Source organism: Micromonospora sp. NBC_00898, assembly GCF_045207895.1.
Taxonomy (GTDB): Bacteria; Actinomycetota; Actinomycetes; order Mycobacteriales; family Micromonosporaceae; genus Micromonospora.
Genome location: NZ_CP108775.1, coordinates 1362838 through 1824210, shown reverse-complemented (window position 1 = coordinate 1824210; position 461373 = coordinate 1362838). Strand labels below are relative to the sequence as shown.

Genomic DNA, 461373 nt, shown 5'->3' with positions numbered 1-461373 from the left:
AGAGGCGCTGGAGAAGCTCGACCCGTTCAGCTCGGAGCCGTCCTGATGACGCCGGCCGCCACCTCCCGTGGAGGCCTCGCCGGCGAGCGATCAGATGGGGCCCGTGCGTGAGGCCCCGCGGCGCTATTCGCCATCCTTGGCGGAGGAGCGCCGCCGACTCGTCGGAGAGATCGCGACCGTGATGGAGGCGTCGTCGGTCGTCCGCGACCCGAACAGCCGACAGTTGCTGCTTCAGGAACTGGGCCACGCACTCGGCGGCGCACTGGGCTACCGGGAGCTGGGCCTGCTACGACCCCAGATCGTCGAGCTGGTGACGGTGTGCGTGGATCGGCCGGGTGGGCTGCGCTGCCTCGCCGAATGCCTGGAGCTGCTCGAGCCGGGCAGCCAGCAGACCGTCGCGCTCCTGCGGCTGGCCGACGAGTGGCAGGCGGTCGCGTTGTTCTCCGACTACGACGTGCCCTGGCTCCGCAGCCTGCTGTCCACGCTCGAGGCGACCGGAGAGCTGCGGCGGTTCGTCGCCGAGACCCGCGCGGCCCCCGCCCCGCCCTGGTGCGAGACCGCGTGGCATCTCTTCGCTCATCTCGCGTCGGCGAACTCGTACGGTGAGGTGCCACCCTGGCTCCCACTACTCGACAGGCTGGCAACGGCCGTACCGCAGGCGTCGCTGTCCCGGATGCGCCAGCTCGCCGCGCAGCTGGCCAAGGACTGGGGAGTCACGGATCAGGTCGACGTCGCCCAGCCGAGCCCTCCGACCCCCACCGGCACCGCCTACCTGCTGATCCAGTTCGAGAAGTACGGCGGCGACGACGACACCTACATCATGTCGCACTGGTACCAGTGGGCCTCTCGGGTGTGGCAGCCGATCCGCGGCGAGGACCGACACGTCCCGTACGCGGAGCTCGAGGCGGCCGTCGACCAGGTCGTCAACGAGACCGAGCGACGGTGGGCGAAGCAGGCCGGCGCCGTGACCATCGAGTTCGTCCTGCCCTGGCAGCTGATCAACGAACCGGTCGACACCTGGCGCAAGGAACTCCATTCACGGCTGCCGAGCCCCCTGACCACGGAGTACCCCCTGGTGATCAGGAGCCTGGAGCGCATCCGCGCCAGCCAGTGGCACCGGGTCTGGCGGAATCGCTGGCGAGGTCTCGCCGACCGCGCCAGCGAGCGGAACCTGGTCCACTGCGCGACGCAGCACCATGCCGACGTGCAGCTCGAGGCGATTCTCAAACGCGAGAGTGCCGTCGTCGTGCTGGTGCTCAGCGAATCCCCGACCGCCGACAGCGTGGGCGAGCGGCAGTTGCTCGTCGGGCTGCGATCCGGGGTGCCGGCGATCGTGTGGCACCGTAGCTCTCCGTCCACAAGGGATCTGTGCGAGACTGTCGCGTCGATGGTCGACGATCAGGAGTCGGGCTCAGGGGTGACGGACCTTCCGAACCGTGCCGCGCAATTGCGGCAGCTGGCGTGGAGTGAGGACCCCAAGGGGCTCGACCAGCACATGGGGCACGGCTTTGTGATCTTGTTCGATGACCCGGATCGGCAACCAGGAGGGGCGGTCTCCACCGACGGCGACAGGCGAAAGGTCCTTGCATGAGGGGCAACGGCCAGTGGAGGACGGGGAGCGCCGCCAGCCGGCGTACCCGTCGGATGGGCGGATGCGCCGTCGGCCGGTACCGCTGGATGCGGCCGCCGTGGCCCGGTCCGGCGACGACGGGTCCCTGATGAACCGACCGTTGCCAGTGACCTCCGCCCCCGCGGGCCGACCGGCCGACGGGTTGCGGATCGAGCCGACGGGCCACCGCCGGGATCTCGTCGTGGTCGTCGACGACGACCCGGTGATGGAGTTCTGGGCCGACGAGATCTCGACCTTCGTCGCGGTGCTGCGCGCCCAACGCGCCTTCCGCTCGCTCGAGGTCAGGCGGATGGCCGTCGGCGACGGTGCGCTCTGGGTGACCGGCGGGCCGGACGGTGTTCCCGAGGCGCCCGCGGATCTGGTCGATCCGGCCGGGCGACGCGTCGTCCTCCTGCTGACCCACGGTGGTTCGGACGCCTGGCGCGGCGGGCTCGTCCAACCCGTCCTCGCCTCGTGGGCCGCCAGCATCACGGTTGCCGTGGTCAATCTGCTGCCCCAACAGCGTTGGCGCGAACGGGGGATGGAGACGACCGAGGTGGCCTGGAGCCCGGACGGCTCAGGTTCGGTGACCTCCCGGTGGTCGTGGCGGGTGAGCGGTCTGGACCTTCGCCCCGTCGACGAACAGGACGACGCCCGGCTGACGGCGGTGCCGGTCATCGAACGCGGCACCGACTGGTTGCAGCGGTGGAGCCGGCTGCTGGCCGAACCGGTGACCGGCGACGTGCGGATGCCCGCGCTGCTCCTGCCACCCGACGGGTCGACCGCACACCGGCCGAGCCGGTCGCGCACCGCCCACGATCTCGTCGCCCGCTTCCGGGCCACCGTGTCGCCGGCATCGTTCACGCTGGCGACCCGGCTGGCGGCCGCCCCGCTCAACGCCCGGGTGGTCCGCGCCCTGCTGCGGACCGTGGTCCGGTCGGGGCCGGCGCAGCTGACCGAGGTGCTGACGAGCGATCTGGTGCGCCCCGTCCCGCACCGGGGCGCGGCGACCAGCGACACCCGCATCAGGTACGAGTTCGTGCACGGAGTCCGCGAGCGGCTCCTCACGCTCGGGTACCGCGACCGCACCGTCGAGGTCCAGCACGTCGTGGAGTACGAACTCGCGCACGACGTCGAGGCGGTGCGCAACCTGACCCTTCGCATCAAGGATCCGCGGAACGCGTCGTACGAGCGCGTCACTCCGGCCGCCGAGCCGTATCTCCGGGTCGAGTTGGCCGTTCACCTCTCCCTGGGCGGGCCGAACCTCGTCGCGGCCGTACGGCTGGGCCAGGCGCTCGGCTCGCCCATTCCACGGCAGATACGTCGAGTAATGCAGCCGTCGTCCGTTACCGCTCACAGGACCATGGAGTCCGGAATGTCTGACAGAGTGAAATCGCCGGACCCGGGGGTCTCGTTCGGCACCACACCGCACGCCACGCTGGACGCCGAACCGGGCATCACCCCGAGCCGGGCGCCGACCCACGACCTGCAGGCCGGGCAGCGGCTCGACGGGCAGTTACCGGCGGTCGTCGGTAACCTGCCGCTGCGGAACACGAACTTCACCGGTCGGCGCGATCTGCTCGACTCCCTGCATCAGCGCCTACGCGCCGGCACCACCGCCGTGCTGCCCGAGGCGGTGCACGGCGCCGGCGGGGTGGGCAAGTCTCAGCTCGTCATCGAGTACGTCTACCTCCATCAGCAGGACTTCGACCTCATCTGGTGGATCCCGGCCGAGCGCCCGGCTCAGATCCAGTCCGCCCTGGTGGAGTTGGCGGCGCGCCTGGACCTGCCGGTGCCGTCGACCGCCAACACGGCCGTGCCGGCGGTGCTGGAGGCGCTGCGGATCGGCCGTCCGTACTCGAACTGGTTGCTGATCTTCGACAACGCCGAGGACCCGGACGACGTCGAGCGGTTCTTCCCGAAGGGCGGCCCGGGAAGCATCGTGGTCACTTCCCGCAATGGGGCGTGGCGGGAAGTCGCGAACAGCCTTCCGGTCGACGTGTTCGAGCGGCAGGAGAGCATCGAACTGCTCCGTCGTCGGGGGCCGGACCTGGCCGTCAATGACGCCGATCGGCTCGCCGCGGCCCTGGGCGACCTTCCGTTGGCCATCGAGCAGGCGGCGGCCTGGCGCGCCGAGACGAGGATGCCGGCTGACGAGTATCTTGAACTCCTCGCCGCCAACCGTCCGGTGCTCGACGACAAGACGACGACGCAGCAGGACTACCCCGAGCTCGTCGCCGCGGCGTGGAACGTGTCGCTCAACTGGCTACGTGACCAGGACCGTTCAGCACTGCGGCTGTTGCAGGTGTGTTCGTACTTCGCTCCCGAGCCGATCGGCAAGGTGCTCCTGTCGAAGCCGCGCGCGCTCCGCATCCACCCCGACCTGGATCCCCTCGTCCGCAACCCGATCCGTCTCAACCGGGCGATCCGCACGATCGGCCGACTGTCGCTGGCCAGGATCGACCACCGGACGAACTCGTTCCAGATGCACCGTCTCGTCCAACGCGTGTTGATCAACCAGATGGACCCGGAGGATCGGGAGGCGATGCGGCACGGCGCCCACATGCTGCTCGCCGGCAACGACCCCGACCAGCCCGACGACGCCGATCATTGGCCGCGGTACGCCGAGCTGTATCCGCACATCGTCGCCTCGGAGGCTGAGCAGTGCTCGAACGAACTCGTCCGGGACATGGTGCTGAACGAGACGAAGTACCTGTGGCGGTGGGGTGACCACCTCGGCGCCCGTGACCTCTCGCAGCGGGCGTGGACGGCCTGGACCGCCGGCGACGACGGCGCCGACCCGGACAGCCTTCGGATGGCGAGCTGGCTCGGCTTCATGCACTTCGTCGTCGGTGACTACGCCGCCGCGGCCGCGCTCAACGCCCGGACGCTCGAGCTGTACCGGCAGACCCTCGGCGACGACCAGGAGGAGACCCTGTACGCCATCGGTGCCGTCGCCGCCGACCACCGCGTCGCCGGCGACTTCGCCGGCGCACTGGACCGCTCGCTCGTCGTCTACGAGCGGGCGAAACAGAATTTCGGCGAGGAGGAGCCGTTCACGCTGCGCGCCGCGCACAACCTCGCGGTGAGCATGCGGCTGTCCGGCCTCTTCGGACGGGCCCTCCAGCTCGATGAACAGACCTACCTGCGCCTGGTGCAGATCTACGGCACCGACCACCCGGACAGCCTGAGCACCTTCGGCGGCATCAACCTCGACCGCCGGGAGCTCGGCGACTACCTCGCGGCGCACGCGAACCAGGAGAACGTCGTCGCGACGGCCCGCCGGATGCTGAAGTACGACGACCACCCGGATCTCCTCCGGCAGAGCCACATGCTGGCGAGCTTCCGGCGCAAGGCCGGTCACCACCACGACGCCCTGGACCTGTCGAGCGACGTGCTACGCCGCTTCCGTACCCGCTACGGCGAGAACCACCCGGACACCGTGCTCGCCACGCTGACGTTCTCCATCGACCAGCGGCTGACCGGCGACCTGCGTACCGCGCGGGAGGCGGCGGAGGTCGCGGTGGAGGGTCTGCGCCTGCTGTACGGCGAGGACCACCCGCACACCGCGGGCGCGCAGGCGGACCTGGCAGTGACACTTCGGCTGCTGGGCGAGTGCGAACAGGCCCGTGAGCTCGACCAGGCTGCGCTGCAGCGGCTGACCAGCCGGCTCGGCGAGTCGCACGCCCTGGTGATGGCCACCCGGATCAACCTCGCGAGCGACCACTACGAGCTCGGCGACTACGCGGACGCCCACGCCCTCGACGTGGAGACCCTCGCGCAGTGTCGTCAGGTGCTCGGCAGCAGCCATCCCACCACGCTCGTGTGCGCGCTCAACCTCGCCATGGACCTTAGGGACGTCGGACGCGAGGCGGAGGCGAGCATGCTGTTCGACAAGGGTCTCGAGCAGCTGCGGCAGGCCCTTGGCGTACGACACCCGGCGGTCGCGGCGGTCGGCGCCGGCGTCCGGGCCAACTGCGACATCGACCCGCTCCCCCTGTAGCGGCACACCTCCGACCCGGCGGGTCAGGCGGCCAGCCAACCCGCCGGGTCGAACGTGTCGAGCTCACGGTCCGGAACCCCGCGACCGACCCAGTTGGCCAGCTCGAGCGGATCCAGGGCCGCCGTTGCGCCGTGCCGCGACCGGAGGCCGTGGACGACGGCCAGGACGAGTTCCGGGCGACCCAGCAGGGCGCGCGTCGCCGGATCGGTGGGACGGTCGACCTGAGTGAGGCCGAGACCGACCCAGCCGTGCACGCTCGACGGGTCCTGCCTCAGCTCGCCGAGGTAACCGGCGCGCGCCCGCTCCAGGTCGGCGGCCACCAGGGCGAGGTCGGCCGGGGTGGCGCCCGCGACCCTGGCCCGCACCTCGTCCGGTACGGCGCACAGGCGGCCAAACGCGTCCGGGTCGACCAGCAGGTATCTCCGGAGCACGGCCCGGGCGTCGAGCAGGCCCGCCGGCGGCGCCGCCAGCACCTTCCGGCCGCCGACGGCGAGGACCGCCTCCGCTGCCGGGTCACGGCGCTGCCAGGCCGCGGCCAGCGCGTCCCGGTCGACGGGGTCCAGGCATACGTTGTGACCCCGCCACATCGCGCGGTGATCGAGGGCGACGGCGTGAGCCGCACGGAGCGCTGCGGCAGGCACCGCATCTTCCTGGCACGCCTCCAGTTCCGCGTGCAGTGTCTCGACGAACCGCTGGCCGTGCCCCGTCAACCGGCCGGACGCCGTCATCACCCGCAGGACGCCAACGGTCTGCCGCCGCCACAGCGCGAACTCGAAGTCCGCAGCGGCCCGGTCCGCGGGCGGCGCATGGTGTCGGTGCACCCGCCAGAACTGGGTGATGCCGACGAAGGCGTACGCACCCTGGAGAACGCCGACGAGTGGCCTGGGGTCGTCCCGCCAGGGGGCGTAGTAGCGGATACGGTCGCCGCCCTCGCAGAGGGTGATCAGGTGGGACAGGGCGCCGAGCTTGTGGTGCTGCGACTCGTGCACCAGGGTCACTGCGAGCTGTGCCGCGTCGTCCGGCTCGGAGAGCAGGACGGCGCCAAAGGCCTCGGCGCCGGACGCGGACAGTTGGCGGAACCGATCCCGGCGCGGCAGGGGTGCCAGGGTCCGCAGGCTCCCGCTGATCGCCAGGGCCCGGGTGCGCTGCTCGCGGACCAGCAACTCCCAGGCTTGCGCGAGACACGCACGCCAGCGGGCGATCTCGGGTGCCGACAGAGGCTGGGGTGACGAGGGGCCCCGCAGGTCGCGGTACACGTCACGATCGAGCAGTTCGACCCGGAGGCCGACGCCGTCCGCACCGACCTCGACGATCGTCGGTTCATGCCAGTCCGGGTCACCGGCCACGCATCGGACGGTCCGTGCGCCGGTCACCAGGTCGACCTGCCCGTCACGGGCCCGCACCCGGACGACCGGGACGTCCGACGAGATCGAGGCGGAGCCCACGGTGGGCAGCACCACCGCACCCTGCCGCGCCGGGATGTCGAGGTCGAAGGAGAGGCCCGCCCGGACAGCGCTTGCCGCCGCCAGGGCGTGCAGGTATCCGACGTCCACCCACAGCGGCACGGCAAGGTCGGCATCGTCACGCAGCCGACGCAGGGTGTGCGCGGCCCAGATGCCGACCTGTGGCTGGGCCAGGACGTCCTCGGTGACGTCCGGACCAGCACCATGCGCCTGGCCCAGGAGCTGCCAGGCGTCGGCGACGGGCGCGAGCGGGCCGGCGGCGTCGGGCCGGCTGGCGCAGCTGTCCAGGAGGGCCCGCAGCACGATCAGCCGCCAACTGCGCTCGGATCGCCAGAGCGCCGCGATGGCCCGTTCATCTCCGGCACCGGTCGCCAGGGCGTGGAAGTGCTCGGGTTCGAGGTACGTCGGACCTAACGGCACGGGATCAGACGACATGTTCCTCCGAATCCGGCCCGGCAGGCCGCATCCGGCTCGGGAAGGAGCCGTTGTAGCCGCTGACGCTGCCCCCCGAATCGGCAACTCTCTCTCGCACCCGCGAGATCGCCGCAGTCATGCCGGTGAGGTCAACGGATCGCAGGGTCGCGACGTTCACCGTTGACAGGTCGAGCAGCTCGGACTCGATACCGGCGAGGCCTTCCTCCATGTACGGCAACCCTTCCGACGATGACAGTCGACAGGTCCATCATTGCTCATGTCTGCAGCGCAACGAAAGCGTCACATCGAGCAACGGGCCCGGCAACCCGGATTCACCGCCAGTCTGATGTGGACGAAACGGCGGGCCGCGCCGTCCGGGTCAGGTGTACGCCGCCAGCCGGGCGGCGCCATCCTCGACGCGGGCCATCGCCACGTCGTCGGTGGCAAAGAAGCGGACCGCCTCGACGAGTTCCGACAGCGCACCCGGATACCGCAGACAGGTTCGAACGACACTGATGGTGTCGAGCCGCGCCCCGCTGTTCCGCCGGATCGCCGCGTACACCTGTCCCCGCAGCAGGGACAGGATCTCTTCCCGGTCGTTCGGCCGCAGGAACTCCGGTATCTCAAGCAGCGCGTCCACGAGGGGGGCCAGCACGGTGGGTGGCGGCGAAGCGGGCGCCGCGGGAGCCGGACGCCCCGCCTCGGGCCTGCCGAGAACGAGACCCTCGTCGCCGAGCGCGTTGCGGTACCAGAGGTACGTGGGCGTCTGCCCGGTGAGCCCGCTCGCCCGCAGCTCGGCGAACAGCTCCCGCAGCGTGTTCACGAGCCGATCCGGCTCCCCGAGCCAGTCCGGGGCGCCGGATTCCAGCAGTCGCAGTATCTCCCGGCTGAACAGTCCGGTACGCCGGACGCGCAGGTTGGCAGCGGCCTGGCCGAGACCAGCGGCGAACAGCACGTCCTGGGTCCGGCCGACGACCGGATCGCCCGCGGGGAAGGTCTCGTTGCCGGTCGAGCGCACCGCCTGCGGGCGTTCGTGCAGCTGGCAGGCGTCGACGATCCACAGCTGCCGGTCGAACGCCGGAACGAGGTCGGAGGCGAACGTGGCGAGCATGGAATCGAGGTCGAGCGCACCGGCATCGGTGGCGGTGGCATCGGCGTAGTAGAGCCGCCGGTGACGGCCGGTGTCGACGTAGCCGTGGCCGCCCCAGATCACGTAGAGGGTGGATTCGCGTCGGGTCGGCAGCTCCCGCAGCAGCACGTCGCGGACGGTCGCGCGGTCGGCGGACCGCAGGACGACTCCCGACGGGACGGCGTCCGGACCGGGATCGGGCGCCAGCATCAAGGTCACCTGCTCCGGTGGTACCCCCCGGGCCACGAACCGGCGGGCGAACCGGATGGCGTCGTCGACCGGCCCGACCAGGCTCCACTCGCTCCCAGCCGCGTACCGGTCGATGCCGACACCGACCATGTGGACATCGCGGGGAGAGTGGTCGGGGCCCACGGCTCACTCCGTCACCGGCTGGGCGACGGCCAGCGCGGCGGGCTGGTACGCCGACAGCGGCCCGCCCTCGACCAACTCCACCGGCCACCTCTCCACAAGCTCGACCCACGGCCCCGAAGCGATGCCCGAGTACGCCTGAACTCATCCGTGCCCTCGGCCAGCTCCATTCGTTCCCGCCGTACCACATCGGATAGGCGAATCGACCGGCAGAACCCAGCCCGGCACGCGCTGCGTGCAGCATCCGGTCACCAACCCGTCCCGGGGTGTCAGGCTACCGGGCCAGCCGTCGGACGGTGGTGTCCCGACGGTGGGCCCGGCTGGTTTCCCAGCGGCGTGTCAGCGCGTCGACGAGGGCCGCGGTCCAGCGAGATCTAGTGTCGGCCGGTCTCGTCAGCCCGTCGACGGTCGGTGTCGCCGGACCCGAACGGAGTACGCAAGCGGGTCATCGTGGCTGCGCTCACGTCGACGGCCCGCCCGCTGTCGCGGTCGGTGTGCCCGTCTTCCTCTCCATTGAAGGGATCTCGGGAAGGCGGCGTCAGGTCTTTCAAAATGCACTCCAGGATTCACAGCGGCAGGGCCCGGCTGATGCGGTGGCAGCTCGGGGAGAAAGCGGCAGCTGGGCCGGGCCAACGGACATCGGCCATCTCCTACCGCTCCGACAGCCTACCGCTCCATCGCAATCGACCGCACCACCGTAGGGCAGGCCCGGCCACGGCTACCGCCTCGCCGGTCAACCCAGGCCCGAGCGGCGTCATGAGCCTCTCGGGCCTGGGTCGCGCGGTTACCGGGACCGCACCTCATACGCGCGGTAGGCGGTCTGCGTGACCTGGTTGCCGGCCTGGTCGGCCAGCGTGACGCGCAGCGCGACGTAGCCTGATGCGGACGGGTTGCGGACCATGACTTTGCCCAACTTTCCCTCCGGCCCGGCGGTGACCGCCAACGACTGCCAGGTGCCGCCCTCGTCGAAGGACGCCTCCGCCCGCTCCACCCGGGTGCCCTGGGCGCCGCCGGCGGGCTGGCCGCCCACGCCGATCAGCACCTTGGTCGGTGACCCGCCGCCGGCCCGGTTGTACTCGTCGAGGCCGTCGGCCGCCAGGCGGGGCACGATGAGCGGGTTGGCGACATACGACCCGGTGCCCGCGGCGGTGAACCGCCACTCGGTCTCGATCCTGTTCGACAGGGTCGAGAACGGCACGTCCCGGCTGACGCTCGCCTGCAGGGTGTACGTCGACTCCTCGGCCGGCAGCCCGTAGACGTAGCCCCACTGACTGGCTGGCCACTGGGTGACCTGCTGTCCGTCCCGGCTGAGGGTGAGCGTGCCGGACGCGGGGCTGTAGCCGAAGGTGCGCGGCTCGGCGTCGACGAACCACGGGATGCTCGGGATCGACATGAAGTCTTCCCGGCGCGCCCCGGTCGTGTTGTCCAAATTCGGCCCGAGAATCGCGTTGTTCCAGGTCTCCCCGTTCTCCTGATCCAGGCTGACGGCCTTCGCCGGCGCGAAGATCCAGTCGTCCCCGATCCGGATGTCGCTCTCGTACCTGCCCGGCGAGCGGTACTCGGTCGTGGTCGACGGATAGTTGACGGGGCCCTCGACGGACAGCGTGGGCAGCCCGCCGTCGCTGACCATGCCGACCGAGGCGAATCCGCTGGAGGTGGCGCCGGGTGCCTTGAAGTTCATGACGACCCGGGCCAGTTCCTCCCTGGCCACGGTCCGCACCGGGTCGGTCGGGATGCCGTCGCGGACGTCGGCGACCCGGTAGTGGTACGGGCTCGGCGACTGCGCCGTCGACCCCTTCTTGTCGAAGACCGCCCGCGCGTTGTACGTGACGGCAGGGTCGTCCAGCGGAAGCACGTAGTTGGCGCCCTCCAGGCCGAAGGCGCCGCCGTGCGCCAGGCGCTTGCCCGCCACGTCGAGGGCGAGGTCCACGGACGTCATGACATGCTCGGCCGAACGGTCGGAGACATCGAGCCTGACCTGCTTGCCGAGGCGGGCGTCGACGGTCACCGGCAGGATGGCCGTCTCGTCGGTGACGGTGATCGGCACGATCCCGTGGGTGAAGGTGATGTCCTCCGGCCCACCCGGGTACACGGTGGTCAGGAGGTAGTGCCGGCCGGCGGGCAGCAGCGCCCGCGCCGAACCCCCGGAGACGGTCAACCAGGTCAACTCGCCGGTGGTGCCGTTCACCACGGCGACACCGCCCTCGGCGGGTTCGCCGAGCCGGTTGATCAGGTTCACCGAGACGTCGTAGCGCGCCTCCTGGTGGTACGTCAGGGCGGTCCGCGCCACCTGGGTCCCGTCGACGGTGGCGGTGAGGGCGCCGAGGTAGTAGTCCTCGGCCTCGCCCTGGCTGCCCACCGTGAGCGTGACCGAGGCGCTGCCGCCGGCCGGCACCTCCAGCCGCGAGGCGCTCAGCGCGGCCAGCGCGGTCGGGACCGAGGACACGGCCAGGTCGAGCACGACCGGCGCGGTCCCGTCGTTGCGGTAGCTGACCGTACGGGTGACCGGGGCCGCGGGACGGGGCCAGGGCTGGTTGACGTTGACGGCACCGACGCTCGGCGTGACCTGGGCGGCGATCGCCCGGGGCACGTCCACTCGTCCGGTCCCGTACCGGGTCGACGGCGTGCTCGCCCAGGGGACCTCGGCCGCGCTGCTCATGAGGGCGGCCTTGAGCTGCTGACCGGTCCAGTCGGGGTGCTGCTGGGCCAGGATCGCCGCCACGCCGGCGACGTGCGGGGTGGCCATCGAGGTGCCGCTGAGGGTCCCGTAACCGCCGCCGGGGACGGCCGCGGTGATGCTCACGCCCGGTGCGCTGATCTCGGGCTTCAACGCGTAGTCACCGGTGCGGGGACCGCAGCTGGAGAAGGTGGCGATGTAGTCGTTCCCGGCTACCGCGGCCACGCTCAGCGCCGCGTCGGCGGTGCTGGGTGAGCCGATCGGGTGCAGGCCGTACCCGCAGCCGCCGTTGCCCGCCGCGATGACGAAGAGCGCCCCGGTCTGGGCCGACAGGTCGTTCACCGCGGCTTCGAGCGGGTCGACACCGGGGGTGTCGGCGCCGCCGAGGCTCATGCTGATGACCTTGGCGTGCACCTCGGTGGCCGCCCACTGCATGCCGGCAAGGATCGCCGACCAGGGGCAGCCGTCCTCGCTGCAGACCTTGCCCTCGGCCAGCTTCGCACCGGGCGCCACGCCCTTGCGCAACCCGGCGGAGGCCGCTCCGCTGCCCGCGATGGTCGAGGACACGTGGGTGCCGTGTCCGACGTGGTCGTCCATCGTGCCCTCGCCGACGAAGTCGGCGGAGGCGATGACCGCGTCCTCGAGGTCGGGGTGGTCGATGTCGTAGCCGGTGTCGAGCACGGCGACGGTGACGCCCGCGCCGGTGAGCCCCGCCTGCCACGCGGTGGGGGCGCCGATCTGGGGCACGCTGTGTTCCAGCGAGACCGTCATTCGGCGGTCCAGCCAGAGCTTGCCGAGATCACCGCGCAGCCGGTGGGCGGTCTTCTCGCCGCCGGTGACTGCGCGCCACATGCGACCGGTGTTCTTCGGCGCGACGCGTACCGCGTTCAGCCCGAGCCGGGGCAGGGTGCGGGTGGTCCGGGCGGTGTTGGCGAGCATGGCCCGTACCTGGTTCGACCGCTCGGCCGTGGCCGCCTTGCCGTACTGGGCGAGCAGTGGCAGGTCGCCGCCGTCGGTGGCGGCGTTGTCGATCAGCGCGCCCAGGTCGAACAGCTGGGGGTCCAGGTGGTCGGTGGCGAGCAGGGTCAGCGCGTCGGAGGGGATGACCGAGACGGCGCCGTCGCCGGAGGACCGGGTCAGGAACGTGATGTCCTGGCGTCCGGGGCCGGGGGTGACGCTGTACGAGGTGATGCCCCTGCGCCCGCGGCTGACCGTCACCGTGTCTCCGGTGACCAGGGCGACCGTGTGGTGTTCGAAGCGCTGCTGTGCGGGGCCGGATTCGGTGGCCGGCTGCGGTGCGGCGAGCGCCGATGACGGGAGCACGGCCGCCAGAGCGGCTATCCCCACCACCGTGAGGGCACCGGCTGCCGCCCTCCGGGCGGCGTGCCGGGGTGACCGGAGAAGATGCACAGACATCCACCCTCTTCTTAGACTGGCGATTCTTGGTCTTGTCGTGAGGTCACGACAGGAGCCACCTTCCGACCGCGGTCCTGCCGGGTGGAGATGAGCTCGGCAGAGTGTCACACTTGGCACCACCCGGGGCTAGATCATTTTGCGGCGTAGATGCGCCCTGGCCCAGGTGCGCCACCGTCCGACCAGCCACACCGCCCGCCGCCGAACCGCCCGCCGGTCCCGCACTCGCCGCACGATGGGAGGCCCACACCTTGCTTGAATCCGCCGGACTCACCGCCGCCGAGGAGTCGACCTACCTCGCACTGCTCCGGCACGGCGGTGCCACCGTTGACCAACTGGCCAGACGCACAGGACGGTCCGCCACGCAGATCAGCCGGGCCGTGACGGGCCTGCACCGCAAGGGAATGGTGCACCGCAGCCACCGCCGCACGGCCTGGTCGTGCCGGTTCCGCCGGACGAGGCGATCGAGCAGTTGGTCCAGCGCCGACACGCCGAACTGGATCAGGTCCGCGAGGCGGCGCACACGCTGGCGGCCCAGACCCGCGACCGTACCGCCGGACGGCGTACGGGTGAGCTCATCGAGATCGTCCAGGGCCAGACGAGCGTGCAACGGGCCTTCGACCGGTTGCAGCGAGTCGCCAGGACAGAGGTACGGCTGCTGGCCGCGCCGCCGTACGCGGCCGCCAAGGCGGTCAACAGCGTGCAGCTGGAACGGGCCTCCCAGCTCACCTATCGCGTCGTCTACACCATCGACGCCCTCGCCGACCCGGCCGTCCTGGCGGCCACCGCCGAGCACGTCCGTACCGGCGAACTGGCCCGCCTCGCGCCGGCCGTGCCGACGAAGCTCGCCATCGCCGACCGCACGCTGGCCCTGCTTCCTCTGGTCTGGACGGACGCGGCGCAGGACGCGGCGGTGCTCGTGCATTCGTGCGCGCTGCTCGACGCGCTCATCGCGCTCTTCGAGGGGGTGTGGGCGGCGGCGAGCCCGTTGGCGCTGTCCGGCACCGGCGCGCCTACCGCGCGGGGCGAAATCTCGGATGAGGACCGCAAACTGCTGTCGCTGTTGGTCGCCGGGATGACCGACGAGGCGGCGGGGGCTCGCCTCGGGATGAGCCGGCGCACCGTCGTACGCCGGATGCAGCACCTGATGGAGACGGCGGGGGCGCAGTCGCGCCTGCAGTTGGGCTGGCGTGCCCGGGAGCGTGGCTGGCTGCCCGAGACGTGAGCATCGTCGTCGTGCGGCGACTCCGCCCGCCGGCTGAGGATGCGCCGGACCGGACAGATATCCGGTCCGGCGCCGGTTCGGGCCCGGCAGGCCGCGGCACTGCGCGGCGATCAGCCCGATGTCGCCGACAGCCTGCCATCGGGGGGCCTTCGCCGCGGCCAATCGAGGTTGCATGCCGCGCGTACATGGCTGCACATGACCGACTCCGCCCGGTCGGGATCGGCGGCGGCCAGTTCGTGGTGGTGAGCCAGGCTGCGGAGCGCAGGCTGAAGATCTCGTCGAGATCGTGTGGTGTGGCGAGCCTGCCTGTACGAGATCACGCCAGCGGTGGAACACCGGCGTGGCGCTTACCGCTCTGATGACCTGCTGATACGCCCTCGCCAGGCGATATAGGTTTCCTTTGACTGCGGTTCAGCGCCCGAGCGTGAGCAAGACCGACGTAAGGAGCCTCAATGACAAGTGGCCCGATGGACGAGATGCTGGCCCGATGGAAGGCCGCGTTCGACGGCCACCGCGTGGCGGCCGCGGCTGATCTGTTCACCCCGGATGCCCTGTTCCAGGGCTTCGGACCTCAGGTCCTGGTCGGTCGGGACGCGATACACGCCTATTACGAGGCAGTGCCCGACAACCGCAGCGCCGACGTGACCCTGCTGCACACGTACACGATCGGCCAGGAGACAGCCGGGGGGTTCGCACACGTCACCTTCCGGGACCCCACCGGCTGGGAAGCCCCCGTGTACCTGTCGCTGGTCCTCCAGCTCAGCGGGGGTACCTGGCGAATTCGCCAGTACCACGTATCCAGGATCAGCACCGAGCACTGACAAAGGACGTCGCCGCTGCGGCCCCCAGCACTGCCCGCTGATGCGACGGGGACCGACCGAACCGACGACGGGAGGCTCGTTATCGGTCATACCGAGCGGTGTGGGCCGCCCGAGGGTCGGTGACCGACGAGACGTTCGGCATGCGCTGCGGGAAGCCGATGTGAAGCACGGCGGCGGCCAGGACAGCGGACTGACTGCCGGCCGCCAGCAGTGACGAGAGCGCCGGCGCCGGGAGCGCCATTCTCACGCAGTCCCACCAGCCATGCCCGGATCGTTGGGGTGGGGCTCCAGCGCCGTGACAACCGGCGTCATCCACGGACGGAGCGGCAGAGTACCGAGGACCTTCTCGTGCAATTCGCCCTCGTCGGCAGCGCGCCACAGACCTACGCTGCGCAGCTCGCCGGCTGGACGCCACAACCGCACCAAGTGACCCTCCGCCGCAAGCTCCGCAGCGCGCACCGCCTCAGCGGCGCGCCGTCGGTCGACCTCGGCCGGGTCGGTGCCCTCAGGAACGTTGGTGGTGAGTTCTACCAGGAACTCCTTCATGGCGGTACTCCGATCGAAGCGGGAGTGGTGCAGCAGTCGATGGATCGAATCGGGCCTAGACGACCAGTCGACTAAACACGATGCGATCAAACGTGTCGCAGTGCTTCGGGAGAGAGTGACGTGCCCGACAAGCGCGGTGATTACCCGAAAATGTGGCCTGGCCACCTCGACTGCAGCCGCATCAGGGCCAGCGATGACTGCGGGCCCTGAGACCATGAAGGTGATCGCCAGGGGTGGGCGCCGCCGGCGGCGTACTCGCGGGGCCACGCCCGGCCCGAGTGCCGGATCGGCGCTCGGGCCGGGCGTCGCGTCATGCCCGGCCAGTCATAGTCGCGGGCGGAAGTAATTGTCGATCATGTACGCAGTGACCTGCGCACCGATCTTCGCGCCCTCGATGTCGGCCGTGCGGGTGTGGATGCCGCCCCAGATGCGGGCCTCGATGACCTCCGCGATGGCGTGCGAGAAGCTGCCGAAGTACCGGGTGGTACCCGAGGCTTCGCTGTATGCGCTGAACGGGATGTCGTCGCGGCCGAAGAAGTACGCCAGTGCCGACATGCTCGCCGCGGTGAAGCAGGTGTGCCCCGACGTGAAGTCGGGGTGCGGGGGCGTGACGAGGAGTGGCAGCCAATCGGGATCGGCCACGGTGGCCGGGTTGCCATCCGTGTCAGCCAACTGAATCGCGGTGACCGGCCGCCAGAACATCCAGGCGCCCTTCTCGTTGTAACAGGCGGTCGTGGCGTCGGCCTCGGCGAGGTCGACCATCGCGAACATCCGCGCTGTCTGCAGAGTGTTCAGCCGTTGCGTCGTCGCGAGCTGGCGCTTGATCTCCCATTCTCCGAGGTGCCGGTCGTGCCACCAGATCGCGGCCTGCGTCTGATCGACCGTCCGGGTTGTGCTGTTGGCCGCGCCGATCGCCTTGACCTCGTTGAAGTCGCGGGCGTATTGGTCGCTGGTGAGCGCTGGCGGGCCGGACGAACGGAACATCGATGCGCTGGGGATGATGAATGGCTTGAGGTTCCCCACCCACGCCCCGTCATTGGCATTGGTCGGCGGGGTGGGCCGCCACTGACCGGGCTCGGTGCCGACCGGCCACGTCGGGTCGCCGAACGCCCCGTCGTTCTGCCGGGCGCTGATCATCGCGGCGGCGGTCTGGCTGCCCACGGAGATCCCTCGCTGCTTCGCGATGCCGTGGGGGATCGTGCCCAGCCACTCGTCGTACTGCGTCTGAAGCCGGGCCTGCTGCGACGGGAACAAGGAGCTGAGCACCTGGAAGGCGGCGGTCCCGACCGCCGCGTTCACCGACTCCCGGCCGTTGGTGGGCGGCGCGAGCAGGTACGGCTGGTAACGCCGCCCGGCGATGGCGTTGACCGCGTCGTACACGGCCCCGTGCACCATCGCGAAGCTGCGCGCCTGGACCTGCGGCTGCTGACCCGCCACATCCCAGATTGCGGTTTGCGCGTTACGGTCCCAGACAATGACGGCATTGGCGGACGTGTTCGTGTCCGCTGCGTAGACAGACGGGGTACCGAATGCGACCGGCGACCCGGCGGCAATGATACCGGTGATGGCTGCGCACACGACTCTTCGACGTGTGCGAACCTGACTTGTCACAATTGGCCCCTCACCGGCAATCCGGCAGACGATTGCCGCATTCGCATGTACGCCCTTCGATAAGGCAACCTACCGCGCCACGTGCGGGGGCCCTACAGACCGAAGGTATGGAAAGTTGATGATCGTCCAGCGGCGAATCCGGAGATCATTGCACATGTCCGGACAGCGCCTCTCGAAACGAGGCCGGCCGCGAATGTCGTACCCGGTCATCGTCGTCGCACGACCGCCCCCATTGGGATACGCGGTCACCGGGCGGCCACTGTGGACCCCGCTCGCCGCCCGGACCGGTGGCGCTTTTCCGCCGGCGCCGGTGCCGACGGGGGCCGCCTGTGCCGGCGGGTCAAGCTGACCCCGGCGAGCACCACCACCATCCCGGCGGCTGTCCGGAGGTTGAAACCCTCGTCGAGCACGATGACCCCCAGCGCCACCGAGACCACCGGCAGCAGATAGCCGACCGTCGCGGCGTTGGTGGCGCCCTCCGCGGCGATGACCCGGTAGGTGAGGTGGAAGGTGATCCCGGTGGCGACGACGCCCAGGATCACGACAGCGATCAGGATCTTGGGGCTGATCTCGATCGCTGTCAGACCGCCGGCCGGCAGGGTCAGCGCGGTCAGGCCGGTCGCCGCGATGAGCTGCGCCGCGGACAGCGAGACGGTGGGGATACCCCTGCCAACCAGGGTGCGGCCCATGAGCGCGAAGCCGACGGCATAGCTCGCCGCCGCGGCGACGATGGCGAGGGCACCCCAGCCGACCGGCCCGGTCGTCTGCCACGGAGCGAAGATCAACACGACCCCGGCGAACCCGAACAGGAGTCCGCCCAGCCGGACCGGCCGGAGTACACCCTCGGAGCCGCTGACGACGCCGATCAGCAGGGCCCATAGCGGCGTCGTCGCGTTCAGGACACCGGCCACCCCGGAGTCGATGGTCTGCTGGCCGATGCTGAACATGGCGAACGGCAGGGCGTTACAGAAGAAGGCGGCCACGACGATGTGACCCCAGGTCGACCGATTCCGAGGCAGCCGTCGACCGGAGGCGAGGCATGCGACCAACAGCGTGGCGGAGCCGAGGACGCACCGGCTGAGGGTGACCTGGACCGGTGTCAGCGCGTCCAGGGCCAGCTCGATCCAGAGGAAGGTCGATCCCCACAGCAGGGCGAGCACACCTATCCGCAGACACGCCCAGGTCCTGCCCATGACACCGTTCACCTTGATCTCCTTGATCAGCCCCCCGTGAACGGTGCCGCAGTCGACCCTGAAGGACAAGCAAAAGGTTCTGCACATGCGTTAAGTTCCGCTACATGATTGATGTGAGACGCCTCCAGGTACTGCGGGCGGTGGTCACCAGTGGGTCGGTGACCGCGGCGGCGGCGCACCTCGGCTACACCCCCTCCGCCGTCAGCCAGCAGGTGGCGGCGTTGGAGAAGGAGGCTGGGATCGCACTACTCGAACGGGTCGGCCGGGGCGTCCAGCCCACGGCGGCGGGCCGACTGCTCACTGGGCACGCGGCCATCATCAGCCAGCATGTCGCCGAGGCCGAGACCGCGCTGGCCGACCTGCGCGCCGGGCGCACGGGCCGGCTGACGATCCGCTATTTCGCCTCGGTCGGCCCGACCCTGCTGGCACCCGCCCTCGCCCGGCTCCGGCGCGAGCATCCGGGTGTGACGATCGACCCCAAGCTGACTGATCCAGGTGATCCGCTGCTGGACGTGGCGCAGGGCAACGCCGACCTGGCCATCGTGGTCCGCCGGCCGGCCGAGGAGAGCCATCAGGGCATCCGCATGGTGCCCCTGCTCGACGACGCGTACCGGGCCGTGCTGCCCGCCGGCCACCCGCTCAGCACGCAACGGGTGGTCGACCTGGCCGACCTCGCCGGCGAACCCTGGGTCGGCAGCGAACCCCCTGGCCCCTGCCTGGAGCCGATAATCGATGGCTGCGCCGCGGCGGGCTTCAGCCCGGACTTCGTGGCGAAGTCGGAGGACCACGCCACGGCTCAGGGATTCGTCGCAGCTGGCCTCGGAGTCAGCCTCATCCCCGGACTGGGCCTGGCCGCTCGCCATCCTGGCGTCGCCGTCCGGCGGGTCCGGCGCCCGGAGCCGATCAGGAAGATCCACGCCGCGGTCCGGGAGGTCTCACTGGGGCAGCCCGCACTACGGGCGCTGATCGACGCCCTCGTCGACATCGCGAAAGAATGAGAGTAGGTGTTGGGTGTTGACTGTCGGGCTCTGACCCAGGAGCGGCGTCGAGCTGGCTCAGGTGGCGATCCGACGGGGACCGGCTACGCACCGGACTGCGGCGTCGCCATCGTCGTGCCTGCCCGCAGGGTTGCCAACGCGCCGCTCCAGGCGTCCAACTGGTCGAGCATCGTGTTCACCGCACCCTCCTGATGAGCGCCCGGCTTGAAGACGCTGAAGTTCTCGAAGTCGGTGAAGAGCGAGAGGGCCACCTGCGCCCTGACATCCGCCATCTGCAACTCGGCCACCACCAGCCGCAGGTGCTCCACCGCCCGGGTGCCGCCGACGCTGCCGTAGCTGACGAACCCGACCGCCTTGTTGTTCCACTCGGCGTAGAGGAAGTCGATCGCGTTCTTCAGCGCACCGGACGTGGAGTGGTTGTACTCCGGCGTCACGATGACGTACCCGTCGAACGAGGCGACCTTCTCGGCCCACCGCAGGGTGTGTGGCTGGGTGTACTGCCCGAGCGACGGGGGCGCCATCTCGTCGAGGTGCGGCAGATTGAAGTCCTTGATGTCGACGAGTTCGTACCTGGCGTCGCCGCGCTTGGTGGCGATGTCGTACACCCAGCGGGCCACCGCCTCCCCGTTACGGCCGGGACGGGTGCTGCCGATGATGATGCCGATTCTGGTCATTGCGCCCTTCCTTCCGTGTCCCCACGCGGTCGGGGAGCCGTCGGCGGTTACCCCGTCTGCGTGGTTTCGAACGGGCACAGCGGCCCAACGGACCTTCGCGTCAGCCGTGTCGCTGGGCGGCCTGGTGGAGCAGGTTGACCAGCTCGGTGACGAGCGCGGCCGGCCGTTTGCGGTGGACGATGCTTATCTGGCGTGCCGGGGCGTTGCCCTCGAGGTCCCGGGTCTGGATCCCTGGGTCCTCGTCGAGCACCATCGCCGGCACCAGGGCGATGCCGAGCCCGACCCGGACGAGCGCGAGGGTGAGGGCGTAGTCGGCCGTTTCGTAGCTGATCCGCGGTGTGAAGCCCGCCCGGGTCGCGAGCATGTCGAGGCAGACGCGGTTGGGTATGCCGCGTCCGCCGGAGATCCAGTGTTCGGTGTCGAGGTCGGCGAGGTCGACCCCGGCGGGAGTGGTGGCCGCCAGGGGAGCACGAGGCGCAGCGGGTCGGTGAGCAGTGGCCGGCGGGTGAGTCCCTGCGTGGGTACGGCGGCGACGCCGGGATACCGGTGTGTGATCAGCAGGTCGAGGTCGCCGGAGCTCACCAACCCGTAGCCGTCGGGTGGTTCCAGGTCCAGCAGGGACAGCTGGACTGCGGGGTGACGCCCGCCCAGTTCGGCGAGGGCGGCGGGCACCAGGGTGGCGCCGGCGGTGGCGAAGGTGCCGATCGCGATCCGGCGCTGCTCGGTCCCCGCGGCCAGGGCGGCGGCCGCCTCGGCCTCGCGCAGCTCACCGAGCACGCGCTCACCGTGCTGGACGAGGACCGCGCCGACGTCGGTGAGCCGTACCCCGGACCCACTTCGCTCGACCAACCGTGCCTTGAGCTCCGCCTCGAGCTTGCTCAGCTGTTGGGACACTGCCGAGGGCGTGTACGACATCCGACGGGCCGCCTCGGCGATGGATCCGGCGCGGGCGACTTCGACGAGCACTCGCAGCCGGCCGACGTCCAGGGTCATTAAGTGATGCTAACGGCACCTCACCAACCGTCGCTGGCACTTAACCTCGATCCGTGGATCAGTATCAGGATGGTCCTTTGACTTTGCCGTGATGATCTTGGTTGGTGGAGGGCGCGTCTGACCGGCTGGCCCGGTGTCCAGCCTGCTCGGGTTCCCGCTCGTCGGGTGGTGTGTGGGTGCGGTGCTGGTGGGTGGTGCGTGCCGGGTGGTCGTTGGTCAGGTCGTGAAGACGGCTTTCCAGAAGGTGAGCCAGGCGGCGGCGCGGGGCCAGTGCGTGGGTAGGTGCAGCACGGGGCGGCGTTGCGGGCGGGCGAGCCGGGCCGCGACGTTGATCAGGTGGGTGCGCAGGGTGGCGCCGCGGGCCACCGCGTAGCGGCGTGTGGCGGTGAGGGTGCCAGCGGCGCGCAGCAGGTTGTGGGTGATCGCGGCCAGGATGTTCCAGGCGGCGTTGGCGGGAAACGACCCTGAGGGCTGGTGGGCCCAGGGGCCGTCGATGAGGTCGGACCAGACGGTTTCGCAGACGGCGTGGCGGCGGTGGGTGATGTCGGCCTCGGGGGCCGGTTCGGTGTTGTTGGTGAAGAACGGGTGGTAGCGCCAGACCGGGAACAGAGGGTCCTGGGTGTTGGCGTCGAGCACCCGGCGCACGACGAGCCAGCCGGTGATCTCGTGGCGGGTGCCGGCAAACGCGGTGAACTCCACTTCGGACACCTGGGCGTCGGAGATCAGCTCACCGGTGTCGGGATCGGTGACCGCGCCGGGGTAGTGCACCGGCGTGTACGCCTCGTCGGGGATGGTGGCGATCGCGGCGTCAACGGCGGGATTGCGGGCGATGGCGAACGAGAAGTTCGCTCCGGCTTTGACTACCGCAGCGATGACCTTGCCGCTGCAGTACGCGGAGTCGCCGCGTACCAGGATGTTCCCGGCCTGCGCGCCAGCGTCGGTGGCGGTATTGATCGCCTCGGTGACCATGCTGGCCGCGCCCTTGGCGGAGCCGGCGCGTCCGGCCCGTAACCGCACCCCGGCCACCACCGGCGCCGCGGTCTCGGTCGAGATGGTCACCGCGAGCGGCGACAGGCCCCGGCGCAGGATGCTCTTGCCCGCGACCTTCGTGTGCCCGAACGACGCGCCCTGCTTGGCGTGCCCGTACACCGGGCGCAGCAACGAGTCGATGTCGATGAAGACGCGGTCGCCGATGCCGGCCAGCACCGGGGTGCGCTTGGCCAGAGCGACCAGGTGCCGGCGCAGCACCGCCGACAGTTGCCGGGTGTGGCCATGGGTGAACTCCCGCAGGAAGATCCCCAACGTGGCGTTGGCGTAGACCCCGCCGAACAGCTCCTTCATCCCGCCGGAGCGGATTACGTCCAGGTCGTCGATGCTGTCCGCCCCGGCAGCCATCCCCGCGATGATCGAGGTCAGCTTCGGCGTCGAGTTGGCCGCGCCGGACTTCACCCGCTCATCGACGAACCGGACATGCTCATCCAACAGTCGCGACAGCCCGGCCTGCTCGGCCAACTCCAGCAGCGGCACCAGACCCGCATGCGACACGAGATTGTCATCATCGAACACCGCGCCGTCGCCGCGCCACGCATGAGATCCTTGCACCGAGAGTGTCCTTCCGAGCTGGTGTGATTCGAGTCCTAGACAAACCCGATCATCCCAGCTCAGAGGGCACTCTCGTCACATCTCCACGCCGCTTCCGCTCAGTAGTGCACCGATCCAGTCCACGGATCGAGGCTTAAGCCTCGATCCGTGGATCAGTATCAGGATGGTCCTTTGACTTTGCCGTGATGATCTTGGTTGGTGGAGGGCGCGTCTGACCGGCTGGCCCGGTGTCCAGCCTGCTCGGGTTCCCGCTCGTCGGGTGGTGTGTGGGTGCGGTGCTGGTGGGTGGTGCGTGCCGGGTGGTCGTTGGTCAGGTCGTGAAGACGGCTTTCCAGAAGGTGAGCCAGGCGGCGGCGCGGGGCCAGTGCGTGGGTAGGTGCAGCACGGGGCGGCGTTGCGGGCGGGCGAGCCGGGCCGCGACGTTGATCAGGTGGGTGCGCAGGGTGGCGCCGCGGGCCACCGCGTAGCGGCGTGTGGCGGTGAGGGTGCCAGCGGCGCGCAGCAGGTTGTGGGTGATCGCGGCCAGGATGTTCCAGGCGGCGTTGGCGGGAAACGACCCTGAGGGCTGGTGGGCCCAGGGGCCGTCGATGAGGTCGGACCAGACGGTTTCGCAGACGGCGTGGCGGCGGTGGGTGATGTCGGCCTCGGGGGCCGGTTCGGTGTTGTTGGTGAAGAACGGGTGGTAGCGCCAGACCGGGAACAGAGGGTCCTGGGTGTTGGCGTCGAGCACCCGGCGCACGACGAGCCAGCCGGTGATCTCGTGGCGGGTGCCGGCAAACGCGGTGAACTCCACTTCGGACACCTGGGCGTCGGAGATCAGCTCACCGGTGTCGGGATCGGTGACCGCGCCGGGGTAGTGCACCGGCGTGTACGCCTCGTCGGGGATGGTGGCGATCGCGGCGTCAACGGCGGGATTGCGGGCGATGGCGAACGAGAAGTTCGCTCCGGCTTTGACTACCGCAGCGATGACCTTGCCGCTGCAGTACGCGGAGTCGCCGCGTACCAGGATGTTCCCGGCCTGCGCGCCAGCGTCGGTGGCGGTATTGATCGCCTCGGTGACCATGCTGGCCGCGCCCTTGGCGGAGCCGGCGCGTCCGGCCCGTAACCGCACCCCGGCCACCACCGGCGCCGCGGTCTCGGTCGAGATGGTCACCGCGAGCGGCGACAGGCCCCGGCGCAGGATGCTCTTGCCCGCGACCTTCGTGTGCCCGAACGACGCGCCCTGCTTGGCGTGCCCGTACACCGGGCGCAGCAACGAGTCGATGTCGATGAAGACGCGGTCGCCGATGCCGGCCAGCACCGGGGTGCGCTTGGCCAGAGCGACCAGGTGCCGGCGCAGCACCGCCGACAGTTGCCGGGTGTGGCCATGGGTGAACTCCCGCAGGAAGATCCCCAACGTGGCGTTGGCGTAGACCCCGCCGAACAGCTCCTTCATCCCGCCGGAGCGGATTACGTCCAGGTCGTCGATGCTGTCCGCCCCGGCAGCCATCCCCGCGATGATCGAGGTCAGCTTCGGCGTCGAGTTGGCCGCGCCGGACTTCACCCGCTCATCGACGAACCGGACATGCTCATCCAACAGTCGCGACAGCCCGGCCTGCTCGGCCAACTCCAGCAGCGGCACCAGACCCGCATGCGACACGAGATTGTCATCATCGAACACCGCGCCGTCGCCGCGCCACGCATGAGATCCTTGCACCGAGAGTGTCCTTCCGAGCTGGTGTGATTCGAGTCCTAGACAAACCCGATCATCCCAGCTCAGAGGGCACTCTCGTCACATCTCCACGCCGCTTCCGCTCAGTAGTGCACCGATCCAGTCCACGGATCGAGGTTAAGGCCCGGGCTGCCGACCATGAGAGCATGACCGCATCTGCCCAGCCCCTCGACGCCGCGGACGTGGCCGCAGCGGCGCGCGCGATTCGTCCGTACGTACGCTGGACACCGCTGCTCCAGGCCGAGGTCGACGGCCGCCGGCTGGTGCTCAAGCTTGAACACCTGCAGCGCAGCGGCTCGTTCAAGCTGCGTGGTGCGCTGAACGCGATGCTCACCGGCCCCCGCGCGCAGCACGTGGTCACCGCGTCCGGCGGCAACCACGGCCTGGGCGTGGCCACCGCCGCCGCCTTGCTCGGCCTGTCGGCCACGGTGTTCGTCCCCACCACGGTCCCGGCCGGCAAGGCGCGGCGCATCGAAGCGACCGGCGCGCGGCTGGTCCGTCACGGCGCGACGTACGCCGAAGCGGCGACCGCCGCAACCGAGGTAGCGGACCAGCCCGGTCACCGGTACCTGCCCGCCTACGACGATCCCGCGGTGATCGCCGGCCAGGGTACGGTCGCCGCCGAGATCGTCGCCGACGCACCCGAGGTCGACGCGGTGGCCGTCGCGGTCGGCGGTGGCGGCCTGGCCGCCGGCACCACGCTCGCGATCGGCCCGCGCACCACGGTCGCAGTCGAGCCGCACCAGTGTCAGTGCCTGGCCGACGCGCTCGCGGCGAACCGGCCGGTCGACAGCGCGGTGAACTCCGTGGCAGCCTCCGCGCTCGGCGCCACCCGGATCGGCGAGTTGCCGTTCGCGATCCTCCAGCGCCGCCCCGTGCAGTCGGTGCTGGTCGGCGAGGCCGAGCTGCTCGCCGCCCGCGACCTGCTGTGGGAACAGTTCCGGGTGGCGGCCGAACCCGCCGCGGCCGTCCCGTTCGCGGCCTGGCTCGCCGGCCGGGTACCCGGGCAGCTGCCCTGCGTGGTGATCTGCGGCGCGAACACCGACTGGTCCCCGGACCACGCCTAACCGATGATCTCCGATCGCCGGTTGGGCAAGATCAGGAATGACCGCGTCCCCGGCGTGGGCCGCGCCCTGCTCCCCCGTTTCGGCTCTCCGGTGACCCCGTTTTTGTAGGTTGACGGGGAGCGCCAGGTTGCCAGCGCCTCCGCTTGCCGGTGCGGCGTGCCAGAGGAGGCGAACGCGGTGACGTCCAGCCCGCTCCCCCGGATCCTTCGCCGGCGCGGCGAGCCCGCCTATCCGACGTTCCTGGAGCTCTTCTTCGACCTGGCCTACATTTTCATGCTGTCCCGGCTCTCGGCGGGACTGGCCGACGACCTCACCGTCCGGGGCGCCGCCCAGACCGCCGTGCTGCTGTCGGCCGCCTGGTGGGTCTGGGTGCTGACCGCGTGGCTCACCGACCTGTTCAACCCGCGGCTACCGATCATCCAGGCCACCGTGCTGCTGGTCATGTTCGGCACCCTGCTGATGGCGATCGCGGTGCCGCGTGCCTTCGCCGACTACGGGTGGCTCCTCGTCGCGGCGTACCTCGGCATCCACCTCGTCCGCGACGCCGTCCTCATCCCCGGTACCCGGGTGAACCGCCCGATCCAGGCCAGGAGCATCCGGGTCTTCTTCTGGCTCGGCGTCACCGCTGTGCCCTGGGCGGCCGGGGCGTTCGTGCACGGAACGGGCCGGCTGCTGCTCTGGTCGGTCGCGGCGGCGGTCGACCTCGGATCGGCCCGGATCGGCTGGCCGACGCCGAAACTCGGCCGCACCGAACTCGCCAGCCAGATCTTCACCGGCACCCACCTGTCCGAGCGGCACCGGGAGATCTTCATCATCTCGCTCGGCGAGCTGATCCTGAGCGCCGGCACGGGGCTGGCCGGCAGTGACTTCCAGGCCGGCCGGGTGGCCGCGAGCGCCGTCGCGTTCGCCAGCGCGGTGCTGCTCTTCCAGCTCTACTTCCACCGGGTGCGGCAGCTCCTGGCACCGCCCGTCGTCACGGTGGTGGAGCGGGTCCGCTCCGGCACCTCCACCTCGTACAGCCACCTGGTGATGGTGGCCGGGGTGCTCGTGGTCTCGACCAGCGTCTCGCTGGTCACCGGCCGGCCGTTCGGTGCGGCGCCGGCCGCCTGGATCGCCGTCATCCTCGGCGGGCCGGCCCTGTTCCTGCTCGGGAGCTGCCTGTTCGACGGTGTGCTCACGGGACGGGTGCTGTGGTCCCGGGCGGTGGGGATGGTGGCGCTGGGCGCCATCGCGCCCGCATTGGCGCCGCTTCCGCCGCTGGCCATCCTGGTCGTGGCGAATCTGATCCTGCTGCTCACCCTGGTCTGGGAGGCACTGCCCGCGCGCTCGCGGCTGGTCCGGGCCACCGTGCCGACCGGGTGAGGGCTCACCCGAGCGCCGGTGGCATCGGCATCCGGGCGTGCACGCGGGTACTCACCAGGTTCGCCGCGGCGATCAGTGCCAGGACGCTCATGGCCAGCAGCGCGACCAGGACCGGCGGCAGCAGTGACGAGGCCGGCGCCACGCCGGCCAGCAGCACCAGACCGACCAGCCGGGACCGGGAGATCCGACCGAACACCGTGTAGTCCAGCACGCCGCGACCGACCAGGAACAACGCCGGTCCGCCCAGGATGACCGCAGCCCACGAGGCCGGCGTCTCCCCGAAAGGACGCATCACGACGAGCTGGCTGGTGACCGCCATTCCGCCGACGCCGGCCACCATGATCAGATGAGTGACCGCGGCAGACTGCGTGAGCAGCGTCGGGTTCGTCGACCGCGCAATGGCCTCGGTCAGCAGCTCCCCGGCCCGGTAGATGTAGATGCGCCAGGTCAGCACCACGATCATGAACACCACCAGGAAGGCCCAGGCCCGGTCCATCGTGTACTCGTTCAAGCTGAAGGTCGTCCCGGTCACGAAGATGGACGCGCCGAGCGCGACGATGACGAACTGCCGGTACCGCTCGGCCACCCGCCCGCCGACCAGCCGCCATTCCTGCGGGGTGGACCGACCGAGCCGCGGCACGGGCCAGCCGAGCGAGGCGGCGGCGTACTCGACGCCGACGGCCGCCACCCAGAGCACCAGGCGGGTGGGGCCGGCGGTCAGCCCGCCGCCGATCCAGCCGGCCGCGGCGATGGTGTACCAGAACATGATCCGGCCGCTGCGGCGGGGCTCAGCCGCAGTCGGCCGGAGCAGGAGGTAATAGCTGCTCGACCCGAGGTGGATGGCCAAATAGGTGACCGCGAAGAGCAGGCCCCGCTCGCCATACGCGTCCGGCGCCGCTGCTGCCAGCAGCAGGCTGGCGGCCGCCACCCCGATGAGCTGCACCTGGACCGCGGGCCGAGCCAGGTCGAGGGTGTCCGCGGCCCACGTGGTCAGCGACCAGACCAGGGTGAACGCGAGCAGCAGGACCACGGTCTCCCCGACGCCGGTCCAGGTCAGATCGACGGCGAGCGTCTTGACCAGGGAGATCAGCGCAAAGACGTAGACCAGATCGAAGAAGAGCTCGAGGAACGCCGGCCGCCCCGGGTCCCGCTGGGCCGGGGCCGCCGCACCGGCGCCGCCTTCCGCTGTCATCGCCATCCTCCGGACCGGCCGCACCGTCCTCGCCTACCGATACGGTCACCGGCCTGACGCCAGCAACACCATCGTGGTGCTTCAGCGGGATCGTTCACGTCGTCGCCCGGGGAGGCCGTGCACCGCAGATGGTGGCACGCGGCACCCGCCCCTGCGCCGGCTTCGGCCGGATCGGTCCGCCGGCGGTCGGTGCTGGCTACGCTTCCGCTAGATCCTTGGGTTCGAGATTCTGAACACGAGGATCTAGGTGAACCGGAGGGACGGATGACGCAGGCGCGCGTGGCGGTACTCGGGCTCGGCGGCATGGGCGCGCCGATGGCCGCGAACATCCTCCGCGCGGGTCTGCCGACGGTCGTCTGGAACCGCAGCCCGGAGGCCGCCCGCCGGCTCGGTGACCAGGGCGCGGAGGTGGCCGGCAGCCCGGCCGACGCGGTACGTCGCGCCGACCTGGTGATCACCATGGTGACCGACGCGGACGCGGTCAGGTCCATCGCCACGGACCAGGGGATGCTGGCCGCGATGGCCGAGGGCGCAGTGTGGGCCCAGATGAGCACCATCGGCGTGACCGAGACGGAACGCCTCGCCCGGCTGGTCGCCGGGGAGCGTCCCGACGTGGTCCTGGTGGACGCCCCGGTGGCGGGCAGCCGGGGCCCGGCCGAGCAGGGCCGGCTCGTCGTCCTGGCGTCCGGGCCGGAGCAGGTCCGGGACCGGGTCGCGCCGGTCTTCGACGCGGTGGGCCAGCGTACGGTCTGGGTCGGGCCGGCCGGGGCCGGCTCCCGGCTGAAGCTGGTCAACAACCTGCTGCTCGCCTTCGTGGCCGAAGGGCTCGCCGCGGCGGTCGCGTACGGTGACGCCCTCGGCCTGGACCGCGCGGCGGTCCTCGGCGCCCTGCACGGCAGCCCGCTGGTGTCGCCCTGGGCCGCGGAGAAACTTGAGCGGATCGGCCGGGACGACTACACGACCCAGTACTCCCTGGCCCTGGCGCTCAAGGACGTCAACCTGGCGCTGCGCGAGGTCGAGGCCGGCCGGTTCCCGGCCGCCGAAGGCCTCGCCGCCGAGTGGCAATGGGTGGTTGATCAGGGGCTCGGTGTCCAGGACCTGACCGTGGTCACCCGTGCCCTGTCGCGGCTGGGCGAGCCCGCCTGAGCCACGTCCCGGCCGGTCGGATGCCTCCGCGACCACCTCGACAACCGCCCGGGGCGGGCTGAGCCGGCTGTCCGGGCTGCTCGCCGGCCAGTGCGGTGCCGTGCCGCTGGGCAGTTGGGCCGCCAGGACGTGCCTGACGGCCCAACCTGGTGGCTCAGTGGATGGCGACGGGCGTGGTGAACTGCTCCGCCTGCTGGTCGTCGAGCCGGTGCGACGGCTCGCGCCGGCGGGGCAGGAACGCGACCGGGATGAACGTGGCCAGCACGAGCGCGAACCCCACCCAGAACGTGGTGGCGAAGGAGCTGGCCGCGAAGTCGAGCCCGCGCTCGATGAGCGACGGCTCGACCGGGAACTGCTGGGTCAGGTCCGGCTGCTGCTGGCTGGTGATGGCCAGCCAGGCCTCGGTGATCGGTTTGCCGCTCGGATCCGTCACGCCGGGGATCGGCCGGGAGCCGTTCAGTTCGTTGGTGAGGATCACCGACATCACGGCGGCGCCGACGGAGCCGCCGATCTGCTGAAGGATGTTGACCAGGGTGGAGCCGCGGGCAACCTCCTGGGCGTGCAGGGTCTTCAGCGCCGAGGTCATGATCGGCATCATCGTGCCTCCCATGCCCAGGCCCATGACGAACAGCGACCCGCAGAGCAGCCAGTACGAGGTGTGCGGGTCGACCTGGGTGAAGGCGAAGAACCCGAGGACGATGAGCGCCAGCGCGAAGGGCACCGTCCGGCCGACGGGCACCCGGTCGGCCAGGATCCCGGCGACCGGCATCGTGATCATCGCACCGATGCCCTGCGGCGCGATCAGCAGGCCGGCGGCCAGCGTCGACTCACCGCGCACCTGCAGGAAGTAGCTCGGGAACAGCAGCCCGGCACCCATGAACGCGACGATGAACACGAACAGGGTCACCGCCGCGACGGTCAGCCTGCGGTTGGCGAACAGCCGCAGGTCGAGCAGGGGGTGGCGAGGCTTGAACGAGTACAGGACGAACCCCACCACCAGCATGCCGCCGACCAGCATCGGCGCCCACACCTCAGCATCGGCGAACGTGCCGGCCTCGGGCAACGAGGAGACGCCGTAGAGGAACAGGGCGAGCCCCGGCGAGAGCATCAGCATGCCGAGGAAGTCGAACGACTCCGACGGCTCGGGGTTGTCCTTCGGCAGCGCCAGCAGGGCGTAGACGAGCGCGACGGCACCGATCGGCAGGTTGATCAGGAAGATCCAGTGCCAACTCGCCGTGTCGATCAGCCAGCCACCGAGGATCGGACCGCCGATCGGCCCGAGCAGCATCGGGATGCCGAGGACGGCCATCAGCCGGCCGATCCGGTTCGGCCCCGCCGCCCGAGTCATGATCGTCATGCCCAGCGGCATGAGCATGCCGCCGCCCAGTCCCTGGAGGACGCGATAGCCGATCAACTGTCCGATCGTGTCGGCCGTGGCGCACAGCGCGGACCCGATCGTGAACAGCGCCAACGCCACCATGTAGAGGCGCTTGGTGCCGAAACGGTCGGCTGCCCACCCGCTGAGCGGGATCACCGTGGCCAGCGCGAGCGTGTAGCCGGTCATCGTCCACGCGACTCGGGCGTAGGACGCGCCGAACTCGCTCTGGAACGTCGGCAGCGCGACGCTGACGACCGTCACGTCGAGGATCGACATGATGGCACCGAGAACGACGACCCCGGCCACCTTGAGGACCGCGGCGTCGAGCTTGTCCGATGTCGCGACAGGTTGCTGGGTCACAAATAATCTCCTGAGTTCGGCCCGATCGGGGGCGGTAGGCGGCGCCGCGCCCAGCGGCGCAGGCACCCCGTCAAGCGAGGTCCGCACGCAGATTAGCGACCCGCACCGACACTTGCGCTCGGATTTGGCGCGTTCGGGGCCAGAGCAGTGCGGCGAAGACCGCGAGCGATCCGGCGGTGGCCGCGATGAACAGCGCCGAACCGAGGGTGATGAGCCGGTCGAGGCGGCGCAGCGTCCGCGCCCACACCGGACCGAACTCACCGACGGGTACGCTCACCAGCCGCGGCCGGTGGGCGACGGCGAAGGTAATAGCGGAGAGCAGGAACACCACGGCCGGTACGACCGCGAGCCGGACCAGCAGGTGGGCGGCACGGTCGACGCCGAGGTACTGCAGGCCCGCCCGGCAACGAACTGGCCCCGGTGCTGATCGGCGTGCTCGTCTGGCCGAGCCTGTGGGGGCAGGGGAACGTCACCGACTCGGTCGCGCTCGTGGGGAGGAAGGCGCCCGGGTCGACTCCCGGGCGCCGGCCGCGACGTCACGGCTGCGTCAGACGCACACCGCCTCGGGGGCCCGGTCCATCGTCAGCCTCGGACGCCGGGCGGCGTGGGGGGCGTTACCCGCACCCGCTCCTCCTCGGGGCGACTCTCGATGTCGTCGAGCTGCTCGCAGATGGTCTTCCGCAGGTCGTCGTAGTCGCGGAAGTAGTAGTCGTTGAACAGGGTGTAGCCGGTCCACATCAGGTTGGCGCACACCCGCGGCGGCACCTTGCCCGTCGCGGCGCCCATGCCGACCAGCGCCACCGACCTGATGCTGCCCGGCTCCCGCTCGTTCTGCACGTGGATGGCCTGGAACGCGGCGGCGCACGCCAGCGCCACGTTCAAGGTCTCGCTCACGTTCTCGGCCGACTGCTCCATGGTCGGCGTCGAGATCAGGAACTTCGGGTTGGTCGCCCCGGACGGCACGCACACGGCGCTGCCCACCGGCAGCGACCCACCGAACTGATCGCGGATCGCCCGCTGGACGCGGAGCTGGATGCCCGCCCCGAGGTGCCGCTTGATGGCCGCGTCGACTCCGCCGTCCATCCGCCCACGGGAGTTGGTCGGGCTGACCCAGGCGTCGACGTGCTGGGTGAGGATCGATCCCTTATGGATCTCGACCGCGGGGGTGTCGGCGAATGCCGCCAGCCACGCCTGGACCACCTTCGCGTTGACGTCTCTCAGCACCACCTTGAGCAGCGGCTTCTCGGTGTCGACGGGCATGGTTCACTCCGATGGTGGGAAGGGGTGTCTCCGACGTGGATCAAGGTATCGCGCCCCACCGACATCGGGACGCTGCGCGGACATCCATGATCAATCTCCGCGACAAACGCACGTACCAGACGCTCACCACGGTGTCAGACGGCTCTGCGATGCTGCGGGCACCCATCCGGAATCGTCACACGACACAATGCCCTCACCTTGATCATCCGTGCCGTCACGGGCACGGCTCGCCGCTCCGGGAGCCCCACGATGAGCGACACCGACGCCCCCACCCCGCCCGACCCGAACGACCCGCTGGCCCTCGCCGAACTCTTCACCGGCGGTGGCGAGCCGTGGCTACCCCTGCTGAAGCCGGTCATCGAGGCCCAGCCGGCCGCGGCCACGTTCATCGGCCCGGGCCGCAGCCCGAAGGTCGTACCCGTGCGGGAGCTGACCTTCCAGGCGCTCAAGCCCAACCCGCCGCACAAGTGGAAGGTCGTCGTCTTCGGGCAGAACCCGTACCCGCGGACCGAGAGCGCCACCGGCATCGCGATGTTCGACAACACCTTCCACGACTGGGACGACAGCCAGTTCGGCAAGGTCGTCACCATCCGCTGCATCATCAAGGCCGCCGCGATGTGGAAGCGCGGCATCCCCAAGAAAACGCCGATCGCGGACATCCGCGCCCTGCTGAGGAAGCACGACACCGTGCAGCCGCCGGAGTGGTTCCAGGCGATGCTCACGCAGGGCGTACTGCTCCTGAACGCGGCACTCACCGCGAGCAGCGACGGCGCGATGGCCACCGACCGGCACACCGCGTTCTGGCGACCGGTCGTCGAGAAGCTCGTCGAGGAGATCCTGCAGGCCAAGCAGAACGCCGACGAGCAGGACCGGGGCGTGGTGTTCGCGTGGTGGGGGGCGCACGCCCGCAGCCTGAAGCGGGTCGTGCTCCAGCTCGAGAAGAAGTACCCCGAGGTGGAGGTCCGGCACATCGACCACCCCAACCCGGCGGCGCAGGGCGACATCTTCTGCGACGGGGACCACTTCGCCGAGGTGAACGCGGCGCTGACCACGCTGGGGGCCGACGAGATCGACTGGCTGCCCAGCAAGGGGTGGAACAAGCTCACGGAGCAGGCCGGCGGCACGGACGGGGACATCGCCGACCGGATGGGGGCGTTCATCGCCTCCACGATGGAGTTGCACCAGCTCTACCTGGAACGACTCGCCAGCGTCAAGGACGAGGGGCTGGTCCTTCCCGCGATCACCGGCGTGTTCGACACCCCGCTCATGGACTTCCGCGAGGCCGTCGCCCCAGTGGCCAGGCAGCTGTCAGGGCTCGACTGGCACGTGGAGCAGTCGCACCGGTTCGGCGAGAAACAGGCCGATGGCGTGGCCGGCGGCCTGTCCGCCGACGAGGTCGCGGCCCTCTACCTCTACACCTGCGAGTCGGCGTTCTACCGGCAGATCAACGCCACCCTGCGCAACCCGGACCGCAGCCGGGTCGTCCCGTACCTGCCGTATCTGCGACTGTTGTTCTCGGCCGTGTCGCGGCTTCCGGCCCGTCGGGAGCCGCTGTGGCGCGGGGTGTCGCTGGACCTGCGGGCGCAGTACCCCCTCGGCCAGACCGTGACCTGGTGGGGCGTGTCCTCCTGTACGTCGAAGCTCAGCGTGGCCCAGGCGTTCCTCGGCCGCCGCGGCAGGCGGACGCTCTTCGAGGTGCACCCCGCGCGGGCCGTGGGCATTCGCAGATTCTCCGCGTTCACCGGCGAGGAGGAGTTCATCCTCGCCCCCGGCACGCAGCTCAAGGTGACCGACATCAAGGCGGAACGCGGCGGCCTGTGCACCGTGCGGCTGACCGAACTGGCCGAGCAGCGCCTCGTGGCGTGAGCAGCCACGGCGGATCGGGGACCGCCGCGATGCCGCGTCGGCCCCGACCCGCGGAGCGTGACCGGACGTCTCTGGCGTTGCGGGTGAACGCCAGGCCGAGCTGGACCTGGGTCCCGGGCGGCCGGGCCGGCCGGTACGCGTGCGCCGGTCTGACCCCGCGACGGCGTGCGGGCGCTCACGCGACGGAGTGTCGGTGGGCTCCCGTACCGTCGCTGCCGTGATTACTGTCGCCGATGTCCGCGCCCTGACCCGGACGTTGCCGCGCACGACCGAGCACCTGATCCACGACCGGGTGAAGTTCCGCGTCGGCGCCATCGTGTACGTCGCGTTCTCCCGGGACGAGCAGACGATGGGTTTCGGCTACCCGAAGGAGCAGCGGGACGGCCTCATCGCCGCGGAGCCCGAGCTGTTCTTCCTCCCGCGCCCGTCCGACGTGCGGTTCAACTGGGTGTGCTGCCACCTGGCCCGGCTGGACCACGCCCAGATGACCGAGCTGGTGACGGAGGCGTGGCGGATGGTGGTGCCGAAGTTCCTCGCGCGGCAGCGGCTGGGCGACTGAGGCTGAGCCCGCCTGCCGGGTCAGGGCGCCTTCGCGGTGAGGAGGTAGTCGTCGTCGTCAGGGCTCCACCGCAGCTCCACGACACCGCTGGTGGCGGCCGCCTTGCAGAACTGGAGAAAGCTGCGGTAGCCGAGCTTCTTCTCGCTGAAGTCGGGCCGGGCACGCCGGAGTTGATTCTTGAGACCGGACAGCGCCACCGCGCCCTCAGCGCCGGCCAGGTCCGACACGACGGAGCGCAGCAGCGCGAAGGCCACCTCCCGGTCCCCCTGCTCGGGCAGAGACACCTCCGGGTCACCCTTGGCGGGCCCCTCCGCCAGCTCGATCACGTTACGGCCGGCGAGGTGCCGCAGGAGTTCCCCGAAGGTGCGGAAACCGTAGTCGGACTCGCTGAAGGTCGGGTCCTTGCGCAGCAGGGTGCGCTTCAGTCCGGAGGCGGTCACCTCGCCGCTGGAGCTGACCTGCAGGCCGGCCACGGTCTGGGCGACGAGGACGGCGAGGGTGTCGACGTCGCGTCCGGGTTCCTCCGCGGCCGGCTGCGGCTCGGGCTCCTGCTCGACCTGCTGCTCGGGGCTGGGCAGCCGCGCCGGGCGGCCCCGCCGACTCGGGGCCGCAGGGATCTCGACCCCCTCGAGGCGGTCGTAGTAGAGGAACTCGTCGCAGGCCGGCGGCAGCAGCGCCGAGGTGGACTTCTCCACTCCCACGCCGATGACCCGCTTGTTGAGCTCGCGCAACTTGTGGACCAGCGGGGTGAAGTCGCTGTCGCCGGTGCAGATCACGAACGTTGAGATGTATTCACGCTCGAACGCCAACTCGACGGCGTCGACGGCCATCTTGATGTCGGCGGCGTTCTTCCGGGAGGCGCCCATCCGCTGCGGGATCTCGATCAGCTCGACGTGCGACCGGGTGAGCATTCGCCGGTCCTCGTCGAAGTAGGACCAGTCGGCGTACGCCCGGCGCACCACCACCCGTCCCCGCTCTGCGAGGGCGTCGGCGATCGGGCGGAAGTCGAACGGCATCCCGCCGTGGTGGTCGCGCGCGCCCAGCGCGAGGTTCTCGTAGTCGAGGAACAGCGCTATCCGGTCTTCTTGATCCACGGAAGCCAGCGTACGCCCGGCTCAGGGCGAATTGCCGGTGACATGACGGCCCGGTGGTCGGCTCACGCGCCGACGGTCAATCCTCCTCGCGGGCGTAACTGTTGGCGCCGACCAGTTGCCGCTCGCGGTTCATCGCACAGTTGGCCACCACCGCGGACCGCTCCAGGGCGTCGTCGCCGAGCAGGTGGACACTCTCGCGCTGGTCGACCATGACGACATCATCCCAGGACGGGCCGCGGGACAAAGATCCTCTAGCCTTGCCCGGTGGCGCGGCGATGGGCGGTGGTGACGGAAACCGAGGCGCTGTCCACCGCCGGAACGCCGGCTCGGGCGCTGTCCGCGGGGAACGTCACCTATGTCGTCGGTCCGTTGGCCACACTCGTCATCGTCACGGCCGGGGACCGACCGGGTGACAGCGCCGTCCAGAGCGCCGACAGGCTGGAACTGCGCGAGCCGTTCCCGGAGACCGTCGAGGAGCGACTGGGCAACGCCGCGGCTCCGCGTCTCGGGTTCGTTCGCCTTGCCGAGGGCCTGCTGCCACTGGGGAGACTTCGGCTCATGGTCAGCCAGAGCCGGTCGACCAGCGTCGACGGCGGGCCCTGGCTGTTCGGCGGCCCGTCAGAGCTGACGTGGTGCGAGCTGCGCATGGCGGACCCGCTTCCGTTCGAGGTGCTCGACCGGGTGCGACCGACGCCCCAACAGCCGCTTCCCGATCCCGACTGGCTCCGGTTCCTGCCCGCCGACCCCGTCGCCGCGATGCGCGGCCACGTGGCGGGCTGGTACGCCGATCTCCCGCCCGCCGACCACGAACCCGTCCCGCCGGACCGGACGCTTCCCGAACCACTGCTCGCCCTCTACCGGGCCGCCGCCGGACGACGCGAGGTGCTCGGCGTCCACAACAGCATCTACCCGTGGGGCGAGTTGGAGTGCGAGGACGACGGGCGGGTGCAGTTCGGGGCGGAGAACCAGGGCGTCTTCGTCATGCTGTTCGACCCCACCGGGCCCGACCCGGTGGTGCAGTACGAAGGGGACGCCCCGGAAGGGGAGGGTGCGCCGCTGAGCACGGCTCTGCTGCAGTTCCTGCTCTCCGAGGCCGCCATCTCCAGCCCGTTCCACGGCTTCGCGACCGTCACCGCCGCCCACGCGGACCGGCTGGTCGGGTCGCTGCGCCCGGTGCCCCTGTCCCCCGACGGGTGGCCCGGCGGCATCATTCGGCACTACGTCGCGCCGGGGCTCGTCGCCACGACCACCACCCCCGCCGACGGCTCCGTCGACGTGTACGCCGGTGCCCGGCACCGCTGCGCGCTGCGCGCGCTGCGTGATCCGGGCTTCACCTGGGAACAGTTCAACGGCTGACCAGGGCTCCACCGGCAACGGTGCGGCCACCGAGGTCGGGCGAGCGTTCCAGCGGGCCCGCTGACGGCGTCGGGACCGCACGGACGGCGGGCGGCGCGGCCTCATCGCTCCGCCCTCCGGCCCGACTCGACGCGATCGAGCCGGCGGTCCAGGAGCGCCACGACGAGCAGGACCGCCGCCATCGTCGCGCTGACGCCGAGCAGCGGCAGCGCGTACCCGGCGACCGCGGTGAGGAGCAGGCCGAGCAGGCCGAGCAGCCGGGGCCAGGAGACCCGACGGTAGATGGCGGCGGACAGCCCGACCCGGCCGGCGAGGAAGAACGCGGGGCCGGCGACGGTGAGAGCGACCTCGATGCCGGACCCCCGGTCGGTCGGATGGGCGATCACCAGGTCCGCGGCCACGGACGTGGCCACCACGCCCGCGATCGTGATCAGGTGAATGTCGTTGGTGAGCACCCCGAACCGGGACGGGTTCCGTTCGTCGAGGGCGGCGCCCAACTGCTGGCCGGCGGGCGTGACGTACAGCAGGCCGATGAGCACCGCGGCGGCGAAGGACAGCAGGAACCCGACCGACTGCGCCGCCGCCATGTCGGTCGCCGAATAGGCCAGGCCCGCGGTGATCACCAGTTCGCCGAGCGCGATGATGAAGATCTGCTGGTACCGCTCGGTGAGGTGCCCGCCCCGCAGCCGCAGGTCGCCGGGTTGGGCTCGACCCAGCCCCGGGGTCGGCCAGCCCAGCCGGGGCCCGCCGTAGTCCAGCGCCAGGGCCAGCAGCCAGACCGGGATGCGGACGGCGGGCCAGGCCGCCCCCACCAACCACAGGATTCCCGTCGTACCGAACCAGGCCAGGATCCGGAAGGTACGGCGGCGCAGCGGATGCCCGCGGAGCGCGACCGCGGTGACGACGCCGCGCCCCACCTGGATCGCGACGTACGCGCCGGCGAAGAGCACCGCCCGACCGTCCGTCGCCTGCGGAACGGCGACGCTCATGAGGATCACGGCGAGCGTGGTGCCGACCAGGAGGCCCCGCACCCGCCCGCTGGCGCGGGCGAACCAGTCGCTGAACCAGACGGTCACCACCCAGACCCACCACAGCGGCAGCAGCAGCAGAACGGTGCGGGCCACCCCGGCCACGCTCAGGTCGGCCAGCAGGACGACGGACAACTGCCGGAGCGCGAGGACGAACGCCAGGTCGAAGAAGAGCTCGAGGAACGACGCGCGCAGCGGCTCGTCGCCTCGTCTCAGCAGCGCCGCCGGTGTGCTCGCCATCGCGGCTCCTCCCGGCGCGCCCTCCCCCGAATTCATACCATCGCCGCCACCGCCCCGGGCCAGACTCACGGTTCCGGGCGAGCCGGTCTGCGAGCGGCCGAGCGGCGGCGACGAATTTCACCCGGGCCGCCCGTCGCGGCGGCCCGGGCCGTTTCAGCGCCGGTCGCTCAGCCCTGCCGGGCCTTCTGTCGGGGATCGGCCTTGTTGATCACGTAGACCTTGCCCCGGCGGCGTACCACGATCGAGCTCGCTTTCTGCTTCAAGCTACGAAGGGAGCTTCTGACCTTCATCGCACCTCGTCCTTCCCTGGTGTCCTGAGCTCGTCGCGTACCCGGCGGGGCAGTGCCCATACCTGGCTCGGACGGCGACGGGGCATGGGGGAAATCGCCCCATCCGGGGTATCCGCCCCGGCGGCGGTGTTGTACGCGGCGATTTGTCCGGTCGGCAACGAGGTCTGGTCGCCGCTGGAGTACACCTGCCACGTCCGGGACGTGCTCCGAGTGCAGGGTGAGCGACTCGCGCTGGCCCTGGTGACCGAGGAGCCGGAGTTCACGCCGATGGGTCGCGATTAGCGCGCCGTCGCCGACGCGTACAACGCGCAGGACCCGCCGGCCGTGCTCGCCGAGCTGGCCGCGGCCGCAGGTCCGGACGCTGCTCTGGCTCGGTCGGCAGACCGTCCACGAGGGCGAGCACCACCTGCTCGACGTCCGTCGGGCCGCCCGGGCCCAGGCCGCCGCGCAGGGCTGACCCCGCGCCGCCGGTCCGGTGGCCGCCCGTCACGGTGTCGCGGTGGCGCCGCCGCACGGGTCGGCGCCGATCGTGCAGCCCTCGGGCGCTTTGGTGAGCGGGTCGGGATCACGGACGTCGAAGGTGAACGTCCGCGAGCCGCCGACCGGTACGGGCGGACCGGTGAACGTGACGGCCTGCCCGTCCTGCCGCCAGTCGGCCCCGTTGGCGGTGGCGACGGTGCCGCCCTTCGACAGGGTGACGACCACGGTCCAGCCCTTCGCCCGCGCGACACCGGAGTTGTCGAGCACCACCTCGCCGGTGTAGCCGAAGATCCGCGTCGAGGCGGTGCGGTAGCGGGCGGTCACGGCGGCGACCGGTGGGGCGAGCGTGGTGGGGGTGTGCGACGGCGTCGTCGCGGACCGGGTCGGGCGGGCGGCGGTGCTGGTGGTGGCCGTCCTGGGCCGGGCGGTGACGGCCGCCCGCTGTGGGCGCGTCTCGCCGGTCGCGGCGCTCGGCACCGGCAGCGGCGCCAGGTCCGATCCGGCGGCGGGCTGCCGCTCGGTGGGCAGCACGGCCCAGGCCGCCAGCCCGGCGGCCAGGACCGCGCCGGCCAGCACGGCGATCAGCACCGGCCGGCGGCGGCCGGCCGAGGGGTCGGCGACCGCCTCGACGACCGGTAACCGGGCGGTGTCCCCCAGCTCGCCGCGGCGCAGGTCGACCTGCTGAAAGGCCAGCCAGTCGAGGATGGCCGCCAACCGCACCGTCAGGGTCTGCTGGTGCCACTCCTCGCGGCGCGCCCGCTGCTCGGCCGGCCAGGCGCCGTGCTCCAGGATCTCCCGGACCGACAGCCGGCAACCGTCCGCCGTGGGCGTGATGGCGCAGATCAACCGGGTACGCCGGCCCGCCTCGTCGCACCCCAACGCCAGCAGTTCCGGCTCGCGCCGCTCGGTCACCTCGGCGTCGACGGCGGCGTCGAAGCCGGGCAGCCCGGCCGTGCAGAGCAGCAGCCTGCCCCGGGCTCCCGCCACCACCTCCACCTCGGTGAACCACCGGGCGAGCAGCTCCGGGTCCGTCAACGCGCGCCAGACCCGGTCAGCGGGGTGGGACAGGCCGACTTCGTTGTCGATCTCGATCATGGCGAGACTCTACGGTGCGGCGTCCGAACCCGCCGTCAAGACCGTGCGGCGGCTGTTCACGACGCCTGATCGGGAACCGCACCCTGGTCAACTACCCCCGACGATCCCGACCCGCCGACGCGGCCGGTGGTGGGCGGGGGCCCGCCACCGGCCGCTCACCGTCCGGACCGGACGGAGCTGGTTCCCCGGGGTGACGGGAACACCCGGGCACGACGATGGCAACGAATGGCAAACGGTTGCCTCCACCGTGTCGCGATCACTAGCGTCTCGTCCCGAACCGGACCACACGCGGGAGGACCGTCACCGTGACGCCGCAGCACACCTTGCCCGCGATCGCACACCCCGATCGACTCTTCCCCGCCGACCCGGACGTCCGGGCGGTGGCGCGGGAGTTGTTCGCGCTCGTGGAACACGCACCGATCCTGTCCCCGCACGGCCACGTCGACCCGGACCTGCTCGCCGACGACGTGCCGTTCCCGGACGCGGCTGCGCTCTTCGTCACCCCGGACCACTACGTCACCCGGCTGTTGCATGCCAACGGGACCGGACTGGACCGGCTGCGGCCGTCCCCGCAGGCGTCGGCACGGGACATCTGGCGCGCCTTCTGCGCGAGCTGGCCGGCGTTCGCCGGCACCGCCAGCGGCTACTGGATCGCCTGCGAACTGCACCACGTCCTCGGCGTCGGGCAGCCGTCGGCGCGCGACGCGGACGCCCTCTTCGACGAGATCGCCGCCGTGCTGGGGCGGGCGGACTACCGGCCGCGCAGCCTGTTCCGCCGGTTCGGCGTCGAGGTGCTCGCGACGACGGACGACCCGCTCGACCCGCTGACCCCGCACGCCCGCCTCGCCGCGACGCCGCAGGCGCCGCTGGGCGGTCGGGTGATCCCCACCTTCCGCCCGGACCGGTACCTCGCGGCCGGAACCCCCGCCTGGTCCGCGGCGGTGGACGAGCTGGTCGCGACCGCCGGCGACGGCCATGACGGGTACGCCGGCTACCTCGCCGCGTTGGCGAACCGGCGGGCCCACTTCATCGCCCACGGCGCGGTCTCCGCCGACCACGGCATGGTGACCCCCGCCACCCTGGAGCTGGACCCGGCGCAGGCGCGGGCGCTGTTCGACCGGCTGCGCGCGGCCCCGGCGCCGGACCGTGACCCGGCCGACGTCGCCGCGTTCGGGCAGCACATGCTCTTCGAGATGGCCCGGATGTCCGTCGACGACGGCCTGGTGATGACCCTGCATCCCGGCATCCACCGCAACCACCACCGGCCGACCCTCGCCGCGTACGGACCGGACACCGGCCACGACATCCCGGTACGCACCGAGTTCACCCGGGGGTTGCAGCCGCTGCTGTCCAGGTTCGGCACCGAACCCGGCTTCCACCTGGTGCTGTTCACCACCGACGAGACGACGTTCTCCCGCGAGCTGGCCCCCCTCGCCGGCTTCTACCCGTCGGTGTACCTCGGCGCGCCCTGGTGGTTCCTGGACAGCCCGTACGCGATCCGCCGGTTCCGGGAGGCGGTCACCGAGACGGCCGGCTTCTCCCGCTCCTCCGGGTTCGTCGACGACACCCGGGCCTTCCTGTCCATCCCGGTGCGGCACGACGCGGCCCGGCGGGTCGAGGCCGGGGTGCTGGCCCGGTTGGTCACCGAGCACCGGATCACCGGAGCGCAGGCCGCGGAGATCATCGTCGACCTGGTCGACGAGGCGCCGCGCCGGGTGTTCAAGCTGCCGGCCCGGGCGGGCGCATGACCGAACGGCACCTCGTCCACCTGGGACTGGGCAACTTCCACCGGGCCCACCAGTGCTGGTGGACCGGGGCCGTCGCCGAGCCGGGCGACAGCCAGCAATGGTCGGTCACCGCGTTCACCGGGCGGCGCCCCGACGCGGCCGACGTCCTGCGGGCGCAGGGATTCCGCTACACGCTCGTCGAGCGGGACCGCGACGGTGACCGGTACACGCTGGTCACCGCCATGGCCGCCGCCCACGACGGGGCGGACCTGGCCGCCCTCCGCGCGGCGATGGCGGACCCCGCGACGGGCGTGGTGACGCTGACCGTGACCGAGGCGGGCCACCACCTGCGGGCGGACGGAACGCTCGACCTCGACAGTCCCGCCGTCGCGGCCGACCGGGCCGCCCTCGCCGGCCCCGACGGCACGGCGCGACCGGCGACCGCGCCGGGTCGCCTGCTGCTCGGACTCCGGGCCCGGCGACGCGCCGACGCCGGCCCGCTGGCGGTCGTGCCGTGCGACAACCTGGCCGGCAACGGGCAGGCCCTGCGGGGCGCGCTGCTCGCGCTGGCCGGGTCGCTGCCGAGCCCGGACGGGGTACGGCTGGCGGAGTGGATCGACGCCTCCGTCTCCTTCGTGGACACCTGCGTCGACCGCATCACGCCCCGGACCGCCGCGGCGGACCTCGCCGCCGTACGGGCGGCCACCGGGTTCGCCGACCGCGCGCCGGTGGTCACCGAGCCGTTCCACGACTGGGTGCTCGCCGGCGCCTTCCCCGCCGGGCGGCCGGCCTGGGAGCGCGAGGGCGCCCGCTTCGTCGCCGCCGTCGCGCCGTGGGAACGCCGCAAGCTGTGGCTGCTCAACGGCGCCCACTCGCTGCTGGCGTACACCGGGATCGCGGCCGGGCACACGACGGTCGCGCAGGCGGTCGCGGACCCGGACCTGGCCGAGCTGACCCGCCGCTGGTGGGACGAGGTCGAGCCGTTGCTCGGCGGCGCGGCCGGCGACGTGACGGGCTACCGGCGGGACCTGCTCGCCCGGTTCGCCAACCCGGCGATCGACCACCGGCTGGCCCAGATCGCCGAGGACGGCCTGCACAAGCTGCGGCTGCGGGTGGTCGAACCCGCGCTGCTGCGCCGCCGGGCCGGGCTGGCGGCGGACGCCGCCGCCCGGATCGTCGCGGCCTGGATCGACGTCACCTCGACCGGGCCGGCCGCGCACGCCGCGCCGCCGCGCGCCGCCCGGGACACCGCCGGCCACGTCGCCGCGCTGGCACCGGCGCTGGCCGACGACCGGGACTTCGTCGCCGCCGTACGCCACCACCGCCACCGATAGGACGTCCGCCATGACCATCGCCTCCGCCGAGGTGCTCGTCGCCAGCCCCGGCCGCAACTTCGTCACCCTGCGGATCACCACCTCCGACGGGGTGACCGGGCTCGGCGACGCGACCGTCAACGGCCGCGAGCTCGCCGTCGCCGCGTACCTGTCCGAGCATGTCGTCCCGTTGCTGCTCGGCCGCGACGAACACCGGATCGAGGACACCTGGCAGTACCTGTACCGGGGCGCGTACTGGCGGCGCGGGCCGATCACGATGGCGGCGATCGCCGCGGTCGACACCGCGCTGTGGGACATCAAGGCCAAGCTCGCCGGCCTGCCGCTGTACCAGCTGCTCGGCGGGCGCAGCCGCACCGGCTGCCTGGCCTACGGGCATGCCTCGGGCCGGGAGCTGCCCGAGCTGTTCGACTCGATCCACGCCCACCTGGCGCAGGGCTACCGGGCGATCCGGATCCAGACCGGCATCCCGGGCCTCGACTCCGTCTACGGCGTCGCCGCCAGCGCCAACGCGGCGACCGGCGCGGGCGGGTCGGCCCGGTACGACCACGAGCCGGCCCGCCGCGGCGCGCTGCCCGTGGAGGAGCGCTGGGACACCCGCGCCTACCTGCGCCACGCCCCGATGGTCTTCGAGGCCGTCCGCCACGAGTTCGGCCCGGAGCTGCCGCTGCTGCACGACGCGCACCACCGGCTCACCCCGATCCAGGCGGCGAAGCTGGGCAAGGCTCTCGAACCGTACGACCTGTTCTGGCTGGAGGACGCCACGCCGGCGGAGAACCCCGATGCGCTGCGGCTGGTCCGCCAGCACACCACCACGCCGCTGGCGATCGGCGAGGTGTTCAACAGCATCTGGGACTACCGCGAGCTGATCGAGCACCAGCTGATCGACTACGTCCGCTCCCCCGTCACGCACGCCGGTGGGGTGACCGGCCTACGCCGGATCATGGACTACGCGGCGGTGTATCAGATCAAGTCCGGGGTGCACGGCCCGACCGACGTCTCACCGGTCGGGCTCGCCGCCGCGCTGCACCTGGGCATCGCGCTGCACAACTTCGGCATCCAGGAGTACATGAAGCACGACCGCCGCACCGACGAGGTGTTCCGCCCGACGTACCGGTTCGGCGACGGCCTGCTGATCCCCGGGGACGAGCCGGGGCTGGGGGTCGACTACGCCGACGAGGTGGCTCGGGCGCACCCGTACGCACAGGCGTACCTGCCGGTCAACCGGCTGCTCGACGGGTCGATGCACGACTGGTGAGACCGGCCGGCGCCGGGCCCGGTCACCGGCGGGGCGCCGGGCCGCTGGACCGCCGGACGGTCAGGTGCGTCGGCAGCAGCTGGGTGCGGCGGGAGGTCTTCTCCCCCAGGTCGTCCAGCTGCTCCAGCAGCATCGACACCGCCATCCGGCCGGCCTGCTCGATCGGCGCCGTGAGCGTGGTCAGCGGGGGGCTGCAGAAGTCGGCGCCGAAGATGTCGTCGCAGCCCACCACGCTGATCTCAGTCGGGACGTCGATGCCGCGCTCGGCCAGCCGGTGCAGGATGCCGATCGCGAGCAGGTCGTTGAAGGTGACACAGGCGGTGGCGCCGGTGTTCAGCAGCGCGTCCGCGGCGGCCGACCCGGACCGGCGGGACGCGCCGAACGGCCCGACCCGGATCCCCGTCAGGCCGTGCCGGGCCATCGCGCTGCGCAGCGCCCGCCAGCGGGCCTCGTTCGCCCAGGAGAACGGCGGCCCGGCGACGTAGGCGATCTGCCGGTGGCCCAGCGAGACCAGGTGCTCGACGGCCTGCATGATGCCGTCCGGGCTGTCGATGACGACGCTGCGCACCCCGGGGACGTTGCGGTTGATGGTGATCACCGGCAGCTCGGCGGCGACGGCGGTGAGCGTCTTCTCGGGCAGGCGGGAGGCGGCGAGGATCACCCCGTCGACCGAGCGCCGCACCTTGCCCAGCAGGTCGTTCTCCAGCTCGGGTGAGTCCTCGGTGTCGACGAGCAGCAGGGCCAGGCCGGCGGCGCGCAGTTGCTGCTGCGCGCCGCGGATGAGGCCGAAGTAGAACGGGTTGGTGGCGTCCGAGACGAGCAGGGCGACCGTGTCCGTACGCCCCGACGACAGCGCCCGTGCCTGGGTGTTGGGCACGTAGTTCAGGTCGCGGGCGGCGGCCTGGATCCGTTCGCGGGTCACCCGGTTGACCCGGTCGGGCCGGCTGAGCGCCCGGGACACGGTGGAGGCGGCGACGCCGGTGAGGGCGGCGATGTCGTTGATGGTCACGCGGCCGTCCCGGCGCGTGGCGGTGCCCGGGGCGGGCGCACCTTCGGGGGTCATGCGGATCAGCAGAGCACGACATGGCAATTAATGGCAACCGATTGCCGCCCGGTTTCCACGGTTGTTACGGTCCCACGCACGTTCACCGGCGGGGGCGACCCCCCGGGCACCTGGCGATGTGTATCCACACCCTCCTTTCCGGACACCACCACCCAAGGAGCACAGATGAACGCCACCCGTGCACTTCTCGCGGCGGCCCTCGCCGCCACGACCGCCATACCCCTCACCGCCTGCGGCTCCGGTAGCGCCGCCGACACACCGAAGTCCCTCAACGTGCTCGTCGGGGCGAACGCGGTCTACCCCACCGAGCAGAAGCAGTGGTTCGCCGACGTCTCGGCGAAGTTCCAGCAGCAGACCGGGACGACGGTCACCTTCGAGACCTTCGCCAGCCCCACGGACGAGCTCACCAAGATCCAGACGTCGATGCTCTCCGGCCAGGGGCCGGACATCTACGCGCTCGGCACCACGTTCACCCCGACGGCGTTCTCCACCGGCGCCTTCGTCAACCTGACCGCCGACGACTGGACGAAGATCGGCGGCCGGGACCGGTTCCTGCCGGCGACCCTGGGCATCTCCGGGCCGGACGCCACCCACGAGGTCGGCATTCCGTTCGTCAGCCGCCCGTTCGTGATGGCGTACAACAAGGAGCTGCTCGCCGCCGCAGGCATCGACAAGCCCGCCGCGACCTGGGACGGCCTGCTCCAGCAGGCCAAGAGCCTGACCAAGGACGGCAGGTACGGCCTGGCGATCGGCTACGGGGACACCTACGACCCGTGGAAGTTCATCTGGGCGATGAGCGTCCAGGCCGGCAACCCGCTGGTCGAGAACGGCAAGGCGCGGCTGACCGATCCGACGACGGTCAAGGCGTACCAGACGTACCTCGGCTGGCTCGCCACCGACAAGGTCGTCGACCCGGCCGCGACCGGTTGGAAGAACGCCCAGGCGCTCGCCGCGTTCGGCGCCGGCAAGGCCGCGTTCCTGCCGATGGTCTCCGCGAGCTCGAAGGTCACCCTGGACAAGTCCGCCGTCGCCGGCAAGTACGGCTACGCGCTCATGCCGACCGTCCCGCCGGGCGCCACCGCCCTGCCCGCCGGCGGCGTCGCCGCCACCAGCATCCTCTCCGGCGACAACCTGGTGATCGCCAAGTACAGCAAGAACAAGGACCTGGCCCTGCGCCTGGTCAACCTGCTCACCAGCGCCGAGTCGCAGGAGGCCTACTACAAGACCTTCGGCGAGCTGCCGACGAACGCCGAGCTGGCGAAGACTCTCGTCAGCGACCCCGCGCTCGCGGCGATCGTGGACTCCGCGTCGAAGGCGCACGGCACGCCGTTCAACGGCGGCTGGAGCAAGGTCCAGCTGGCGCTGGTCAACGTGGTCGTCCAGTCGGTGCCGAACCTCGCCGCCGGCAAGGTCGACGACAAGGCCCTCAACGCGCTGCTCACCCAGGCCCAGTCCGACGCGCAGGCCGCATTGGACAAGGCGAAGTAGATGTCCGTCACCGATTCCGTGACGGCGGACGCCCCGGGTGCCGGCGACCTTCGCCGGCCCGGGGTGACCCGCCCGGCGCGGCGGCGCCGCCGCGCCGGCTCCACCGCCGGCTCGAGAGCCGCGCTCTGGCTGCTCGCGCCGGGCGGCGTGCTCACCGCGGCCGTCATCGTCGTGCCGTTCGCCGTCGCGATCGTCATGTCGCTGCTCGACCTGGACCAGTACACGTTCCGGCAGTGGCTGTCCGCGCCGTTCATCGGCATCGGCAACTACGTCGAGGCGCTGACGAAGACGAACCTGCTGCACGGGATCTGGGTGAGCGGATCCGCGGCGGTCGTCGCGACGCTCGTCGCGCTGCCGCTGGGCGTGGCCGCCGCGCTGACCACGCACCTGCCGTTCCGCGGCCGGGCGCTGGTCCGGTCGCTCTACCTCATCCCGTACGTGCTGCCGGCCTTCGTCGTCGGCATCATCTGGCGGATCATCCTCCAGCCCGACGGCGTCGCCAACCACGGCCTCGCAGGGCTGGGCATCGACGGCGGGCTGTGGCTCAACGGGCCGAAGAGCTACCTCGCCCTGCTCCTCGTGCAGGCCTGGTCGTCCTGGCCGCTGATCTACCTGCTCACCCTCTCCGGGTTGCAGAGCGTCGACGACAGCCTGCACGAGGCGGCGGCGCTCGACGGCGCGGAGTGGCTGGCGAAGCTGCGGTACGTCATCTTCCCGCTGCTGCGCGGCCCGGTCTCGCTCGCCGTGATCATCTCGCTGCTGCACATGTTCAACAGCTTCACCCTGCCGTTCGTGATGTTCGGCGTGCCCAGCCCGCAGGACGTGGAGGTGCTGCCGGTGCTGACCTACGTGGAGAGCTTCCAGAACCTGCGCTTCGGCCTGAGCGCGGCGATGGCCGTGATCTCGCTCGTGCTGATCCTGGTCCCGCTGCTGGTCTACCTGCGCACCGTCAGACTCGACACCCAGGAGGCCTCCGCATGAACCCGGTGCTGCGTCTGCTGCCGCGACCGCTCCAGGCCGCCCTGACGGTGCTCCTGCTCGCCATCGTCGCCGCGCCGGTCGGTTACGTCGTCCTCGCCTCGGTCAACACCGACCTCGCCGTCGCGGCCGGCGAATTCTGGCCGAAGCAGCTCACCCTCGCCAACTACCGCCAGATCTGGTCGACCGTCCCGCTCGGCCGGGGGCTGGCCAACAGCCTGCTCGTCGCCGGCACGGTGGCGGTGGCCTGCGCGCTGGTCGGTGTCTTCTCCGCGTACGTGCTGGTGCGGTACGCGTTCCGGGGCCGGCGCACCGTCCTGCGCGCGCTGCTCGGCATGCAGTCGATCCCGGGCACGCTGCTGCTGCTGCCGGTCTTCGTGCTCTTCGCGACGATCGGCGACACGCTGGGCGTGGCCACCATCGGCACCCGCTGGTCGCTGTTCGTCACCTACCTCACCTTCGGGCTGCCGTTCGCCACCTGGATCATGGTCACCTACCTGCGGGGGTTGCCCGGCGAGCTGATGGAGGCGGCGCGCATCGACGGCGCCGGGACCTGGCAGATCCTCAGCCGCATCGTGATCCCGCTGAGCTGGCCGGGCCTGGTCGTCGCCGCGATCTTCTCGTTCCTGCTCGGGTGGAACGACGTACTGTTCGCCTCCGTCATGACGAACGTCGACACCCGCACGGCGGCGGTCGTGCTCCAGGTCTTCGGCACCTCCCAGGAGGGCGGGGCGATCCCGCCGTACGGGCAGGCGATGGCGGCGGCGCTGGTCTGCGCGCTGCCGGTCGTCACGCTCTACCTCGCCTTCCAGCGCTACATCGTCGGCGGCCTGACGGCGGGAGGCGTGAAGTGACGACCTGGACCCTCTCCGGCTTCGGCGACGAGATCGATCCCGACCCGGCCGTGCAGCTCGCCGTGCTCGCCGCCCTGGGCGCCCGCCACATCGAGGTGCGCAGCGCGTGGGGCACCAACATCGTCGAGCTGACCGACGCCCAACTGGATGCCCTCGCGGCGGCCGTCGACGCGCGCGGGATGGCGGTCTCGGCCATCGCGTCGCCCATCGGCAAGGTCGACGTGACCACCGAGGACGGCGGCGAACTCGCCCGGCTGCGCGCCGCCGTGTCGGCCGCGCACCGCCTCGGCAGCCGGTACGTCCGGATCTTCTCGTTCTACCGCCCGGCCGGGGTGGCCCCGGCCGAGATCCGCGACGCCGTCCTGGCGCGGATGCGGGCCTTCGCCCGGCTCGCCGAGGAGTCGGACGTCGTGCTGCTGCACGAGAACGAGAAGGACATCTACGGCGACGTGCCGGCGCGGGTCGCCGACCTCGTCGAGTCCGTCGACTCGCCCGCGCTCCGCGTCGCCTGGGACAACGCCAACTTCGTGCAGGTCGGGGTGCGGCCCTACGACGACGGGTACGCGCTGCTGCGCCCCCACCTGGAATACCTGCAGGTCAAGGACGCGCTCGCGGCCACCGGCGAGGTCGTCCCGGCCGGCCACGGCGACGGCCAGCTGCACCGGACCCTCGCCGCGCTGGGCGACGACGGCTACGCCGGGTTCGCCTCCCTCGAACCGCACCTCGCCAGCCAGCACGATCTCGGCGGGTTCTCCGGCCCCGCCGAGTTCGGCCGGGCGGCGCGCGCGTTCGCGGACCTCACCACCTCGATAGGAGTGCATCTGCAATGACCGGACTCAACGTCGTCATCGTGGGCAGCGGCGTGATCGCCCGTACCCACGCCGGGGCGATCCTGCGCCACCCCGACCTGCGCCTGGTCGCGCTCGCCGACCCGGACCCGCAGGCCAACGACCGGCTCGCCGGGTGGGTCGGCGAGCAGGGCGCCCCGACGCCGGCCCGGTACGCCTCGCTCGGCGAGGCCCTCGCCGCCGAGGCGGCCGACCTGGTGGTGGTCTGCACCCCCAGCGGCACGCACGCCGACCTCGCCGAGGAGGCCCTCGCGGCCGGCGCGCACGTGCTCGTCGAGAAGCCCCTCGACGCCTCCCTGCCGGCGGCCCGGCGCATCGCCCGGGCCGCCGCGGACGCCGAGGCGGCCGGTCAGGTCTGCGCGGTGATCTGCCAGCACCGGTTCGACCCGGCCAGCGTCGCGGTCGCCACCCGAGTGCGGGCCGGTGACCTCGGGCGGGTCACCTCGGCGGTGGCCAGCGTGCCGTGGTGGCGGGGCCAGCGGTACTACGACTCGGCCGGCTGGCGCGGCACCTGGGCGCAGGACGGCGGCGGCGCCACCATGAACCAGGGCGTGCACACCGTCGACCTGCTGGTGTGGCTGCTCGGCCGGCCCGCGGAGGTGTTCGCCTACACCGGCGTCCTCGCCCACGAGGGGATCGAGGTGGAGGACGTCGCGACGGCGACGATCCGGTTCACCGACGGGGCACTCGCCGTGCTGCACGCCACCACCGCGGCGTACCCGGGTCTCGGGGTGCGGTTGCAGGTGCACGGCTCGCAGGGGTCCGCGGTGCTTCACGACGACCAGCTGGAGTACCTGCACACGGCCGGCGGCCCCGACCCGTCCGCGTACGCCGACGGGCCGGACCAGTCCGGCGACGCGGTGCCCGCGGCGGAGCTGCGCGGCGCGCCGAAGCCCGACGACGCTTTCGTCACCGGCCACCTGCGGCAGTACCACGACACGGTCGACGCGATCCGCGCCGGCCGCCGGCCGGGAGTCACCGCCGCCGACGCGCTGCTCGACGTCGCCGTGGTGAAGGCGGTCTACCTCTCGGCGCACCTGCACCGCCCGGTGTCGGTGCCGGCGGTGCTCGCCGGCGACTTCGACGACGTGCTCGCCACCATCGAGAGCACCGCCGCCGCGGCGGCCGTGCCGGCGCAGGTGGCGCGATGAGGTGGTCGGTGTTCACCGCCTCCACCCCGGACTGGACGCCGGAGGAGGCGGTCGCGCAGCTGGCCGCGCAGGGCTGGGACGGCATCGAGTGGCGGGTCACGGACCAGGAGCCGGCGCAACCGCCCGGGTTCTGGGCGGGCAACCGGGCCACCGTGCCGCTGACCGGGCTGGAGGGCGAGCTGCCCCGGATCGCCGCGATCACCCGCGACGCGGGCCTGGCGCTGTCCGGCCTCGGCGCGTACGCGCCGGCGTCCGACCAGGCCGACGTCGAGCGGGTGCTGGCCGCCGCGGCCACGCTCGGGGCGGGCCGGGTCCGGGTGACCATGCCGCAGCTGGGCAGCGGCGACTACCGGGAGCTGATGGACCGGACCCGCCGGGACATGGCGTGGGTCGCCGGGCGTGCGGCCGAGCACGGGGTGACCGCGCTGGTCGAGCTGCACCACCGCACCATCGTCGCGTCCGCGTCCGCGGCGATGCGGCTGCTCGACGGCCTGCCGCCCCAGCAGGTCGGGGTCATCCACGACATCGGCAACCTGGCCATCGAGGGGTTCGAGGATCCGCTGGCCGGTTTCCAGCTGCTCGGCCCGTACCTGGCCCACGTGCACGTCAAGAACGTCGCGTGGCGGGTGACCGGCACCCGGGTTGACGGCGGACCGCGCTGGTCGGCCGAGTGGGCGCCGCTGCGCGAGGGGCAGGCCGACCTGGAAGCCTACCTCGGCGCGCTGCGCCGGTTCGGGTACGACGGGTGGGTGACCGTCGAGGACTTCTCCACCGCCTCGCCGCTGGCCGAGCGCACCCGGGACAACCTGGCCTACCTGCGGGAGTTGGACCGGCGCGTCCGCGCGGAGCAGGCGTGACGCCGGCCCGCCCGGCGGGCCGGCCGCCCGGCCCCGGGTGCGTGATCGTGATGGGGGTCAGCGGCAGCGGCAAGTCCGCGGTCGGCGCGGCGCTCGCCGACGCGCTCGGCCTGCCGTTCGCCGACGGCGACGACTTCCACCCGGCACGCAACGTGGCGAAGATGTCGGCCGGCCAGCCACTCGGCGACACCGACCGGTGGCCGTGGCTGGACGCGATCGGCGGGCTGATCGACCGGTGGCGCGCCGCCGGCCAGGGCGGGGTGGTCGCCTGCTCCGCGCTGCGGCGGTCCTACCGGGACCGGCTCCGGGCCGGGCGACCGCCGGTGAGGTTCGCGTTCCTGGACGTACCCCGCTCGGTCCTGGTCGCCCGGCTCGCCGACCGGCCCGGGCACTTCATGCCCGCGTCGCTGCTGGACAGCCAACTCGCCACGCTCGAACCGCCGGCGGCCGACGAACCGGCCGTCCGGGTGCCCGTCGACGCGGCGACCACCGTCGCGGAGGTGGTGCGGACGATCACTGCACGCCCCGCGGTCGCGGCCCAGCCGGTGAGCGGACCCGGGTCGGTACATCGGTGACGAACGGGATGAACGTCCTCCTCGTCGTACCGAACACCGCCGCCTTCCCACCGTCGCCACCTGCATTCCCGTGCCCACGGCACAGCCACCCCGGCGAGGAGGTCGGATACCTCATCCAGGGCGACATCGTGATGGAGTTCGACGACCGCCCCGCGCTCACGGTGCACTCCGGCGAGCCGTTCCTGATCCCACCCGGGGCCATCCACAACGCCCGCAACATCGGCACCGTCGAGCCGCGGATGCTCTCCTCGTACTTCGTCGACGACAGCCGGCCCCTGGTGACCATATACTGACCAACGGCCGCCGGGACCGCCGCGGCGTGACTGGCCCGGGCCCGCTCGGGTAGTCATCCTCGTGACCAGCGCGCGGATCGGGGACCACGGCTTCCTGGCGGACGGCCGCAGCGCGGCCCTGGTCGACCTCGCCGGCTCCGTGAACTGGTGGTGCCCCGCCCGCTTCGACGGCCCCGCCGTGTTCGGGCGGATCCTCGACGACGACGCCGGGCACTGGGTGATCCAGCCCGAGGCCGACTTCGCCACCGACCGCGCCTACCTGACCGACTCGTTGGTGCTGCGTACCGTCTTCACCACCGCGACCGGCGCGGTGGCGGTGACCGACGCCCTGGCGTTGGAGCCGGGCGCCCGGGGCCACGACATCGGTCGCTCATCGCCCCGGGTGCTGGCCCGGGTGGTCCGGGGCCTGGCCGGCGAGGTCCGGATGCGGCTGCGCTACCGGCCCCGGTTCGAGTACGGCCGGGTGACCGCCCGCCTGCGCCGGGAGGACGGGCGGCTGGTCGCCACGGCCGGCGCGACCCGGCTCGACCTGCGCGCCGACGCGGAGCTGAGCTGCGAACCCGCCGAGGCCCGCGGGTCGTTCACCGTCCGCGCCGGCGAGGTCCGGCAGTTCACCCTCGGGTACGCGCCGGCCTACGACGCGGCCGCACCGGCCCCGCTCGACGCCGATCAGGTGATCGACAACGCGGTCGCCGGCTGGCGGTCCTGGCTGGCGCTGCACGAGTACGACGGCCTCTACCGGGAGCGAGTGCGGCACAGCGCCCTGGTGGTGCAGGGCCTGACGTACCGGCCGAGCGGCGCGGTGGTGGCCGCGGTGAGCACGTCCCTGCCGGAGAAGCTGGGCGGCGAGCGGAACTACGACTACCGCTTCGTGTGGGTCCGGGACTTCAGCCTCACGCTGGAGGCGCTGTCGCGGGCGGCCTGCAGCGACGAGGTGGACCGGCAGTTCGAGTGGATGGCCCGCTCGATGGGCGTCATCGACGACGGCCCGGTGCCGATCATGTACGGCGTGGAGGGCGAACGGGACCTCACCGAGCACCACCTCGACCACCTCACCGGGTACGCCGGCAGCCGGCCGGTGCTGATCGGCAACGACGCGTGGCGGCAGCGGCAGACCGACGTGGTCGGCGAGATCCTCGGGGCGGCCTGGATGATGCGGGACCGTCTCGACCCGCTCCGGCCGGACGTCCGGCAACTGCTCCGCGCGATGGCCGACCGGGCCGCGCACGACTGGCGCCTGCCGGACGCCGGCATGTGGGAGGCACGCGACGCCGAGCGCCACTACGTGTCGTCGAAGGTGCAGTGCTGGGCGGCCCTGGATCGGGCGGTCCGGTTCGGCTCCCGGCTGGCCGAGCCGGCGGAGGTCGCGCGCTGGGCGGTGGCCCGCGACGAGGTGCGGGCGGCGATCCTGGCCGAGGCGTGGAGCGAGCGGGCCGGGGCGTTCACCGGCGTGTTCGGCTCCGACGACCTCGACGCCTCGGTCCTGCTGATGCCGCTGGTCGGCTTCCTGCCCGCGACCGACCCGCGGATGCGCTCGACCGTGCGGGCCGTCCGTGAGCGGCTCGCCGACGGCGACCTGCTCCGCCGCTGGGACGGCGACCCGGCCGGCTTCGTCATCTGCTCGTTCTGGCTGGTGGGCTGCCTGGCGATGGCCGGCGAACGCGAGCACGCCGGGGAACTGTTCGAGCGGCTCGCCGACCGGGCCAACGACGTGGGCCTGCTCGCCGAGCAGATCGACCCGCGCACCGGCGAACCGCTGGGCAACTTTCCCCAGGCGTTCTCGCACATCGGCCTGATCAACGCGGCGGGCGGCCTCAGCGACCTCGACGCCGGACACCGCGTGCTGCCGCCCGCACCGGACCGCCGGATTCCCGTGGACAAGTGGAGCTGAGCCGGGCGCGACCGCCGCCACCGTCTCCCGCCCGGCACGGCCGAACCGGTGCCGTCGTGCCAGGGAACCGGATCGCGGCGGGCCGGTCGGGGCGGGCTGGTCGTAGGCCGCGCGTGGCGGCGCACCGGGACGATGTCGAGGCCGGCTCAGGCGATCACGGGGGGAACCGCCTGAGCCGGCGCGCCAAATCTACACCCGCCACGACGGGAGCGCTGCCCCGCTTGTGCCGTGCCCGCCGCGGTGGCGCTGCCCCGCCGGGTCGTACCGACGGGCGGATCAGGCCGGCGACGGCGGGAGGGCGTCGAGGACGCCGGTGCTGCGCAGGGTACGGGCGACGGCCCCACCCCGGTTGACGCCGGGTGGGCGGGACTCATCGCTCGTGGTCCTCCGCGGGCTCGGCGGGGCGGGGTGCGGCGGTGACGGCGCCGCCGTCCGGGCCGCCGGTGGGCGTCAGGCAGACGGTGACGGTGGCGGTCATCCCGTGCAGCCCGCTGGCCAGGATCAGCCCCTCGGCCAGCTGGTGGGCCAGCCACAGGCCTCGGCCGCCGGCGACGTCGACGGCGGGCAGCCGCACGGGCAGGCGGCCGGGGGCGGCACCGTGGTCACTGACCTCGCAGATCAGCACGTCGTCCTGGCGGCGGAGGTCGAGGTGGCCAGCGCCGCCGCCGTGCCGTACCGCGTTGGTGACCAGCTCGTGCACGGCGAGGACGAAATCGTAGCCGGCGTCGCCGGCGAGACCCGCGCCGGTCACCGCGGCCGCCAGCCGGTGGCGCAGGGCGGTGACGGTGCCGGCGGCGAAGTCCTCGGACAGCAGAGGAACCCTGGCCGGCACCCGAGTCGGATGACTCGGGTCGGGCGGCACGGGATCCTCGGTCACGGTAGGAGGCTACACATCGGTGGAAACGCCGCGACCGTTGCCAAAAAGCAACTACGCGCAGGTCGGGAGGCATACCGAGCCACTTCCGACCCGGGCGTGGCGCGGCCTCGACGTGCCCGATGCGACAGCCGTCCCCTGCCTGCCGCCGGCGCCGGGGAGCTCGCTGCCGCCCCTGTTCCATCGGAGGCGGCAGCAAGCTGTCCGCAGGTGTCAACTCAGCTCGCGCCGGCCCTCGTCGGTCGCTCCCGGTCGAGGCGTACCTCCTAGGTGGCCTCGAGATGAAGAGGTAGGACCAGCGCGGAAGAGACCGCCAGCTCCCGGTCGAGCGCCTCGTCGCGGGGGACGAAGACCATTGCCCGGCCCTCGCCCAGCACCACGTCCTCCTGGCCTGCGTCGGTGGTGCCGCGGAAGGCGTAGACCGTGACCGTGTGCGGGAAGCCCTCCTCATACGGGCGTGGGCCGGTCCAGAGGGAGTGCAGCTCGCCCACGGTCAGGCCGGTTTCCTCCAGCAGTTCCCGCCGGGCGGCCTCCTGCGGCGTCTCACCGGGTTCGATGCGGCCGCCGGGCAGACTCCACTGGTTCGGCGAGACCGGTGTGTGCTCGTCGCGGTGCTGCAGGAGGACCGCGCCCGAGGGGTTGACGAGCAGGACGAGCGCCACGTCATAGCTGGCCACCGCGAAATCATGCCATGCCGGATCCGTGGAGGAGGGCCACCATCTGGCCTCGGTCGTCGGCGCGCCGTCGTCGTACCAGTCGCCCACCGCGATGAAGGCCTCCGGCGCTGGCAACGCCGTAATCCCACCTACGCAGACTGACTACATCGATGGATGACCAGCCACCAATACATGATCAACAGGACAGAGGGCTGCATCCGTGACCGGCCGGGGTCCCCACAGGACCTCAGGGGTTAAAGATCAAGCTAGTCGCTGACGCTGACCTCGACCGGGCCGACGCGCAGCGTACCGTCGTTCAGGGGGACGCAGCGGACACCGCCGCGTCGCCGCAGCGCCCGCCACGCACCGGGTCCGATGGCGGTGTCCATCCATGCGCACGGGTTCGCCGGGCGGCGGACCCGCAGGCTGACCGGCCCCTGCCCGGAGTCCAGGCTCAGCACGGAGCCGATCAGCTCGTCCACGGCGATGCCGGCGGTGAGGACGTTGCGGCGGACCTGCGTCAGGTCGACGCCGGGCGGCAGCGACTCCTGCGCGATCACGGTCACGCTCGCGTCGCGGTGTGCCGGCTTGCCGAAGTACCGGTCGCCGACGATGCCGAGGCCGGCGCGGACGTGGATCTCCGCCATTAACTCACCGGGCGGCACCGGCACCGGGCCGTCCGCGGGCCGGCCCACGTAGCGGTGCACGGGCGAGGCCAGCAACTGCACGATCCGCGGCATGCCAGCGATTCTAGGGACCGGTCAGGCACCGCCGGGGCGTCTTCAACCCGCTGACCAGGACACAGCAGCGGCACCTGCGCGAGGCCGGACGCCGCATCATGGGCGCCGTCGACCCCGACGACTCCTGCCCCACCAACCGACCGAGCTGACGGCAGCGCGGAGGCCGCCTTCCGGTCAGCTCGTCGAGCCGTTTTCCGCCGTGGTGACCCGCGCCCGTACCGCCTCGGGGTGGCCCGTACCGGCGCGGCGGTGACGGGACCGGAGCAACTGGATGCCGATCGGCAGCACGGAGACCAGCACGATGAACTCGATGTTGGACTTGACGAAGGCGATCTGACCCAGGAAGTAGCCCAGCACGGTGACGCCGATGCCCCACAGCGCCCCGCCCAGCACGTTGTAGATCAGGAACGTCCGGTACCGCATCCGGCTCACCCCGGCGATGATCGGCGTGAACGTCCGCACGACCGGCACGAACCGGGCCAGCACGATCGAACGGGCCCCGTACCTGGCGAAGAAGTCGTTGGCCCGTTGCACGTTCTCCTGCTTGAACAGCCGCGAGTTGGGCCGGCGGAACAGGCTCGGGCCGACCCGCTTGCCGAACAGGTAGCCCACCTGGTCCCCGGCGATCGCGGCGACGGCCACCAGCAGGCAGACCAGCCAGAGCGGCTGCTGCAGGTAGCGGCCGTCGGCGACGAGCAGCCCGGCGGTGAACAGCAGCGAGTCACCGGGGAAGAAGAACCCGACCAGCAGGCCTGACTCGGCGAAGACGATGGCGAGGATGCCGATCAACCCGAAGGTGCTGATCAGCCACTCCGGATCGAGGAAACCGGGACCCGCGGCCGGCAGAGCCAGGGACGTCGACACCAGGGGACCTCCAAGCAGGGACGGCGGTCCGGGACGCGGGCCGACGGGGGTACGGACGGACGGTGGCCGGACAGAACACCCTGTCCACGCCCCGGGCGGATCCGACGCGCTGCCCGGCACCCACACCGCTACCCGCCATCACCAGGGCAGAAACGCGGCGCCCGGGAAGGCCTGCGCCGGGTGCGCTCCGCCCGCCGGGCGACATCCACCGTCACGGATGCGGCGGGGCCGCCGGACGGCCCTCGGGTCGGTACGATCACCGTGCCGTTCCCACAGCCCCTGGAGGTCGCGGTGACCGACACCACGCAGTCGCTCGGCTCGGACGGACGGACCCGGGCGGAGGACACCTCACCCTCGGCGCGGATTGACCCGACGGTGCCGCACGCCGCCCGCCGCTACGACTACTGGCTCGGCGGCAAGGACAACTTCGCCGCGGACCGCGAGTCCGGCGACGCGGTGGCCGCCGCGTACCCGGCGATCCGCACCACCGTGATCGAGAACCGGCGGTTCATGCAGCGGGTCACCCGCCACCTCGCCGAGCAGGCCGACATCCGGCAGTTCCTCGACATCGGCACCGGCATCCCGACCAGCCCGAACATGCACGAGGTCGCCCAGCGCGTCGCGCCGGAGTCGCGGGTCGTCTACGTCGACAACGACCCGATCGTGCTGGCGCACGCCCGCGCCCTGCTGACCAGCGCGCCCGACGGCGCCACCGCCTACGTCGACGCCGACCTGCGCGACCCCGAGCGGATCCTGGGGCATCCCGACCTGCGGGCGACGCTCGACCTGAGCCGGCCCGTCGCGCTGATGCTGGTCGCCATCCTGCACTTCCTCCCCGACAGCGCCGACCCGTACGGGGTGACCCGCCGGTTGGTGGAGGCCATACCCTCCGGCAGCTACCTGGTGGTCTCCCACGCCACCACGGATCTGGTGCCACGGCACATCGCGGCCGCCGCCGCTCCGTCCGCCGCCACCAGCATGATCGACATGGCGTTCCGCACCCGCGACGAGTTCGCGGCGTTCTTCGACGGGCTCGACCTGATCCCGCCGGGCATCACCCCGGTCACCGAGTGGCGGCCGGACGACCCGGCGGAGCAGCGCACCCCCGCGGCGCAGGCCTCCATGTACGCGGCGGTGGCCCGCAAGCCCTGACCACGCCGACGGGCCACGGGCCGGCCCCGCGCCGGTCCGCCACGGTCAACCGGGATGCGCGTGGGCGAGCCGCAGTGCCGGCGGCGGGTGAGTGCGCGAGCCCGCGAACATCCGGGGGATGCCCGGCGGGCGCCGCCATGATCACGACCCGCCTCCGGGACACCGGGTCCCCGAGGCGGGCGGCGGTCCGGCGTCAGCTGGTGAGCCACCGGTGGATGCAGTGCAGCAGGTCGTCGGCGTCGACCGGCTTGGTGACGTAGTCGCTGGCGCCGGAGGAGATGCTCTTCTCCCGGTCGCCGTGCATGGCCTTCGCGGTGACGGCGATGATCGGCAACTCGGCGTAGCGGGGCATCGCGCGGATGGCGGCGGTGGCGGCGTACCCGTCCATCTCCGGCATCATCACGTCCATCAGGACGAGGTCGATGTCGTCGTGGCGCATCAACGTCTCGACGCCCTTGCGGCCGTTCTCGGCGTAGTCCACGTCGATGCCGTGCAGCTCCAGGATGTTGGTCAGGGCGAAGACATTGCGGGCGTCATCGTCGACGACGAGGACCTTGCGGCCGGTCAGCGCCGTGGCGAGCGGATCGCTTCCGGGCAGCCGGGCGGCGGTCGACTTGGCGAACGGCACGACCCGTTCCGGGCTGTCCGCCGTCAGGTGCAGCGCGATCCGCTCGCGCAGCTCGTCGAGGCTGCTCAGGACCTCCAACGGCCGGTCCTGACCCAGCGCCAGCAGCAGGGTCTCCTGCCCGTGGGTCAGCGGTTGCCCGTGGTAGACCAGCACGGGCACGCCGCGCAGGTCCGCGTTGTCGTTCAGCGCCTTCAGCAGGACGGTGCCGCTGTCGTCCGACGCGTCGAGGCGCAGCACCAGAAGGCGGTGGCGGTGCGCGGTGAGCGCCTCCACCGCCGAGACGGCGTCCACCGCCGTGGCCACCTCGACCGGGCTGCCGGTCTCCGCGGCGACGGCCTGCGCCAGCAACGTGAGCAGACCCTTGTCGTGGGATTCGAGCACCAGCAGCCGCCGGGACTCCACCCATCGGTGGGTGCCCGGCTCCCGCGCGACGGCCGGGTGGCCGCCGACCGCGACGGAGGTGGTGTCGGACGCCAGCGGGCCGGTGGCGGTGACCGGCAGGTAGAGGGTGAAGGTGCTGCCCTGACCGAGGACGCTCTGCGCGGTGATCTGACCGCCGAGCAGCTGGGCGATCTCCCGGCTGATGGACAGCCCGAGGCCGGTGCCGCCGTACCGTCGGCTGGTGGTGCCGTCGGCCTGCTGGAAGGCGTCGAAGATGGCCGTCAGGTGCTGCTCGGCGATGCCGATGCCGGTGTCGATGACCCGGAACGCGACGATCGGCTCCTCCCCCAATTCGACGCCGGCGGGCAGCTCGTCCGGCCGGGCCCGCTCGATGCGCAGCTGCACCCGGCCCTGCTCGGTGAACTTGACCGCGTTGGACACCAGGTTCCGCAGCACCTGCCGCAGCCGCTGCTCGTCGGTGTGCAGCTGGATGGGGACGTCCGGGCCGGTGACGATGTCCAGCTCCAGACCGCGCGGGGTGGTCAGCGGCCGGAAGGTGGCGTCGACGTAGTCACGCAGCACCGACAGGTCGAACGTCTCCAGGTTGATGTCCATCTTGCCGGCCTCGACCTTCGACAGGTCGAGGATGTCGTTGATGAGCTGGAGCAGGTCGGTGCCGGCGGAATGGATGACGGTGGCGTACTCGACCTGCTTGCCGGTCAGGTTCCGGGTCGGGTTCTGCGCCAGCAGCTGGGCCAGGATGAGCAGCGAGTTCAGCGGCGTACGCAGCTCGTGGCTCATGTTCGCCAGGAACTCGGACTTGTACTTCGAGGCGAGCGCGAGCTGCTGGGCGCGGGCCTCCAACTCCTGGCGGGCGTGCTCGATCTCGGAGTTCTTCGTCTCGATGTCGTGGTTCTGCCGGACCAGCAGGGCCGCCTTGTCCTCCAGTTCGGCGTTGGAGCGCTGCAGCTCCTCGGAGCGGGCCTGCAGCTCCTCGGACCGGGCCTGGAGCTCGGCGGCGAGCCGCTGGGACTCGGTGAGCAGGACGTCGGTCCGGGCGTTGGCGACGATGGTGTTGACGTTGACGCCGATGGTCTCGGTGAGCTGGTCGAGGAAGTCGCGCTGGACCTCGGTGAAGCGGCTCATGCTGGCCAGCTCGATGACCCCGAGGACCTGGTCCTCGAAGAGCACGGGCAGCACCACCAGGTACAGCGGCGCGGCGGCGCCGAGGCTGGAGGAGACGGTGACGTAGTCGGCGGGTACGGCGTCGACCACGATCGCCCGCTTGCTCAGTGCGGCCTGGCCGACCAGGGTGTCGCCGAGGGCGTACCGGCGGCGGCTGGCGTCGTGGCCGTAGCCGCCGACCACCCGCAGGGCGGTCCCGTCCTGGCCCTCCTCGACCAGCAGGAACGTGCCGAGCTGCGCGGAGACCAGCGGAGCCAGCTCGTTCATCACCAGGCCGGCGACCACGTCGAGGTCCCGGTGGCCCTGCATGAGACCGGAGATGCGAGCCAGGTTGGTCTTGAGCCAGTCCTGTTCCTGGTTGGTGCGGGTGGTCTCGCGCAGCGACTCGACCATGGAGTTGATGTTGTCCTTGAGCTCACCGACCTCGCCGGGGGCGTCGACGGTGATGGACCGGGTGAGGTCGCCGGTGGCGACCGCGCTGGTCACCTCGGCGATCGCGCGTACCTGCCGGGTGGGGTTCCCGGCCAGCTCGTTGACGTTCTCGGTGAGCCGCTTCCAGGTGCCGGAGACGCCCTCGACCTCGGCCTGGCCGCCGAGGCGGCCCTCGCTGCCCACCTCGCGGGCGACGCGGGTGACCTCGGCGGCGAAGCTGGAGAGCTGGTCGACCATCGTGTTGATGGTGGTCTTCAGCTCCAGGATCTCACCGCGCGCGTCGACGTCGATCTTCCTGGTCAGGTCGCCCTGGGCCACCGCCGTGGTGACCTGGGCGATGTTGCGGACCTGGCCGGTGAGGTTGTTCGCCATCGAGTTGACGTTGTCGGTCAGGTCCTTCCAGGTGCCCGCCACGTTCGGCACCCGGGCCTGGCCACCCAGCCGGCCCTCGGTGCCCACCTCGCGGGCCACCCGGGTCACCTCGTCGGCGAAGGCGCCGAGCGTGCCGACCATCGTGTTGATGGTCTGGGCGAGGACGGCGACCTCACCCTTGGCCTCCACGGTGATCTGCCGGCTCAGGTCGCCCTGGGCGACGGCGGTGGCCACCAGCGCGATCGAGCGCACCTGGTTGGTGAGGTTGTTGGCCATTTCGTTGACGTTGTCGGTCAGGTCCTTCCAGGTGCCACCCACGTTGGACACCCTGGCCTGGCCGCCCAGCCGACCCTCGGTGCCCACCTCGCGGGCCACCCGGGTCACCTCGTCGGCGAACGCGGAGAGCTGGTCGACCATCGTGTTGATGGTCTCCTTGAGGGCGAGGATCTCGCCGCGGGCGTCCACCCGGATCTTCTGGGTCAGGTCGCCCTTGGCGACCGCGGTGGTGACCTCGGCGATGCTGCGCACCTGGGCGGTGAGGTTGTCCGCCATGACGTTCACCGACTCGGTGAGGTCCTTCCAGGTGCCGGAGACGCCCTTGACGTCGGCCTGGCCGCCGAGCCGTCCCTCGGTGCCGACCTCGCGGGCCACCCGGGTCACCTCGTCGGCGAACGACGACAGCTGGTCCACCATCGTGTTGATGGTGTTCTTCAGCTCCAGGATCTCCCCGTGCGCGGTGACGGTGATCTTCTGCGACAGGTCGCCCCGGGCCACCGCGGTGGCCACCTGGGCGATGCTGCGGACCTGGTCAGTGAGGTTGCCGGCCATCGAGTTCACCGAGTCGGTCAGGTCGCGCCAGGTGCCGGCGACGCCGCTGACCTGCGCCTGACCGCCGAGCCGGCCGTCGGTGCCGACCTCCCGGGCAACCCGGGTCACCTCGTCGGCGAACGACGACAGTTGGTCCACCATCGTGTTGATCGTGCTCTTGAGTTCCAGGATCTCGCCGCGCGCGTCAACGGTGATCTTCTGCGACAGGTCGCCCCGGGCCACGGCCGTGGTGACCTGGGCGATGTTGCGGACCTGGCTGGTCAGGTTGCCGGCCATGAAGTTCACCGAGTCGGTGAGGTCGCGCCAGGTGCCGGCGACGCCGGGCACCTCGGCCTGCCCGCCGAGCCGGCCCTCGCTGCCCACCTCCCGGGCCACCCGGGTCACCTCGTCGGCGAACGACGACAACTGGTCCACCATCGTGTTGATGGTGATCTTCAGTTCGAGGATTTCGCCCCGCACGTCGACGGTGATCTTCTGCGACAGGTCGCCCCGGGCCACCGCCGTGGCCACCTCGGCGATGTCGCGGACCTGGTCGGTGAGATTGCCGGCCATGGCGTTCACCGAGTCGGTCAAGTCCTTCCAGGTGCCGGACACCCCGGGCACCTCGGCCTGCCCGCCGAGCTGTCCCTCCGTACCGACCTCCCGGGCGACCCGGGTGACCTCGGAGGTGAACAGCGACAGCTGGTCGACCATGCCGTTGAAGACGGTGGCGATCTCGCCGAGCAGGCCGTCCGCGTCTTCCGGCAGCTGGGTGCCGAAGTCACCGTCGCGGACCGCCGTCAGGCCCGCCAGCAACTGCCGCAGGCCCGGGTCCGCCATCGGCCCGCCCGCACCCGGAGCCGCGTCGCGTCGCCGCGGGACCGTCTGTTCGACCACCACTACCGCCTCACGAGGAACAGCCGGACGGTCGGACCCGTCCGAAGCAGCATCAACTGCGAAAGTATGGACACGTGCCACGCTCCCCGCATGGTGCCGACCCGGGGCGGGGCGACCTGCCTGGGAGTTGGCGGCACAGGGAACACCGACGGGGCCGTCCCCACGGCGCGGCGGCGTCGGGGGCCGTCAGCCGCCACGCACGGCCTGATCGAGACGGCGGTGTGGTGCGCTCTTCAGACCGAGCCCGGCCTCATACCTCGGTGAGCTGGCCACGCAGCTTGGTCAGCGCCCGGGCGAGCAGCCGGGAGACGTGCATCTGGGACACCCCGACCCGCGCGGCGATCTCGCTCTGCGTCAGGTTGCCGTAGAAGCGGAGGGTGAGGATCTTCCGCTCCCGCTCGTCGAGGGTGGCCAGCGCCGGGCCGAGCGCGACCCGCAGCTCCGCGAGCTCGTACTCGCCGTCCTCCGCGCCGAGGGTGTCGGCCAGCTCGGTCGCGCTGGCGCCGTCGCCGATCGGCGTCGACAGCGAGACGGCGTTGTAGGCGCGGGCGCCTTCCAGGCCCTCCAGCACCTCTTCTTCGGTGAGGCCGAGGTGGGCGGCGACGTCGGCGACCGTGGGTGCCCGGTTCAGCGTCTGCGCCAGGGCGCCGTTGGCCTCGGAGATGCGCAACCGCAGCTCCTGCAGCCGGCGCGGAACCCGGATGTTCCAGGTGCGGTCACGGAAGTGGCGCTTGATCTCGCCCAGGATCGTCGGGATGGCGAAGCCGGCGAAATCCACCCCGCGGGAGGCGTCGAACCGGTCGACCGCCTTGATGAGGCCGAGCGCGGCGGTCTGGGCCAGATCTCCGGTCGGTTCGCCCCGGCCGCTGTAGCGCAGCGCGAGGTGGTTGGCGAGCGGCAGCCACGCCTCGATCACCTGGTCGCGCAGGCCCGGCCGGTCGGGGTGGTCCGGCGGCAGGGCGGCGAGGGCGGCGATCAGCTCGCTGGCGCGGGACTCGTCACCGTGGACCGCGGCGCGGCTGGCGTCGATCGTCGGCGCGGTGGTCGTGGTGATCATGGCGTCCATCCCTCTCCTGCGTCGGCGCGGCACCCCCAACAGGGCCGGGCGCAGGAGTCAGGCTAGACCAAAGTACGTAGCCAGATCAACCGAACGGACGATGGATAAATAGGGCAGTACTTCTCAACCGCGCTCTCCCGGTGCGACCGCGCCGGGCGACGCCGGCAGTGACGTACGGCAGGGCGGGTCGGGCCAGCCCGAGACCCCGACCGCCGGCGGGACGGCGACGGCCAGCGCGCCGAACCAGCGCCGGCCGGCCCGGAACACCTCCGGCACGACCAGCCCCGACGCGGCGGCCACCTCGTGCACCGCGACCGCGTCCAGGCGAGCCCAGCGGAACGGCCCGCTGCGGCGCAGCTCCCCGTCCGCGGAAAGGCTGGCCAGCCGGCTCCGGCCGCGCCAGAGACCGGACCCGGGCGGTTCCAGCTCCACGATGACGGTGCCGTCCGGACGGAGCAGCTCACGGCACCGGCTGAGCAGGGCGATCGGGTCGCCGCCGATGCCGATGTTGCCGTCCATCAGCAGGACGTGGGCCCAGCGGCCCTCGCCGGGCAGCGGCGCGAAGACGTCCTTGTGCAGGGCCACCGCGCCCCGGCGGCGGGTGAGGCGTACGGCCTGGGCGCAGACGTCGACGCCGACGGCGGTGTGACCGGCCCGGGTGAGCGCGAGGGTGAGCCGGCCGGGCCCACACCCGACGTCGAGGGTGGGACCGGCGCACCGGGCGACGACCGCACCGCTCGCCGGTTCCGGCGGCCCGTGCCAGCGCCTCACCGGCAGCGGGCTGCGCCGGCCGTCGCTGTGCAGCAGCCAGTGCCGGCCGGCCCGGCGGTCGAGCGCGGCGGCGAAGTCGTCCTCCCGGGTCCCGCCGCCGCCCGCCGCCGGCGCGGGCAGCTGCCCGGCGGTGCGGGCGCCGGGGGTCACGGACGGCCGCCGCGCAGCAGGGCGCGGCGCAGCGGCGCCACCGACCGGGCGAACCGGCTGTCCGGCACCTCGGCGGCGACGGCCAGCGCGTCCGGCCACTCGTCGACGTCGCGCAGCACGGACAGCGGGGCGGTGCGCAGCCCCCGGTCGCCGAGCGCCGCCATGGTGCGCGGCCCGGTCCGGGCGGTGGACATCGGCACGTCGCGCAGCGCGGCGGCGTGCCGGGCGTCCCGCAGCCCGAGGGCCCACCAGCCGCCGTCGACGGCCCGGCCGAGCACGGCGTCGGCGGCGAGCAGCCGCCGGACCGCGAAGTCCAGCCGTGCCGGGGTCACCTGCGGGGTGTCCATGCCGATCTGCAGGACCGGGCGGCCCGGCCAGGTCGCCGCCACGTCGGCGTGGGCGTTGGCCAGCCGGTCGCCGAGCCCGTCGCCGCGCTGCGGCAGGACGGTCCAGCCGGTGAGGGCCGCCGTCAGCGCCGCGGCGTCCTCCGCGTCGGCGAGCCGTCCCCCCAGGGCGAGCACGGGCGTCACCCCCGGTGTGGCGCGGACGGCGTCGAGGGTGTCATGCAGCGCGGCGGCGGCGATCCGGGCGGCCCGGACCGGGGTGGCCGGCGGACACAGCCGGGTCTTCACGGCCCCCGCCACGGGCGCCTTGGCCATCACGAGCAGGACGGTCATCGGACGCTGCGCAGCACGCCGGCGAAGTCGCGGGTGGCGCGCAGGGTGCCACGGACCGAGCCGGACACCTTGGACCGGGTGCCGGCGGCTCGGGGGGCGTAGCGGACATCAAACTCGCGGATCCGCCAGCCGGCGGCGGCGGCGCGGATCAGCAGTTCGAGCGGGTAGCCGAAGGCCCGGTCGGCGACGCCCAGGGCGAGCAGGGCGTCGCGGCGGGCCACCCGGATCGGGCTGAGGTCCCGCAGCGGTACGCCCCGACGCCGCAGCAGCGCCGCGACGAGGGCGGTCCCGGCGCGGGCGTGCCACGGCCAGACCCCGGCCCGGACGGGTCGCCGCCGCCCCACGGTCAGGTCGGCGGTGCCCCCGGCGACCGGGGCAACCAGAACGGGCAGTTCGGTCGGGTCGAAGGAGCCGTCGGCGTCGAGCACGGCGACCAGCTCCGCGTCGGCGGCCTCCAGCCCGGCGTGGACGGCCGCGCCGTAGCCCCGGCGGGGTTCGCGCACCACCAGCGCGCCGTGCCGGGCGGCGACCTCGGGCGAACCGTCCCGGGAGCCGTTGTCCACCACGATCGCCCGGTATCCGGGGGGCAGTCCGGCGAGCACCCCGGGCAGCGCGGCGGCCTCGTCCAGGCAGGGCAGCACCACGTCGATCCGCGTCGGCATACCGCCGACGCTAGGACCCGATCCGCTTGGGCGGGGACGGATCACCGGTTACCCCCGCGACCCTTCCCACGGACCGGTGACGTGGTGCCGGTTCGGCCGCCGCCGCCGTGACGCGGCCGTACCGTCCGGTCGACATGAGAGCGACCACCCTGCCCGCGGCCACCGCCCGGGCGCCGGTCCGCCGGTCCCGCGCCGACCTGCTCGTGCTGGGCGTCGAAGCGGCTCTGATCGCGCTCGCCGCGGTGGTCGGCGCGGTCCTCAACGCCCGCGGGGTCGGGCTGCACGCCGACGCCGCCCCGCTCTACGCGACCTGGCGGCCGCACCTGGGCTGGGGCACCCCGGGCGCGCTGCTGGTCGCGGGCACGGTGCTCGGCGTCGGTACGCGCTGGGCCCGCACCGCCGGTTGGACCGCCCTGCTCGGCGCGGCGTACCTGTCCTCCGTGGCATGGACGCTGGCGCTGGCCCTGGTCGACGGCTGGTCGGCCGGGTTCGCCGAGCGGCTCACCGCGCAGGCGGAGTACCTGCACGAGGTGCCCCGGGTCACCGACGTGCCAGCGATGCTGGCCGGCTTCACCGACCGGATCCTGGACTTCCGGCCGGACTCGTGGGCCACCCACACCGCGGGCCACCCGCCGGGGGCGCTGCTGGTCTTCGTGGCGCTGGACCGGGTGGGGCTGGGCGGCGGGGTGGCCGCCGCGCTGGTCTGCGTCCTGGTCGGGGCGAGCGTCACGATCTCCGTGCCGGTGGCGATGCGGGCGCTCGGCGCTGCCGACGCCGCTCGCGCCGTCCTGCCGTTCCTGGTGCTGCTGCCGGGGGCGGTCTGGTTGGGCGCCTCCGCCGACGGGCTCTTCGCCGGGGTGGTCGCGGCGGGCCTGGCCCTGCTCGCGGTACGCGGGCGGGTGGCGCCGGCCGCCGGTGGGCTGCTGCTGGGTGGCGCGCTGTACCTGTCGTACGGCTTCGTCCTGACGGGGGTATTGGCGCTGGCGGTGCTGGCGCTGCGCCCGACGGGCCGGGTCACCGCGCTGCTCGCCGCCACGGCCGGCGTCGCGGCGGTGGCGGTCGCGTTCACGGCGGCCGGTTTCCGCTGGTGGGACGGCTACCGGCTGGTGGTGGAGCGCTACTACCAGGGCTGGGCGGCCGACCGCCCGTACGGCTACTGGGTGTGGGCGAACCTGGCGGCGCTGCTGCTCTCCGCCGGGCCGGTGCTCGGCCCGGCGCTGCGCCGGGCGGTCGGGGCCGGCGCCCGGACGGTCCAGCCCGGCCGGAGCTGGCGCGACCGGGCCGCGCGGCTGCGCGCCGCCGGCCCGATCGTGCTGCTGCCGGTGGCCGCGGCGGTGGCCGTGCTGGCCGGTGACCTGTCCGGACTGAGCAAGGCCGAGGTGGAGCGGATCTGGCTGCCGTTCGCCGTCTGGCTGCTGGTCGCCACCGCCCACCTGCCGGCGTCCACGCGCCGCTGGTGGCTCCTCGGGCAGGCCGGCACCGCCCTCGCCGTGAACCACCTGCTGTGGACGGTCTCCTGACCGAGGCAGCCGGGAAGGCGCGGGGACGGCCGCCGATCAGACCGTCATGGCCGCCGGCTCGCGCAGCGGGTCGGTGGCGAAGGCGGTGACGCCGTCGGTGAACCCGACCCGGGCGGTGTAGCCGAGCAGGTCGGTGGCCCGGCGCGGATCGGCGACGACGTGCCGCACGTCGGCGGCGCGGGCGCCGCCGACGACCAGCGGCGCCGGCCCGGCCATGGCGGTGGCCAGGGTGGCGGCCAGCTCGCCCACCGTGTGCGGCTCCCCGGAGCAGACGTTGACCGGCATCAGGGGCTGCGGCGGCGGCGTGAGCAGCGCCAGCAGGTTCGCCCGCGCCACGTCGGTGACGTGCACGAAGTCCCGCCGCTGCCGGCCGTCCTCCAGCACCCGGGGCGGCCGGCCGGCGGCCAGCGCGGACCGGAAGATGGAGGCCACCCCGGCGTACGGGGTGTCGCGGGGCATCCGGGGGCCGTAGACGTTGTGGTATCGCAGGGCCCAGACCGCGCCGCCGGTCTGCCGCGCCCAGGCGGCGGCCAGGTGCTCCTGGGCCAGCTTGCTGGCGGCGTACGTGCTGTGTGGCTCCAGCGGGGCGTCCTCGGGCACCAGGGTGGAGTCGAGCGTCGACGCGCAGTGCGGGCAGGTCGGGTCGTAGCGGCCGGCCGCCAGGTCGTCGGCCCGGCGCGGGGCGGGGCGGACCGTGCCGTGCCGGGCGCACTCGTAGCGGCCCTCCCCGTACACGACCATCGAGCTGGCCAGCACCAGCCGGGCCACCCCGGCCCGGTGCATCGCGGCGAGCAGCACCGCCGTGCCGTAGTCGTTGTGGCTGGCGTAGGCCGGCGCGTCCGACGGGTCCAGTCCGTGCCCGACCATCGCGGCCTGGTGGCACACCGCGTCGACGCCGGGCAGGAGCCGGTCGAGCAGCCCGGCGTCGCGGATGTCGCCGACCACCGGGTCGTGCCGCCGCGACCACTCCGGCAGCTGGCCGCCGTGCGCCTGGGGCAGCAGCGCGTCCACCGCCACCACCTCGTGCCCCTCGGTGACCAGCAGGTCGGCGACCTGCGATCCGATGAACCCGGCCGCGCCGGTGACCAGTACCCGCATGCCGGTCAGCGTAGGTCGGCGGGCCGGCGTGGCGGGCCGCGTTGCGTCAGCCGTAGTCATTCCACAACATCTGCGCCCCGGCGCCGGTAAGCCTTCCGTAATCGGGCAAGTCCCGCCGGGCCGCCGACCCCGCCCGTAGCCTGCCGGAAGGGAGGCACCGCGCCGGCCGCCGGCCACGCGGCTCCCGTCGCCGCCGGTATACCGGCACGTCAAGCAGCCAGGAGGAGGGCCGGTGAGCGCCAACCGTGAGTCTCCCGCCGGGGACCACCCGGGCCCTCCCCCGCGGACCGACCCGGCCGACCGCCCGGCGTACGGCTTTCCCCGCCGCGGCTGGGCCCTGCTGGCGGAGCATCCGCCACCCGGGGCGCCCGGCGTCGGCGAACGGTGGCGCAGCCCGCTGCGCGGGCCGTGGCTCACCGCCGTGTACGGCATCGTGCTGCTGGTCGGCCTGCCGCTGGTGTTCCTCACCGGCCTGCTCGACTACCTCGCCTACAGCCCGCAGTTCGGTCAGGCCTTCCCGCCCGACGTCGGCTGGCTGCGGTTGCCGCCGTTCGACTGGCCGACCCGCCCGTCCTGGCTGTTCCGGGTCACCCAGGGCCTGCACGTGGCGCTCGGGATCACGCTGATCCCGGTCGTGCTGGGCAAGCTCTGGTCGGTCATCCCGAAGCTGTTCGACTGGCCGCCGGCCCGGTCGGTGGCCCAACTGCTGGAGCGGCTGTCACTGCTGCTGCTGGTCGGCGGGATCCTCTTCGAGCTCGCCACCGGCCTGCTGAACATCCAGTACGCGTACCTGTTCGGGTTCGACTTCTACACCGCGCACTACTTCGGCGCGTGGGTGTTCGTCGCCGCGCTCGTCACGCACGTGGCTCTCAAGCTGGGGCGGATGCGCAGCGCGCTGCGGTCCCGGCCGGTACGCGCCGAACTGATCGTCCCGCGCGCCGCCACCCGACCCGAGCCACCGGACCCCGACGGGCTGGTGGCCGCCCGGACCGGGCCGGCCACCGTGAGCCGGCGCGGCGCCCTGGCCCTGGTCGGCGGCCTGTCGCTGCTGCTGGCCGGCCTGACCGTCGGGCAGAGCTTCGACGGCCGGTGGCGCCGCACCGCGCTGCTGCTGCCCCGGGGCCGGCAGCCCGGCACGGGCCCGACCGGCTTCCCGGTGAACCGCACGGCGGCGGCCGCCGGCATCGGCGGCGCCGACACCGGGGCCGGCTGGCGGCTGACGCTGCGGGCCGGCGGGCGGCAGGCCAGCCTCGACCGGGCCGCCCTGCTGGCCCTGCCCCAGCACACCGCCCGCCTGCCGATCGCCTGTGTGGAGGGCTGGTCGACGCTGCAGACCTGGACCGGGGTACGGCTGCGCGACCTCGCCGCGCTGGTCGGCGCCGGTCAGCCCGGCTCCGCCCACGTCCGCTCGCTGGAGAAGGCGGGGCTGTTCGCCCAGGCGACCTTGCAGGGCAACCAGGTCCTCGACCCCGACTCGCTGCTCGCGCTGCGGGTCAACGGGGTGGACCTCACCGCGGACCACGGCTATCCGGCGCGGGTGATCGTCCCCGCGCTGCCCGGGGTGCACTGCACCAAGTGGGTGGCGGAGATCGAGTTCCGGGGGCGTACCGATGCGTGACCTCGCGGCGCGCTTCCGGGCGGCGTACGGGGCGCCCGGGCGGCACCTGCTGCTGCTGGTCGGGTGCTTCGCCGTCGCCGGCTGGGTGGCCCTGCGGCTGGCCCGGGAGGCGACCGCCGGGCGGATGCTGCTCTGGTTCGTCGGCGCGGCGATCGCCCACGACCTCGTCCTGTTCCCGGTCTACGCGTCGGCCGACCGGACGCTGCGGGCGGCGGTGGGCGAGCGACGGGCCCGGCCGGCGTCCGGACCGTCGCTGATGAACCACCTCCGCGTGCCGGCGCTGGCCGCGGCGCTGCTGTTCCTGGTGTACCTGCCCGGGATCCTCCGGCAGGGCAAGGCGACCTACCTGGCCGCGACCGGGCAGGACCAGCGGCCTTTCCTCGCTCGCTGGTTGCTCGTCACCGCCGCCCTCTTCCTGGCCAGCGGTGTCCTGTACGCGCTCCGCCGCTGGCGGGCACGCCACGGGTGAGTCCGGCCGCGACCGTCCGAAGCCGCTGGCGGAGTCACCTTGAGGCCGGCGGCGGGCCGGTGTAGCCGCTGCTCCACCGGAACCGGTTGTTCGGCTGGCCGTACTCCTCGATGACGTGCGCAATCCAGCCTGCCGTCCGGGCGATCGCGAAAATCACCTCGCCTGCGCCGGGCCCCATGCCGATCGCGTGCGCCAACGCGGCAAGGGCGAAGTCGACGTTGGGCAGGGAGCCCCGCCGCGTTGCCGTTGCGATCAACTCGTCAACGGTGCGGCGCAGTTGGCCCTCGAGGGGCAGTTCCGTGACGAGATCGAGGAGGGCAGTCCCGCGCGGGTCGCCTTCCGGATACAGCGAATGCCCGAACCCCGGCAGCGTGCCGGTACGCAAGCATTCGGCGATCGCGGCCGGCGCGCCATCCCGCAGCGCCGCCTCGATCATCCGGTAGACACTGCTGCCGATGGCTCCATGCATCGGCCCGTCCAGCGCGCCGAGACCCGCCAGTACCGCCGCGTACGGGTTGGCCCGTGTCGATGCTGCGACGCGTGCCGCAATGGTCGACGCGGCCAGATCGTGGTCAGCGAGCAAGACGAGTGCGGCATTGAGCGCCAAGAGAGCCTCCGCGGACGCCGGCGCGCCGGTCAACCGCGACCACAGCCGGGCCGCGAGGCTGTCATCAGCGGGGGCCGCGCCCGCGAGGGGCATTGCGTCGACCATGGTGGACAGCAGGGCGGGCGCGAGAGCCGTCACGGTGGCGGGTGTCAGGTCGAAGCGCAGCGGGTCCATTGCGGCCGCGACGGCGACGATCACTGGCACCCGGTCGAAGAGTCGGGCCTGCGCGGGCAGGTGATCGCTCGCTCGTCTGGCCCGTTCGAGGGTTTCTGCTGGCGCCGCGAAAGCGGTCTGGTACCGCTCGCCCGTCCACAGCCAGTGCGCGATCTCCTCGAACGGAGTCACCGGCGCCAGCTTCGCGACATCCAATCCTCGGTAGTGCAGCCGTCCGTACGCAATCAAGGTGATGGCGGTGCGCATCGCCGGGGCGGCATCGCGTTCCGGCCGGGTCGCCTGTGTGCGGGCGGCCAGCCGCTCGACGTCAGCGAGCCGGAAGCGGCTGATCCGCTCGCCGGGAACCTTGACTCTAGGAAGCAACCCTCGGCTGACGTACGCGTAGATCGTCTCTGATTTGATGCGCAGGCGAAGTGCCACCTCGGCGGTGGTGAGCAGCTGATCTCCGGGCATGTGGCCATGGTCTCACGTTGACCGGATCAATGTTGACTGACTCGATGCGTTGGCGTGACGCTGCCCGCATGGCTGACACCATTACCGTCCCACGCGGGCTCGCCGGTGTCGTGGTCACCGACACCAGGATCGGCCACGTCCGCGGTCTCGAGGGCTTCTACCACTACCGGCAGTACTCCGCCATCGACCTCGCCGAGCGCCGCACGCTGGAGGACGTCTGGGCGCTGCTCATCGACGGCTCCCTACCTGCCGAGCCCAAGGCGCTACACGAGGAGATCGTTCCGCTGCGCCACATCCCACCCGCGGTTGCCGCCGCGCTGCCCGACATCGCCACCGCGGCGGTGTCGCCGGACCCGATGGGCGGCCTGCGTGCCGCGCTGGCCATCGCCGGCCTCGCCGCCGGCGCCCGCCCGCTCTACGACACCTCGCCCGCCGAGCGGCGAGCGGAGGCCATGGCGCTCTGCGCCCTAACACCCAGCCTGCTCGCAGCGTTGTTTCGCCTACGAGCAGGCTTGGATCCGATCGAGGCGCGCGATGACCTGTCGCACGCGGCGAACTACCTGTACATGATCACCGGCGAGGAGCCGTCCGAGGCTCACGCCCGATCGATCGAGCGATACCTCATCGCGACCGTTGATCACGGCTTCAACGCGTCAACCTTCACCGCCCGTGTCATCGCATCGACCGGCGCCGACATCTACGCCTGTATCGGTGGTGCCCTCGGCGCGCTCTCCGGACCGCTGCACGGCGGAGCTCCCAGCCGGGCCCTCGACACACTCGACGCCATCGGCTCCATCGACCGGGCGGACTCGTGGTTGCGCTCTCGAATCCTCAACGGCGAGCGGATCATGGGGTTCGGGCACCCGATCTACCGCACGGAAGACCCGCGGTCGCGCATGCTCAAGGGGGTCGCCCAAGCCCTCGGCGGGCAGCTGGTGGACTTTGCCGTGGCCGTTGAGGAGCGGGTCCTGTCATTGCTGGCGGAGCTGAAGCCTGGCCGGGAACTGCACACGAACGTGGAGTACTACGCGGGCGTCGTCATGCACCTGTGCGGGCTACCTCGGGAGATGTTCACACCGACCTTCGCCGCCAGCCGGGTCATCGGGTGGTGCGCGAATGTGCTGGAGCAGGCCGAGGACTCGAAAATCATCCGGCCGGATTCGCGATACATCGGCCCTCCCCCACCACAACCGGTGCCGTGAAAAGGCCCAATGGTGTTGGCGGTGACGGCGATCCGGACTACCGGGAAGGGTGCCCCTCCCGTGCGGGAGGGGCACCCGGTCTCAGGCGGACGGACCGCCGGCGCCGCGGCGCGGGTCAGGCCGGGTCCGCCGGCCCGCCGGGCTCCTCGGCGGTATGCAGCCAGACGGCGGTGTCCGGCGGCAGCAGGTCGTCGTCGAGCGGTCCGCTGGCCAGCAGCAGCCGCTGGTACGGCGGCAGTGGCAGCGCCGCGTCGGAGAGGTTGACCAGGCAGCGGAAGCCGCCGCCCCGGCTGAACGCCAGCACCCCGTCGGGCGCGGGCAGCCAGGTCAGCTCGCCGTCGCCGAGCGCCGGGTCGGCCCGTCGTACGGCGATGCCGGTCCGGTACAGCTCCAGCATCGAGTGCGGGTCGCCGGTCTGCGCGCGCACCGTGCGGTCCTTCCAGTCCGCCGGCTGCGGCAGCCACGGAGCGGTGGTCGCGCCGTCCGGGCTGAAGCCGAAGGGCGGCGTGTCACCGGTCCAGGGCAGCGGCACCCGGCAGCCGTCGCGACCCGGGTCGACCCGGCCGGACCGGGCGAACATCGGGTCCTGGCGAAGCTCGTACGGGATGTCCTCGACCTCCCACAGGCCGAGCTCCTCGCCCTGGTAGACGTAGGCCGCGCCGGGCAGCGACAGGGAGAGCAGCGCGGCGGCCCGGGCCCGCCGGGTGCCCAGTTCCAGGTCGGTGGGGACCCCCTCGCGTTTGCTGGCGAAGCTGAACGTGGTGTCCGCCCGGCCGTAGCGGGTGACGTGCCGGGTCACGTCGTGGTTGGCGAGCACCCAGGTGGCCGGGGCGCCGACCGGGGCGTGCGCCGCGAGGGTCGCGTCGATGCAGGCCCGCAGCGCGGCCGGCTCCCAGGCACAGCCGAGGAAATCGAAGTTGAACGCCGCGTGCAGCTCGTCGGGTCGGAGGTAGTTGGCGAACCGCTCATGGTCGGGCAGCCAGACCTCGCCGATCAGCGCCCGCTCGCCGGGGTAGCTGTCGGCGATCCGCCGCCAGCTGCGGTAGATCTCGTGCACCGCGTCCACGTCGACGAACGGGTTCGGGCCGTCCGGGGTGGCGTCGGGCAGCGTCGGGTCCTTGGCCAGCATCGCCGCCGAGTCGATCCGGATGCCGTCCACGCCCCGGTCGAACCAGAACCGCAGGATGTCCTCGAACTCGGCGCGCACCCGGGGGTGGTCCCAGTTGAAGTCGGGCTGCTGCGGGGCGAAGAGGTGCAGGTACCAGTCGCCCGGCGTGCCGTCCGGGTTCGTGGTCCTGGTCCAGGTGTCGCCGGCGAACGGCGAGACCCAGTCGGTGGGCTTCTGCGAGCCGTCCGGGCCGCGACCCGGGCGGAACCAGAACAGCTCGCGCTCGGGCGCCTCCGGGCCGCCGGCGAGCGCCGTCTGGAACCAGGGGTGCACCTCGGAGCAGTGGTTCGGCACCACGTCGACGATGGTCCGGATGTCGAGCGCGTGTGCCTCCGCGATCAGCGCCTCCGCCTCGGCCAGGGTGCCGAAGACCGGGTCGATGTCGCGGTAGTCGGCCACGTCGTAGCCGGCGTCGGCCATCGGGGACGGGTACCAGGGGCTGTACCAGATCGCATCGACGCCAAGCGCGGACAGATGATCCAGCCGGGACCGGATGCCGGCGATGTCGCCGATGCCGTCGCCATTGCCGTCGGCGAAGCTACGTGGGTACACCTGGTAGATCACCGCCCCACGCCACCACGGACCATTGTCTGCTGTGGACACGAGCACCTGCTTTCTGCGTCAGTACGTCGGCGGGTTCGCCGGACCTGGAGGTGTGTCGGGCGAACCGTCGTTGTTCGCCGCGCAGCGTCGGGGCTATCCCTTGAGGCTGCCTGTGGTCAGACCGGACATGATGTTCCGCTGGAAGATCAGAAAGACGATGACGGTCGGGATCGCGGCGATGACCGACGCGGCGATCACCACGTTCATCGGCGTACCACCCGAGAATGCGTAGATGCCGACGCTGACCGTCCGGGTCTCGGGCGACGGCATGACCAGCTTCGGCCAGAGAAAGTCCTTCCAGACCGCCGTCACGGCGAAGATCGAGACGACGCCGAGGATGGGGCGCGACATCGGCAGGATGATCGACCACAGCGTGCGCAGCGGCGTCGCCCCGTCCATCAGGGCAGCCGCCATCAGCTCCTCCGGGATCGAGTCGAAGAACCGCTTCAGCAGGAAGATGTTGAACGCGTTCGCGACCGCGGGCAGCCAGATCGCAAACGGCGAGTCGAGCAGGTTGATGTGCAGGATCGGCAGGTCGATCACGGTCACGTACTGCGGAACGATGAGGACCATCGCCGGGATCATCAGCGTTGCCAGCATCAGGCCGAGGATCACGTTGCCGAGCACCGGCCGAAGCTTCGACAGGGCGTACGCCGCGGCGGTGTCGAGGACGAGCTGGAACAGCAGCGCGCCGGCCGCATAGTAGAACGTGTTGAACAGCAGCTTGGCGAGGTTCAGGTTGTTCCACGCATCGGCGTAGTTCCGCGACTGGGGATCCTTCGGGAACAGCGACGGCGGGGTCTGCGCGATCTCCTTGCCGGATTTGAGCGCGCCGGTGACCATCCAGTAGAGCGGCCCGAGGAAGACGAGCGTGAAGCCCACGACGACGACGGCGAGCAGCGTCCAGTAGACGACCCTGCCGCGCCCCCGCCGAAGCTGAGCGTGGGAGATGAGGGTCCGGGTCCCGGAGTCCTGTGCCATGGGTCGTCCCGTCCTAGTCCTGTTTCGAGCTGAGCCGCACATAGACGGCGGAGAAGCCGGCCAGCACCACGAGCATGATCACGCCGAGCGCCGCGGCGCCGTTGAGGTCGTTCTGGAAGAACCCGTGCTGGTAGATGAGGTACGCCACCGAGGTCGCGGAGTCCTCCGCGCCCGTACCGTTCGCGAGGATCAACGGCTCGATGAAGAACTGCATCGTGGCGACGATCTGCAGCATCGCCAGGAGCGCGAGGATCAGCCGGGTCTGCGGGATCGTGACGTGGCGGATCCGCCGCCAGATCCCGGCGCCGTCGAGCTCGGCCGCTTCGTAGAGTTCGCCGGGGATGTTCTGCAGTGCCGCCAGGTAGATCAGTACCGCGCCGCCCATGTTCATCCAGGTCGACGCGATCACCATCGCCGGCATCGTCATCTCGGGCGACTGCATCCACTGCGATGTCGGCAGGTGCAGCGCCTTGAGGATCGAGTTGAGAAGTCCCGCGTCGCCGGGGTCGTACGCGTAGAACTTGAAGAGAAAGAGCGCCGAGGCCGGCGGCAGCATCACCGGCAGATAGACCAGGATCCGCAGGTACCCCTTCGCGTGGCGAAACTCGTTGAGCAGGATCGCCACGAAGAACGGCACCGCGTACCCGAACACCAGCGCCAGAATCGTGAAGTAGAACGTGTTCTTCCAGGCCGTCCAGAAGCTGGGGTCGGCGATGATGCGGTCGTAGTTGTCCCAGCCGACCCAGGTCGTGACGCCGCGCCGGGTGCGCTGGAAGCTCATGACGACGCCGCGGATCATCGGATACCAGGAGAAGACCGCGAAGCAGATCACCGCGCCGATCAGGAAGGCGTGCCCGGTGAGGTTGTCTCGTACCTTGCGGCCGAGGCTCGTACGCTGCGGCCCTGCCGGGTACCGTGCCGCGGGGCGACCCGGTTCCCTCCTGGTCCCCGGGACGGTGGTGATCGCCAAGGCAACTCCTGCGTGAGTCAGTGACGCCGACGGTGCGGCGCGGACGGTGTGAGGGCCGGCGGCGGGCCGGCCCCCACACCTGCGGATCACTTGTCGGCGGCCAGGAGCTGGTTGACCTTGTCTTCGGCCGTCTTGAGCAGCGCGTCGATGTTCGCGTTCGGGTTCGTCAGCACACCGGACATCGCGGCGTCGAGCACCGCGTAGATCGCCTGCGCGTTGCGTGGCTCACCCTTGATCGGGACCGGGTTCGCCTCGAAGATCGCGAAGTTCGCGGTGTCGACGTTCGCGTTCGCTTTGCGCAGCTCGAGTTCCTGCTTCTGCGTGTCGCTGCCGCCCGCGAAGAGCAGCGGCTGGGGCAGGCCCACCGGGTAGTTCTGCGGCTTGGCCCGGACGTAGTCGAACTGGCCCTTGCCCGGCGTCAGCTTCTGGTACGCGATCCACTTCAGACCGGCCTTGACCTGCTCGGGGGTGAGGCCCTTCTTGAAGAAGTACCCCTCGCCACCACCGAGCGTCCCCTTCGCGGCGCCGTCCTGGCCGGGCAGCGGGGCCATCGCCCAATCCTGGAACTTGCCCTGGAACTGGCTGACGATCGCCTGGGTGGCGTCCGGCGCGCCGACGAACATGCCGACCTTGCCCGCGCCGGCATTGGTCAGCAGGTCGGCCCACTGCAGCAGTTGGCGGTCGCCCATGCTGTTGTCGCCGTACCGCATGTCCTTGAGGTTCTGCAGGACCTGCTTGCCCATCGCGTTGTTGAAGTCGGCCTTCTTGCCGTCGGCGGTCAGCACCTGGCCGCCCTGGGAGTAGAGCAGGGAGGTGAAGTGCCAGCCTCCGGTGTTGCCGGCGCTGTACTCCGAGTAGCCGGCGATGCCGTTGCCGAGCGCGGAGATCTTCTTGGCGGCGGCCCGGACCTCGCCCCAGGTCTTTGGCGGGTTGTTCACGTCGAGCCCCGCCCGCTGGAACAGAACCTTGTTGTAGACCAGGCCCATCGAGTAGTTCTTCACCGGGACGGCGTAGAGCTTGCCGCCGTCGGTGAAGACCTCCTTGAGCGCCGGGTCGACGCTGTCCCAGGTCGGGACCGTGTCCTTGTTGGCGAACTCGGTGATGTCCATCGCCTGACCGGAGTCGAGCACCTGCTGAAGATCGGTCATGTACCCGTAGAACAGGTCGGTCACGGTGCCGCCGGCGAGGCGAGCGGTGAAGTCCGGCGGGTTGTTGCACTGCTCGCCGACGCTGACGCTCTTGATGACGATGTTGGGATTCTGCCGCTGGAACTCGACGACATCGTCGTTCCAGTTCTTCAACAGCTCTTTCTGGGAGCCGACCGGCTGGCAGTCGACGGTGATGGTGACCTTGCCACCTGCATCGGTCTTGGCGTCGTCACTCTTCGTGGAGCAGGCCGCAAGGCTGAGCCCCAGGCCGGCCACGAGCGCTAACGCCGCAGCCTTCCGGTACTGCGGTACGGACATCTGTCCATCCCTTCGGGAACGGGAGTCTCCATGACCTTCGCTGATCTGCGGTGATCGTCACCGCGGCCAAGCCCTGCTACTGATCTGTCTCCGCCAGGTGACCTGCCGCCTGGATCTGCGTCGGGCCAGCGCGGATGGTGAGCTAGCTCTCTTGCACGGGATGTTTCGTGGCGATGACGATACAAAGCCGAACCATCTGACGCAAGAACTGGACCGAAATATGAAAGACAAGAACTGACACTCTTCTGGACGCAAAAAAGGACGGATCCCAGAGGGTCCGTCCTTTTTGTGCTTCGGTCCGCGCTACCCGGTCGCGACCCGCGCCGGCCCGGTCGAACCGCGAACCACCAGCTCCGGTTCGAAGAGCAGCTCGTCGGCGAGCACGCCGGCGCCCTCGATCTGGGTCACCAGCAGGTCGACGGCCGCCTGCCCCATCGTCTCGATCGGCTGCCGGACGGTGGTCAGCGGCGGGTCGGTGCAGGTCATGAACGCCGAGTCGTCGAAGCCGACCACCGAGACGTCCGCCGGCACCGCGCGGCCCAGCCGGCGGACCGCCCGGATCGCCCCGAGGGCGAGGACGTCGCTGGCGCAGACGATGCCGGTGATCCCCCGGTCGACCAGCTTGGTGGCGGCCACCCGGGCGCCCTCCATGGAGAAGCTCGACCGCTCCACCCACTCCCCCGGGTCCGTCCAGCCGGCGACTCGGCGCATCGCCGCGAGCTTGCGCCGCGACGGCACGTGGTCCTCCGGGCCGAGCACCATGCCGATCCGCTCGTGCCCGAGCGAGCGCAGGTGCCCGTACGCCTGCTCCACGGCGACCGCGTCGTCGGTGGACACCCGCGGGAAGCCCAACTCGTCCACGCCCGCGTTGACCAGCACCACCGGCAGTCCCCGGTCGGTCAGCCGGCGGTAGTGCTCGTGCGGGGCGTCGGCCAGGGCGTATGACCCGCCGGCGAAGATGACGCCGGAGACCTGATGGTCGAGCAGCATCTCGACGTAGTCCGACTCGGACACCCCGCCGATGGTGCGGGCGCAGAGCGCGGGGGTGAACCCCCGCTGGGCGAGCGAGCCAGTCACCACCTCGGCCAGCGCCGGGAAGATCGGGTTCTGCAGCTCGGGCAGGACCAGCCCGACCAGCCGCGCGCGCTCACCGCGCAGTTTGGTGGGACGTTCGTAGCCAAGCACGTCGAGGGCGGTCAGCACCGCGGTCCTGGTCGCCTCCGAGACGCCGCCGCGCCCGTTGAGCACCCGGCTCACGGTGGCCTCGCTGACGCCCGCCTTGCGGGCCACCTCAGTCAACCGTTTCGTCACGGCCGCAATCCTACGTCGGATTCTTGCAAGAAATGAACTACCGGCTGCTCAGGGCGGTCAGCGGCATGACGGCTGGATTCCGATCGCCGGGTCCTCATCCGGCCACCGGCGGTCCGCCACTGGTGTCTCTCGGTCTCGCAAATTCTCGACAAAGCAGTGCTTGAATATTTACAAACCTCGGCAATAACATGAGCGGACATCCGTCCAGGCCACCCGAGAGAGTGGGTCGATCCGATGCGCGGAAGCTTCGACGACGGTGCGGCGCCGCCACGACGGCGCCGACGCGGCGTCCTGATCACAGCGGCCACGGCGGCGGTGGCCGTCATCGTGCTGCCCGGAGGCGCCGCCGCGGCCGGCCCGACGCCGGTGGTGACCCGGGCGGGGCTCGACCCGGCGCTGGTCGCCGGCCGGGGCGCCGCCGTGGATTTCGTCGAGCAGGAGGCGGAGAACGCGCGCACGAACGGCACCCTCATCGGCCCGGACCGGGCGGCGTACACGCTGCCGGGCGAGGCCTCCGGCCGCCGTGCCGTCCGGCTCGCCCCCGGGCAGCACGTCGAGTTCACCCTGCCCACGGCGGCCAACGCGATCACCGTGCGCTACAGCATCCCCGACTCCCCCGACGGCGGCGGCATCATCGCGCCCCTCGACGTCACGGTCGGCCGCGGACCGGCCCGGACGATGACGCTCACCTCGCAGTACGCGTGGCTCTACAACCAGTACCCGTTCACCAACGACCCCGCCGCCGGGCTGCTCCACCCCGACTGGTGGATCACCGAGTGCTCCTGCGTCCCGGCCGCGACCACGCCCGCGCCGACCATCATCACGCCGTTCCGGCCGCACCACTTCTACGACGAACAGCGCCTGCTGCTGGGCCGGACCCACCGCGCCGGCGAGGTCGTCCGGCTGACCGCCCCCGCCCGCAGCAACGCCGCGTGGACCGTCATCGACCTGCTGGACGCACACCTCGTCGGCCCGCCCCACGTCGCCCGGCGCGCGGTCGACGTCATCACCTTCGGCGCCGACCCGTCGGGCCGGCACGACTCGGCCGACGCGCTCGACCGGGCCATCTCGGTCGCCCGGTCCACGCACCGGGCCGTCTACCTCCCGCCGGGCACCTACCAGGTCAACCGGCACATCGTCGTCGACGACGTCACGATCGAGGGCGCCGGCAGCTGGTACACCGTGCTCAAGGGCCGCGAGGTCACCCTGGACACCCCGGCGCCGGACGGCTCGACGCACACCGGGGTCGGCCTCTACGGCCGGGACGCGGCGGCCGGCGGCAGCAGCGACGTCCACCTCTCCGGCTTCGCCATCGAGGGCGACGTCCGGGAACGCGTCGACCCCGACCAGGTCAACGCCGTCGGCGGGGCGCTCAACCACTCCACCATCGACGGGTTGTACCTGCACCACACCAAGGTCGGGATGTGGTTCGACGGGCCGGTGACCGACCTGCGGGTCAGCGACACGGTCATCGCCGACCAGATCGCCGACGGGCTGAACTTCCACACCGGAGTCACCCACTCCATGGTGTCGCACACCTTCGTCCGCAACACCGGCGACGACGGCCTGGCGATGTGGTCGGAAAAGGCCGGCAACGCCCACAACACCTTCGACCACAACACCGTCCAGTCGCCGGTCCTGGCCAACGGCATCGCCCTCTACGGCGGCACCGACAACACGGTGTCGAACAACCTGGTCGCGGACCCGGTCCGCGAGGGCAGCGCCATCCAGGTCGGGTCCCGGTTCGGCGCCGAGCCGTTCACCGGCCAGCTGTCGATCACCGACAACACCACGGTCCGCGCCGGCACCTACGAGCTGAACTGGAACATCGGTCTCGGGGCGATCTGGTTCTACGCGCTCGACCGGAGCATCGACGCCGACATCCAGGTCGCCGGGGACCACTTCCTGGACAACACGTACAACGCGATCATGCTGGTCAGCGACTGGCCGGTGAAGGACAGCTACTCGATCAGCGGCGCCCAGTTCCGCGACATCCGGGTCGACGGCACCGGCACCTCGGTGGTCAGCGCCCGGGCGGCCGGCTCGGCCTCCTTCGCCGACGTCGACGCGCGCAATGTGGGAGCGGTGGGCGTCAACAACTGCGGCACGTTCCACTTCACGCCGGCCGGATCCGAGTTCAGCGTCACCGACCTGGGCGGGAACGACGGCGGATGGCTGGCGCCGTGGCTGCTACCGAACACCATCACCTGCGACGACCGGCCCCCGGTCGTCGCGCCGCCGGCGCCGTCACCCTGGTGAGGCGCCGACCGGCCGGGTGACGCTCACCAGAGGGGCGTCTCCGGCCGGTCATAGGGCTCGTCGACCAGGTGCACCGCGGCCTCCTCGGCGCTGGCGCCGCCCCCGTCGATCCCGACGTCCCGGCCGACCGAATCCGCCTCGACGTCCTCGCCGAACCCGTCGTTGGTGTCGACGAGGCGCCCGGCGCGCAGGTCACGGTCGAAGCCTCGCCGGGTCAGCTCGTCCTCGTCGCCGTACGGGGCCGGGTCGTCGTCGGCCGTCGTGTCGGGTTCCTCCTCGGCGAGCCGCTGGGCGAGCGACTCGCCGACGCGCTCCTCGGCCGCCGTCGTGCCGAAGCGGTTCGCGCCCGACCAGTGATCGGTCGCCACGATCCCGACGTCCAGCGGGTCCCCGACACCGCCCTCGAGGGTGTCGGAAGCGTCGAGGACGCCCTCGTCCTCGATGTCGTCGTACTGCTGCAGCTCGTAGCTACCGGCATCGGTGCTCATGGGAACCTCTCAGACAGGGCGGGGCGCAGGTCGTGGCGCCGGCTGCCGATGATATGCCACTTTTCGGTCGGCGCCACCGTTCGGCCCGGCCCGAGGGACCCGTCACACCGGCCACGGTTGGCCATCGCGCGGCGGAATGCTCGGGACTCCCGTCGCAACCGCGTGTACGGGTCGGGGGCGAGGTGGTTTCATGGGCGCCATGGCGAACCCGGTGATCCTGACCGTCGACGACGATCCGGTGGTGTCCCGGGCGGTCGCCCGGGACGTCCGCCGACGCTACGGCGACCGCTACCGCGTGGTGCGCGCGAACTCCGGGCCGGAGGCGCTGGACGCGCTGCGGGAGATCAAGCTGCGCGGCGAGCAGGTTGCGCTGCTGCTCGCCGACCACCGGATGCCCGAAATGACCGGTATCGAGTTCCTCGAGGCGGCGATGGACGTCTTCCCGGCCGCCCGCCGGGTGCTGCTCACCGCGTACGCCGACACCGACGCCGCCATCGAGGCGATCAACGTGGTCGACCTCGACTACTACCTCCTCAAGCCGTGGCACCCGCCGGAGGAGAAGCTCTACCCGGTGCTGGACACCCTGCTCGAGGCCTGGGCGGCCAGCCCGGACGCCGCCCTCGCCGAGCTCCGGGTGGTCGGGCACCGCTGGTCCGCGCCCTCGTTCAAGGTCCGCGACTTCCTCGCCCGCAACCTGGTGCCGTACCGCTGGCTGCTGGTGGACGAGCCGGAGGGCGCCCGGCTGCTCGACGCGGCCGGGGCGACCGAGGCGGACCTGCCGCTGGTGGTGACCGCCGAGGGTAAGACCATGATGGCGCCGTCCCAGACGGAACTTGCCGCGCTGGCCGGGCTGACCGTGTCGCCGGCGACCGACTTCTACGACCTGGTCGTGGTCGGCGGCGGTCCCGCCGGGCTCGGCTCGGCCGTGTACGGGGCGTCGGAGGGGCTGCGGACGGTGCTGGTCGAACGCCGCGCCACCGGCGGACAGGCCGGCCAGAGCAGCCGGATCGAGAACTACCTCGGCTTTCCCGACGGGGTCTCCGGCGCCCAGCTCACCGACCGGGCCCGGCGGCAGGCGACGAAGTTCGGCGCCGAGCTGCTGAGCACCCGCGAGGTGGTCGGGCTGAGCCCGGCCGGGTCGGCCCGGCTGCTGCGCTTCGACGACGGCAGCGAGATCGCCGCCCACACGGTGGTGCTCGCCACCGGGGTGTCGTACCGGGTGCTCGACGCGCCCGGGTTGTCCGACTTCACCGGGCGGGGCGTCTTCTACGGCAGCACCGCCACCGAGGCGCCGAGCTGCGTCGACCAGGACGTCTACATCGTCGGCGGGGCGAACTCGGCCGGCCAGGCGGCGGTGCACTTCTCCCGGTACGCCTCCCGGGTGCACCTGCTGATCCGGGGCGCCGACCTGACCGCCTCGATGTCCCGCTACCTCATCGACCAGCTGGAACGGATCGACCGGATCACCGTGCACCCGCACACCACGGTGGTCGGCGGGTCCGGCGAGGACCACCTGCGGGAGCTGACCCTCTGCGACGCCCGCACCGGGCGGACCCGGACCGTGCCGACGTCCTGGCTGTTCATCTTCATCGGCGCGGAGCCCCGCACCGACTGGCTGGACGGACTGGTGGTCCGCGACCAGCGGGGCTTCATCGTCACCGGCCCAGATCTGCTCACCGGCAGGCGACGCCCCGCCGGCTGGCCGCTCGGCCGCGACCCGTACCACCTGGAGACCAGCCTGCCCGGGGTGTTCGCCGCGGGTGACGTCCGGGCCCAGTCGGTCAAACGGGTCGCCTCGGCCGTCGGCGAGGGCGCGATGGCCGTCTCCCTCGTGCACCGCTACCTGGAGGCACAGTGACCACCCCCACCGACCGGCTCACCCCCGACGAACTGCGCACGCTGTTCCTCTTCGCGGCGCTCGACGACGGCCAGCTCACCTGGCTGGCCGAGCACGGGCGGGTGGAACAGCGCGCCGGTGGCACCCTCGTGTACGGCGAGGGCGAGGCCGCCACCTGCTTCTTCGTCCTGCTCGGCGGGACGATCACGCTGAACCGGCGAGTGGGCGGCGACGAGGTGGAGGTCAGCCGGACCGACCAGCGCGGCGTGTACGGCGGCGCGACCCAGGCGTACCTGGAAGACCAGGTCGAGCAGGTCTACCGCAACTCGATGCGGGCGGTGACCGACGCGGACTTCTTCGTCCTGCCGGCGGAGGACTTCGCGCACGCCCTGCGCTCCTGGTTCCCGATGGCGATGCACCTGCTCGAGGGACTGTTCTTCGGCCTGCGCGACACCCAGACCATCGTCGGCGAACGCGAGCGGCTGCTCGCCCTGGGCTCGCTGTCCGCGGGGTTGACCCACGAGCTGAACAACCCGGCCGGGGCGGCCGTCCGGGCCACCTCGGTGCTGCGCGACCGGGTCGCCGGGATGCGGCACAAGCTCGCGCTCATCGCCGACGGCCGGCTGGACGGCAGCGCGCTGCACCGGCTGGTGGAGTTGCAGGAGGAGGCGGTGGCCCGGGTGGCGACCGCGCCGAAGCTCTCCGCGATGGCGGCCTCCGATGCCGAGGACGCGGTGGCCGACTGGCTGGACGAGCACGAGGTGCGCGCCGGATGGGACCTCGCGCCGACCCTGGTCGCCGGCGGGCTGGACGCCGACTGGCTGGACCGGGTGCAGCCGGCGGTGGGCCGGGCGGACCTGGAGTCGGCGGTGCGCTGGCTGACCTACACGGTGGACACCGAACTGCTGATCCGCGAGATCTCCGACGCGGTCACCCGGATCTCCGGCCTGGTCGGCGCCGCCAAGCAGTACTCCCAGCTCGACCGTGCCCCGTTCCAGGTGGTCGACGTGCACGACCTACTGGACGCGACCCTGGTGATGTTCAAGGCGAAGATCCCCGCTGACGTCCGGGTGGTCCGGGAGTACGACCGCGCGCTGCCGCCGGTGCCCGCGTACGCGGCCGAGCTGAACCAGGTCTGGACGAACCTGATCGACAACGCGCTGGGCGCGATGGGTGATCGGGGCGTTCTGACACTGCGTACCGGGCGGGCGGGCGACCAGCTGATGGTGGAGGTGGCGGACACCGGCTTGGGCATCCCGCCCGAGATCCGTCCCCGCATCTTCGAGCCGTTCTTCACCACCAAGCCGGTCGGCGCCGGCACCGGACTGGGGCTGGACATCTCGTACCGGATCGTGGTGCGCAAGCACCACGGCGACATCCGGGTCGAGTCCGCGCCGGGAATGACCGTCTTCCGCGTCCTGCTGCCCCTGACCACCGAGCGTCCCCCGGGCACGCCCGCGGCGGGCTGACGTCGGAGACGGCCGCGGGAAGGAGCCCGCGGCCGTCTCCGGGTTCGGTTCGGAACGTGTTCAGCGCTGGCGCAGCGGGGCGAGCACGGTGCTCCAGGCCACCACCTGGTCGAGGGTGGCGGTGAGCGCGTCCTGCTGGAACTGGTTCGGCTTGAAGACGCTGAAGTTCTCGAAGTCGGTGAAGAGCGACAGCGCGACCTGGGACCGCACGTCGGCCATCTGGAGCTCACCGGCGATCAGGCGCAGGTGCTCCACCGCCCGCGTGCCGCCGACCGAGCCGTAGCTGACGAAGCCGACGGCCTTGTTGTTCCACTCGGCGTAGAGGAAGTCGATGGCGTTTTTCAGGGCGCCCGAGGTGGAGTGGTTGTACTCGGGGGTGACCATCACGAAGCCGTCGAACGAGGCGATGGTGTTGGCCCAGCGCAGCGTGTGCGGCTGGGTGTACTGGCCCATCGACGGCGGGTACGCCTCGTCGAGGTGCGGCAGCTGGTAGTCGAGCAGGTCGATGAGCTCGAACTCCGCGTCGGACCGCTGCTTGGCGACCCCGAGGACCCAGCGGGCGACGCCTTCTCCGTTACGCCCCGGGCGGGTGCTCCCGAGGATGATCCCGATCCTGGTCATGGTTGGTGCCTTTCAGAAGTCATTGCCTGGCCGGATGAACGCTAGCCACTGTTTGCTTGGTCAAGCAAATGCTGCCGCTATGGTTGCCGTCACACGGGAGGTTAAGAATTGCTAGGTCAAGCAACTAGGATGGACGGCATGTCCGGAACCTCCGCGGAACCCCTGCGACCCCTCGACCCCGACGAGGAGGTGCTGGTCCGCTCCCTGGGCCAGCTGATGTACGTCCTCCCCCGGACGATCGACGCCGACATGGTCGGCGAACGCCAGCTGCCCCTGACCGAGTACACGGCCCTGCGGACCCTCTCCGAAACGCCGGGCCGGCAGATGCGGATGAGCGACCTCGCCGCGGCCTGCCAACTCTCGCTCAGTGGCATGACCCGCACCATCAACCGACTTGAGTCCCAGGGTCTGGTCGAGCGGGTCCGGAGCGAGCAGGACGCACGCGGCTGGAACGCCGTCCTCACCGATGCCGGCTTCGCCCGCCTGGAAGAGTCCTGGCCGAGCCATCTGGCCGCCGTGCGGCGACGGTTCCTGGACCACTTCCAGGGCTTCGACCTGGTCCAGTTGGCCCGCGCGTTCGAGCAGGTCGGCAGGGCCGACTGAGCCAGGCCGCTCCCGGAAGGCCAGGGTCCGGTCGATCACCTCCTGCGGGCTGCCGACCAGGAGCGCCGTCTGCTTCATCGTGTCCTCCAGGGACGGCCCGTGCCCGTAGGCCGCCGAGTTGTCGAAGTACGGGTGGAACTCGCGGACCGCGTCCTGCGAGCTCTTCCGCATGAACACCTGCGCGCCCAGACCCACGATCGCCTGGTCCGCCGGGCCGTGCCCGTAGTGCTCGAACCGCCGGCGGTAGAGCCCGACCATCCGCTTGACGTGCTCCTTGGGCCAGAGGAGGTTGTTGTGCAGGAACCCGTCGCCGTAGTACGCGGCCTGCTCGGCGATCTCCGGGCTGCGGATCGAGCCGTGCCAGACGAACGGCGGCACACCGTCCAGCGGGCGCGGCGTCGAGGTGAACGACTGCAACGGCGTACGGAACCGGCCCTCCCAGTCGACCACCTCCTCGCGCCAGAGCCGGCGCAGCAGGTCGTAGTTCTCGACCGCGAGCGCGATGCCGTTGCGGATGTCCTGGCCGAACCACGGGTAGACCGGCCCGGTGTTGCCGCGCCCCATCATCAGGTCGACCCGCCCGTCGGCGAGGTGCTGGAGCATCGCGTAGTCCTCGGCGATCTTCACCGGGTCGTTGGTGGTGATCAGCGTGGTCGAGGTGGACAGAATGATCTTCTCCGTCCGGGCCGCGACGTGACCGAGCAGGGTGGTGGGCGAGGAGGGGAAGAACGGTGGGTTGTGATGCTCGCCGATGGCGAAGACGTCCAACCCGACCTCCTCGGCCAGCGTCGCGTACTCCACCACGGCCTTGATCCGCTCGTGCTCGGACGGCGTTCGCCCGGTCACCGGGTCGCGCGCCACGTCTCCCACGCCGAAGATTCCGAACTGCATCTGAACTCGCCCGCCTCGCTCGCACCGGTCGTACCTGACGCTCATCTGCAACCCGGGGCGCGCGGAGCAGATTCCTTGACCGAGCAAGTACTTTTGTGGCGGCGGTCATCGACTGCGGGCCAGCTCGCCCGCGCTCCCCTCAGGGAGCATGCTGCCGGGCGACGAGGTCCAGCATCTCGTCGACCGAGCCGGCCGGGTCGGTGACCGGGAACTGCACCGCGCGCACCACCGCGTCCGGGTCGAGCAGCAGGGTGAGCCGCTTGAGCCGGTCGACCCCGCCGGCCCGGAAGGTGGGCAGCAACAGGCAGGCGGCGAGCCGGCCGTCCTGGTCGGACAGCAGCGGGTACGGCAGCCGGGCGTGCGCGGCGAAGGCGCGCAGCTGGTCGGGGCGCTGGGTGCTCACCCCGCGCACCTCGGCGCCCGCCGCCCGGAAGAGATGGTGGCGGTCGGCGTAGGTGCGGGATTCGAGGGTGCAGCCGACGGCGCCGGGGATGTCCTCCCAGCCCGGCGGTAGGCCCTGGGCGCCTGGCGCGAAGGCGCCCGGGAAGAGGTAGAGCACGGTCCAGCTGCCGGGCACCGCCGGGGCTTCGTCGCCACCGTCGTGCCGGGCCAGGGTCATTCCCGGCAGCCGCCGGCCGACCAGCTGATGCACCCGGCGCGCCTCGGCGGAGTCGGCGTCGGCGGTGGCGGTGAGATCGCCGGCGCCCATGACGTGCCGGGTGCCCCAGTCCTGCAGGGCGACCAGCACCGGCAGCAGGCCCTCCCCCTTCGGGGTCAGCAGGTAGTCGTAGCGCGGCGGGCGCGCCGAGTACGCCTGGCGGCGCAGCACGCCGTGCTCGACCAGCGCGCCGAGGCGTTCGGTCAGGGCCCGGCGGCTGACGCCCAGCTCTCGTTGCAGGGCGTCGAACCGGGTGGTGCCGCCGGCGATGTCGCGGACGATCAGGACGGTCCACCAGTCGCCGAGCACGCCGAGAGCCTGGGCGATGCCGCAGTCCGCGTCGCCGAGGTCCGTTCGCTTCACGCCCCCACCTCCCGCCCGGTCGTTCTCGCGACTATAGTTCGTTTCAAATTGGAACTCACTGGCTCGGGAACGGGGGTCGGCGGCATGACCGTCAGGCAGGGGGCCGGAGTGTTCTGGCGCTGGTGGACCGCCGGCACGACCAGCTCGGTCGGGTCGGCGGTCGGGGCGGTGGCGCTGCCGCTGACGGCGCTGACCGTGCTGGACGCGTCCCCGTTCGAGATGGGGCTGATCGCCGCCGCGAGCTACGTCGCGTGGCTGGTGGTCGGGCTGCCCGCCGGCGTCATCGTGCAGCGGCTGCCGCTGCGCGGCGCCCAGGTCGGCGCCGACCTGGCCCGCGCCGTGGCGGTCGCGTCCATCCCGGTGGCCTGGTGGTGGGGCTGGCTGACCGTCGCCCAGCTGGTCGTCGTGGCGCTGGTCGTCAGCTTCGCCAACGTGCTCTTCGACGTCGCCAACGCCACCTTCCTGCCGGCCATCGTCGACCGGGAGCAGTTGCACGCCCGCAACAGCCTCACCTCGGCCACGCACGCCGCCACCCAGCTGAGCGGCCCGTCCCTGGGCGGGCTCGCGGTGCAGGCGCTCGGCGCGGTCCCGACGGTGCTGGTCGACGCCGCCAGCTACCTGGTCTCGGCCGCGCTGCTGCGCTCGCTGCCCGCCCGGCGGGTCGACGCCCCCGACCGGTGGCCCCCGCTGGCCGCGATGATCGGTGAGGGCTGGCGTTACGTGACCCGCCACCGCCTGATGGGGCCGACCATGTGGACGGCCACGGCGGTGAACTTCGTCTGCGGCGCCCAACTCGCGGTCTACCCGCTCTACCTGGTCCGGGAGCTGCACGCGCCGGCCGCGTTGGTCGGCGTGCTGCTGGCCGTCGAGGGCCTGGGTTCGCTGGTCGGCGCGACGCTGACCCCGTGGATCACCGGGCGCTGGGGCACCGCCCGTTCCCTCGTGGTCGCCTGTCTGGCCGCCGTCGGCGGCGCGTTCCTCGTCCCGGTGGGCGTCGGCTGGTCGGCGTACCTGGCGTTCGCGGCCGGCAACGTGGTCTTCGCCGGCGGCGTGGTGGTGCTCAGCGTGACCACCCGCACCTACCGGCAGACCGCGAGCCCACCGGAGCTGCTGTCCCGGGTGATGGCCACGGTCCGGTTCGTCTCCTGGGGCGCCATCCCGGTCGGCGGGCTGCTCGCCGGCGCCCTCGCCGGGCTGGTCGGTGCCCGGGTCACCCTCTTCGCCTTCGCCGCCGCGGCGGCGCTGGCGCCGCTGGCCCTGCTCCTCTCCCCCGTCCGCCGCCTGCGCGACCTGACCGACCTGGCGGTCGACGGGCAGGCGGCAGAGCCGGTCGCGGCCGGGCGCTGACGCGGCGGGGCGTCATCCAGCTCCGCGAGGCGTCGCCGCGCGCCGGCCAGCAGCGCGGCGACCTGCGCCCGCTCGAACGCGATCGTCGCGCCTTCGGGATCGTGTTCGTCATCGGCGTTGGAGGACTGGGAGGCGTCGATGACCCCGTTGAGGTCGCGGGTCAGCGAGGCGATCAGCAGCTCAGCCTCGTCCCGCGCGCGTCGCAGAGCCTCCCGGGACGATCCGGCGTCCATATCGACCTCCCGTCCATGACACCACTGCGGCTCCCGCCCGGCGACGCGGCGTGCGGGCGGCAAGCCAACGATCCGGCAACAATCCTTGACTACGGTATCCGTCGCGGTTCTATCCTCCGGCAGAAGAATCCGAAGCCTCTGGCTGTTCGGGTCGCCATGATCCGTGGATGAACTGGAGCCTGCCGCGTGTCGGAACCCGCGATCCGCCTGACCGGTCTACGCAAGTCGTTCGACGCCGTGGAGGCCGTCGCCGGCGTCGACCTGGAGATCGCCGACGGCGAGTTCTTCGCCATGCTCGGGCCGTCCGGGTCGGGCAAGACGACCGTGCTGCGGATGATCGCCGGATTCGAGCTGCCGACCGCCGGCACCGTCACGCTCGCCGGTCGCGACGTCACCCGGCTCGCCCCGTTCGACCGTGACGTCAACACCGTCTTCCAGGACTACGCCCTCTTCCCGCACCTGACCGTCCAGCAGAACGTCGAGTACGGCCTGCGGGTGCGCAAGGTGCCGCGCGCCGAGCGCCGGGAACGCGCGGCGGCGGCCCTGCGTACGGTCCGCCTCGACGGGTACGGCGAGCGCCGGCCCAGCGCGCTCTCCGGCGGGCAGCGGCAACGCGTCGCGCTGGCCCGCGCCCTGGTCAACCGCCCGGCCGTGCTGCTGCTCGACGAACCCTTCGGCGCACTGGACCTCAAGCTGCGCGAGGAGATGCAGGTCGAACTGAAGGCGATCCAGCGGGAGGTCGGCATCACCTTCGTCTTCGTCACGCACGACCAGCAGGAGGCGCTGACGATGAGCGACCGGGTGGCGGTGTTCCACCACGGCCGGATCGAACAGGTCGACACCCCGGCCGAGGTGTACGAGCGCCCCCGCACCCCGTTCGTCGCCGGCTTCGTGGGCACCTCCAACCTGTTCGAGGGGGAGACCGCCCGGGCCGTGCTCGGCCGCGACGGCGTGTTCTCCGTACGCCCGGAGAAGATCAGGCTCGGCGGCGCGCCCGCGTCGGCCGAGGAGATCAGCGCGGCCGGACAGGTGGTCGAGGTGATCTACGCGGGGGCGGCGACCCGCTTCGTGGTCGACCTCGACGGCGGGGCGCGCGTCGTCGCGCTGCAACAGAACCAGCAGACCTCCCCCGCCGACGTGGCGGCCCTACGCGGCACGCCGATCCGGCTGACCTGGCGGGCCGAGCACGTCGTCGCGGTTCCCGGGCAGCCCCGCTGACCCCACCCGACCCCCGTCGACAACCAGAAGGAGGGCGCAGATGCGCACCACCCGAGTCTTCACCGCGCTCGCCGCGGCCGGTCTGCTCGCGCTGACCGGATGCGGCGACGGCGGCGGCGCCACCGGCGGCCCCGGCCCCGGCGGCATCAAGCCGCCCAAGATCGACAAGCTGGCGTCGCTCGGCACCGGCGAGGGCCAGGTCAACATCGTCGCCTGGGCCGGGTACGTCGAGGACGGTTCCACCGACCCCAAGGTCGACTGGGTCAGCGGCTTCGAGAAGGAGACCGGCTGCAAGGTCAACGTGAAGGTCGCCGGCACCTCCGACGAGATGGTGACCCTGATGAAGACCGGCGACTACGACGTGGTCTCCGCCTCCGGTGACGCCTCGCTGCGCCTGATCTACGGCGGTGAGGTCGCCCCGGTCAACACCGACCTGATCGCCAACTACAAGGACGTCTTCGACGGCCTGAAGCTCAAGCAGTGGAACTCCGTCGACGGGGTGGCGTACGGCATCCCGCACGGCCGCGGCGCGAACGTGCTCATGTACCGCACCGACAAGGTCACCCCGGCGCCGACGTCCTGGAGCGCGGTGTTCGACCCGAACTCGCCGTACCGGGGCAAGGTGACCGCGTACGACTCGCCGATCTACATCGCCGACGCGGCGCTCTACCTGATGAAGCACCAGCCCGACCTGGGCATCAGGAACCCGTACGCGCTGGACGACAAGCAGTTCGCCGCCGCCGTGGACCTGCTCAAGAAGCAGAACGAGCAGGTCGGCGAGTACTGGTCGGACTACACCAAGGAGGTGCAGGCCTTCAAGTCCGGCAACTCGGTCGTCGGCACGGCGTGGCAGGTCATCGTCAACCTGGCCAAGGCCGACGGCGCCCCTGTCGAGGCCGTGCTGCCCGAGGAGGGCGCGACCGGCTGGTCGGACACCTGGATGATCTCCGCCAAGGCCAAGCACCCGAACTGCGGCTACCTCTGGATGAACCACATCATCGGCCCGGAGGCGAACGCCGCGGTGGCGGAGTGGTTCGGCGAGGCCCCGGCCAACAAGCTCGCCTGCGACAAGACGACCGACAAGAACCACTGCACCACCTTCCACGCCGCCGACGAGGCGTACTTCGACAAGGTCTGGTTCTGGAGCACCCCGGTGGCCCAGTGCCTCGACGGCCGTACCGACGTCACCTGCAAGGACTACGCGGCCTGGACCCAGGCCTGGACCACGATCAAGGGCTGAGACGGGTGACGGTTCTCTCCACGGTGGACCGGCCGGCGGGCGACGACACGATCGCCGCCCGCGGGCCGGTCCGCCGGCTTGCCTCCTGGCTGCACCGGCACGCTCGAGTACGCCTCGCCGCGTTGCTCGCCGCGCCGCTGCTCTGGCTGCTCGTGGCGTACCTCGGTTCGCTGGCGGTGCTTTTCGTCTCCGCGCTGTGGACGGTCAACAGCTTCACCGGCGACCTGGTCCGCGAGCCGACGTTCGCGAACTTCCGCACCATCGCTACCGAGGAGGTCTACCGCACTGTCACACTGCGCAGCCTCGGCGTGGCCGCCGCGGTCACCGTCATCGACATGCTCGTCGCGCTGCCGATGGCGTTCTTCATGGCCAAGGTCGCCTCGCCGCGCAGTCGCCGGTTGCTGGTCATCGCGATCCTCACTCCACTGTGGGCAAGCTATCTGGTCAAGGCGTACGCCTGGCGGGTGATGCTGGGCAACGGCGGCCCGGTGGACTGGCTCTTCGGGGGCGCCGGCAACGGCCCCGGGTACGGGTTGACGGCGACCGTCCTCGTGCTGAGCTACCTGTGGCTGCCGTACATGATCCTGCCCATCTACGCCGGGCTGGAGCGGCTGCCGGACTCGCTGCTGGAGGCGTCGGCGGACCTCGGCGCCCGGGGCGGGCGCACCGTCCGCTCGGTGGTGCTGCCGATGATCGTGCCGTCGGTGATCGCCGGCTCGATCTTCACCTTCTCGCTTTCCCTCGGTGACTACATCACGGTGCAGATCGTTGGCGGCAAGACGCAGCTCATCGGCAACCTGGTGTACGCCAACATCGGCGCGGCGAACAACCTGCCGTTCTCGGCGGCGCTCGCCACGATCCCCGTACTCATCATGGTCGGCTACCTGGTCGCGGTGCGCCGGTCCGGCGCGTTGGAGGAACTGTGACGCTGTCGCGTGGAGCGCGTTGGCTGCTGCGCGGGGCCATGGCGCTGGGCCTGGCCTTCGTCTACGTGCCGCTGGCCATCGTGCTGGTCAACTCGTTCAACGCCGACCGCACCTTCGCCTGGCCGCCGCCGCGCTGGACCACGGACTGGTGGCTGCGGGCGTGGGAGAACGCGGGCGCCCGCGAGGCGTTGTGGACCTCGACGAAGGCGGGCCTCGGCGCGACGGCCGTCGCGCTCCTGCTCGGCACGCTGGTCGCGTTCGCGGTGCAGCGCTACCGGTTCTTCGGGCGCGACGCCGTCTCGCTGCTCGTGGTGCTGCCGATCGCGCTGCCCGGCATCGTCACCGGGATCGCGCTGGACACCGCCTTCCGTTCGGTGATCGAGCCGCTCGGGGTGGGCAAGGGGTTGTTCTCGGTCATCGTCGGGCACGCCACGTTCTGCGTCGTGGTGGTCTACAACAACGTGCTGGCCCGGCTGCGCCGGCTGGGCGGCAACCTGGAGGAGGCGAGTGCGGACCTCGGCGCGGACACCTTCCAGACGTTCCGCTACGTGACGTTCCCGCTGCTGCGCTCGGCGCTGTTCGCCGGCGGGCTGCTGGCCTTCGCGCTCTCCTTCGACGAGATCATCGTGACGACCTTCACGGCCGGGCCCGGCGTCCAGACGCTGCCCATCTGGATCTTCAACAACCTCTTCCGGCCCAACCAGGCGCCGGTCATCAACGTTGTCGCGGCGGTGCTGATCGTGCTCTCGATCGTGCCGATCTACCTCGCCCAGCGCGTCTCCGACACCGCTGCCGGTGGTCGCCTCTGACCCGCACGCACCCGCTCCACTGAGACATCCGTGCGAAGATCGGTTCATGAGTCAGCCGTTTCGTGTGGCTCGGTGCTTTGGGGTGGCGTTGGTGGTCGCGGGTTTACGTCGTACCGGGTGGTTAAGGTGCGGGTCAAGGCGGTGATGGACCAGCGGGCACACCTACACCTGCACCACGTGCGGCCTCGTCCTGGACCGGGACGTCAACGCCGCACGGAACCTGGCCGCGCTGGCGGTCACCGTCGCCGGGAGTGGCCCGGAGACGCGAAACGGACGTGGAGCCGACCGTAACACCCCGCTCGCGGGGCCGGTGGCCGTGAAACGTCAAACCCGGCACCGCCACCGCGGGCAACACCGGGACCGCCCCACCGCAAGGTAGGACATCCAATCATGAGCTCACCTACGCGTCATGAAAGGAAACGGCAAGACGTTCCGGCTGGAGCAGGAGTACGTACGCGTGGACGGCACGCCGGTCGCCCAGCTGACCGGGGTCGGCGGGATGCAGGACCTGCACACGCGACGGCTGGTGGCCGACCGGCGGAGCGGTGTTCCGTTCCCTTGCCTCGTCGCCCGCGCACCTCGGTCTCGGGTAACCCGAGGACGGGCGCGCCAGCCGACCGGCCCTGCGTTGGGTGGCTCCCCGGTTGCGTACGGCCACGGCGCGGAACGCGAGGTCGCCTTGAGCCATCGTGGCCGTACGCAGCGCAGACGCGTCCGCGCCGTGGTGTTGACGTGACTTGACACACATCGTTGAATGTCGGAGTGGTGGGATGCCTCGGAGCGGCGTCGACACGGACCACGGTAATGGCCCCTTCAATCGATTCTGCTTCCACGTCATCGAGCGCCGTCGTCAGATTGCCGTGGATGCGATGGACAATCGGGTGACCGAGCGCCGGCGAAGGATGCTGCTCACCTCGGCGTTGCACGTCGTCTCGCACGGGATCGCCGTCACCTGTTGCCTCATGACGTTGCACCAGCCACATCGGTCCCTCATGCTGGCCGGCTATGGCTGTGGATTGGCGTCCGGAATCGTGGGCCTGTGGGCAGCGAGGACGGTGACCACGAAGGCCTCGGTGTACCGCGTCTCGTTCACGATTCTGATGATCACGCTCGTCGTGGCGGCGCTCGGCGCGTACTGGGACGGCGGCGCCGCCTCACCGGCCGCCGTGGGTTTCGTGACCACGGCCGTGTTTGTGGCCAGTCACACCCCGCACCTGCGGCTGATGATGGGGCTTGCGGTGCTCACCGTCGGGTCCTACCTCTCCGTGGCCGCCACCGGACGACCGGTACCTCCCGGTCACGTCTTCATCCACGTCGCGGCCATGGTGGTGCTGATCTCGGTGTGCTCCGCGCAGGCACGGATCCTGGCGCGGCAGCGATCCCAGCTCCGTTCGCTCGCGGAGCTCGACCCGCTCACCGGTGCCCTCAACCGGCGCGGCCTGGCCGAGCTCACCAAGCACCTGTTCCGGAACGGGTGTCGCCCCGGCCCGTCCCTGCTCTGTCTGGATCTCGACGACTTCAAGCTGGTCAACGACCGCCTCGGACACGCCGCCGGCGACCGGCTGCTACAGCGGACGGTGGCGGTGACCCGAGTGGTGCTGCGCGCCGGGGACGCCATCGCCCGGGTCGGGGGTGACGAGTTCGTCGTCGTCCTGGTCGACGCGGACGAACGTCACCGCGCGGACGGTGCTGACCCGGATCGACGCGGCGGTGCGCCCCCATGCCCGCGTCAGCATCGGCTCGGCCACCGCTCCGCAGGACGGCGACACGCTCGATGCCCTGATGCAGGTGGCCGACCAGCGCCTTTACCGCATGAAAGAGGAACACCGCCCGGCCGGCAACCCGCCGCGGGAGGACCGCCACGGCCTGCTGTCCAGCCGTTCGAACCCGCTCGGCGTGCGGGCGGCCGGGCAACGGCCGGGGTGGTCGCCCGGGTAGTCCGCGAACCCGTACGGCGATCGGTGCCGCGGCCGGGCGGGGCCTTCGTCGCACCGCCCAGCCGTGGCGGTCAGTAGAGCAGGTAGGGCTGCCGCTGCCGGTCGAACGCGGCCAACTCGTCGGCCCAGGCGCCGACCACGTCGGCCACGTCGGCGCCCGCGTCGATCATCGTGCGGAGGCGGGGCGAGCCGGTGAGCTTGTCGATCCAGTACGGCCGCAGGGTGTCCCACGTGTCCTGCCGCCAGGCGAACGCCGGATACTTCCGCGCCTCCACCAGCATCGCGACCCCGGTACGGATCGGGTCGTACGCGCCCCGGTCCACGATCTTGACCTCGACGCCCGCGCAGGGCTTGTTGAGCAGCGCCGGCTTCTGCCCGGCCGCGGTCGGCGCGAAGTACGCCTCCCGGAACTGCACCCCCGGCAGGTTCCGGGCGTTGAGCCGGTCACCCCAGTGGTAGTCGAAGTCCGTCGCCAGGCCACCGATCAGCTCGAACGGGCGGCAGGTGCCCCGCCCCTCGGTGATCGACGCGACCCCCTCGAAGAGACAGGTGCCCGGGTAGACGAGGGCGGTGTCCGTGGTGGGCATGTTCGGGCTGGGCATCACCCAGGGCAGATCGGTGTCGGCGGCGAGCCCGTCCCGCTTCCAGTGCCGGCATTGCACCACCTCCAGCTCGACCGGCCGGCCCGCCTCGGCGGGCAGGAACTCGGCGTTGAAGAAGCGCGCCAGTTCGCCGACGGTCATGCCGTGCTGCTGCACGATCTCCTTGAGCCCGACCCCGGAGGTGTAGCCGGCGGTCATCATCGGGCCGTACGCCCGGCCGCCGACCGGGTTCGGCCGATCGAGCACGACGTACCGCTTGCCGACGCGGGCGGCGGCGACCATCGAGGTGTACATCGTCCAGATGTACGTGTAGAAACGCGCACCCACATCCTGGATGTCGAAGACCACGGTGTCCATTCCGGACTGCGCGAACATGGCCTCCCATTTGGCCTGCGAGGCGCCGTACGCGTCGTAGACGGTGATGCCGGTCCGCGCGTCCGTGCCGGTGCCTTCGCTGCCGCCCGCCTGGGCCGAACCCCGGAAGCCGTGCTCGGGACCGAACGCCGCGACCACGTCCACCTGGCCCGAGCTGTGCATCAGATCGACCAGGTGGCGGTAGGCGGAGTCGACGCCCGTCGGGTTGGAGATCACGCCCACCCGCTGGCCGCGCAGCTCGGCGAAGTCGGAGCGCACGAGCGCGTCCAGGCCGGTCTCGACCCGGCGAATCCCGGGGTCGGCGCTGCCGGGTGAGCCGGTCACGGTCGTGGCGAGGGCGCCGACGGTGACCGCCCCGGCGCCGGTGAGGAAGGTTCTGCGCTCCATCGGGTACCTCCAAGCAGCTCAGCTCATCGAAACTTAGCTACATGGAGGTGGCGGGTCAAGGAAAGATACCTACGCGTGTTCAGTAGCCACCGGTGCCCGCCACGGTCTCGGCAGCGGGCCGGCCGTGCTCCTGCCGATGGGCGAGGTCGTCGAGGATGGCGGCGGTGGCGGTCGCGCCGAACCGGGTGACGCCGATGGCGGCCATCGCGAGCAGGGTGTCGAGGGTGCGGACACCGCCGGCGGCCTTGACCTGGATAGCTGGTGAAACCGCGGAGCGCATGAGAGCCAGGTCCTCCATCGTGGCGCCCCCGGGGGCGAAGCCGGTCGAGGTCTTGACGAAGTGGGCGCCCGCTCGCTCCGCCGCCCGGCAGCCGGCGACGATCTTTTGGCGGGTCAGGTAGGCGTTCTCGAGGATCACCTTCACGGTCGCGTGGTCAGCGGCTGCCACGACGGCGCGGATGTCCGCCTCGACCTCGTCCAGTTTCCCGGACCGGAGCCAGCCGATGTTGATCACCATGTCGACCTCGGCGGCCCCCTGGTTGACGGCGAGCGCGGTCTCCGCGGCCTTGATCCGGGTGGTCGTGCTGCCGTGCGGGAAGCCGGCCACCGTGCCGACGAGCACGTCGGTTCCCCGCAGGAGGTCCACCGCGAGGTCGACGTCGCCGGGCCGGACGCAGACGGATGCGACGCCGTAGCGGGCGGCGAGCGCGCAACCCGCGCGGACGTCGTCTCCGGTGAGTTCGGGGCGCAGCAGGGAATGGTCGATCAGCTTCGCGATCTGTCCGACGGTGACGCTCTCGGGCGTGAACGTGGCCATGGTGCCTCCTGGTTCGGGTCTCCGGCCACGCTATCTGTCTAGACAGCTTGCTGTCTAGACAGGCTGCCGGTAGCGTCTCGGAGGTGGCTGCCGACCCGGACTTCGCGCCCCGCTACTACCGCATCGAGCAGGCGCTGCGCGCCCGGATCGCGGCATCCCGCCCGCACGATCCGCTTCCGTCGGAGCCTGACCTGGCGCGGCAGCACGGGGTGAGCCGGATGACGGCGCGGGCCGCGGTCACGAAGCTGGTGGACGACGGGCTCGCGTACCGGGTGCCCGGGCGTGGCACCTTCGTCGCCGTGCCGGCGTCGCCCCGCCGAGCCGACAACCTGGTCCGGTTCAGCGACGAGGTCCGGCGGCAGGGCAGGCAGCCGTCATCGCGTGTGGTGACGGCGCAGACCCGACCGGCGACCACGGAGGAGGCCGCCCGGTTGCGGCTGCGCGCCGGGTCCGACGTCGTGTACATCGAGCGCGTGCGCCTGGCCGACGGGGAACCGGTCGTGGTCGAGAAGGCCGCCTTTCCCGGGTCCCTGAAGGCTCTCCTCGCCGGCGACCTGGCGGGTGGATCGCTGCACGAAGCAGTGACCGCGCTCGGCCGTACTCCGACGAGAGGGGTGGCGACGCTGGCCGCCCGGCAGGCCACTCGGGACGACGCGCAGCTGCTCGGCGTCTCCGTCGGCTCGGCCTTGCTGGTCGAGCAGCGGGTGATCCTCGACGACCGGGACGAGCCTCTGGAGCTGACGGAGTCGCGGTACGCGGGCGAGCGATACAGCTTGAACCTGTCCTTTGGCGTCGAACCGCCGCGGTGACCCGAAGCGGTCACGGCATCGGCGACCGTAGACCGCGCTGCCCGGCCGCCCCCAGGGCGATTCCGACCCGCGACGGGCCAGCCGCTGCCAGACTCGACCGGTGGGCGGCGACCGGTGGGCCGGGCGGCTGGGGCCTGCCATCCCGGTCGCCCCGGCCGCGGGTGGACAAGTTCGAGGTGTTCTTCGACCTCGTCTTCGTCGTGTCGTTCTTCATCATCACCCGGGCCACCGCCGCCAACGTCAGCGGGCGGCAGCTGCTGCACGCCATGCTGGTGCTGGCCGTGCTCTGGTGGTGCTGGGTGGTGCACAGCGGGTCGCCAGCCAGCTCCGCCTCGGCGAGGGCTTCGTCCCGGTGCTGATGGTGGTCGGCATGATGGCGCTGTTCACCTTCGCCCTGGCGCCGCCACAGACCTTCGGCAGCCTGCACCAGGGCTCGGCCGGACCCATCCTGGTCACGATCAGCTACGTGGTGGTCCGCGCCGTACACCTGGCGCTGTACGTGCACGCGACGCGGGGCAGGCCGGACGCCCGCCGCAAGCTGCTCCAGTTCGTGCCGGAGATCGTGATCACCACCCTCCTGCTGCTGATCGCGGCGCTCCTGCCACTGAAGATCGAGGATCCCGACCTCGGGATGTGGCTCCGCGACGGGCTGTGGATCGCCGTCGTCGTCCTGCAGTACGGCAGCGGGCTGACGGGCGGCACCAAGGGTTGGACGGTCACCTCCGCCGAACACTGGACGGAACGGTACGACCTGATCCTCATCATCGCGCTGGGTGAGTCCGTGATCTCGGTCGGGGTCGGTGGCAACCTGATCGGCCAACCAGTGACCTGGCCGGCGGTCCCGGCGGCCATGCTGGGGATCCTGTTCACCGCGGCGCTGTGGTGGGCGCACTTCGACATGATCGGGCCAGGCGCCCGGATCGCGCTGCACGCCGCACAGGGCGGCCCACGGGTGGCGATGGCCCGCGACGCCTACGCCTACCTCTACCTGCCGATGATCGCCGGAGTCGTCCTGTTCGCCATCGGCGCCGAGGAACTCCTGCGTACGATCACCGACCCGGCGGGTGGGGTGGCCGAGCGAGCGCACGGCCCAGCCGTCCCGATGCTGTACGGCGGGGTGATGGTCTACCTGGCCGCCGACATGGCATTCCAGCTGCGCACCCTGCACACCGTCACGTGGACCCGGGTCGGCGCGCTCCTCGCGCTGGCGGCCGGACTCCCCGTCGGTCGACACCTGCCCGCGCTCGGCGCGCTCGGGCTGCTGACCACCATCTGCGTCGCGCTCGTCGCCATCGAGGTGGTGGTGCTGGCGGACTCCCGACGCGCCCTGCGCCGAGCGGTCTTCGAGGAGCGGACCGACCACGAGGCCAGCGAGGCCGCCTGGCGCGCCCGCTGGCACGACGACGGCCCGCCGCAGCCGGCGGAGTGATACCCGGCACGCTCCGTCGTCGCGCGGGTCGCCCGACCGGCTGTCCCGCCCGGTCAGTCCGGCCGGACCGTCGCCGCGACCCGGCGGACCCGCTGCGGGTGGGTGAGGACGTCGACGTTGTCCAGGTACTGGTCGACGGCGCCCACCGGGGGCCGCGCGCGCAGCTCCGGGTCCTCGATCGCGGCCCGCAGCGCGGTGGCGAACCGGCCCGCGTCGAGCACCAGGAACGGCCGCCCGTGGAACGGCCGGGCCGTCGGGTCGACCGGCGCGGCCAGCCCCAGATCGTTGGTCCAGCCGGCCACCGTCTCCAGCGCGCCGACCAGCCCGGCCTGCCGGGCGGCCCAGCCGTCGGGCCCGAGGGCGGCGGAGAGCCCGTCGACCACCGGAGCCGCCGCCGACAGCCGGGCGAAGACGGTGCCGAGCCATTTGGCGTACGGGGGCCAGCGGCGGCGCGTCAGCAGGCCGAGCCGCATCAGATCCCGGGCCAGCCCGGCGGTCACCACCCGGCTGCCCAGCTCGTCGCCGACCTCGGCGCACCGGCCGGCCAGGTGCTCGGCCTGGCCGATCCGCATCCAGGCGGCGGCCAGCACGTGCCGCCACACGTCGTCCGGATACCACGCCAGCCGGGACCGGACGGCGGTGAGCGCCCCGTCGAGGCCGTCGTGGAAGACCGCGCCACCGGTCAGCTCGGCCAGCCGCTGAGTGGGCGTGGCGAGCCAGTCGTCCACTCCGACGCCGGCCCGCGGGTCGAAGCCGAGCCGGCCACGCAGCCAGCCCGCCAGGTCGTCCACGTCCACGCCGTGCCGGTCGCCGTCGGCGTCGACGACGCCGAGGCGGACGTCGGGGCGGCCGGCGAAGCGGGTCGGCCAGCCGAGGAACTCCGCCGGCAACTCGGTGTCAAGGACGGCTCGGACGGGTTCCACCTCGTCCGGGCCGGCGACGAAGAGCTGGGTCCGCGGACCCCAGTCGTGGTCGGTGGAGCGCTCGGTGTCCAGGCCGAGCAGCTCCGAGCCGCTGTCGAGCCGGCCGGCGGCGTAGCGCAGGCGGGGCAGCCGCCGGGCCAGCAGCGGCGCGAGGACCTCGTCGTGGAAGCGACGGCAGAGCGTCAACCCCGGTACGAACGCCATGCCGTCAGTCTGCCGGGCCTCCCCGGCGCGGCCACCTCGATTACCGGCCTGGCCCCGCCCGGGCGTGGTGGCGGCACGAGCACGGTGGATCACGTGCCGGCCCGCCGTCCCCCACCTCGTCGTACGGCTGTGCCAGGCTGTCCGGGTGGCATCGCGACCCCCGATCCTGCTGATCGACTCCCCCAGCCTCTACTTCCGGGCCTACTTCGGCATTCCGGAGTCGGCCGCGAGGACCGAGGACGGCCAGCCGGTCAACGCCGTGCGCGGCTTCCTCGACATGCTCGCCCAGCTCGTCCGCACCCGCCGGCCGGACCGGATGGTCTGCGCGCTGGACCACGACTGGCGGCCGGCGTGGCGGGTGGAGCTGCTGCCGTCGTACAAGGCGCACCGGGTGGCGCCGGAGGGCGGCGAGGTGGTGCCGGACACCCTCTCCCCGCAGGTCCCGATGATCCTGGAGGTGCTGACCGCGCTCGGCATCACCTTCGTCGGCGCCACCGGCTACGAGGCCGACGACGTGCTCGGCACGCTCTCGGTGACCCAGCCCGGCCCGGTGGAGGTGGTCTCGGGCGACCGGGACCTGTTCCAGCTGGTGGACGACGCCCGCCAGGTCCGGCTGCTCTACGTCGGGCGGGGGGTCGCCAAGCTGGACGACTGCGACGACGCCGCGGTCCGCGCCCGGTACGGGGTCCCCGCCGACCGGTACGCGGACTTCGCGGCACTGCGGGGTGACCCGAGCGACGGGCTGCCCGGGGTGCCGGGGGTCGGCGAGAAGACCGCCGCCCGGCTGATCGAGCGGTACGGCGGGCTGCCGGGCATCCTCGCCGCGCTGGACGACGGGGACGCCGGTTTCGCGCCGGGGCTGCGGAGCAAGCTGGCGGCGGCCCGGGACTACCTGGCGGTCGCGCCGAAGGTGGTGGAGGTGGCGCGGGACGTACCGCTGCCGGAGCTGCCCACCGCGCTGCCGACGGCGCCCGCGGACCCGGACGGGCTGCTGGAGCTGGCGCAGCGGTGGAACCTGGCCGGCTCGTGCCGGCGGCTCGTGGACGCGCTCGCCGCCCGTTCCTGATCAGGCGCGCCGGGGGTGAGCGCGGGCGTGATCCACTCGTACTCAAAGTGATTGATTTCCGCCATCGCGGTCTTCCCCCCAATGGTTACCGGCGCGTGGCAACACGCGCCGCAGCCATGATCAGGGAGCTTCTGAGCAGGCGCGACGACACCCCCCGGGAAATTCGCGGGGTGCCGTAGCAGTGACTTTCCGATGCGTCGGTTTCCGAGCCGCCGTGACCGAAAGTGACGATCAGGCGGTGGCGTGGTACGCCAGCACGCCCCGGTTGACGGCCGCGATGGCCTGCCGGGCGGTGGCGCGCAACTCCGCCGACGCGCCGCCGGAATCGGCGAGCTGGCCGAGCAGGTCGACCACCTGCCGGGCCCAGCGCACGAAGTCGCCCGCCGGCATCTCGCCGTCGATCTGGTGGCCGCTGGCGAGCACCTTCGCCAGCGCCTCGCCCCGCGCCCAGCGGTAGATCGGCCACGCGAAGCCGAGGTCCGGCTCGCGGGTGACGGCCAGGCCCCGGCCCGCCTCGTCGGCCTCGATGTCGCCCCACAGCTTGAGCGTCTCGTCGACCGCGTCGGCGACCGGGCCGCGCGGCAGCGAGGCCCGCTCGTCGACGTCGCGGCGGGCCTCGAAGACCACCACGGAGACGGCGGCGGCCAGCTCGGACGGGGAGAGCCCGTCCCAGACGCCCCGGCGCAGGCACTCGGCGACCAGCAGGTCCGCCTCGGTCCAGATCCGGCCGAGCATCCGGCCCGCGTCGGTGACCCCGCCGTCGGCGGAGAGGTAGCCGCGGGCGGTGAGCAGCGCGACGATCCGGTCGAAGGTGCGGGCCAGCGAGCCGGTGCGGCCGGAGACCCGCTGCCGCAGCTCCTCGGTGTCGCGTTCGAGGCGGCGGCGCCGCTCGGCCCAGCGGGCGTGCTCCTCCCGCTCCGGGCAGGCGTGGCAGGGGTGGTGGCGCAGCTCGGTGCGGAGCTGGCTGAGCCGGTGGTCCTCGCCGGCGGCCTGCCGGGACCGCCCGCCCCGGCGACCGCCGTGCCGGTCCAGCCCGGTGCCGCTGACCTCCGCGGCCAGGTCCCGCCGGGCGGCCGGCGACCGGTGGTTGAAGTGCTTCGGCACCCGGATCCGGGCGAGCACCTCGGCGGGGGTGGTGAAGTCGCCGGGGCTGACCCGGCCGGCCCAGCGGTCCTGGGTGAGCACCAGCGGGCGCGGCTCACCGAAGCCGCCGGTGGCCGGGTCGAGGACGACGGCCAGCCCGGCCCGCCGCCCGGACGGCACCCGGATCACGTCGCCGACCCGCAGCCGCTCCAGCGACGCGACGGCCGCCGCCTTGCGCTGGGTCTGGCCCTGCCGGGCGATGGCCCGTTCCCGGTCGGCGATGGCCACCCGCAGCGCGAAGTACTCGTCGAAGTCGCCGTGGTGGCAGGCCGCCTCGACGCCGTACGCCTCGATGGTCTCGGTGTTGCGCTGCACCTGCCGGGCCAGGCCGACCACCGAGCGGTCCGCCTGGAACTGGGCGAACGAGGACTCCAGCAGTGCCCGCGCCGGCTCCGCCCCGACGGTGCCGACCAGGTTGACCGCCATGTTGTAGGACGGCCGGAAGCTGGACCGCAGCGGGTAGGTGCGGGTGGAGGCGAGGCCGGCGACGTGCCGGGGGTCGGTCTCCGGCGACCAGACCACCACCGCGTGCCCCTCGACGTCGATGCCGCGCCGACCGGCCCGCCCGGTGAGCTGGGTGTACTCCCCCGGGGTGAGGTCGACGTGCGCCTCGCCGTTGAACTTGACGAGGCGTTCGAGGACGACGCAGCGGGCCGGCATGTTGATGCCCAGGGCGAGGGTCTCGGTGGCGAAGACCGCCTTGACCAGGCCGCGGACGAAGAGCTCCTCGACGACCTCCTTGAACACCGGCAGCATGCCGGCGTGGTGGGCGGCCAGGCCGCGTTCGAGGCCGTCGAGCCACTCCCAGTAGCCGAGCACGGACAGGTCCTCGCCGGGGATGGCGGTGACCCGGGACTCGACCACCCGGCGGATCTCGGCGCGTTCCTCCGGCGAGGTCAGCCGGAGCCCGGCGGCGAGACACTGCTGCACGGCCGCGGCGCAGCCGGCCCGGCTGAAGATGAACAGGATCGCCGGGAGCAGGCCCTCGCGGTCGAGCCGGTCGACGATGTCGGGGCGCATCGGGCCCCGCCAGCGGGGGCCGCGGCGACCCGCGCCGGGGCCGGCGCTGCGCCCCTCGCCCAGCTCCAGCCGGCGCACCGTGTCCCGGGTGTAGCGCAGCAGCTCCGGGTGCACGTCGTGCTTGCGGGCGGCGTCGGCGTCGTGGAACAGGTCGAACATCCGCTTGCCGACCAGCATGTGCTGCCACAGCGGCACCGGCCGGTGCTCGCTGACCACCACGGCGGTCTCGCCGCGCACCGTGACCAGCCAGTCGGCGAACTCCTCGGCGTTGGAGACCGTCGCGGACAGGGAGACCAGGGTGACCGAGGCGGGCAGGTGGATGATCACCTCTTCCCACACCCCGCCGCGGAACCGGTCGGCGAGGTAGTGCACCTCGTCCATCACCACGTACGCCAGGCCCTCGAGGGTGCTGGAGCCGGCGTAGAGCATGTTGCGCAGCACCTCGGTGGTCATCACCACCACCGGGGCATCGCCGTTGATCGCGTTGTCACCGGTGAGCAGGCCGACCTGCTCGGCGCCGTAGCGGTCCACCAGGTCGTGGTACTTCTGGTTGGACAGCGCCTTGATCGGCGTGGTGTAGAAGCACTTGCGCCGGGTGGTCGCGCCCTCGGCCGCGTCGGCCGCCGCCTGCCCGGGCGTGCCGCGCAGGGCCAGGTGCACGGCGAACTCGCCGACCACGGTCTTGCCCGCGCCGGTGGGAGCGCAGACCAGCACACCGCTGCCCCGCTCCAGGGACTGGCACGCCTCCCGCTGGAAGTCGTCGAGGTCGAACCCGAGGTCTCGGGCGAACTCGTCCAGGGCCGGGAAGGTGGAGGCCTGCGCGGCCCGGCGGCGCGCCGCTGCGTACCGCTCGGCGGGGCTCGACATGCCTCCAAGATTAATCGGTACGACCGACCACCACGTGGCAAGGCCATCCGGCAGGACGGTCGGAGGCGGTCGGTAGGGTGCACGACGTGCCGGATCATGCCGAACCGCCCCACGCCTCGAGCGGCGCCGACGACGCCGACCGCCCGAGCCCGTCCCGCCGCCCCGTGGAGGCGGTGCTCTTCGACTTCCACGGCACCCTCGCCCAGGTGGAGGAGCCGCGCGAGTGGGTGCTGGCGGCCGCCGCGGCGTGCGGGGTGGAGCTGGACCGGGTGCGGGCCACTTCGCTGGCCGACCGGCTGCTCACCGCCGGGCGGGCCGGCGGGCCGTCGCCGGTTCGGGTGCCGCCACGGCTGGCGGAGCTCTGGGCCGACCGGGACCTCTACGAGCACGCCCACCGCGGCGCGTACACCGGGCTGGCGGAGACGGTGGACGCGGGCATCGACGGGTTCGCCGAGGCGCTCTACGAGCGGGTCCGGGTCCCCGAGGGCTGGGTGCCGTACCCGGACACCGAGGCGGTCCTCAAGGAGCTGCGGCGAGCCGGGGTGAAGGTGGCCGTGGTCAGCAACATCGGCTTCGACATCCGGCCGCTCTTCGCCGCCTGGGGCCTCGACGACCTGGTCGACGCGTACGCGCTGTCGTACGAGGTGGGGCGCTGCAAGCCCGACCCGGGGATCTTCCTGCGGGCCTGCGGGATGCTCGGCGTCGAGCCGGAGCGCGCGTTGATGGTCGGTGACACGCCGGCCGACGCGGGCGCGGCGGCGGCGGGCTGCGCGGTGCTGGTGCTGCCGGCCGCGGACGCCGGACGGACCACCGGGCTCGGCGCGGTGCTCGACCTGGCGTTGCGCTCCTGAGTTGCGGCTTCCAGCGCTAACCGGGAACGGCTAGCGCCGCCGGTAGCGGCGCTGACAGCCGGACCGTAGCGTCGCTGTCATGATCGAGACCTCGCCCCGGGACCGGATCGTCCGCGCCGCCGCCGCGCTGCCCGCCGAGGGCGGCCGGGAGGCGGTCACCACCCGGGCGGTGAGCCGGGCGGCCGGGGTGCAGGCGCCGACGATCTACCGGCAGTTCGGCAACCTGCGCGGACTGCTCGACGCGGCGGCCAGCTACGGCTTCGCCACCCGCGCGGTCCGCCCGCCCGACCGGCCGGTACGCCACGCCGTCGCGCTGCCGGAGGTGGCCGGCGACCTGAGCCCGGCCGAGCGGGCGCTGCTGGCCGAGTGGCTGGGGCGCGCGGCCGTCCCAGGAGGCCGTCGCCTGATCCGCGCCCGGCGGGCTGCCAGGGCAGCGGGCAGCGTCGTCCGCCAGCCGGGGCCACCGTCGCCGGCCCGTGAACGGCCGCGAACTGCCGTACGATGCGGCCTCGATCGCACAACGGCCCTCGGGAGGAAGCGATCCTGCCACGTCAGGTGCTCGACACCCAGCTGGTGCCTGCGGCCGACCGGTTCGACTTCTGGGCGGACTTCGCCGTCCGCGCCGCGCCCGCCAGCATCTGGGCCGACCGGTCGGTCCCGTTCGACGCCTTCGCCCAACTGATCGACCTGGACGGCGTGCACCTGTCCTCGTTCCGGTACCCGACCCTGCGCACCCGGCGGACCGCCCGCCAGATCCGGCAGGCCGACGCGGAGATGTTCCAGCTGGCCCTGCCGATCGCCGGGTTCAGCGCCATCAGCCAGGCCCGCAACGAGTCGACCATCGACCAGACCGGGTTCACCTTCTTCGACACCTCCCGGCCGTACGAGGCGGAGCACCGGATGGACGTGGAGACGTACCCGTCCACGATCTGCGTGCACATTCCGCACGCACTGCTGCCGCTCTCCCCCGACCGGGTGAACCGGCTGCTCGCGGCGGCCATGCCCGCCGAGGGCGGGACGGGTGGCCTGCTGGCGCAGTTCCTCCGGCAGGTGACCGCGCACCCCGAGCAGTACGCGCCGACCGAGGCGCCGCGGCTCGGCGGCGTGGCCCTCGACCTGGTGTGCGCCACCCTGGCACGGCACGCGGACGCCGAGGAGTCCCTGTCACCGGAGACGCGTCAGCAGGTCACCCGGCTGCAGGTCGTGGAGTTCATCGAACGGCACCTCGCCCGCCCGGATCTCGACCCCGGCGCCGTGGCCCGGGCCCACCACGTCTCGCTGCGTACCCTGCACCGGCTCTTCGCCGGCGAGGCCGAGACGGTCGCCGGGCTCATCCGCCGGCGCCGGCTGGAACACATCCGGCACGACCTGCGCAATCCGCTGCTGGGGCACCAGCCCATCCAGGTCATCGCGGCGAGATGGGGTTTCCCGGATCCGGCCCACTTCAGCCGTGCCTTCCGGACCGCGTACGGCGTTGCGGCGCGGGACTACCGGGCCGGCACGCCGACCGTCGACGGGCCGCCCTGAGCGGCGGGCGTGGCGGCCGCCTCCGGCCGTCGGCCCGGCGGGCCCGGTCGCCCGCCGCCCGGCTAGCGTGGCCGCCATGACCACCAGTCCGCCACCGTCGCCGGACCACGCCCTGCGGGGCGGTCAGCTCGGGGCGGTCGGGCTGGTGCTCGGTGGGGCGCTGTCGGTGCAGTTCGGGTCGGCGGTCGCCGCCCTGCTCTTCCCGCGCACCGGCGTGGCCGGCGCGGTGACCCTGCGGCTGACCATCGGCGCGCTGCTGATGCTGGCCGTGTGCCGGCCGCGGCTGCGCGGCCACGACCGCGCCGACTGGGCCTGGGTGGTGGCCTTCGGGCTGGCCCTGGCCGGGATGAACTCGATCTTCTACCAGGCCATCGACCGGATCCCGCTCGGTCCCGCGGTCACCCTGGAGGTGCTCGGACCGCTCGCGCTGTCGGTGTGCACCGCCCGCCGGCTGGCCGCCTGGTGCTGGGCGGGGCTGGCCCTGGCCGGGGTGGCCCTGCTCGGCCAGGGCGGCTTCGACCGGCTCGACCCGGTCGGCGCCGCGCTCGCGTTGGCCGCGGGGGCGATGTGGGCGGCGTACATCGTCTGCTCGTCCCGGGTGGGCGGCCGGTTCCCGCGCGCCGACGGGCTGGCCCTGGCGCTCACGGTGGCGGCCCTGGTCACCCTGCCGGTGGGGCTGTTCGGGGCCGGTGCCCGGCTGGGGCATCCGGCCGTGCTCGGGCTGGGCGCCGGGCTCGCCGTGCTCGCCTCGGTGCTGCCGTACACCCTGGAGCTGCTGGCGCTGCGCCGGCTGCCCACCGCGACCTTCGCCGTGCTGATGAGCCTCGGCCCGGCCATCGCCGCCCTCGCGGGCTGGCTGGTCCTGCACCAGGAGCTGCGGGCGGTGGAGATCCTCGCTATCGGCCTGGTGATCGCCGCCAGCATCGGCGCGGTCCGCGCCGGCGCCCGGGCCGCCGAACCGGTCGACCTGCTCGCCGCCGAGGTGCGGCTCAGCGCAGCAGCCGCACCGCCCGCGGCACCGCGCTGATCCGTACCGGCAGGTCGAGGGTGCGCTCCCCGTCGGCGTACGTGGTGATGCCCTCGGCGGCCAGCTCCACGGTCCGTGCCCGGTAGCTGCGCACCAGCGGGTGGTCGACGTGCGTGCCCTGGTAGATGCGCGGCTTCACCCGCATCAGGGTGCGCCGGTCGAACCGCCCGCCGACCACCACGTCCAGCAGCCCGTCGGTCGGGTCGGCGTCCGGACAGATCCGCATCCCCCCGCCGTAGCTGGCGCAGTTGCCCACCGCCACCAGGACGGCGTCGGTCGTCACCTCCTCGCCGTCGAGGCGCAGCGTGTACCGGCGCGGGCGGAGCCGGGCCAGCTCCACCAGGATCGCCAGGTCGTAGCGGCGCGGGCCGCGCGGCCAGCGCATCCGGTTGGCCCGCTCGTTGACGATCGCGTCGAAACCGGCGGCCAGCACCGCCCCGTACCAACGCTGCCGGCCGTCCGGGGCGGTCATCCGGGCGAGGTCGACCGGGCGGCTCCGACCGTCGCGCAGCGCGGCGGCGATCACGTCGACCGCGGCGAGCGGGTCGGCCGGGAAGCCGGTGTCGACCGCGAAGTCGTTGCCGGTGCCGGCGGGGACGGGACCGAACGGCACGGCCGTACCGGCGACCGCCTGTAACGCCCGGTGGATCGTGCCGTCGCCGCCCACGGCGACCAGCGCGCCGGCGCCGTTCGCGACGGCGGCGTGGCACGCCGCCTCCGCCTCCGCCGGGGTGCCCGCCGTCAGCAGCTCCACCGGCCGGCCGCCGGCACCCAGCCGCTCCAGCAGCCGGGGCAGCAGGCCACGGTGCCGGCCCCGGCCGGCGGTGGGGTTGGCGAGCACGGCGACGGGGCCGGACGGAACATGATCGTGCGCGGTCACGGCGAGCACCGTACGGTACGACCCACGGCCTCCACCAGGGGAGACGTTCCTACGCCCGCCCGGCGGGTCCCGGCGTCCCCACGCCGACCGGCGGCGCGCTCCCCGCGATGAGCATCTCGACGGCCGCGCCGAGGGCCTGGTGCTGCGCACGCCGGACCGTTCGGTGATCGCCAAGGCCCGGTTCCAGGACTACGAGCGGGCCCGGCGCCGCCGATCCGGGGGCCGCTGAGGGTACGGCCGGCGCCCGCTCAGGCGCACCGGCCACCACCCCTGGGATTGGTTCGCGCGCTGCCGTGGTTCAGGCGCCTCGTCGTGCTTCCGCCGTCAGAAGGTGATGCGGACCTTGAGCGCGGTGCGCTCGTCCATCGCCCGGTAGCCGTCCGGCACCTGATCGAGGGTCACCGACCGGTCGAAGACCGGCGACGGGTCGATGATGCCGTCCAGCACGTCGGCGAGCAGCTCCGGGAGGTACGCCCGGGCCGGGGCGACGCCGCCGCCGAGCGCCAGGTTGCGGCCGAACATCTGGCCGATGTCGACGCCGGCGCTGCCGCCGTGCGGCACGCCGACGTAGCCGACCGCGCCGCCGTCGCGGGCGATGGAGATCGCGGTACGCATCGACTCCTCGGTGCCGACGGCCTCCAGCACGGCGTGCGCGCCCTGCCCCTTGGTCAGCTCCTTCACGGCGGCGATCGCGGCCTCGCCCCGCTCGGCGACCACGTCGGTGGCGCCGAAGGAACGGGCGATGTCGGTGCGGGCGGTGTGCCGGCCCAGCGCGATGATCTGCTCGGCGCCGAGCCGCCGGGCGGCGAGCACCCCACACAGGCCGACCGCGCCGTCGCCGACCACGGCGACGGTGGCGCCGGGGCGGACCCGAGCGGACAGGGCGGCATGGTGGCCGGTGGACATCACGTCGGACAGGGCCAGCATCGCGGTGAGCAGCCGCTCGTCGCCGGCGGCCTCGGCGGGGAGCTGGACCAGGGTGCCGTCGGCGTACGGGACGCGGACAGCTTCGCCCTGGCCGCCGTCGGAGCCGGGCTCACCCCAGAAGCCGCCGTGCGGGCAGGAGGTGTGCAGGCCCTCCCGGCAGAAGTCGCAGCTCCCGTCGGACCAGACGAACGGCGCCACCACCAGGTCGCCGGCCCGGACCGAGGTCACCTCGGCGCCGACGGCCTCGACCACGCCGAGGAACTCGTGGCCGATCCGCTGCCCGGGCTGGCGCTTGGCCACCCCCCGGTACGCCCACAGGTCGCTGCCGCAGATGCAGGCGAGCACGACGCGGACGACGGCGTCGGTGGGAGTGCGGACGGCGGCGTCCGGCACCTCCTCGACGCGGATGTCGGTGGGGCCGTGGATCACGGTGGCGCGCATGAAGGGATGTCCTCCGGTGGGCGTGGTGGGCTGGCGGGCGCGGGCGGAGCGCCCCGGCGAACGCTAGTCCCGCCCGGAGCGACCGCCAACCTACCGTCCCGCCGGGGTGGGCGGGCTCACGGTCGGCCGCTGGGCCACCCGATCGGTCGATCCGCCTCCGGCGAAGGGGCCCCGGCCCGCTGACCCGCGCCGGGCCCCGGCCGGGGTCAGCCGACGGTGAGCGGCTTCTCCACCTCGACCACGCCCTGCCCCTCGACCTTCAGCGTCCAGGCGCCCGCGCCGGTGAGCGGCACGATCGTCTCGGCGGCGCCGTTGGCGTCGGCCTCGATCTCGGCGACCACCTTCCCGGACGGGTCGACGATCTCCAGCGCGCGGGCCGCGGCGGCCTTGTTCTCCAGCTTGAACTCGATCTTCTCGCCGGCCTTTGCGGTCAGCCCGTCGCCGCCGGTGACGCCGGTCGCGGTGACCGCCAGCTCGATCTCCCGGTCGTACGCGGCCTCCGCCTCGCCGGTCGCGGCGGCCGATCCGCCGGACACGGTGATCGCGGTACGGATGCCGGCACCGGTCTGACCGGGCTTGCAGGCGATCTCGTACGCGCCGCCGGCCAGGGTCGCCTTCAGGTCGCGGGTGAGCCCCGGGGCCACGTTCTCCACCTCGGCGACGACCTTGGTGAACCCGTCGCCCTGCTTGCCGTAGACGTACACCTCGGTGGTGTTCTTGCCCTTGTTGGTCACGGTGAAGGTGACCTCGCCCGGCGCGAAGCTGGTGGTGGCGACCTGGCAGGCGCTGTCGGTGGCGGTGATCGCCACCCGGGAGGCCTTGCCGGGGGAATCCGCACCGCAGGCGGTGAGGCTGGCGGCGGCGCAGAGCGCGGCGACGGCGACGGCGGCGGCGGCGGCGGTACGGATGTTCATCAACTCTCCGGAGTGCGGTCCAGCGGGGCTGGTCATGATCGACGGGTACCGGCGGACCGGACAGCCGACAAATTAGGTAAGTCTAACCTTGCCGGAGCAAGGTAGAGCAGTTCCGCGCGCACCGTCAAACCCGCGCCCGGTCAGCGGGCGTCCACGTGGGCCAGCCCGCTGCCGATCACGTCGATCCGCCCCCACCGCCCGGGGACGTCCAGCAGCTCCACCCGGCCGAACCGGGCCGGCACCCGCGGCGCCATCACCAGGTGCTCCCCGGCCGGCTCCAACCCCAACAGGGCCCGCAGCAGGAGGAACGGGGCGCCGGTGGCCAGCGCCTGCGGGCTGTTCGCCGTCGGGTAGCGCACCGGGTAGCGGGTCAGCTCCCGGGGATAGCCGGCGAACGCCTCCGGCAGCCGGCCGTGGAAGTGGTGCGCCGCGTCGAGGATCCCCTCGGCGATCCGCCCCGCCTCCTCGGCGAAGCCGTACCGGCGCAGCCCCCACGCGATCAGCGCGTTGTCGAACGCCCAGACCGCGCCGACGTGGTAGCCCAACGGGTTGTAGCGCGCCTGTCCCTCCGCGAGGGTCCGCACCCCCCAGCCGGAGAAGAGCCGCGGACCGAGCAGATGCGCGGCGACCTGCGCGGCGCGGGACTCCTCGACGATGCCACTCCACAACAGGTGCCCCATGTTGGAGGCGAGCGCGTCGACCTGGCGGCCGTCGGCGTCCAACGCGAGCGCGTAGTACCCCCGGTCGGCGATCCAGAAGTCCCGCTCGAAGCGCTCCCGCAGCGCCGACGCCTCCCGCTCCAGCCGGTCCGCGTACGCCGGGTCGCCCCAGAACTCGCGGGCCAGCCGGGCCCCCCGCAGCTTCGCGTCGTACGCGTACCCCTGCAGCTCGCAAATGGCCCGGGGCGGTTCCGGCAGCCGGCCGTCGGCGTAGCAGATCGCCTCCGGCGAGTCCTTCCAGCCCTGGTTCCCCAGCCCGGTCCGCTCGTTGCGCCGTCGGTAGCGCACGTAGCCGTCACCGAGGATGTCGCCGTACTCGTCGATCCAGTTCAGCGCGGCCCGGGCCTCGTCCTCGAAGTCCCGCACCAGCTCGACGTCCCCGGTCCACCGCTCGTACTCATCGAGCAGCACCACGTAGAGCGGGGTGGCGTCGGCGCTGCCGTAGTACGGCGACTCGGGCCGCTCCTCGAAGGCCACCAACTCGCCATAGCGGAACTCGTGCAGGATCTTGCCCGGTTCCTCGTCGCGGAAGTCATCGAGCACCGAGCCCTGGTCGATGCCGAGCATCCGCAGCGTGGCCACCGCCAGCTCCGGGGCGACCGGCAGCGCCTGGAAGCTGGTCAGGATGCTGTCCCGCCCGGTGATGGTGGCGACCCATGGCAGGCCGGCGGCGGGCATCGCCTCGTCCGGGAGGGTCAGCGGGGAGTACCGCAGCGCGGCCAGGTCGACCAGGCTCCGCCGGTAGGTGGTGGTCATGGCGTCCCAGTCGCAGCTCAGCTGCGGCGCTCGGGCCAGCCAGTCCGCCAGGTCATCCTGCTGCTCTGCGGTGTTCCGCCGGGGGCGCCGGTCCAGCACCTCCCGGACGTCCCGGCCGTCGGGCCGCAGCACCATCGCCCGGACCCGCAGGGTCGTCGTCCACTCCCCGTTCCCCGCCACCCGCACGGTGTACGTCAGCCCGTCCTCGTCGACGGCCGCCGGCTCGCCGGTGGAGATCACCGTCTCCCGGTGGAACTTCTCCCGCCGGTAGCCGAGCCGCAGGCACCCCCCGTCCACCCGCCGGTACAACCCACCCACCGGTTCCCGCTCCTCGCCGACCGCGAGGATCGGCGCGAAGTCGCTCGCCACCTCCAGCCGCAGGGTGAACTCGACCGGATCCCGGTTGTGGTTGAGCACCGTCAGCCGTTCCTCGAAAGCGCCGCCGGTGATGGACCGCTCCCGGATCACCGAGGCCTTCGCGTCCACGTAGTGGGTGGGCTGGCCCGGCACCAGGAAGAAGCGCAGCGCGAAGTAGTCCCGTTCGGCGATGGACAGCGAACTCAGCCGCTCGCCGTTCAGGCTGAGCCGCCACAGCGACAGGAACCGGGTGTCGAAGTCGAAGAAGCCGCACGGGTTGGTGGCGCTCGCCTCGATGTCGCCGTTGTGCTCACTGAGCACGAAGATGTTGCCGTCCAGCACCCGGACCAGATCCGCCTTCACGACCGCGCCCGACGATCGCCGGCCACGGCGCGCGGGTGCCGGGCCACCGGCGGCGCGGCGAAGAGCCGCTCCAGCAGCACGACGTAGCGGAACTGCCCCTCGGCGGTGATGTCGTTGCGCAGCCAGGCCGTCAGCGGCTTCGCCTCACCCCGCGCCATCCGGGCGAAGAAGGCCCGGTCGGTGCGGATCACCGCGTCCGCGTCACCAGCCTCCCGGGACACCACGACGCGCCCGTCAGCGATGGTCAGGTGCCAGAGGTCGAGCCCGTCGTCCCCCACCAGCTCGAACCGGATCGTGCCCGCGGTCTTGCCCAACAGGCGCTCGTACCCACCGCCGGCGAGCCGGTCGAAGAACACTCCGATGGGATCCGACACCGCACCGCCTCCCGCGAGATCGCCGTCGGGACGGCCGGCCCGAGCTGGACCGTGGCGACCCGTGCAGCGGCGACGACCGACGCGTCCGTGCCCTCCCGGCGCCGCCCCAGCCTATCGCCGGGCCCGCTCGCGAAAGCCCGGATCTGGCAACAGCCGGGGCGGTCGGGGCACGCGCCGAGGGCGGGCAGGATGGCGGGATGCGCCTGGTCTCCCTGCTGCCGTCCGCCACCGAGATCGTCTACGCCCTGGGGCTCGGCGACGAGCTGGTCGGGGTGACCTTCGAGTGCGAGGTGCCGGCCACCCACCGGGGCGGCCCGACCGTCGTGGTGGGCGGCCGGGACACCCGCGGCATGAGCCCCGGCGAGATCGACGCGTACGTCAAGGGGCAGCTCGCCGCGGGCGCCGACCTCTACACCCTGCACGAGGGCGCGCTGGCCGGGCTCGACCCCGACCTGATCCTCACCCAGGACCTGTGCCGGGTCTGCGCCCTGCCCGCCGGGCGGGTGGCCGACGCCGTGGACCACCTCGGCTGCCGGGCCGACGTGCTGTCGCTGGATCCGTACACCCTGGAGGAGGTGTTCGCCAGCATCGTCTCGGTTGGCGCTGCGGCCCGCGTACCGGATCGGGCGGCGGCCCTGGTGGACGGCCTGCGGGCGCGACTCGCGGCGGTCACCGCAGCGGTGGCCGGCCGGCCACGGCGCCGGGTCGCGGTGGTGGAGTGGGTGGAGCCGCCGTTCGGCGCCGGTCACTGGATCCCCGACCAGGTCCGGGCCGCCGGCGGCGAACCGGTGGCCGGGCACCCCGGCGCCCGCTCGACGGCCACCACCTGGGCGGCGCTGCGGGCCGCGGCGCCGCAGGTCGTGCTGGTCACCCCGTGCGGCTTCCACCTCGACGGGGCGGCCGACCAGGCCGCGGCGGTGGCCCCGCATTTCCCGGACGCGGAGGTCTGGGCCGTCGACGCGGACGGGTTGATCGTGCGGGCCGGGCCCCGGCTGGTCGACGGGGTCGAGGCGATCGCGGCGATCCTGCACCCGGACGCCGTGCCGGCGCCGCCGGCCGGCCACATCCGTCGGGTGGCCTGAGGTCCGGTCAGCCCACCGGGCGGCCGTCCCGACCTAGCGGCGCGAGCCGACGCCAGCGCGGCAGTTCGGTCACCACGGTCAGCAGGACCAGCCCGGTGACCGCCACCGCCACCGCCGTCGGCCAGGCCAGCCAGGCCGACACTCCCGCGGCGACCAGTTGCAGCACGACCAGACCGATCGTCACCGTGCCGGGCACGGGCACCAGCACCTGCCGCTTGTCGCCGGGGGTCGCGAACACGGTCGGCAGACCGATCAGGACCAGCACCGCGGCGACGGCCAGCGGCACCGAATGGGCGGCGAGCGCCCAGGGGGTGGCGACCCAGGCGATCAGCTCGGTCAGGAAGCGCAACGCCGAGGCCGCATCGGGACGGCCGCCCCGGTCTTCGTCCAGCACCGCGCCAGTATGCGCGGGAGATCATCCCCAGGCTGCCCCGCCGGCGCCGGCGGATACGCCGAATATCCGCTTGCCTGTCCCGGTGGGCAGCCGGCATGGTGACGCCGTCGGCGGGCACGGAGGTGGGCGGTGGAGCTGCGGACCGCGCTGGATCTCGCGGCGAGCCTGGACGCGGCGACGGTGGTGCTGGTCGAGGGCGCCAGCGACCGGTGCGCCCTGGCGGCGGTGGCCGCACGTAGCGGCCGCTCCCTCGACGGGGTGGCGGTCGTCCCCATGGGCGGGGTCACGAACGTCGGCCACTTCCTCGACCTGCTCGGCCCGCGCGGCCTCGACCGCCGCCTCGCCGGTCTCTACGACGCCGCCGAGGAGGGGTACGTCCGACGGGGCCTGGAACGGGCCGGCCTCGGCGCGGACCTGACCCGGGACCGGATGGCGGCCCTCGGCTTCCAGGTCTGTGTCGCCGACCTGGAGGAGGAGTTGATCCGGGCGCTCGGCACGACAGCGGTCGAGCGGGTCGTCGAGGAGGCGGGCGACCTCCGATCGTTCCGGCTCTTCCAGCGGCAGCCCGCCCAGCACGACCGCCCGCTCGCCCGGCAGTTGCACCGCTTCATCGGCACCCGGTCCGGCCGCAAGAGCCACTACGCCGGTCTGCTCGCCGGCGCCCTCGATCCCGACCAGGCGCCGCCGGCCCTCGACCGCCTGCTGGCGCACGTCTGACCGGGCTCTCCCCGGGCCCGTGACGCCGCGCCAGCCCCGGCGGCACGACGCCGCCGGCCCTCGGCCGCCGGAACGCCGGACGCCGCCCACCAGGGGCGGCGTCCGGGTCGGTGCTCCGGAGAGCCCGTCAGGTCATGTCGTCGTAGCGCTGTTCGATGGGCGCGGGCGCGGCGACCGGCTCCGGCGCCCCGATCGGGGCGACCGTGTCAACCCGCTGCCCCGCCTCGACCGGCTCGGGCGTCAGGTCCAGCGGCGACACCTCGTCGTCGCTGAGGTCGGAGTAGATCCCCCGGCCCCGACCGCGCCGCTTGTCGTTCAGGAACGCCACCCCGACCGCGACGAAGTAGAGCAGGGAGAGAGCGGTGGCCAGCAGCGTCATGCCGAACGGGCCGGGGTCCGGCGTGGCGATGGCGGCGAAGGCGAACGCAATGAAGATCACCGCGCGCCACCAGCTCAGCAGGCGCTTCGCGCTGGCCACCCCGGCGAAGTTCAGCATGAGCAGGATCAGCGGGAACTCGAACGCCACCCCGAACAGCAGGATCATGTTGGTGACGAAGGCGATGTACGCGCTAACTTCGAACTGGTTGGACAGCCCGCCCACCCCGGAGTCCATCAGGAACCCGAGGCCCTTGTCGACCACGAAGTAGGCCAGCACCGCGCCGGCCGCGAAGAGCGGCGCGGCGATCGACACGAAGACGTACGCCCACTTGCGTTCGTGCCGATGCAGACCCGGGGCGATGAACGCCCAGAGCTGGTAGAGCCAGACCGGCCCACCGATGATCAGGCCGAGCCAGAGCGCCAGCTTCAGCTTGAGGACGAAACCGGTCGTCGGGGCCAGGGCGAGGAGGTCCTGGCACTGTCCCAGCGCGTTCGTCGTGTCGGGCAGCCGGCAGTACGGCCGCTTCAACACCAGAAAGACCGGATCCGCCAGCCAGAAGCCGGCGATCAGACCGGCCACGATCGCCAGGGAGGCGCGGAACAGACGGGTGCGCAGCTCACGGACGTGCTCGATGAGCGTCATCGAGCCGTCGGCGGCCCGCTCGAAGGTGCTCGGGCCGCGCTTCTTCAGTGCGAAGGCCACAGTGCTGGCCCCTTTGCGTCAGTTCTCGCGGACGCGCTGCACCGGGTCGACCGGCGGGGCGACCGGCTGCTGCGGCTGCGGGGCGTACTGCTGCTGGGCGTACTGCTGCTGCGGGGGCTGCTGCGGCGCGTAACCCTGCTGCGGCTGCTGACCGGCGTACGGCGGCAGCGGCTGGTAGCCGGCCTGCGCGTCGGCCTTCTCGGCCAGGTCACGGTCGTCGTCCTGCAGGCTCTTCGTCTCGGCCTTGATGATCCGCAGCGAGCGGCCCAGCGAGCGGGCCGCGTCGGGGAGCCGCTTCGCGCCGAACAGCAGGATCAGCACGACCACAAGTACGGCGATGTGCCACGGCTTGAGGGCACCCATGGGAAGCTCCAGTCGCTCTGTGTCGTTGAGGGGCGGTCGCAGCCCATCGTACGTGCGCCGAGAGCGGTTGCCACCCACCGGGCCTGTCGGTGCGGGCCCGGCTGGTGAAGTCTCGGTCAACCCGGAGTGTCCCGTCAACCGTCTGCGAGGGCGCGTTCCTGCGCGCAATCCGCGCCGAACGCGCAGCTACCGCACGGCGGACCGACCCCGATCGATCACTTGCCCCGCTTGGCCTTGATCAACGCCACCCGCTCCTGGGCGGTGGCGGACCGAGCCTGCAACGCCTCGGCCCGCTCCTGGAGCGCCTCGGCGGCGGTTCGCAGCGACTCCGCCTCGGCCTGGCGCCGCTGCAGCGCCACCGCAGCCCGGCGCAGCCGGGGCAGCCGCGCCAGCACCGGCCGCACCGCCAGGGCCAGCACGACGAGCGCGAAGACCACCACCGCGAGCACGATCCACGTCACCACGGCGGTCAGCCTACTGGGTGACGGCGGCCCCCGCCGGATCGGCGGGGCACGCCGGCGTCGCGTACGCGTCGAGCGCGGCGACCGCCTGGGCGCGGACCTGCTCGGCCAGCTCCGCCGGGGCGACCACGGTGACGTCCGGGCCCAGCCCGAGCACGAAGCGGCGGGCCCAGCCCAGGTCGGTGACCCGCAGTGACACCAGCCACTGCTCGCCGTCGGCCGCCACCCGCTCGCACGGGTAGTACTCGGTGATCCACCGCTCGCCCCGCCCGATCCGCAGGGTGATCAGCGGCAGGTCCGGTGAGGGGCGGAACACCCCGTCGGAGAGGTCGTGCGGGCGGGCCTGGGGCGGCACCACGGCCGGCTCGTCCAGCTCGGTGACCGCGTCGATCCGGTCGGCCCGGAACAGCCGGACCGCCTCGGCGCGGCGGCACCACGCCTCGACGTACGCCCGGCCCTCGACCATCAGCATCCGCAGCGGGTCGATGATCCGTTCGGTGCTCTCGTCCCGGGCGGCCGTGTAGTAGGTGATCCGCAGCGCCCGGCGGCGCTCCACCGCCGCGCGCAGCTCCCGCACCCGCCGGGTCTCCCCGGGCAGCCGGACCTCGACCGGCGCCGCCACCAGGTCGCCGGCCGCGTTCTCGATCTTGACGAGGGCCCGCTCGACGGCCTCCCGGTTGGCCACGCCCGGGGTCTCCGCGAGCATCCGCAGTGCCACCACCAGCGCCAGGGCCTCGTCCGGGGTGAGCCGCAGCGGCCGGTCGATCCCGGCGTCGTAGGTGATCGTCACCCGGTCACCGTCGAACGCCATGTCGATCAGGTCACCGGGGCCGTAACCGGGCAGCCCGCAGACCCAGAGCAACTCCAGGTCCTCCCGCAGCTGCCGCTCGGTCACCCCCAGGTCGCCGGCCGCCTCGGCGATCTCGATGCCGGGCCGGGCCAGCAGGTAGGGCACCAGGTTGAGCAGCCGGGCCAGCCGGTCCGCCGAGGCGCGACCGCCGCGGGCCGCCGGCCGGGTCACCGGGCACCCCCGGCCACCGCCAGCTCGTCGTGCCGGGCGGCGATCTCCTTCAGCCGCTGGATGACCGCCTCGCGCACCTCCGGCGGGTCCAGCACCCGCACGTCCGGGCCGTACCCGACGAGCTGGCCGGCCAGGGAGTCCGGGTCGGCGTACGGCAGGACCAGCCGGTCGCCGTCCGGCCCGGTGCTGCTCTCCACCGCCCAGCGACGCAGCCCCGCGGCCCGGCCCGGGACCACCTGCACGGTGGCCCGCCCGGTCCGCTCCACGGGCCCCGACCAGCGGGCGACGTGGCTGATCAGGTCCACCCCGGTGGGCGGCTCGTACGCCCCCGGCTCGCCGGTCACCCGGACCGCGCCGATCACCCGGGAGAGGCGGAAGCAGCGGGTGGCGTCCCGGTCCAGGTCGTGGCCGACCACGTACCACCGGCCGCGCCAGCAGACCACGCCCCACGGCTGCAGCCGCCGACGGCTCGACGCGTCCCGGTCCGGCACCCGGTAGTCGAAGTTGACTTCCCGCCGGTCCCGGGCGGCGGCGGTCAGCGGGGCGAACGCCGGGTCGACCGTGACCATCGGCTCCAGCCCCAGGGTGGCCTGCGGATCCACGTCCACCCCGGCGGCGCGCAGCTTCGCGAGCCCGGAGGAAGCGGCCGCGGCCAGGCCGGCGTGCTGCCACAGCCGGGCGGCGATGCCCACGGCGGCGGCCTCGTCCGGCTCCAGGGGGATGTCGGGCAGAGCGTACTCGCGGTGGGCGATGCGGTAGCCGGGCTCGGCGTCGAAGACGCTCGCCGTGCCGGTCTCCAGCGGCACCCCCAGCTCGCGCAGCTCCGCCTTGTCCCGCTCGAACTTGCGCTGGAACGCCTCGTGGTCCTTCGCATCGTCCGGATCGTGCTCGTAACCGGGCACGGTCGCGGCGATCTGCGCGGCGGTCAGGAACCGTCGCGTGGACAGCAGGCAGATCACCAGGTTGACCAGGCGTTCGGTGCGGGTCCGCGACACGTGCTGAACGCTAGCAGCCCGCGCGGCGCGGGTGCGCACCCGCGCGGGCGCGCCGTGCGGAACGTCGGGGCCCGGGCGAGCGACGCCACAGCCTGTCGCACCGGTTTCCACTCGCCCGGCGACCGGCCGAAACCGGCCATATGGTGAGCGCATGTCGGAAGCGGAAGTCAAGACCGAGAGCGTCGTCACGGTCGTCGTCGCGGGCGCGGCGAACCTCGCCATCGGGGTCGCCAAGCTGGTCGCCGGGCTGATCTCCGGCTCGGCGGCGATGCTTTCCGAGGCCGCCCACTCGGTCGCCGACACCACCACCGAGGCGCTGCTCTATCTGGCGCTGCGTCGGGGCGCGCGCCCCGCCGACACCCGGCACCCCTTCGGGTACGGCAAGGAAAGCTACGTCTGGGCGTTCCTCGCCGCGTTGTTCACCTTCGTGGCCGGCGCCGGCTTCGCCATCACCCACGGCGTGACCACGATCCTCGTGCACAAGCACACCGGCGACTACCGGGTGTCCTACATCGTGCTGGCGATCTCCTTCGTGATCGAGTCGATCTCCCTGGCCCGGGCCGCCCGGCAGGTCCGCGCCGAGTCCCGCCGCTGGCGCACCACCCCGCACCGCTTCCTGCGGCTGACCGCCGACACCACCGTCAAGGCGGTCTTCCTGGAGGACTGCGCGGCCCTGATCGGCCTGCTGTTGGCCGGGATCGGGCTCGGCCTGTCCCACCTCACCGGCGACGAGCTCTACGACGGCATCGCCTCGATCCTCATCGGCGTCCTGCTGCTGGCGGTCGCCACCATCCTGGCCAGGAGCAACGTCTCGCTGCTGGTGGGCCGCGCCGTCTCGGAGCGGGTGCACCGGGAGATCGAGCGGGAGCTGGCCGGCCTGCCGACGGTCAACCGGATCGACACGCTGATGACCATGCTGCTCGGCCCGAAGGACATCCTGGTCGCGGCCAAGGTCGACTTTCACAACGAAGCCACCGGCGCCGACATCGAGGCCGACGCCGAAGAGGCGGAGCGTCGCCTCACCGAACGCTACCCGGAAGTCGGGTACGTCTTCCTCGACCCGACCCACTCGATGCCCGGCAGTACCGGCCAGGCCCGGCGCACCCAGCACGAGCCGGACCATCCGACGGACCAGGAGGCCACCGGCCAGTCCTGACCGGTACGCCCGACCCGGGAACGACGACCGCGACCGGCGCGGATAGCGTTCCGGGCATGGTGCGATGGCGGTCCGGAACGGTCACGGCGGTGCGGCGGCGGTGGGCCGGCGCCACGGAACTCGACGTCGACCTGCCAGACGGCGCCCCGATGCGCGCCCTGGCCTACCCGGACCTGGTCGGCGACCCGCAGCCCGGCGACCGGGTGCTGCTGAACGCCGGCGCCCTGCTGATGGACCTCGGCACCGGCGGGTACGCCCTGGTCGTCGCCCTGCCCGACCGGCTTCCACCGGACCCGCCGCAGGCCCTCGACACCCGCGACGCCGGCCACCTGGTGAAGGCCCGCTACACCCCGCTGCAACCCATCCTGCTCGGCGTGGACGAGGAGGCCTCCCCGCACCACGACCTGCTCGCCGCCGTGGACAGCCTCGACGGGATGCCGGTGGTCACCGCCGACCTGCACTCCGCCCTGCCGGCGATCCTCGCCGGGATCCACGCCGATGCCCCGGACGCCCGGGTGGCGTACCTGCTCACCGACGGCGGGGCGCTGCCCGCCTGGTTCTCCCGTACCCTCGCCGGGCTCGCCGACCACCTCGTCGGCACGGTCAGCGTCGGCCAGGCCTTCGGCGGCGACCTGGAGGCCAGCACCCTGCACAGCGGGTTGCTCGCCGCCCGGCACGTGCTCCGCGCCGACGTCGCCATCGTCGCCCAGGGCCCCGGCAACCTGGGCACCGGCACCCGCTGGGGCTTCTCCGGGGTCGCCGTCGGTGAGGCGGTCAACGCCGTCGCCACCCTCGGCGGGCGCCCGGTCGGCTCGGTGCGGATCTCCGACGCCGACCCCCGACCCCGGCACCGCGGCGTCTCCCACCACAGTCTCACCGCGTACGGCCGGGTGGCACTGGCCCCGGCGGACCTCGTGGTGCCCGACGGCCTGGCGGAAGCGCTGGCCGCGCAGGTGGACGCGGCCCTGGCCCCCCTCGCCGGGCGGCACCCGATCGTGCGGGTGCCCACCGACGGCCTCGACGCCGCGCTGCGCGGCGCCCCGGTGGCGCTGTCCACCATGGGCCGCGGCCTGGACGCCGACCACGCCTACTTCCTGGCCGCCGCCGCGGCTGGCCGGCACGCCGCCCGGCTCACCCGCTGACCGGCGGCGTCAGCCCGCCAGGTAGCCGCGCGCCACGAGGTGCCGGGCCCCCATCTCGTACGCCCGCGGATCCTCCGGCGTGAACGCGGCCAGCCCGTCGACGTAGCGGTTGTACATGCAGAAGGCCGCGGCGATCAGCACCGTGTCGTGCACCTCCAGGTCGGTGGCGCCCGCGGCCCGGGCGGCGTCGACCAGTTCGGCGGTCACCTCCCGGCCGCCGCGCTGCACGGCGGCGGCGATCCGCAGCAGGGCCCGCAGCTTCGCCCCGACCGGCGCGGTCGCCACGTCGGCGCGGACCTGCTCGACCAGGGACATCCCCGCCCGCAACTGAGCCGCCGCCGTCGCCGAGTGGGACGCGCGGCAGAACCCGCAGTCGTTCAGGTCGGACACGTACGCCGCGATCAGCTCCCGCTCACCTGCGGTCAGGGTCGGATGCGGCGCCCGCAGCAGCGCCTCCGCCAGGGCGTTGAGCGGCCCGGCGGTCTCCGGCCGGAACCTGGTCAGGCCCCGGATTCCGGGGTGCTCCCGCTCGTCGAAGCCGAGGTCGATGTGTGCGATGACGTCACCCTCTCTCCGTGCGCCGATCTTGCCGGGTCAGCGCGCCACCGCGGGCAGCGGCACCGGGTCGGGCGTGCCGAACGCGACGGAGCTGCGGCACCGGGTCAGCCGGCGGCGGATCATCCGGCAACCCCGCAGGACGCCGTACCTGTCGACGGCGGTCAACCCGTACGCGCTGCAGCTCGGCACGAACCGGCACCTGGCCGCGGTGCGCGACGAGATGCGCTCCCGGTACCCCTCGACCAGTCGGAGGGCCAACCGCGTCGACGCCCGCCGCTCCGGCGACCCGTCCGCCGCAGCGGTCACGGCCAGCCCCAGCACCGCCCGCGCGACCACCTCGGGCAGCGCCAGCCAGGCGGCCAGATCCGCCCGGCCATCGGTGCAGGAGGTGTAGCACGAGCCGCACGGGGTGTCGGTGAAGGCGTAGCAGCAGGCGGCACAGGGCGGCTCCGCGACCGGCATGTCCCACCCTCGATCGAACCCGACGAAAGACATAGACGATCATGCACCGACGGCACTGTCAAGGCCGTCCCGCCCGCGCCACCTCAGTCGACCCGCACCTCGCCGGGCTGGTCGGGGCGGGCGAAGGCGAGCAGCGACTCCGCCTCGGCCCGCAGCGCCTCGCGCTCGGTGCCGCCGAGTCGCCCGAAGGGCCGGATGCGGAGCGCCGCCGCCGCGCCGTCCCCGGTGATCGTCCAGGTGCCCCGCACGAAGCCGTCCACCAGGACCGTGGCGGCCACCGCCGGGGTGATCACCCTCCGACGGTCGTCGTCGCTGACGATCCGGGTCCGGTCCGCATGGGAGAGCAGCATGTTGTCGTACTCCGGCAGCAGACGCGCCGGTGCCGGGGTGTCGGGATCCGGCCGGTCCGCCTCCGGCAGGTCGAACAGCTCGCGTCCGCCCTCGTCCCGGAAGACGCGCAACTCGCCGCGGAGCGACTCCACCACCTCCGCCAGCCGGGTCAGGCCGGACCAGGCCTGCAGGTCCCGCACACTCGCCGGCCCGAAGGCGGCCAGATACCGGCGCACCAGCGGCGCCGGGTCGGCCGGGACCAGCGGCTCGCCCAGCCAGCTCTCGGCCAGCGCGCACGGGCCGTCCACCCGGCCGCCCCACGTCCCCGCCGGCGGCAGGTGCACCAGAGGCAGCAGGTACTGCACGGAGTGCAGCAGGGCGCTCCGGTCGCGATCCGGCCAGCGCTCGCCCAACATCCTGCGCAGCCGGGTCCTGCTCGCCGGCTCCTCCGCCAGCAGCCCGGCGGCATGATCCACCAGCTCCGCCAGATCGAGGCCGTCGGTGAACCGGCCCAATGAACTGCCGTTGCAGACGGTGCAGCAGCGGGTCCAGCAGCGGGCGGACCCAGCGGTAGTCGCTGGCCGCGATCAGGTGCAGGGTGCCCCGCATGACGGTGGCCCGCACGACCTCGCGCCGCAGGATCAAATCGGTGAGGTCGTCACGCCGGAACCCGGCCAGCCGCGACCAGAGTCCGAGATACGGGGCAGTGGTCACCTGGCCCTGCAGCCCGACCAACCGGTGCACCGCGTCCAGCGCGGGCATCGGGGCCCGTTCGAGCAGCAGTTGCCGCGCGAGCGTCGCCCGGTTCAGCGCGCGTCGGGAGAGCACCGGAACCCGGGGGCCGACGCCTGCCCGGGTCGTCTTTTTCGGCACGGGCGTACCTCCCGCCGAACGGATGTCGGGCCCGGCGGCCGGAGCCCGATGGCGACGAGAGCGTCGGCTCCGCGCCGGTCCCCGAGGACGTTACGGCCCACCCCCGACAGTACTGGTCAGCCGGCGAAGAGGATCAGCGCCAGCCAGGCGCCCACGATCAGGACCAGCGCCGCCGCCAGCACCCAGGTCGGCACCGTGTACTCGCCCCGGCGGTTGCGGTCGATCTCGGCGCGGATCTTCTCCCGGCGGCGGTCGATCCAGTTCAGCTTCTCGGTGCCGCTGTCGCGGCCGGAGGGTTCGGAAGTGTTCATCGCGACGCCAGCGTACCGGTGCGGCGGCGGCCGGTGCCCGCAGCACCGGCCGCCGCGTCGTCACATGCTCGCGATCAGCCGCTCCACCCGCTCGTCGTACGCCCGGAACGGGTCCTTGCAGAGCACGGTCCGCTGCGCCTGGTCGTTGAGCTTCAGGTGCACCCAGTCGACCGTGAAGTCCCGCCGCTTCTCCTGCGCGTGCCGGATGAACTCGCCGCGCAGCCGGGCCCGGGTGGTCTGCGGCGGGGTCTCCTTCGCCTCGAAGATCTCCGGGTCGGTGGCCACCCGGTCCACCTCGCCGCGCCGCTCCAACAGCCCGTACAGGCCGCGACCGCGCCGCAGGTCGTGATAGGCCAGGTCCATCTGCGCCACCCGCGGATGCGACAGCGGCAGGTCGTGCTTGCGCTGGTACCGCTCGATCAGTCGCAGCTTCGTCACCCAGTCGATCTCCCGGGACACCGGGTCCAGGTCGCCGGTCTCCACCGCCCGCAGCACCCGGCCCCACAGCTCCACCACCCGCTTCGCGGTCTGGTCGCCGCCCCGGCGCTCCACGAATTCGGTCGCCTTGGCCAGGTATTCCTGCTGGATGTCCAGCGCGCTGACCTCCTTGCCGGAGGCCAGCCGCACCTTGCGCCGGCCGGTGATGTCGTGCGACACCTCGCGGATCGCCCGGATGGGGTTCTCCAGCGACAGGTCCCGCATCACCACCCCCGCCTCGATCATCCGCAGCACGATGTCGGCGGTGCCCACCTTCAGCAGCGTGGTCACCTCGTTCATGTTCGAGTCGCCCACGATCACGTGCAGCCGCCGGTACCGCTCGGCGTCGGCGTGCGGCTCGTCGCGGGTGTTGATGATCGGCCGGCTCCGGGTGGTCGCCGAGGAGACGCCCTCCCAGATGTGCTCGGCGCGCTGCGACAGGCAGTAGACCGCCCCGCGCGGGGTCTGCAGCACCTTCCCCGCCCCGCAGATCAACTGCCGCGTCACCAGGAACGGGATCAGCACGTCGGCGAGCCGGCCGAACTCGCCGTGCCGGGACACCAGGTAGTTCTCGTGGCAGCCGTACGAGTTGCCGGCCGAGTCGGTGTTGTTCTTGAACAGGTAGATCTCACCCGCGATGCCCTCGTCGTGCAGCCGCTTCTCCGCGTCGACGAGCAGCCCCTCCAGGATCCGCTCACCGGCCCGGTCGTGGGCCACCAGATCGGTGACCGAGTCGCACTCCGGCGTCGCGTACTCCGGGTGCGAACCCACGTCCAGGTAGAGGCGGGCGCCGTTGCGCAGGAACACGTTGCTCGACCGGCCCCACGACACCACCCGCCGGAACAGGTACCGCGCGACCTCGTCGGGGGAAAGCCGGCGCTGCCCGCGGTAGGTGCAGGTGACGCCGTACTCGGTCTCGAGGCCGAAGATTCGCCGCTCCATGATGTGACATTAGCCGCCCGAGGCCCCAGATGGGCAGCGCTCCACCCAGCCGTCTCATCGGCGACCGTCACGCATGGCCCGCCGGCACACCGGCGGTCCCGCCGCGCCCCGACCCGCCAGCCGGTACGTTCCCAGCCGTGAGGATCCTCGTCACCGGCGGCGCCGGCTTCATCGGATCGGCGTACGTGCGGCGGCTCCTCGGCGGCGCCGAGCCGGACGTCGACGTCGACGCGGTCACCGTGCTCGACATGTTCACCTACGCGGCGACCGACGGCAGCCTCGACCCCGTCCGCGCCGACCCCCGGCTGCGGGTGGTCCGCGGCGACATCCGGGACGCGCCGCTGGTCGACGCCACCGTCGCCAGCCACGACGTCGTCGTTCACTTCGCCGCGGAATCCCACGTGGACCGGTCCATCACCGGCGCCGCGGCCTTCGTCACCACCAACGTGGTGGGCACCCAGACCCTGCTCGACGCCGCGCTGCGGCACGGCGTACGCCGCTTCGTGCAGGTCTCCACCGACGAGGTCTACGGCTCCGTGACCACCGGGTCGTGGACCGAGCGGGCCCCGCTGGACCCCAGCTCGCCGTACTCGGCCGCCAAGGCCGGCGCCGACCTGCTCGCCCTCGCCTACCACCGCACCCACGGCCTGGACGTCGTCGTCACCCGGGGCGCCAACACCTACGGCCCCTACCAGTACCCCGAGAAGATCGTGCCGCTCTTCGTCACCAACCTGCTCGACGGGCACGACGTGCCGCTCTACGGCGACGGCGGCAACGTCCGGGAGTGGCTGCACGTCGACGACCACTGCCACGGCGTCGCCCTCGCGCAGACCCGGGGGCGCGCCGGCGGCGTCTACCACCTCGGCGGCGCCGTCGAGCTGACCAACCGGGAGCTCACCGGACGGCTGCTGGCCGCCTGCGGCGCCGGCTGGGAGCGGGTCCGGCCGGTCGCCGACCGCAAGGGCCACGACCGGCGCTACTCGCTGGACAGCACCACCAGCCGGCGCGAGCTGGGCTGGTCCCCCACCGTCGACCTGGACCGGGGCCTGGCGGCCACCGTCGACTGGTACCGCGCCAACCGGCCCTGGTGGGAGCCGCTCAAGCCGCACCGCTGACGCCCACGCCCGGCCGTCGGTCGGACGCGGTCCGGCGACGTGGCGGTGTCCAGCTCGGTCGGACACGGCCACGTCGCCGATGGGCAGTCGGCTACGCCTCCGGCTGCTCGGTCTGCTGGCCCTCCAGGTCCGCCGAGCCCGCCGAGGTGATCGGCTTGTTCGCCTCCTCCGTCGGCACGGTCGGGGTCTTCGCCCGCCCGGGGGCCGGCGCCGCGTCGGCCGAGGCGTCGCCGTCCAGCAGCGCGGTCAGCGCCGCCCCGGTGATCCGGCGGAACGTCCGCCCCACCCGGCGCCGGTCCAGGACCGCCACCTCCAGCTGGTTGGCGGCGATGGTGCGCGCCGCCCCGCCCTCCCCGCCGACGCTGCTCAGCGCCTGCATGGCCACCCGGACCGCCTCGCTGAGCGACATGTCCGGCCGGTGCTGCGACTTGAGCACCCCGGAGATCGACTCGGCCTGGCCGCCCATCGCCATCCGGCCCGGCTCGTCGTTGACCGAACCGTCGTAGGTCAGCCGGTAGAGCGCGTCGTCCTCCGGCGTCGCGCCCACCTCCGCCACGCAGATCTCCACCTCGAACGGCTTCGACTGCTCGGTGAAGATCGCGCCGAGGGTCTGCGCGTACGCGTTCGCCAGGGCCAGGCCGTTGACGTCCCGCCGGTCGTAGCTCAGGCCGTTCAGGTCGGCCATCCGCACCCCGGCGCGGCGCAGGTTCTCGAACTCGTTGTACCGGCCCACCGCGGCGAAGCCGATCCGGTCGTAGATCTCGCTGACCTTGTGCAGGGTGCTGGAGAGGTTCTCCGCGACGAAGAGCACCCCGCCCTCGTAACTCAGGACCACCGCGCTGCGGCCCCGGGCGATGCCCTTGCGGGCCAGCTCGGAGCGGTCGCGCATGATCTGCTCGGGCGAGGCGTAGAACTGCATGGCCACGGCGGCGGTTCTCCTTCGGGCGCTGTGCTGCGGACTGCTGACTGGTCAGGTGGGAGCGGGGTCAGCCGCCCGGGTTCTCCATCCGGCCGGAGACGACGCCCTCCGCGATCGTCGCCGTCTCGGCGTCGGTGAGCCGGCGGGTGCCCTCGGCCGTCGCCGTCATCACCACCGGGTAGATCCGCCGGGTCAGATCCGGGCCACCGGTCGCCGTGTCGTCGTCGGCCGCGTCGTAGAGCGCCTCGACCGCGAGCCGCACCGCGTCGTCGATCGACAGGCCGGCGCGGAAGCGCTTCTTCAGCGCCGACTTGGCGAAGAGCGAGCCGGAGCCGATCGCGTCGTAGCCGGTCTCCTCGTACGGGCCGCCGGTCACGTCGAAGCTGAAGATCCGACCGGCCCGCGCCGGGTCGCTGGCCGCCAGGTCGAAGCCGGCGAACAACGGGATCACCGCGAGGCCCTGCATCGCCGCGCCCAGGTTGCCGCGGATCATCGAGGCCAGCCGGTTGGCCTTGCCGTCCAGCGAGAGCATCGCGCCCTCGATCTTCTCGTAGTGCTCCAACTCCACCTGGAACAGTCGCATCAGCTCGATGCCGATACCCGCGGTGCCCGCGATGCCGACCAGCGAGTACGCGTCAGCCGGGTGCACCTTCTCGATGTCCCGCTGGGCGATCAGGTTGCCCATCGTGGCGCGCCGGTCGCCGGCCATCACCACGCCGCCGGCGGCGGAGATGGCCACGATGGTGGTCGCGTGCGGCGCCAGGTCGGCGGCCATCCCGGGCGGCAGCGGCCGTCGGCCGGGCAGCATCTCGGGGGCCACCTTGCTCAGGAACGCTGTGAAGGAGGACGTCCCCGCGTTGGTGAACACATCTGGTAGACGCCCGGATGGATCAAAACCCGCTGCCACGTGGTTCCTCTCAGGTACGTGATCGCCCTGGCCAGCCTCGCGGGACTGTCACGGAACTGGCCAAGACCACCGTTGCAGTTGAAGCAGAGTATCCCGCGCACCCACCCGGTGCGATGATCGTGGTCCACATGTTCCGGATCGGGGTCGCCGCACATGGCGCAGACGCCGCCCTGCTCGGCGAGAAGCTCCCGGAACTCCTTCTCCCCGATGCCGTACCGCCGCCGCAGGTGGTACTCGCGGCTACCGCCGTAAAGCCGCTCCTTGCTCTCCCTGCCCCGCGCGTTGTGACAGGATTTGCAGTAACTGTGCCGTCCACTCGCATTGGTGGTGCGAGGGAAGTCCCCGACCGGCTTGATCTGCTGGCAGTCCGGACACCACTTCAAGCCGTCGGCGACCGGAACGGCGGCCTTCTTCTGCGCTGCGATCCCGCGCTTGCGGCGGCTCGCCTCGGAGCGGGCCGCCGCGCAGGTCTTACAGTAGAACGCCAATCCGTCCGGACGTCGCCTGTTGCGGTGGAACGCCGTGGCGGGCAGCGACCGACCGCATTGGCGGGCCAGACCTTGTCCGATGACCCGGGCAAATCGGGCATAAGCCTCATTGACCCCCTTTCTGGACATACCCCCTCACGAACTCTTCTGCGTTCTCCTCGAGGACGGAGTCGATCTCGTCGAGCAGGTCGTCGACGTCCTCGGTGATCTCGGCGTGGCGCTCGGCAACCTCGGGGTTGGCCTGCGCGGTGACGTCCTCGATCTCCTCGCCCTGGGTCGACTTACCGGACTGGGTCTGGCCGCCTTCTTGCGTAGCCATCAGGTGCCTCCTCCACGATCGCCTGCGATGAACTTACCTCGCGGGAGCGACGAAAAGCCCGCCGCGCGCCGGCTTCCGACGTACGACGGGCTGCTGTCCGGCGGCGGTCAGCCCCCGGTCAGGGTCTCCAGCAGATCCTTGGCGGTGTCGCACCGGTCGAAGAGCGCGCCGACGTGCTTGCGGGTGCCCCGCTCCGGCTCCATCATCGGCACCCGGACCAGCGACTCCCGGCCCACGTCGAAGATCACCGAGTCCCAGCTCGCCGCGACCACCTCCGAGGCGTACTGGGCCAGGCAGCGGCCGCGGAAGTAGGCCCGGGTGTCCTCCGGGGGCTCCGTCATCGCGGTCCGGGTCTGCTCGTCGGTCAGCAGCGTCTTCATCGACCCGCGCGACACCAGCCGGTGGTAGAGCCCCTTCTCCGGCCGGACGTCGGAGTACTGCAGGTCGACCAGTTGGAGCTTGTGCGAGCCCCAGGCGAGCTTCTCCCGCTCCCGGTACCCCTCCAGCAGCCGCAGCTTGGCCACCCAGTCCAACTCGTCGGCGCAGAGGAACGCGTCCCGGCCGAGCCGGTCCAGCACGCTCTCCCAGCGGTCCAGCACATCCGCGGTCTGCTCGTCGACGTCACTGCCGTACCGGTCGTCCACGAAGGACCGGACCCGCTCCAGGTACGCCCACTGCACGTCCAGCGCGGTCAGCTTGCGGCCGTCGCGCAGCCGCATCAGGTGCTTCAGCGACGGGTCGTGGCTGACCGCGCGCAGCTCGCTGACCGGGTCGGCGATGCCCAGGTCGGAGCCGAGCGCCTTCTCCTCGATCATGGTGAGGATGAGCGCGGTGGTGCCGACCTTCAGGTAGGTGGAGATCTCCGAGAGGTTGGCGTCGCCGATGATGACGTGCAGCCGGCGGTACTTGTCGGCGTCGGCGTGCGGCTCGTCGCGGGTGTTGATGATCGGCCGCTTGAGGGTGGTCTCCAGCCCCACCTCGACCTCGAAGAAGTCGGCGCGCTGGGAGATCTGGAAGCCGCTCTGGCCGCCGTCCTGGCCGATGCCGACCCGGCCGGCGCCGCAGACGATCTGCCGGGTGACGAAGAACGGCGTCAGGTACGCGACGATGTCGGCGAACGGGGTCTGCCGCCGCATCAGGTAGTTCTCGTGGGCGCCGTAGCTGGCGCCCTTGTTGTCGGTGTTGTTCTTGTAGAGGTGGATCGGGTGGGTGCCCGGGATGGTGGCGGCCCGGCGGGACGCCTCAGCCATCACCCGCTCCCCCGCCTTGTCCCACCGCACGATGTCGAGGGGGTTGGTCACCTCGGGGGTGGAGTACTCCGGGTGCGCGTGGTCGACGTAGAGCCGGGCGCCGTTGGTGAGTATGACGTTGGCCAGCCCGAGGTCCTCGTCGGCGAGCGCCTCGGCCGGGTCGTAGGCCGCGCCGGAGTAGGTGAAGCCACGGGCGTCGCGCAGCGGCGACTCCTCCTCGTAGTCCCAGCGGGCCCGGCCACCGCGGTTGAGTTCCGGGCGCGCCCCGTAGGCGTTCACCACCTGCGAGGAGGTGACCATCGGGTTGGCCCCGGCCTGGCCGGGCACGGAGATGCCGTACTCGACCTCGGTGCCCATGATCCGTCTTACGCTCATCGACTGCCCGCTCCCGCTCGCCCGTCCCGGTCCCCCGTCACGTCGAGCGTAGTCGCCGGCACGCGGTAAGGGGGCACGGCGCGGTGCGGGCGTACGGTGTGGCGACGCGCGGGCCGTCGGGCGTGGACGCGCGGAGGCCCGTGGCGCGCGTGCGCGCCACGGGCCTCCGTCGTGCTGGTCGGGCCTACAGGTACTGGCCGGTGTTGCTGGCGGTCTCTATCGACCGGCCGGCCTCCGCGCCCTTGCCGCCGGAGACGAGCGTGCGGATGTAGACGATCCGCTCGCCCTTCTTGCCGGAGATGCGGGCCCAGTCGTCGGGGTTGGTGGTGTTGGGCAGGTCCTCGTTCTCGCGGAACTCGTCGACGCAGGCGTCGAGCAGGTGCTGCAGCCGCAGCCCCTTGCGCCCGGAGGTGAGGAACTCCTTGATGGCCATCTTCTTGCCCCGGTCGACGATGTTCTGGATCATCGCGCCGGAGTTGAAGTCCTTGAAGTAGAGGACTTCCTTGTCGCCGTTGGCGTAGGTGACCTCGAGGAAGCGGTTCTCCTCGGTCTCCGAGTACATCCGCAGGACGACCGCGTCGATCATCGCCGCCACGGTGGCCTGCGGGTCGCCGCCGTGCTCGGCCAGATCGTCCGGGTGCAGGGGCAGCCCGGAGAGGATGTACTTGGAGAAGATGTCCTTGGCCGCCTCGGCGTCCGGCCGCTCGATCTTGATTTTCACATCGAGCCGGCCGGGGCGCAGGATCGCCGGGTCGATCATGTCCTCCCGGTTGGAGGCGCCGATGACGATGACGTTCTCCAGGCCCTCCACGCCGTCGATCTCGCTGAGCAGCTGGGGGACGATGGTGTTCTCCACGTCGGAGGAGACGCCGGAGCCGCGGGTGCGGAACACCGAGTCCATCTCATCGAAGAACACGATCACCGGGGTGCCCTCGCCGGCCTTCTCCCGGGCCCGCTGGAAGATCAGCCGGATGTGCCGCTCGGTCTCGCCGACGTACTTGTTGAGCAGCTCCGGGCCCTTGATGTTGAGGAAGAAGCTGGTGTGCCTCTCCTTGCCCTCCCGCTCGGCGATCTTCTTGGCCAGCGAGTTGGCCACCGCCTTGGCGATCAGCGTCTTGCCGCAGCCGGGCGGGCCGTAGAGCAGGATGCCCTTGGGGGGCCGGAGCTGGTGCTCGCGGAACAGCTCGGCGTGCAGGAAGGGCAGCTCGACCGCGTCGCGGATCTGCTCGATCTGCGCGTGGAGGCCGCCGATGTCGGTGTAGTCGACGTCGGGCACCTCCTCCAGGACCAGCTCCTCGACCTCGCTCTTCGGGATCCGCTCGTACGCGTACGCCGAGCGGGGCTCGATCATGAGCGAGTCGCCGGCCCGGATCGGCGAGCCGATCAGGGTCTCGGCGAGGTGCACGATCCGCTCCTCGTCGGAGTGCGAGACCACCAGCGCCCGGTCGCCCGGGGCGCCGTCGGGACCCGCGAGGATCTCCTTGAGCATCACGACCTCACCGACCCGCTCGTAGCCGAACGCGTCGACGATGTTGAGGGCGTCGTTGAGCAGGACCTCCTGGCCGCGCCGGAGCTCGTCGACCTCCAGCGAGGGCGAGACGGCGACCCGGAGCTTGCGCCCGCCGGTGAACACGTCCACCGTCCCGTCGTCGTGCTTCGCCAGGAAGACGCCGTAGCCACTGGGTGGCTGCGCGAGGCGGTCGATCTCCTCCTTGAGCGTCACGATCTGCGCGCGAGCCTCCTTGAGGGTGCTCACGAGCCGTTCGTTGTTCTCGGTCAGCCGCGCCAACTGTGCCTGGGTGGCCGCCAGCCGCTCTTCGAGCTGCCGGACGTGTCGGGGGCTTTCGGTCAACTTGCGCCGCACCAGAGCGAGTTCCTCTTGAAGGAACGCGACCTGCGTGGAGAGATCGTGGGCCTCCTTCTCCCACCGTGCGGCGCGCGAGTCCGCGTCGTCGCTGCGTGCCACGTCCCACCTCCCCGGGGGGCTTGAACGTTCTGACCTAACACTAGCCGCTATGAGCCCGATTCGGTCCCGCGCAACGCGCTCGTCACCGAAGCTTGATCGCCAAGGGCTGGTCGGCGGGCGGGTACCGGCGTTCGGGTACCGTCGGAGCGTGGCACGGGAGAACATGAGGGGTGCACGATGACGCAGGTCACGACGGACCAGCTGCAGGTCTGGGTGGACCAGGACCTCTGCACGGGTGACGGGCTCTGCGTGCAGTACGCGCCGGAGGTCTTCGAGTTCGACGTCGACGGCCTGGCCTACGTCAAGGGCGCCGACGGTGAGCTGCGGCTGGCCCCGGGCAGCCGGGTGGACGTGCCGGAGCACCTGCGCCTCGAGGTGATCGACTCGGCGAAGGAGTGCCCGGGCGAGTGCATCCACGTGGTGCGCGGCAGCGACGGCGTCGAGGTCGCCGGCCCGGACGCCGAGGAGGACTGAGCCGCCCGCCAGCCGGGCCGGCGGGCGACCCGGCCGGCGGCCGCGGTGTGCCGAGCCGACCCGGCATCCGCCGGGCGGCGGGGTGGCGCGGACCGGTTCAGAGCATCGGGCGGCCGACCACCGAGGCGACCAACCGGGCGAACTCCTCGAGCCGGGCGATCTGACCCGCGCCGCCGTCGTCGAGGGTCTTGCCGAAACGCAGCGCGTCGTGCCGCGGCCCGCCGCCCATCTCGTCCCCGGGCGGCGCCTCGTCCAGCGAGGTCAGCAGCAGGTAGACGTCGATGCTGTCGACCCGGATCTCGCCGGTGTCGGCCCGGGTCAGCCGCCGGCGGCAGCCGACCTCGGTCACCGTGGAGACCGGCACCACCCGCAGCGACGAGGTCATCGACCCGGGCGGTCCCTCCCCCGGCGGTACGTCCTCGCCGTGCCAGAGCACCAGTCGGCTGCCGTCGCAGACGACGACCTCCTGCCACACCCCGTTGACCTCGTTGACGAAGCGTTCCAGGGTGAAGCCGAGCACGGAGGCGCCCCGCAGCACCCCGCCGAGCGCCTCCAGGGCCACGTCCGGGTCGCGCAGGTAGGCCCGCGCCGCCGACTCCAGGTCCGTGTACGGAGACCAGTCGGGGAAGACCGCGGGCAGGTCACCGTTGCCGAAGCTCGGGCTGCTCATGCCACCGCCCCCGCCCCCGCCCGCGCGGCGCGGGGCCGGACGCCCCGACCGTCGCCGCCGAGGCCCGTGCGGGGTCGGATCCCGCCGTACGCCCCGATCCGCTCGCTCATGCCACCGTCTCCGCCTGTTCGGTGTCGTGCCGGCGCCGGTCCGCGCCGGGACACATGATCGCCTGCCGCATGCCCGGTCGCCCAGGGCACCCCGTCACGGTTGATCCAGTTCCTCCGCCGGTACCGCCGGCGCGGCCCCGCTGACCTGGTCGGCCGCCGCCTGGCGGGCCGCCTCGGCGGCGCGCAGCGCGTCCCGGCGCTGGACGTACGCCTCCGTGCCCTTGCTGGGCTTGCGGCGGCGCGGCGGCGCGGTGACCCCCGGGGCGAGCTTGCGCGCGGAGACCAGGAACGCGGTGTGTGCGATCATCCGGTGGTCCGGGCGGACCGCCAGGCCCTCGGCATGCCAGTCGCGGACCAGCGACTCCCAGGCCCGTGGCTCGGTCCAGCCGCCCCGCTCGCGCAGCGCCTCGACCAGCTCGGACAGCTGCGGGGTGGTGGCCACGTAGCCGATGAACACGCCGCCGGGCACCAGCGCCCGCTCGACCATGTCGAGGGTCTCCCACGGGGTGAGCATGTCCAGGATGATCCGGTCGAAGCCGGTCTCCCGGCACTGCGCGACGTCGCCGACGTGCAGCCGCCAGGCGGGGTGCGGCCCGTTGAAGAACGCCTCCACGTTGCGCCGCGCGATCTGGGCGAAGTCGTCGCGCACCTCGAAGGAGTGCAGCTCACCCTCCGTGCCGACGGCCCGCAGCAGCGAGCAGGACAGCGCGCCGGAGCCGGCGCCGGCCTCGAGGACCTTCGCGCCGGGGAAGATGTCGCCCATGGCGACGATCTGCGCGGAGTCCTTCGGGTAGATCACCTGGGCGCCGCGGGGCATGGAGAGCACGTAGTCCGACAGCAGCGGGCGCAGCGCCAGGAAGGCGGTGCCGCCCCCGGTGGTGGTGACGACGCTGCCGTCGGGCAGGCCGATCAGCGTGTCGTGCTTGAGGATGCCGCGGTGGGTGTGGAACTCCTTGCCGGGCTCCAGCGTCACGGTGTGCATCCGCCCCTTCGGGTCGGTCAGCTGCACCCGGTCGCCGGGGCGGAACGGCCCCCGGTGCACGGGTGGCAGCGCCGGGACGGCGGGATCGGCCGGGACGGTGGAGGGCTGTGCGGTCACGTGTTCATCTTCCGTTTGGGTTCCAGGAGCTGCGCCAGATCCGCGATGTGCAGAACGCCGACGACATCTTCGCCTGCCGTCACGACGTACTGCGCGCCCGGGTGGGTCTGCACGGTCTGCATCACCCGCTCGCCGTCCGCGCCGACCGGCAGGGTCGGGACCGTGTCCAGGCCGCGGGACACCGCGTCCACCGCGAGCCAGGGCCTGCGTTCCGGGGGTACGGCGTCGGCCCGGGCCGGATCGACCAGGGCGACCGGGCGGCCGGCGGAGTCGACGACGGTGAGCGCGGCGTCGGGGGCGGTGCCCTCCGCGCGCCGGCGCTGCGCCTCGGCGAGCGGGGTGCCGCTGGGCACCGGCAGCACCGGCCGGGCCAGCCGGGCCAGGTCGATCAGCGGGAAGCGGCGGCTGATCCGGGCCAGCCGGATCGATTGGCCGGCGCCCCGCCACAGGGTGAACGCCACCAGCAGCAGCAGCGGCAGCAGCACCGGCGGCAGCGCCCGGCGCAGGGTGAGCGCGACGACCACGGCCAGGGTGCCGAGGGCGACGGCCCGGCCCACCCAGCCGGCCACCTCGGTGCCCCGGTGCCGGTCCCGGGTGAGCGCCCACACGGCGGCGCGCAGGGCGCGGCCGCCGTCGAGCGGCAGCCCGGGCAGGCTGTTGAAGATCGCCACCACCACGTTGCTGGCCGCGAGCTGGAAGGCGAGCTGGTCGGCCAGGGTGCCGTCGGGCACGGCGAGGGTGGCCACGACGGCGGCGGCGCCGAGCACCGCGGAGACCGCCGGGCCGGCGAGCGAGACCAGCAGCTCGACCCGGGGGCTGGGCGCGTCCCGGTCCATCTCGGTGTACCCGCCGAGCAGCTCCAGGGTGATCCCGCGCACACCGATGCCGTACCGGCGGGCGGTCAGCGCGTGTCCCAGCTCGTGCAGCAGCACGGAGCCGAGCAGGGAGACGACGAAGCCGGCGCCGACCAGGTAGCCGGCCACCGGGCCGAGGTCGAGCTGGCGGCGGACCAGTGCCGCGTACGCGACGGTCACCACCAGGGTGAGCAGCAGCATCGAGGCGTCCAGGTGCAGCGGCACCCCGAACACCCGGCCCACGGTCAGGCCGGGACGGCGCCCGCGCCGGCGTGGTGGTCGGGACGGCTGCTGCACCGCACCGATGCTACGCGGCGCGGATCATGTGCCGGTGCGGCGACGGCGGCCCTGTCACACCGTTGCCCTAACCTTCCGGACATGACGGCGGAACCGGTGATCGACGCGCAGGACACCCTCGCCACGGTGGTGGTGCCACCCACGGTCCGGGCGTCGCTGTCGCCGTCGCGGGCGGCGGACTTCAAGACCTGCCCCCTGCTCTACCGCTTCCGCAGCATCGACCGGCTGCCCGAGCGGCCCACCGTGGAGCAGGCCCGGGGCACGCTGGTGCACGCCGTGCTGGAGCGGCTGTTCGACCTGCCGGCGGCGGCCCGCACGCCGGAGTCAGCGGGCGACCTGGTGGCCCCGCAGTGGGACCGGCTGGTCACCGAGGAGCCGGAGCTGGCGGGCCTGTTCGCCGAGGGTGACGCCGTCGGTGTCGCCGAGTTCCTCCGGTCGGCCGCCGCGCTGCTGGAGGGCTACTTCGCGGTGGAGGATCCGCGCCGGTTGGAGCCCGCCGAGCGGGAGGCGTTGATCTCCGCGGTGGTCGACGACGAGTTGCTGATCCGGGGCTACCTGGACCGGCTCGACGTCGCGCCGGACGGGGCCCTGCGGGTGGTCGACTACAAGACCGGCGGCGCGCCGCGGGAGGCGTTCGAGGCGCGGGCGCTGTTCCAGCTCAAGTTCTACGCCCTGGTGCTGTGGCGGACCCGGGGGGTGGTGCCGCGGGTGCTGCGGCTGCTCTACCTCAAGGACGCCGAGATCTGCGACTACACCCCGGACGCCGAGGAGCTGCTGCGCTTCGAGCGCACCGTGGTGGCGCTCTGGCAGGCCATCGAGCAGGCCACCGCCCGGCAGGATTTCCGGCCCCGGCCCAGCCGGCTCTGTGACTGGTGCAGCCACCAGGCGCACTGCCCGAGCTTCGGCGGCACCCCGCCGCCCTTCCCGGTCACCGCCACCACGGACCCCCTGCGCGACGCCCGCTCCGGGCCGGTCCCCCCGGGCGCGGACGAGTGAGTCTCCTCCCCAGGGAGGAGAGCGGGTTCGGCATCGGCGACGACGGGTCGCGCCGGACGGCGGTTAGCGTTCCGGTGTGATGGATCGGCTGAGGGCGTGGGCACGGCACCGGCCGCTGGCCGTCGACGGCTGCCTCGCGGTCGCCCTGGTGCTGCTGGACCTGGTGTTCCTCCTGCTCACCCCGCGGGAGCTGCGCCCCGGGCAGCTGCCGGCCGCGCTGGGCTGGAGCGTGCTCTGCGCCGCGCCGGTGGCGCTGCGCCGGATCGCCCCGTGGCCGGCGGTCGGCGCGGCGATGGCCACCCTGGCGGTGCCGGTGCTGCTCGGGCACGCCCCGACCACGCAGGGCGTGACCTTCGTCGTGCTCACGTACACGATGGCGGCGCACCGGCCGCTGCGGCCGGCGACGCTGGCCGCGGTGCTGCTGTGGGTGCCGGTGGCGCTGGCCAACACGATCGCCCCGCTGGACGGCGTGCTCGACATGGGTCCCGCCTGGCTGGTGCTCAACAACCTGCTCACCGCCTCCGTGGCGTACGCGGTGGGGCGGGCGGTGCACGCCCGGCGGCAGTCGACGCAGGCGCTGCGGGAGCGGGCCCGGGTCGCCGAGGCGAACCAGCGCTCCCTGGCCGAGCAGGCGGTCGCCGACGAACGCCGCCGGATCGCCCGTGAGCTGCACGATGTGGTCGCCCACCACGTCAGCGTGATGGGGGTGCTGGCCACCGGCGCCCGCCGGGTGCTGCGCCGCGACCCGGACACGGCGGACGAGGCGATCGCCACCATCGAGGAGACCAGCCGGGCCACCCTGCGGGAGATGCGCCGGCTGCTGGACGTGCTGCGCACCGACGCCGAGCCGGCCGCCGACCTGGCCCCGCAACCGGGCCTGGCCGGCATCGAGGCGCTGGTCGAGCAGGTGCGGGAGGCGGGCCTGCCGGTGACCCTGCGGGTGGACGGCACGCCCGGCCCGATGGAGGAGGGGGTGGCGCTGGCCGTCTACCGGATCGTGCAGGAGGCGCTGACCAACGCGCTCAAGCACGCCGGCGCGGCGACCGCCCTGGTCCGGCTCACCTTCGCCGACGGTTCCCTGGCGGTGGAGGTAACCGACACCGGGCGCGGCCCGGCTCCGACACCCGACCGGATCGGACACGGACTGGTCGGCATGCGCGAGCGGGTCGCCCTCTACGGTGGGATCCTGCGGACCGGTCCGCGGCCGGGCGGCGGTTTCCGGGTGTACGCGAGGATCCCGCTGGAGCCGGTCGGGGTGGTCCCCGCGTGACCGGCCGAGGATCTCGGGGTTCACGCCGGCCCGGAACGCGGAACCGGCCCGACGGGCCGCACCGGCACGAGCAGCACGACGGGGAGATCCGATGACCGACAGCACGGCGCCGGCACGGCCGGTGCGGATCCTGCTCGCCGACGACCAGCCGCTGCTGCGTACCGGCTTCCGGATGGTGCTCGGCACCGAGGACGACCTGGACATCGTGGCCGAGGCCGGGGACGGTCTGGAGGCGGTGGAGCTGTCCCGGCGGCTGCTGCCGGACGTGGTGCTGATGGACATCCGGATGCCCCGGATGGACGGCGTCGCCGCGACCCGGGCCATCGTCGACGCCCGGCTGCCGGTGCGGGTGCTGATCCTGACCACCTTCGACCTCGACGAGTACGTGGTCGGCGCGCTGCGGGCCGGGGCGAGCGGATTCCTGGCCAAGGACGTGCCGGCGGAGGACCTGGTCACCGCGATCCGCACGGTGGCCGCCGGGGAGGCGGTGGTGGCGCCGCGGATCCTCAGGCGGCTGCTGGACCGCTTCGCCGACGCGCTGCCCGACCCGGCGGCGAGCCCGCCGAAGGCGCTCAACGCGCTGACCGAGCGGGAACGGGAGGTGCTGGTGCAGGTCGCCCGGGGCCTGTCCAACGCGGAGATCGCCCGGGCGCTGTCGGTCAGCGAGACCACCATCAAGACCCACGTCGGGCACGTGCTGACCAAGCTGGGGCTGCGCGACCGGGTGCAGGCGGTGGTGCTGGCGTACGAGACCGGACTGGTGCGTCCGGGGGCGTGAGCGACGGGCGGGCCGGGGAGTTGCCCTCGTCACCTACCGTGACCATCGGCGGCGCGGCGGGGTTGACCATGACGCGACGTGAGGTCCTAGCGTCGGGCGTCGACGACGACGTCGCGGCGGTGCGGGAAAGGTGCGGGAAACCGGTCGACGCCGGTCGGGTCAGGGGCAACCCTGAGTCGGGATCGGGGCCGACCCGCAGCAAGATCTCCGGCACCGGATACGTCCGGGGGTGGACGGATCCTCCAGCGACCGGGCCGAGGATGGAAACTGCCGCACCGGCCAGCGGGGGCGGTGCGGAAACAGCAGGCATACGGAAGAGGTAGATGACGTGACCGCGACGGTGGGTCCGCAGGCGCAGGCCGCGGCCCGGGCCAACGAGGTGTGGAAGGTGTACGGCAGCGGCGAGGCGCAGGTCGCCGCGTTGCGGGGGGTGACCGCGGAGTTCGAACGCGGCCGGTTCACCGCGATCATGGGCCCGTCCGGCTCCGGCAAGTCGACCCTGATGCACTGCCTGGCGGGCCTGGACTCGGTCACCAAGGGCACCGTGTCGATCGGGGACACGACGGTGACCGGGCTCGGCGACTCCGGGCTGACCAAGCTGCGCCGGGACAAGGTCGGCTTCATCTTCCAGCAGTTCAACCTGCTGCCCACGCTCACCGCGCAGGAGAACATCCTGCTGCCGATGTCGATCGCCGGCCGCAAGCCGGACCCGGCCTGGTACGACACGGTGATCGACACGGTCGGCCTGCGGGACCGGCTGGGGCACCGGCCGGCGCAGCTCTCCGGCGGCCAGCAGCAGCGGGTGGCCTGCGCGCGGGCCCTGGTCGCCCGCCCCGAGGTGATCTTCGCCGACGAGCCGACCGGCAACCTGGACTCCCGCTCCGGCGCCGAGGTGCTGAACTTCCTGCGCAACTCGGTACGCGAGCACGGCCAGACCATCGTGATGGTCACCCACGACCCGACCGCCGCCGCGTACAGCGACCGGGTGATCTTCCTCGCCGACGGGCAGATCGTCTCCGAGCTGATCGAGCCAACCGCGGACACGGTGCTGGACACCATGAAGAAGCTCGACGCCCCCGCCGAGGTGGCGCGCTGATGTTCCGCGCCACGTGGAAGAGCCTGCTGGCGCGCAAGGTGCGCCTCCTGCTGTCCGGCCTGGCGGTCGTGCTGGGCGTCATGTTCGTCTCCGGCGCCTTCGTGCTCACCGACACCCTGGGCCGGTCGTTCGACGCGGTCTTCGCCGACGGGTACTCGCACATCGACGTCATCGTCTCCGGCAAGCCGAAGGTCGCGCTGAGCGAGGCCGAGGGCGAGCAGGTGCCCGCGCCGGTGCCGGCGTCCGTGGTCGACCAGGTGAAGGCGAAGGTGCCCGGCGCGGCCGAGGTCAAGGGCCTGGTCAACGCCGACGGCGCCCGGCTGATCGGCAGCAACGGCAAGGTGGTGACCTCGTTCGGGCCGCCGCAGCTGGGCGAGAACTGGGTCGGTGAGGACGACCTGCTCGAGCTCCGCGCCGGCGGACGGGAACCCCGGGCCGACGACGAGATCGTCATCAACCAGGCCCTCGCGGACGCGGCGAAGGTCAAGGTCGGCGACCGAGTCGGCGTGCTCACCCTGGAGCCGAAGAAGGAGTTCACCATCGTCGGTGTCTTCGGCTACAGCGGTGGCCGGGACTCGATGGGTGGGGTGAACGAGGTCGTCTTCACCACCCCGGTGGCGCAGAAGTTGATGCTCGGCAAGTCGGACGCCTTCACCAACGTCACCGTGAAGGCAGCGGACGGCGTGTCGGCCGAGCGGCTGCGCGACGACGTGTCGGCCGCCCTGGGCACCGGCTACGAGGTGAAGACCGGCAAGCAGGCCGCCGCCGACCAGGCGGCCAGCCTGAAGGAAGCGCTCTCCTTCTTCAACAAGGTGCTGCTCGGCTTCGCGGCGGTGGCGCTGCTGGTCGGCACGTTCCTGATCCTCAACACCTTCTCGATCATCGTCGCCCAGCGCACCCGGGAGCTGGCCCTGATGCGGGCCATCGGGGCGAGCGGGCGGCAGGTCATCGGCTCGGTGGTGCTGGAGGCCATCGTGGTCGGCCTGATCGCCTCCGTGCTGGGGCTGGCCGCCGGCATCGGCGTCGGCGCGCTGCTGGCGTACCTGTTCGGGAAGCTGGCCGGCGGGCTGAGCCTGGCCGGGCTCGGCGTGCCGCCGGCTGCGGTGATCGGCGCCTTCGGCGTCGGCCTGGTGATCACCGTGGTGGCGGCCCTGCTGCCGGCGCTGCGGGCGTCCCGGATCCCGCCGATCGCGGCGATGCAGGACGTGGCCACCCCGGACCGTCCGCTGACCAAGGTCACCGTGGCCGGCGGGATCGTCACCGGGATCGGCGGCGTGCTGCTGTTCCTCGGCCTGAACGGCCACGCCGGCGACAACACCCTGGCCACCATCCTCGGCGGCGTGCTCTTCGCCTTCATCGGGGTGGCGCTGCTGACCCCGCTGATCAGCCGGCCGGTCGTCTCCCTGCTCGGGGCGATCTTCGCCTGGTCGGTGCCGGGCAAGCTCGGCCGGCTCAACTCCGGCCGCAACCCGCGCCGCACCGCGATCACGGCGGCCGCGCTGATGGTCGGCATCGCCCTGGTGACCGGCGTGACCGTGATCCTCGACTCGGCCAAGGGCAGCATCAGCAAGGTGGCCGCGGACACCATCAAGGCCGAGCTGGTCATCTCCGGGGCGCAGAGCGGGCCGCGCCCGGCGAGCTTCGACCCGGCGGTGCTGGAGAAGGCGGCGGCGATCCCGGGCGTGCAGCTGGTCGACGGCGAGTACGGCGACATGGGCACGGTCAACGGCACCCGTACCTGGGTGGCGGCGTCGAGCAACGTCGCCTCGTTGCAGCGGATCTTCGGCGCGGAGGCCACCGCCGGTGACATCAGCCGGCTCGGCCCTGACCAGATGCTGTTCAGCTCGGACACCGCCAAGTCGCGCAACGTGTCGGTCGGCTCCCAGGTGACGGTGCAACTGTCCCGGGGCGAGGCCCGCACGTACACGGTCAGCGGCATCTACGAGAGCTCGCAGCTGACCAACCCGGTGGTGCTGCCGCCGCAGGCGGCCGCCGACTTCGCCATCCCGCAGCCGATCCAGGGCTTCGTGCAGCTCGCGCCCGGCGCCAAGGTCGCCGACGTGCAGCCGCGGGTGGAGACCCTGCTCGCCGACAGCCCGGAGGTGTCGGTGGCGGACCGGGACGCGTTCATCAAGCAGCAGACCAGCCAGCTGGACACGCCGCTGCGCATGATCCAGATCCTGCTGGCGCTGGCCATCGTGATCGCGGTGCTGGGCATCATCAACACCCTGGCCCTGTCGGTGCTGGAGCGAACCCGGGAGCTGGGGCTGCTGCGGGCGATCGGGCTGCGGCGGGCGCAGACCATGCGCATGATCACCGTCGAGGCGGTGGTGATCTCGATCTTCGGGGCGTTGCTCGGCGTGGCGGTCGGCACCGGCCTGGGCGCCGCGGTGGTCCGGGCGCTCAAGGACGAGGGGATCACCGACCTGATCCTGCCGTGGGGCCAGATGGGTGTCTTCCTCGCCCTGGCCGCGATCATCGGCGTGATCGCCGCGGTGCTGCCCGCGGTGCGGGCCGCGCGGATCAACGTGCTGGGCGCCATCGCCCACGACTGACAGGTGACAGCAGGGGCCCCGCCGGTCGGCGGGGCCCCTGCTGGCGTCGTCGGTCAGGCCGGCGGTTCGCCGAGCAGCGCCGCCAGCAGCTCCAGGTCCGCCGCGGTCAGGCTCTCCAGCTGGTGTACGCCGTCGATCGGCGGCAGCGGCAGCTCCGCCGGTACGGCCAGCACGGCGGCCCCGGCGGCGAGGGCACTGGCCACCCCCGTCCGCGAGTCCTCGATCGCCACGCAACGCCCGATCGGCACGCCGAGCAGCCGGGCGGCGGTCAGGTACGGCTCCGGGTGCGGTTTGGCCGCGTCCACCTCGTCGCCGCACACCACCGCGTCGAAGCTGTCCCGGCCCAGCGTGTCGAGGGCGACCTCGACCAGCGGCCGGCCGCTGGAAGTCACCAGGGCGGTCGGGATGCCCGCCGCGCGGACCGCCCGCAGCAGCGCCATCGCGCCCGGTCGCCAGCGCAGGCCGGTGCGGAACAGCTCCAGGATGCGGGCGTTGATCCAGGCGGCGCTGGCCTGTGGGTCGCGCTCCGGCTGGCCGAGGTCGTCGTGCAGGATCCGCATCGAGTCGGCCATGCTGGTGCCGATGATCGACTTGCGGGCTGCGTCGGACATGCTGCCCCCGTAGACCGCCGCGAGTTCCTGCAACGCGACGTCCCACAGCTTCTCGCTGTCGACCAGGGTGCCGTCCATGTCGAAGAGCACGGCGGCGGGATGGTTGCTGCTCAGCGGAGCCTCCTGACGGGTGCGGACGTACCCGCCGATCCTCTCAGCCGGGCCGGGTCCGCCGTGCGTCGCGTCGGCCGGGCGTGACCTGCGGCATCGCCGCGGTCAGCCCAGCCCACAGGCGTCCAGGGCATTCTCGTAGCCGCGGAAGAACGAGTCGGTGCGCTGCTCGGCGGTGCCGTGCGCGCCCTCGGCGAACCATGGCTGGCCCGGGTCGTCGCCGACCGCGAGCAGCCCCTCCCGGAGTTCGTCCAGATCGCCGTCCTGGAGGGTGAGCCGGTCGTTGCGGACCGAGTCGCCGATGTACGCGCCGGCCATGCAGTCGGCCTGCAGCTCCTGCTGGATGGTGAAGTTGTAGCGGATGCCGAGGCGGACCTGCACGCCGTGGGCGTACTCGTGGCCGAGCAGGTAGAACAGGAACGCGTCGCCGATCTGCCGGAACGCCCCGACCGACCAGTTGACGTCGTAGGCGATGAAGTCCCCGGCCGAGCAGTAGACGGCGTTGTTGCGCGGCAGCGCCTGCCCGCCGCAGGAGACCTCCCCCTCCCGGGTGTAGGGCACCACCCGCCGGACCGGCTGGAACCGCTTGCCGGAGGCCTGGAACTGGGCGGTCCAGTAGTCCTCGGCGCTGCCGACCGCGTCGCTGAAGTCCTGCTTGAACTCGGCGACGCTGGTGGTGCCGTCGGCGCGGGTGGTCCGGGCGCCCGGCGAGTCGGGCAGCCGGGACTGCTGCGGGCCCGGCTGCTGCGGCTCGCCCTGGTCGAGCCCGCCGGCCATGCAGCCGGCCGCCACCACCACCGCCACCAGCAGGCCGGCGAACAGGCCCGATCGCCGACGTCCAGCGCTGTCCCCCACGGTTCCTCCCCGGCCTCGTGCTGTGCCTGCGCAGTACCCCGACCGCGCGCGGTTGATGCCCATCCGTGAGCACGCAGCACCGCCGGCGATCGTTCAGGTGGCGGCAGTGGTGAGCGGCTTCGCGGCCGGGCGCATGAAGTCCTGGCGGGACGCCCTGACCGCGGGCGGGGCAGGCATCGCTTGATGAACCGGGCCGACGCCGCGGGCACCCCGGCGGTCGCCCGGAGCGGCCCGAGTGTCCGCCACGGGTCAGCCGGTGAAGCCGTGGCCACCGCGGTTCCAGCCGTCGCTCTGCGCGTGCTGCCGCTCGGCCTCTCGACGGTGCCCCTCGGCCCGGGCGGCCCGGACGACCTCCGGGTCGTCGTCGGAGCTCAGCCTCCGCCGGTCCCGCCAGCCGACGTACGCGACGGCCGCCGCGACGAGCAGGGCGAAGACCGCGAGCACCACCACGAAAGTCCTCATGCCCGAACGGTAGGACGGTCGTGCACCCGATGGGGGGCGGCCGGCCACGCCGCTCCGGTGCTCGGGTCAGAAGGGGGACTGATCGCGGTCGCGGTGCCGCACCTCGCCCTGCGCCCCGTGCCGTTCCGCCTCGTACCGCTGCTGCCGGGCGCGGGCGTCCCGGGCGGCGGCGGACTCCTCGCCGGAGGCATGGCGGGCCCGGTCACGCCAGGTCACGAAGCCGTACCCGGCCGCGAAGACCGCGGCCACCACGGCGAGCACCACCAGAGTCGTCAGCATGCCCTGCACGGTAGGACCCACACGCACGTCGTGGGGCGGCGGCCAGGCGGGGCACGACTACGCTACCGTCCATGATCGTCACAGACTTCGACGCGCACGAGCGGTCCCGGTGGGCGGGGCGGGCGGCGGCGTACGAGCGTAGTTTCGGCCGGCTCTGCGCGTACCCGGTGGAGGCGCTGCTGGACGCGGCGGGGGTGCGGGCCGGACGGCGGGTGATCGACGTCGGCACCGGGCCGGGCACCGTCGCGGCGCGGGCGCTGCAGCGCGGCGCCGAGGTGGTGGCGGTCGACGCGGAACCGGACATGCTGGACGCGGCCCGGCGCAACGCTCCGGGCGCGGAGCTCCACGAAGCCGTCCTGCCCCACCTGCCATTCCCGGCCGGCGATTTCGACGCGGCGGTCGCCAACTTCGTGCTCAACCACGTAGCGGACCCGGCCGCCGCCGTGGCCGAGCTGCGCCGGCTGGTGCGACCCGGCGGACAGGTGGCGGTCACCATCTGGCCGACTCCGCAGCCACCGCTGCAGCGGCTCTGGGGCGAGGCGGTCGCCGCCGCCGGCGTCGAGACGCCGGCGGACCTGCCCCGCCTGGCGCCGGAGCACGACTTCCCCCGTACCGAGGACGGCCTGACCGGCCTGTTGGCGGCGGCCGGCCTAACCGACGTGCGGTGCCTGACCCTGTCCTGGGAGCACCGCGCCGACCCGGAGGCCTGGTGGGACGGCCCCGCGAACGGCATCGGGACGATCGGCCTGGCGCTGCAACGGCAGCCCACGGCGGTGCGCGAGCGGATCCGCCAGCAGTACGACCTGCTCAGCGCCCGCTACCGCGACACCGACGGGCAACTCGCGCTGCCCGCCGCCGCGCTGCTGGCCTGCGCTCGGGCGGCCTGATTCCCGCCTACTCTCGGGATCCGGTGGCGGTGGATGTCCGGGACGGCTCCTCGGCTCCGACGTCTCAGTGACGGCGCCCGACGGGGCGCCGGCCGAGAGGAGAGACCGTGAAGTACATGATCATGCTGTACGGGTCGCAGCAGGACTACGACGCGATGGCCGGCCGGCCGGGCGGGAAGCCGCCGATGTCGGCCGAGCAGGTCGCGGCCATGCACGCGCACATGGAGTCCGTCCACAAGGAGCTCGCCGAGTCCGGCGAACTCGTCGACGGCCGCGGCCTGACCGCTCCCGTGCACGCCCGGCGGGTGCAGTTGCGTCACGGAGCCCCGGTGGTGACCGACGGGCCGTATCCGGAGACCCAGGAGGTGCTGGCCGGGTTCACGGTCGTCGACTGTGCCAGTTTCGACCGGGCCACTCAGATCGCCGCCCGCTTCGTCAACCCGGACGCCGACGGCGAATACGTGGACGTGCGGCCGGTTGCCGAGGGCATCGAGGATCTCGACGGGTGAGTCGTCGTCGTGCCCGGTGACGCCGTCGAGGACCTGCTGCGCCGACTGGCGCCGCAGGTCCTCGGCGCCCTCGTGCGCCGGTACGGACACTTCGACACCGCCGAGGACGCCACCCAGGAGGCACTGCTCGCCGCCGCCACCCGCTGGCCGGTCGACGGCCGCCCCGACGACCCGAAGGCCTGGCTGATCACGGTCGCCTCCCGCCGGCTGACCGACCTGCTCCGCGCCGAGCAGGCCCGCCGCCGCCACGAGGACACCGTGGCCCGCCGACTGCCGCCCGACCGGTGGCTCGCCCCGGCCGCGGACAGCGCGCCGGCCGACGCCGACGACACCCTGATCCTGCTCTTCCTCTGCTGCCACCCGTCGCTCCCGCCGGCGGGGCAGATCGCGCTCACCCTGCGCGCGGTCGGCGGCCTGAGCACGGCCGAGGTGGCCCGGGCGTTCCTGGTGCCGGAGGCGACCATGACCCGCCGGATCACCCGGGCCAAGCAGCGCATCCGGGACAGCGGGCTGCCGTTCGCGCCGCCCGTCGGGGCAGACCGGGCCGCCCGCCTGGACGCCGTCCTGCACGTGCTGTACCTGATCTTCAACGAGGGATACGCCAGCACGTCGGGGCCGCAGCTGCACCGCGCCGACCTGTGCGCCGAGGCGATCCGGCTGGCCCGGATGCTGCACGAGTTGACCGACGACCCCGAGGCGGCCGGGCTGCTGGCGCTGATGCTGCTCACCGACGCCCGTACCCCCGCCCGGACCGGCCAGGGCGGCGAGCTGGTGCCGATGGCCGAACAGGACCGCGGGCGCTGGCGGCGTGAGCAGATCGCCGAGGGAGTCGCCTTGGTCAGCCGCGCGCTGCCCCGGGGCGCGGTCGGCCCGTACCAGCTCCAGGCGGCCGTCGCCGCCCTGCATGACGAGGCGCCGAGCATGGACGCGACCGACTGGCCGCAGATCGTCGCGTTGTACGAGCTGCTGCTGGAGATCGCCGACAACCCGGTGGTCCGGCTGAACCACGCCGTGGCGGTGGCCATGGCCCGCGGACCCCGGGCCGGCCTGGCGCTGCTCGACGGGCTGTCCGCCGACCGGCGGATCGCCGACGACCCGAGGCGGCACGCGGCCCGGGCGCACCTGCTGGAGCTGGCCGGTGAGCCGGCGGTGGCACGGGAGGCGTACCTGACCGCGGCGCGTCGGTCGCCGAACCCACCCCAGCAGCGCTACCTGCACGCCCGGGCGGCCCGCCTCGGCTGACTGTCGGGCTTTCCCGGTCCCCCACCGCAGCCACGGGATCGGCGGTCAGCGCAGCCGGTCCCGCCACGGATGGTTCGGGTGGGCCAGCGCCAGGGCCCCGTCCAGCCACCGGCGCTCGTCGGCGGAGAGCAGCAGCACCGTCGCGTCGAAGTCCACCCGGTCCTTGTCCCGTACGGCCTTTGCCTTGAACAGCAGGACCACCTCCGGGCGGAGGTAGGGGATGCCGCCCGGGTCGCGCCGGATGAGCTCCGCGTACGGTCGGCGGATCCGCGGGTCGCGGCGACAGATCCAGGTGTCGCCGTCGTGCGGCTCGCGGAACACGTCGAACCGCCACACCGCCGCGCCGCGCTGGCACGCCCAGGTCTGGTGGTGGGTCCGCAGCGCATCCCGCGACGGCGGTACGACCCGGCCACCCCCGGCGACGTGGAAATCGCAGTCCGGGAAGCACGCCACCACCTCGGCGAACCGGTCGGCGGGCACGGCGATCTCGGTGTCCTCGTGGTCGCGGGTCCGTCGCCCGTGGAACAGGTCGAGCGCCCAGCCCCCGGCGACGTACCAGGGCACGTCGCGCCCCGCCAGCCGTTCCGCAATCACCGTCGGGTGCCACGGATCCCATGCGTCGAGCTTAGGAGCCACCCACCGACCGTACGCGCCGGATCGCGCCGTGCCGAGCTGGCGACGCGGTCTCCCCACCACCCTGGCCTAGCGCCACTGGCACGATTTGTCGCCGCCCAGGTGTCACAGATCCCCAGCCGGGTGTGACTCGGCGTTGAACCACGACCGCGCCGCCTCGCGGTGCAGCGCGGCGAACTCGGCGGTCAACGCCGGCAGCGGGAAGTGCGCATTCAGCCCACTGGGATTGGGCAGCACCCACACCCGGGCCGGGCCCAGTCGGTCCGGCTGCGGGCCGAGCGCGGCTCCGGGTCGCTGAAAGGCAATCCGGTACGCGGTCACGCCGAGGATCGCCACCCAGCGCGGCGCGTACCGCTCGGCCTTGGCCGCCAGGCGCTCCACCCCGGCCACCAGCTCCGCCGCCGTCAGCTCGTCGGCCCGCGCGGTGGCCCGGTTGCTCAGGCTGGTGATGCCGATGCCCTGGCGCAGCATCTCGTCGCGCTCCCACGGTCGCAGCTCCCGGTCGGTGAAACCGGAGCGGTGCAGGGCCGGCCAGAATCGGCTGCCCCGCCGCGCGAAGTGCTCCCCCACGGCAGCCGAGTAGAGACCCGGGTTGAACCCGCAGAACAGCACGGTCAGCCCGGGACCGATCACGTCGACCAGCCCTCGGCCGACCGCTGCGGCCACCTCCGCCCGCGTCGGTCGCCGGAACGGTGCCGCCGTCGGCGCGGGATCCGGCGGCGGACCCTGAGCGAGGCCGTCCGCGTTCACTCCATCGATCCTGCCGTACGACCGGGACGCCGCCACGGGTTCCGGCGATCGCACGGCCCGAGACCGACCGCCGCCACCCGCCGCACACGCTCCACACGGTCGCCGTCGCGTGGCCGAGCTGGTTGGCACAGTCCCGGCCGTGCATGAGTCGGTCGACGTGAGGGTGCCGTTCCGCTGGGACCTGGCGACACCGGATCAGCCCGGCACGATGCTCCGGCCGGGAAATCGGACGACGCTCCTGGAGCCGGGAGTTCGGCCACGCAGCCTGGGCCGAGCCGATCATCGCGGCCGACTGAGTGACGCTCCGCTCGCAGGGGCCCGGTTCGACCGTCCGGCTGCTCCGGCCCCAGAACGATCAACCGACATCGGAAACAGCGTGGCGAGCCGCGGCAGGCGACGGGCCACCTCGGCGGGGTCAACATCTCCCAGGCCGGCCACTCCTGCTCGGACCAGTCGCCGCTGTCCCGCCCGGACAGCCGCTGAACCTCTGGCAGCTCGGCCAGCCGGTCCGGCTCCTGCACCACACGCTCGAACGCGTCGCGGCCCAGCCCGATCAGCCACATCCGGAAGTCCTCGAAACTGGCCTGGCGGACCGCGAGGGCCTGGCGACGCCCTGGAGCAGGCGCAGCACTGGCGTTCGCGCAGCTCAGCCACGACCATGGCGCCACGCGGCGTCGCATTCTTGATGCATTCAAGAAAGTGGAGAATACTGCGCAGCGTGCCCACGACCTCGGACTTCGAGCGTGTGCTGCGCGGGGCCACCCTCCGCGTGACCCGGCCGCGGCTGGCGGTGCTGACCGCGGTGCACGCCCATCCGCACGCCGACACCGTCTCGATCTTCGGTGCCGTACGTAGGGAACTCCCCGAGGTGTCCCAGCAGGCCGTGTACGACGTGCTGCATGCGCTGACCGCTGCGGGGCTGGTGCGGCGCATCCAGCCCGCCGGATCAGTAGCTCGCTACGAGGCGCGGGTCGGGGACAACCACCACCACGTCGTGTGCCGGTCGTGCGGTTCTATCGCCGACGTCGACTGCGCCGTCGGCGAGGCTCCCTGCCTGACCGCGTCCGACGACCAGGGCTTCTCGGTCGACGAGGCCGAGGTCACCTACTGGGGCATATGTCCCGAGTGTGTCACGGCAGCAGCAAACAGTTGATAGAACAAGAAATCAAGACGGGAGAAGGACCGACGTGTCTGATCGCGGCAGCGAGAGTGAAAACCCTGTAATCCCATCCCCCACTCAGAAGCGGACTCGACCCAGGACGAACCAGGACTGGTGGCCGAATCAGCTGAACCTGCAGGTTCTCCACCAGCACTCGCCGCGGGCCAATCCGATGGGCGAGGACTTCGACTACGCCGAGGAGTTCAAGACCCTCGACGTCGAGGAGCTCAAGCAGGACGTCCTCGACGTGATGACGACGTCGCAGGACTGGTGGCCGGCCGACTACGGCCACTACGGGCCGCTCTTCATCCGGATGAGCTGGCACTCCGCCGGCACGTACCGCATCGAAGACGGCCGTGGCGGTGGCGGCGACGGCGCCCAGCGCTTCGCCCCTCTCAACAGTTGGCCCGACAACGCGAACCTCGACAAGGCGCGCCGGTTGCTGTGGCCGGTCAAGCAGAAGTACGGCCGGAAGATCTCCTGGGCCGACCTCCTGGTCTTCGCCGGCAACGTTGCCCTGGAGTCGATGGGCTTCAAGACCTTCGGCTTCGGCTTCGGACGAGAGGACATCTGGGAGCCCGAGGAGATCTTCTGGGGGCCTGAGGACACCTGGCTCGGAGACGAGCGCTACAGCGGTGACAGGGAGCTCACCGGTCCTTTCGGTGCCGTGCAGATGGGCCTGATCTACGTGAACCCGGAGGGCCCGAACGGCAAGCCGGATCCGTTGGCTTCCGCGCGTGACATCCGGGAAACCTTCCGTCGCATGGCGATGAATGACGAGGAGACAGTCGCGCTCATCGCCGGCGGCCACACGTTCGGCAAGACCCACGGTGCGGGCGACGCCAGCTTGGTCGGCCCCGAGCCCGAGGGCTGCCCCGTCGACCATCAGGGCCTTGGCTGGAGGAGCACCTTCGGCAGCGGCAAGGGCAAGGACGCGATCACCAGCGGGCTCGAGGGGGCGTGGACGCCCACCCCGATCACCTGGGACAACAGCTTCTTCGAGACGCTGTTCGGGTACGAGTGGGAGCTGGCCGAGAGCCCTGCCGGCGCGAAGCAGTGGAAGCCGAAGGACGCCGCGGCGGCGAACGCCGTACCCGACGCGCACGACCCGTCGGTCAGGCATGCCCCGATGATGTTGACGACGGACCTCGCGCTGCGCGTGGACCCGATCTACGAGCCGATTTCGCGGCGTTTCCTGGAGAACCCGGACCAGTTCGCGGAGGCGTTCGCCAAGGCGTGGTACAAGCTGTTGCACCGCGACATGGGACCCGTCTCGCGCTATCTCGGCCCGTGGATCCCGGAGCCGCAACTGTGGCAGGACCCCGTCCCGGCCGTCGATCACGAGCTGATCGCGGACGAGGACATCGCTGCCCTCAAGGACAGGTTCCTCGCATCGGGACTGTCCATCTCCCAGCTGGCCTTGACCGCTTGGGCGTCGGCGGCCAGCTTCCGCGGCACCGACATGCGTGGTGGGGCCAACGGGGCGCGGATCCGCCTCGAGCCGCAGAAGAACTGGGAGGTCAACGACCCGACCGAGCTCGCCGCGGTGCTGCAGACCCTGGAGCGGATCCAGCAGGAATTCAACGAGTCACAGTCCGGTGGAAAGAAGGTCTCGCTTGCTGACCTGATCGTCCTGGGCGGCTGCGCGGCCGTCGAGCAAGCGGCCAGGAACGCCGGGCATGACGTCACGGTCCCGTTCGCACCGGGGCGCACGGACGCCTCCCAGGAACAGACCGACGTGGAGTCGTTCGCCGTGCTCGAGCCGAAGGCCGACGGGTTCCGCAACTACCTGCGAGCCGGAGAGAAGCTGTCGCCGGAGACCCTGCTGCTGGACCGGGCCAACCTGTTGACGCTGACGGCTCCCGAGATGACCGTCCTGATCGGCGGCATGCGGGCCCTGAACGCCAACGTGCGGCAAGCACGACACGGCGTCCTCACCGACCGACCCGGGACGCTGACGAACGACTTCTTCGTGAACCTGCTCGACATCGGCACGGACTGGAAGGCGTCCGCCTCCGCCGAGAACGTGTTCGAGGGTCGGGATCGCGCCACGGGCGAGGTCACGTGGACCGCCACCGCCGTTGACCTCGTCTTCGGTTCGAACTCCCAGCTCCGAGGCATCGCGGAGGTCTACGCCAGTGACGACGCGCAGGAGAAGTTCGTCCAAGACTTCGTCGCCGCGTGGGTCAAGGTCATGAACCTGGACCGGTTCGGCCTCGATTGATGCGAAAGGACCCCGGTCACCGAGAGGACGGCGGATTCCAGGGGTCGTCGCAACACTGCTGCTAGTGGTTGGTGTCGAGAAGAGTAGCGAAGCGCTCGGCTGGGGTGTCCCAGCCGAGCGTTTTGCGTGGGCGGCCGTTGAGTTCGGCGGCGACCGCGTCGAGGTGGTCGTGGGTGTGGACCGACAAGCAGACTTCTGCTGAGATCGCGGTTGGTCGACCGCAGGCGGGGTACGCGTTCGCGGCGCGTGTGGAGGCCCGTTGGAACCTCGAGCGTGAAGACCATGGCGGATACCGGAGAGTGTATGAGCACCCAGAGGGAGCGAAGGGATGAGCGACACGACTGAGAAGGCGATCCTGGCCGGCGGCTGCTTCTGGGGAATGCAGGACCTCATCCGGAAACGCGCTGGCGTGCTCGCCACCAGGGTCGGATACAGCGGCGGAGACGTGCCGAACGCAACTTACCGGAACCATGGTTCCCACGCCGAGGCGATCGAGATCGTCTTCGACCCCGAGAAACTATCCTACCGAGAGCTTCTCGAGTTCTTCTTCCAGGTGCACGATCCGACAACGAAGAATCGCCAAGGCGGCGATATAGGAACCAGCTACCGGTCAGCCATCTTCTATACCAACGACCAGCAGCGGCAGGTCGCAGAAGACACGATCGCCGACGTCGACGCCTCTGGCCTGTGGCCAGGCAAGGTGGTCACCGAGGTCAGCCCCGCCGGCCCCTTCTGGGAGGCCGAGCCCGAACACCAGGACTATTTGGAGCGGTATCCCGCGGGTTACACGTGCCACTACGTCCGGCCGGACTGGAAGCTTCCCCGTCGCGGGGAGAACGCCAGTTAGTGCTCCAGCCCGGGAGGGTGCCTATCTCACCAACTCAGTGACCCACGGGCACGCCGGGTGCGGACGCCGGGCCAGGTGCTGTTCGGGCCCATGACTCGCGCGGGCCCGGCCCGTCGTGCAAGGCCATGCGGGATTGCTCGTATGCCCGCGACCCGGGGAAAGGACTTCTACGCTTGGACAGATGGGGTGGCGTGCCTCTGCCGACCGGGCACAAGTCCGGGCAGCGCCCTCACCGAAAGATGCCCCTCGCGGGACAGGAGCCGCAGCATGCCGTTTGCCGCGGTAGAGGGCAGAAAGCCCCGCTCGATTTCCAATGAGCTCGAACCCGAACGGAGGCCCACATGGCTGTCAAGACAGAAGCGCCACCGCGCGCCACAGAGATCCGACCGTTCACGATAGAGATCCCCGAGGCGGAACTCAAGGCGCTCCGTGCGCGCATCGCGGCCACGCGCTGGCCGGAAAAGGAGACCGTCCCAGATCAGTCGCAGGGCGTGCAGTTGGCGACGACCCGACATCACCGGAGCGAACAGCGCACTCGGCAAGCTGCCGTCCAATCTCTCAGCCGAGGAAAAGCGCGCGTGCGAGCAGCCGGCCTTCGTATGGAAGCACGTCGCCTATGGCCTCATGATGGCGACGCGCCCGCAGACGCTGACCGGATTGGCGGATTCGCCCGTCGGTTTGGCCGCCTTTCTGCTCGACCATGACGCGGCTAGCCTGGAGCTGATCTCCCGGGTCTTTGCCGGGCAGTCCGAAGGCCTTACGCGAGACGATGTCCTCGACAACATCACGCTCTTCTGGCTGACGAACACGGGGGTTTCCGCGTCTCGTCTCTATGCGGAGAACAAGCTCTCCTTCTTCGCCGCCAAGGGCGTATCCCCATCCGTCCCCGTTGCCGTGAGCGTCTTTCCTGACGAGCTCTACCGGGCCCGAAGAGCTGGGCAGAGCAGGCGTATCCCAATCTCATCCACTACAACAAGGTCGACAAGGGCGGGCACTTCGCGGCCTGGGAACAGCCACAACTCCTTTCAGCAGAGGTTCGCGCCGGGTTCAGGTCGCTTCGCTAGATCACCGTGCTCGAACGTCTCCACATGCCCTCGCTCGGCGGGGCCGAGTGGCTCAACTCCGAGCCACTCGGCTCCGCCGAACTGCTCGGCCACACTCTTACGGCACTCGGAGCGACACAAAGTCCCGGTCGGAGGGCATCTCGTGACTACTTGGCGTTGAAGTAGTTCGCCTCCGGGTGGTGCACCACGATCGCGTCGGTGGCCTGCTCCGGCACCAGCTGGAACTCCTCGGACAGCTGCACCCCGATCCGCTCCGCGCCCAGCAGCTCCACGATCTTCGCCCGGTCCTCCAGGTCCGGACAGGCCGGGTACCCGAACGCGTACCGGCAGCCGCGGTAGTCGGTGCGCAGCAGGCCGGCCAGGTCCGCCGGGTCGTCGTCGGCGACGGTACGCCCGCCCGGCAGGGTCAGCTCGGCGCGGATCCGCCGGTGCCAGTACTCGGCCAGCGCCTCGGTGAGCTGCACCGACAGGCCGTGCACCTCCAGGTAGTCGCGGTACTCGTTGCCGGCGAACATCTTCGCGGTGTACTCGCTGATCGGCTGGCCGACGGTGACCAGCTGCAACGCCACCACGTCCAGCTCATCACCCTTGGGCCGGAAGAAGTCGGCCAGGCAGAGCCGCCGCTCCTGCCGCTGCCGGGGGAAGGAGAACCGGGCCCGTTCGGCGTTACCGTTCTCGTCCAGCACCACCAGGTCGTTGCCCTCGGCGTACGCCGGGAAGTAGCCGTAGACCACGGCCGCCTCGAGGATCTGGTCGGCGATCAGCCGGTCCAGCCAGTACCGCAGCCGCGGCCGGCCCTCGGTCTCCACCAGCTCCTCGTACGACGGGCCGGTGCCGCCGCGGGCGCCGCGCAGCCCCCACTGGCCGAGGAAGGTGGCCCGCTCGTCGAGCAGCGCCGCGTAGTCGGCCAGCGGCACCCCCTTCACCACGCGGGTGCCGAAGAACGGCGGGGTGGGCACCGCCACGTCGGTGGTCACGTCGGAGCGGACCGTGGCGTCGTCCAGCTCGGGCAGCGCCTCGCTGACCATCGCCCGCTGCCGCTCCCGGCGGGCCCGCCGCGCGGCCAGGGCGGCCTCCCGCTCCGGGTCGACCATCGGGGCGCCGCCACGCTTGGCCGTCATCACCCGGTCCATCAGGGACAGCCCCTCGAACGCGTCGCGCGCGTAGTGCACCTGGCCGGGGAACATCGACCGCAGGTCGTCCTCGACGTACGCCCGGGTGAGTGCCGCCCCACCGAGCAGGACCGGCCAGCGCTCCGCGACCCCGCGACTGGCCATCTCGGCCAGGTTCTCCTTCATGATGACCGTGCTCTTGACCAGCAGCCCGGACATGCCGATGGCGTCGGCGCGGTGCTGCTCGGCGGCGTCGAGGATCGCGTTGATCGGCTGCTTGATGCCGATGTTGACGACCTCGTAGCCGTTGTTGGACAGGATGATGTCGACCAGATTCTTGCCGATGTCGTGCACGTCGCCGCGGACGGTGGCGAGCACGATGCGCCCCTTGCCGCCGTCGTCGACGGTCTCCATGTGCGGCTCCAGGTAGGCCACCGCGGTCTTCATCACCTCGGCGGACTGGAGCACGAACGGCAGCTGCATCTGGCCGGAGCCGAACAGCTCGCCGACCACCTTCATGCCGTCCAGGAGCAGGTCGTTGATGATGGACAGCGGCGACCGGCCGCCGGCCATCGCGGCGTCCAGGTCGGCCTCCAGGCCGTTGCGCTCGCCGTCGACGATCCGGCGCTTGAGCCGCTCGTCCAGCGGCAGCGCGGCCAACTCCTCGGCCCGGGTGGCCCGCGCCGACGCGGCGTCCACGCCCTCGAAGATCTCGATGAACCGCTGCACCGGGTCGTAGCCCTCGCGGCGGCGGTCGTAGACCAGGTCGAGGGCGGCCTCGCGCTGGGCGTCGGGGATCTTCGACATCGGCAGGATCTTGCTGGCGTGCACGATCGCCGAGGTCAGCCCGGCCTGCACGCACTCGTGCAGGAAGACCGAGTTGAGCACCTGCCGCGCGGCCGGGTTGAGGCCGAAGGAGACGTTGGAGATGCCCAGGGTGAAGTTGACCCCCGGGTACCGGGCGGCGATCTCCCGGATCGCCTCGATGGTCTCGATGCCGTCCCGGCGGGTCTCCTCCTGACCGGTGGCGATCGGGAACGTCAGCGCGTCGATCAGGATGTCCGAGCGGTCCATCCCCCACCGGCCGGTCAGGTCGTCGATCAGCCGGCTCGCGACGCGTACCTTCCAGTCCCTGGTGCGGGCCTGGCCCTCCTCGTCGATGAGCAGCGCGACCACCGCGGCGCCGTGCTCGGCGACCACCGGCATCACGCGGGCGTAGCGCGACCCGGGCCCGTCGCCGTCCTCGAAGTTCACCGAGTTGACCACGCACCGCCCACCCAGCATCTCCAGCCCGGCCTCGACCACCGCCGGCTCGGTCGAGTCCAGCATGATCGGCAGGGTGGAGGCGGTGGCGAACCGGCCGGCGAGCTCCCGCATGTCCTGCGTGCCGTCCCGGCCGACGTAGTCGACGCAGAGGTCCAACAGGTGCGAGCCGTCCCGGGCCTGACTGCGGGCGATCTCCACGCACGCCTGCCAGTCGGCGGCCAGCATGGCCTCCCGGAACGCCTTGGAGCCGTTGGCGTTGGTCCGCTCCCCCACCATCAGCACCGAGGCGTCCTGGGCGAACGGCACCGGGTGGTAGATCGACGAGACGCCCGCCTCGTGCCGCGGCTCGCGCGGCGCCGGGCTGACGCCGTGCAGGCGCTCGGCCAGCACCCGGATGTGCTCCGGGGTGGTGCCGCAGCAGCCACCGACCAGGGAGACACCGTAGTCGGTGACGAACCGCTCCAGGGCGTCGGCCAGCTCCACCGGGGTCAGCGGGAAGTACGCCCCGTCGGCGGTCAGCACCGGCAGGCCCGCGTTCGGCATCACCGACAGCGGGATGCGGGAGTGCTGGGACAGGTAGCGCAGGTGCTCGCCCATCTCGGCCGGGCCGGTCGAGCAGTTCAGCCCGATCAGGTCCACCCCGAGCGGCTCGATCGCCGCCAGCGCCGCCCCGATCTCGCTGCCGACCAGCATGGTGCCGGTGGTCTCCACGGCGACGTGGCAGATCAGCGGGACCTTGCGGTCGAGCTCGGCCATCGCCCGGTGCGAGCCGACCACGGCCGCCTTGACCTGCAGCAGGTCCTGGCAGGTCTCTACGATCAGGGCGTCGGCCCCGCCGGCGATCAGACCCGCGGCGTTCTCCTGGTACGCGTCGCGCAGCGTCGCGTACGCGGTGTGCCCGAGGGTGGGCAGCTTGGTGCCGGGGCCGATCGAACCGAACACGAACCGGGGCCGATCGGGAGTCGCGTACGCGTCGGCGGCCTCCCGGGCGATCCGCGCGCCCGCCTCGGACAGCTCCCGGATCCGGTGTGGGATGTCGTACTCGGCGAGGTTGGCGAGGTTCGCGCCGAAGGTGTTGGTCTCGACGCAGTCCGCGCCGGCCGCCAGGTAGGCGTCGTGCACCCCCCGTACGACGTCCGGCCGGCTGACATTGAGGATCTCGTTGCAGCCCTCCAGGCCCTCGAAGTCGTCGAGGGTCAGGTCGGCCGCCTGGAGCATCGTCCCCATCGCCCCGTCGGCGATGAGGATCCGGTCCGCGAGCACATCCAGCAACGAAGTCCGCACAGAGCCAGGTTAATGCGACGTCTCGGGCCCTGGTCGAGCCACGCTCGCCTTCCCACATACTGTCAGCGGGATCACCGCGTCCGGTTTGCCCGCTTGGCGCGGCTGGTCCGGACCATGACCGGCGCGGCCGGCGGGCCGCATCCCCCGCCGGCACGTAGGCTGGCGGACGTGAAGGACATCAGGGACGCCAGCGTGCCCGGCGGGCGGATTTCGGGGCAGCGGCCCGAAGCCGCTCCCGACAAGCAGGGCGAGGTGACGGCGTGACCGAGTTCGACGGGCTGCCGGTGCTGCGGTCCCCGGTCGCCATCGCGGCCTTCGAGGGCTGGAACGACGCCGCGGACGCCTCCACCGCCGCGGTGGAGCACCTGGAGCAGGTCTGGCAGGCCCGACAGGTGACCGAGCTGGACCCGGAGGACTTCTACGACTTCCAGGTGAGCCGGCCGACCATCACCATGGCCGAGGGCGAGACCCGCCGGGTGGAGTGGCCGACCACGCGCTTCATGGTGGCCAGCCCGGAGGGCACCGAGCGGGACGTGGTGCTGATCCGGGGCATCGAGCCGAGCATGCGGTGGCGCACCTTCTGCGAGCAGGTGCTGGAGATCTGCCACAGCCTGGAGGTCGAACGGGTGGTGCTGCTCGGGGCCCTGCTGGCCGACGTGCCGTACACCCGGCCGCTGCCGATCAGCGGGAGCGCGTCCGATGCCGAGGCCGCCCAGCGCTACCAGCTCACCCCCACCCGCTACGACGGGCCGACCGGCATCGTCGGGGTGCTGCATGACGCCTGCAGCCGCGCCGAGGTCGACGCCGTGTCGTTCTGGGTGCACGTGCCGCACTACGCGAACAACCCGCCCTGCCCCAAGGCGACCCTCGCGCTGCTGCACCGGGTCGAGGAGGTGCTCGACCTGCCGGTGCCGATGACCGACCTGGCCGAGGAGGCGGCCGAGTGGGAACAGCGGGTGCGCAGCGCCGCCGAGCAGGACGCCGAGCTGGGCGAGTACGTCCGCGAATTGGAGGAGCGGGTCGGCGACGCCGGCATCACCCCGCTGACCGGGGACGAGATCGCCCAGGAGTTCGAGAAGTACCTGCGCCGCCGCGGCGGTTCCGCCGGCCCGACCGCCGGCTCCTGGTAGCTCCTCCCCCGTCAGATCGCCGGGCCCCGGACGTCGTCGTCCGGGGCCCGTTTCGCGTGTCCGGGGTGGCGCCCTCACACCCGCTGGGGCATCCTAGGAACCTAGCTGTCATGAGGAGGCGGGCATGCAGATCAACCCGGGCGCGGCCGAGTTTCCGCACCGGCAGATCGCCGCGCAGCTCAAGGCCCAGGTCCGCCGCGGCGACTGGGCGCCCGGCGAGCGCCTGCCGTCCATCCCGGCCATCGCCGAGATGTTCGGCGTCGCCAAGCAGACCGTGCAGCGCGCCGTCGACCAGCTGCGGGTCGAGGGCGTCCTGATCACCAAACCCGGCTCCGGTACGTACGTCCGCGGCACTCGGCGCCGGCTGAACCGGCTCGCCCGGGGCCGGTACGGCGGCTTCCGCGGCTACCACACCGACCTGGCCGCCCGGTACAAGCAGCAGCTCGTCTCCGTCGGCCGCGCCCCCGCCCCGCCGGAGGTGGCCGACGCGTTCGGGGTCTCCGACGGCACCGAACTGCTCTGCCGGCGGCACCTGGTCCGCACCGACGAGTCACCCGTCGAGGTCGGCGCGTCCTGGTTCCTGCTCACCGACACCGCCGGCACCTCCCTGGAGCGGGCCGAGGCGTTCGGCCGGCCGCTCTACCAGCAGGCCGAGGAGGCCACCGGCCGCCGGTACGCCACCGCGACCGACACGATCAGCGCCAGGCAGCCCAGCCGGGAGGAGGCGGAGACCCTGCAGATCCGCCCCGACACCCCGGTGCTGCACCTGCTGCACGTCGCCTACGACGCGCACCGCAAGCCGATCGAGGTTGCCCAGGCCACCTGGCCCGGCCCGATGACCACCCTCACCGAGGAGTACAGAATCCCCGCCCCCACCCCGGACTCGGACCCGGACCCCGGCCTCGTCCTCGGCTAACCCCCCACCCCCGCGATCTTGCAGTTTGTGCCCCGGCATCTGGGGCGAAAGCCGCAGGGCCGCGACCCGAAGTGCAAGATCGACGCGGTGCTGGGGCGGGGCCGTCGGTCAGAGACGGATGCCGAGGAGGGCGTCCACCGTGTCGGCGAATAGGGCGGGGGCGTCCGCGTCGTCGGCGACGCCGGCGAGGGCCTGGGTGGCCCACTCGTCGGCGACCGCGAGGGCACCCGGGGTGTCCAGGTCGTCGGCGAGACGGGCGCGTACCCCGGCCAGGAGCGCGGCCCCGGACGGCCCGGCGGGGACCGCGGCGGCCCGGCGCCAGCGCGCCAGGCGCTCCTGCGCGGCGGTCAGCAGGTCGTCCGTCCAGGACCGGTCGGCGCGGTAGTGGCCGCTGATCAGGGCCAGCCGGACCGCCATCGGGTCGACCCTGTCGGCCCGCAGCCGGGACACGAAGACCAGGTTGCCCTTGGACTTCGACATCTTCTCGCCGTCCAGGCCGATCATGCCGGCGTGCACGTAGTGGTCGGCGAACGGCGCCTGGCCGGTGAGCCGTTCGGCGTGCGCCGCGGAGCACTCGTGGTGCGGGAAGAGCAGGTCGTTGCCGCCGCCCTGCACGTCGATCCGGTCACCGAGCAGGTTCAGCGCGATCACCGCGCACTCGATGTGCCAGCCGGGGCGGCCGGCGCCCAGGTCGCCGCCGGGCCAGGACGGCTCGCCCTCCCGGGCGCCCCGCCACAGCAGCGGGTCGAGCGGGTCCCGCTTGCCGGCCCGGTCCGGGTCGCCGCCGCGCTCGGGGAAGATCTCCAGCATCTGCTCGCGGGTCAGGTTCGACTCGTAACCGAACCGGGGGGCGGCGCTGACGTCGAAGTAGACGTCGCCGGTGCCGTCTTCCAGCCGGTACGCGGCGCCGTCCTTGAGCAGCACGAGGACCTTCTCGGCGATGTCCGGAATCGACTCGACCGCGCCGACGTAGTGCGCCGGCGGAATGATCCGCAGCGCCTCCATGTCCTCCCGGAACAGCGCCGTCTCCCGCATCGCCAGGACCTTCCAGTCCTCGCCGTCGCGGTTGGCGCGCTCCAGCAGCGGATCGTCGATGTCGGTGACGTTCTGCACGTACCGCACGGTCACCCCGGCGTCCCGCCACATCCGCTGCACCAGGTCGAACGTGATCATGGTGGCGGCGTGCCCCAGGTGGGTGGCGTCGTACGGGGTGATGCCGCAGACGTACATCGAGCCGGTGTCGGCGGGTTGGCTGACCTCGACGCCCTGCCGCGCCGAGTCGTACAAGTTCAGTGGCACGCCCTCGCCCGGCAGCCGTGGCACCTCGTGTCCCGCCCAAGACTCCATGACCGTCAGCCTAACGAGCCGCCCAGGCGCCCGAGGCCGCCCCGGGGGTGATCATCGCGACAACGGCTCACATGGGCGGCCAGGGCATCGCCGGCCACTCCTCCGGCGGCAGCGGGAACCGCCCGGTCTCCCGCAGCCGGTCGACGCGGCCGGCCAACTCGGCGACCTCGCTGATCGTCAGATGCTCAACCAGCTCTTCGCCGAGCGGCCCGGCGACCTGACCGGCCAGCGTGTCGAGCATCTCCACCGCGTCCGGCGGCAACTGCCCGCCGGCCCAGCCCCACAGCACCGTGCGCAGCTTCTCCTCGACATGGAAACACACCCCGTGGTCCACGCCGTAGATCCGGTCCTCCAGCCCGACCAGCACGTGGCCGCCCTTACGGTCGGCGTTGTTGAGCACCGCGTCGAGGACGGCGAGGCGGGCCAACCGGGGGTCGTCGGCGTGCGCCAGGGCGTACGCGACGCCGTCGTCGTCGCGGGCCGCGGCGACCGGGAACCAACGCGGCGGCACGGCGTCCGCGGGCACAAACCCGACCAGTGGCTCGGCGGGCTCCGGCTCGTCGATCCACAGCTGGCAGGAGCCCGGACCGAACGGGCCGTCCCGCAGCACCGTCGGCGGCACGAGATCCCAACCGGTGGCCCGGGAGACCAGGTAGGCGGCGACCTCGCGGCCGGCGAGCGTGCCGTCCGGGAAGTCCCAGAGCGGGCGCTCGCCGCGCACCGGCTTGTAGACGCAGCGGGCCGTCAGGCCGTCCAGGGTGAGGATGCCGCGCAGGGTGGTGTTGGAGGCGTCGACCAGCCGCCCCTCCAGGTCGAGCTCACCCTCGGTGAGCAGCCGCAGTGTCGCGACGCCGTCCTGTCGGGGCTGGAGTTCCGACGAGGTCACCGGTGATAACCGTTGTGGCGCGGGCAGAGGTGGCCGGCCGGGTCCAGCGGCTGACCGCAGAGGGGGCAGGGCGGACGGCCGGCGTTGACCACGCGGCGGGCCCGCTCGATGAACTCGCGGGTCGCCTCGGGGGTCAGCCGCACCCGGAGCCGGTCGAGGTCCTCGTCCGGCTCCTCCGGCTCCTCGTCGGAGTCCTCGTCGTCCTCCACGTCGCCCAGCTCGACCTCGGCCTCCGCCTCACCGACGGCGATCGCCTCGATCACCACGGTGGCGGTGTCCACGTCGAAGGCCAGGCCCAGGGTGCCGACCCGGAACTCCTCGTCGACCGGGGTGTCCAGCGGGTCGTTGTCGCCGACGGCCGCCGGCGCCTCCGGCAGCTCCACGCCGAAGCGGCGCTGCGCCTCGGAGAGCAGCTCCTCGAGCTTCTCGGCGAGCAGGGACACCTGGACCTTCTCCAGCGCGACGCTGACCAGCCGGCCACCGCCACGCGCCTGGAGGAAGAACGTGCGCTCCCCCGGCGGGCCGACGGTCCCGGCGACGAACCGCTCGGGCGGCTCGAAGGCGTGCACCTGGTGGGTCATACCCACGACCCTATCCGGCGGGTGGAGGCGTCGCGCACCGCACCGAGGGTGGTTCCGCCCAGGGCGAAACGCCGGAAGCGGCGCGGCGTTGTCCCGGGCGTGGCGGCGCGGCTCACCGGGCCGCCCCCGCGCCACCGCCCACCGCGGCGTCCGAGTCGACCGCCCTGGTGGCCCGCCGACGCCGCTTAGGCGGCGGCGGAACCAGCGCGGCCAGGTCCCCACCGGTGTCGTTGAGCCGGACCAGGAACGGGCGCAACGGCGTGTACCGGATCGCCGTCACCGACGCCGGGTCCGCCACGATCCGCTGGAAAAGATCCAGATGTACGCCCAGCGCGTCCGCCACGATGGCCTTGATCACATCACCGTGGCTGCACGCCAACCAGACCGCCTCCGGCCCGTGCTCGGCGCTGATCCGGGCGTCCCAGGACCGCACCGCCGCGACCGCCCGCGCTGACATCGCGGCCATCGACTCCCCCTCCGGGAAGACGGCGGCGCTCGGGTGCTGCTGCACCACCGGCCAGAGCGGCTCCTTGGCCAGCTTCTTCAGCGGCTGCCCCTCCCAACTGCCGTACCCGCACTCGATCAGCCCCTCCTCCACCACCGGCTCCGCCTCCGGCAGGGCCAGATCGAGGGTCTGCCGGCAGCGGATCAGCGGGCTGGTCACCACCGCCGCGAGGGGAAGGCCGCGCAGCCGCTCCCCGACCGCCGTGGCCTGGACGCGACCCGTCTCGTCCAGCTCCACCGGCTGCCGGCCGGCCAGGCCGCCGTCGGCGTTCGCGGTGGTCCGGCCGTGTCGCAGAAGGAGAAGGGTCGCCACGGTCACCACCCTAGGGCGTCCGGCCCGGGTGCGCCGTTGCGGTCGCTTTCGCGCCGCCGCGCCCTCGGTGTTGACCGCTTCTTTCGACCGTGGCTGCTTCGGGTGTGCCCGCACCGTCCGTTCCGGTGACGCGGGCAGGCCGCCGCCGCGTGACCACGGTCTGGCTCAGTCCGCCGTCCCGATCCGCTGGAACGCGCGGGCCAACTCGAGCAGGTCGAAGCCCTCGAAGTGATCCAGGAACCGCCGCCGCACGCTGGCCAGATGACTCGGCCAGGACTCCTCCAACCGGGCGAAACCGGCGTCGGTCAGGACGGCGTTCCAGCCGCGCGCGTCCTCCTCGCACTTGACCCGCTCGACCAGGCCCGCCGTCTCCAGCCGGACGATGGTGCGGGTCATGCCGCTGAGCGAGAGCTGGCACGCCCCCGCGAGTTCGCTCATCCGCAGGTGCTGCCCGGGCGCCTCCGACAGGTGCATCAGGGCCGTGTATTCGGTAAGGGGCAGTTGACCGTCCCCCACCATGTCGGCGTCGATCGTGCGGGGCAGGACATACATCACCCGACCGAGGGAGCGGACCAGCAACTCCTCCTCGGGGCTGAGGGGTTGCAGGGGTTCTCGGGACGTCCGGGACATGCCAGTCATTCTAGTTGCTTGACCCAACAATCTTCACTCTGCGCTTCGGATGCGCCCGCGGGAACCGGGCCGGCGAGCTGCGGCCAGCCCACCCGGTTCCGGGCCGTCGCTCAGGCCAGCAGCTCGCGGACGCGCGGGATGACCCGGGTGCCGTAGAGCTCGATGGCGGTCAGGAGTGCTCCGTGCGAGAGGCCGCCCATGCCGTACTTCAGCTCGAAGCGGTTCGCGCCGAGGACGGTGAGGTTCGCCGCGATTTTCTGGGCCACGGTCTCGGGCGACCCGACGTAGAGCGACCCGTGCGGCCCGACCTCGTACAGGAAGGACTCCTTGGTCGGCACGGCGAATCCGCGTGTCCTGGCGACGCGGCGGATGACCTCCTGGTAGTGCGGCCAGAACTCCGCGCGGGCCTGCTCGTCGGTGGCGGCGACATGGCCGGGTGAGTGCACTCCGACCGGCCGTGGGGCTTGCCCGAGCTGCGCCAGAGCCCGATGGAAGAGCTGGGAGAAGGGTGCGAAGCGCGCCGAGGACCCACCGATGATCGCGAGCATCAGCGCATACCCGTACCGCGCGGCGCGGACGACCGACTGGGGGTTGCCACCGACGCCGATCCACGCCGGAAAGGGTCCGGACTCGGTGTGCGGCACGACATCCTGGTTGTGCAGCGGGGCACGCATCTTGCCTTCCCAGGTGACCGGCCCGCCCTTGAGCAGCTCGGCGAAGAGCTGGGCCTTCTCTTCGAAGAGCTGCTCGTAGTCGGTGAGGTCGTAGCCGAAGAGCGGGAAGGAGTCGATGCTCGATCCTCGACCGAGGATGACCTCCGCACGCCCGCCGGAGACCGCGTCGAGCGTCGAGTAGCGCTGGAACACCCTTACCGGATCGTCGGAGCTCAACACCGTGACCGCCGACCCGAGGCGGATCCGGTTCGTTCGTGCGGCGATCGCGCCGAGCACCACGTCGGCTGCCGAGAGCGGGAAGTCGTCGGTGTGGTGTTCACCGATCCCGAAGAAGTCCACGCCGACCTGGTCGGCGAGGACGCCCTGCTCGACGAGGTTCCTGATCGTCTGGGCGTGGGAGAGGGGGCGGCCGTCCTCGTCATGGGTGACGTCGCCGAAGGTGTCCAGGCCGAGCACGAGTGGGAACGTTCCGGATGTGCCCGCGCCCGAAGGTGCTGTCGTCACGATGGATCTCTTTCCTGGTTGGGGAACGGATGGTGCGGTACGGTTCCGGCGGCCAGGGCCGTCTCGAACTCGGCACGGCGCAGCGACACTCCGAAGACAGGGCCGCCGGGTTGAAGGAGGCGTCCGGCGCTCAGGCTGTCGAGCCGGACGACGTCGTAGCCGATGCCCTCGATGACCTCCGCCACGACCTTCACGGCGCCGGGATCGTCCCCCGCGACGCCGAGCGCGCGGCGTTGCGGCGAACCAGCCGGACGGCGGTCGTCCTCGAGTTCGTGGTAGCCGATGTGGTTGAGGGTCTTGACGACCGTCGACCGGGCCAGTCGGCGCTGGACGATCTCGCTGCTGCCGTACCGGCGATCGTCGAACATCCTCTGGACGCCGTCGGTTGGCGGCCAGTAGTTCATCGTGTCGACGACGTGCTTGCCGGCCACCAGGGCGGGGTCGAGGGTCGCGAACCTGTGCAGCGGTATCGCCAGCACCACGACCTCGGCGTCCGCGACGGCATCCACCGCCCATCGCGGCTCGGCTCCCGGAGCCAGCACCTGGGTGATGAGGGCGATCTTCTCGGGGTCGCCGGAGGCCGCGATCGACACGGGATAGCCGGCGGCGACCGCGACCCGCGCGATCACCGGACCGGTGTGTCCCGCACCGAGCACGGCGATCCGCGGCAGCCCTGGCGTGGACGAAGGGTTGGCCGTCATGGCCGGGTCACCTCAGCGGGGGTGGTCGGTTCGGGATGGAGATGACGCTGCAGCGTCCGTAGCACGTCGGCGAGCGCCGCGAACTGCTCGGGCGTCAGGGCGTCGGCGAAGTGCCGCTTGATGGCCCTCATGTGGGGTGCGGTCGCACCCGAGAACATGCGTGCCCCGTCATCGGTCAGGAAGACCTCGGAACCGCGGCTGTCGGTGGCGCAGTCGCGCCGACGGATGAGACCGCGTCGCTCCATGCGGCGAAGGTGATGGGAGAGCCGGCTCCGCTCCCAGCCGATGGTCGCCGCCAGCTCCGACGACCGCAGCCGCCGCCCCGCTGCCTCACTGAGCGCGAGAAGCACGTGGTAGTCGGCCGGGGAGAGATCCGACTCCCGCACCAGCTGCGCCCCCAGGATCCGCCCGAGCTCGGTCGTGGTGTCGATCAGCATCCGCCAGACCGCGAGTTCACTGCTCGTCATCCGCCGCCGGGACGGACTGGCGACGGAGAGGCCGTCGTCACTCATGTCGGTCACCTCATTTCCTTGACCGGTCAAGCTTAGCCAATATGATTGACGCGTCAATGTTTGATGCGTCAATCACAGTGCCGAGGAGTTGGCGATGATGAGCAAGCGTGGTGGACACCCGGTCGTGGTCGGTGTCGACAGCTTCGGGGACATGACCCTGGGCGGCGACGGCAAGCTGCTCAGCCAGCCGCAGAACATCCGCGAGCTGGTCGCGGAGGGGGTCCTCGCGGAGGAGTCGGGGCTGGACTTCTTCGGGCTGGGCGAGCACCACATCGCCGAAATGCCGCTGTCCGCACCCGACATGGTGCTGGCCGCCATCGCCGCCCGGACCTCCCGCATCCACCTGGGGTCCGCGGTCACGGTCCTGAGTTCGGACGACCCGGTGCGCGTGTTCCAGCGGTACGCGACCCTCGACGCGCTCTCGTCCGGCCGCGCCGAGGTGATCCTCGGCCGCGGCTCCAGCATCGAGTCGTTCCCGCTGTTCGGCTTCGACCTCGCCGACTACGACCGCCTGTTCGAGGAGAAACTCGAACTCTTCGCCCGACTGCGCACGGAGCAAACCGTCACCTGGTCGGGAACCACGCGCGCCGCCCTGCCGGGACTTCAGGTCTATCCGCGCACCGCCAGCGGGGCGCTACCGACCTGGGTGGGCGTCGGCGGGAACCCGGCATCCGTCGTGCGCGCGGCCCGGCACGGGTTCTCGCTGATGCTCGCGATCATCGGCGGCAACCCCGCCCGTTTCGCCCGGCTCTCCGAGCTCTATCGGGCGGCAACCGGGCAGGCGGGCATCGCGCCCCTGCCGATCGGGGTGCACTCGCCCGGGCACGTCGCGGCCACCGACGAACAGGCGAAGGAGGAGTACTGGCCGACCTATGAGACGTTCATGCTCGACGCCCGCCGGCAGCGCGGGTTCCCGGAGATCACCCGCGAGTACTTCGAACACGAGGTCGAGTACGGCTCCCTCTACGTCGGCTCGCCCGAGACCGTCGCCCGGCGCATTGTCCGGACCATGACCGCCCTCGACGCCAGCCGCTTCGACCTCAAGTACGGCATGGGTCCGATGCCGCACGCCGTCCTCATGGAGAACATCCGTCTCTTCGGCACCGAGGTCGCACCCAGGGTGCGCGAACAACTCGCTCAGCGGTAGCGGCCGACCAGATGACCGAAGGTGTCCGAGTCCTGCCCCTGGGGTAACGCCCGAGCCGGCCGCTGTGAGGTCCACGCCTGGTTGTCCGATTTGTGGGTGTGACCGGTGGCATCCCAGGGCCGGAATCCTGGCCGGGCCGGGGTCGTTACATATCGCGTACGACCGAGTACCTGGCCCCCTCGACCGGGCCGGACGGTCCCCGGGAATGATGGTGGGCCGCCGGTCGTTACACATGGTCCCGGCGCCGCGAAGAGGCCCCGCCCCGCGGTCGGACCGGGCAGAGACTTTCCCCCTTGTGCTTTTGAGCGCCTGACGGTGCTTGCGTCTGCCGCTGACCCCCGTCGGTGGTGTGACGCCAACCCCCGAATGGAGCTTCATCATGAACACGATCATGCGGAAGAGCATTCTCGGTATCGCTGGTCTGGCCTTCACCGGCGGCGTGTTCGCCGGCCCGGTCGCCGCCCACGCGGCCACCCCGGTTGATGGCAAGCCGGTCGCGGTGGCGGTGCAGGCCGACAAGCCGGGCGTCGACAAGGCGAAGCTGATCCCGCACGGTGTGCAGGGCGCCCAGTCGAAGATCACCCTGAACGACGAGCAGACCGGCAACGCGAAGGCGATCATCGCCGCGACGAAGAAGGCCGGTCTGCCGGAGCGGGCCGCGGTCATCTCGATCGCCACGTCCCTGCAGGAGTCGAAGTTGGAGAACCTGGGTCACCTGGGTGACGCCAACGACCACGACTCGCTGGGCCTGTTCCAGCAGCGCCCGTCCAGTGGTTGGGGTACGCCGGAGCAGATCACCAACCCCGAGTACTCGACCCTGGCCTTCGAGAAGGGCCTCAAGCAGGTCGACGGCTGGCAGGACATGCCGCTGACCGAGGCCGCCCAGACGGTGCAGGTGTCGGCGTACCCGGACGCCTACGCCCAGTGGGAGCAGCAGGCCGCCGACCTCGTCGCCGCCAACTGGAACAGCTGACCCAACCGAAGACACGCGATACGCCGCTGGCCGGCACCCGAAGAACGGGGTGCCGGCCAGCGGCGTTTCCACGTACCCAAACAAAACCGCGACGGTCGGGCGGACCGGGACCAAGGTCGGGGCTGGGGGCGACCGTCCCCGGCGCAGGGATCAAGCCTGACCGCCCGAAGCCGGGCACGGTCGCCCCCAGCCCCCAACCGCAACCAGAAACTCAGGTAGCGCTGATCGTCCCGGTGAGGAGCAGGGACAGGACCAGCGTCCCCAGCGCCACTCGGTAGAGCACGAAGACGTAGAGGGTGTGGTGGGCGACGTAGCGCAACAGCCAGGCGATCGCCGCGTAGCCGATGGCGAAGGCGATCACCGTCGCGACGATCATCTGTGCGACGCTCGGTGCGGCAGTGCCCGGCGCGGAGGGCTCGAAGACGTCCGGGATGCTGAACACCCCCGAGATCACCACCGCCGGGATGGCCAGCAGGAACGAGTACCGGGCCGCCGCCTCCCGGGTCAGGCTGAGCAGCAGGCCGAAGGTGAGCGTGCCGCCGGAGCGGGACACGCCGGGGATCAGCGCCATGGCCTGGGCGAAGCCCATCACGACGCCGTCGCGGAGCCGGAAGTTCTCCAGGGTGCGGGTCTGCCGCCCCCAGTATTCGGCGAAGGCGAGCACGAACGCGAAGAAGATCAGCGTGAAGGAGATCAGCCACAGGTTGCGGCCGGCGGTGCGGATCTGGTCCTTGAACAGGAACCCGAACAGGCCGATCGGGATGGTGCCGACGATGACGTACCAGCCCATCCGGTAGTCGAGGCTGGCGCGGACCGAGTGGTCCCGGATGCCCAGCAGCCAGGTCCGGACGATCCGCCAGATGTCCTTCGCGAAGTAGATCAGCACGGCCGACTCGGTGCCCAGCTGGGTCACTGCGGTGAAGGACGCGCCCGCGTCCCGCCCGAAGAAGATGGCCGAGGTGATGCGCAGGTGGCCGGAGGAGCTGACCGGCAGGAATTCCGTGAGCCCCTGGACGATGCCCAGGACGATGGCTTCGACCCAGGTCACTCGCCGACTCCAGAAAGGTCCAGGGCCTCGGCGACGGTACGCAGGGTCTGCACACCGCTGTCCCGGTCGGCGACGAAGAGGGTCACCGACAGGGTGGTGACGCCGGCGGCGGCGTACTCCCGCATCCGCTCGGCGATGCGCTCCTTCGGGCCGAGCAGCGAGGTGCGGTCGATGAACTCCATCGGGATCGCGGCGGCGGCGTCCCGCTGCCGCTTGGCCAGGTAGAGGTCCTGCACCTCGCGGGCGGCGTCGCCGTAGCCCATCCGGGTGGCGAGCTGGTTGTAGAAGTTCTGCTGCCGGCTGCCCATGCCGCCGACGTAGAGGGCGGCGTACCAGCGGACCAGCTCGGCGCAGGTGGCGACGTCGTCGCCGACCACGACCGGGACCGACGGGACCACGTCGAAGCCGGTCAGGTCCTTGCCGACCTTCGCCCGGCCGGCCCGCACGGAGGCGAGCTGCTCCTCGGCGAACTCGGGAGCGTAGAAGACGGCCAGCCAGCCGTCGGCGATCTCACCGGCGAGTTCGAGGTTCTTCGGGCCGACGGCGGCGAGGTAGATCGGGATGTGCTCGCGGGGCGGGTGGAAGCCCAGCCGCAGCGCCTTGCCGGGGCCGTCGGGCAGCGGCAGGGTGTAGTGCTCGCCGTCGTACGCGACCTCCTTGCGGGCGACCGCCAGCTTGACGATGTCGACGTACTCGCGGGTGCGGGCCAGGGGCTTGGCGAAGCGGACCCCGTGCCAGCCCTCGGAGACCTGCGGGCCGGAGACGCCGAGGCCGAGCCGGAACCGGCCGCCGGAGAGCGCGTCGATGGTGGCCGCCGTCATCGCGGTCATCGCCGGGGTCCGGGCGGGGATCTGCATCACCGCGGCGCCCACGTCGATCCGCTGGGTCTGGCCGGCCATCCAGGCCAGCATGCTGGGCGAGTCGGAGCCGTAGGCCTCCGCCGCCCACACCACCGAGTAGCCGAGCCGGTCCGCCTCCTGGGCAAGCGCCAGGTGATCGGCCGGCGTGCTCCACGCCGTCTGGTATCCGAGGCTGAGCCCGAGTCGCACTGGTCCTCCCACCGTCCGCACCACAGGTCGCATCAGGTTACGCAATGCGGCTGGGAGCGGTGATCACCGGCTCACCACGATCGCGTCACATCGACCGGGAGGCCGAGCAGGAACTTGACTCCAGGCGAGGATATCCGTGACGCCGGGTTCGAAATAAGGTTCACCCATGCAACAGCGACCGCTCGGCCGAAGCGGGCTGGCGGTTTCGCGGCTCGCGCTCGGCACCATGACCTGGGGACGGGACACCGACGCCGACGACGCGGCCGCCCAGCTGAAGAGCTACCTCGACGCGGGCGGCAACCTCGTCGACACCGCCGACGTGTACGCCGACGGCGACGCCGAATCGGTCATCGGCTCCCTGCTGGGCAGCCTGGTGCCCCGGGAGGACCTGCTGATCGCCACCAAGGCCGGGCTGCGCCCGGGCAGCGGCCGCCGCCGGGACGGCTCGCGCGGGCACCTGCTGCGCACCCTGGACGCGTCGCTGCGCCGGCTCGGCACCGACCATGTGGATCTCTGGCAGGTGCACGGGTACGACCCGGACACCCCGCTGGAGGAGACCCTGTCCGCGCTGGACCACGCGGTGTCCAGCGGGAAGGCCCGCTACGTCGGGGTGTCGAACTTCTCCGGCTGGCAGACCGCGCGGGCCGCCGCCTGGCAGGCCGCGTGGCCGGGACGGGCGCCGGTGGTGGCCGCCCAGGTGGAGTATTCGCTGCTGGAGCGGGGTGTGGAGCGGGAGGTGCTGCCGGCCTGCGAGGCGATGGGGTTGGGGGTGCTGCCCTGGTCGCCGCTGGGCCGGGGGGTGCTCACCGGCAAGTACCGGCACGGCCGGCCGGCGGACTCCCGCGCCGCGTCGCCGCATTTCGAGCGGTTCGTCGCCACCTACCTGGAGCCGCGCTGCTCCAGCATCGTGGAGGCGGTGGCCACGGCCGCCGGCGGGCTGGGCGTCTCCCCGCTGGAGGTGGCGCTGGCCTGGATCCGGGACCGGCCGGGGGTGACCGCCCCGATCCTCGGCGCCCGCACGGTCGGCCAGCTGCTCGGCGCGCTCCAGGTGGAGCGGATGACGCTGCCGGAGGAGATCGTCACCGCGCTCGACGACGTCGCCGCGGTCCCGGTCGGCTACCCGGAACGCGACGGCTGAGGTCGGGCCGGGCCGTCCGGCGGGAGGCGACGTGGATCACCGTCAGGGGGTGGCGAACCACCGCCTGGCTGGGCAGCATGGAACGCATGGACTACGAATACGCGCCGCTGCGGTTGCCGCCGAATGTCGACCGGGTGACCGCCACGGCGCAGCTGGCGATCCAGGCGGAGTTCTCCGGATGGGAGTTGGCCCGGGTGCGGCTGTTCCGGGACGGTACGCGGCAGGTGATGTTGCGCCGTCGGCGGATCAACCAGCCGCAGCCGGGCCTGTCGTACTAGCACCGCGGCGGGCAGCGGTGTTCTACGCGCGGTAAGCCCGGCCGGGGCCGGGCAGCGCGCCCCCCGGCGTCGCGTACGTCGCCAGGAGGCACACGCCTGTCAGGCCGTACGCCGTCACCTCCTGGCGGAGCGCGGCTGGCCACGTACCGCGGTGATCGTCAAGCCGTTCTGGACGCCGGGCCGGCGCGGTCTCGACTGAGCCGGCGTGCCTCGACACCCGGCCGGCCCGGGGCGCGGGCCGTGCGGTCCGCGCCCCGGGGGCGGCACGGCCTAGTGGGCGTGGTCGTGCTCCTCGTCCAGTTCCAGGAACGGGTGCTCGTCGAGCCGGCCCACGAGGCGGTCGTCGGCGGCCGGCTGGAACGGGCCCACCGGGTCGTCGTCGTCGAAGGACTCAAGGTCGACCGGGGTGCCGACCTCGCTGACCATCACCACCCCGTCGAGCGGTTCGAGCTCCGGGACGTCCAGCGCGCTGAGGGAGCCGTCGCCGCTCTGCAGCAGCTCCAGCACCGCCTCGCCGACACCCTCGACGGGGGCCGGCTCGTCCTCCTCCGGGGTGCCCTCCCGGCGAGCCGCCTCGGCCACCCGGATCAGGGCGGCCACGCTGGGCACCCGGTAGTCGCGGCGCTGCCGCACCGAGATCACCCGCGGGTGCGGGTCGGTCGCCTCGACACCCTCGGCGCCGCCGAAGCGCTGGTCGGCCTCGTCCGGGTCGATCGACTCCACGTCCCATGGGGTGACCTCGCCGTACGCGTCGAGCAGCTGCTCGTCGTAGGCGAACGAGGCGTTGTTCAACGCGACGTACGCCTGCCAGACGTCGTCGTCGTCGATCCGGCCCTCGGCGGCGCGGACGGCGGCCAGGTGGGCACGGGCCGCCGCGATCACGCGCTCGAGTGCGGCGTCCAGCTCACCGTGCTGGTCGGTCATGTGAGGCAGTCCCTTCGCGATGGGGGAGAATCCGCGTCGGCGGTGACGCCGCGGACACGGTTAGCAACTGCGGAGAAACCGGTCGAGAACCCGCACGCCGAACTGTAGCCCGTCCACCGGGACCCGCTCGTCGATGCCATGGAAGAGGCCGGAGAAATTGAGGTCGGCGGGCAGCCGCAGCGGCGCGAAACCGAAGCAGCGGATGCCGAGCTGGGAGAACGCCTTGGCGTCCGTGCCGCCGGAGAGCATGTACGGCACGGGGCGGGCACCCGGGTCCTCGGCGCGCAGCGCGGCGGACATCGCGTCGACCAGATCGCCGTCGAAGGTGGTCTCCAGGGCCGGCTGGCGCTGGATGTACTCGATGGCGATGTCCGGACCGATCAGCTCGCGCAGCTGCCGCTCCAGCAGCTCCGACTGTCCGGGCAGACTGCGGCAGTCGATGGTGGCGGTGGCCCGGCCGGGGATGACGTTGTCCTTGTAGCCGGCGGCCAGCCGGGTCGGGTTGGCGGTGTTGCGGATGGTCGCGCCGATGATGTTGGCGATCGGGCCGAGCTTGGCGATGGCGGTCTCCGGGTCGTCCGGGTCGATGTCGATGCCGAGAACGTCGGAGACCTCCTCCAGGAACGCCCGCACGGTGTCGGTCATCACCACCGGAAAGCGGTGCCGGCCGATCCGGGCGACCGCCTCGGCGAGCGCGATGACCGCGTTGTCGTCGTGCACCATCGAGCCGTGGCCGGGGCGGCCCTTGGCGTGCAGCCGCAGCCAGTCGATGCCCTTCTCGGCGGTCTCGATGAGGTAGAGCCGCTGAGACTCGTTGACCGAGTAGGAGAAGCCGCCCACCTCGCCGATCGCCTCGGTGCAGCCGTCGAAGAGGCCCCGGTGCCGCTGGGCGAGGAAGTGCGCGCCGTAGTCGCTGCCGGCCTCCTCGTCGGCGGTGAAGGCGAGCACGATGTCCCGCGCCGGGCGGACCCCGGCGCGCTGCCAGCCACGGACCACGGCGAGCACCATCGCGTCGAAGTCCTTCATGTCGATCGCGCCCCGGCCCCACAGGTAGCCGTCGCGGATCTCGCCGGAGAAGGGGTGGACCGACCATTCGTCCGGGTCGGCGGGCACCACGTCGAGGTGGCCGTGCACCAGCAGCGCGTCCCGGCCCGGGTCGGTGCCGGGGATCCGGGCGACCAGGTTGGCCCGGCCGGGCGCCGACTCGTGGAGCTCCGCGTCGACGCCGACCTCGGCCAGCTTCTCCGCCACGTACTCGGCGGCGCGCCGTTCACCGACGCTGGTGTCGTTGTCCCCGGTGTTGGTGGTGTCGATCCGCAGCAGGTCGCGGCAGAGGTCGACGACCTCGGCGGTGGGGTCGGGTCGGGCGGAAGCGGCGTCGCTCGTCATGGGCCCTTCATACCAGCCGGGGCGACCCGCCGGCGCGCCCCGCCCGGCCGGCCGCGGTTTCGCCGCGAGCGCGTCCGGGTACCGGCGCAGTCGTCCCCGCACCGCCCGCCGGGCCGCCGGGCCCCCGCCGTATCCCGCCGGCCACCAGTCGAGGAGGGCACCATGACCGTCCCCCTGCCCCCGCTGCCCCCCGCCGCCGACGACGCGTACCGGCCCGGCGGCCGCAGCCTGGCCGAGCTCGTCGACCGGGAGCACCGGCAGCTGGTCGGCCTGGCCGACCAGGCCACCGAGCCGGGCCTGGCCGCGGAGCGCCGTCGCGAGGTGGTCGACGTGCTCACCGCCGCGGTGTCCCGGCATCTCTCCGCCGAGGAGCAGTACCTCTTCCCCGCCGCCCGGGCCGCCGTGCCGGCGAGCGCCGACCTGGTCGACCGGGAGATCGAGGCCGACGCCGCGCTGCTCACCGCCCTGAAGGGACTGTCCGGGCCGGACGACCCGGCGCTGGCCGAGGTGGCCGACCGGGTACGCCGGCACGTCAGCCGGGTCGCCGCGCTGGTGACTCCGCTGCGCGGGGTGGCCACCGACGCCGAGCTGATCCGGCTGGGCAACCGTTGGCAGATCGCGGAGGAGGCGGCGCCGACCCGGCCGCACCCCGGTACCCCGGCCACCCCGCCCTGGAACAAGATCGTGGAACCGGCGGTGGGCGTGGTGGACAAGCTGCGGGACGCGGTGTCCGGCCGGCGTACCCAGCTGGCGGACCTGAAGCGGCGGCCGAAGGCCTGACCGGCGCCGGAAGGCATCGGGTAAGGCCAATGCCGTTCGACCCTTCCGTCCGTCGGTGCGTGGCCCTACGGTCACCGTATGAATCTGGAGCTGCGACACCTGCGGGTGGTCTGCGCGATCGCGGAGACGGGGAGCGTGACCAAGGCGGCCTCCACGCTCGGCCTGGCCCAGCCGGCCCTGACCGCCCAGCTCCAGCGCATCGAGCGGGCCCTGGGCGGGCCGCTGTTCGAGCGGGACCGCCGGGGTGCCCGCCCCACCGCCCTGGGCGAGCTGGTGCTGGCCCGGGCCCGGGTGCTGCTGCCGGCGATGAAGGGCCTGCAGGACGAGGCGGCGCGGCTGGCCGGGGCGGGTGACCCGCTGGGCCGGTACCGGTTCGGCGGGGTGAACAGCCCGATCCTCGGCCGGCTGGTGCACCGGCTGGCCGCCGAGCAGCCGCAGCTGCAGATCACCACGTACGCCTCCTGGTCGGGGGACGAGCTGGCCCAGCTCGTGGCCGGCGGGCGGCTGGACTTCGTGCTGACCGGGGTGTGCGGCGACTCGACCCCGTCGGCGGAGTTCGGGCTGAGCTGGCGGGAGGTCGCCGTGGACCCCGTCCTGGTGCTGCTGCCGCAGACCCACCCGATGGCCGACCGGGCGGAGGTGCGGCTGGCCGACCTGCGGCGGGAGCAGTGGGTGGCGGCGCCCGGCGACGGCTGCTTCGGCGACTGCTTCGCCGCCGCCTGCGCCCGCGCCGGCTTCACCCCGCGGAAGGTGTACGAGACGGACGTCCGCGGCTGCGTGGACCTGGTCGAGGCCGGCGAGGCGGTGGCGCTCTGCCAGGCCACCTTCCGCCCGGTCGCCGGGCTGGTCACCCGCCGGCTGGCCGGGACGCCGCTGCGCTGGCGGCTGCTGCTGGGCTGGCACCCGGACGCGCCGGCCGCCCGGGCCGCCGAGACGGTGCTGGAGACGGCGGTGGCCGCGTACACGGATTCGCTGGCGCCACACCCCGACTACCTGGCCTGGCTGCTGCGGCACCCGGACTTCGGCGCCCAGGCGCCGACGGCCGGGCCCGGCGGGGTGCGAACCGCCTGACGGCGGGTATCAGGGCAGCATGACCGATCTGTACCCCGCGGCCGACCAGCGGGAGCTGCTGCGCCAGGCGGCCGCCGCGCACTCCGCCGCCTCCCGGGACGTCGAGACCTTCCTGCGCCGGTTGCCCGACGTGCCGGAGCCGGCCGACATCACCGAGTACGCCAACCTGCTCACCCGGGAGGAGCGGGCCCGCCTCGACCGGCAGGCCGCCGCCGACGCGGCCGGCCTGCAACTGCCCAGCATGGAATCCGAGTAACCGCGCACGCGCGACGGCACCCGGGCCGCGTCCCGGGTGCCGTCGCGGTGTCGGCTCAGCGTTCGACCAGCACGTCGTGACCGAGGTCGAGCAGGGAGTGCCGCCACTCGTCGTCGGCGTTGCCCCGGCCCGGCTTCTCCGCCGTCAGGGACCGGATCCGGTCGATGGCGTCCCGCATCACCTCGATGTCCTCCGGGGTGAGGTCCACCTTCCGCTTGCTGAGCACGTGGAGGATCTGCCGGCCCGGTTCCGGCAGGTCCATGTCCGGGTTCGGGCCGAACGCCTCCTCGCCCGACCCCCGTGTGAGCAGCCACTGCCGCAGCTGCTCGGAGGGGACGTTCACCTCGGCGTGGAAGTCGTCCCAGAGCACCTCCACCTCGGGATCCAGCCGCTTCTCGCGTACCATCACGCCTCCTCTTCCGCCGGCGGCCCGGACGGCGCCGGCTCGCCCTCGTCGGTCCGCTGCTTCAGCCCCTCCGGCGGCACCTTGACCCGGGACGGGTTCGCCGTCGGGGGCGCGACAATCGGTTCGCTGCGCTCGGTGTCCTCCCGGGACTCCTCCGGTTCGGTCATCTCCGCCCTCCGGTTCATCGCGGGTGGGACGTCGTCGCCGCCGTGTAGTCGCCGGCGGTCACGTCGAAGGCGAGCTGCCCGTCGCGGGCGTCGACGGTGACCTTCTGGCCGGGCGAGATCTGGTTCTCCAGCAGCATCCGGGAGAGCCGGTTGTCGACCTCCCGCTGGATCACCCGGCGCAGCGGCCGGGCGCCGAACTCGGGCTGGTAACCGTGCTCGGCCAGCCAGTCGATCCCGGCGGTGGTGAACTCGACCTGGATGTCCTGGGCGTGCAGCCGGCGCCGGGTCTCCTCCAGCAGCAGCTCGGTGATCTGGCGCAGCTGCTCGGCCTCCAGCCGCTGGAAGATGATCACCTCGTCGATCCGGTTGATGAACTCGGGCCGGAAGTTCTCCTGCAGCCGGCGCATCAGCCGCTCCCGCAGCTCGGTGGCCTCCTGCTCGCCGCCGGGCTCGCCGGCCCCGAAGCCGACCGTACGCTGGGTGCCGGTGATCAGCTCCGAACCCAGGTTGCTCGTCATGATCAGAACGGTGTTCTTGAAGTTCACCGTCCGGCCCTGGCTGTCGGTGAGCCGGCCGTCGTCGAGCACCTGCAACAGGATGTTGAACACGTCCGGGTGGGCCTTCTCGATCTCGTCGAGCAGCACCACCGCGTACGGGCGGCGGCGCACCGCCTCGGTGAGCTGGCCTGCCTCCTCGTAGCCGACGTACCCGGGCGGGGCGCCGACCAGCCGGCTGACGGTGTGCCGTTCCTGGAACTCGCTCATGTCCACCCGGACCATCCGGTCCGCCTCGCCGAAGAGCGCCTCGGCCAGCGCGCGAGCCAGCTCCGTCTTGCCCACACCGGTCGGGCCGAGGAAGAGGAAGCTGCCCATCGGCCGGTCCGGGTCGGCCAGCCCGGTCCGCGAGCGGCGGACCGCCTCGGCGACGGCGCTGACCGCGGCGTCCTGACCGACCACCTTCTCGTGCAGGTACCCCTCCAGCCGCAGCAGCCGGTCGCGTTCCTCCTCGGTGAGCTGGTTGACCGGGATGCCGGTGGCCCGGGAGACCACCTCGGCGATCTCCTTCGGCCCGACCTCCGGCACCTGGTTGGGACCCTCGTCGCCGCGGGCGCGGCGGATCTGGTCCTCCAGTTCGGCGAGCCGGTCGCGCAGCTGGGACGCCCGCTCGTACTGCTCGTCGGCGACGGCCTGCTCCTTGTCCCGGCGCACCTCGTCGAGTTGCTGCTCCAGCTCCCGCACATCGGCGGCGGGGGTGCGGGTACGCAGCCGGACCCGGGCGCCGGCCTGGTCGATCAGGTCGATCGCCTTGTCGGGCAGGAACCGGTCCGTGACGTACCGGTCGGAGAGTTCGGCGGCGGCGACGAGCGCCTCGTCGGTGAAGCGGACCTGGTGGTGCGCCTCGTACCGGTCGCGCAGGCCGCGCAGGATGGCGACGGTGTCCTCGACGCTGGGCTCGGGGACCAGCACGGGCTGGAACCGGCGGGCCAGGGCGGCGTCCTTCTCGATGCTCTTGCGGTACTCGTCGAGGGTGGTCGCGCCGATCACCCTCAGCTCGCCGCGGGCCAGGGCCGGCTTGAGCATGTTGGACGCGTCCATGCCGCCCTCGCTGCCGGCGCCGCCCGCACCGACCAGGGTGTGGATCTCGTCCAGGAAGATGATCAGCTCGTCCCGGTGCGCCCGGATCTCGTCGATCACCTTCTTCAGCCGTTCCTCGAAGTCACCGCGGTAGCGGGTGCCGGCGACCAGGCCGGCCAGGTCGAGCTGCACCACCCGCTTGCCGATCAGGGTCTGCGGCACGTCGCCGTCGCAGATCCGCTCGGCCAGCCCTTCCACGATGGCGGTCTTGCCGACGCCGGCCTCACCGATCAGCACCGGGTTGTTCTTGGTCCGGCGGGACAGGATCTCCACCGCCTGCTCGATCTCGTCGGCCCGGCCGATGACCGGGTCGATCTGGTCCAGCCGGGCCAGCTCGGTGAGGTCCTGGCCGTACTGGTCCAGCGTCGGGGTGCCGCGGTCCGGCTTGGGGCCGCCCGACGGGCCGCGTTCCGCGCTGGCCGCCTGCAACGACTCCGGCTGGATCCGGCCGGCGGCGAGCATCCGGCCGGCCGGCGACTCCGGGTTGAGGGGCAGCGCCATCAGGATGTGCTCAGGGCCGATGTAGTTGGCGCCCATCGCCCGGGAGAGCTGGTGGGCGTCGAGCAGCGCCCGCTTGGCCGCCGGGGTGAGCGACAGGTTCGGTGGCACCTCGCCGCGGGGCGCGCCGTCGCCGCGGCCGCCGAGGGCGTTGACCAGGGCGTCCGGGTCGGCCCCGGCGCGGCGTACCAGGTCGCGCAGGGGTTCGCGTTGCAGCGCCGCCCAGAGCAGGTGGTCGGTGTCCAGGTCGTTGCTGTGCTTCTGGGCCGCCCGGCGGGCCGCGTCGGCCAGCATCTCCCGCGCGTCGGCGGTCATCAGCCGGGTGATGTCGACCCGGTGCGCCGGCCGGCGTCCCCCCTCGCTCCGGCCGAAGTAGCGGGCCAGGAATTCGTCCCACGGGTCGGAGCCGAAGTCGCCGGGTCCCATCATCTCTGTCCTCCGGAGTCGGGCGCGGCACGGTCGCCGAAGGCAACCCGTGGGCGCGGCGCGGTCGGCGGTGGCTACCCGGCGCTCGGCGCGACAAACGCCCCCGGGTGGCACGCTGGGGGCATGGAGACCGCTCCGCTGCTCATCGTCGACGGCGCCAACGTGGTCGGATCCCGCCCGAACGGCTGGTGGCGGGACCGGGCCGGGGCGGCGGCCCGGCTGCGCGACGCTCTCGTGCCGCTGACCGAGCGGGGTGTGCCGCCGGAGCTGCCCCCGCCGGTGGAGGTCGTGCTGGTGGTGGAGGGGGCGGCACGGGACGTCCCCGGCGTACCGGGGGTGCGCGTGGTCTCCGCGCCCGGATCGGGCGACGACACCATGGTCGAGCTGGTCGCGGCTGCGCCGGGCCGCCGCCGGGTGGTGGTCACGGCCGACCGTGAGCTGCGCGCCCGGGTGGGGGCGCTCGGGGCCGAGGTGTACGGCCCCCGCTGGCTCCGCCCGGACCCGGCCGACGGCTGACCGGCGCGCCGGTTCGCCACTGCACCCGGACGAGGGTGACCCGTGGACCGGACCGGGCGGACCGTCGACGGGACCGCGACCGGCCCGGCCGGCGGGCCTTTCCGCACGTCAACCGCCGAATCGGACAGCCGGGCAGGAACACCGCGAGGGCGGATTTTCGCTCACCTCCCGGGATGGGTTGTAATGGAGATCTCCCCGCCCCCAGGAGGTCCCCGTGGCGAGCGTCGCCGAGCTGAAGGCAGCCATCGATGTCGCCCTCCAGCAGATAGGTGACGGGCAGACAGCCGTGCAGGCGGCCGGCCAGAAGCTGGCCGAGGCGCAGCAGACCCTGGCCGGCGCGCTGGAGGGCAGCGGGCACGAGTCCGTCGAGGCCGCGCAGTCCTCGCTGACCCAGGCCAGCCAGGAGCTGGAGGAGTGCCTCGCCGCGACACTGGTGGCGGTCGAGCAGGCGCAGCTCTACGTGTCGACCCTCTAGGGCCGGCCGTGTCCATCATCGAGGACGTCGGCGCGCAGGTCCGTGCCGCTGCCGAGGAGCTGCCGCTCGCCCCGCTGGCGCTGGCGCTGGAGAAGTTCGGCCAGGCGTCCGAGCGGCTGCGCTGGGTCCGGCAGGAGTCGGCGAACCCGATGGGAGCGCCGGAGCTCTCCGCCGCCACCGAGCACGCCGAGACCGCCGGGTACGCGCTGCGGGTGGCCCAGGAGCAGCTGGCCGGCTATCTGGCCGCGATCGGACTGGCCGTGGACGGCGCGCCCGCGCCGAAGCCGGAGGACCGGCGGCCGAAGCACGACGCGCCCCGGGACGTGCCGCCGCCGGCGCCGGGGGCGGCGCCCGAGCGGGGCGCCGACCCGACGATGCGGCGCTGGTGGTCGGTGCGGGTGGCGGAGCTGACCGGCGGCCGGGAAGGTCCGCCGGACGCGCCGGACGAGCGGGTCGACGACGCCCGCGAGCTGCTGCGCCGGGTGGTCACCGGGATCCGCGCCGGTGATCGGGACCGGCTGCACACGGAGCTGCGCCGGGCGCACGCCGACGTCGGGCTCGGGCTGGCCGCGGTCGCCCCGCCGCTGCTGCGCGACCTGGCCGGCGAACTCCTCGGCCACCCGCCCCGGGCCGACGACCTGGGCCGGCTGCGCCGGGAGCTGGCCGGCCGGGTCCGGGACCTGTTGCCCGGGCTGCCGCCGCCGGTGCTGGACACCCTGCTCACCCGGGTGTGCCGGATGCCCCCGCCCCGCCGCTCCGGCGACCAGGACCAGCCGCACGCCGCCGACCCGGCGGTCACCGCCGGGGTGGTCACCGGGGTGCTGCTCGCCCGGCTCGGCCGGGACCTGCCGACCGACGCCGACGAGCGCCAGCCGGCCCGGAGCTCCGATGGCTGACGTCCGGGGTCAACTGGTGACCCGGGTCCGGGGGATGCTCTCCGAGGCGCTCGGCGCGACCCGCAACCGGCTGGCCGCCGCCGACGCCGAACTGACCGCCGGCACGGAACGGCTGGCCCGGGTGCGGCGCGCCGCGGCGGCCGTACCGGATCGGGTCGGCGAGGCCCGCGACCGCCGGCTGGCCGAGATCGACGCCCGCCACACCGCGCGGATCGCGGCGCTGGCCCGCCGGGCCGCGGCGGCCGCGCAGCGCGAGGCCCCCGGCGCGGCCTCGGCGCCCTGGTCGCGGTGGCGGGTCACGCCCGCCGGCCGGGCCGAGCCGCCCGGCGCGGTGCGGATCGGCACCGTCCGGATCCCCGACGCCGAGCCGGTGCCGGCGCTGGTGCCGCTGCTGGACGCGGGCCACGTGCACCTGGCCGGCAGTGACGGCGCGGGCATCGCCGCGGTGGTGCCGGCCCTGCTGCTGCGCTCCGTCGGCCGCGCCGACCCGGGCGCGGTGCGCCTCTTCGGGTACGACCCGGAGCACCTCGGCGGCGGGCTGGCCGGGTTCGCCCCGCTGGGCACCGCCGGGCTGCTCGCCTTCGTCGGCCCCGGCGGGCTGGGCCGGTTGCTGGACGACCTGGTGGAGCAGATCCGCCGGATCAACGAGACCGTGCTGGCCGGTGAGTACGGTTCGCTGCGCGAGCTGGCCGCGGCGACCGGCCGCCGCCCGGAGCCGTGGCGGGTGGCGGTGCTGCTCGGCGGCGACGAGCTGTCCCGGCACGAGCGCGGCCAACTGGACCGGGTGGTCCGCACCGGCGCCGCGTGCGGGGTGCACCTGGTGGTCCGTGGCATCGAGCTGCCCGACGACCCGACCGTCTCCCGGATCGTGGTGGAGCCCGACGGCGTCCGGATCGGCGGGCTGCCGGTCACCCTGGACGACCCGCCGCCGGCCACCCTGGTCACCGAGACCTGCCGGGAGGTGGCGACCCGGGTCAACGCCGGCCCGCCGCCGGCGCCCTTCGCCGACCTGCTCCCGCCGCCGGAACGGATGTGGCAGGAGGACTCGGCGCACGGGCTGACCGCCCCGATCGGCGAGGGCCCGCACGGCCGGCCGGTGCTGCTCACCCTCGGCGACTACCCACCGCACGCCCTGATCGGTGGTCCGTCCGGCACCGGCAAGACAAACCTGATCTTCGCTTGGATCGGCGCGCTGGCCTCCCGCTACTCCCCCGCCGAGCTGGAGTTCTATCTGCTGGACTTCAAGGAGGGGGTGTCCTTCGCCCGGTTCGCTCAGGGCCGGCGGGACCCGAGCTGGCTGCCGCACATGCGGCTGGTCGGCATCAACGTCAACACCGACCGCGAGTTCGGGCTGGCGCTGCTGCGCTTCCTCGCCGAGGAGCTGCGCCGCCGGGCGGACGCGGCCAAGAAGCACGAGGTGACCAAGCTGGCCGAGCTGCGGGCGGTGGACCCGACCGGGCACTGGCCGCGGATCGTCGCGGTGGTCGACGAGTTCCAGGCACTGCTCGCCGGCCGGGACGTGGTGGCCCGCGAGGCCGCCGACCTGCTGGAGGACCTGGCCCGGCGGGGCCGCTCGCAGGGCATCCACCTGGTGCTCGCCTCGCAGGACGTGCGCGGCATCGAGGCGCTGTGGGGGCGGCCCGCCCTGGTCGCCCAGTTCACCCTGCGCATCGCGCTGCCCAAGGCGCTGCGCATCCTGGCCGAGCGCAACGACGCCGCCCAGTCGCTGCCCCGGCACCACGCCGTGGTCAACGCCGAGTCCGGGCTGGCCGAGGGGAACGAGGTGGCCCGGATCCCGTCGGCCAGCGACTGGGAGTCCTGGAGCGAGCTGCAGCACCGGCTGTGGCGAATGCGGCCGGCCGACGCCGCCCCGGCCCGGCTCTTCGACGGCGATGCGGTCCCGCGGCTCGCCGACGCGCCGGACTTCCGGGCGCTGACCGCGCCCGAGGAGGGGGTGCCGCGCAGCCCGGTAGCCCTGCTCGGGGAGATCATCGACGTGCAGGCCCGGTCGGCGGCGCTGCGACTGCCCCGCGCCCCCGGCCGGAACCTGGCGGTGCTCGGCACCCGGGTCGACGAGGCCTGCGCGGTGCTGGACGCCGCCGCCCGGTCGCTGGCCCGCCAGCACCGCCCCGGCACCGCCCGGTTCTCCATCGCCTGCCTCGACCCCGACGCCGACCCGGCCGCCCGGGCCCTCTACGAGGACCTGGCCGACGACGCGGCCTGGTACGACGAGGAGACGCTCCCCGAGCTGATGGCCGAGGTGGGCGACTCGCTCGGCGCGCCGGGCACCCGCAACACCCCGCACTACCTGCTGCTCTACGCGGTCGACGCGGCGTCCGGTCAGCTCGCCGGAAAGGCCGGGCGGCGGACCGGGCTGGAGCAGCTGCGGCGGATCCTGCACGACGGGCCGGAACGGCGTACCCACGTGCTGGCCTGGTGGCGCGGGGTGGCGCGGATGCGGGTGGACCTGGGCGGGCCGGCCGCCCGCACCGACCAGATCGGCGCGTGGGTGGCGCTCGACGTGCAGGGCGGGGAGCTGGGCTCTTCGCTCTACCCGGGCAGCGGCGGGCCGGACTGGTATCCCCGGCCGTGGCGGGGACTCTACTTCGACCGTGCGGCGCACCGCACCGGACAGGTGATCATCCCTTATGGTCCGTCCCGATGAACGAACCGGTCGCCAGTGAGACGTACACCGCCCAGCTCCGTCGGCTCGCCGAGCTGACCGCGCGGGGGGCCACCCAGCGCGCCGAGGCGCACGGCTGGTACGCCCAGCAGATCGCCGCCGCGGACCGGGCCGTGGCCGAGGCGGCAGCGCAGGTCCGCCGCGCCGAGGCGGAGGTGGCCGAGGCGCGGGAGCTGGTGGAACGGGTCGACGCGGAAGCCGCGCACCTGTGGCAGCAGCTCCGCGTCCGGCTGGGTGGGGGCGCCCGCCGGCTCGGTGACCCGCCGGGGCCGGCCCGGGACGCCACCGGCGATCCGGTGCCGCTGCTGCGCGGGGTGCGGGAGCTGCTGGACCGCACCCGGCAGCCGGGCGAGCTGCCCGGCTCGGTCAACCCGCTGCTGGCGCTGTGCGGGGTCGGCGGGTCCGTGGCCGCGTACGCCCTGGGGGCGGGCGCCCGCGCGGTCGGCGCGGGCAACGGCGGCGATCTGGCGGTGGGGATGCCGGTGCTGGCGCTGGTGGTGACCCTGGTCGGCCCGCTGCTGGGGCTGGCGCCGGCTCGCCTGCTGGCCGACCGCCGGCACGCGATGCTGGGACCCCGCCCGATCATCGTCACCCTGCTCGCCGGCCTGCTGACCACCGTCCTCCTACTCACCGTCGCCCCCCGCTGACCCCCTCCCCTCCCCCGGGTTCACCCTCTCCCGATCATGAAATCGTTGTCGTCCGGCCCGGCGTGTCGCGACAACAACTTCATGATCGACGGGGTGGTCCGGGGGGGTGCCCGGGGGGTGCCGGGGGGGTCAGGTGGGGGTGAGGACGGATTCGGTGAGGAGGCGGCGGGCGAGGACGAGGCGGTCGGCGTCGTCATCGAGGCCGGGGAGGTCACCTACGCGGGTGACCTCGCCGGTGAGGACGGCGCGCAGGGCCGGCTCGCAGGTGCCGGGGAGGGTGATGGTGCGGTCGAAGAGGCGCAGGGCCACCTTGCCGTCGCCGGTCGGGGTGAGCTGCCAGCGCAGGCCCGCCCGCACCGTCACCCGACTGTCCGGGTCCAGCGCGGCCAGTGCCGCCGCCTGGGCGAGCGGGCGGATCGGAGCTGGGCGGGCCGCCGGCCAGGCCCGATTGCCCAGCCGGGCGGCGATCGCGGCGGGGTCGGCCCGCAGCAGCCAGTCGCGCAGTGCCTCGACCGTCTCGGTCAGCTCCGGCTCGATCGCGTCCGGGTCGGCGACGTCGGTGCCGAAGGGCAGCCCGGCACGCAGTCGGGGGTCCTCGGCGGCGAGCGCGAGCAGCTCCTCGACCAGGGCGTACCGGGTCAGCGCCCGGATGCCGACGGTCAGGTGCAGCGAGCTGGACTCCTGGGCCTGGGCGCTGTGCAGCCAGCCGCGCGGCAGGTAGAGCGCGTCACCCGGCTCGAGCACCACGTCCAGCGCGGCGGTCCCCTCGGCGGTCGCGGCGACCTCGTCGGCCCGCCCGCCCCAGGGCTGCTTCTCCAGCGGGTCGGGCAGCACCGGCGGGTGGATCCGCCAGTGCTTGCGGCCGTCGACCTGGAGCACGAAGACGTCGTGGGTGTCGTAGTGGGTGGCGAAGCCCTGGCTGCCGGCCGGGGTCAGGTAGGCGTTGACCTGCAACGGCTGGCCCAGCGCGGTGCCCAGGTCCCGGGCGAAGTCGACCAGCGCGGGCCAGATCCGGTGCAGGCCCTGCAGCACCAGGGTCGCGCCGGAGGCGTACAACTCCAGGACCTTCTCGTCGAGGACCTGGTCGCCGATCTCCGCGCCCGCGCCGCCGCCGCCCGTGTAGCGCGCCGCCGGCACGAGCTGGCCGTCCTTAGCCACCCGCAGGAACGGGGTACGCAGACCCCGCCGGCTGAGCAGCTCGTCGGCGTCGGCGGGGCTGAGCAGGTCGGTGAAGCCCTGCGGGTTGGGCAGCTCGGCGGCGCGGGAGAGCAGCGGCGCCCTGCCCCAGTGGGCGGCGGCGAACTTCGCCGGCTCCACCGAGATGCACCGGGCGAGGGCGTCGGTGGCGGAAGACGGAACCGCCGGGCGGCCGCGGCCGCCCGGCGGGTCGAGGTGCGTCACGACGATCCGTCAGCGGGCGCTGCCGTCGGCGCCACCGTCGCGCTGGCCCGGGGTCGCGCCGCCGTCGGCCGGGCCCTCGGCACCACCGTCCGCGCCACCGTCCTGCTGGCCCGGGGTCGCGCCACCGTCGGCCGGGCCCTCGGCGCCACGGTCGGCCCCCTGGTCGGCGCCACGCTCCGCGCCACGGTCCGCGCCGCCGTCGGCGCCACCGTCCTGCTGTCCCGGGGTCGCCCCACCGTCGGCCGGGCCCTCGGCGCCGCCGCCGCTGGTGGTCTGCATGTCGTCGTCGTTGAGTGCCATGGGTGCTCCCTCGGGTGTGCCGCCCCGTCGTACGCCGGGGTCCGTCCTGCGGCGGGTGGTACCCCACGCGCGATCTTCTCTAACCACACCGTAGACGGCGGTTCCCGGCGGCACCGACGGTTCGCCTGGGCCCACCCGGGCTCACCCATTGCGGCAGGTCACGCCGTTGAGGGTGGAGGTGGACGGGGACGGTCGGCGCCCGGGTGGTGCCCTGGAAGCCGAAGCGCGGCCACGCCGCGCACCAGCCAGCGGCAGCGGCCGAGCGGTGCCACGATGGACCCCGGACCGGCCGGAGGAGGGCGCAATGGGGGAACCACATTTCGAGCCGCTGGAGCCGCTGCCCGAGGAGTGGCAGCGCGGCTTGGCGGTGGTGGCGCACCCCGACGACCTGGAGTTCGGCGCGGCGGCGGCCGTCGCGCGCTGGACCGAGCAGGGCAAGGAGATCGTGTACTGCCTGGTCACCCGCGGCGAGGCGGGCATCGACGGGATGCGGCCGGAACGCACCCGGGAGATCCGCGAACGGGAGCAGCGCGAGTCGGCCGCCCTGGTCGGGGTGGACACGGTCGAGTTCCTGGGGCTGCCCGACGGCCTGCTGGAGTACGGCGTCGCGCTGCGCCGCGACATCGCCGCGGTGGTCCGCCGGCACCGCCCCGACATCGTCATCACCAACAACTTCCGCGACACCTGGGACGGGGCGTACGCGCTCAACCAGGCTGACCACATCGCCACCGGCCGCGCAGTGCTGGATGCGGTGCGGGACGCCGGCAACCGGTGGATCTTCCCGGAGCAGCTGGTCGACGGCGTCGAGCCGTGGAACCGGGTACGGCAGGTCTGGGCCGCCGCCTCCCCGGAGTCGCGGCGCGGGGTGGACGTGACGGCGACCTTCGACCGGGGCGTGGCGTCGCTGCGGGCGCACGACGCCTACCTGCGCGGGCTCGGGGACGGGAGCTTCGACATGGAGGAGTTCCTGGAGGGGATCAGCCGGCCCGCCGGCACCCGGCTCGGGGTCCGCCACGGCGCCGCCTTCGAGGTCTTCCCCTTCGACCTCTTCTGAGACGGGTCGTGATTCCGGCTCATGCCGCGGCGGTCTCGTCAGGCAGGCCGGCCACGCCAACGTGACGACTTTGATGAGAGGCCGCCCGGGAGCCGTGGTGTTCGGAAGGATCGGCCCAGGGACCGTTCGTCACGCGAGCCGTTTGAGGTGCTGCCATGTCCGGCACGGCGAGTCATCCACGGGCTCCCTCGCGCACCTGGTACCGGCCAATGGGGCGCCCGCCCCACCGACGAGCCGTACCGGACGGTCACTCCGCTGGAACTGCACTTCGACCTGTGCTTCGTGGCCGCGCTGCGGCAGGCCGCGGACCGGCCGTACCACAACCACTACTGGCCAGCGCTCTACTTCGTCGACGCGGACGGCATCATCCGCAACCACCATTCGGGCGAAGGACGCTACGAGCAATCGGAGCGGGTCATCCAGCGGCTGCTCGGCCTCGAGAGCGAACTCGTCCCGTCGAAGGGCTCGGCTTGGAGGCCGAGGCCGACTGGGACCACCTCCGCACCCCGAGACCTATCGCGGCTACGGGCGCGGCGAGCACTTCGCGTCACCGGACGGCGCCGCGTTCGATGAACGCCGCGCCTACCAGGGTCCCCGAGCGCCTGCGCTTCAACCACTGGGCCCTCGCCGGCGAGTGGACGATCGGGTCTGAGAATGTCGTGCTCGACCAGGCCGGCAGGATCATCGCCTGCCGGTTGCGGTCACGGTGTTTCCGGGCGAGAACTACCGCGCGCCGAGGAACTGGACCGAGCAGGCCTACCGCCAGCTGAGCTACGTCAACGAGGTCGACAAGGGCGGCCACTTCGCGGCCCGGGAAGAGCCGGAACTGTGCACGGCGTGGGTCGCCGCCATCAGCCGCCACACCGAGCAGATGATCCGGGCCGTTCGGCGGGCGGGTTAACTCCCGTCGCCGGCGAAGTCGGCGTCCTCCTGCCACTCCAGGGCCTTGTGGAACCGCTTGGCCCGCTCGACGTCGGAGCCGGTCTCGGCGCGGAGCGGTCCATCGCGCCGGGGATTTTCCTGATCCGGTTCTCGCGCCCCGGTGTTTCTGCGTAATTTGAAGCGGTGACGCCCCCGCAGGGCCACCGCCGAGGCGTGCGGCCAGGGAGTTTCCCTGGATCGAGCCGGGGATGGGCAGCGCGGGGGTGATCGGGCCGGCATCGATCCTGTGCCGACTCCCTGAGGTGCGGTGAGAGGAGATCGTCATGAGCTCGACTTCCGTCCCGGAGGGCCCTGGCTCCGTTTCGCAGGCGCCGGGGCTTCCGGCAGGGTTCACCGACACGTTCACCAGCCGGTACGTCGACATCGGCGAGGTGCGCCTGCACGCGGTCGTCGGCGGCGACGGACCGCCGCTGCTGCTGGTGCACGGCTGGCCGCAGAACTGGTACGCGTGGCGCATGCTGATGCCCACCCTGGCCCGGGACTTCAAGGTCATCGCGGTCGACCAGCGCGGCATGGGGCTGTCCGACAAGCCCGAGGACGGGTACGACCCCGGCACCCAGGCCAACGACATGGTCGCGCTGATGGACGCACTCGGCCACCAGCGCTTCGCCGTGGTCGGCACCGACACCGGACTCCCGATCGGCTACGCGCTGGCCGCGGACCACCCGGACCGGATCGACCGGGTGGCCCTCGCCGAGGTTCCCGGGCCTCCGGGGGCGGTCCCCTCACCGCCCATGTTCGCTCCCGGGCCGCTCAACGACCGGTTCTGGCACATCCCCTTCAACCGGATCAACAAGCTGAACGAACAACTCGTCCAGGGACGGGAGAAACTCTTCTTCAGCTGGGAGTTCACCATCCAGGGCGGGAAGCTGCCCGACGACCTGATCAACTACTACGTCGGTCTGCTCTCCAACCCCGACTCCCTGCGCGGCAGCTTCGGGTTCTACCGAGCGTGGGACGCGATGATGACGCAGAACGAGAAGCGCAAGAACACCCGGCTCGCCATGCCCGTCCTGGCGATCGGCGGAGCGGCAAGCAGCGGCGACAAGGTCGGGGAAGCGATGAAGCTCCTCGCGGACGACGTGCAGACCGCGGTCATTCCCAACAGTGGCCACTTCGTCGCCGAGGAAGCTCCCGACGCGATGCTGGCGGCGCTGACCGCCTTCCTTGCCTCGTACCGCGAAGTGGCGGCGGTGGGCGCCTCCAAGGCTTAGCACACCGACGTCACGTCGTTGTCCGCTGCTCGCCGGGGCGGGCCTGAGGGCAGCCACCGCCACCGGGTGCTGATCGCCGACGAGACCGCGTTCCTGCCGTCAGCCCGGCGGACGAGGCCAGACCGGTGGCGGCCCCGCCGCGGCGGTCATCTGGCCAGGCAATTCGCGACGGTGTGCTGCCACGAGTGGTCGTGGCCGCCCGCCACCGCCGCGATGAAAGTCCCCCAACCGCCCGCGCGTCGAGCCGTGCAGCCCCTGCCAGCGCGCCCAGTCGACATGTTCAAGGCAACCCGTCCCGGGCATAGAAGAACCAGCAGGCGCTGCCGCCCTTGGCGCGGATAGTGATCTCGCCTCCCCGGTCTGCGGTCGCGGTCATGCCCGGCCCGGTGGTATCCGAGTCGCCAGCTCCTGGGCGGCATCAACGGCCTAGGCGGTCCCAGGCCACTTGCTGAACGTGCGGCCGGTCGAGCACCTGGCTAGCCTCGGCACCGGACAATCCGTGGACCCGCGGCTCAACGACGTCTCCTGACGGCGCCTCTTCCCCGAAGGACGATGACGCAGCTGACGCGGTCCGTGACCCCTGACGTGCGGCCAGCAGTTGGTGGCGGCCGTAGGCCAACGACAAACTGGCGTTCCACCCCGGCTGGCGCCGATGGTGGCCCACGAGGACAGTCAGCAACCACCGGCGGGGAGCCCTGCCGGGAAATGCCGCAAAGGTGGTCACGGTGGTCTGAAGTGCCGAAGGCGTCAGGGGGCGACGTGAGGATGCCGGCTCCGCTGCTGCGACAGCGCGACGAACCGCTCAGTGCGTCCTTCCCGGAACTGTTCTTCGATCTGGCATTCGTGTTGGCGTTGAGGCAGCTGTCCGGGGTCCTCCTGTCCAACATGACCGTCGCCGGAGCGCTGAACACCGTCCTTCTCCTGTTGCCTCTCTGGTGGGTCTGGGTGGTGACCACCTGGTTCTCCGACTGGTATGCACGCGCCAACCGCAGGGTGCGGACTCTGCTGGTCGGCTCGACCCTGGGCGTGATCTTGATGAGCGCCGCTGTCCCGTACGTCGAGGAGGGACAGGCGGCTCTCTTCGCCGGCACCTACGTCGCCGTTCACGTAGGTCGGAGCGCTTTCGCGGCGCTGGCGCTGCGGGGGCATCCGCTGCGCAGGCGCCCCTTGAGAATCTTCGTCTGTTTCAGCACGTCTGGGGTCCTGTGGCTGGGGGGGCATTCTGGGCGGCGGCGCGAATACCGACGTGGGTGGCGGCGTTGGCACTCGACTATTCCGGGCCGCTACTGGGATGGCGGGCGCCCCGGCTTGGCCGGGCGCGGCCGGAGGAACTGCGACTGCGAGGGGCCCATCTAACCGAGCGGTACCAGCAGATTTTCATCATCGCTCTAGGCGAGCTCCTGTTCTCCGCCGGTCTGGTCTACTCCCGGACCGACAAGGGTCTCCTCCACTCCGCTGCGTTTCTGGTGGTCTTCGCTGCCACGGTGCTGATCGGGTTGTCGTACGTCACTCCGGCGGGAACGTATCTCGGCGCCGCCATCGAGCAGCGTGGTCTGTTTTGGTTCAGCACGCTGACTGGCGACCTGCACCTCGTCATGATCGCCGGCGTCCTGGCCTCCTCCGTCGCCGCTGAAGCTGTCATCGCGCACCCGACTGAACAGGGATCCGGCGCGGCCATCGCCATCACGGTCGCCGGCCCCGCTCTGTTTCTCGCCGGTCGGGTCCTACTGTCCGCCACCATCTACCGCCGGCTGTCCTGGCCCCGCCTGATCGGCCTGCTCGCCATACTCGTCGCCGCCGTCACCGCCCATTGGTTGCCGCTGATCGGCGTCAGCGTCACAACGACCGGAGTGCTTCTCGTGGTGGCCGTCGCCGAGAACCGGCCCACCCAGCCGCATCCGACCGGCAGCTAGTGCCTCGTCATGCAGCCTTGAACGGGTAATCCGGGTGGCGGATTTTGGATCCGATGGCGAATGCGCTGCAACCGCTGACCCTCGGCCATCGACACCTGCCGGACACACCTCCGGACGTCTACCCACCAGCCACCACCTCCCACACGAGTGATGGGAGACAGCCTGCCCGACACGTCCTCAGAATCGAAGGCATCGTCTGCTCCTCATCCGGGTTGGGATTGGGGGTCAGTGACCGGCGTTCTGGCCGCCGTCGACGTGCAGGATCTCGCCGGTGACGAAGGGCGCCGACTCGAGGTAGACGACGGCGTCGACGACGTCGCTGGTCTTACCCATCCGGCCGACCGGGTGCAGGCCGGCGAGCGTCTCGTGGGTCTCGACCGGGTGCATCGGGGTCTTCCGCCCCGGTGGCCAGCAGGTGCGGCAGGGCGCGCCGGGTGAGGTGGAAGAAGCCGGCGAGGTTGATCCCGGTGACCAGGTCGTACTCCTCGTCGGTGTAGTCGGTGAACGGCTTGGCCACGAACACGCCCGCGTTGTTGACCGCTTCGTGTATGTCGTCGCGGATCTCCCACCGCACGCGCAGCAGGCGGAACCAGTGCAGCAGCGCGATGGTTTGTTCGACCACCCACCGGTGCACGCCCAGGCCGGAGCCATGGCCGGTGCCGCGGCGGGCGACGTGTGGGGTGATCCCATAGGCGCGAACTGCGCCGACGGCCCGCCCCACCGGGGTGGAGCGGGCCGGGACGGCGCCGGTCAGGGAATCATCCGGCCCAGGTCCTTCGGCATCTGCGACTTGACGTCCTGCCACTCGCCCTGGGTGACGTGCTGGCGCAGGGTGTCCAGCACCACCTGCACCACCCGCTCAGTGCCGCCCTCCACGTCGTACGGGAAGCCCTGGCGGACCTCGTAGAGGAAGTCCTCCCGGTTCAGCTTGATCGGCACGTTGTCGGGCTGCCAGCCGTCGAAGTACATGCCGCGAACCAGCACCGGCAACTGCTGGGCGAACTCCACGCTCTGCGTCACCGGCATCCGGTCGCGCAGCAGGTGCAGCACCGTGCGCAACGCCGCGTAGGACTGGTTGCGCTGCTCCTTCGGCCAGCCGTACGCCTGCTCGATGTCCTTGAGAATCAGGTTCGTCTTGTCCAGTGAGGACTCGACCGCAGAAATCAGCTGCTCAGCCATCTGCCCACCCCCGTGCGTCGGTTTCCCAGCGTCGGTCGTCGGTGCGGCGCGGCGGCCCGCTGGGCCCCCGCCAGAGCCGGGTCGGGCTGAACCGCCCGGGTCGCTCGCCACGCCGGGGCACGTCGGACTTCCCGACCACGTGCAGCACCCCGCCGCGGCGTGCATCCGCTACCACCCGCACCGTCATGGCCCACCTCCTGTCGGCCTGCGGTCGCGTCGGTCGACGGACCGCACACACCGCCCATGCTGCGGGGAGAGCGGGTGAGCCGGCCTCACCCGACCCGGGTGAATCAGTCCGCGCCGAGCAGGGCCCGCAACTGCTGGCCGTTGCGCTGGGCGTAGTCGCGGTAGCAGTTGTTCATCAGCACGTGCGTCTGCTCGGCCTCACCGGCCAGCTCGCGCAGCTTCGGCGCCCAGTCCCGCAGCTCCCGCTCGGAGTACTCGTAGCCGAACTTCTCGTGGATGTCCTTGCTGGTCCACTTGTCGCTGTGCCCGTGGAACCGGACCACCGCCAGGTCCGCGGTCGCGGCCAACACCGGCGGGACGGAGGACCTGTGCCCCTGCGGCATGTCGACGCAGACGTACGCCAGTTCGTGCTCGCGCAGGAAGCTCAGCGTCTCGTCGCAGTTGTCACCGTCGAACCAGGACGCGTGCCGGAACTCGAAGACCGGGCGCAGCGGGGCGCAGCGCCGCGCCACCTCCAGCAGGTACTGCTTGTTGTCCCGCTTGATGGTGAACCAGGGCGGGAACTGGAACAGCAACGCGCCGAGCCGGTCCGCCTCGACCAGCGGGTCCAGGGCGGACAGGAAGCGGGTCCAGACCTCCTCGTACGCCTGCGGCGGCAGGTCGTCGGGGTAGACGTTCTTCTTGTCCGTCTCCGGGCGCAGATCCTTGTAGAGCGCGCCGACCCGGGTCGGATGCCCGGTCAGCAGGCTGAACGCCTTGATGTTGAAGGTGAACCCGGGCGGGGTGCGGTCCACCCACAGCCGCGCCGTCCGCTCGGCGGGCGGCGAGTAGTAGGTGGCGTCGACCTCCACCAGCGGGAACTGTCTGGCGTAGTGGGCCAGCCGTTTCTCCGGGGTGTCCGCCGTCTGCGGATACCAGCCGGAGTCGAGCAGGGTCCGGTCGGTCCACGAGGCGGTGCCCACCTTGATCTCACCCATGGGTGGAGTCCACCGCGTGTCGGACCGACCGGCAACTCGCCGCGGCGCTCAGGCCGCCCGCCGCTCCCGGGTCTGCTTGCACGCCACGCAGGAGGTGGCCGACGGGAAGATCTCCAGTCGCTCCACCGGGATCGGTGCGGAGCACCCCTCGCAGAACCCGTAGGTGCCCTCGTCGAGCCGGGTCAGCGCGTGCTCGAACTGGGCGCGCCGGTCCAGGATGGTGCGCAGCAGGGACTGCGCGGTGTCCCGCTCGGCGGTCTTGGTGCCGCTGTCGGCCTGGTCGTCGCCGGCGGTGTCGCCGACCTCCACCAGGCGCAGCACCTGGCTCTGCAGCACCGCCTGGTCGTACTCCGCGGTCAGCTCGTCGTAGCGCGACCGCAGGGACTCCCGGATCTGGTCGATCTCCGCCTGGGACCGGCCCGTGGCTACCGTGTCGTGGACGAGCATCGCTGCCTGCCTTTCGTGGGGCCTCACATCGGTCCGGGGCGCTGCGACGCCCCGGACCTGTTCGTCGGTGGCCCGGGTGAGATCACCCGTGCTCTGTGAGCCGGGCGATTACCCGCACCCGGAAAGAATCAAACCGACGATTTTTCGCCCGCCGACGGGTCGCCTGTCCGGTTCGCCACGGCAGGTCCGCGGGTCGGCTCAGCCCGGCTCCACCACCGCCGGGCGGCGGGGGTCGTCGACCCGGACCACCACGTCGGCGAAGGAGGCCGGCGCGACCTCGTCGGCGTACCGGGCGAAGGCGGGCAGCGTCCAGCGCAGGTCCGGGTCGGTACGCCGGGCCAGCGCGGCCGGGGTGAGTTCCAGGTGCACGGTGACATCGAAGGGCAGCCCGCCGCCGAGCAGCAGCGCCCCGCTGACCAGCACGACCCCACCGGGCGGCAGCTCGACGTACCCGACGCGGCTGGCCCGATCGGTCGCGGCGTCCCAGAGCGACGGGAGCAGTCGACCCGACCCGTCCGCGCCGGCCGGGTCGAGCACCTCCCGGCGCAGCCCGGTCTCGTCGACCCAGCCCTCGTAGTAGGCGTCGGGGTTGGTCCGGCCCTGTTCCAGGCGCACCGAGGCGGGGCGGAGGAAGTCGGTGGCGAGCACGTGCAGCACCGGGCGCCCGGCGGCGCGCAGCGGGTCGACCAGGGCCGCGGCCAGCGCGTCGGGATTGGCGGCCGGGGGACCGTCGACGGCGACCCGGAGCCGGCCCGACACGGCGGTGCCGGCGAGCCGGTCGGCCAGCTCGGCGACGAGTCGTTCGGGCGTGATCGGGCGGACGCGCATCCGACCATGGTGCCCGGCCGGGCCGGTGGCCGGCGAGGGACCCGGCGGGCTCAGCCGGTGCGGTCGATGGTGACGCGGGCGTCGTCGGCGAGCCGGTACCCGACGCCGTAGACGGTGGTGACCAGAGGGACGTCCACGCCGACCTTGCCACGCAGCCGCCGGACGTGCACGTCCACCGTGCGGACGCCGGCGTGCTCGTAGCCCCAGACCGCGTTGAGCAGTTGCAGCCGGGTGAAGACCCGGCGCGGGTGGGCGACCAGGTGCAGCAGCAGGTCGAACTCCAGCCGGGTCAGCGGCAGCGGCTCGCCGTCGCGCAGCACCGAGCGGGAGGCGGCCAGGATGTGCAGGGTCGGAATGGTCGGCGCGAGGGGGCGGGACGGGGACCGGCCGGCCGGCACCGGGTCGGGGCGGCGCTCCGCCGGGCCGGCGCCGCTGGAGATGACCGCGTCACCGCGTTCCAGCATCTCCCGGGCGGCCTCCAGCAGCCGGCGCGCGGGTGGGGTCAGGGACTCCTCGCAGGCGAGCGGGATGGACAGGGTCACCGTGAGCACGGGTGCGGCCGTGTTCGCGGGGCGACGCTGGCCGCCGGGTGGACGACCGGGAACCGCGGGTTGGGACGTATGCCATCCGGCGCGCGACGAGGCGGGGCTGACCGACATGGTCCTCCTTGGCTGGTCCGGGTAACTCCCCACGGCCCGGGACGCCGCTTCATCGATGCTTCCCGGCGCCTGTGCGAGGGTCAAGGGGCGGCTACGTTGCATGAATGTGACAATTGACGAACACATCGGAGCCACCCGCTCGCTCTCCGTGCGAGGCCAGATGATTACAGCAGAGTCGCCGGGATGGCCCGATACAGGGGGGGTCCCCGACCGGTTCACATTGGCCGGTGGCATCGCACGGCCGCTGCTCACGCGGTGCGGACACGGGAACGCCGGGGGCCCGGGCCGCGCCGACCCCGGGCACCCGGCCCGCCGCGTGGCTCCGCCGGTTCAGCGCTCCCGGTCCACCTCGACGCGGGCCTCGTCGGCGAGCCGGTAGCCCACGCCGTACACGGTGGTCACCAGCGGGGTGTCCGCGCCGAGCTTGGCGCGCAGCCGGCGGACGTGCACGTCCACGGTCCGGGCCACCGCGTGCTCGTAACCCCAGACGTTGGCGAGCAGTTGCCGACGGGTGAAGACCCGGCGCGGGTGCTCGGCGAGGAAGAGCAGCAGGTCGTACTCGATCCGGGTCAGCGGGATCCCCCGCGGGCCGCGGCGGACGAGCCGGGAGCCGGCCAGGATCCGTACCGCGTCGGGACCGGATGCTGGGACGACGTGCCGCACGGGCCGGCCGCTCAGCGGAACAGCGGCGGGTCAACCCGGTAGCCGGGCACCGACGGCCAGCGCACCGTCAGCACCACCGATTCCCGCTCCGCGTACCAGGAATGGTCGACGCCCCGGCCCCACACCACGTAGTCGCCGGGCGCGCCGAGCACCACCGTGCGGTCCGGCAGCTCCACCCGGAACCGGCCACTGATCAGCACCAGCAGCGCGGTGCGGCGCTCGCCGGTGGCCCATTGTGAACGGGCCTCCCCCGCCGGGTGCACACCCCACTTCACCTCGACCTCGGTGCTGTGCCGGACGTCCCCCGGCGGCTTGAAGTGGCCGAGCAGCCAGCCCGCGTCGGTGGCGCCGTCCACGCCCGCGTTGCCGACGTACACCGAATCGTCCATCCGTCCCCTCCCCCGCCGGGCTGGCAAGCTACCAGGCGCGGCCGGCCGGGGTCCCACTAACCTGGACTGATGACCGACGACCTCGACGCGGAGACGCTCGCCTTCGCGCACCGGATGTTCGACCTGGCGCGCGGTGGGTCGACCGAGGAACTGGCCGGGTACGTCGACGCCGGCCTGCCGGTCAACATGACCAACGACAAGGGCGACACGCTGCTGATCCTCGCCGCGTACCACGCCCACCCGGACACCGTGGCCGCGCTGGCCGCCCGCGGCGCCGACCACGCCCGGATCAACGACCGGGGCCAGACCGCGCTCGCCGCGGCGGTCTTCCGGCAGAACACCGAGGCGGTACGCGTGCTGCTCGACGCCGGCGCCGACCGGACCACGGCAGCCCCTCGGCGGTGGAGACGGCCCGCTTCTTCGACCTGCCGGAGATGCTGGCGGCGCTCGGCCGGAGCTGATCCTCCGGCGGCGTGTCGTCCCCGAGCCGCCCCGGTCGCCGGTGCGCCGGCCGGCGGGGCGGTATACAGATGCGGTGGAAGATCCCGTACCCGAGCAGATGCGCACGGCGGCCGGCGCCCTGCTGGCGGCGCTCGACGAGTCGGGCCGGCAGCGCGCCGGCCACGCCTTCGACGACGAGCCGGCCCGGCGGTGGCTGGAGTACCGGCCGCGACCCCGACCCGGCGTGCCCCTCGCCGACCTGGACGTCGCGGCCCGCAAGGCGGCGCACCGGCTGCTCGCCACCGCGCTGAGCCCGCCGGCCTACGCGCAGGCGATGGCGATCATCGCGCTGGAGGAGGTGCTCGACCGGGCGGAGGGCTGGCGGCGCGGCCGGCACAGCGGCGACTACTGGGTGGCCCTCTTCGGCGACCCGGTCGCCGACGACCGGTGGGGCTGGCGGATCGAGGGGCACCATCTCTCGGTGAGCATGACCGTGGTCGACGACCAGGTCTCCCCCGCCCCGCTCTTCTTCGGTGCCAACCCGGCCACCGTCCGGCACGCCGGCCGGCCGGTCTCCCGGCCGCTCGGTCCGGAGGAGGACCTGGCCCGGGAGCTGCTGGACACGCTCGGGCCGGCGGGACGGGCCGCGGCGATCATCGCCGACGAGGCGCCCGGCGACATCATCAGCGCCACCCGACCGACCGCCCCCGCCCGGCTCGACCCGCTCGGGGTGCCCCGCGACCGCCTGACCCCGACCAGCCGGGCGCTGCTCGACCAGCTCGTCGCCCTCTACCTCGACCGGCTCCCGCCGGAGCTGGCCGCCCGGGAGGCCGGCCGGCTCGACGGTGGGGAGCTGCACTTCGCCTGGGCCGGCCCGACCCGGCCGGGGCAGCGGCACTACTACCGGGTCCAGGGCGACGACCTGCTGATCGAGTACGACAACACCACCGACGACGGCAACCACGCGCACACCGTCCTACGCCGCCCGGCCAGCGACTTCGGCGCCGACGTCCTCGCCGCCCACCACGCCACCGCCCACTGACGCCCGCAGCGGTCCGACGACGGGCGGCGGGTCCGGTCAGGGGCGGCGGGCTTCGATGAGGAAGCGTTGGGCGTGGGCGACGAAGGGGCCCTCGGCGCGGATGCGGTCGTGCAAGCGGCGCAGCTCGTCGCGGTAGCGGTCGACGGTGAAGCCGGGCACGGTCCAGATCACCTTGCGCAGGAAGTAGACCACGGCGGCGATGTCGTGGAAGACCGTCCGCAGGGTGGCCGTACGCAGGTCGACGACCTCCAGCCCGGCGGCCCGGGCGGCGGCGACCGCCTGCTCGGGGTGCCGGCTGGCCGGCGGCGGCAGCGGGCCGAGGATCGCCTCGCTCAGCTCGCGGACCGTGCCCGCGCCGATCTGCTGGGACAGGTAGCTCCCACCGGGGCGGAGCACCCGGACGATCTCGTCCCACCAGGTCTCCACCGGGTGCCGGCTCGTCACCAGGTCGAACGAGCCGTCCCGGAACGGCAGCGGGGGCGCCCCGGCCACCCGGACCACGGTGGCGCCGACCCGGCGCAGCGTCCGGCGGGCGACCTCGACGTTGGGCGGCCAGGCCTCGGTGGCGACCAGCAGCGGCGGCGGCGTGGGTGTCTCCGCGAGCACCTCTCCCCCGCCCGTGTCGATGTCCAGGGCGGCGGCGACCGTGGCCATCCGGGCGCCGACCAGCCGGGCATAGCCCCACGGCGGGCGTTCCTCCGTGGCCCGCCCGGCCAGCCAGGAGAAGTCCCAGCCGTCGACCGGCACGCCGGCGCCCTCGGCGATCAGGTCCTCGAAGTCGCGAACCGCGTGCATCGGGCCAGCCTGCCGCCGCCGCCCGGCATCCGGCAAGCGGATTCCCCACCCACCGACGCCTCGCCACGGCCGTCGCGGGTGACGTTGGATGCGGCGGCACCGGGAGTGCGGCCGGTCAGGCCGGCGGGCGGACGATCTCGACGGTGGAGCCGGTGACCGTGCCCAGCGCCTCGAAGCCGCTCGGCTCGACGCGGCCCCGATCGAACTGGCGCATCAGCCGGGCACCCAACCAGACCCCGACCCCGCCGACGGCCAGGGCGACCAGCTCGGTGACCAGCAGCACGGCGGTGGCGCCGCGCTGCGGCGACTGGGCCCGGATCAGGCAGGTGAGCAGGAAAAGCCCCGCCATCGCGGCGTTGACCAGGTTGAAGGTGACGGCGGTACGGCGGGTCCGGCCGGCGCGGACGTCCCACAGGTCGACCATCCCGGCGACGGCGGCGAGGGCGGCCGCGACCAGCGCGGCGACCGCGCTCCAGTAGCCCACCTCGCCGAGAAAGGCGGGGCCGCCGGCCACGTCGGCCAGGTCGAACACGGCGGCGCTGACGAAGAGCCCGAACGGGAACGTCACCAGCATCGGTTGGATGGGGTGCCCCTGCACCCGCAGTCGGCTCTCCATCGGTTCCTCCCCAGGATCGGTGCAGCTCGCCAGTTCAGAGTGCTACCCGACCGCCAATGGGACGAAACGAACGCCGTTCAGCTCTCCCGGGGCCGGGAGACGGTGATCACCAACCGCTCGGCCACCTCGCGCAGCGGGATGTCCAGCGAGGCGGCGGCGCTGCGGAGCACGTCCAGCGCCTCCGGGGCCGGGCAGCCGCGCTGGGTCATGATCACCCCGATGGCCTGCCCGACGACCCCCTCCTCCAGCAGGATGGAGTCGAGCTGACCGGCCTTCGCCGCCTGCCGGGCCCGGTCCCGGACGGCGGCCAGCAGCAGCCCGGCGTGCTCGGCGAGGAGCATCGCGGTGAGTTGGGGCCGGGTGGTCAGCCCGGGGGCCGACTCGGCGTACAGGTTGATCGCGCCGATCACCTGCTCGTCGACGTCGACCGGCGCGGAGATCACCCCGTGGACGCCCAGGCCGCGGGCCCGGGTGGTCCAGTCCGGCCAGCGCGACTCCCGCGCCAGCTCCTCCGCCATGATCATCTCGCGGCGGCGGATGGCGCTCATCGCCGGCGAGTCCGGGCCGTACCGCAGGTCGTCCAGCTCGGCCAGCCGGGGGTCGGAGGCGGCCACACCGGCCGGCTCACCGGCCCGCAGGGCGGTGAAGCCGCAGCTGGCCACCCCCGGTACGGCGTCCCGGGCGATCCGCACCAGCGCGGTCAGGGCCTCGTCGAAGTCGGTGATCCCGATCAGGCCGGCGGTCAGCTCGCGCAGCAGCGCGGCGGTCTCCAGCACTCCGAGGTTGTCGCTCATGGGCTCCCGCGTGTCCAGGTTCACCGGGCCACGGCCCCCGCCGCCCGCGGGTGCCGCCCCGCGATGTCCCCGTCCGGCGCCATTGCCAGTCCCATCCGTCGTCTCTCCCTGACTCGAAAGCCTCGGGCTACTACCCTCGCAAACCAGGATCGAAACTGTGCAAAGGGGTCCCTTCCGCGCGGCTGGCGCGCCGGAAGGGACCCCTGGTGACGCTCAGCGGGAACCGGAGATGAGCCGCCGCCCGACGGAGGCGATCAACCGGTCCAGCTCCGAGCCGAACGGGTTGTCGTGCACCAGGTACGTCCAGGTGGCGCTGGGCCGGACCAGCTTCGAGGCATCCGGCTCCCAGCCCTCGTCGAACTCGGTCTCCTCGAAGGTGGCGATGGTCCGCGTCTCGATCTCGGGGATCAGCGCGTTGAACGCGGGCACGGCGCTGCGGTGGAACTCGTCGAGCGGGTCGAGCCGGCCCAGGGCGCGCAGGTGCACGCCCTCCCGGACCTCCGACAGCTCGGCCAGGTGGTCGGCCCAGAGCCGGTCGGTGTGGTAGAGGGCGATCGACCGGGCCGCGTCGGCGAGCAGGTCCTCGTCCATCTCGCCGGCCTTCTCCGGCACCCGCTCCAGCAGCATCAGCGCGGCGATGTCGCTGGTCAACAGCCGCTCGCGCCGCTCGGCGAGGGCCTTGCGCTGCTGCTCGATCACCACGCTGTAGCGCCAGGTGTTGCGGTGGATCTCGTGGTTGACGCCCTCGGCGACCCGCTGGGCGTGCTCCACCGCGTAATCCACCTGCGGGTCGGTGACCAGGCCGTCGGCGTTCATCCGCGGCGAGGCCGGGATGGCGTCGCCGGCGTGCCGGACCACCAGGTCGTCCTCCAGGCTGACGAAGAAGACCGAACCACCGGGGTCGCCCTGCCGGCCGGCCCGGCCGCGCAGCTGGTCGTCGACGCGGCGGCTGTCGTGCCGACCGCTGCCGATCAGGTACAGGCCGCCCAGCTCGGCCACCCGCTCCTGGTCGGCCTGGTCGCTGCCGCCCAGCCGGATGTCGACGCCCCGGCCGGCCATCTGGGTGGAGACGGTCACCGCGCCGTACGCGCCGGCCTCGGCGATGATCGCCGCCTCGTCGTCGTCGTTCTTGGCGTTGAGCACCACGCAGGGCACCCCGGCGGCGTGCAGGCCGGCGGCCAGCCCCTCGGACTCCTTCACGTCCAGGGTGCCGACCAGTATGGGCCGACCCCGCTCGTGGTTGCGCTTGATCTCGTCGATCAGCGCCTCTTCCTTCTCCGCGCGGGTGGCGTAGATCCGGTCCGGCTCGTCCTCGCGGACGCACGGGGTGTTCGGCGGGATCACCGCCACCTCGAGGCCGAAGAACTCCCGCAGCTGGTCGCCGACGAGCACCGCGGTCGCGGTCATGCCGCAGACCGTCGGGTAGAGCGCGATGTACGCCTGCACCGCGATGGTGCCCAGCACCTCGCCCTCGACCGTGGCGTCCAGGCCCTCCTTCGCCTCGACCGCCGCCTGCAACCCGTCCGGCCAGCGGCGGCGCTGGGCGACCCGGCCGCGCATCTCGTCGATCAGCTCGACCGAGCCGTCCCGGACGATGTAGTCGACGTCGCGGTGCAGCAGGGCGTGCGCGTGCAACGCCACGTTCACCGCGGAGAGCTGCCCGACGTGCTCGGAGTCGTACAGGTCGATGCCGCCGAGCTTGGCCTCGATGGTGGCCAGGCCGGCCGCGGTGAAGGCGACGCTGCGGCCGTCCTCGGCGACGGTGTAGTGCTTGCCCTTGCGCAGGCCACGCACCAGCGCGGCGGCGGCGTGCACCGGGTCCTGCTCGCCGGGGACCGCGCCGGCGAGGACCATCGGCACCCGGGCCTCGTCGATCAGGATGGAGTCGGCCTCGTCGACGATGGCGGTCTTCAGCGGCTGCTGGACCCGGTCGTCGAGGTCGGTGACGAGCTGGTCGCGCAGGTAGTCGAAGCCGGCCTCGCTGACCGAGACATAGGTGACGTCGCAGGCGTAGGCGGCACGCCGCTCGTCGGGGGTGGAGGCCTCGTTGACCCAGCCCACGGTGAGCCCGAGCAGGGTGTAGACGGGGCTCATCCACTCGGCGTCCCGGCGGGCCAGGTAGTCGTTGACGGTGAGCACGTGGACCGGGCCGCTGCCCATCCGCACGTGCCCGTACGCGGCGATGGTGGCGGTCAGCGTCTTGCCCTCACCGGTGGCCATCTCGGCGACCTTGCCGGAGAGCAGCGCCATCGCGCCGAGCAGCTGCACGTCGTACGGCCGCTGGTCGAGGCCGCGGCGGGCGGCCTCGCGGCCGATCGCGCAGATCTCCTCGTACCCGGTGGCGGCCTTGGCGGCCTCGGTCAGCTCGGCGTCGTCGAGCCCCGTCAGCTCCTCCTCGCGCGCCTCGATGGCCGGCAGCAGCTTCTCCAGCGGGGCCAGCTCGACCGTGGTTCCCGGCCGCTGGAGGAACCGCCGGAACCTGCTCTTCACCCGTTGCGACACACCCATGAGCGGCAACGGTACGCGAACGGTGGCCGATTGTGCGGCCCACCCGGTCCGGGGTCGGCGGCGTGTCCGGTTCGGGCCACAAAAGCCCAGGTCGGCTGCGGTGCGCCCGGTCAGCTGACGAGGAGCTGATGGGTGGCCAGCTCGCGGTAGAGCGGACTGGTCACGGTGAGCTCGTCGTGGCTGCCGACGGCGACCACCCGGCCGCCGTCGAGGACCACGATCTGGTCGGCGTCCACGACGGTGGAGAGCCGGTGGGCCACGATCAACAGGGTGCGCCGGACCGCCACCGCGTCGATCGCCCGCCGCAGCGCCGCCTCGTTACGGGCGTCGAGGTTGCTGGTCGGCTCGTCGAGCAGGAGCACCGGCGGGCCGGCCAGCAGCGTCCGGGCGATGGCCAGGCGCTGCCGCTCACCCCCGGACAGCAGCACGCCGCCCTCACCGACCTGCACGCCCAGCCCTTCGGGCGCCCGCTCGGCCAGGTGCCCCAGGTTGACCTCGTCGAGCACGGCCCGGAGCCAGTCGTCGGTGGCGTCCGGCGCGGTGATCAACAGGTTCTCCCGGAGCGTGCCGGCCAGCACCGGGGCCTCCTGCTCGACGTACCCGAGCCGGGACCGCAGCGCGTCGCGGGGCAGGTCACGCACGTCCACCCCGTCCAGGCGCAGCGCACCCTCGGTGACCTCGTAGAAGCGTTCGACCAGGGCGAGCAGGGTCGACTTGCCGGCGCCGGAGGGACCGACCAGGGCGGTCCGGGTGCCGGCCGGCATGGTGAAGCTCACCTCGTGCAGCACCGGCGGTCCGCCCGGGTAGCCGAACCCGACCCGGTCGAACTCGATCGCCGCCGGCCCACCGGCCGCCGCCGGGACCGCCACCGGCCGGGGCCGCCGGTCGCCGTCCCCCTCCTGCGGTACGGCGAGGATCTCCTCAATCCGCGCGAGAGCGCCCAGCCCGCTCTGCAGCTGGGTGTACGCGTGCACCGCCTGCCCCAGCGGCAGCACCAGGAAGAACAGGAACATCACGAAGGCGACCAGGTCGCCGACGCTGATCGCCCCGGCGGCCACCCGGGCCCCGCCGACGGCCAGCACGAGCAGGAAGGCGCCCTGGACGGTGACCGTGCTGGCCGGGCCGACCACCGCCTGCACCCGGGCCACCCGCAGCCCCGCCGCGTACGCCTCGACGGCGCTGCCGGCGACCGTGTCCGCCTCCCGGGCCTCCGCCCGGCTGGCCCGGATGGTGCGGGCCGCCGAGATGGCCCGCTCGACGGCGGAGGTCATCTCACCGACCCGTTCCTGGGCCCGGCGGGCCAGTCCGCGTACCCGGCGGGCGGCGGTGAGGGCGAACCCGATGCCGACCCCGACGGCGGCCAGCGTCACCCCGAACAGCGGCGGGTCGAGCAGGAGCATCGCGGTCCCGGCGCCCAGCACCATCACCGCCCCGGTGACGGTCTCGAAGAGCCCGGAGGTGACCACCGCCCGCAGCAGGGTGGTGTCCGAGCCGACCCGGGAGAGCAGGTCGCCGGTGCGGCGGCGGTCGTACTCGGCGATCGGCAGCCGCAGCAGGTGCCCGGCGAGCCGGCGGCGGGTGCCCAGCACCAGCCCCTCCGCGGTGCGTTGCAGCAGGTAGTCGCGGAGCCCGCCGACCCCCGCGCCGACCACCACCAGGGCCACCAGCGCCACGACGAGTCCGGCGATCGGCCGGGCGGCGGTCATCCGGTCCAGCACCACCCGGGTGAGCAGGGGCTGCCCGAGGGAGGCCCCGGCGCCGGCCAGCGACAGCGCGCCCACCACGACGAGGGTGCCGCGGTGGGCGCGCAGGTACGGCAGCAGGGCGGCGAGCCCGGGCGGGCGGGCGGGTTCCGGCCGAAGGGCGGCTCCGGTGGTCATGGGCGAAGCGTAGTGGTCCGCCGCCGGGCCCCCGGCTCAGCCGGTGAGCACGACCTGGAGCTCCGACCGGCGACGCTCGGCCAGGTCGGTCAGCAGCGCCGGCGCCTCCTCGAACGGCACCACCGCCGAGACCAGGTGCTTGCGGATCAGGTCGCCGTACTGCCGCAGCAACTCGATGGTCTCCGCGGACAGCCGCTCCCGGTCCCAGGTGGGGGCGAGCCCGCGCGGCACCCGCCCGATCTGGGCGCAGCGCAGCGACAGGCCGTTGTGGTGGAACTCCTCGCCGAACCGGACCTCGTCCGCACCGGCCTGGTAGAACGCCAGGTCGATGACGGTGCCCTGGGGGCGCAGCAGGCGCAGCGCGAGGTGCAGCGCCCAGGCCTGACCCCGGCACTGGAACACCACGTCGGCGCCGCGGTCCCCGGCGGCGTGGTTCCACCGGGTCTTGAGCACCACCGCCGGGTCGTCGGCCCCCGGGTCGAGGGTCTCCAGGCCGAGCGCCTCGGCCACCTCCCGCCGCTGCGGCGTCGGGTCCAGCACCACCACCGAGGCGGCGCCGTGCCGTCGGGCGAGCAGCGCGGTGAGCAGCGCCACGACTCCGCTGCCGACCACCGCGACCCGCCGGCCGCGTACGCCGTCGCCGAGCGAGCGCACGTCGGTGCCGCACAGGTCGGCGGCGGCGTGCAGCAGGCCGTTCGCGCAGATCGGGCCCATGTGCGCGACGTACACGCCGAGCAGCGGGTCGAGGTCCTCCGGCAGCGGCACGAAGCGTTCGGCGACCGGGTCGGCGACGTACCCGGTGCGGTGTCCGTAGGTCATCGCGCCCACGGTGCCGACGCCGATCGCCGGGGTGCGGCTCTCCACCACCCGCCCGACCTGCATGTAGCCGAGCCGGTCCACCGGGTACGGGGCGCTCGCCTCCCCCGGCTGGAACAGGCCGAGGTCGGCGTTCCAGGAGACGTTGAGGTACGGGTTGGTGCCCTTGACGTAGCTCAGTTCGGTGCCGGCGGAGACGCCGCTGTAGAGGGTCTCCACCCGGAACGCGCCGTCGCGCAGCTCGGCGGCGTCCTGCTCGACCAGCTCCACCCGCCCGGGGCCGCTGACCACCACGACCTTGTCACGCATCGACGGTCACCCCCGCCGGCGTGGCGTCCGCCACGGCTGTCCGGGGCCGCGCTGCCGGACCGGTGGGCAACGACACGCTGCGCCCGGTCCGGGCGGACTCGGCCACCGCGAGGGCCAGCCGCTGGGTGCGCAGGGCCTCCGCGTACGGGACGCGGACGTCGTCGCCGACCCCCCGCACCGCGTCGACGAAGGCCCGGTCGACGGCCGCCCGGGCGCCGTCCGGGTCGGCGGGCAGATGCCGCTCGCCGTCCGCGTCGCGGACGGTCAGGCCGTCCTCGGCCAGCGACAGCGCCAGCCCGTCGGCGAGGATCTCCAGGCCGGCCCGGTGCTTCCAGGTCAGCACGCACGCCGCGGCGAGCGTGCCGACTGCGCCGCCGTCGAAGCGCAGCGTCGCCGCGGTGACCGAGTCGATGTCGGCGCCGTCGACCGGCGGCGGGGTGCCGTCGCCGTACGCGGTCACCTCGGTGGCCTCGCCGACCAGCGCGCGGATCAGGTCGAGCACGTGCGCGGCCTGCTCCACCACCGGGCCGCCGGAGTGGTCCCGCCGGGCCCACCACGCCACCGGCGGCACCTTGTCCAGCCAGGCGCCGTTGACCATCCGCACCGGACGGTCCACGAGCAGCTCCCGGGCCTGCTCGACCACGTGCAGGTAACGCCAGTGGTGGCCGACCGCGGTCAGCAGCTGCCGCCGCTCGACCAGGTCGGCGATCCGCTCCGCGGTCTCCAGGTCCACCGCGACCGGCTTCTCCACGAACATCGGCACGCCGGCGGCGATCACCGCCTCCTCGACCGGCCCGTGCGCGAACGGCGGCACGCAGACGTACACGGCGTCCGGGCCGGCGGCGAGCAGCTCGTCCACATCGGCGAAGGCACGGGCGCCGTGCGTACCGGCCAGCGCCTCGGCCGCGTCCCGGGCCACGTCGGTCACCCCGAGCAGTTCCACGTCCTCGAAACCGGTCAACACGCGGGCGTGGCGTTGCGCCACCCCGCCGGCCCCTACCAGTCCCACCCGGCACGCACGCATTCCCCAGACCCTCTCGCCACGGTTCACGACTACCCGGAAAGCTCTCCCCATGCCGGCACGCCACCAAACCCGGCGACCGGCGCAATCAGACGTTCATCCGCCGGGAACCGGCCGGTGTCCGGGACGTGATCAGGCTGTTAGGCATGATCCGGTTAGCGCGGGGCCGGTACTGGGAAATCCCCTCCCCGCGTTTCCGCCACGACCTGGGGGTGTGCCTGTGCGGGATACAGAAGCGATCGTCTCACCAGTGGTGGAGGCCTGGGCCACCTATCGCACCACCTCGGCCGACGACTGGCCGGCCCGACGCCTACTGCGCGCCAAGGGTGACAGCCGGGTCAGCGTGGTGCTGCCGGCCCGCAACGAGGAGGCCACCGTCGGCGCGATCGTGTCGACGATCCGCGAGCACCTGATGGACCGGCTCCCCCTGGTGGACGAGCTGATCGTGGTCGACTCCCGGTCGACCGACCGGACCGCCCAGGTGGCCCGCGCCGCCGGGGCCGAGGTGGTCAGCCAGGACGCGATGACCCGGGGCCTGCCCCAGCTGACCGGCAAGGGCGACGCGCTCTGGGCCGGACTGGCCGCCGCCGAGGGTGACGTGATCGCCTTCGTCGACGCCGACCTGCGGGAGTTCCGGCCGCACTTCATCACCGGACTGATCGGCCCGCTGCTGACCGACCCGTCGGTCGACTTCGTCAAGGGCTTCTACCACCGGCCGCTGGTCGGCGCGACCAGCGTGGAGGCCGACGGCGGCGGCCGGGTGACCGAGCTGATGGCCCGGCCGCTGCTCAATCTCTTCTGGCCGGAGCTGGCCGGCTTCGTGCAGCCCCTCGCCGGCGAGTACGCGGGCCGCCGGGACGTGCTGGAGCAGGTGCCGTTCGTCTCCGGCTACGGCGTGGAGACGGCGATGCTGATCGACCTGCTGGAGCTGGTCGGCCTCGACGCGCTGGCCCAGGTGGACCTGGGTGAGCGCAAGCACCGCCACCAGGACACCGCGGCGCTGGGCCGGATGTCCGCCCAGATCATGCTGACCGCCTGGTCCCGGCTGCAGCGTCGGGGTTGGGCCAGCCCGGGCACCGATCCGGCCGCCCTGCTGACCCAGTTCCGGCGCGGCGGTTCCGAGGCGCTGCCCAATCTGGACCGCGAGATCGTGGTCAGCGACGTCTCGATCGAGGAGCGCCCGCCGCTGGCGCAGCTGCGGCACCGGGTGCCGCGGCGGAGAGTGGCGGCGTGAGGCCACCGGGCGACGGTGGCGACGGCCGGTCGGGACGACCGGCAGGCAGCGGTGACGGCCGGCCCGCGGGGCCGGTCGCTGGCACGCGGAGGGCCGACGGGGGCGCCGCCGAGGGAAGGAACCCGACACGATGAGTCTCACCGTCCTGATGAACGCCGGTCCCTGGTTGTCCGTGCCGCCCCCGGGCTACGGCGGGATCGAGAACGTGGTGGCGACCCTGGTGCCCGAGCTGCGCCGGCTCGGCGTCCGGGTGGTACTGGCCTCGGTGGAGAGCAGCACCCTGCCGGTCGACGAGAAGATCTCGGTCTTCCCGGACGGCCAGTTCCACGCCCTGCAGCGGCCGTACAACCAGGTCTGCGGGGTCTCCCAGGCGCACCTGAGCGGGGTGGTGCGAGCACTGCACACCCGCGACGACATCGACCTGGTGCACGACCATGTGGAAGCGGTCGGGCTGGCCACCATGGCCGCGATGGGCCCGGACGCCCCGCCGGCGTTGCACACCCTGCACTGGGACCTGGCGAAGCACCCGGAGCTCTACGGCAACCTGGACGGCGGCGACCGGGTCCGGGTCAACGGCGTCTCCGCCTCGCAGCTGGCCCGCGCACCGCAGGCGCTGCGCGACCACTCGGTGGGGCACGTGCACCTGTCCACCCCGCTCGCGGTCGACGCGGACCGCCGGCCCCGGGTCGACACGGGCGACTACGTGATCATCCTGGGCCGGATCAACCCGGGCAAGGGCCAGGACCTGGGCGTTCGGCTGGCCCAGCAGGTGGGCTTCCCGCTGGTGCTGGCCGGGCCGGTCGGGCCGTACCACCGGCCGGAGGACCTGGCCACGGCCGGCGACGAGGCCCGGCAGAACCCGGACGTGCGGTTCTTCTACGACCACGTCGCGCCGCACGTCGACGGCGACCTGGTCCGCTGGGTCGGCACCGTCGCCGGGCAGGAGCGCGACGACCTGCTCGCCGGCGCCCGCGCCTCGCTCTTCCCGCTGCGCTGGGAGGAGCCCGGCGGCACCGCCGTGGTCGAGTCCCTGGCCCTGGGTACGCCGGTGGTCTCCACCGCGCGGGGCTGCCTGCCCGAGCTGATCGAGCACGGGCGTACCGGACTGCTCACCGCCGACGAGGAGGAGCTGGGCGAGCTGGTGCTGGCCGCCGGCCTGCTCGACCCGGACGAGTGTCGCCGCGAGGCCGCCGCCCGGTTCACCCCGGCGATGATGGCGGAGCAGTACGTCGGCCTCTACGAGCGGGTCCGGCAGCTCGCCGCCCGTCCGCTGCAACCCGCCCGCCCGCTGCAACCCGCCTGACCGACACCCACCGCCCCGGGCCCGGCCGACCTCGCGCGGCCGGGCCGGATGCGCGTTTGTCGCCGGTGGCCCCCGGGAATGCCGGACGGTCCCTGTCAGGTGAGGAGACCGACATGGTGAACTCGATGGCGCACTCCCGCGCGCGACGCAACCCGGCCGACGGCCGCGCACCGGTACGCCGCGCCGCGACCAACGTCGGCGTGCTCTTCCTGATCGTCGGTGTGCTCGGCTTCATACCCGGGATCACCAGCAACTTCGGCGACCTGTACTTCGCCGGCCACGAGTCGGACGCGAAGCTGTTCGGCCTGTTCCAGGTCTCGGTGCTGCACAACATCGTGCACCTGCTCTCCGGCGTCGCCGGTCTGGCGCTGTCCCGGACGGTGTCCGGCGCCCGGACGTTCCTGGTCGGCGGTGGCGCCATCTATCTGGTGCTCTGGCTCTACGGGGTGGTGGTCGACCACTCCACCGGCGCGAACTTCATCCCGGTCAACGGGGCCGACAACTGGCTCCACCTCTTCCTCGGGATCGGCATGATCGCCCTCGGCCTGCTCACCACGCATGACCTGAATCGCCGCTGACCAGGCCCGGATGGGCGGCTGGTCCGGTTTGACCCGACTCGGCGGTGGGTAGTTCCCAGGTCCGCGACGAGACGGAATCGAGGACCCCATGCCGACCCGGATCAGCTGCGAGGTCCGCGACGAGTCGCCGGTCACCCTCGTACGGCTCGCGGGCGCGCTGGACCTGGCGACGATGCGCACGGTGCACACCGTGCTGGACCGGTGCCTCAGCGCCCAGCCGGACGCCCTGGTGGTCGACCTGTCCGAGGTCGACGTCGCCGACCGGCTGGCGCTCTCCGTGTTCGCCGCGGCCGCCCGCCGGGCCGCCGACTGGCCCGCGGTGCCGGTGGTGCTCTGCGCCCCGCCGCCGGACACGGCGGCCTGGCTGGCCGCGACGACCGCCTGCCGGGTGGTGCCGGTCCGACCGGACTGCGCGGAGGCCACCGCGCTGGCCGGCGCGTCCGCCGCGCCTCGGTTGCGGGCCCGGCTGGAGCCGGTCGCCGGCGCCTGCCGACGGGCCCGGGAGCTGGTCGCCGACGCCTGCGGGCGGTGGACCATCCCCGAGCTGGTCGGCCCGGCCTCGCTGGTGCTGACCGAGCTGGTGGGCAACGTGGTCCGACACGCCGGCACGCCGATGCAGGTGACGGTGACCCTGCGGTGGCCGTACCTCCAGGTGGCCGTGACGGACGGCAGCCGGGCTGCGGCACGGGCCGCGACCGGGTCAGACCTGCGGGCCGAGGGGGGCCGCGGGCTGCTGCTGGTCCGCGAGCTGGCCCAGCGCTGGGGCAGTGCGCCGACCGGTGACGGCAAGGTCGTCTGGGCGATGCTACCGGCGAACTGACCGAATTTTCCGCTCTCGCCTGGTTTCATGGACAGAGGGCGGGTAGGCGTGCCCGTCCTTTCTGTCGTCACGACGGGGTGAGAGATATGCCGAAGCGGGTAGTCACAGAGCCGGCCCGAGATCGGGGGCCCGCGATCCTCGCGCCCGCCCGGTTCGGCGGCTATCCCGGCCCGGTCCGGACCGTGATCAAAGGCAATTCGCTGATCAAGCTGCTGGGTACGACCGACGCCAAGCTGATCGGCCTGCTGTACCTGGCGACGTCGTTCATCTTCTTCCTGATCGGCGGGGTGCTGGCGCTGCTCCTGCGGGCCGAACTGGCCCGACCGGGCATGCAGTTCCTCTCGCCCGAGCAGTACAACCAGTTTTTCACCATGCACGGCACGATCATGTTGCTGCTCTTCGCCACGCCGCTGGTGTTCGCCTTCGGCAACTACATCGTCCCCTTGCAGATCGGCGCGCCGGACGTCTCGTTCCCCCGGCTGAACGCCCTCGCCTACTGGCTCTACCTGTTCGGCGGCTCGATCGTGCTGGCCGGGTTCGTCGTCCCGGGCGGGGCGGCCGACTTCGGCTGGTTCGCGTACACCCCGTTGAGCCTGTCCCAGCACAGCCCGGGCGTCGGCGGGAACATGTGGATCGTCGGGCTGGCCCTCTCCGGCCTCGGCACGATCCTCGGCGCGGTCAACATGATCACCACGATCATCACGCTGCGCGCCCCCGGGATGACCATGTTCCGGATGCCGATCTTCACCTGGAACATCCTGCTGACCAGCGTGCTGGTGATCCTGGTCTTCCCGCTGCTGGCCGCCGCGCTGTTCGCCCTCGGCTCGGACCGGATCCTGCACTCGCACGTCTACGATCCGACCACCGGCGGGCCGATGCTCTGGCAGCACCTGTTCTGGTTCTTCGGCCATCCCGAGGTCTACATCGTCGCGATACCGTTCTTCGGCATCATCTCCGAGATCATCCCGGTCTTCTCCCGTAAGCCGATCTTCGGCTACACGGGTATCGTGCTCGCCACCATCGCGATCACCGTGCTGTCGATGACCGTGTGGGCGCACCACATGTTCGGCACCGGGCAGGTGCTGCTGCCGTTCTTCAGCATCCTGAGCTTCCTGATCGCGGTGCCCACCGGGGTGAAGTTCTTCAACTGGATCGGCACGATGTGGAAGGGTCAGCTCACCTTCGAGACGCCGATGCTCTTCGCCGTCGGCTTCCTGGTCACCTTCCTGTTCGGCGGTCTCTCCGGGGTGCTGCTGGCCAGCCCGCCGGTGGACTTCCACGTGACCGACACCTACTTCGCGGTGGCCCACTTCCACTACGTGCTCTTCGGCACGATCGTCTTCGCCGCGTTCGGCGGGGTCTATTTCTGGTTCCCGAAGATGACCGGGCGGATGCTCGACGAACGCCTGGGCAAGGCGCACTTCTGGACCATGCTCGTCGGCTTCCACATGACCTTCCTGGTGCAGCACTGGCTGGGCAACGAGGGCATGCCCCGGCGGTACGCGGACTACCTGCCCACCGACGGCTTCACCGCCCTGAACACGTTCTCCAGCATCGGCTCGTTCATCCTGGGCGCGTCCACGCTGTTCTTCATCTACAACGTCTGGAAGTCCTGGCGGTACGGCACGATGGTCTCCGTCGACGACCCGTGGGGCTTCGGCAACTCCCTGGAGTGGGCCACCACCTGCCCGCCCCCGCTGCGCAACTTCGACCGGATGCCCCGGATCCGCTCCGAACGGCCCGCCTTCGACGCCAAGTACGGCCAGCTCGTCGCCAACCTCGGCCGGGACCTGCCGCAGCGCACCGTGAAGCCGCCGCAGCGCTTCGCCGAAGAGCTGCATCTCGAGCCGCACGTCCCCGAGGCGCCGGCCGCCGAGGGGGCGCACGGCGCCCGCATGGCCGTCGAGTACCACCCCGCGCCGCAGTCCGGGGCGCGGCCGGTGGATGTGCCGGAGCCGGAGGAGATCCGTCGGCCCAGCTTCGAGGAGACCGACGTGCTCGATGAGGCCGAGGCGGAGCGCCTGGGGCGGGAGAGCGAGCGGTGGCGGCACCCGCGCCGGCACGACGGGGACGACCCGGACGAGCGCTGAGCGGTCACGAACGGAAAGGGGGCCGGCGCCACGAGCGCCGGCCCCTTCCTCCCTCGTCCGTCCGTACCGGCCAGGTTCAGTCGCCGGCGGCCGGCAGGCCGGCGGCGGCGAGCGAACGGCGTACCGCCGGCTGCACCCGGGTCAGCCGCAGCGGCACCCCGGTCCGGGCCGCGGCGTCCCGGCCGGCCATCAGCGCGGCGATCCCGCCCGCGTCCACGCCGACCGCGCCGACCAGGTCCACCACCACCTCGCGGGGCTGCCCGGTCACCGCCTCCAGCATCGCCCGGCGCAGCTGGTCCGCGCCGTCCCGGTCGACGTCGCCGCCGACCTCGACGACCACCCGGTCACCGTTCTGCCGCACCGAGATCCTCGGCTTCGCCGGTTCCGACTCGGCGGCCCCGTTCTGCCACGGCGGCGGGGCGTCGGCCAGCATCGCCTGGCGCAGCCAGGTCAGCGCCCGGGACAGCAGCCGGGAGACGTGCATCTGGGAGATGCCGAACCGGGCGGCGATCTCCGCCTGCGTCTGGTTGCCGTAGAAGCGCATCGCGAGGATCCGCCGCTCCCGCCAGGGCAGCCGGTGCAGCAGCCCGCTGACCGTCACCCGGTCGTCGACTGATTCCAGCGCGTTGTCCGACTCGCCGACCAGGTCGCCGAACTCGGCGGAGCTCTCCCCGCCGACGGGCGCGTTGAGCGAGGCAGGGCTGTAGCCGGCCGCCGACTCCAGCGCGGCGAGGATCTCCTGCTCCGGCGTCTCCAGCCGTTGGGCCAGCTCGGCGACGGTGGGCGCCCGGGACAGCTCGCTGGTCAGCGCCGCTGTCGCCTGCCCCACCTCCAGGATCAGGTCGCGCAGCCGCCGGGGCACGTGCACGCCCCAGGTGCGGTCCCGGAAGTGCCGTTTGATCTCACCGACGATGGTGATCGCCGCGTACGCGGTGAAGGAGCCGCGTTCCGGGTCGTACCGGTCGACGGCGTTGACCAGGCCCAGCCGGGCCACCTGCTCCAGGTCCTCCAGGGGTTCCCCCCGGCCCCGGTAGCGGCGGGCCAGCCGGCCGGCGAACGGCAGCGCGAAGCGGACCAGGTCGTCCCGCGCCTCCTGTCGTCGCTCCGGCGGCAGGCCCTCGATCCGGGCCGCGTACGCCAGCGCCGCCGCGTCGAGGTCCTCCAGGCCCCGATCGGTGGGTGGTGGTGTGGTTGTGGTGGTCTGTCCGAACATCCGCGCCTCCCTCAGGAAGGTCCCCCGCCCGGATTGGGAAACCGGTCATGCGCGTGGTCGGGCCACGCACCGGGCCGGAAAGTGGGTTACGTGACTGGCACGCCAGCAGCGACGACAGCTCGCCACACGGCGTCATCGGGCCGTCGCAGCGAGCGGTGTTCCCGCTCAGTAGGTACTCAATCACGGACCGTGGGTTCGCGAGGATGTTTCGCCAGGGTTGGTGCCGGCCGGCGCGGACCGGCCCGCCGGAGGTCGGCCGAATCCGGTCAGGAGACCAGCAACCCCTGGTGGGCGCCGGTGTCCCGGAGCACGTCCACCGCCTCGGCGACGCGCAGCGGCGGCGGGACCGGCAGGTCGTACGGCTGGTTGCGCAACACCTCGGTGGCCCGCCGGGTCGGCACCGAGCCGACCGGGTAGCCCCGCGCGGACCCCCGGTCCAGCGACCGCCGGCGACGCCCGAACGCGGCCACCGCCAGCCACTGCGGCAGGCCGGCCAGCGCCGGCGACCGGACGCCCGGCGGCTCGGGCAGCACGTCCACCGAGCTGAACGGCTCGCTGCCGGCGAGCCACCACTCCACCCCCTCCACCCGGCGCCGGGTCGCGTTCTCGCACCAGTACGGCACCATCCCGGCCCGGACCACCTGCCACGGGTCCAGCAGCCGCCCGCACTCCACCACCAGCCGGTCGCCGGTCTTGCCGGACCGCCGCAGCCAGCGCCGGTACAGGTCGGCCGTGGCGGCGCTGAGCGCGTCGGGCTGCGGGAAGAGCACCTGGTGCAGCGGAGCGCCGCGCCGGCCGGTCCACTCCAGGACGCTGAGCTCGAAACCGGACTCCACGCCGTGCTCGGCGTGCCCGGGCGGGGCGGAGACCTCCGGCGGCTCCCAGTGCGCCCCGTCGCCGCCCGCGGAACGGAGCACCTGGCGCAGGGCGTGCGCGTCCGGGTGGAAGTCCACCGGTTCGAGGCCGCTGGCCGGAGAGCCGACCTGGAAGCTGTGGCCCAGGCCCTCGTCGAGGACCGGCCAGGTGCGGCCGTCGCGCAGGAGCAGCACCGCCGCGCCGGGTTCGAGCCGGTCGGCCAGGAAGCGCGCGTACGCCGCCGGCAGGCGCCGCCACCGCACCGCGAGGGTCACGGTGGCGCCGGCGAGTGCGCCCCGGCTGGCCGGGCAGTGGACCTGCCGGACGTGCACGTCGGAGTTGCCGGCCAGCAGCCGGGCGGCCAGCGCGGCACCGTGGTCGAGGGCGGCGCGCGGCCGGTCGACCGCGCCGTGGGTCCAGTGCGCGGTCAGCTCGAAGGCGGCCGGCAGCCAGGGCACCCCCAGCGCCACCGCCAGGTGCGCGGCGGAACCGTGCGCCGAGCCCAGCACCACGCCCGGGTAGCGCCGCCGCGGGTACTGGTCGACCATCCAGCGCGCCACCCGCTCGGCGTCCACCTCAGCGGTCTGGGCGGGGGTGAGGGCGACCCGTCCGGCGGCCCGGGCCGCCGCGGCCCGGCGGACCGGCTCCGGGGCGCCGGTGAAGCGGGACAGCGGGGTGGGGTGCCCGAGGTCGCCGCAGTCGTCGCCGCGCAGCGCCCGGGCGGTCGCCGCGACCAGCACCCGGGCGGTGCTGCCCGCCGCGACTATCCGGTCGCCGGCCAGCCCGGCGCCCTCCGCCGTGAGCCCCACCTGCACCTTGGGCACCGGCCCCACCTTGCCTCGTTCGCTCACCACGCGGCCCGGCTTCCCGTCCCTATGCGGTCTAAACGGGGCATCCCCCCACGGGAAGGATCAATCCTCGGGTGCCCCGCGGTGGGGCGGTCGGGACGCACCGGACCCAGCCGCGTCGTGTCGCCGGGTTCCGCGTCCGGGGGCGGAAACCCCTGCCGGACGGGGTTTCGGCGCCACCGGCACCTGACCGCATGCGCGAGAAGGTGGGCGACGGACTCGCGGAACTGGGCCAGGCTCGCCCGCCGCTGGAGCGCGGCGGCGAGCGACGGACCGGCGTCGGCGGCCACCAGGTCCGCCGGCGCCCGCGGCACCCGCCCAACGTCGCGGCCGGCAGCGGCCCGACCAGCCGATACACCGCCGCCTGGAAGGGCCGCTCTGCGCGGGCCGGCCCGCAGGCCAGCAGGGAGGGCTGCCACTCCCACAGGCAGTGCTGATCTTCCGGAAGGTGCCCGTGCGAGCACCCGTCAAACGAGGTCCTCGGCCTCCACGCTCACGTGGGCATCGAGCATCCGCTCGCGGACCCGCCGGGCGGCGTCGCCGTCGGCGAAAACCCCGCGCAGGTCGGCCAGCGCCGGCTCCGGCGGGTTCAGCGACACCGCGGGATCGACCACCGCCTCCAGCACGCTGGGCCGGTCCGCCGCGAGCACTTCGTCCCAGGCCGGGCCGACCAGCTCCGGCCGGTCGATCCGGACCCCGTGCAGGCCGAGCAGCCGGGCCCAACCGGCGTACGGCACGTCCGGTCGCCGGTCACCCAACGCGCCGGTCGGCCGCCGGCCGCCGCCCATCCCCGACTGGTCCCGGTTGTTGAGTACGAGGACCACCAGCCGCGGGTCCCGCCACTCCTGCCAGTGGTGCGCCACGGTGATCAGCTCGGCCAGCCCGTTGAGCTGCATCGCGCCGTCGCCGAGCAGGGCGAGCACCGGCTCGTCCGGGCGGGCCAGCTTGGCGGCCACGGCGTAGGGCAGGGCGCAGCCCATCGAGCCGAGGGTGCCGCAGAGCTGTGCGCGGACGCCCGGGGGCAGCTCCAAATGGCGGGCGTACCAGTAGAGGACCGACCCGACGTCGACGGCGACCGAGCCGGCGCGGGGCAGCCGGGCGGAGAGCTCCTGCACCACGAGCTGCGGGTTGACCGGCTCGGCCGGGGCGGCGGCCCGGTCCGCCGCGGCAGCCCGCCAGCGATCCACGGAGCTCTCGACGACGCCCCGCCACTGCGGGTTGGGCCGGTCGGCGACCCGGCCCAGCAGCGCGCGCAGCGTGTCGCCGGCATCGCCGACCAGCGGGACGTCCACCGGGTAGCGGGTGCCGATCCGCCGCCCGTCGATGTCGATCTGGATGGTCCGCACCTGCCCCGGCATCGGGAAGTAGTCCGTCCACGGATCGTTCGTGCCGACCAGCAGCAGGGTGTCGCAGCCCCCCATCAGCTGGGCGGCGGCGGTGGTGCCGACCTCGCCGAGCACCCCGGTGTGGAACGGCAGCCGCTCGTCCAGCACCGGCTTGCCGAGCAGCGAGGTGGCCACCCCGGCGCCGAGCCGGTCGGCCAGCGCCACGATCTCGTCGGCGGCGCCGTGCCCGCCCTGGCCGACCAGGATTGCCACCCGCTGGCCGCCGGCCAGCAGCGACGCGGCGGCATCCAGGTCGGCGTCGTGCGGCAGCACCCGGGCCAACGGCTCGCCCGGGGTCGCCGTCAGCACGCCCGCGGTCTGCGGCAGCAGGTCCGGCACCGCGGCCACCTGCAACGCGCGCGGCAGCACCACGCAGGTCGGGCTGCGGGTGGCGGCGGCGGTACGGAACGCCTGGTCGAGCAGGGCCGGCACCTGCTCCGGCGCCCGCCCGTACCGGACGAACTGGTTGCAGACGTCGCCGAAGAGCCGGCTCAGCCCGATCTCCTCGTGCGCGCCGCCGAGCGGGCCGGTGACGTCCTCGCCCACGATCGCCACCACCGGCTTGCTGTCCAGCTTGGCGTCGTAGAGGCCGTTGAGCAGGTGCACCGCGCTCGGCCCCTGGGTGGCCAGGCAGACGCCAATCTCACCGGTGAACTTGGCGTGGCCGGTTGCCATGAAGGCGGCGGTCTCCTCGTGGCGGGCCGGGATGAACTCCGGGTCACCGCCGGAGCGGTCCAGCGCGGCCACCAGGGGGGCGATCGCCTCCCCGGGGTAGCCGAAGGCCCGGGGCACCCGCCAGGCGCGCAGGCGCTCCACCACCAGGTCCGCCACCGTCCGGTCAGCCATTGCCCCGCCCGGGTGTGCCGGCGTCGACGTAGCGCAGCACCGCACCGACCCCGTCGGTGAGCTCCGGGGCCTCCTCCGGCGCGAGCACGGTCAGCTCGGCGTCGGTGCCGACGAGTGCCCGGAGCAGGGCAGCGTCGGCGCGGACCCGTTGCGGATCGGCCACCGACATGTCCCTCAGCTGCCGAGCGTCGGTGGCGATCTCCGTCGGATCCGGGCCGATCCAGAGCTCGCCGTCGGCGGAGGCGTCGTCGACGATCAGCATCGTGTCGACCTGGTTGCGTTGCAGCGCGGAGACCACCGCGTCCAGCCCGGCCCCGACGTCCTCCTGGACGCCGAACCGGTCCAACGCGGTGGTGATCCGCTGGTCGGCGACCTCGGCGATGGTCTGCACGGTGAGGTCGTCCATCGCCATCGGATCGGCGCCGCCGGTCCGCGAGCCGGCGTCGGTGCGGACGAGCACGTCCTGCCAGCGCTCCGGGAGCTGGGCGGCGATCATGCCGGTGGCCCGGATGTCGCCGGCGACCACGACCACGTCCGCGCCCACCCTCTCGGCCAGCTCCGCGGTGGCGGCTGCGGCGTCGCCGGCGTTGTGGTGCCAGGCCTCCATCGCCGCCCGCTGGTAGCGGGACTGCGCCCAGCCGCCGGGACGGACCCGGCGCAGCTGGTAACTCTCCCGACCCTTGACGTGCGCCTTCCGGGGCACCCCGCCGGCGCTGACCGCGATGGCGTCCGCGCCGGTACGGTCGGCCAGCACCCGCACCCAGGCGACCTGCTCACCGCGCTGGGCGACCAGCGGCATGGTGTGCGGCAGCGTGGACCAGCTGGCCAGGTCCCGCAGCGGTGGCGCGGAGAGGTACTCGGAGAGCACCACCCGCCCGCCGGTGGCGAAGACGGCCAGCCCGTAGTCCCCCGCCATCGGATCGTGCCCGCGGACCACCCGCTCGACGGCGTCGATGCTCGCCGCGTCGGCGCCCTGCTCCAGCAGTTCGCCCTTGAGGGCCCGCCAGCGCAGGTCCAACGCGGGACGGGAGTCGTGGGTGTCCCGAGAGGCGTCCAGATAGACGGAGCACCACGGCCCCGGACGGTCGTAGAGCGGGCGCAGGAAGGACAGCTGCATGCTCGACCCCTTTCCAGCTCGGCCGCACGCATACCCGCGCCGCCCCGGATGTCACCTGGCGGTCACCGCGTGACCGTCGTTCATTCACGTCGTTCAACCCGAGGAGCCGATACCATCGGTGAACGGAGCGGGACTCTCGGTGGTGATCATGGACACTGACCTCCACATCCGGCGCGCGGTCCACCCGACGGAGCGGATCGTCACCGGGCGGGTGGTCCGGTTGCTGGAGGGCTATCCCCGCGAGGTGCGGGTGGGCCAGCCGGTGCTGGTCGCGGTGCTCACCGCGGCCGGCGTGATGGGGCTGCTGATGCTGCTGGTGCGGTCGCTGCTGAGCACCGGCGGCCGAGGCGCGCGGCGCCGCTTCAAGGACCTGAAGAAGGGGCCCGAGTTTCTGGTGACCCCGCTGCGACTGCGCGACCGCGCCGACCGACTGCTGGAGGTGGAGCTGCACGGGCACCTGCCACAGAGCGCGCTGCACCCCGCGGACCACGTCCAGCTCACCCTCCGCCCCCAGCGGGACCCGGAGCTGCCGCCGCGGATCGAACGGATCGTCAACCTGACCACCGGCCAACTGCTCACCCCGCGTACCGCGACGGTCTGGTCCCATCTCGGCCCGCCGCTGCTGCTCCAGGCGGCGCTCGGCGCGCTGCTGCTGGTCGGGGTCGCCGCCTGGACGGCGCTCGGCTGAGGTTTCCGCCCGGCCGGGTGCGGGCACCGGTCGGCCATGTTCGCCGGGCACCCGCGTACCCACGCCACCTGGCACCGGGTCGCCCCGCTGCTGGCCGACCGGCACACCGTGATCTGCCCGGACCTGCGCGGTTACGGCGGCTCGTCGAAGCCGCCGAGCGACCCGGCACACGCCACGTACGCCAAACGGGCGATGGCCGCGGACGTGGTGGGGCTGCTCGACGCACTCGGCCACGACCGGGCGGCGGTGATCGGCCATGACCGGGGCGCCGGCGGACTCCGGGCACCACATGGCCGAGGAGGCGCCGAAGCAACTCGCCGCGGTGCTGGCCGACTTCCTCGCCGGATGACCGCCGGCCGACGCGCCCGACCGCGGCTTCCCGGTCACTGACCGGGTGTGGTGATCCGGTCGATCCAGTACTCCCGCGCCAACGCCTGGACGCCGGCTGGTGACACCGAGCGCAGCCGCACGGTGTTTCCGTCCGTGCCGGCGATGCGGCCGTGCTTCTGCAGCTCCAGAATGTGGTAGCGCTCCGGGGGGAAGCCCAGCTCCACGTTCACGGTGAATCGGCCGCGGGCGTCGCGTTCGTCGCCCACGCCCGGAGCGACCTTGCCCGTCGCCTGGATCCCCAGCCAGACCTGGTAGGCGACGAGCAGGAACAGGACGACGGCGATCCGACGGACCGTGGGCATCCGCCACGCCCTACGCAGCAGCGAGCGCAGGCCCTTCACGGTCGCCTCCCTCCGACAGCAGCTCCGTGATGTGGTTGGCGATGCGCCGGAACGCGGGGAGTTCGGTGGTGGTCTGCCACTGCCGCGGCCGGGGCAGGTCGACGGTCACGATCTCCCGGACCCGACTCGGCCGCCGCGACAGCACGATCACCCGATCGGAGAGGAACACCGCCTCGTCGATGTCGTGGGTCACGAAGAAGGCCGTCGGCCGGCGCAGCTCGAACACCCGGGTGAGGTCCTCCTGGAGCTTGCGCCGGGTCTGCGCGTCGATGCTCGCGAACGGCTCGTCCATCAGCATCACGGCCGGTTCGTTGGCCAGCACCCGCGCGACCCCGAGGCGCTGCTGCATGCCGCCGGAGAGTTCGTGCGGGTACTTGTTCTCGAAGCCGCTCAGGCCGACCAGTTCCAGGTACTCCAGCGCGGTGGCCTTGCGCTGCGCGGCCGGCACACCCTTCATACGCAGCCCGAAGACGGCGTTGCCCAGCACGGTCTTCCAGGGAAAGAGGGCGTGACTCTGGAACACCACACCGCGATCCGGGCCGGGCCCGTCGACCACCCGCCCGCTCACCTTCACCGTGCCGGCGGTCTGCTGGACGAAGCCCGCGATGATGTTCAGCACGGTGGTCTTCCCGCACCCGCTGGGGCCGAGGATCGACACGAACTCGCCCTCGTCGACGGTGAAGGACACGTTGCCGATCGCCGTGACCTGGTCACCGGTGTAGCTGTCGATGTAGTCCTTGGCGAGCTCACTGATCTCGAGCGCTGTCACTTTCCGGCCTCCACTTGTCGCACCATTCCCCAACGCTCCACGGTGGCCCGTTCGAACGGGGCCAGGATGAGGGCGTCCATCGCGTACCACAGGACGCCGAGGACGATCATGCCGAGGAACACCTCCGACACGTCGCCGACCCGACGCGCGTCGAACATCATGAACCCGACGCCGCTGGTGCCGACGATGATCTCGGCGGCGATCAGCGCCCGCCAGCCGTAGCCGAGACCCGTCCGGATGCCGCCGGCCACCGACGGCAGGGCCCCGGGCACGATGACCTCGACGAAGATCCGGAACCGGCCGGCACCGAGGCTCCGCGCGGCCCGGAGCAGTTCCCGCGGCACCTGCTCGACGCCCGCGACGACGGCGAGGATGAGCGGGAAGACGATCGTGTACACGATGACGAAGGTCACCGCGGTCAGGCTGAAGCCGAACCAGACGATCACGATGGGCAGCCAGGCGATGTCGGCGATGGCCTGGAAGAAGAGCAGCAGCGGCCAGGTCAGCCGACGGGCCCAGGACGACATCGCCACCAGGTAGCCCAGCGGCAGTCCGATGAGCAGCCCGAAGCCCACGCCGTAGGCGAGCCGGGTGAGCGAGTCCGAGAGGTAGCCCGGCAGCACTCCCTTGCGCACCAGGTCGAGGAACTCGGTCACCACGGCGTCCGGGCCGACGAAGAACGCGGCCGGAAATACCTCCAGTTCCGCGGCCAACCACCACAGGAACACGATCGGCACGAAGGGGCCGAACGTACGGACGACCCCGTTGCCGGTGATCCGATGCCGCCAGGCCGTCAGCCGGCGGTTGCGGCCGCGGCTCGCGGCCCGCTCCGAGCCGGCGCCGGTCCGACCGCCGACGGGCTCCGGTTGTGCCATTGCTGCCGCCATGTCAGGTCACCACCGTCTTCATGCCCCAGCGCTCCACCGTGCGCCGCTCCAGCGGTGCCAGGACGAGCCGATCCATCAGGAGCCAGAGCCCGCCGATGATCGCCATGGAGGCGATGACCACGTCGGTCTCGAAGCTCTTCTGCGCCAGGAACAGCGCGTACCCGAGCCCCGCGCTGCTGGCGATGATCTCCGCGGCGACCAGGCCGCGCCACCCGTAGCCGAGTCCGATCCGCAGGCCGGTCACGATGCTGGGCAGCGCCCCGGGAAGCAGGACCTCCCAGAACATCCGGAGCCGGCCGGTGCCCATCGACCGGGCCGCGCGGATGAGTTCGATCGGGATCTGCTGTACGCCCAGCAGCGCGTTGTAGGTGAGCGCGAAGAACATCGCGTTCCACACGATGAAGATCACGGCCGAGTCGGTGTAGCCGAGCCAGAGCGTCGCGATCGGGATCCACGCGATGCCGGCGAGGGCCACCGAGAAGCGCAGCAGTGGGGTGAAGAAGGCCGCCAGCCGGGGGCTCGCGCCGAGCGCGATGCCGAACGGCAGCCCGGTCGCGACCGCGAGCAGGGTGCCGATCGCGACCCGGCGCAGGCTGGCGCTCAGGTGACGAACGAGGTCGCCGCTGGCCCACATGTCCCTGATGGCGGCGCCCACGTCGGTCACCTGCGGGAAGATCCGCATCGGCGTGTCGGTCACGGCCACCACGACCGCCCAGATCGCCAGCAGCAGGGCGAAGGGCAGCGCGAACCAGAACGCGGACACCAGGCGCGCCGTCGGGCCGTGGCCCGCGCGGGAGAGGGTCCTCCGGCGCGGGCCAGGGCGGGGTGACCGGGTGAGGGTCATGGACAAGCCTTCACCGCCTCGTCGCGGTTGAACGTGAAGCCGGGGCCGATCGCCGCCGCCGCCGGGACGGCGGCCAGGTCGTCGAAGAGCGCCGGCTTGGCCGCCATGACGCCGAGGATCGGTTCCGGCTGGAAGTACCGGCTCACGTCGAAGCCGGGCTTCACCACCTTCTGCTCGGCGAGCAGGCCGCTGATCGTGTCCAGGGCGAGGTAGTTGCACGCGCTGAGCCGGGGATCCAGCTGCTTGGTGTTGTGCTGCATGGCCTTCTTCGCCACCTCCGGCTTGGTGCCGGGCAGCCACCGGGTCGCCGACTCACCGGCCTGGTCCGGGTTCTTGCGCATCCACTGGTCGACGGTCGCCCGGGCGGTGAGGAACTTCTTGACCACCTCCGGGTTCTTCTCCGCGAACTGCCGGGTGGTGGCGATGTAGCCGACGAACGGGATGTGCCCACCGCCGCGCAGCACCTCCTTGGCGCCCTTCACCTGCTCGGTGACGACGATCGGCCACGGGTCCCAGATGATCGCCGCGTCGATGCCGCCCGTCTGCAGGGCCACGCCCATGTCCGGCGGCGCGGTGTTGACGATCTTCACGTCGCTGGCCGCCAGGCCGGCGGAGTCGAGCAGACCCAGCAGGTAGAGGTGGTTGATGCTGGCGACCGACACGCCGATGCGCTTGCCGCGGAGCGTGGTCAGGTTGGCACCGTCGATGCCGGCGTCGGGGCGGGCCACCATCGCCATCGTCTCGTCGATGCTGCGCTGGGTCGACGAGCCCGTGTAGTTGCCGAGCAGCACCAGGTCGATGCCCTTCTGCGCGGCCGCGATGAGCGGGGTGCCGACCTGGATGACGTCGACGGTGCCGGCCTGCAGCGCGTTGAGCGCGTCCACGCCGGTGGGGAACGGCTGGGCCAGTTCGACGTCGAGGCCCTCCTCCTCGAAGTAGCCGCGCTCCAGGCCGACCGGTAGGCCGATCTGGTCGATGGCGGACACGTAGCCGGCCCGTACCTTGGTCATGGCGGCAGCGTCGCCGCCGGCGCCGCTGTCGTCGTCGACCGTGGAGCCGCCACCGCAGCCGGCAGTCAACAGGACCGCCGCCGTGGTGATGGCGACGAGACGCAAGCCTCTCGCAATGGACATCGATATCGCCTCCGCTAGTGAATCTGGATCGGATCCTTCTGCAGTGCCGACCGGACCTCCGTGTCCCGGGGAATCGGGTGGACCGCGCCGTGACCCTGGGTGGTGAGGGCACCAGCAACCGCGGCGTACCGGGCGGCGTCGGCCGGTGGGGCCCCCTGGATCAGGCGGGTCACGAACGCCCCGTCGAAGGCGTCGCCGGCGCCGGTGCTGTCCACCGGCACGACCGGGTGCGGCGGGACCTCGGTGATCCGGCCGCCGTCCCAGAGCAGGGCACCCCGGCCGCCCATCTTCAGCACCACCGTCCGCGGTCCGAGCGCGGCGAACCAGGTGAGGATCGCCTCGGGCTCGTCCATCTCGGTCAGGGCGCGCCCCTCCTCGAGGTTGGGCAGGGCCACGTCGCAGAGCTCGACGCTGCGCGCGACGATCGCGCGGGCCCGGTCCAGCGGCCACAGCGCGGGACGGTAGTTCGGGTCGTAGCTGACCAGCGTGGAATGCCTCCGCGCGAGCTGCATGGCGTGGAAGGCGGCGTCGCAGGCCGACGAGCTGATCGCCTGGGTGATCCCGGAGACGTGCAGCGCTTTGGCCGTGGCGAGGGCCGCCTCCGGCACGTCGGCGGGACTCAGCCGGCTCGCCGGGGAGCCGGCGCGGTAATAGGTGAAGGAGCTGTGCGCGGCGTCGCGTGAAATGAAATAGATGCCCGTGCGGCCGCCGGGCTCGCGGATGACGTGGTCGGTCCGCACCCCCTCGGTCTGCCAGAGTCGCACCAGCGCGGTGCCGAAATGGTCGTCGCCCACCCGGGTGATGTAGCCGGTGGCGGCCCCGCAGCGGCTGGCCGAGACGAGGAAGTTGGAGGTGTCCCCGCCACATCCGACGGCGAACGCCTCCGCCGCGTCCAACGGCTGCTCCCCGGTGACGCTGAACTCCAGCAGCGGCTCTCCGATGGCGAGGATGTCCATGGCGGTTCAGACCCGGTTGTGCTTGGCGAGGCCGACGAGCAGGGACTTCGACTCGTGGATCAGCTGAGTCTGTTCCCGCTCGGCCTTCTCGATCAGCTGCGCGATCTCGAGGATCTCGATGATCCGGGCGGCGGGAACCCGGACGACGCCGTCGCTGTCGGCCACCATGAGATCGCCCGGCGCCACCACCACCCCGCCCAGCTCAACCGGCTCGTTCAGGCTGACGGTGCGGTAGCGGCCCACGGTCGTCGCCGGCACGCCGCCGCGCGCGTAGACAGGCAGCTGCGGGTAGTCCCGGCGGATCTCCTCGATGTCGCGGACCCGGGCGTCGAGGACGGCGCCGGCGATCCCGTTGACGACGGCGCCGGCGGCCATCAGCCCGCCGAAGACCGCGACGTCCGCCCCGCCGGCGGCGATGCAGAGAACGCTGCCCGCAGGCGACTCGTCGATGGCCCGCAGCGCGAGGGTCGGCGGCTCCACCGTGTCGCACGGCTCCTCGAGTACGGTCACCGCCGGGCCGACCAGCTTGCCGGGCAGGACCGGACCGATGGCGCCGGTCAGGTATCCGCGCTCACCGGTCTTCTCGACGGCGTCGGCGACGGAAGCGGTCGCCAAGCCGCGGTACGCCTCGATGATCTCCTGCGTCAGTACGGAAGTCACGTCGGCTCCCGCTCCTTTCTTGGTTCTCGACAGAGCCGTGCGTCAACGGCAGAGCCAGCCGCCGTCGACGACGAGAATGTGTCCGTGGATGTAGTCGGCCGCCGCGGAGGCGAGGAAGACCGCCGGCCCGGCGATGTCCTGCGGGGTGGCCCACCGGCCCGCCGGGATCCGCGCGGTGATCTCGGCCCGTCGCCGCTGGTCGTCGCGGAGATCCTCGGTGACCGCGGTCTCGACGTAGCCGGGTGCGATGGCGTTGACGTTGACGCCGCGTCCGGCCCACTCGTTGGCCAGTGCGCGGGTGAGTCCCGCGAGCGCGTGCTTGCTCGCGGCGTAGGACGGGACGAACATGCCGCCCTGGAAGCTGAGCACCGAGGCGACGTTGATGATCTTGCCGCCACCGCGGCCCAGCATCCGCCGGCCGGCCGCGCGGGCCAGCTGGAAGGCCGCGTGCGTGTTGACCTCTATTACGTCGTACCAGTCGTCGTCGGCGAACGTCTCACTCGGTCCGCGGCGGATGAGCCCGGCGTTGTTGACCAGGATGTCGACGTCGTGGTGGTCGAGGAGCGCCTCGACGAATCCCGGGCGGCCGGCGGCGTCGGCCAGGTCGAACCGCACGCAGGCGACCTTCGCGCCGAGCGCCTGCGCCAGCCCGGCCACATCGTCGAGATTGTCCTGATCTGACAGGAGCACCAGATCCGCGCCGGCGGACGCGTACGCCAGGGCGATCGCCCGGCCGATGCCGGTCGCGGCGCCGGTCACCAGCGCACGCCGACCGTGCAGGGCGAAGGCCGCCGATGGTTCCCGCGTCTGGCGCACCGCCCCCTCCTCCCCTCGTCAGGCCGCGTCCGGCTGACGCGTGCGGATGACACTAGGGGAGTTGTTGCGGGGCGTTAACAACGGAAACGGGATGGCCCCATCCGCATAACGGATCCGGCTCGCAGGCTGCTCAACGCGCATCAGCGGGGGTGTCCCCCTCGGCCCGCAGGGGCTGCGTGCCCGGCGGCCGGGGCGCCTGGACGATGCGCTGCAGCAGGCTGCGCGCGGCCGGGTTCATCGGCCGCGACATGTCGCGGTAGGCGGCCACCCGGCGCCCGCAGTTGCCCTCGATCCGGCGTACCCGCACCCCCTCGGTGTCGGCGATGTGCACCGCCAGCCAGTTGGTCACGCCCACGCCGAGCCCCTGCCGGATCAGCTCGACGAGAGTCTGCGGCTGGTTGGTCGCCTGGACCGGTTCGAGCTCGAAGTTGTGCTCTCGGAAGAGCCGATAGACCTCGAACTCCGACGACTGCGCGTTGTCGAGCCGGCCGATGGAGATCAGCGGATACGTCGCCACGGTGGCGACGGTCAGCGGCTCCGGAAGCTCGGCGAGCGGGTGGTCCGGCGGATGCAGCACCACCAGCGGCTCCTGCCACAGTGGGTGCCCCACGACCGACGGGGTCGTCGGCGGGGGCGACATCGGCCGCAGGCAGATGTCCACCTCACCGGTGGTCAACGCGTGGTCGAGTTCCAGCGTCGCGCGCTCGACCAGCACCACCTTGACGTCCGGGCTGGTACGGGCCAGGTCGCGCAGCAGCGCCGGGACGAACGCGGCGCTCGCACTCGGGTAGCACCCGAGCGTCACCACACCGCGGGCACCGCCACGCCAGGGCGCCATTGCCGCCTCGGCGGCTTCCAGCTCGCGCAGCACCGCCCGAGCGTGCACGGCGAGGACCGCGCCGGCTTCGGTCAGCTCGACCGGCCGCTTTCGACGATCGAACAGGGGCAGACCGACCTCGCGCTCCAGCGCGGCCACGTGCATGCTCACCCGCGGCTGCGAGCGGTGGGTCGCCTCGGCGGCGGCCACGAAGCTGCCGGTGTCCACCACCCCGAGGAACGAGACGAACCACTCCAACCGGGTATCCGTCCTGAGCACGTAGAACCCCCTCGCAGGCCACGCCATCGACGCCGTCCTCCCGCCGCGCGTCACGGACGAGGACCACCGCCGGCGACGAGCAATCAAGGAAGCGGATGGCACCATTCGTAACTCGCTCTTAACAAGCGACGACGGTGGAGGCTAACGTCTGCCGACAGGAACCGGGTTCATTGTTACTGCGTTGTTATGGGACTCGCTCGACCCCCAGGGGAGACCGGTCCCGCTTTAGCGACGGTGATCATTCGACCGCACCGGGAGGAACCGTGGCAGGAGATCCGATCCACTCAGCGGTCGGCATATCAGCAGGCCGTGTGGGCACCCTCAGCGCGGGCGAGGCGGCGCGAGAGGCACGACCACGTCCGGGGGAACGGCTTTCGGCCACCCTCGCTCCACGGTGAGCGCGCCCATTCCCTCGGGCTGCTCTAAACGCTTTTCTGCGACAAGGCACCTGCTTCCCTGTCGTCATTCGACCGGGCGGCCGGAAACGGTCATCCGCGCGGTCCGGGAACCGATTCCGGTGATACCGGCGACCGTCGTATTCCGCTTCTCCCCAGCGCCACGTACCGACGAACGGGGGGTACCGCATCATGGCGAATTCCCGCCGGGACGTGCTCAAGCAAGGCCCGACCGTGCGACGGTGGCGGCGGGCCGGGTCACCGGCGCCCTGATCACCAGGCCCCCACCGCTGCCCTGGACCGCGGCGATCCCCCTCGCCGGTTGGCAGCGGCTCGAGGCGGCCGGGCCCGCCGGCATTCGCGCGGTTGAATGCGGTTTCTCCGTCCACCGCCGCACCGAGGGCTACGACGAGGTGATCGACAACGAGGACCGGCGCCGGCTACCCGGCGTTCGACCACCACCGTGAGATCGACGGCGTCACGGTGAACGACCTGCCGCGAAATGGCGGCGCGGACGGGCCAACCGTCGCCGAGCCGCCGCCGGACCGTCCGAGGACGGACCGCATCGACAATTGATCTTCACCGGCCGGCCCCGCCCGTCATCCGCTGCGGGGCACTGCCAACCGACGGCACCGCAAGGAGAACCATGGGAAACCTCCACCCCGTCGCGGACTCGCTGGTCCGGGCCGCGGACCTGCCCTGGATTCCCCAGGGTTCCGCCAACGTCTGGTTCAAGCCGTTGCGGATCTCGCTGCAGACCGGCAGTTGGGTCAACCTGCTGAAGGTCGCCAGGAGCGGGGTGGTCAACCGGCACCGCCACCTCTCCGAGGTGGAGGGCTGGGTCATCCAGGGCCGTTGGCACTACGCGGAGCACGACTGGCAGGCCGAGCCCGGGTCGTACGTCTACGAACCGCCGGGCGACGTCCACACGCTGATCGCCGACGTGGTCGAGGACGAGCCGATGCTGACCCTGTTCGCCATCCACGGCCCGATCGAGTATGTCACCGAGAGCGGCGACCTCGCGTATGTCGAGACGGCGGAGACCAAGCTGAAGCGGTACGAGGACTACTGTCGCGAGCACGACATCGCTCCCCAGCCGATCGTCTTCTGAGCTATGCCGCAATCGACAACCCGCACCGCGTCCGACCTGGTCCACCTCGGGCCGGTCATTCCGGTCGTCGTCCTGGAACGCGCCGACGACGCCGTACCCCTGGCTCGGGCCCTGCTGCGCGGCGGCATCCGGACCATGGAGATCACCCTCCGCACGGCGGCCGCTCTTTCCGCAGTGCGCAAGGTGGCCGATGAGGTGCCGGAGATGGTCGTGGGCGCCGGCACCGTGATCACGCCCGACCAGGTCGACGCGGCGGCTGCGGCCGGCGCGCGGTTCCTCGTCAGCCCGGGTGCGACAACGGGACTCGTCCGCGCCGCCCTCGACTCCGGGCTGCCCTTCCTCCCGGGCGCCGGCACGGTCAGTGAGATGCTGACCCTGGCCGAGCAGGGGCTCACCACGATCAAGTTCTTCCCGGCGGAGGCGAGCGGCGGCCGGGCCTACCTCTCGTCGGTGGCCCAGCCGCTCCCCCACCTGACGTTCTGCCCAACCGGCGGCATCTCGGCGGCGACCGCGGCCGACTGGCTCGCGCTGCCCAACGTCGCATGCGTGGGCGGGTCGTGGCTGACGCCCGCCGCCGCCGTGCGGTCGCGCGACGGGGCCGCGGTCACGACGCTCGCCCGGGAGGCGGTGTCGCTCCTGCCCACCCCTGGTCGCGGTACACCGGTCGCCTGAGCGATTCGTCGCCGTCCGGAAGGGTGACGAGGGCGGGCTCAGCCCACCGCCGCCGGCTCGCGGGAAGCCGGCTGACGGGCGGCGCCGAGCATCCCTCGGCGATCGCCGCCACCACGAACAGCCTGGTCAACTTGTCGCGCATCGCCTCTCCCCCCACCCGGTCGCCAGCCATGCTGGACAGGGGGCCGCTCGCGGCACCGGTCGAGGAGGAGTCGACGCGAGCAGGATCACGGGGCCTGGAGGTGGGTACCTGAAGGGGCGTTCGGGTCTTCCCAGGCCCGATGCGACATGCGAGGTTAGTGGTACCAGCGGTGACAGGGTGGTGACCATGGGCGAAGATGTCGGCGCGCGAACCTTCAGCCGGGAGGATCGGGCCCGCTACCGGGAGAAGGTGCGGCGCTGCCTCGACGTCTTCGCCGAGATGCTGCGCGAGTCGCGGTTCGACGTGGAGCGACCGATGACCGGCCTGGAGATCGAGCTGAACCTGGTCGACGAGCACTCGCAGCCGGCCATGCGCAACGCCGACGTGCTGGCCGCCATCGCCGACCCGAGCTTCCAGACCGAGTTGGGCCAGTTCAACGTCGAGATCAACGTGGCGCCGCGCCGGCTGGTCGGCACCGGCACCGCGCAGTTCGAGGAGCACGTCCGGGCCAGCCTGAACGCGGCCGAGGAGAAGGCCCGTACGGTCGACGCGCACATGGTGATGATCGGGATCCTGCCCACCCTGCGCCCCGAACACCTGACCGCCGAGACGCTCTCGGCGAATCCCCGCTACACGCTGCTCAACGAGCAGATCTTCGCCGCCCGCGGCGAGGACCTGCGGATCTCGATCAGCGGCGTCGAGCGGCTGGCCACCACCGCGGACACCATCACCCCCGAGGCGGCCTGCACCAGCACCCAGGTCCACCTCCAGGTCAGCCCCGCCCAGTTCGCCGACTACTGGAACGCCGCCCAGGCGATCGCCGGCATCCAGGTCGCCCTCGGCGCGAACTCGCCGCTGCTCTTCGGCCGGGAGCTGTGGCGGGAGACCCGGGTGCCGCTCTTCCAGCAGGCCACCGACACCCGCCCGGAGGAGATCAAGGCCCAGGGGGTACGCCCCCGGGTCTGGTTCGGCGAGCGCTGGATCACCAACGTCTTCGACCTGTTCGAGGAGAACGTGCGCTACTTCCCGGCGCTGCTGCCGGTCTGCGACCCGGAGGACCCGGCGGAGACCCTGGCGGCCGGGGACGTGCCGAAACTCGCCGAGATGCGGCTGCACAACGGCACCATCTACCGCTGGAACCGCCCCGTCTACGACGTGCTGAAGGGACGCCCGCACCTGCGGGTGGAGAACCGGGTGCTGCCCGCCGGCCCGACCGTGGTGGACACCATCGCCAACAGCGCCTTCTACTTCGGGCTGGTCCGCGCCCTGGCCGAGTCGGATCGGCCACTGTGGTCGCAGATGTCGTTCAGCGCGGCGGAAGAGAACTTCACCAACTGTGCCCGGCACGGCATCGACGCCCAGGTGTTCTGGCCCGGGCTGGGCTACCTGCCGGTGACCGAGCTGGTGCTGCGCCGGCTGCTGCCGCTGGCGTACCACGGGCTGGACCGGTGGGGGCTCGAGCCGACCGAGCGGGACCGGCTGCTCGGCATCGTCGAGCAGCGCTGCCTGACCGGCCGCAACGGCGCGACCTGGCAGGTGGGGACGCTGCACCGGTTCGAGTCCGCCGACCACCTGGACCGGCCGGAGGCGCTGCGCGAGGTGGTCCGGCACTACGTGGAGCTGATGCACAGCAACCGCCCGGTGCACGAGTGGCCCATCCCGTGATCCGGCTCAGCCCCGGTCACGGTCCCAGGGCGACGGGTCGTCGCGCAGCCGGCTGTAGAGCCACCCGTCGCGCCAGGCGCCGGCCCTGAACTCGCAGGCGCGGACCACGCCCTCCAGCTGGAAGCCAGCCTTCTGCAGCGATCGCTGCTCGGCGGCGTTCTCCGGGTGGGTGCCGGCCTGGATCCGCTGCGCGGGGCTGTGCGCGAAGAGGTAGTCGCAGAGCAACGCCTGGGCCCGCCAGCCGATGCCCCGGCCGCGCCAGTCGGGCAGCAGGGCGATGCCGATCTCCCAGTGCTTCGCCACCCCGCCGTACAGCCCGGACCGGTAGCTGACGAAGCCGGCCGCGACGTCGTCCGGCCCCACCTGGACGATCAGCCGGCCGTCCTCCGCACCGAGGTAACCGTCGTCGGCGAAGCGGCGGGCGGGCGCGGCCGGGTCCCGGAAACCACCCCAGTCCAGCCCGATCAGGCCCGGCTCGACGGCGAACCGACGGAACATCGCCAGATCCGGCTCGGCGGGCGGGCGCAGCCGGACGACGATCCCATCGACCTCGTGGACGGTCCCGGCGACGGACACCGGAGGGTAGCCGTGCTCCATCCTCCGGACGGTAGCCGCTCGGCGACCGGGCCGCCGCCCGGCCGGTCCGCCGACTGCGGCGACAGGCGGAAATCGAGATGCTGACGACCGTGTCGTCGGAGTAGAACGGCGGCATGACGGAGCAGCGGATGCCCGGCGGGCGGGTCCTGGGCGCGGTGCGGGTCGGCGACACGGTACGCCGGCCGGCGCAGCCGTGGACCCCGGCGGTGCACGCGGTGCTGCGGCATCTCGAGGCTGTCGGGTTCGCCGAGGCGCCCCGGGTGCTCGGCGTCGACGAGCAGGGCCGGGAGGTGCTGAGCCACCTGGACGGGGAGACGGTCGGGGACCGGGTGCCGTGGCCGTCGTGGGCCCGCTCCACCGAGGCGCTGCGGCAGGTGGGCGGCTGGATGAGGCGGCTGCACGACGCGACCACCTCGTTCGTGCCGGCCTCGGACGCCCGGTGGTTCAGCCGTCAGGGGTGGCAGCCCGGGCTCGTCGTCGGTCACCACGACGCCGGGCCGCACAACGCCGTCTGGCGTGACGGCCGGCTCGTCGGGTTCGTCGACTGGGACACCGCCGGCCCGTCCTCCCGGGAACGCGATCTCGCGTTCGCCGCCCTCTGCTGGGTGCCGTTGCGCCCGCCTGAGGTTGTCGCGACGCTCGGCTTCACCGGCGACCAGCGGCGGGAACGGCTGCATCTGCTCCTCGACGCGTACGGCTACGACGACGACCGGGCGGCCTTCGGTGCCGCCGTCGCCGCGCGGGCCCGGATGAACGCCGGCGTCATCCGCCGGCTCGCCGACGGCGGCGATCCGGTCTACCAGGGACTGCTCCCCGTCGCCGCCGAATACGACGAGGCGGCTCGGGGCGTGACCGCGCTGCCCGCCGCCTTCTGGCGCGCCCCGGACCGGTAGCGGCGGCGCGGCCGGCCGGCGGCCCCGGCGGTGTCGCAGGCGGACCGACCCGGTCAGAGGGCGACGATCGCGGCCGACTCCGGCGGCAGCTCGATCCCGTCGCGCATCACGGTGACCCCGGTGCCGGTGGCCAGCAGCACCCTGCGCACCACGCCGGGCAGGTTGATCCGCTGCGACCTGCCGGCCAGGTTCGCCACCACCAGGCACTCGCCCCGGCGCATCAGCAGGAACTGGTCGCCGTGCCGGACGTCGACCGCGTGCAGCCGCGGGTCGGACAGGTCCGGACGGCTCTTGCGCAGGGCGATCAGCCGCCGGTAGAAGTCGTACATCTCCCGGTGCTCGGGCTTGTCCAGCTCGGCCCAGTCCAGCCGGGACCGGACGAAGGTCTGCGGGTCCTGCGGGTCGGGCACGTCCCCGGGCGGCCAGCCGTGCGCCGCGAACTCCCGCTTCCGGCCGGTCGCCACCGCGGTGGCGACCTCCGGCTCCGGGTGGCTGGTGAAGAACTGCCACGGGGTGCTGGCCGCCCACTCCTCCCCCATGAACAGCATCGGGGTGAACGGGGCGGTCAGCAGCAGGGTGGCGCCGACCCGCAGCAGCGCCGGGGAGATCGTCGCGGAGATCCGGTCGCCGGTGGCCCGGTTGCCGATCTGGTCGTGGTTCTGCAGGTACGCCACGAACCGGTGTCCCGGGGTGCGCTGCCGGTCGACGGGCCGGCCGTGGCTGCGGTTGCGGAAGCTGGACCAGGTGCCGGCGTGGAAGAACGCGCCGGTCAGCACGTCGGCGAGGCACTCCAGCGAGCCGAAGTCGCCGTAGTAGCCCTGCCGTTCGCCGGTGAGCAGGCTGTGCAGGGCGTGGTGGGCGTCGTCGTTCCACTGGGCGTGCAGGCCGTAACCGCCGGCCTCCCTCGGAGTGATCAGCTTCGGGTCGTTGAGGTCGGACTCGGCGATCAGCGACAGCGGCCGGCCCAGGTGGGTGGAGAGGGCCTCCACCTCGACGGCCACCTCGTCCAGGAAGTGGGTGGCGCGGGAGTCCGGCATGGCATGCACGGCGTCCAGCCGCAGCCCGTCGACGTGGTAGTCGCGCAGCCACATCAGCACGCTGTCGATGATGTAGCGGCGCACCCCGTCGGAGTGCGGGCCGTCGAGGTTGACGGTGCGACCCCAGGGGTTGCTCTGCTCGCTGAGGTACGGCGCGAACATCGGCGCGTAGGCCCCGGAGGGCCCGAAATGGTTGTAGACGACGTCGAGGATCACCCCCAGCCCCTTGGCGTGCGCGGCGTCGACCAGGCGTTTGAGCCCGTCGGGCCCGCCGTACGGCTGGTGCGGGGCGTACCAGCAGACCCCGTCGTAGCCCCAGTTGTGCTCGCCGTTGAAGGCGTTGACCGGCAGCAGCTCGATCATGTCCACGCCGAGGTCGACCAGGTGGTCGAGGCGGCCGATCGCGGTGTCGAAGGTGCCTTCCGGGGTGAACGTGCCGACGTGCAGCTCGTAGAGGACGCTGCCAGACAGTTGCCGGCCGGTCCAGCCCTGGTCGGTCCAGCGGTAGGCGGCGTGGTCGTAGCGCCGGCTGGGCCCGTGCACCCCCGCGGGCTGCCAGGCCGAGCGCGGGTCGGGCAGGGCCCGGTCGTCGTCGTCGAGGAGGAACGCGTAGTCGGTGCCCGGCCCGGTGCCCGGCACCTCGACCCGCCACCAGCCGCCCGGGCCGGAGCGCATCTCGTGGTCGGCGGCGCCGGGCAGGCGCAGCCGGACCCGGGCGGACTCGGGTGCCCACACCGTGAACTCGGTCATGCGGCAGCCTCCACGGAGTCGGTGGGAGCCAGCAGGGCGACGGGATAGGTGCTCAGCAGATCATGCATCAGCAGCTCAGAGCCACTGTAGACCCGACCGGTGAACATGTCAGTCACCGGATGAACAGGAAGTGACAGGGTTGTGTCGCGCCAGCCGCCGGCCCCGGCGAGGTGCAGCGGCAGCCGGGTGGCCACCGCGATCGCGCCGCCCCGGTCGAAGGCGACCGCGTGCGTCCCGGCCGGGCCGTGCGCCGGCACCGGGCGGTAGCCGGCGAACAGCTCGGGGCGGTCCCGGCGCAGCCGCAGCGTCCGGGACACCACGAGCAGCTTGGCCGCGCCGTCGGCGGCCACCTCGGGCCGCCAGCCGGCGTCGAGCCGGGCCAGCAGGTCCCGGCGTACGGCGAAGTCGACCGGCCGGCGGTTGTCCGGGTCGACCAGCGAGTTCTCCCAGAGTTCGGTGCCCTGGTAGGTGTCCGGCACACCGGGCATGGCGAGCTGGACCAGCTTCTGGCCGAGCGCGTTGGCCCAGCCGGCCGGGGTGATCTCGGCGGCGAACGCGGTGATCTCGGCGTGCAGCTCCGGGTCGTCGTACATCCGGTCGACCAGGGCGTGCAGCTCGCGCTCGAAGCCCGGATCGGGGTCGGCCCAGCTGGTGGAGACCGACGCCTCGCGGGCGGCCTTTTCCACGTACGCGTGCAGCCGGTCCCGCTCGATGGGCCAGGCCCCGGCGGCGGTCTGCCAGAGCAGGTGGGCGAAGGCGGGGTCGGCCAGCGGCGCGCGAGACATCCAGTCCGCCACCCGCTCGGCCCAACGGTCCGGCAGCTCGGACAGCACGGCGAGCCGGGCGCGCACGTCCTCACCGCGCTTGGTGTCGTGGGTGGACAGGGTGGTCATGCTGGCCGGCCAGCGGACCTGCCGGGCGGCGGCGAAGCGGTGGAACTCCGCCGGCGGCACGCCGAAGTGGGCGGGGCTGCCGCCCACCTCGTTGAGCGCCACGAACCGGCTCCACCGGTAGTAGGCGGTGTCCTCCACGCCCTTGGCCATCACCGCGCCGGTGAGCTGCGGGAAACGCGCGGCCAGCTCGTGGCCGGGGTCGCGCAGCCGGGCGGTGACCGCGTCCAGGGTGGCGGTCAGGTCGGGGCGGCGGCGGCCGGCCTCCGACCGGGCGGCGGCCAGGTGCCGGGCGCCCGCCGGCGGGTAGCCGCGGTAGACCGGGAAGCAGGCGGCCAGCTCGGCCAGCGCCGCCCGGGCCTGCTCGGGGGGCAGCTCGGGGACGAGCGCGGCGAGCCGGCTCAGCTCGGCGGCCAGCAGCCGGGTGGCGGCGGCCAGCTTGCTGTCGTGGATCAGGTTCTCCCACGAGGTGAGGTGCCCGGTGAGCCGGGTGTCCAGGGCGGTGAAGTCGCCTTCGGCGCGCCCGTCGACGAAGAGCCCGCAGACGGCGGCGAGGGCGTCGTAGCCGGTGGTGCCGTCGACCGACCAGTCCGGCAGCTCCTCGCCGTACTCGAGGATCTTCTCCACCAGCAGCCACGCGGCCGGCGCGGCGGCGCGCAGCCGGGCCAGGTAGCCGGCGGGGTCGCGCAGCCCGTCGGGGTGGTCGACCCGGATGCCGTCCACCTCGCCCGCGTCCACCCAGCGCAGGATCTCCGCGTGGGTGGCGGCGAAGACCGCCGGGTCCTCCACCCGCAGGCCGGCCAGGTCGGAGACGGCGAAGAACCGGCGGTACGTCAGCTCGGTGTCGCCGCGCCGCCAGGAGATCAGCTCGTAGTGCTGCCGGTCGTGCACCTCCCGCGGGGTGCCCGCGCCGGTGCCGTCCGTGATCGGGAAGCGGTGCTCGTGGTAGCGCAGCTCCCCCTCGACGACCTTGAGGTCGTCGAGGGCGTCGGGGGTGTCGGCGAGCACCGGCAGCAGCAGCCGGCCGCGGTCCCAGTCGATGTCGAACCAGTCCGCGTACGCCGAGTCCCGGCCCCGGCGCAGCACGTCCCACCAGGCCGGGTTGGCCTCCGGTCGGGCCACCCCGGCGTGGTTCGGCACGATGTCCACGACCAGGCCGAGGCCGGCGGCGCGCAGGGCGCGGACCAGCCGCTGCCGGCCGGCCTCGCCGCCGAGCTCCGGGTTGACCGCCCGGTGGTCGACCACGTCGTAGCCGTGCGCGGAGCCGGGCGTGGCGGTGAGCAGCGGCGCGCTGTAGAGGTGGGTGATGCCGAGGTCGGCGAGGTAGTCGGCGAGCCCGGCGGTGGCGTTGAGGTCGAAGCCGGGGCGGACCTGGATGCGGTAGGTCGACCCGACCCCCGTCGTCGCTGCCGTCGTCACGTCGGGTCGGGGGGTGTCGGGCATGTCAGGCCGTCCTCTCCAGGACCAGCAGGGAGCGGTCGGGCACGCAGACCGTGCCGCCCGCCTCCACCAGCGTGGTCTTCTCCGGATCCGGTTCCGCGGTGCTGATCACCAGCTCCCACCGCTGCCCGAACTCCTCCCCGGGCAGGGTGAAGTCCAGCGGCGCGTCGTGCGCGTTGAACAGCAGCAGGAACGAGTCGTCCCGGTGGCGCTGGCCGTACTGGCCGCGTTCCGGGATGCCGTCGCCGTTGACGAAGAGGGCCACCGAGCGGCCGAAGTCGTTGCCCCAGTCCTCGCCGGTCATCTCCCGGCCGTCGGGGGTGTACCAGGCCAGGTCCGGCAGGCCGGACCCGGCGGCCCGGCCGCCGACAGGCAACCCGGTGAAGAACCGGCGGCGGCGGAACACCTGGTGGCGGGCACGGAAGTCGGTGAGCCGCCGGACGAACCCGAGCAGCTCGGTGTCGGCCCGGTCCCAGTCGACCCAGGCGAGTTCGCTGTCCTGGCAGTACGCGTTGTTGTTGCCGTGCTGGGTGCGGCCCAGCTCGTCGCCGTGACCGATCATCGGCACGCCCTGGGAGAGCACCAGGGTGGCCAGGAAGTTGCGCCGCTGCCGGGCCCGCAGGGGCAGCACCGCGGGGTCGTCGGTCTCCCCCTCGACCCCGCAGTTCCAGGACCGGTTGTGGCTCTCGCCGTCCCGGTTCTCCTCGCCGTTGGCCTGGTTGTGCTTGTCGTTGTACGACACCAGGTCGTTGAGGGTGAAGCCGTCGTGGCAGGTGACGAAGTTGATGCTGTGGAACGGGCGGCGGCCGTCGTCCTGGTAGAGGTCGGCGGAGCCGGAGATCCGGGAGGCGAACTCGGCCAGGATGGCCGGCTCGCCGCGCCAGAAGTCCCGCACGGTGTCCCGGTACTTGCCGTTCCACTCGGTCCACTGCGGCGGGAAGTTGCCGACCTGGTAGCCGCCGGGGCCGACGTCCCACGGCTCGGCGATCAGCTTGACCTGGCTGACCACGGGGTCCTGCTGCACCACCTCGAAGAAGGTGGAGAGGCGGTCGACCTCGTAGAACTCGCGGGCCAGGGTGGCGGCGAGGTCGAAGCGGAAGCCGTCGACGTGCATCTCGGTCACCCAGTAGCGCAGCGAATCCATGATCAGTTGGAGCGAGTGCGGGCTGCGCACGTTGAGGCTGTTGCCGGTGCCGGTGTAGTCGACGAAGTAGCGCCGGTCGGACTCGCTCAGGCGGTAGTAGCTGGCGGTGTCGACGCCCTTGAAGCTGAGTGTCGGGCCCAGGTGGTTGCCCTCGGCGGTGTGGTTGTAGACCACGTCGAGGATCACCTCGATGCCGGCGGCGTGCAGCGCCTTGACCATGCCGCGGAACTCCTGCACCTGCTGGCCGAGGCGGCCCAGCGCGGAGTAGCCGTGGTGCGGGGCGAAGAAGCCGATGGTGTTGTAGCCCCAGTAGTTGCGCAGCCCCAGGTCGGCCAGGCGGTGGTCGTGCACGAACTCGTGCACCGGCATCAGCTCGACCGCGGTCACCCCGAGCTGCTTGAAGTAGTCGATCATCACCGGCGAGGCGATCGCCGCGTACGTGCCCCGCAGCTCCTCGGGGATGTCGGGATGGCGCATGGTCAGCCCGCGCACGTGCGCCTCGTAGATCACCGAGTGGTGGTACGGGATCCGCGGCGGCTTGTCGTTGCCCCAGTCGAAGTACGGGTTGACCACCACCGACTTCGGCATGAACGGCGCCGAGTCGACCTCCGACATCCGATCCGGCTCGCCGAGCACGTAGTCGTAGCCGGCCGGGTCCCAGGTGACCTCACCGTCGACCGCCTTGGCGTACGGGTCGAGCAGCAGCTTGTGCGGGTTGCAGCGCACCCCGTCGGCCGGGTCGTACGGGCCGTGCACGCGGTAGCCGTAGCGCTGGCCCGGCTCGATGCCCGGGATGTACGCGTGCCAGACGTAGGCGTCGACCTCGCGCAGCTCGACCCGCCGCTCGGCGCCGGTGTCCCACTCGTCGAACAGGCAGAGCTCGATCTTCTCGGCCACCTCGGAGAAGATCGCGAAGTTGGTCCCCATCCCGTCGTAGGTGGCGCCCAGGGGATAGCTCTCGCCCGGCCAGACCTGCATGTCGCTCCTTCGGCACATGATCATGAGCGCACCGGACGGGCGGGCCGCCGATGCGCACGCCGCTAATGCCCCGTCGCCGAAGTGGCCAATCCACCCGACCGGAGGGGCACCCGATATCCACCCACCTGAGCTTCGCCGAGCCTTTGGGTGTCTTCGGTCACGATAGGCCTTTTCGAGATGCGCCGGACCGCCCGATGCCCTTTGCTTGATGCGGACACGTCCGCGTGGGCGGGTCCGCTCGGCCTCTCGGCCACCCCACCCCCCTCTTTCCGCCGCCACCGTTGCCGGCGCGACCCTTCGTGCATGGACGGAGATTGATGTGACCACCCTGCGGGTCGGCGAGCAGCCCGCCACCGCCACGGACCGGCCCCACCGGCCCACCCTGACCTCCCGGCCCCAGATCCCGCAGCAGACCCCCGGCGCCGGCGTGCCGCCGCGCACCCGCCGCATCCTGATGCTCTCCTGGGAGTACCCGCCGGTGCTGGTGGGTGGGCTCGGCCGGCACGTGCACGCGCTGTCGGTGGCCCTGGCCGCCGCCGGCCACGAGGTCACCGTGGTCACCCGGCACGCCGAGGGCGCGCCGCTGGAGGAGTACGCCGACGGCGTCCGGATCGTCCGCGCCGCCGAGGACCCGGTCACCTTCCCGCTCGCCACCGGGTCCCTCCTCGCGTGGACGATGGCGTTCAACCACACGCTGACCCGGGCGGCCCTGCGGGCCGCCGAGTCCGGCGCCTACGACGTCATCCACGCCCACGACTGGCTGGTCGCGCACACCGCGATGACCCTGCGCGAGCACCTGGACGTGCCGCTGGTCAGCACCATCCACGCCACGGAGGCCGGCCGGCACCAGGGCTGGCTGCCGGCGGAGATGAACCGCACCATCCACGGCGTCGAGCAGTGGCTGGCCGCCGAGTCCGGCCGGGTGATCGTCTGTTCCGGCTACATGCGCGATGAGGTGGGCGCGCTCTTCGGCGTGCCGGCCGGCCGCGTCGACGTGGTGCCCAACGGCGTCGAGCCGCAGCGCTGGCTGGCGCCGGTGGCCGCGGTCGCCGCCGCCCGGGCCCGGTTCGCCGGGGACGGCCCGCTGGTCACCTTCGCCGGCCGGCTGGTCTACGAGAAGGGCGTGCAGCACCTGCTCGCCGGGCTGCCCCGGCTGCGCGAGCGGCACCCCGGGCTGCGCGCGGTGATCGTCGGCGACGGGCCGTACAAGTCGGCCCTCGAGGCCGAGGTGCACCGGCTCGGCCTGGGCGGCGCGGTGAGCATGCCCGGCTTCCTCGGCGGGGCCGAGCTGCCCGCGGTGCTGGCCGCCTCGGACTGCTTCACGGTGCCGAGCATCTACGAGCCGTTCGGCATGGTCGCCTTGGAGGGCGCGGCGGCCGGCGCGCCCCTGGCGGTGGCCCGCACCGGCGGCCTCGCCGAGATCGTCGAGCCCGGGGTGACCGGGATGACCTTCGCCCCGCAGGACCCGGACGGCCTGACCGAGGCCGTGCACGCGCTGCTGTCGGACCGGGTGCGGGCCCAAGCGCTGGCCCGCCGCGCCCGCACCATGGTCCACGAGCAGTACGGCTGGTCGGCCATCGCCGCCCGCACCGCCACCACCTACGCCGCCGCGATCGCCAACGACCCCCACTTCACCGCGGAACGCGCCGAGCACGGGATGACCCTCGGCCGGGCCCTGCCCCCCATGCCGGTGGGCAACCTCCTCGCCGCCGCCGGTCTGCGCTGACCCGGCGCGGGACGACGTCGACGCAGGCGCGCCGGATCCACCGGTGGGGGTGGTCAGGGACCCGCCACCGGTGGGGCGGTCGCGAACTCGAGCTGCACGTACGGGCAGACGACCCGGAAGTCCCCGGTCTCGAAGTCCGCGGACCCGCCCCCGTTGTATCCGCCGAACCCCGTGCGCAGACCGACCTCGAACACCGCCACCGCCCCGGCCGGCACCCGGAAGGTGTCGTAGGCGAGGTGCGGGATGTCGGACACCATCTCCGTCTCGTGCCGCCCGGGCTTGCCGAGCAGCTGCCAACCCCCGCTGACCGACAACGACTCGACGTCGTTGACCTGGTCGGCCTGCGGCAGGGGCCGGGTGGGCGGCTGGTCCCACCATTGCAGCAGGGCGAGCCGCGCCTGGGCGTACGCGGTGCTGTGCCCGAAGGTGTTCGCCCCCGGCCACGGCGACCAGAGCCACCCGGCGTCCGCCCACGCGTGCAGGATGCCGTCGACCCTCAGCGCGGAGCGGACGTTGACCACGGTGTCGGTGTCGCCGTCGTTCTGCCAGAAGAAGTAGAAGTCGACCTCGTCGTAGCTGAGGAAGTCGTCGTCCGAGTCGAAGTACGTGGCGATCTTCGCCCAGCTGTTCCCGGCCTCGATGTGGCCGTCGTACCGCAGGCTCGACCCCTCCGTGCCGGCGCTCAGTCCCCAGATCAGGAACGGCGTCTCCAGCAGCGTGGAGGTCGGGTCGACCGGGGGCGGGGCGGTGGCGAGCACGTCCAGCGCCGTCCGACGGTCGCGGAGCCCCTGCCGGAAGGCTTCCTCGGCGGCGCCGAAGTACCGGGCCGCGTCCGGCATCTCCGTCTGGAAGGCCCGCTCCAGCACCCGTCGGCTGCGCGACTGGAAGTCCGGGCCCGGCCGCACCCGCCGCACTGAGCGGGCCACGGCCCGGAGGCGTCCGGCGTCCGCCGCGGCCCGCGCCTTCTCGGCCGACAGCACCCTCTTCAGCTGGTCCACGTCGATGTTCTGCATGCCAGCCTCCTGCCGTCGATGGTTGCCACCTCCGGCAGGACTGTCAAGAACGCCGCCTTCCTCCGACTGGTCGCCGCGCCCGTACGCGAAAAGGCCGCCGACCCCACGCGGGGTCGACGGCCTTCGTCGTCCGGACCGGGGTCAGCGCTCCGCGGCCGGCGGGTAGTTCCGCTCCGGGTAGCCGGTGTAGATCTGCCGCGGGCGGCCGATCTTGGTCTCCGGATCGTTGATCATCTCGCGCCACTGGGCGATCCAGCCGGGGAGCCGGCCCAGGGCGAAGAGCACCGTGAACATCTTCGTCGGGAAGCCCATGGCCTTGTAGATCAGGCCGGTGTAGAAGTCCACGTTCGGGTAGAGCCGGCGGGAGACGAAGAAGTCGTCGGCGAGGGCGATCTCCTCCAGCTCCATCGCGATGTCCAGCAGCGGGTCCGGCTTGGCCATCCGGCCCAGCACGTCCTGCGCCGCCTTCTTCACGATCGCCGCGCGCGGGTCGTAGTTCTTGTAGACCCGGTGGCCGAAGCCCATCAGCTTCACGCCGTCCTGCTTGCCCTTCACCTTCTGCACGAAGGAGCGGACGTCGCCGCCATCGGCCTTGATCTTCTGGAGCATCTCCAGCACGGCCTGATTGGCGCCACCGTGCAGCGGGCCGAAGAGGGCGTTCACACCGGCCGAGACCGAGGCGAAGAGGTTGGCGTTGCTGGAACCGACCAGCCGCACGGTCGAGGTCGAGCAGTTCTGCTCGTGGTCGGCGTGCAGGATGAACAGCATGTCCAGCACGCGGGCCATCACCGGGTCGACCTCGTACGGCTCCGCCGGGACGCCGAAGGTCATCCGGAGGAAGTTCTCCACATAGCCCAGCGAGTTGTCCGGGTACAGCAGCGGCTGACCGATCGACTTCTTGTAGGCGTACGAGGCGATGGTGGGGACCTTCGCCATCAGCCGGACCGTGGACATCTCCACGTGCTCGGAGTCGAACGGGTCCAGGCTGTCCTGGTAGAAGGTCGAGATCGCGCTGACCGCCGACGACAGCACGGCCATCGGGTGGGCGTCGCGCGGGAAGCCGTCGAAGAAGCGGCGCATCTCCTCGTGCAGCAGCGAGTGCCGCCGGATCCGCTCGCTGAACTCGGTCAGCTGCTGCTGGGTCGGCAGCTCACCGTAGATCAGCAGGTAGGAGACCTCCAGGAAGGAGGACTTCTCGGCCAGCTGCTCGATCGGGTACCCCCGGTACCGGAGGATGCCCGCGTCACCATCGATGTAGGTGATCGCGGACGAGCAGGACGCGGTGTTGACGAAACCGGGGTCGTAGGTGGTCATCCCGGTTTCCTTGAGCAGGTGGCTCACCCCGATGCCGGCGGGGCCCTCGACCGCGGACTGCACCGGCATCGACAGCTGCCCACCGGGGTGGTCGAGCTTGACTTCCGTCATGTGTTCCTCGCTTCGCCGGCAAGATCTTCGTTGAATTGCCTTCGCTTTTACCGTAATCGCGGTATCGGGGACACCGCTCGTCATGGTTGCGCGGTGAGGTATGCGTCACCCGATTCCCGACTTGCCGGCTGGGAAACCCTGTGCATGATCGCCCTCACCCACCTCGGGGGCCGGCCGGGACGGGTCTCAGGAGAGGGCGAGCCGACGCAGCGCGCCGTCGGCGCCCACCCGGTACACGTCGAGGCGGTTGGCGCCGGGGGTGAAGAGCCGGTCGTCGGGCAGCAGCGCCGCGAACCGCCGACCACCCCGGTCGGGCGGCACCACCGGGACGACCGCGCCGATCGTGCCGTTGACCGCCACCGCCAGCATCGTCCCGTCCGGCACGGCGGCGGGCACGGTCCCCCAGACCAGCGCCGGCAGCTCGCCGTGGACCGGGTCGACGGCGCGGAACGCGGCGAGGTTCGCCACCCTCGCGGTACCGCCGGCCGGCCGGTCCCCCACCCGGGTGCCGACCAGCGGACTCGGGGCCGGGGTGGCCGGCGGCGACGGCACCCCGCCGGTGATGGTCACCGGCTGGGCAGGGCGGTCGTAGAAGCGCTTGTCGGCGCGCTCGCGCGGGGCCTGCCGGGCCGACCGGCCGTCCATCCGCCACGGGATCCTGATGTGGGTCTCGTCGGCGATGGTGGGCAGCAGGTCGACGTGCTCCCAGTTGCGGTCGTCCACCCGCCCGGCGCGCTGACCGGGCTCCTTGACGAACATCGGCACCCAGGCCACCTGGTCGGCGGCGTGCTCGATCGCGTCCATCCCCCGGCCCTGCCAGTCCTTGCGGAAGCTCACCCCGTGGTCGGCGGTGACCAGGACGAGGGCCTTGTCGTAGAGACCGGTGGCGCGCAGCGTGCGCAGCGTCTCGCCGATCAGCCGGTCGGTGTAGCCGAGCTGGGCGAGGTGCCGCTGCCGGGCCAGGTCCACCCAGCCGGCGCCGTCGTTGGGCAGGTCCTCCGGTGCCGCGTAGTGCGCCCCGGACGGCAGGTAAACCCACGGCGAGTGCGGCATCAGCAGGTGCAGGAAGTGCAGGGTGGGGCGGGACGACGGGCGCAGCCCGGCCAGGAAGCTGGTGAAGCGGGCGGGCTGATTGTCGTCGAGGGTGTCCCAGCGGAACTTCGGGTCGGCCGGAACCGGCTCGGCGGCGTCCAGGCCCGCCTCGGCCCGGGTCAGCTCGCGGTAGGAGTCCTCCGGGTCGATCCGGCTGTCGACCGGGGCGGTGACCTGGCGCAGCAGCTTGCCGCTCTCCCGGACCAGCACGCCGAGCCCCTGCTCGGGGCTGGCCGGCTGCTCGCAGCGGCTGGGCGGGCAGAGCCGGGTGATGCTCTCCTCGGCCTCGACGTCGTACAGCCCGCCGAGGGCGGTGAAGAGGTTGTCCGGGTACTGCGAGTAGTGCGGGGCGAGCGGCTCGGCCGGGTAGCGGCCGGTGAGCATGGCCGGCAGCGCGTACGGGGTCCAGCCGCTGACCCCGGTGGCGTTGCGGTACCAGGTGGAACCCTGGGCCAGCTCGGCGAAGTGCGGGTAGCGAGCAGCGTCGATCTTCCCGTCCGCGCCGAGCAGCGAGACCAGCGGCAGCTCGTCCAGGACGATCATGACCACCGGCGGGTGGGCACCCGGGCCGGCCACCCCGGCGGCGCCGGCGTGCGTGCGGGGCAGCACCACCGCCGAGGCCGGCGACGCGAAGAGGAACAGGCCGACGAAGACCGGCGGTCCGAGCGCCGCCACCCGCAGCACCCGGCCGGGCCCCCGCCAGCGCCGGTGCGCCGCCGCCCCGGCCGCGCCGGCCAGGACGGCGACCAGCAGCAGCGGTACGCCCCGCAGCGGTGTGCCGTGCCGGCCGACCTGGACGGCGAGCGCGGCCAGCAGCAGCCCGACGAGCAGCGTGTGCACCGCCGACCGGGCGATCCGCCCGGCGGCCAGGCTGACCGCGCCGAGGAGCGCGAACGGCAGCGTCGGCACGATCGCGATCAGCGCCACCAGGAGCAGGATGTCGCCGCGCCCGGCGCGGTGGAACAGGAAGAAGTCGGGGCTGCGGCCGAGCACGTCCAGCAGCGGCTGGGTGACCACCAGCCCGACCAGAGCCACCACTTCGAGCAGCCGGCCCAGCTCCGCCCGCCAGGGTCGCCCCGGCCGGGCCGGCTCGGCGGGTACGGGTCGGACGTCGGGTGGCGCGAGCGTGCCCTCAGCCACCCACCACCGCCTGGTAGAGGGTCCGGGTGCCGGACGGCAGCTCCGCGCTGCGGATGATCCGGCAGCGCGCCCCGAGCAGCCGCTCGAAGGCGTCCCGCCGGTAGTCGGGGAAGAGCCCGTCCGGCTTGTTGGCGAGCAGCCGGCGAGCCATCGGATCCTCGGGGTGGACGAACTCCACCACCAGCGCGGCGCCGGGGCCGCCCAGTCCGGCGAGCTGGTCGACCACCTCCGCCAGCGGCACGTTCCGCCCGATCGCCAGGTGGTGCACCACGGCAAGGGCGAGCACCACGTCGGCGCGGGCCCGCTCGGCGAAGCCGGCCCGCTCGACACCGCGCCAGCCGCCGCCGGGCGAGGGGTCGGCGAGATCCATCACCAGCGGCAGGATCCGCCGCTCCCGCTCGGCCCGCAGCGCCCGGTAGAGCGCGTCGACCACCGCCGGGTCCTGCTCGACCGCGACCACGTACCCGGCGTGCCGGGCGGCTATCCGGGCGTACCGGCCGTCGTTGGCGCCCAGGTCCAGTGCCAGCGCCGGGCTGCCCGCGCCGGTCATCGCCTCCTCGACGAACCGCTCCTTGGCCTGCCGGTCCTGCGTCGAGTAGCCGCAGGTCCGCTGATAGTCCGACCAGTGGCTGCCGCCCGGCGGGCGCTCCAGGCGGCGGACCAGCTTCTCGATGCCGCGTACGGTCGCCGCCGCCAGCTCCCGGGAGTAGCCGGCGTCGCGCAGCTGGGCCCGTACGTCGGTGGTGGTGGAGCGCGCGTGCCGCTGCTGCATCGCGCCGTGCAGGTGCACGTGGGTCAGCACGCCGGGCAGCAGCCGGCGGGCGCCGCGGAAGAACCGGCGCATCTGGTCCGGTTCGAGACCGTCGACCCGGGCCCGCAGCCAGGGCTGGAAGTCCACGCCGAGGTGGGCCTGGAGCAGCAGCGGGTAGAGCAGCGTCTGGCAGAACTGGCGGTACCCGGCCCACGGCTCGCCCTCGCAATGCGGCTCGAACGAGCCGACGTCGATGAAGACCGGCGCCGCGCCCCGCCATTGGAGGTTGTACGCCGAGCCGTCCTTGGTGGTGAAACCGTCGTCGAGTGCCGCGCGCAAGATCGCCAGGTGCAGCAGCGCGGCGTCGCGCAGCATCCCGAACGACCACTCGTAGGGATGCGAGACGAACGGGATCCGCTCGTGCCGGAGCACCGCGGACCAGGGCGGCGTCGCGCTGACCTCCTCGGTGCCGCACACCTTCGCCTCGGCCAGCAGGGCGCGGAAGAAGCCGCTGGCCGCCAGGGCCCGCCAGTCCGCGGTCGCCCGCGGGTCGAGACCGCGCAGCACCTCGCCGTCGCGATGGAAGACCCGGTTGCTCGGGTCGCGGAAGGATCCGGGATCGGCCCGGAGGCCGGTGTCGGGATGGGCCATCGCCGGTGCCGGCCCGTTCAGCGCTGGTCGGTGGGCTGACGCCGGAACCGGGCGACCAGCCGGCGCCAGTAGAGCTTGGCCGCCACCGCCGCTCCGGCCACCCCGCCGACCACCGCCTGCACGATCAGGCTGCCGGACCCCGCGTCCAGGTAGGCCAGATGCATCACCGGCTGCTCCCTTCCCTCGCCGTCATGGAGGCCGGCCACGATGAGGCATTTGGCCCTTTAAGCCGGACTTGTCTCCTTGACACCGTACGCCGCGCGGCCCGATCGTGAAGGACACACCGGTCACTGCGCCCACGTCCGTTCCGTTCAAGACGACCGGCCCCGTCCGCCCCTACCGTGACCGCCATGACACCTCACTTCGACCTCATCGGCCTGGCGGTCACCGACATGGCCCGGACGCTCGACTTCTACCGGCGGCTCGGGGTGCCGGTCCCGCCCGGCGCCGAACACGAGCCGCACGTGGAGGTGACCCTGGCCGGCGGCATCCGGCTGGCCTGGGACTCCGTCGACACGCTGCGCGGCTTCGACCCGGACTTCACCCCGCCCACCGGCAGTTCCCGGGCGAACCTGGCGTTCCGGTGCGCCGACCCCGCCGAGGTCGACCGGTGGTACGCGGAGCTGACCGGCGCCGGGTTCCACGGTCACCTGCCGCCGTGGGACGCCGAGTGGGGACAGCGGTACGCCGTCCTGCACGACCCCGACGGCACCGGGGTGGACCTGTTCGCGCCGCTGGCCGCCGACTGAACGGCGCCCGGTCAGCTCGCCAGCAGCCGGGTCGGGGGCACGCCGGCCAGCTCGCGGACCTCCCGGGTGAGATGTGCCTGGTCGGCGTACCCGGCGCGGGCGGCCACCTCGGCCAACGGCGTACCGGCCCGGGCCAGCGCGACGGCGCGGCGCATCCGGAGGATGCGGGCGAGGGTCTTCGGGCCGTACCCGAAGAGGGGCTGGCAACGGCGGCGCAGCGCCTGCCCGCCCAGGCCGACCTCGGCGGCGGTGGCGGCGACCGGGGCGCCGGCCGCCAGCCGGGCGGCGACCCGCGCGGCGAGCGGGTCCGGGCCGCCGGCGGCCCGCAGCCGCGCTACCGCGACCGCCTCCAGCGCGGCGGCGATCCGCGCGGCACCGCCGGGGTCGGACCCGGGGTCGGACATCCGGTCCGCCAGCTCGGCGGCGGACCGCCCCCAGAGGTCGACCAGCGGAACGCGCAGGTCGCGCAGGTCGTCGGCGGGCACCCCGAGGACCGCGGGACCGGTGCCGGGCGGTAGCCGCAGTCCCACCCACCGCTCCCCCGGCGCGCTGGTGGACAGGTGGGCGGTGCGGTCGGGACCGGCGACCAGCAGGCCGGCCCGGCTGGACCAGAGCAGGTCCAGGCAGCCGTCCGGCAGCACCCGGGTCGGCGCGCCGCCCTCGGCGACGCTGCTCCACAGCACCGCCCCGCGAACCCCCACCGCCGCCCGCTCCCGATACATGCCACCACCCTGCCACGCCGGGACGGGTCAGGGACGGTGGTGGTGCATGGCCAGGCGGAGGAGGGCGAAGCGGAGGGCGGTGGCGGCCAGGTTGGCGGCCACCAGGACCGCCAGTTCCAGCGGGCGGGGCGGAGCGGCGGCCGCCGCGTGCAGGGCGGCGAGCGAGCCGCTGGTCAGCGCCAGGCCGAGGGCGAAGGCGAGCAGGCCCTGCAGCTGGTGGCGGGCGGCGTGCCGGCGGCCGGAGATGCCGAAGGTGAGCCGGCGGTTCGCGGCGGTGTTGGCCACCGCCGTCACCAGCAGGGCCAGCAGGTTCGCCGCCTGCGCCCCCAGCGCGCCCCGGGTCGCCACGAACAGCACCAGGTACGCCAGCGTGCTGGCCACCCCCACCGCGGCGAACCGGGCGAGCTGCCGGAGCAACCCGGCCGGCACCTGCGCCGGTGGCGCGGTCAGCGGCGCCCGACCGAGCTGCGCGCGCAGCTCCGCCAGGGGCAGCGCCCCGGTGACCAGGGCCCGGGCCAGCCGGCCGATGCCCCGCAGGTCGGCCAGGGCGGTGGACACGATGTCCACCCGGCTGTCCGGGTCGTCCACCCAGTCCACCGGCACCTCGTGGATGCGCAGGCCGGCCCGCTGGGCGAGGACCAGCAGCTCGGTGTCGAAGAACCAGCCGGAGTCCCGCACCAGCGGCAGCAACCCGGCCGCCACGTCGGCGCGGATCGCCTTGAACCCGCACTGGGCGTCGGAGAAACGCACCGCCAGGGCGCCGCGCAGCAGCAGGTTGTAGCCCCGGGAGATCACCTCCCGCCGGGCGCCCCGGACCACCCGGCTGGTCCGCGCCAGCCGGGTGCCGATCGCCAGGTCGGAGTGGCCGGAGAGGAGCGGCGCGACCAGCGGCAGCAGGGCCGCCAGGTCGGTGGAGAGGTCCACGTCCATATACGCCAGCACCGGCGCCGGCGACGCCGACCAAGCCGCCCGCAGCGCCCGGCCGCGGCCCTTGGCGTCCAGGTGCAGCACCCCCACCTCGGGCAGCTCCCCGGCGAGCGCCTCGGCCACCGCGAGGGTGCCGTCGACGCTGGCGTTGTCCGCCACGGTGATCCGGAACGGGTACGGGAAGTGCGCAGTCAGGTGGGCGTGCAACCGCCGGACGCAGGGACCGAGGTCGGCCTCCTCGTTGTGAACCGGCACCACCACGTCCAGCACGGCCGTGGGCGTCGTCGGCCGGGCCCGCACCGCCGCCCGGGGAGCACTCGGGTACGTCATCGCTCAGCCCTGCCTTCCGCTGGTCAGGTCGTAGACGGTGACCCCGTCGACGGTCTTCGCGGTGAAGTTCTCGGCGACCCACGAGGCGATCTCCTGGGAGGCCGAGCTGCCTCCGTTGGCCCGGAACCCGCCACCGCCGACGAAGTAGTGGATCCGCCCGTCGGCGACGTACCGCTGGAACTGGGCGAGCGTCGGCGACGGGTCACTGCCGTTGAAGCCGCCGATCGCCATCACCGGCCGCTGGGTGGCCAGCTGGTAGCCGGAGGCGTTGTTCGATCCGATCGTCGCCGCCACCCAGGTGTAGGCGTCCGCGTCGGCCGTCAGCAGGGAGGTCATCTCGGCACTCGGCTCGCGGGCGTCGAGCAGCCCGCCCATGCCTCCACCGCGCGCCGAGCGTCCGTCACCGCCGGGCAGCTGTCCCGGGCCGCCAACGGGAAAGCCCGGGAACTGTCCATTCGGGCCGGTGCCGCCGTTCTGGCCCGTGCCGGCGTTCCGGCCGCCACCCGGGAAGCCGGGGACCTGGCCGCCGGGGAGCTCCATGCCGGCGGGCGGCCGGCCACCGGGGAAACCGCCCCGGCCGGGCCCGAAGGCGCCCTGCACGACCGGCCCGGCGGTCGGGATCGCGCCGGTGTGTGGCGTCGAGGCGGTCTCCAGCGAGTACGCGACCGGCCCGGCCAGCGCCACGGCCGCGCCGAACGCGAGCAGCACCAGGGTGGCCCGGCGGGGCAGCCGGCCGGCGAGCACGATCAGCACGGCCGTGGCCAGCCCGACGACCAGCACTGCGGTGCGTAGCCACGGGTGCCAATCGGCGCTGCGGCCGAGCAGCCGCCACGACCACCACGCGGTGACCACGAGGGTGACGGCCAGGGTGGCGGTCGCCGCGAGCGCCCGGTGCCGGACGGGGCCGGACCCGGAACGTCCCGCCCAAGGGGCCGGAGCCTCCGGCGAGGTCGGACCGATCGGCGGCACCGGGCCGGCGGCCGGGACGACGGGGCGTTCCCGCCACAGCAGGACGGTCCCGATGCCGACCAGCGCGCCGACGGCCGGGGCGAGCGCCACGGTGTAGTAGGCGTGGAAGATCCCGGACATGAAGCTGAAGATCAGCCCGGTCACCAGCAGCCAGCCGCCCCAGAGCACCAGACCGGCCCGCCGCCGGTCGGTCCGCGCCGCCCGGCCCACCAGCAGCAGGCCCGCCACCAGCAGGATCAGCGCGGCCGGCAGCAGCCAGGAGATCTGGCCGCCGACCTCGGTGTCGACCATCCGCAGCCAGCCGGTCTGCCCGGCGAACGGACCGCCGCCGCCCGTCCGGCCGCCGCCGACGCTGCCCTCCTCGTCGCCGGTGATCCGGCCGAGGCCGTTGTAGCCGAGGGTCAGCTCCAGGATGCTGTTGTGCTGCGACCCGCCGATGTAGGGACGGGCGCTCGCCGGGACCAGTTCGACGACCGCCACCCACCAGCCGGCGGTGACCACCACGGCGAGCCCGGACAGCAGCAGCTGCCACACCCGGCGCCACAGCCGGGTCGGAGCGGCCAGCAGGTACACCCCGGCGAAGACCGGGACCACCAGGAACGCCTCGAGCATCTTGGTGAGGAAGCCGAGGCCGACCAGCGCGCCGACCAGGGTGATCCACCGGGTGCTGGCCGTCTCCACCGCGCGCACCGTGGCGTACGCGGCGGCGACCAGGAGGAACACCAGCAGGGCGTCGGGGTTGTTGAACCGGAACATCAGCGTGGCGACCGGGGTGGTCGCGAGGACCGCGCCGGCGATCAGTCCGGCGAGCGGGCCGTACCAGCGCCGGACGGCCGCGTACAGCACGCCGACCGAGGCGACGCCGAGGAGCGCCTGGGGCACCAGGATCGACCAGCCGCTCAGCCCGAAGACCCGGACGGAGAGGGCCATCAGCCACAGTGACGCCGGGGTCTTGTCGACGGTGATCGAGTTGGCCGCGTCGGACGAGCCGTAGAAGAACGCCTTCCAGCTCTCCGAGCCGGCCTGCACGGCCGCCGAGTAGAACGAGTTGGCCCAGCCGGATTCGCCCAGGCCCCACAGGTAGAGCAGTCCGGTGGCGAGCAGGAGGGCCAGCAGGGCCGACCGGGCCCACCGGGGATCGGTCGGCGCCGGCTCGGGTGGCGGGCGGTCGCCGTCGAGCCGGACGGCTGCGGGCTCGGCCGCGACGGGCGTGGGCGACGACGGGGCGGCCGGGGTGGGCGCCGGGGTGGGCGACCCGGTCGCGGGCGCGGTCAGCAGGCTCTCTGTTCTGTCCATGGCGGCAAGCCTCGGGGAGCCCGCTGGCCCGCTCCCGTGAGCGGCCTATGCGTCGGCTGTGGAATCCGGCCGCCCGTCGCGGGTGGCATCCGGCCGCCCCGCGGCGGTGGCAGTCGGCGGGCCGTCGGCGGTGGCCGCCGGCAGCCACACGGTGAAGACCGTGTGGCCGGGACGGCTGGCCACGTCGACCCGGCCGTGGTGGGCCTCCACCACGGCGGCGACGATGGCCAGGCCGAGGCCGGTGCTGCCGTGCGCCCGCGACCGGGAGCTGTCCCCCCGGGCGAACCGCTCGAAGACCTCCTGCTGCAGGTCCGGCGGGATGCCCGGCCCGTCGTCGGCGACGCTGAGCTCGACCCCGCCGGCGACCGGGGCCAGCCGGGTGGTCACGGTCGTGCCGGGTGAGGTGTGCACCCGCGCGTTGGCGAGCAGGTTCGCCACCACCTGGTGCAGCCGCGCCGCGTCCCCGGTGACGGCCATCGGTTCATCGGGCAGGTCGAGCTGCCAGCGGTGCTCCGGGCCGGCCACGTGCGCGTCACTGACCGCGTCGACGACCAGCGCGGTCAGGTCGACCGGCTCGGCCGCCAGCGGCCGGCCGGAGTCGAGCCGGGCCAGCAGCAGCAGGTCGTCGACGAGGCTGGTCATCCGGGTGCTCTCCGACTCCACCCGGCGCAGCGCGTGGGCCACGTCCGGCGGCACCCGGTCCCGGCCGCGCCGGGCCACCTCGGCGTACCCGCGGATGGCAGCGAGGGGGGTCCGCAGCTCGTGGCTGGCGTCGGCGACGAACTGGCGTACCCGCGTCTCGCTGGCCTGCCGGGCGGCGAGCGCGGCGGCGACGTGCCCGAGCATCCGGTTGAGCGCGCCGCCCACCTGGCCCACCTCGGTACGCGGGTCGGTGTCGGCCTCCGGCACCCGCACCGACAGCGCCACCTCGCCCCGGTCCAGCGGCAGCTCGGTGACCCGGGTGGCGGTGGCCGCCACCCGGTTCAGCGGGCGCAGCGCGGCCCGGACGATGAGCGCGCCCAGGCTGCCGGCGATGATCAGCCCGGCGGTGACCACGCCGGCCTGGGCGAGGATCATCCACATCACCGTCTCCTGCACCTGGGCGAGCGGGATCGCGAAGATCAGGATGTCCCCGTCGGACACCTGCCGGGCCACCGCCCGGTAGTCGCCCCGGTCACCGAGGTCGAGGGTGCGAGGCTGCCCGTCCGTGGGCTGCCGGGTCAGCGGGGCCACCTCGCTGGCCGGGACGTCTTCGGCCGGTCCGGCGGTGGTCCGGATCCGGCTCGACACGACCTGGCCGGCCACCACCTTGACCGCTACCGATTCTGGCGGGAAGCCGGGCGGGGGATCGGGGGCCCGCTGCTGATCCGCCGTCCGGGTCCAATCGGGCTGCTCCCGGAACCATGGCGGGAGGTCCTGCTGCCGGCGGTCGCCGGCGGTGAGCTGGTTGTCGACCTGGACGATCAGGAAGTGCCGCAGGGCGACCGTGGTGAGACCGCCGATGCCGATGCTGACCAGGGCGAGCAGCGCCACCACGGAGAGCACCAGCCGGCGGCGCAGGGACCAGCCGGCCAGCCGGCGCCGCAGCCGCCCGGGTCGGTCACTCCGCGGGCTTGAGGACATACCCCGCGCCGCGCAACGTGTGGATCATCGGGCCGCGGCCCACGTCGATCTTCTTCCGCAGGTACGAGATGTAGAGCTCGACGACGTTGGCCTGGCCGCCGAAGTCGTAGTTCCAGACCCGGTCGAGGATCTGCGCCTTGCTCAGCACCCGGCGCGGGTTGCGCATCAGATAGCGGAGCAGCTCGAACTCGGTCGCGGTGAGGGTGATCAGGTCGCCGCCCCGGCGTACCTCGTGGCTGTCCTCGTCCAGGCTGAGGTCGCCGACGGTGAGCACGGCGTCCTCCCGGGTGGCGACCGCGAAGCCGGAGCGGCGCAGCAGCGCGCGCAGCCGGGCGATCACCTCCTCCAGGCTGAACGGCTTGGTGACGTAGTCGTCGCCGCCGACGGTGAGCCCGGCGATCCGTTCCTCCACCGCGTCCCGGGCGGTGAGGAAGAGCACCGGCACGGTCGGGGTCTGCTCGCGCAGCCGGCGCAGGACCTGGAAGCCGTCCAGGTCGGGCAGCATCACGTCGAGCACCACCGCGTCGGGCTGGAACTGCCGGGCGGTGGTCAGCGCGGCCATCCCGTTGCCGGCGCTGCGGACCTGCCAGCCCTCGTAGCGCAGGGCCATCGACAGCAGATCGGTAAGCGTCGGCTCGTCGTCGACCACCAGCACCCGGACCGGCTCGCCGTCCGGTCGGCGCAGCTCGATCCGGCCCTGCGCGGCCTGCCCCTCCATGACCATGTCCCCCATCGTGGGTCGCTCCGCTGTGCCGGGCCTGTCCCGATCCTGTGTACCAGCTGTGCGGCCCCGCCGGGGCGCTCCCGCGCGCACGCGAGGCCGGTACGGCCGGGCGCACAGCGCGGCCACAGGTCCGACCCACGTGCCCTCCAGCCACGGGACGCAGGCTGCCGGCATGAGCCTGAACGGGACCTTCGAGGTCCGCTGGTGGTGGCGGGGCCGGCCGGTGCGGGTCGCGGTGACCCAGCGGACGGTGCTGCCGACGGCCCGGCGCGCGGTCGCGGGCCGGCTGGCCGCGCTGCGCACCGCCGAGGCGGAGCTGGCCCGGGCGCACCACGCCGCCGGTCGACCCGTGCCGGTCGGCCCGCTGCTGCGGGACCTGGTGGCGGTGGCGTTGGGCGCGGCCGAGGCCAGCGGCGACGCGGTGGACCCGACCATCGGCGCGGCCCGGCTGCGCGGGACGGCCGTCCGGGGGCCGCTGCCGGTCTGCGGCGCCGGGGTGGGATCGGTGGGCCCGGCGGCGGACTGGCGGGCGGTGGCGCTGCGCGGGGAGCGGTTGGCGGTGCCGCCGCCGAGGTGGCTGGACCTGGGCGGCACGGCCACCGCGTACCTGGTGCAGCGCTGCGCCGAGCAGGTCGCGGCCCGGCACCGGACCGGGGTGCTGGTCGCCGTCGGTTCCCGGATCGCGGCCGCCGGGCCGGCGCCGGAGGGCGGCTGGCCGGTGGCGGTCGACGGCGGGCCGGTCGCGCTGGCCGGTGGCGCGCTGGTCACCGCCGACGGGCTCCGGGCGGACGGCGGCGGAGTGCGCGATCCGCGAACCGGAGGGGCGCCGGCCTCGCCGTGGACGGCGGTGACGGTCGCCGCGCCGGACGCGGCGCGGGCCGCGATGCTCGCGGTGGCCGCGCTGGTCCGTGATGCCGACGGCCCGCGGTGGCTGGCCGGGCAGGGCGTGCGGGCCTGGCCGGTGGCGCGTCCGGCGGCCCTTCCGCAGCCGGCTACCCGGTGGTAACTTGCCGGCATGTCCATCGACGGTGCTCGCAGCGGCCCGCTGACCGGCAAGGTCGTCCTGGTGACCGGGGCGGCCCGTGGCATCGGGGCGCACACCGCCCGGCTGGCCGCGGCCCGGGGCGCCCGGCTCGCCCTGGTCGGCCTGGAGGCGGACCGGCTCGCCGCGCTCGCCGCCGAGCTGGGCCCCGGTCACGTCTGGTTTCCCGCCGACGTCACCGACCAGGTCGCCCTGCGGGCGGCGGCCGACGGGACCGTCGCGGCCCTCGGCGGCATCGACGCCGTGGTGGCGAACGCCGGGGTGGCCAACCGGGGCACCATCGCCGTGGGCGACATCGAGGCGCTGGTCCGGACCGTCGAGGTCAACCTGGTCGGCGTGATGCGGACGGCCGCCGCGACCGTCGAGGCGCTCGCCGCCCGCCGCGGCTACCTGCTGATCGTCTCCTCCGCCGCGGCGTTCGCCGCGTTGCCGGGGATGGCCGCCTACTGCGCCTCGAAGGCGGGGGTCGAGCACTTCGGCACCGCGATCCGCCTGGAGCTGGCGCACCGGGGGGTGGCGGTGGGCACCGCACATCCGTCCTGGGTGGACACCGACCTGGTCCGCGAGGCCCGGGCGGACCTGCCGGCGTTCTCCACGGCGCTGGCGAAGCTGCCCTGGCCGATGCGGCGCACCACGTCCGTCGAGGCGTGCGCCGCCGCGTTCGTCCGGGCCGTCGAGCGTCGCCAGCGCCGGGTGTACGTCCCGCGCGCGGTCGCCACCGTGCAGGCGGTCCGGTCGCTGCTGGTCAGCCCGCTCGCGGACCGGCTGATCGGGCGTACGGCGGCCAGCACGGTCCCGCTGATCGAGGAGCAGGCCCGAGCGCTGGGCCGCGGTTTCGGGGTGAGCACTCCGGCGGGGGTCGACCGGTGAGCGTGCCGGTGGACGTGGTCTTCGAGCGGCGCGGCGCGGGGCCGCCGCTGGTGCTGCTGCACGGCATCGGGCACCACTGGGCGGCCTGGTCGCCGGTGCTGGACCGGCTCACGGAGGCGCACGACGTGCTGGCGCTGGACCTGCCCGGCTTCGGCCGGTCCCCGGTGCCGGCGGCCGGCCTGCCGCCGGACATGCCGGGTCTGGTCCGGGGCATCGTCGAACTCTTCGCCGCTCTCGGCCTGGAGCGGCCGCACGTCGCCGGCAACAGCCTCGGCGGGGCGATCGCCCTGGAACTCGCCGCGCTCGGCGCGGTCGCCTCGGCCACCGCCCTCTCCCCCGCCGGCTTCTGCACCGTTCGGGAGCTGCGCTGGGCGCTGACCGTGCTGAGCCTGCACCGCTCGGCGGCCCGGCTGCCCGCGCCGATGCTGCGGTCGCTGTTCGCCTCGGCGCCCGGGCGCACCATGGCGCTCGGCATGATCCTGGCCCGGCCGGGCCGGATGACCGTCGACGCGGCGCTGGCCGACGCCCGGGCGCTGCGCGACGCGCTCGCCTTCCGGGCGGTGGCCCGGGCGGGCCGCGGCTACGCCTTCGCCGGCGTGCCTACCGTCCCGGTGACCGTCGCCTGGGGCACCCGGGATCGGATTTTGCCGTACCGGCAGGCCGCGGTGGCCCGCACCCGGCTGCCGGGGGCCCGCCACCTCGACCTCACCGGCTGCGGCCACGTACCGATGCACGACGACCCGGAGCTGGTCGCCTCGGTCATCCTCGACACCACCCGCGCACCGGCCTGACCAGCAGCGGCGTCACTCGGTCGCGCCGAACGGGTCGGTGCGGACGAAGCGCATCGTCCAGGTGCCGTACCCGTCCCGGTGGTCCCGCTCGTAGAGGTGGTCCGGTCCGCCGCCGGCCGGCGCCGGGGCCTGGTCGGGATGGCGCATGATCCAGCGCTGCGGCGGCGCGCCGTCGGGGTCGGCCGGCAGCTCCCGGACCAGGTCGTGGGCGGGTCCGCCGACGAACCGTACACGCACCTCAGCCACCCGCACACCCTCCGCGCTTCCGACCACACCTACGGTCACCGTGCCCCTGCAGGGGAAGCTACCCCGCCCCGGCCGCCCCCGGCCGGCAAACCCGGGGCGGTTTGCCCAGCTCGGGCCCCGGGTACCGCCTGCCGAAGCACCGGGAAACACCTCCCGGGCGGCACGAGGACGAGGAGTGGGCGATGAGAACGCTGGGCGGGCGGTACGAGCTCGAACAGCGCATCGGCATCGGCGGGATGTCCGAGGTCTGGCGGGCCCACGACCTGGTGCTGGACCGGACGGTGGCGGTGAAGCTGATCTCGCCCAACCTGGACGACGAGGCCACGTCGGTGGAGCGGATCCGGGCCGAGGCCCGCTCGGCGGCCCGGCTGGTGCACCCGAACGTGGCCAGCGTGCACGACTTCGGCACCTCGACCACCGTGCCCGGCCGGGAGGCGCCCTACATCGTGATGGAGCTGGCCGAGGGCGAGACGCTCGCCGCCCACCTGCGGGAGGGCCCGCTGGACTGGCGGATCGCCGTCCGGGTCTGCGCCGAGGTGAGCGCCGCGCTGGCCGCCGCGCACGCGCACGGCATCGTGCACCGCGACGTGAAGCCGGCCAACGTGATCCTCACACCGTCGGGGGTGAAAGTGCTCGACTTCGGGATCGCCACCTCGACCGGCTCGACCGACCACACCCCGGACGGCATCGTGGTGGGCACCCCCGCCTACCTGGCCCCCGAGCAGCTGGACCGGCAGCCGGCCACCCCGGCCGCGGACATGTACGCCCTCGGTGTGCTGCTCTACTACTGCCTGACCGGCCGCCTGCCGTACGCCGCCAGCAGCACCACCCAACTGCTGGGCGAGCGGAAGCGGCAGGCCCCGGAGCCGCTGCCGGAGATCGCGGGGCTGCCGGCGGAGGTCGCCGACCTGTGCCGGCGCTGCCTGGCCGACGACCCGGCCCAGCGCCCCAGCAGCCTGATGGCCGCGCTGCTGCTCGCCGAAGTGGTGGACGCCCGGGTCTACGTGCCGATGCTGGCGGCGACGCCCCGGCAGCGTCCCGCGCTGGTGTCCCCCTGGACCGACCGGGCGGCCACCGACGCCACCGAGGCGATGGCCGTCGACCGGCAGCCCACGGAGTGGGCCAGCTGAGTCCTCCCCCCGGGCCGCCGGCCCGGTTTCACCCGGCGGGGGCCGGGTAGCCGGGCGGGTGAGTGACGGGAGGAACGCGATGCCGGATCCGAGTTCCTGGCTGCACGAGGCCACCGCGACCGCAGCGGGCGGTCACGTACGCACCGACGACGGCGGACTCTCCACCGCACTGGCGTCGCCACTGGCGGCGCACTGCACCGGACTGAGGCCCGAGCAGCTGCTGGCGGCCGCGTTCGCGTCCTGCCTGCACCATGCGGCGGTGGAGGCGGCCGGCAAGATCACCGATGAGGCGCACACCGTCCAGGTGACCGCGGAGGCGAAGCTCGGCCGTGACAACGACGGCCGGTACCGGGCCGACGTGCACGCCGAGATCTCCTCGGCGGGGCTGACCCGGGAGCAGCTGGCCGATCTGGTCGCGTACGCGGACCGGCTGTGGCCGTTCTCCAGCGGCGACAACAGCCGGCACCGGCTCACCGTCACCCCGGCGGAGAACGGCCGGCACTGAGCTTCCGGGCTCACCAGCGGAAGCCGGCGGTGACCGCCCGGTGGTCGCTGTCGGGCGTGTGCAGGACGCCGGCCGCGGTCGGGGTGAGTCCCCGGTAGAGCACGTGGTCGGGGCGGGTGACCGGCAGCTCCGCCGGCCAGGTGAAGCCGAAGCCCTGCCCGGCGTCGGCCTGCGCGTCGCGCAGCAGCCGGGTGAGCGGCCCGAAGACCCGGTCGGTGGTGGCGGTGTTCAGGTCGCCGAGGACGACCAGCCGGGGGGCGTGGTCGGCGCGGACGGTCGAGGCCAACGCCGCGAGGGTCTCGTCCCGGGTGGCGGTGTGGCCGGCCCGGGCCGAGCCGAGGTGGACCACGTAGACCACCAGGTCGCCGCCCGGGGCGGCGACCACGGCACGCAGCGCCCGGGTCCAGCCCAGGCCGGTGTCCACGCCGGTGGAGTCCCGGATCGGCCACCGGCTCCACAGGGCGACGGTCGACACGGCGGCCCGGTGCGGGTACCGCTGGCGCAGCGCGGCGTCGACCCGGTCCTCGTCGTCGACCTCCTGCAGCGCGATCAGGTCGGCGCCGGAGGCGGCCAGCGGGTCGACGGTGGCGGCGGGGTCGGGATTGCCGGACCGCAGGTTCTGGCTGGCGACGCGGACCGCGGTCGGGCCGGCCCCGGCCGCCGGCGGCAGCCACTCGCCGCCGTAGAGGGCCGCCCAGACGACCGTCGGGAGCAGCACCGCCGCGAGCGCCCGCCGGGACCGGCGCAGCAGGGCGGCGAGCGCGAGCGGCGGTACGCCGAGGCCGAGCAGTGGGGCGGCGCTGTCCAGCAGGCTGCCGAAGCCGTGCACGTTGGGAACCGCGGGGTGGCCGGCCAGCAGCGCGGCGAGCAGGACGGCGAGCAGGCAGACGAGCAATCCCCGGCGGCTCCGGCGACCGCCGGACGCACCGGTCGTCCGCTCGTCGCTCACGCGCTCCGTCACCGTCCGGATCGTATCGAGCCGAGGGCGGCGCCGGCGGGCCGATGGCGACAACCGGGTCGACCAGGCACTGGTGGGGCGGACCGGCACCACCGGCGGAGCGGTGACCGCCGGTTCGGCCGCGCGCCGCATGGGCCGAACGGAGGAGCCCGGCACCTCTCGCACCCCAGGTGATCTCGCGACCGGTTAGCCCCGGAAGATCGTATATAACCGACAAGCCCGACACGAGTCATGAGCCGGTTTCGTGGTCAACCGAGGGTAATGCCCCTGCGGATCATGGCAAATTGTGGCGCATGCCACCAACCGACCCGATGGCAAGCGGCGGGATGCTTTCTAGCCTCGGCGGGTGCATCCCGACGACCCCCCCGAGCAGAAGCAGACCGAGACGACGCCCACCGACCGTCCCACCGATGTCGCATCAGCCGAAAGGACGATCGGGCGGCACCGGGCCCCCGAGCCGCCGCGCCGCGGACCCCTCGCCTCCACCTCCGCCCGGATCGCCGTCGCCACGGGCGTGACCTGCTGTCTCGGCCTGGTCGCCGTCGTCGGCGCCCGGGAAACCGGCCAGCGCCACGAGCCCGTCCGCGAGGTCCTCGCGGACCGCGCCGCGGCCGACCAGCGCGCCTCCCGGGACTTCCAGCGGACCGCCCCGCCGGTCGCCGTGCCGGTCACCCCGATCCCGGTCGCCACCCCCAGCCCGAAGCCGACCAGGAAGGCCCCGCGCAAGCCGGTCCGGCCGAAGCACCCGCGGCCCGTCGCCGGGCTCGACCAGCGGCAGATGGACAATGCCAAGGTGATCGTCGATGTCGGCCGGGACATGAAGCTGCCGCGCCGGGCGCTGATCGTGGCCATCGCCACCGCGATGCAGGAGAGCAACCTCTACAACCTGGCCAGCGACGTGCTGCCGGAGTCCTACGACTACCCGCACCAGGGCAGCGGCGCCGACCACGACTCGGTCGGGCTGTTCCAGCAGCGGCCCAGCAGCGGCTGGGGCACCGTCGCCGAGCTGATGCGCCCGGCGTACGCGGCCCGGGCGTTCTACGCGGCGCTGGCCGAGGTGCCCGGCTGGGCGGACCTCAGCATCACCGAGGCCGCCCAGGCCGTGCAGGTCTCCGCATTCCCCGACGCGTACGCCCAGCACGAGGAGCGGGCCACCACCGTGGTGAACGCGCTCGTCTGAGCCGCGGTCAGGCCACACTCCGCTCCGACGGCGGCCCAGCCTGGGCGTCGGTGGCAGCGGTCGCCAGCCGGGTGGCCGGGACCCCGCTGGCCGGCACCGCCGCGGCGGCCGTCGGCGTGTCGGCCGGTACCGGATCCACGGTCAGGCCGGCGAGGAGCTGTTCGACCCGGGCCTCCCGCCGACGGCGGGCCAGCAGCGCCGCCTCGAAGTCGCGCCGCGCCTGTACCGCCTCGGCGTACGCCCGCTCCCGGACCAGGCGGGCCTCGGCACGGGCGGCGTCGAGCTCGCCCCGGGCCAGCGCCACCAGCGCGACCGCCTCCCGCTCCACCGCCGTCGCGCCGGCCCGCACGACCGCCGCGTCGCCCGCGTCCGGCGCGCCCTGCCGGTCGAGCAGGTCGCAGAGGTGGGTCGCCTCCTGCCGGATCTGATCCCACTCGCGGCCGGCGCCGGCGGCGCTCTCCGCCCGCGCCGCGAGCCGGGTCAACCGGATCCCCAGCTCGTCCAGGCAGGAGTCGACCTGCCGCTGGTCGTAACCGGTCTCAACGACGGAGAACCTCATACTGTCGCCCCCCAGGCAGCTGGTGTTACTTCCCCACCTGCCGATCCTCGGGGCTGCCGCCGACCGCCGAGGCGGTTCGGGAAAAATGTTCAGCATCCGAGGGTGGTCGACGGCCGGCGACCACCCGTGGACAATCCCGGCCCGGCGATCCGGACGAACGAGGCTCAGGAGTGCTTGGGCAGCACGACCACGCGGCCGAAGAACTCGTCGATCCGCCGTACCACGTCGTTGAAGTCGTCCAGGTCGATCGGCTTCGTCACGTACGCGTTGGCCTGCAGGGTGTAGCTGCCGACGATGTCGGTGTCCGCGTTCGACGTGGTGAGCACGACGATCGGGATGGTGCGCAGATCCTCGTCCTGCTTCACCTCGCCGAGCACCTGCCGCCCGTCCATCCGGGGCATGTTCAGGTCGAGCAGGATCACGTCGGGGCGTTGGGCGGCGATGTGCCGACCCTCGCGCCGGAGGAACTCCATCGCCTCCTGGCCGTCGTTGACCACGTCGATGACCTTCTCGACGTCGGAGTCCTCGAGGGCCTCCTCGATCATCAGGACGTCGCCCGGGTCGTCGTCCACCACCAGGATACGAACGGGGCTCGGGCTGGCTGGACCCATGGGTTTACCTGCTTCGCGTCAGTGGCGGAACGGGACCTCTCGGTCACCTGCTGGCGGGGAAATCTAGCCCATCACGGGCGGACCGGCGAGGCCGGGTCGGGCGTGTCCGCGTCGTACCGGAGAACCTCGGCGAGCCCGGTCACCTGCAGCACCCGCTCCACCCGCCCGCTGGCCCCGGTGACCCGCAGCCAGCCGCCCTCGGCCGAGGCCCGGTTGTCGCCGCGGACGAACGCGGCGATGCCGGTCGAGTCGCAGAAGGTCAGCTCGGTGAGGTCGATCAGCAGGTGCCGCTCGCCGTCGGCGGCGAGCCGGTCGATCGCGGCGTTGAGCTGGGGGGCGGTGCTCATGTCGAGCTCACCGGCGAGCCGCAGGCACGCCCGACCGTCGGCCCGCTGAGCGTAGGTGACGGTGAACGACAACGGGGTCCCTCTCGCTCCGGCCGCAGGCGAATGCTTGCAGTGCAGCAAGTATAAGCAGGGAACGTCCCGGCGCCCGTAACCGACCAGTCAGCGCCGCGACCCGCCCGCCGGCCCGGTCACCAGCGCTCGGCCGCCGTCGAGGAACCGCGCCGCCCGGGGAAAGTCCCGCAGCGTCTGTCCATAGTGCTCGAGGGTGAGCCCGACGGCGCCCGCCGGCACCCCGCGGCTGGTCAGGATTCCCACCAGCCACCCGACGAAGTCGGTGATGAGGGTGGCGTCGTCGACGTAGAGCGCGGCGGCCAGGAAGTCGACGATGTAGCCCAGGTCGCTGATGGTCGAGTCGAGCTGCGCCGGGGTGTAGTCGTGCACCGCGGGCACCCGCTCCCGCAGGTCCGCCAGCGCGCTGTCGATCAGCTCGCCGCGCCGCTTGACCAGGCTGGCGTACTCGTCGTCGGCGAGGTGGTCGAGCTGCGTCGGCGGCACCCGGCGCAGCGCCCGCTCGTCGGCGACCAGGTCGGCGGCGGCCGGCGCGTCCGGCGCCCACGCCACCCCCAGCTGCCGCGCCCAGCGCCCGTCGTCGCCGAATCCGCGCCCCCCGACCACCACCGGTACGTCGGAGCGGCGGCACGCCTCGATCATGCGGTGCGCGTGCGGCAGCCGCATCGGCAGCGCGCAGGCCAGCAGCACCGCGTGCGCGTCGTACCGGTGCAGGTAGGACACCAGATGCGCGGCGGGGACGCTGGCGCCGAGGAAGGTGACCTGCCAGCCGCGCAGCCGCAGCACCTCGGCCACCAGGCGGGGCGGCAGCGCGTGCCACTCGCCGTCGAGGCAGGCGACCACGATCCGGCCGCGGGTGGGCCGCGGGTTGGCGTACCCGGCGACGGCCGCCACCACCCGCTCGCTGATGTGGGTGGCCGCGTGCTCCTGAGCGACGCTCCACTCGTTGCGCGCCCAGCGCTCCCCCACCTCGGCCTGCGCCGGGGCGACCAGGTCGAGCAGCACCCGCTCCGCCGGCAGCCCGGCCTGGAGCAGGCTCAGCGCCACCTCGATGGCGGCGTACTCGTCCGCCTCCTCCAGCGACTGGAGATAGCCGGGATAGGCGTGGGCCGGGTCGGCTTCGATGGTCGTGGCGGTCACGCGTAGCTCTCCCTCGCAGGGCCGGGGCGGGCCGGGCTCGGCACCGCGTGGAGGTGGCGGGGCGTCCGCACCCCCGGACCGGTCGCCCGGAGGGCGAGCACGGCGATGTCGTCGTGGTCGCCCTGGGCCAGCCAGTCGCAGGTCACCTGCTCGATCCGCTCGGCCAGGGCCGGCGCCGGCATCCGGTGGCAGCCGGAGATCGCGGTGAGCAGCCGCTCGGCGCCGAACTGCTCGTCGCCGCGCCGGCCACCGCGGGCCTCGGTCACCCCGTCGCTGTACAGCAGGCAGGTCTCCCCCGGCTCCAACCGGACGGTGACCTCGCCGATCCGGGGATCCGGCACCACGCCGATCAGCATCCCGCTCAGCGGCACCGCCTCGACCTCGCCGGACGCACGCACGACCAGCGGCGGCAGGTGCCCACCGCCGGCCATCGTCAGGCTCAGGCCGCCGTCGCGGTGCGGGCGGACCACGCCGAGCACCATGGTGGCGAACCGCCCCTGCCCATGCGCCAGGGTGGTCTCCAGCAGCGCGTCGTTGAGCAGCCGCAGCAGGCGGCCGGGGTGGGACTCCACCCGGTGCAGCGCCTGCAGGCACTGCCGGAGCTGGCCGGTGAAGACGGCCGCCTCCACCCCCTTGCCCGACACGTCCCCGAGGAAGAAGACCGAGCCGCCGTCGGCCAGCCGGTGTGAGCCGTAGAAGTCGCCGCCGATGCGCAGCCCCGCCTGCGCCGGCCGGTAGGCGGTGCCCCACTGCACCCCGGTCGCCGCGGCCGGCTCCACGGGCACCAGGCTGGCCTGGAGCGTGTCGGCGACCTCGGCCTGGTCGCGGTACAGCACAGCCGTGGTCAGCGCGGCGCCGGCCCGCGCCGCGAAGGCCCGGACCAGGTGGACGTCGGCCTCGTCGTACCACCGGGTGGCGCGCCGGGCGACGAGCAGCACGCCGACCGGGGTGTCCCGGCCCGGCAGCGGCACCACCCGGGCGGTCGCCTCGGTGGCGGTCATCCCGGGCAGCCAGCCGGCCTCCACCGCCTGCTCGACCAGCCAGTCCAGCGTGTGCGGCTCGGTGCCCGCAAGCCCTTCCCCGATCGCCGCGGGCAGTTCGGCGGCGGCCAACACGCCGCTGTCCACCACCGGCGCCTCGTCGTCCGAACGGGAGGCCCGCCACCAGCGCGCGCGTCCCGAGTGCGGGGCCAGCACCAGCACGGCGACGTCGGAGAGGGTGGGCACCGCGAGCCGCACCACGGCGGCGGCGGCCCGGTCCGGGTGCAGCGGGTTGCCCAACTTCTCCCCGACCACGGCCAGGAACGCCGAGCGGGCCCGCTCGGCCAGCAGCGCGTCGGCGCGGCTGACGCTCTCGGTGACGTCCTCGACGTACCAGCAGCAGCGGGCGGCCGAGAGGGGCACCCGCCGCACCCGCAGCCGGTGGCCGCGGTGGGTGAACTCGGCGGGCCCGTCGTCAGCGAGGGCGGCGACACCGGCGGCGGCGAGCAGGTCACCCGGGACCACCTCGGGCAGGAGACGCTCCGCGACCGGGCTGAGGTGCCGCACCACGCCGTCGGCGTCGCAGACGATCAGGCCCTCGCGGAAATGTTCCACGACCTCCGACCAGTCGGGGGTGGCCGGGCCGCGGTCCGGGGCCAGGGGCGGCAGGGTGGCGGCCGTCGGGGCGGCGGACCACGCCGGACCCCGTGCGCTACTCGGCGTGGCGAGCCGTCCGTCGCCCGGGTCAGCGTCCCTGACGTCGGCAGCAGTCACCAGCTAAGCCCCACTCCTTGTCGACACCCGCGGCGTCACCACCCGCGGCCCACCGGAAACGGCGATTGTGTTCCAATCTCTTCGCCCCACCCTACGCCGGCAGGCCGGGACCGCCACCCCACGGCAGGTCCGCCCGGTGCCGTGGGCGACGCCGAGCGGAGCGGTTGCGGGGTTGTTACGATCCGATCGACCGGGCCCGACCGGCAGCCCGCGGAAAGGTGTGATGGTGGTACCCCAACGGAGGAAGCCCGAGGCGACGCCGCTGAGCATCTCCGTGGACCGCTCCGACCCCGGCGCTCCCGCGATCAAGGTCGACGGCGACCTCGCCTTCACCACCGCCGCCCCGCTGCGGGCCGAGGTGGACCGGCTCCTGGCCGAGGACCCGCCCACCCTGGTGCTCGACTTCGGCGACCTGCTCTTCATCGACAGCACCGGCCTGTCGGTGATCGTGCACGCCTGGCGCGAGGGTCAGCAGAACGGCACCGTGATCCGACTGCGCGGCACCCCCAGGTTCCTGGAGACGATCCTGGACCTGACCGGGATCACCGGGCTGCTGGCCCGGCCGCCGCTCGACCTCAGGCCGGGGCGGCCCGTCCCCGGGAGTACGGAGAAGTCCGTCTCCGCCTGAGGCACCCCGGGGTTTCCCGATCACGTCGGCCTGGGAACATGGACCCATGCCCTCCCAGCTGTCGACCATCGAGGTGAGCCGGCTCGACGCCGGGCGCGCCCGGCTGCGGCTGACCGGCGAGCTGGACTACGACACCGCGCCGGAACTCATCGCCGCCGCCGCGGACCTGCACCGCGACGGGTACGAGGAGCTGATGATCGACCTCGGCGGGGTGGGGCTCTGCGACTCCTCCGGGCTGAGCGCCTTCGTGGTGATCCACCGAGCCGGCACCGGGCCGGTCCGGCTCACCGGGATGAACCCGCAGGTCCAGCAACTGCTGGACCGCACCGGCCTGGCCGAGCTGCTGGCGGTGGGGCGGCCCGCCGCTTCCGACGACGTCCGCGAGGTGGGCTGACCCCGCCCTGAGGGTTGGGGTGGCCCCCGACCCTGGGACCAGGGGCCGGGGGCCGGGGAGGGTGGCTCAGGCGGCGGGGACGGGTTGCAGGCGCGGGCCCGTCGACCGTGGTTCCTCCGCCGCGGGTGGCTCCGCGTCCTCCGGTGGGCCGGAATCGGGCGTCTGAAAGAGATAGCGGACGAACTCCCCACCCGCCTCGTTGTCGTCCGCTCCGGGCCACTGTCCGACACAGTCGACGCCGACCACCTCACGGCCGGTTCCGTCGTTCTCCTCCAGCAGCGCCCACAGGGTCACCGGGTAGCAGCGGGTGGCCTCGGGGGCCAACTGCCACCGGGAGTACCAGCCGGGTCGGGCGGGGACAATCTCGACGATCCGCTTCATGACGACCTTCCCTTCCGCGTGCCTCGGAAGTTTCCCGGTCCACCCCGATCGTGGGCCGCCGTCGGGTGAACGCCCCTCACCCCCAGCGAGTGAAGCTGACGTCGCGCTCCCGGCGAGGCACCGGCCGGGGCCGTTTCCTTCCCCGCCACGGCGGGAAGGCGACGCGCGGAAGGCCGAACCCGACGAGGAACGAGGTGCGACGATGCGCAAGCAGATGGAGGGCGACAACCAGCGCCGCCGGGCCCTGGCCCGGGAGGCCCGGGAGCGGGGTCTGCAGCCCAGCCAGGCCCGCGCGAGCCTGAGCGCGTCCAAGCAGATCACCTCCCTGGATCAGGGCCAGCGGCAGGGTCCGCCGCCCGCCGGACGGCGCAAGCCGAACATCACCCGGGGTGGTCCCGCCCCGCCGCCGGCCGCTGCGCGGCAGCCCGGTCGGCCGCTCCCTGAGCCCGGCAAGGGCACTCCCGCGGTGACCGCTGTCGGCTACCGCGCCCTGGTCGACGACGTCGGCCGCCGGGCCGGGGTCGACTTCTCCACGGCCAAGGTGGGCGCCGAGGCGACCGTGTTGGCGCTGGCATGGGCGCTGGACGAGGCGGCGCGGCAACGGCTGCTCGCGGCGGTGCCGATGAAGCTGCACGACGTCGTGCCGGTGGACGGCATCGAACGGCACCACGAGCTGGCGGGCTTCCTCACCGAGGTGGCCCGGATCAGCGGCCGCACCCCGGAGCAGGCGCGGTACCAGGCCGAGGCGACCCTCGCGGCGCTGGCCGACGCCGACGGCGACCTCGTCGAGTCGCTGCGCGTACCCGACGGGTTGCGGGACCTGCTCACGCCGCCGGAGCCCGGCGGTGGCCTGGTGGGTCCGAGGTCGGCCACGGCCCCACTGGACGAGCAGGAGCTGCGCGACGCGCTCAGCCGACTGCGGTACTGGTCGAGCGACCAACGGTCGTTGGTACGCGCTATCGAGCTGCCGCCGGACAACCTGGACCGGGTGCTCGACCGGCTCGACCAACTCCGGACCGAGGTCGGCCGCGCCCCGCAGATCGGCCGGCCGGATCCGGACAGCGCCGTACTGATCGTGCGGACCCAACGGGTCGACGGGGTCACCGCCCTCGACGTCGACCTGGCTCACCGGATCGACGACGCCATCGAGGAGGTCGGCGCCGGGATGAACGCCGGCTGAGCCGGCCGGGCCGGCGGGCCGCGAGCCCGCCGGCCCGAACCGGCCGGTCGCCGACCGGATCGGCTACCGTTGCCGGCCATGGAGAGCGCCGCCGACGACCTGGCACTGGTCGTCGACCCGGCCCGGCGGACCGGGCGTACGCTGCTCGCCGCCGGCGTAGCCCAGTCGTACGTGGACGTCGTCGACCCGCGGCACCTGCACTTCGAGTACGTCCGGCGGATGGCCGCGGTGATCGACCTGGCCGCCCCGCCGGGCCGGCCGTTGACCGCGCTGCACCTGGGCGGCGGCGCGCTCACCTGGCTGGCCGCCACCCGTCCCGGGTCGGCACAACGGGTCGTCGAACGGGACCCGGCGGTGGTCGACCTGGTTCGCCGGGCGCTGCCGCCGCTGCCGCCGGAGGTGACCGTGACAGTCGCCGACGCCCGGGACGCGGTGACCGTCGCCCCGTCCGGCAGGTACGACCTGGTCCTCGCCGACGTCTACCGGGCGGCCCGGATGCCCGGGCACGTGGCCAGCGTCGAGTTCGCCGCCGAGGTGGCCCGGACGCTGCACCCCGACGGCGTCTACCTGGTCAACGTGACCGACCTGCCGCCGCTGGTCTTCTGCCGGGCCCAGGTGGCCACCCTGCGCGCGGTCTTCGCCGACGTCTGCCTGGTCGCCGACCGCCGGATGCTGCGCGGCCGCCGGTACGGCAACCTGGTGCTCGCCGCCGCGCACCGACCCGACCGTCTGCCGGTACGCCGGCTGGCCGCCCGGGTGGCCGGGGACCCCCTCCCCGGCGGGGTGCTGCACGGCCCGACGCTGGACGCCTTCGTCTCCGGCGCCCGCCCCGCCACCGACGCCAGCCTCGCCGCGGACTGATCCCCCGGCGGGCCCCGGCGGGCCGGACCGTGGGTTTTCCCGGAGCCCGGCCGGGTAGCCGCGCCGGATGAGCGACGCCCAGGACCGGTCCACCGCTCGCCGGGCGCTGATCGTCATCGGCCTGGTGCTGGCCACCCTGGTCGGACTGGGCCTGGTCTGGGCCACCCGACGGGTGCTGGTCTGGACCCTGGTCGCGGCGTTCTTCGCGGTGGCCCTGAAACCGCTGGTCGACCGGCTGGAGCGCGGCTGGGTACGGCACCGGGCGCTGGCTACCCTGCTGGTCTTCCTCGCCACGTTCGTCCTGCTCGGCGCCCTCGCCGCGATGATCGTTCTGCCGTTGGTCGACGAGGTGGGCCAATTCGTCGACCGGGCGCCGGAGCTGCTGCGGGAGGCCCGGGCCGGCCGGGGCCCGGTGGGCGAGGTGCTGACCCGGCTGCGGCTGCGGGAGTACGCGAGCAGCCACGCCGACCAGCTCCAGCGGTACGGCTCGCGCCTGAGCCAGCCCGCCGTGTCGCTGGTCCGCGGCGTGCTGCAGACCATCGCGGGGCTCGTCACGGTGATCGTCCTGGCGTACCTGATGGTCCTGGAGGCCCCGAAGATCATCGCCGGGTCACTGGCCCTGGTGGGCGACGGCGGCGCGGAGCGGCTGCGCCGCGTCGGCCGGGACTCCGCCCGCACCATCACCGGCTACCTCAGCGGCAACCTGCTGATCAGCGTGATCTGCGGCGGGCTGACCTTCCTGGTGTTGTTCCTCACCGGCGTGCCGTTCGCCGCGGTGATCGCCCTGCTGGTCGCCATCGCCGACCTGATCCCGTTGGTCGGCGCGACACTGGGCGCGATCATCGCGGCCGGCGCCGGATTCCTGCACTCGCCCACCACGGGCATCATCGTGCTGGTCTTCTTCGTCGTCTACCAGCAGGCCGAGAACCACCTGCTCCAGCCGGTGATCATGTCCCGGGCGGTCCGGCTGAACCCGCTGACCGTGCTGGTCAGCGTGTTGCTCGCCGCGGAACTGGCGGGGCTGGTCGGTGCACTGCTGGCCATTCCGGCCGCCGGGATCGCGCAGATCCTGCTCCGCGAGTTCGCCCCGAAGGGGCTGAGCACCGTGCCGTCACCCGCCACCGGCGCCGCCGACCCGCCAACCGACGTCGAGCCGTCATTGTCGGAGCCCTCCGGACCGGGAAAGCGGCGCGCCGGCGGGCGGAGCCCCGGGACGGGTGGGGCTCCGCCGCCGGCGGGCGGCTGACCGTCGCTCAGCCGCGGCGCACCATCTCGGGCGACTCGCTCTCCAGTGGCACCGCGTTGGCCGGGACGAGGCCGAGCTGCACGGCGGGTCGGGACATCGTCGCGTCGAGCACCCAGTCGGCGCCCACGCGGGCCCGGTTTCCGGGCATGGCGAGCAGGTGGTAGCCGCGGGTCACCGCCTTGGCGGGCAGGCCCGACAGCGGCACCTTCAACGGGTTCGCCGCCGCATCCTTGCCGCCCAGGTCGACCACCCAGCCCAGGTCGTGGTGCTTGTACGGCTTCCGCTTGCCCTGCCCGTACGAGGCGGCGATGTTCTGCGCGGCCAGTTTGCCCTGCCGCTGCGCGTGCTGGGCGGTCATCGTGCAGATCTGGCCGGGGCGGGTCAGGTCGGGCACCGCGGCCGCGTCGCCGCAGGCGTACACCTCGGGGTAGCCGGGAACGTTGAGGAACTCGTCGACCACCAGGCGCCCCTTCTCGGTACGCAACCCCAGCTCGGCGACGAACGGGTCGGGGCGCACGCCCACGCACCAGACCAGGCTGCAGGTGGGCACGTACTCGCCGTCGGTCAGCATCACCCCGTCCGGGGTGGCCTCCGACACCGAGGTGCCCATCCGCACGTCGACGCCGCGCCGCCGGAGCACCCGATCGGCGGTCCGTGACATCCGCTCGCCCAGCTCGGGCAGCACCCGGGGCGCGACGTCGAGCAGCATCCAGCGCGGGCGCACCGTCAGGTGCGGACGCTGGGCGACCAGCCGGTCGGTGAAGAGCTGCCCGTGCGCCGCGACCTCGGTGCCGGTGTAGCCCGCGCCCACCACCACGAAGGTGGTCCGCGCCCGCTGCTCGGCCGGGTCCTCGGTCAGCTCGGCCAACTCGATCTGCCGGACCACGTGGTCGTGCAGGTAGAGCGCCTCCGGCAGGCCGCGGAAGCCGTGCGCGTACTCGGTCACGCCGGGGATCGGCAGCAGCTTGTTCACGCTGCCCACGGAGAGGACGAGCCGGTCGTACGCCAGCCGGCCGTGGTCACCCTCCTGCGCCCGGTAGCCGACCCAGCGGTTCTGCAGGTCGACCCGGTCCGCCTCGCCGATCACCACCCGGACGCCGTCCAGGCTGCCCGACAGCGGCACCGAGATCCGGGTCGGCTCGACCACGCCGGCGGCCACCTCGGGCAGCAGCGGCAGGTAGAGGAAGTAGTCGGTCGAGTTCAGCAGGACGATCTCGGCCCGCTTGCCGGCGAGCCGGCTCAACGTCTTCGCCGCGTGGTATCCGGCGAACCCGGCCCCCACGATCACCACACGAGGTTTCGTCATGCCCGCTGCCGTTCCCGCCGAAACGCGGGACAAACGTGGTGTCGGCGCGCTCAATCGGCCGCGAGCCGCACGTACCCCTCCGAGTCGATGGCCTCGACATCCCAGCGGTGGCCGGACGCGCTGATGCCGCTGATGTTGATCCGGCCGACCTCGTGCGGCACCGCCGGGTCGACGACGAGCCGGCCGCCGACCGGGCGGAGCCCCAGCATGGCCCGGATCAGGTTCAGCGGGGCCCCGGACGCCCAGGCCTGGGGGCTGCAGGCGGTCGGGTACGGGATGGCGGCGAGGCTCCGCTCGCGCGGGTAGCCGGCGATCGCCTCCGGCAGCCGGTCGCCGAACTCGGCGGCGGCGTCGAGCAGGGCGAGGGCTACCCGGTTGGCCTCGTCGCGGAAGCCGTACCGGGCCAGCCCCAGCACGCTGATCGAGGTGTCGTGCGGCCAGACGGTGCCGAGGTGGTATCCGAGCGCGTTGTACGGCGCATCGGCCCGGGACAGCGTCCGGATCCCCCAGCCGCTGAACATGTCCTCGGAGATCAGTTGCCGGGCGAGCGCGGCGGCGCGTTCCTGCGGGACGATGCCGCTCCACAGCAGGTGCCCCAGGTTGGATGTCATGGAGTCGATCTTGTTCTTGTCGCCGTCGAGGCCGACGGCGTAGTAGCCGCCCCGCGCCTCGATCCAGAAGTCCCGGTTGAACGACTCGCGCAGCCGGTGCGCCTCGGCGCGCAGCCGGTCCGCGAGGGCCGGGTCCGCCAGCGGCCCGTCGGCGAGTTCGGCCACGCGCAGCTTGGCGTCGTAGGTGTAGCCCTGGATCTCGCAGGTGGCGATCGGCAGCACCGGCATCCGGCCGTCGGCGAAGCGCACCCCGTCCCAGGAGTCCCGCCAGCACTGGTTGCCCAGCCCTTCCGGGGAGCGGGTCGCGTACTCGACGTAGCCGTCGCCGTCCCGGTCGCCGTACCGGTCGATCCAGTTCAACGCCGCCAGCGCGTTGTCCCGGAGCGACCGGACCAGGTCGTCGTCGCGGGTCCAGCGCCAGTACTCCGACAGCAGGATCAGCCAGAGCTGGGTGGCGTCGGCGGTGCCGTAGTAGGGGTCGAACGGCATGAGTCCCTGCCGGGTCAGCTCGCCGAAGCGGAACTCGTGCAGGATCTTGCCGGGCTCCTCGTCGGTGAAGTCCTCGCACCGCCGGCCCTGCTGGTGGGCGAGCGCGAGCAGGGTTCCCCTGGCCATCCGGGGCCCGAAGGTCAGCGCCTGGTACGCGGTGATCAGGGTGTCCCGGCCGAAGATGGTGAGGAACCAGGGCATGCCGGCGGCCGGCAGGCTGATCCGCTCCTCCCCACACTCCATCTCCAGCCGCAGCGCGGACATGTCCGAGCGGGTCTGCGCGGTCGCCCGCTCCAGCACCAGGTGGTCGCTGGTCAGCTGGGCCGCGCGCGCGAGCCACCGGGCCGCCGGATCCTCCGCCCGGTGGTGGAAGACGTCGGCGGCGTCGCCCCGGACCGGCTCGGTCACCCCGATGCCGGGCGGCACCGGCACGCTCAGTTCGACCTGCCACTCCTCGCGCGGTCCGAGGTCGATCGCCCAGACCAGGTGGTCGCCCTCCCGTCGCTGCGGGGGCGGGGTCGACCGGACCCGGGTGTCCGCGGTGAAGCCGTCCTGCTCATAGCTGAACACCAGCAGCGAGCCGTCCGGCGCGTGCCGCCGCTGGATCCGCTCCGACCGGTCGCGGACGTTCGTCTTGACCTCGAGGATGTCGGCGAAGTCGTTGCCCACCTCGAGGCGCAACTCGAACCGGACCCGCTCCATGGCGAAGGAGGCGACTCCGATCCGCTCGTGCAACCCGTCACTCAGGTAGCGCAGCCGTCGGACAGCGATGGTGTTCGCCGGCAGTTGGGGCAGCGCCGGATTGGTTAGGAAGAACTGCGCCGAGTAGTGGTCGACCACGCCGGAGCGCAGCACGAGCAGGCGTAGGCCGTCGATGGTGAGCACCCAGTGGTTGAGCATGCGGGTGTCCCGGTGAACCAGGCCACCGATCGTGCCGGCCGGCACGTCGCCGACCGGATCCGAGTACATGAAGGTCGCCCCGCTGACCACGGCGATCGCGTTCGGACCCAGCTCCGGAGGCAGGGCCCGCGCCTGCGAACCGGGGCGTGACGGGTCCTGCGGCTTGGTCGGCGTTGGATTGGCCGGGGTGGGACGCTCCAGCACCATGACCCGGACGCTACGCCCTTGAGCTGCTGTTCCACCTCACCCGGTTCGGATGAGATTTGTCCGTAGAATCCATGTCTACCGATATAGATAAGCATCGCAATCATCGGCCAAGATGCGGGAATAGGATCCCACGAAACCGTCGGCGACCGACCCACGAGGTCGACCCGACGCACCTTCCTGACCGCCTCCGCCGCGGCCACCGCCGCCACCGTCACCGCACCGCTCGCCGCCACGCCCGCCGCCGCCGAAGAGGCCGTCGCGCCGCCCGGCCCCGGCCAGCCGGTCCGGCCGCAGCCGCCGGACCCGGAGCTGTACGCGCTGCTACGCGAGATCGACCGCGACCGGATCGAGGCCACCGTCCGCCGGCTGGCCGCCTTCGGCACCCGGCACACCCTGTCCAGCCAGGACGACCCGGTGCGGGGCATTGGCGCCGCCCGTGACTGGATCTTCGCGCAGCTGTCCGGGTACGCCGCCGCCTCCGGGGGGATGACCGTGGAACTGCAGTCGTACGTCCAGGAGCCCGCGTCCCGGATCCCCACCGCGACCCGGATCACCAACATGGTGGCCACCCTGCGCGGCGACTCCGCGCCGAACCGGGTCTACGTCGTCACCGGCCACTACGACTCCCGCGCCACGGACGTGATGGACGCGGTCAGTGACGCCCCGGGCGCCGACGACGACGCCTCCGGCGTGGCGGTGCTGATGGAGCTGGCCCGGGTGATGGCCAGCCGGCGCAGCGAGGCCACCATCGTCTTCGCCGCGCAGCTCAAGGCGGCCGGCGTCGACGTGCAGGGCATGTTCAGCGCACCGGGCGGTGGACCGGGACGGGCACCGCAGCCCGGTGGCCTTCCCGAAGCCGGGCAGCTGACCGCCGGCTCATCCGTACCGGGTGGGGTCGCCTCACCCGACGGCGGCGCAGCGTGGGGGGACCGCGGGAGGGCTGCGGGACGTCGCCCTCGCCGTCGGACGCCGGAGAGGAGCATGGCATGAGCAGCATGATGTCGAACGACCAACGCACCCCGATCTACCTGCAACAGAGCGGCCGCACCCGACTGACGCCGCGCCAGCGGCGGCGGGCCGAGCAGAAGCAGGCCCGGTTGGAGCGGCTGACCGGGCAGCGCCCCGCGGCGCGCGGGCCCGGACGCTGACCCGGCACGGTCGGTGGCGGTCGCCCGACGGCGGCCGCCACCGCCGGCTCAGGCCTGGCCGGGTTCCGGCACGGTGATCGCCCACCGTTCGTGGTCGCGCCAGGCGCCGTCGATGAACAGGTAGTCCGGGGAGAAGCCCTCGAGCCGGAAGCCGAGGTTCCGGGCCAGCCGCTTGGACGGCTCGTTGCCGGGCTGGATGTTCGCCTCCAGCCGGTGCAGCCCCAGCGCGGTGAAGGCGTGCTCGACGACGAGACGGATGCCGGCAGAGGCGTGTCCGGTCCCCGCGTACGGCAGGAAGGCGGCGTAGCCGAGGTAACCGCCGCGCAGCGCGCCCATGACGACGCCGCTGATGTTGGCGTACCCGGCGATCTCCCCGGTGGCCAGGTCGCAGAGGAGGTAGCCGGCGCCGTCCCGGCGCCGCACCTTGCGCAGGTACGCGGCGTACTTCTCCGGGTCGTCGGGCGCGGCGAGCCACGGGTGGTGCAGATCCCGGCTGCGCCGGGCGGCGGCGGTGAACTCGGCCTCGTCGGCGGGGCGGGGGCGGCGGATGCCGACCCGCCCGTCGGTGCTCAGGTATCTCACGTGGCCACACTCTCGCCCACCGCCCCACCCGGTGTCCAACCGGGGTCGCGGACCGGGCCGCCCCTGCCTAGGGTGGACGCGGACGACAGGAGGTCGATCATGGGTATGGCTCTTCTCGGCACGGTGCTGGCTCCCGCTTCGCCGCTGGGGACCACGGTGTCCTGACCGGGCCACGCGGCGCCCGTCGCCGCCCCCACTGATCCCGCCCACCGCCGGCCCCCCGCCGACGGGAGCGGGACGACCCCGTTCGACACCGTCCCCTCACCGCGAAGCGATCAGGTGACCCGCCTCCGCGCGGGTCCTCCGTCATGGCGTGACCACGCCAACCCATATCGCTTCCGAGGGAGTTCCTCGTGTTTCCGGACAGCCCGTCCGGGCGCCCCGTCGCGCCCGGACGTCACACCCCTGCGCGGTGGTCGGCATGACCGCCACCGTTCCCGCCGGCCCGCTCGGCCGCGACTTCCACCGCCTCTGGACCGCCAGCGCGGTCTCCAACCTCGGCGACGGCGTCACCATGGTCGCCGGACCGTTGCTGGTCGCCTCGCTCACCCGGGACCCCGCCGCGCTCGCCGCGGCGGTGCTCGCCCAGCAGTTGCCCTGGCTGCTCTTCGCGCTGGTCAGCGGCGCCCTCGTCGACCGGCTCGACCGGCGTCGGCTGATCATCGGCGTGAACGTCGGCCGTTGCCTGGTGCTGTCCGCGCTGGCCGCGGCGGTGCTCACCGGGCTGGCCACCGTGCCGCTGATCTGCCTGGCGTTCTTCCTCACCGGGGTCGGCGAGACGCTGGCCGACACGGCCGCCGGGGCCCTGCTGCCCTCGGTGGTCCCGCCGGAACGGCTGGAGCAGGCCAACAGCCGGCTCTTCGCGACCTTCGTGGTCGGCAACCAGTTCGCCGCGAAGCCGCTCGGCGCGTACCTCTTCGTGCTCACCGCGGCGGTGCCGTTCGCCTTCGACGCGGCCACCTTCGGGCTGGCCGCGTTGCTGCTGGCGCTGCTGCGCCGGCGTCCGGTACCGCGGGCGGCGCCGGAACCGGCGGATGACGCACCGCGCCGGTCGCTGCGGGCCGACATCGCCACCGGCGTACGCGCCCTCTGGGCCGCGCCGGTCCTCCGGATCCTCGCGGGCTGCATCGCGGTGATGAACGTGGCGTTCTGCGCGGCGTTCGCGGCGTTCGTGCTCTACGCCCGGCAGCGGCTCGGTCTCGCTGAGGTCGGCTACGGCGTGCTGTTGACCGCGTCCGCGGTCGGCGGGCTGGCCGGCACGGCCCTGGCGCCCCGGCTGCGGGCCCGGTTCGGCACCCCGGCGCTGCTGCGGATCGGGCTGCTGGTCGAGGTCGGGCTCCAGGTCGTGCTCGCCACCACCCGGCAACCCTGGGTGGCCGGGGCGGCCCTGGCCGTCTGGGGCGTGCACACCATGGTCTGGGGCGTGCTGGTCGTGTCGCTGCGCCAACGGCTCGTGCCGGACCGGCTGCGCGGCCGGGTGAACAGCGTGTACTCCCTGGCCGACCTGGGCGGGGCGGCCCTCGGCACGGCGGCCGGGGGGCTGATCGCCCGGGCGACGGGGGACATCGTCGCGCCGTTCTGGCTGGCGAGTGGCGCGATGGCGCTGCTCACCGCACTGGTCTGGCGACGACTGGCCGCCACGGACGGCTGACCGACACCGTCGGTGGGGAGGCCCGTCCGGTCTCCCCACCGACGTCCCCTGTGTCCTGCCTCACAACTCAACCGCCGCCTGCCGGTCGTCTGTGCGTCACATCCCCGTCGCCGGGTCGACGACTGGCTCCACCAGCGTGGAGTCGCGCCGGAGATGCCGGCCGACCAGCGGAGGACCAGCAGTGGAACCGGACGACACGACGACCGCGCGCCGCGGCCGGATCGTCATGCTCGTCGACAACAAGGTCGAGGGCGACTCCCGGGTGCAGAAGATCGCCCGCTCGGCCGCCGAGGCGGGCTGGGACGTCACCCTGCTCGGCCGGTCGCCGGACGAGGTGGAGCGCCGGTGGCAGCTCGGCGCCGCCGAGGTCCGGCTGCTGCCGATGCCGAACCCGCTGGACCGGCGCCGGCACGAGTTCCGCCGCTCCTGGCTGCGCTGGCCGCTGGCGTACCGGCTCGGCGGCATCGCCGAGCACCGGGCGCAGTGGGTGCGGGCCTGGCAGGCCGACCTGACCGTCCGGGCCGCGCTGCTGGAGCAGCGGGCCCGCGCCGGCGAGCTGGACCCCGGCCGGCTGCGGCGGGCCCGGCGGGGACTGCGGCTGCGCGCGACGGCGGCCCGGTTGCTCGGCCGCTGGGTATGGCTGCGCACGAAGATGATGAACCGGGTCCGCAGCGGGCGGAAGTTCCGCAACCCCTGGGACCGGGCGTACACCCTCTTCTGGCAGGTCGTGCAGGGCGACCGCGCCTGGCGGCGGCTGGAGCCCGGGCTGTGGGACTACGAGCTGACCTACGGCCCGGAGATCGACCGGCTCCGCCCGGACCTGATCCACGCCCACGACTTCCGGATGCTCGGGGTCGGCGCCCGCGCCAAGATCCGCGCCGCCGGGCAGGGCCGGCGGATCGCGCTGGTGTGGGACGCGCACGAGTTCCTGCCCGGCATCAAGCCGTGGCGCGACCACGCCCGCTGGCTGCCGGCGCACCGGGCGCACGAGCGGGAGTACGCCCCGCACGCCGACACGGTGCTCACCGTCTCCGCCGACCTCGCCGAGCTCCTGCGCCGGGAGCACCGGCTGCCCATGTCGCCGGCGGTGCTGCTCAACGCCCCCGCGGCCGAGCACGGCCCGACCGACGACGCGCCGCCGCCGGACATCCGCGGCGAATGCGGCCTCGACGCCGACGTGCCGCTGCTGGTCTACAGCGGCGCGGCCGCACCGCAACGCGGCCTGGACACCCTCATCGACGCCCTGCCCCGGCTGCCCGGCGTGCACGTCGCGCTGGTGGTCAACCCCGCGCTGCGGTACGTCGAGCAGCTCGCCGCCCGGGCCGCCCACGCCGGGGTGGCCGACCGGCTGCACGTCCTGCCGTACGTGCCGCACTGGCAGGTGGTGCCCTTCCTCTCCGGCGCCGACGTCGGGGTGATCCCGATCCACCGCTGGCCCAACCACGAGATCGCGCTGATCACGAAGTTCTTCGAGTACTCGCACGCCCGGCTGCCGCTGGTGGTCAGCGACGTGCGGACCATGGCGGCCACGGTCGGGAAGACCGGTCAGGGCGAGGTGTTCCGGGCCGCCGACGTCGACGACTTCGTCCGCGCGGTGCGCGCGGTGCTCGCCGCCCCCGCCCGCTACCGCGCCGCGTACGACCGGCCGGGCCTGCTGGAGAGCTGGACCTGGCGGGCGCAGGCCGACGTGCTGGACGGGGTCTACCGGCGGCTGCTCACGGACGCCGGAACCCCCACGATGACCGACCCCGCGACGCCCGGCGCGCCCCTGCCCGAGCCGCCGACCACCCAAGGAGCGATCCGATGACCGCGCCCGACGTCAGCGTCGTCGTCCCCGTCTACAACACCATGCCTTACCTGCGGAAATGCCTGTCCTCGCTGCTCGACCAGACGATCGGCCACGAGCGGATGGAGATCGTGGCGGTGGACGACGGCTCCACCGACGGGGGCGGGCGGCTGCTGGACCGGCTCGCCGCCCGGCACCCCGGCACGGTGAAGGTGCTGCACCAGGCCAACTCCGGCGGCCCGGCCGCCCCCTGCAACCGCGGCCTGGAGCTGGCCACCGGCCGGTACGTCTTCTTCCTCGGCTCCGACGACCACCTCGGCCCGGAGGCCCTCGAACGTCTCGTCGCCGCAGCCGACCAGCACGGCTCGGACGTGGTGCTGGGCAAGGTGGTCGGGGTCAACGGCCGGCACGTCTTCTCCGATGTCTTCGCCGGCGGGAACGCGGTCGACGTGGACCTGTTCGACTCGGCGCTGCCGTGGTCCCTGGCGAACACGAAGCTGTTCCGGCGGGAGCTGGTCGACCGGCACGGGCTGCGCTTCCCGGAGGACATGCCGGTCCTCAGCGACCAGCCGTTCACCCTCGAGGCCTGCTACCGGGCCCGGCGGATCTCCGTGCTCGCCGACTACGACTACTACCACGCGGTTCGCCGGCTGAACGCCCGCAACATCACCTACCACAGCCGGGTGGCAGCCCGGCTGGTCAGCGTGGAGCGGCTCTTCGCGTTCGTCGCCGCGCTGATCCCCGCCGGCCGTCGGCGCGACGCGGTGCTGCGCCGGCACGTCGGGCTGGAGCTGGCCAACCTCGTCGGCGACGACTTCCGCCGGCTGGACCGGGCCGACCAGGAACAGGTGCACGCGGTGGTCCGCCGGCTGGTCGAATGGTACGTCACCGACGACCTGCGGGACCGGCTCGACATCGAGGCCCGGCTGCGGCTCGGCGCGGTGACCGCGGGCGGCGTGGACGACCTGTTCGCCGTCATCGACCAGGACGCCGAGCGCGGCGTCCCCCCGACGGTGGTCGAGAACGGCCGGTGGCACGCCGGCTACCCGGGCGCCCGGACCGGCGGCTGGGCCGACGTGACCGACGTCCGGGCCGACTGGCTGGCCAAGCTCGACACCGTCGAGGTGACCTGGGAGGGCGGGCACACCCTCGCGGTGACCACCCGCAGCCCGTACCCCCGGTTCGCGGCCGAGGCCGGGCCGGTCCGGCTGGTCGCCGGGCAGCTCGCCGGCACCACCCTCCTGGACGCCACCGACCCCACCGGCCGGACCGTCCGCACCGACTTCCCGGTGGACCGGCTGCTGGCCGCCAGCGCGGCGACCGGCCAGCGACACCCGGTCCGCGCGGAGCTGACCGGTACGCACGGCCGGGGCAGCGCCCCGGTTCGCGCGCCGCGGCTCGCCACCGGGCGTCCCCGGCTGCTCCGGCACGGCCTGCGGCTGTACGGCGTCGCCGCCACCATCGACCCACGCAGCGGGCAGCTCGTCCTCTCCGTCGTCCCGGTGACCGTCGGGCAGCTGGTCAGCCGGCTGGGCCGACGCCTCCGCCGGGCCGCTCCCACGTGGGTGACGCCCGCGCCGACGCGGGTCGTACCCGCCCCGGCGCGGGCCGCTCACGCCGCCGGCACCACCCCGACGCCGGCTCCGGTGGGCGACCCGGCGGCGACCGTCGTCGGCGGTACCGGCAACCACGCCGAGCGCGGCCAGGGTGGCGGCCTGCCGATCGGCCAGCTCACCACCTCCTGACCGTCGGAGGCCGGGTCTGGGGCCACTGGCGCTGGCCGCCGCGGGCCGGTGGGGGCCGGGAGCTACAGCGGGCGGGGGTGGGGCTGGTCGAGCGGCAGCGGCACCTGCAGGTAGGTGCTGCCGCGCAGGTCCAGCCAGGCCCGGTCGGGCGCCCGGACCAGCCGCAGCATCACCTCGCTGCACGCCGGGCAGCGGCCGATCAGGCCCGGCGCGTGCGAGAAGACGTGCAGCCCGGCCATCGGGCCGACCGTCCCGCACGACTCGCACCGGCCCATGGCGCCGCTCAGGTCCACGGCGAACAGCTCGCGCAGCGGCCCGTCGAGCATGTTGCCGTCCAGGTAGGACATGTCGGACATCAGGTCTCCTCGCCGTTCAACCGGTCGGCCCAAAGCGTTCGGTCTTCACCCGCCGCGTCTGGTGACCCAGCCCGACCAGCAGGTCCGCCACCGTCTCCACGAAACCGGTCGGGCCGCAGACGTAGCAGAGCGGCTCCAGGTCCGGCGGCCAGCCGTGGGTGTTCACGTCGGCCAGGCCGATCCGGTGCGGCTCGCCCCGCCACTCCTCCGGCGCCTCCCGGGTGTAGATCAGCGCCACGTCGAGGCCCTGGTCGTCGCGGGCCCGGCGGCGCAGCTCGTCGGCGTAGATGACGTCGTTCGGCGTACGCACCGAGTAGATCAGCCGGAACGGCGCCCGGCTGCCCGCCTCGCGGCGGGCCCGGATCATCGCCATCAGCGGCACCACCCCGGAGCCGCCGGCCACCAGCAGCGCCGGCGCCGTCTCGTCGGTACGCCAGACGAACCAGCCACCGACCGGGCCGCGCACCTCCACCGGGTCGCCCTCGGCGTACACGTCGATCAGGTACGGCGAGACCTCCCCGTCGGGCACCCGCTGCACGGTCAGCGCGATCCGGTCGCCGTCGGCCGGCCCGGCGAGGGAGTACGAGCGGGCGGCCTGGTAGCCGTCGGGGGCGGTGAGCCGGACGTCGACGTGCTGCCCGGCCACGTGGCCCGGCCAGCCGGGCACCTCCAGCACCAGCGTCTGCGCGGTCGGCGTCTCGACGCGGCGCTCGACCAGCCGGCCCACCCGCCAGGTCAGCGGTGCGGCCACCGTGCGGCCGGTCGCGGGCGCGGCCACCTCAGTCGCCCTGGTAGCGCTGCTCGCGCCACGGGTCACCGTAGTCGTGGTAGCCGGCGGTCTCCCAGAAACCCGGCTTGTCGTCCACCAGCAGCCGGATGCCGCGCACCCACTTGGCCGACTTCCAGAGGTAGAGGTGTGGGACGAGCAGCCGGGCCGGGCCGCCGTGCTCGGCGGGCAGCGGGCCGCCGTCGTAGCCGTGCGCCACCCAGGCCCGACCGCCGCGCAGGTCGTCCAGGGGCAGGTTGGTGGTGTACCCGCCGTACGAGTGGACCAGCGCGTACCGGGCGGTGGTGTCGATCCCCTCCAGCAGGGTGTCCAGCGACACCCCCTGCCAGTTGGTGCCGAGCTTCGACCACCGGGTGACGCAGTGGATGTCAACTGTGGGCGTCTCCTGCGGCAGGCCCATCAGCTCGTCCCAGGACCACCGGTACTCGGCGCCCCCCTCGGCGGTGACGGCGAACTCCCAGGTGTCCAGCGGCACCCGTGGTGTCGGACCGGCGGAGAGCACCGGGAAGTCCTCGGTCAGATACTGGCCCGGCGGCAGGGCCGGTTCGGCCGAGCGCGGCCGACCCTGGAATCCCGGCGACACAATTCCCACCCGACAGTCGTACCACCTCTGGGTGGGGCGGGACAGCCCGATCGGCCGGACCCGCCGCGGTGGGTCAGCCACCGCGGCGGCCGGGTCCCGGGGGGTCAGCGCCGTTCGGTGGCCGCCTCGGCCGCGGCGGGCTCGCGGTCGCGGGTGGCGCGCAGGCTGGTCAGGGTCACCACCGCCAGGACCCCGATGATCACGCCGAGCGAGGCGAGGGTCGGGATCTCCGGCACGCCGGCCCAGCTGCCGTGCGCCCAGTGCAGGCCCAGCTTCACGCCGATGAAGGCGAGAATGAGGGCCAGGCCGTAGCTGAGGTGCACGAGGCGGCTGAGCGCGGCGTGCAGCACGAAGTAGAGCGCCCGCAGGCCGAGCAGGGCGAACGCGTTGGTGGCGAAGACCAGGTACGGGTCCTCGGTGATGCCGTAGACGGCGGGCACCGAGTCGACGGCGAAGACGATGTCGGTGGCGAGCACCGCGACCACGACCAGGGCGAGCGGGGTGAGCGCGCGTTGGCCGTTCAGCCGGACCGTCATCTTCGTGCCCTGGTACTCGTCGACCACCGGCATGAACCGGCGCAGCAGCCGCACCGACCGCATCTTGTTGATGTCGACCTCCTGCTCGTGCCCGGAAAGGGCGTCGCGCAGCAGCTTGACCGCGGTGGCGATCAGGACGAGGCCGAACAGCAGGAAGGCGAAGTCGAGGGTCTGCAGGGCGGCGGCGCCCAGGGCGATGAAGATCGCGCGGAGCACCAGCGCGCCGGCGATGCCGTAGAGCAGCACCCGCTGGGCGAGCACGGCCGGCACCGCGAACGCGGCCAGCAGCAGCATGAAGACGAAGAGGTTGTCGACCGAGAGTGACTTCTCCACCAGGTACCCGGTGAGGTACTGGACACCCAGCTCAGAGCCGTAGCGGGACCAGACCCAGCCGCCGAACGCCAGCGGCAGGGCGATGTAGAACGCCGACCAGCCGAGGGCCTCCCGGATTGACACCTCGTGCGGGCGGCGGGTCACCAGGAAGTCCAGCACCAGCAGGGCGAGCACCCCGGCGATGGTCACCCCCCACAGCATGGGGGTGCCGACCGACGACAGCTCGGCCGCGGACAGGTATGACGGTCCGGTCATGGGGCCTCCTCGAACACCGTGACATGTTCGAGGTCTCCTTCACCCACCGCTCTCGTGGGCAACCACCCGAGGCGCGCCCGGGGCGCGCCGTACTGACCGGAATGGTTCGTGGGAAGTACTCCCCTCGTGGCGTCAAGGTTAGGGCAGGCTCACCTCGTCCGCCAAGTCCGGCCTTTCCGCCCCAGGTCAGCTGGTTGCCCTGGTCAACCGCTGTGTGGTGCGGCCCGACCGCCCGGGGTGCGACGGGGTGGACGGCCGACGCCTATCGTGGCCCGATGACCGACGACGCAGCGCCCGCCCCGGCCGGCCCGCTCACCGGTGTCCGGGTGATCGAGCTGGCCGGCATCGGGCCCGGCCCGTTCGCCGCGATGATGCTGGCCGACCTCGGCGCCGACGTGGTGCGGGTGGACCGGACGACCCCCGCCGGATTCGGCAGCCCACCCGGGGACCTGCTCAACCGCAACCGCCGCTCCCTCGCCGTGGACCTCAAGTCGGCCGCCGGCCGGGAGGTGGTGCTGGCCCTGACCGCCCGGGCGGACGCGCTGGTGGAGGGCTTCCGCCCGGGGGTCACCGAACGCCTCGGGCTGGGCCCCGACGACTGCCTCGCGGTCAACCCCCGGCTGGTCTACGGCCGGATGACCGGCTGGGGGCAGCAGGGACCGCTCGCCACCACCGCCGGCCACGACATCGACTACCTGGCGCTGACCGGCGCGCTGCACGGCATCGGCCGGGCCGGCGAGCGCCCGGTGCCGCCGATGAACCTGCTCGGCGACTTCGGCGGCGGGGGGATGATGCTGGCCCTCGGTGTGGTGGCCGCCCTCTACGCCGTCCGCGCCGGCGCGCCCGGCCAGGTGGTCGACGCGGCCATCGTGGACGGCGTGTCGGTGCTCGCCACCCAGATCCACGCGCTGCGCCGGTTCGGCATGTGGCAGGACGAGCGGGGGGTGAACCTCCTCGACGGCGGGGCGCCCTTCTACGACACGTACGAGTGCGCCGACGGGCGGCACCTCGCCGTCGGCGCGCTGGAGCCGCGGTTCTACGACGAACTGGTCCGGCTCACCGGCTTCCCGCTCGCCGGCGACGAGGCCCTCGACCGCACCGACCCGGCGAACTGGCCCGCGCTGCGCGCGGCGTGGGGCCGGCTCTTCCGCACCCGGACCCGCGACGAGTGGGCGGAGCTGCTGGCCGGGTCGGACGCCTGTGTCACGCCGGTGCTCGACTGGCGGGAGGCGCCGGAGCACCCCCACCTGGCCGCCCGGGGCGTCTTCGTCGAACACGACGGGGTGACCCAGCCGGCCCCGGCACCCCGCTTCTCGGGCACCCCGACCTCGGTACGCCGACCGCCGCCGCAGCCCGGCGAGCACACCGACGAGCTGCTGGCCGAGGCCGGCTTCGACGCCGACCGGATCGCCGCCCTGCGCACCGACGGCGCGATCGGCTGACCCGACAGCGCCGGGTCAACCGCGGCGCAGGGTCGCCCCGGGGGCCAGGGCCGGTTCCACCATGTCCCGGTAGTCGCGCGGCAACTGCACCACGATGTCGTCGAACTCGCCCCCGCTGACCGCCTCGCGCAGGGTGGTGAAGACCGCGCGGACCGCGTCCCGGGCGGCGTTCTCGTCGATGCCGGCCCGCTGCCCGACCCGGGCGACGAACTCCGCCGCGCCGAACCGGTCAGCCGCCTCGGTGCCCGGGCTCGGTTTCAACACCAGTTGCAGCGGCTTCGGCAGCTGGGCCGCCAGGTCGAGCAGCTCGCCACCGGTCAACCGCTCGGTCAGCGTCTCCAACGTGGCCCGGGTCAGCTCCACCGCCCGCTCCGAGGACGCCCGGGTCCGCTGCGCGACCTGGTCGACGAAGGTGTAGTAGTTCATCCGTGGTACCCCCTTCGGCTCTCCCGCCGTCGCCGCCTACCCGCCGGGCCGGGACGGAAACGGGCCCCGAAATTGCGGGTACGACCACGCGTGACGCGCCGCCCGGTGGGTAACCCGCGCCGGTCGTGACCGCAACCGACGTGCGAGGAGCCACACCCATGGCGAGTTACACCGACGTCCTCGAATACCTGTCCGCGCTGGACTACCCGGCCGGCAAGGACGACGTCGTCCGCGAGGCCGAACGGGAGGGCGCGCCGCCGGACGTGTTGCAGGCCCTGCGGGCCCTGCCGCCGGTCGACTACGCCAACGGCAACGAGGTCGCTCGTTCGGCTGGCATCGACGCCGCCCCGGAGGTCGGCCCCGCGCAGCGCGCGGCGCAGGCCCGCGACCAGCGCCACCAGCGGGTCTCGCAGCACCTGCGCGGCATTTGACGACCGCCGCCGGTGCGCCGCGCAGCCGGCCAGCCGCACGGGCACACCCCGGCGGCCCTCCAGCTCCTCGTGATGGGGGTGGTCGGGGCCACCTTCGGTGGACTGTTCGGGGTCCTCGTCTCGCCGACGGTCGGCCCGCTGGTGGGCTGGGACGCCGCCGCGCTGAGCTGGCTGATCCTGCTCTGGCGGCGGCTGTGGCGGCTGGACGCCGACTCGACCGCGCGGCTCGCGGTGCACGAGGACCCGAACCGGGCGATGCGCGACGCGCTGCTGCTGGCCGCCTGCGTCGCCAGCCTCCTCGCGGTCGGGGTGGTGCTGACCACCGCGCACGCGGTCGGAGCCGGGCCGGCGCTGGACGCCTACGGCGGGCTGGGCGTGCTCAGCGTGGTGCTGTCCTGGTTCGTCGTGCACACCCTCTTCACCGCCCGGTACGCCCGGCTGTACTACGGCGGCGAGCCCGGCGGCGTCAACTTCCACCAGGACGACCGGCCCTGCTACGCGGACTTCGCCTACCTGGCGTTCACGGTGGGAGCCACGTTCCAGGTCTCCGACACCGACCTGTGCAGCGCCGAGATGCGCCGCGCCGTGCTGCGACACGCGCTGCTGTCGTACCTGTTCGGCGCGGTCATCATCGCCGCCACGGTGAACCTGGTGGTCAGCCTGGCGAGGTAGCCCGGTGACAGGCGGGCGCCCCGGGTCACGAACCGCGACCTGGGGCGCCACGCAGCACCTGCTCCCACCGATCCGCGCCCGAACCGGGTCGCGTCCGACAGGCGGTGGAACAGGCGGTTGATGTTCGCCCGAACCGGGCGGGCATCGCTGCCACGATCATCATACGATGCGGGATCAGCCTTTCGGGTGAGTATCGCGGAACTGTGTCCCGCGGCACGTTGCTGATCAACCGGTCAGCTCGGCGTACCGCTTCTCCAGGTCCACCCGGGCGAGCGCCCCGACCAGCCAGGCCAGCCGCTCCGATTCGCCGCTGCCGGCCAGGGCGGCCAGGTCGTCGGCGGACCGGCCCAGGCCCAGGCGGCGCGCGGCCACCAGGGCCCGACGGTCGGCCACCGGCGCCACCTCGCGCCACACGGCCTGCGCCTCCCGCAGGAACAGGTCGGCCACCTCGTCGTCCACCCCCGGCAGGTCGGTGAGCATCCGCCGCTCCCGGGCCGGATCCTGGTGCGCCTCCGTCCGCAACCGGCGCAGGTCGCCCCGGTAGTGGTCCACGACGACCCGGGCCAGGTCGCCCAGCACGTCGGCGAGCCCGTCGACGTCGCCGCGCTGGCCGTGCGCGCGCAACACCCGCACCCGGTCGGCGTGCAGCGAACGGGCCAGCCGGGCGGCGCTGTCCCAGCCCTCGTCGCGCAGCGCGGACGCCGCCCCCACCGCCCGGCGGAAATCCCCGGGCCGGGACAGCAGAACGGACAGACAGAGCACCTGGAACAGGCTGGACGGGTTGTTGATGACCCGGAAGCCGTACTGTTCGGCGAAACCGCGACCGTCGCCGGCGAGCCGGCGTACCAGTCGCTTCTTGTCCTCGATGCTGGAGATCACACTGGTCGGCATGCCCGCGTCTACCCGTGGCGGGGCCGCTCAATCAGCCCAGGATGCCGCCGCGGCGGTCGCGGGCCTTCAGCCGGGTGGTCGGCAGCTCCGGGGCCGGCAGCGGCGGCGCCGGATCGTCGGCCACCGTCCCGAACCGCCGGCCGGCCATCCAGTCCTCCCGGGCGGCGGCGACCTCCTCGTGCGACCGGCCCACGAAGTTCCACCACATCACGAGGGGCTCCTCGAAGGGCGCGCCACCGAGGAGCAGCAGCCGGCTGCCCGGCGCCGCGTGCAGGGTCACCGCGTCCCGGCCGGCACCCAGGTACAGCAGCGCACCCGGGGCGAACGACACCCCGTCCGCCTCCGCCGAACCGGACATCGCCAGCAGCCCGTACTCGAAGTCGCGGCGCAGCGGCAGCGTGGCCGGCGCCGGACCGCGCACCTCCAGCTGCGCGCCGATCAGCGGGGTGTGCACCACCGCCGGGGAGCGCTCGCCGCCCGTCTCCCCCACCAGCAGGGTGACGTCCAGGTCGCCGTCGCGCCACCGGGGCAGCTCCGCGTGATGGGCGAAGTCGGCCGCGCCGGCCCGCGCCGGATCGGGCAGCGCCACCCACAACTGCACCCCGTGCATCAGCGGCGGACGCGCGGCAGGCGACCGCTCCGAATGGGCGATGCCGTGGCCGGACGTCATCACGTTCAACTGGCCCGGCCGGATCGGCTGCACGCTGCCCAGGCTGTCCCGGTGCAGGATCTCCCCGTCGAGCAGCCAGGTCACCGTCTGCAGGCCCGTGTGCGGGTGCGGCGGCACCTCCATGCCCGGCCGCTCGGCCACGTCGTCCGGTCCGAAGTGGTCCACGAAACACCAGGCCCCGACCAGCCGGCGCTGCCGCTGCGGCAGCAGCCGCCGCACCGTGGTGTAACGCCCCAGCGGCACGTCGTGGCCGGGCAGCAGCACGCTGCCCGGATCGGTGGAGGGCACGCCGGGTGGCAGGGTCTGCGCCGGCAACGATTCGGTACGGTCCACCGCCCGACTCTACGCTCAGCCCTCCTCGACGGTCACCGTCTTCGCCCCCGCCACCAGGTCGACGTAGAGCGTCCCGACGACACCGGATCCGGGTCGCCGGACACCTCGACAGTCGGCTCGCCCGCCACCGACACCGCCATGCTGATCCCTCTCCCCGGTCCCCGGCGGGAAGTACGTACCCGAGGGTCGTGCGGACACTTGCTCCTCCTCTGGTTGCTGTTGGGGGCACGACCGTCCCCGGCTCCGGGCGGTCAGGCTTGATCCCTGCGCCGGGGACGGTCGCCCCCAGCCCCGACCTTGGTCACCGTCCGTGCGGCGGTCACGGTTGTGTGTTTGTACGTGGAAACGCCGCTGGCCGGCACCCCTGTCTCGGGGTGCCGGCCAGCGGCGTATCGCGTGTCTTCGGTTGGGTCAGCTGTTCCAGTTGGCGGCGACGAGGTCGGCGGCCTGCTGCTCCCACTGGGCGTAGGCGTCCGGGTAGGCCGACACCTGCACGGTCTGGGCGGCCTCGGTCAGCGGCATGTCCTGCCAGCCGTCGACCTGCTTGAGGCCCTTCTCGAAGGCCAGGGTCGCGTACTCGGGGTTGGTGATCTGCTCCGGCGTACCCCAACCCGAGGACGGGCGCTGCTGGAACAGGCCCAGCGAGTCGTGGTCGTTGGCGTCACCCAGGTGACCCAGGTTCTCCAGCTTCGACTCCTGCAGGGACGTGGCGATCGAGATGACCGCGGCCCGCTCCGGCAGACCGGCCTTCTTCGTCGCGGCGATGATCGCCTTCGCGTTGCCGGTCTGCTCGTCGTTCAGGGTGATCTTCGACTGGGCGCCCTGCACACCGTGCGGGATCAGCTTCGCCTTGTCGACGCCCGGCTTGTCGGCCTGCACCGCGGCGGCCTTGCCGGCCACGGGGCCGGTGTCGGCGTGAGCGGCGATCGGACCGGCGAACACGCCGCCGGTGAAGGCCAGACCAGCAATACCAAGCACGCTCTTACGCAGCATCGTGTTCATGACGAAAGCTCCGTTCGGGGGTTGGCGCACACACCCGATGGGGGTCGAGATCGTGTGCGCAAGCACCGCCAGGCGCTCAGGAAGTACAAGGGGAAAGTCTTTGTCCGGCGAGAGCCGCGGGGCGGGGGCCTTCGCGGCGCCGGGACCATGTGTAACGACCGCCGGCCCACCATCATTCCCGGGGCCCGTCCGGCCCGTCGAGCGGGCCAGGTACTCGGTCGTACGCGATATGTAACGACCCCGGCCCGGCCACCATTCCGGCCCGAGGATGCCACCGGTCACACCCCGAAACCGGACACCCCGCCCAGACGGCTCATGGGATCACGCGCCGGTCGGCAAGATCGACGCAACCTGCGGGACATTGCGGCCTCCCACCCTCGCGAGGCACCAACCTGCCGCAACCAGCGACGACCTTGCCGGGACCCGCGGACCGCCCCACCCGGCGCAGACGGGCGGACCCCGTCCACGCAGGGGTGTGGCCCGCCGTGACCGGCGCAGGGATCAAGCCTGACCGCCCGGAGCCGGGCACGGCGGGCCACACCCCCAACCGCAACCAACAACGGACCCGCAACGAAGGGAGCCGAACGCCAGGGCTCAGGACGAGGCGCGATCCCGCACCTTCGCCGCGCAAGACGACACCACCGACCGCGCGTCCAACCCCAGGCTCTCGATGGCGACCAGCGCCGTGAACACCACGTCGGCCAGCTCGGCCCCCACGTCCTCCCGGCTGTGGGTGACCCCCTTGCGCGGGTTCTGGCCGAGCACCCCGATCCAGGCGCCGGCCGCCTCTCCCGCCTCCTCGGTGAGCTTCAGGATCCGACAGGTCAGCTCCGTGTCGCCGGTGCCGTTGGCGGCGTCCAGCCAGCCGCGTGTCGTTCGGACCGCGTCCCAGATCAACTCGTCCACCTGACCAGTGAACCGGACAGCGGTGACGATCCGTATCCGGGGGCGGTCGGCGCAATGCCGATCCGGTGGTGGCGACGAGGCCGCGGCCGGGACTGAAGGGACGTGTCGGTGATGCCGGAGGCCGTCGAGACGGTGTTCGCCAGTGTGGTCAAGCGGAACCCGGGTGAGCCCGAGTTCCACCAGGCGGTACGGGAGGTCCTGGAGAGCATCGGCCCGGCCCTGGCCCGGCACCCCGAGTATGCGCACGCGCGGATCATCGAGCGGATCTGCGAGCCGGAGCGGCAGGTCATCTTCCGGGTGCCGTGGGAGGACGACCACGGCCGGGTGCGGGTGAACCGGGGTTTCCGGGTGGAGTTCAACAGCGCGCTCGGCCCGTTCAAGGGCGGCGCGGACTTCGACCCGAAGGGCCGCTCGGACCGGAAGGAGGAGCGGCGGGCCCGGCTCGACGACTACGTACGGCACGTGCCGCACGCGGTGGCGGTCTCCGGCCGTACCGTCTGGGAGGTCCCGTGTGATCTGGCCCTGCCGTGCGCGACGCAGAACGAGATCGGCGGCGCGGAGGCCGCGGCGCTGGTGGCCGGCGGCTGCGTCGCGGTGGTGGAGGGCGCGAACATGCCGACCACCCCGGAGGCGGTGCGCATCCTCGGGCGGGCGGGGGCGCGGTTCGCCCCGGGCAAGGCGGCCAACGCCGGCGGGGTCGCGGTGAGCGCGCTGGAGATGCAGCAGAACGCCAGCCGCGACTCGTGGACGTTCGCCCAGTCGGAGCAGCGGCTGCGGGAGACGATGCGGGACATCCACGCCCGCTGCTGGGCCACCGGCGAGGAGTACGGGCTGCCCGGCGACTACGTGGCCGGGGCGAACATCAACGGGTTCCGCCGGGTCGCGGAGGCGATGCTGGCGCACGGCCTGGTCTGAGCGGCCACTGTGGGCGGACCGGGTGGGGACCGGCTGACCGTTCGGTCAGACAGTCATTGACAGGGCTCGACGGCGGGCCTAGTTTCAGGGCGCTACCGGCCGGTAGGCATCCGTCCCGACTGGTCGCCCCCGGTGGGCGGCACCGTCCCCGGGGGAGCAACGATGCTGACCTCAACCACCCGCCTGGTCCGCCGGCTGCTCGCCGCCGGCGCGGCCCTGACCCTCACGGTCGGGCTCGCCGGCGCGGCGCCGGCCGCCGCCGCCGGCGACGACGACGACGGCAGCCAGCCACTGCCCGGCTACACCATCAGCAACCCGCCGCTGGACCCGCTGGTCGTGCGCGGCGCGCCCACCACCGTCCGGCAGGGCGTCCACGAACACGCCGGCTACATCATCGAGGTACCCGCCGACTGGAACGGCGACCTGGTGATGTGGACCCACGGCTACCGCGGCCAGACCACCATGCTCTCCCCGGAGGCCCCGGCGTTCGGCCTGCGCCAGCGGATGCTGGAGCAGGGGTACGCCTGGGCGTCGTCGTCGTACGACCGCAACGGCTTCGACATCCGCTCCGGCGTGCTGAGCACCCGGGACCTCGCCGACCTGTTCCGGCGTACCGTCGAACGGCCCGAGCGGGTGCTGATGGCCGGGGTGTCCATGGGCGGCTACATCATCGGCCGATCCCTGGAGCAGTACCCCGGCTACTACGACGGAGCGCTGCCCATGTGCGGGGTGCTCGGCGACCACGAACTGCTCGACTTCTACCTGGACTACAACCTCGTCGCGCAGTCGCTCGCCGGGGTACGGGCATACCCGACGCCGACGGACTACCTCACCAACGCGGTGCCGCGCATCCAGGTGGCGCTCGGCCTCGCCGGACTGAAGCCCGGCGGCCCGGACACCACCAACGAACTGGGCAAGCAGCTCCGCGCCATCACCATCGACCGCTCCGGCGGGGACCGGCCCGGCGCCGAAGCCTCCTTCGCCGTCTGGAAGGACTTCCTCTTCGCGATCAGCACCACCAACGGCGGCGACTCCCCCGCCCAGCGGCCCGGCCAGCTCGCCACCAACCTGCTCACCCGGTACACCCCGAACAGCCCGGTGGACGTCAACGCCACGGTGCAGCGGGTCGCCCCGGAGAACCTGTGGCAGCGCATCTCCCCCACCCTGACCGAGGTGCCCGGGATCAGCGGCCGGCCGACCGCGCCGGTGCTCAGCCTGCACGACCTCGGTGACCTCTTCGTACCGTTCAGCATGGAACAGGCGTACACCCGGGACGTGGCGTGGCACGGACACGGCCGGCTGGTGGTGCAGCGGGCGATCCGAGCCGCCCAGCATTGCGAGTTCAGCCCGGCCGAGGCCGGCGCCGCCTGGGACGACCTCACCACCTGGGTACGCACCGGCACCCGGCCGGCGGGCGACGCGGTGACCGATCCCCGGGCGGTGGCCGCACCGGACTTCGGCTGTCGGTTCAGCGATCGGGCGGCGTACACGGCCGGCGCTGGCACCCGCCAGCTCTACGCACCCTGCGCCTGACGACCAGGCCGTCGGGGTCGAGGGAAGCCCATGAGGCGTGGCGGCACGGGGATCAGGAGAGCAGGCGCAGGCCGGCCTCGAACGCGCCGCGCATGCCGAGGTACCCGTTGATCCGCTTCTCGATCTCGGCGTAGTGGGCTCGCTGGGCGGCGGGCAGCCCCGTGTCTCTGGCGGCGCTGACGAGGTCGACCACCCGGGCGGCCGGCCGGTACTCCATCCAGGTCGGCAGCACCGACACGCTGGTGACCTCCCACGCCCCGGAAGCGGTACGGGTGAAGGTGAACTCGGGCACCACCGCGTCCTGCGTCTTCTCCGGTGAACCGTCGTCGAACCGGGTGGTGAGGTTGCCCATCCCGTAGGCGACCCACTTTCTGCCGATCTTCTCGAAGGGCTGCACCACGTGCACGTGGTGGCCGATGATCAGGTCGATGTCCGGCGAGGCGAGCAGCTGGCGGGACAGTTCCTGCTGGTCGCTGTTCGGAGCGTTCTGGTACTCCGTCCCCCAGTGCATGGAGAGGATGACGATCTCGGCGCCCGCCGCGCGCGCGTGGTGGGCCGCCGCGAGGATCGCGTCCCGGTCGATGAGGTTCGCCGCCCACGGCTGACCGGCCGGCAGCGGGATGTCGTTGAAACTCAGGGCGTACGACAGCTGCGCAACCTTGACGCCCGCCACGTCGATGATGTTCGGCCGGGCAGCCTCCGCCGCGCTGCGGGCCGTGCCCGTGTGGCGCAGCCCGACCCGGTCCAGATTGTCCAGCGTACGGGTGATGCCGTCCATCCCCGTGTCCAGCGAATGGTTGGAGGCCGTGGAGCAGGTGTCGAAGCCGGCCCTGGCCGCCGCGTCGGCCAGTTCCGGCGGCACGCTGAAGGCGGGCCATCCGGTGAACGGACCGACCGGCGGGGCCAGTGGCGTCTCCAGGTGACAGATGGCAAGGTCGGCGGCGCTCACGCGCGGACGGATCGCAGCGAGCACCCGGGTGAAGTCGTGGCCGCTGCGCCCCGCCTGCCTGGCGTCGGCGGCGGCCTGAGCGGTGAGTGCGGGGTGCACCAGCAGATCGCCCGCGGCCACCACCGTGAGCTGGTTCCTCGGCGCCGGGGCGGGGGCGGTGACGCGGGGGGCGGCGGAGGGTCGGACGGCCTCTCCGCCCCGCTCGGTACAGGCCGTTGCGAGCAGCACAGCAATGGCCGCAATACCGATTTTGACTCTCATTCCAGGCATTCTTAGCAGCGGCGGTTGGCCCCGTGGGCGAACGCCGAAAGGACCCCCTCCCGGGTGGGGAGGGAGTCCTTCGGTGGTGGGTCAGCTGTTCCAGTACTGGGCGACCAGGTCGGCGGCCTGCTGCTCCCACTGGGCGTAGGCGTCCGGGTACGCCGACACCTGCACGGTCTGGGCGGCCTCGGTCAGCGGCATGTCCTGCCAGCCGTCGACCTGCTTGAGGCCCTTCTCGAACGCCAGGGTCGCGTACTCCGGGTTGGTGATCTGCTCCGGCGTACCCCAACCCGAGGACGGGCGCTGCTGGAACAGGCCCAGCGAGTCGTGGTCGTTGGCGTCACCCAGGTGACCCAGGTTCTCCAGCTTCGACTCCTGCAGGGACGTGGCGATCGAGATCACCGCGGCCCGCTCCGGCAGACCGGCCTTCTTCGTCGCGGCGATGATCGCCTTCGCGTTGGCGGTCTGCTCGTCGTTCAGGGTGATCTTCGACTGGGCGCCCTGCACACCGTGCGGGATCAGCTTCGCCTTGTCGACGCCCGGCTTGTCGGCCTGCACCGCCACCGCGACCGGCTTGCCATCAACCGGGGTGGCCGCGTGAGCGGCGACCGGACCGGCGAACACGCCACCGGTGAAGGCCAGACCAGCGATACCGAGAATGCTCTTCCGCATGATCGTGTTCATGATGAAGCTCCATTCGGGGGTCGGCGCACACACCGGCGGGGGCCAGGCTGTGCGCAAGCACCGTCAGGCGCTCAACAAACAACGGGAAAGTCTGTGTCCGGCTGAACCGAGGGGCGGGGGGCCTCTACGCGGGAACCGCGGGGCGGGGGTTCGCCTGCTCGCGGTGCCGGGACCATGTGTAACGACCGGCCGGCCACCATCATTCCGGGGCCCGTCCACCAGCCGTGAAGGCCAGGTACTCGGTCGTACGGGAGATGTAACGACCCGGCCCCCGCCACGATTCCGGCTCGGGGATGCCGCCGGTCACACCCGAACCGGACATCCCACCCACACGGGGCCTCGCCGGATGGGTGGAACCCGGCAGCGCGCAACCGGCCGTGCCGGAGTGGCCGCAGAGGTCCGCGGTTTGCTCGATGCTGACGCCGCTGTCGGACAGCAGCGATACGAAGCTGTGCCGCAGCTCGCGGGGCGTCCAGTCGCGCGGGTCAAGGCCCGCTTTGGCGACGACGGGGCGGGAGTTCCGAACCACGTTGTGCCGGTCGAGGGCGGTGCCGGCGGCGGCGGTGAAGACGAGGCGGTCGGCGGCAGGCTGGTCCTGGCGGTCGCGGTGGGTGGTGAGCGCGGTGACGCACCGGGCCGGCAGGGCCAGGGACGGGTCACGGCGTCTGGGGCGTGCGACCAAGGGCGCATCCGCGAGGTAGCGCTTCGACCATCGTCAACGCGCTGGTCAGGCTCGCGCTGCCCCAGCCAGCCCGTGACATGATTGCGCCCATGGGGCAGCAGCAGGACGTCGGCGGGCCCGACCGTCACAGCCGGTCAGGTACCACCGCCCACCGTGCGACCGGTGGCGGCGCCGACGCGCGGCTCGCCCTCGCGCAGGACCCCGCAACGCCACAGATGACCCTCTTCGGCTTGGCGTCCGACCCGTCGGCCGTGGTCCGTAAGGCCGTCGCGGCCCGGACCGACGCACCCGCGCAGGCACTGCGACCGCTGACTCGGGACCATGATCGTCAGGTCCGGGAGGCTGTGGCGAGAAACCCTTCGACGTCGGTCGCCAATCTCTTGCGTCTCGTCAAAGACGCCGACCGGTGGGTCCGCTGGGCGGTCGCCGGCAACCCGGCTTGCGACGAGTCGGTTCGCCGGGTGATGTCAGAGGCACCCGACAAGGAGCTTCGTGGTCTCCTCGCGGAGATGCGGGAGTTGGAGCCCGATCTGGCCGCCAGGCTGATCGACGACGTCTCACCCGAGGTACGGGAACGACTCGCCACCCACACCCACGACCCCGACGTGATCACCGCCCTGATGGCCGATCGCACCGTACGCGTACGTAAGGGGGTCGCCCGCAACCCGCGGACCACCGCCGAGCAGCGCAGGGCGCTTGCCCAGGACCGCGTGGTCGACGTCCGTGCCGCGCTGGTCCGCGCGGTTGAGCTGGACGAGGCGGATCTGGAACGCCTGGTTGACGACCGTTCGGTGCAGGTCCGACTGGCGATGGCAACATCCGAGGTCATCCCGCCGCACATCCGGCGAGCCCTCGGCCGCGATCCTGACGATATGGTGGCCGGCGCGGCGCGGGATTTCCGCCCGGCGTCTGGCAACTCCCCGGTGATAGGGGCTCCACGCGTCGGTCACCGGCGCTCCGGGACCGGTCCAGATCGACCGGGCGGCGCCGCGCGCTAAGGCCGGCGGCATGTCTGCGCGGCCCACACCGGGCGGGCGCGTCCCGCCACGGCGAACCTACCCTGCACCACCCCGGTAGACGGTCCCCCGCTGCCCGGGCGACTCGACCGGCTGATCCGCCGGGGCTTCCCGACCGCGCCGCGCCCGCCGCAACCCGCTGAGGACGAACCAGGCGACGGCCGCCGCGACGGCGACGATGACGACGTTCTGGATGGTGCCGACGTAGGTCTCGACCAGGTGCCAGTTCTCTCCGAGCAGGTAGCCGGCGAGGACGAAGGTGGTGTTCCAGAGCAGGCTGCCGAGCGTGGTGTAGAGCAGAAAGACCGGCACGGGCATCCGCTCGATGCCCGCCGGGATGGAGATGAGGCTGCGGAAGATCGGGATCATCCGTCCGAAGAAGACCGCCTTGACTCCGTGCCGGAGAAACCAGGCCTCGGTGCGGTCGACGTCCGCCAGCTTGACCAGCGGCAGTCGGGCGGCGAGGGCCCGCATCCGGTCCCTTCCGAGGGCGGTGCCGACGTAGTACAGGGCCAGCGCGCCCAGCACCGAGCCGAGAGTGGTCCAGCCGATCGCGCTGAGCAGGCTCATCCGGCCCTGGCTGGCGGTGAATCCGGCCAGCGGCAGAATCACCTCGCTCGGGATGGGCGGGAAGAGGTTCTCCAGCGCGACCGCGAGCCCGGCGCCGGGGCCGCCGAGGCGTTCGACCAGTCCGGTGACCCAACCGACCGGCCCGTCGGTGGCCGGCTCCGCGGCTCTCGGGGCGGCGGCACGGGGGATGAGGACGAGCTGCGCGGTTCCGATCATCCGACAACGTTACGGTCCGTTCCGCCGGTCGACCATGGAATCGGTCCGGGTGCGGGAACCACGGCGCTGGCGCCGACGGACGAGCGGTTGGCGCCGCTGATCGCCGCATGCGCGGACACCGGATCACCGGCGCTGGCGGGGGCCGCGGGCGGGCCGGCCGGCGGCTAACGTGGGGCCGGTGACCGTCCCCGCTCCACTCGCCTCCGGCCGGACGGCGGACGTGTACGCCGTGGACGACCGGCGGGTGCTCCGCCGCTACCGCGCCAGCGGCGACGTGAGGGCCGAGGCCGAGGTGATGCGGCACCTGCGGACACTCGGTTATCCGGTGCCGGCCGTGCACCGCGCCGACGGATCGGACCTGGTGATGGAACGGCTGGTGGGTCCGACGCTGGTGGAGGCGTACGTCCGGGGCGAGGTCGGGACGGCGTCCGCGGGACGCATCCTCGCCGACCTGCACGCGCGGCTGCACGCGCTGCCCGCCGTACGGTCCTCCGATCCGGGCGTCCGGATCCTGCACTTCGATCTGCACCCGGAGAACGTGGTCCTCACCGCGGCGGGCCCGGTCGTCATCGACTGGGCCAACGCGACCGAGGGACCGCCCGAGCTGGACACGGCGATGACCGCGATCATCCTCGCCGAGGTGGCCACGGACCGGTCCGCGCCGATGTCGGTGCCGGCGAGCGAACTGCTGGTCGGGTACCTGGCGGCGACCGGGCCGGCGCGGCTGCTGGATCGGGCGGCCATGGTGCGCGCGGAGGTCGGGCCGCTCGGCGCCGACCGGCTGGCCGAGGCGGTCGCCCTGGTCCGACAGCTCGCGCCCCGATGACCGGGCGGCTGGCCGGGATCCGGCGTTATCCGGTGAAGTCGCTGCTGGGCGAGGAGCTGGACGCGGTGGAGGTCGACGTCGCCGGGCTCGCCGGGGACCGCCGGCTCGCCCTGGTCCACCGCACCACCGGCCGGGTGGCCAGCGCCAAGAACCCCCACCGGTGGCGAGCCCTGCTCGGCCTGCGCGCCACCGGCGGCGACCCGGGCCCGGTCCGGGTCACCCTGCCCGACGGGCGGACGATCGCCCCCGACGCCGACGCGACGGACGAGGTCCTCTCGCGGCTGCTCGGCGAGCCGGTGCGCCTGACGGGCACCGTGCCGGCGGACGCCGTCATCGAGCGGTCCCGGCCGGAGGCGGTGCTCGCCGAGGGCGTGGCGACGGCGGTGCAGGTGGACGAGGGCCGGCTCGGGGCCGCGGCGCCGCCGGGGAGCTTCGTCGACTTCGCCCCGGTGCACCTGGTGAGCACCGCGACGCTGGACCGGATCGGCGCGGCCGTGCCGGCGGGCGTGGTGGACCCGGCCCGCTACCGGCCGAACCTGGTCGTGGCCACCGCCGGGGCGGGCTTCGAGGAGAACGACTGGGTGGGGCGGGAACTGCACATCGGCGACCGGCTGGTGCTGCGGGTGGTGGCGCCGACGCCCCGCTGCGCGGTGCCGACACTGGCGCACGGCGAACTGCCCGGGGACCAGGATGCCCTGCGCGCCCCGGCTCGGCTGAACCGGGTGGTGCCGCTGCCCGGCCTGGCGGCGCAGCCCTGCGTCGGCGCGTACGCCCAGGTGGTGCGGCCCGGTCGGGTGCGACTCGGCGACCCGGTACGCCTGGCCTGAGCCGACCTGGGGCACCGAAACGCCCGCCACCGCGATCCGGTGGGCCGGCAGGGCTGCGCCGGCTCAGCCCTCGTTGCCCCGGCCACCCCGCAGTTGCGCGTACACGGTCAGCAGGTTCTGCAGCCGGCCGGCGGTGTCGGTGCCGATCCGTCCGTCGTCCGCCGCCTCGGCGACCCGTTCGCGCAGCTCGGCGACCCGCCTGGCGCGGTCCTTGGGCTTGCCCCGGTCCAGCTCGGCAGCCTTCTCCCGCAGGTCGTCGGCGGTCTTCGGGTCGATCTCGCCGCGGGCCTCCGCGTCGGCGAGCACGTCGGCGAATGCCGCCGCGAGCTGGCGCAGGGTGACCGGCGCCGGCGGGGTGCTGGCGGTGGAGGGCGCCGAGCTGGCCGGCTCGGGCGGGCTGGACGAATCTGCGGTGGACTGCTCGAGCGGCGTCCCGGTGGTCCGGTCGGCGGCCGGCGGGGTCCCCGACCCGTCGCTGAGCGCGAGCGTGCCGACCAGCCCGAGCAGCAGCGCGACACCGGCGGCGATCAGCACGCCGAGCAGCCGGTTCGACCGGGCCGGCTGCCGTTGCGGGACCGCGGGTGGCACCGGGCGGACGGCGGCCGGCCGCTCGATCAGGGTCCGCGGGTGCTCCGGCCGGGTCACCGTGGGCAGGATCGCGGTCGGCGGGTCGGCCGGCTGGCCGGCGCCGAGCCGGGTGGCGAGCTGGGTAGCGGTGGGCCGGCGGGCCGGGTCCAGCGACAGGCAGGCCAGGGTGAGGTCGGCGATGTCGGCGGGCAGCCCGGGGACGCGCAGCGGCGGGACCGGGGGGCGCCGGGCCTGCACGTCGAGCACGTCGTCCCAGGTCTGCACGGGCAGCGGGGCCCGCCCGGTGAGGGTGCGGTAGAGCAGCGCGCCGAGGGCGTAGACGTCGCTGGCCGGGTTGGCCGGGCCGGGCGTCATCCGCTCGGGGGCGAAGTAGGCGGGGGTGCCCATCATCAGCTCGCCGGTCTGGCCGGCGAGCGGGTGGCGGGGCCCGGCCAGGGTGGCGATGCCGAAGTCGAGCACCTTGGCGCCGGTCTCGGTGAGCATCACGTTGCCGGGCTTGACGTCCCGGTGCACCACGCCGATCCGGTGCGCGGCGGCGAGGGCGGCGGCGACCTGGCCGGCCACCCGGACGGCCTCCGGCCAGGCGAGCGGGCCGGCGGTCAGCCGGTCGGCCAGGGTGTGCCCCGCCACGAGCTCCATCACCAGGTACGGCACCACCGACCCGTCGGGCAGGGTCGCCTCGCCGTAGTCGTACACCTGGGTGACGTTCGGATGGGTGAGCCGGGCCGCGGCCCGGGCTTCGCGCTGGATGGTGGCGCGCAGCTGCGGGTCGGCGGCGAGTTGCGTCGCGAGGGCCTTGACCGCGACGGAGCGGTGCAGCACCTCGTCGTCGGCGCGCCACACCTCGGACATCCCGCCGAGGCCGATGCGCTCGCGCAGGACGTACCGATCGTGCAGCCGCAGCGTGGGCGTGAACGGCGACATGGTGCCCCAGTCTGCCTGGCGATCGCCGCCGCCCCCAACCCGGTGCCCGGTTCGGCACCGGGTGGCCCCTGGTGGGGTGATCCGGGGGGCGCCCGGGTGGCCCCGACCACCCGGGCGCGCCGGCGGTGACGGGACTCAGGAGCAGGCGGGCGGCACCGGTGCCGGCCGGGGCTCCATCAGGTCGGCGAGCCGGCGCAGCACACCTGCGGCGGCCAGTCGGGTGGGTGCCAGCCGGGCCGGGCGGGGGCGGTCGGGGCGGACCGGCGCGTCGGGCCGGGCCGAGTTGACGTGTCGGGTCACGGCCTCGACGGCGAGGACGTAACCGGTGGGCTGTTCCATGGTCAGCTCCTTCAGGCGGGACCGGCGGAGGTGCGGATGACGAGGTCGGTGCGGAGCAGGACGTGGCCGGCGGCCGGGTCGGCGGGCGGCTCCAGGAGGAGTTCGGCGGCGATCCGCCCCTTCTCCTCGGCCGGCTGCCGGACGGTGGTGAGCCCGGCCGCGGCGGCTTCGGCGATGTCGTCGAAGCCGGTGACGGAGACGGGGTGCGGAAGGTGCCGACCGGCCTCGGCGAGCGCGTCGAGCACGCCGAGGGCGAGCACGTCGGAGCAGGCCAGCACGGCGGTGGGCGGGGCGTCGCCGGCGAGGGTCGCGGCCACGGCGGCGGTGCCGGCGGCGCGGGTGTTGCCGGTGGCGTTCAGCACGGTGAGCGTGGACCAGTCGACGCCGAGCGTCGCGAACGCGTCGGCGAAGCCGGCGAGCCGGCCCCGGGTTGTGGGGTGCGGGGCGTCCGCCGGGCCGGCCAGCCGCAGCGGTCCGGGCGGGGCGTCGGGGAGCACGGTGTCGCCGAGGAGGGCCACCCGCCGGTGGCCGAGGGCGGCGACGTGCTCGGCGACGGTGCGGGCGGCAGCGCGCTCGTCGATGCCGACGTATCGGTGCGCCGGGTCGGCTTCTGCGGGGACGGCGGTGGTGACGTAGGGCAGTGCCCGGCCACGGATGGCGTCGAGCGCCCACTCCTCGTCGCCCGCGCAGTAGACGCAGAAGCCGTCGACGGCGGCGTTCTCCACGGCAGCACGCGCGAGCGCCGGGTCGGCGGGCAGCGGGACCAGCAGCAGGGCGGCGCCGTGCCGTTCGGCCGCCCCGCTGAGCCCGGCCAGGAAGCGCACGGCGAAGGGGTCGGTGAAGGCGTAGGACAGCTGGGAGGTGAAGAGCACGCCGATCGCGCCGACGAAGCCCCGGCGCAGCGACCGGGCGGTCGGGTTGGGTCCGGGGTAGCCGAGCTGCCGTGCGGCGTCGAGGATCCGGCGCCGGAGGGCGGCGGAGAGCTGGTCGGGGCGGCTGTAGGCGTTGGAGACGGTGCTGCGGGACACGCCCACGGCCTTCGCCACGTCCTGCAGGGTCGGTTTCACCGCGACGCCTCTCTGGATCGATTCAGATCTGGATCGATCCAGAGATTACCCCCACGCGTCGGAGACGGTCAATGCCGTGCCGGAAAGAAGCTCGACCCGGCCGGTGGGCACCGGCCGGGTCGGGTGGAATCGTGCGGGATCAGGGCTTGCGGGCGACCCCGCCGTACATGCTGACCTCGACGACCGACGGTCGCGGCTGCGGCTCGGCCGCGGCGCGCCATTCGGCCACCGAGCGGACGCCGGGCTCGATCAGCTCCAGCCCGTCGAAGAAACGGGTGAATTCGTTCAGGCCCCGCAGGTTGATCACCCCGTGCGGGCCGCCTCCCCGGCCTACGCGCCACGCCGCCCGTGGCGTCCGTCCACTCTCGCCGTTTCGTTACTCAGGGTAGTGCCCGGCCGGGCCCGCCCGGCGGCCCGGGACGGGTCAGCGCGGGTACAGCTCGTCGGCGATGCGGCGGAGCAGCTCGGGGGTCCGCTCCGGCGGCGCGGCCTCCACGCAGAGCCGCTCCATGGCGAGCGCGTAGTAGTCGAGGTCCTCTCGCTTGTCCAGGTAGATCGCGCTGGTCAACTGTTCGATGTAGACGATGTCCGGAAGGTCCTGGTCGCCGAAGCGCAGGATGGTGAAGGCGCCCCCGGCGGCGGCGTGCCCGCCGGCGTCGAAGGGCACGATCTGGAGCCGGACGTGCGGCGAGGCGGTCGCCTCGACCAGCGCGTCCAACTGCGCGCGCATCACCTCCGGCCCGCCGATCGGCCGGCGCAGGGCGGCCTCGTCGACGACCGCCCAGAGCTGGGGAGGCCGCGTCCGGCGCAGCAGTTCCTGGCGCTCCACGCGCAGGCTCACCCGCCGGTCGATCTCCGCGGGTGTGGCGCCGCGGTGGCCGAGCAGGATGACCGCGCGAGCGTACTCGGGGGTCTGCAGCAGGCCCGGGGCGAACTGGACCTCGTACGTCCGGATCAGCGCGGCGGCGGCCTCCAGCCCCAGGTAGGACTGGAACCACGCGGGCAACACGTCGCCGTACCGGTGCCACCAGCCGGGGCTGTTCGCGTCCCGGGCCAGCTTGAGCAGCGCCGTGCGCTCGTCGGCCGCGGCGACGCCGTAGAGGGTGAGCAGGTCGGCGACGTCGCGCTCCTTGAAGCCGACCCGGCCGAGCTCCATCCGGCTGATCTTCGACTCAGAGGACCGGATCTCCCAGCCGGCGCCCTCGCGGGTGACCCCGGCGCCCTCGCGCAGCCGTCGCAGCTGCGCCCCGAGCAGCATGCGCAGCACGGTCGGACCGGTGGCCGGTCCGTCCCCGCCGGGAACCATCGTCACGTGGTCGTCCTTCGCATGCCGAGGCTCGCCGACCGGACGCCCCGTCCGGCCGACGTGTAAGCATGCCATGGACCGTCAGTGAGGTGAACTCCTCCGGACGGCCGATCAGTGCCGCCGCCGGGACGCGGGGGATCAGGCGGGTCCGGCGATCAGATGGTCGAAGTCGCCGTCCCGGGCGCCGAGCACGAACGCGGTGATCTCGTCCACTGTGTAGATCAGCGCCGGGCCCTCCGGGTGCCGGGAGTTGCGCATGGCGATGCCGGCGCCGTCCGGCAGCTCGGCGAGCTCGACGCAGTTTCCGCTGGGATTGCTGCGGCGACTCTTCTGCCACCGCAGCGGCGGCAGTTGACTGGTGGGTACGCCGTTCTGGGGCTGCTGCATGGCGTGTCTTTCTGTGCAAGAGCCAGCCGATGCCGCGGGAGGAGCGGTGGTGGCGACGGGGCGGTGTGTCCACAGAGGATCGTGATGCACGTGCATCTGCTATTGCATCTGCATTGGACAGCGAGCATGATACTGCACGTGCGGTGTACCCGTCCGTTCACTTTGGGTTACCTCGCGCCCCGTGCCGACCAGCGGAAACACGGCTTCGGGACGCGCGGCCGAGGCACCGCCACGGGGAGAGCGACGGCTGCGGCGAGGGAGGGTTCGTGCCGGATCCGATGACCGTCGCGTCCGGTATTTCCGCCGCCGGCGCCCTGGTGTCCGCCTGGCAGCTCCGCCGCCGGGCAATGCGCGCCGAAGCGGAGATCGAGCTCCTCCAGGCCGAGTTGGCGGCCGAGCGGCACGCAGCCAGCCACGACCCGCTGACCGGGCTGCCCAACCGGCGCGCCTTCTACCGGCTCGCCGCGACCCTGCTCACCGGAGCCGCCGGCAACCCGCTGATCGCCGTGGTCCTCGACCTCGACGACTTCAAGCAGGTCAACGACCGGTACGGCCACGCCGCCGGCGACCAGGTGCTGATCAGCGTGGCCCAGCGGCTCGCCGCCTTCGCCGGAGACAACCTGGTCGCCCGGCTCGGTGGCGACGAGTTCGCCGGGCTGCTCACCAGCCCGACGGTGGACCGGCGGTGGATCGAGCACGCCTCCCGGCGGCTCTGCGAGGCCCTCGCCGCACCCATCCCGCTGGGCAGCCGCACCGTGCAGGTGACCGCGTCCGTCGGGCTCGCCCCGGTGCACGGGCCAACCCAGCTCGCCGAGGCGCTCTGCCGCGCCGACGCGGCGATGTACCAGGCGAAGAGCGTGGCCGCGGCCCGGCCGGCCCGGCAACTGGTGGACACCCCGCACCTCGCGGAATGCTGACCGGCCGAGCCGAGTGCTGACCGGATGATCAGTCCCAGCGGCCGAGGTCGCGCAGCGCCTCGCGGGCCAGGCTGACCAGCCCCACCGGGGACAACAGCCCGTCCACGATCGCCAGCGCGCGGACCCGCGCGGCCTCCGGCCGGTCCGGGTCGGCCACGTCCCGGGCCCAGCTCCAGATGTCGTCCAGCGCCCGCACCCCCAGGTGGTACGCCAGCCGCAGCGGATCGGGGTCCATCGGGCCGTAGCCGGCGAAGAAGGCCGCCTGATCGGCCGGGGTCACCGGCGCGAACGCCAGCACGCCCCCGCGCACGAACATCAGGTCGCGTTCCCGGGGCGCGAGCACCGCGTCGTCCCAGTCGATCAGCCAGACCCGCCCGTCCGGTTCGAGCAGCAGGTTGCCCAGGTGCGGGTCACCGTGGCAGACCACCAGCTCCGCCGGCTGGTCCCGCAACTGCGCGCCGAGCCGGCCCACCCGGTCGAGCAGCGTCGACACGTCGTCCGCGGCCGCCCGCCAGCGGGCCGCCACCTCCCGGGTCCACCGGTCCGCCGCGTCGCCCACGGCCCGCAGCCGGCGGTCCGTGGCCCGGGTGGCCGCGCCGACCGCCGCGTGGGTGTGGTCCTCCCGGGGCAGCAACGCCGCCAGTTCGTCGGTGGGCGCGACGTCGTGGGTCGCGGCCAGCACCTCGCCGTACGCGTGCCAGTGGGCCGCGGTCATCCCGCCGGCGAGCGCCCGGTCGGCGGAGAGCCACGGCACCACGGAGAGACGGCGTCCCTCGTGGACTCCGCAGAGCCGACCGTCCCGGGTGGTCAGCGGCGCGGCGATGCCCGGCACGCCCTGCCCGGCGAGGTGGGCCGTGACGAGCAGCCCCGCCGGGGTGCCACCGCCGCTCAGCTTGACCGCCCACTGGGCGCCGTCGGCGGTGGTGGCCCGCCACAGCTGCGCCGCGTCGTCCGCGCCGTACGGCACCGGCTCGGCGGCGACGAGGACGAGACCGAAGTCCGCCCGCAGCCAGTCGGCCAGCCGGTCGTCCACCGCGGTCATCGCGTCACCCTGCACCCCGGCCCGTACGCCCGGAGATCAGCGCCAGCCGTAGCCGGCGCGCAGGGCCTGGCCCACCCGGTCGAAGCGGGGCCGGTCCAGCACCGCGCCCTCGCGCCGGATGCTGTCCTCCCGCACGGTGAGGACCCGGTCGAGGCGTACCCAGCTCGGGCGGTTGTCCCGGTCCCAGGCGCCCGGCCCGAGCCCCAGCCAGTGTCGCTGGCCGTCCCGCTCGCTCTGGCTGGACAGCATCAGCCCGAACAGCGTCCGGCTCTGCCGGCCCACCACCAGCACCGGGCGGTCCTTGCCCTGGCGGGGGTCGTCCTCGTACGGGACCCAGGTCCAGACGATCTCCCCCGGGTCGGCCTGCCCGTCCAGCTCCGGGGCGTACGCGAGCTGGCGGCGCTGCAGCGCGGCCACCTGACGGCGCCGCGCGACCTGGGCCGGGATCTGGCCCGGCGTCCGGGCCGGTGTCGCCGTGCCTCCGGTCATCCGGCCGAGCCGCGCCGCCACATTCCTCAACAGACCTGCCACGGCCGGCAGCCTATCCCCCGGGCCGGCGGCCCGCGCGGGGCCGCCGGGCGAAACGCGGTGGAGGTACGGCGGAGGCGTCGGCGACCATCGCCGGATGACCGTTCCCGCCCGGCAGATCCGGGCCACCTTTGCCGCCGACAGCATCACCGTCTACCAGGCTTACCCGCCGGAGATCGTCGAGGCGGCGCTGGCCGCCGGCCGGTTCGTGCCGCCCTTCAAGCGGGAGCGGATGACCTGGATCAAGCCGTCGTTCCGCTGGATGATGTACCGGTGCGGCTGGGCGCGGAAACCCGCGCAGGAGCGGGTGCTGGCCGTGGAGATCACCCGAGCCGGCTTCGAGTGGGCGCTGGCGCACGCCTGCGCGAGCAGCTTCGACCCCCGGCTGCACGCGGACCGGGCGGCCTGGAGCCGGCGGCTGCGGGCCAGCCCGGTCCGGATCCAGTGGGACCCGGAACGCTCGCTGCGCCTGGCGCCGCTGCCGCACCGCTCGCTCCAGGTCGGCCTCTCCGGCGAGGCGGTGCACCGGTACGTCGACGAGTGGCTGGTCCGGCTGACCGACGTGACCCCGGCCGCGCGGGCCGCCCGGGACCGGCTGACCGCCGGCGACGACGCCGGGGCGACTGCGCTGCTGCCGGTGGAGCGCCCGTACCCGCTCCCGGCCGACGTGGCCCGGGTGGTCGACGCCAGTCCGGACTGAGGTCGGCTCCAGTCCGGACTGCACCGGTCAGGCCGGGCGGCGGGCCAGGACCAGGGTGGTCCGCAGGTCCAGCACGACCGTCCCGCCGAAGCCGTCGACCGTCGCGCCGACCGCCGACAGCACCCGCTCCCGCAGCTCCGGCGGCCGTTTCAGCTGCGGGGAGAACGTGCTGACCAGCGCCTGGTACGCCGCGGTGTCCAGCGGCACGGCGCGGCGGAAGGGCACCAGCCGGACGTCGGTGAAGTGGCCGCTGCCGGCGATGTCGGCGTGGAACCAGTCGTCCTGAGGGTCCCGGTGGGGCGACGGGTCCGCCGACTCGAACGCCGCCCGGATCGCGGCGCCCTGCGCCGGGTCGACGTAGTCGTAGCGGTGCCCGAAGACGGCCAGGGTGCCGCCCGGGGCCAACGCGTCGGACGCCCGGCGGTTGCGGGTGTCCGGGTCCAGCCAGTGCCAGGCCAGCGCGCAGGCCAGCGCCGGCACCCCGCCCGGCGGGGGCGTCCACTCCTCGAAGGCCGCCACCACCACCTCGACCTCGGGGAAGCGGGCCGTCAGCCGCTCGGCCATCCGGCGATCCGGCTCCACACAGGTCATCGGCGCGCCCAACCCGACCAGGACCTCGGTGGCCCGACCCGTGCCGGCGCCCACCTCGACCAACCGGGTGGGAACCCCGCCGTGGTACGCACGGATCGCCTCGGCGACCTCCCCCGGGTAACCCGGGCGCGCCTGGTCGTAGTTGTCGGCCACCTCACCGAAGAGCATGACCGCCATCGTGACAGGGTGGACGCGAACGTGTGACCCGTTGGGGAGGCAAGCATGACCGACGAACTGCCCCGAGACCTGCCGGTCCTGGAGCGCCGCGCGGTCCGGGTGGTGGTGCTCGACGCCGATGAGCGGGTGCTGCTGTTCCACACCCGCGACCCCGACCACCCCCGGCTCGGCACCTGGTGGGAGCTGCCCGGCGGTGGTCTCGACCCGGGCGAGACGTACCTCGACGCGGCGGTGCGGGAGCTGCGCGAGGAGACCGGCATCCGGGTCGGTCCGGACCAGGTCGGCGCGCCCGGCTGGCGGCGCCGGGCCAGCTTCGTCCACCGCCAGCTGCGGCACGTGCAGGACGAGGTGGTGGTGCCGGTCCGGCTGCCCGGGCCCGGGCCGGCGGTAGACGAGGCCGACCGGCTCGACTACGAGCTGGAGGACTACTTCGGCTTCCGCTGGTGGCCGGCCGCCGAGGTCGTGGCCAGCGCGGAGCGCTTCTATCCGGGGCGGCTGCCGGCGCTGCTCACCCCGTTCCTGGCCGGCGAGGAGATCGACGAGCCGTTCGAGCTCTGGTCCTGACCGGCCCGGTGGGCGTGCCGAACTGACCGGCCCGGTGGGCGTGCCGAAAGGGCGGGCGGTGGGCAGAGTGGAGCCATGACGAGCCTCCAGGAGCCCCTCGCCCGGTACGCCGAACGCCTGCACGCCGCCGCCGACCCCGACCACCACGTCGCCTCCCCGCTCGGCGCGTGGCTGCTGCTGGCGCTCTGCGGACCGGCGGCGGCCGGTGCCGAGCGGGACGAGTTGGCGGACGTGCTCGGCATGGACCCGCCGGCCGCCGCCACGACCGCGGCCGCCCTGTTGGCCGAGCCGCACCCGCTGGTGCCCGCCGCGACCGCCGTCTGGCACCGCGCCGGATACGAGCCCGCCGGGCTGGCCGACTGGTACGCCGGCCTGCCGCCGCGGACCGCGACCGGTCCACTGCCGCCGCAGGAGGCGCTGGACGACTGGGCGCGCGAGCACACCCTCGGGCTGATCGACCGGTTCCCGCTGCGGGTCACGCCGCAGGTGGTGCTGGCCCTGGCCAGCGCGCTGGCCACCCGGATCTCCTGGGCGGAGCCGTTCGACCTGACCCCTGCCGCGGCCCTCGGGGCGGCCAGCGGCTGGGCCGGCACGCTCACCCGGGTGCTGCGCTCCCCCGAGCGCGGCCACCGGTCGTGGATCGCCGGCACGGACCGGGCCGGCGAGGTGATCGTGCACATGGCGACGGCCCAGCCGGCGGCCACGGAGGAGGGCCGGGCAGGTCTCGCCGTGGTGTCGGTGGCGGCCGCACCTGAGGTGGCTCCCGGTGACGTACTGGCCGCCGCGTACCGGCTCGGCGCGGCGGCGGTGGCCGGGGCCGAGCCGGGCCGGCGGTCGCTGTTCGATCTGCCGCTGGGCGAGACCCCACTGTGGAGGGTGCGCGAGGAGCGGGTACGCACCCGGGCCCAGGGCGGTCGGGAGGAGCGCCACACGGCGGTGCTGCCCTGCTGGTCCACGCGGAGCGAGCACGATCTCACCATCGGCGGGCTGGGCTTCCCGGCGGCGATCAGAGCGGTGGCGGGCGACGCGCAGGCCGAGGCCCGGCAGGCGGCGCTGGCCCGGTTCGGCCGGTACGGCTTCGAGGCGGCCGCGGTGACCGGCGCCTTCGCCCTGGTCAGCCTGCCGCCGGAGGGGGTGGCCCGGACCGCCGAGCTGCGCTTCGGCCACCCGTACGCGGTGGTCGCGATGGCCACGGACGAGCGGCGGGGCGGAGTGGGCCCGTGGCACGGGGTGCCGGTGTTCTCCGCGTGGGTGGCCGAGCCGGAGGAGCCGTCGGCGGCGGACCTGGCCGGCCCGCCCTGACGGTGCCCCGCCCCGTCAGCCGCCGTACGGCGGTCGGGGGATCGGGTCGACCATCGCGTCGAAACCCTTCGGCAGCTGGGCCACCAGGTCGTGGAACTCGCCGACGGTGACGGCCTCACGCAGGGTGGTCAGCACCGCCCACGCGCCCACCTCGGCGACGGCGGGGTCCACCGCGGCCCGGTTGGCCACCCGGTACAGGAACTCCACTGCGCCGCCGGTCTGGCCACCGTCACCGCCCGGGGCGGCGAGGTAGGCGCTCAGCTCGTCCGGCAACTGCGCGGCGAGGTCGTCCGCCTCGTCCCCGGTCACCCGCTCGGCGAGGGTCTGCAGGGTGGCCCGGGTGATCGTGGCGGCCTGCTCGATGGGCAGCTCGGACCGGCGGGAGACCGCCTCGACGAATCGGGGAAACCGCACGCCGCCCTCCTGTCGTCGCCGGCCGCAGCGCCGGAACCGGTCACGCGGTTACCCCCGGCCGGCGTTGCCAAACGGTCGCCTCACCGCCCGGCGGGCACGGCCCCCGTCGGGACCGGCCGTCGGTCCGGGGCGGGGATCTCGACGGTCCACCAGACCGGCGACCAGCGGACGAGCAGCGCCGCCGCGGCCATGCCCACCGAGGCCGCGGCGAGGTACGCCGGCGCGCCCAGCAGAGCGGTCAGCGCCCCGCCGAGGGCAGCGCCGAGCGGCATCGTCCCCCAGATGAAGAACCGGCTGGTGGCGGTCATCCGGGACAGCAGCTCGCCGGGCGTGGCGGCCTGCCGCAGGCTGACCGCGTTGACGTTGTAGAGCCCGCTGGCGAAGGCGCTCACCGCCAGGCCCGCGCCGATCCAGAGCGGGTGCGGCAGCAGCACCAGCGCCGCGCCGGCCTGGAGCACCGCCGCCCCGGCGATCGCCCGCCCGACGCCGAGGCGGGACCGGGCCCAGCCGGCGACCGCCGCGCCGAGCAGGTACCCGACGTTGGCGCCGGCGATCAGCAGCCCCACCGTCACGGCGGGCAGGCGCAGCTCGCGGATCGCGTACACCAGCAGCATGGCGAGGAAGCCGGCGTGCCAGAGGTTGGTCAGGCCGGAGCAGAGGGTCAACGCCCGGACCACCGGGTCACGGAGCACGAAACGCACCCCGCCGACGGCGTCCCGCCACACGCCGCCCGCGACGGCGGCTTGCTGCGGGGCCAGCCTGGGGGTGCCGGCGAGGAAGAGCGCCGAGGCGACGAAGCTGGCCACGTCGACGAGCAGGGCGACCGGCGCGCCGAGCGCGCCGACCAGGACGCCGGCGAGGCCGGGGCCGGCGGTCTGCCCGACCGCCCGGGTCGCCTCGAGGCGGGCGTTGGCGTCGGCCAGCCGGCCGGGCGGCGCGACCGCCGGGACCGCCGCGAAGTAGGCCACGTCGAAGAGCACCGTGGCGCAGCCGGCCAGCAACGCCACCGCCACCAGGTGGGCGAGGGTGAGCAGCCGGGCCGCCCAGGCCAGCGGCACGGTGGACAGCAGCAGGGCGCGGGCCAGGTCGGCGCCGACCAGCACCGCGCGGCGGGGCAGGCGGTCGACGATCGCGCCGGCCGGGATGCCCAGCAGCAGGTACGGCAGGGTGGTGGCGGCGGTCAGCGCGGCGACCCCGGTCGGCCCGGCGCCGAGCGCGGTCAGCGCGGCCAGGGGCAGCGCCACCGTGGTGACGTGGGTGCCCACGGTGCTCACCGCGTCGGAGAGCCAGAGCCGGCGGAAGGTGGCGTGCCGCCACAGGGCGGCGGTGGTGGTGACGGTCATGCGGGCAGCGTCGAACGACGTACCCGGAAAGGCCGGCGACCCGATTGTCACGGTGACAATCCGACGGCGACCGGGCCGCGCGGCGGCTAGATTGTCACGGTGACAATCTGGGAGCCCGCGGGGCTGTCCGGGACCGGGCCCCGCTACCTGGCCCTCGCCGACGCGATCGGCGCGGACATCGCCGCCGGCCGGCTCACCGTCGGCGACCGGCTGCCGGCGCAGCGGGAGCTGGCCCGGCGGCTCGGCGTCACGATCGCCACCGTCGGCCGCGCCTACCAGGTCGCCGCCCGGCGCGGACTGGTCACCGGCGAGGTCGGCCGGGGCACCTTCGTCGCCCCGGCCCCCGCCGCCACCGCGCCCGCCGCCGCACCGGTGCTCGACGTCGCCACCGTGCACCCGCCCGGGCACGGGCCGGTGCACCGGGCGGTCGCGCCGATCCTGCACCGGATCGCCGCCGACCCCCTGGCCGTCGGCGCGGAGGACGCCGACGCCGTCCGGCACCGGATCGCCGGCGCCCGGTGGATGGCCCACGGCGGCTGGCGCCCCGCCCCGGACGAGGTCGAGGTGACCGCCGGCGGCCAGCACGCGCTCGCCGCCGCGCTGGCCGCGCTCGCCCAGCCCCGGCATGTGGTGGTCACCACCGAGCTGACCAACCCGGGCCTGCTCGCCGCCGCGCGGCTGCTCCGGATCGAGCTGGCCACCGTGCCGAGCGACGCGGCCGGGGCCCGCCCGGACGCCATCGACCGGCTCTGCGCCCGCCGCCGGGTGACCGCGCTGCACCTGCACCCCACCCTGCACAACCCGACCGGGCTGACCATGCCGGCCGCGCGCCGCCGGGAGATCGCCGCCGTCGCCGCCGGCCACGACCTGACCGTCATCGAGGAGGATCCGTTCGGCGCACTGCTGCCCGACCGGCCGCCGCCGGTCGCCGCGTGGCATCCCCGTACGGTCCACCTCACCGGCATCACCAAGACGCTCGCCCCGGGCCTGCGGATCGGCTACCGGTACGCCCCGCCGGGGCTCGCCGAACCGCTGCGGGCCGCCGCCCGGGCGCTGGCCTGGGCGCCCGCGCCGCTGGTGGCCGAGGTGGCCACCCAGCTCGTGCTGGCCGGGGCGGCGCACCAACTCGCCGCCGCCCGCTCCGCCGAGCTGGCCGGACGCGCCGCGCTGGCCCACGAGCTGCTCGGCGACCGGGTCGCCGCCACCGGGCCGGCGCCCTTCGCCTGGGTCCGCCTCGGCCACGCCGCCGACGCGGTGACCGCGCTGGCTCGCCGCCGGGGCGTCGCAGTCACCGGCACCGACGAGTTCGCCGCCCGGCGCGGGGCCGCGCCCGGCCTGCGGGTCAGCCTCAGCGCCGACGACGCGACGGTACGCGCCGCGCTGCGCGCCCTGGCCCGGCTGCTGCCCGGCTGACCGTCAGCGCAGCGTGCCCTCGGCCCGCAGGTGGTCGAAGATGACCTGGTCCACCGGGGAGACCCGGGGCCGGTCGGCGTGGTCGAGCCAGGCCAGTTCCTCGATCTCGCTCTCCGGTCGCAGCTCACCCTGGTAATCGGCTGCGTAGCAGGTCATCCGGACCACCGTGCCGGCGGCGTGCCCGTGCGCCTGGGCGGTGAACGTGCCGACGTGGACGGCCGACTCCCGGTCCACCGCCACGCCCAGCTCCTCGGCGATCTCGCGGGCCAGGGTGTCCAGGTCGGACTCGCCGGCCTCCCGCTTGCCGCCGGGCAGGTACCAGACGTCCTTGCCGCGTGAGCGGGTGCTGAGGACGCGGCCGTCCTGCACGCGGATCCAGGCCACCTTGTCGATCTCCGGCACGGCACTCCTCATTTCGGCTGGGGCGGCCACTGTAACCGGGGTCGCGCGGCCCGGACCGCCGCCACCTGGCCTGGTCAGCCACCGATCGGTGCGCCGCGCCACTGCCAGCGGCCCCGCCGCGGCCGGCCGGGCAGCTCGACGCGTCCCGTGCACCAGCTCAGGGCGGCCCAGGGGTCGACGCCGGACAGCCCGCCCGCCACGTCGGGGAAGAGCCGGGCCACCACCCGGGCACAGAGCGGGCGCGGCGGCTCCAGGTCCACGCCCAGGCCCCGGGCGATGTCGTCGCCGTGCAGGAGCGCCTCCGCGCACCCCATGGCCGCGAAGCCCTCCGGGTCGGCGGTGCCGCTGGGGTGGAAGGCCCGGGCGTGCGCGGAGGTCGCCCGCACCACCAGGGCAAGGATCCGGCCACCCGTCTCGGCGAACTCCAGCAGCTCCGCCGCCGAGGCGTCCTGGTCGGCGGAGGCCACGAAGCGCACGTACCGGCCGTCGGGGCGGGCCACCAGCTGTGCCGCGTACGACAGCAGGGTGTCGCCCAGGTGCTCCGCGGTGTGCCGGCAGTCCCAGTCGAGGGCGCCCGCCGGCGCGGTCCAGTCGGCGTCGACGGCGGAGCCGAGCGCGCTCACCACCGTGGACAGTGCCGCTTCCAGGTCGTCCGCGGTCACGGTCATCCCGTCCTCCCGGTGCGCGAGGGTCGCTGGCACCCCATCCTGCCCCGTTCCGGGGCGGACCGCCGGCCCGGCGGGGCCGGTAGCATCCCTGCCATGTCGCGCGCCATCCACTCCGGCGCCTGCCCGCTGGACTGCCCGGACACCTGCACCTGGCAGCTCACCGTCGAGGACGGGCGGGCGGTCGCGCTGCGGGGCGACCCCGACCACCCGTTCACCCGCGGGGTGCTCTGCGGCAAGGTGAACCGCTACCTGGACGCGGTCAACGGGCCCGACCGGCTCACCCGGCCGCTGGTCCGGGTCGGGCCGAAGGGCGTCGGGCCGGTTTCCTACCGGCCGGCCAGCTGGGACGAGGCGATCGGCCGCGTGGCGGCCGGGCTGCGGGCCAGCATCGACCAGGACGGCCCCGAGGCGATCCTGCCCTACTACTTCGCCGGCACGATGGGCCTGGTCCAGGGCTGGACGATGGGTCCCCGGCTCTTCGCGCACCTCGGCGCGTCCCGGCTGGACACCACGATCTGCACCGCCGCGGCGCGGGCCGCGCTGGGCTCGCTGTTCGGCGGGTCGGTCGGCTTCGAGCCGGAGTCCATCGTGGACGCCAAGCTGATCGTGCTGTGGGGCGCCAACCTGCTCTCCACCAACCTGCACCAGTGGCCGTTCGTGCTGGAGGCGCGGCGGCGGGGTGCGTACGTGGTCAGCATCGACCCGCTGCGCACGGACACCGCGGCGCGCAGCGACGAGCACCTGGCGCCGCTGCCCGGCACGGACGCCGCCCTGGCCCTGGGGCTGATGCGGCTGGTCCGCGACGCGGGTGCCGCCGACCGGGACTGGTTGGACGCGCACACGGTCGGCTGGCCGGAGCTCTCGGCGCGGCTCGACGAGTGGCCGGTGGAACGGGCCGCCGCCGAGTGCGGGCTCGACGTCGCCGTCCTCCGCCGGCTGGGCGAGCGGATCGCCACCACCCGACCCACCGCCATCCGGGTCGGGCTCGGCCCGCAGCGGCACCACGGCGCCGGTCAGGCGATCCGGGCGATCTGCGCGCTGTCGCTGGTCACCGGCGACTTCCGGTACCCGGGCGGCGGCGCGCTCTGCACCACCAGCGGCCACCACCCGGTGCCCGTCGACCCGGTGGTCCGGCCGCGGGACATGCCGGCGCCGCCGGCCCGGTCGATCAACATGAGCCGGCTCGCGGCGGCGCTGACCGGTGAGGCCGACCCGCCGGTGACGTCGCTGGTCGTCTTCAACTCCAACCCGGCGGCCACCGCGCCCGACCAGTCCCGGCTGCGCGCGGGTCTGGGCCGCGCCGACCTGTTCACCGTGGTGCTGGAGCAGCGCTGGACCGACACCTGCGACTTCGCCGACGTGGTGCTGCCGGCCACCATGCAGCCCGAGCACCTCGACCTGCAGACCTCGTACGGGCACCACTACACGACGTTGAACCTGCCGGCGACCCGGGCGCCCGGCGAGGCCCTGCCGAACACGGAGATCTTCCGCCGGATCGCCGCCGCGCTGGGGCTCGACCATCCCCGGCTGCGCGACGCCGACGAGGACCTGGCCCGGCAGCTGCTCCGCGACGCGCCGGTCAGCTTCGAGGAGCTGCGCGAGCGGACGTACGCCCGGGCGACCGGGGTGGTCGTCGGGTCGGCCCCGTACGCCGACGGCGGCTTCCCCACCCGGGACGGCCGGGCCCGGCTGCTCGACCCGGGGCTGGCCCGGCACGGCGTGGACCCGCTGGTCGGCCACACCCCGCCGGTGGAGGCCGCCGATCCGGAGCTGGCCCGGCGCTTCCCGCTGGTGCTGATCTCCCCGGCCGGCCGGTTCTTCATGAACTCCACCTTCGCCTCGCTGCCCTGGCACACCGGCCGGATGGGGCCGCCCCGGGTGCACCTGCACCCGGACGACGCGGCGGCCCGGGGCCTGGCCGACGGCGACGCGGTGCGGGTGCGCAACGACCGGGGTGCGTTCCTGGCGGCGGTGGCCGTCGACGACGCGACCCGGCCCGGTCTTGCGTTCACCTACAAGGCGTACTGGGCGCGGCTGAGCCCGGGCCGGGCCACCGTCAACGCGGTCACCGCGGTACGCGACACCGACCTGGGCGGCGGCCCGACCTTCCACGACACGCGGGTCGAGGTCGAGCCGGTGCCGGCGGAGCTGCTCACGGTGGCGACGGCGCCGGGGCCGGTCCGGGAAACCGCCGGTCCACGCGGCTGAGCATGCCGGCGGCGGCGATCGCACAACACCCGGCGACCATGCCGAGCAGGAGCCGGTAGCCGCCGGCCGAGTGCGGTACGGCAGCCGCGCCGAGGGGCGCGGCGGCCTTGGCGACGGTGACGGACGCCGCCATCCGGCCGGCGATGCTCGCGTACGCGGTGGTGCCGTAGCGGTCCGCGAGCAGGGCCGGCGTGGCGAGGCTGGCGACGCCGAAGCCCAGTCCGAAGCCGACGATCCCGACGACGGCCCCGGCGCGGGTGCCGGCGAGCCAGGGCAGCGCGAGCGCGGCGGTGGCCTGGATGGCGAAGATGACCGCCACGACGGTGGTGACCCGCAGTCGGCGCCGGGCACCGGTGAGGACGAGCCGGCCGGTGACCGACAGGATGCCGAGCAGGCCGGCGGCGGTCGCGGCGAACGTGGCGGGGTGACCACGGCTGACCAGAAAGCCGACGAGGTGCACGGTCATGGTGCTGGTCGCCGCCCCGTGCGCGACGAAGGCGACGACGAGGACTCGGAACCGGGCGTCCCGCGTGGCGGCCCGGACGAGGGCCCGGCGCCGTGCGGGGTCCGGGGCGGCGACCGACGCCGCCGGGGTGCGCGGAGCCGCCGGTCGCCGCCGGACCACGAGAGCGTGCAGGGGCACCGTCACCAGGCCGTGGATGGCGGCCAGGACCAGCAGCGCGCCGCGCCAGCCGAGGTTCGCCACCAGTACGCCGGTCAGCGGCAGGAAGATCGTGCTGGCGAAGCCGGCGACGATGGTGACGGCCAGCAGGGCCGTGCCGCGTTGGTCGGCGTCGAACCAGGTGACGATGACGGCGAAGGCCGGGTCGTAGAGCACCATCGCGCCGGTGACCCCGATGCCGATCATCACGGCGTAGAGCTGGCCGAGGGTGTCGATCCGGGACCAGGCCAGGAGCAGGGTGGTGGCGCTGAGGGATCCGACCGTCATCAGCGCCCGTCCGCCCCGCCGGTCGAGCCACCTTCCCACCGGCACGGCCATCAGGGCTCCGGAGAGGACCGACGCGGTGAGGGCGCCAGTGACCGCCGTGGTGGACGCGTCGAGCGCGGTGGCCATCGGGCGGAGCAGGACGGCGTACGCGTAGTAGAGGGTGCCGTAGCCGACGGTCTGGGTGACGGCGAGGGCCGCGACGATGCGCCAGCCGTGGACACGGTGTCCGCCGACCGTGGGGTCGGCGGACACCGTGGTGGCGGTGGGCATCAACTGCCGCAGCAGCCGCCGGTCTGGCCACTGCCGGCGGCGACGTCGAGGCTGATCAGGCCCAGCGGCGCGGACAGCAGGCCGCCCGCGACGCCGGTGGCGAGGCCACGGCCGGTTGGCTTGGCGGCGGGGGCGGGTCCACAGCAGCTGTCGCCGGTTGCGGTGTCGGCGGGGTTGCTGTTGCAGACCCCGGTTTCGGGCAGGTCGAGCTGGACGTCGCGGGCGGCGTCCCAGTCGCCGGCGAGGGCGGCGACGACGGAGCGGACCTGCTCGTATCCGGTGGCCATGAGGAACGTCGGCGCCCGGCCGTAGCTCTTCATCCCGACGGCGTAGTAGCCGAGCTCGGGGTGCGCGAGCTGGTCCACGCCGTGCGGAGGCACGGTGCCGCAGGAGTGCTCGTTCGGGTCGATCAGCGGGGCCAGGGCGCGGGTCGCTCCCATGATCGGGTCGAGGTCCAGCCGCAGCTCGGCGGCGATGGAGTGGTCCGGCCGGAAGCCGGTGGCGGCGACGATCCGGTCCACGGTGACGGACTCTTCGCTGCCGTCGGCGTGCCGCACGACCACCGCGACGCGCCCGTCGGTGGGGGTGAGAGCGTGCACGGAGAAGCCGGTGAGCAGCCGGATCCGGCCGGCGTCGACGTGCTCGCGCAGCCGGGAGCCGAGCGCGCCGCGCGCCGGCAGGGCGTCGGCGTCGCCGCCGCCGTAGGTGCGCGCCGGTGAGGTGGTCCGGATCGCCCAGGTCACCTCGGTGCCCGGCTCGTCGGCGGCCAGTTCCGCCAGGGACAGCAGGGTGTTCGCCGCCGAGTGGCCGGCGCCGACGACCAGGGTGTGCCGGCCGGCGAACCGGTCCCGGTCAGCGCCGAGGACGTCCGGCAGCGCGTGCTCCAGGTACGCCGCCACGTCGCCCTCGCCCCGGGCGGGCAGGCCGGACGCGCCGAGAACGTTCGGGGTGCCCCACGTGCCGGAGGCGTCGATGACGGCCCGGGCGAGCAGCTCGTCGCCGTCGGCGAGGCGGATCAGGAACGGCGTGGTGTCGCGGCCGGCGGTACGCAGCCGGTCCAGGCCCAGGCGGCTGATCGCCTCGACCCGGGCGCCGTAGCGCAGGTGTGGCTTGAGCTGCGGCAGCTCCGCGAGGGGCTGGAGGTAGTCGGCGACCAGTTCCGCGCCGGTGGGCAGGGCCTCCAGGTCAGGGGCGACCCAGCCGGCCTCGTCCAGGATCCGGCGGGCGGCCGGGTCGATGTCGTACCGCCACGGGGAGAACACCCGCACGTGCCCCCACTGCCGCACCGCCGCGCCGGCGATGTCGCCGGCTTCCAGGACGGTGAACGCGATTCCGCGCTCGCACAGGTGCGCGGCGGCGGCCAGACCGACCGGGCCGGCGCCGATCACGACGACGGGCAGCTCGTTCAGGGTGCTCATCAGACAACTCCTCTGTGTTGAAAACTGTCGAATCAAATAGGTAGACGGCGGCCCGGCTGCTGGGGCCGGGGTTGGTCAGGAGATGACTCGGCTGCGCCGCTCGAGGAGGACGACGTCGCGCCATCGGCCGTGGTGGCGACCCACGCGTTCGCGGACGCCGATGACCCGGAAGCCGGCCCGCTCGTGGAGGCTGAGGCTGGCGGTGTTCTCGGGGAAGACACCGGACTGGATGGTCCAGATGCCGGCCGCCTCGGTGGAGGCGATGACCGTGTCCAGCAGCAGCCGGGCCGCGCCGCGGCCCTGCGCGGCGGGGTCGACGTAGACGGAGTGCTCCACCACGCCGGCGTAGACCGTGCGGGCCGAGGTCGGCGAGACGGCGATCCAGCCGACCACGGTGTCGTTCCCGTCGACCGCCACGAAGCGGTGCGCGGGCAGCTTCCCGGCGTCGAACGCCGCCCAGGTGGGTGCGGTTGTCTGGAAGCTGGCGTGGCCGCCGTCGAGGCCGGCCTGGTAGATCTCCAGGACCCGCTCGGCGTCGTCGGCAGTCATGGGGCGGACGGTGATGCCGGCCATCAGCAGGCTCCGTTCGGGTTGGGGGCGGGTCGGCCCATGACGACGTCGGCGGCGGAGGGGAAGCAGCCGACGCAGGCGTCGTTGATGCGGTAGTGGCGGGCCGTTCCGACCGGCTCGACGAGGACGAACCGCACCTCGGTGAGGATCTTCAGGTGCTGGGAGACGGTGGACTGCGCCAGGCCGACGGCGGCGACGATCTCCCCGACGCTCATCGGTCGGGCGTGGCGGGCGAGGTGCTCGACGATCTGCACCCGGGTCGGGTCCGCGAGGGCCCGGAACCACGACGCGTATGTCTGCGCGGTCGCCCGGTCGAGCAGCTCGTCCACGCCTGCCTCCTTCTATCGTTTATCGCCGATCGACGATGAAAGTGTAGCGGGCGCTGCCGCGGCGAGGCAGACGGTGGCGACGACCAGGCGGGCGATCGCCTCGAGGGTGTCCGGATCGACGCGGTCCGGGGTGTCGGCCGGGCTGTGGTACCCGCCCATGCCGGCGCCGATGCCCACCGCCGCGAGGCCGGCGGCTCCGTAGCGGCGGTTGTCGGAGGCGACCGGCCCGGCGGCGAGGGGGACGCCGGTATGCCGGCCGGCCTGGTCGAGCAGGGCGAGCAGCCCGTGGGCCGGCCCGCCAGCCTCGATAGCGGCGGCCTGGCCGAGTAGGCCGGCGCCATCGACGTTGATGACCAGCGGGTGAACGTCGCTGGCCCGCAGCCGCTGGCTGTGGTGGGCGGAGCCCAGCGCGCCGACCTCCTCGGCGTCGAGCAGCGCGACCGACAGCCCCACCCCGGCCGGCAGTGCGGCGGACAGGATCCGGGCGGCTTCCAGGACCACTGCGACGCCGCTGGCGTTGTCCGCCGCGCCCGGCTGGCGCAGGCCGGGGTGGTCGCCGACGCCGTCGTAGTGGGCGGTCAGCAGCACGTCGACCCCACCCGGCGGCGCCGCGTGGAAGGTGGCGTGGATGTTGGTGCCGGTGACGTCGAGACGGCGCAGCGGGGTGTTTCCGCTCAGCCAGCCCGCACCCGTAGCGGCAGTGGCGAGGACGGCGCGGTGGGTGTCCGCGTCGAGGGTCAGGATGGGCAGCGGTCCCGGGTCCGGGCCGGCGAGGGTCGTGTACTGCCAGCCGTCGGCGTCAACGGCCCGGCTCACCAGCAAGCCGGCGGCACCCTGGGCGTCACCGTAGGCGTCGAACAGGCTCATCCCCGTGGGCACCGCCAGCCACCGGTCCGTCGGATCGCCGCTACCGGCCACGCTAAGCGGGCCGCGCCTGGCCTCGGTGGTGTCGGCGGAGGCCGAGTGGATCGCGACCTCCCGGCCGAAGACCAGGAGTGTCGAGGTCCCGCCCTCGCCCCACACGACCGTCGGCGCCGCGTACACGTCGGGCACGGCACGGACCGGGAAGTCGTCGGTCTCGACCGTCGCGCCGAGCGCGGAGAGGTGGTCGGCGAGCCAGGCACGGGCGGCGGCCCCGCCGTCCGTGCCGACCCGCCGGCCGGCGAAGTCATCCGAGGCGAGGGTGGTGACAGTGGCGGCCATCCGCCCGCCCGCCACCGTCCCGAGGATCGCCGCCACCTGGGCGGCCGATCCCGATACCGGGGTCATCCGCAGCACCCCTGACCCGCGTTCACGGCCTCGATCTTCGCCTCAGTACCGCAGCAGGAGCCCGCCGCTGTGGCGGCCTGCCGGGTGCCGCAGCACGGTCCGGCGGTCGCCGCCTCGCCGGCGGGCGGGAGGATCGATCCGACCGCCTGTGCCGGGCTGCCGCAGCAGGAACCGGAGCCGGTCACGGCCAGGGCGGCGGCCGGGTCCCCGGAGAAACCGCCCGTCGTCGCGGGGGCGGTCTGGGTGTTCTCGCTCATCACCACGTCCTTCCGATCAGGGTTACCGAGGGCCGATCAGGGTGTACGCGCTGGTGCGGGCGCGGTCATAGCGACGTTCCACCCGCTGCGCCAAGGTGGACACCTCGGCGCAGGAGTCGCAGAACCGCACTCCCGCCTGGGCTGCCGCTGACCGCCGAGCCTTGCCGAACATGACGATCCCCTTCCCACGGCGTCTGTCTTGACGTCCGTCGAATCAGAGAGTTGCACGTTGCTTAGACAGATGTCAACCTAGAGGCATGTCAAAGCAAGCGGCATCGCTTCCCGTCATCGACCTCACCGCCGACACGCCGTGCTGCCCGCCGCTGGCGCAGCGCCGGGTGCCGGCCGAGACCGCCGCCGTCCTCGCGCCCGCGTTCAAGGCGCTCGGCGACCCGGTGCGGCTGCAGTTGATGTCGATGATCGCGTCCGCCGAGGGCGGGGAGGCATGCGTCTGTGACCTGACCCCCGCGTTCGACCTGACCGGGCCGACCATCTCGCATCACCTGAAGACGCTGCGCGAGGCAGGCCTCGTCGACGCCGAGCGGCGGGGCACCTGGGTGTACTACCGGGCCCGGCCGGCCATCCTGCGCCAGCTCGCCGCACTGCTCACCGTCGAACAGGCAGCCGCTGCGTGAGCCGCGGCCGGCGCCCCGCGCCGGGCACGCGCTCGGCCAGCGCGGCGATGACGTGGGTGGCGTCGCGGCCGACGCCGCGCAGGGTGTTCGACGAGAACGACCGCTGGAACTCCAGCCGCAGGTAGACAAGCCCCGGGTGGTTGGTGGAGATCCCGCCCGTATGCCGAGGCATACGGCTGCCCTCGAGGGCTCCGAGTGGGGCCAGGTAGTCGAGGTTTGGGCGGTAGCCGGTCGCGAAGATCACCGCGTCGACCGGCTCGGACGTGCCGTCGGGCCAGATGACGCCGTCGGGGGTGAAGGCGGTGAACATCTCCCGGCGGGCGACCGGCTGGCGGCCCATCCGCCGACCGGCGCGCCGATCCGCCCACAACGATCACCGACTCACTCCCGCTTGACAGCTTCGCACTTGCTCAGCGATAGTTGAGTCAATGACTACTGAGCTTGCTTCCCTGCAGGGACGCGCCCGGATCCACGCCGCGCTCGGCGACCCGGCGCGCCTGGCGATCGTGGACGCGCTCACCCTCGGCGACGCCTCCCCCGGCGAGATCGCCCACGACCTGGGCATGCCCACCAACCTGGTCGCCCACCACGTCAAGGTCCTCACCGAAGCCGGCCTGGTCATTCGCGGCCGGTCCGAGGGCGACCGCCGCCGCACCTACCTCCGCCTGCGGCCCGAAGCGCTGGCCACCCTGACTCCGCCGTCGCTGACCGACGTCGGCCGAGTGGTGTTCGTGTGCACCCGCAACTCCGCCCGCTCCCAGCTCGCCGCCGCGCTGTGGGCGAGCCGGGCTGGCACGCCGGCCACCTCCGCGGGCACGAAGCCCGCATCCCGGGTTCACCCCCGCGCCGTCGCCGTGGCCCACCGCCACGGACTCCACCTCGACCCCACCGGCACCGCCCACATCAACCAGGTCGCGCACGACGGGGACCTGGTGATCGCGGTCTGCGACAACGCCCACGAGGAACTCACCGGCCCGGTCCGGCCCCGGCTGCACTGGTCGGTGCCCGACCCGGTCCGCGTCGACACCGACGCCGCGTTCGAGGCCGCCTTCACCGACCTCGCCGCCCGCGTCGACCGGCTCGCCCCCGTCATCAATTCGGGAGACCGTCATGACTGACACCAGCCCGCACCTGCGCGAAGACCTCTCCGTCGACCAGCAGCTCGCCCTGCGCACCGCCGCCACCCGCCTCGCGGCCGAGTTCGACGGCACCTACGGCACCGAGACGGTGGAGCGGTTCCTGCACGCCAGCTACGACCAGTTCGCCACCGTCGGCAGCGTCCCCAACTTCCTGCCGCTGCTCGCCGAGCGGTTCGCCCGCCAGCGGCTGCAGGCCCTCGCCCGCGTCGAGGGGCACCACCGCGACGGCCGCCCGGTCGCATTGTTCCTGTGCACCCACAACGCCGGCCGCTCCCAGATGGCGCTGGGCTTCTTCACGCACCTCGCCGGCGAGCAGGCGGTGGCCTGGTCCGGCGGTAGCGAACCCGGGATCGAGGTCAACCCGGCGGCGGTCGCGGCGATGGCCGAACGTGGCATCGACATCTCCGAGGAGTTCCCCAAGCCCTGGACCGACGAGGTTGTCCGCGCCGCCGACGTGGTCGTCACCATGGGCTGCGGTGACGCCTGCCCCATCTTCCCCGGCACCCGGTATGAGAACTGGGACCTCGACGACCCCGCCGGCCTGAGCCTCGCCGACGTCCGGCCGATCCGCGACGAAATCGAACGCAGCGTCCGCCGGCTGCTCGACGAACTGCACGTTCCCGCCACCCGATAACCCTCATGCCCGGGCCGACACGTGGCTCGGGACGTCACCGCAATGGGAGAGAACAGACTGATGACCATCGCACTTTGGCGGCGCCTGCTGGCCGAGTTCACCGGCACCGCCCTGCTGGTCACCGCCGTGGTCGGCTCCGGCATCATGGCCACCACGCTCTCCCCCGACGACGTCGGGCTCCAACTGCTCGAGAACTCGATCGCCACCGCGCTCGCCCTCGGCGCCCTGATCCTGATCTTCGGCCCGGTCTCCGGTGCGCACTTCAACCCCGTCGTCTCCGCCGCGGACTGGTTCCTCGGCCGCCGCGCCGGCAGCGGCCTGACCGGCCGGAACCTCGGCGGCTACGTCGCCGCCCAGGTCGCCGGCGCGATCGCCGGGTCGATCCTGGCCAACCTGATGTTCGACCTGGCCGCCGTCGACTTCTCCGGCAAGGACCGCGCCGCCGGCAACCTTTGGCTCGGCGAGGTCGTCGCCACCACCGGCCTGATCCTGCTGATCTTCGCCCTGGCCCACTCGGGCCGCGCCTCCGTCGCGCCGGCCGCGGTCGGCGCCTACATCGGCGCGGCGTACTGGTTCACCTCGTCGACCTCGTTCGCCAACCCGGCGGTGACGATCGGCCGGGCGTTCACCGACACCTTCGCCGGCATCGCCCCCGCCTCCGTCCCCGGCTTCGTCATCGCCCAGCTCGTCGGCCTCGCCGTGGGCATCGGTCTCCTGGCCGCGCTCTACCCCGACGCCGGGGAAGCCGCCGACCAGGTCGTCGTGCCGACCGACGAGCGCGACCCGCTCGACCACCGCGCATGAGCACCAACACGGAGCACGGTGGAGCGGACAGGTCGTATCCCGCCCTGCTCAATCCGCCGCGCCCGGCCGGCCGCTACCGGCTGCTCGACCACAACAGCGACCCCGACCGGTCCCTGCCCACAGCCCACGCCGAGGCGCCGGTGAACCGGCCCTGCGACCCGTACTGCCAGAAAGGCTCCTGATGTCCGACAAGCCCAGCGTCCTGTTCGTCTGCGTGCACAACGCCGGCCGCTCCCAGATGGCCGCCGGCTGGCTGCGCCACCTCGCCGGCGACACCGTCGAGGTCCGCTCCGCCGGCTCCGCCCCCGCCGAGACGGTCAACCCGGCCGCCGTCGAGGCCATGCGCGAGGTCGGCATCGACATCACCGACCAGACCCCCAAGCTCCTCGAATACAAGACGGCGGAGTCCTCGGACGTCATCGTGACCATGGGCTGTGGTGACGCCTGCCCCGTCTTCCCGGGCAAGCGGTACGAGGACTGGAAGCTCGAAGACCCCGCCGGCAAGGGCGTCGAGTCCGTCCGCCCGATCCGCGACGAGATCCGCAGCCGGGTGGAGCAGCTCCTCGCTGAGCTGCGCCCCACCGCCTGACCCCGTCACCACCGCCCGCCCGCCGACCACCGTCGGCGGGCGGCTGCACCCTGAGCAGGAGCCCCTCGTGTCCGACCCGCACCGCCTGATCATCATCGGCTCCGGACCCGCCGGATACACCGCCGCCCTCTACGCCGCCCGCGCCAACCTCGCACCCCTGGTCATCGAGGGCAGCCAGTCCGGCGGCGCGCTGATGACCACCACCGAGGTGGAGAACTTCCCCGGCTTCCCCGACGGCATCACCGGCCCCGAACTGATGGACAACCTCCGCAAGCAGGCCGACCGCTTCGGCGCCCAGTTCATCACCGACGACGTCACCCGCGTCGACTTCACCACCCCGACCAAGACCGTGTGGGTCGGCGAGCAGGCCCACCAGGCGCACGCCGTCATCCTCGCCACCGGCTCCGCCTGGCGGCCCCTCGGCGTCCCCGGCGAACAGGAGCTCCTCGGCCACGGCGTGTCCTCCTGCGCCACCTGCGACGGCTTCTTCTTCCGCGACCAGGACATCGCCGTGGTCGGCGGCGGCGACACCGCCATGGAGGAAGCCACCTTCCTCACCCGCTTCGCCCGCAGCGTCACCATCATCCACCGCCGCGACACCTTCCGCGCCAGCCAGATCATGGCCGATCGCGCGCTGAGCAACGACAAGATCCACGTGGCGTGGAACAGCGTCGTCGAGGAGATCCTCGGCAACGACGGCGCCGTCGCCGGAGCCCGCCTGCGGGACGTCCACACCGGCGAGACCCGCGTCCTGGACCTCACCGGCGTATTCGTCGCCATCGGCCACGACCCGCGCAGCGAACTGTTCCGCGGCCAGGTCGAACTCGACCATGACGGCTACGTCACCGTCGACTCCCCCGGCACCCGCACCAACCTGCCCGGCGTGTTCGCCGCCGGCGACCTCGTCGACCACACCTACCGCCAGGCCATCACCGCCGCCGGCACCGGCTGCGCCGCCGCCCTCGACGCCGAGCGGTACCTCGCCGCCAACTCCTGAACCCCCTCACACATGGTCTGCCGGTCAACTGACCGGCAGACCATGTGGCAATGGGGAGATTCTTGCCGTCGCGACGTGGCAGTGTGCCCTGAGTTTGGACCACGACCTCAGCATTGGGCGGGGAGCACGGGTGGACGCGGCAGTGCCGTCACGGTGTTGCCTGTGCGCTGATCCGGGCGGCGATGTCGGCGACGGTGGCCTTCGCGGTGCGGCCGGCGCCCACCAGAGTGGCAGACGTCGGACCGGTCCAGTCGCCGTACCCCAGCAGGTAGAGGCGAGGTTCGTCGACCGAGCGGGTGCCCACAGTGGCGACGACGCCGTCGTGCCGTGGCAATCCGAGGGGCTCGAGGTGGGTGAGGTTCGGGCGGAAGCCGGTGCACCACACCACGGCGTCGCAGGGCTGCTCGGTGTCGTCGGGCCATGCGATGCCGTGGGGGGTGAGCCGCTGGAACATGGGTTGGGCGTGCAGGACACCCCGGTCGCGGGCGTCGCGGACGCTGGGCACCATGACGATGTCGCCGAGGCCGGCGACGCCGCCACCCGCCACGCCGTCCTGGGCGGCGTGGCGGGTGGCCACGCCGAACAGGACCCGGCCGTCGACGTCGTCCGGCATGAACCGCGGAGGGCGCAGGGTGACCCAGGTGGGTCGGCGACCCGGGACACCTCGGCCAGGATCTGGGCCGCGGAATTACCCCCGCCTACGATCACGACGCGCTGCCCGCGGAACGGCTCCGGCGAGGTGTAGTCCACGGTGTGGAGCTGCCGTCCGGCGAAATCATGGCGCCCGGGTATGTCGGGCACGTAGGGGCACTCCCATGTGCCGGTGGCGGAGATGACGTACCGGGCCAACCAGCTACCGGCGGTGGTGTCCACCGCCAGCCGTTCACCCGCCGGCCGCACGGCCCGCACCCGCACCGGCCGGCGCAGCGGCAGGTCGTAGCGCTGCTCGTAGGCGCGCAGGTAGTCCACCACGTGGTCGGAGGTGGGGAACCCCTCGCCCTCCTGTCGCGGCATGCCCCATCCTGGAAGAGGGCTGTACTCAGCCGGGGAAAACAGGCGCAGGCAGTCCCAGCCATGCCCCCACGCCCCGCCCGGCCGGGACTGGGCGTCGAGGATGACATAGTCCAATCCCGCGCGGCGCAGGTAGTAGCCTGCCGCCAGGCCCGCCTGACCGCCGCCGATCACCACCACCTCACGCGACTCGGGCATGCGCGGCACCTCCTTGTGTCCGCCGATCATCATGCCGACTGATCCAGGAGCTCGGGGACGGAGGGCAGGCGCGGACACGGGCACGTTGTCGGTGATCCCCCGGGTACGGCCCTCACCGCTGGTGACGGCGGCTCGGCAGTCGGCCTCCGCCGGCCTGCCGCACTCCTCGCAGCCCGCTCTCGGTGCGTCGACTGGTCCGGGGCTCGTTGCGGCCCCTCCTGTCGACCTGAGGTCAGTCAGGCGCTGCTGGCGTAGTCGGGAAACGGTCTTCGCCTTCGCCGAGCAGCAGCGGCACGTCGTACACCGACAGGTCCGGTCTGGGGCGACGCTCTGCAACTCCCTCCGGACACCCCTCCCTGATCAAGCAACGCGACTCTAATGATTCCGAAGACAGAGATCCCTTACTGCGCTCGACGGAGGCGGTACCGCTCCAACCCATCGGCGCGGTAGCGGTCGAGGGTGAACGTGGCGTCATCGAGCCGGGGACATCCGGAGTCGTTGCACTTGGCGCACAGGTTCCGCTCGTGGAACTCGATGCAGTACGAGGCGAGGACGACGGCGAAGGGGACTCGCGTCAGCAACTCCTCCCCCATCACTCGGCCCGACCCGGAGAGCGGTACTGCTGGCCCAGGGTGAGGAGCGGGGCCCGTTGGTACTCCATAGTCGGCTCGATTGCCCAGTAGTGCGGACGGCCGGTGTTGCGGCGGGCCTGGACCTCGGAGAGGGCCTCCGGACCGAAGGCTCCGGAACGGTTCGGGTAGGCGGTCGCAGGGCCGGTCCGGTCGACCGGTCGCGGACGGCGGTTGAACGGCCAGAGCCTCATGAGATTCCTCCTGGCTGGGGGTTTGCGGACGCCTACCGAAGGTAATACACCTTGTCCTACTCGTACAGCCCGTCCTATACGTCTAGCCCGTACCCTACGGTCTGCTCAGGCTGCGCGTCCATAAGGTTCGGCTCATGGTTGACGAGATGTCGCCGGTGGCGCTCTACATCCAGCTCGCAGACCTCCTCGCCAAGCAGATCGAGGACGGGAAGCTCAAACCCCGCCAGCCGGTCCCGAGCGAGACCCATCTACAGCAGGAGTACGGCGTCAGCCGCGGAACTGTCCGGGCGGCTGTCCGTCTGCTTCGGGAGCGCGGTCTGGTCGTGACGCTGCCGGCTCGCGGTTCTTACGTCGCCGAGCGGAAGCCGTAAGCCCTACCTGCCCGGACTGCCGGCGAGAGCGGGCAGAGCCATTGGTGCATGCCTAGCGGGCTGAACCGCCGCTGCGAGCCGATGGCTTCCCTGCGGGCCGGCGCCACCACCCCGGCCGGGATCGCCTGAGATGCGTGCCCGCCGGCGCCGCCCCGGGGCGACGCCGGCGGCTCACCCCTCGGCGAGGGCGTCGAGCGCCAGGGACGCGGTCCAGCTGAATGCCGGGGAGCCGAGCCCGGCACCGGTGTCCGGGTGGAAGTACTCGTGGCAGCCGCTGCGGGCGACCAACCCGAGCATCGACTCCCGCAGCCCGGCGGCCAGCGCGGGACGGCGGTGGGTGAGCAGCCCCCGCCACAGCAGCCAGCTCGTGTTCAGCCAGCTCGGGCCGCGCCAGTAGCGCACCGGCTCGAAGTCGGGGGCGGTGCGGTCGTGGGTGGGCAGCGGGCGGTCCATCCGGGCCGCCAGGCCGAACCGGGGCGAGCATGCCTCGGTCAGCACCGCCCGGACCTGCCGGGCCGGCAGGTCGGGCAGGATCAGCGGCATCAGCCCGAGCACCGTACGGGCCGGGATCAGCCGGTCGGTGCGCAGGTCGCGCGGGTGGAAGGTGCCGGTGTCCGGGTCGTACAGCCGGTCCACCAGGGTCGCGGTGATCCGGGCCGCCCGGGCGCGGTGCGGCCCGGGGTCCGCGCCGACCACCGCGGCGATCCGGGCCAACGCGTGCTCGGCCACCCCGAGCGCCGCGTTGAGCAGCGGGCATTCCACCAGGAAGGGATGCCGGCCGGCGAGCCCGTCGTCGCCGTAGCCGCCCGCCCGGTAGGACGCGACGATCGCGACGTAGCGCGCGTAGTCCAGGTCCGTGGGGCGGTGCGCGGCGTCGGCGTGCGCGGTGTCGTGCCGCCGGTACGCCCCCATGACGTCGGCGTCGGCGGGCACCGCGGCCATCGGGGCGTCCCAGGCCGGGCTGTTGTCCAGCCCCGACTCCCAGGGGTGCACGAGGCAGGCCAGCCCGGCGCCGCCCACGTCCCGCCGGCCGGTCAGGTACCGCTGCTGGGCGACCAGCCGCGGGTAGAGCCAGCGCAGGGCCCGTACCGAGGCCTCCGACGGTGCCCGGCGGTGGGTCAGCCACGCCGCCGGGGCGTGCACCGGCGGTTGGACGATGCCGGAGGTGACGGCGGTCGGGGCGCCGTCGGCGCGGGCCGAGTCCCAGAACTCCGGCCCCGGGAAGTACGACCCGACGCGCAACGCCGGGTTGAACACGATGTGCGGCACCCGCCCGTCGGCCCACTGGGCGGCGAAGAGCGTCCGCAGTTCGCGCCACGCCCGGTCGGGCCGGACGTGGGCCAGGCCGACGGCGATGAACGCCGAGTCCCAGCTCCACTGGTGCGGGTAGAGGGTGCGCGAGGGCACGGTGTGGTCGTGCTCCCAGTTGCCGTCGAGGGTGGCGACGGCCAGCCGGCGCAGGTTCGCCGCCCGCTCCGGCCCCGGCCCGGGGGCCGGCGGTGCCACGTCCGGCCCGTCCGAGGTGGCGTCCGGTCCGGCGGCGGGGCCGCGCCCGCCCGCCGGTCCGGCGCTCATGCCGCCGCCTGCCACGGCTGGGCATGGGTGAGCACTGCCGCGGCCTGCCGCAGGGCGGCGAGCGGATCGCCGCGCAGCCGGCACTCCAGCGCCAGCCACCCCCGGTAGTCGATGTCGTGCAGGGTGTGCAGCAGCGCCGGCCAGTCCAGGTGGCCGGCCCCGGGCTGGTACCGGTTGGAGTCGCTGACCTGCACGTGCCCCAGGTACGGCGCCGCGGCGCGCAGCGCCGCGGGCACGTCGTCCTCCTCGATGTTCATGTGGAAGGTGTCGGCGACCACCCGGACCGAGGGCAGTCCGACGGCCGCGCAGAGGGCGACGGCCTCGTCGAGCCGGTTGACCATGTGGTCCTCGTACCGGTTGAGGGGTTCCAGGAAGAGGCTGACGCCCTCGGCCCGGGCGTGCTCGCCCAGCTCGCCGAGGGCGTCTACGAGGACCTGCCGGTCGCCGTCGGGCGAGCGGGGCGGTTCGAAGGGCGGCAGCCGGCGGGAGAACATCCCCCAGGCGGCGGGGGTCATCGCGCCGATCCCGCCGAGTTCGGCGATCACCGAGAGCTGGGAGCGGAGGTTGCGCACCGCGTCCCGGGAGCGGTCCGGGTCGAAGTCGCCGATGAAGTGGTCCATGTCGACGCAGACGGTGGGCATCGGCACACCGTCGGCGCGGGCCCGGCGCAGCTCCGGCAGCCGCCGGGCGAACGCGAGGTCACCGCGGCCGCGCAGCTCGATGGCCTGGTAGCCGAGCGTGGTGGCGAGGGCGAACTTGTCGGACAGGGAGGCGCCCGGGAGCAGCTGCTCCTGGCAGGCGAGCGGAATGGCCATTCAGAACCTCAACACGACTTGGAGGACGTCACCGTCACCGCGGTCGAGCAGCGCGAGGGCGTCGGCCACCGCGCCCGCGTCGACGACGTGGCTCACCAGCGGCAGCGGGTCGATGCTGCCCTCGGCCACTAGGTCCATGAAGGTGTGGGCGATCCGGGGTCCGGTCCACCGGCCGGCCGTGCCGGGTGCCGGGGTTGGCCCGGAGACCTGGGCCGCCACCAGCTGGATCCGGTTGTGGTGGAACTCCTCGCCGAGTCCCAGCCCGAGGGCGTACCCCTGGTAGAAGCCGGCGGCCACGACGCGCCCGGCGTGGGTGGTGGCGCGGATCGCCTCGTGCAGCGCCGGGTACGACCCGGACAGCTCCAGGCAGACGTCCGCGCCGCGACCGTCGGTGGCCGCGCGGAGCACGGCGGCGGCGGAGTCGACGGCGGCGTCGACGACCCGCCGGGCGCCGAAGCGGGTGGCGAAGTCCAGCCGGGCGGGCACCCGGTCGACCGCGACCACCCGGGCGCCGGAGAGGGCGGCCAGCCGGGTGCCGAGCAGGCCGATCACCCCCTGGCCGAAGACGCCCACCCAGTCGCCGAGGTGCAGGTCGCCGGCGAGCACCGCGGTGAGGGCGATGGCGCCGGGTCGGGCGAAGACGGCGGTGAGCGGGTCCAGCCCGCGGGCCAGCGGCTGGACCGCGCCGGCCGGCAGGACGGCCTCGGCCCGGTGCCCCCAGATGCCCCAGACGACCTGCCCGGGGCCTCGGTCGGCGACGTCGGCGGCGACCTCGACGATCTCGCCAACCTCCTCGTAGCCGAAGCCGGTCACCGGGTAGGCGGCGGGCGCCTGGCGGGGCACGAACATCCGGGTGGCGTCGTCCCAGTCCTTGCTGAGCCGGGGGTTGCTGCCCCGGTAGAGGGTCAGCTCGGTGCCGGCGGAGATGCCCGAGTAGCAGGTGCGGACGCGGACCTGGCCTGGGCCGAGCGGATCCGCGGGGCAGGGCTCCAGGCTGACGCGCCGAGGCCCGGCCAGGGAGACAACCCAGTTGGGCATGGCGTCGCTCCGAGGAAAGTGCCGGAGCCAATCTTACCAAATAAATCGGCATATGTGGTTCGATTGATCAATCGAAGGGTATTGAGTCCACGTTGTACCCTTCGAGAGGAGTGCCGCCGATGTCATTACCTCCGACGCGGATGCTGGCCTCCACCCTGATCATGGCATTTGCCGGGGTGGGAATGGTGGCCTGCAGCAGCGATGAGCAGAAAAGCGACAGTTCCCAGATCACCGTGTGGAGCCTGGAGGACGTGGCCGACCGGGTCACCGCGACCAAGGCGATCATCGCCGACTACACCGCCAGGACCGGCGTCAAGGTCAACCTCGTCACCGTCAACGAGGACCAGTTCCCCTCCCTCATCGCCTCCAGCGCCGCCGCCGGCAAGCTCCCCGACGTGGTCGGCTCCGTCTCCCTCGCCGGCATCCAGACGCTCGCCGGCAACGAGCTGCTGCACGAGTCCGCCAACGCCGAGATCGTCGACAAGCTGGGCCGGGACACCTTCTCCCCCCGGGCGCTGGCGCTGACCTCCGACGGCGGCAAGCAGCTCTCCGTCCCCAGTGACGGGTGGGGACAGCTCCTCGTCTATCGCAAGGACCTCTTCGACGCCGCCGGCCTGCCCGCCCCGGACACGTACGAGAAGATCGCCGCCGCCGCGGCGAAGCTCAACACCGGCGGCGTCGCCGGCATCACCGCGGCCACCGCCCCCGGCGACGTGTTCACCCAACAGACCTTCGAGCACCTCGCCCTGGCCAACAACTGCCAGCTCACCGACAACTCCGGCGCGGTCAGGCTCGACTCCCCCGAATGCGTCGAGGCGTTCCGCTTCTACGGCGACCTGATGCGCAACCACTCCGTCAAGGGCGCGCAGGACGTGGACACCACCCGGGCCACCTACTTCGCCGGCAGGGCGGCGATGCTGATCTGGTCGCCGTTCATCCTCGACGAGCTGGCCGGGCTGCGCAACGACGCCAAGCCGACCTGCCCGCAGTGCCAGCAGGACCCGACGTACCTGGCGAAGAACAGCGGCTTCGTCACCGCGATCAGGGGACCCAACGGCGCCGAGCCGGCCCAGTACGGCGAGATCAGCTCCTGGGCGGTGCTGGACGGCGCCGCGGCCGACCCGGCGAAGTCCTTCGTGGAGTACATGCTCTCCGACGGCTACCCCCGCTGGTTCGGCATCTCGCCGGAGGGCCGCTTCCCCGTCCGCAAGGGCACCGCGGACGACAAGGAGAAGTTCCTCGCCGCCTGGAACACCAGCCAGGCCGGCGTGGACACCAAGAAGCCGCTCTCCGCCGTCTACGGCGACGACGTGCTGGCCACCCTGCGGAAGAGCCCGGACACCTTCCAGCGCTGGGGCCTGCCGCAGGGCCAGGGCAAGCTGGTCGGCGCGATCCTCGGCGAGCTGCCCGTACCGAAGGCGCTCGCCGACGTGGTCGGCGGCAAGTCCGACGCCGCCGCGGCCGCCGCCCGGGCGAAGAAGGACGTCGAGGCGATCAAGAAGGGCGTCAATTGACCACCACCGCGCCGGAGGCCGGCCGCTCCCCCGCCCGGGAGCGGCCCGGCCTCCGGCGCCGGCCACTGACCCTGCGCCGCCGCGAGTCCCGCGCCGGGCTCGCGCTGGTCGCCCCCACCCTGCTCGTGGTGGTCCTGGTGATCGGCGTCCCGATCGTCTGGACCGTCGTGCTGGCCTTCCAACGGGTACGCCTGGCGACCCTGCGCAAGACCGGGCTCTTCGGCGAGTTCACCATGGCGAACTTCGACCGGGTGCTGCACACCGCCGGGTTCGCCGACACCCTGTGGACCACCCTGCTCTACAGCCTCGGCGGGACCCTCGGGTCGATCGTGATCGGGCTGGTCGCCGCGCTGGTCGTCCGCCGGCCGTTCCGGGGGCGCACGCTGGTCCGGGCGTCGATGCTGCTGCCGTACGTGGCGCCGGTGGTCGCGGTGGCCTTCGTCTGGCAGGTGATGCTCGACCCGCAGCTGGGCATCGTCAACGACTGGGGGCAGCGGTTCCTCGGCTGGAACGCGCCGATCCCGTTTTTGTCCCAGGATTCGACCGCGCTGTGGACGGTGATCGCGTTCGAGGCGTGGCGGTACTTCCCGTTCGCGTTCCTTTTCCTGCTCGCCCGGCTCCAGGCGGTGCCCGCGGACCTGGAGGAGGCGGCCCGGGTCGACGGGGCCACCCCCACCCAGCGCTTCCGGCACATCCTGCTGCCCCGGCTGATGCCGGTGATCGCGCTGCTGGCGGTGCTCCGGTTCATCATGACCTTCAACAAGTTCGACGACGTCTACCTGCTCACCGGCGGTTCGGCCGGCACCGAGGTGGTCAGCGTCCGGGTCTACCAGTTCCTCACCGCGCGTACCGACGTCGGCGCGGCGGCGGCGCAGGCGGTCGTGCTGGCCGTGGTGCTGATCGCGTTCGTCGCGATCTACCTGCGTTTCTTCACCGCGCGCAGGGAGGCGTGATGGACCGGGACCGGATCGAGACGGTCAGCCTGCGCTGGCTGCGCCGGCTGGTGATCGCCGCCTTTCTGCTCGTCACCGTGCTGCCCTTCTGGTACATGCTGGTGCTCTCGGTGCGCCCGATCGAGCGCCTGCTGCTCGACCCCGGCGCGCTGTGGGTGCCGGTCAGCGAGTTCACCGTCGCCACCTACGCCGAGGTGCTCAAGGCCGCCGAGGACGGCGGCCAGGGCTTCCTCACCTTCATCCGCAACAGCGGCCTGGTCGCCGTGGCCGCCACGCTGCTGACCCTGGTGGTGGCCATTCCCGGCGCGTACGCGGTGTCCCGGCTGCGGTTCTTCGGCCGGCGACAGGTCAACGCCCTCTTCCTCGCCGTCTACCTCTTCCCGTCCATCGTGATCGCCATCCCGCTCTTCGTGGTCTTCACCCGCGTCGGGCTGCGCGGGTCGCTGTTCGGGCTGGTGCTGGTCTACATCTCGCAGACCCTGCCGGTCTCGGTCTACATGCTCAAGAACTACTTCGAGACGATCCCGATCAGCCTGGAGGAGTCCGCGGCCATCGACGGCGCCGGCCGGCTCGGCATCATCCGCCGGGTCAGCCTGCCCCTCGCCGCGCCGTCGATCATGGCGGTCGCCCTCTACGACTTCATGATCGCCTGGAACGAGTTCCTCTTCGCCCTGCTCTTCCTGGTGGACAAGCCGAACCGGTGGACGGTGTCGCTCGGGTTGTCGTTGCTCTCCGACGGCGTCGAGGTGCCGAAGACCGTGCTGATGGCGGGCTCGGTGATCCTCACCCTGCCCATCGTGATCCTCTTCTTCGCCAGCGAGCGGCTGCTCACCGAGGGGCTGACCAGCGGCGCGGAGAAGGGCTGACCGTCTGCACTGCCAGGCGCCGGGGTTTCTCGCGCCTGGCAGTGCCGCTTTTCGACCCGGATAGTCCGGTTCGCGGGCTATTTTCGGAGTAGTCCACGGCGATAGGGATCGGATGACGGCGGTAGGCGAGACACTCAAGGTCCCCCGGGCCGGGCACCTGCTGCACGTCGAGGTCACCGGCGGCGAGGGCGTGCCGCTGGTGCTGCTGCACGGCTTCCCCGACAACCTGCACCTCTACGACGAACTCATGCCGCACCTCGGCCATCGGCGGGTGGTCCGGTTCGACTTCCTGGGCTGGGGCCGCTCCGACAAGCCCGCCGGCTACCCGTACACCGCGGACAACATGACCGGCGACCTCGCGGCGGTCATCGACCGCCTCGGACTGGAACGGGTCGTCCTCGTGGCGCATGACGCGTCCGGGCCGCCGGCGATCGACTGGGCGCTGCTGTACCCGCACCGGGTCGCCGCGCTGGTGCTCCTCAACACCTACTACCACCAGACGCTGAGTCTGCGCCGACCACCCGTCATCGCGCTGTACTCGACTCCGCTGCTGCGCAACGTAGCCCGGAAGGTGGCCGGCCGGGGGTCGGACCTCGCTCGGCGCCTCTACTTCTGGCAGGTGGGCAGGTTCATCTCGGACGACCAACGCCGGGACCCAATGGTGAACCGCCTGTACGACTACTTCACCGCGGCCCAGCCGGCCTTCTGGCGGCTCAACGACGACCTGCTCGGCACCGTCCTGACGCGCCGACGCCGGCTGCCCGACCTGCGCCGATTCGATCGGCCGGTGCGAGTGATCTTCGGCGTGGACGACCGCTCCCTCAACCCGCGGGTCGCCCGCCGTTTCGCCGACCTCTTTCCGCGCGCCGAACTGCACCTCCTGCGGAATGCGAGCCACTTCGTGCAGATCGACCAACCGGAGCGGACCGCGGAGCTCGTCCTCTCCGCCGCCTGACCAGGGGCGCCCTGAGTACCCGGGGCGACCGAAGATCCGGTGGCGGGATGGGTGCGCGCGCCCACCCGCAGGGTGACCGAGACCGGGCCCAGGCAGCGGCGCCCGGCCACCCCAGCCGGCTCCCGGCGGCGAAGATCCGGTTACGGTGGCCCCATGAGCAAGCCGACCCGTTGGGTGACGGAGACGAAGCCCGGGCACTCGCAGTGGTACATCGACCGGTTCCGCCGCCTCGCCGCCGAGGGGGCGGACCTGGCCGGCGAGGCGCGGCTGCTGGACGCGATGGTGCCGCCGGGCGCCCGCATCCTGGACGCGGGCAGCGGCACCGGACGGGTGGGTTCCGCGCTGGCCGCCCGGGGCCACCGCGTGGTCGGGGTCGACGCCGATCCAGCCCTGGTGGAGGCTGCCCGAACCGACCACCCCGGGCCCCATTGGCTGGTCGGCGACCTGGCCGCGCTGGAGCTCGCCGCCCAGGGCGAGGCGGAGCCGTTCGACGCGGCGGTGATCGCCGGCAACGTGATGGCGTTCGTCGCACCCGGCACCGAACGGGCGGTGCTGACCCGGGTCGCCGCGCACGTCCGCCCGGACGGCCTCGTGGTGGTCGGCTTCGGCACCGACCGGGGCTACCCGCTGACCGACTTCGACGCCGACGCGGTCGCCGCCGGGCTGCGGCTGGAGCACCGCTTCGCCACCTGGGACCTGCGGCCGTGGCGGGCGGAGGCCGACTTCGCGGTCAGCGTGCTGCGGCGCCCGGCCGGCTGAGCCGGCAGCCTCCCGCGCGACCCGGCCGGAGCCGGGACACGGTCAGGCCGGGGCGGCGACGGCACGGGCGGCGGCGGGGTCGAGCGGGCTGCCGGCCGGGACCAGGCTGACCAGGCTCGCGGGCAGCCGTACCGGACGGACGCCGGAGTAGCCGAGCATGCCGAGCACCTCACCGGCGAGCACGTACCGCCGGCCCAGGTCGGTGACCACGCACACCGCGCCGCCGGACGCGCCCGGCGCCGCCGCGGACTCGACCACCGCGCCGCGTCCGGGCTCGACCAGCACCTGGTCGGCGCGGACGCCGCCCCGGCCGGCCGGCGTCCCCGCGGCGGCGAGGTCCGGCGGGGTGGCGCCCAGCCGCACGTCGCGTACGCCGGTGTCGTCGCCGACCCGGGCGCAGAGCGCGCCGCCGTCGACGCTCGCCAGTCGGGGCGGGTCGGGGGGCGGCGCGGTCGGGCCGGCGGGAACCCGGTCGGGCAGCTTGGGCAGGACGGCGAACCGGCCCAGGGTGAGCGGCTTCGGCTCGCCCTGGCCGGTGCGGGCGAGCAGCAGACCGGCCTGCAGTTCGGTGATGCCGGCGAGGCCGTCCCGCTCGGCCACCGCGTACTGCCGGCCGCCGCCGGAGTTGCGCACCAGGTAGACGTCGCCGATCGTGGCGCCGGCGACCCGGGCGGAGCGCTCGCCGAAGCCGCGCAGCGTGAGCGGGGCCACGTCGACGCCGGCCGGGACGGCGTTGAGCAGCGCCGGCGCCACCGGCACGGCCCGTTCCCGGGTCGCGGCCAGCGCCGCCAGCACCCGGTCGGTGTCGCGGAGCAGGTGCCGCCGATTGTGCCAGAGCAGGTGCAGGCTGCCGTCCGGGTGCCGCAGCAGCACCCCCTGCTCGCCGAGGGGCCGGCCGCCGGTGGCGTCCCGGCCGATCAGCAGCGCGGAGCGCGGCTCGGCCGGCTCGGCCTCGGTCGGCGTGATCGAGCAGACCGTCCACGGCGCGGTGGAGAGCCGGCCCGGCGCGGGCAGCGAGTCGGGCGCGTCGGCGATGCCCAGCGGCAGCCCGCGCGGCACGCCCTCGATCGAGCGCCGGGAGACCAGCACGGTCCTGGGCCGGTCGGCGCCGATGATGAGCAGGGCGGAGGCGTAATTGAGCACGGGATGCAGCCGTTGCTCGCGGTAGACGAACCGGGCACCGGACTCCTTCTCCACGATCACCGCGCCAGGGTCGCGCCAGGAGGTGCCGCCGCCGGCGAACAGGCCGTAGAGGGCGAACCCGCCCAGGCCGATGACCGCGACCAGCACGCTGGCCAGGCCCGCGCCGGCCAGCCGGCGGAACGGCGACTGGCTGGGGTCGGTCTCCCGCATCACCAGCGCGGCCACCGCCCGCTGCACGGTGAACTGGTACGAGTGGAGCTGATCCTGCCGCGACGGCATGGGGTCCCTTCCGCTGGGTCGGTCGGGGCACAGGATAAACGCTCCGTCGATCCCTTGCGGACCCTGCGTCGCCGGCCGGCCGGTCCGGGAGAGCGTCAGTCGAGGACGGCCGGCAGGTCCGCGGCCCGCCGGGCGTTGACCGGGTGGGTCTCGTACATCCGTACGGCGACCAGCAGGCCGGAGGCGGCGGTCAGGGCGGCCACCACCCAGGTGGCGCCACGGATGCCGGCGAGGTCGGCCAGGATCCCGGCGAGCAGCGCGCCCACGGCGAAGCCCCCGTCCCGCCAGAGCCGGTAGACGCCCACCGCACGCGCCCGCCAGCGGGGGTGGGCGACGTCGCCGATGGTGGCGAGCAGGGTGGGGTAGACCATGGCCGTACCGGCGCCCAGCAGGACGGTGGCCGCCACCCACAGCGCGAACGTGTGGGCGGCGGCGATGAGGCCGAGCGCCGCGGCCTGGGTGAGCATGCCCGCGACGATGAGCCGCTTGCGTCCGATCCGGTCCGACAGCGGCCCGGTCAGCACCTGACCGAGCCCCCAGACGGCGGGATAGACGGCGGCCAGCACACCCACCCGGGGCAGGGACAGCCCGGCGCTGAGGTACAGCAGTGGGAACAGCCCCCACGCCAGCCCGTCGTTGAGGTTGTTGACCAGCCCGGCCTGGCTGGCCGACGACATCGCCGGTTCCCGCAGGCTGACCAGGCCGAAGATCCGGCGGGTGGACAGGCCGCCGTGGTGCCGGTCGGTGGCGGGTCGGTGGGTCGCCGCCTCGTGGCGGGCGTGGCCGTGGGTCTCCTTGACCAGCAGGAGCGACAGGCCCAGGCCCAGGGCGGCGTACGCGGCGCCGAGCAGGAACGGAGCCGGGCGAAGTCCGTACTCCGCGGCCAGCGCGCCGGTCGCCATCGCGGTGGCCGCCACGGCGAGGTAGCCGGCGGCCTCGTTGAGGCCCATCGCCAGCCCACGCCGGTGCGGCCCGGCCAGGTCGATCTTCATGACGACGGTGGTCGACCAGGCCAGGCCCTGGTTGATGCCGAGCAGCACGTTGGCGGCGACCACCCAGCCCCAGTTCGGCGCCCAGATCAGCAGCAGGGGTACGGGCAGCCCGACCAGCCAGCCGGCGACCAGCACGGGCTTTCGCCCGTACCGGTCGGACAGGGTGCCGGCGAAGAAGTTGGTCACCGCCTTGGTGGCGCCGAAGGCCAGGATGTAGGTGAGGGCGGCCGTGTAGGCGGTCAGGTGGAATTCCCGCTCGCCGAGCAGCGGCAGGACGGTGCGTTCGGTACCGAGCAGCCCGCCGACCAATGCGTTGACCGCGACGAGAAGGAGGAACTGGGCGGCGTTCGCCCGCAGGCCCAGCCTCGGCCCGACCGAGGTCGCTCGCATCTCCACTGCCTTGTCTCCCGTCCGTCGCGCTGCCATCCGGGTAAGCGGGTGACCGAGGGTCGGCACCCCCGGTCACCCGTGACCTCGATGTCCGTTGCCGAGCTTCAGGCAGCGGCGGGGTCGAGCATCGTCCGCCAGGCGCCGTACCCGCCGAGCAGGTCGGAGACGTCCGGCCGGCCGGCGGAGCGGAGCAGGCTGGCCGCCACCGAGGAGCGGTACCCGCCCGCGCAGTGCACCACGACCGGCCGGTCGGCCGGCACCTCGTCGAGCCGCCGCGGCAGCTCCGCGAGCGGGATGTGCACCGAACCGCCGATGGCGCCCTGTTCCCGTTCGCCGGCGTTGCGGACGTCGAGAAGCACCGGCGGCTCGGGCCGGTCCAGCGCCTCGCGCAGCTCGGTGGCGGTGACCCGGCTGGCCCGCGTCAGCTCCGCCGCCATCTCGAGGAAGGCCGCCTCCGGCTCTCGCAGGTAGCCGACCACCTGGTCGAAGCCGATCCGGGCGAGCCGTACGACGAGCTCCTCCTCGCGGTCCTGCGGAGCCACCACGAGCACCCGGCGGTCCGGCGCGACCACGCTGCCGGCGGTCTCGGCGAACCGCCCGTCGGCCGGGATGTTGATCGCCCCACGCGGGTGGCCCGCGGCGAACTCCTGCGGGTCGCGGGCGTCCACCACCACCGCGCCCGCCGCGCGGGCCCCGGCGAACTCGGTGGCGCTGAGCGGACGCGGCGCCCTGCTCTGGTCGAACAGCTCCCGGGCCTTGCGGTTGAGCACCGCGTCGAAGGCGAAGTAACCGGGTGCGGTGGGCTGGCCGCCGGTCACCAGGGCGACGAACCGCTCCTCGCTCATCGGGGCGCAGGCGTAGTTGGTGCGGCGTTGTTCACCGATGGTGGACTGCCGCTCGGTGGAGAGGTTCTTGCCACAGGCCGAACCGGCGCCGTGGGCGGGAAAGACGCGTACCTCGTCGGGCAGGCCCATGAGCTTGCGCTGCACGCTGTCGTAGAGCATGCGGCCCAGGTCGTCGGCGGTGACGCCGAGCGAGGCGAGCAGGTCGGGGCGGCCGACGTCGCCGATGAACAGGGCGTCGCCGGTCATCACCCCGTACGGCACCGCGTCGTCGGCGTGCTCGTAGACCAGGATGCTGATGGACTCCGGGGTGTGGCCGGGGGTCTCCATGATCTCCAGCGTCACGTCACCGAGGCTGATCCGCTCACCGTCGTGCAGCTTGCGGCTCGGGTACTCCGTCTCGGCCCGGTGTCCGTAGCCGATCCACGCGCCGGTCGCGGCGGCCACCTCGAGGTGGCCGGCGAGGAAGTCGGCGTGGAAGTGGGTGTTGATCACCCCTTCGATCCTCAGGCCGTGAGCCCGCGCGTCGGTCAGGTACTCGTCGATGTCGCGGCGCGGATCGACGAGCACCGCCCGCCCGGTGGCCTCGTCACCGATGAGGTACGACGCCTGGGACAGGCAGTCCAGGTAGTACTGGGTGAACAACATCGTGCTGAACTCCTTCGCAGCGATGACCGGCGATGTACTGACGATAGCGTATACCCCCGGGGGTATGTTCCCGGGCCGAAGGTCCCGTCGTCCCGGAACCGTCGGACCGGGCGACCGCCGGGTCGGTCAGGTCAGGCGTCCGCCCCGGTTACGACGGCACGACCGGTGCGCACCCACGCACGGGTGCCGCCGGCCACGGAACGTGCGTCGACGCCGGCGCGGGCCAGGAACTGCGCGGCGGTCAGGCTGCGGTTGCCGCTGGCGCAGATGATGTAGAGCGGGCGGTTCCGGGGAAGGTCCCCGACCACCGCGGGCAGTTCGGTCAGCGGCACCGACCGGGCGCCGGGCACGTGGCCCTCGACGTACTCGAACGGCTCCCGGACGTCCACCACCGCGGCGCCGTCGGCGTGCGCGGCGGCGAAGTCCGCCAAGTTGACCTCTCGCATCTTTCCTCCTCGGTCTCTTCATATACCCCCGTGGGTATCGACGTCGACCGTAACTCACGGGAAGCGCGGCGGCATTCCGCCCACCGGGGCCGATGGGCGCGACCGGAGCACCGGGAGTAGATTCCCCGCGCTGGGACGGCGTCCCGGTCTTCGCCCAGCCGGGCGCGCTGCCGGCCGCCGCGCTGGAGCAGGTGATCCAGGCCGTCCGCGACCTCGACATGGACGAGGTGCGGGCGAAGCTGGCCGGAAGCACGGCAGGCCGCTGACCCGGCCGCGCAGGGGTGCGGGCAACCGCCCGCACCCTTGACGCGCGTCAGGCCGTCAGAGCGTCCAGCGCCGACCGCAGCCGGCCGGCGGCCTCGTCGGCGACCGCCCGCAGGTCGGGTGCGTCGCTGAGCTGCACCATGACCTGCGGGTCCATGGCCTGCACCACGGTGCTGTCCGGCCCCTCGGCGCGGACCACGACGTTGCACGGGAGAAGCAGGCCGATGGCTCGGTCCGCCTGCACGGCGCGGTGCGCCAGGGGCGGGTTGCAGGCACCCAGGATCACGTAATCCTCCATGTCGACCCCGAGCTTCTCGCGGAGCGTCGACCGCAGGTCGATCTCGGTCAGCACCCCGAAGCCCTGGTCCTTCAGCACCGCCCGGACGCGGTCGACGGTCGGGCTGAACCCGGCGGACAGGCGGACTGTCATCGCGTAGCTCATGGTCTGCTCTCCCACGGTTGAGATGATGCCGGTCGGAGCGGCCGGCGGACGGTGATTCGGCGACAGGCCAGGCCGCGGAGCATGCACCTCCGGTGCATCCGTACCGGAGGTGAGAAGGGCGGTCGCCGGGGGCACACCCTCCGGATGGCGGGAATCCGCCGGCACCCCTCGCGGTTGAGGATACCGGTGGGGGTATCCAGTGGTGAGGACCTGTACCCCCTGGGGTATCTTGAACGCAGGAGGTAGTGCGGTGAAGCTTCGACCCGAAATGACCAGCGACGCCCTGACCCGGCTCAAGCGGGCGCGAGGGCAGCTCAACGCGGTCATCGAAATGATGGAGAGCGGTCAGGACTGCCGCGAGGCGCTGACTCAGCTCGCTGCGGTGTCGAAGGCGATCGACCGCGCGGGCTACAAGATCATCGCGTCGGGGATGCGGCACTGCAATGCCGCCCGCGACCGTGGCGAGGCGCCGGAGATGACCGAGGAGGAGCTGGAGAAGCTCTTCCTGGCTCTGGCCTGAGCGGGAGATGACCAGGCCCGCGCCGCGTAGCCGCGGCGTGGGCGGGTAGTCATCTTCCGCTGCTGTACGGTGCGGAAGTCTGCCTCCTACATACCCCCCCGGGTATATGGAGATTGGGAAGGGAGAACGGCAATGGCAGTAGAGGCGTCCGTCATCGCGACGTCCTCGCTGGGCGACCGCAGCTACCTGGCCTCCGACGGACAGGTGGCGATCGTGGTCGACCCCCAGCGCGACATCGACCGGGTCCTGTACCTCGCCGGGGCGAAGGGGGTGCGGATCACCCACGTGGTGGAGACGCACATCCACAACGACTACGTCTCCGGCGGGCTGGAGCTGGCCCGGGTGACCGGCGCCCACTACCTGGTGGCCGCGGCCGACGAGGTCGGCTTCGACCGCCTGCCGGTCTCCGACGGCGACGTGGTGCCCGTGTCGGACTCCCTGCGCCTGCGGGTGATCGCCACCCCGGGTCACACCTTCCACCACCTGTCGTACGTCCTCGACGAGGCCACCGACGGCGGCTGGCAGCCGACGGGCGTCTTCACCGGCGGGTCGCTGCTGTTCGGCACCACCGGACGCACGGACCTGCTCGGCAAGGAACACGCCCACGAGCTGGCGCACCAGCAGCACGCCTCGGCGAAGCGGCTGGCCGACCTGCTCCCCGACGGGGCCCAGGTGTGGCCGACGCACGGGTTCGGCAGCTTCTGCTCGGCCGGCCAGGCCGACGCCCCCGACTCGACCATCGGTCGGGAGAAGCAGGCGAACCCGGTGCTGCGGCTCGCCGCGGACCAGTTCGTGACCGAGACCCTGGCCGGGCTCGACGCCTACCCGGCGTACTACGCCCACATGGGTGTGGCCAACTTCGCCGGGCCGGCCCCGGTGGACCTGACGCCGGTGAGCCGGGCGGCCGCGGCGCAGCTGCGCGAGCGGATCGCGAGTGGCCAGTGGGTCGTGGACCTGCGGCACCGCAAGGCGTACGCCGCCTCGCACCTGGCCGGCACCGTCAGCCTCGGGCTGGACGGCCCGATGTCGACCTGGCTCGGCTGGCTGATCGACTGGGGCGTGCCGATCACCCTGCTCGCGGAGACGCCCGAGCAGGTCGCCGACGCCCAGCGTGAGCTGATCCGGATCGGCATCGACCGGCCCGCCGCCCAGGCCACCGGCGCGGCCGAGCAGTGGGCTGCCGAGCCGGGCCAGCTGCGCGAGCTGCGGATGGCCGACTTCTCGGCGCTGGCCGCGGCCCGCGCGGGCGACACCCCCGCCGGGCTGCCCGCCCCGGACGTGGTCCTCGACGTGCGGATGACCAACGAGTGGCGCGCCGGCCACGTCGCGGACGCCGTGCACATCCCGCTTCCCGACCTGCCCGAGCGCCTCGCCGACGTACCCGCCGGGTCCGTCTGGGTGCACTGCGGATCCGGCTACCGGGCCACCGCCGCGGCGTCGCTGCTGGCGAACGCCGGCCGCGAGGTGGTCGTGATCGACGACAAGTTCGACCGGGCCGAGACGACGGGCGTCGCCATGGCCGGCAACGCCTGACCCGGACCCGAATCCGGCCGGCGCACCTCCGCGCCGGCCGGCGCCCCCACCCTGCCGCCCATCGGGGCGGTTCGTCCCCGAACGAGGAGAGATGAGTACTTCAGAAAACCGTACGGCAACCCTGGACGCCACGAGCCTGCGCGAGCTGATCGACTCCGGGCGGGCGCCCCGCCTGCTCGACGTGCGCACCCCGGCCGAGTTCGAGACGTCCCACATCCCCGGCGCCTACAACGTCCCGCTGGACCTGCTCCGGGAGCACCGGGCGGAGCTGCGCCACCACCTGGACGAGGACGTGGTGCTGATCTGCCGCTCCGGCGCCCGCGCCAGCCAGGCCGGACAGGCCCTCGCCGGGGTCGGATTGCCGAACCTCAAGGTCCTCGACGGCGGCATGCTGGCCTGGCAGGCCGTCAACGCGCCGGTCAAGCACGGCGCACCCCGCTGGGACCTGGAACGGCAGGTCCGCCTGGTCGCCGGCTCGATCGTCCTGGTCAGCATCCTGGCCTCGATCTTCGTACCCGGCCTCAAGTGGGTCGCCGGGTTCATCGGCGCCGGCCTCACCTTCGCCGCGGTGACCAACACCTGCGCGATGGGTATGCTGCTCGGCAAGCTGCCGTACAACCGGGGCGCGAGCTGCGACCTGGACACCATCGTCGGCCAGCTCCGGGAGGGCCCGACCGCGGGCAGCCGCTCATGACCGGCGCCCTGGCGCTGACCGTCGGGTTGGCCGTACTCATCGGGGTGAGCCTCGGCCTGCTCGGCGGCGGCGGATCCATCCTCGCCGTACCCCTGCTGGTGTACGTCGCCGGACTGTCGGCCCAGGAGGCCATCGCCACCTCGCTGCTCGTCGTCGGGGTGACCGGCGCCGTCGCGCTCGTGCCGCACGCCCGGGCGGGCCGGGTCCGCTGGCGCACCGGCCTGCTGTTCGGGCTGGCCGGCATGGCCGGCGCGTACGGCGGCGGCCGGCTCGCCACCTTCATTCCGGCGGCGGTGCTGCTCACCGCGTTCGCCGTGATGATGCTCGGCACCGCCGTCAAGATGCTGCGCGGTCGTCGGGCCTGCGCCGACGAGCCGACACCGCGGGAGCTTTCCGTGGCCCGCGCGCTGGCCGCGGGGGTCGCGGTCGGCCTGCTCTCCGGCCTCGTCGGCGCTGGCGGCGGGTTCCTCGTCGTTCCCGCGCTGACCCTGGTCGGGGGCCTGCCCATGCCCGCCGCGGTCGGCACCTCGCTGCTGGTCATCGCCATGCAGACCCTCGCCGGCTTCACCGGCCACCTGTCCAGCGTCTCCATCGACTGGAGCCTGGCCGCCGCCGTCACGGCCGCGGCGACCCTCGGCAGCCTCGCCGGTGGCCGGCTCGCCGGGCGGATCCCCGCCGACCTGCTGCGCCGGGCGTTCGGCTGGTTCGTCGTGGTGATGGGCGTCTTCGTCCTCGCCCAGCAACTCCCCGCCGACGTGGGACTGGGGCTGGCCGCGGTGGCGGCGCTCGCGGTGGCCGGTACGGTCGCGGTGGCGGTGGTGCGACACCGCCAGAAGGAGAGACACAGTGGACAGCAGCGACTGGGACACCCGGTACGCCAACACGCCAGGTCTGGTGTGGAGCGGTGAACCCAACCGTTTCGTCGTCGAGTCGGTCACCGGGCTGACCCCCGGCAGCGCGCTCGACCTGGCCGCCGGGGAGGGACGCAACGCGGTCTGGCTGGCCGAGCAGGGTTGACGGGTCACCGCGGTGGACTTCTCGCCGGTGGCCGTCGAGCGGGGCCGCGAGGTGGCCGCCGCGCGGGGCGTACCGGTCGAGTGGCGGGTCGCCGACGTGACCGCGTACCGGCCGGTGCCGGGCAGCTACGACCTGGTCCTGATCAGCTACCTGCACCTGCCCGCGGCGGAGCTCGCCCGGGTGCTCGCCGCCGCCCGGAGCGCGCTGCGCCCGGGCGGCACGATCGTCGTCATCGGCCACGACCGGGCGAACCTCGACGGCGGGACGGGTGGCCCGCAGGATCCGGCGATCCTGCTCACCCCCGAGGCGGTCGTCGACGGGCTGGCCGGGTTGCGGATCCAGCGGGCCGAGACCGCCCGCCGGCCGGTGCCCACCGACGACGGCGGCAGCGTGGACGCCCTCGACACGGTGGTCGTCGCGGCCCGCCCCGTCGGCTGATCCGGCACCGCCGGCCGACCGGTCAGGGACGCAGGATGAGCCGGATCGGGTTGCCCGCCTTGTCGTGGACCCGGCGCACCGCCTCGGCGGCCTCGGCCAGCGGCAGCACGTCGCTGACCGAGGCGGTCAGGTCGAGCCGGCCCTGAGCGGCGAGCGTCACCAGCTGATCGACGTGCTCCGCCTCCGAGCCGTAGTGGCCGAGCACGGCCTGCCGAAGGTAGTTGAACCTGCTGTCCGAGGCGATGGTGACCGGCTGGCTGGCGATGCCGGCGAGCACCAGCCGGCCGCGCCGGCCGAGCACGGTCAGAGCCTGCTCGCGTACGGGGGTGACGCCGGCGAAGTCGAACGCGACGTCGAGGCCGCGGGCGTCGGTCAGCTCCAGCACGGCGTCCTTGAAGCCGTCGTCCCTCGGATCCAGGGCCACGTCGGCGCCGAGCGTCAACGCCCGGTCCCGGGCCGCCGGCAGCGGGTCCACCGCGATGATCGGCGCCGCCCCCACCAGCAGGAGCAGCTGCACGGCGTGCGCGCCGAGGCCGCCGACGCCCCACACCCCGACCGCCTCCCCCGGCCGGGTCCGTGCGGTGTCGGTAACCGCCGCCCATGGGGTGGAGACCGCGTCGGGGATGATGCAGGCCTGCTCGAACGGCAGCGCGTCCGGAATCTGCACCAGGGTGTCCTCCCTGGCCAGCGCATACTCGGCCCAGCCGCCGTCGTAGTCGACGCCTCGGGTGAGCACGGTGCCGCGCCGGTCCCGCTCCCCCGCCTGCAGTAGCACCCGCTGGCCCGGCTGCCACCACTCGACTCCGTCGCCCAGCGCGTCGACGGTCCCGGCCACCTCGTGGCCGAGGGTCACCACGTCGCCGGGCAGGTACAGCGGGGTGAGCGTGCCGTCGATCAGGTGCACGTCCGACAGGCACACCCCGGCGGCGGCGACCTTGATCCGGACCTGCCCGCGACCCGGCTCGGGCACCGGCACCGACTCCATCCGCAACGCCCGCCCGGCCACGTGCAACCGTCCGGCCAGCATCTCCGCCACAATGCTCCCCTTCCGCCGACGTCTTCGACCGGGTGGCTTACCCGGGGCGGGGCGCGGAATGCCGACGGCGGCGGGAAAAGCCCGGCGCGGCCCGGATCGTCCGGCGCCGGGCCGACGGGCCGGTAACATCCGGTGACGGAAACCGGCGGAGAGGACCACCCGTGGGCGCGCGATTCGAAGAACTGGCCTGGCGGGAGACCCCGATCGGCGAGATCAGCCTGCGCCGGCGCCGCGACCCGGCGCTCGACGTCGACGTGTACGAGGTGAAGCTCGACGACGAGTTCCTGATGTCCAGCCTCTTTCCGGTCGCGGAGATCGAGCTCGCCCGGCTCGGGCTGGCCACGCTGGCCGGCGAGGCCCTGGACGTGGTGGTGGGCGGGCTCGGCCTCGGCTACACGGCGCGGACCGCCCTCGAAGACCCGCGGGTGCGCTCGCTGGTGGTGGTGGAGGCCATCGAGGACGTGATCGACTGGCACCGTCGGGACCTGCTGCCGTTCACCGCCGGGCTGGCCACCGATCCGCGGACCCGGTTCGTCCGGGCCGACTTCTTCGCCGCCGTCGCCGACGGGACCGGGTTCGACCCCGACGCGCCGGGTCGCCGGTTCCACGCCGTGCTGCTCGACGTCGACCACTCGCCGCGCCAGGTGCTGCATCCCAGCCACGCGGACTTCTACACGGTGCCGGGGCTGCGCCGGCTCGCCGCGCTCCTGCACCGCGACGGGGTCTTCGCGCTGTGGTCGAACGACCCGCCCGACCCGGCGTTCCAGCGGGTGCTGACCGAGGTCTTCCCGACCTCGGTGGCGCACGTCGTGCGCTTCCCCAATCCGCTGCAGGCCCGGGAGTCGGCGAACACCGTCTACGTCGCCCGGCACTGAGCCGCGGCCGGCCCGTTCCGGGCGGGGGCATGTCGGGACCCGGAACGGGAACCCGGGCCGGGCCCGGCCGTCCGCCGTGCGACGGCATCTCGGCACGGGAGGTGGACATGCGGACCGTGCTCTGGGTCGGCGGCGTCGTCGCGGGCGCGCTCATCCTGCTGGGACTGCTCCTGGAGGCGGTCCGCTGGCTGGTGATCATCGGCATCATCGCGCTGGTCGTCGTGGTCGTCCTGGCGTTCGTGCGCGGCCGGCAGGCGCTGGATCGACCGGCCCGTCGCCGACCAGGAACGGCGGGCCACAGACCTACGGGACCGTAGGTTACCGGGTAGTTAAGTTAAGCTGGGCGTGGCGGCACCCCCACCCCCAGCGAGGAGACCGGCGATGGACGCGACCGCGGAGCGGCCCTGGACTCGCAGCTACGCCCCCGGCGTGCCGGCGGACATCGCCGAGCCGGCCGACTCCCTGGTCGACCTGCTGCGCGCCGCCGCCCACCGGTTCGGCCCCCGGGTGGCGCTGGACTTCTTCGGCGCCACCACCAGCTACGCCGAACTGGACGCCCAGGTCGCCCGCGCGGCCGAGGCGCTGCGCCGGCTCGGCGTGGAACGCGGCGACCGGGTGGCCCTGGTGCTGCCCAACTGCCCGCAGCACGTGGTCGCCTTCTACGCCGTGCTCCGGCTCGGCGCGGTGGTCGTCGAGCACAACCCGCTCTACACCGCGCAGGAGCTGGAGCACCAGCTCACCGACCACGGCGCCCGGGTGGCCGTGGTGTGGGACAAGATCGCCCCGCTGGTCAGGGGGCGGGGCGCGGTGCGGACCGTCGTCGCGGTCGACCTGACCCGGGCGCTGCCCCCGCTCAAGCGCCTCGCCCTGCGGCTGCCGCTGCGCAAGGCCCGCGCCGCCCGCGCCGCGATGACCGCGCCGGCGCCCGGCACCCTGGCCTGGTCGCTGCTGCTCGCCGCCGCCACCCCGCTGGCCGCCGACCACCCCGCCCCGACCGCGGCGGACACCGCGCTGCTGCAGTACACCGGCGGCACCACCGGCACGCCGAAGGGCGCCATCCTCACCCACCGCAACCTGCGGGCCAACGCGGCGCAGGGCCGCGCGTGGGTGCCGGGCCTGCGCGACGGCGAGGAGACGGTGTACGCCGTGCTGCCGCTCTTCCACGCGTACGGGCTGACGCTCTGCCTGACCTTCTCGGTGAGCATCGGCGCCACGCTGGTGCTCTTCCCCCGGTTCGACCTCGACCAGGTCCTCGACGCGGTCCGCCGCCGCCCGCCGACCTTCCTGCCCGCGGTCCCGCCGATCTACGAGCGGCTCGCCACCGCCGCCCGCGACCGCGGCGTCGACCTGACCTCCGTCCGGTACGCCATCTCCGGCGCGATGGCCCTGCCGCCGGCCACGGTGGAGCTGTGGGAGTCGGTCACCGGCGGCCTGCTGGTCGAGGGGTACGGCATGACCGAGACCTCGCCGATCACGCTCGGCAACCCGGTCTCCCCCGCGCGCCGCCCCGGCACCGTCGGCGTGCCGTTCCCCTCCACCGGGATCCGGATCGTCGACCCGGAGGACCCGTCCCGGGACCGCGCCCCCGGTGAGGCCGGCGAGCTGCTGGTCCGCGGGCCGCAGGTGTTCGCCGGCTACTGGGAGCGGCCGGAGGAGACGGGGCAGATGCTGCTGCCGGACGGCTGGCTGCGCACCGGCGACATCGTGACGATGGACCAGGACGGCTTCGTGACCGTGGTGGACCGGATCAAGGAGCTGATCATCACCGGCGGCTTCAACGTCTACCCGTCCGAGGTGGAGGACGCGCTGCGCCGGGTCCCCGGCGTCCGGGACGCCGCCGCCGTCGGAATGCCGGGCGGGCAGGGCGGTGAGGAGGTGGTCGCCGCGGTGGTCCTGGACCCGGACGCCGACCCGGAGGGCGTCCGGTCCGCGTGCCGGAAGCACCTCGCCGGCTACAAGGTGCCCCGCCGGGTCGTGGTGGTGGAGGAGCTGCCCCGCTCCCAGATCGGCAAGGTCCTCCGCCGTGAGGTCCGCGACAAGCTGCTCGCCGAGCGCTGAGCGCCGTTCGCCGCTTACCTCCGGGCGGGTAGCGGTCCGGAAACGCATCGCCTGTTCGTCATCCTGCTGACCGGCACCGTCGGACGGGAGGACGCCACATGCCACACACGGACACCGGGCTTCTGCTGGCCCAGCTCGATGCCCAGCGCGAGCACGTGCTGGGCATCCTGGACGGCCTGGACGACGACGCGCTCCGGCGGCCGGTCCTGCCGTCGGGTTGGAGCTGCCTCGGCCTGGTCCGGCACCTCGCGGTGGACGTCGAGCGGTTCTGGTTCCACTGCGTCGTCGCCGGGTACCGGGAGACGATCGCCGGGCTGGGCGGGAACGCCTGGCAGGTCGGCCCGGACGTGCCGGCCGCGACGGTGCTCGACCTGTACCGGCGGGAGATCGACCGGGCGAACGCCGTCCTCGCCGCCACCCCGCTGGACGCCGCATCGGCCTGGTGGCCCACCGAACAGTTCGGGGACTGGCGGCTCGGCAGCGTGCACGCGGTCGTCCTGCACGTGCTCACCGAGACCGCCTGCCACGCCGGCCACCTCGACGCGACGCGCGAACTCATCGACGGCCGGACCTGGCTCGTCCTGCCCACCTGAGCCCGGCGGCCAAAGCCGAGCCGCATCAGACCAGGCGCTGGATGCGGACCTTCGGGCGCTCGTTGCGCAGGTGGTCCCACATGTGCTGGCGGACCTGCTCGTCCCAGACCGCCTGGGCGTAGTCCGGGTCGGGCGGGATCCACTTGTGCGAGCCGTCGCTGTAGTGGAACTTCTCGTTGCCCGGTCGCAGGATGCTCACCGCAGCCAGCCGAGGAAGCGCCGGTGCAGCGTGCCGGCGGGCGCCCAGGTCAGATCCTCCGTGGCGCGGACGAGCTGCGCACCCAGGTAGAGCGCCAGGGAGACGGGGGCGTCCGCGTACTCCGCCCGCAGCTCCCGCCGCCGGGTCGCGCACGGCCACGGCGCGCCGCAGCCGCCGCAGGTCCAGATCGGCAGCACCGGCCCGTGGGTGGTCACGCGCGAACCCCCAGGAAGCGCGCGGTGATCGCCCGGGCCTGCCGGCTGGTCACCCACTCCACCTGCCAGCACGGGTACGGAGTCAGCCGCGACCACCACGCCCGGCAACCGACACACACCCCGTCGAGGCCTCGCAGATGCGCGGCCAGAATCCGCCGCTCGTCGTCGTTGTTCACTGGTCCTGCTGATTTGGCCAGTGGCCGCGGTTGATCGGGATGCGATGTCGGCTGCGGCACGGCAGATCCGCTCCACATCGGCAGACCCAGCTCCACTTCCGCCAAGACCACGACGGGCGGTGCCGCCGCGCCAGCGTTATCGCGACGGCGCTCAGGTACTGGTCGTAGGAGACTCGCCGCCACGGTGGCGTCCTCTCCCGCATGCGCAACTCCTCCGTCGGCAGCACGACATGACCGGCCCTAACCACGGGACCGGATCTGGAACGTTCGGTAACTGCGACGCTACGATCACGGCGACGGTCGTTGGACTCACCAGCGGTACGAGTGAGCAGGCCAGGGGTCCCGTGAAGAGGGCGTCTCCGGCGGGAACGTCGACCACCGGTCAACGTAGGGATGTCGGATGACAGGTCGCGGACGATCAGCACCGCAGCGCGGCGAGATAACCGGTTATCTCCTGAAGCTGATTCGGGAATCCATCCCGCTCACCCAGGAGTAGCTCGCCTTTCAACTGGGCGTCGATCGCGTCACCGTGCAAAGCTGGGAGTCAGGACGCCGGCCTTTCACGGCCGTACCGTTCGGCCAGACAATCGCGACCCGCCAGCGACTCGGACGACTCGGACGACTCGGAGCGAACACAACCCTGCTCGCCGCCCTCGACGACGCCGCCGAGGCGGACTTCATTCTCACCGCGGTCCTTGACGAGCAGATCGAACGGACCGACGTGGCCGAGCAGCCGCTCGGCTGGTCAGTGCTGACCCACCGCCTGACCGACCTGGTCCTCTGGGGCGTTCTCGGGCGGACCCCCACCTTCGTCAGGAGCCTGCCCACACCCCACCAGCGACGGGGCCCGGTGGCCACCGCGCCGCTCCTGCCCGCCGACCAGCGACGCGCCTTCTTCGCACCCCTTCACGTGCTTGCTGAGCGTTCCGGCAACGAGCGTCACCCGAACGTCTTGCTGCACCGGCAAGCCTGCTTCCTCGCCGGCATGGACCCCACCGGGGCGTCCGCAGCCTGGCTCGCAGAGGGCAACGGCACACCCTTCGCTAGAGCTTTCGCCACGGGTCAGAGGCATCTCAAGCCGCTGATAGCGCACACGGCTCTGCCGATGAGGGCACCTGCGGAGGACCAGCCGTGTTTCCTGCGCACGATTGGGCCGGACGCGCGTGTTTGGCACCCAAGCGATGCGGCAGGCCTGTCACACCGATGGGCGGGTCGTCGACGTCGCCGTCATGGGGTGGACCTTCTCGGTCAGACATAGCTGAACAACGGAGGGAAGAGGAGGACCACGATCCAGGCCCACACGGCGTACACGGGTAGGTAGGCGGTCTGCCAGCGCTCGAGCGCCGCGAACGGTGTGCGCCGCCGGATGAACCTCAGCAACAGCCACGCCGAGTAGGCGAGGTTGGCCAGCAGGATGACGTTCTCGCCGAGCGCGGCAGCCCTGTTGGGTGTGGTGCCGTACTCGTCGGTGATGCGTCCGGTGATCGCAAGCAGTACCAGTACGTCGATGGCCAACGCGCTGACCACGAGAGCGAGCTGAAGTTTGTCGAACAGGCCGGTCGGGGCCAGCGGATCGCGGGCTGAGATCGAGTAGAGCAGTAGCCCCAGCACCACGACCAGCAGGAGGTCGAACAGGATCAGCGCTTCGCGCTCCACGTTGATGCCATGGCTGGTCCAGACGACGGCGACGAGGAAGGCCAGCAGTGCTGCCGTGAACAGCGGAGTGAATAGCCGCGTGAGCACCGGGGCGATATTTTCGACCACGCTCTGCTTGGCCTCGACCAGCCACCCGGCCACGACAGCCCCGGCCACGGCGCCGCAGGGAAGGAGCCACTGCGAGATGAACTCCTGCGGGATGATCCCGATGGCATTGAAGGTGTGGAACAGGAACAAGCTGAGCACACCGCCGCCGAGGGCGATGAGGATGAAGTAGATGAACCACTCGCCGGTGAAGCGGATGAAGTCCATGCGTCGGCGCGAGGAGCGCCAGTCGTCGGCAACGTAGGCCAGACCCACCACAAGCCACAGGGCGATGGGGAGGTGGATGCTGGTGAGGACCAGCGACTTTGACTCCTCGGCCAGGGGGTAGGCGTTGGCCGCCACCGCACCGAGCCCGAACAGCGCCACCAGTGTCCCGATCAGCGGGCGTCGGGCCTGTCGGCGCCAGGCCAGGAAGACCGCCAGCCAGGGCAGAGCGAACAGGGTGAAGTTCCGCGCGTAGAACGCGCCGTCGTCCGCCAACCTCAACCCGAACAGCTCCGGCACCTTGATGGACACCGCCGCGCCCGCCCCGCAGAGGACCATCGCCCACATGTCCCGCCGTGAGCGCGTGTCCGCCGCCGGGCTGTCAGGGTCGCCGGTCAGCACCAACTGCTTCCACAATCGTTCCGAATGCTCCCGGGCGAACTCGCGCGACAGTTCGTCGAGGCTGCCCATCCGCTTCACCGCGACGAGGAACGCCTCGTCCGGGCTCAGGCCTGCAGCTATGAGCTCGTCGACGGATCCGCGGAGATGGTCTTCGAGTTCGTCGACGTCGGACGGCTGCAGTTCCCTGCGGCGGAGCACGTAGCGACGCCACTGCTCGAACTGCGCCTCCAACTCCTCCTGACCCTCCCGCGCCGTCATGCCCGGCACCCCAGCGGGATCGCCGTCAGCGGCCTGCGGTCGCCGAGGCCGAGCCAGATCTCCTTGAGCGCGTCGGTGACCGTGTCCCACTGGCGGCGTTGCTCGGCCAACTCAGCCAGGCCCTTGTCAGTGATGCGGTAGTACTTGCGCCGCCGCTCGCCGGCTACCGACTGCCAGCTCGACTCCGAATAGCCGAGGCGCTCAAGCCGGTGCAGCAACGGGTAGAGCAGCCCCTCGGTCCAGTCCAGCTCGCCACCGGACAGCTCGTTGATCCGCCTGAGGATGGCGTAGCCGTAGCTCTCCCCCTCGGCCAGGATGCCGAGCACCATCGGTGTCGCCGAGGCGGCCACCAGATCCTTGGCGACCTTCACGAGAACTCACCCCGTTCCATACCCTAGAAGTATTGTGCATAGTACTGCTAGGTATTGTGTGGCACAACGGCCCGGTCATGCGTCCGTGGCGGCGGTACCCGCGATCCCGCCGCAGCCAGATGACCTCTCATAGCCGCGATGAGGTTGGTCATGCCAATGACAGGACGTCGCATCCGTCGAGGGCCAGGGGGACAATCGGGCCGTGACGGTCCGCTCGCATTGGAGTCTCACTCCCCGCCAGAGCGTCGAGGCAGAGTGCACTCGTCGGGGACGTCACGCGGTGGTAGCGGGATGTGTCCAGTTGATCACCGGCGCCGATACCAATGCTGCCTTGATCGTGGCATTGGGCGGTCTACACGCACGCCGGCTCCTTGCTGGTCATCTTGCCACCGACCAGCGGTACTGGCTGCGGGTGTGGGCAGTCCGGGGTCTGTTGTGGGCGTGGGACGACAGCGCCCTGGACGGGGTGCGCGTGGCACTGAGAGATCCGGCGTGGCGGGTGCGGGAGATGGCGGCGAAGGTTGTGGCTCGACACCTCCTCGGTGATCTGCTTCCGGCCGTGGCCGAGCTTCGAGACGATCCGCTACCGAGGGTTCGCGCGGCCGCTACCCGGGCGGTCGCCGCGCTCACCAGTGCTGGTGCCTGAGTCGGGAATCGGCGCCACGATCATGCCGCCGTAAACATCCTCAACTGCCGCTGGTCGGGCGTTGCGGCGCTCGGTCGTGCCGATGGGCGTGGGGCTTGTGCTCAGAAGAAGACGCCGGCCGGCCCGTGGACAATGTTCGGATGGAGTTGCGCCCCGAGCTCTGCCCGCCGGTGGTCGGACCACAGCGCATCGCAGAGCTGTGTACCGCCATCGAGACCATCGCGGGGCTGCTTGAACGCGGCGAGTCGGCCGACGCAGCGATCGCCGGGTTCAACGCCGAAACCGGCCATGACTACACCGCCGATTACTTCCTCACCTACTGGAAGTCTCGCAACTCGAGGACTTCGCGCTCGAGGCCGCCCGACCCGCATGGCCGAAGGTCGCGAACGTCACCCGCGACGAGCTGATCGAGATCGTCCCCCGGATACAGGCAGTCGATGACGACACCGACTACTACGTTCTGCTGCTGGAGACCAACGTCCTGCACCCACGAGTCACCGATTTGATCTTCTGGCCGCCACCGGAGCTGGTCAACGCGTCACCCGAGACCATCGTCGACGCGGCATTGGCCTACCGACCCATCGGTTTGTGACAGCGTGCCGCGGCGCGCGCTCATGCCGCCGACCGGGCGCTACGCAGTGTCACCACAACCGGATCAAGCCGGCGCCCGGTCGTGCCGAGATCCGTGCGTTCCGAGGTTGGGGTGGAACCGGACATCTGGCCTAGACGATCTTCGGATTTGACTTGCGTAGGGTCACGGCCGTGATAGCGGTGATAACGGCGGTGATGACCGTAAGTGAATAGAACGCGTTGGCGATGTTCGTGTGATCTGCAAGTGTGGCGACCAGTACGGTGATCACAGCACTCAGGCCGAGGCCGGCCGCGTTGGTGGCGCCGAAGACCTGGCCGGCCCTCCGCTCGGGCACGCTGGCCAGCAGCAGGCTACGGGTTGCCACCCGGGCCAGCCCGACCAGAGCGCCGGCGATGGGGATGCCCGCCAGAAGAACGGACAGATGCAGCGGCTCCACGGCCACGATGACCGCACAGCCGACGATGCCGATGACGGCGATGCGAAGATGGCCGAACCTGGCGGGAAGCCGGGGGTAGAGGGCGGCGGCGGTCACGAACCCGACCCCGGCCAGTGCGTCCACCAGCCCGTAGATACCCGCGCCCTGGTGGAAGCCTTGGTACACCAAGACGATCAAGACGGTGTTGCCGACCATGGTCAACACCGTGCAGGTGGCGTAGAGAAGGCCGAGGCGCAGCAGCGGTGCGGCGGTGCGACCGGTCGGCGTGCCGTTGCCGATGGCCGCCGGCTGGGCACGCTCGGCGCGGGCAGGGCCCCGGCCGATCAGATACATGGCCAGGGCCGAGACGAGGAAGGTGGCGCCGTTGAAGAGGAACAGCGGCGTGGGCCCGAACAGGTGGATGGCGAATCCGCCCACCGCTGCGGAGAGCAAATTTCCGGCCTGCAAGGCGATCTCGTAGTGCGCGCTGAACCGTACGAGGCGATCCGGGGCGACCCGCTCCTTCATCAGGGCGTTGCTTGCTGGCATGAACATCGCGGCCAGCGCGGCGAGCGCGAAACTGACCAGGTAGGCCACAGGTGTGGTTGCCCCGCCCAGCAGCAGCCAGACCGGCAGCACTAATGCCGCCAGGGCGCTGGCCACATCCGCGATCAGGCAGAGCGTCCGCCGGTCGTAACGGTCGGCGATCCGCCCGAACACCAGCGACAGCAACGCCGGTGGCACGGACGCCGCGATGAACAGCCACCCCACCGACAGTGCGCTGCCCGCGGTAGTGAAGACCAGGATCGCGGAGGCGACGAGCTGGATGCCGTTGCCCAGGCTCGTGACAAAGGTAGCCGGCAGGAGCAGTCGCTCGACTCGACCCCCCGTCGGTGGCGTAGCCAACGGTTCGACTAGCGGCACGCGAGAATCGATCGATGCGGTCCGGGCCCCAAGCATCTGCGTGGGCGGGGTGGTGGCGGTGGTCATGTGCACAGCCTCCGGGAACTTCCCTGACAGGCTGCGTCAGTGAAGTTGGGTGGCCTCGACCACACCAGGCGAGTTCGCCGCGACCACGCCTACCAGCCCCATCCCCACCAGGCTGACCAATCCCGCTGCCGCCATCCCGATAGCGAGCCCACATCGCAGAGAGCGTCCCCACGTGACGCGGTGAAGCGTTCGACCATGCCGCGTTCCGCGCGCACAATGTCGCGGTGCGCGCGTTCGGTCGCGCACTCAACTGCCGCGAACCGCGCGCTACGGCCTGTTACGGCAGCGGATCGCCTCGGCGGCGGGTCGTGCCGATGCGCGAAAGACGGTCATCCTCGATGACGACGTTCGTAGGCACGGATAACTCGAAGCGTGGGAGCCGCGCTCTCTGACGTGCGCAGCCGATCGGTCAGAAGGAAATCGGGCAAGGTGGGGGCTTGACCCCTGATCCTGGACACGGGGTTTATGCGGCGGGGGCCAGCGTAGCCGGTGCTGGCCGGGTGTTCTTCTCGTAGGTGATCGGGGATTGCTGTCGGAGCCGGGAGTGGCGGCGGACGGTGTTGTAGCGGTGCATCCAGCGGAACGCGGTCAGCCGTGCTTCGCGTTCGTCGGTGAAGGCGCGGCGGCCCTGGAGGGTCTCGCGTTTGAAGGTGGCGTTGAACGACTCCGCGGCGGCGTTGTCGGCGGAGCTACCGACCGCGCTCATCGACTGCCGGACCCCCGCCGTGGTGCAGGCCTCGGCGAAGGCCCGAGAGGTGTATTGGGCTCCGTGATCGGTGTGCATGATCGCCCCGTGGAGGCTGCCTCGGGTGCGCTGCGCGGCGTGGAGGGCGTCGATGACCAGGTCGGTGCGCATGTGGTCGGCGATCGCCCAGCCGGCGAGGCGCCGGGAGTGCAGGTCGAGGACGGTGGCCAGGTAGAGGAAGCCGCGGTCACCGACCGGCAGGTGATGTCGCCGACGTAGCGCTGGTTCGGCGCGGGGGCGGTGAAGTCCCGGCCGATCAGATCCGGGGCCTTCGCCGCGGCCGGGTCCGGCACCGTCGTACGAGTTCGCCGGCGCAGTCGTAGACCCTGCACACCGAAGCGGCGCATCACCCGCGCGACCCGCTTCCGGTTGACCCGCAGTCCGGCATCGTGCAGCTCAGCAGTGATCCTCGGCGCCCCGTAAGTGCCGTCATGCTCGACGTGCACCGCCCGAATCCGGCCCACGAGAGCGACATCCCTGGCCTCTCGTGCCGCCCTGGCCGACGCCGTGGACCGCCAGTAGTAGTAGCTCGACCGGGACAACCCGATGATCTGACACAACCGCTTCACGCCATAGCGCTGCTGATGGTCGGCGACGAACTGGAAGCGGTTCACCAGCGCGTCTCCCCGGCGAAATACCGGGCCGCCTTCCGCAGAATGTCCCGCTCCTCCTCCAACTCCCGGATCCGCCGCCGCAACTGCGCGTTCTCGTCCTCCACCAAACCGGACACCTGCGAGCCCGCCACGGAGGCCGCCGACCCGGCGGTTGCGCCCCTGCGTCGATCATCGGCGCGGACCCAACTACGCAACGTCTCCCGATTGACCCCGAGATCGTCAGCGATCTGCGCGATCGTCGCCCCCGGCCGAGACCGGTACAACGCGACCGCGTCGGCCTTGAACTCCGCGGGGTAGTGCTTGTTCACCATCTGTCAGGGACTCCTGATCTCCCCGGACCATCACGATCCAAGGCTCAAGTGTCCAGGACCAGGGGGCAACTCCCGTGAACCCGGCCGCATGCTCGTGCTCGGACAGCACGAACGTTCCGCCCTGCTTCTCAGGCTGCCACCCGTGCTTCAGGGCGTAGCTGATGACGGCTCGTACGTCGGCCGATGCCGGATAGGCGCCGTCGGTCGCGCATGCCCCCCACGGTGCCGGCCAGGCGACCGACAGCAGATCCGCCTGGAGTGCCTGGCTCGTCTTCCCACCGCCCCAGACCCGCAGGCGAATGCACCGGTGGCAATTACCGCTGCCCTGCACGTGATGAATCGCCGCGCGCCATCACGAAGGTCCGCGCATCGATTCGCAGCTGCCGCAGTCGAGTCCGCACGTGGGTCACCTCGCGGTCGATCTTTCCCGATCCGCGGATGCCAGCCAACGTATTTGCCCGTGACACGTGCCGCCGATCGGGTTGCCATGGTGTGCACGCTCATGGCCGCGGAGCGTGCGGGACGTGCGACCTTGCTGCGGCTGGCGCAGACGGCGATCGAGCAGCCTTCCGCAGGCTCCGCCTGCGGCATAGGGGGAGCGCTACCTCGACCTACTGATCGGCTCTGCTCAGATGTGGGTTCAACGAGTCGGTGCCGTCATCGAGGTCACCGACGAGTGAGTCCGGGGCACGCATGCGCCACGCGTCGGTGACGAGCTCCTTCAGACGATCGACGCTCACCTGCGTCAACCGCAGCATGACGAGGGGCAACCCGTCATACGGGGGCGTGGTGAAGAAAACCTCGGGCTCGCCGAGGAGTAACGCCTGCTTCTCCGCTTCGTCGCCCACGTATAGCACCGCGATATCGGTCCGGATGCGGCGCGACGTACCGGGTCTGCGCTCGGGGTAGGACCAGATGAACCCTTTGTCGGCGACCCGGAAGTCGAAGCCGTCACTGTCGATCTCGACCACGTGAGGCAGCGCCAGCGCCAGCTGACGGACATCGTCGGCGTCAGCCATCGAGGTCGCTCCAGGACACCGCCGCCTGCATCCGTACACCCTAACCACGGTGTCGCTCCGCCGGCTCACAGGAGTCGACAGCGAGACGACCGGCCGGTAGCGACAGAGCCACCTGCGGGCGGTTCTTCTGCCGCCGGCGGAGCTTCACGTCCCACCCAGGCTGCCGGCCGGGCAGGAGGACCGGGGAGCGGGATGGGAGCAGACGGGTGCACCAAACGGCAGTCAACTGCACCCAACGGCACCGAACAGCACTCAACGGCACCCGCACCCACCTGCGCTTCTGCGGTTCCGCAGGTCAGAGTCGGTGCGGCGTCCTGCTTCACACGGAGTGCTCAGCCGTATTGGGCAGCAGTCGACAGCGCTCTAGGTCGCCTGGTAGGGGGTATCCGCAGGTCGGGCCGGTAAGGAGCCCCCGGACTGCTTGGCCTTGCAGGTGGGTGCAGATTGGGTGCAGCTTGGCGAAGTGGTCACCGCGTCCTAAGTGCTACCCCGACCCCACAGCGAAGAGCGCCCTGACCTGCGACGATGTGGGCGAGCGCGTCGGTGTGACCTCCCAGAGAAGACCGAAGTGGTCAACCGGCGGCGCCACGGGTTGAACTCAACCCGGCGATCAACCTTGCGGGCCTCGGCGACTCACCCGTCAAAGCATTCAATCGACGCGCATCTTTGCGATGTGCCATCTCAATGTCGGCGCTCGTTGATGTTGCTTGTTGCGCTCTTTGTGCCGCCGTTCCCCGCCGTTGGTTACCTGGTCAGTCCCGATCGATAGATATATCGGTGGGTAGCTGCTGTTTGCGAGCGGCGACCCTGTCCCCTGGTGGGATCTCTGCCCGCTCGCGCTGCCCTACATCTACGTCGGAAGGGAACTGATGCGATTCGTTCACCTGCTGGCCGCGCCGATCGCGGCCGCGACCGCGCTGGCCGGCCTGGCCGTGCCGGCCCAGGCGCAGTCCGCCACGGGCACCGCCACCGGGGTTCCACACGCCGCCGTCCGCCGCGACCACCCGGACGTGCGGGTTCCCGTGATCGTGCGGACTTCGGGCGAGGGGGTCGTCGACTTGAACGTGGCAGCCCCGGGCACCGACTGGTCGACTGCGGGCGCCGAGTCGGCGGTCGTCTCCATCTCGCTCGATGACCGGTACGTCACCGATCTCGTCGCGTCCGGCGACCAGCCGCTGCACCGGCAGCTCGCGCTTGGGCACCTCGGTGCCGGAGTGCACCAGCTGCGCCTGCACTTTGCGGCGGAGCGCTCCGCCGCCGCGAGCACGTCCGTCCTGCTGGACGGCCTGCGCGTATCCACGTACGCGCCGGACACCTCGGAGTACCTTGTGCTCCGGTACGCGCCGGTGGTCTACGGCCGAAACCTCGCGGCTCTCGGCAGCCCCTACCAGAACGGGACCACCGACACGCCGCTCATCGCCTGGCACGAGATCGCCCCGGCCGCTACCGCGGGCCACAAGCTGCTCACGTACTCGGTGGTGTGGAGCAACGAGGACGGCGGGACCAACTCGCCCGCGCTGATGGCCCGCTGGGGTCGTACGACGGACGTCGAGTGGATCTACTCGGTGGAGGTCGATGAAAGCGGCAACCGGGTCGCGGGCAGCGACATCTACCAGGCGCCGAACCACCAGACGCTGCACTTCTCGGGCCGGTACGAGGACGACCACGCCCTCCTGCAGACCTGCACCTCGAACAACAACATGTGCGACGTCGTAGACGACCCGATGCGGTTCTTCTTGTCGACCCTGCAGAGCCTGCCCACCGGCAAGGCGCGCGAGTACCTCATGGACACGAATCCCTGGACGTACCAGATCATGGCCAAGGAGATGCTCCGCGAGGGCAAGATCGAGCCGGCCTCAACTGCGGCGGCACTCACGCCGAACGTGAGCGACCAGCGCAACTACCTGTACGCCGTGGTCGACAAGACCACTCTGCCGGCCAACTCGGGGTCGAACTGGGTCGGGGCTTCGCTCGGCGTTCGCCTCGTCAACGGCCAGACCGTCTACCTGTCGCACCACGTCGACCCCACCTGGTCGATCCAGCGCGACATCCCGGCGGCCACCACCGTCGAACTGCCCGCGGGCACCACGACCGACGACATCGCCGAGGTGAGTGTCCACCGGGTCGTGGTCGGTGCCGACAACGGCGCGGCTGTGCACGTGACCGGAATCCAGCGTGGCTTCTTCCTGGGCCAGGACTACCTGCCCCAGGCGTCCTTCCTAACCTGGAACGGCGACGTCGTCCTCGATCCGACCACCACCTCTCAGGTGATCTGGCGGCGTTGAGCCGAGTGTTGACGGGGGGCGTCGGCCGTTGGTCGGCGCCCCCGTTGATCCGACCGGCCTGAGGACACCGGCGGATAGCGACGCGACGCCAGCTTTGACCTCCCCGAGCACTGCCTCCACGCCACCCGCCGCCTCCACCCCGACCGGCGCCTACTCGCTGGTGAGATTGTGCCGCGCCGTGGTGGCCGAGACTGCTGTTGGTACCACGAGGGTGACTGGCACCGCGTGTCGGCTATCGCGATCCGGCTGGCTCTCAGCGTTCAGTCCGCCGGCGTCCCGTTCCATGACATCCCCGCTCACGTCCCACGGCGCGCCGTTGAGAAGCTGCACCTGAGCGGCTGGGAACGTAAAGCCCTGAATTCATTGCTGTGTGACCCTGTGAAGGTTACCGATGAACGGCGAGACGGGATTCTGGCATTTATTAACGGCCAGCACCGGGTGCAGGCGATGCTGGACGCACGGGTTCAGTGGACGCTGGTACAGCGCTACTAGGGTAGGCGCTCATCTCAGCGGACGACGAAGAGCGCCCTGACCTGCGTTGATGCAGGCGAGCGGGCGGGGCTAACCTGGCACTGATAGCCCTCGCCCGCCGCCGCGTCGACGTCCTCTGGACCCTGCTCCGCGATGACCGCGCCTTCCAACTTCAGCCGCCATCAGTGACCGCCCGCCTGACTCACCGAAGCGATGCAACTCGCTGGTCGGCTGGTCGCCGGGGCGTTGTCCTCACCACGGGGTCATCACCGCCGACAGCCACCGCGAATACCCCGACACCATCACCAGCACCGGAGGCCGACCAGTCTGCCCGAACCCCAACGGCACGTCCGCCGGCGGGAACCACAGGTCACACTGCGCCAGCTCACCCGGCAGATAGTCGGTGCGCTGGCCCGAGTCCGGGCGGCGGAACAACGGCCGCAGCTGCTGCACCCGATCGCAGAACACCGTCTTACCCCGGGTCCACCCGACCCGTTCCATGATCACCGTCGAGGGCATGTCCGGGAACTCCGCCAACAACGCCCGGATCTGCGGCTGCACCGCGTCAACGATCGAACCCTTCGCCGCCCGCCGATACCGCAGCGGCTCATCACTGGCCAGCGCCTTCTTCACGGTGTTGCGAGACGGCGGATTCGAGCGGTCGTGGCAACGGTCAGGAGATCGCAGCCGTCACCAGCTCGACGACCTTCTTCTCTACCACGGGGCTCCACTTCTGGAGCGCGTACGACACCGGCCACAGGTCCCCGTCGTCGAGGTTGGCCGCGTCCTGGAAGCCCAGGGTCGAGTACCGGTAGTTGAACTTGCCCGAGTCCTGGAAGAAGACGACGATCTTACCGTCCGCGTTCGCGTAGGCGGGCATCCCGTACCAGGTCTTTGGCGACAGCTCCGGGGCGGCAGCGGTCACCGTCACGTGCACGCGCTCGGCGAGCGCACGATCTTCCGGCGCCATCTCCGCGATCCTGTCGAGGACCGCCTGCAGCCCGTCGGCCTTCTTGGCGCCCTTCTTGCCCTCGGCCCGCAGCTCGGCGGCGCGCTCCTTCATCGCGGCACGCTCCTCAGGGCTGAAGCCATCGGACCCGGTCTTGGAATTCTTCGCGGACACTCTCGGGCTCCCTCTCGCCGTTCAAGGCTCGGCGTGATGCCGACTACCTGGGAGAAGGCTAAGCCCGACGACACCCTGGCGCTTCTCGAATCCTGATCGGATCGGAGGCCCAGACGAGGCGTTTGAGTAGCCCAATTTTCAGTGAGGGACCGTCCCGGATCTGCCGCCAATCGCGGGCGTTCGGTGCCGCCCTGTCGTGCCGGAGTGAGTGTGCGAAGCCGCGCTCGTCGGTCAGGTCATAGCCCCGCTGTGCGCCGACCAGCGTCAGTCCATTCGCTCGGCCCCGTATCCATTGCGCATCCGGAACTTCATCGGATCGGTCCCGGTCGCCGTCACGTGCGCGATCAGCAGTGACCTCAGCGATTCGGGAATGTCGACGCGCCGCGAACCAGCCCACTCAAGGGACGTGAACAGCTCTGCGGCACCGTCGAGTTGGCTCGGAGTCAACGATGCCGACGTTAGCGCGTCAAAGATCGACTCGGTTGGCTCGGTCAGCAGCATGCGCTGGGGCGCCAGCTCGTACCACGGCGTGCCACCCATCGTGGTCGTGTGGCGAGGCGGGAAGCCAGCCCAGGCCACCAGCATTCGGATGCGCTCGATGGCATTGGGGTATCGCCGGGCTACCAGGTCGGCGAGCCTTTCCTCCGCCCCGGTTTCTCGGTGCGACGCCGCCTCGGCGGCCTCGGAGAGGGCCGGCTTCGTGGCCTTCACCCACTGAACGCGCCGCGCCTCTTCCTCAGCCGCTTGACGGGCCAGCATCTGCTGGACCTTGCGCGATCCGGTCAAGCCTCGCTCAGCCAGCCAGTTGGTCAGGCCAGGGCCATCACGGAGGTCCGCATCGCAACTTCCCAGGCCTCTAACACTGGTCTGGTGGTGCAGCGTCCACCGTGCGATCTCGCGGCCGGCGGCATCCGACACGAGGATCGTCGGCCATCCCATGCACCGACAGCGATCTCCGGTGCCGCCGTCCACGACAGCCAGCAACCGGGTCAGCTCAGCAATCTCCTTGCCCGACACCACAATCCGAGCCGCGTCGGCCCGGTCGAGCTCGTCAACGGACGCCTCGGTGATCAGCACTTCAGCAGCCTCGGCCAGCACACGTTCCACCAGCGCTGTACTGGGAGCCTCGTCGCCGGTGCCGCTTGTTGGCGCGTCAGTCACAGCGGCGAGAGTACCGTCCGTTCGACAGCCAGGAACGCCCAGCGCGGTAGCGGCGGCTCAAGGCAAGTCCTGCGCCGATCGGCCAAACCTCTGACCGCGACGCCCTGATCTGCCGCTGTCCGCGCGTTGGTAGCGCTTGGCGCCGTGCGCTGTCATGTGCCGAGACGAGGATGTGGGGGCGGGACCCGTAGCAGTGTCGGTGGACGATCGTACGGATTTCCGCGCGGTTCACGCAGGTTTCCGGCCCCAGGCCGAGATCATGGGCGAGGTGGCGAGATCGAGAAGCCCCGCCGCGACGTTGTCGAGATGCCGGTCGACTGCTTCGTTGGTAGCCAGGCCGGCGGCGACCAGCCGGTCGCGGATCTGCGCCACGGTGGCCTGCTCCAGCAGGGTGCAGGCAGCGCCGGTCATCGGGTAGAAGGCGTCGGCTTCGACGTCGACGAGTCCCGCGCCGCGCAGCAACCGAGGCAACGTGCGCCCGTAGGACAGGTCGACCCCACGCTGAGCCATCAGCGTGCGGAAGTCGCGCTTGAGTTTGTTGGCCAACTGCTGGGCCGGACCCGACTCGTCCGGGCAGACCAGCGGCTGCATCATCGGGTCGGCCTCCTCCACCAGCAACCAGCCGCCGGGCCGCAGAGCCGAGATCATGGCGGCCAGCGCCGTGGCACGCTGTGGTACGTGCACCAGGACGAGGCGCGCGTGCACCAGGTCGAATCCATCCCCTGCCGGCGGCTCGACACCGACGTCGTGGCGGCGGACCTCGTAGCCGGCGTCGGCGACAGCGGTCATCCACGAGACGTTGATGTCGGTGGCAAGCACGTGCCCCGCCGGGCCGACGCGCGCGGCGAGCCAGGACGGCACGCTGGGGCCGCCAGCGCCGACTTCCCAACACCGCCAGCCTCTCGCGATGCCAAGCGCGTCGATGTGCCGGAACGTGGAAGGGTTGAACAGCGCCGCCAGGGCGCCAAAGCGAGTCCCTGCTTCCGCCTGCTGATTGTCGAGCAGATAACCGCTGTCATCGGCCACGTCCGCATCATCCCTCTCGCTGATGTCCAGGTTCCGCCACGCCGCGCGGAGCGTGTGGCCGACGAGCGGAGCAACGCGCTCAACTAGCCGCAGATCGAGCGTTCGGACAGCTATGTTGAAGCACTACTAACCACTCAGATATGGGCTTACGGTTCTGATGGCGGCGTCCGCAGAGCCTCCGTCTGACCCGGCAAAGGCTGCTCCCACTGAAGTTGACCGTCGATCGTTACTGGCCGTACGTACTCGGTCGGCTGAGTCAGGCCGCGCTGGCCGCTGGCCATCAGCACCCTTCGCTAGCGATCAAAACCAGCTCTCCTGGCTGTCCAGGGTGGTCCGGTCCAGGCTCTCCAACAGGTCGAACTGCGGCCCGGTACGCGGCAGCTCGTACCGGAAGAAGTACCGCGCAGCCTGCCGCTTCCCCGCGAGGAAGTCCCCCTCCGCCCCCTCCGCACTCCCCAACGCCTCCACCGCGAGCAACTGCTCCAGCCACATCCACGCGATCACCACGTGTCCGACCGCCTCCAGGTAGACGGAGGCGTTGGCCAGGGCCAATTCAGGATCACCGGTCCCCCACAGCCGCCGGGTCACCACCGCGATCCGGTCCACGGCCGCGCCGAGCTGACCGGCCAGCTCGGCTGCTTCCCCCTCGGTTTTCCAGGCCCGGGCGACCGTCGCGCGGATCGTCTCCAGCAGCAGCGCCAGCCCCGCGCCGCCCTGCATGGTGGCCTTGCGGCCGAGCAGGTCCAGCGCCTGGATGCCGTGGGTGCCCTCGTGGATCGGGTTCAGCCGGTTGTCCCGCCAGTGCTGCTCGACGTCGTAGTCGCGGGTGTAGCCGTACCCGCCGTGCACCTGGATGGCCAGGTCGTTGGCGGCCAGGCACCACTGCGACGGCCAGCTCTTGGCGATCGGGGTGAGCATGTCCAGCAGCAGGTGGGCGCGGCCGCGGTCGGCCTCGGCGGGGGCGGTCTTCTCCTCGTCGAGCAGCTGGCCACAGTAGAGGACCAGGGCGAGGGCGCCCTCGACATAGCTCTTCTGAGCCAGCAGCATCCGGCGCACGTCGGGGTGGGCGACGATCGGCACCTGCGGCGCGGTGGGGTCCTTGTCGGCGATCGGCCGGCCCTGCGGGCGCTGGCGGGCGTACGCGAGAGATTTCAGGTAGCCGGTGTAGCCGAGGGCGGTCGCGCCGGCGCCGACGCCGATCCGCGCCTCGTTCATCATGTGGAACATCTGCGCCAGCCCCTGGTGCGGCTGCCCGACCAGGTAGCCGACCGCCCCGCCCCGCCCGTACGGCCGGTGCACCCCCTCGCCGAAGTTGAGCAGGGTGTTGGTGGTGCCCCGGTAGCCCATCTTGTGGTTGAGGCCGACCAGCACCACGTCGTTGCGCGGCCCGAGCGCGCCGCCGGCGTCGAGGAGCACCTTGGGCACGATGAACAGGGAGATGCCCTTGACCCCGGGCGGGCCGCCGGGGATGCGGGCCAGCACCAGGTGGACGATGTTCTCGGCCAGCTCGTGGTCGCCCCCGGAGATCCACATCTTGGTGCCGACCAGCCGGTACGTCCCGTCGTCCTGCGGCTCGGCCCGCGTGGTGATGTCGGCCAGCGAGCTGCCGGCCTGCGGCTCGGACAGGCACATGGTGCCGAAGAACCGGCCCTCCACCATCGGGCGTACCCAGGTGTCGATCTGCTCGGCGCTGCCGTGGGTGAGCAGCAGGTTGGCGTTGCCCAGGGTGAGGAAGGGGTACGCGGCGGTACCGACGTTGGCCGCCTGGAACCACGCGAAGCAGGCGGCGGAGACGACGTGCGGCAGCTGCATCCCGCCGATCGACTCGTCCAGGCTGGCGGCCAGCAGCCCGGTCTGCGCGAAGACGTCGAGGGCGGCCTTGACCTGCGGGATGGTGTGCACCCGTCGTCCGTCGAAGGTGGGCTCGGTGCTGTCGGCAGCCCGATTGTGCGGGGCGAAGTGCTCTGCGGCCACCCGGGCGGCCAGGTCCAGCACGTCGTCGAAGGTCTCCCGGGAGTGCTCGGCGTAGCGGGGCCGCTCGGCCAACCGGGTCACATCCAGCCAGTCGTGCAGCAGGAACGCCAGATCCCGACGGGACAGCAGGGTGGACGACAAGAGGTCTCCTTCCGTCGGGCCGGTCAGCCGCGGCGCAGCCCCGCGACGGCCTCTCGCAGGTCATCCTGGCTGATCGGGCCGGCCGGCGCACCCTCCGTCGCCTCCCGCATCGCCTTGGCGAGCTGCACCCGGCGCAGCACCTCCCGGACGTCCGCGCCGGTGAGGCCGGGGGTGAGCGCGGCCAGCTCGGCGGCGTCGACGTCGGCGGCGAACATCCGGAATCCGGACCGATGCGGGGAGGCCACACTTTCCCTGAAGTTGCGCGGAGCGTGAACCGGACAGGCCGCACCTTCGGGCGCAGCGGGCGCACGACGCGGGTGTGGCCCGCCGTGACCGGCGCAGGGGTCAAGCCTGACTCGCCCGGAGCACGGCGGGCCACACCCGAAACAGCGACCACCCAGAACCGCAACAAGCGACAACCGCAACAAGAACGGGGATCAGGCCGCCCCGGAGGAGACCAGCGGCGCCGGCGCCACCGGCTGCCGCCGGTCGCTACGCCGGTTCGGCAGGGAGAGGCGGATGACCTTCCACCAGGCGGAGGCGACCTGCTTGGGCAGCGGGCCGGTGGTGTACTTCAGCCCGTACCGGTCGAACAGCGCCCGGACCTGCGGGGCGATCTCCTGGTAGCGGTTGCTGGGCAGGTCGGGGAAGAGGTGGTGCTCGATCTGGAACGACAGGTTGCCGGTCATGATGTGCATCAGCTTGCTGCCGCTGATGTTGGCCGAGCCGAGCATCTGCCGCAGGTACCACTCGCCCCGGGTCTCGCCCTCGATGGAGGTCTTTTCGAAGGTCTCCACCCCGTTCGGGAAGTGCCCGCACATGATCACCGAGTGGCTCCACACGTTGCGGATCAGGTTCGCGGTGAAGGTGGCGGCCAGGGTGCTGAGGAAGGACGGGCCGGACAGCAGCGGGTGCACGATGTAGTCCTTGAGCACCTGGCGACGGATCTTGCGACCGACCGCGCGGGCCCGGGCCCGGAACTCCGGGGCCTTGTGCCGGCCCTCGCGCAGGTTGTGGCCCAGCTCCAGGTCGTAGGCGGCGATGCCGTACTGGAAGAAACAGGCGTTGATCAGGTTCCACAGCGGCTGGCCGAGGTGGACCGGGTACCAGGGCTGGTCCTCGTCGACGCGCATGATGCCGTACCCGAGGTCGTTGTCCTTGCCGACCACGTTGGTGTACCGGTGGTGCAGCTGGTTGTGCGAGTGCTGCCACTGGTCGGGCGGGGAGACGTGGTCCCAGTCCCAGGTAGTGGAGTGGATCTTCGGGTCGCGCATCCAGTCCCACTGCCCGTGCAGGACGTTGTGACCGATCTCCATGTTGTCCAGGATCTTCGCCACCGCGAGGCCGGCGGTGCCCACGATCCAGGCCGGCGGGAAGAAGGAGAAGAGCAGCACCGCGCGGCTGCTCAGCTCCAGCGTCCGATGGGTCTTGATCACCTTGCGGATGTAGCGGGCGTCCCGCTCCCCCCGGTCGGCGATCACCCGGTCCCGGATGGCGTCCAGCTCCTTGCCGAGGATCTCGATGTCCTCGGCGCTCAGGTGGGCGATCGGGTTGACGGCCTTCTTCTGGATCACGGTCACGTCCGGCCTCCTGTCAGAGTTCGATGTCGCAGGTACCGGCCGCCGCCGACACGCAGGTCTGGATGAGCACGCCGTCGCCGGGGACGGCGGTGGTGAGATCGCCGTTGCGCAGATCGCGGACGGCGCCCTGGCGCAGCGGGAGAACGCAGCCGTAGCAGATGCCCATCCGGCAGCCGGAAGGCATCAGCACGCCCGCGTTCTCACCGGCGTCGAGGATCGGCGTGGCGCCGTCGGCCTCGACGGTCACGCCGGCCCCGGTGAACGTCACGGTGCCGCCCTCCCCCGGCGAGATCACAGTGGGTCGGAACCGCTCGATGTGCAGCCGTTCGACGAGCCCCCTGGACTCCCAGTACCCCTCGACCGCGTCGAGCATGCCGACCGGCCCGCAGGCCCAGGTCTCCCGCTCGAGGTGGTCGGGCACCAGCTCGTCGAGTTCGTGCACGCCGAGCAGCCCATCGGTGTCGGTGTGCCGCTCGACCAGCCGCAGCGCGCCCCGCGCGGCGAGCGCCCGCAGCTCCGCGCCGAAGATCACGTCGTCGGGGCTGGGCGCGGAGTGCACCAGCACCACGTCGGCCCGGGTTGGCAGGCCGGCGCGGAGCATCGCCATCACCGGGGTGATGCCGCTGCCCGCGGTGAGCAGGAGGACCCGCTCGGGGGTCGCCGCCGGCAGCACGAATTCGCCCTGGGCCTGATCGAGCTGGACGAGCGTGCCGGGCCGCGTACGGCGGACCAGGTGATTGCTGACCTTGCCGTCCGGGATTGCCTTGACGGTGATCGCGAGGCGGCCGTCCCGGCTGCCCGGCACCGAGGTGACCGAGTACGCGCGCCACTGGCGGACCCCGTCGACGTCCACGCCGAGGCGGACGTACTGCCCGGGGACGTGGCCGCGCCAGCTCCGGCCGGGCTGGATGACCACGGTCGCCGCGTCCCGGGTCTCCGGTCGCACGGCGACGATCCGGCCACGCAGGGCGGCGCCGGCGCGCAGCGGGGCGACCAGGTCGAGGTAGTCCGCCGGCAGCAGCGGGGTGGTGACCGTTTCGGCCAGCCGCAGCAGCCTGCCCCGGAGGGAGACCTTTGCGGCGGGCCGCGGGACAGTTGTGGTCATATGACCAGGGTGGCCGCACAATCGCATAACATCTTGACCGGCAAAGGTGAATCAGCGGTAGGGTTTTGTTCGGGGAGAACAACATGTCGGACCAGTCCGGGACGACCCGACGCGCCGCCCGCCTCGAACTGGACGAGCGGGTGGCCGCCCGGCTTCGCGACCGCCTCCCCGTGGTGGCGGAGCGGACGGTCAGCGCGATCACCGGCGAGGTGCCCGACTACTCGGGCGCGCTCACCGGCGCCATGCGGGAGAAGATCGAGAACGCCGTACGCATCGCGCTCGGCACCTTCCTCCAGCTCGTCGAGAAGGCCCAGTCCTCCGACCCGAGCACCCCGCTGACCCCGGCGCTGGAGGCCGCGTACGCGCTCGGCAGCGGGGAGGCGCGCTCCGGCCGCAGCATGGACGCGCTGCTGGCCGCGTACCGGGTGGGGGCGCGCGTGGCGTGGCGGGAGGTCTCCACCACCACCGTCCGCAGCGGTTCGGCCGCCGAGACGGTCGCCGAGTTCGCCGAGCTGATGTTCGCCTACATCGACGAGCTCTCCGCCGCCAGCGTGGCCGGGCACGCCGACGAGCTCGCCAGCGCCGGCCGGGTCCAGCGCCGCTACCTGGAGCGGCTGACCCAGCAGCTGCTCGCCGGCGAGCCGGAGGAGACCCTGCGCCGCAGCGCCGAGCTGGCGGACTGGCCGCTGCCGCAGACGCTCACCGTCGTCCTGCTGCCGCGCCCCAACCTGCGCGCGGTGCTCGCCCTGCTCAGCCCGCACACCCTGGAGAGCGGGGAGGACCTGCCCGGGGTGGACCTGGCCGAGGAGCTGGCCGTGCTGCTGGTGCCGGACGCGCAGGGCACCGGCCGCCGGCAGCTGGCCCGGGCGCTGCGCGGGCACCGGGCGGTGCTCGGCCCGGCTCGCCCGTGGAGCCGGGTGGCCGCCTCCTACCAGCGGGCCACGCGGGCGCTGGCGCTCGGCCTCGGCCGGCCCGACAGCGGGCCGCTGGACACCGAGGAACACCTCGCCGAGCTGGTGCTCAGCATGGACCCGGAAGGGCTGGCCGACCTGCGCGCCCAGGCGCTGAAGCCGTTGGAGTCGCTGCCGCCGGCCACCGCGCACCGGCTCGCCGAGACGCTGCGGTCGTGGCTGCTGCACCAGGGCCGGCGCGACGACGTGGCGGCCGACCTGTTTGTGCACCCACAGACGGTCCGCTACCGGATGGGCCAGCTGCGCGAGCTGTACGGCGACCGCCTGCACGACCCGGCCACCGTCCTCGACCTGACCCTCGCGCTGGCCATGCCCCCGGCCGCCCCCGAGCCGGAGTGAGCAGGGGCGGCCGGCCCGGTGGCCCCGGGCCGTCCGACCCTGTCCCCCACTGATCCCGTGCCGCAGGGTCGAGGGGGGACGAGCAGCGAGGAGGCCCCACCATGACCCAGCCATCGACCCGGACCGCGCAGACCCCGGTGGTACGCGTGCTGGAGGCGGCCGCCCGCCAGTCCCTGCACGCGCCGTCGGTGTTCAACACCCAGCCGTGGCGCTGGCGGGTCACGTCGACCGCCCTCGAACTGCGGGCCGACCCGAGCCGGCAGCTCGCCACCACCGACCCGGACGCCCGGCTGCTCACCCTGAGCTGCGGCGCCGCCCTGCACCACGCCCGGGTGTCCCTCACCGCCGCCGGCTGGGCGGTCACCGTCGAGCGCTTCCCCGAACCCGACGACCCGGCGCTGCTGGCCCGGCTGCGCACCACCGGACCGGCGGACCTGGACGTCGCGGCCGGTCGCCTGGTGGACGCCATCCCCCGCCGCCGCACCGACCGCCGCGCGTTCGGCGACCCGCCGGTCCCGGAGGCGCTGCTGTCGGGGCTGCGCGCCGCCGTCGAGGCGGAGGGGGCCCTGCTGCACGTCGTCCGGCCGGACCAGATGCCGATGCTGGCCGTCTCCACGGCCCGGGCCGCCGGCGCCGAGCTCGCCGACCCGGCGTACCGGGAGGAGCTGTGCCGCTGGACGAACCGGCCGGCGGGCAGCGGCGACGGCGTTCCCGCCGCCACCGCCGTCCGCCCCGCCCCGCGACGGGTGCCCGTCCGCGACCACGCCCCGGGCGGGGCGGCCGGGCTGAGCGCCGGCGCGGACTTCGACCGCGGCGCCGCGTACGTGCTCCTCTTCGGTGAGCGGGACGACCCGGCGGGCTGGCTGCGCGGCGGCGAGGCGCTCTCCGCGCTGCTGCTCACCGCGACCGCCGAGGGGTTGGCCACCGCGCCGATCAGCGACGCCATCGAGCTGGCCTGGCCGCGGCGGATGATGCGCGACCTGCTGGCCGGCGTGGGCGAGCCCTACCTGGTGGTTCGCGTCGGCTGGGGTCCCGGCGGAGAGCTGGCCCCGGCACCCCGCCGCGCGCCCGCCGACGTGATCGAGATCGACGGCTGAAAGCAGATCGCAGCGGGTGGGCGTCCCTCCCGTTCCATTATGTGGGTCGGAGCGGGGCTTGCCGCAAAGGCCCGGGTGGGGTGCAGGTGCGTGGGGGCGCGCCCGGCTGACCATCCCCGCCCGCTGGTGGTGCCCGGCCATTCGACCCGTGCCGACGTTGGCCAGGGGCGAGGGGCGAACGACCCGTCCCGCCCTCCCGTCGGGCTAGTGCTCTGACCATAAACGTTCGCCGGTTGGTCGGGGTTGGGAAAATGTCGTAGGGCTGGTGTTTGCTTCGGTTCGTGCCTCGCCGTCGGGATCCCGCCGCCCCGCGGGTCGTGCACCGCACCGCCCGCGTCGCGTTGCGGGTGACGCCGGGCCAGCGGCGCCGTTGTTTCGGGCTGCTGCGCTCGGCCGGTGACGTGTGGGCGTGCGTGGTGGAGGTGAATGCGTGGCGGCGCCGCCGCCGGGACGTACCGCTGTCCGGTTATCAGGAGTTGTGTCGGGAGTTGGCGGCGTCGGGGCCGGGCACGTTCACCGAACTGGATTCCGTCGGCGCCCGGTCGGTGTTGCGCCGGTTCTCGGACGCCTGGTTCAGCGCGGCGAAGCGCCGCAAGGACGGTGACGTGTCGGCGCGGTTCCCGCGTCGGCGGCGGGGGCTGATGCCGGTGCGCTGGTATCACGGCACGTTCACCCTCGACGGACGCAGAGTACGGATCCCCACTGCCAGAGACACTGCCCCCTTGTGGGTGCGCCTGGCCAGGGAGGTGCCGTACCCGGCCGAGCAGGTCCGGTCGGTCACCCTGCTGTGTGAGGGTGGCCGGCTGTTCCTCGACGTCACCGCCGAGGTGCCGGTGGCGGTCTATCCGCCGGGTGAACGACCGGATCCGGGCAGGGTGGCCGGGGTGGATCTGGGGATCATCCACCCGTACGCGGTGGCCGGCCCTGGCGGGGAGGGGTTGTTGGTGTCCAGGCGGGCGGTCCGCGCCGAGCATCGGATGCACCTGGCCGACACGAAGGCCCGTCGCCGTGCCGTGGCCCGTCGGGTGCCGAAGCCGGGTGAGCGGGGGTCGCGGCGGTGGCGGCAGTACCGGCGTCGGGCCCGTCTGGTGGAGGGCCGGCACCGGCGCCGGGTCCGTCAGGCCCAGCACGAGGCCGCCCGCAGCGTCGTGTCGTGGGCGGTGGGTCAGCGGGTGGTGTGCTGCATGTCGGTGACCCCCGCGGGGTGCTCGACATTGCGACGGGGCGGCGGCACAACCTGCGGTTGCGGCAGCGGCAGATCGGCCGGCTCCTGCAGATCCTCACCGACAAGGCCACCCTCGCCGGCATCACCGTCCGGCTGGTCGACGAACGCGGCACCTCCTCCACCTGCCCCGCCTGCCGTCAACGAATCCCGAAACCCCGTGGGCGGACCCTGTCCTGCCCGCACTGCGCATTCTCCGGCCACCGCGACCTCGTCGCGGCTGCCAGCATCGCCACCCGTGTTCCGGGCGGCGGACCCACCACCCCGACAGCCGTCGTGCTGCCGGAGGTGGTCACGCACCGTCGAGCCGGCCGACACCTGCCCGGTGCCGGCCGGTCCCGACGTGACCCCCGCCGCCCAACCGGGCCAGCGCGAGGATCAGTTGGCCCGCGGAGGCCCGCCCCACCACCCGGTGGGGAGTCGCTCGCCCCCAAGGCGAGGATCCACAACACCCACCGAAAACCCGGTGAACGTTAGTGGACACCGCCCTAGTCCGCCTCGGGTGCCCCCGTCTCGCGCAGCCCGCCCTCGCCGAGCCGCAACCAGCGGTCCACCTTGATCTCCGTCACGAACCGCGCGTCGTGGCTGACCACCACGAACGCGCCTTGGTACGCGCCGAGCGCGCTCTCCAGCCAGCCGACGCTGACCAGGTCCAGGTTGTTGGTCGGCTCGTCGAGCAGCAGCAGCTGGGGCGCCGGTTCGGCGCACAGCACGCAGGCCAGGGTGGCCCGCAGCCGCTCACCGCCGGACAGCGCCCCGACCGGGAGCTGGGCGCGGGCGCCCCGGAACAGGAACCGGGCGAGCAGGTTCATCCGCTGCGCGTCGGGCAGCCCGGGCGCGTACGCGGCCAGGTTCTCCGCCACCGTACGGTCCAGGTCCAGCAGGTCCAGCCGTTGGGACAGGTACGCGACCCGCCCGTCGGCCCGCTGGACCCGGCCGTCCTCCGACGTCAGGTCGCCGTGGATCAGCCGCAGCAGGGTCGACTTGCCGACGCCGTTGGGCCCGGTCAGCGCGATCCGCTCCGGTCCCCGGATCACCAGGTCGACGCCGTCGCCGGGGAACAGCGCCCGGTCGTCGTGGCGCACCTGCATCCGCTCGCCGAGGAAGACCGTCCGTCCCGCCGGGACGTTGGTGCCCGGCAGCTCCAGCGTGATCCGCTGCTCGTCGCGCAGGGCCCGACCGGCCTCGTCGAGCCGGGCCCGCGCATCGCTGACCCGGGCGGCGTGCGTCTCGTTCGCCTTCCCCGCCGATTCCTGGGCGCCGCGCTTCATCGTCCCGGCGAAGATCTTCGGCAGGCCGGCGTTCTTCAGGTTGCGCGAGGCGTTGCTGGCCCGGCGCTCGGCCCGCTCCCGCGCCTGCTGCATCTCCCGCTTCTCCCGTTTGACCTCCTGCGCGGCGTTGCGGACGTTGCGCTCCGCGACGTCCTGCGCCGCGCGCACCGCCTCCTCGTACGCGGTGAAGTTCCCGCCGTAGGAGCGGACCCCGCCCCGCTCGAGTTCGAGGATGCGGTCCATCCGGTCGAGCAGCGCCCGGTCGTGGCTGACCAGCAGCAGGCAGCCGGTCCACGCCTCGAGGACCGTGTACAGCTTGCGGCGGGCGTCGAGGTCGAGGTTGTTGGTCGGCTCGTCGAGCAGCAGGACGTCGGGCCGCTTCAGCAGTTGCGCGGCCAGCCCGAGGGAGACGACCTGGCCGCCGCTGAGGGTGTGCAGCCGGCGGTCGAGTGGCACGTCGCCGAGGCCGAGCCGGTCCAGTTCGGCGCGGCTGCGCTCCTCGACGTCCCAGTCGTCGCCGAGGGTGGCGAAGTGCTCCTCGCTGGCGTCGCCGGACTCGATGGCGTGCAGCGCGGTGAGCCGGTCGGCGATGCCCAGCACCTCGGCGACGGTCCGGGCCCCGTCCAGCGGCAGGTCCTGGGGCAGGTAGCCGAGGACACCCTCGACGGTGACGCTGCCGCCGGTGGTTCGGCACTCGCCCGCGATCAGCCTGAGCAGGGTGCTCTTGCCGGCGCCGTTGGGCGCCACGAGACCGGTCCGGCCCGGGCCGACGGTGAAGGAGAGGTCCGTGAACACCGGGGTGTCGTCGGACCAGGAGAAGGAGAGGTTCGAGCAGGTGATGAACGCGTCGGACATGTGACGTCCTCGTGATGGTGCGGGCGCGCGTCAGGGCGGCCCGGCGGGAACAGGGCTCGTGGAACGACGGCATGGCGCCACGGCGGCTGCGCTGACGCGCGCCTGCCGGGGCCAGGTCCGGTGTCACCCGGAGATGTCGTCGTCGCCCGCCATGTCTGGTCTCCCTGTTCCGATCACTCGTGTTCAACCTAGCAGCGCCGGCCCGCTGCCGGCGGCCCATGCCTCGGTCCTCCGCCCGGGGACCGGGCGGAGGGTCGCGGTGGTCAGCGGCCGCCGCCGATGGTTGTCACCCCGGCGCAACGCGGGTGGTTGACCGCCGGTCGCGCGGGTAGTCAGCCGGGCCAGCCGGGTGGCGGCCAGGCTCGTCGTCGGTCCGCGACCCGCCACGAGCTGCTGGCCGCGCACCCGGGGGTCGCGGACCGATGTCGGATGTGTCACCGCCGTCCGGGGACCAGGAAGTCCCGGGCGATGTCGTCGAGCTGCGGGTGCACGGCGTGTCGGGCGCCGGGGCCGCGCAGGTGCTCGACCACCCGAACGTCCAGCAGGTGGCCGGCGACCGCAGCGGCGGCTTCTACCGCCCCCGACCGGGCTATCCCGACAGCACCGGACCGGACGGGGTGACGCTGGAGGCGTACCGGTGGAGCGACCTGCCCTCGGGCACCGCCGCCCGGACGCTCTCCCTGGTGTTCCTGCTGCCGTTCATGCTGAGCAACGTGGCGATCTGGATGCGGCCGGCGGGACGCGAATCCGGGTCGGGGGTCAAGGTGCTGTGCCGCCTCCTCGCGCTCAACCTCACCCTGCTGTACGTGCTCTCCGCCGCCGGGGTCGCGCTCGACCTGATCGCCTGGAAGTGCATGGGCTCCCCCCGCTGCCTCGCCGGCCGGAGCTGGCTGTCCTGGCTCGGCGGCCGGCCGGTCGGATTGCGCCTGGCGGTGCTGACCCTGGCGCCCGCCGGCGCGGTCGGACTGGTGTGGCTGCTGGGCGTCCGCCCGGGCCGGCCGTACGAGGCCTTCCGAGTGCCCGCCGGTGGCCAGGAGGGCGATCGGCTCAGCGCCGTCGGCCAGTGGGACGCCATGCCGATGGTGGCCCGGCTGCGGGCGATCCACGTCGCCGCCGCGTTCGCCGCGCTGAGCCTCACGCTCCTCGCCGCGCGCGGCGCCACCAGCCCGTCCCTGGCGATCATCGCGCTGACCGTGGCCGCCGTCGCGGTGCTCGTGACCTGCGTGGCGCTGCTCTGCGCCCCCGCCCTGTTGGAGCGGGCGTCGGCCGCGCGGACGATGGACCGGGCGAGCGCCACGGCGCGCGTCACCGCGTGCGCCCTCACCGTGGCGACTCTCGGCGTCATCGTGCTGGACGGGACCCGGTGGCCGCAGTCGGACGGGTTGCCCAGCTACGCCCGAATCGTCGCCTGGGCGTTCGTCACCCAGATGGCGCTGCTCTTCGCGCTGGCCATGCTGGCGCTGCGGCGACGCCGGGGCCGGGACCCCCGTCCCGCGCTGCTGCGCGGCCTGGGCGCGCCGGTCATCGCGGCCGTCGCGGTGGGCCTCGCCAGTGCGCTCTCCGCGGAGCTTGTCTACCGCACCGCGTACTTCCTCAACCGACGCGCCATCACCGCCCGCCCCGGCGACCTGGTGGCCCCGCCACTGGCCTTCAAATGGGCGATCTTCACGTTCTTCCTGACCGCCATCGCCGCGGTGCTGGTCGGCGGCGGGATGACCCTGCTCTCCCGGCGGAGCCGCCGGCGGGCCGCCAGGGCGATCGTCGCCCGGGACTTCCCGGACGCCCCACCGGAGGCGGCCTCCCGGCTGGACCGGGTGGCGCGGACCATCGCCCGGGCGCGGTTCACCGAACGATTCGGCTCGCTGGCCATCGCGTACGCCTGCCTGGCCACGGTGGGCCTGGCGGCGAGCATGCTGGGACTCTTCGGCCTCCAGCCCAGCCCGCTGGTGGAGCAACTCCTCGGCGTGCCCGGTGGTTTCGTCACCTTCGGGCTCACCGTCGGCAGCTACTTCATCGCGGGCATCGTCGTGGCCCTGGTGGTGGGCGGGCTGTTCGCCTACCGGACGGCGGAGTTCCGCCGGTACGTCGGCGTGGTCTGGGACCTGGGGACGTTCTGGCCCCGGGCGGCCCACCCGTTCGCGCCGCCCTGCTATGCCGAACGGGCCGTGCCGGAGCTGGCGAAACGGATCTGCTACCTGTCGGAACGGCACGCCGGCGTCCTGCTCACCGGCCACAGCCACGGCTCGGTCCTGCTGGCGGCGACCGTGCTGCAACTGCCGCCCCGGGTCCGGCAGCGGGTCGCGCTGCTCACCTACGGCTCGCCGCTGGACCGCCTGTACGCCCGCCTCTTCCCCGCCTACCTGGGGCGGGATGTGCTGCACGAGGTGGGCGCCCGGATCGACTGGCGGTGGCTGAACCTGTGGCGGGACACCGACCAGATCGGTGGGTGGGTCTTCGCCCCGCACCGGCCCGGCGACCCGTCACCGGGGCCGGACCCGAGCACCGGGGTGGATCGGCGGCTGCGGGACCCGCAGGACCTGATGCCGCCCCCGAGCGACAGCGTCCCACCGCCGATCAAGGGGCACTGGCCGTGCGAGTCGGACGAACGGTTCGCGGCGGCGGTCCGCGAGCTCGCCGACCGGCTCCGCGCCGCGGCCCGCGCCGGGGGCGCCGGGGGGCCGGGCGAGCGGGATCCGGGCGACCGGCGGTGACGGCGCCCGAACCCGGGCTTCTCTCGTTCGGCCAGGTCCCGCCCGGTGCGGCGACCGGTGGGCCGGCCGAGTCGTTTCAGCAGCCCAGCGCGGTGTTCGCGGCGGGCTCCACCGGGTCGTCGGTCACCGCCTCGCCGCACGGACCCGTGGCGCCGGTGGCGGCCTGCTGGAGCAGTTCGTAGAGCGCCTCGCGCTGCTGTGCGTCGAGGGCGCCCAGCACCTCGTTCTCCGCGGCGGCGAGGGCGCATTCGGCCTCCCGGAGCTGGCGCGCGCCGGCTTCGGTGAGTTCCACGACATGCCGACGGCGGTCCTCCGGTGAGCGACGCCGCTCGACCAGCCGCTTGGCCTCAAGCTCGTTGAGCAGCCCGACGATGTTGGTGCCGTCCATCGAGAGGGTCCCGGCGAGCGCCTGCTGGCTGCTGCCGCCCTGGGCCCGCAGCAACGTGAGGGCGACCATGTGGCGCGGCCGGAGACCGAGCGGGGCCAGCACCGTCTCAGCGCGGGACCGCATCCGCCGCGCGAGGTGGTCGAGCAGCGGCGCCGAGCGGTGCTCGGACCGGTCGACCGGGCTGACAGACATGTGACGAAGTCTACCGGCGTTACTAAAAGCCGACGTGCTACAAATGCTTGGCGTTACATCAACGACTTGTGGAAGGCCAACCCCATGCCTCACCTGTTGCACATCGACTCGAGCATCCAGGGCGATCGCTCGGTGAGCCGGCGGCTCACCGCCCGCGCCGCGGCCGCCTGGCGCGCCGCCCACCCCGACGGCACCGTCACCTATCGCGACCTGGGCCGGAGCCCCCTGCCCCACCTGGACGAGGCCACCGGCCTGGCCCGGATGACGCCCGCCCAGGACCACACGCCCGCCCAGCGCGCGTCCTGGGCACTGACCGAGCAGCTCGTCGGCGAGATCAGGGAGGCCGACACCGTCCTGCTGGGTCTGCCCCTCTACAACTACGGCGCGCCCAGCAGCGTCAAGACCTGGGTCGACCACCTCATCGCGCCCGGGCTGGCGTTCGACCCGGCCAACCGGACCGGCCTGCTGGACGGGCGGGAGTTCATCGTGCTGGCCAGCCGGGGCGGCGGTTACGGCGCGGAGGCTCCGCGGGCCGGCTGGGACCACGCCGAGTCCTGGCTCCCGCACGGTCTGGAGATCACCGGCCTCGAGCCGCGCTTCATCACGGCCGAGCTGACCCTGGCCCAGGTGAACCCCGCCATGGCCGAGCTCATCCCGCTGGCCGAGGAGAGCCTGGCGGCGGCCGAGCGCGCCATCGACGGCCTCTGGGTGCCGGCCGCCGCCGCAGCGTAGCGGCAGCCGGGACGGGCGGCGCCCGCGCCTCCGCCGCCGCGGATGGAGGCGCGGGCGCTGCCCGCCGTTCGTCGCCTGTGCGGGACCACCTGTTCCAGCTCGCCGGTCACGCCGTCCCGCACCGCGCCGTCCGGGCCGACCACGTCAACCCGGGGATGATGCGGATCCTCGACCGGCTCCACGACACCCCCGCGCAGGTGGTGAACCACCTCGGCGAGACCCTGGCGCAGACCGCGCCGGCGGTCGCCCTGTTCGGCGACGGGACCCGGCACACCGGGCTGTCCAGCCTGCACCACCGCTGGTTCACCGATCCCGAGGCGCGGCTGCTGCACCCCGCTGAGGACCATCCGACGCAGAGCCGGCTGATCGCCGCGCACCTGCACGCCGCGTACACCCGCGACGGCCGAGGCTCCCGCGCCGCCGCGATCGTCGATGCCCTGCTCGCCACCAGCCCGGAGTTCGCCGAGCTGTGGCGGGAACACCCGGTCCAGGGCGCGTACTGCCCGCCGAAACGGTTCCGGCACCCCGAGGTCGGGCCGCTGGAACTGCACTGCCAGATCCTGGTGGACCCCGACCAGTCCCAGACGCTGCTGGTCTTCACCGCCGTGCCGGGGACGGAGAGCGACGAGAAGCTGGGGCTGCTCTCCGTCATCGGCGCCCAGCGGGTCTGACCCGGACCGGCCGCGGTGGTCGCCGGCCCCGGGCTCACCGGCCGCGGGTCAGTCGCTCGTGGCCGGCGGCGGTCACCAGCAGCGCGGCGAGCACGCCGAGCGCCGCCGCGGCGGGCAACGCCCGGCCGAGCGGCGTCAGGAGCAGCGCCAGAGCGGCGAACGTGATCTGCGCCGGCCGAACGGCGCCGGCGGAGAGCCGGAGGAAGAGCAGCCGCCCGGCCAGGTAGAGCGCGGCGCCGCCGTACAGGGCGACAGCGACCGGGCAGCTCAGCGACGGCCCGGCGGCGTGGTCCGCACCGGCGTTCGGTTCGGCGGCGTACGGCTCGGCGACATGCGCGAGCACCTGCTCGATGCCGACCGCCAGGTAGATCACGCCGATGATCAGCAGCACGTGGGCCTGGCTGTAGGCATCGGCGGCGATCCGGTCGCGCCGGTCCCCGGTCGCCGCATGGAGGGCGCGGGCGCCGGCGGGCGCAGGCCGGGCACGCTCCCCGCCGCCCAGTGGTACAGCGTCAGATGCACCACGCGCAGCAGCACGTAGGCCAGCGCGAGGAGCAGCGGTCCGTCCAGGCCCGGTCCGGGGGACCAGGCCTGGGGCATGACCAGCGCGGCGACGAACAACGCCGCCATGCCGACGAGCACCCCAGCCCGGACCACACCGACGTCCGCCGGCGTCTGGTTGCCCAACCAGGTGTACGACCCCCAGGCGATCCAGAGCAACACCAGCAGGAGCAACCCCTGCGCCATGGCAACCAAGGTCGGCGGCTGCCCTATCAGTGCCATGATCCGGGTGAGCGCGAAGACGAAGACGAGGTCGAAAAAGATCTCGAACGGCGTCGCCCGGCGATCCCGGGCCGCCGGCGCCGGCGGCATCGGGCTGATCAGTCGCGCAGGAACGCGAGGAGATCCTTGTTGACCTGGTCCTGCATCGTCGACGTGATGCCGTGCGGGGCGCCCGGGTAGTAGATGTCCTGCGCGTTCGCGATGAGCTTGGCGGTCTTGCGCGCCGAGTCCTTCACGGGGACGATCTGGTCGTCCTCGCCGTGCAGCACCAGCGTCGGGATGTCGAACTTCGCCAGGTCGGCCCGGAAATCCGTCTCGGAGAAGGCCTTGATGCTCTCGTACGCGTTCCAGAGGCCGGCCTGCATGCTCCACAGCCAGAACTGGTCGAGGATGCCCTTCGACACCTTCGCGCCGGGCCGGTTGGCGCCGTAGAACAACTGCGCCAGGTCCTGGTAGAACTGCGACCGGTCCTTGAACAGGTTGGCGCGCATCTCGTCGAAGACGCTGACCGGCAGCCCCTCCGGGTTGTCCGGGGACTGCACCATGATCGGCGGCACGGCCGAGATGAGGACGGCCTTGGCGACCCGCCCCGTCCCGTGCCGGCCGATGTAGCGGGCCACCTCGCCGCCACCCGTCGAGTGACCGACCAGGGTGGCGTCCCGCAGGTCCAGCGCCTCGATCACCGCGGCCAGGTCGTCGGCGTACCCGTCCATGTCGTTGCCGCTGCGGGCCTGGCTGGACCGGCCGTGGCCCCGACGGTCGTGCGCGACCACGCGGAAGCCGTTCTGCACGAGGAAGAGCATCTGCCCGTCCCAGGCGTCCGCGCTCAGCGGCCAGCCGTGGGAGAAGGTGACGACCGGGCCTTCACCCCAGTCCTTGTAGTAGATGTCCGTGCCGTCCTTCGTGGTGATGTAGCCCATGCCATTGCTCTCCTGATCGTCGAGACGAACGCGGGCGGGCGGAGTTGGCGGACGTCCCTCACGCCGGCGCCGTATCCGCGGACACCTTCCGGCCGGCGCGGTCACCGGATGACCGATGGGTCCAGGTCGGCTCTCCCCGATGCTATGTGGCCGGCACCGGGCGTCACCGCCGGTTCACCGAACGCGGACCGCCGTGGGGCCCGGCCGCCCCCGGCCCCTGGGGCGCGCTCCCTCGTTGTCACGGATCGGCGCCCTGCCTGGTCGTACTGGATGACAATGGCGGTGCCAGGATGCACCGCCGGCAGACAGGAAGTGATCCCATCATGAAGATCGTCGTCATCGGCGGCAGCGGACTCATCGGCTCGAAGGTCGTGGCCATCCTCGGCAAGCAGGGCCACGAAACGGTGGCGGCCTCCCCCAAGTCCGGCGTCAACACGCTGACCGGGGCGGGCCTGGCCGAGGCGCTCGACGGCGCCGACGTCGTCGTCGACGTGTCGAACTCCCCCTCGTTCGCCGACGCCGACGTGCTGAAGTTCTTCGAGACGTCCACCCGCAACCTCCTCGCCGCGGAGGCCGCGGCCGGCGTACGGCACCACGTGGCGCTCTCGGTCGTCGGCGCCGACCGGCTCCCGGACAGCGGGTACATGCGGGCGAAGGTCGCCCAGGAGAAGCTGATCTCGGCGTCCGGGCTCCCCTGGTCGGTCGTGCGGGCGACCCAGTTCTTCGAGTTCGTGCCGGGCATCGTCGACAGCGCGACGGTGGGCGACACCGTGCACCTCGCCCCGGTGCTGATCCAGCCGATGGCCGCCGACAACGTGGCGGCGGCGGTGGCCGAGGCGGCGGCGGGCACGCCGACGAATGCGGTCGTCGAGGTCGGCGGCCCGGAGCAGTTCCGCCTCGACGAGCTGGGCCGGGCCACCCTGGCGGCCCGGCACGACACCCGCGCGGTGGTGGGCGACCCGGCGGCGCCGTACTTCGGCGCGGTGCTGGCGGAACGCTCGCTGGTGCCGGCCGACGGCGCCCGCCGCGCCGAAACCCGCCTCGAGGACTGGCGCACAGCCCAGGCCGGCTAGTGGCTCGCGGGGGCGGCCGCTCCGGAGACGGCCGCCCCCGCGACCCGCGGGGGCGCCTAGGTTGTGGGGGTGAGCAGCGAGCCGGACACCGCGGGCCCCGCCCGGTCAACCAGAGGCGGGGACACGGTCCCGGCGACGGATGTGGCGGCGTTCCTGGCCGTCCGCCCGCGACTGTTCGGGCTCGCCTACCGGATGCTCGGCAGCGTCGCCGAGGCCGAGGACGTCGTGCAGGACGCGTGGCTGCGCTGGCAGGGCGCCGACCGTCGAGCCGTGTACAACCCGGCGGCGTTCCTCACCACCACCACGACCCGGCTGGCGATCAACGCCGCGACGTCGGCGCGGTCCACCCGCGAGAGGTACGTCGGGCCCTGGCTCCCCGAGCCGGTGGACACCTCCGCCGACCCGACGCTGGGCGCCGAGCGGGCGGAGGCGCTGGACCTGGCGGTCCTGCTGCTGCTGGAGAAGCTCACCCCGACCGAGCGGGCCGCCTACGTGCTGCGGGAGGCGTTCGGCTACCCGTACCGGGAGATCGGCGCGGTGCTGGACACCTCCGAGGCCAACGTCCGCCAGCTCGCCGGCCGGGCACGGCGGCACCTCGCCTCGGACCGGTCGATACCCACCCGCCCCCAGGAGCGGCGCCGGCTGGCCGAGGTGTTTCTCGCCGCCGCCCGCGACGGCGACCTGGCCGCCTTGGAGCGGCTCCTCACCGCGGACGTGATCGCCCACTCCGACGGCGGCGGCCAGGTGCCCGCCGCCCGCAAGGACGTGCGGGGCGTAGCCCGGGTGGCGAACCTCCTGGACAACGTCCTCCGCAAGTACTGGTACGCCGCGACCTTCCGGCTCGTCGAGGCCAACGGCGACGCCGCGCTGCTCGTGCTCGACGCCGACGGCAACCCGCTGGCCGTCGTCGCCCTGGACGCCTCGGCGCGCGGGATCGAAGGGCTGCTCCTGGTGCTCAACCCGGACAAGCTGCGGGAGTTCGCGGCCGGCGGCTGAGCGGAGGGCCGGCGGGGTGATCGCCCAGTTCGTCCGGCGCCACCGGCAGGGCGCAGCCGACGAGCGCTAGATCCTTGGGTTCGAGAATCTGAACACGTGGGTCGGGTTTTCAGGCTGCGGTTTGAGTCGTGCTCGGGCGATGTAGTCGTTGACGTGGTGGTTGATGGCGGTGAGGGCTCACCGACCCACGTGTTCAGATTCTCGAACCCCAGGATCTAGCGCAGCAGTCGTCCGGCGAGCGACCAGCCGAGCAGCACCAGGGTGACGATCTTGATCAGCTCCAGCGCCACGTACCACAGGTGCAGCGTGGAGGCGGGCGGCTGGTGGCCGTCGATGATCAGCTGGGCACGCCGGTCGAGCAGCGGGCGCAGGACGGCGGCCTGGGTGAGCAGGACCAGCCAGAGGGCGCCGATCCCCGCCCAGCGGGCCGCGCCGATCGACGCCCCGAGCACCGCCACGGTCAGCCCCGCCAGCAGGACGAACTCGACCGCGTTCAGGGCGCGGAAGACCAGACGGCCGATGCCCAGGCCGACCGGCAGGGTGATGCCCGGCGCCCGGAACTTCAGCGGCGCCTCGATGAGCGAGATGGCGATCACCATCCCCAGCCAGAGGAAGGGAACGGCCAGCGTGACAATGTCCCGGAGCCTGGTCATGAGCGGACGGGCCCTTTCCCGGTGGGGGTGAGCCGGGCGACACAGACGCCCGGCCGGGCGAACGGGATCAACTCGGCGGCCAGGCCCGGCGCCGCCGCCTCGACGACCTCCCGGAGCAGGCCGCGGTGCATGGCGCAGACCACGTCGGGGTGGCGCCGGGCGACCTCCAGGAACGGGCATGCGTGCAGGTCGATCTGGACGGTGGCGGCGTCGGCCGCGCGCTCCGGCTCGAAGCCCAGCTCGGTGAAGAGGGCCAGCGCCCGGGCGGTGGCGACACCCACGGGATCGGCGCCGGGCGGAGCGGCGGAGCGGACGTCGCCGCGCAGCCAGGAGCGGCCGGCCTGCTCGGCCAGCTCACCCGCGCCCCGGTCGTCGAGCTGGGCCGCCAGCACCTGGCTGAGGAACTGGTACCCGGTCGACGGCACCGGCGGCGTGACGCTGCGGTAGACCGTTTGTGGGCGTCCACGACCGCGCCGCGGGCCGGGCCCGCTGCTGACGAAGCCCGCCTCGACCAGCACCTCGAGGTGGAAACGGACCGTGTTGGCGTGCAGTCCGGTGACGGTGACCAGCTCGCTGACGCCGGTCGGACCGTCCGCCGCGCGGAGCGTGTCGAGGATCCGGCGCCGGCTCTGCACGGCGAGTGCGCCGTAGCTCACGTCTTCCACCACGGACCTATTTTATATGATGGGCATAGTGAAAAAGGAGTGCCCCATGGCCGACATCGCCGACCGCGCCGACATCACCGCCCTGGTGACCGACTTCTACCGCCGGGCCTTCGCCGACGACCTGCTCGGTCCGGTCTTCATCGAGGTGGCGCGGATGGACCTCACGGCCCACCTGCCGATCATGTGCGACTTCTGGGAGACCGTGCTGTTCCGCACCGGCGCGTACCACGGGAACGCCCTCCGCCTGCATGTGGACCTGCACCGACGGGAGCCCCTGACCGAGCGGCACTTCGACCGCTGGTGGGAGTTGTGGTGCGGCACCATCGACGACCGGCACGCCGGCCCCAAGGCCGAGCTGGCCAAGGTGCAGGCCGGCCGGATCGCGCAGTCGATGCTGCGGCGCCTCAACGGCGGCACCGGCAGCGAGCACCGCACCATCCGGACCCGGCAACCCTCGTCCTGACCCCCGGGCCCCGCCAACCCCGCCCACGGTCACCGGCCCGACGTCAGCTCCGGGCGCCGAGCAGCGCACCTCGGCGGCCGGCCGAGCGCCGTCAGCGAAGTCATCGCCGTACCCTGTCCGCGGTCGTCACGACCGGCGCCAGTCCCTCCTCGTCGGCCGCCGTGACGGGCGCGCGGCCGGCATCCCGCGGCAGCAGGCGCCGGTAGGACGCGCCGACCGCCACGGTCAGGCAGATCGCCGCGGCGGCGATGAGCGTCGGTCGGCCACCGAGGTGGACGGTGGCGGAGCCGAGTGGGATCGCCAGCGCGATGGGCCCGAACATCGCGGTGTTGGCAGTCGCCGCCACCCGGCCGAGCACCGCCGTCGCCGTGCGCGTCTGCACCGCGGTCACCGCCGCGACCAGGGCCCACGGCAGGCCGACGCCGGCGACCACGGAGGCGGCCACCACGCCGGGCCACCAGGGCAGGCAGCGCAGCAGGCAGCTCAGGGCGAACAGCACCGTACCGACGACACCGACGGTGACCGGACCCCACCGGGCGATGAGCCGGCCCGCTACCAGGCCACCGAGGATCGACCCCGCCCCCTGCGCGCTGAGCAGCACGCCGAGGAACGTCGTCGGGAGGCCCAGCGCCGTGGTGACGATCGCGTAGTTGGCAGCCGTCGTGAAGCCGGACATGGCGATCGACACCGCCGCCAGGACGACCGTGACCCGCATCGCCCGCTGTCCGGACAGGACGGCGAATCCGGCGCGCAGACCACGGTATCGCGTCGTCGGCCGGTCCAGCGGCGTCCGCGACAGTCGGACGGCCGCGTACAGGAAGGCGACGAGCACCGGCATCACCGCACTGAGCACGGCGACCGCGTGGCCGCCGCGCCAGGCGTACAGGCCCGCGCCGGCCAGGGGCGCGACCAGCTTCATGCCCTCCTGGGCACTGGACCGCCAGCCGTTGACGTCGCCGAGTTGCTCGGGCGACAGCGCGGCCGGCAGCAGCGCGGTCTCGCCGGCGTCGATCAGCACGTAACTGACACCGTAGGCGCCCGACACGGCGAAGATGAGCCAGGTCTGGTTCGGCCCTCGAACGGCCAACAGACTCAGCAGGACGGTGGACAGTGTGAGGTTGACCCCGATCACCAGGGGTCGCCTCGGCGCCCGGTCCAGCAGGCCGCCCAACCATGGGCCGGCGAGCGTCGGGGCGAACACGCAGAGCCCCGCGAGGGCCGCGAGGCTGTCGGAGCCGGTGAGGTCGAGGATCCAGATCCCGGCCACCAGGGACATCGCGCTGCTGCCGAAGCCGGACAGCAGCGATATCGCCACGAACAGTCCGGCGTTGCGACGCATGAGCCCTCCCATGGATTGAGCCGAGATGGCTCACATCCTCAAACCTGAGCGGAGCGCAGGCAATATTGGCAGAGCTTGTCATTGTTTCGTTGACAGCAGGTCGTCCAGTCTCGCCGCGACGGCCTGGACCGGTGCGGGCAGGCGATCGCGTCCCGCGTCGGCGAGGTCGGCCGCGAGGTGCGAGGCCAACGCGTAGAGCGAGCCGGGGTCGGCGTCAAGGGCGACCTCGACGGTGCTACGCACCAGGGCAGCCCGTCGAAAGCGCACATCCCAGCGCCGGTCGGCGGCGATCCACCGCTGAAGCTCCGAAACGGCCGTGCGTATCGCCGCCACCCGCCCTGAATACCGCAGGTCAAGATCCTGCCGCCGGGACCGGCGGGCGGCCACCAGCCGTTGGCGGCGCTGCTCGGCGGCCTGCCGACTGCCGAGGCCCAGCGCGGCGGCTACCTGCGCCCACGTCGCGCCGCCGTGGCGGGCGCGGTCGATGAGCTCCAGCTCCCGCTCGTCCAGCCGGGCCCGGGCGGCCCCCACCTCGGCCAGCTGGACCAACTCGGACGTCACGCGTCAACGATATATTGACACATGCCCGTGTCCCAGCCGGCCGAGCCGAATCGAGCCGGCCCACGCCATCCCCCGTCAGATCGATCAATCGGGTGGTCGCAGGTTCGCGGATCGGTGCGGGCGTCGGCGCCGCGAAGGGGCGACTGGGGCCCCGTGCTCCCTGCCGGCGTCGAGGTGGCCGGATCCGTCGATCACCGAGGCGAACAGCACCCTCACCCATACGTTGGGGCGCTCGCCGACCGTGGCCGACATCGCGACCTACCTCGAACTGCCCGAGGAGACGGTCCTGGAAGGACTGGAGGGAGCCCGAGCCTACCGAGCGACCTCACTGTCAACTCCGACCGGCGCTGACGGCCAAATGGAACTTGGCGACACTCTCGGCGTCCACGACCACGAGCTGAACTTCGTCGAGCTCCGCGTCGCCCTCGGCCCGGCCCTCGCCACGCTGCCGGAACGCGAACCCAGGATCCTGACCATGCGCTTCCACGGCAACCTCACCCAGTCCCAGATCGCCGAGCAGATCGGCGTCTCGCAGACGCACGTCTCCCGGCTCATCACCCGAGCGCTGGCCACACTGCGCGGTCGCCCCTCCGACGTGCGCCTGAACCGCCGATCCCGGGCCGTCAGACCCGGCGGCGCGCCCTGTCGACCCGGCCCTCGCGGAGATCGACGCCCAGGTACATGACGGGCAACGGCGACAACGGCGCCGGCGGCGGACTTCTTCCGGACGGAACGGGCCTGGCTGTACGTCGTCATGCTGACCATCGGATACCTGGTCAGCCGCGGCCTCGCCAAGGCCGGCAGCCGCTCCACCGGCGCTGGCGGCGGTGGTGGTCAGCGGTGGTGGCGGATGCGATCCCAGGTGCTCGGTGGTTCCATGCCGGTACCGGTGCGCAGCGCCGTGCCGACCGGCCTGCCGCCGGTGTTGACGGTGAGTCTGCCATGTTCGGCGCCGGCCGCGATCCGCGACGGCACGGCCGGGATCCGGGCGTCGATCCGTACCCGCAGGCCCGGCCAGCCGACCACCTCGACCTTCTCGGCGGCATTGATGGTGGTGCCGGTGCCCAACGGGCCGCGTACGGTGGCAACCTGCTCGCCGGCCTCGACCAGCGTGTGGACGGCGAGCGCGGCCGCCGTCGACCGCAGCAGCGACCGGGTCACCGCGAACACCCGCTCCAGTTGGACCGGGGTGTCGGCGCCGGGCTGGCCCAGTACGGCACCGACGATGGTGAGCTTCCGGCCGCCGACGTTGACCACCGCCGCGAAGACGAGGCAGCCGCCGGCCTCGTCGGTGGAGCCGGTCTTGATCCCCACCACGCCGTTGCGGCCGACCAGCTCGTTGTAGTTCTTCACCGTACCGGCCACCGGCAGGGTCGCCTGCTTCTGCTTGACGATCTCCGCGAACGCCGGCAACGCCATCGCCTTGCCCGCCAGAACCACCTGGTCCCGAGCGGTGCTGACGGTGTCGGGATCGAGGCCGGACGGGTCGGTGTAGTGAGTGCCGGACATGCCGAGTCGGTCCGCGGTGGCGTTCATCTTCTCGACGAACGCGGCCACGCTGCCGGAGTCCCAGGCGGCGAGGATGCGCGCCATGTTGTTCGCCGACGGCAGCATCACCGCCTGCAGCGCCTGCCGTTCGGTGATCACCTCACCAGCCCGCACCTCGACGAGCGACTCGCCGCGCGCCTTCTCCGCCGGGTACGCGGCGGCCTGCTCGGCGCTGACCGTGAGCTCGGGCCCCTGCTCGCCGACGCCGAGGGGGTGTTCGGTCAGGATGACGTAGGCCGTCATCACCTTCGTCACGCTCGCGATCGGCAGTGACTTCGATCCGCCGGAGGTGCCGAGCGTGCCGAGCCCGTCGATCGAGATCATCGCCTGGCCCGAACGTGGCCAGGGCAGCCGCGGCGCCGTACCGGGGATGGTCATCGACGCGGGCAGCGTCAGCTCGACCGTCGGGTTGGGCAGCGGGTGCCGCAGCGGCGTGACGGCGTACAGCGCGCCGCCGAGGAGCAACAGCGCCAGCAGACCGCTCAGCACCCATGGCAGGCGACGCCGGCCACGCCGGAGCGGCGGCGCTGGTGGTACTCGGCTGAACTCCACGGTCCGCACGTCCCCGTACATCGCGTTTCCTTCCCCGTGACAAAATGCAGCATGTTAGCAGGTTCGGCCCGTGCAGACGGGCCGTCTGCTGTTCGCCTCGATGGTGCTGCTCTGGGGGTCAGCGGCCCTGTCGGCGATCGTGGAAAACATCCCCTACGTCGCCACCATGAGCCCGGTCGTCGCCGACCTCGTCCACGCCCAGGGCGACACAACAGGTCCATGTGCTCTGGTGGGCTCTCGCCCTCGGCGCCGACCTCGGCGGCAACGCCACCGCCGTCGGCGCCTCCGCCAACGTCGTCGTCCTCGGCCTCGCCGAAAGCGCTGGCCAACCGGAGCGCAGGAAGGTGGCGAGCAGCGGCCGACTTCGCTCCCTGACCCGCGCGCCGGCATTCGGTTGCAGGTCCCTCTAGTGCACGTCATCGCACCGGGAGCGATGTCCCATGCCCGCTATCAGCACGCCCTCAATCGGGGTCCGGGCGGTCCTGCGCGCTCCGCAGGTGCTGCGGGTGCTCGTCGCCGCCCAGGTCGGCCGGCTGCCGTCGGCCTCCGCTGTTCGGACCGGCGGTAGTTGAGCACGCACTGCTCACGGGCCACTACCACCCCTATCCTCGGGGATATGACGATTCAGCGGATGGACCACGTCGGCGTCGTTGTCGACGACCTTGAGGCTGCTACTGCGTTCTTTGTCGAACTTGGTATGGAGCTGGAGGGCGAGGCACCAGTCGAGGGACGTTGGGTGGACCGTGTCGTCGGGCTCGACGACGTCCGAGTCGACATCGCAATGATGCGGACCCCGGACGGCCACGGCCGGCTTGAGCTGACGAAGTTCCACACGCCGACGGCGGTCAGCGCTGAGCCGGAAAACGCACCGGCGAACACGCTGGGCATACGTCGCATCATGTTCGCCGTCGAAGACATTGAGGACGTCCTTGCCCGCCTGCACACCCACGGCGCCGAACTCGTTGGCGAGCTGGAGCAGTACGAGGACAGCTATCGGCTCTGTTACGTCCGCGGCCCCGAGGGCATCATCGTCGCACTGGCCGAGCAGCTCAGCTGAAGGCTGCCAAAGGGGCCGTTCACCCAAAGAATCATCCGGGCACGGTAGCAGCAAGATCCGCGGCAAGCCCGCCGCCCGTCAACGAGCCTGGACCCTCGAAGACATCAACGCCTGACACTTCTCAAACACGCTCTCAGCTTGTTCTTTAACCTCCGGTGTCCGGCGGGTTGGACGATCCCGTGTGGACGCGGCGTGTCGTGGAGACGGAAGACGGCCACCGTTTGATGATCTTCGGGTTCCCTCGCAGGACACGAAGATCAAGGCGGTGGCCGTGGCCACGATTCTGGACTACCTGAGCGGTCTGGGGTTACCCGACACGCCCACGACCGACCCCGCATCGGTGCTAGCGGGATTGCGTCGGGACCTCTACCAGTGCTTGACCCGGCGGGGCGGACGTGTTGTTCGAGCTCACCGACGCGGTGCTGTGCGCGGACGGGCCGGTGCACAGTCTGGTCGATCTCACGCTGACGGCCGAGCACCGACGTGGTCACGGCGCCCTGTACGACGGGTTGAACAGCGGCCGCATCGACATCGACCGGCTACGCACGACGCTGGCCGGTCTGCCGCTGCCGAGGACCGCGGACGGGCGGATCGTCCTGGCGGTCGATGTCACTAACTGGCTGCGCCCGGACGCGTCGACCTCGGCGGATCGGCTGTTCTGCCACGTCTACGGCAGGGCGAAGGGTCAGGCCCAGCTGATTCCCGGCTGGCCGTACTCGTTCGTCGCCGCGCTGGAATCGGGTCGCACCAGCTGGACCGGGGTGCTGGACGCGGTCCGACTCGGACCGCCCGACGACGCCACTGCCGTGACCGCCGATCAGCTCCGCGACGTCGTCAACCGTCTCATCGCCGCAGGGCACTGGCGCGACGGCGATCCTGAGATCCTTGTCGTCGCCGACACCGGCTACGACATCACCCGACTGGCGTTTGTCCTCGCCGATCTGCCGGTGCGGCTACTCGGTCGCCTGCGCACCGACCGGGTACTACGACTACCCAAACCGCCCCGAGCGGCCAGCGCCACCGGCCGCCCACCCAAGCACGGACCCGAGTTCCGCCTGGACAACCCGGACACGTGGCCGACGCCGCAGCACCACACCACCACCGCCACGACCCGCTACGGCACCGCCAACGCCTGCAGCTGGGACCGGCTGCACCCGCGCTTGACCCGCCGCACCTGCTGGATCGACCACGATGGTGACCTGCCCGTCATCGCCGGCACCCTGATCCGGCTGCAGGTCGAGCACCTACCCGGCGACCGCAACCCCAAGCCCGTGTGGCTGTGGTGCTCCGCCGTCGGCGCCACCGCCACGGACGTCAACCGGTGGTGGCAGGCGTTCCTGCGCCGCTTCGACCTGGAGCACACGTTCCGGCTGTTCAAACAGACCCTCGGCTGGACCCGCCCGAAACTGCGTACTCCCGAGGCCGCCGACCGCTGGACCTGGCTGATCATCGCCGCCCACACCCAACTCCGCCTCGCCCGACCCCTCGCCGCTGACCTGCGCCGCCCCTGGGAACGACCCACCGCACCAGGCCGGCTCACTCCCGCCCGGGTCCGCCGAGGATTTCGGAACCTACGCACGAACAGCGCCCTACCCGCTGGTGCGCCGAAACCCGCAAGACCAGGCCCCGGACGCCCACCCGGCTCCACCAACCGCCGACCAGCACCCCGCCACGACGTCGGTAAAACCGCCAAACGTGACCTGAGCATCACCGCACGTAAACAGCGCACAGGCTAAAGATCAAGCTCAGTTAGTCACCCGGGTACGACGAGAGGGCATATCCATCGATGAGAGATGCCCTCTGAACAGTGTCGGGTCGGCCGGATTCGAACCGACGACCCCCCAGTTTCACAACGATTCTGTCACGCCATGCCGAACAGGTCGAAACATCCTTAGAAGCGGACAGAAACAACGGCCCGAAATGCTGTTCCGTCCCGCGTCTTACCGCCTCATCCGCAGGTTGCGATCTTCTCCGTTACCGGGCTCGTTACCGCGGATCGTCAAGCACTTCCCATGCCAGGCAGTCCGGCCGGGCTCCTGCGTCGCGCGACCGTCGGCGGCTCCGACCATCGATCGGCAGACTGGACGGGTCCGACACAGTGACGCGACCCCCTCCCTCGCAGCAACGTCGACTACCGTGGGTCTTAACGTTGTCGTCAGGAAACAGCCTGAGGAGGCTGGTCGATCATGGGTGGTGCCAACACCGGCGGAGCGCCGGCCGGTTCCCGCTACGCCGACCAGCGGCCCTACGTCGTCGCAGACCGGCTCGAGGACCTGCGAGGACCGACGAGGGGCGTGGTGAGCCTGGATCGCCGGCTCGACTGGTCCGGGCGGGCGCGCTACGACCTGGGCAACCCTCGGCGCCTGGCAAGCATGTACGAAACCGTGTTGCGCGAGGCCACCACTCCCGACGACCTCACCCGATGGCTGAGTGGCGCGACCCTGCTACGCCTGTGGCCGAGCCTCGTGTTGCCCCCGCAGGTTCGCAGACTGTGGGAAGCACGGATTCCCGAACTGGCCAGCGCGCGCCGACGCGCCGCATAGTGGCCGACCAGACCGCGCCGATCCATCGCCGGCTGGCGCAGATCGCCCTGCAGGTCGGCGGCCGGTACGGGTTCGCGTTGGCCGGCGGGCATGCAATCGCCGCACACGGGATCCTCGACCGCCCAGCGAAGACGTCGATCTGTTCGCCGACTGGCAACGCCGCGCCGACTTCCCCACCGCCGTGGACGAGGTGATCGCCGCCTATCGTGCCGAAGGCTACCGGGTCCACATCGACCTTCGACTCGACACATTCGCTCGGCTGCACGTCACCGACCTCGCTCATCCAGATCAGCAGCACCGCGTGGAACTGGTCGCGAACTGGCGCGCCCAGCCGCCCGTCCAGATGGACATCGGCCCGGTCCTGCACCCCGATGACGTCATGGCCGGCAAGATGGACGCCCTCTACAACCGGGCAGCCGCCCGCGACTTCCTCGACATCGACGCCGCCATCACCAGCGGCCGATACACCCTCGACCAGCTCTGCGACCTCGCGCACGCCGCCGACGACGGATTCGACCGAGCGATGTTCGCCGCGATGCTCCGCCACGTCGACCGCTTCGACGACGAAGACTTCACCGACTACGGCTTGACGCCGAACGAGATCGCCGGAATGCGAGCCCGCGTCTCCGCATGGCGGACCGCCCTACTTCGAGAAATCGAGTAGGGACCGGCCTCCTGCCTCGCGCCTCCGCCTACTCGCCCGTTCGTCTCACGGCACGTCCGGATCTCGGTGCTCGCTCCGACAGCTGCTCGCGGCAGCGTCATCGATCAGGGAGTTGTCGAGAAGCCAGTCGATGGCCCGGCGGGTTGCCCGAACGTGCTGGAAGGCGTGCCAGGCTGTCAGCAGGTGCGGATACTCCTCGTGCAGTTCGTCCTTGAACCGGCGGAAGGCGCCCCTGCCCTGGATGGCTCGCTGGAGCCTGCGGCCCGCCTGCTCGTCGCTGATTCGCTCGGCGAAGTCGGCCATGTCGCGGTGCCAGACGGAGGACGGTAGCGCCTCGATGGGGACCAGGTCGAGTTCGTCGAGGTCCACGGGCGTCTTCCCGTCGATGCCGCCGTCTGCCGTCCACATCATGATCTCCCCGCTGGCCGGATCGATGAGCCAGCGGTACTCGTACGTGCTCTGGTCCTGCAGCGCCGTTGCGATCTCTTCGAGATCGAGGTGGCGTACGTCGAGCATGGTGTCCGCTCCCGTTGCCGTGGTCGTCGGCAACTACGGTAGGTCCGCTTCCCTCTCGGCCGCGAGACTGCCGGCCCGGCGATTGTCAGCACGGGGACCGAGGCCGTGAGGTGACTACTGCTCCAGCAACCCGGAATCGGGAGACCGGTCAGCTACAGCCCAGCGGCGTCGAGGGTCTTGAGGAACGTCGGCCGGCGCTTGTGCTCAACCCGCAGCTCCGCGAGGTACTGCCCAAACGCCGCATGTTCTCCGGTGGCCTGGTACGCCGCTCGCAGGGCGGGGAGCAACGCGACGGCCCGCCGGTAGCGCCGCTTGTCGGCCGAGTTGAGGATCGCCTGCTAGACGAGGTCCCGGTACGGCTGGATCACCTCCTCCGGATGCGTCACGGCCCGCCTCTGCAGCAGGGTCTGCCACTGCGGCCCGCCGAGCCACCGCCGGTGGTGCATGGCCTCCCGCCAGGCCTGATCGTCGCGGCCCACTGCCAGCAGCACGTCGACCAGCTCGGAGGCGTACGCGGGCTGCTGGGTGATCCGGTCGCGCAGCACCCCCAGAGCCCACGCCGTCGGATCGTCGCCGCCTACCGTTTCCACGGTGTCGATCAACGATCGGTATCCGGCAGCAGCGGGGTGCCGTGCGAACTCCTCCCGCCGGACCCGCACGGCACCCGGCGCATCGCAGGCGGCGATGAGCCATGTCGACCAGGAGGTCACGGAGCCGGTCGGTGTAGGGCGAGCCGGCGTTGGCGGCCACGCCCCGCCGGGCCCAGTCGATTGCCTCGTCCCGGCGTCCGGTGGCATGTAGCGCCTCGGCGATCCGTTGGTACTGCACGGCGTTGGTAAGGTGCTCGGCCAGCACCGCGACGTACCGGTCGACATCTCCCGACACCTCAGCGAGCTGCTCGCGCAGGTCACGCACCGCGAACGCGCCGGTCCACGACTCCGTGTCGGCCACACGTGCCCGCTCGGCGACCAGCCGCTCCACCTCCGCGATCCCCCGCTTCCCCAGCGCGGGAGCGAAGTCGGCCAGTCGGACGCGGGGCCAGCCGGGACCGTCGCACTCCAGCTTCACCAGCCAGCCGGCCAGGCTGAGCGGGTTTGGCAGTGCCGCCACGCATGCCTTCGCGTACAGGTCCATGAGCTCCTGCAGGTCGTCTCCGATGATTCCGGAGGAGTCATCCAGGTACATCAGGGCCCGCGTGATGCGGTCGACGGCCTTGCGCAACACCGGCACCGCGAGATCCGCCCGACCCTCGGCGACCAACCGATCACACTCCTCGGCCACCTGGCGGGCGGTCTGCGAGTACTCACGTCGACGCCGGTAGGGATCCCGCCGGCGATCCCAGCGCAGCCGGTCCACCAACACCGTCAGATCGTCACCGGTCATCTGTCCATCTCAGCAGACCGCGACCCGGCCTCGGGAACGCGCCGCCCTATCGTGTGGGGCGTGCCGAATGACCAGGATCTGGACAACGCGATCGACGCGATCGTCGTCGACGCCTACGGCGCCGACGAGCAACACAGCGCGTTCCTCCGCCGTGATCGAGGACGAAACACTCCTGCCCACCGCGGCCACTCTGCTGGACACCCCGGTCACCGTCACCTCGATCGACTACACGAACGAGGCACGCGGCATCGTCGCCACCTGCCAAGGCCCGGATGGCGCGGGCGAGGTCACCCTCGCCGACCTGGCGTTCCCGCCGCACACGGTCACCGCCTGGATCCACGCCGCCTACCGGCGTTACCTCGGCCTCACGCCGTTCCCGGCCCGGCCCAGGCCCGAGTGGACCTGGCCCAGCACCTGACGACGCCTCAGCGACGGCGGGCGTACGCGGCCAGCCGCTCGCTGACCGGGCTGACCCGCGGTCGCGGCGCCCGTCGGAAGTGCTCCGGCTTGTATGCGCGGAGAAGTTCCTCGCCGTCGCGGGTCCAGTCGAAACGCGGCTTCTTCAGCAGCCGCCGGAACACCACACTGGCCCGCTCGGGATCACGCGCGGCCAGCCGACGCAGCACCAGCGGGCAGACGCTGTCATCCTGCAGGTACGCCAGCGTGTGCTCCCGGTAGCGGCGGCGGCGCAGCAGGTCCGGATCCGCGAACGCCGTTTCCACCAACCCGAACTCGGCGTAGAAACCCAACCCGTCAATCTCGTCGTAGATCATCGCCACCGTCTCCGCGTCCACGACATCCAACTACATCCTCGCCGCCTACATGGCCTCCGGCACGTAGCAGCGGCGGCGACACGCGGCTTTGCCGATGAGCGGATGTTTACATCAGCTCAGCGAGAGGTCGGTGGCCGACCGTTGAGAATGCGCTCGAAGAGGTGGCTGTCCTGCCATCTGCCGTTGATATACAAGTAGTTGCGTGCCGTCCCGAACTGCTCGAACCCGTTTTTCGTCAGCACCCGCTGCGAGGCAACGTTCGCCCGATTCGTGCTTGCTTGGACCCTGTGCAGGCCGAGATCCCGGTCGGCGAAACGGCAGAGTGCGCCAACCGCGGCGCTGGCGAGTCCTCGTCTGACCTCAGCGACATCCACCCAGTACCCCAGATTGGCGCTGCACAGCGGACCGAACGCAATCGTGTTGAGCGACGCGCATCCCACCACCAGATCGTCACGCTGCATCGCGCAGGCCAGCAGCGTGCCTTCCTTTTGCTGCTGCATCAGCGAGTCAAGCCGCCTGCGCTGGCCATCAAGGGTCCAGAAGGAGTTGGGTCGCTCCGGATCGAAGGGACGCAGGTGCTCGCGATTGCGCACGTACGCATCGAGTAGCGCGGGTGCGTCGCCGCTGTTGAGTGGACGCAGTAAGACCCCACCTGGCAGCACCGCACTAGCGATCATCCTGGCAGCGTAGTGGGTGACCAGTAGCAAGCAGCGTCCGCACATGCTGCGCCACACGTTCGTCACGACCATGCTCGACGCCGGCGTCAGCCTGCGCGACGTGCAGATCGCCGCCCGCCACGCCGACCCGCGAACCACCATGCGCTACGACCGGGCACGCAAGAACCTCGACCGGCACCCCAACTACATCCTGGCCGCGTACATGGCCTCCGGGACATAGCCAACCGCTCGCGGCTTTGCAGATGTGAGTGCGTCGACTCACTCTTCGGATTGAGCTTGATGTTGATGCCGTGCTAGGAACGCGCTGAATTATGGCGTGGCTTCTGTACCTGTTTGTATTGATGTGAGATAATCTTTGCGTGCAGGGTGTGGAGCGTGCTGACCGGGAGTTGCTGGACGCGGCGGCCCTGGTGGGGCATCTGGTGCCGGCGGGCAGTACGTATGCGTTCCTGGCCGAGCATCGGGGTCGGGTGTTCCCGGACGAGTTGTTCGCGGATCTGTTCCCGTCGGCCAAGGGCCGCCCGTCGATCCCGGCGCCGGTGGCGGCGTCGATCCTGACGTTGCAGACGCTGTTGGACTACTCGGATGCGGAGACCGCCGAGGCCGCCCGGTGTGACCTGCGGTGGAAGGTGGCCTGCGGGTTGGCGTTGGACGACAAGGGGTTCCACCCCTCGACGTTGACGTACTGGCGGCGCCGGCTGGCCCGTTCGGATCGCCCACACCGGATCACTGACGCGGTCCGGCAGGTGGTCGAGGCGACCGGGGTGCTGCGGGGACGGCGTCGCCGGGCGGTGGATTCCACGATCCTGGCCGACGCGGTGGCTACCCAGGACACCATCACCCAGTTGATCAGCCAGATCCGCCGGGTGGCCCGGGTGGTGCCCGGCGCCGCGGAGCAGGTCGCGGCGGCGTGTACCGGGCATGACTACACCCGGCCGGGTAAGCCGGACATCGACTGGGACGACCCGACGGCCAAGGACGCCCTCGTTTCGGCGCTGGTCAACGACGCCACCGCCCTGCTCGGCGCGCTGGCCGGGGCGACGCTGGACGAGCCGGCCGCGCAGGCCCTCGCGCTGCTGGCGTTGGTGGCCGGCCAAGACGTGGAACCGGCCGAGGGCTCCGACGGCACCGACGGGCGGTGGCGCATCGCCCGTAAGGTGGCCGAGGACCGGATCGTCTCCACCGTGGACCCCGGGGCCCGGCACACCCGCAAATCGCCTGAGGCTCGCCGCGACGGCTACCGCGCCCACGTGGCCGCCGACCCGGATACCGGCATCGTCACCGACGAGCAGTTGACCAAAGCCGCCGGTAGCGACAACTCCGATCCGGCCGTGGCGGCCCGGTTCCTCGCCAACGACCTCGCCACCAGCGACGGCGACGGCGACGGCGACGGCGACGGCGACGGCGGACCCAACACCACCAGTGCAGTCGGCACCCACACCGCCAGCGGCGCGGAGCACAGTGACGCCGAGGACGTGCCCGGCCGGGAATGGTACGGCGATTCCGCCTACGGCACCGGGGACCTACGCGATGCCCTCGGCCAGGCCGGCCACACCGCGATCATCAAACCCAAGCCGGTGCAGTCCCCGGTCGCCGGCGGGTTCACCATCGACGACTTCGCCGTGGACGAGGACGGCCAGACGGTCACCTGCCCGGCCGGGCACACCCGGCCGATCAGCCCGACCACCCGCACCGCCGCCTTCGGCGCGCTGTGCCGTACCTGCCCGCTGCGGGACCGGTGCACCAAATCCAAGACCGGCCGCAAGATCGTGCTGCACGAACACGACGCCCTGCTGCGCCAAGCCCGCCGGGACTGGACAACCGACCCGACCCTGCGGGAGCGGTACCGCCGGCACCGGCCCAACATCGAACGGGTCATCGCGCAGGTCGCCAGCCGCGGCGGACGCCGGCTGAAACTGCGCTACCGCGGCGTGGAACCCAACAACGCCTGGCTCAAACGACGCACCGCAGCGCTCAACCTCCGCAACCTGATCAACCGCGGCCTGCACTACACCAACGGATGGGCCCTGACCACCTGCTGAACCGGCTAACACCAGAGCCGAAAGACACCAGCACGACCTCATCCACCAGTCCACCAACGCCCAGACCCCCGACAACGTCACCACCTCGACCCGACCGCTTTCCAGCCGCTGGCAACCCGACCAAGCATCCACGCAGGGCATACCCCGAGGAACACCGAAATTCAGCACGTTCCTAGGAAGGGGCGGTTCGGAACCTGATCATGTAACGACGAGGGGCTGGCCGTGAACGCGTTAGGCGAGCTGGTGAGACTGCGGGCGATGGAGCCGTCGGACGCCGAGTCGCTGTGGCAGTGGAACCACGACTCGGACGTCATGCGCTGGATGAACGAGGGCTATCCCCAGACACCGGCTCGGGTGCGCAAGTGGCTGGACGAGCGGCCCCGCAACGACTACGGCGACCTGCTCTTCGGTGTCGAGGTCCTCAGCGACGCGACGCTGATCGGGCTGGTCCAACTGCATGGCGCCAAGCCAGAGACGGGAATCGCCGTGTTGGACATCTACCTCGGCGAAAAGGAGTACTGGGGCAAGGGCTTCGCCACCGACGCGGTGCGGACAGCGTGCCGGTACGGGTTCGAGAAGATGCGGCTTCACAAGATCACGCTGACCGTCGTCGCCGACAACCAAGCCGCCCATCACGTCTATCAGAAGGTGGGCTTCGTCGAGGAAGGCCGGCTACGCGAGACCTTCCGCCTCGGCGGCCGGTGGCACGACACGTACACGATGGGCCTACTGGAAGGCGAGCTACGGTGACGCCGTCGACGCATCGCCCGTCTACCTAAGTCCGCATCGGAAGAAGCCTACGGCCAAGTTGCCAGGACACAAAGCACGGATCTGCCGCGGACCGCGGGTCACGGAGCGCAGCCGGCCGTCCAAGGGCGGCGGCGCACGGACGTGCCGAATTGAGTGCGGTCAGTGTGTTTGGGTCGCCCAGACCGGCTGCTGGGGCTCGTCGTTGTGCACGATGATGTCGACGTGATTGGTCGGGCGGATCGTAGCGAAGTAGAACTGTTGGGAGGGGATGTAACGCTCGCGCCAGCGCCGTTCGACTTCGGCCCGAGATGACACCCGGCGCTCTCGGATCACGGCACGATCCACGGTCTTCTCGAGCGCGGTCGACACGAAGATGCGCAGGTCCCACCGATCAATCAGTTCCGGGCGCATGAGGAAGACGCCGTCGAAGACCAGTACGGCGTCGGCGGGAGCAGTCGTGACCGGGGGGGACAGCGCGGTATCCGCGGTGCGGTCGTAGACCGCGTGTTGGAAGCGTCGATCTCCGCCCGGGCCGAGCGGATCGAGCAGAACTCGGTTCAGCGCGTCGTAGTCGTGGGTGTCGAGGTAGCAGCCTTCGGGAGAGTACTCGCCGCGCGGATAGCGCTGTGCCCGGGGGAAGAGGAAATCGTCGATCGTCGCGCGGATGACGTTGCGGCCCTGTGTGCGCAAGACGAGGGCCAGCTCGTCGGCGAGCGTGGTCTTGCCGGCGGCGGGCGGTCCGTCGATGGCAACCCGCGCCGGGCGTGCGACTGTGACGGACCCGACTGCCTCAGCCAGGCGGCCGAGCAGCTCGTCGCGGGTGCCTTGATCCATGTCCGGCCCCGTCCTAGTCTCGCGAAGGCCGCCGGTCGAGCCGACCTTACGCGCGCCAGCCTTCTCCCGCCCGCCACCCCGAGTGAGTGAGATTGCCGTATGCGGAAGTGGCTGCGGTCACGGCGCAAACAGACTGTCATGCTAGCGCTGCTCGCTCGGTCTAGCGTGACCGGTCATGCCGCTGGTCACGGGTCGAAGCGCGGGCAGGAGCGGGTTTATGGTGGCCCGATGCTTGACCTGGGCAGGCTAGACCTGGAGGAGATCGCCACCGCGCTCGAGGACCAGACCGACTACGAGCACCGATGGCTGATCAACCCGCAGACCGGCGAGATCGTGTTCTGGACGACGGACGGCGGCATCGACGGGCACACGCCCATCGACCTTGACGACCTCGACCTGGTCGGTATTGATCCGCTGCCGTCCTACGTCTGGTACCAGGACATGGCCGACTTTGCCGAGAGGATCAGTGACGCGGCGGCCGGCCGCAGACTCGCCCGAGCGATCCAGGGCAAGGGCGCCTTCCGCCGGTTCAAGAACGAGTTGCACGAGGAGTATCCGCACCTACTGCCAGCGTGGTACGCCTTCCGAGACGTGCGCGCACAGCGGCGGGCTGTTGAATGGCTGGTCGACAACGCGCTGGTCAACGACGAAACGGGCGAGCGTTTCGTGGCCGAGCACCCAGATCCCGACCTTCCCTGAGCTGGCGCCCGCGCCGCGCGACTTCCTGCACCACGAACGAACACATCTGCCGCATCCGGGCGCTGACCTTCGTCGGTGAGCAACCGGATCTGCCGAATTGAGGACGTTCAGCGAGTGCCTGCTTATGGCACGCCCGCGTGCGCATCCGGACATCGACGATCGCTCGCGTGTACCTAGCCGAACGTTGACCTCGTCTCGTATGGTGCGAGGTCGCCGGCTCGGCGTGTTTCCGCTGGCAGCCTCCAGGCCCGGCTACAGCACCCTCTACCCGCGGTAACTGCGCGGTTGTCGGTACGCCGGTGGATACTGCCCGGCATGGCGAGCTTCAAGGACCAGGACCTGACTGATGCCGAGTTCCGCGAGTGTGACTTGACCCGCGCTCGTCTGATCGGTGTGGTAATGCAGGACGCTGTGATCGACGGGCTGGTCACCAATCTGGTGGTCAACGGAGTCGAGGTGACGTCGTATGTCGAAGCCGAGCTTGACCGCCGGTATCCGGTGCGGCTGCTGCTCCGCTCAGCCGATCCGGCGGACCTGCTGCAGGCTGTCCGGCAGCTGCGGGCCGGCTGGGCGGAGACGATCGAGCGGCTGCGAGCGATGCCCAGGGGTTCGGAGCAGCAGCGCGTCGGCGGCGAATGGTCGGCGGTAGAGACCCAGCGCCATCTGGTGTTCGTGCACGACTCGTGGTTCCGCCGCTGCTGTCTGGGATCGACCGAGCCGTTCACCGCGATCGGGCTGGCGTCCGAGTTCGTCCCTGACCAGGAGGAGCAGGGCCTGGACCGAGCGGCGGCCCCCAGTCTCGACGAGGTGCTGGCCGCGCGAGACGTGCAAGGCGCTGAGCTAGAGCGTTGGCTGTCGACGGTGACGGCCGATCAGCTCTCGGCGCCCGCGCCAGTGCCGGCGGGCCCGGGTTGGCCGCCGTATGCCAGGGGAAAGTCGGTGCTGGAGTGCGTTCAGGTGGTACTGAACGAGGAGTGGGCGCACCACGGTTTCTGCGTTCGTGACCTCGATCTACTCGGATCATGACTCTCGCCAAGAGGTTGCGTGTGACTAGCAAGGATTCACTCTCATGCCGCTGACCGTGCTGCATCGCTTGACCATGCGCCGAGCGTGAGGTAGGGGCTGTTAGCTTGCCTCGCGGTCGGGGGACGGCGACACTTGCCGCGTGACGACGTGTACGCGATCGACGGGAGGCGGGTGCAGACGCTTGAGGACTTCTGGAGAGTGATCGGCGAAGCCGTGAACGGTCCGGGCGGGTACTTCGGCCGGAACCTCGACGCGCTCCACGACTGTCTGCACGGAGGGATGGGTGCCCCCGAGCACGATGACTACATCTTCGAGTGGCGCTACCACGAGGTTTCCAGGCGCAATCTTGGATATACCGAGACGGCAAGACAGCTGAAAATCCGGTTCGATCACTGCCATCCGTCGAATCGGCCCTTGGTCAAGGCTGATCTCAGGGCCGCGAAGGCTGGAACCGGGCCGACCGTCTTCGACTGGCTCACTGGCATCCTCGACCAGCACGGCAAACTTCGTTTGGCATAGCGCTACCGCGGCTCAGGCTCGGGGCAGGCGTCCTCGACTCGCCTGTTTGAGGTTCCCCCGGGTCTGGACACCGTCCCCTCCTGGCCGACGACGCCGGGGCTTGTTGACCGAGTCGAAAGCATCCGGTCATGCCGCCGGTCAGGCGTCGCGTCGTCCTGTCGAACCCGATGAGCGGATGCCGACGGACTGGCCGTCTACATGACACCGGAGTTCGCTCTGCACCGGCTGGCCGACAACGGTGCCGTTGGCTGGTCGTATCCTCGCCGGGTGACGGACGAGGAGACTGCGGAGAATGTCATCGATCGCCTGCTCCTGGCGTTGGCGGCGCAACTCGACACGTCGCGGGATCCGGCCCTGGCGGCTGGTGCGGTCGAGGCGCTCGCCGATTTGAGCAGAGCCGAGGCCGATCTGATCTTCGGCCAGGCGGGCGTTCTGGTTCACTACGGCGCGGACACCGAACCGCTGGAGACTCTCATCCACTTGATCTCGGCCGTCCGACGCGGTGAGGCTTCGGGAAATGCCGCGGTCAGGCCGGGTGATGAAGTGCGACTCGTGGGTGAATTGCCAGAGAGTCTTGCCGGGTATGACGAGACGTGGCTCCGCGAGACCGTATTCGTCGTCCGCTACGCCGGTAGGGACGCGACGGTCGACGTGCAGTCGGACCTGACCGAGGATTACGTGATCGCGACGGTGCCGGCCGCCGGCGTGGAGCCCTTGCGGAGGTAGGGCAGCCCGCAGCACCGCCGCATCCGCTCAGGTACGGCTGTCGTCTATACGTCCGGTGGGTACGTCGGCGACAACCATGATGGCGGACACGTCGACGACGGTGACGCTTGCCCGCCCACGCATCCGCTCGGTGCCGCTGACCGCGCTGGTCGCAACTCCGGTAATGCGTCGCTACTCGAGGGTCAGTCCCATCCGACGCCGTATGAAGGCCCTCATAGACTTTCTTGGTGCAGGACGAGGACCGTACGCTGCCGCCCGCGCTGGCCGCAGCCCACGCTGAAGGCTTCTCCGCCGACCATGACGGTCACGACTTCGAGCCGTACGACGAGTTCATGTGGTCCGTCGAAACGCTTGAGTGGTGGCAATCCTGGACCGGCAACCCGACCGCCGGCACCGCACCGTTCCGAGTCTTCGGGCAAGACGGGTCTGGCGGTCTGGCCGCCTTCTGGATCCGCGTGCCTGACGCCCCGATCGAGACCCAGCCCATCGTGTTCCTTGGCTCCGAGGGCGAGCTGAACGTGATCGCCAGCAACCTCGGCGACTACCTGTGGCTGCTAGCCAATGGCGTCGGCCCCCTCGAGACCGTCGACGGCATCCACCGCACGACCACGCCCATCCCCACGCTTGCCGCGATCGCACAGCGCTACACCGGCGACACGCACCGGCCCACCGCGCCGGTGATCGACGCAGCCCAAGCCGAGCTCTGCGCGCTAACAACGCTGGTCGACACGACCGCGCGGTAGTTGCTGGCCGTACCCCGTTCACGGGCTCTGTGTCCTAGGGCGGGGCCAACACATGGTGGCAGGGGGCGAGCTTTCGTCGTGGCTTGATCGGAGATGATCACCGAGTGGCTGGGTTGATTGAACACTTGGAGTCGTTCCTCGGGCTCATCGCGGGTGGTAGCCGAGGCGACGATACGACGCCGGAGGGCGTTCAGGTGGCGTGGTTTGGCCCCGACGTCCCGTTCGGCGGCGTGACGACCCTGGTGACCGTCGGGCTGTCGCGGCGTCATCTCAACCTGCCGAGTGACGGGGCCTTGCACCAAGAGTTGGTGATGCACGTTCCAACCGATGACTATCCGGCTTGGGCGGCCGGGCTGTTGTTTCAGGTGGCCGGTGAGATGGTGCGCCGCGGGGCCGGCTTGTCGCATGGGCAGCTGATTGGTCCGCGCGGGCCTCTCTTCCCGGACGGCCAGACCACAGCCATCGTGGCGATCGGCCCGAGATATTTGCCGCAGTCCTTTGCCGTCTGTCACACCGAACCCGCGCCGGTGGTCTTCACGTGGTTGGTTCCGATCACCACGGGTGAAGCTGAGGTAATCCAGACGTTCGGGTGGGGGACGCTGGAGCAGGCATTCGCGGCTCAGGATCCTGACCTGGCTGACCCCGGTCGGGCAGAAGTGGCGCTGGATGGGTTGGGCTCGTAGGCCTCAGCGGGCGGGTGATCGGGTATCCGGATCTGCCGCGAAGCGCTCGTCACCGAGGGTGATGTCGACGCCGTTCGTCCGCGTCCGGACGTGCCTCTGACAGTGCATCGCGGATAAGCGGCCGACATCGGATCGTGTGCGACCATCACGTCTTGCGTGAGACGTCATGCCGATGAGGATGTCGCGGTTCCAGAGCTGGTTATGGATCGATGGGAAGGATCGAAGCCACCTGGCAGCTCCGTCGACGAAGCCCGGTGAGCACGAGCAGCGCCGCCGCGAGGTTGAACGGCGCCAGCCGCACCGCCGGCACCGACGGCGGACTGCGTGAACAGGATCAGATGGACGGAGATCACCACGAGGTAGCCCAGGCCGAAGACCACTCCCGTTTGGTCGAAGGCGTGCGGCACCCCACCGCCGCCACGAGAAACCCGGCCATCCCCGCGAAAAGCAGCAGCTTCTGCGAATGCGGCACGCCGGGGTGCTGCAACCCCGAACGCTGAGCCTGGCAGCCGGTAGCCGGCGGCGGCCGTTACATCCGTGGATCGCGCCTACGCCGCGGCTTTCGGCGCGGGATCGGACGCGGCGGCCAGCGCCGGCTCGCGCCTCGGCGTTGCGACCCGACCGGAACGCCAGGCGAGCACGCCGGCCCCGACGGCCGCGACCGCGCACAACGGCCAGAGCGCTGCGGGGGCGACGCTGTAGACGAAGGCGCCGACGGGTGGGGCGAGCATGCTGCCACTGGTCGCAGCGCCGGTGTAGAGCCCCTGGTACTGGCCGACCAGGTGCGGCGGGGCGGCGTCCAGCACATGCGCGGTGGCGGTCGTCTTGTAGAGGATCTCCCCCACCGTGAGCACGACCATCGCGGCGACGGCGAGCCAGCTGGCGGTGCCGAGGCCGAACAGCCCGAAGCCGAGCCCGACCAGGGCGTACCCGGCACCGATGATGCCCAGCGCCGGCAGCCTGCGCAGCGCCATCGTCGCCGGGATCTCCAGGATGAGGATCATGCCGGAGCCCAGAGCGATGAGCGCCGCGTAGAGGCCGATGGGCTGACCGTGGTCGCGCAGGTAGACCGGCAGGGTCGAGTAGAGCTGCCGGTAGACGATGTCCACGACCACGATCGCCGGCAGCAGGACCAGCAGGGCGCGGTCCGCGCGTACGCTGCGCCACAGGCCGTGGGCCTGGACTCCGCCCGGGGCCGGCGGCGGCTCGGTGGGCAGCAGCCACGCGGTCGCCGCCCTCACCAGCAGGGTGACGGCGCCGTCGATGACGAAGAGCCAGGTGAAGTCGTACGCCGAGAGCAGCGCGCCGAGCGGTGGCCCGATCACGCAGCCGGCGTTGAAGGCGGCCCGGGTGACCGCCACCGAGCGCCGGCGGTCGCCGGCGGGCACGGCGAGGGCAACCAGCGCGCCCTGCGACACTCCGGAGGTCGCGCCGGCGTAGCCCAGCAGCGGCATGCCCACCGCGAGGACCGCGGTCGGCAGCCACGGGATGGCCAGGGTGCTCAGCCCGACGAAGGCCGACGAGACCAGCAGGACCCGGCGGTGACCGAAGTGGTCGCCGAACCAGCCGCTGGTGAAGTTGCCGACCAGCATGCCCGCACCCAACCCACCGCTGATCAGCCCCGCAAAGCCGATCGGCAGGTCACGGGGGCCCGTGAGATACAGAAACAGGTAGAAGTACATGAACGTGCCAGCGGCGTTGACGAAACGACCGGCGGCGAGGGTCCAGACGATGCGGGGGATGTCACGCACACGTACTCCTTCTCAGCCTCGGCAAGAGACACACTGTAGGCGGACCGGATCACGAAGCCCCGGGAGCCGGCTGGTTGCCGGGAGATGGAGGATCGAGGGCGAACTGGCTGGGGCACCTGTAGGCCGAAGGGGGCTTGCTCACTGGCATCGCCCGGCAAATAGTCATGACCCGACAGGCGACGACGGCATGAGTCGGCAGGCTGCACCGACGCGGGCTCGCCCCTGCGCAGCCAAGACCAAGCACAATGTCATGGCCGCGAGGCGCGCCGTCATGCCGAGATGAGGATGTGTACGCCCAGTCAGCTGCCGTATCCGTGCCGCTACGCCGGGTCCCCCTCGACGAGCAGCCGGGCATAATTTCCCATCGACCGCTGGTAACGCGCCAGGTGCGGGGCGAGTGCGCCCAGCGCCAGCGCGACGGCCTCCCGCTCGCGCCCGACGTCGACCAGCGCCAGAGCCAGGAACCCCACGACCGCGTCGTCGAGCTCGTCGCTACCGGCGTCCCGTTCGGCCGTCAGGAGCGCCACGCTCTCCCCGGCGCGACCGAGGTTGCGCAGCGAGCTGGACATCTGGATGATCGTCCGGCGCCGCCGCAGCCCGGTGAGCCCAGCCTGCAGTGCCTGCCGGTAGAGCGGGACAGCCAGATCGGAGTGCCCGGTCGAGTCCTACGCGCAGGCGTGCTCGAACAGGCCGACCGCGCTGTCGGCCGGTAGTTCAGCGGCGAGCTCACCGATCCGACTGATGAAGTCGTCCTTGGCGAAGCTGTCCATCGTCGCCCACGCCTCGGCGACCCGCCGCTCCCAGTCGACGCTGATCTCGCTCTGGCTGGTCACGTCATGCATGGTGATCTCCCTCGTTGCGGGCGGCCGGTCGGCTCGCGCCCGCCCATCCTGGGAAGTCGCTAGACTCGACACCACTGATTCGGTCACAACCGAATCTCTCAGACTCTGCGGGGAGGAGCCAGCCATCGCGGCAACCCTCCGATTCAGCACCGCCGACCTGCTGCGCTGCCGGTTCGCAATCTCGCCGGCCTTCGAGACGCTGTCGGCGATCCGGCTCACCCTGCCGGCGGAGTCCCCCGGGCAGCACCGGCGCTGGCTGGACGCGGTCGCCGGCCAGGTCGCCGGAATCTGACCTGCGGCCGATCACCCTGCTGCAGCCCCGACGCGGCTACACCCCGGACTTCCTGGCCCCGCCCCCAGCCGGGCCGCTCGCAACCTTCGAGGACGATCTGGCCCGGATCGCAGACACCCCGCCCAGCCAGGTCGCCGCCGAGACCGCCCGATCCCTGCACGACACCCCGGGTGCGGCCGACAGCGAGATCGGCCGATACCTGCTCGGCGATCCCGTCGAGGTCCGCGCGACGCTGACCGGCCTGATCCGTACCGCGTGGCACCAGCTCGTCGAACCCAGCTGGCCCCGCGTGCGTGCCCTGCTCGACGCCGACGTGGGCTTTCAGACCAGGCGGCTCGCGGGTGGCCTCGACCGGCTCTTCGCGGAACTGCATCCCACCCTGCGCTGGCACGACAACACCCTCATCCGCGAGTACGGCGACGACGACCACCGCGACCTCGCCGGTGCGGGACTCGTCCTGATGCCCAGCGCGTTCAAGTGGGACCAGGTGGTCGTCGTGATGGACGAGCCGTGGCAGCCCACCGTGATCTATCCCGCCCGCGGATCCGGCACGCTCTGGCAGCAGCTCAGCGGCACGCCCGACGCCGCACTGGGTCGCCTGATCGGGCGGACCCGGGCCGCGCTGCTGATCGGGCTGACCGAACCCGCGACGACGACGACGCTCGCCCACCGGCACGCTCTCGCCCCGGCCACCGTCTCGGAACGCCTGACGGTGCTGCGCGACGCCGGGTTCATCATCGGCGAACGCCACCGGCACGAGATCCGCTACCGGCGTTCGGCGCTGGGCACCGCCGCGGTCGACCGGCGGTCTCGAGCAACCACATCTGCCGCGCTCCGCGCGGTTGCAGCTAGACGGTTGGGCCCGGCTGGGCCGTTTTCGGGAGCCCGCTCATCATGAGCGGGCTCCCCGGAGCCTGGCCCGGCTCGAACGGTGCTGCCACCCCTGGGTTCAGTGACGCGCGGTACCGGCACCGCACGTTGGGCAGGCCGGCCTCCGAGCTTAGTGCGTCCAAGCCCAAGGCAGGGGTATCCGCACATGCCGCTGGTCGAGCGTTGGAGGCTCAGGTAGTAGCGCACGTCCGAACCTAGCCGCATTGCGGACGTGCAAACCGTCGGGCAGCATGCGTTAGCGCCTTTGCAGTACAACCACGGGGATCTGGCGGGTGGTCTTCCGCGCGTACCCGTCGTAGCCCTTGTACATGTCGGCCATCTGCTGCCACAGGCGCTCGCGGTCCTCGCCGGCTGTTTCGACGGCGGTGACCAGGTACGTCTGCCGGCCGATCTGGATGGAGGCGTCCGGCTGCGAGCGCAGATTGAGCCACCAGGCGGGGTGCCTGGCGCTGCCGCCGTTGGACGCGATGATCACCCATCGGTCGCCGTCGGTCTGGTACATCAACGGCACCGTCCACGACCGCCCCGACTTGCGCCCGGTCGTGGTCAGCAACAGCACCGGTGCGCCGAACATCTTGCCGCCGAGCTTCCCGCCGCTGCGCCGGTACAGCCACACGGCCGTACGCAGAAACCCTCGCATGAGCGCTCTACCGAATCCGCCAGACCGTTTCGCCATGGTCACTATCTACCAGACCAGGGGGTCGGTGGATAGCCGGCTTAGGTCGCCAGATGCGCGCTCATGCCGCGGTCCGGGGCGCTGGGTAAGGCCCGCGGAGGCCAATATTGCGTTGCTCTCACCGTGGTGTGGCCAGTCAGACTCGGTCCGTGCCGACGCCGCCGCCTGTCCGCAAAATCCGGTTCGATGTCCGTCCGTGGGGCGACCACCCGAAGCCGGCACGTGAACTCTTGCCCTACGTCGACAACGTCAGCTTCGTGGATCTGGTCCGCGGCTATGAGCAGGCCGCCGGCTATGACGTGCCCGGCGCGTATGCCGGGATCGTGCTCGACCACTTCAACTTCGGCGACCTTAGCTCCTACCTCACCGGAGCACCGCAATCCTCGTACTGGGCGAAACGAGGGGTGATCGCTCTCCTCGGCTGCGACTGCGGCGAGGTTGGCTGCTGGCCGTTGGAAGCCCGAGTGCTCGTCGGCGACGGCCTGGTCACGTGGCGCGGCTTTGCTCAGCCCTTCCGCCCCGACCGCGACTATGGAACCTTCGGCCCCTTCGTGTTCCAACGCAGCCAGTACGAGCGGGCGATCCGCGAGGCCACCGTCATCGCGTCGATGTTCGACGAACCCCGATAGATCCCGCATCCTTGACGCCCCAGGGCTTGACCAACGGTCAGTGCGCGCATCTGCCGCCGAGGGCGCTCGGACGCGAGCGGTCCAGCCCACGGCCCGCAGTGCCTTGCCTGCTCGATCTCTCGCCGAGGTGCTCCGTCGTCGAGTAAGGCGGCGTCTCAAGTGGTGGCCTTGGCCCATCGGCGGTCCGGCGCGGTTGGCTGCACGGTCCCTTCGGCAGACTTCAGCTGAGCTGTTCGGCCCGACATCCTGCCGCAGCTTCGGCTCGAACGCACTCTCTTGCCGCAGACAAAGCGCGCCTGGTGCTCCGGATCTCATCACCATGCGTGGGCGGAAGGCTCGATCGGCGGCGAGGACGGTGAAGCTGAGGCGGAACATAGGGGTGGGCCGCGTCGTGTCACCGGAGGTAACCCGACGGCCCGGCGTACGGGGGTGCCCCCTCGCGCTGGCCGCATCCGTTTGCAGCGGCCAGATGGGAAAAGCGGCGGCCTCGGCCGCACCGATTGCCCGCATGTGCAGGTGACTCGTCATGGCTCTCTGGGTGGCACCCTGTGTGCGGCGAGGGTGCAGTGCAGGACCGGCACGAGCGCCAGCGCGGGCACCAGGCGGATCGGGTCGGGGCGGCTGGCGCACTGTGGGGTTATGGGTCGTGTCCGAGGATCGACACGAACCGATTCCCAACATAGGTTGCGCCTTCTCGGCGTCATCGCGCGCGGCTGATTGCCAGCCTAGCTGGACGGGATGAGGTCGCTCTGGCCGCACCGGACTCGACGATGACGGTGTCGACGCCGGCGCCGCCGGACCCGTGGGCACGGTCGTTTCAAGATCATGTGGTGAGTTGGAGGATGGTGAAGGGTCGGTGCATGTCGCGGCTGGCCCAGCGGGTGGCTTCGGTGATGTCGTGGCGTCCGGCCAGGCGTATTGCTCCGATGGCGAGGTTGCGGAGGGTGGCCATGATGCGGGGGCCGGAGCGGGTTCGGGTGGTGGAGGCGTCTTCGGCGTAGAGGGTGTCGCGCAGCCAGTGCAATGACTCGACGCCCCAGTGGCTTTGGGTGTAGCCGGCCAGGTCGGCGGGGCTGGCGACGGTGGCGGGTAGGTTGGTGACGCCGAGCGCGGCGGCGGCGCTGGGGTGCTCTCCGGCCAGGTCGGTGACGTAGCGTTCGACGAGGTAGACCTGTGCGGCGTGGGGGAACGGCAGGTCGGGTGGCGCGGGAAGCACCCGGATCGTGCGTCGGGTGATCCGGGCGTGGCCGATGTCGGTGTGGCAGTACGTGATCGGGGTCTGCGACCAGGGCAGGGCGTTGACCGCGGTGTAGAGGGCTTGGCGGTTCTCCTTGACGGGCAACACGTAAAAGCCGTCGCGGGCGTGGATGTGCGCCGCGGTCGCCTTGACGGTGTGTAACGCATCGGCGGTGACCACCGCATCGCGTAGATCCCGGATCCGGTCCAGAACCTCGGTGGCGTGCGGCACCTCGTTGGACTTGGTGTCGATCTGGGTCTGCGCGGCGACGACCGTGACGTCGCCGGGCCGGCCGGCCAACGCCGCGAGGAGGTGAACCTGGGTGCCGTCGGCGTCGGTGGCGCCGCGGACCACCTTGCCGTCGAGGCGTACCTGCATCAACCCCGACGGGCCACTACCGTCGGGCTCACCGGCGGCGTCGGGTGCGGTATCCGGGCGCTCATCGGCCATTCGGGTCATCAGCCAGGTCCCCACCACCTGGTCGAATGTCTGCGCGTCCGTGTCGGTGACGACCCGCCAGATCGTCGCCTTCGACGGCGGGAACCTGACCGTGGGCTTGCCACCGCCGCGTTCGTACAGGCGCCGCCGCAGCGCCTCGGGCACGTCGGCGACCCAGCCGGCGATCGCGGTGTAGCCACGCATCCCGGCCACGACCGCTCCCGCGGCCAACGCCAGGACCACCGCGACCGGGTGATCCCGGCCCTGCTCCGAGCGCCCGTCCGACACCGCGGCGAACAGTTCGAGCAGTCCAACCCGCCCCGCCGTCGCGGGAAGGCAAACCTCGGACGCTAGGGCCGGCGCCTCGACGACCCTGATGGCAGACTGGTCCACAACGAAGCTCCGGGGTGACGTGGATCTGTGAGAGGACCCCATGTCATACCGGAGCTTCGCCCCTATCGACTGAGCGACACACCGCCGACGAGCAGACCGCGGCAGACATCACCGTCCACACGCGACCCGTCCCGAGCAGCTCACCGACCCCACCAGCCCAAGATCAATGATCTTGAAACGCCCGTGGACCCGTGGGCGTCGCACAGCCGGAACTCGGCTTCCCGCGGCACGCTGTCCACGTACCCGTTGAGAGGCCGTCGATGACCACGACCTGATACCCGGCGGCGACCAGCCGGTGCGTGGCGACAGCCCCAACGTAGGCCGGCTCCTCGGGTGACGAGCAGCTTCTTTGACTCTGCCTGTTGTCGTCGGCCATGCGAGATCGGCACGCCGGGCAACCAGATTGATAACGATCATGGTGCCTGCCCGGTTCGATCCAGCCGACCTCAGCGCCGATCCAGCCGTCGGCGAGTCGACACCAGGGCGATGTGGCAACTTCTTGCCACCTCTGCAACAACTTTCTGCTGCTCGGCTGGCCTTCAGCTCTTCCCGGACGACGGGATCTACCGACCCGCCGTTCGCCAGCCCGTTCACTTTGATGTGTATAGATGGTAGCTTCCTGGAAACATTGCAAGGTCTTGCATTGATCAACCGTCGGCGGGTGGGCCCACCCTGCCGGCTTCCTCGCACCACCCCCGTCCCGCGAGGAGGTCTTCGCAATGAACCCCCGATTGCGCTCCCTGCTGCTCGCCGCCGCCCTGGCCGTCGGTCTCGTCTTCGGCTTCGCGCCGAGCCTCACCACCGCGCCGCGGGCCGAGGCGGCCGTCAGCCTCACCCCGGGCGCCAAGGATGTGATCGTCCACCTGTTCCAGTGGCCGTGGTCGTCAGTCGCCAGTGAATGCACCAACGTCCTGGGCCCCAAGGGCTTCGGTGGGGTGCAGGTGTCCCCACCCCAGGAACACGTCGTCCTGCCCGGCCAGAACTTCCCGTGGTGGCAGGACTACCAGCCGGTCAGCTATCAGCTGGTGTCGCGGCGCGGCAACGGCGCCAGCTTCGCCAGCATGGTGCAGGCCTGCCACAACGCGGGCGTGAAGGTGTACGTCGACGCGGTGGTCAACCACATGGCCGGCGGTGCCTCCACCGGCCCGGGCAGCGCCGGCTCGACCTACACCCACTACAGCTACCCGGCCGTGCCCTACGGCAACGACGACTTCCACCACTGCGGCCGCAACGGCAACGACGACATCCGCAGCTGGACCGACCGGTGGGAGGTACAGAACTGCGAACTGCTGGACCTGGCCGACCTGAAGACCGAGTCGGCGTACGTGCGCGGCAAGCTCACCGGCTACCTCAACGATCTCCGCTCGCTCGGTGTCGACGGGTTCCGCGTGGACGCCGCCAAGCACATGCCCGTCGGAGACCTGCAGGCAATCCTGGGCGGCGTCAGTGGCAGCCCGTACGTCTACCACGAGGTCATCGAGGGTGGGCCGGGCGAGATCAGCCCGACCGAGTACACCGGCATCGGCGACGTCACCGAGTTCCGCTACGGCGACGTGGTGGGCAACGCATTCCGCGACGGCAACCTGGCCAACCTCAACAACCTGGCCAACTCCATGCTGCTCGCCTCCGGCAACGCGGTCGCATTCATCGACAACCACGACACCCAGCGCAACGGCCGCGCGCGCCTGACCTACCAGGACGGCTCCACCTACGCGCTGGCCGAGGCGTTCATGCTGGCCTGGCCCTACGGCGTGCCGCAGGTCATGTCCAGCTTCGCCTTCACCAACAGCGACCAGGGCCCGCCGGCTGACAGCGGCGGCGCCACCACGGCGGTCAGCTGCGGCAACGGCTGGGTCTGCGAGCACCGCTGGCGGACCACCGCGAACATGGTCGGCTTCCGCAACACCGTGGCCGGCACGGGCGTGAGCAACTGGTGGAGCAACGGCTCGAACCAGATCGCGTTCGGCCGCAACGGCAAGGGGTACGTCGTCTTCAACCGCGACGGCGGCCCGCTGAGCCGGTCCTTCCAGACGAGCCTGCCCGCCGGGACGTACTGCGACGTCGCCAACGGTGACGTCAACGGCACCACCTGCACCGGCGCGGCGTACACCGTTGACGCCTCCGGTCAGTTCACCGCGACCGTGCCGGCGGGGGCCATGCTGGCGCTGCACATCGGCGCGCAGGTCTCCGGCGGCGCTGGTGGCTGCACCACCGTGACTGCCACGTTCGCCGTCGACGCCCAGACGGTCTGGGGCGAGAACATCTTCGTCGTCGGCAACCGCCCAGAGCTGGGCAACTGGAACACCAACAACGGTGTCGCCCTGTCGGCGGCCACGTACCCGATCTGGCGGGGCTCCGTCGCGCTCCCACACGACGTCACGTTCGAATACAAGTACATCAAGAAAAACGAGTCCGGGTACGTGATCTGGGAGAGCGGCACGAACCGCATCGCTTCCACCACCGGCTCCTGCACGGTGACCTTCAACGACGTGTGGCGCAGCTGAGGAGCCGACGATGATCACACGACGCACACCCCGACGCCTCGCCCTGGCCGTCACGATGCTGCTAGGCCTGACCGGCGTGCTGTCCGCCGGCCTGATCACCGCACCGCCAGCACGGGCCGCGATCGACGCCCAGGCACTGGGCGCCCGCTATGACGGGACCGCCAGCAACATCACCTTCCGCGTCTACTCGTCGACGGCCACCCGGATCGCAGTCTACCTCTACAGCACTGCCGCCGGGGCGCAGGAAAAGATCAGCTACGTGCTGACCGAGAGCAGCGACATCTTCGCCAAGACCGTCAGCGTGGCGGAACTGAACAGTTACGGCATCACCGGCACGGTCTACTACGGCTACCGCGCCTGGGGTCCGAACTGGCCCTACCACACCGACTGGACGAAGGGTTCGACCGCCGGCTTCATCTCCGACATCGACTCCGCCGGCAACCGGTTCAACCCCAACAAGCTGCTGCTCGACCCCTACGCGCGGGAGATCAGCCACGACCCGCAGACGCCGAGCCACACCGACATGAGCGGCTACCGCTCCGGCGCCAACCGCGCGGTCGACACCGGCACGTTCGCCCCCAAGGGCATCGTGCTCAGCCCGCCGGCCGGCGGGTTCGGCACGAAACCCACCCGGGCGTTCAAGGACGACATCGTGTACGAGGTGCACGTACGCGGGCTGACCAAGAACGACGCCACGATCGCATCAGCCTACCGCGGCACCTACAAGGGTGCCGGGCTCAAAGCCCCTTACCTGGCATCGCTGGGCGTGACGGCGGTGGAGTTCCTGCCGGTGCAGGAAACCTTGAACGACACCAACGACGTCAACCCCACCAGCACAGCCGGGGACAACTACTGGGGGTACATGACGCTCAACTACTTCGCCCCCGACCGGCGCTACGCCTACGACAAGTCCCCCGGCGGGCCGACCGCCGAGTTCAAGGCCATGGTGAAGGCGTTCCACGACGCCGGAATCAAAGTGCTCGTCGACGTGGTGTACAACCACACCGGCGAGGACGGGCCACAGGGCGACAAGAACACCTACAACGTGTTCTCCTGGCGCGGCCTGGACAACCCCACGTACTACTCGCTGACCAGCGACCGGCAAAGCCCGTGGGACAACACCGGCGTCGGTGGCAACTACAACACCTTCAACCCCGTCGCGCAGAACCTCATCGTCGACTCCGTCGCCTACTGGAAGAACACCCTCGGCGTCGACGGCTTCCGGTTCGACCTGGCGTCCGTGCTGGGCAACACCTGCCAGCACGGGTGCTTCAACTACAGCCGGACCAACACCGGAACCGCGCTCAACCGCCTCGTCGCGGAGATGCCCGCTCGCCCGGCGGGCGGCGGGTCCGGTGTCGACTGGATCGCCGAACCGTGGGCCATCGGCGGCAACAGCTATCAGGTCGGCAACTTCCCCGCCGGCTGGTCGGAGTGGAACGGCATCTACCGCGACACCCTGCGTCGCGACCAGAACAAGATGGGCATCGACGCGGTCACCCCAGCCAACCTCGCCGACCGCTTCGCCGGGTCGTCCGACCTCTACGGCGACGACGGCAGACGCCCGTGGAACTCGGTCAACTTCATGGTCGCCCACGATGGGTTCACCCTGAAGGACCTCTACACCTGCAACAGCAAGAACAACAGCCAACCGTGGCCGTACGGTCCGTCCGACGGCGGCTCCGACGACAACATCTCCTGGAACCAGGGCGGCGTGGCCGCCGACCAACGCAAGGCGGCCCGCAACGGCCGAGCGTTCCTCATGCTGTCGGCCGGCACCCCGATGATGAGCGGCGGCGACGAGTACCTGCGCAGCATCAACTGCAACAACAATCCGTACAACCTCGACTCCAGCGCCAACTGGCTGGACTGGACGCCCGACACCAACCAGACGAACTTCTCCACCTTCACCAACCGGCTGCTGGCCTTCCGCAAAGCGCACCCCGCCCTGAGGCCGGTGAACTTCTACACGGCCGCCGACACCAACGGCAACGGGCTCGGCCAGCTCGAATGGTTCATCCCGGCGGGCACGACACCCGACTCCACATACTGGGGCAACGCGAACAACCACGCGTTGGCCTGGCGCATCGACGGCAGCGAGTTCGGCGACAGCGCGTCAGCGATCTACGTCGCCTACAACGGCTGGTCCGGCGACGTCACCTTCACCCTGCCCGCACCACCCGCAGGAAAGCAGTGGTACCGGGTCACCGACACCTCCACCTGGGCCGAAGGACCCAACCAGGTAGCCAGCCCGGGCAGCGAAGCCCTCATCGGCGGCGTCTCCACCACGTACGTGCTGCGTGCCCGAGGGCTGCTCCTGCTCATCGCCAGGTAGATCCACAGGACCACTCAATTTCGCTGCTGGGGAAGGGGTGTCTGCCCCTTCCCCAGCACCCCGCGCGCGGGGAACGGCCCCGACACTCCGCAGCCCTACCCAGCCCCCGTGGCCTTACCAACTCGGAGCGGCGGTTGAGCCGGTCACGCGGGCGGACCCGCGGCGCGCCATCCGACGACGTCCACATGTGCTTTTCCACAGCATGATCGGCCCCCTTCCTTCGGCTGATCAGTCCACCTGGCACCGGCAGCGGCGCGGCGGGTCGCACCCCTGGTGGCGGTCGGGCGACGCTGCCCCTGTCGTCACTCGACGAGCCGCCTGTCCAACGTGCTACGCCCTGCCGGAGCAGGCCGCGGTGGTGCGGCCGGCCCGCCGCCGGCACCGCCCACCTCGGCGGGGGCCGTGTGCAGTCGAGCACGCCGGAGTCAGGCACCCTGCCGCTGCGATTCGCTGGCTACCGCCTCGGCCATGCCGGCGATGGTTGCCCGGTCATACATGATGTGCAGGGGGAGGTCGGCACCCAGCCGGGCACGGATCCGCGCCGATATCTGTGCCACGGTCAGCGAATGCCCGCCCAGGTCGAACAGGTCGTCGTGGACGCCGATCGCGGCCGTCCCGAGCACTTCGGACCAGATCTGCTGGATCTCCCGCACCGGTCCGGCGGTCATGGGGGCGTCACTGGGCGAGAATGGAACATCGGGCTCGGCAGCGGCGACCGGGCGGGCGCGCAGGGCGACGCGATCGATCTTGCCGTTGGCGTTGAGTGGCAGGGAGTCGATCAGCTCGATGACGCCTGGCACCATGATCGCCGGAAGCGCGCCGGCCAGGTGCTCCCGGAGCACGTGTGGCGAAGGCGGCGGTCCCGCCGGCACCACGTACGCGACGAGACGCTGCTCCCCCGCCGCGCCCACCGCCACGACCGCCGCCCGTGCCACCTGGGCGTGTTCAAGCAGTCGCGCCTCGATCTCGCCCAACTCGATCCGGTGGCCGCGCAGTTTGATCTGTTCGTCCCGCCTACCGGCGAACTCCAGGACGCCGTCGTTTCGCCGGCGTACCAGATCTCCCGTGCGATAGAGCCGTGCTCCTGCCGGGCCGAACGGGTCGGGGCGGAACCGATCGGCGGTGAGCCCGGGCCGGCCGAGGTAACCGCGCGTCAGCCCGGCACCGCCGATCCACAGCTCACCGAGCAGGCCCGACGGCACCGGGTCGCCCCACTCGTCCAGGACATGCACGGTGGTGTTGGCGATCGGGCGGCCGATGGCGCCCTGGCCGGATTCCGGCGTCTCCGCAGCGGTGGACCAGATGGTCGTCTCAGTGGGGCCGTACACGTTGAGCAGTCGTGCGGCACGCACGCCGAGCTGCCGCGCCAGCGGCTCGGTGAGCGCCTCGCCGCCGGTCAGGGCCGTGATCCTCTCGACGGCCAAGCCACCGTCGAGCATCAGCTGCCAGCCGGAAGGGGTTGCCTGAACATGGGTGACGCCGCTGTCTCTGGCCAGCTGGGCGATACGACGCCCGTCGTGGGCGGCCTCAGGTGGCACGATCACCACGGTGCCGCCGCTGATGAGCGGCAGAAAGAGCTCCAGGGCCGCGATGTCGAAGGTCAACGCGGTCAGGGCGAGCCAGCGGTGCCCGAGGCCCGATCCGAGCCGGTTCCGGAAGTCCAGCAGCAGGTTGGCCAGGGACCGGTGTTCCACCTGCACCCCCTTGGGCTGGCCGGTGGATCCGGAGGTGTACAGCACGTAGGCACACTCGGCCGGATGCGGCGAGCGCCTCGGCGAAAAGCTGACGGAATGTGGGCCTGCGTTGTCCCACAACAGGATCCGGACAGCGGCGGCGGGCGGCAGCGCGCTCTGCCACTCGCTGCTGGTCAGCACCAGGTCAGGTTGCGCGTCGGTGAGGATCCTGGCGTTCCTCGCAGGCGGGTGCTCCGGGTCGAGCGGCAGATAGGCCGCGCCGCAGCGCAGTACCGCGAGCTGGGCGACGAGCGCATCGACCCCACGCCGCGCCAGCAACGCCACCACGGCGCCGGACCCGATCCCGGCATCGCGCAGCCGCTGGGCCAGCGCGTCGATCGCCGTTCCCAGCTGTTCATAGGTAAGTGAGCCGCCATCGTGCTCGACCGCGATCGCGTCGGGCGTCCGGGTGATCTGTTCGGAGAGCAGCTTGGGCAGGGTGACCTGCGGACAGGCGGCGGTGGCGTCGCCGGTGCGCGCCCTGGCCTGCTCGCTCGCCATGAAAGGCAGGCTGGTCCAGGGCTGGTCGGGCTGATCGGCTGCCGCCCGGACCAGCTCTCGCCAGTGTTGGGCGATGCGCTCGGCGTCGGGCCGGCCCATGACGTCGGGGTCGAACTGCAGCATCACCCGCCACTGTTCCGGGCCGTCAACCATGTGGATGCGCAGGGCCCCACGGCTGGTGTGGTTGGGCAGCGCCCACTCCACGGCGGCATCCAGCCCGGGGAACTTCGCGGCGGCCTCACGCCGCCGGTAGCCGAGCGTGACCGGCGCCAGTGCGACCGCGGGGCGGACACCGCTCACGGCGCGCGACAGAGGCACCTCCCGATAGCGGTAGAGTCCGTCCACGTCGGAGCGGAGGCCGAACTCGTCGACCAGTCGGTCGGCGAAGTCGCGAAACGTCTCGCCACGATGCGGGGCGAGGGCGACCGGCAGCTCATTGACATGAGCGCCGATGCGGTTGCGCTCCGCGAGCGAGCGGGTGCCCAGGTCAACACCGATCACCGGTGCCTCGTTGCCGTAACGGCGCAGCAGCATCAGCCAGGTGGCGAGCGTGAACACGAATGGGCTGTGGCCGAGCCGGCGGCTGGGCGCCCCGATCGCGGTCCGCAGGTCGTCGTCGAGGTCGAATTCGACGACCTCGCCCGGCCCTACCATCCTGGGCATGCCGCGCAGGCCGGGCAGGGCCACCTCGGCCGCGCCGGTGTGGCGTCCTTCCCAGAACTTCCTGGCCCCGGCGAGCAGGTCCGGCAGCCGCCGGACCGGCGGTGCAATGGCATCGGCGTCGAGCTGCGGCAGCGGTTCACCGGCGTAGGCGGTCGCGAGATCGTCGATGAAGATGGAGGTCGACTGGCCGTCGAAGACGAGGTGGTGCGCGACGACCAGCAGCCTGGCTCGTTGCGGAGCCAGCCGCATCAGGGTGCAGCGCAGCAGCGGTCCGTGCGCGAGGTCGAAGGGCCGCACGATCTCGGCGCGCTCGATCGCTCGCGCGCTGTCCGGATCGTCCTGCATGTCCATGACTGCCAGGTGCGGCGGCACCGCCGCGGCGATGCGCACCGGCAGCCCGTCACGCTCGACGAACGCACTGGCCAGCAACGGGTGGCGGGCGATCACCTCGCGGGTCGCGGCGGCCAGTGCGGCCTCGTCCAACGGGCCGTGGAAACTGATCGCGAACGGCATCGAATAGACGGTGCCCAGCCCGCCCATGCGTTCGGTGAACCAGATGCCGCTCTCGGCGAGCGTGGCGGGCAAGCTGGTTGGATCACTCGCGTTCATCGTGACTTCTCTCGGTGACGGCGGGGTCGGTGGCCAGCGCGGTCAGGTGGGAACGGCTGAACGGGTCGGCCATGGCCGCTGGCCCTGCCCCAACCGGCACGCCGGTTGCGGCGCCTGGCCCGGCGGCGGGGTCGCCGCTCAGACCCGGGTCGGCGGCGAACGTCGACATGAAGGACCGGCCGAACGGGTCGGCCACCGTCGCGGCTGGGGCTGACGCGGAGGGGTCTTTCCGCGTCGGCAGGTCGAGCAGCCGCCGGATATCGGGTTTGATCGGTTTCCCGGTCGGGTTGCGGGGCAGCTGGTCCACCACCAGCAGCCGTACCGGCAGCTCCGCCCGGGACAGCCGCGCGGACAGGAAGTCGCGTACCTCGTCCATGTCGACCGGGCAGTCCAGGCGCACCACGGCCGCGGGGACCGCACCCATCACCGGATGCGGCAGGCCGACTGCGGCGGCCTCGGCGACGGCAGGGTGTTCCAGCAGCGCTGCCTCGATCCGCAAAGTCGAGACCTTGAGTGCGCCGGATTTGATGATGTCGGATTCACGGTCGACCAGGATCAGGTACCCGTCGGAATCGAGCCGGCCGAGGTCTCCCATCCGCACCCACCCGTTGCGGAACACCGCCGCGCTACCCGACGGGTCGCCCAGATAGGAGCGTGGTGGGGCGTCGGAGCGCAGCCAGACTTCGCCGACCTCGCCGGGTGGCAGCTCGTGGCCTTGATCGTCGGTGATGCGCAGGTCACGGTGGCTCACCGGGCGGCCCAGCGCCTCCGGCCGGTCCGGATCGACGATCATGCTGATCTGCGCCGGCACCGCCTCGGTCGAGGTGTAGTAGTTGACCAGTACCGCCCGTGGGAAAGCCTCAGCCAGGCCACGGGCGGTCGCCGGCGGAAGCGCGGCAGCCGACGAGCTGAGCAGCTGCACGCAGGACAGGTCGTATCGCCGGTGGGCACCGCTACGCAACAGCTCGGCCGCCATCGACGGGACGAGGAAGACTGTGCCCGTCCGGTGCTGGTCGATCAGGCCGCAGAACTGGTCGGCATCGAAGCGGCCCGCGCACAGCAACGTGGGAGCGGCGGTGAGCACTTCGATCAGCATCATCTGCCCGGCGTTGGTCCCGATGGGGAAGGCGTGCACCATGGCCTGCGAATGCGCGTAGCGCCGCGGCCGCGGGTTGAGCACCTGCCCGTGGCACAGGTTGGCGTGGCTTGCGGCGACGTCCTTGGGGACTCCGGTGCTGCCCGACGTGCAGACGATCTGCGCCACGTCATCCGGGTCGGGAGCGTTCACAGGTTGATCCACGAGGGACAGGCCCGCCACGGCCAGGTCGGCGCCGGGGGTGCTCCACCAGGTCCCGTCCGGCGGCGGCAGCTCGCCCTGGTGCAGCACCGCGCTCGCGCCCACCCGGCGCAGCACTCCGTGCACCTGCGCGGCCGGAAGGCTTGCTGACACCGGGATCGCCGCCGCGCCAGCGGCGACGACGCCGCAGAAGGCGACCGCGTATCCGCACCAGTCGTCGCCGTAGAGCAATGCGACACGAGCGCCGCGCCGCACGCCCCGGCTGGACAGTGAGCGGGCGATGGCTTGAGCGTCACGATGCCAGGCAGCGAACGTGAGGGACCGGCCGGTGCTGTCCATGATCGCCACTCGCTGCGGCTCGCGCCCGGCGCGGACACGCAGCAGGCCCGGCACGGTCAGAGGCATGGCGGCAGGCATCCCGGCGACCTCGCATCGGCTCGATCAAGTCTCGGGACACTAACACCGCGGGGTCGATCCCTGAAAGGTGCTTCAGAAAGTTTCAGCACGGCCTTGCACAGACGTTGGACGATGGCGCAAAGTCTGTGACCGACGCCGGAACCAGCCGGCCGTCGGTGCCACGGGGGGCCGAACCCATGACGTTGACACCTTCGCGGTCAGCCTCGGAGGCCGATCCGCAGCCCGTAGGCTGGAGCCCGACCGAGGTAGCGCTGGCAGCGATCTGGCGCCGCCTGCTGATGGCGCCGACAGTCGAGCGCGATGATGAGTTCTTCGCCCTCGGCGGCGACTCGTTCCGAGCCACCCAGCTGGCCGCCCTGGTTCGCGGCGCGTTCGGCGTGGCGGCAGGCGCGACGCTCGCCTTCGACCGGCCGGTGCTTGCCGGGCAGGCGGCGTGGATCGACGCCGCCGCACGCACATCCGGCCCGACAACGACCGGCCCCCTCGGCATACCGGCCGCGCTGAGCACGGTCAGCAGTGGACCCGGCGAGGGCCGGGCTGCCGGAGCCGTGCCGCTGAGCACGCAACAGCTGGAGTTCCTGGACTGGATTTCCGCCACTCAACCGCCCCGTGACCCCGGTGCCATCTGCACCGCGATCCGCATTCGCGAGCGGTTCGACGTCGATCTGCTGCGGCGCTGCCTGGCGCTACTGGCCGATCGCCACCAGCCACTGCGCACCGTGGCGTCCCGTGCGGAGCGTGGTGGCCTCGCGCTCTCGCTCGCCGAGCACCTGCCGCCGACCGTCGAAGTGGTGACCGCCGCCGGGGACACGGCACAGCAGCGAGTCGTCGCGGCGGCCGAGCTCGCCCGCGCCGAACGCAACCGGGTCGGGGACCTGGTGACCGATCCGCTGGTGCGCGCGCTGGTCATCCGCATCGACGAGGACGACGCCGTGCTGGTCCTCAGCGTGCACCACTTCGTCTTCGACGGCTGGTCGCTGGGGGTGCTGCTGCGTGAACTCGGCCTGCTCTACTCGGCGCTTCGCGCCGGGCATCCATCGCCACTGCGGCCACTGGTCATGGACTACGCCGGCTACTGCGCATTCACGGCTACGCAGTGGGAGCTCAACCGGGACCACTGGGAACGGGTTCTGCACGGGGCGCCGAGGGCGTTGACGCCATTCCCCGGGCGGCGTGCCGGCAACCGGTTCTCGCGACGCCGCCATCCGTTTGCTCTGGACGCCGACCTGGCCGGTCGGCTACGGAACACCGCCCACCGTCACGGCGGAACCCCCTTCATGGCTGCCGCGACGTGCTGGAGTCTGGCGCTGTCCAGGTGGAGTGGCGCGACCGACATCGTGCTGATGTCCCCGGTACCGGGCCGGATCGCGCCCGAGCACGACACGCTGATCGGCTGCCTGGTGCAGTCACTGCTGATCCGCGTGGACACGTCCGGCGATCCGGACTTCACCACCATGCTGGGCCGGGTCCGCGACAGCGCGTTGGCGGCGGCGAGCCATCAACTGCACGCCTACCACGAGACCGCTCCCCTGGTGCCCTACCCGGCCCGCATCCACTACGAGAGCTGGGGCGGTACCCCGTTCTTCCCCGGCCTGCGCTCCGAGGCGTTCCCGCTTCCCCGCGAGCAGGAGGATCTTGACTGGCCGACGCCCGGCGGCGAGGACGATCTGAGCACGCCCGAACTCATCGTCGAGGAACGGCAGGACGCCCGCCTGGACGCCGCTGTGGTCTACAACCACCAAACCTTCACCGCACAGACCGCGACCCGCCTCGCCGCCGCCTTCCTCGACCAGGTGGCCGCCGCGACGGGCACCCCTGGAGCCCAGCAGTGATCGATCTCTCCCCGCATCAGGAACGGATGTGGTTCCTGCAACGGCTGGACCCGCGCGACGCCTCGTACAACATCTACTGGGTACATCGGCTGCGCGGCCCGCTCGACCCCGAGGCCCTCGGACGCGCCCTCGATGCGGCGATCGCTCGTCATGAGGTGCTGCGCACCCGCTACGTGCAGCGCGACGGCGTTCCGGGCGGGGAGGTGACCTCACCGGCGCCGGTGGCCGTGGAACGCGTCGAGGTCGACCAGTCGGAAGCGGCGAGCGCCGGGCAGGCCGCGCACTGGCTCGTGTTGGACCGGGTGGCCGAACCGTTCGACCTCGCCGCCGGGCCGCCGCTGCGGGTCACCCTGCTGCGCCTGAACGACGAGGACCACATCCTGTGCGTCGTGGTCCACCACATCGCCGCCGACGGGCTGTCGATGCGCATCCTCGGAGACGAGATCGCCGCCGCCTACCAGGCGTTCATCGAGGGCTCGACGCCCTCGTTTCCCGAGGTGGAGCTGGCCCACCGCGACTATGTTGCGGCCGTTCGAGGCGGGACCGTCCGGCAGTCCACCGAGCAGGCCAGGAAGTTCTGGGCTGAAGAGCTCGCGGGGGTACCCGATCTGCAGTTGCCCGTCGACCTGCCCCGGGCGGCGGTCCGAGTGACCACCGGTGGCCTTCATCGCCTGGAACTGCCCGCCGATCTGCTCCAGGAAATGGACGCCTTCGCCCGAAGGCACCGCTGCACCGCGTTCATGATCCTATTCGCCGCGTACGAGGTGCTCCTGGGCCGGCACGCCGGCCAGGACGACTTCTGCGTCGGCGTCCCGGTTGCCGGGCGCGATCAGGTCGAGTTCGAGCGCGTGGTCGGCTGCCTGGCCACCACGATCGCGATCCGAGCGGACCTGGCCGGGACGCCGAGCTTCAACACCGTCGTCGAGCGGGTGCGCGCCCGGTGCCTGTCCGCGTTCGGCCATCAGCACCTGCCATTCGCCGAGGTGATGGCCGAGCTCGAGGTGTCGCGCGACCGGTCCCGTACGCCCGTCTACCAGGCCATGTTTTCCCTGCAGTACGAGCAGCCGCAGCCGTTCTCGCTCGGCACGGCCAGCGGCACCGGATACCACCTCGACTACGCGCAGGCCAAGTGCGACCTGGCGATGGAGATCTGGCGAGGTCCGGGCGGCGCGCGCATCGACCTGAGCTACTCGGCCGGCCTGTTCACCGCGGACACCGCCGAGCGGCTGGCACAACGGTTCGTGACCCTGCTGCGCGGCTTGCTGTCCGCGCCGGACAGTCCGGTCAGCTCGGTGGACATGCTCCCCCCGGCCGAAAGCCGGCTGCTGATCGCGCGCGGTGAGGGAGCCGCACTGCCGCAGACGTGCACGGCGACGGTCCTCGACCGGTTCCTCGATCAGGTCCGCCGCTCGCCGCATTCGCCCGCCGTCTGCTGGGACGGGGGCGGGTGGAGCTACGGCGAGCTCGAAGTGCATAGCCGCCGCGTGGCATCGCTGCTACGCGCAGCCGGGGTCCGGCCCGGCGAGCTGGTCGGTGTCTTCCTGCCGCGCGGCCCGATGCTGATCGCCGCGCTGCTGGGCGTCTGGCGGGCCGGCGCGGCCTACGTGCCGCTGGACCCGCGCTACACAGCCGGGCGCACCGCACAGGCGCTCCAGGACTCCGGGGCGGCCTGCGTGCTGGCCGACGCGCAGTCGGCCGGACAGCTGCCGGCCGAGTCCAGCACCCCCGTGGTATGCACCGACCAGGCCGACACCCCCGACGAGATCGGACAGACCGCCCCGCCCCAGGGCGCACACACCGCGTACGTCATCTACACGTCGGGCTCCACCGGCCGCCCGAAGGGTGTCGCCGTCAGCCACGCCTGCCTGACCGCGTTCCTCGACGCCACCGCCGCGCTGGTCGGCGGCACCGGCCCGGAGACCGCCTGGCTGGCGCTGACGTCGGTGTCGTTCGACATCTCCGCCCTGGAGATGTACCTGCCGCTCACCACGGGCGGCCGCCTCGCCGTGCCCGGTGAGGAGATCACCTCCGGCGACGGCGCGGCCGTCGTCCGCTTCGCCCGGCGGCAGCGGGTCACCCATGTCCAGGCGACACCGTCGGGCTGGCAGGTGCTGCTTGCCGGGGGATATCACCTGCCTGAGGTGACCGCGCTGGCCGGCGGCGAAGCTCTGCCGTTGCCGCTCGCTCAGCAGCTCCGTCACGGCAGCGCGCGCCTGTTCAACATGTACGGGCCCACCGAGACCACCATCTGGTCGGCCTGCTGGGAGGTGCCCGCCGAGCCGGTGGACGTGTCGCTGGGCCGCCCGATTCCCGGCACCCGGCTGCGGGTGCTCGATCCGTCCGGCCGTCTCTGCCCGATCGGCGTACCCGGTGAACTGGTCATCGGTGGCGCCGGTGTCGCGCTGGGCTACCTGCACCAACCTGGCCTGACCGGGCAACGCTTCGTGGCCGATCCGTGGGGCCCGCCCGGCTCGCGCATGTACCGCACCGGCGACCTGGTGCGCTACCGGGCCGACGGCGGCCTCGAGTTCCTCGGCCGACGCGACCAGCAGGTCAAGGTGCGCGGTCATCGACTGGAGCTGGGTGAGGTGGAAGCGGCGCTGCGCGCCGTGCCCGGCGTGCGCGAAGCCGCCGCCGCGCTGCACGGCGATCACCTGCTGGGCTACGTCACCGGGGACGCCGACGCCGAGCAGGTGCGCGCCCGGCTCGCCACGATGCTGCCCGGATATGCGGTGCCGTCGGCGGTGCTGGTGTTGCCGGCGCTGCCGATGACGCCCAACGGCAAGCTGGACCGTTCGGCGCTGCCGAAGGAACTCCCTACCCCGGTGGCGACGGACGAATACGAATATCAAGGCCCCGAGGCGCTGATGCACAGCATCTGGTGCGAGGTGCTGGGGCTGGCCTCGATCCGCCCCGACGACGACATCTTCGACCTGGGCGGGCATTCGCTCACCCTGGCCCGGATCGCCGCCCGGGTGCGCGAGCGGATGGGTGCGGACCTGCCGCTGTCGGCCTTCTTCGACACCTCGACCATTCGCGGGCTCAGCCAGCTTGTGCAGGCCACCCGGTGAGCGCTGCGAGCGACCAGGCGTTCGCGCTGGCACCTTCCCAGGAGCGGCTGTGGTTCCTGCACCGGCTGAACCCGGCTGACACCGCGTACCACATGTTCTTCACCCTGCGGCTGCTCGGCGACCTCGATGTGCCGGCGCTGGCGTCCGCCCTGGAGGCGCTCGCCCGCCGCCACGAGCCGCTACGCACCCGCTATGTCGAGGTCGACGGTGTGGCGACGGGCCTGGTCGCCGCGACCGGGAACTGCCCGCTGCACCAGGTGGATCTGGTCGGGGCACCGGACCCGTTGGATGTCACTGACGCCTCGATCCGACAGGACCTGGAAGGACCGTTCGACCTGAGCGCCGCGGCCCCGCTGCGCGCCACGCTCTACCGCCTGGCGGCCGGCGATCACGTGCTGTCCCTGGTGCTGCATCACATCGCCGGAGACGGCTGGTCGCTGGACGTGCTCGGCGCGGAGCTGCCGGAGCTCTACAACGCCGCGCGCTCCGGGCGCGCGCCGGCGCTGGCGGCGCTGCCCGCCCGGTATCGCGACTACGCCGCATACGCCCGGCAGCGCGCGGGCGTCGACCGCAATTTCTGGCACAACCGGCTGGCCGGTGCGGCGCGGCTGGACCTGACCGGGCTGTCCGCGGAAGCCGATGCCGGCGCGCCACCGGCCACGGGAGCCTTCCACGAGGTGCCGCTCGCGACGAGCGCCGTCTCGTCGCTGCGCGACCTGGCCCGCACCGAACGCGCCACGATGTTCCTGGTGCTGCTCACCGGCTTCCAGGTGCTGCTGTCGCGCCACACCGGGCAGCGCGACCTGTGCGTGGCCGCGCCGGTGGCCGGCCGCGATCGCAGCGAGTTCGAGTCGCTCTTCGGTTACCTGAGCAGCACGATCCTGCTGCGAGCCGACCTGGGCGGCGACCCGTCCTTCCGGGACCTGTTGCGCCGCAACCGTAACGGCTTCTTCGAGGCATTCAGCCACCCGAGCGTGCCCTTCGAGGAGCTGGGTTCCGACGGCGCCCCGTTCGACGCGCTGTTCGTCCTGGACAGCCCCGCCGCGGCGGCCATGACCTTCGACGGCCTGACCGCGCAACCGTTTCCCACCGGGCTGCGCAAAACCAAGACGCCGGTGACGCTGGAGGCCCGGAACCTGCCGGACGGGCTCCAACTCCTGCTGGGACACCAGCTGCGGTTGTGCGACGAGGCGGCCGGGCAGCGGCTGGCCCGGCGTCTCGGCTGCCTGCTCACCGCCGCGGCAGAGGCACCCGGCCAGCGGGTAAAGCGGTTGACGATGCTGACACCTGCCGAGTCCGTCCAGCTGGTCGCGGCGGGCCGCGGGCAGCGGCCCGGCCGGCCGGCCCCGGATGCGGTGGGCCTGTTCCTGGCCCAGGCAGCCGACGCTCCCGATGCGATCGCCGTGATCGACGGCGACGACCAGGTCAGCTACGCCGCGCTGGTCGCGCGGACCGAGACGCTGGCGACCCGGCTGCGGGCGATGGGCGCCGGGCCGGGCACGACGATCGCGGTGCGCGGACAGCGCGGTGCGGAGCTGGTTGTCGACCTGCTCGCGGTGCTGCGGGCCGGCGCCGCCTATACCTGTCTCGACCCGGCCGATCCGCCGGCCCGCCAGGACACCCTGATCACCGGAAGCGGGGCCGCCCTGCTGCTCTCCGCCGGACAGCCGGAGCCGGTGCCCGGCGTCGCCGCTGCCTCGTCCACTCGCCCGGTGTCCCCGCTCGACCTGGCCTATGTCTGCAATACCTCCGGTTCCACCGGCCTACCCAAGGCTGTCATGTTGACCCGGCAGGCGCTGGCCGCGCGGGTGCGCTGGATGTCGAGCGAATACCGGCTTGGGCCGGGCGATCGGGTGCTGCAGTTTGCCTCGGTCTCCTTCGATACCCACGTCGAAGAGATCTTCCCCTGCCTGGCAAGTGGCGCCACCCTGGTCATCGGGCCGCGGCGCGGCGAGCTGCTGCCGGACTTCCTGTCCACCCCGCTGGCCGCCACCCTGACTGTGCTGGATCTGCCCACGAGTTTCTGGCACGAGCTGGCAGCGCGGGACTCGACCCGCTGGCCGCCGGCCCTGCGGTTGCTGATCATCGGCGGTGAGGCGGCGCACGCCGACGCCGTCACCGCCTGGCGGCGCGCCGTCGGGCCACGGGTGCGGCTGGTCAACACGTACGGGCCGACCGAGGCCACGGTCATCGCCACCGCCGCGGAGGTGACCGGCGAGCACCTCGATCCCCCGATCGGGCTGCCCATTCATGACACCGACGCGCATGTGCTCGACCGCCACCTGATGCCGGTGCCGCCCGGCGTGCCCGGCCAGCTCTATCTCGGCGGCGCCGGACTGGCCCGCGGATACCGCGGCGAGCCGGGACGCACCGCGCGCCAGTTCGTCCCGGACCCGCTCGGGTCCCCCGGCGGGCGCCTCTACGCCACCGGCGACCGGGTGCGCCGCACCGCCGACGGGCAGCTGCACTTCCTCGGCCGCGTCGACGACCAGATCAAGATCCGGGGGTACCGGATCGAGCCGGCTGAGGTGGAACGGCAGCTGATGTCCGAGGCGGAGGTGCAGGCGGCCGCGGTCACCGTACGCGACCAGGCGCTCGTCGCGTGGGTGGTGTGCGCTCTGGACGAGCCCGCCGTGCTGCGGGCGAGGCTGGCCGCGCGCCTGCCCGAACGGCTGGTGCCCGCGCACGTCGTCGCGCTCGACCGGCTGCCACTGACCGCCAACGGCAAGGTCGACCGGGCTGCCCTCGCCCGCCTGCCGGTGGCGGCGCCGGTCGCCGGCAACGGGCACGTGCCGCCACGCGACGACGCGGAGCACCTCGTGGCCGAGGTGTGGTCGGAGGTTCTGGGCCGCAACCCGATCGGCGCGTTCGACGACTTCTTCGCCCTGGGTGGCCACTCCCTGCACGCCTTGCGGGTCGCCGCTCGCCTGGGCGACGCGACAGACCTCGATGTGCCGCTGCGTCTGCTCTTCGAACACCGCACGGTGGCGCAACTGGCGGCCCGGATCAGGGCCCTGGTGCTCGCCGACATCGAGCGGGCGGCCGACGCTCAGGCGGCGGTCGCCGCCGGAAAGGTCGCGCATGACTGAGCAACTGTCCGCCGAGACGCAGGCCCTGCTGACACAACGCCTGCGTCGCCGGCCCCGCAGCACAAGCCCGGCCATTCCGCGGCGCGCCGAGGCCGACCCGCCGCTGTCCTACGCTCAGGAACGCCTGTGGTTCATGGAGCAGTACGCGCCGGGCACCAGGGCCTACACCGTCCCCGTGGTGCGCCGCATCCGCGGACCGCTCGACCCGGACGCCGTACGCAGGGCACTGGGTCACCTCGTCGCCCGGCACGAGGCGCTGCGCACCCGCTTCCCGGCCACCGATGACGGCCGCCCGGTGGCGTTGGTGGCCGAGCGAGCCGATCCGGTGCTGCGCGTGGTGCCGGCCACCGACGAACAGCAGACACAGGCACTGATCGACGACGAACTCGCCCAACCGGTCGACCCGGCCGGCGCGCCGCTGCTGCGCGGGCTGCTGATCCGCATGGCTGCCGAGCACCACATCCTCGTGCTCGCGGTCCATCACCTGGCCTGTGACGGGTGGTCTGCGGAGCTGCTGATCCGCGAACTGCTCGGGCTCGCCGCGGGACAGGCGCCACAAGCGGAACCTGCCATCCGCTATGGCGACTTCGCCGCCTGGCAGCGGGCCGGGCGCACCGGCGAGTCGGCGCGCCGCGACCTGGCGTACTGGTTGCCACGGCTGGCCGACGTGCCCGCGCTACAGCTGGTCACCGACCGTCTCCGCCCGGCGCAGCAGACCTTCAGCGGCGCGCAGCACCATCTGGCCGTCGACAATGCAACCGCGGACGGGCTTTCGGCATTGGCTCGCGACCGCGCCGCCACACCGTACATGGCGCTGCTGGCCGCGTTTCAGGTGCTGCTCGCCCGGTTCAGCGGCCAGCGCGACTTCGCCGTCGGCACTCCGGTGGCCGGTCGCCATCGCCCGGAACTCGAGGACGTCGTCGGGGTCTTCGTCAACAGCCTCGCCATGCGCGCCGAGCTGCACGGCGACCCGACCTTCGCGCAGCTGCTGGACCGGGTACGCGCCAGCACCCTCGATGCGTTCGCTTACCAGGAGCTTCCGTTCGAGCAACTGGTGACCGCGCTGGATCCGGTGCGTGACGTCAGCCGTCCGCCGGTCTTCCAGGTTCTGTTCGCGCTGCAGAACTACGGCCCGGCCACCCCGGTCCCGGGTGCGTTGACCGCGGAGAGCTACCCGGTGCGCACCTGGGCCACCCGGTTCGACCTGGAGCTGTACGTGGTCGAGGGCGCCGACGGCTGGCACTGCCAGTTCATCTACAACCCCGACCTGTTCGACGCGGCGAGCATCGAAGCGATGGCGACCGGCTTCGGCGCGCTGCTGGCGACGGTGAGCCGCGACCCGGACACGCCGATGTCCCGGCTGGCCTGGCTGGATGAACCCGCACGGGCCCGTGCGCGGGCCGCCAGCCGCGGCCCGGTGGCGGACTTTCCCGCGCAGACCACGCTGCACGCCCTGGTCGAGGCGGGGCTGGCCGTCGCGCCGCAACGGATCGCGGTCACCGCGCCGGAGGGATCGCTGACCCGCGCGGAGCTGGCCGTCCGCGCCAACCAGATCGCCTACCGGCTGCGTCAGGCGGGCGCGGGTCCGGGATCGATTGTCGCGGTGCACGCCGAACGTTCCCTCGACCTGATCGCCGCGCTGGTCGGCGTGCTCAAGTCCGGTGCGGCGTACCTGCCGCTGGATCCGGACTATCCGCGGGAACGGCTGGAATACATGCTCGCCGACTCGGGAGCCAGGGTGGTGCTGACCCAGCGGCGGCTGGAATTGCCCGCGCCTGGCGCGGCGAGCGTCCTCCACCTGGACGATCCAGCCGCGTGGCAGGACCAGCCGGTCACCGACCCCGCGCCGCTGGCCGGGCCGCACGACGGCGCCTATGCCATCTACACCTCCGGCTCCACCGGCCGCCCGAAGGGGGTGCTCGTCTGCCACCAGGCGATCTGCAACCGGCTGCACTGGATGCAGGAAACCTACCGGATGGGCGAGCAGGACGCGGTGCTGCAGAAGACACCGGCCAGCTTCGACGTGTCGGTGTGGGAGTTCTTCTGGCCGCTGATCGCTGGGGCGCGCCTGGTGATGGCCCGCCCCGGCGGCCACAAGGATCCGGGCTACCTGCGCGACGTCATCGCCGGTGAGCGGGTGACCACCGCCCACTTCGTGCCGTCCATGCTGGGCGCGTTCCTCGCCGAGCCGGACATCGAGCGCTGCGCCTGGCTGCGGCGGGTCATCTGCAGCGGCGAGGAGCTACCCCCGGCGCTGGCGGCCCGGCTGCATGAGCGGCTCGAGGTCGAGGTGCACAACCTCTACGGTCCAACCGAGGCCGCCGTCGACGTGTCGGCCTGGCCGTGCCCGCCCGAGCAGTGCGACGGCACCGCCCGGCTGCCGATCGGCATGCCCATCCAGAACATCAGCCTGTACGTGCTCGACGACCACGGCAGCCTGCAGCCGGTGGGCGTAGCCGGCGAGCTGTTCATCGCCGGCGTCGGCCTGGCCCGCGGCTACCTGGGCCGCCCGGCCGCCACGGCGCAACGCTTCCGGCCCGACCCGTTCGGCCCGCCGGGTTCGCGCATGTACGCCACCGGCGACCTGGCCCGCCGCCGCGCCGACGGCGCGCTGGAGTTCCTCGGCCGGATCGATCGCCAGATCAAGCTGCGCGGCATCCGCATCGAGCCGGGCGAGATTGAGGCAGCGCTGACGGCGCTGCCCGCGGTGACCGAGGCTGCGGTCGTCGTACGCGAGGACCGTCCCGGCGATCAACGCCTGGTCGGCTACGTCACCGGACTGCCGCAGGAACCGGCGGCGTTGCGGACCGCGCTCAAGCGCACCCTGCCTGATCATCTGGTGCCCACCGCATTCGTCAACATCGACGTGCTGCCGCTGGGTCCCAGCGGGAAGCTGGATCGCGCCGCCCTGCCGGCGCCGCATCGGGCCATCGCTCCCGCCGCGGAGGCGGCACCGCGAACGCCGACCGAGGCAGCGATCGCCGAAGTCTGGCAGGAGGTACTCGGCCTCGACCGCGTCGGGCTCGAGGACGACTTCTTCGACGCCGGCGGGCATTCGCTGCTGGCCATCCAGGTGGTGGCCCAGCTACGCACCCGCATCGGCGCCGGGATCAGCGTGATGGACCTGTTCCAGCACCCGACCGTACGGGAGTTGGCCACGCTCGCCGACTCCGGCCTCGACCGGCCGCGCGACCTGCTCAACGAACTGACCCGCAACACCGCTGGCCGCACCGCCGAGCTGACTCTGGTCTGCGTCCCGTACGGCGGTGGCAGCCCGGTGGTGTACCAGCCGCTGGCCGACGCGCTCCCGGCCGGGTACCGGTTGTTCGCGGTGACGATACCGGGACATGATCTCGGCGTCGACGATGCGGCGATCCCCTTCGACGAGCTGATCGACCGGTGTAGCGCCGAGATCCTCGACAAGGTCGACGGGCCGATCGCTCTCTACGGGCATTGCGGCGTCGGCAGCGCGGTCGCCGTGGAACTGGCCCGGCGTTTGGAGGGGACCGGACGATCGCTCGATGCCGTCTACATCGCCGCCATCTTCCCGTTTGCCCGGCCACGCGGCCGGGCCATGCAGGTTCTGTCCAAGGTGGCCAGACGCGACGCGCTGACCGGCGACCGGGTCTACGAGAACTGGTTGCGCGGCCTGGGTCTGGAGATGGCCGAGCTCGATCAGGAGCAGGCCTATCGCGTGATCCGCAACATGCGCCAGGACAGTGACGCCGCCGAGCAGCGGTTCACGGCGATGCTGCATGACGGTGTCGATCGGATCGCCGCGCCGGTCATCTCGGTGGTCGGCGACCGCGATCCCGCCACGGAGTTCGCCAGCGAACGCTTCCGGGAGTGGCATTTCCTCAGCCCCCGAGCGGCGCTGGTCGTGCTGGACGAAGCCGGCCACTTCTTCCTCAAGTACCGGGCGGAGGAGCTGGCGCAGATCGTCACCACCGTGCACCCCTCACTCGGCGACCCGGTCGCCACACGCCAGCAGGCCCGGCGGCCGGGACGCACCTGGTGGCTGGCCGGTGAATCCAGCCCCGACCAGGCACACGCCGGATCGACGCCCACGGTCGCCCCGAGCATGGGCCGGTTCCTTGCCGTGGCCGCGGGCCAGCTGGTCTCGATCACCGGGTCGGCCCTGACCGAGTTCGCCATTCCCATCTGGATCTACCTGAACACCGGATCGATCGCCCAGTTCGCGTTGTTCACCGTGCTGGGCCTGGTACCCGGGTTGCTGATCGCCCCGCTCGCGGGTGCAATCGTCGACCGCATCAGCCGCAAGCGGGTCATGCTCGCCGCCGACTGCGCCGCTGGTGGCGTACAGGTCGTCCTCGCCCTGCTGCTGGCCGGCGGAAGTCTTCAGGTGTCGCACATCTACGCGCTGATCACCGTCCTGTCCGTCGCGCTGACGTTCCAACGCCTGGCCTACGGCTCAGCCATCCCGCAACTGGTGCCCAAGCACTATCTCGGTCATGCCAACGGAATGGTCCAGATGATCAATGGTGGCGCCGCCGTGATGGCGCCGTTGCTGGCGACGGCCTTGATGGCCACGATCAACCTGGGCGGCATCCTCCTCCTGGACATCGCCGGCTACGCCGTCGCGATCGGCGTCACGGCGCTCGTACGCTTCCCCACCACCGCAGCCTGGAAGCGGCGCGAGAGCCTGGGCGCGGAGATCAGAGCCGGCCTCCGGTACTCCTGGGATCACCGTGGCCTGCGGGCGATGCTGCTGTTCTTCGCGGTGCTGAACATCTTCCTGTCACCGCTGTTCATTCTGTTGACTCCGCTGACGATGTCGTTCGGCGGGCTGGCCGAGGCGGGCCGGGTGGCGGTCTGCGGTGGCCTCGGCGCGGTGACCGGCGGGCTGGTGATGGGAATGTGGGGCGGGCCGCGCCGGCTGCGGATGCGCGGCATGCTGACCGCGGCGATGGTCCTGGCGGCCTGCTGCGTCATTCCCGGCTTGCGGCCCAACCTCTGGGTAGTGGGCGCGGGCGCATTCGCCATGAGCCTGGCCCTCAACGTCATGAACGGCATCTACTTCACCACTGTGCAGGTCAAGGTCGCTCAGCGCTTCCACGGACGGGTCTTCGCGCTCAACACCGTCATCTCGTGGTCGACGCTGCCGCTCGGTTTCGGGGTGGTCGCTCCCCTGGGTAGCCGGCTCTTCGAGCCGCTCATGGCCCACGACGGGCTGCTGGCGGGCACGGCCGGTCGCCTGCTGGGCACCGGCGAAGGCCGTGGCACGGCCGTGATGTACCTGGTCTTCGCGGCCGTAATGGCGCTGATCGTGGTGGTGGCGCGGCGCACCCGCACCCTGAAGAACTTCGACCAAGAGGTCGCCGACGCGCCGCCGGACGACCTGGTGGGTCTGCAGATCCTGCGGGCACTCCGAACGGGCGACCCTGACGGCGCGGCCCTGGACGCGGTGGATCGCCAACCCATTGGCATGCCCACACCGGACAAGAAAGAGGTACAGCGGATATGAGCACCACCGAGCCGGTCTTCCTCGTGGTCATCAACGACGAGGAGCAGTACTCGATCTGGGCCGAGGACCGTGAGATGCCGGCCGGCTGGCACCCGACCGGTTTCCGCGGACCAGAGCAGGAATGCCTGGCGCACATCGACCAGGTGTGGACCGACATGCGCCCGCGCAGCCTGCGCCAGGCACTCGACGAGCAGAAGCCGGCGGGAGTTTGATGACGTGGCCGCGTTCCGGACGGTGTCGACGCGGGTGGTGCTCGGACACCGGGTCGCGACGCGCTTGCGGCACCGCCACACGGTCTAATCTAAGGGTGCCCCTGCCGAAATGCTCATCCGCCCTGGTCGGAGCCGGTCCGCGGGGTGGGGATGTCGATCCCGATTGCTTGCGCTGGGCCTCTCGCGCAGCCGGTGATCGCCACGGCATGATGGTCCGCCGTGCTGCTGCGACTGGCCTATTTGGGTGTGACGAACGCGTTCGCCATGCTGCGCCTGCTGCCGATGAGCGACCGGGACAAGGACGTGGAAATCCTGGCGTTACGCCATCAGATCACCCTGCTGGAGCGGCAACTGGGCAAGCAGAGGCCGCGGTTCGACGCGAGCGATCGGGCGTTCCTGGCGGCGCTGCTGCACCGGCTCCCGTGGGACGTGCTGCGTCGGTTGCGGCTGCTGGTGCGCCCGGACACTGTCCTGCGCTGGCACCGCGACCTGCTCGCACGCCGCAATGCGGCTCGGTCCCGGCCCAAGCGCCCGGGCCGGCCGCGGACCGTGCACTCGATCCGCGCCCCTGGTGCTGCGCCTGGCGCGGGAGAATCCCAGCTGGGGATATCGCCGACTTCACGGCGAACTGCTCGTGCTTGGAATCAAGGTGGCCACGTCCACCGTATGGGAGATCCTGCAAGAGGCCGGGATAGACCCGGCGCCCGAGCGCGCCTGCAGCACGTGGGCCGACTTCCTGCGCTCCCAGGCCGACGCCCTGCTGGCATGCGACTTCTTCGAGACGGTCACCCTGACCGGAGCGCGGTTGTACGTGCTCGCGGTGATCGAGCACGCCAACCGACGCGTCCGGGTCCTGGGCGCGACCACGCACCCGACCGCCACGTGGGTGGCGCAAGCGGCGAAGAACCTGGTCATGGACCTCGAGGACGCCGGCTGCCGGGCCCGGTTCCTGATCCGGGACCGCGATGGGAAGTTCCCGACCCTGTTCGACGCCGTTCTCAAAGACGCGGGCATCGACGTCGTGCTCAGCGGCGTCCGGATGCCCCGCATGAACTCGATCATGGAACGCTGGGTGCAGACCTGCCGGCGTGAACTGTTGGACCGCACCCTGATCTGGAACCAGCGGCATCTCCTCCACGCCCTGCGCGAGTTCGAGGACTTCTACAACACCCACCGGCCCCACCAAGGCACCGCCAACGCACGCCCGCTGTACCCGTTGCCCGCGCAGGTCGCCGACCCGGACAAGATCGCCCGCCTCGACATACGCAGACGCGATCGCCTCGGCGGCATCCTCCACGAGTACCAGCATGCTGCGTGACCTGCGTGGACGAGGTTTTCGGCAAGCGCACGGTCGGCCCGGTCGTCGCGCGGCTGGAGGCGTCACCCAACCGGTCACGTCGACCACCGGTACCCGCCGAAGGGTGGAACAGGAGGTTGGACAGCAAAGACTGCGGGACGGACCTCCCCGTCGGGGCAGACCGAGTACGCGTCTGCCATCCGTCGCCGATCGGTACGCCACGATCGTGATCTGCCGCCGGTCAGGAGCTGGCGCCGGCGTAGGACCGCAGGCACCGTCGCCAGGCCAGGGTGGCCAGCACGACGGCGCCGCCGGCGACCGCCACGGCGATCGGCAGCAGGTACGCGTCGAGCCGGCCCAGCAGCGCCGACGCCGGAAAGGTGGTGAGGAAGGCCACCGGCACGACGGTCAGCACCGTCTGGGCCGGGTCGCGGTACATCTGCACCGGGAACCGGGACAGCTCGACGAACGCAAAGGAGACCCGGTCGAGTTCCTCGGCCGCCAGCATCACCAGCGCCAGCGCCATCAGCACCACGCTCAGCGCGTACATCAGCAGCGCGGCGCAGGCCAGCAGCAGCAGGAACGACGCCAGGGCGGCCACCGACACGCCCCGGCCGGACAGCACCACACCCACCAAGGTCAGGGTCAGGCCCAGCGCGGGGTCGAGCAGATTGTTGATCCTGACGTGCCGCAGGCTCACCAGCAGTTGCGCGTCGAACGGCTTGGTGAGCAGGAAGTCGAGGGTCCCCCGGCGCACGTACTCGGTCATCCGCTCCAGGTTCGGCTGCAACAGCGCCTGCCGCAGGCCGTTGAGCGTGAAGAACAGGCCGATGACGACGAGCACCTCGGCGTGCGTCCAGCCGGCCACCGCCCCGGTGAACCGGAAGTAGACCGACGCGCCGGCTGCCGCCCACACCATCCAGAACGCGCTCAGCGCGGCGTGGGAGAGGAAGTTCAGCCGGTACTCCAGTTCGCCAGCCACCGCCGCCCGCCAACAAATCCGCAGGACCCGGGCCTGCCGGCGCCACCCGCTCATCCGGCCACCGCCTGGTAGCGGCGGACCCCGGACCGCCAGGCCAACCGGTACAGCAGGGCGAATACCGCGAGCCAGCCGATCCCGACGGCGAAGCCGTACGCGGTCTCGCCCGGCCCGAGGCGGCCCATCAACAGCTCCACCGGGAAGCCCATCGTGGTGCGGAACGGCAGCACCAGCGCCGCCCGGCCGAGCCAGTCGGGCATCAACGCCAGCGGCGCGACCCAGCCCGACGCGAACGCCCCGAGCCCCCACCACAGCAGCCAGATGTTGGCGGCCTGGGTGGTCCAGAACCCGATCAGCGCGAAGGTCGACGCCATCAACAGGCTGACCGCGAACGCCAGCGCCATCGCGGTGGCGACGGCGGCGAGTCGCAGCGGCCCGACGGGGTAGTCCAGTCCCGGCACCAGCACGGCGGCGAGCATCAGGGCCGGCACCAGCACTGCCATGGCGACCAGGCGGTGGCCGAGGTCGGCGCTGGCGTACTGATGGAAGGGGTGCACGGGCCGCAACAGCCGCACGGACAGGTCGCCGCTGCGCAGCTCCGCGTCCCACTGCCAGACCACCCGGTCGGCGTAGAGGTTCGACATCAGGGTGGCCGCCGCGTAGTAGGACAGGAAGTTGCCGGTCGTCCAGCCGGCGGGCGGCCCGCCCTGCGCGGCGACGGTCAACCACACCGCCATGGTGAGCAGCGGGAAGAAGGCGGTGAGCACGGACAGCACGAGCCGGCCCCGGTAGGTCGCCGCGACCAGCACGCTGCTGCGCACTAGCGACGGGTACGCGGCGAGCACGTCACGCATGGGTGAAGACCCCACGGATGATCTCCTCCACGGGAGGATCCTCGATGGCCACGTCCTCGACCGGCAGAGTGGTCAGCAGTCGGGCGGCGACCGCGGCCGTGTCGGCGCGCGGCACCGCCAGGGTGACCACCGCGCCGTCCACGGAGGACACCTCGCCGAGCCCTGCCCAGGCCCGGGCCGGCACCGCCTCGCGCAGGGTCACGCGGACCAGCCGGTGCGGCGAGTGGGCCTCGACCAGTGCGGCCAGGTCGCCGTCGAAGCGCAGCGTGCCGTGGTCGATGACCAGGACCCGGCGGGCCAGTGCGGTCACGTCGCCCATGTAGTGGCTGGTGAGCAGGACCGTCGCGCCGTGCCGGACGTTGTAGTCGCGCAGGAAGGCGCGCACCGCCGCCTGGCCGTTGACGTCCAGCCCGAGGGTCGGCTCGTCGAGGAACAGCACCTCCGGACGGTGCAGCAGGGCGCCGGCCAGCTCGCAGCGCATCCGCTCACCGAGGCTGAGCACCCGGACCTGCTTGTGCAGCAACGGTTCGAGGCTCAGCAGGTCGACCAGCTCGTCCAGCGCCGACCGGTACGGGCCGGGGGCGAGGCCGTAGATGGCCCGGTTCACCTCGAAGGCGTCGGCGGCGGGCAGGTCCCAGAACAGCGAGTTCCGTTGGCCCATGACCAGCGATATCCGGCGCAGGAACGTCGCTTCACGCCGGTGCGGGACGTGGTCGAGCACCCGCACGGCGCCGGCGGTGGGGTGCAGCAGGCCGGTGAGGCACTTCAGGGTGGTGGTCTTGCCGGCGCCGTTGGGCCCGAGGAAGCCGACCACCTCACCGGCCTCGATGGAGAAGCTCACCCCGTCGACGGCGGGCACGGTGACCTGCTCGCGCCGGACGAAGGAGCGCAGCGCAGCGCGCAGCCCGGGCTGTCTGCGGTGGACTCGATAGTGCCTGGCCAGTTCCCGCACCTCGATCATCCCCCGACCGTAGCGACCCATACGGGCGGATCCGCAAGAGGTTTTCGGTGGCCGGCCGGCCCGACCTGCCAGGTGGCCGGACCACTCGTCGCACCGGAGCAGCCGGTCACGGCTCACGGCGGTCCGCTGCTCTCCGATGGGCCGGTTGCCTCGCGGCCGGGGAAAGCGACGATTGAGATAGTTCCACATCGATCAGACGGCCACACCCCACGAGGAGGACACGTCATGGGAAGCACACGGACACCGCTGCTCGGCATCGCCGTCGCGGTCGGGCTCGCACTGGCCGGGCTGGGCGCGCCATCGGCCCCGGCACCCGCCGGTGTGGCCGCGCCCGCCCCCGTCCGCGGCTCCGACGGCGCGTACGTGACCCAGAAGACGAGCGTCGCCCCGCGCCAGGTCGACCTCACCGGCCAGTCACCGGCGGTGGGCCGGACCGCGAACGTACGCCTGCTGACCCCCGACGGCTGGGAGCAGCGCCGGCCCGGTGACCACCGGCCGGTGCTCTGCCTGCTGCACGGCTGCTGCGACTCGTCGGCAGTGTTCCGAAGACGAAACCACACCAAGACTCGGTCGAGGCGAGCATCCCCCCGCGAACCGGCAGATTGGATGGCATGACATTGTGCGGCGGACCCGCCAGGGCCCGAGCCAACGACTCGCAGTCGAGATCAGGACAGCCGCCACCGCTGAAGGGTCGTCGAGCCGCCCGACGGTAGCGACAGCTGCCGACACCTGCAGCACTTGACGCGAGATCAAGGAAGCAACATGCCGGCGCATCCGCGAATCAGCACGAATACGCAGGCCAGGGCAGGTGAAAGCAAGAAAGGCGACGGCCAATCCCGCAACCTGTTACCGCCAACAAAGATCATCCGTTACCGGATGTTACCGCCGTTACCTGGGAAGATCTCCATCTCCCCAGGTCAACCGGTCGGGACGGCCGGATTCGAACCGACGACCCCTTGACCCCCAGGCAACCATCATGACGCTCCGACCTGCGGCGGCCGCCGGCTACGCTGGGCCAGACCGTCCGTCGGTGTCCACCTACGTCCAGCCTGGTGCTTCTCGATCGTCACCCAGCTAGTACGGCAGCCGCCAATTGCTAGCTGACCAGGGCGTAGTCCCGGTTCAGCCGTGTGCGTTGGTGGAACCAGCGTGCGCGGGCCTGGTGACGGTGTCGCCAGTTGAGCCAGTGCGTGTCGTGGCCGGGTGGTCTCGGATGGTGGAGGGCGTTGGCGAGTAGTCGTTTGACCTCGGGGACGGTCAGCGGGATCATTCCGGGCTCGGGTGGTGGCGGCTGGTCCGGTGTGCTCGGCGGCGGCGCCTGGGTGTCGGTGCGGTCGGTGAGGTGGGCGGCGGTGACCGCGCAGACGGCGAGGGCGGCCATGACCAGCACGGTGTGCCGCGCGATCGCGGTGTAGAGCCTCGCCTGGCACTGGTCCAAGCCGAAGTGGTCCTTGCTGAACTCGAAATCCTCCTCGACCGGCCAGCGCAGCCCGGCGGCGCGGATCAGCCTCGTCTTGGTCACCGGTTGCCCTTCGGGCACGTGGCAGTAGTGGAAGGCCAGCTCGCCGCTGCGCAGGTGACGGCGGACCAGCAGGTGATGCCGCGGTGAGGCGGTGGCGACCCACGCCCAGGCGTACCAGCGTTGTCCCTTTGATCCGGTACCGGCCGAGCGGACCTCCCACCGATGCTTGTCCTTGGCCAGCAGCGTGACGGCCTGCGTGCAGGTCAGCTTCGTCTCGGAGGGCAGGTCGATCATGAAAGTGGAGGCGACTCGCAGCACGTACGCCTGCCCGTGTTGCTCGAAGAACTCCCGCAACTGTGTGCAGTTGCCGTACACCTCGTCGCCGCAGGCGAAGTCGAACACCAGGCCGTCGGCGAACGCATCAGCACAGATATCGATGGCCAACTGGCCCTTGGTGCGGAACTCCACCTCCGGCGGCAGTCCCATACCGGCCGAGGTCACCGGGTCGGTGATGTGCTCGGCCGGGATCCACTGACGCGCCCCGATCAACGCGTGCCCCGTCTTCTCCCGAACGTAGGACAGGTGCACGGTGTTGATCCCGTTCGCGACCCGGCCCGCGCACCCCATGTACTGCCGTTTCACCCCACACGTCGCGACGCCCTGCTTCGGCTGGCCCGTCTCGTCCAACGCACCGACAACCAACCCACGCCGCCGCCGGCGCGCGGCCGCCGCGTCCAGACCCCCGGCCACGAACCGCCGGACCTGGCTCATCGCGGCCGTCGTGTCCCACACCGCCCGGTTCAACAACCGCTGCGTGCGGTCCGGCGTGGCGTCCCCCGACCTGCTCGGCGATACTCCACCCGTTCCGCTTCGGCACCCGACTGACCAGCGCCGACACGTACCTGCCCGCGTGCTGCCACGTCTGCGTCCGCACGAAACACGACCGCAGCTCCTCCAACAACTCGGCCCGTGCCCGCACCGCGCGCCTGGCCGCTACCCTGGCAGCAGCAGCCGCCTTCGATCTTGTAGTCCTCACAAACACATGATCGACAGGCGGCTGCGTCCACTTCGCACGCCCCCACCGCATCCCGCCAGGTCAGACCGCCAATGGCGGCTGCCGTACTAGTCACCCAGTGGCACGGTGGTTCGGTAGTCCTGGCGCAAGCCGGTAACCTCGTCGCCTTGCGGGTCATAGATGACCAAGCCATGCCGCTCGGCTAAGTGACACACGGCGCTCACGGCCTCACTGCCTCTGGGTGAGTGGCTGATACTCATGCTCACGTGGTCGGTGCCCACAGCGAGGGGTGCCGACATCCAAGGGGGCTGCGGGTCGTACGGCGGATGATCAGGGAACCGCACCCGCAGGTCCTCGTAGAAGGCGACGATACGCGGATCAAGTTCCCCGTCTCGGTGCGCCAGGCCGGTGCAGTGATCGACCATCTCGCGCACCACGTCGAGCGAAACGGCGGGTTCGGCCGCGAGGACCAGGAGGTCAAAACTCACGGCGGCATGATCCCCCACAGTGGCGGCTACGTCGAGCTACACCTCACCGTCAGCTTGGGAATCAGATTGAGCCTTTTCCAACCTGACACCTCACAAACAGCGCTCCCTGCCCCGCCGGCTACGGCGTGACAGCCTCCCGCAGGCGTAGGTGTCAGGGCTCGGCTGCGAGCGCGTCGTGGCGCGGCTTGAGCCTGACGTCGACCCGAGAGAGGGTCAGATCCCGGCTCAAGCCGCCGCGCAGGAGCCGAATCCACGCGGGAGGCGCGCGACGGCGGGGTCGGCCAGGGTGAACGCGACCGGGGTACCCGGTGCGCCCCGACCGAAGCGGATGGCGTTTGGTCTCCATCCCGCAAGGTGCCCTGTGCTTCTTCGCACACGCGACTCAGCTTTCGAATTGACCAAGAAAAGGAACCTGGAATGGAGGGTGGCAGCACCGGGGGCCGCGTTAGTGCGCTCGCGCACGCCCTTGCGCCGCGCGTTGTCCCGTTGCGGGATCGTCAATCGGTCCGGGTGCGGAGGCTCCGCGCCAGGGTGGGGATCATCACCGTCGCAGGGACGAGGTGTAGCCCGAGGAGGGCGGTGGTGGTGGCGGTGTTTGCCCCGGAGAGGAGGGGCGGGACCAACGAGATCGCGGTCAGCGACACTGCCGTCCACACGAATCGCTCGGCGGGGCGAGCGCTCCAACGAAGAAGAGCGACGGCAATGACGATGCCCACGACCGAGAAGAAGCCGGTCACCACGGCGAACCCGGCCAACGGGATCCTCTCGCCACCATCGGGAATCTCGAAGTCGACGCCAACGGCCTGGGCAAGCGCAGCGGCGAGGGTGGTGGCCACCATCGCTGCGAGCGTGGCAATGAAGCCGGTGCCGGCGAGCCCGCGGAGTCGGTGGGTGTGGCTGGTCTGGCCCGGTGCCGGGCCTGCGACGACCCCGGCGTCATTCATGCTGTTCATGTCGTTCCTCCATCATTCGGTAACTGGCGTACGGGGTGTGTTGACTGGCATGTGACGGTCCTGGCCCTGGGCGTGACGATGCGCACCCTCGCCGTGCGACGGCCGGGGTTCCGCAGGGCGCGGACGCCGGTGCCGCGGAGCCAGAACCCGGCGTCGCGTCCGAGGACCGGCCCGGGCTCGCCGTCGCGCAGCTCCAGCTGCACCCGCCCGCGGGTGACGACGCCGAACGCGTCGCACCACTCCGCCGCGACCACCGCGACACGCGCGCCACCGCGCAGCGCGAGCGTCCACACCGGGACTACTCCGTGCCGTCCGCCGGCAGGCGCTCCGGCAGCCCGAGCCGCGGGAACTGGTCGTCGGGGAAGATGACGATCTCGGCGATCGCCCCGCCGGTGACGCGCAGGACGTCGATCGTCAGCGGCAGGTACGCGCCCTCCCGCTTCCGCCAGAGGTAGAAGGCGACGGCGGGCTGCCGGTTCACGGAGGTGGGGACAGCGCGCAGGTGCCCCAGGTCCCCGAAGCCGTCCTCGACCCAGCTGTTCACCACCGTCTCGCGGCCGACGGACAGGCCCGGCGTGGGCGGCATCGAGCAGCGGACGTCGTCGCGCAGCATTCCGGCGATCACGTCGACGTCCTTGGCCACGCTGGCGTCGGTGAAGCGGCGCACCAGCTCGCGCGTCCGGGCGTCCTCCTCGCCGCCGGTCCAGTCCTGCCGCTCGGCGGGCAAGTGCTCCCGCATGCCGGCGCGGGCCCGCTGCAGCGCGCTGTTCACGGAGTTGACGGAGTCCCCGAGGAGCTCCGCGACGTCCTTCGCCGGCCAGCCGAGCACGTCCCGCAGGATCAGCACGGCCCGCGGGCGCGGCGCGAGGTGCTGGACTGCGACCAGGTACGCCAGCTCGATCGTCTCCCGCGCGACGGCGACGGTCTCCGGCTCGTCCGCGTCGCCCGCGGGCAGCTCGTCGAGCAGCCGGTCCGGGTAGGGCTGCAGCCACAGCACCTCGCCGCCGATCGCGGGCTCCGGGCGGCGCTTGGCGAGCAGGTCCAGGCAGGCGTTGGTGGCGATCCGGTACAGCCAGGCCCGGAACGTCGACCGCCCCTCGAAGGTCTCCCGCCGCCGCCAGGCACGCAGGAACGTCTCCTGCACGGTGTCCTCGGCGTCCTCGAACGACCCGAGCATCCGGTAGCAGTGCACGTGCAGCTCCCGCCGGTGCCGCTCCGCCAGCCCCGAGAACGCCGGCTCGTCGACCTCGCCCAGACCGCTCCCGCCCAGACCGCTCACGCCCAGCTCCTCCAGCCGCGTGTCCGCACTCATCACGTCATCCTTCCGTCTCGTCGTGTCCCGTCGTAGGTGTGACGGGTGCGGGCGCGACAACTCATCACTAGGGTCGGTCGGCATGGCTGATCCAGTGAGCGTTTCTCATCCTTGGTAGGTCGGGTTTTCGACGTGGTGGAGAACGAGGATGGCCTGCACCATTGCGGTCGTCCGGGAGGGGCTGCAGCGCAGCTTGGTCAGGATTTTCCAGGTCTTGAGGGCGGCGACGGCGCGTTCGCCGCGGCAACGGATCCGGGCGTGGGCCTTGTTCACGGCCTTCTGCCGGCGCGACAGCTTCGGCCGGTAGCGGTGCCGCTTGAACGGGGTACGCACGGAACCGCCGGCGCCTTGATACGCCTTGTCCGCGAAGGTCATCGCGTCAGCGTTGGTCAACGCGGCGATGATTCCGTGGGTTCGCGCAGCAGTCAGGTCGTGTGCCGAGCCGGGAAGTGCCGCCGACGCCCAGACGAGGCGTCCGGCCGCATCCGCGATTACCTGCACGTTCATCCCGTGCCGTCGGTGCTTTCCGGAGTAGTACGGATTCTGATCGTGCACGCGGTCGATCGAGATCAGCTTGCCGTCGAGGATGACGTAGGCCAGCAGCCGGATCCTGGTCATCGCCTGGAGCAGGTCGTTGGCGGTCGCGGCGAGCAAGGTGATCGCCTCGCGGATATAGCGCCAGGCGGTGGCAACCCCGACCTGGAGTCCGGCGGCCAGGCGGGTGAGGGTGTCGCCGTTGCGCAGGTGGGCCAGGGCGAGCAGGGCCTGCCGGCCGGGGTCGAGTCGGCGCCAGCGGGATCGAGGCGGGGTAAGACAGCAACGAGGCTCCCGGTAGGGGCATCTTTCTTGGTCGATTGCTTGTCGTACCGGGAGCCTCGCCTGACCCGGCTACCGACCTTCACCACGCCACTGACCTGCACCATCAGGTTGGAAATGGCTCATTGAGTCACGGTCGCCGGGCGTGGTGCTAGCTGGTCTTGGAAGCAGGTGTGATCCGACAAGCCCGACGACGAGCCTCTACTGGCCGACGTTGACCGCTGCATCGGGCACGGATCGGGCACGGCCTCAACCCAGCACCATCAAGAGGCGCTACTTCATTAGCCATCCAAATAATCCTGAGATGGCTGCGCCAACCAGCGCAGCGGCGACACTTATCAGCAAAGTTCGTCTTGTTTCTCTGCTGAAACCGCGACTCTCGTGACTACGGTGCCCAATTACTTGCACCGAACCTGTTCGCCTGACGAGTAGCGGACTTAGAACGGAGTAAAGGGCCAGCACCAGCAGCGCGAGCCCAAACCGTAATAACTGATGCTACATCGCCGCTCTTCACTGCGGAAACAATCGCGAATGCCAGACCAACGAGCCCAAAAAGGCCGATCCACGTGTATTCGGGATGCGCCATGAAGCCTACGCTCAACCGCCGCCTCTGGTCTACGTAGTGCTTAATTTCGTCCGCCAGCTTGACCGCCTCAGCATCGTCTGACTCCACGGCAACGTAGGCAGAAGCTCGGCCGAGTCGCACCCGAATAGGGTTACCGGAGCGGAAGTTGCTGAGGACGACTTGGCGTAGCTCTTTAGGGCTAGCCTTAGCTAGATCCTCAATCTCATCCGCCTGAGCATCACCAGCCCGAATCTGGAGATTGCATTCCCAGTCTGGAAGCGGACCACCCTTGTCCGCCTTAAGGCTCTGAACCGCCGTCCACAACTCCTCAAGGTCATCCAGGTAGAGCCGAGCAGGCCCGAGCGTAACCGTGTGCTCAGTTCGTCCGCGTCGAATATTGCGTTTAAGTGGACTCATTCCTGGATCCTTCAGCGTCTGGCATCCCGTCCTTGTCGGCCACGATAACCTGCAAGCCCGGCCTTGTTGCCTTGCGAGAATTGGGGACGGTCGTTATAAAAGCCGCATAAAGATCCACGGAAGCACGTGCACCTCCGCCAGCATCACGTGGCAGCCCATCTGGCCATCCCGATGCTCCTGATGGACGTCAACCCTGCCAGCGCCTGTCGGCGAGGCTGACCCCTTCTTCCCGAACGAACGATGCCGGCCTGATGAGCTGCAACGCCTGCGGGCCTTAGCTGTCCGGACGATCCGCTGACGTCCACCGGCGTCCGTCGTAGGCAGTACCCGTCGTCACCCAGTTAGTCACTCAGTCCGCTCGTGTGGCAGTCGGTTGAGCCGCCGTCGCGCGTGCACGTCGTTCTGGCTCAGGGCGGCAAGTTCATCGCGGCGTCCGGCTCGGGCAAGTAGGTCGATGTGCCATAGGTGGACGTTATGCCGCGAGGGATCGGAGCTGTAACACTCTGCTACGGCGGTGACCACTGCGATGGCTCGGTCCCAGTCACCACGTTCCTCGGCGATACGCGCGGCTTCGTACCAGGGGAGCACGAGACCCATGGTAGGCGCTGACGTACTGGCACTGTCAGCTTGGGAATCGGATTGATCTCCGGTACGAGCGGCCAAGCCAGCTGGTTAATGAGCGGCGAGCGTCAGGGGGCTGTCGATGTGCCGGTGATGGCCGTTGTTGACTGCTGGTTCGGGCACGCATCGGGCACGGCGACCGGCACGGTCTGAACCTGGGAGACCGCAGCGCCTATCGCTGACCCCTGTCCGTGTCATTCCCACAGGTCGCCACCCTCGTTGCCGGCCGGGTCCGTCTCCAGCAGAGACGCATGGAGCCCCTCGAGCTCGCGGCCCGTCGGGTTGCACTCCGCGTCCGTCTCGACCAGGTGGTAAACCCTGATCAGCATCGCCGCCGCACGGGCCCGTTTGGAGTCGTGATCACGTGGCTGGGAAAGGACTGGACGGGATGATGCTCGGGCTTGTAGCTTGCAGCTGACCGTGACACCGCCCGAGGAGGTGAGACCCATGAACGCTGTATCGATGTGGGTGCTCCCCCTTCCCGTCACGGTCGGGCGATTGACGTAGGTGTCGCCGGGAGCGTCTCGCCAACAAGGCACTCCCGAAAGGCAACACCTATGCACTCTCTGCAGTTCACCGCCGAGCCGTCATCGACCGATACGGTCGAGCGCGACTCCACCGTGGTCGACGTCCCCGGGCTCCCATCGCCGGCCTCCGGCACCGATCGCGCGCCCCTCATGTTCGACGTGATCATTGCCGGGTGCGGGCCGACTGGTGCGATGCTGGCCGCCGAACTGCGGCTGCACGATGTGCGGATACTCGTCCTGGAGAAGGAAACCGAGCCCGTGTCGTTCGTCCGCATAGTCGGTCTGCATATTCGCAGTATCGAGCTGCTGGCAATGCGCGGGCTGCTGGAGCGCATTCTCGAACGCGGAAGACAGCGTCCGGCCGGCGGCTTCTTCGCCGCCATTAACAAACCCGCGCCCGAGGGCCTGGATTCCGCGCACGCCTATCTGCTGGGCATCCCGCAGCCGGTCATCGTTCACCTGCTCGAAGAACATGCGATCGAACTGGGTGCGCAGGTCCGGCGCGGTTGTGCGGTGGCCGATTTCGAGCAGGACGACGACGGTGTGACCGTCGAGCTGGCCGACGGGGAACAGCTGCGTTCGCGCTATCTCGTCGGCTGTGACGGCGGGCGCAGTACGGTGCGCAAACTGCTCGGCGTCGGCTTCCCCGGCGAGCCCTCGCGGACCGAGACGCTGATGGGCGAGATGGAAGTGGGTGTGCCGCAGGAGGAGATCGCCGCCAAGGTGGCCGAAATCTGCGAGACCGATAAGCGATTCAGCCTCGGGCCCTTCGGCGAAGGGGTCTATCGCATCGTAGTCCCCGTCGCGGGAGTCAGCGATCGTGCCGAACCGCCCACTCTCGAGGATTTCAAACAACAGTTGCGCACCATCGCCGGAACCGATTTCGGCGTGCACTCCCCGCGCTGGTTGTCCCGCTTCGGGGATGCCACACGGCTAGCCGAACGTTATCGGGTCGGGCGGGTGCTGCTGGCCGGCGATGCGGCACACATCCATCCACCCACCGGCGGACAGGGCCTCAACCTGGGCGTTCAGGACGCATTCAACCTCGGCTGGAAACTGGCCGCACAGATCCGCGGCTGGGCGCCGGAAACACTGCTGGACACCTACCAGGCCGAACGTCATCCGGTCGCCGAGGACGTGCTGGACAACACCCGCGCCCAGATGGAACTGCTGTCCACCGAACCAGGCCCGCAGGCCGTGCGCAGGCTGCTCACCGAACTGATGGACTTCGACGAGGTGAACCGCTATCTGATCGAGAAGATCACCGCGATGGGCATCCGCTACGACTTCGGCGAAGGCCCCGACCTGCTCGGCCGCCGCCTGCGCGACATCGACGTGAAACAGGGCCACCTCTACGGCCTGCTGCATCGCGGCCGCGGCCTGCTGCTGGACCGCACCGAACGCCTGACCGTCGGCGGCTGGTCGGACCGGGTCGATTACCTCGGGGATCCCACTGCGGTACTGGATGTTCCGTGCGTCCTGCTACGCCCCGACGGCCACGTCGCCTGGATCGGCGACGATCAGCAGGACCTGGACGACCACCTCTCCCGCTGGTTCGGCAAGCCCAACTAATTTCGCCTGAGCAACCGAAAATGAATGCGAACACGCCTGTCTCGGGTCGAGACCATGACAGGGACGGGTTCGTGTGGTCATCCCGCATATACGTGGCGAGATAGGGAGCGAATCTGCGGCGCTGTCGGCCAGGAGCTGGGAGTGGTCGGCGTTCTCGTCGGACATCCACCGCCCGCTGGCATGGCGGAAATGGCCATGCCAGCGTCGGTAGCCGGTCGTGCTGTCCGGGTCTCGACCAGGGCCCCGGCGAGCGCTGAGCGCCCACGATCCTCGATGAGAGCGCCGATCCCGGCACTGGATCACATTCACTGAGACGTATAAGCCTCGATCCGTGGACTGGATCGGTGCACTACTGAGCGGAAGCGGCGTGGAGATGTGACGAGAGTGCCCTCTGAGCTGGGATGATCGGGTTTGTCTAGGACTCGAATCACACCAGCTCGGAAGGACACTCTCGGTGCAAGGATCTCATGCGTGGCGCGGCGACGGCGCGGTGTTCGATGATGACAATCTCGTGTCGCATGCGGGTCTGGTGCCGCTGCTGGAGTTGGCCGAGCAGGCCGGGCTGTCGCGACTGTTGGATGAGCATGTCCGGTTCGTCGATGAGCGGGTGAAGTCCGGCGCGGCCAACTCGACGCCGAAGCTGACCTCGATCATCGCGGGGATGGCTGCCGGGGCGGACAGCATCGACGACCTGGACGTAATCCGCTCCGGCGGGATGAAGGAGCTGTTCGGCGGGGTCTACGCCAACGCCACGTTGGGGATCTTCCTGCGGGAGTTCACCCATGGCCACACCCGGCAACTGTCGGCGGTGCTGCGCCGGCACCTGGTCGCTCTGGCCAAGCGCACCCCGGTGCTGGCCGGCATCGGCGACCGCGTCTTCATCGACATCGACTCGTTGCTGCGCCCGGTGTACGGGCACGCCAAGCAGGGCGCGTCGTTCGGGCACACGAAGGTCGCGGGCAAGAGCATCCTGCGCCGGGGCCTGTCGCCGCTCGCGGTGACCATCTCGACCGAGACCGCGGCGCCGGTGGTGGCCGGGGTGCGGTTACGGGCCGGACGCGCCGGCTCCGCCAAGGGCGCGGCCAGCATGGTCACCGAGGCGATCAATACCGCCACCGACGCTGGCGCGCAGGCCGGGAACATCCTGGTACGCGGCGACTCCGCGTACTGCAGCGGCAAGGTCATCGCTGCGGTAGTCAAAGCCGGAGCGAACTTCTCGTTCGCCATCGCCCGCAATCCCGCCGTTGACGCCGCGATCGCCACCATCCCCGACGAGGCGTACACGCCGGTGCACTACCCCGGCGCGGTCACCGATCCCGACACCGGTGAGCTGATCTCCGACGCCCAGGTGTCCGAAGTGGAGTTCACCGCGTTTGCCGGCACCCGCCACGAGATCACCGGCTGGCTCGTCGTGCGCCGGGTGCTCGACGCCAACACCCAGGACCCTCTGTTCCCGGTCTGGCGCTACCACCCGTTCTTCACCAACAACACCGAACCGGCCCCCGAGGCCGACATCACCCACCGCCGCCACGCCGTCTGCGAAACCGTCTGGTCCGACCTCATCGACGGCCCCTGGGCCCACCAGCCCTCAGGGTCGTTTCCCGCCAACGCCGCCTGGAACATCCTGGCCGCGATCACCCACAACCTGCTGCGCGCCGCTGGCACCCTCACCGCCACACGCCGCTACGCGGTGGCCCGCGGCGCCACCCTGCGCACCCACCTGATCAACGTCGCGGCCCGGCTCGCCCGCCCGCAACGCCGCCCCGTGCTGCACCTACCCACGCACTGGCCCCGCGCCGCCGCCTGGCTCACCTTCTGGAAAGCCGTCTTCACGACCTGACCAACGACCACCCGGCACGCACCACCCACCAGCACCGCACCCACACACCACCCGACGAGCGGGAACCCGAGCAGGCTGGACACCGGGCCAGCCGGTCAGACGCGCCCTCCACCAACCAAGATCATCACGGCAAAGTCAAAGGACCATCCTGATACTGATCCACGGATCGAGGCTTAACGACTGGTTGACGTACGGGCTCAGCAGACAGTCCGAGAGCACCAAAGCGAACTACGCCACCCTCGTGAACTCCCACATCGTCAGCGACCTCGGCGCGAGGAAGCTGCGTGACCTCACCGCGACCGACGTCGACCGTTGGCTCATGGGCAAGGCCCACCACCTGAGCACCCGGACTCTTTGGCTCCTGCACTCCTTGCTGAACCGCGCGGTCAATCGGGCCATGGCGCGGGACAAGGTCAAGCGCAACGTTGTCGCGCTCTGCGCCGTTCCCAACGGTCGCGGCGGTCGTCCTTCCAAATCACTGACCCTCGACCAGGCAAAGGCCAAGGCCGCGAAGTTAAGGAACTGAGGCGCGTGTCAACGGGCGGGTGACGTCCGCATCTGTTGTAGACAGACAACGAGACCTCGGATACTCGTGGGCGATCCCCAAGATCAGCTCACGTGTGGAGGTCTTTTTGTCGTCCCAGTCTGCCATTGTCAGTGTCACCCGCACCATCACCTCGCGGGCGGTGTGTACGCACCCGGCCATCTGGGCGAGTTGACGCAGGTCGTGCCGTTTGAACTGGTCGACGCGGTCCTGGAGGAGACCGGCGGCACCCAGCAGCGGCTGCGGGACCTGCCGTCGCGGGTCGGGGTCTATCTGCTGCTGGCCATGGGCCTGTTCGAGCACGTCGGCCTGGCCATGGTCTGGTCGAAACTGGTCGCCGGGCTGAGCGGGCTGGTAGTGGCCACTCCGTCGGAGAAGGCGCTGCGCGATCTGCGCCGCCGGATCGGGTCCAGTCCGGTCAAGGCGCTGTTCGAGGTCCTCGCCGGGCCCCTCGCGCAACCGCACACACCCGGGGTGCGCTACCGCCGGTTTCGCACCGTCGCGTTTGACGGCTGCAGCTCGTTGAAGGTCCCCGACCACGAACGCAACCGGGGCTGGCTCGGAAAGATCAAGCACCGGCTGGGGTTCGCCGGCTACCCGATGCTGATGCTCATGGCGCTGGTCGAGACCGGAACCCGGGGACTGCTCGGCGCGGTCTTCGGCCCTACCGCCACCGGCGAGCGTGCCTACGCCACCAGACTGCTGCATCTGCTGGCCCCGGACATGCTGCTACTGGACGACCGCGGCTTCGACAGCAACGACTTCCTGACCGCTGTGGCCGCTACCGGCGCGCAGTTGCTGGTCCGCGCCAAATCCTCCCGCCGCCTGCCGGTCATGGCGGTGCTGCCCGACGGCTCGTACCTGACCCGCATCGCCAAGCTGAGGCTGCGCGTGATCGAAGCGCAGATCACGGTAACCGGCGCGGACGGCAGCCAGATCACCGGCTGCTACCGGCTGCTGACCACGCTGACCGACCACCGCACCGACCCGGCCGCAGCTCTGATCCGGCTCTACCACGAACGCTGGGAGATCGAGTCGGCGTTCTACGCGCTGCGCCACACCCTGCTCGACGGCAGGGTCCTGCGTTCCCGCGACCCTGCCGGGATCGAGCAGGAGATGTGGGCGCTGCTCGCGCTCTACCAGGCGCTACGCACCGTGATGGTCGCCGCCGCCGAATCAGTTCCGGGCACCGACCCGGACCGCGCCGGGTTCGCCGTCGCGGTGCAGGCCGCCCGCGACAGTGTCATAGCCGCCGCCGATGTCGTGACCCAGACGGTGGACCTGGTGGGCCAGACCGGCCGGGCGATCCTGGCCAGACTGCTCCCGCCGCGCCGTCCCCGCTTCTCCGCCCGCAAGGTCAAGTCCCCGATCTCCCGCTACCACGCCCATACCGACACCCAGCGACCTCTAACCAGCACGACCATCACCGCGGTCGACGTCACCATCCGCCAGCCCAGCGCTCCCACACCCCAGCACGCCCCTGCCGAGAAGACTCCGCGGCCCCGACCAGCCAAACCCGCCAACCACCCCCACCCGCCGGCGGTGCCCAGCACCTCGGTCGGCCCACCGTCACGCCGGTCGGCTGTCCTGACCATCTTGCGCTCAACACCAGGACAGGCACAGCGAGCCCGTGACATCGCCCGGACCCTCGGCGTCACCGGCGAACCGAGCCTCAACAGCTTCTGCGTGCAAATGTCGCAATGGGCCCACCGAGGCCTACTGACCAAGACCGGCCCAGCCACCTACATGATCACATGACGAACGCTCTTGACACCTGTCCGTGTCCCTTAACTTCGCGGCCTTGGGGCAAGACCCGGCCGCGGTTCTCCCAAAGCGACCGAGCGTTCCTGGCCGCCCTGCTGCACCGGCTCCCGCTCGGCGTGCTCCATCGGCTCCGGCTGCTGGTGCGCCCGGACACGATGCTGCGCTGGCACCGCGAACTCCTCGCGTGCCGCCACGCCGCCAAGGCCCAGCCAAAACGGCCGGGCCGGCCGCGCACCGTCCGCTCCATCCGCGCCCTGGTGCTGCGCCTGGCCCGGGAGAACCCCAGCTGGGGTTACCGCCGCATCCACGGCGAACTGCTCGTCCTGGGGATCAAGACCGCCACCTCCACCGTTTGGGAGATCCTCAACGATGCCGGGATCGACCCGGCGCCCGAGCGCATTTCCACCACCTGGGCCGACTTCCTCCGCTGCCAAGCCGACATCCTGCTCGCCTGCGACTTCTTCCAGACCATCACCCTGACCGGAGCGCGGATGTACGTGCTCACCGTGATCGAGCACGCCAACCGACCCGTCCGGGTCCTGGGCGCGACCGCGCACCCGACCGCCACGTGGGTGGCGCAAGCGGCAGAGAACCGCCCCCGGCGGCTTGCCGGCCCTGCTTGACCCGCTGCTGATGACGACGCTACTCGGCGTCGGTCCCGGCCACCGTCGATCGGCTACGCCGCGCCGGCGCTTCTGCACAAGCCTCGATGAGGTCTCGGATCCTCTTGACGCTCCCATCGCTTCGGTCAAGACAAGAGTTCGCGCGGCAGGATCTGCACGGGCGTTTCAAGATCATTGATCTTGGGCTGGTGGGGTCGGTGAGCTGCTCGGGACGGGTCGCGTGTGGACGGTGATGTCTGCCGCGGTCTGCTCGTCGGCGGTGTGTCGCTCAGTCGATAGGGGCGAAGCTCCGGTATGACATGGGGTCCTCTCACAGATCCACGTCACCCCGGAGCTTCGTTGTGGACCAGTCTGCCATCAGGGTCGTCGAGGCGCCGGCCCTAGCGTCCGAGGTTTGCCTTCCCGCGACGGCGGGGCGGGTTGGACTGCTCGAACTGTTCGCCGCGGTGTCGGACGGGCGCTCGGAGCAGGGCCGGGATCACCCGGTCGCGGTGGTCCTGGCGTTGGCCGCGGGAGCGGTCGTGGCCGGGATGCGTGGCTACACCGCGATCGCCGGCTGGGTCGCCGACGTGCCCGAGGCGCTGCGGCGGCGCCTGTACGAACGCGGCGGTGGCAAGCCCACGGTCAGGTTCCCGCCGTCGAAGGCGACGATCTGGCGGGTCGTCACCGACACGGACGCGCAGACATTCGACCAGGTGGTGGGGACCTGGCTGATGACCCGAATGGCCGATGAGCGCCCGGATACCGCACCCGACGCCGCCGGTGAGCCCGACGGTAGTGGCCCGTCGGGGTTGATGCAGGTACGCCTCGACGGCAAGGTGGTCCGCGGCGCCACCGACGCCGACGGCACCCAGGTTCACCTCCTCGCGGCGTTGGCCGGCCGGCCCGGCGACGTCACGGTCGTCGCCGCGCAGACCCAGATCGACACCAAGTCCAACGAGGTGCCGCACGCCACCGAGGTTCTGGACCGGATCCGGGATCTACGCGATGCGGTGGTCACCGCCGATGCGTTACACACCGTCAAGGCGACCGCGGCGCACATCCACGCCCGCGACGGCTTCTACGTGTTGCCCGTCAAGGAGAACCGCCAAGCCCTCTACACCGCGGTCAACGCCCTGCCCTGGTCGCAGACCCCGATCACGTACTGCCACACCGACATCGGCCACGCCCGGATCACCCGACGCACGATCCGGGTGCTTCCCGCGCCACCCGACCTGCCGTTCCCCCACGCCGCACAGGTCTACCTCGTCGAACGCTACGTCACCGACCTGGCCGGAGAGCACCCCAGCGCCGCCGCCGCGCTCGGCGTCACCAACCTACCCGCCACCGTCGCCAGCCCCGCCGACCTGGCCGGCTACACCCAAAGCCACTGGGGCGTCGAGTCATTGCACTGGCTGCGCGACACCCTCTACGCCGAAGACGCCTCCACCACCCGAACCCGCTCCGGCCCCCGCATCATGGCCACCCTCCGCAACCTCGCCATCGGAGCGATACGCCTGGCCGGACGCCACGACATCACCGAAGCCACCCGCTGGGCCAGCCGCGACATGCACCGACCCTTCACCATCCTCCAACTCACCACATGATCTTGAAACGACCGTGGCAGGATCTGACGGCCGACCGGCATGCTGTCGAGCCAACGGAAC

General features: G+C 72.2%; 429 protein-coding genes and 25 pseudogenes (1 of these 454 only partly in view). 208 read left to right on the top strand and 246 right to left on the bottom strand.

The features are described from left to right. From OG799_RS08770 to fxsT, 3 genes are all read left to right on the top strand, one after another. A protein-coding gene (locus OG799_RS08770; protein WP_406044544.1) for a hypothetical protein crosses the window boundary here: on the top strand, positions 1-46 show its final stretch. Its footprint begins 389 nt before the window's first position; only the last 46 of its 435 coding nucleotides appear in the window; its start codon lies beyond the left edge, outside the window; its stop codon occupies positions 44-46. Positions 47-67: 21 nt separating this feature from the next. Further along, on the top strand, positions 68-1591 hold the full coding sequence (locus tag OG799_RS08765; protein WP_406044543.1) for an effector-associated domain 2-containing protein: 1524 nt from the start codon (positions 68-70) through the stop codon (positions 1589-1591). A gap of 61 nt (positions 1592-1652) precedes the next feature. After that, on the top strand, positions 1653-5612 hold the full coding sequence (gene fxsT, locus OG799_RS08760) for an FxSxx-COOH system tetratricopeptide repeat protein (protein WP_406044542.1): 3960 nt from the start codon (positions 1653-1655) through the stop codon (positions 5610-5612). Between the two features lie 23 nt (positions 5613-5635). Here the strand turns inward: fxsT and OG799_RS08755 are convergent, their stop codons facing one another. From OG799_RS08755 to OG799_RS08740, 4 genes are all read right to left on the bottom strand, one after another. Then, positions 5636-7510, bottom strand: a complete 1875-nt coding sequence (locus OG799_RS08755; protein WP_406044541.1) for an aKG-HExxH-type peptide beta-hydroxylase — start codon at positions 7508-7510, stop codon at positions 5636-5638. Beyond that, the gene (locus OG799_RS08750) at positions 7500-7718 is read right to left on the bottom strand and encodes a hypothetical protein (RefSeq protein ID WP_406044540.1); all 219 of its coding nucleotides are present in this window, start codon (positions 7716-7718) and stop codon (positions 7500-7502) included. The genes OG799_RS08755 and OG799_RS08750 overlap by 11 nt, the downstream gene beginning before the upstream one ends. Positions 7719-7868: 150 nt before the next feature. After that, positions 7869-8990: an effector-associated domain 2-containing protein gene (locus OG799_RS08745; RefSeq protein WP_406044539.1), complete on the bottom strand. Its 1122-nt coding sequence runs from the start codon at positions 8988-8990 to the stop codon at positions 7869-7871. Positions 8991-9771: 781 nt separating this feature from the next. Beyond that, complete coding sequence (locus tag OG799_RS08740) at positions 9772-13080, bottom strand: S8 family serine peptidase (protein WP_406044538.1); 3309 nt, start codon at positions 13078-13080, stop codon at positions 9772-9774. Between the two features lie 101 nt (positions 13081-13181). On the opposite strand from OG799_RS08740, the pseudogene OG799_RS08735 reads away from it, so the two are divergent. From OG799_RS08735 to OG799_RS08725, 3 genes and pseudogenes are all read left to right on the top strand, one after another. After that, positions 13182-13493: pseudogene (locus tag OG799_RS08735) on the top strand (helix-turn-helix domain-containing protein); the annotation flags it as partial. A gap of 23 nt (positions 13494-13516) precedes the next feature. Then, the gene (locus OG799_RS08730) at positions 13517-14302 is read left to right on the top strand and encodes a transcriptional regulator TrmB (RefSeq protein WP_406044537.1); all 786 of its coding nucleotides are present in this window, start codon (positions 13517-13519) and stop codon (positions 14300-14302) included. Between the two features lie 467 nt (positions 14303-14769). Then, on the top strand, positions 14770-15123 hold the full coding sequence (locus OG799_RS08725) for a YybH family protein (RefSeq protein WP_406044536.1): 354 nt from the start codon (positions 14770-14772) through the stop codon (positions 15121-15123). 243 nt (positions 15124-15366) lie between these two features. Here OG799_RS08725 and OG799_RS08720 read toward each other — a convergent pair whose 3' ends face one another. From OG799_RS08720 to OG799_RS08710, 3 genes are all read right to left on the bottom strand, one after another. Next, positions 15367-15669, bottom strand: a complete 303-nt coding sequence (locus OG799_RS08720) for a muconolactone Delta-isomerase family protein (RefSeq protein ID WP_406044535.1) — start codon at positions 15667-15669, stop codon at positions 15367-15369. 324 nt (positions 15670-15993) lie between these two features. Further along, positions 15994-17247, bottom strand: coding sequence for a phosphatase PAP2 family protein (locus OG799_RS08715; RefSeq protein ID WP_406044534.1), 1254 nt, complete (start codon positions 17245-17247; stop codon positions 15994-15996). Positions 17248-17525: 278 nt separating this feature from the next. Beyond that, a complete protein-coding gene (locus OG799_RS08710) occupies positions 17526-18485 on the bottom strand; it encodes a DMT family transporter (RefSeq protein ID WP_406044533.1) in 960 nt (319 codons plus the stop codon). Between the two features lie 92 nt (positions 18486-18577). Here OG799_RS08710 and OG799_RS08705 point away from each other — a divergent pair, with 92 nt between their 5' ends. Next, positions 18578-19471 (top strand): LysR family transcriptional regulator, encoded by an 894-nt coding sequence (locus OG799_RS08705; protein WP_406044532.1) that lies wholly within the window; start codon positions 18578-18580, stop codon positions 19469-19471. Between the two features lie 83 nt (positions 19472-19554). Here the strand turns inward: OG799_RS08705 and OG799_RS08700 are convergent, their stop codons facing one another. The 4 genes and pseudogenes from OG799_RS08700 to OG799_RS08685 form a co-directional block, all read right to left on the bottom strand. Continuing rightward, positions 19555-20145, bottom strand: coding sequence for an NADPH-dependent FMN reductase (locus tag OG799_RS08700; RefSeq protein WP_406044531.1), 591 nt, complete (start codon positions 20143-20145; stop codon positions 19555-19557). 100 nt (positions 20146-20245) lie between these two features. Then, a pseudogene (locus OG799_RS08695) lies at positions 20246-21060 on the bottom strand (LysR family transcriptional regulator). A gap of 294 nt (positions 21061-21354) precedes the next feature. Then, positions 21355-22740 carry an IS1380 family transposase gene (locus OG799_RS08690; protein WP_406044060.1) on the bottom strand — a complete coding sequence of 462 codons (1386 nt, stop codon included), beginning with the start codon at positions 22738-22740 and terminating at the stop codon, positions 21355-21357. Positions 22741-23050: 310 nt separating this feature from the next. Further along, on the bottom strand, positions 23051-24436 hold the full coding sequence (locus OG799_RS08685) for an IS1380 family transposase (RefSeq protein ID WP_406044060.1): 1386 nt from the start codon (positions 24434-24436) through the stop codon (positions 23051-23053). A gap of 161 nt (positions 24437-24597) precedes the next feature. Here OG799_RS08685 and OG799_RS08680 point away from each other — a divergent pair, with 161 nt between their 5' ends. Both OG799_RS08680 and OG799_RS08675 read left to right on the top strand, forming a co-directional pair. Beyond that, a complete protein-coding gene (locus OG799_RS08680) occupies positions 24598-25518 on the top strand; it encodes a serine/threonine dehydratase (protein WP_406044530.1) in 921 nt (306 codons plus the stop codon). Positions 25519-25695: 177 nt separating this feature from the next. Continuing rightward, positions 25696-26880 (top strand): low temperature requirement protein A, encoded by a 1185-nt coding sequence (locus tag OG799_RS08675; RefSeq protein ID WP_406044529.1) that lies wholly within the window; start codon positions 25696-25698, stop codon positions 26878-26880. A gap of 4 nt (positions 26881-26884) precedes the next feature. On the opposite strand, the gene OG799_RS08670 is transcribed toward OG799_RS08675, so the two are convergent. Next, a complete protein-coding gene (locus OG799_RS08670; RefSeq protein ID WP_406044528.1) occupies positions 26885-28072 on the bottom strand; it encodes a low temperature requirement protein A in 1188 nt (395 codons plus the stop codon). A gap of 117 nt (positions 28073-28189) precedes the next feature. Here OG799_RS08670 and OG799_RS08665 point away from each other — a divergent pair, with 117 nt between their 5' ends. Further along, positions 28190-29218, top strand: a complete 1029-nt coding sequence (locus OG799_RS08665) for an NAD(P)-dependent oxidoreductase (protein WP_406044527.1) — start codon at positions 28190-28192, stop codon at positions 29216-29218. A 154-nt stretch (positions 29219-29372) separates the two neighbouring features. Here OG799_RS08665 and OG799_RS08660 read toward each other — a convergent pair whose 3' ends face one another. The 3 genes from OG799_RS08660 to OG799_RS08650 form a co-directional block, all read right to left on the bottom strand. Further along, the gene (locus OG799_RS08660; protein ID WP_406046244.1) at positions 29373-30956 is read right to left on the bottom strand and encodes a DHA2 family efflux MFS transporter permease subunit; all 1584 of its coding nucleotides are present in this window, start codon (positions 30954-30956) and stop codon (positions 29373-29375) included. 70 nt (positions 30957-31026) lie between these two features. Continuing rightward, positions 31027-31287, bottom strand: coding sequence for a hypothetical protein (locus tag OG799_RS08655; protein ID WP_406044526.1), 261 nt, complete (start codon positions 31285-31287; stop codon positions 31027-31029). A gap of 251 nt (positions 31288-31538) precedes the next feature. Further along, complete coding sequence (locus OG799_RS08650; RefSeq protein ID WP_406044525.1) at positions 31539-32216, bottom strand: macro domain-containing protein; 678 nt, start codon at positions 32214-32216, stop codon at positions 31539-31541. Positions 32217-32465: 249 nt separating this feature from the next. Here OG799_RS08650 and OG799_RS08645 point away from each other — a divergent pair, with 249 nt between their 5' ends. Next, positions 32466-34082, top strand: a complete 1617-nt coding sequence (locus OG799_RS08645; RefSeq protein ID WP_406044524.1) for an ADP-ribosyltransferase domain-containing protein — start codon at positions 32466-32468, stop codon at positions 34080-34082. 217 nt (positions 34083-34299) lie between these two features. Continuing rightward, positions 34300-34641 (top strand): MmcQ/YjbR family DNA-binding protein, encoded by a 342-nt coding sequence (locus OG799_RS08640; protein WP_406044523.1) that lies wholly within the window; start codon positions 34300-34302, stop codon positions 34639-34641. Positions 34642-34661: 20 nt separating this feature from the next. Here OG799_RS08640 and OG799_RS08635 read toward each other — a convergent pair whose 3' ends face one another. Continuing rightward, positions 34662-35735: an NYN domain-containing protein gene (locus OG799_RS08635; RefSeq protein WP_406044522.1), complete on the bottom strand. Its 1074-nt coding sequence runs from the start codon at positions 35733-35735 to the stop codon at positions 34662-34664. A gap of 76 nt (positions 35736-35811) precedes the next feature. After that, entirely contained in the window at positions 35812-35946 is a 135-nt protein-coding gene (locus OG799_RS08630; protein WP_406044521.1) for a hypothetical protein, read from the bottom strand. Positions 35947-35999: 53 nt separating this feature from the next. Between OG799_RS08630 and OG799_RS08625 the strand changes: the two genes are divergently transcribed. Further along, complete coding sequence (locus tag OG799_RS08625) at positions 36000-37091, top strand: hypothetical protein (protein ID WP_406044520.1); 1092 nt, start codon at positions 36000-36002, stop codon at positions 37089-37091. 101 nt (positions 37092-37192) lie between these two features. Here OG799_RS08625 and OG799_RS08620 read toward each other — a convergent pair whose 3' ends face one another. Together OG799_RS08620 and ykgO are read right to left on the bottom strand one after the other, a co-directional pair. Beyond that, positions 37193-38359, bottom strand: a complete 1167-nt coding sequence (locus OG799_RS08620) for a low temperature requirement protein A (protein WP_406044519.1) — start codon at positions 38357-38359, stop codon at positions 37193-37195. A gap of 167 nt (positions 38360-38526) precedes the next feature. After that, entirely contained in the window at positions 38527-38649 is a 123-nt protein-coding gene (ykgO, locus tag OG799_RS08615) for a type B 50S ribosomal protein L36 (protein ID WP_406044518.1), read from the bottom strand. 84 nt (positions 38650-38733) lie between these two features. Here ykgO and OG799_RS08610 point away from each other — a divergent pair, with 84 nt between their 5' ends. Then, positions 38734-38931 (top strand): hypothetical protein, encoded by a 198-nt coding sequence (locus tag OG799_RS08610; RefSeq protein ID WP_406044517.1) that lies wholly within the window; start codon positions 38734-38736, stop codon positions 38929-38931. Between the two features lie 204 nt (positions 38932-39135). Here the strand turns inward: OG799_RS08610 and OG799_RS08605 are convergent, their stop codons facing one another. Beyond that, positions 39136-40224: an SRPBCC domain-containing protein gene (locus tag OG799_RS08605; RefSeq protein ID WP_406044516.1), complete on the bottom strand. Its 1089-nt coding sequence runs from the start codon at positions 40222-40224 to the stop codon at positions 39136-39138. Positions 40225-40529: 305 nt separating this feature from the next. Between OG799_RS08605 and uxaC the strand changes: the two genes are divergently transcribed. The 3 genes from uxaC to manD are packed head-to-tail and all read left to right on the top strand — an operon-like array spanning position 40530 to position 44540. Then, positions 40530-41972 carry a glucuronate isomerase gene (gene uxaC, locus OG799_RS08600; protein WP_406044515.1) on the top strand — a complete coding sequence of 481 codons (1443 nt, stop codon included), beginning with the start codon at positions 40530-40532 and terminating at the stop codon, positions 41970-41972. Then, the gene (locus tag OG799_RS08595; RefSeq protein ID WP_406044514.1) at positions 41969-43285 is read left to right on the top strand and encodes a mannitol dehydrogenase family protein; all 1317 of its coding nucleotides are present in this window, start codon (positions 41969-41971) and stop codon (positions 43283-43285) included. Before uxaC ends, OG799_RS08595 begins: the two co-directional genes overlap by 4 nt. Positions 43286-43295: 10 nt before the next feature. Beyond that, positions 43296-44540 (top strand): D-mannonate dehydratase ManD, encoded by a 1245-nt coding sequence (gene manD, locus OG799_RS08590; RefSeq protein ID WP_406044513.1) that lies wholly within the window; start codon positions 43296-43298, stop codon positions 44538-44540. Between the two features lie 22 nt (positions 44541-44562). Here the strand turns inward: manD and OG799_RS08585 are convergent, their stop codons facing one another. After that, complete coding sequence (locus OG799_RS08585) at positions 44563-45603, bottom strand: LacI family DNA-binding transcriptional regulator (protein ID WP_406044512.1); 1041 nt, start codon at positions 45601-45603, stop codon at positions 44563-44565. Positions 45604-45768: 165 nt separating this feature from the next. Here OG799_RS08585 and OG799_RS08580 point away from each other — a divergent pair, with 165 nt between their 5' ends. The 9 genes from OG799_RS08580 to OG799_RS08540 all read left to right on the top strand — a co-directional run bounded on the left by OG799_RS08580 (position 45769) and on the right by OG799_RS08540 (position 54538). Further along, positions 45769-47091 carry an extracellular solute-binding protein gene (locus OG799_RS08580; RefSeq protein ID WP_406044511.1) on the top strand — a complete coding sequence of 441 codons (1323 nt, stop codon included), beginning with the start codon at positions 45769-45771 and terminating at the stop codon, positions 47089-47091. Further along, positions 47092-48072 (top strand): carbohydrate ABC transporter permease, encoded by a 981-nt coding sequence (locus tag OG799_RS08575; RefSeq protein ID WP_406044510.1) that lies wholly within the window; start codon positions 47092-47094, stop codon positions 48070-48072. After that, positions 48069-48923 (top strand): carbohydrate ABC transporter permease, encoded by an 855-nt coding sequence (locus OG799_RS08570; protein ID WP_406044509.1) that lies wholly within the window; start codon positions 48069-48071, stop codon positions 48921-48923. Before OG799_RS08575 ends, OG799_RS08570 begins: the two co-directional genes overlap by 4 nt. Then, positions 48920-49753 carry a sugar phosphate isomerase/epimerase family protein gene (locus OG799_RS08565; protein WP_406044508.1) on the top strand — a complete coding sequence of 278 codons (834 nt, stop codon included), beginning with the start codon at positions 48920-48922 and terminating at the stop codon, positions 49751-49753. Before OG799_RS08570 ends, OG799_RS08565 begins: the two co-directional genes overlap by 4 nt. After that, on the top strand, positions 49750-50922 hold the full coding sequence (locus tag OG799_RS08560; RefSeq protein WP_406044507.1) for a Gfo/Idh/MocA family protein: 1173 nt from the start codon (positions 49750-49752) through the stop codon (positions 50920-50922). Before OG799_RS08565 ends, OG799_RS08560 begins: the two co-directional genes overlap by 4 nt. Next, on the top strand, positions 50919-51779 hold the full coding sequence (locus tag OG799_RS08555; protein ID WP_406044506.1) for a sugar phosphate isomerase/epimerase family protein: 861 nt from the start codon (positions 50919-50921) through the stop codon (positions 51777-51779). Before OG799_RS08560 ends, OG799_RS08555 begins: the two co-directional genes overlap by 4 nt. Further along, positions 51776-52354, top strand: a complete 579-nt coding sequence (locus tag OG799_RS08550) for a gluconokinase (RefSeq protein ID WP_406044505.1) — start codon at positions 51776-51778, stop codon at positions 52352-52354. The genes OG799_RS08555 and OG799_RS08550 overlap by 4 nt, the downstream gene beginning before the upstream one ends. Then, positions 52351-52647 carry a cupin domain-containing protein gene (locus OG799_RS08545; RefSeq protein WP_406044504.1) on the top strand — a complete coding sequence of 99 codons (297 nt, stop codon included), beginning with the start codon at positions 52351-52353 and terminating at the stop codon, positions 52645-52647. Before OG799_RS08550 ends, OG799_RS08545 begins: the two co-directional genes overlap by 4 nt. Positions 52648-52708: 61 nt before the next feature. Then, complete coding sequence (locus OG799_RS08540; RefSeq protein ID WP_406044503.1) at positions 52709-54538, top strand: glycoside hydrolase family 15 protein; 1830 nt, start codon at positions 52709-52711, stop codon at positions 54536-54538. A gap of 370 nt (positions 54539-54908) precedes the next feature. Here OG799_RS08540 and OG799_RS08535 read toward each other — a convergent pair whose 3' ends face one another. From OG799_RS08535 to OG799_RS08520, 4 genes are all read right to left on the bottom strand, one after another. Further along, positions 54909-55415, bottom strand: coding sequence for an ATP-binding protein (locus OG799_RS08535; protein ID WP_406044502.1), 507 nt, complete (start codon positions 55413-55415; stop codon positions 54909-54911). Positions 55416-55678: 263 nt separating this feature from the next. Next, positions 55679-56203, bottom strand: coding sequence for an NUDIX hydrolase (locus tag OG799_RS08530; RefSeq protein ID WP_406044501.1), 525 nt, complete (start codon positions 56201-56203; stop codon positions 55679-55681). 131 nt (positions 56204-56334) lie between these two features. After that, positions 56335-56808 carry a molybdenum cofactor biosysynthesis protein gene (locus OG799_RS08525; RefSeq protein WP_406044500.1) on the bottom strand — a complete coding sequence of 158 codons (474 nt, stop codon included), beginning with the start codon at positions 56806-56808 and terminating at the stop codon, positions 56335-56337. A gap of 174 nt (positions 56809-56982) precedes the next feature. Continuing rightward, positions 56983-57672 (bottom strand): DedA family protein, encoded by a 690-nt coding sequence (locus tag OG799_RS08520; RefSeq protein WP_406044499.1) that lies wholly within the window; start codon positions 57670-57672, stop codon positions 56983-56985. A 291-nt stretch (positions 57673-57963) separates the two neighbouring features. Here OG799_RS08520 and OG799_RS08515 point away from each other — a divergent pair, with 291 nt between their 5' ends. After that, positions 57964-58824 (top strand): SAM-dependent methyltransferase, encoded by an 861-nt coding sequence (locus OG799_RS08515; protein ID WP_406046243.1) that lies wholly within the window; start codon positions 57964-57966, stop codon positions 58822-58824. A gap of 193 nt (positions 58825-59017) precedes the next feature. Here OG799_RS08515 and OG799_RS08510 read toward each other — a convergent pair whose 3' ends face one another. From OG799_RS08510 to OG799_RS08490, 5 genes are all read right to left on the bottom strand, one after another. Next, entirely contained in the window at positions 59018-63469 is a 4452-nt protein-coding gene (locus OG799_RS08510) for a HAMP domain-containing protein (protein WP_406044498.1), read from the bottom strand. 307 nt (positions 63470-63776) lie between these two features. Then, a complete protein-coding gene (locus OG799_RS08505; RefSeq protein WP_406044497.1) occupies positions 63777-64583 on the bottom strand; it encodes a SigB/SigF/SigG family RNA polymerase sigma factor in 807 nt (268 codons plus the stop codon). 123 nt (positions 64584-64706) lie between these two features. Then, positions 64707-65504, bottom strand: coding sequence for a class I SAM-dependent methyltransferase (locus OG799_RS08500; protein WP_406044496.1), 798 nt, complete (start codon positions 65502-65504; stop codon positions 64707-64709). Beyond that, positions 65501-66181: a DUF2064 domain-containing protein gene (locus OG799_RS08495; RefSeq protein WP_406044495.1), complete on the bottom strand. Its 681-nt coding sequence runs from the start codon at positions 66179-66181 to the stop codon at positions 65501-65503. Before OG799_RS08495 ends, OG799_RS08500 begins: the two co-directional genes overlap by 4 nt. Next, a complete protein-coding gene (locus tag OG799_RS08490; protein ID WP_406044494.1) occupies positions 66178-66843 on the bottom strand; it encodes a glycosyltransferase family 2 protein in 666 nt (221 codons plus the stop codon). Before OG799_RS08490 ends, OG799_RS08495 begins: the two co-directional genes overlap by 4 nt. 134 nt (positions 66844-66977) lie before the next feature. Between OG799_RS08490 and OG799_RS08485 the strand changes: the two genes are divergently transcribed. Continuing rightward, complete coding sequence (locus OG799_RS08485; protein ID WP_406044493.1) at positions 66978-68363, top strand: hypothetical protein; 1386 nt, start codon at positions 66978-66980, stop codon at positions 68361-68363. A gap of 36 nt (positions 68364-68399) precedes the next feature. Here OG799_RS08485 and OG799_RS08480 read toward each other — a convergent pair whose 3' ends face one another. Next, the gene (locus OG799_RS08480) at positions 68400-69461 is read right to left on the bottom strand and encodes an NAD-dependent epimerase/dehydratase family protein (protein ID WP_406044492.1); all 1062 of its coding nucleotides are present in this window, start codon (positions 69459-69461) and stop codon (positions 68400-68402) included. Positions 69462-69798: 337 nt separating this feature from the next. Here OG799_RS08480 and OG799_RS08475 point away from each other — a divergent pair, with 337 nt between their 5' ends. Both OG799_RS08475 and OG799_RS08470 read left to right on the top strand, forming a co-directional pair. After that, on the top strand, positions 69799-71079 hold the full coding sequence (locus OG799_RS08475) for a molybdopterin-dependent oxidoreductase (protein ID WP_406046242.1): 1281 nt from the start codon (positions 69799-69801) through the stop codon (positions 71077-71079). Next, positions 71072-71548 carry a hypothetical protein gene (locus OG799_RS08470; RefSeq protein WP_406044491.1) on the top strand — a complete coding sequence of 159 codons (477 nt, stop codon included), beginning with the start codon at positions 71072-71074 and terminating at the stop codon, positions 71546-71548. The genes OG799_RS08475 and OG799_RS08470 overlap by 8 nt, the downstream gene beginning before the upstream one ends. Before the next feature lie 34 nt (positions 71549-71582). Here OG799_RS08470 and OG799_RS08465 read toward each other — a convergent pair whose 3' ends face one another. Continuing rightward, complete coding sequence (locus OG799_RS08465) at positions 71583-72782, bottom strand: citrate/2-methylcitrate synthase (protein WP_406044490.1); 1200 nt, start codon at positions 72780-72782, stop codon at positions 71583-71585. 44 nt (positions 72783-72826) lie between these two features. Here OG799_RS08465 and OG799_RS08460 point away from each other — a divergent pair, with 44 nt between their 5' ends. Then, entirely contained in the window at positions 72827-73984 is a 1158-nt protein-coding gene (locus tag OG799_RS08460) for a citrate/2-methylcitrate synthase (RefSeq protein WP_406044489.1), read from the top strand. 115 nt (positions 73985-74099) lie between these two features. Here OG799_RS08460 and OG799_RS08455 read toward each other — a convergent pair whose 3' ends face one another. From OG799_RS08455 to OG799_RS08435, 5 genes are all read right to left on the bottom strand, one after another. Beyond that, on the bottom strand, positions 74100-75755 hold the full coding sequence (locus OG799_RS08455) for an alpha-amylase family glycosyl hydrolase (RefSeq protein ID WP_406044488.1): 1656 nt from the start codon (positions 75753-75755) through the stop codon (positions 74100-74102). A gap of 93 nt (positions 75756-75848) precedes the next feature. Beyond that, positions 75849-76736 carry a carbohydrate ABC transporter permease gene (locus tag OG799_RS08450; protein ID WP_406044487.1) on the bottom strand — a complete coding sequence of 296 codons (888 nt, stop codon included), beginning with the start codon at positions 76734-76736 and terminating at the stop codon, positions 75849-75851. 13 nt (positions 76737-76749) lie between these two features. Beyond that, positions 76750-77706 carry a carbohydrate ABC transporter permease gene (locus tag OG799_RS08445; protein ID WP_406044486.1) on the bottom strand — a complete coding sequence of 319 codons (957 nt, stop codon included), beginning with the start codon at positions 77704-77706 and terminating at the stop codon, positions 76750-76752. Between the two features lie 86 nt (positions 77707-77792). Further along, positions 77793-79172: an ABC transporter substrate-binding protein gene (locus OG799_RS08440; protein ID WP_406044485.1), complete on the bottom strand. Its 1380-nt coding sequence runs from the start codon at positions 79170-79172 to the stop codon at positions 77793-77795. Between the two features lie 303 nt (positions 79173-79475). Beyond that, the gene (locus OG799_RS08435) at positions 79476-80483 is read right to left on the bottom strand and encodes a LacI family DNA-binding transcriptional regulator (RefSeq protein WP_406044484.1); all 1008 of its coding nucleotides are present in this window, start codon (positions 80481-80483) and stop codon (positions 79476-79478) included. Between the two features lie 234 nt (positions 80484-80717). On the opposite strand from OG799_RS08435, the gene OG799_RS08430 reads away from it, so the two are divergent. After that, positions 80718-82742 (top strand): glycosyl hydrolase family 28-related protein, encoded by a 2025-nt coding sequence (locus OG799_RS08430; RefSeq protein ID WP_406044483.1) that lies wholly within the window; start codon positions 80718-80720, stop codon positions 82740-82742. A gap of 23 nt (positions 82743-82765) precedes the next feature. On the opposite strand, the gene OG799_RS08425 is transcribed toward OG799_RS08430, so the two are convergent. Beyond that, complete coding sequence (locus tag OG799_RS08425; protein ID WP_406044482.1) at positions 82766-83230, bottom strand: DUF5709 domain-containing protein; 465 nt, start codon at positions 83228-83230, stop codon at positions 82766-82768. A 199-nt stretch (positions 83231-83429) separates the two neighbouring features. On the opposite strand from OG799_RS08425, the gene OG799_RS08420 reads away from it, so the two are divergent. Then, entirely contained in the window at positions 83430-85088 is a 1659-nt protein-coding gene (locus tag OG799_RS08420; protein WP_406046241.1) for an FAD-dependent oxidoreductase, read from the top strand. Continuing rightward, entirely contained in the window at positions 85085-86536 is a 1452-nt protein-coding gene (locus OG799_RS08415; RefSeq protein WP_406044481.1) for an ATP-binding protein, read from the top strand. Before OG799_RS08420 ends, OG799_RS08415 begins: the two co-directional genes overlap by 4 nt. Before the next feature lie 60 nt (positions 86537-86596). Here OG799_RS08415 and OG799_RS08410 read toward each other — a convergent pair whose 3' ends face one another. Further along, positions 86597-87157: an NADPH-dependent FMN reductase gene (locus tag OG799_RS08410; RefSeq protein WP_406044480.1), complete on the bottom strand. Its 561-nt coding sequence runs from the start codon at positions 87155-87157 to the stop codon at positions 86597-86599. Positions 87158-87286: 129 nt separating this feature from the next. Between OG799_RS08410 and OG799_RS08405 the strand changes: the two genes are divergently transcribed. After that, the gene (locus tag OG799_RS08405) at positions 87287-87760 is read left to right on the top strand and encodes a MarR family winged helix-turn-helix transcriptional regulator (RefSeq protein ID WP_406046240.1); all 474 of its coding nucleotides are present in this window, start codon (positions 87287-87289) and stop codon (positions 87758-87760) included. Here OG799_RS08405 and OG799_RS08400 read toward each other — a convergent pair. Together OG799_RS08400 and OG799_RS08395 are read right to left on the bottom strand one after the other, a co-directional pair. Then, positions 87761-88651 (bottom strand): annotated as a pseudogene (locus tag OG799_RS08400) (CE1758 family FMN-dependent luciferase-like monooxygenase); the annotation flags it as partial. Positions 88652-88790: 139 nt separating this feature from the next. Beyond that, on the bottom strand, positions 88791-89672 hold the full coding sequence (locus OG799_RS08395; protein WP_406044479.1) for a winged helix-turn-helix transcriptional regulator: 882 nt from the start codon (positions 89670-89672) through the stop codon (positions 88791-88793). Positions 89673-89756: 84 nt separating this feature from the next. Here OG799_RS08395 and OG799_RS08390 point away from each other — a divergent pair, with 84 nt between their 5' ends. The 8 genes and pseudogenes from OG799_RS08390 to OG799_RS08355 all read left to right on the top strand — a co-directional run bounded on the left by OG799_RS08390 (position 89757) and on the right by OG799_RS08355 (position 97383). Then, positions 89757-91019 (top strand): MFS transporter, encoded by a 1263-nt coding sequence (locus OG799_RS08390; protein ID WP_406044478.1) that lies wholly within the window; start codon positions 89757-89759, stop codon positions 91017-91019. A 419-nt stretch (positions 91020-91438) separates the two neighbouring features. Next, on the top strand, positions 91439-92470 hold the full coding sequence (locus OG799_RS08385; protein WP_406044477.1) for an ABC transporter ATP-binding protein: 1032 nt from the start codon (positions 91439-91441) through the stop codon (positions 92468-92470). A 40-nt stretch (positions 92471-92510) separates the two neighbouring features. Then, positions 92511-93710, top strand: coding sequence for an ABC transporter substrate-binding protein (locus tag OG799_RS08380; RefSeq protein WP_406044476.1), 1200 nt, complete (start codon positions 92511-92513; stop codon positions 93708-93710). Positions 93711-93715: 5 nt separating this feature from the next. Further along, positions 93716-94636: an ABC transporter permease gene (locus tag OG799_RS08375; RefSeq protein ID WP_406044475.1), complete on the top strand. Its 921-nt coding sequence runs from the start codon at positions 93716-93718 to the stop codon at positions 94634-94636. Next, positions 94633-95445, top strand: coding sequence for an ABC transporter permease (locus OG799_RS08370; RefSeq protein WP_406044474.1), 813 nt, complete (start codon positions 94633-94635; stop codon positions 95443-95445). The genes OG799_RS08375 and OG799_RS08370 overlap by 4 nt, the downstream gene beginning before the upstream one ends. Positions 95446-95629: 184 nt before the next feature. Next, positions 95630-95824, top strand: a pseudogene (locus tag OG799_RS08365) (hypothetical protein); the annotation flags it as partial. A gap of 391 nt (positions 95825-96215) precedes the next feature. Continuing rightward, positions 96216-97106, top strand: a pseudogene (locus tag OG799_RS08360) (GGDEF domain-containing protein); the annotation flags it as partial. Continuing rightward, on the top strand, positions 97078-97383 hold the full coding sequence (locus OG799_RS08355) for a diguanylate cyclase domain-containing protein (protein ID WP_406046239.1): 306 nt from the start codon (positions 97078-97080) through the stop codon (positions 97381-97383). The pseudogene OG799_RS08360 and the gene OG799_RS08355, both read left to right, overlap by 29 nt. A gap of 70 nt (positions 97384-97453) precedes the next feature. On the opposite strand, the gene OG799_RS08350 is transcribed toward OG799_RS08355, so the two are convergent. Both OG799_RS08350 and deoC read right to left on the bottom strand, forming a co-directional pair. Beyond that, the gene (locus OG799_RS08350; RefSeq protein ID WP_406044473.1) at positions 97454-98746 is read right to left on the bottom strand and encodes an exo-beta-N-acetylmuramidase NamZ domain-containing protein; all 1293 of its coding nucleotides are present in this window, start codon (positions 98744-98746) and stop codon (positions 97454-97456) included. A gap of 79 nt (positions 98747-98825) precedes the next feature. After that, positions 98826-99563: a deoxyribose-phosphate aldolase gene (gene deoC, locus OG799_RS08345; RefSeq protein ID WP_406044472.1), complete on the bottom strand. Its 738-nt coding sequence runs from the start codon at positions 99561-99563 to the stop codon at positions 98826-98828. Positions 99564-99646: 83 nt separating this feature from the next. Here deoC and OG799_RS08340 point away from each other — a divergent pair, with 83 nt between their 5' ends. From OG799_RS08340 to OG799_RS08330, 3 genes are all read left to right on the top strand, one after another. After that, complete coding sequence (locus OG799_RS08340; RefSeq protein ID WP_406044471.1) at positions 99647-100372, top strand: GntR family transcriptional regulator; 726 nt, start codon at positions 99647-99649, stop codon at positions 100370-100372. 161 nt (positions 100373-100533) lie between these two features. Further along, positions 100534-100731 (top strand): low temperature requirement protein A, encoded by a 198-nt coding sequence (locus OG799_RS08335; RefSeq protein ID WP_406044470.1) that lies wholly within the window; start codon positions 100534-100536, stop codon positions 100729-100731. Further along, positions 100665-101801, top strand: coding sequence for a low temperature requirement protein A (locus tag OG799_RS08330; RefSeq protein WP_406044469.1), 1137 nt, complete (start codon positions 100665-100667; stop codon positions 101799-101801). The genes OG799_RS08335 and OG799_RS08330 overlap by 67 nt, the downstream gene beginning before the upstream one ends. A 53-nt stretch (positions 101802-101854) precedes the next feature. Here the strand turns inward: OG799_RS08330 and OG799_RS08325 are convergent, their stop codons facing one another. Next, a complete protein-coding gene (locus OG799_RS08325) occupies positions 101855-102928 on the bottom strand; it encodes a DUF4037 domain-containing protein (protein WP_406044468.1) in 1074 nt (357 codons plus the stop codon). Between the two features lie 145 nt (positions 102929-103073). Between OG799_RS08325 and OG799_RS08320 the strand changes: the two genes are divergently transcribed. After that, the gene (locus OG799_RS08320) at positions 103074-103994 is read left to right on the top strand and encodes a 5'-3' exonuclease H3TH domain-containing protein (RefSeq protein WP_406044467.1); all 921 of its coding nucleotides are present in this window, start codon (positions 103074-103076) and stop codon (positions 103992-103994) included. A 231-nt stretch (positions 103995-104225) separates the two neighbouring features. Here the strand turns inward: OG799_RS08320 and OG799_RS08315 are convergent, their stop codons facing one another. Beyond that, positions 104226-107024 carry a DEAD/DEAH box helicase gene (locus OG799_RS08315; RefSeq protein ID WP_406044466.1) on the bottom strand — a complete coding sequence of 933 codons (2799 nt, stop codon included), beginning with the start codon at positions 107022-107024 and terminating at the stop codon, positions 104226-104228. 86 nt (positions 107025-107110) lie between these two features. Here OG799_RS08315 and OG799_RS08310 point away from each other — a divergent pair, with 86 nt between their 5' ends. From OG799_RS08310 to OG799_RS08295, 4 genes are all read left to right on the top strand, one after another. Next, positions 107111-107875 carry an HAD family hydrolase gene (locus OG799_RS08310; protein WP_406044465.1) on the top strand — a complete coding sequence of 255 codons (765 nt, stop codon included), beginning with the start codon at positions 107111-107113 and terminating at the stop codon, positions 107873-107875. 79 nt (positions 107876-107954) lie between these two features. Then, positions 107955-108557, top strand: coding sequence for a TetR/AcrR family transcriptional regulator (locus tag OG799_RS08305; RefSeq protein WP_406044464.1), 603 nt, complete (start codon positions 107955-107957; stop codon positions 108555-108557). Beyond that, on the top strand, positions 108449-109402 hold the full coding sequence (locus OG799_RS08300; RefSeq protein WP_406046238.1) for a helix-turn-helix domain-containing protein: 954 nt from the start codon (positions 108449-108451) through the stop codon (positions 109400-109402). Before OG799_RS08305 ends, OG799_RS08300 begins: the two co-directional genes overlap by 109 nt. Before the next feature lie 76 nt (positions 109403-109478). Next, a complete protein-coding gene (locus OG799_RS08295; RefSeq protein ID WP_406044463.1) occupies positions 109479-110429 on the top strand; it encodes an EamA family transporter in 951 nt (316 codons plus the stop codon). Here OG799_RS08295 and OG799_RS08290 read toward each other — a convergent pair. The 5 genes from OG799_RS08290 to OG799_RS08270 form a co-directional block, all read right to left on the bottom strand. Then, complete coding sequence (locus tag OG799_RS08290; RefSeq protein ID WP_406044462.1) at positions 110392-111318, bottom strand: diacylglycerol kinase; 927 nt, start codon at positions 111316-111318, stop codon at positions 110392-110394. The genes OG799_RS08295 and OG799_RS08290 overlap by 38 nt on opposite strands. 315 nt (positions 111319-111633) lie before the next feature. After that, on the bottom strand, positions 111634-112677 hold the full coding sequence (locus OG799_RS08285; RefSeq protein ID WP_406044461.1) for a zinc-dependent alcohol dehydrogenase family protein: 1044 nt from the start codon (positions 112675-112677) through the stop codon (positions 111634-111636). Positions 112678-112883: 206 nt separating this feature from the next. After that, on the bottom strand, positions 112884-113627 hold the full coding sequence (locus OG799_RS08280; RefSeq protein ID WP_406044460.1) for a cupredoxin domain-containing protein: 744 nt from the start codon (positions 113625-113627) through the stop codon (positions 112884-112886). 104 nt (positions 113628-113731) lie between these two features. Continuing rightward, entirely contained in the window at positions 113732-115786 is a 2055-nt protein-coding gene (locus OG799_RS08275) for a glycogen debranching N-terminal domain-containing protein (RefSeq protein WP_406044459.1), read from the bottom strand. Then, positions 115783-116160, bottom strand: coding sequence for an SCP2 sterol-binding domain-containing protein (locus OG799_RS08270; protein WP_406044458.1), 378 nt, complete (start codon positions 116158-116160; stop codon positions 115783-115785). Before OG799_RS08270 ends, OG799_RS08275 begins: the two co-directional genes overlap by 4 nt. A 197-nt stretch (positions 116161-116357) precedes the next feature. Here OG799_RS08270 and OG799_RS08265 point away from each other — a divergent pair, with 197 nt between their 5' ends. Beyond that, positions 116358-117242 (top strand): ABC transporter substrate-binding protein, encoded by an 885-nt coding sequence (locus tag OG799_RS08265; protein WP_406044457.1) that lies wholly within the window; start codon positions 116358-116360, stop codon positions 117240-117242. Positions 117243-117249: 7 nt separating this feature from the next. Here the strand turns inward: OG799_RS08265 and OG799_RS08260 are convergent, their stop codons facing one another. Beyond that, positions 117250-117636, bottom strand: a complete 387-nt coding sequence (locus tag OG799_RS08260; RefSeq protein ID WP_406044456.1) for a hypothetical protein — start codon at positions 117634-117636, stop codon at positions 117250-117252. 129 nt (positions 117637-117765) lie between these two features. Here OG799_RS08260 and OG799_RS08255 point away from each other — a divergent pair, with 129 nt between their 5' ends. After that, entirely contained in the window at positions 117766-118353 is a 588-nt protein-coding gene (locus OG799_RS08255) for a TOPRIM nucleotidyl transferase/hydrolase domain-containing protein (RefSeq protein WP_406044455.1), read from the top strand. Between the two features lie 127 nt (positions 118354-118480). Here the strand turns inward: OG799_RS08255 and tatC are convergent, their stop codons facing one another. From tatC to OG799_RS08230, 5 genes are all read right to left on the bottom strand, one after another. Beyond that, positions 118481-119434, bottom strand: a complete 954-nt coding sequence (gene tatC / locus OG799_RS08250; RefSeq protein ID WP_406044454.1) for a twin-arginine translocase subunit TatC — start codon at positions 119432-119434, stop codon at positions 118481-118483. Positions 119435-119452: 18 nt separating this feature from the next. Beyond that, positions 119453-119797 (bottom strand): Sec-independent protein translocase subunit TatA, encoded by a 345-nt coding sequence (gene tatA, locus OG799_RS08245; protein WP_406044453.1) that lies wholly within the window; start codon positions 119795-119797, stop codon positions 119453-119455. Between the two features lie 215 nt (positions 119798-120012). Further along, on the bottom strand, positions 120013-120261 hold the full coding sequence (locus tag OG799_RS08240) for a hypothetical protein (protein ID WP_406044452.1): 249 nt from the start codon (positions 120259-120261) through the stop codon (positions 120013-120015). Between the two features lie 10 nt (positions 120262-120271). Further along, positions 120272-121279 (bottom strand): helix-turn-helix transcriptional regulator, encoded by a 1008-nt coding sequence (locus tag OG799_RS08235; RefSeq protein WP_406044451.1) that lies wholly within the window; start codon positions 121277-121279, stop codon positions 120272-120274. Then, on the bottom strand, positions 121276-122274 hold the full coding sequence (locus tag OG799_RS08230; protein WP_406044450.1) for a helix-turn-helix transcriptional regulator: 999 nt from the start codon (positions 122272-122274) through the stop codon (positions 121276-121278). The genes OG799_RS08235 and OG799_RS08230 overlap by 4 nt, the downstream gene beginning before the upstream one ends. A 151-nt stretch (positions 122275-122425) precedes the next feature. Between OG799_RS08230 and OG799_RS08225 the strand changes: the two genes are divergently transcribed. Beyond that, the gene (locus OG799_RS08225) at positions 122426-123430 is read left to right on the top strand and encodes a cation diffusion facilitator family transporter (RefSeq protein WP_406044449.1); all 1005 of its coding nucleotides are present in this window, start codon (positions 122426-122428) and stop codon (positions 123428-123430) included. Positions 123431-123486: 56 nt separating this feature from the next. After that, on the top strand, positions 123487-124572 hold the full coding sequence (locus OG799_RS08220) for a DUF3866 family protein (protein ID WP_406044448.1): 1086 nt from the start codon (positions 123487-123489) through the stop codon (positions 124570-124572). A gap of 9 nt (positions 124573-124581) precedes the next feature. On the opposite strand, the gene OG799_RS08215 is transcribed toward OG799_RS08220, so the two are convergent. The 5 genes and pseudogenes from OG799_RS08215 to pafA form a co-directional block, all read right to left on the bottom strand. Next, a complete protein-coding gene (locus OG799_RS08215; protein WP_406046237.1) occupies positions 124582-125130 on the bottom strand; it encodes a carboxymuconolactone decarboxylase family protein in 549 nt (182 codons plus the stop codon). A gap of 36 nt (positions 125131-125166) precedes the next feature. After that, positions 125167-125592, bottom strand: a complete 426-nt coding sequence (gene yidD, locus OG799_RS08210) for a membrane protein insertion efficiency factor YidD (RefSeq protein WP_406044447.1) — start codon at positions 125590-125592, stop codon at positions 125167-125169. 83 nt (positions 125593-125675) lie between these two features. Continuing rightward, positions 125676-126684 (bottom strand): annotated as a pseudogene (locus OG799_RS08205) (winged helix DNA-binding domain-containing protein). A 227-nt stretch (positions 126685-126911) separates the two neighbouring features. Beyond that, positions 126912-127106, bottom strand: a complete 195-nt coding sequence (locus OG799_RS08200; RefSeq protein WP_130335140.1) for a hypothetical protein — start codon at positions 127104-127106, stop codon at positions 126912-126914. Positions 127107-127166: 60 nt separating this feature from the next. After that, positions 127167-128525: a Pup--protein ligase gene (pafA, locus tag OG799_RS08195; protein WP_406044446.1), complete on the bottom strand. Its 1359-nt coding sequence runs from the start codon at positions 128523-128525 to the stop codon at positions 127167-127169. A 137-nt stretch (positions 128526-128662) separates the two neighbouring features. On the opposite strand from pafA, the gene rfbB reads away from it, so the two are divergent. Beyond that, positions 128663-129640, top strand: coding sequence for a dTDP-glucose 4,6-dehydratase (gene rfbB / locus OG799_RS08190; protein ID WP_406044445.1), 978 nt, complete (start codon positions 128663-128665; stop codon positions 129638-129640). A gap of 91 nt (positions 129641-129731) precedes the next feature. Here rfbB and prcA read toward each other — a convergent pair whose 3' ends face one another. From prcA to arc, 6 genes are all read right to left on the bottom strand, one after another. Continuing rightward, positions 129732-130565 (bottom strand): proteasome subunit alpha, encoded by an 834-nt coding sequence (gene prcA, locus OG799_RS08185; RefSeq protein ID WP_406044444.1) that lies wholly within the window; start codon positions 130563-130565, stop codon positions 129732-129734. A gap of 61 nt (positions 130566-130626) precedes the next feature. After that, positions 130627-131466, bottom strand: a complete 840-nt coding sequence (gene prcB / locus OG799_RS08180; RefSeq protein WP_406044443.1) for a proteasome subunit beta — start codon at positions 131464-131466, stop codon at positions 130627-130629. After that, entirely contained in the window at positions 131385-132083 is a 699-nt protein-coding gene (locus OG799_RS08175) for an endonuclease VII domain-containing protein (RefSeq protein ID WP_406044442.1), read from the bottom strand. Before OG799_RS08175 ends, prcB begins: the two co-directional genes overlap by 82 nt. After that, positions 132061-132273, bottom strand: coding sequence for a ubiquitin-like protein Pup (locus OG799_RS08170; protein ID WP_109803889.1), 213 nt, complete (start codon positions 132271-132273; stop codon positions 132061-132063). The genes OG799_RS08175 and OG799_RS08170 overlap by 23 nt, the downstream gene beginning before the upstream one ends. A 107-nt stretch (positions 132274-132380) precedes the next feature. After that, a complete protein-coding gene (gene dop / locus OG799_RS08165; RefSeq protein ID WP_406044441.1) occupies positions 132381-133898 on the bottom strand; it encodes a depupylase/deamidase Dop in 1518 nt (505 codons plus the stop codon). 184 nt (positions 133899-134082) lie between these two features. Further along, positions 134083-135864 carry a proteasome ATPase gene (gene arc / locus OG799_RS08160; protein WP_406044440.1) on the bottom strand — a complete coding sequence of 594 codons (1782 nt, stop codon included), beginning with the start codon at positions 135862-135864 and terminating at the stop codon, positions 134083-134085. A gap of 177 nt (positions 135865-136041) precedes the next feature. Here arc and OG799_RS08155 point away from each other — a divergent pair, with 177 nt between their 5' ends. Then, positions 136042-136338, top strand: a complete 297-nt coding sequence (locus tag OG799_RS08155; RefSeq protein WP_406044439.1) for a ferredoxin — start codon at positions 136042-136044, stop codon at positions 136336-136338. Between the two features lie 97 nt (positions 136339-136435). Here OG799_RS08155 and OG799_RS08150 read toward each other — a convergent pair whose 3' ends face one another. The 3 genes from OG799_RS08150 to OG799_RS08140 form a co-directional block, all read right to left on the bottom strand. Further along, on the bottom strand, positions 136436-137008 hold the full coding sequence (locus tag OG799_RS08150) for a hypothetical protein (RefSeq protein WP_406044438.1): 573 nt from the start codon (positions 137006-137008) through the stop codon (positions 136436-136438). A 204-nt stretch (positions 137009-137212) separates the two neighbouring features. Further along, positions 137213-138217: a tRNA (adenine-N1)-methyltransferase gene (locus tag OG799_RS08145; protein WP_406044437.1), complete on the bottom strand. Its 1005-nt coding sequence runs from the start codon at positions 138215-138217 to the stop codon at positions 137213-137215. Further along, complete coding sequence (locus tag OG799_RS08140; protein WP_406046236.1) at positions 138214-139305, bottom strand: site-2 protease family protein; 1092 nt, start codon at positions 139303-139305, stop codon at positions 138214-138216. Before OG799_RS08140 ends, OG799_RS08145 begins: the two co-directional genes overlap by 4 nt. 144 nt (positions 139306-139449) lie before the next feature. Between OG799_RS08140 and OG799_RS08135 the strand changes: the two genes are divergently transcribed. The 5 genes from OG799_RS08135 to OG799_RS08115 all read left to right on the top strand — a co-directional run bounded on the left by OG799_RS08135 (position 139450) and on the right by OG799_RS08115 (position 146063). Further along, the gene (locus OG799_RS08135; protein WP_406044436.1) at positions 139450-140364 is read left to right on the top strand and encodes a RecB family exonuclease; all 915 of its coding nucleotides are present in this window, start codon (positions 139450-139452) and stop codon (positions 140362-140364) included. Positions 140365-140443: 79 nt separating this feature from the next. After that, the gene (locus OG799_RS08130; protein WP_406044435.1) at positions 140444-141634 is read left to right on the top strand and encodes a sensor histidine kinase; all 1191 of its coding nucleotides are present in this window, start codon (positions 140444-140446) and stop codon (positions 141632-141634) included. Between the two features lie 91 nt (positions 141635-141725). After that, positions 141726-142412, top strand: coding sequence for a response regulator (locus OG799_RS08125; protein WP_406044434.1), 687 nt, complete (start codon positions 141726-141728; stop codon positions 142410-142412). Positions 142413-142740: 328 nt separating this feature from the next. Next, positions 142741-143508: an ABC transporter ATP-binding protein gene (locus OG799_RS08120; RefSeq protein ID WP_406044433.1), complete on the top strand. Its 768-nt coding sequence runs from the start codon at positions 142741-142743 to the stop codon at positions 143506-143508. Continuing rightward, positions 143508-146063 carry an ABC transporter permease gene (locus OG799_RS08115; RefSeq protein WP_406044432.1) on the top strand — a complete coding sequence of 852 codons (2556 nt, stop codon included), beginning with the start codon at positions 143508-143510 and terminating at the stop codon, positions 146061-146063. Before OG799_RS08120 ends, OG799_RS08115 begins: the two co-directional genes overlap by 1 nt. A 53-nt stretch (positions 146064-146116) precedes the next feature. Here the strand turns inward: OG799_RS08115 and OG799_RS08110 are convergent, their stop codons facing one another. The 4 genes from OG799_RS08110 to OG799_RS08095 all read right to left on the bottom strand — a co-directional run bounded on the left by OG799_RS08110 (position 146117) and on the right by OG799_RS08095 (position 148381). Beyond that, positions 146117-146764 carry an HAD family hydrolase gene (locus tag OG799_RS08110; protein ID WP_406044431.1) on the bottom strand — a complete coding sequence of 216 codons (648 nt, stop codon included), beginning with the start codon at positions 146762-146764 and terminating at the stop codon, positions 146117-146119. A 126-nt stretch (positions 146765-146890) separates the two neighbouring features. Beyond that, complete coding sequence (locus tag OG799_RS08105; protein ID WP_406044430.1) at positions 146891-147640, bottom strand: neutral zinc metallopeptidase; 750 nt, start codon at positions 147638-147640, stop codon at positions 146891-146893. Between the two features lie 249 nt (positions 147641-147889). Then, positions 147890-148102 carry a hypothetical protein gene (locus OG799_RS08100; protein ID WP_406044429.1) on the bottom strand — a complete coding sequence of 71 codons (213 nt, stop codon included), beginning with the start codon at positions 148100-148102 and terminating at the stop codon, positions 147890-147892. A 66-nt stretch (positions 148103-148168) separates the two neighbouring features. After that, positions 148169-148381, bottom strand: a complete 213-nt coding sequence (locus OG799_RS08095; RefSeq protein ID WP_406044428.1) for a hypothetical protein — start codon at positions 148379-148381, stop codon at positions 148169-148171. Between the two features lie 71 nt (positions 148382-148452). Between OG799_RS08095 and OG799_RS08090 the strand changes: the two genes are divergently transcribed. The 3 genes from OG799_RS08090 to OG799_RS08080 all read left to right on the top strand — a co-directional run bounded on the left by OG799_RS08090 (position 148453) and on the right by OG799_RS08080 (position 151019). After that, positions 148453-149268, top strand: a complete 816-nt coding sequence (locus OG799_RS08090) for a class I SAM-dependent methyltransferase (RefSeq protein ID WP_406044427.1) — start codon at positions 148453-148455, stop codon at positions 149266-149268. A gap of 116 nt (positions 149269-149384) precedes the next feature. Beyond that, positions 149385-149777 (top strand): YciI family protein, encoded by a 393-nt coding sequence (locus tag OG799_RS08085; RefSeq protein WP_242624497.1) that lies wholly within the window; start codon positions 149385-149387, stop codon positions 149775-149777. 9 nt (positions 149778-149786) lie between these two features. Further along, positions 149787-151019, top strand: a complete 1233-nt coding sequence (locus tag OG799_RS08080; protein WP_406044426.1) for an RNA polymerase sigma factor — start codon at positions 149787-149789, stop codon at positions 151017-151019. A gap of 45 nt (positions 151020-151064) precedes the next feature. Here OG799_RS08080 and OG799_RS08075 read toward each other — a convergent pair whose 3' ends face one another. From OG799_RS08075 to OG799_RS08065, 3 genes are all read right to left on the bottom strand, one after another. Beyond that, a complete protein-coding gene (locus OG799_RS08075) occupies positions 151065-151655 on the bottom strand; it encodes a nucleotidyltransferase domain-containing protein (RefSeq protein WP_406044425.1) in 591 nt (196 codons plus the stop codon). Between the two features lie 102 nt (positions 151656-151757). Beyond that, the gene (mug, locus tag OG799_RS08070) at positions 151758-152402 is read right to left on the bottom strand and encodes a G/U mismatch-specific DNA glycosylase (protein ID WP_406044424.1); all 645 of its coding nucleotides are present in this window, start codon (positions 152400-152402) and stop codon (positions 151758-151760) included. After that, positions 152399-153082 (bottom strand): DUF4240 domain-containing protein, encoded by a 684-nt coding sequence (locus tag OG799_RS08065; protein WP_406044423.1) that lies wholly within the window; start codon positions 153080-153082, stop codon positions 152399-152401. The genes mug and OG799_RS08065 overlap by 4 nt, the downstream gene beginning before the upstream one ends. Positions 153083-153120: 38 nt before the next feature. Between OG799_RS08065 and OG799_RS08060 the strand changes: the two genes are divergently transcribed. Both OG799_RS08060 and katG read left to right on the top strand, forming a co-directional pair. Continuing rightward, a complete protein-coding gene (locus tag OG799_RS08060) occupies positions 153121-153555 on the top strand; it encodes a Fur family transcriptional regulator (RefSeq protein ID WP_406044422.1) in 435 nt (144 codons plus the stop codon). After that, complete coding sequence (gene katG, locus OG799_RS08055; RefSeq protein WP_406044421.1) at positions 153530-155785, top strand: catalase/peroxidase HPI; 2256 nt, start codon at positions 153530-153532, stop codon at positions 155783-155785. Before OG799_RS08060 ends, katG begins: the two co-directional genes overlap by 26 nt. Positions 155786-155846: 61 nt before the next feature. On the opposite strand, the pseudogene OG799_RS08050 reads toward katG, so the two are convergent. Continuing rightward, a pseudogene (locus tag OG799_RS08050) lies at positions 155847-155972 on the bottom strand (IS30 family transposase); the annotation flags it as partial. A gap of 141 nt (positions 155973-156113) precedes the next feature. On the opposite strand from OG799_RS08050, the gene msrA reads away from it, so the two are divergent. Together msrA and OG799_RS08040 are read left to right on the top strand one after the other, a co-directional pair. Then, a complete protein-coding gene (gene msrA, locus OG799_RS08045; RefSeq protein WP_406044420.1) occupies positions 156114-156632 on the top strand; it encodes a peptide-methionine (S)-S-oxide reductase MsrA in 519 nt (172 codons plus the stop codon). Between the two features lie 341 nt (positions 156633-156973). Continuing rightward, positions 156974-157087: pseudogene (locus OG799_RS08040) on the top strand (hypothetical protein); the annotation flags it as partial. Positions 157088-157190: 103 nt separating this feature from the next. On the opposite strand, the gene OG799_RS08035 reads toward OG799_RS08040, so the two are convergent. Continuing rightward, entirely contained in the window at positions 157191-157334 is a 144-nt protein-coding gene (locus tag OG799_RS08035; protein WP_406046529.1) for a hypothetical protein, read from the bottom strand. A 508-nt stretch (positions 157335-157842) separates the two neighbouring features. Next, positions 157843-161358 (bottom strand): methionine synthase, encoded by a 3516-nt coding sequence (gene metH, locus OG799_RS08030; RefSeq protein ID WP_406044419.1) that lies wholly within the window; start codon positions 161356-161358, stop codon positions 157843-157845. Between the two features lie 260 nt (positions 161359-161618). Here metH and OG799_RS08025 point away from each other — a divergent pair, with 260 nt between their 5' ends. Both OG799_RS08025 and OG799_RS08020 read left to right on the top strand, forming a co-directional pair. Further along, a complete protein-coding gene (locus OG799_RS08025; protein WP_406044418.1) occupies positions 161619-162488 on the top strand; it encodes a PAC2 family protein in 870 nt (289 codons plus the stop codon). A gap of 124 nt (positions 162489-162612) precedes the next feature. Continuing rightward, positions 162613-163404: a GntR family transcriptional regulator gene (locus tag OG799_RS08020; RefSeq protein WP_406044417.1), complete on the top strand. Its 792-nt coding sequence runs from the start codon at positions 162613-162615 to the stop codon at positions 163402-163404. 108 nt (positions 163405-163512) lie between these two features. On the opposite strand, the gene mshC is transcribed toward OG799_RS08020, so the two are convergent. From mshC to OG799_RS07980, 8 genes are all read right to left on the bottom strand, one after another. Next, positions 163513-164751: a cysteine--1-D-myo-inosityl 2-amino-2-deoxy-alpha-D-glucopyranoside ligase gene (gene mshC / locus OG799_RS08015; protein WP_406044416.1), complete on the bottom strand. Its 1239-nt coding sequence runs from the start codon at positions 164749-164751 to the stop codon at positions 163513-163515. 67 nt (positions 164752-164818) lie between these two features. Continuing rightward, positions 164819-165637 (bottom strand): SCO1664 family protein, encoded by an 819-nt coding sequence (locus OG799_RS08010; RefSeq protein ID WP_406044415.1) that lies wholly within the window; start codon positions 165635-165637, stop codon positions 164819-164821. Beyond that, positions 165634-166218: a DUF3090 domain-containing protein gene (locus OG799_RS08005; RefSeq protein ID WP_406044414.1), complete on the bottom strand. Its 585-nt coding sequence runs from the start codon at positions 166216-166218 to the stop codon at positions 165634-165636. The genes OG799_RS08010 and OG799_RS08005 overlap by 4 nt, the downstream gene beginning before the upstream one ends. 112 nt (positions 166219-166330) lie before the next feature. Then, on the bottom strand, positions 166331-167044 hold the full coding sequence (locus OG799_RS08000) for a histidine phosphatase family protein (RefSeq protein ID WP_406044413.1): 714 nt from the start codon (positions 167042-167044) through the stop codon (positions 166331-166333). Between the two features lie 156 nt (positions 167045-167200). Continuing rightward, positions 167201-167665 carry a MarR family winged helix-turn-helix transcriptional regulator gene (locus tag OG799_RS07995; RefSeq protein ID WP_406044412.1) on the bottom strand — a complete coding sequence of 155 codons (465 nt, stop codon included), beginning with the start codon at positions 167663-167665 and terminating at the stop codon, positions 167201-167203. Positions 167666-167775: 110 nt separating this feature from the next. Then, positions 167776-168795, bottom strand: a complete 1020-nt coding sequence (locus OG799_RS07990; RefSeq protein ID WP_406044411.1) for an LLM class flavin-dependent oxidoreductase — start codon at positions 168793-168795, stop codon at positions 167776-167778. Positions 168796-168839: 44 nt separating this feature from the next. After that, on the bottom strand, positions 168840-169544 hold the full coding sequence (locus OG799_RS07985; RefSeq protein WP_406044410.1) for an NADPH-dependent F420 reductase: 705 nt from the start codon (positions 169542-169544) through the stop codon (positions 168840-168842). Next, entirely contained in the window at positions 169541-170056 is a 516-nt protein-coding gene (locus OG799_RS07980; RefSeq protein WP_406044409.1) for a MarR family winged helix-turn-helix transcriptional regulator, read from the bottom strand. The genes OG799_RS07985 and OG799_RS07980 overlap by 4 nt, the downstream gene beginning before the upstream one ends. A gap of 94 nt (positions 170057-170150) precedes the next feature. On the opposite strand from OG799_RS07980, the gene OG799_RS07975 reads away from it, so the two are divergent. Both OG799_RS07975 and OG799_RS07970 read left to right on the top strand, forming a co-directional pair. Further along, complete coding sequence (locus OG799_RS07975; RefSeq protein ID WP_406044408.1) at positions 170151-171203, top strand: LLM class flavin-dependent oxidoreductase; 1053 nt, start codon at positions 170151-170153, stop codon at positions 171201-171203. A 379-nt stretch (positions 171204-171582) separates the two neighbouring features. Then, the gene (locus OG799_RS07970; protein ID WP_406044407.1) at positions 171583-172176 is read left to right on the top strand and encodes a hypothetical protein; all 594 of its coding nucleotides are present in this window, start codon (positions 171583-171585) and stop codon (positions 172174-172176) included. Between the two features lie 211 nt (positions 172177-172387). Here OG799_RS07970 and OG799_RS07965 read toward each other — a convergent pair whose 3' ends face one another. Together OG799_RS07965 and OG799_RS07960 are read right to left on the bottom strand one after the other, a co-directional pair. Continuing rightward, a complete protein-coding gene (locus OG799_RS07965) occupies positions 172388-173224 on the bottom strand; it encodes an undecaprenyl-diphosphate phosphatase (RefSeq protein ID WP_406044406.1) in 837 nt (278 codons plus the stop codon). Beyond that, on the bottom strand, positions 173221-174273 hold the full coding sequence (locus OG799_RS07960; RefSeq protein WP_406046235.1) for an LLM class F420-dependent oxidoreductase: 1053 nt from the start codon (positions 174271-174273) through the stop codon (positions 173221-173223). Before OG799_RS07960 ends, OG799_RS07965 begins: the two co-directional genes overlap by 4 nt. A gap of 166 nt (positions 174274-174439) precedes the next feature. On the opposite strand from OG799_RS07960, the gene OG799_RS07955 reads away from it, so the two are divergent. Then, a complete protein-coding gene (locus OG799_RS07955) occupies positions 174440-175411 on the top strand; it encodes an aldo/keto reductase (RefSeq protein WP_406044405.1) in 972 nt (323 codons plus the stop codon). A gap of 86 nt (positions 175412-175497) precedes the next feature. Continuing rightward, positions 175498-175689, top strand: a complete 192-nt coding sequence (locus tag OG799_RS07950; RefSeq protein ID WP_406044404.1) for a DUF5703 family protein — start codon at positions 175498-175500, stop codon at positions 175687-175689. A 270-nt stretch (positions 175690-175959) separates the two neighbouring features. On the opposite strand, the gene OG799_RS07945 is transcribed toward OG799_RS07950, so the two are convergent. Both OG799_RS07945 and OG799_RS07940 read right to left on the bottom strand, forming a co-directional pair. Next, on the bottom strand, positions 175960-176613 hold the full coding sequence (locus OG799_RS07945) for a hypothetical protein (RefSeq protein ID WP_406044403.1): 654 nt from the start codon (positions 176611-176613) through the stop codon (positions 175960-175962). A 60-nt stretch (positions 176614-176673) separates the two neighbouring features. Next, a complete protein-coding gene (locus OG799_RS07940; protein ID WP_406044402.1) occupies positions 176674-178002 on the bottom strand; it encodes a M20/M25/M40 family metallo-hydrolase in 1329 nt (442 codons plus the stop codon). 162 nt (positions 178003-178164) lie between these two features. Between OG799_RS07940 and OG799_RS07935 the strand changes: the two genes are divergently transcribed. The 3 genes from OG799_RS07935 (at position 178165) to OG799_RS07925 (ending at position 180109) form a co-directional block, all read left to right on the top strand. Further along, positions 178165-178782 (top strand): hemerythrin domain-containing protein, encoded by a 618-nt coding sequence (locus tag OG799_RS07935; RefSeq protein ID WP_406044401.1) that lies wholly within the window; start codon positions 178165-178167, stop codon positions 178780-178782. 78 nt (positions 178783-178860) lie between these two features. Beyond that, positions 178861-179853, top strand: coding sequence for a LysR family transcriptional regulator (locus OG799_RS07930; protein ID WP_406044400.1), 993 nt, complete (start codon positions 178861-178863; stop codon positions 179851-179853). A gap of 19 nt (positions 179854-179872) precedes the next feature. After that, on the top strand, positions 179873-180109 hold the full coding sequence (locus tag OG799_RS07925) for a hypothetical protein (RefSeq protein WP_406044399.1): 237 nt from the start codon (positions 179873-179875) through the stop codon (positions 180107-180109). A 55-nt stretch (positions 180110-180164) separates the two neighbouring features. Here OG799_RS07925 and OG799_RS07920 read toward each other — a convergent pair whose 3' ends face one another. Genes OG799_RS07920 through OG799_RS07910 form a run of 3 tightly spaced genes read right to left on the bottom strand, consistent with a single transcriptional unit; the run spans position 180165 to position 183243 of the window. Next, positions 180165-180515, bottom strand: a complete 351-nt coding sequence (locus OG799_RS07920) for a DUF3140 domain-containing protein (RefSeq protein WP_406044398.1) — start codon at positions 180513-180515, stop codon at positions 180165-180167. Continuing rightward, a complete protein-coding gene (locus tag OG799_RS07915; RefSeq protein WP_406044397.1) occupies positions 180515-180682 on the bottom strand; it encodes a hypothetical protein in 168 nt (55 codons plus the stop codon). Before OG799_RS07915 ends, OG799_RS07920 begins: the two co-directional genes overlap by 1 nt. A gap of 14 nt (positions 180683-180696) precedes the next feature. Then, positions 180697-183243 (bottom strand): ATP-dependent Clp protease ATP-binding subunit, encoded by a 2547-nt coding sequence (locus OG799_RS07910; RefSeq protein ID WP_406044396.1) that lies wholly within the window; start codon positions 183241-183243, stop codon positions 180697-180699. Positions 183244-183363: 120 nt separating this feature from the next. Here OG799_RS07910 and OG799_RS07905 point away from each other — a divergent pair, with 120 nt between their 5' ends. From OG799_RS07905 to OG799_RS07885, 5 genes are all read left to right on the top strand, one after another. Then, complete coding sequence (locus OG799_RS07905) at positions 183364-183756, top strand: hypothetical protein (RefSeq protein ID WP_406044395.1); 393 nt, start codon at positions 183364-183366, stop codon at positions 183754-183756. A 214-nt stretch (positions 183757-183970) separates the two neighbouring features. Continuing rightward, the gene (locus OG799_RS07900) at positions 183971-184231 is read left to right on the top strand and encodes a hypothetical protein (RefSeq protein WP_406044394.1); all 261 of its coding nucleotides are present in this window, start codon (positions 183971-183973) and stop codon (positions 184229-184231) included. A gap of 8 nt (positions 184232-184239) precedes the next feature. Continuing rightward, a complete protein-coding gene (locus OG799_RS07895; protein WP_406044393.1) occupies positions 184240-185127 on the top strand; it encodes a hypothetical protein in 888 nt (295 codons plus the stop codon). Continuing rightward, a complete protein-coding gene (locus OG799_RS07890) occupies positions 185120-187792 on the top strand; it encodes an FtsK/SpoIIIE domain-containing protein (protein WP_406044392.1) in 2673 nt (890 codons plus the stop codon). Before OG799_RS07895 ends, OG799_RS07890 begins: the two co-directional genes overlap by 8 nt. Next, positions 187789-188457: a hypothetical protein gene (locus OG799_RS07885; protein ID WP_406044391.1), complete on the top strand. Its 669-nt coding sequence runs from the start codon at positions 187789-187791 to the stop codon at positions 188455-188457. Before OG799_RS07890 ends, OG799_RS07885 begins: the two co-directional genes overlap by 4 nt. A gap of 129 nt (positions 188458-188586) precedes the next feature. On the opposite strand, the gene OG799_RS07880 is transcribed toward OG799_RS07885, so the two are convergent. Together OG799_RS07880 and OG799_RS07875 are read right to left on the bottom strand one after the other, a co-directional pair. Then, a complete protein-coding gene (locus tag OG799_RS07880; RefSeq protein ID WP_406044390.1) occupies positions 188587-189858 on the bottom strand; it encodes a cupin domain-containing protein in 1272 nt (423 codons plus the stop codon). 9 nt (positions 189859-189867) lie between these two features. Next, positions 189868-190158: a hypothetical protein gene (locus OG799_RS07875; protein ID WP_406044389.1), complete on the bottom strand. Its 291-nt coding sequence runs from the start codon at positions 190156-190158 to the stop codon at positions 189868-189870. Between the two features lie 304 nt (positions 190159-190462). On the opposite strand from OG799_RS07875, the gene OG799_RS07870 reads away from it, so the two are divergent. The 4 genes and pseudogenes from OG799_RS07870 to OG799_RS07855 all read left to right on the top strand — a co-directional run bounded on the left by OG799_RS07870 (position 190463) and on the right by OG799_RS07855 (position 195281). After that, positions 190463-191212: a PIG-L deacetylase family protein gene (locus OG799_RS07870; protein ID WP_406044388.1), complete on the top strand. Its 750-nt coding sequence runs from the start codon at positions 190463-190465 to the stop codon at positions 191210-191212. Positions 191213-191918: 706 nt separating this feature from the next. After that, positions 191919-192113 carry a hypothetical protein gene (locus tag OG799_RS07865; protein ID WP_406044387.1) on the top strand — a complete coding sequence of 65 codons (195 nt, stop codon included), beginning with the start codon at positions 191919-191921 and terminating at the stop codon, positions 192111-192113. Between the two features lie 304 nt (positions 192114-192417). Continuing rightward, on the top strand, positions 192418-193368 hold the full coding sequence (locus tag OG799_RS07860; RefSeq protein WP_406044386.1) for an alpha/beta fold hydrolase: 951 nt from the start codon (positions 192418-192420) through the stop codon (positions 193366-193368). 552 nt (positions 193369-193920) lie between these two features. Next, positions 193921-195281 (top strand): annotated as a pseudogene (locus tag OG799_RS07855) (low temperature requirement protein A). A 225-nt stretch (positions 195282-195506) separates the two neighbouring features. Here the strand turns inward: OG799_RS07855 and OG799_RS07850 are convergent. The 9 genes and pseudogenes from OG799_RS07850 to OG799_RS07810 form a co-directional block, all read right to left on the bottom strand. Then, complete coding sequence (locus OG799_RS07850; protein ID WP_406044385.1) at positions 195507-195614, bottom strand: hypothetical protein; 108 nt, start codon at positions 195612-195614, stop codon at positions 195507-195509. Then, positions 195607-196002, bottom strand: a complete 396-nt coding sequence (locus tag OG799_RS07845; RefSeq protein WP_406044384.1) for an SDR family oxidoreductase — start codon at positions 196000-196002, stop codon at positions 195607-195609. Before OG799_RS07845 ends, OG799_RS07850 begins: the two co-directional genes overlap by 8 nt. A 29-nt stretch (positions 196003-196031) precedes the next feature. Then, positions 196032-196460 carry a DUF2267 domain-containing protein gene (locus tag OG799_RS07840; protein ID WP_406044383.1) on the bottom strand — a complete coding sequence of 143 codons (429 nt, stop codon included), beginning with the start codon at positions 196458-196460 and terminating at the stop codon, positions 196032-196034. A 290-nt stretch (positions 196461-196750) separates the two neighbouring features. Then, on the bottom strand, positions 196751-197623 hold the full coding sequence (locus tag OG799_RS07835; protein ID WP_406044382.1) for a DUF72 domain-containing protein: 873 nt from the start codon (positions 197621-197623) through the stop codon (positions 196751-196753). A 48-nt stretch (positions 197624-197671) separates the two neighbouring features. Continuing rightward, positions 197672-198070 carry a TraR/DksA family transcriptional regulator gene (locus tag OG799_RS07830; protein WP_406044381.1) on the bottom strand — a complete coding sequence of 133 codons (399 nt, stop codon included), beginning with the start codon at positions 198068-198070 and terminating at the stop codon, positions 197672-197674. 198 nt (positions 198071-198268) lie between these two features. After that, the gene (locus tag OG799_RS07825) at positions 198269-198898 is read right to left on the bottom strand and encodes a uridine kinase (protein WP_406044380.1); all 630 of its coding nucleotides are present in this window, start codon (positions 198896-198898) and stop codon (positions 198269-198271) included. Between the two features lie 50 nt (positions 198899-198948). Then, positions 198949-199557, bottom strand: coding sequence for a winged helix-turn-helix domain-containing protein (locus tag OG799_RS07820; RefSeq protein ID WP_406044379.1), 609 nt, complete (start codon positions 199555-199557; stop codon positions 198949-198951). A gap of 330 nt (positions 199558-199887) precedes the next feature. Next, a pseudogene (locus OG799_RS07815) lies at positions 199888-200241 on the bottom strand (winged helix-turn-helix domain-containing protein); the annotation flags it as partial. Further along, positions 200232-200609, bottom strand: a complete 378-nt coding sequence (locus tag OG799_RS07810) for a signal peptidase I (protein ID WP_406044378.1) — start codon at positions 200607-200609, stop codon at positions 200232-200234. The pseudogene OG799_RS07815 and the gene OG799_RS07810, both read right to left, overlap by 10 nt. Before the next feature lie 69 nt (positions 200610-200678). Here OG799_RS07810 and OG799_RS07805 point away from each other — a divergent pair. Together OG799_RS07805 and OG799_RS07800 are read left to right on the top strand one after the other, a co-directional pair. Beyond that, positions 200679-200951, top strand: a pseudogene (locus OG799_RS07805) (ankyrin repeat domain-containing protein); the annotation flags it as partial. 217 nt (positions 200952-201168) lie between these two features. After that, entirely contained in the window at positions 201169-202092 is a 924-nt protein-coding gene (locus OG799_RS07800) for a DUF3500 domain-containing protein (RefSeq protein ID WP_406046234.1), read from the top strand. 36 nt (positions 202093-202128) lie between these two features. Here the strand turns inward: OG799_RS07800 and OG799_RS07795 are convergent, their stop codons facing one another. From OG799_RS07795 to OG799_RS07765, 7 genes are all read right to left on the bottom strand, one after another. After that, a complete protein-coding gene (locus OG799_RS07795; protein ID WP_406044377.1) occupies positions 202129-202887 on the bottom strand; it encodes a class I SAM-dependent methyltransferase in 759 nt (252 codons plus the stop codon). Between the two features lie 115 nt (positions 202888-203002). Then, a complete protein-coding gene (locus tag OG799_RS07790; protein ID WP_406044376.1) occupies positions 203003-203503 on the bottom strand; it encodes a DUF2231 domain-containing protein in 501 nt (166 codons plus the stop codon). A 77-nt stretch (positions 203504-203580) separates the two neighbouring features. Further along, on the bottom strand, positions 203581-204321 hold the full coding sequence (locus tag OG799_RS07785) for a GAF domain-containing protein (RefSeq protein ID WP_406044375.1): 741 nt from the start codon (positions 204319-204321) through the stop codon (positions 203581-203583). Between the two features lie 189 nt (positions 204322-204510). Further along, a complete protein-coding gene (gene secA2, locus OG799_RS07780) occupies positions 204511-206805 on the bottom strand; it encodes an accessory Sec system translocase SecA2 (RefSeq protein ID WP_406044374.1) in 2295 nt (764 codons plus the stop codon). Positions 206806-206915: 110 nt separating this feature from the next. Continuing rightward, positions 206916-208685 (bottom strand): ABC transporter ATP-binding protein, encoded by a 1770-nt coding sequence (locus tag OG799_RS07775; protein WP_406044373.1) that lies wholly within the window; start codon positions 208683-208685, stop codon positions 206916-206918. Positions 208686-208721: 36 nt separating this feature from the next. Then, positions 208722-209810 carry a zinc-binding dehydrogenase gene (locus OG799_RS07770; RefSeq protein WP_406044372.1) on the bottom strand — a complete coding sequence of 363 codons (1089 nt, stop codon included), beginning with the start codon at positions 209808-209810 and terminating at the stop codon, positions 208722-208724. Beyond that, positions 209803-210834: a Gfo/Idh/MocA family protein gene (locus OG799_RS07765; RefSeq protein WP_406044371.1), complete on the bottom strand. Its 1032-nt coding sequence runs from the start codon at positions 210832-210834 to the stop codon at positions 209803-209805. The genes OG799_RS07770 and OG799_RS07765 overlap by 8 nt, the downstream gene beginning before the upstream one ends. 250 nt (positions 210835-211084) lie before the next feature. On the opposite strand from OG799_RS07765, the gene OG799_RS07760 reads away from it, so the two are divergent. The 5 genes from OG799_RS07760 to ctaD all read left to right on the top strand — a co-directional run bounded on the left by OG799_RS07760 (position 211085) and on the right by ctaD (position 216856). Continuing rightward, positions 211085-212065: a glucosyl-3-phosphoglycerate synthase gene (locus tag OG799_RS07760; RefSeq protein WP_406046233.1), complete on the top strand. Its 981-nt coding sequence runs from the start codon at positions 211085-211087 to the stop codon at positions 212063-212065. Positions 212066-212195: 130 nt separating this feature from the next. Further along, the gene (locus OG799_RS07755; protein ID WP_406044370.1) at positions 212196-213368 is read left to right on the top strand and encodes a glycosyltransferase; all 1173 of its coding nucleotides are present in this window, start codon (positions 212196-212198) and stop codon (positions 213366-213368) included. Between the two features lie 113 nt (positions 213369-213481). After that, complete coding sequence (locus OG799_RS07750) at positions 213482-213946, top strand: DUF4383 domain-containing protein (RefSeq protein ID WP_406044369.1); 465 nt, start codon at positions 213482-213484, stop codon at positions 213944-213946. A gap of 88 nt (positions 213947-214034) precedes the next feature. Then, on the top strand, positions 214035-214766 hold the full coding sequence (locus OG799_RS07745; RefSeq protein WP_406044368.1) for an STAS domain-containing protein: 732 nt from the start codon (positions 214035-214037) through the stop codon (positions 214764-214766). Positions 214767-214852: 86 nt separating this feature from the next. Continuing rightward, a complete protein-coding gene (gene ctaD, locus OG799_RS07740) occupies positions 214853-216856 on the top strand; it encodes a cytochrome c oxidase subunit I (RefSeq protein ID WP_406044367.1) in 2004 nt (667 codons plus the stop codon). 76 nt (positions 216857-216932) lie between these two features. Here the strand turns inward: ctaD and OG799_RS07735 are convergent, their stop codons facing one another. Together OG799_RS07735 and OG799_RS07730 are read right to left on the bottom strand one after the other, a co-directional pair. After that, positions 216933-218069, bottom strand: a complete 1137-nt coding sequence (locus tag OG799_RS07735) for a SigB/SigF/SigG family RNA polymerase sigma factor (RefSeq protein WP_406044366.1) — start codon at positions 218067-218069, stop codon at positions 216933-216935. A gap of 266 nt (positions 218070-218335) precedes the next feature. Beyond that, positions 218336-219739, bottom strand: coding sequence for a hypothetical protein (locus OG799_RS07730; RefSeq protein ID WP_406046232.1), 1404 nt, complete (start codon positions 219737-219739; stop codon positions 218336-218338). A gap of 227 nt (positions 219740-219966) precedes the next feature. Between OG799_RS07730 and OG799_RS07725 the strand changes: the two genes are divergently transcribed. Continuing rightward, a complete protein-coding gene (locus OG799_RS07725) occupies positions 219967-220209 on the top strand; it encodes a hypothetical protein (RefSeq protein WP_406044365.1) in 243 nt (80 codons plus the stop codon). Between the two features lie 30 nt (positions 220210-220239). Here OG799_RS07725 and OG799_RS07720 read toward each other — a convergent pair whose 3' ends face one another. Beyond that, positions 220240-222003, bottom strand: a complete 1764-nt coding sequence (locus OG799_RS07720) for a thiamine pyrophosphate-binding protein (protein WP_406044364.1) — start codon at positions 222001-222003, stop codon at positions 220240-220242. After that, positions 221996-223120, bottom strand: coding sequence for a Vms1/Ankzf1 family peptidyl-tRNA hydrolase (locus OG799_RS07715; protein WP_406044363.1), 1125 nt, complete (start codon positions 223118-223120; stop codon positions 221996-221998). Before OG799_RS07715 ends, OG799_RS07720 begins: the two co-directional genes overlap by 8 nt. Before the next feature lie 139 nt (positions 223121-223259). On the opposite strand from OG799_RS07715, the gene OG799_RS07710 reads away from it, so the two are divergent. Next, positions 223260-223808 carry a hypothetical protein gene (locus OG799_RS07710; RefSeq protein WP_406046231.1) on the top strand — a complete coding sequence of 183 codons (549 nt, stop codon included), beginning with the start codon at positions 223260-223262 and terminating at the stop codon, positions 223806-223808. A gap of 36 nt (positions 223809-223844) precedes the next feature. Further along, positions 223845-224021 (top strand): annotated as a pseudogene (locus OG799_RS07705) (alpha/beta fold hydrolase); the annotation flags it as partial. A gap of 170 nt (positions 224022-224191) precedes the next feature. Here OG799_RS07705 and OG799_RS07700 read toward each other — a convergent pair. The 9 genes from OG799_RS07700 to OG799_RS07660 all read right to left on the bottom strand — a co-directional run bounded on the left by OG799_RS07700 (position 224192) and on the right by OG799_RS07660 (position 231700). Then, a complete protein-coding gene (locus OG799_RS07700; RefSeq protein ID WP_406044362.1) occupies positions 224192-224539 on the bottom strand; it encodes a hypothetical protein in 348 nt (115 codons plus the stop codon). Then, on the bottom strand, positions 224511-225308 hold the full coding sequence (locus OG799_RS07695) for an ABC transporter ATP-binding protein (protein WP_406044361.1): 798 nt from the start codon (positions 225306-225308) through the stop codon (positions 224511-224513). The genes OG799_RS07700 and OG799_RS07695 overlap by 29 nt, the downstream gene beginning before the upstream one ends. Beyond that, positions 225305-226183: an ABC transporter permease gene (locus tag OG799_RS07690; RefSeq protein ID WP_406044360.1), complete on the bottom strand. Its 879-nt coding sequence runs from the start codon at positions 226181-226183 to the stop codon at positions 225305-225307. Before OG799_RS07690 ends, OG799_RS07695 begins: the two co-directional genes overlap by 4 nt. 13 nt (positions 226184-226196) lie before the next feature. Then, positions 226197-226958 (bottom strand): ABC transporter permease, encoded by a 762-nt coding sequence (locus OG799_RS07685; protein ID WP_406044359.1) that lies wholly within the window; start codon positions 226956-226958, stop codon positions 226197-226199. 77 nt (positions 226959-227035) lie between these two features. Next, entirely contained in the window at positions 227036-228172 is a 1137-nt protein-coding gene (locus OG799_RS07680; protein ID WP_406044358.1) for an ABC transporter substrate-binding protein, read from the bottom strand. A gap of 14 nt (positions 228173-228186) precedes the next feature. Beyond that, positions 228187-229128: a sugar kinase gene (locus tag OG799_RS07675; RefSeq protein WP_406044357.1), complete on the bottom strand. Its 942-nt coding sequence runs from the start codon at positions 229126-229128 to the stop codon at positions 228187-228189. Positions 229129-229134: 6 nt separating this feature from the next. After that, entirely contained in the window at positions 229135-229788 is a 654-nt protein-coding gene (locus OG799_RS07670) for an RraA family protein (protein WP_406044356.1), read from the bottom strand. 42 nt (positions 229789-229830) lie between these two features. After that, the gene (locus OG799_RS07665; RefSeq protein WP_406044355.1) at positions 229831-230604 is read right to left on the bottom strand and encodes an SDR family oxidoreductase; all 774 of its coding nucleotides are present in this window, start codon (positions 230602-230604) and stop codon (positions 229831-229833) included. Between the two features lie 130 nt (positions 230605-230734). Continuing rightward, entirely contained in the window at positions 230735-231700 is a 966-nt protein-coding gene (locus OG799_RS07660) for a LysR family transcriptional regulator (protein ID WP_406044354.1), read from the bottom strand. 637 nt (positions 231701-232337) lie between these two features. On the opposite strand from OG799_RS07660, the gene OG799_RS07655 reads away from it, so the two are divergent. From OG799_RS07655 to OG799_RS07640, 4 genes are all read left to right on the top strand, one after another. Next, positions 232338-232562, top strand: coding sequence for a hypothetical protein (locus OG799_RS07655; protein ID WP_406044353.1), 225 nt, complete (start codon positions 232338-232340; stop codon positions 232560-232562). A gap of 179 nt (positions 232563-232741) precedes the next feature. Then, the gene (locus tag OG799_RS07650; protein ID WP_406044352.1) at positions 232742-233206 is read left to right on the top strand and encodes a 2,4'-dihydroxyacetophenone dioxygenase family protein; all 465 of its coding nucleotides are present in this window, start codon (positions 232742-232744) and stop codon (positions 233204-233206) included. Between the two features lie 3 nt (positions 233207-233209). Further along, complete coding sequence (eda, locus tag OG799_RS07645; protein WP_406044351.1) at positions 233210-233878, top strand: bifunctional 4-hydroxy-2-oxoglutarate aldolase/2-dehydro-3-deoxy-phosphogluconate aldolase; 669 nt, start codon at positions 233210-233212, stop codon at positions 233876-233878. A gap of 328 nt (positions 233879-234206) precedes the next feature. Further along, positions 234207-235685: a glutamate--cysteine ligase gene (locus tag OG799_RS07640; protein WP_406044350.1), complete on the top strand. Its 1479-nt coding sequence runs from the start codon at positions 234207-234209 to the stop codon at positions 235683-235685. Between the two features lie 6 nt (positions 235686-235691). Here OG799_RS07640 and OG799_RS07635 read toward each other — a convergent pair whose 3' ends face one another. Then, positions 235692-236282 (bottom strand): GNAT family N-acetyltransferase, encoded by a 591-nt coding sequence (locus OG799_RS07635; protein ID WP_406044349.1) that lies wholly within the window; start codon positions 236280-236282, stop codon positions 235692-235694. Between the two features lie 113 nt (positions 236283-236395). Between OG799_RS07635 and OG799_RS07630 the strand changes: the two genes are divergently transcribed. Next, positions 236396-237175, top strand: coding sequence for a phosphotransferase (locus tag OG799_RS07630; protein ID WP_406044348.1), 780 nt, complete (start codon positions 236396-236398; stop codon positions 237173-237175). Between the two features lie 53 nt (positions 237176-237228). Here the strand turns inward: OG799_RS07630 and treZ are convergent, their stop codons facing one another. Genes treZ through glgX form a run of 3 tightly spaced genes read right to left on the bottom strand, consistent with a single transcriptional unit; the run spans position 237229 to position 243414 of the window. Then, on the bottom strand, positions 237229-238962 hold the full coding sequence (gene treZ / locus OG799_RS07625) for a malto-oligosyltrehalose trehalohydrolase (RefSeq protein WP_406044347.1): 1734 nt from the start codon (positions 238960-238962) through the stop codon (positions 237229-237231). Then, complete coding sequence (treY, locus tag OG799_RS07620) at positions 238959-241295, bottom strand: malto-oligosyltrehalose synthase (RefSeq protein WP_406044346.1); 2337 nt, start codon at positions 241293-241295, stop codon at positions 238959-238961. The genes treZ and treY overlap by 4 nt, the downstream gene beginning before the upstream one ends. A 1-nt stretch (position 241296) precedes the next feature. After that, a complete protein-coding gene (glgX, locus tag OG799_RS07615) occupies positions 241297-243414 on the bottom strand; it encodes a glycogen debranching protein GlgX (RefSeq protein ID WP_406044345.1) in 2118 nt (705 codons plus the stop codon). 319 nt (positions 243415-243733) lie between these two features. Here glgX and OG799_RS07610 point away from each other — a divergent pair, with 319 nt between their 5' ends. Beyond that, positions 243734-245140 carry a glycosyltransferase family 4 protein gene (locus OG799_RS07610; protein WP_406044344.1) on the top strand — a complete coding sequence of 469 codons (1407 nt, stop codon included), beginning with the start codon at positions 243734-243736 and terminating at the stop codon, positions 245138-245140. A gap of 53 nt (positions 245141-245193) precedes the next feature. Here the strand turns inward: OG799_RS07610 and OG799_RS07605 are convergent, their stop codons facing one another. The 5 genes from OG799_RS07605 to OG799_RS07585 all read right to left on the bottom strand — a co-directional run bounded on the left by OG799_RS07605 (position 245194) and on the right by OG799_RS07585 (position 251379). Further along, entirely contained in the window at positions 245194-246153 is a 960-nt protein-coding gene (locus OG799_RS07605) for a hypothetical protein (protein ID WP_406044343.1), read from the bottom strand. 141 nt (positions 246154-246294) lie between these two features. After that, positions 246295-247578, bottom strand: a complete 1284-nt coding sequence (locus tag OG799_RS07600) for a citrate synthase (RefSeq protein WP_406044342.1) — start codon at positions 247576-247578, stop codon at positions 246295-246297. A 186-nt stretch (positions 247579-247764) separates the two neighbouring features. Continuing rightward, positions 247765-249810 carry a sulfatase-like hydrolase/transferase gene (locus OG799_RS07595; protein WP_406044341.1) on the bottom strand — a complete coding sequence of 682 codons (2046 nt, stop codon included), beginning with the start codon at positions 249808-249810 and terminating at the stop codon, positions 247765-247767. After that, a complete protein-coding gene (locus OG799_RS07590) occupies positions 249803-251212 on the bottom strand; it encodes a methyltransferase (RefSeq protein WP_406044340.1) in 1410 nt (469 codons plus the stop codon). Before OG799_RS07590 ends, OG799_RS07595 begins: the two co-directional genes overlap by 8 nt. Before the next feature lie 17 nt (positions 251213-251229). After that, complete coding sequence (locus tag OG799_RS07585; RefSeq protein ID WP_165439974.1) at positions 251230-251379, bottom strand: hypothetical protein; 150 nt, start codon at positions 251377-251379, stop codon at positions 251230-251232. 183 nt (positions 251380-251562) lie between these two features. Between OG799_RS07585 and OG799_RS07580 the strand changes: the two genes are divergently transcribed. Continuing rightward, entirely contained in the window at positions 251563-251961 is a 399-nt protein-coding gene (locus tag OG799_RS07580) for a VOC family protein (RefSeq protein ID WP_406044339.1), read from the top strand. A gap of 11 nt (positions 251962-251972) precedes the next feature. On the opposite strand, the gene OG799_RS07575 is transcribed toward OG799_RS07580, so the two are convergent. From OG799_RS07575 to OG799_RS07555, 5 genes are read right to left on the bottom strand one after another with little or no spacing between them, the layout of a single operon-like run. Further along, the gene (locus OG799_RS07575; RefSeq protein WP_406044338.1) at positions 251973-252683 is read right to left on the bottom strand and encodes a helix-turn-helix domain-containing protein; all 711 of its coding nucleotides are present in this window, start codon (positions 252681-252683) and stop codon (positions 251973-251975) included. A 27-nt stretch (positions 252684-252710) separates the two neighbouring features. After that, complete coding sequence (locus tag OG799_RS07570) at positions 252711-253940, bottom strand: glycosyltransferase (RefSeq protein WP_406044337.1); 1230 nt, start codon at positions 253938-253940, stop codon at positions 252711-252713. A 3-nt stretch (positions 253941-253943) separates the two neighbouring features. Further along, complete coding sequence (locus OG799_RS07565) at positions 253944-256205, bottom strand: glycosyltransferase family 39 protein (RefSeq protein ID WP_406044336.1); 2262 nt, start codon at positions 256203-256205, stop codon at positions 253944-253946. Between the two features lie 45 nt (positions 256206-256250). Next, positions 256251-257828 (bottom strand): sensor histidine kinase, encoded by a 1578-nt coding sequence (locus tag OG799_RS07560; RefSeq protein WP_406044335.1) that lies wholly within the window; start codon positions 257826-257828, stop codon positions 256251-256253. Beyond that, entirely contained in the window at positions 257806-258546 is a 741-nt protein-coding gene (locus tag OG799_RS07555; RefSeq protein ID WP_406046230.1) for a response regulator transcription factor, read from the bottom strand. The genes OG799_RS07560 and OG799_RS07555 overlap by 23 nt, the downstream gene beginning before the upstream one ends. Positions 258547-258724: 178 nt before the next feature. Between OG799_RS07555 and OG799_RS07550 the strand changes: the two genes are divergently transcribed. From OG799_RS07550 to OG799_RS07540, 3 genes are read left to right on the top strand one after another with little or no spacing between them, the layout of a single operon-like run. After that, positions 258725-259558 (top strand): FAD:protein FMN transferase, encoded by an 834-nt coding sequence (locus tag OG799_RS07550; protein ID WP_406044334.1) that lies wholly within the window; start codon positions 258725-258727, stop codon positions 259556-259558. 9 nt (positions 259559-259567) lie between these two features. Then, positions 259568-260464, top strand: coding sequence for an SDR family oxidoreductase (locus OG799_RS07545; protein WP_406044333.1), 897 nt, complete (start codon positions 259568-259570; stop codon positions 260462-260464). Next, positions 260461-261255: an alpha/beta fold hydrolase gene (locus tag OG799_RS07540; RefSeq protein ID WP_406044332.1), complete on the top strand. Its 795-nt coding sequence runs from the start codon at positions 260461-260463 to the stop codon at positions 261253-261255. The genes OG799_RS07545 and OG799_RS07540 overlap by 4 nt, the downstream gene beginning before the upstream one ends. A gap of 12 nt (positions 261256-261267) precedes the next feature. Here the strand turns inward: OG799_RS07540 and OG799_RS07535 are convergent, their stop codons facing one another. Continuing rightward, positions 261268-261501, bottom strand: coding sequence for a hypothetical protein (locus OG799_RS07535; protein ID WP_406044331.1), 234 nt, complete (start codon positions 261499-261501; stop codon positions 261268-261270). Between the two features lie 182 nt (positions 261502-261683). Between OG799_RS07535 and OG799_RS07530 the strand changes: the two genes are divergently transcribed. Both OG799_RS07530 and OG799_RS07525 read left to right on the top strand, forming a co-directional pair. After that, positions 261684-262631 carry a serine/threonine-protein kinase gene (locus OG799_RS07530; protein ID WP_406044330.1) on the top strand — a complete coding sequence of 316 codons (948 nt, stop codon included), beginning with the start codon at positions 261684-261686 and terminating at the stop codon, positions 262629-262631. A gap of 79 nt (positions 262632-262710) precedes the next feature. Then, positions 262711-263136 carry an OsmC family protein gene (locus tag OG799_RS07525; RefSeq protein WP_089014850.1) on the top strand — a complete coding sequence of 142 codons (426 nt, stop codon included), beginning with the start codon at positions 262711-262713 and terminating at the stop codon, positions 263134-263136. Positions 263137-263146: 10 nt separating this feature from the next. Here OG799_RS07525 and OG799_RS07520 read toward each other — a convergent pair whose 3' ends face one another. Further along, entirely contained in the window at positions 263147-264097 is a 951-nt protein-coding gene (locus OG799_RS07520) for an endonuclease/exonuclease/phosphatase family protein (protein WP_406044329.1), read from the bottom strand. A gap of 343 nt (positions 264098-264440) precedes the next feature. On the opposite strand from OG799_RS07520, the gene OG799_RS07515 reads away from it, so the two are divergent. Continuing rightward, positions 264441-265274: a hypothetical protein gene (locus OG799_RS07515; protein ID WP_406044328.1), complete on the top strand. Its 834-nt coding sequence runs from the start codon at positions 264441-264443 to the stop codon at positions 265272-265274. A gap of 7 nt (positions 265275-265281) precedes the next feature. Here the strand turns inward: OG799_RS07515 and OG799_RS07510 are convergent, their stop codons facing one another. The 5 genes from OG799_RS07510 to OG799_RS07490 all read right to left on the bottom strand — a co-directional run bounded on the left by OG799_RS07510 (position 265282) and on the right by OG799_RS07490 (position 269754). Then, the gene (locus OG799_RS07510) at positions 265282-265833 is read right to left on the bottom strand and encodes an ATPase (protein WP_406044327.1); all 552 of its coding nucleotides are present in this window, start codon (positions 265831-265833) and stop codon (positions 265282-265284) included. A 164-nt stretch (positions 265834-265997) separates the two neighbouring features. Continuing rightward, positions 265998-266444: a response regulator gene (locus OG799_RS07505; protein ID WP_406044326.1), complete on the bottom strand. Its 447-nt coding sequence runs from the start codon at positions 266442-266444 to the stop codon at positions 265998-266000. 71 nt (positions 266445-266515) lie between these two features. Beyond that, positions 266516-266863, bottom strand: coding sequence for an STAS domain-containing protein (locus OG799_RS07500; RefSeq protein ID WP_406044325.1), 348 nt, complete (start codon positions 266861-266863; stop codon positions 266516-266518). A gap of 87 nt (positions 266864-266950) precedes the next feature. Further along, a complete protein-coding gene (locus tag OG799_RS07495; protein ID WP_406044324.1) occupies positions 266951-268000 on the bottom strand; it encodes a B12-binding domain-containing protein in 1050 nt (349 codons plus the stop codon). After that, on the bottom strand, positions 267997-269754 hold the full coding sequence (locus tag OG799_RS07490) for a PP2C family protein-serine/threonine phosphatase (RefSeq protein ID WP_406044323.1): 1758 nt from the start codon (positions 269752-269754) through the stop codon (positions 267997-267999). Before OG799_RS07490 ends, OG799_RS07495 begins: the two co-directional genes overlap by 4 nt. A gap of 223 nt (positions 269755-269977) precedes the next feature. On the opposite strand from OG799_RS07490, the gene OG799_RS07485 reads away from it, so the two are divergent. Both OG799_RS07485 and OG799_RS07480 read left to right on the top strand, forming a co-directional pair. Then, entirely contained in the window at positions 269978-270382 is a 405-nt protein-coding gene (locus OG799_RS07485) for an STAS domain-containing protein (RefSeq protein WP_406044322.1), read from the top strand. A 46-nt stretch (positions 270383-270428) separates the two neighbouring features. Then, positions 270429-270776, top strand: a complete 348-nt coding sequence (locus tag OG799_RS07480; RefSeq protein ID WP_406044321.1) for an STAS domain-containing protein — start codon at positions 270429-270431, stop codon at positions 270774-270776. Positions 270777-270842: 66 nt separating this feature from the next. On the opposite strand, the gene OG799_RS07475 is transcribed toward OG799_RS07480, so the two are convergent. Continuing rightward, positions 270843-271157, bottom strand: a complete 315-nt coding sequence (locus tag OG799_RS07475) for a hypothetical protein (protein WP_406044320.1) — start codon at positions 271155-271157, stop codon at positions 270843-270845. A gap of 202 nt (positions 271158-271359) precedes the next feature. Here OG799_RS07475 and OG799_RS07470 point away from each other — a divergent pair, with 202 nt between their 5' ends. The 3 genes from OG799_RS07470 (at position 271360) to OG799_RS07460 (ending at position 274444) form a co-directional block, all read left to right on the top strand. Further along, positions 271360-272337 (top strand): 4a-hydroxytetrahydrobiopterin dehydratase, encoded by a 978-nt coding sequence (locus OG799_RS07470; RefSeq protein ID WP_406044319.1) that lies wholly within the window; start codon positions 271360-271362, stop codon positions 272335-272337. 78 nt (positions 272338-272415) lie between these two features. Next, entirely contained in the window at positions 272416-273198 is a 783-nt protein-coding gene (locus OG799_RS07465) for a spermidine synthase (protein WP_406044318.1), read from the top strand. Positions 273199-273265: 67 nt separating this feature from the next. Then, positions 273266-274444, top strand: a complete 1179-nt coding sequence (locus tag OG799_RS07460) for an AI-2E family transporter (RefSeq protein WP_406044317.1) — start codon at positions 273266-273268, stop codon at positions 274442-274444. A 7-nt stretch (positions 274445-274451) separates the two neighbouring features. On the opposite strand, the gene OG799_RS07455 is transcribed toward OG799_RS07460, so the two are convergent. Next, complete coding sequence (locus OG799_RS07455; RefSeq protein ID WP_406044316.1) at positions 274452-275750, bottom strand: NAD(P)/FAD-dependent oxidoreductase; 1299 nt, start codon at positions 275748-275750, stop codon at positions 274452-274454. 50 nt (positions 275751-275800) lie between these two features. Beyond that, complete coding sequence (locus OG799_RS07450; protein ID WP_406044315.1) at positions 275801-277957, bottom strand: glycogen debranching N-terminal domain-containing protein; 2157 nt, start codon at positions 277955-277957, stop codon at positions 275801-275803. A gap of 414 nt (positions 277958-278371) precedes the next feature. On the opposite strand from OG799_RS07450, the gene OG799_RS07445 reads away from it, so the two are divergent. Continuing rightward, positions 278372-278947 carry a M28 family peptidase gene (locus tag OG799_RS07445; RefSeq protein ID WP_406044314.1) on the top strand — a complete coding sequence of 192 codons (576 nt, stop codon included), beginning with the start codon at positions 278372-278374 and terminating at the stop codon, positions 278945-278947. Continuing rightward, positions 278944-279105, top strand: a complete 162-nt coding sequence (locus OG799_RS07440) for a hypothetical protein (protein ID WP_406044313.1) — start codon at positions 278944-278946, stop codon at positions 279103-279105. Before OG799_RS07445 ends, OG799_RS07440 begins: the two co-directional genes overlap by 4 nt. 48 nt (positions 279106-279153) lie before the next feature. On the opposite strand, the gene OG799_RS07435 is transcribed toward OG799_RS07440, so the two are convergent. Next, the gene (locus OG799_RS07435) at positions 279154-279687 is read right to left on the bottom strand and encodes a GNAT family N-acetyltransferase (RefSeq protein WP_406044312.1); all 534 of its coding nucleotides are present in this window, start codon (positions 279685-279687) and stop codon (positions 279154-279156) included. 421 nt (positions 279688-280108) lie between these two features. On the opposite strand from OG799_RS07435, the gene OG799_RS07430 reads away from it, so the two are divergent. The 3 genes from OG799_RS07430 to OG799_RS07420 all read left to right on the top strand — a co-directional run bounded on the left by OG799_RS07430 (position 280109) and on the right by OG799_RS07420 (position 284869). Continuing rightward, the gene (locus OG799_RS07430) at positions 280109-281338 is read left to right on the top strand and encodes an MFS transporter (protein ID WP_406044311.1); all 1230 of its coding nucleotides are present in this window, start codon (positions 280109-280111) and stop codon (positions 281336-281338) included. A gap of 226 nt (positions 281339-281564) precedes the next feature. After that, entirely contained in the window at positions 281565-283145 is a 1581-nt protein-coding gene (locus OG799_RS07425; protein WP_406046229.1) for a glycosyltransferase family 4 protein, read from the top strand. Further along, a complete protein-coding gene (locus OG799_RS07420; RefSeq protein ID WP_406044310.1) occupies positions 283142-284869 on the top strand; it encodes a glycosyltransferase family 2 protein in 1728 nt (575 codons plus the stop codon). Before OG799_RS07425 ends, OG799_RS07420 begins: the two co-directional genes overlap by 4 nt. A 62-nt stretch (positions 284870-284931) precedes the next feature. Here the strand turns inward: OG799_RS07420 and OG799_RS07415 are convergent, their stop codons facing one another. The 4 genes from OG799_RS07415 to OG799_RS07400 all read right to left on the bottom strand — a co-directional run bounded on the left by OG799_RS07415 (position 284932) and on the right by OG799_RS07400 (position 287719). Continuing rightward, entirely contained in the window at positions 284932-285225 is a 294-nt protein-coding gene (locus OG799_RS07415; RefSeq protein WP_406044309.1) for a DUF6510 family protein, read from the bottom strand. A gap of 16 nt (positions 285226-285241) precedes the next feature. Further along, entirely contained in the window at positions 285242-286003 is a 762-nt protein-coding gene (locus tag OG799_RS07410; RefSeq protein WP_406044308.1) for a ferredoxin reductase, read from the bottom strand. Between the two features lies 1 nt (position 286004). Then, entirely contained in the window at positions 286005-286595 is a 591-nt protein-coding gene (locus OG799_RS07405; RefSeq protein WP_406046228.1) for a sulfite oxidase-like oxidoreductase, read from the bottom strand. Between the two features lie 104 nt (positions 286596-286699). Then, positions 286700-287719 carry a TerC/Alx family metal homeostasis membrane protein gene (locus OG799_RS07400; RefSeq protein ID WP_406044307.1) on the bottom strand — a complete coding sequence of 340 codons (1020 nt, stop codon included), beginning with the start codon at positions 287717-287719 and terminating at the stop codon, positions 286700-286702. 275 nt (positions 287720-287994) lie between these two features. On the opposite strand from OG799_RS07400, the gene OG799_RS07395 reads away from it, so the two are divergent. After that, a complete protein-coding gene (locus OG799_RS07395; RefSeq protein WP_406044306.1) occupies positions 287995-289161 on the top strand; it encodes a CaiB/BaiF CoA transferase family protein in 1167 nt (388 codons plus the stop codon). Positions 289162-289176: 15 nt separating this feature from the next. Here the strand turns inward: OG799_RS07395 and OG799_RS07390 are convergent, their stop codons facing one another. Then, the gene (locus OG799_RS07390) at positions 289177-289587 is read right to left on the bottom strand and encodes a DUF2267 domain-containing protein (protein ID WP_406044305.1); all 411 of its coding nucleotides are present in this window, start codon (positions 289585-289587) and stop codon (positions 289177-289179) included. A 158-nt stretch (positions 289588-289745) separates the two neighbouring features. Here OG799_RS07390 and OG799_RS07385 point away from each other — a divergent pair, with 158 nt between their 5' ends. Together OG799_RS07385 and OG799_RS07380 are read left to right on the top strand one after the other, a co-directional pair. Beyond that, on the top strand, positions 289746-290018 hold the full coding sequence (locus OG799_RS07385; RefSeq protein WP_406044304.1) for a DUF2795 domain-containing protein: 273 nt from the start codon (positions 289746-289748) through the stop codon (positions 290016-290018). Between the two features lie 12 nt (positions 290019-290030). Beyond that, complete coding sequence (locus OG799_RS07380; protein ID WP_406044303.1) at positions 290031-290690, top strand: DUF1345 domain-containing protein; 660 nt, start codon at positions 290031-290033, stop codon at positions 290688-290690. A 225-nt stretch (positions 290691-290915) separates the two neighbouring features. Here the strand turns inward: OG799_RS07380 and OG799_RS07375 are convergent, their stop codons facing one another. From OG799_RS07375 to OG799_RS07360, 4 genes are all read right to left on the bottom strand, one after another. Then, positions 290916-291581, bottom strand: a complete 666-nt coding sequence (locus OG799_RS07375; RefSeq protein ID WP_406044302.1) for a hypothetical protein — start codon at positions 291579-291581, stop codon at positions 290916-290918. A 31-nt stretch (positions 291582-291612) separates the two neighbouring features. Then, the gene (locus OG799_RS07370) at positions 291613-292584 is read right to left on the bottom strand and encodes a pirin family protein (protein ID WP_406044301.1); all 972 of its coding nucleotides are present in this window, start codon (positions 292582-292584) and stop codon (positions 291613-291615) included. A 411-nt stretch (positions 292585-292995) separates the two neighbouring features. Next, complete coding sequence (locus OG799_RS07365; RefSeq protein WP_406044300.1) at positions 292996-293586, bottom strand: hypothetical protein; 591 nt, start codon at positions 293584-293586, stop codon at positions 292996-292998. A 594-nt stretch (positions 293587-294180) separates the two neighbouring features. Continuing rightward, positions 294181-294492 (bottom strand): MazG-like family protein, encoded by a 312-nt coding sequence (locus OG799_RS07360; protein WP_406044299.1) that lies wholly within the window; start codon positions 294490-294492, stop codon positions 294181-294183. A 111-nt stretch (positions 294493-294603) separates the two neighbouring features. On the opposite strand from OG799_RS07360, the gene OG799_RS07355 reads away from it, so the two are divergent. Both OG799_RS07355 and OG799_RS07350 read left to right on the top strand, forming a co-directional pair. After that, positions 294604-295407, top strand: a complete 804-nt coding sequence (locus tag OG799_RS07355) for a Glu/Leu/Phe/Val dehydrogenase dimerization domain-containing protein (RefSeq protein ID WP_406044298.1) — start codon at positions 294604-294606, stop codon at positions 295405-295407. A gap of 162 nt (positions 295408-295569) precedes the next feature. Continuing rightward, positions 295570-296940 carry an alpha/beta hydrolase family protein gene (locus OG799_RS07350; protein ID WP_406044297.1) on the top strand — a complete coding sequence of 457 codons (1371 nt, stop codon included), beginning with the start codon at positions 295570-295572 and terminating at the stop codon, positions 296938-296940. Between the two features lie 52 nt (positions 296941-296992). On the opposite strand, the gene OG799_RS07345 is transcribed toward OG799_RS07350, so the two are convergent. The 3 genes and pseudogenes from OG799_RS07345 to OG799_RS07335 form a co-directional block, all read right to left on the bottom strand. Continuing rightward, a complete protein-coding gene (locus tag OG799_RS07345; RefSeq protein ID WP_406044296.1) occupies positions 296993-298150 on the bottom strand; it encodes a CapA family protein in 1158 nt (385 codons plus the stop codon). A gap of 90 nt (positions 298151-298240) precedes the next feature. Continuing rightward, complete coding sequence (locus OG799_RS07340; protein WP_406044295.1) at positions 298241-298834, bottom strand: hypothetical protein; 594 nt, start codon at positions 298832-298834, stop codon at positions 298241-298243. A 376-nt stretch (positions 298835-299210) separates the two neighbouring features. Then, positions 299211-299486, bottom strand: a pseudogene (locus OG799_RS07335) (tyrosine-type recombinase/integrase); the annotation flags it as partial. A gap of 20 nt (positions 299487-299506) precedes the next feature. Here OG799_RS07335 and OG799_RS07330 point away from each other — a divergent pair. Continuing rightward, a complete protein-coding gene (locus OG799_RS07330) occupies positions 299507-300514 on the top strand; it encodes a hypothetical protein (protein ID WP_406044294.1) in 1008 nt (335 codons plus the stop codon). Between the two features lie 57 nt (positions 300515-300571). Here OG799_RS07330 and OG799_RS07325 read toward each other — a convergent pair whose 3' ends face one another. After that, a complete protein-coding gene (locus tag OG799_RS07325) occupies positions 300572-301318 on the bottom strand; it encodes a DedA family protein (RefSeq protein ID WP_406044293.1) in 747 nt (248 codons plus the stop codon). Positions 301319-301496: 178 nt separating this feature from the next. On the opposite strand from OG799_RS07325, the gene OG799_RS07320 reads away from it, so the two are divergent. Both OG799_RS07320 and OG799_RS07315 read left to right on the top strand, forming a co-directional pair. Next, positions 301497-302144, top strand: a complete 648-nt coding sequence (locus tag OG799_RS07320) for a phosphotransferase (protein ID WP_406044292.1) — start codon at positions 301497-301499, stop codon at positions 302142-302144. Further along, positions 302141-302971, top strand: a complete 831-nt coding sequence (locus OG799_RS07315) for an MOSC domain-containing protein (RefSeq protein WP_406044291.1) — start codon at positions 302141-302143, stop codon at positions 302969-302971. Before OG799_RS07320 ends, OG799_RS07315 begins: the two co-directional genes overlap by 4 nt. Positions 302972-303034: 63 nt before the next feature. Here OG799_RS07315 and OG799_RS07310 read toward each other — a convergent pair whose 3' ends face one another. The 6 genes from OG799_RS07310 to OG799_RS07285 all read right to left on the bottom strand — a co-directional run bounded on the left by OG799_RS07310 (position 303035) and on the right by OG799_RS07285 (position 307582). Continuing rightward, on the bottom strand, positions 303035-304483 hold the full coding sequence (locus tag OG799_RS07310) for a serine/threonine-protein kinase (RefSeq protein ID WP_406044290.1): 1449 nt from the start codon (positions 304481-304483) through the stop codon (positions 303035-303037). 135 nt (positions 304484-304618) lie between these two features. Continuing rightward, a complete protein-coding gene (locus OG799_RS07305) occupies positions 304619-304822 on the bottom strand; it encodes a hypothetical protein (RefSeq protein ID WP_406044289.1) in 204 nt (67 codons plus the stop codon). A gap of 11 nt (positions 304823-304833) precedes the next feature. Then, positions 304834-305889, bottom strand: a complete 1056-nt coding sequence (locus OG799_RS07300) for a LacI family DNA-binding transcriptional regulator (RefSeq protein WP_406044288.1) — start codon at positions 305887-305889, stop codon at positions 304834-304836. A 139-nt stretch (positions 305890-306028) separates the two neighbouring features. Further along, complete coding sequence (locus OG799_RS07295; RefSeq protein WP_406044287.1) at positions 306029-306196, bottom strand: SAM-dependent methyltransferase; 168 nt, start codon at positions 306194-306196, stop codon at positions 306029-306031. A gap of 117 nt (positions 306197-306313) precedes the next feature. After that, on the bottom strand, positions 306314-307195 hold the full coding sequence (locus OG799_RS07290) for a helix-turn-helix domain-containing protein (RefSeq protein WP_406046227.1): 882 nt from the start codon (positions 307193-307195) through the stop codon (positions 306314-306316). A 138-nt stretch (positions 307196-307333) separates the two neighbouring features. Continuing rightward, positions 307334-307582 carry a DUF397 domain-containing protein gene (locus OG799_RS07285; RefSeq protein ID WP_406044286.1) on the bottom strand — a complete coding sequence of 83 codons (249 nt, stop codon included), beginning with the start codon at positions 307580-307582 and terminating at the stop codon, positions 307334-307336. A 266-nt stretch (positions 307583-307848) separates the two neighbouring features. Between OG799_RS07285 and OG799_RS07280 the strand changes: the two genes are divergently transcribed. After that, positions 307849-308499: a GGDEF domain-containing protein gene (locus OG799_RS07280; RefSeq protein WP_406044285.1), complete on the top strand. Its 651-nt coding sequence runs from the start codon at positions 307849-307851 to the stop codon at positions 308497-308499. A gap of 28 nt (positions 308500-308527) precedes the next feature. Here OG799_RS07280 and OG799_RS07275 read toward each other — a convergent pair whose 3' ends face one another. Together OG799_RS07275 and OG799_RS07270 are read right to left on the bottom strand one after the other, a co-directional pair. Next, complete coding sequence (locus OG799_RS07275; protein ID WP_406044284.1) at positions 308528-309541, bottom strand: phosphotransferase enzyme family protein; 1014 nt, start codon at positions 309539-309541, stop codon at positions 308528-308530. Between the two features lie 36 nt (positions 309542-309577). Beyond that, the gene (locus tag OG799_RS07270; protein WP_406044283.1) at positions 309578-310072 is read right to left on the bottom strand and encodes a type II toxin-antitoxin system PemK/MazF family toxin; all 495 of its coding nucleotides are present in this window, start codon (positions 310070-310072) and stop codon (positions 309578-309580) included. 94 nt (positions 310073-310166) lie between these two features. On the opposite strand from OG799_RS07270, the gene OG799_RS07265 reads away from it, so the two are divergent. After that, the gene (locus tag OG799_RS07265; protein WP_406044282.1) at positions 310167-310769 is read left to right on the top strand and encodes a DUF4291 domain-containing protein; all 603 of its coding nucleotides are present in this window, start codon (positions 310167-310169) and stop codon (positions 310767-310769) included. A gap of 27 nt (positions 310770-310796) precedes the next feature. Here OG799_RS07265 and OG799_RS07260 read toward each other — a convergent pair whose 3' ends face one another. Beyond that, complete coding sequence (locus tag OG799_RS07260) at positions 310797-311537, bottom strand: class I SAM-dependent methyltransferase (protein ID WP_406044281.1); 741 nt, start codon at positions 311535-311537, stop codon at positions 310797-310799. Positions 311538-311582: 45 nt separating this feature from the next. Here OG799_RS07260 and OG799_RS07255 point away from each other — a divergent pair, with 45 nt between their 5' ends. Then, the gene (locus tag OG799_RS07255) at positions 311583-312101 is read left to right on the top strand and encodes an NUDIX hydrolase (protein ID WP_406044280.1); all 519 of its coding nucleotides are present in this window, start codon (positions 311583-311585) and stop codon (positions 312099-312101) included. A gap of 75 nt (positions 312102-312176) precedes the next feature. Next, entirely contained in the window at positions 312177-313403 is a 1227-nt protein-coding gene (locus tag OG799_RS07250; protein WP_406044279.1) for a hypothetical protein, read from the top strand. A 15-nt stretch (positions 313404-313418) separates the two neighbouring features. Here OG799_RS07250 and OG799_RS07245 read toward each other — a convergent pair whose 3' ends face one another. Then, entirely contained in the window at positions 313419-313817 is a 399-nt protein-coding gene (locus tag OG799_RS07245) for a DUF2267 domain-containing protein (RefSeq protein ID WP_406044278.1), read from the bottom strand. 80 nt (positions 313818-313897) lie between these two features. After that, the gene (locus tag OG799_RS07240) at positions 313898-315160 is read right to left on the bottom strand and encodes an MFS transporter (protein WP_406044277.1); all 1263 of its coding nucleotides are present in this window, start codon (positions 315158-315160) and stop codon (positions 313898-313900) included. Positions 315161-315259: 99 nt separating this feature from the next. On the opposite strand from OG799_RS07240, the gene OG799_RS07235 reads away from it, so the two are divergent. Then, the gene (locus OG799_RS07235) at positions 315260-316573 is read left to right on the top strand and encodes a PLP-dependent aminotransferase family protein (RefSeq protein WP_406044276.1); all 1314 of its coding nucleotides are present in this window, start codon (positions 315260-315262) and stop codon (positions 316571-316573) included. A gap of 3 nt (positions 316574-316576) precedes the next feature. Here the strand turns inward: OG799_RS07235 and OG799_RS07230 are convergent, their stop codons facing one another. Continuing rightward, positions 316577-316975, bottom strand: a complete 399-nt coding sequence (locus OG799_RS07230) for an NUDIX domain-containing protein (protein WP_406044275.1) — start codon at positions 316973-316975, stop codon at positions 316577-316579. Positions 316976-317049: 74 nt separating this feature from the next. Continuing rightward, complete coding sequence (locus OG799_RS07225) at positions 317050-317643, bottom strand: maleylpyruvate isomerase family mycothiol-dependent enzyme (protein WP_406044274.1); 594 nt, start codon at positions 317641-317643, stop codon at positions 317050-317052. A gap of 93 nt (positions 317644-317736) precedes the next feature. Here OG799_RS07225 and OG799_RS07220 point away from each other — a divergent pair, with 93 nt between their 5' ends. Further along, on the top strand, positions 317737-319851 hold the full coding sequence (locus OG799_RS07220) for a molybdopterin-dependent oxidoreductase (protein WP_406044273.1): 2115 nt from the start codon (positions 317737-317739) through the stop codon (positions 319849-319851). On the opposite strand, the gene OG799_RS07215 is transcribed toward OG799_RS07220, so the two are convergent. The 7 genes from OG799_RS07215 to OG799_RS07185 all read right to left on the bottom strand — a co-directional run bounded on the left by OG799_RS07215 (position 319796) and on the right by OG799_RS07185 (position 325085). Next, positions 319796-321052: an MFS transporter gene (locus OG799_RS07215; protein ID WP_406044272.1), complete on the bottom strand. Its 1257-nt coding sequence runs from the start codon at positions 321050-321052 to the stop codon at positions 319796-319798. The two genes, OG799_RS07220 and OG799_RS07215, sit on opposite strands and share 56 nt — an antisense overlap. 17 nt (positions 321053-321069) lie before the next feature. After that, the gene (locus OG799_RS07210) at positions 321070-322488 is read right to left on the bottom strand and encodes an FAD-dependent oxidoreductase (RefSeq protein ID WP_406044271.1); all 1419 of its coding nucleotides are present in this window, start codon (positions 322486-322488) and stop codon (positions 321070-321072) included. Positions 322489-322563: 75 nt separating this feature from the next. Next, entirely contained in the window at positions 322564-323061 is a 498-nt protein-coding gene (locus tag OG799_RS07205) for a GNAT family N-acetyltransferase (protein ID WP_406044270.1), read from the bottom strand. After that, entirely contained in the window at positions 323061-323387 is a 327-nt protein-coding gene (locus OG799_RS07200; protein ID WP_406044269.1) for an ArsR/SmtB family transcription factor, read from the bottom strand. Before OG799_RS07200 ends, OG799_RS07205 begins: the two co-directional genes overlap by 1 nt. A gap of 12 nt (positions 323388-323399) precedes the next feature. Further along, positions 323400-324656, bottom strand: a complete 1257-nt coding sequence (locus tag OG799_RS07195; protein ID WP_406044268.1) for a M28 family metallopeptidase — start codon at positions 324654-324656, stop codon at positions 323400-323402. Next, a complete protein-coding gene (locus tag OG799_RS07190; protein WP_406044267.1) occupies positions 324653-324913 on the bottom strand; it encodes a hypothetical protein in 261 nt (86 codons plus the stop codon). Before OG799_RS07190 ends, OG799_RS07195 begins: the two co-directional genes overlap by 4 nt. A 22-nt stretch (positions 324914-324935) precedes the next feature. Beyond that, entirely contained in the window at positions 324936-325085 is a 150-nt protein-coding gene (locus tag OG799_RS07185; protein WP_406044266.1) for a hypothetical protein, read from the bottom strand. A gap of 85 nt (positions 325086-325170) precedes the next feature. Between OG799_RS07185 and OG799_RS07180 the strand changes: the two genes are divergently transcribed. Beyond that, entirely contained in the window at positions 325171-325548 is a 378-nt protein-coding gene (locus OG799_RS07180; protein WP_406044265.1) for an ArsR/SmtB family transcription factor, read from the top strand. Here the strand turns inward: OG799_RS07180 and OG799_RS07175 are convergent. Further along, positions 325520-325888: a hypothetical protein gene (locus tag OG799_RS07175; protein ID WP_406044264.1), complete on the bottom strand. Its 369-nt coding sequence runs from the start codon at positions 325886-325888 to the stop codon at positions 325520-325522. The two genes, OG799_RS07180 and OG799_RS07175, sit on opposite strands and share 29 nt — an antisense overlap. A gap of 88 nt (positions 325889-325976) precedes the next feature. Here OG799_RS07175 and OG799_RS07170 point away from each other — a divergent pair, with 88 nt between their 5' ends. From OG799_RS07170 to trxB, 6 genes are all read left to right on the top strand, one after another. Beyond that, a complete protein-coding gene (locus OG799_RS07170; RefSeq protein WP_406044263.1) occupies positions 325977-326666 on the top strand; it encodes a helix-turn-helix domain-containing protein in 690 nt (229 codons plus the stop codon). Then, positions 326659-327321 (top strand): arsenate reductase ArsC, encoded by a 663-nt coding sequence (locus OG799_RS07165; RefSeq protein ID WP_406044262.1) that lies wholly within the window; start codon positions 326659-326661, stop codon positions 327319-327321. Before OG799_RS07170 ends, OG799_RS07165 begins: the two co-directional genes overlap by 8 nt. 60 nt (positions 327322-327381) lie before the next feature. Further along, positions 327382-328125 carry an aquaporin gene (locus tag OG799_RS07160; protein ID WP_406044261.1) on the top strand — a complete coding sequence of 248 codons (744 nt, stop codon included), beginning with the start codon at positions 327382-327384 and terminating at the stop codon, positions 328123-328125. After that, entirely contained in the window at positions 328122-328307 is a 186-nt protein-coding gene (locus tag OG799_RS07155; protein ID WP_406044260.1) for a hypothetical protein, read from the top strand. The genes OG799_RS07160 and OG799_RS07155 overlap by 4 nt, the downstream gene beginning before the upstream one ends. Then, positions 328307-328714 carry an arsenate reductase ArsC gene (locus OG799_RS07150; protein WP_406044259.1) on the top strand — a complete coding sequence of 136 codons (408 nt, stop codon included), beginning with the start codon at positions 328307-328309 and terminating at the stop codon, positions 328712-328714. Before OG799_RS07155 ends, OG799_RS07150 begins: the two co-directional genes overlap by 1 nt. Before the next feature lie 67 nt (positions 328715-328781). Then, a complete protein-coding gene (trxB, locus tag OG799_RS07145) occupies positions 328782-329711 on the top strand; it encodes a thioredoxin-disulfide reductase (RefSeq protein ID WP_406044258.1) in 930 nt (309 codons plus the stop codon). Between the two features lie 148 nt (positions 329712-329859). Here the strand turns inward: trxB and OG799_RS07140 are convergent, their stop codons facing one another. The 4 genes and pseudogenes from OG799_RS07140 to OG799_RS07125 form a co-directional block, all read right to left on the bottom strand. After that, positions 329860-330324 carry a hypothetical protein gene (locus OG799_RS07140; protein WP_406046528.1) on the bottom strand — a complete coding sequence of 155 codons (465 nt, stop codon included), beginning with the start codon at positions 330322-330324 and terminating at the stop codon, positions 329860-329862. A 92-nt stretch (positions 330325-330416) separates the two neighbouring features. Continuing rightward, positions 330417-330920, bottom strand: a pseudogene (locus tag OG799_RS07135) (FAD-dependent oxidoreductase); the annotation flags it as partial. A 401-nt stretch (positions 330921-331321) separates the two neighbouring features. Beyond that, complete coding sequence (locus OG799_RS07130) at positions 331322-331513, bottom strand: hypothetical protein (RefSeq protein ID WP_406044257.1); 192 nt, start codon at positions 331511-331513, stop codon at positions 331322-331324. Then, positions 331513-331743 carry a hypothetical protein gene (locus OG799_RS07125; protein ID WP_406044256.1) on the bottom strand — a complete coding sequence of 77 codons (231 nt, stop codon included), beginning with the start codon at positions 331741-331743 and terminating at the stop codon, positions 331513-331515. Before OG799_RS07125 ends, OG799_RS07130 begins: the two co-directional genes overlap by 1 nt. Positions 331744-331877: 134 nt before the next feature. On the opposite strand from OG799_RS07125, the gene OG799_RS07120 reads away from it, so the two are divergent. Then, the gene (locus OG799_RS07120; protein WP_319459147.1) at positions 331878-332114 is read left to right on the top strand and encodes a GntR family transcriptional regulator; all 237 of its coding nucleotides are present in this window, start codon (positions 331878-331880) and stop codon (positions 332112-332114) included. 171 nt (positions 332115-332285) lie between these two features. Here OG799_RS07120 and OG799_RS07115 read toward each other — a convergent pair whose 3' ends face one another. From OG799_RS07115 to OG799_RS07100, 4 genes are all read right to left on the bottom strand, one after another. After that, on the bottom strand, positions 332286-333689 hold the full coding sequence (locus OG799_RS07115; protein WP_406044255.1) for an MGH1-like glycoside hydrolase domain-containing protein: 1404 nt from the start codon (positions 333687-333689) through the stop codon (positions 332286-332288). Continuing rightward, positions 333686-334504 (bottom strand): sugar phosphate isomerase/epimerase family protein, encoded by an 819-nt coding sequence (locus tag OG799_RS07110; protein WP_406044254.1) that lies wholly within the window; start codon positions 334502-334504, stop codon positions 333686-333688. The genes OG799_RS07115 and OG799_RS07110 overlap by 4 nt, the downstream gene beginning before the upstream one ends. Next, the gene (locus OG799_RS07105; RefSeq protein WP_406044253.1) at positions 334505-335542 is read right to left on the bottom strand and encodes a zinc-binding dehydrogenase; all 1038 of its coding nucleotides are present in this window, start codon (positions 335540-335542) and stop codon (positions 334505-334507) included. 67 nt (positions 335543-335609) lie between these two features. Next, positions 335610-335774: a hypothetical protein gene (locus tag OG799_RS07100; protein ID WP_406044252.1), complete on the bottom strand. Its 165-nt coding sequence runs from the start codon at positions 335772-335774 to the stop codon at positions 335610-335612. Position 335775: 1 nt separating this feature from the next. On the opposite strand from OG799_RS07100, the gene OG799_RS07095 reads away from it, so the two are divergent. The 5 genes from OG799_RS07095 (at position 335776) to OG799_RS07075 (ending at position 340589) form a co-directional block, all read left to right on the top strand. Continuing rightward, positions 335776-337056 carry an ABC transporter substrate-binding protein gene (locus OG799_RS07095; RefSeq protein ID WP_406044251.1) on the top strand — a complete coding sequence of 427 codons (1281 nt, stop codon included), beginning with the start codon at positions 335776-335778 and terminating at the stop codon, positions 337054-337056. Then, on the top strand, positions 337053-338009 hold the full coding sequence (locus OG799_RS07090) for a carbohydrate ABC transporter permease (protein WP_406044250.1): 957 nt from the start codon (positions 337053-337055) through the stop codon (positions 338007-338009). Before OG799_RS07095 ends, OG799_RS07090 begins: the two co-directional genes overlap by 4 nt. After that, positions 338009-338875: a carbohydrate ABC transporter permease gene (locus OG799_RS07085; RefSeq protein WP_406044249.1), complete on the top strand. Its 867-nt coding sequence runs from the start codon at positions 338009-338011 to the stop codon at positions 338873-338875. Before OG799_RS07090 ends, OG799_RS07085 begins: the two co-directional genes overlap by 1 nt. 112 nt (positions 338876-338987) lie before the next feature. Next, positions 338988-339830 carry an alpha/beta fold hydrolase gene (locus OG799_RS07080; protein WP_406044248.1) on the top strand — a complete coding sequence of 281 codons (843 nt, stop codon included), beginning with the start codon at positions 338988-338990 and terminating at the stop codon, positions 339828-339830. 153 nt (positions 339831-339983) lie between these two features. Continuing rightward, complete coding sequence (locus tag OG799_RS07075; RefSeq protein WP_406044246.1) at positions 339984-340589, top strand: class I SAM-dependent methyltransferase; 606 nt, start codon at positions 339984-339986, stop codon at positions 340587-340589. Between the two features lie 42 nt (positions 340590-340631). On the opposite strand, the gene eccB is transcribed toward OG799_RS07075, so the two are convergent. The 4 genes from eccB to OG799_RS07055 form a co-directional block, all read right to left on the bottom strand. Next, positions 340632-342011, bottom strand: coding sequence for a type VII secretion protein EccB (gene eccB, locus OG799_RS07070; protein WP_406044244.1), 1380 nt, complete (start codon positions 342009-342011; stop codon positions 340632-340634). A gap of 95 nt (positions 342012-342106) precedes the next feature. Beyond that, positions 342107-343393, bottom strand: a complete 1287-nt coding sequence (locus tag OG799_RS07065) for an MFS transporter (RefSeq protein ID WP_406044242.1) — start codon at positions 343391-343393, stop codon at positions 342107-342109. Between the two features lie 104 nt (positions 343394-343497). After that, entirely contained in the window at positions 343498-344883 is a 1386-nt protein-coding gene (locus OG799_RS07060; RefSeq protein ID WP_406044240.1) for a rhodanese-like domain-containing protein, read from the bottom strand. 131 nt (positions 344884-345014) lie between these two features. Continuing rightward, positions 345015-345329, bottom strand: a complete 315-nt coding sequence (locus OG799_RS07055; protein ID WP_406044238.1) for a rhodanese-like domain-containing protein — start codon at positions 345327-345329, stop codon at positions 345015-345017. A gap of 134 nt (positions 345330-345463) precedes the next feature. Between OG799_RS07055 and OG799_RS07050 the strand changes: the two are divergent. Further along, a pseudogene (locus OG799_RS07050) lies at positions 345464-345595 on the top strand (thiol reductase thioredoxin); the annotation flags it as partial. A 47-nt stretch (positions 345596-345642) separates the two neighbouring features. Here the strand turns inward: OG799_RS07050 and OG799_RS07045 are convergent. Next, entirely contained in the window at positions 345643-346050 is a 408-nt protein-coding gene (locus OG799_RS07045) for a DUF302 domain-containing protein (protein WP_406044236.1), read from the bottom strand. 235 nt (positions 346051-346285) lie between these two features. On the opposite strand from OG799_RS07045, the gene OG799_RS07040 reads away from it, so the two are divergent. The 6 genes from OG799_RS07040 to OG799_RS07015 all read left to right on the top strand — a co-directional run bounded on the left by OG799_RS07040 (position 346286) and on the right by OG799_RS07015 (position 350237). Beyond that, on the top strand, positions 346286-346555 hold the full coding sequence (locus tag OG799_RS07040) for a metal-sensitive transcriptional regulator (protein WP_406044234.1): 270 nt from the start codon (positions 346286-346288) through the stop codon (positions 346553-346555). A 132-nt stretch (positions 346556-346687) separates the two neighbouring features. Then, a complete protein-coding gene (locus tag OG799_RS07035; RefSeq protein WP_406044232.1) occupies positions 346688-348088 on the top strand; it encodes a rhodanese-like domain-containing protein in 1401 nt (466 codons plus the stop codon). A gap of 91 nt (positions 348089-348179) precedes the next feature. Beyond that, a complete protein-coding gene (locus tag OG799_RS07030; protein WP_406044230.1) occupies positions 348180-348782 on the top strand; it encodes a rhodanese-like domain-containing protein in 603 nt (200 codons plus the stop codon). Next, positions 348779-349690: a sulfite exporter TauE/SafE family protein gene (locus OG799_RS07025; protein WP_406044228.1), complete on the top strand. Its 912-nt coding sequence runs from the start codon at positions 348779-348781 to the stop codon at positions 349688-349690. The genes OG799_RS07030 and OG799_RS07025 overlap by 4 nt, the downstream gene beginning before the upstream one ends. Next, positions 349677-349799, top strand: a complete 123-nt coding sequence (locus tag OG799_RS07020; protein ID WP_406044226.1) for a hypothetical protein — start codon at positions 349677-349679, stop codon at positions 349797-349799. The genes OG799_RS07025 and OG799_RS07020 overlap by 14 nt, the downstream gene beginning before the upstream one ends. 12 nt (positions 349800-349811) lie before the next feature. Continuing rightward, positions 349812-350237, top strand: a complete 426-nt coding sequence (locus OG799_RS07015; RefSeq protein WP_406044224.1) for a class I SAM-dependent methyltransferase — start codon at positions 349812-349814, stop codon at positions 350235-350237. 22 nt (positions 350238-350259) lie between these two features. Here OG799_RS07015 and OG799_RS07010 read toward each other — a convergent pair whose 3' ends face one another. Then, positions 350260-351264, bottom strand: a complete 1005-nt coding sequence (locus tag OG799_RS07010) for a zinc-binding dehydrogenase (RefSeq protein ID WP_406046226.1) — start codon at positions 351262-351264, stop codon at positions 350260-350262. A 170-nt stretch (positions 351265-351434) separates the two neighbouring features. Between OG799_RS07010 and OG799_RS07005 the strand changes: the two genes are divergently transcribed. The 4 genes from OG799_RS07005 (at position 351435) to OG799_RS06990 (ending at position 354799) form a co-directional block, all read left to right on the top strand. After that, complete coding sequence (locus OG799_RS07005) at positions 351435-352148, top strand: spermidine synthase (RefSeq protein ID WP_406044222.1); 714 nt, start codon at positions 351435-351437, stop codon at positions 352146-352148. 107 nt (positions 352149-352255) lie between these two features. Further along, positions 352256-352465 (top strand): hypothetical protein, encoded by a 210-nt coding sequence (locus OG799_RS07000; protein WP_406044220.1) that lies wholly within the window; start codon positions 352256-352258, stop codon positions 352463-352465. A 64-nt stretch (positions 352466-352529) separates the two neighbouring features. Further along, positions 352530-354206: a long-chain-fatty-acid--CoA ligase gene (locus OG799_RS06995; protein WP_406044218.1), complete on the top strand. Its 1677-nt coding sequence runs from the start codon at positions 352530-352532 to the stop codon at positions 354204-354206. A 98-nt stretch (positions 354207-354304) separates the two neighbouring features. Then, positions 354305-354799 (top strand): DinB family protein, encoded by a 495-nt coding sequence (locus OG799_RS06990; RefSeq protein ID WP_406044216.1) that lies wholly within the window; start codon positions 354305-354307, stop codon positions 354797-354799. 25 nt (positions 354800-354824) lie between these two features. On the opposite strand, the gene OG799_RS06985 is transcribed toward OG799_RS06990, so the two are convergent. Genes OG799_RS06985 through OG799_RS06975 form a run of 3 tightly spaced genes read right to left on the bottom strand, consistent with a single transcriptional unit; the run spans position 354825 to position 355389 of the window. Beyond that, positions 354825-354998: a hypothetical protein gene (locus OG799_RS06985; protein WP_406044214.1), complete on the bottom strand. Its 174-nt coding sequence runs from the start codon at positions 354996-354998 to the stop codon at positions 354825-354827. Further along, positions 354995-355213, bottom strand: coding sequence for a hypothetical protein (locus OG799_RS06980; RefSeq protein ID WP_406044212.1), 219 nt, complete (start codon positions 355211-355213; stop codon positions 354995-354997). The genes OG799_RS06985 and OG799_RS06980 overlap by 4 nt, the downstream gene beginning before the upstream one ends. Continuing rightward, the gene (locus OG799_RS06975) at positions 355210-355389 is read right to left on the bottom strand and encodes a hypothetical protein (RefSeq protein ID WP_406044210.1); all 180 of its coding nucleotides are present in this window, start codon (positions 355387-355389) and stop codon (positions 355210-355212) included. Before OG799_RS06975 ends, OG799_RS06980 begins: the two co-directional genes overlap by 4 nt. Before the next feature lie 508 nt (positions 355390-355897). Between OG799_RS06975 and OG799_RS06970 the strand changes: the two are divergent. Further along, positions 355898-356449, top strand: a pseudogene (locus OG799_RS06970) (transcriptional regulator); the annotation flags it as partial. Between the two features lie 188 nt (positions 356450-356637). Here OG799_RS06970 and OG799_RS06965 read toward each other — a convergent pair. Further along, positions 356638-358014 carry a permease prefix domain 1-containing protein gene (locus OG799_RS06965; protein ID WP_406044208.1) on the bottom strand — a complete coding sequence of 459 codons (1377 nt, stop codon included), beginning with the start codon at positions 358012-358014 and terminating at the stop codon, positions 356638-356640. Then, positions 358011-358385, bottom strand: coding sequence for a PadR family transcriptional regulator (locus OG799_RS06960; RefSeq protein ID WP_109801855.1), 375 nt, complete (start codon positions 358383-358385; stop codon positions 358011-358013). Before OG799_RS06960 ends, OG799_RS06965 begins: the two co-directional genes overlap by 4 nt. Positions 358386-358686: 301 nt before the next feature. On the opposite strand from OG799_RS06960, the gene OG799_RS06955 reads away from it, so the two are divergent. After that, a complete protein-coding gene (locus OG799_RS06955; protein WP_406044205.1) occupies positions 358687-359031 on the top strand; it encodes a HEAT repeat domain-containing protein in 345 nt (114 codons plus the stop codon). A gap of 140 nt (positions 359032-359171) precedes the next feature. Further along, positions 359172-359438, top strand: a complete 267-nt coding sequence (locus OG799_RS06950) for a hypothetical protein (RefSeq protein WP_406044203.1) — start codon at positions 359172-359174, stop codon at positions 359436-359438. A gap of 315 nt (positions 359439-359753) precedes the next feature. Here the strand turns inward: OG799_RS06950 and OG799_RS06945 are convergent, their stop codons facing one another. The 3 genes and pseudogenes from OG799_RS06945 to OG799_RS06935 form a co-directional block, all read right to left on the bottom strand. After that, positions 359754-361028 (bottom strand): MFS transporter, encoded by a 1275-nt coding sequence (locus tag OG799_RS06945; protein WP_406044201.1) that lies wholly within the window; start codon positions 361026-361028, stop codon positions 359754-359756. A 463-nt stretch (positions 361029-361491) separates the two neighbouring features. Next, positions 361492-362698: pseudogene (locus tag OG799_RS06940) on the bottom strand (IS3 family transposase). Between the two features lie 611 nt (positions 362699-363309). After that, positions 363310-363717 (bottom strand): MmcQ/YjbR family DNA-binding protein, encoded by a 408-nt coding sequence (locus tag OG799_RS06935; RefSeq protein ID WP_406044199.1) that lies wholly within the window; start codon positions 363715-363717, stop codon positions 363310-363312. A gap of 869 nt (positions 363718-364586) precedes the next feature. Between OG799_RS06935 and OG799_RS06930 the strand changes: the two genes are divergently transcribed. Together OG799_RS06930 and OG799_RS06925 are read left to right on the top strand one after the other, a co-directional pair. Then, entirely contained in the window at positions 364587-366002 is a 1416-nt protein-coding gene (locus OG799_RS06930; protein ID WP_406044197.1) for a hypothetical protein, read from the top strand. 225 nt (positions 366003-366227) lie between these two features. Further along, a complete protein-coding gene (locus OG799_RS06925; RefSeq protein WP_406044195.1) occupies positions 366228-366494 on the top strand; it encodes a hypothetical protein in 267 nt (88 codons plus the stop codon). Positions 366495-366731: 237 nt separating this feature from the next. Here the strand turns inward: OG799_RS06925 and OG799_RS06920 are convergent. From OG799_RS06920 to OG799_RS06885, 8 genes and pseudogenes are all read right to left on the bottom strand, one after another. Then, positions 366732-367118 (bottom strand): annotated as a pseudogene (locus OG799_RS06920) (IS21 family transposase); the annotation flags it as partial. 28 nt (positions 367119-367146) lie between these two features. Further along, complete coding sequence (locus OG799_RS06915; RefSeq protein WP_406044193.1) at positions 367147-367596, bottom strand: iron chaperone; 450 nt, start codon at positions 367594-367596, stop codon at positions 367147-367149. 264 nt (positions 367597-367860) lie between these two features. Beyond that, positions 367861-368757, bottom strand: coding sequence for a hypothetical protein (locus tag OG799_RS06910; protein WP_406044191.1), 897 nt, complete (start codon positions 368755-368757; stop codon positions 367861-367863). Between the two features lie 228 nt (positions 368758-368985). Next, a complete protein-coding gene (locus OG799_RS06905; protein ID WP_406044189.1) occupies positions 368986-369783 on the bottom strand; it encodes a methyltransferase domain-containing protein in 798 nt (265 codons plus the stop codon). A gap of 300 nt (positions 369784-370083) precedes the next feature. Further along, positions 370084-371898 carry an acyl-CoA dehydrogenase gene (locus OG799_RS06900; RefSeq protein ID WP_406044187.1) on the bottom strand — a complete coding sequence of 605 codons (1815 nt, stop codon included), beginning with the start codon at positions 371896-371898 and terminating at the stop codon, positions 370084-370086. 23 nt (positions 371899-371921) lie between these two features. Further along, on the bottom strand, positions 371922-372113 hold the full coding sequence (locus OG799_RS06895; RefSeq protein WP_406044185.1) for a hypothetical protein: 192 nt from the start codon (positions 372111-372113) through the stop codon (positions 371922-371924). Positions 372114-372335: 222 nt separating this feature from the next. Further along, a complete protein-coding gene (locus tag OG799_RS06890; protein WP_406044183.1) occupies positions 372336-373478 on the bottom strand; it encodes a fatty acid desaturase family protein in 1143 nt (380 codons plus the stop codon). Between the two features lie 13 nt (positions 373479-373491). Further along, entirely contained in the window at positions 373492-374583 is a 1092-nt protein-coding gene (locus tag OG799_RS06885) for a ferredoxin reductase (protein WP_406044181.1), read from the bottom strand. 83 nt (positions 374584-374666) lie between these two features. Between OG799_RS06885 and OG799_RS06880 the strand changes: the two genes are divergently transcribed. The 3 genes from OG799_RS06880 to OG799_RS06870 all read left to right on the top strand — a co-directional run bounded on the left by OG799_RS06880 (position 374667) and on the right by OG799_RS06870 (position 378689). Further along, complete coding sequence (locus OG799_RS06880; RefSeq protein WP_406044179.1) at positions 374667-375893, top strand: PucR family transcriptional regulator; 1227 nt, start codon at positions 374667-374669, stop codon at positions 375891-375893. A 101-nt stretch (positions 375894-375994) separates the two neighbouring features. Further along, positions 375995-376990: an Acg family FMN-binding oxidoreductase gene (locus OG799_RS06875; protein ID WP_406044177.1), complete on the top strand. Its 996-nt coding sequence runs from the start codon at positions 375995-375997 to the stop codon at positions 376988-376990. Between the two features lie 1153 nt (positions 376991-378143). Next, positions 378144-378689, top strand: a complete 546-nt coding sequence (locus OG799_RS06870) for a transposase (RefSeq protein ID WP_406044175.1) — start codon at positions 378144-378146, stop codon at positions 378687-378689. Between the two features lie 11 nt (positions 378690-378700). Here the strand turns inward: OG799_RS06870 and OG799_RS06865 are convergent, their stop codons facing one another. Then, a complete protein-coding gene (locus OG799_RS06865; protein ID WP_406044173.1) occupies positions 378701-380338 on the bottom strand; it encodes an ABC-F family ATP-binding cassette domain-containing protein in 1638 nt (545 codons plus the stop codon). Positions 380339-380760: 422 nt separating this feature from the next. Between OG799_RS06865 and OG799_RS06860 the strand changes: the two genes are divergently transcribed. Next, a complete protein-coding gene (locus OG799_RS06860) occupies positions 380761-383049 on the top strand; it encodes a hypothetical protein (protein ID WP_406044171.1) in 2289 nt (762 codons plus the stop codon). A 76-nt stretch (positions 383050-383125) separates the two neighbouring features. Here OG799_RS06860 and OG799_RS06855 read toward each other — a convergent pair whose 3' ends face one another. Beyond that, positions 383126-383629, bottom strand: coding sequence for a MarR family winged helix-turn-helix transcriptional regulator (locus OG799_RS06855; protein WP_406044169.1), 504 nt, complete (start codon positions 383627-383629; stop codon positions 383126-383128). Positions 383630-383713: 84 nt separating this feature from the next. Here OG799_RS06855 and OG799_RS06850 point away from each other — a divergent pair, with 84 nt between their 5' ends. Both OG799_RS06850 and OG799_RS06845 read left to right on the top strand, forming a co-directional pair. After that, positions 383714-384361 carry an FMN-dependent NADH-azoreductase gene (locus OG799_RS06850; protein ID WP_406044167.1) on the top strand — a complete coding sequence of 216 codons (648 nt, stop codon included), beginning with the start codon at positions 383714-383716 and terminating at the stop codon, positions 384359-384361. A gap of 77 nt (positions 384362-384438) precedes the next feature. Beyond that, a complete protein-coding gene (locus OG799_RS06845) occupies positions 384439-385032 on the top strand; it encodes a transcriptional regulator (RefSeq protein ID WP_406044165.1) in 594 nt (197 codons plus the stop codon). A gap of 34 nt (positions 385033-385066) precedes the next feature. On the opposite strand, the gene OG799_RS06840 is transcribed toward OG799_RS06845, so the two are convergent. The 3 genes from OG799_RS06840 to OG799_RS06830 are packed head-to-tail and all read right to left on the bottom strand — an operon-like array spanning position 385067 to position 386735. Then, entirely contained in the window at positions 385067-385453 is a 387-nt protein-coding gene (locus OG799_RS06840; protein ID WP_406046225.1) for a low temperature requirement protein A, read from the bottom strand. Beyond that, a complete protein-coding gene (locus tag OG799_RS06835) occupies positions 385414-385905 on the bottom strand; it encodes a low temperature requirement protein A (RefSeq protein WP_406044163.1) in 492 nt (163 codons plus the stop codon). Before OG799_RS06835 ends, OG799_RS06840 begins: the two co-directional genes overlap by 40 nt. Before the next feature lie 8 nt (positions 385906-385913). Beyond that, on the bottom strand, positions 385914-386735 hold the full coding sequence (locus OG799_RS06830; protein WP_406044161.1) for an alpha/beta fold hydrolase: 822 nt from the start codon (positions 386733-386735) through the stop codon (positions 385914-385916). 323 nt (positions 386736-387058) lie between these two features. On the opposite strand from OG799_RS06830, the gene OG799_RS06825 reads away from it, so the two are divergent. Together OG799_RS06825 and OG799_RS06820 are read left to right on the top strand one after the other, a co-directional pair. Then, positions 387059-387808: an SDR family oxidoreductase gene (locus OG799_RS06825; protein WP_406044159.1), complete on the top strand. Its 750-nt coding sequence runs from the start codon at positions 387059-387061 to the stop codon at positions 387806-387808. 69 nt (positions 387809-387877) lie between these two features. Then, entirely contained in the window at positions 387878-388804 is a 927-nt protein-coding gene (locus OG799_RS06820; protein WP_406044157.1) for an RNA polymerase sigma-70 factor, read from the top strand. 215 nt (positions 388805-389019) lie between these two features. Here OG799_RS06820 and OG799_RS06815 read toward each other — a convergent pair whose 3' ends face one another. Continuing rightward, a complete protein-coding gene (locus OG799_RS06815) occupies positions 389020-389457 on the bottom strand; it encodes a hypothetical protein (RefSeq protein WP_406044155.1) in 438 nt (145 codons plus the stop codon). Next, positions 389454-390125, bottom strand: a complete 672-nt coding sequence (locus tag OG799_RS06810) for a helix-turn-helix transcriptional regulator (protein WP_406044153.1) — start codon at positions 390123-390125, stop codon at positions 389454-389456. The genes OG799_RS06815 and OG799_RS06810 overlap by 4 nt, the downstream gene beginning before the upstream one ends. A gap of 43 nt (positions 390126-390168) precedes the next feature. Between OG799_RS06810 and OG799_RS06805 the strand changes: the two genes are divergently transcribed. Continuing rightward, the gene (locus OG799_RS06805) at positions 390169-390585 is read left to right on the top strand and encodes a group III truncated hemoglobin (protein ID WP_406044151.1); all 417 of its coding nucleotides are present in this window, start codon (positions 390169-390171) and stop codon (positions 390583-390585) included. A 100-nt stretch (positions 390586-390685) separates the two neighbouring features. Here the strand turns inward: OG799_RS06805 and OG799_RS06800 are convergent, their stop codons facing one another. Both OG799_RS06800 and OG799_RS06795 read right to left on the bottom strand, forming a co-directional pair. Continuing rightward, a complete protein-coding gene (locus OG799_RS06800; RefSeq protein WP_406044149.1) occupies positions 390686-391924 on the bottom strand; it encodes an MFS transporter in 1239 nt (412 codons plus the stop codon). Between the two features lie 78 nt (positions 391925-392002). After that, on the bottom strand, positions 392003-392485 hold the full coding sequence (locus OG799_RS06795) for a hypothetical protein (protein WP_406044146.1): 483 nt from the start codon (positions 392483-392485) through the stop codon (positions 392003-392005). Between the two features lie 187 nt (positions 392486-392672). Here OG799_RS06795 and OG799_RS06790 point away from each other — a divergent pair. Beyond that, positions 392673-393071: pseudogene (locus OG799_RS06790) on the top strand (sigma-70 family RNA polymerase sigma factor); the annotation flags it as partial. A 248-nt stretch (positions 393072-393319) separates the two neighbouring features. Here OG799_RS06790 and OG799_RS06785 read toward each other — a convergent pair. Further along, positions 393320-394522 carry a D-alanyl-D-alanine carboxypeptidase family protein gene (locus OG799_RS06785; RefSeq protein WP_406044144.1) on the bottom strand — a complete coding sequence of 401 codons (1203 nt, stop codon included), beginning with the start codon at positions 394520-394522 and terminating at the stop codon, positions 393320-393322. 503 nt (positions 394523-395025) lie between these two features. Here OG799_RS06785 and OG799_RS06780 point away from each other — a divergent pair. The 5 genes and pseudogenes from OG799_RS06780 to OG799_RS06760 all read left to right on the top strand — a co-directional run bounded on the left by OG799_RS06780 (position 395026) and on the right by OG799_RS06760 (position 398849). Next, the gene (locus tag OG799_RS06780; RefSeq protein ID WP_406044142.1) at positions 395026-395157 is read left to right on the top strand and encodes a hypothetical protein; all 132 of its coding nucleotides are present in this window, start codon (positions 395026-395028) and stop codon (positions 395155-395157) included. 44 nt (positions 395158-395201) lie between these two features. Further along, on the top strand, positions 395202-395642 hold the full coding sequence (locus OG799_RS06775) for a VOC family protein (protein WP_406044140.1): 441 nt from the start codon (positions 395202-395204) through the stop codon (positions 395640-395642). Positions 395643-395943: 301 nt separating this feature from the next. After that, positions 395944-397378 (top strand): annotated as a pseudogene (locus OG799_RS06770) (NF041680 family putative transposase). 450 nt (positions 397379-397828) lie between these two features. Further along, entirely contained in the window at positions 397829-398185 is a 357-nt protein-coding gene (locus OG799_RS06765; RefSeq protein ID WP_406044138.1) for a hypothetical protein, read from the top strand. Then, a pseudogene (locus OG799_RS06760) lies at positions 398185-398849 on the top strand (nucleotidyl transferase AbiEii/AbiGii toxin family protein). Before OG799_RS06765 ends, OG799_RS06760 begins: the two are co-directional and overlap by 1 nt. Positions 398850-398894: 45 nt before the next feature. Here the strand turns inward: OG799_RS06760 and OG799_RS06755 are convergent. Further along, the gene (locus OG799_RS06755) at positions 398895-399365 is read right to left on the bottom strand and encodes a UPF0158 family protein (protein WP_406044136.1); all 471 of its coding nucleotides are present in this window, start codon (positions 399363-399365) and stop codon (positions 398895-398897) included. A gap of 338 nt (positions 399366-399703) precedes the next feature. Further along, positions 399704-399955 (bottom strand): hypothetical protein, encoded by a 252-nt coding sequence (locus tag OG799_RS06750; RefSeq protein WP_406044134.1) that lies wholly within the window; start codon positions 399953-399955, stop codon positions 399704-399706. 944 nt (positions 399956-400899) lie between these two features. On the opposite strand from OG799_RS06750, the gene OG799_RS06745 reads away from it, so the two are divergent. Beyond that, positions 400900-401166: a hypothetical protein gene (locus OG799_RS06745; RefSeq protein WP_406044132.1), complete on the top strand. Its 267-nt coding sequence runs from the start codon at positions 400900-400902 to the stop codon at positions 401164-401166. 7 nt (positions 401167-401173) lie between these two features. Here OG799_RS06745 and OG799_RS06740 read toward each other — a convergent pair whose 3' ends face one another. After that, positions 401174-401551 carry a hypothetical protein gene (locus OG799_RS06740; RefSeq protein WP_406044130.1) on the bottom strand — a complete coding sequence of 126 codons (378 nt, stop codon included), beginning with the start codon at positions 401549-401551 and terminating at the stop codon, positions 401174-401176. Positions 401552-401637: 86 nt separating this feature from the next. Next, on the bottom strand, positions 401638-402198 hold the full coding sequence (locus OG799_RS06735; protein WP_406044128.1) for a GNAT family N-acetyltransferase: 561 nt from the start codon (positions 402196-402198) through the stop codon (positions 401638-401640). Between the two features lie 16 nt (positions 402199-402214). Between OG799_RS06735 and OG799_RS06730 the strand changes: the two genes are divergently transcribed. The 4 genes and pseudogenes from OG799_RS06730 to OG799_RS06715 all read left to right on the top strand — a co-directional run bounded on the left by OG799_RS06730 (position 402215) and on the right by OG799_RS06715 (position 404990). Further along, positions 402215-402418, top strand: coding sequence for a tyrosine-type recombinase/integrase (locus OG799_RS06730; RefSeq protein WP_406044126.1), 204 nt, complete (start codon positions 402215-402217; stop codon positions 402416-402418). Positions 402419-402557: 139 nt separating this feature from the next. Then, positions 402558-403751 (top strand): annotated as a pseudogene (locus tag OG799_RS06725) (transposase); the annotation flags it as partial. A gap of 24 nt (positions 403752-403775) precedes the next feature. Further along, entirely contained in the window at positions 403776-404240 is a 465-nt protein-coding gene (locus OG799_RS06720) for a transposase (RefSeq protein WP_406046224.1), read from the top strand. A gap of 222 nt (positions 404241-404462) precedes the next feature. Further along, on the top strand, positions 404463-404990 hold the full coding sequence (locus tag OG799_RS06715; protein WP_406044124.1) for a GNAT family N-acetyltransferase: 528 nt from the start codon (positions 404463-404465) through the stop codon (positions 404988-404990). 159 nt (positions 404991-405149) lie between these two features. Here OG799_RS06715 and OG799_RS06710 read toward each other — a convergent pair whose 3' ends face one another. Continuing rightward, positions 405150-405824, bottom strand: coding sequence for a cytidylate kinase family protein (locus OG799_RS06710; protein ID WP_406044122.1), 675 nt, complete (start codon positions 405822-405824; stop codon positions 405150-405152). Positions 405825-406052: 228 nt separating this feature from the next. On the opposite strand from OG799_RS06710, the gene OG799_RS06705 reads away from it, so the two are divergent. From OG799_RS06705 to OG799_RS06675, 7 genes are all read left to right on the top strand, one after another. Continuing rightward, positions 406053-406523 (top strand): UPF0158 family protein, encoded by a 471-nt coding sequence (locus tag OG799_RS06705; RefSeq protein WP_406044120.1) that lies wholly within the window; start codon positions 406053-406055, stop codon positions 406521-406523. A 315-nt stretch (positions 406524-406838) separates the two neighbouring features. Further along, positions 406839-407549 carry a DinB family protein gene (locus OG799_RS06700; protein ID WP_203956338.1) on the top strand — a complete coding sequence of 237 codons (711 nt, stop codon included), beginning with the start codon at positions 406839-406841 and terminating at the stop codon, positions 407547-407549. 147 nt (positions 407550-407696) lie between these two features. Further along, the gene (locus tag OG799_RS06695; RefSeq protein WP_406044117.1) at positions 407697-408068 is read left to right on the top strand and encodes a barstar family protein; all 372 of its coding nucleotides are present in this window, start codon (positions 407697-407699) and stop codon (positions 408066-408068) included. A 267-nt stretch (positions 408069-408335) separates the two neighbouring features. Further along, entirely contained in the window at positions 408336-408794 is a 459-nt protein-coding gene (locus OG799_RS06690) for a hypothetical protein (protein ID WP_406044115.1), read from the top strand. A 227-nt stretch (positions 408795-409021) separates the two neighbouring features. Further along, the gene (locus tag OG799_RS06685) at positions 409022-409537 is read left to right on the top strand and encodes an SMI1/KNR4 family protein (protein ID WP_406044113.1); all 516 of its coding nucleotides are present in this window, start codon (positions 409022-409024) and stop codon (positions 409535-409537) included. 104 nt (positions 409538-409641) lie between these two features. Beyond that, positions 409642-410220, top strand: a complete 579-nt coding sequence (locus tag OG799_RS06680; protein WP_406044110.1) for a suppressor of fused domain protein — start codon at positions 409642-409644, stop codon at positions 410218-410220. A gap of 254 nt (positions 410221-410474) precedes the next feature. After that, a complete protein-coding gene (locus OG799_RS06675; protein ID WP_406044108.1) occupies positions 410475-410720 on the top strand; it encodes a hypothetical protein in 246 nt (81 codons plus the stop codon). Between the two features lie 48 nt (positions 410721-410768). Here the strand turns inward: OG799_RS06675 and OG799_RS06670 are convergent, their stop codons facing one another. From OG799_RS06670 to OG799_RS06660, 3 genes and pseudogenes are all read right to left on the bottom strand, one after another. Continuing rightward, entirely contained in the window at positions 410769-411971 is a 1203-nt protein-coding gene (locus tag OG799_RS06670) for an MFS transporter (RefSeq protein ID WP_406044106.1), read from the bottom strand. 320 nt (positions 411972-412291) lie between these two features. Further along, a pseudogene (locus tag OG799_RS06665) lies at positions 412292-412624 on the bottom strand (tetratricopeptide repeat protein); the annotation flags it as partial. A gap of 12 nt (positions 412625-412636) precedes the next feature. Then, positions 412637-412804, bottom strand: a complete 168-nt coding sequence (locus OG799_RS06660; RefSeq protein ID WP_406044104.1) for a hypothetical protein — start codon at positions 412802-412804, stop codon at positions 412637-412639. A gap of 7 nt (positions 412805-412811) precedes the next feature. On the opposite strand from OG799_RS06660, the gene OG799_RS06655 reads away from it, so the two are divergent. Further along, complete coding sequence (locus OG799_RS06655) at positions 412812-413105, top strand: hypothetical protein (protein ID WP_406046527.1); 294 nt, start codon at positions 412812-412814, stop codon at positions 413103-413105. Position 413106: 1 nt separating this feature from the next. Further along, entirely contained in the window at positions 413107-414003 is an 897-nt protein-coding gene (locus OG799_RS06650) for a DUF5937 family protein (protein ID WP_406046223.1), read from the top strand. A 228-nt stretch (positions 414004-414231) separates the two neighbouring features. Here OG799_RS06650 and OG799_RS06645 read toward each other — a convergent pair whose 3' ends face one another. Further along, positions 414232-414636 (bottom strand): nitroreductase family deazaflavin-dependent oxidoreductase, encoded by a 405-nt coding sequence (locus tag OG799_RS06645; RefSeq protein ID WP_406044102.1) that lies wholly within the window; start codon positions 414634-414636, stop codon positions 414232-414234. A 185-nt stretch (positions 414637-414821) separates the two neighbouring features. Between OG799_RS06645 and OG799_RS06640 the strand changes: the two genes are divergently transcribed. Next, on the top strand, positions 414822-415301 hold the full coding sequence (locus OG799_RS06640) for a hypothetical protein (protein WP_406044100.1): 480 nt from the start codon (positions 414822-414824) through the stop codon (positions 415299-415301). 823 nt (positions 415302-416124) lie between these two features. Here the strand turns inward: OG799_RS06640 and OG799_RS06635 are convergent. Next, positions 416125-417369, bottom strand: a complete 1245-nt coding sequence (locus tag OG799_RS06635; protein WP_406037500.1) for an ISAs1 family transposase — start codon at positions 417367-417369, stop codon at positions 416125-416127. 719 nt (positions 417370-418088) lie between these two features. Between OG799_RS06635 and OG799_RS06630 the strand changes: the two genes are divergently transcribed. Together OG799_RS06630 and OG799_RS06625 are read left to right on the top strand one after the other, a co-directional pair. Continuing rightward, positions 418089-419873 carry a carbohydrate-binding module family 20 domain-containing protein gene (locus OG799_RS06630; RefSeq protein WP_406044098.1) on the top strand — a complete coding sequence of 595 codons (1785 nt, stop codon included), beginning with the start codon at positions 418089-418091 and terminating at the stop codon, positions 419871-419873. 10 nt (positions 419874-419883) lie between these two features. Next, complete coding sequence (locus OG799_RS06625; RefSeq protein WP_406044096.1) at positions 419884-422208, top strand: glycogen debranching protein; 2325 nt, start codon at positions 419884-419886, stop codon at positions 422206-422208. 425 nt (positions 422209-422633) lie between these two features. Here the strand turns inward: OG799_RS06625 and OG799_RS06620 are convergent, their stop codons facing one another. Next, on the bottom strand, positions 422634-425714 hold the full coding sequence (locus OG799_RS06620; protein WP_406044094.1) for a non-ribosomal peptide synthetase: 3081 nt from the start codon (positions 425712-425714) through the stop codon (positions 422634-422636). Then, entirely contained in the window at positions 425701-427416 is a 1716-nt protein-coding gene (locus OG799_RS06615) for a class I adenylate-forming enzyme family protein (protein WP_406044092.1), read from the bottom strand. Before OG799_RS06615 ends, OG799_RS06620 begins: the two co-directional genes overlap by 14 nt. 188 nt (positions 427417-427604) lie before the next feature. On the opposite strand from OG799_RS06615, the gene OG799_RS06610 reads away from it, so the two are divergent. The 6 genes from OG799_RS06610 (at position 427605) to OG799_RS06585 (ending at position 442435) form a co-directional block, all read left to right on the top strand. Further along, entirely contained in the window at positions 427605-429260 is a 1656-nt protein-coding gene (locus OG799_RS06610; RefSeq protein ID WP_406044090.1) for a condensation domain-containing protein, read from the top strand. Continuing rightward, positions 429257-432331 carry a non-ribosomal peptide synthetase gene (locus tag OG799_RS06605; RefSeq protein WP_406044088.1) on the top strand — a complete coding sequence of 1025 codons (3075 nt, stop codon included), beginning with the start codon at positions 429257-429259 and terminating at the stop codon, positions 432329-432331. The genes OG799_RS06610 and OG799_RS06605 overlap by 4 nt, the downstream gene beginning before the upstream one ends. Then, on the top strand, positions 432328-435420 hold the full coding sequence (locus OG799_RS06600; protein WP_406044086.1) for an amino acid adenylation domain-containing protein: 3093 nt from the start codon (positions 432328-432330) through the stop codon (positions 435418-435420). The genes OG799_RS06605 and OG799_RS06600 overlap by 4 nt, the downstream gene beginning before the upstream one ends. Further along, positions 435413-440905, top strand: coding sequence for an amino acid adenylation domain-containing protein (locus OG799_RS06595; protein WP_406044084.1), 5493 nt, complete (start codon positions 435413-435415; stop codon positions 440903-440905). The genes OG799_RS06600 and OG799_RS06595 overlap by 8 nt, the downstream gene beginning before the upstream one ends. Beyond that, a complete protein-coding gene (locus tag OG799_RS06590) occupies positions 440902-441117 on the top strand; it encodes an MbtH family protein (RefSeq protein ID WP_406044082.1) in 216 nt (71 codons plus the stop codon). The genes OG799_RS06595 and OG799_RS06590 overlap by 4 nt, the downstream gene beginning before the upstream one ends. A gap of 571 nt (positions 441118-441688) precedes the next feature. Beyond that, positions 441689-442435 carry an integrase core domain-containing protein gene (locus OG799_RS06585; protein WP_406044080.1) on the top strand — a complete coding sequence of 249 codons (747 nt, stop codon included), beginning with the start codon at positions 441689-441691 and terminating at the stop codon, positions 442433-442435. A gap of 220 nt (positions 442436-442655) precedes the next feature. On the opposite strand, the gene OG799_RS06580 is transcribed toward OG799_RS06585, so the two are convergent. The 3 genes from OG799_RS06580 to OG799_RS06570 are packed head-to-tail and all read right to left on the bottom strand — an operon-like array spanning position 442656 to position 445208. After that, the gene (locus tag OG799_RS06580; RefSeq protein ID WP_406044078.1) at positions 442656-443450 is read right to left on the bottom strand and encodes an ABC transporter permease; all 795 of its coding nucleotides are present in this window, start codon (positions 443448-443450) and stop codon (positions 442656-442658) included. Next, positions 443447-444262 carry an ABC transporter permease gene (locus OG799_RS06575; RefSeq protein ID WP_406044076.1) on the bottom strand — a complete coding sequence of 272 codons (816 nt, stop codon included), beginning with the start codon at positions 444260-444262 and terminating at the stop codon, positions 443447-443449. The genes OG799_RS06580 and OG799_RS06575 overlap by 4 nt, the downstream gene beginning before the upstream one ends. After that, on the bottom strand, positions 444240-445208 hold the full coding sequence (locus tag OG799_RS06570; protein ID WP_406044074.1) for an ATP-binding cassette domain-containing protein: 969 nt from the start codon (positions 445206-445208) through the stop codon (positions 444240-444242). Before OG799_RS06570 ends, OG799_RS06575 begins: the two co-directional genes overlap by 23 nt. Before the next feature lie 225 nt (positions 445209-445433). Here OG799_RS06570 and OG799_RS06565 point away from each other — a divergent pair, with 225 nt between their 5' ends. Then, positions 445434-445823, top strand: coding sequence for a hypothetical protein (locus OG799_RS06565; protein ID WP_406044072.1), 390 nt, complete (start codon positions 445434-445436; stop codon positions 445821-445823). A gap of 481 nt (positions 445824-446304) precedes the next feature. Here OG799_RS06565 and OG799_RS06560 read toward each other — a convergent pair whose 3' ends face one another. The 6 genes and pseudogenes from OG799_RS06560 to OG799_RS06535 form a co-directional block, all read right to left on the bottom strand. Beyond that, positions 446305-447462, bottom strand: coding sequence for an IS701 family transposase (locus OG799_RS06560; protein ID WP_406044070.1), 1158 nt, complete (start codon positions 447460-447462; stop codon positions 446305-446307). 330 nt (positions 447463-447792) lie between these two features. Then, complete coding sequence (locus tag OG799_RS06555; protein ID WP_406044068.1) at positions 447793-448173, bottom strand: hypothetical protein; 381 nt, start codon at positions 448171-448173, stop codon at positions 447793-447795. 497 nt (positions 448174-448670) lie between these two features. Next, positions 448671-449117, bottom strand: coding sequence for a DUF6069 family protein (locus OG799_RS06550; protein ID WP_406044066.1), 447 nt, complete (start codon positions 449115-449117; stop codon positions 448671-448673). Positions 449118-449424: 307 nt separating this feature from the next. Further along, complete coding sequence (locus OG799_RS06545; protein WP_406044064.1) at positions 449425-450438, bottom strand: RNA polymerase subunit sigma-70; 1014 nt, start codon at positions 450436-450438, stop codon at positions 449425-449427. 105 nt (positions 450439-450543) lie between these two features. Continuing rightward, positions 450544-451239 (bottom strand): annotated as a pseudogene (locus OG799_RS06540) (transposase family protein); the annotation flags it as partial. 1812 nt (positions 451240-453051) lie between these two features. Next, a complete protein-coding gene (locus tag OG799_RS06535) occupies positions 453052-453186 on the bottom strand; it encodes a hypothetical protein (RefSeq protein ID WP_406044062.1) in 135 nt (44 codons plus the stop codon). Positions 453187-453534: 348 nt separating this feature from the next. Between OG799_RS06535 and rox the strand changes: the two genes are divergently transcribed. The 6 genes and pseudogenes from rox (at position 453535) to OG799_RS06505 (ending at position 461313) form a co-directional block, all read left to right on the top strand. After that, positions 453535-454956: a rifampin monooxygenase gene (gene rox, locus OG799_RS06530; RefSeq protein WP_406046222.1), complete on the top strand. Its 1422-nt coding sequence runs from the start codon at positions 453535-453537 to the stop codon at positions 454954-454956. A gap of 454 nt (positions 454957-455410) precedes the next feature. Further along, on the top strand, positions 455411-456796 hold the full coding sequence (locus OG799_RS06525) for an IS1380 family transposase (RefSeq protein WP_406044060.1): 1386 nt from the start codon (positions 455411-455413) through the stop codon (positions 456794-456796). Positions 456797-456968: 172 nt separating this feature from the next. Then, positions 456969-457298 (top strand): annotated as a pseudogene (locus OG799_RS06520) (site-specific integrase); the annotation flags it as partial. Positions 457299-457484: 186 nt separating this feature from the next. Further along, entirely contained in the window at positions 457485-459098 is a 1614-nt protein-coding gene (locus tag OG799_RS06515; RefSeq protein ID WP_406044058.1) for an IS4 family transposase, read from the top strand. A 122-nt stretch (positions 459099-459220) separates the two neighbouring features. Next, the gene (locus OG799_RS06510; protein ID WP_406044056.1) at positions 459221-459727 is read left to right on the top strand and encodes a hypothetical protein; all 507 of its coding nucleotides are present in this window, start codon (positions 459221-459223) and stop codon (positions 459725-459727) included. Positions 459728-460068: 341 nt separating this feature from the next. After that, complete coding sequence (locus OG799_RS06505; RefSeq protein ID WP_406037500.1) at positions 460069-461313, top strand: ISAs1 family transposase; 1245 nt, start codon at positions 460069-460071, stop codon at positions 461311-461313. Positions 461314-461373 lie beyond the last annotated feature (60 nt).

Coding starts and splice junctions, on each gene's coding strand:
- fxsT (WP_406044542.1), top strand. CDS start 1,653: ATGCGCCGTCGGCCGGTACCGCTGGATGCGGCCGCCGTGGCCCGGTCC.
- OG799_RS08755 (WP_406044541.1), bottom strand. CDS start 7,510: ATGTCGTCTGATCCCGTGCCGTTAGGTCCGACGTACCTCGAACCCGAG.
- OG799_RS08750 (WP_406044540.1), bottom strand. CDS start 7,718: ATGGAGGAAGGCCTCGCCGGTATCGAGTCCGAGCTGCTCGACCTGTCA.
- OG799_RS08740 (WP_406044538.1), bottom strand. CDS start 13,080: ATGTCTGTGCATCTTCTCCGGTCACCCCGGCACGCCGCCCGGAGGGCG.
- OG799_RS08725 (WP_406044536.1), top strand. CDS start 14,770: ATGGACGAGATGCTGGCCCGATGGAAGGCCGCGTTCGACGGCCACCGC.
- OG799_RS08720 (WP_406044535.1), bottom strand. CDS start 15,669: ATGAAGGAGTTCCTGGTAGAACTCACCACCAACGTTCCTGAGGGCACC.
- OG799_RS08705 (WP_406044532.1), top strand. CDS start 18,578: ATGATTGATGTGAGACGCCTCCAGGTACTGCGGGCGGTGGTCACCAGT.
- OG799_RS08700 (WP_406044531.1), bottom strand. CDS start 20,145: ATGACCAGAATCGGCATCATCATCGGCAGCACCCGTCCCGGCCGTAAC.
- OG799_RS08680 (WP_406044530.1), top strand. CDS start 24,598: ATGACCGCATCTGCCCAGCCCCTCGACGCCGCGGACGTGGCCGCAGCG.
- OG799_RS08670 (WP_406044528.1), bottom strand. CDS start 28,072: ATGACAGCGGAAGGCGGCGCCGGTGCGGCGGCCCCGGCCCAGCGGGAC.
- OG799_RS08650 (WP_406044525.1), bottom strand. CDS start 32,216: ATGCCCGTCGACACCGAGAAGCCGCTGCTCAAGGTGGTGCTGAGAGAC.
- OG799_RS08645 (WP_406044524.1), top strand. CDS start 32,466: ATGAGCGACACCGACGCCCCCACCCCGCCCGACCCGAACGACCCGCTG.
- OG799_RS08630 (WP_406044521.1), bottom strand. CDS start 35,946: ATGGTCGACCAGCGCGAGAGTGTCCACCTGCTCGGCGACGACGCCCTG.
- OG799_RS08620 (WP_406044519.1), bottom strand. CDS start 38,359: ATGGCGAGCACACCGGCGGCGCTGCTGAGACGAGGCGACGAGCCGCTG.
- ykgO (WP_406044518.1), bottom strand. CDS start 38,649: ATGAAGGTCAGAAGCTCCCTTCGTAGCTTGAAGCAGAAAGCGAGCTCG.
- OG799_RS08610 (WP_406044517.1), top strand. CDS start 38,734: ATGGGGGAAATCGCCCCATCCGGGGTATCCGCCCCGGCGGCGGTGTTG.
- OG799_RS08605 (WP_406044516.1), bottom strand. CDS start 40,224: ATGATCGAGATCGACAACGAAGTCGGCCTGTCCCACCCCGCTGACCGG.
- OG799_RS08595 (WP_406044514.1), top strand. CDS start 41,969: ATGACCGAACGGCACCTCGTCCACCTGGGACTGGGCAACTTCCACCGG.
- manD (WP_406044513.1), top strand. CDS start 43,296: ATGACCATCGCCTCCGCCGAGGTGCTCGTCGCCAGCCCCGGCCGCAAC.
- OG799_RS08585 (WP_406044512.1), bottom strand. CDS start 45,603: ATGACCCCCGAAGGTGCGCCCGCCCCGGGCACCGCCACGCGCCGGGAC.
- OG799_RS08580 (WP_406044511.1), top strand. CDS start 45,769: ATGAACGCCACCCGTGCACTTCTCGCGGCGGCCCTCGCCGCCACGACC.
- OG799_RS08575 (WP_406044510.1), top strand. CDS start 47,092: ATGTCCGTCACCGATTCCGTGACGGCGGACGCCCCGGGTGCCGGCGAC.
- OG799_RS08570 (WP_406044509.1), top strand. CDS start 48,069: ATGAACCCGGTGCTGCGTCTGCTGCCGCGACCGCTCCAGGCCGCCCTG.
- OG799_RS08560 (WP_406044507.1), top strand. CDS start 49,750: ATGACCGGACTCAACGTCGTCATCGTGGGCAGCGGCGTGATCGCCCGT.
- OG799_RS08555 (WP_406044506.1), top strand. CDS start 50,919: ATGAGGTGGTCGGTGTTCACCGCCTCCACCCCGGACTGGACGCCGGAG.
- OG799_RS08525 (WP_406044500.1), bottom strand. CDS start 56,808: ATGCCGCGGATCGTGCAGTTGCTGGCCTCGCCCGTGCACCGCTACGTG.
- OG799_RS08510 (WP_406044498.1), bottom strand. CDS start 63,469: ATGGCGGACCCGGGCCTGCGGCAGTTGCTGGCGGGCCTGACGGCGGTC.
- OG799_RS08505 (WP_406044497.1), bottom strand. CDS start 64,583: ATGATCACCACGACCACCGCGCCGACGATCGACGCCAGCCGCGCCGCG.
- OG799_RS08495 (WP_406044495.1), bottom strand. CDS start 66,181: ATGACCGTCCTGCTCGTGATGGCCAAGGCGCCCGTGGCGGGGGCCGTG.
- OG799_RS08490 (WP_406044494.1), bottom strand. CDS start 66,843: ATGCCGACGCGGATCGACGTGGTGCTGCCCTGCCTGGACGAGGCCGCC.
- OG799_RS08485 (WP_406044493.1), top strand. CDS start 66,978: ATGAGAGCGACCACCCTGCCCGCGGCCACCGCCCGGGCGCCGGTCCGC.
- OG799_RS08480 (WP_406044492.1), bottom strand. CDS start 69,461: ATGCGGGTACTGGTCACCGGCGCGGCCGGGTTCATCGGATCGCAGGTC.
- OG799_RS08470 (WP_406044491.1), top strand. CDS start 71,072: ATGCGTGACCTCGCGGCGCGCTTCCGGGCGGCGTACGGGGCGCCCGGG.
- OG799_RS08465 (WP_406044490.1), bottom strand. CDS start 72,782: ATGCCCGGAGATCAGCTGCTCACCACCGCCGAGGTGGCACTTCGCCTG.
- OG799_RS08460 (WP_406044489.1), top strand. CDS start 72,827: ATGCGTTGGCGTGACGCTGCCCGCATGGCTGACACCATTACCGTCCCA.
- OG799_RS08450 (WP_406044487.1), bottom strand. CDS start 76,736: ATGGCACAGGACTCCGGGACCCGGACCCTCATCTCCCACGCTCAGCTT.
- OG799_RS08440 (WP_406044485.1), bottom strand. CDS start 79,172: ATGTCCGTACCGCAGTACCGGAAGGCTGCGGCGTTAGCGCTCGTGGCC.
- OG799_RS08430 (WP_406044483.1), top strand. CDS start 80,718: ATGCGCGGAAGCTTCGACGACGGTGCGGCGCCGCCACGACGGCGCCGA.
- OG799_RS08425 (WP_406044482.1), bottom strand. CDS start 83,230: ATGAGCACCGATGCCGGTAGCTACGAGCTGCAGCAGTACGACGACATC.
- OG799_RS08420 (WP_406046241.1), top strand. CDS start 83,430: ATGGCGAACCCGGTGATCCTGACCGTCGACGACGATCCGGTGGTGTCC.
- OG799_RS08410 (WP_406044480.1), bottom strand. CDS start 87,157: ATGACCAGGATCGGGATCATCCTCGGGAGCACCCGCCCGGGGCGTAAC.
- OG799_RS08405 (WP_406046240.1), top strand. CDS start 87,287: ATGGACGGCATGTCCGGAACCTCCGCGGAACCCCTGCGACCCCTCGAC.
- OG799_RS08390 (WP_406044478.1), top strand. CDS start 89,757: ATGACCGTCAGGCAGGGGGCCGGAGTGTTCTGGCGCTGGTGGACCGCC.
- OG799_RS08380 (WP_406044476.1), top strand. CDS start 92,511: ATGCGCACCACCCGAGTCTTCACCGCGCTCGCCGCGGCCGGTCTGCTC.
- OG799_RS08350 (WP_406044473.1), bottom strand. CDS start 98,746: ATGGAGCGCAGAACCTTCCTCACCGGCGCCGGGGCGGTCACCGTCGGC.
- deoC (WP_406044472.1), bottom strand. CDS start 99,563: ATGGCCACGTTCACGCCCGAGAGCGTCACCGTCGGACAGATCGCGAAG.
- OG799_RS08325 (WP_406044468.1), bottom strand. CDS start 102,928: ATGGCGTTCGTACCGGGGTTGACGCTCTGCCGTCGCTTCCACGACGAG.
- OG799_RS08315 (WP_406044466.1), bottom strand. CDS start 107,024: ATGTCGAGCCCCGCCGAGCGGTACGCAGCGGCGCGCCGCCGGGCCGCG.
- OG799_RS08305 (WP_406044464.1), top strand. CDS start 107,955: ATGATCGAGACCTCGCCCCGGGACCGGATCGTCCGCGCCGCCGCCGCG.
- OG799_RS08295 (WP_406044463.1), top strand. CDS start 109,479: ATGACCACCAGTCCGCCACCGTCGCCGGACCACGCCCTGCGGGGCGGT.
- OG799_RS08285 (WP_406044461.1), bottom strand. CDS start 112,677: ATGCGCGCCACCGTGATCCACGGCCCCACCGACATCCGCGTCGAGGAG.
- OG799_RS08280 (WP_406044460.1), bottom strand. CDS start 113,627: ATGACCAGCCCCGCTGGACCGCACTCCGGAGAGTTGATGAACATCCGT.
- OG799_RS08265 (WP_406044457.1), top strand. CDS start 116,358: ATGCGCCTGGTCTCCCTGCTGCCGTCCGCCACCGAGATCGTCTACGCC.
- tatA (WP_406044453.1), bottom strand. CDS start 119,797: ATGGGTGCCCTCAAGCCGTGGCACATCGCCGTACTTGTGGTCGTGCTG.
- OG799_RS08225 (WP_406044449.1), top strand. CDS start 122,426: ATGTCGGAAGCGGAAGTCAAGACCGAGAGCGTCGTCACGGTCGTCGTC.
- OG799_RS08220 (WP_406044448.1), top strand. CDS start 123,487: ATGGTGCGATGGCGGTCCGGAACGGTCACGGCGGTGCGGCGGCGGTGG.
- yidD (WP_406044447.1), bottom strand. CDS start 125,592: ATGCCGGTCGCGGAGCCGCCCTGTGCCGCCTGCTGCTACGCCTTCACC.
- OG799_RS08200 (WP_130335140.1), bottom strand. CDS start 127,106: ATGAACACTTCCGAACCCTCCGGCCGCGACAGCGGCACCGAGAAGCTG.
- pafA (WP_406044446.1), bottom strand. CDS start 128,525: ATGGAGCGGCGAATCTTCGGCCTCGAGACCGAGTACGGCGTCACCTGC.
- OG799_RS08175 (WP_406044442.1), bottom strand. CDS start 132,083: ATGTCCAGAAAGGGGGTCAATGAGGCTTATGCCCGATTTGCCCGGGTC.
- OG799_RS08170 (WP_109803889.1), bottom strand. CDS start 132,273: ATGGCTACGCAAGAAGGCGGCCAGACCCAGTCCGGTAAGTCGACCCAG.
- dop (WP_406044441.1), bottom strand. CDS start 133,898: ATGAGCGTAAGACGGATCATGGGCACCGAGGTCGAGTACGGCATCTCC.
- OG799_RS08155 (WP_406044439.1), top strand. CDS start 136,042: ATGACGCAGGTCACGACGGACCAGCTGCAGGTCTGGGTGGACCAGGAC.
- OG799_RS08150 (WP_406044438.1), bottom strand. CDS start 137,008: ATGAGCAGCCCGAGCTTCGGCAACGGTGACCTGCCCGCGGTCTTCCCC.
- OG799_RS08135 (WP_406044436.1), top strand. CDS start 139,450: ATGACGGCGGAACCGGTGATCGACGCGCAGGACACCCTCGCCACGGTG.
- OG799_RS08130 (WP_406044435.1), top strand. CDS start 140,444: ATGGATCGGCTGAGGGCGTGGGCACGGCACCGGCCGCTGGCCGTCGAC.
- OG799_RS08125 (WP_406044434.1), top strand. CDS start 141,726: ATGACCGACAGCACGGCGCCGGCACGGCCGGTGCGGATCCTGCTCGCC.
- OG799_RS08115 (WP_406044432.1), top strand. CDS start 143,508: ATGTTCCGCGCCACGTGGAAGAGCCTGCTGGCGCGCAAGGTGCGCCTC.
- OG799_RS08100 (WP_406044429.1), bottom strand. CDS start 148,102: ATGAGGACTTTCGTGGTGGTGCTCGCGGTCTTCGCCCTGCTCGTCGCG.
- OG799_RS08095 (WP_406044428.1), bottom strand. CDS start 148,381: ATGCTGACGACTCTGGTGGTGCTCGCCGTGGTGGCCGCGGTCTTCGCG.
- OG799_RS08090 (WP_406044427.1), top strand. CDS start 148,453: ATGATCGTCACAGACTTCGACGCGCACGAGCGGTCCCGGTGGGCGGGG.
- OG799_RS08085 (WP_242624497.1), top strand. CDS start 149,385: ATGATCATGCTGTACGGGTCGCAGCAGGACTACGACGCGATGGCCGGC.
- OG799_RS08065 (WP_406044423.1), bottom strand. CDS start 153,082: ATGCGACGCCGCGTGGCGCCATGGTCGTGGCTGAGCTGCGCGAACGCC.
- msrA (WP_406044420.1), top strand. CDS start 156,114: ATGAGCGACACGACTGAGAAGGCGATCCTGGCCGGCGGCTGCTTCTGG.
- OG799_RS08035 (WP_406046529.1), bottom strand. CDS start 157,334: ATGGTCGAGCAGAAAGGCGGCCAAACCGACGGGCGAATCCGCCAATCC.
- OG799_RS08020 (WP_406044417.1), top strand. CDS start 162,613: ATGCAGATCAACCCGGGCGCGGCCGAGTTTCCGCACCGGCAGATCGCC.
- mshC (WP_406044416.1), bottom strand. CDS start 164,751: ATGGAGTCTTGGGCGGGACACGAGGTGCCACGGCTGCCGGGCGAGGGC.
- OG799_RS08005 (WP_406044414.1), bottom strand. CDS start 166,218: ATGACCCACCAGGTGCACGCCTTCGAGCCGCCCGAGCGGTTCGTCGCC.
- OG799_RS07995 (WP_406044412.1), bottom strand. CDS start 167,665: ATGTCCCGGACGTCCCGAGAACCCCTGCAACCCCTCAGCCCCGAGGAG.
- OG799_RS07985 (WP_406044410.1), bottom strand. CDS start 169,544: ATGACGGCCAACCCTTCGTCCACGCCAGGGCTGCCGCGGATCGCCGTG.
- OG799_RS07980 (WP_406044409.1), bottom strand. CDS start 170,056: ATGAGTGACGACGGCCTCTCCGTCGCCAGTCCGTCCCGGCGGCGGATG.
- OG799_RS07975 (WP_406044408.1), top strand. CDS start 170,151: ATGATGAGCAAGCGTGGTGGACACCCGGTCGTGGTCGGTGTCGACAGC.
- OG799_RS07970 (WP_406044407.1), top strand. CDS start 171,583: ATGAACACGATCATGCGGAAGAGCATTCTCGGTATCGCTGGTCTGGCC.
- OG799_RS07955 (WP_406044405.1), top strand. CDS start 174,440: ATGCAACAGCGACCGCTCGGCCGAAGCGGGCTGGCGGTTTCGCGGCTC.
- OG799_RS07950 (WP_406044404.1), top strand. CDS start 175,498: ATGGACTACGAATACGCGCCGCTGCGGTTGCCGCCGAATGTCGACCGG.
- OG799_RS07945 (WP_406044403.1), bottom strand. CDS start 176,613: ATGACCGACCAGCACGGTGAGCTGGACGCCGCACTCGAGCGCGTGATC.
- OG799_RS07940 (WP_406044402.1), bottom strand. CDS start 178,002: ATGACGAGCGACGCCGCTTCCGCCCGACCCGACCCCACCGCCGAGGTC.
- OG799_RS07935 (WP_406044401.1), top strand. CDS start 178,165: ATGACCGTCCCCCTGCCCCCGCTGCCCCCCGCCGCCGACGACGCGTAC.
- OG799_RS07930 (WP_406044400.1), top strand. CDS start 178,861: ATGAATCTGGAGCTGCGACACCTGCGGGTGGTCTGCGCGATCGCGGAG.
- OG799_RS07925 (WP_406044399.1), top strand. CDS start 179,873: ATGACCGATCTGTACCCCGCGGCCGACCAGCGGGAGCTGCTGCGCCAG.
- OG799_RS07920 (WP_406044398.1), bottom strand. CDS start 180,515: ATGGTACGCGAGAAGCGGCTGGATCCCGAGGTGGAGGTGCTCTGGGAC.
- OG799_RS07915 (WP_406044397.1), bottom strand. CDS start 180,682: ATGACCGAACCGGAGGAGTCCCGGGAGGACACCGAGCGCAGCGAACCG.
- OG799_RS07910 (WP_406044396.1), bottom strand. CDS start 183,243: ATGATGGGACCCGGCGACTTCGGCTCCGACCCGTGGGACGAATTCCTG.
- OG799_RS07905 (WP_406044395.1), top strand. CDS start 183,364: ATGGAGACCGCTCCGCTGCTCATCGTCGACGGCGCCAACGTGGTCGGA.
- OG799_RS07890 (WP_406044392.1), top strand. CDS start 185,120: ATGGCTGACGTCCGGGGTCAACTGGTGACCCGGGTCCGGGGGATGCTC.
- OG799_RS07885 (WP_406044391.1), top strand. CDS start 187,789: ATGAACGAACCGGTCGCCAGTGAGACGTACACCGCCCAGCTCCGTCGG.
- OG799_RS07875 (WP_406044389.1), bottom strand. CDS start 190,158: ATGGCACTCAACGACGACGACATGCAGACCACCAGCGGCGGCGGCGCC.
- OG799_RS07870 (WP_406044388.1), top strand. CDS start 190,463: ATGGGGGAACCACATTTCGAGCCGCTGGAGCCGCTGCCCGAGGAGTGG.
- OG799_RS07860 (WP_406044386.1), top strand. CDS start 192,418: ATGAGCTCGACTTCCGTCCCGGAGGGCCCTGGCTCCGTTTCGCAGGCG.
- OG799_RS07850 (WP_406044385.1), bottom strand. CDS start 195,614: ATGGGTAAGACCAGCGACGTCGTCGACGCCGTCGTCTACCTCGAGTCG.
- OG799_RS07840 (WP_406044383.1), bottom strand. CDS start 196,460: ATGGCTGAGCAGCTGATTTCTGCGGTCGAGTCCTCACTGGACAAGACG.
- OG799_RS07835 (WP_406044382.1), bottom strand. CDS start 197,623: ATGGGTGAGATCAAGGTGGGCACCGCCTCGTGGACCGACCGGACCCTG.
- OG799_RS07830 (WP_406044381.1), bottom strand. CDS start 198,070: ATGCTCGTCCACGACACGGTAGCCACGGGCCGGTCCCAGGCGGAGATC.
- OG799_RS07825 (WP_406044380.1), bottom strand. CDS start 198,898: ATGCGCGTCCGCCCGATCACGCCCGAACGACTCGTCGCCGAGCTGGCC.
- OG799_RS07820 (WP_406044379.1), bottom strand. CDS start 199,557: ATGTCGGTCAGCCCCGCCTCGTCGCGCGCCGGATGGCATACGTCCCAA.
- OG799_RS07810 (WP_406044378.1), bottom strand. CDS start 200,609: ATGGACGATTCGGTGTACGTCGGCAACGCGGGCGTGGACGGCGCCACC.
- OG799_RS07800 (WP_406046234.1), top strand. CDS start 201,169: ATGCGCACGGCGGCCGGCGCCCTGCTGGCGGCGCTCGACGAGTCGGGC.
- OG799_RS07795 (WP_406044377.1), bottom strand. CDS start 202,887: ATGCACGCGGTTCGCGACTTCGAGGACCTGATCGCCGAGGGCGCCGGC.
- OG799_RS07790 (WP_406044376.1), bottom strand. CDS start 203,503: ATGGAGAGCCGACTGCGGGTGCAGGGGCACCCCATCCAACCGATGCTG.
- secA2 (WP_406044374.1), bottom strand. CDS start 206,805: ATGGGTGTGTCGCAACGGGTGAAGAGCAGGTTCCGGCGGTTCCTCCAG.
- OG799_RS07775 (WP_406044373.1), bottom strand. CDS start 208,685: ATGACCACCGGAGCCGCCCTTCGGCCGGAACCCGCCCGCCCGCCCGGG.
- OG799_RS07770 (WP_406044372.1), bottom strand. CDS start 209,810: ATGCGTGACAAGGTCGTGGTGGTCAGCGGCCCCGGGCGGGTGGAGCTG.
- OG799_RS07765 (WP_406044371.1), bottom strand. CDS start 210,834: ATGCGTGCGTGCCGGGTGGGACTGGTAGGGGCCGGCGGGGTGGCGCAA.
- OG799_RS07755 (WP_406044370.1), top strand. CDS start 212,196: ATGAGTCTCACCGTCCTGATGAACGCCGGTCCCTGGTTGTCCGTGCCG.
- OG799_RS07750 (WP_406044369.1), top strand. CDS start 213,482: ATGGTGAACTCGATGGCGCACTCCCGCGCGCGACGCAACCCGGCCGAC.
- OG799_RS07745 (WP_406044368.1), top strand. CDS start 214,035: ATGCCGACCCGGATCAGCTGCGAGGTCCGCGACGAGTCGCCGGTCACC.
- ctaD (WP_406044367.1), top strand. CDS start 214,853: ATGCCGAAGCGGGTAGTCACAGAGCCGGCCCGAGATCGGGGGCCCGCG.
- OG799_RS07735 (WP_406044366.1), bottom strand. CDS start 218,069: ATGTTCGGACAGACCACCACAACCACACCACCACCCACCGATCGGGGC.
- OG799_RS07725 (WP_406044365.1), top strand. CDS start 219,967: ATGCGCGAGAAGGTGGGCGACGGACTCGCGGAACTGGGCCAGGCTCGC.
- OG799_RS07720 (WP_406044364.1), bottom strand. CDS start 222,003: ATGGCTGACCGGACGGTGGCGGACCTGGTGGTGGAGCGCCTGCGCGCC.
- OG799_RS07715 (WP_406044363.1), bottom strand. CDS start 223,120: ATGCAGCTGTCCTTCCTGCGCCCGCTCTACGACCGTCCGGGGCCGTGG.
- OG799_RS07690 (WP_406044360.1), bottom strand. CDS start 226,183: ATGGCACAACCGGAGCCCGTCGGCGGTCGGACCGGCGCCGGCTCGGAG.
- OG799_RS07680 (WP_406044358.1), bottom strand. CDS start 228,172: ATGTCCATTGCGAGAGGCTTGCGTCTCGTCGCCATCACCACGGCGGCG.
- OG799_RS07675 (WP_406044357.1), bottom strand. CDS start 229,128: ATGGACATCCTCGCCATCGGAGAGCCGCTGCTGGAGTTCAGCGTCACC.
- OG799_RS07650 (WP_406044352.1), top strand. CDS start 232,742: ATGGGAAACCTCCACCCCGTCGCGGACTCGCTGGTCCGGGCCGCGGAC.
- eda (WP_406044351.1), top strand. CDS start 233,210: ATGCCGCAATCGACAACCCGCACCGCGTCCGACCTGGTCCACCTCGGG.
- OG799_RS07640 (WP_406044350.1), top strand. CDS start 234,207: ATGGGCGAAGATGTCGGCGCGCGAACCTTCAGCCGGGAGGATCGGGCC.
- OG799_RS07635 (WP_406044349.1), bottom strand. CDS start 236,282: ATGGAGCACGGCTACCCTCCGGTGTCCGTCGCCGGGACCGTCCACGAG.
- OG799_RS07630 (WP_406044348.1), top strand. CDS start 236,396: ATGACGGAGCAGCGGATGCCCGGCGGGCGGGTCCTGGGCGCGGTGCGG.
- treZ (WP_406044347.1), bottom strand. CDS start 238,962: ATGACCGAGTTCACGGTGTGGGCACCCGAGTCCGCCCGGGTCCGGCTG.
- treY (WP_406044346.1), bottom strand. CDS start 241,295: ATGCCCGACACCCCCCGACCCGACGTGACGACGGCAGCGACGACGGGG.
- glgX (WP_406044345.1), bottom strand. CDS start 243,414: ATGCAGGTCTGGCCGGGCGAGAGCTATCCCCTGGGCGCCACCTACGAC.
- OG799_RS07605 (WP_406044343.1), bottom strand. CDS start 246,153: ATGCAGAACATCGACGTGGACCAGCTGAAGAGGGTGCTGTCGGCCGAG.
- OG799_RS07600 (WP_406044342.1), bottom strand. CDS start 247,578: ATGACGGAAGTCAAGCTCGACCACCCCGGTGGGCAGCTGTCGATGCCG.
- OG799_RS07590 (WP_406044340.1), bottom strand. CDS start 251,212: ATGGCCCATCCCGACACCGGCCTCCGGGCCGATCCCGGATCCTTCCGC.
- OG799_RS07580 (WP_406044339.1), top strand. CDS start 251,563: ATGACACCTCACTTCGACCTCATCGGCCTGGCGGTCACCGACATGGCC.
- OG799_RS07575 (WP_406044338.1), bottom strand. CDS start 252,683: ATGTATCGGGAGCGGGCGGCGGTGGGGGTTCGCGGGGCGGTGCTGTGG.
- OG799_RS07570 (WP_406044337.1), bottom strand. CDS start 253,940: ATGACGTACCCGAGTGCTCCCCGGGCGGCGGTGCGGGCCCGGCCGACG.
- OG799_RS07565 (WP_406044336.1), bottom strand. CDS start 256,205: ATGGACAGAACAGAGAGCCTGCTGACCGCGCCCGCGACCGGGTCGCCC.
- OG799_RS07560 (WP_406044335.1), bottom strand. CDS start 257,828: ATGTCCTCAAGCCCGCGGAGTGACCGACCCGGGCGGCTGCGGCGCCGG.
- OG799_RS07555 (WP_406046230.1), bottom strand. CDS start 258,546: ATGGAGGGGCAGGCCGCGCAGGGCCGGATCGAGCTGCGCCGACCGGAC.
- OG799_RS07550 (WP_406044334.1), top strand. CDS start 258,725: ATGAGCCTGAACGGGACCTTCGAGGTCCGCTGGTGGTGGCGGGGCCGG.
- OG799_RS07545 (WP_406044333.1), top strand. CDS start 259,568: ATGTCCATCGACGGTGCTCGCAGCGGCCCGCTGACCGGCAAGGTCGTC.
- OG799_RS07530 (WP_406044330.1), top strand. CDS start 261,684: ATGAGAACGCTGGGCGGGCGGTACGAGCTCGAACAGCGCATCGGCATC.
- OG799_RS07525 (WP_089014850.1), top strand. CDS start 262,711: ATGCCGGATCCGAGTTCCTGGCTGCACGAGGCCACCGCGACCGCAGCG.
- OG799_RS07510 (WP_406044327.1), bottom strand. CDS start 265,833: ATGAGGTTCTCCGTCGTTGAGACCGGTTACGACCAGCGGCAGGTCGAC.
- OG799_RS07505 (WP_406044326.1), bottom strand. CDS start 266,444: ATGGGTCCAGCCAGCCCGAGCCCCGTTCGTATCCTGGTGGTGGACGAC.
- OG799_RS07485 (WP_406044322.1), top strand. CDS start 269,978: ATGGTGGTACCCCAACGGAGGAAGCCCGAGGCGACGCCGCTGAGCATC.
- OG799_RS07480 (WP_406044321.1), top strand. CDS start 270,429: ATGCCCTCCCAGCTGTCGACCATCGAGGTGAGCCGGCTCGACGCCGGG.
- OG799_RS07475 (WP_406044320.1), bottom strand. CDS start 271,157: ATGAAGCGGATCGTCGAGATTGTCCCCGCCCGACCCGGCTGGTACTCC.
- OG799_RS07470 (WP_406044319.1), top strand. CDS start 271,360: ATGCGCAAGCAGATGGAGGGCGACAACCAGCGCCGCCGGGCCCTGGCC.
- OG799_RS07465 (WP_406044318.1), top strand. CDS start 272,416: ATGGAGAGCGCCGCCGACGACCTGGCACTGGTCGTCGACCCGGCCCGG.
- OG799_RS07460 (WP_406044317.1), top strand. CDS start 273,266: ATGAGCGACGCCCAGGACCGGTCCACCGCTCGCCGGGCGCTGATCGTC.
- OG799_RS07455 (WP_406044316.1), bottom strand. CDS start 275,750: ATGACGAAACCTCGTGTGGTGATCGTGGGGGCCGGGTTCGCCGGATAC.
- OG799_RS07450 (WP_406044315.1), bottom strand. CDS start 277,957: ATGGTGCTGGAGCGTCCCACCCCGGCCAATCCAACGCCGACCAAGCCG.
- OG799_RS07440 (WP_406044313.1), top strand. CDS start 278,944: ATGAGCAGCATGATGTCGAACGACCAACGCACCCCGATCTACCTGCAA.
- OG799_RS07430 (WP_406044311.1), top strand. CDS start 280,109: ATGACCGCCACCGTTCCCGCCGGCCCGCTCGGCCGCGACTTCCACCGC.
- OG799_RS07425 (WP_406046229.1), top strand. CDS start 281,565: ATGCTCGTCGACAACAAGGTCGAGGGCGACTCCCGGGTGCAGAAGATC.
- OG799_RS07420 (WP_406044310.1), top strand. CDS start 283,142: ATGACCGCGCCCGACGTCAGCGTCGTCGTCCCCGTCTACAACACCATG.
- OG799_RS07415 (WP_406044309.1), bottom strand. CDS start 285,225: ATGTCCGACATGTCCTACCTGGACGGCAACATGCTCGACGGGCCGCTG.
- OG799_RS07400 (WP_406044307.1), bottom strand. CDS start 287,719: ATGACCGGACCGTCATACCTGTCCGCGGCCGAGCTGTCGTCGGTCGGC.
- OG799_RS07395 (WP_406044306.1), top strand. CDS start 287,995: ATGACCGACGACGCAGCGCCCGCCCCGGCCGGCCCGCTCACCGGTGTC.
- OG799_RS07390 (WP_406044305.1), bottom strand. CDS start 289,587: ATGAACTACTACACCTTCGTCGACCAGGTCGCGCAGCGGACCCGGGCG.
- OG799_RS07385 (WP_406044304.1), top strand. CDS start 289,746: ATGGCGAGTTACACCGACGTCCTCGAATACCTGTCCGCGCTGGACTAC.
- OG799_RS07375 (WP_406044302.1), bottom strand. CDS start 291,581: ATGCCGACCAGTGTGATCTCCAGCATCGAGGACAAGAAGCGACTGGTA.
- OG799_RS07365 (WP_406044300.1), bottom strand. CDS start 293,586: ATGAACACGATGCTGCGTAAGAGCGTGCTTGGTATTGCTGGTCTGGCC.
- OG799_RS07355 (WP_406044298.1), top strand. CDS start 294,604: ATGCCGGAGGCCGTCGAGACGGTGTTCGCCAGTGTGGTCAAGCGGAAC.
- OG799_RS07350 (WP_406044297.1), top strand. CDS start 295,570: ATGCTGACCTCAACCACCCGCCTGGTCCGCCGGCTGCTCGCCGCCGGC.
- OG799_RS07345 (WP_406044296.1), bottom strand. CDS start 298,150: ATGAGAGTCAAAATCGGTATTGCGGCCATTGCTGTGCTGCTCGCAACG.
- OG799_RS07340 (WP_406044295.1), bottom strand. CDS start 298,834: ATGAACACGATCATGCGGAAGAGCATTCTCGGTATCGCTGGTCTGGCC.
- OG799_RS07325 (WP_406044293.1), bottom strand. CDS start 301,318: ATGATCGGAACCGCGCAGCTCGTCCTCATCCCCCGTGCCGCCGCCCCG.
- OG799_RS07315 (WP_406044291.1), top strand. CDS start 302,141: ATGACCGGGCGGCTGGCCGGGATCCGGCGTTATCCGGTGAAGTCGCTG.
- OG799_RS07310 (WP_406044290.1), bottom strand. CDS start 304,483: ATGTCGCCGTTCACGCCCACGCTGCGGCTGCACGATCGGTACGTCCTG.
- OG799_RS07305 (WP_406044289.1), bottom strand. CDS start 304,822: ATGGAACAGCCCACCGGTTACGTCCTCGCCGTCGAGGCCGTGACCCGA.
- OG799_RS07290 (WP_406046227.1), bottom strand. CDS start 307,195: ATGGTTCCCGGCGGGGACGGACCGGCCACCGGTCCGACCGTGCTGCGC.
- OG799_RS07285 (WP_406044286.1), bottom strand. CDS start 307,582: ATGCAGCAGCCCCAGAACGGCGTACCCACCAGTCAACTGCCGCCGCTG.
- OG799_RS07275 (WP_406044284.1), bottom strand. CDS start 309,541: ATGACCGCGGTGGACGACCGGCTGGCCGACTGGCTGCGGGCGGACTTC.
- OG799_RS07265 (WP_406044282.1), top strand. CDS start 310,167: ATGACCGTTCCCGCCCGGCAGATCCGGGCCACCTTTGCCGCCGACAGC.
- OG799_RS07260 (WP_406044281.1), bottom strand. CDS start 311,537: ATGGCGGTCATGCTCTTCGGTGAGGTGGCCGACAACTACGACCAGGCG.
- OG799_RS07255 (WP_406044280.1), top strand. CDS start 311,583: ATGACCGACGAACTGCCCCGAGACCTGCCGGTCCTGGAGCGCCGCGCG.
- OG799_RS07250 (WP_406044279.1), top strand. CDS start 312,177: ATGACGAGCCTCCAGGAGCCCCTCGCCCGGTACGCCGAACGCCTGCAC.
- OG799_RS07240 (WP_406044277.1), bottom strand. CDS start 315,160: ATGACCGTCACCACCACCGCCGCCCTGTGGCGGCACGCCACCTTCCGC.
- OG799_RS07225 (WP_406044274.1), bottom strand. CDS start 317,643: ATGACCGTGACCGCGGACGACCTGGAAGCGGCACTGTCCACGGTGGTG.
- OG799_RS07220 (WP_406044273.1), top strand. CDS start 317,737: ATGTCGCGCGCCATCCACTCCGGCGCCTGCCCGCTGGACTGCCCGGAC.
- OG799_RS07210 (WP_406044271.1), bottom strand. CDS start 322,488: ATGAGCACCCTGAACGAGCTGCCCGTCGTCGTGATCGGCGCCGGCCCG.
- OG799_RS07205 (WP_406044270.1), bottom strand. CDS start 323,061: ATGGCCGGCATCACCGTCCGCCCCATGACTGCCGACGACGCCGAGCGG.
- OG799_RS07195 (WP_406044268.1), bottom strand. CDS start 324,656: ATGACCCCGGTATCGGGATCGGCCGCCCAGGTGGCGGCGATCCTCGGG.
- OG799_RS07190 (WP_406044267.1), bottom strand. CDS start 324,913: ATGAGCGAGAACACCCAGACCGCCCCCGCGACGACGGGCGGTTTCTCC.
- OG799_RS07185 (WP_406044266.1), bottom strand. CDS start 325,085: ATGTTCGGCAAGGCTCGGCGGTCAGCGGCAGCCCAGGCGGGAGTGCGG.
- OG799_RS07180 (WP_406044265.1), top strand. CDS start 325,171: ATGTCAAAGCAAGCGGCATCGCTTCCCGTCATCGACCTCACCGCCGAC.
- OG799_RS07175 (WP_406044264.1), bottom strand. CDS start 325,888: ATGGGCCGCCAGCCGGTCGCCCGCCGGGAGATGTTCACCGCCTTCACC.
- OG799_RS07170 (WP_406044263.1), top strand. CDS start 325,977: ATGACTACTGAGCTTGCTTCCCTGCAGGGACGCGCCCGGATCCACGCC.
- OG799_RS07165 (WP_406044262.1), top strand. CDS start 326,659: ATGACTGACACCAGCCCGCACCTGCGCGAAGACCTCTCCGTCGACCAG.
- OG799_RS07160 (WP_406044261.1), top strand. CDS start 327,382: ATGACCATCGCACTTTGGCGGCGCCTGCTGGCCGAGTTCACCGGCACC.
- OG799_RS07155 (WP_406044260.1), top strand. CDS start 328,122: ATGAGCACCAACACGGAGCACGGTGGAGCGGACAGGTCGTATCCCGCC.
- OG799_RS07150 (WP_406044259.1), top strand. CDS start 328,307: ATGTCCGACAAGCCCAGCGTCCTGTTCGTCTGCGTGCACAACGCCGGC.
- OG799_RS07140 (WP_406046528.1), bottom strand. CDS start 330,324: ATGCCGGACGACGTCGACGGCCGGGTCCTGTTCGGCGTGGCCACCCGC.
- OG799_RS07130 (WP_406044257.1), bottom strand. CDS start 331,513: ATGGGGGAGGAGTTGCTGACGCGAGTCCCCTTCGCCGTCGTCCTCGCC.
- OG799_RS07125 (WP_406044256.1), bottom strand. CDS start 331,743: ATGAGGCTCTGGCCGTTCAACCGCCGTCCGCGACCGGTCGACCGGACC.
- OG799_RS07120 (WP_319459147.1), top strand. CDS start 331,878: ATGGTTGACGAGATGTCGCCGGTGGCGCTCTACATCCAGCTCGCAGAC.
- OG799_RS07115 (WP_406044255.1), bottom strand. CDS start 333,689: ATGAGCGCCGGACCGGCGGGCGGGCGCGGCCCCGCCGCCGGACCGGAC.
- OG799_RS07110 (WP_406044254.1), bottom strand. CDS start 334,504: ATGGCCATTCCGCTCGCCTGCCAGGAGCAGCTGCTCCCGGGCGCCTCC.
- OG799_RS07105 (WP_406044253.1), bottom strand. CDS start 335,542: ATGCCCAACTGGGTTGTCTCCCTGGCCGGGCCTCGGCGCGTCAGCCTG.
- OG799_RS07085 (WP_406044249.1), top strand. CDS start 338,009: ATGGACCGGGACCGGATCGAGACGGTCAGCCTGCGCTGGCTGCGCCGG.
- OG799_RS07080 (WP_406044248.1), top strand. CDS start 338,988: ATGACGGCGGTAGGCGAGACACTCAAGGTCCCCCGGGCCGGGCACCTG.
- OG799_RS07075 (WP_406044246.1), top strand. CDS start 339,984: ATGAGCAAGCCGACCCGTTGGGTGACGGAGACGAAGCCCGGGCACTCG.
- eccB (WP_406044244.1), bottom strand. CDS start 342,011: ATGCCGTCGCGGCAGGATCAGCTCCACTCGTACCAGTTCACCGTGCAG.
- OG799_RS07065 (WP_406044242.1), bottom strand. CDS start 343,393: ATGCGAGCGACCTCGGTCGGGCCGAGGCTGGGCCTGCGGGCGAACGCC.
- OG799_RS07060 (WP_406044240.1), bottom strand. CDS start 344,883: ATGTTGTTCACCCAGTACTACCTGGACTGCCTGTCCCAGGCGTCGTAC.
- OG799_RS07055 (WP_406044238.1), bottom strand. CDS start 345,329: ATGCGAGAGGTCAACTTGGCGGACTTCGCCGCCGCGCACGCCGACGGC.
- OG799_RS07035 (WP_406044232.1), top strand. CDS start 346,688: ATGGCAGTAGAGGCGTCCGTCATCGCGACGTCCTCGCTGGGCGACCGC.
- OG799_RS07030 (WP_406044230.1), top strand. CDS start 348,180: ATGAGTACTTCAGAAAACCGTACGGCAACCCTGGACGCCACGAGCCTG.
- OG799_RS07025 (WP_406044228.1), top strand. CDS start 348,779: ATGACCGGCGCCCTGGCGCTGACCGTCGGGTTGGCCGTACTCATCGGG.
- OG799_RS07010 (WP_406046226.1), bottom strand. CDS start 351,264: ATGCTGGCCGGACGGTTGCACGTGGCCGGGCGGGCGTTGCGGATGGAG.
- OG799_RS07000 (WP_406044220.1), top strand. CDS start 352,256: ATGCGGACCGTGCTCTGGGTCGGCGGCGTCGTCGCGGGCGCGCTCATC.
- OG799_RS06995 (WP_406044218.1), top strand. CDS start 352,530: ATGGACGCGACCGCGGAGCGGCCCTGGACTCGCAGCTACGCCCCCGGC.
- OG799_RS06990 (WP_406044216.1), top strand. CDS start 354,305: ATGCCACACACGGACACCGGGCTTCTGCTGGCCCAGCTCGATGCCCAG.
- OG799_RS06965 (WP_406044208.1), bottom strand. CDS start 358,014: ATGACGGCGCGGGAGGGTCAGGAGGAGTTGGAGGCGCAGTTCGAGCAG.
- OG799_RS06950 (WP_406044203.1), top strand. CDS start 359,172: ATGGAGTTGCGCCCCGAGCTCTGCCCGCCGGTGGTCGGACCACAGCGC.
- OG799_RS06945 (WP_406044201.1), bottom strand. CDS start 361,028: ATGACCACCGCCACCACCCCGCCCACGCAGATGCTTGGGGCCCGGACC.
- OG799_RS06935 (WP_406044199.1), bottom strand. CDS start 363,717: ATGGCTGACGCCGACGATGTCCGTCAGCTGGCGCTGGCGCTGCCTCAC.
- OG799_RS06930 (WP_406044197.1), top strand. CDS start 364,587: ATGCGATTCGTTCACCTGCTGGCCGCGCCGATCGCGGCCGCGACCGCG.
- OG799_RS06895 (WP_406044185.1), bottom strand. CDS start 372,113: ATGTTCGCCGCCGACGTCGACGCCGCCGAGCTGGCCGCGCTCACCCCC.
- OG799_RS06885 (WP_406044181.1), bottom strand. CDS start 374,583: ATGACCACAACTGTCCCGCGGCCCGCCGCAAAGGTCTCCCTCCGGGGC.
- OG799_RS06880 (WP_406044179.1), top strand. CDS start 374,667: ATGTCGGACCAGTCCGGGACGACCCGACGCGCCGCCCGCCTCGAACTG.
- OG799_RS06875 (WP_406044177.1), top strand. CDS start 375,995: ATGACCCAGCCATCGACCCGGACCGCGCAGACCCCGGTGGTACGCGTG.
- OG799_RS06865 (WP_406044173.1), bottom strand. CDS start 380,338: ATGTCCGACGCGTTCATCACCTGCTCGAACCTCTCCTTCTCCTGGTCC.
- OG799_RS06860 (WP_406044171.1), top strand. CDS start 380,761: ATGTCGGATGTGTCACCGCCGTCCGGGGACCAGGAAGTCCCGGGCGAT.
- OG799_RS06855 (WP_406044169.1), bottom strand. CDS start 383,629: ATGTCTGTCAGCCCGGTCGACCGGTCCGAGCACCGCTCGGCGCCGCTG.
- OG799_RS06850 (WP_406044167.1), top strand. CDS start 383,714: ATGCCTCACCTGTTGCACATCGACTCGAGCATCCAGGGCGATCGCTCG.
- OG799_RS06835 (WP_406044163.1), bottom strand. CDS start 385,905: ATGCCGCCGGCGCCGGCGGCCCGGGATCGCCGGGCGACGCCGTTCGAG.
- OG799_RS06830 (WP_406044161.1), bottom strand. CDS start 386,735: ATGGGCTACATCACCACGAAGGACGGCACGGACATCTACTACAAGGAC.
- OG799_RS06825 (WP_406044159.1), top strand. CDS start 387,059: ATGAAGATCGTCGTCATCGGCGGCAGCGGACTCATCGGCTCGAAGGTC.
- OG799_RS06815 (WP_406044155.1), bottom strand. CDS start 389,457: ATGACCAGGCTCCGGGACATTGTCACGCTGGCCGTTCCCTTCCTCTGG.
- OG799_RS06805 (WP_406044151.1), top strand. CDS start 390,169: ATGGCCGACATCGCCGACCGCGCCGACATCACCGCCCTGGTGACCGAC.
- OG799_RS06800 (WP_406044149.1), bottom strand. CDS start 391,924: ATGCGTCGCAACGCCGGACTGTTCGTGGCGATATCGCTGCTGTCCGGC.
- OG799_RS06780 (WP_406044142.1), top strand. CDS start 395,026: ATGCCCGCTATCAGCACGCCCTCAATCGGGGTCCGGGCGGTCCTGCGC.
- OG799_RS06775 (WP_406044140.1), top strand. CDS start 395,202: ATGACGATTCAGCGGATGGACCACGTCGGCGTCGTTGTCGACGACCTT.
- OG799_RS06765 (WP_406044138.1), top strand. CDS start 397,829: ATGGGTGGTGCCAACACCGGCGGAGCGCCGGCCGGTTCCCGCTACGCC.
- OG799_RS06755 (WP_406044136.1), bottom strand. CDS start 399,365: ATGCTCGACGTACGCCACCTCGATCTCGAAGAGATCGCAACGGCGCTG.
- OG799_RS06735 (WP_406044128.1), bottom strand. CDS start 402,198: ATGATCGCTAGTGCGGTGCTGCCAGGTGGGGTCTTACTGCGTCCACTC.
- OG799_RS06710 (WP_406044122.1), bottom strand. CDS start 405,824: ATGGATCAAGGCACCCGCGACGAGCTGCTCGGCCGCCTGGCTGAGGCA.
- OG799_RS06705 (WP_406044120.1), top strand. CDS start 406,053: ATGCTTGACCTGGGCAGGCTAGACCTGGAGGAGATCGCCACCGCGCTC.
- OG799_RS06700 (WP_203956338.1), top strand. CDS start 406,839: ATGGCGAGCTTCAAGGACCAGGACCTGACTGATGCCGAGTTCCGCGAG.
- OG799_RS06655 (WP_406046527.1), top strand. CDS start 412,812: ATGGTGATCTCCCTCGTTGCGGGCGGCCGGTCGGCTCGCGCCCGCCCA.
- OG799_RS06645 (WP_406044102.1), bottom strand. CDS start 414,636: ATGCGAGGGTTTCTGCGTACGGCCGTGTGGCTGTACCGGCGCAGCGGC.
- OG799_RS06630 (WP_406044098.1), top strand. CDS start 418,089: ATGAACCCCCGATTGCGCTCCCTGCTGCTCGCCGCCGCCCTGGCCGTC.
- OG799_RS06625 (WP_406044096.1), top strand. CDS start 419,884: ATGATCACACGACGCACACCCCGACGCCTCGCCCTGGCCGTCACGATG.
- OG799_RS06620 (WP_406044094.1), bottom strand. CDS start 425,714: ATGAACGCGAGTGATCCAACCAGCTTGCCCGCCACGCTCGCCGAGAGC.
- OG799_RS06615 (WP_406044092.1), bottom strand. CDS start 427,416: ATGCCTCTGACCGTGCCGGGCCTGCTGCGTGTCCGCGCCGGGCGCGAG.
- OG799_RS06610 (WP_406044090.1), top strand. CDS start 427,605: ATGACGTTGACACCTTCGCGGTCAGCCTCGGAGGCCGATCCGCAGCCC.
- OG799_RS06595 (WP_406044084.1), top strand. CDS start 435,413: ATGACTGAGCAACTGTCCGCCGAGACGCAGGCCCTGCTGACACAACGC.
- OG799_RS06590 (WP_406044082.1), top strand. CDS start 440,902: ATGAGCACCACCGAGCCGGTCTTCCTCGTGGTCATCAACGACGAGGAG.
- OG799_RS06580 (WP_406044078.1), bottom strand. CDS start 443,450: ATGAGCGGGTGGCGCCGGCAGGCCCGGGTCCTGCGGATTTGTTGGCGG.
- OG799_RS06570 (WP_406044074.1), bottom strand. CDS start 445,208: ATGATCGAGGTGCGGGAACTGGCCAGGCACTATCGAGTCCACCGCAGA.
- OG799_RS06565 (WP_406044072.1), top strand. CDS start 445,434: ATGGGAAGCACACGGACACCGCTGCTCGGCATCGCCGTCGCGGTCGGG.
- OG799_RS06550 (WP_406044066.1), bottom strand. CDS start 449,117: ATGAATGACGCCGGGGTCGTCGCAGGCCCGGCACCGGGCCAGACCAGC.
- OG799_RS06545 (WP_406044064.1), bottom strand. CDS start 450,438: ATGAGTGCGGACACGCGGCTGGAGGAGCTGGGCGTGAGCGGTCTGGGC.
- OG799_RS06535 (WP_406044062.1), bottom strand. CDS start 453,186: ATGCTGATCAGGGTTTACCACCTGGTCGAGACGGACGCGGAGTGCAAC.
- rox (WP_406046222.1), top strand. CDS start 453,535: ATGTTCGACGTGATCATTGCCGGGTGCGGGCCGACTGGTGCGATGCTG.